Annotated in this window: 391 protein-coding genes, 9 tRNA genes, 21 pseudogenes and 1 other annotated feature (1 of these 422 cut by a window edge); of the genes and pseudogenes, 252 read left to right on the plus strand and 169 right to left on the minus strand. The window is 39.1% G+C overall.

Translation table 11 applies throughout. The features are described 5' to 3' along the window. Together gmtZ and gmtY are read right to left on the minus strand one after the other, a co-directional pair. Positions 1 to 674, minus strand: partial view of a gamma-mobile-trio integrase GmtZ gene (gene gmtZ, locus AAC851_RS13355; protein ID WP_340600954.1) — the start only. Its footprint begins 2,086 nt before the window's first position; 674 of the gene's 2,760 nt are visible here — the first part of the coding sequence; its start codon is at positions 672 to 674; the stop codon falls past the left edge of the window. After that, a complete protein-coding gene (gene gmtY / locus AAC851_RS13360; protein ID WP_340600955.1) occupies positions 671 to 1,981 on the minus strand; it encodes a gamma-mobile-trio recombinase GmtY in 1,311 nt (436 codons plus the stop codon). Before gmtY ends, gmtZ begins: the two co-directional genes overlap by 4 nt. Before the next feature lie 108 nt (positions 1,982 to 2,089). On the opposite strand from gmtY, the pseudogene AAC851_RS13365 reads away from it, so the two are divergent. The 3 genes and pseudogenes from AAC851_RS13365 to AAC851_RS13375 form a co-directional block, all read left to right on the plus strand. Further along, a pseudogene (locus tag AAC851_RS13365) lies at positions 2,090 to 2,425 on the plus strand (GreA/GreB family elongation factor); the annotation flags it as partial. Between the two features lie 107 nt (positions 2,426 to 2,532). After that, positions 2,533 to 2,622 (plus strand) — tRNA-Ser (locus AAC851_RS13370). A gap of 536 nt (positions 2,623 to 3,158) precedes the next feature. Continuing rightward, positions 3,159 to 5,852, plus strand: a complete 2,694-nt coding sequence (locus AAC851_RS13375) for an nSTAND1 domain-containing NTPase (protein ID WP_279676471.1) — start codon at positions 3,159 to 3,161, stop codon at positions 5,850 to 5,852. Positions 5,853 to 6,087: 235 nt separating this feature from the next. Here the strand turns inward: AAC851_RS13375 and AAC851_RS13380 are convergent, their stop codons facing one another. The 3 genes from AAC851_RS13380 to AAC851_RS13390 all read right to left on the minus strand — a co-directional run bounded on the left by AAC851_RS13380 (position 6,088) and on the right by AAC851_RS13390 (position 8,897). Then, positions 6,088 to 7,095: a hypothetical protein gene (locus AAC851_RS13380; RefSeq protein ID WP_334009937.1), complete on the minus strand. Its 1,008-nt coding sequence runs from the start codon at positions 7,093 to 7,095 to the stop codon at positions 6,088 to 6,090. A 31-nt stretch (positions 7,096 to 7,126) separates the two neighbouring features. After that, complete coding sequence (locus AAC851_RS13385; RefSeq protein ID WP_334009934.1) at positions 7,127 to 8,422, minus strand: YagK/YfjJ domain-containing protein; 1,296 nt, start codon at positions 8,420 to 8,422, stop codon at positions 7,127 to 7,129. 265 nt (positions 8,423 to 8,687) lie between these two features. Further along, on the minus strand, positions 8,688 to 8,897 hold the full coding sequence (locus AAC851_RS13390; protein WP_334009931.1) for a helix-turn-helix transcriptional regulator: 210 nt from the start codon (positions 8,895 to 8,897) through the stop codon (positions 8,688 to 8,690). Between the two features lie 220 nt (positions 8,898 to 9,117). Between AAC851_RS13390 and AAC851_RS13395 the strand changes: the two genes are divergently transcribed. Then, positions 9,118 to 10,344, plus strand: coding sequence for a hypothetical protein (locus tag AAC851_RS13395; RefSeq protein WP_334009928.1), 1,227 nt, complete (start codon positions 9,118 to 9,120; stop codon positions 10,342 to 10,344). Positions 10,345 to 10,530: 186 nt separating this feature from the next. On the opposite strand, the gene AAC851_RS13400 is transcribed toward AAC851_RS13395, so the two are convergent. From AAC851_RS13400 to AAC851_RS13410, 3 genes are all read right to left on the minus strand, one after another. Next, positions 10,531 to 11,016, minus strand: coding sequence for a hypothetical protein (locus AAC851_RS13400; RefSeq protein ID WP_004808213.1), 486 nt, complete (start codon positions 11,014 to 11,016; stop codon positions 10,531 to 10,533). Positions 11,017 to 11,119: 103 nt separating this feature from the next. Further along, complete coding sequence (locus tag AAC851_RS13405; RefSeq protein WP_334009924.1) at positions 11,120 to 11,425, minus strand: hypothetical protein; 306 nt, start codon at positions 11,423 to 11,425, stop codon at positions 11,120 to 11,122. A gap of 182 nt (positions 11,426 to 11,607) precedes the next feature. Further along, the gene (locus AAC851_RS13410; RefSeq protein ID WP_334009922.1) at positions 11,608 to 11,883 is read right to left on the minus strand and encodes a hypothetical protein; all 276 of its coding nucleotides are present in this window, start codon (positions 11,881 to 11,883) and stop codon (positions 11,608 to 11,610) included. Between the two features lie 804 nt (positions 11,884 to 12,687). On the opposite strand from AAC851_RS13410, the gene AAC851_RS13415 reads away from it, so the two are divergent. From AAC851_RS13415 to AAC851_RS13475, 13 genes are all read left to right on the plus strand, one after another. After that, on the plus strand, positions 12,688 to 13,005 hold the full coding sequence (locus tag AAC851_RS13415) for a hypothetical protein (protein ID WP_241321001.1): 318 nt from the start codon (positions 12,688 to 12,690) through the stop codon (positions 13,003 to 13,005). Positions 13,006 to 13,067: 62 nt separating this feature from the next. Further along, complete coding sequence (locus AAC851_RS13420) at positions 13,068 to 14,123, plus strand: DUF932 domain-containing protein (RefSeq protein ID WP_334009913.1); 1,056 nt, start codon at positions 13,068 to 13,070, stop codon at positions 14,121 to 14,123. 170 nt (positions 14,124 to 14,293) lie between these two features. Continuing rightward, positions 14,294 to 15,442 carry a YqaJ viral recombinase family nuclease gene (locus AAC851_RS13425; RefSeq protein WP_334009910.1) on the plus strand — a complete coding sequence of 383 codons (1,149 nt, stop codon included), beginning with the start codon at positions 14,294 to 14,296 and terminating at the stop codon, positions 15,440 to 15,442. 134 nt (positions 15,443 to 15,576) lie between these two features. After that, positions 15,577 to 16,470, plus strand: a complete 894-nt coding sequence (locus AAC851_RS13430) for a recombination directionality factor (RefSeq protein ID WP_334009908.1) — start codon at positions 15,577 to 15,579, stop codon at positions 16,468 to 16,470. Positions 16,471 to 16,617: 147 nt separating this feature from the next. Continuing rightward, a complete protein-coding gene (locus AAC851_RS13435; protein ID WP_005058242.1) occupies positions 16,618 to 17,070 on the plus strand; it encodes a hypothetical protein in 453 nt (150 codons plus the stop codon). Between the two features lie 48 nt (positions 17,071 to 17,118). Further along, positions 17,119 to 18,318, plus strand: a complete 1,200-nt coding sequence (locus AAC851_RS13440; RefSeq protein ID WP_334009905.1) for a TolC family protein — start codon at positions 17,119 to 17,121, stop codon at positions 18,316 to 18,318. A gap of 10 nt (positions 18,319 to 18,328) precedes the next feature. After that, entirely contained in the window at positions 18,329 to 19,807 is a 1,479-nt protein-coding gene (locus AAC851_RS13445; RefSeq protein ID WP_340600956.1) for an efflux RND transporter periplasmic adaptor subunit, read from the plus strand. An 11-nt stretch (positions 19,808 to 19,818) separates the two neighbouring features. Then, positions 19,819 to 22,947, plus strand: coding sequence for an efflux RND transporter permease subunit (locus AAC851_RS13450; RefSeq protein WP_334009900.1), 3,129 nt, complete (start codon positions 19,819 to 19,821; stop codon positions 22,945 to 22,947). A gap of 11 nt (positions 22,948 to 22,958) precedes the next feature. Then, a complete protein-coding gene (locus tag AAC851_RS13455; RefSeq protein ID WP_340600957.1) occupies positions 22,959 to 23,294 on the plus strand; it encodes a hypothetical protein in 336 nt (111 codons plus the stop codon). Positions 23,295 to 23,335: 41 nt separating this feature from the next. Further along, positions 23,336 to 24,049: a HupE/UreJ family protein gene (locus tag AAC851_RS13460; RefSeq protein WP_087548238.1), complete on the plus strand. Its 714-nt coding sequence runs from the start codon at positions 23,336 to 23,338 to the stop codon at positions 24,047 to 24,049. Positions 24,050 to 24,060: 11 nt separating this feature from the next. Next, entirely contained in the window at positions 24,061 to 24,699 is a 639-nt protein-coding gene (locus AAC851_RS13465; RefSeq protein ID WP_087548237.1) for a transmembrane anchor protein, read from the plus strand. An 81-nt stretch (positions 24,700 to 24,780) separates the two neighbouring features. Then, positions 24,781 to 26,088: an MFS transporter gene (locus AAC851_RS13470; protein WP_334009892.1), complete on the plus strand. Its 1,308-nt coding sequence runs from the start codon at positions 24,781 to 24,783 to the stop codon at positions 26,086 to 26,088. 89 nt (positions 26,089 to 26,177) lie between these two features. Then, positions 26,178 to 26,303 carry a YHYH domain-containing protein gene (locus AAC851_RS13475; protein WP_000733641.1) on the plus strand — a complete coding sequence of 42 codons (126 nt, stop codon included), beginning with the start codon at positions 26,178 to 26,180 and terminating at the stop codon, positions 26,301 to 26,303. Between the two features lie 52 nt (positions 26,304 to 26,355). On the opposite strand, the gene chrA (AAC851_RS13480) is transcribed toward AAC851_RS13475, so the two are convergent. From chrA (AAC851_RS13480) to AAC851_RS13495, 4 genes are all read right to left on the minus strand, one after another. After that, entirely contained in the window at positions 26,356 to 27,708 is a 1,353-nt protein-coding gene (gene chrA / locus AAC851_RS13480; RefSeq protein ID WP_257736397.1) for a chromate efflux transporter, read from the minus strand. A gap of 2 nt (positions 27,709 to 27,710) precedes the next feature. Next, entirely contained in the window at positions 27,711 to 28,631 is a 921-nt protein-coding gene (locus tag AAC851_RS13485; RefSeq protein ID WP_334009883.1) for a chromate resistance protein ChrB domain-containing protein, read from the minus strand. 337 nt (positions 28,632 to 28,968) lie between these two features. Further along, on the minus strand, positions 28,969 to 29,847 hold the full coding sequence (locus AAC851_RS13490; RefSeq protein ID WP_005058259.1) for a toll/interleukin-1 receptor domain-containing protein: 879 nt from the start codon (positions 29,845 to 29,847) through the stop codon (positions 28,969 to 28,971). A gap of 73 nt (positions 29,848 to 29,920) precedes the next feature. After that, positions 29,921 to 31,198 carry a tyrosine-type recombinase/integrase gene (locus AAC851_RS13495; protein ID WP_340600959.1) on the minus strand — a complete coding sequence of 426 codons (1,278 nt, stop codon included), beginning with the start codon at positions 31,196 to 31,198 and terminating at the stop codon, positions 29,921 to 29,923. Between the two features lie 257 nt (positions 31,199 to 31,455). Here AAC851_RS13495 and AAC851_RS13500 point away from each other — a divergent pair. Together AAC851_RS13500 and AAC851_RS13505 are read left to right on the plus strand one after the other, a co-directional pair. Beyond that, a protein-coding gene (locus AAC851_RS13500) for an IS3 family transposase (RefSeq protein ID WP_340600449.1) occupies positions 31,456 to 32,681 on the plus strand; the annotation gives its coding sequence in 2 pieces (ribosomal slippage) (positions 31,456 to 31,795 and positions 31,795 to 32,681; 1,227 coding nt in all). 451 nt (positions 32,682 to 33,132) lie between these two features. Continuing rightward, on the plus strand, positions 33,133 to 34,437 hold the full coding sequence (locus AAC851_RS13505) for a dicarboxylate/amino acid:cation symporter (protein WP_100833906.1): 1,305 nt from the start codon (positions 33,133 to 33,135) through the stop codon (positions 34,435 to 34,437). Positions 34,438 to 34,582: 145 nt separating this feature from the next. Here AAC851_RS13505 and AAC851_RS13510 read toward each other — a convergent pair. Further along, a pseudogene (locus tag AAC851_RS13510) lies at positions 34,583 to 35,482 on the minus strand (LysR family transcriptional regulator). A gap of 135 nt (positions 35,483 to 35,617) precedes the next feature. Here AAC851_RS13510 and AAC851_RS13515 point away from each other — a divergent pair. Then, positions 35,618 to 37,033 (plus strand): aspartate ammonia-lyase, encoded by a 1,416-nt coding sequence (locus AAC851_RS13515; protein ID WP_161412315.1) that lies wholly within the window; start codon positions 35,618 to 35,620, stop codon positions 37,031 to 37,033. Positions 37,034 to 37,264: 231 nt separating this feature from the next. Here AAC851_RS13515 and AAC851_RS13520 read toward each other — a convergent pair whose 3' ends face one another. From AAC851_RS13520 to tssH, 6 genes are read right to left on the minus strand one after another with little or no spacing between them, the layout of a single operon-like run. Then, positions 37,265 to 38,221, minus strand: coding sequence for a M15 family metallopeptidase (locus AAC851_RS13520; protein ID WP_161412314.1), 957 nt, complete (start codon positions 38,219 to 38,221; stop codon positions 37,265 to 37,267). Between the two features lie 3 nt (positions 38,222 to 38,224). After that, positions 38,225 to 38,824, minus strand: a complete 600-nt coding sequence (locus AAC851_RS13525; RefSeq protein WP_161412313.1) for a hypothetical protein — start codon at positions 38,822 to 38,824, stop codon at positions 38,225 to 38,227. A 10-nt stretch (positions 38,825 to 38,834) separates the two neighbouring features. Next, the gene (gene icmH, locus AAC851_RS13530) at positions 38,835 to 39,644 is read right to left on the minus strand and encodes a type IVB secretion system protein IcmH/DotU (RefSeq protein ID WP_161412316.1); all 810 of its coding nucleotides are present in this window, start codon (positions 39,642 to 39,644) and stop codon (positions 38,835 to 38,837) included. 10 nt (positions 39,645 to 39,654) lie between these two features. Beyond that, positions 39,655 to 41,019 carry a type VI secretion system baseplate subunit TssK gene (gene tssK, locus AAC851_RS13535; protein ID WP_151211701.1) on the minus strand — a complete coding sequence of 455 codons (1,365 nt, stop codon included), beginning with the start codon at positions 41,017 to 41,019 and terminating at the stop codon, positions 39,655 to 39,657. A 16-nt stretch (positions 41,020 to 41,035) separates the two neighbouring features. Continuing rightward, positions 41,036 to 42,133 (minus strand): type VI secretion system protein TssA, encoded by a 1,098-nt coding sequence (tssA, locus tag AAC851_RS13540; protein WP_161412312.1) that lies wholly within the window; start codon positions 42,131 to 42,133, stop codon positions 41,036 to 41,038. 27 nt (positions 42,134 to 42,160) lie between these two features. Continuing rightward, complete coding sequence (tssH, locus tag AAC851_RS13545) at positions 42,161 to 44,827, minus strand: type VI secretion system ATPase TssH (protein WP_161412311.1); 2,667 nt, start codon at positions 44,825 to 44,827, stop codon at positions 42,161 to 42,163. 377 nt (positions 44,828 to 45,204) lie between these two features. Between tssH and AAC851_RS13550 the strand changes: the two genes are divergently transcribed. The 15 genes from AAC851_RS13550 to AAC851_RS13620 all read left to right on the plus strand — a co-directional run bounded on the left by AAC851_RS13550 (position 45,205) and on the right by AAC851_RS13620 (position 61,338). Beyond that, the gene (locus tag AAC851_RS13550) at positions 45,205 to 45,951 is read left to right on the plus strand and encodes a hypothetical protein (protein ID WP_406741352.1); all 747 of its coding nucleotides are present in this window, start codon (positions 45,205 to 45,207) and stop codon (positions 45,949 to 45,951) included. 16 nt (positions 45,952 to 45,967) lie between these two features. After that, a complete protein-coding gene (tssB, locus tag AAC851_RS13555) occupies positions 45,968 to 46,471 on the plus strand; it encodes a type VI secretion system contractile sheath small subunit (protein ID WP_109440899.1) in 504 nt (167 codons plus the stop codon). Continuing rightward, entirely contained in the window at positions 46,464 to 47,945 is a 1,482-nt protein-coding gene (gene tssC, locus AAC851_RS13560; RefSeq protein WP_113996891.1) for a type VI secretion system contractile sheath large subunit, read from the plus strand. Before tssB ends, tssC begins: the two co-directional genes overlap by 8 nt. Before the next feature lie 51 nt (positions 47,946 to 47,996). Further along, positions 47,997 to 48,500, plus strand: a complete 504-nt coding sequence (locus tag AAC851_RS13565; RefSeq protein ID WP_161412309.1) for an Hcp family type VI secretion system effector — start codon at positions 47,997 to 47,999, stop codon at positions 48,498 to 48,500. Between the two features lie 74 nt (positions 48,501 to 48,574). Then, positions 48,575 to 49,051, plus strand: a complete 477-nt coding sequence (gene tssE / locus AAC851_RS13570; RefSeq protein WP_113996893.1) for a type VI secretion system baseplate subunit TssE — start codon at positions 48,575 to 48,577, stop codon at positions 49,049 to 49,051. A 12-nt stretch (positions 49,052 to 49,063) separates the two neighbouring features. Then, positions 49,064 to 50,872, plus strand: a complete 1,809-nt coding sequence (gene tssF, locus AAC851_RS13575; RefSeq protein ID WP_340600960.1) for a type VI secretion system baseplate subunit TssF — start codon at positions 49,064 to 49,066, stop codon at positions 50,870 to 50,872. Continuing rightward, positions 50,836 to 51,831: a type VI secretion system baseplate subunit TssG gene (gene tssG / locus AAC851_RS13580; RefSeq protein ID WP_340600961.1), complete on the plus strand. Its 996-nt coding sequence runs from the start codon at positions 50,836 to 50,838 to the stop codon at positions 51,829 to 51,831. Before tssF ends, tssG begins: the two co-directional genes overlap by 37 nt. Beyond that, positions 51,831 to 53,252, plus strand: coding sequence for a hypothetical protein (locus AAC851_RS13585; protein ID WP_340600962.1), 1,422 nt, complete (start codon positions 51,831 to 51,833; stop codon positions 53,250 to 53,252). Before tssG ends, AAC851_RS13585 begins: the two co-directional genes overlap by 1 nt. A gap of 28 nt (positions 53,253 to 53,280) precedes the next feature. Further along, positions 53,281 to 57,081, plus strand: a complete 3,801-nt coding sequence (gene tssM / locus AAC851_RS13590) for a type VI secretion system membrane subunit TssM (protein WP_340600963.1) — start codon at positions 53,281 to 53,283, stop codon at positions 57,079 to 57,081. Positions 57,082 to 57,118: 37 nt separating this feature from the next. Continuing rightward, positions 57,119 to 58,078, plus strand: a complete 960-nt coding sequence (gene tagF / locus AAC851_RS13595; RefSeq protein WP_004640243.1) for a type VI secretion system-associated protein TagF — start codon at positions 57,119 to 57,121, stop codon at positions 58,076 to 58,078. Positions 58,079 to 58,110: 32 nt separating this feature from the next. Beyond that, a complete protein-coding gene (locus AAC851_RS13600; RefSeq protein ID WP_445290558.1) occupies positions 58,111 to 58,848 on the plus strand; it encodes an OmpA family protein in 738 nt (245 codons plus the stop codon). A gap of 29 nt (positions 58,849 to 58,877) precedes the next feature. After that, positions 58,878 to 59,141 (plus strand): PAAR domain-containing protein, encoded by a 264-nt coding sequence (locus tag AAC851_RS13605; RefSeq protein WP_004640238.1) that lies wholly within the window; start codon positions 58,878 to 58,880, stop codon positions 59,139 to 59,141. A 120-nt stretch (positions 59,142 to 59,261) separates the two neighbouring features. Further along, entirely contained in the window at positions 59,262 to 60,032 is a 771-nt protein-coding gene (gene modA, locus AAC851_RS13610) for a molybdate ABC transporter substrate-binding protein (RefSeq protein WP_340600965.1), read from the plus strand. Continuing rightward, positions 60,029 to 60,724, plus strand: a complete 696-nt coding sequence (modB, locus tag AAC851_RS13615) for a molybdate ABC transporter permease subunit (RefSeq protein WP_160126956.1) — start codon at positions 60,029 to 60,031, stop codon at positions 60,722 to 60,724. Before modA ends, modB begins: the two co-directional genes overlap by 4 nt. Then, the gene (locus AAC851_RS13620) at positions 60,721 to 61,338 is read left to right on the plus strand and encodes an ATP-binding cassette domain-containing protein (RefSeq protein ID WP_208463820.1); all 618 of its coding nucleotides are present in this window, start codon (positions 60,721 to 60,723) and stop codon (positions 61,336 to 61,338) included. The genes modB and AAC851_RS13620 overlap by 4 nt, the downstream gene beginning before the upstream one ends. Positions 61,339 to 61,350: 12 nt before the next feature. On the opposite strand, the gene chrA (AAC851_RS13625) is transcribed toward AAC851_RS13620, so the two are convergent. Beyond that, positions 61,351 to 62,697, minus strand: coding sequence for a chromate efflux transporter (chrA, locus tag AAC851_RS13625; protein WP_340600966.1), 1,347 nt, complete (start codon positions 62,695 to 62,697; stop codon positions 61,351 to 61,353). A 2-nt stretch (positions 62,698 to 62,699) separates the two neighbouring features. Next, positions 62,700 to 63,623, minus strand: coding sequence for a chromate resistance protein ChrB domain-containing protein (locus AAC851_RS13630; protein WP_160126959.1), 924 nt, complete (start codon positions 63,621 to 63,623; stop codon positions 62,700 to 62,702). A 213-nt stretch (positions 63,624 to 63,836) separates the two neighbouring features. Here AAC851_RS13630 and tauA point away from each other — a divergent pair, with 213 nt between their 5' ends. The 4 genes from tauA to tauD are packed head-to-tail and all read left to right on the plus strand — an operon-like array spanning position 63,837 to position 67,432. Next, positions 63,837 to 64,877, plus strand: coding sequence for a taurine ABC transporter substrate-binding protein (tauA, locus tag AAC851_RS13635; RefSeq protein WP_340600967.1), 1,041 nt, complete (start codon positions 63,837 to 63,839; stop codon positions 64,875 to 64,877). Between the two features lie 9 nt (positions 64,878 to 64,886). Beyond that, entirely contained in the window at positions 64,887 to 65,678 is a 792-nt protein-coding gene (locus AAC851_RS13640) for a taurine ABC transporter ATP-binding protein (RefSeq protein WP_075315071.1), read from the plus strand. After that, positions 65,675 to 66,556: a taurine ABC transporter permease TauC gene (gene tauC / locus AAC851_RS13645; RefSeq protein WP_005089552.1), complete on the plus strand. Its 882-nt coding sequence runs from the start codon at positions 65,675 to 65,677 to the stop codon at positions 66,554 to 66,556. Before AAC851_RS13640 ends, tauC begins: the two co-directional genes overlap by 4 nt. Before the next feature lie 30 nt (positions 66,557 to 66,586). Beyond that, positions 66,587 to 67,432 (plus strand): taurine dioxygenase, encoded by an 846-nt coding sequence (tauD, locus tag AAC851_RS13650; RefSeq protein WP_005089554.1) that lies wholly within the window; start codon positions 66,587 to 66,589, stop codon positions 67,430 to 67,432. A gap of 287 nt (positions 67,433 to 67,719) precedes the next feature. Here the strand turns inward: tauD and AAC851_RS13655 are convergent, their stop codons facing one another. Then, positions 67,720 to 68,817 carry an AraC family transcriptional regulator gene (locus AAC851_RS13655; protein WP_075315075.1) on the minus strand — a complete coding sequence of 366 codons (1,098 nt, stop codon included), beginning with the start codon at positions 68,815 to 68,817 and terminating at the stop codon, positions 67,720 to 67,722. Between the two features lie 63 nt (positions 68,818 to 68,880). Here AAC851_RS13655 and AAC851_RS13660 point away from each other — a divergent pair, with 63 nt between their 5' ends. The 3 genes from AAC851_RS13660 to AAC851_RS13670 all read left to right on the plus strand — a co-directional run bounded on the left by AAC851_RS13660 (position 68,881) and on the right by AAC851_RS13670 (position 73,191). Further along, positions 68,881 to 70,629 carry a neutral/alkaline non-lysosomal ceramidase N-terminal domain-containing protein gene (locus tag AAC851_RS13660; RefSeq protein WP_005089556.1) on the plus strand — a complete coding sequence of 583 codons (1,749 nt, stop codon included), beginning with the start codon at positions 68,881 to 68,883 and terminating at the stop codon, positions 70,627 to 70,629. Beyond that, a complete protein-coding gene (locus AAC851_RS13665; protein WP_075315077.1) occupies positions 70,626 to 71,912 on the plus strand; it encodes a D-arabinono-1,4-lactone oxidase in 1,287 nt (428 codons plus the stop codon). Before AAC851_RS13660 ends, AAC851_RS13665 begins: the two co-directional genes overlap by 4 nt. A gap of 115 nt (positions 71,913 to 72,027) precedes the next feature. Beyond that, positions 72,028 to 73,191 (plus strand): alanine racemase, encoded by a 1,164-nt coding sequence (locus AAC851_RS13670; RefSeq protein WP_075315079.1) that lies wholly within the window; start codon positions 72,028 to 72,030, stop codon positions 73,189 to 73,191. A gap of 53 nt (positions 73,192 to 73,244) precedes the next feature. On the opposite strand, the gene AAC851_RS13675 is transcribed toward AAC851_RS13670, so the two are convergent. Beyond that, on the minus strand, positions 73,245 to 73,685 hold the full coding sequence (locus AAC851_RS13675; protein ID WP_005089563.1) for a universal stress protein: 441 nt from the start codon (positions 73,683 to 73,685) through the stop codon (positions 73,245 to 73,247). 89 nt (positions 73,686 to 73,774) lie between these two features. Here AAC851_RS13675 and AAC851_RS13680 point away from each other — a divergent pair, with 89 nt between their 5' ends. The 5 genes from AAC851_RS13680 (at position 73,775) to AAC851_RS13700 (ending at position 77,498) form a co-directional block, all read left to right on the plus strand. Next, positions 73,775 to 74,065: a hypothetical protein gene (locus AAC851_RS13680; RefSeq protein WP_042874409.1), complete on the plus strand. Its 291-nt coding sequence runs from the start codon at positions 73,775 to 73,777 to the stop codon at positions 74,063 to 74,065. A gap of 108 nt (positions 74,066 to 74,173) precedes the next feature. Continuing rightward, a complete protein-coding gene (locus AAC851_RS13685; protein ID WP_004640207.1) occupies positions 74,174 to 74,665 on the plus strand; it encodes a DUF2505 domain-containing protein in 492 nt (163 codons plus the stop codon). A gap of 135 nt (positions 74,666 to 74,800) precedes the next feature. Further along, entirely contained in the window at positions 74,801 to 75,289 is a 489-nt protein-coding gene (gene def / locus AAC851_RS13690; RefSeq protein ID WP_134251690.1) for a peptide deformylase, read from the plus strand. Between the two features lie 145 nt (positions 75,290 to 75,434). Beyond that, the gene (locus AAC851_RS13695; protein ID WP_005089569.1) at positions 75,435 to 75,812 is read left to right on the plus strand and encodes an endonuclease domain-containing protein; all 378 of its coding nucleotides are present in this window, start codon (positions 75,435 to 75,437) and stop codon (positions 75,810 to 75,812) included. A 246-nt stretch (positions 75,813 to 76,058) separates the two neighbouring features. Further along, positions 76,059 to 77,498 (plus strand): hypothetical protein, encoded by a 1,440-nt coding sequence (locus AAC851_RS13700; RefSeq protein ID WP_075315083.1) that lies wholly within the window; start codon positions 76,059 to 76,061, stop codon positions 77,496 to 77,498. A gap of 35 nt (positions 77,499 to 77,533) precedes the next feature. On the opposite strand, the gene metH is transcribed toward AAC851_RS13700, so the two are convergent. Then, positions 77,534 to 81,220 carry a methionine synthase gene (metH, locus tag AAC851_RS13705; RefSeq protein ID WP_340600969.1) on the minus strand — a complete coding sequence of 1,229 codons (3,687 nt, stop codon included), beginning with the start codon at positions 81,218 to 81,220 and terminating at the stop codon, positions 77,534 to 77,536. Between the two features lie 436 nt (positions 81,221 to 81,656). On the opposite strand from metH, the gene AAC851_RS13710 reads away from it, so the two are divergent. The 3 genes from AAC851_RS13710 (at position 81,657) to AAC851_RS13720 (ending at position 84,575) form a co-directional block, all read left to right on the plus strand. Further along, positions 81,657 to 83,288: an inorganic phosphate transporter gene (locus AAC851_RS13710; protein ID WP_340600970.1), complete on the plus strand. Its 1,632-nt coding sequence runs from the start codon at positions 81,657 to 81,659 to the stop codon at positions 83,286 to 83,288. Between the two features lie 301 nt (positions 83,289 to 83,589). Continuing rightward, positions 83,590 to 84,078, plus strand: coding sequence for a hypothetical protein (locus AAC851_RS13715; protein WP_005089582.1), 489 nt, complete (start codon positions 83,590 to 83,592; stop codon positions 84,076 to 84,078). Positions 84,079 to 84,092: 14 nt separating this feature from the next. Continuing rightward, positions 84,093 to 84,575, plus strand: coding sequence for a hypothetical protein (locus tag AAC851_RS13720; protein WP_134251696.1), 483 nt, complete (start codon positions 84,093 to 84,095; stop codon positions 84,573 to 84,575). Between the two features lie 52 nt (positions 84,576 to 84,627). Here the strand turns inward: AAC851_RS13720 and AAC851_RS13725 are convergent, their stop codons facing one another. Both AAC851_RS13725 and radA read right to left on the minus strand, forming a co-directional pair. Beyond that, positions 84,628 to 85,644 (minus strand): Tim44 domain-containing protein, encoded by a 1,017-nt coding sequence (locus AAC851_RS13725; protein ID WP_134251698.1) that lies wholly within the window; start codon positions 85,642 to 85,644, stop codon positions 84,628 to 84,630. Between the two features lie 82 nt (positions 85,645 to 85,726). Beyond that, entirely contained in the window at positions 85,727 to 87,115 is a 1,389-nt protein-coding gene (gene radA, locus AAC851_RS13730) for a DNA repair protein RadA (protein WP_004640192.1), read from the minus strand. Between the two features lie 357 nt (positions 87,116 to 87,472). On the opposite strand from radA, the gene AAC851_RS13735 reads away from it, so the two are divergent. The 5 genes from AAC851_RS13735 to AAC851_RS13755 all read left to right on the plus strand — a co-directional run bounded on the left by AAC851_RS13735 (position 87,473) and on the right by AAC851_RS13755 (position 92,350). Next, positions 87,473 to 88,972, plus strand: a complete 1,500-nt coding sequence (locus AAC851_RS13735) for an alanine/glycine:cation symporter family protein (RefSeq protein ID WP_134251700.1) — start codon at positions 87,473 to 87,475, stop codon at positions 88,970 to 88,972. A gap of 331 nt (positions 88,973 to 89,303) precedes the next feature. Continuing rightward, on the plus strand, positions 89,304 to 89,543 hold the full coding sequence (gene lptM / locus AAC851_RS13740) for an LPS translocon maturation chaperone LptM (RefSeq protein WP_005086194.1): 240 nt from the start codon (positions 89,304 to 89,306) through the stop codon (positions 89,541 to 89,543). A gap of 22 nt (positions 89,544 to 89,565) precedes the next feature. Beyond that, positions 89,566 to 90,816 (plus strand): diaminopimelate decarboxylase, encoded by a 1,251-nt coding sequence (gene lysA, locus AAC851_RS13745; protein ID WP_134251702.1) that lies wholly within the window; start codon positions 89,566 to 89,568, stop codon positions 90,814 to 90,816. 5 nt (positions 90,817 to 90,821) lie between these two features. Further along, entirely contained in the window at positions 90,822 to 91,676 is an 855-nt protein-coding gene (dapF, locus tag AAC851_RS13750; protein ID WP_134251704.1) for a diaminopimelate epimerase, read from the plus strand. A 59-nt stretch (positions 91,677 to 91,735) separates the two neighbouring features. Beyond that, entirely contained in the window at positions 91,736 to 92,350 is a 615-nt protein-coding gene (locus AAC851_RS13755) for an alpha/beta fold hydrolase (protein ID WP_166739948.1), read from the plus strand. Here AAC851_RS13755 and AAC851_RS13760 read toward each other — a convergent pair. Then, positions 92,347 to 92,958, minus strand: coding sequence for a LysE family translocator (locus AAC851_RS13760; RefSeq protein WP_134251708.1), 612 nt, complete (start codon positions 92,956 to 92,958; stop codon positions 92,347 to 92,349). The two genes, AAC851_RS13755 and AAC851_RS13760, sit on opposite strands and share 4 nt — an antisense overlap. A 156-nt stretch (positions 92,959 to 93,114) precedes the next feature. Between AAC851_RS13760 and xerA the strand changes: the two genes are divergently transcribed. The 6 genes and pseudogenes from xerA (at position 93,115) to gyrA (ending at position 101,688) form a co-directional block, all read left to right on the plus strand. Next, positions 93,115 to 94,008, plus strand: a complete 894-nt coding sequence (gene xerA / locus AAC851_RS13765; protein WP_340601047.1) for a site-specific tyrosine recombinase/integron integrase — start codon at positions 93,115 to 93,117, stop codon at positions 94,006 to 94,008. Positions 94,009 to 94,439: 431 nt separating this feature from the next. Next, on the plus strand, positions 94,440 to 95,189 hold the full coding sequence (locus tag AAC851_RS13770; protein WP_004640177.1) for an electron transfer flavoprotein subunit beta/FixA family protein: 750 nt from the start codon (positions 94,440 to 94,442) through the stop codon (positions 95,187 to 95,189). A 12-nt stretch (positions 95,190 to 95,201) separates the two neighbouring features. After that, entirely contained in the window at positions 95,202 to 96,137 is a 936-nt protein-coding gene (locus tag AAC851_RS13775; RefSeq protein ID WP_004640175.1) for an FAD-binding protein, read from the plus strand. Positions 96,138 to 96,224: 87 nt separating this feature from the next. Next, a protein-coding gene (locus tag AAC851_RS13780) for an IS3 family transposase (protein ID WP_340600307.1) occupies positions 96,225 to 97,603 on the plus strand; the annotation gives its coding sequence in 2 pieces (ribosomal slippage) (positions 96,225 to 96,752 and positions 96,755 to 97,603; 1,377 coding nt in all). A 201-nt stretch (positions 97,604 to 97,804) separates the two neighbouring features. Further along, a pseudogene (locus AAC851_RS13785) lies at positions 97,805 to 98,452 on the plus strand (hypothetical protein). Between the two features lie 503 nt (positions 98,453 to 98,955). Continuing rightward, positions 98,956 to 101,688, plus strand: coding sequence for a DNA gyrase subunit A (gene gyrA / locus AAC851_RS13790; protein WP_340600971.1), 2,733 nt, complete (start codon positions 98,956 to 98,958; stop codon positions 101,686 to 101,688). A 24-nt stretch (positions 101,689 to 101,712) separates the two neighbouring features. On the opposite strand, the gene AAC851_RS13795 is transcribed toward gyrA, so the two are convergent. Genes AAC851_RS13795 through AAC851_RS13810 form a run of 4 tightly spaced genes read right to left on the minus strand, consistent with a single transcriptional unit; the run spans position 101,713 to position 106,625 of the window. Next, positions 101,713 to 102,825 (minus strand): ABC transporter permease, encoded by a 1,113-nt coding sequence (locus AAC851_RS13795; protein WP_340600972.1) that lies wholly within the window; start codon positions 102,823 to 102,825, stop codon positions 101,713 to 101,715. Then, on the minus strand, positions 102,822 to 103,952 hold the full coding sequence (locus AAC851_RS13800) for an ABC transporter permease (RefSeq protein ID WP_160126968.1): 1,131 nt from the start codon (positions 103,950 to 103,952) through the stop codon (positions 102,822 to 102,824). Before AAC851_RS13800 ends, AAC851_RS13795 begins: the two co-directional genes overlap by 4 nt. 3 nt (positions 103,953 to 103,955) lie before the next feature. Continuing rightward, entirely contained in the window at positions 103,956 to 105,116 is a 1,161-nt protein-coding gene (locus tag AAC851_RS13805) for an HlyD family secretion protein (protein WP_125501035.1), read from the minus strand. A 12-nt stretch (positions 105,117 to 105,128) separates the two neighbouring features. Further along, a complete protein-coding gene (locus AAC851_RS13810) occupies positions 105,129 to 106,625 on the minus strand; it encodes a TolC family protein (RefSeq protein ID WP_340601048.1) in 1,497 nt (498 codons plus the stop codon). Between the two features lie 314 nt (positions 106,626 to 106,939). On the opposite strand from AAC851_RS13810, the gene serC reads away from it, so the two are divergent. After that, a complete protein-coding gene (gene serC / locus AAC851_RS13815) occupies positions 106,940 to 108,019 on the plus strand; it encodes a 3-phosphoserine/phosphohydroxythreonine transaminase (protein WP_340600973.1) in 1,080 nt (359 codons plus the stop codon). Between the two features lie 74 nt (positions 108,020 to 108,093). Here serC and AAC851_RS13820 read toward each other — a convergent pair whose 3' ends face one another. Together AAC851_RS13820 and AAC851_RS13825 are read right to left on the minus strand one after the other, a co-directional pair. After that, positions 108,094 to 108,237, minus strand: coding sequence for a hypothetical protein (locus tag AAC851_RS13820; RefSeq protein ID WP_004757630.1), 144 nt, complete (start codon positions 108,235 to 108,237; stop codon positions 108,094 to 108,096). Between the two features lie 35 nt (positions 108,238 to 108,272). Then, the gene (locus AAC851_RS13825; protein WP_017395188.1) at positions 108,273 to 109,211 is read right to left on the minus strand and encodes a hypothetical protein; all 939 of its coding nucleotides are present in this window, start codon (positions 109,209 to 109,211) and stop codon (positions 108,273 to 108,275) included. Positions 109,212 to 109,419: 208 nt separating this feature from the next. Here AAC851_RS13825 and AAC851_RS13830 point away from each other — a divergent pair, with 208 nt between their 5' ends. Next, positions 109,420 to 109,890 carry a YaiI/YqxD family protein gene (locus AAC851_RS13830; RefSeq protein WP_004640146.1) on the plus strand — a complete coding sequence of 157 codons (471 nt, stop codon included), beginning with the start codon at positions 109,420 to 109,422 and terminating at the stop codon, positions 109,888 to 109,890. A 7-nt stretch (positions 109,891 to 109,897) separates the two neighbouring features. Beyond that, positions 109,898 to 110,791 carry a DMT family transporter gene (locus tag AAC851_RS13835; protein ID WP_017395187.1) on the plus strand — a complete coding sequence of 298 codons (894 nt, stop codon included), beginning with the start codon at positions 109,898 to 109,900 and terminating at the stop codon, positions 110,789 to 110,791. 14 nt (positions 110,792 to 110,805) lie between these two features. Here the strand turns inward: AAC851_RS13835 and AAC851_RS13840 are convergent, their stop codons facing one another. Beyond that, positions 110,806 to 111,390, minus strand: a complete 585-nt coding sequence (locus tag AAC851_RS13840; RefSeq protein ID WP_340600974.1) for a PilZ domain-containing protein — start codon at positions 111,388 to 111,390, stop codon at positions 110,806 to 110,808. Between the two features lie 25 nt (positions 111,391 to 111,415). Here AAC851_RS13840 and AAC851_RS13845 point away from each other — a divergent pair, with 25 nt between their 5' ends. The 3 genes from AAC851_RS13845 to AAC851_RS13855 all read left to right on the plus strand — a co-directional run bounded on the left by AAC851_RS13845 (position 111,416) and on the right by AAC851_RS13855 (position 115,855). After that, on the plus strand, positions 111,416 to 112,651 hold the full coding sequence (locus AAC851_RS13845) for a lipoprotein-releasing ABC transporter permease subunit (protein ID WP_005084477.1): 1,236 nt from the start codon (positions 111,416 to 111,418) through the stop codon (positions 112,649 to 112,651). After that, positions 112,644 to 113,330 (plus strand): lipoprotein-releasing ABC transporter ATP-binding protein LolD, encoded by a 687-nt coding sequence (gene lolD, locus AAC851_RS13850; RefSeq protein WP_340600975.1) that lies wholly within the window; start codon positions 112,644 to 112,646, stop codon positions 113,328 to 113,330. The genes AAC851_RS13845 and lolD overlap by 8 nt, the downstream gene beginning before the upstream one ends. An 83-nt stretch (positions 113,331 to 113,413) precedes the next feature. Continuing rightward, positions 113,414 to 115,855 (plus strand): DNA internalization-related competence protein ComEC/Rec2, encoded by a 2,442-nt coding sequence (locus tag AAC851_RS13855; protein WP_340600976.1) that lies wholly within the window; start codon positions 113,414 to 113,416, stop codon positions 115,853 to 115,855. Here the strand turns inward: AAC851_RS13855 and AAC851_RS13860 are convergent. Beyond that, positions 115,844 to 116,800 (minus strand): lysophospholipid acyltransferase family protein, encoded by a 957-nt coding sequence (locus AAC851_RS13860; protein ID WP_004640133.1) that lies wholly within the window; start codon positions 116,798 to 116,800, stop codon positions 115,844 to 115,846. The two genes, AAC851_RS13855 and AAC851_RS13860, sit on opposite strands and share 12 nt — an antisense overlap. A gap of 139 nt (positions 116,801 to 116,939) precedes the next feature. On the opposite strand from AAC851_RS13860, the gene sppA reads away from it, so the two are divergent. Together sppA and AAC851_RS13870 are read left to right on the plus strand one after the other, a co-directional pair. Beyond that, positions 116,940 to 117,962 (plus strand): signal peptide peptidase SppA, encoded by a 1,023-nt coding sequence (gene sppA, locus AAC851_RS13865; RefSeq protein WP_340600977.1) that lies wholly within the window; start codon positions 116,940 to 116,942, stop codon positions 117,960 to 117,962. A 146-nt stretch (positions 117,963 to 118,108) separates the two neighbouring features. Further along, on the plus strand, positions 118,109 to 118,906 hold the full coding sequence (locus AAC851_RS13870) for an alpha/beta fold hydrolase (RefSeq protein WP_005084488.1): 798 nt from the start codon (positions 118,109 to 118,111) through the stop codon (positions 118,904 to 118,906). Positions 118,907 to 118,952: 46 nt separating this feature from the next. On the opposite strand, the gene purN is transcribed toward AAC851_RS13870, so the two are convergent. Both purN and purM read right to left on the minus strand, forming a co-directional pair. Then, complete coding sequence (gene purN, locus AAC851_RS13875) at positions 118,953 to 119,582, minus strand: phosphoribosylglycinamide formyltransferase (protein WP_340601049.1); 630 nt, start codon at positions 119,580 to 119,582, stop codon at positions 118,953 to 118,955. After that, positions 119,579 to 120,649 (minus strand): phosphoribosylformylglycinamidine cyclo-ligase, encoded by a 1,071-nt coding sequence (gene purM / locus AAC851_RS13880; RefSeq protein ID WP_005089611.1) that lies wholly within the window; start codon positions 120,647 to 120,649, stop codon positions 119,579 to 119,581. Before purM ends, purN begins: the two co-directional genes overlap by 4 nt. A gap of 133 nt (positions 120,650 to 120,782) precedes the next feature. Here purM and cxpE point away from each other — a divergent pair, with 133 nt between their 5' ends. The 4 genes from cxpE to AAC851_RS13900 all read left to right on the plus strand — a co-directional run bounded on the left by cxpE (position 120,783) and on the right by AAC851_RS13900 (position 127,207). Next, the gene (gene cxpE / locus AAC851_RS13885; RefSeq protein ID WP_005089613.1) at positions 120,783 to 121,979 is read left to right on the plus strand and encodes a chloramphenicol efflux transporter CxpE; all 1,197 of its coding nucleotides are present in this window, start codon (positions 120,783 to 120,785) and stop codon (positions 121,977 to 121,979) included. A gap of 20 nt (positions 121,980 to 121,999) precedes the next feature. Beyond that, on the plus strand, positions 122,000 to 122,698 hold the full coding sequence (locus AAC851_RS13890; RefSeq protein ID WP_004640121.1) for a DnaA ATPase domain-containing protein: 699 nt from the start codon (positions 122,000 to 122,002) through the stop codon (positions 122,696 to 122,698). 112 nt (positions 122,699 to 122,810) lie between these two features. Beyond that, entirely contained in the window at positions 122,811 to 124,688 is a 1,878-nt protein-coding gene (gene rbtA, locus AAC851_RS13895) for a rhombotarget A (RefSeq protein ID WP_340600978.1), read from the plus strand. Positions 124,689 to 124,702: 14 nt separating this feature from the next. Next, the gene (locus tag AAC851_RS13900) at positions 124,703 to 127,207 is read left to right on the plus strand and encodes a CSLREA domain-containing protein (RefSeq protein ID WP_340600979.1); all 2,505 of its coding nucleotides are present in this window, start codon (positions 124,703 to 124,705) and stop codon (positions 127,205 to 127,207) included. 54 nt (positions 127,208 to 127,261) lie between these two features. Here the strand turns inward: AAC851_RS13900 and AAC851_RS13905 are convergent, their stop codons facing one another. The 5 genes from AAC851_RS13905 to AAC851_RS13925 all read right to left on the minus strand — a co-directional run bounded on the left by AAC851_RS13905 (position 127,262) and on the right by AAC851_RS13925 (position 130,529). Further along, positions 127,262 to 127,651, minus strand: a complete 390-nt coding sequence (locus AAC851_RS13905) for a DUF3106 domain-containing protein (RefSeq protein ID WP_004640116.1) — start codon at positions 127,649 to 127,651, stop codon at positions 127,262 to 127,264. Continuing rightward, positions 127,641 to 127,964: a hypothetical protein gene (locus AAC851_RS13910; protein WP_004640114.1), complete on the minus strand. Its 324-nt coding sequence runs from the start codon at positions 127,962 to 127,964 to the stop codon at positions 127,641 to 127,643. Before AAC851_RS13910 ends, AAC851_RS13905 begins: the two co-directional genes overlap by 11 nt. Beyond that, the gene (locus tag AAC851_RS13915) at positions 127,957 to 128,568 is read right to left on the minus strand and encodes an RNA polymerase sigma factor (protein ID WP_005084495.1); all 612 of its coding nucleotides are present in this window, start codon (positions 128,566 to 128,568) and stop codon (positions 127,957 to 127,959) included. Before AAC851_RS13915 ends, AAC851_RS13910 begins: the two co-directional genes overlap by 8 nt. A 158-nt stretch (positions 128,569 to 128,726) precedes the next feature. Further along, complete coding sequence (locus tag AAC851_RS13920) at positions 128,727 to 129,503, minus strand: TrmH family RNA methyltransferase (protein ID WP_004640110.1); 777 nt, start codon at positions 129,501 to 129,503, stop codon at positions 128,727 to 128,729. Between the two features lie 51 nt (positions 129,504 to 129,554). Continuing rightward, entirely contained in the window at positions 129,555 to 130,529 is a 975-nt protein-coding gene (locus AAC851_RS13925; protein WP_005084499.1) for a class 1 fructose-bisphosphatase, read from the minus strand. Positions 130,530 to 130,705: 176 nt separating this feature from the next. Between AAC851_RS13925 and AAC851_RS13930 the strand changes: the two genes are divergently transcribed. Beyond that, on the plus strand, positions 130,706 to 130,894 hold the full coding sequence (locus tag AAC851_RS13930) for an NF038105 family protein (RefSeq protein ID WP_004640107.1): 189 nt from the start codon (positions 130,706 to 130,708) through the stop codon (positions 130,892 to 130,894). A 40-nt stretch (positions 130,895 to 130,934) separates the two neighbouring features. Here the strand turns inward: AAC851_RS13930 and pal are convergent, their stop codons facing one another. The 10 genes from pal to AAC851_RS13980 all read right to left on the minus strand — a co-directional run bounded on the left by pal (position 130,935) and on the right by AAC851_RS13980 (position 139,550). Further along, positions 130,935 to 131,498, minus strand: coding sequence for a peptidoglycan-associated lipoprotein Pal (pal, locus tag AAC851_RS13935; RefSeq protein WP_004641816.1), 564 nt, complete (start codon positions 131,496 to 131,498; stop codon positions 130,935 to 130,937). A 22-nt stretch (positions 131,499 to 131,520) separates the two neighbouring features. Further along, positions 131,521 to 132,804 carry a Tol-Pal system beta propeller repeat protein TolB gene (gene tolB / locus AAC851_RS13940; RefSeq protein ID WP_004641814.1) on the minus strand — a complete coding sequence of 428 codons (1,284 nt, stop codon included), beginning with the start codon at positions 132,802 to 132,804 and terminating at the stop codon, positions 131,521 to 131,523. 99 nt (positions 132,805 to 132,903) lie between these two features. After that, on the minus strand, positions 132,904 to 134,172 hold the full coding sequence (gene tolA / locus AAC851_RS13945) for a cell envelope integrity protein TolA (RefSeq protein ID WP_340600980.1): 1,269 nt from the start codon (positions 134,170 to 134,172) through the stop codon (positions 132,904 to 132,906). Positions 134,173 to 134,175: 3 nt separating this feature from the next. Then, positions 134,176 to 134,628, minus strand: a complete 453-nt coding sequence (tolR, locus tag AAC851_RS13950) for a protein TolR (RefSeq protein WP_004640103.1) — start codon at positions 134,626 to 134,628, stop codon at positions 134,176 to 134,178. Continuing rightward, entirely contained in the window at positions 134,628 to 135,326 is a 699-nt protein-coding gene (gene tolQ / locus AAC851_RS13955) for a protein TolQ (protein ID WP_075315144.1), read from the minus strand. Before tolQ ends, tolR begins: the two co-directional genes overlap by 1 nt. 19 nt (positions 135,327 to 135,345) lie before the next feature. Beyond that, on the minus strand, positions 135,346 to 135,759 hold the full coding sequence (gene ybgC, locus AAC851_RS13960; RefSeq protein ID WP_004640100.1) for a tol-pal system-associated acyl-CoA thioesterase: 414 nt from the start codon (positions 135,757 to 135,759) through the stop codon (positions 135,346 to 135,348). 91 nt (positions 135,760 to 135,850) lie between these two features. Beyond that, complete coding sequence (locus tag AAC851_RS13965; RefSeq protein ID WP_125501042.1) at positions 135,851 to 136,513, minus strand: hypothetical protein; 663 nt, start codon at positions 136,511 to 136,513, stop codon at positions 135,851 to 135,853. An 11-nt stretch (positions 136,514 to 136,524) separates the two neighbouring features. Next, complete coding sequence (gene ruvB / locus AAC851_RS13970) at positions 136,525 to 137,523, minus strand: Holliday junction branch migration DNA helicase RuvB (RefSeq protein ID WP_005084513.1); 999 nt, start codon at positions 137,521 to 137,523, stop codon at positions 136,525 to 136,527. A 7-nt stretch (positions 137,524 to 137,530) separates the two neighbouring features. Next, on the minus strand, positions 137,531 to 138,136 hold the full coding sequence (ruvA, locus tag AAC851_RS13975; protein ID WP_340600981.1) for a Holliday junction branch migration protein RuvA: 606 nt from the start codon (positions 138,134 to 138,136) through the stop codon (positions 137,531 to 137,533). Between the two features lie 73 nt (positions 138,137 to 138,209). After that, positions 138,210 to 139,550, minus strand: coding sequence for a deoxyguanosinetriphosphate triphosphohydrolase (locus tag AAC851_RS13980; RefSeq protein WP_075315150.1), 1,341 nt, complete (start codon positions 139,548 to 139,550; stop codon positions 138,210 to 138,212). A gap of 352 nt (positions 139,551 to 139,902) precedes the next feature. On the opposite strand from AAC851_RS13980, the gene purL reads away from it, so the two are divergent. Further along, positions 139,903 to 143,754, plus strand: a complete 3,852-nt coding sequence (gene purL, locus AAC851_RS13985; protein WP_340600982.1) for a phosphoribosylformylglycinamidine synthase — start codon at positions 139,903 to 139,905, stop codon at positions 143,752 to 143,754. Positions 143,755 to 143,847: 93 nt separating this feature from the next. Here purL and AAC851_RS13990 read toward each other — a convergent pair whose 3' ends face one another. Continuing rightward, complete coding sequence (locus tag AAC851_RS13990; RefSeq protein ID WP_118901691.1) at positions 143,848 to 144,324, minus strand: DUF1643 domain-containing protein; 477 nt, start codon at positions 144,322 to 144,324, stop codon at positions 143,848 to 143,850. Positions 144,325 to 144,599: 275 nt separating this feature from the next. Between AAC851_RS13990 and AAC851_RS13995 the strand changes: the two genes are divergently transcribed. Together AAC851_RS13995 and AAC851_RS14000 are read left to right on the plus strand one after the other, a co-directional pair. Continuing rightward, the gene (locus tag AAC851_RS13995; protein WP_252716470.1) at positions 144,600 to 144,725 is read left to right on the plus strand and encodes a KGW motif small protein; all 126 of its coding nucleotides are present in this window, start codon (positions 144,600 to 144,602) and stop codon (positions 144,723 to 144,725) included. 67 nt (positions 144,726 to 144,792) lie between these two features. Next, the gene (locus AAC851_RS14000; protein ID WP_118901688.1) at positions 144,793 to 145,107 is read left to right on the plus strand and encodes an NGG1p interacting factor NIF3; all 315 of its coding nucleotides are present in this window, start codon (positions 144,793 to 144,795) and stop codon (positions 145,105 to 145,107) included. A 1-nt stretch (position 145,108) separates the two neighbouring features. Here the strand turns inward: AAC851_RS14000 and AAC851_RS14005 are convergent, their stop codons facing one another. From AAC851_RS14005 to AAC851_RS14025, 5 genes are all read right to left on the minus strand, one after another. Continuing rightward, complete coding sequence (locus tag AAC851_RS14005) at positions 145,109 to 145,873, minus strand: nitroreductase family protein (protein ID WP_134251810.1); 765 nt, start codon at positions 145,871 to 145,873, stop codon at positions 145,109 to 145,111. Between the two features lie 192 nt (positions 145,874 to 146,065). Next, a complete protein-coding gene (locus AAC851_RS14010) occupies positions 146,066 to 147,787 on the minus strand; it encodes a fructose-specific PTS transporter subunit EIIC (protein WP_134251812.1) in 1,722 nt (573 codons plus the stop codon). Further along, positions 147,774 to 148,724 carry a 1-phosphofructokinase gene (gene pfkB / locus AAC851_RS14015; protein WP_125501050.1) on the minus strand — a complete coding sequence of 317 codons (951 nt, stop codon included), beginning with the start codon at positions 148,722 to 148,724 and terminating at the stop codon, positions 147,774 to 147,776. The genes AAC851_RS14010 and pfkB overlap by 14 nt, the downstream gene beginning before the upstream one ends. Then, positions 148,717 to 151,569, minus strand: a complete 2,853-nt coding sequence (gene ptsP, locus AAC851_RS14020) for a phosphoenolpyruvate--protein phosphotransferase (protein ID WP_340600983.1) — start codon at positions 151,567 to 151,569, stop codon at positions 148,717 to 148,719. The genes pfkB and ptsP overlap by 8 nt, the downstream gene beginning before the upstream one ends. 288 nt (positions 151,570 to 151,857) lie before the next feature. Then, a complete protein-coding gene (locus AAC851_RS14025; RefSeq protein WP_005084536.1) occupies positions 151,858 to 152,658 on the minus strand; it encodes an enoyl-CoA hydratase-related protein in 801 nt (266 codons plus the stop codon). Positions 152,659 to 152,766: 108 nt separating this feature from the next. Between AAC851_RS14025 and AAC851_RS14030 the strand changes: the two genes are divergently transcribed. Then, positions 152,767 to 153,342 carry a nicotinate-nicotinamide nucleotide adenylyltransferase gene (locus tag AAC851_RS14030; protein ID WP_161404488.1) on the plus strand — a complete coding sequence of 192 codons (576 nt, stop codon included), beginning with the start codon at positions 152,767 to 152,769 and terminating at the stop codon, positions 153,340 to 153,342. 17 nt (positions 153,343 to 153,359) lie between these two features. Here AAC851_RS14030 and AAC851_RS14035 read toward each other — a convergent pair whose 3' ends face one another. Continuing rightward, the gene (locus AAC851_RS14035) at positions 153,360 to 154,280 is read right to left on the minus strand and encodes a LysR family transcriptional regulator (protein ID WP_075315162.1); all 921 of its coding nucleotides are present in this window, start codon (positions 154,278 to 154,280) and stop codon (positions 153,360 to 153,362) included. A gap of 125 nt (positions 154,281 to 154,405) precedes the next feature. On the opposite strand from AAC851_RS14035, the gene AAC851_RS14040 reads away from it, so the two are divergent. Both AAC851_RS14040 and AAC851_RS14045 read left to right on the plus strand, forming a co-directional pair. Further along, complete coding sequence (locus tag AAC851_RS14040) at positions 154,406 to 154,624, plus strand: 2-hydroxymuconate tautomerase family protein (RefSeq protein ID WP_017394932.1); 219 nt, start codon at positions 154,406 to 154,408, stop codon at positions 154,622 to 154,624. Position 154,625: 1 nt separating this feature from the next. Then, positions 154,626 to 155,003 carry a nuclear transport factor 2 family protein gene (locus AAC851_RS14045; protein WP_075315164.1) on the plus strand — a complete coding sequence of 126 codons (378 nt, stop codon included), beginning with the start codon at positions 154,626 to 154,628 and terminating at the stop codon, positions 155,001 to 155,003. Positions 155,004 to 155,012: 9 nt separating this feature from the next. On the opposite strand, the gene AAC851_RS14050 is transcribed toward AAC851_RS14045, so the two are convergent. Then, positions 155,013 to 155,375: a glyoxalase superfamily protein gene (locus AAC851_RS14050; RefSeq protein WP_004640067.1), complete on the minus strand. Its 363-nt coding sequence runs from the start codon at positions 155,373 to 155,375 to the stop codon at positions 155,013 to 155,015. A gap of 11 nt (positions 155,376 to 155,386) precedes the next feature. Then, positions 155,387 to 155,965 carry a CAP domain-containing protein gene (locus AAC851_RS14055; RefSeq protein WP_075315166.1) on the minus strand — a complete coding sequence of 193 codons (579 nt, stop codon included), beginning with the start codon at positions 155,963 to 155,965 and terminating at the stop codon, positions 155,387 to 155,389. Positions 155,966 to 156,158: 193 nt separating this feature from the next. On the opposite strand from AAC851_RS14055, the gene AAC851_RS14060 reads away from it, so the two are divergent. After that, positions 156,159 to 157,316, plus strand: coding sequence for an IS4 family transposase (locus AAC851_RS14060; protein WP_008942576.1), 1,158 nt, complete (start codon positions 156,159 to 156,161; stop codon positions 157,314 to 157,316). A 47-nt stretch (positions 157,317 to 157,363) separates the two neighbouring features. Here AAC851_RS14060 and AAC851_RS14065 read toward each other — a convergent pair whose 3' ends face one another. The 6 genes from AAC851_RS14065 to dapD all read right to left on the minus strand — a co-directional run bounded on the left by AAC851_RS14065 (position 157,364) and on the right by dapD (position 161,471). Next, entirely contained in the window at positions 157,364 to 157,828 is a 465-nt protein-coding gene (locus tag AAC851_RS14065) for a peroxiredoxin (RefSeq protein ID WP_004640063.1), read from the minus strand. Positions 157,829 to 157,831: 3 nt separating this feature from the next. Continuing rightward, positions 157,832 to 158,527, minus strand: a complete 696-nt coding sequence (locus AAC851_RS14070) for a diphthine--ammonia ligase (RefSeq protein WP_008941782.1) — start codon at positions 158,525 to 158,527, stop codon at positions 157,832 to 157,834. A gap of 70 nt (positions 158,528 to 158,597) precedes the next feature. Beyond that, positions 158,598 to 159,008 carry a hypothetical protein gene (locus AAC851_RS14075; RefSeq protein ID WP_008941783.1) on the minus strand — a complete coding sequence of 137 codons (411 nt, stop codon included), beginning with the start codon at positions 159,006 to 159,008 and terminating at the stop codon, positions 158,598 to 158,600. A 30-nt stretch (positions 159,009 to 159,038) separates the two neighbouring features. After that, a complete protein-coding gene (gene queC, locus AAC851_RS14080) occupies positions 159,039 to 159,707 on the minus strand; it encodes a 7-cyano-7-deazaguanine synthase QueC (protein ID WP_017394498.1) in 669 nt (222 codons plus the stop codon). 75 nt (positions 159,708 to 159,782) lie between these two features. Further along, the gene (gene queE / locus AAC851_RS14085) at positions 159,783 to 160,493 is read right to left on the minus strand and encodes a 7-carboxy-7-deazaguanine synthase QueE (RefSeq protein WP_017394497.1); all 711 of its coding nucleotides are present in this window, start codon (positions 160,491 to 160,493) and stop codon (positions 159,783 to 159,785) included. A 156-nt stretch (positions 160,494 to 160,649) separates the two neighbouring features. After that, the gene (gene dapD / locus AAC851_RS14090; RefSeq protein WP_004640056.1) at positions 160,650 to 161,471 is read right to left on the minus strand and encodes a 2,3,4,5-tetrahydropyridine-2,6-dicarboxylate N-succinyltransferase; all 822 of its coding nucleotides are present in this window, start codon (positions 161,469 to 161,471) and stop codon (positions 160,650 to 160,652) included. A 295-nt stretch (positions 161,472 to 161,766) separates the two neighbouring features. Between dapD and carO the strand changes: the two genes are divergently transcribed. Beyond that, complete coding sequence (gene carO / locus AAC851_RS14095) at positions 161,767 to 162,519, plus strand: ornithine uptake porin CarO type 5 (RefSeq protein WP_004640054.1); 753 nt, start codon at positions 161,767 to 161,769, stop codon at positions 162,517 to 162,519. Between the two features lie 51 nt (positions 162,520 to 162,570). On the opposite strand, the gene AAC851_RS14100 is transcribed toward carO, so the two are convergent. The 7 genes from AAC851_RS14100 to AAC851_RS14130 form a co-directional block, all read right to left on the minus strand. Continuing rightward, entirely contained in the window at positions 162,571 to 163,728 is a 1,158-nt protein-coding gene (locus AAC851_RS14100; protein ID WP_008942576.1) for an IS4 family transposase, read from the minus strand. Between the two features lie 154 nt (positions 163,729 to 163,882). Beyond that, positions 163,883 to 164,806 carry a CysB family HTH-type transcriptional regulator gene (locus tag AAC851_RS14105; protein ID WP_005084556.1) on the minus strand — a complete coding sequence of 308 codons (924 nt, stop codon included), beginning with the start codon at positions 164,804 to 164,806 and terminating at the stop codon, positions 163,883 to 163,885. Positions 164,807 to 164,962: 156 nt separating this feature from the next. After that, positions 164,963 to 166,036, minus strand: coding sequence for a sulfate/molybdate ABC transporter ATP-binding protein (locus AAC851_RS14110; protein ID WP_004640050.1), 1,074 nt, complete (start codon positions 166,034 to 166,036; stop codon positions 164,963 to 164,965). A 4-nt stretch (positions 166,037 to 166,040) separates the two neighbouring features. Further along, on the minus strand, positions 166,041 to 166,925 hold the full coding sequence (gene cysW / locus AAC851_RS14115) for a sulfate ABC transporter permease subunit CysW (protein ID WP_008941788.1): 885 nt from the start codon (positions 166,923 to 166,925) through the stop codon (positions 166,041 to 166,043). Further along, positions 166,922 to 167,755 carry a sulfate ABC transporter permease subunit CysT gene (cysT, locus tag AAC851_RS14120; protein WP_004640046.1) on the minus strand — a complete coding sequence of 278 codons (834 nt, stop codon included), beginning with the start codon at positions 167,753 to 167,755 and terminating at the stop codon, positions 166,922 to 166,924. The genes cysW and cysT overlap by 4 nt, the downstream gene beginning before the upstream one ends. Before the next feature lie 71 nt (positions 167,756 to 167,826). Beyond that, positions 167,827 to 168,429, minus strand: a complete 603-nt coding sequence (locus tag AAC851_RS14125) for an RBBP9/YdeN family alpha/beta hydrolase (protein WP_008941789.1) — start codon at positions 168,427 to 168,429, stop codon at positions 167,827 to 167,829. A gap of 36 nt (positions 168,430 to 168,465) precedes the next feature. Next, positions 168,466 to 169,467, minus strand: coding sequence for a sulfate ABC transporter substrate-binding protein (locus AAC851_RS14130; protein WP_125501054.1), 1,002 nt, complete (start codon positions 169,465 to 169,467; stop codon positions 168,466 to 168,468). Between the two features lie 251 nt (positions 169,468 to 169,718). Between AAC851_RS14130 and pabC the strand changes: the two genes are divergently transcribed. From pabC to AAC851_RS14155, 5 genes are all read left to right on the plus strand, one after another. Next, positions 169,719 to 170,531 (plus strand): aminodeoxychorismate lyase, encoded by an 813-nt coding sequence (gene pabC / locus AAC851_RS14135; RefSeq protein WP_008941792.1) that lies wholly within the window; start codon positions 169,719 to 169,721, stop codon positions 170,529 to 170,531. Between the two features lies 1 nt (position 170,532). Next, the gene (gene mltG, locus AAC851_RS14140) at positions 170,533 to 171,609 is read left to right on the plus strand and encodes an endolytic transglycosylase MltG (RefSeq protein ID WP_160126552.1); all 1,077 of its coding nucleotides are present in this window, start codon (positions 170,533 to 170,535) and stop codon (positions 171,607 to 171,609) included. Then, positions 171,610 to 172,215, plus strand: a complete 606-nt coding sequence (gene tmk / locus AAC851_RS14145) for a dTMP kinase (RefSeq protein ID WP_340600984.1) — start codon at positions 171,610 to 171,612, stop codon at positions 172,213 to 172,215. A gap of 205 nt (positions 172,216 to 172,420) precedes the next feature. After that, the gene (locus AAC851_RS14150; RefSeq protein ID WP_075315182.1) at positions 172,421 to 173,311 is read left to right on the plus strand and encodes a PAAR domain-containing protein; all 891 of its coding nucleotides are present in this window, start codon (positions 172,421 to 172,423) and stop codon (positions 173,309 to 173,311) included. Further along, the gene (locus AAC851_RS14155) at positions 173,308 to 173,943 is read left to right on the plus strand and encodes a hypothetical protein (RefSeq protein ID WP_340600985.1); all 636 of its coding nucleotides are present in this window, start codon (positions 173,308 to 173,310) and stop codon (positions 173,941 to 173,943) included. Before AAC851_RS14150 ends, AAC851_RS14155 begins: the two co-directional genes overlap by 4 nt. A gap of 119 nt (positions 173,944 to 174,062) precedes the next feature. Here the strand turns inward: AAC851_RS14155 and nadB are convergent, their stop codons facing one another. Next, positions 174,063 to 175,700, minus strand: coding sequence for an L-aspartate oxidase (gene nadB, locus AAC851_RS14160; RefSeq protein WP_171057895.1), 1,638 nt, complete (start codon positions 175,698 to 175,700; stop codon positions 174,063 to 174,065). Between the two features lie 374 nt (positions 175,701 to 176,074). Here nadB and AAC851_RS14165 point away from each other — a divergent pair, with 374 nt between their 5' ends. The 12 genes from AAC851_RS14165 to AAC851_RS14220 all read left to right on the plus strand — a co-directional run bounded on the left by AAC851_RS14165 (position 176,075) and on the right by AAC851_RS14220 (position 186,131). Beyond that, the gene (locus AAC851_RS14165; protein ID WP_008941800.1) at positions 176,075 to 177,451 is read left to right on the plus strand and encodes a Do family serine endopeptidase; all 1,377 of its coding nucleotides are present in this window, start codon (positions 176,075 to 176,077) and stop codon (positions 177,449 to 177,451) included. 110 nt (positions 177,452 to 177,561) lie between these two features. Beyond that, positions 177,562 to 178,017 carry an acyl-CoA thioesterase gene (locus tag AAC851_RS14170; protein WP_034437472.1) on the plus strand — a complete coding sequence of 152 codons (456 nt, stop codon included), beginning with the start codon at positions 177,562 to 177,564 and terminating at the stop codon, positions 178,015 to 178,017. A 153-nt stretch (positions 178,018 to 178,170) separates the two neighbouring features. Then, positions 178,171 to 179,988 carry a translation elongation factor 4 gene (lepA, locus tag AAC851_RS14175; RefSeq protein ID WP_004640031.1) on the plus strand — a complete coding sequence of 606 codons (1,818 nt, stop codon included), beginning with the start codon at positions 178,171 to 178,173 and terminating at the stop codon, positions 179,986 to 179,988. 72 nt (positions 179,989 to 180,060) lie between these two features. Then, positions 180,061 to 180,924 (plus strand): signal peptidase I, encoded by an 864-nt coding sequence (gene lepB / locus AAC851_RS14180; protein WP_008942060.1) that lies wholly within the window; start codon positions 180,061 to 180,063, stop codon positions 180,922 to 180,924. Between the two features lie 27 nt (positions 180,925 to 180,951). Next, positions 180,952 to 181,329 carry a DUF4845 domain-containing protein gene (locus AAC851_RS14185; protein WP_004640026.1) on the plus strand — a complete coding sequence of 126 codons (378 nt, stop codon included), beginning with the start codon at positions 180,952 to 180,954 and terminating at the stop codon, positions 181,327 to 181,329. Beyond that, positions 181,298 to 181,993: a ribonuclease III gene (gene rnc / locus AAC851_RS14190; RefSeq protein WP_004640024.1), complete on the plus strand. Its 696-nt coding sequence runs from the start codon at positions 181,298 to 181,300 to the stop codon at positions 181,991 to 181,993. The genes AAC851_RS14185 and rnc overlap by 32 nt, the downstream gene beginning before the upstream one ends. Positions 181,994 to 181,997: 4 nt before the next feature. Further along, positions 181,998 to 183,023, plus strand: coding sequence for a GTPase Era (era, locus tag AAC851_RS14195; RefSeq protein ID WP_005089671.1), 1,026 nt, complete (start codon positions 181,998 to 182,000; stop codon positions 183,021 to 183,023). Between the two features lie 15 nt (positions 183,024 to 183,038). After that, complete coding sequence (locus AAC851_RS14200) at positions 183,039 to 183,239, plus strand: NF038104 family lipoprotein (protein WP_034437465.1); 201 nt, start codon at positions 183,039 to 183,041, stop codon at positions 183,237 to 183,239. 9 nt (positions 183,240 to 183,248) lie between these two features. After that, positions 183,249 to 183,956 carry a DNA repair protein RecO gene (gene recO, locus AAC851_RS14205; protein WP_005084584.1) on the plus strand — a complete coding sequence of 236 codons (708 nt, stop codon included), beginning with the start codon at positions 183,249 to 183,251 and terminating at the stop codon, positions 183,954 to 183,956. A 50-nt stretch (positions 183,957 to 184,006) separates the two neighbouring features. Further along, positions 184,007 to 184,735 carry a pyridoxine 5'-phosphate synthase gene (pdxJ, locus tag AAC851_RS14210; protein ID WP_004640017.1) on the plus strand — a complete coding sequence of 243 codons (729 nt, stop codon included), beginning with the start codon at positions 184,007 to 184,009 and terminating at the stop codon, positions 184,733 to 184,735. A gap of 4 nt (positions 184,736 to 184,739) precedes the next feature. Beyond that, positions 184,740 to 185,402: a tRNA-(ms[2]io[6]A)-hydroxylase gene (locus AAC851_RS14215; RefSeq protein ID WP_008942058.1), complete on the plus strand. Its 663-nt coding sequence runs from the start codon at positions 184,740 to 184,742 to the stop codon at positions 185,400 to 185,402. 48 nt (positions 185,403 to 185,450) lie between these two features. Beyond that, complete coding sequence (locus AAC851_RS14220; protein WP_008942057.1) at positions 185,451 to 186,131, plus strand: TonB C-terminal domain-containing protein; 681 nt, start codon at positions 185,451 to 185,453, stop codon at positions 186,129 to 186,131. Between the two features lie 55 nt (positions 186,132 to 186,186). Here AAC851_RS14220 and AAC851_RS14225 read toward each other — a convergent pair. Together AAC851_RS14225 and AAC851_RS14230 are read right to left on the minus strand one after the other, a co-directional pair. Continuing rightward, positions 186,187 to 187,412 (minus strand): IS3 family transposase gene (locus tag AAC851_RS14225; protein ID WP_340600449.1). Its coding sequence is split into 2 segments (ribosomal slippage): positions 186,187 to 187,073 and positions 187,073 to 187,412, totalling 1,227 coding nucleotides; the frame shifts between segments, so codons are not numbered across the junction. Positions 187,413 to 187,505: 93 nt separating this feature from the next. Continuing rightward, positions 187,506 to 187,581 (minus strand) — tRNA-Asn (locus tag AAC851_RS14230). A gap of 235 nt (positions 187,582 to 187,816) precedes the next feature. Here AAC851_RS14230 and AAC851_RS14235 point away from each other — a divergent pair. Both AAC851_RS14235 and AAC851_RS14240 read left to right on the plus strand, forming a co-directional pair. Continuing rightward, positions 187,817 to 188,248, plus strand: coding sequence for a hypothetical protein (locus AAC851_RS14235; protein ID WP_034437463.1), 432 nt, complete (start codon positions 187,817 to 187,819; stop codon positions 188,246 to 188,248). Positions 188,249 to 188,453: 205 nt separating this feature from the next. Then, positions 188,454 to 188,887, plus strand: a pseudogene (locus AAC851_RS14240) (GFA family protein). 79 nt (positions 188,888 to 188,966) lie between these two features. Here AAC851_RS14240 and AAC851_RS14245 read toward each other — a convergent pair. Further along, complete coding sequence (locus AAC851_RS14245) at positions 188,967 to 190,193, minus strand: pyridoxal phosphate-dependent aminotransferase (protein ID WP_004640008.1); 1,227 nt, start codon at positions 190,191 to 190,193, stop codon at positions 188,967 to 188,969. A 212-nt stretch (positions 190,194 to 190,405) separates the two neighbouring features. Here AAC851_RS14245 and AAC851_RS14250 point away from each other — a divergent pair, with 212 nt between their 5' ends. Continuing rightward, positions 190,406 to 190,585 (plus strand): hypothetical protein, encoded by a 180-nt coding sequence (locus AAC851_RS14250; RefSeq protein WP_004640006.1) that lies wholly within the window; start codon positions 190,406 to 190,408, stop codon positions 190,583 to 190,585. A 55-nt stretch (positions 190,586 to 190,640) separates the two neighbouring features. On the opposite strand, the gene AAC851_RS14255 is transcribed toward AAC851_RS14250, so the two are convergent. The 3 genes from AAC851_RS14255 to AAC851_RS14265 form a co-directional block, all read right to left on the minus strand. Further along, entirely contained in the window at positions 190,641 to 191,807 is a 1,167-nt protein-coding gene (locus AAC851_RS14255) for a S8 family peptidase (RefSeq protein WP_008942054.1), read from the minus strand. Positions 191,808 to 191,912: 105 nt separating this feature from the next. Further along, positions 191,913 to 192,707 carry an A1S_2505 family phage non-structural protein gene (locus tag AAC851_RS14260; protein WP_017396370.1) on the minus strand — a complete coding sequence of 265 codons (795 nt, stop codon included), beginning with the start codon at positions 192,705 to 192,707 and terminating at the stop codon, positions 191,913 to 191,915. A 67-nt stretch (positions 192,708 to 192,774) separates the two neighbouring features. Further along, on the minus strand, positions 192,775 to 194,376 hold the full coding sequence (locus tag AAC851_RS14265; protein ID WP_008942052.1) for a S8 family peptidase: 1,602 nt from the start codon (positions 194,374 to 194,376) through the stop codon (positions 192,775 to 192,777). 425 nt (positions 194,377 to 194,801) lie between these two features. Between AAC851_RS14265 and uvrB the strand changes: the two genes are divergently transcribed. From uvrB to proB, 8 genes are all read left to right on the plus strand, one after another. Beyond that, positions 194,802 to 196,835, plus strand: a complete 2,034-nt coding sequence (gene uvrB / locus AAC851_RS14270) for an excinuclease ABC subunit UvrB (protein ID WP_171402623.1) — start codon at positions 194,802 to 194,804, stop codon at positions 196,833 to 196,835. Between the two features lie 120 nt (positions 196,836 to 196,955). Beyond that, positions 196,956 to 197,540: a lipocalin family protein gene (locus AAC851_RS14275; RefSeq protein WP_004639997.1), complete on the plus strand. Its 585-nt coding sequence runs from the start codon at positions 196,956 to 196,958 to the stop codon at positions 197,538 to 197,540. A gap of 101 nt (positions 197,541 to 197,641) precedes the next feature. Further along, complete coding sequence (gene rarD, locus AAC851_RS14280; RefSeq protein ID WP_005089680.1) at positions 197,642 to 198,583, plus strand: EamA family transporter RarD; 942 nt, start codon at positions 197,642 to 197,644, stop codon at positions 198,581 to 198,583. Between the two features lie 251 nt (positions 198,584 to 198,834). Next, positions 198,835 to 200,292 (plus strand): glyceraldehyde-3-phosphate dehydrogenase, encoded by a 1,458-nt coding sequence (locus tag AAC851_RS14285; RefSeq protein ID WP_100833853.1) that lies wholly within the window; start codon positions 198,835 to 198,837, stop codon positions 200,290 to 200,292. Between the two features lie 138 nt (positions 200,293 to 200,430). Then, the gene (locus tag AAC851_RS14290) at positions 200,431 to 201,174 is read left to right on the plus strand and encodes a hypothetical protein (protein ID WP_005084603.1); all 744 of its coding nucleotides are present in this window, start codon (positions 200,431 to 200,433) and stop codon (positions 201,172 to 201,174) included. Between the two features lie 5 nt (positions 201,175 to 201,179). Next, complete coding sequence (locus AAC851_RS14295) at positions 201,180 to 201,854, plus strand: hypothetical protein (RefSeq protein ID WP_171456277.1); 675 nt, start codon at positions 201,180 to 201,182, stop codon at positions 201,852 to 201,854. A 116-nt stretch (positions 201,855 to 201,970) separates the two neighbouring features. After that, the gene (cgtA, locus tag AAC851_RS14300; RefSeq protein ID WP_100833851.1) at positions 201,971 to 203,191 is read left to right on the plus strand and encodes an Obg family GTPase CgtA; all 1,221 of its coding nucleotides are present in this window, start codon (positions 201,971 to 201,973) and stop codon (positions 203,189 to 203,191) included. 79 nt (positions 203,192 to 203,270) lie between these two features. Then, a complete protein-coding gene (gene proB, locus AAC851_RS14305) occupies positions 203,271 to 204,404 on the plus strand; it encodes a glutamate 5-kinase (protein ID WP_004639988.1) in 1,134 nt (377 codons plus the stop codon). Positions 204,405 to 204,476: 72 nt separating this feature from the next. Here proB and AAC851_RS14310 read toward each other — a convergent pair whose 3' ends face one another. The 5 genes from AAC851_RS14310 to AAC851_RS14330 all read right to left on the minus strand — a co-directional run bounded on the left by AAC851_RS14310 (position 204,477) and on the right by AAC851_RS14330 (position 210,288). Next, entirely contained in the window at positions 204,477 to 206,114 is a 1,638-nt protein-coding gene (locus AAC851_RS14310) for an ABC transporter permease (RefSeq protein WP_100833850.1), read from the minus strand. Between the two features lie 92 nt (positions 206,115 to 206,206). Beyond that, positions 206,207 to 207,223 (minus strand): extracellular solute-binding protein, encoded by a 1,017-nt coding sequence (locus tag AAC851_RS14315; RefSeq protein ID WP_100833849.1) that lies wholly within the window; start codon positions 207,221 to 207,223, stop codon positions 206,207 to 206,209. Positions 207,224 to 207,247: 24 nt separating this feature from the next. Further along, positions 207,248 to 208,369: an ABC transporter ATP-binding protein gene (locus AAC851_RS14320; protein WP_100833848.1), complete on the minus strand. Its 1,122-nt coding sequence runs from the start codon at positions 208,367 to 208,369 to the stop codon at positions 207,248 to 207,250. 51 nt (positions 208,370 to 208,420) lie between these two features. Next, positions 208,421 to 209,113: an HAD-IB family hydrolase gene (locus tag AAC851_RS14325; protein WP_340600986.1), complete on the minus strand. Its 693-nt coding sequence runs from the start codon at positions 209,111 to 209,113 to the stop codon at positions 208,421 to 208,423. Then, the gene (locus tag AAC851_RS14330; protein ID WP_100833846.1) at positions 209,080 to 210,288 is read right to left on the minus strand and encodes a DUF1615 domain-containing protein; all 1,209 of its coding nucleotides are present in this window, start codon (positions 210,286 to 210,288) and stop codon (positions 209,080 to 209,082) included. Before AAC851_RS14330 ends, AAC851_RS14325 begins: the two co-directional genes overlap by 34 nt. Before the next feature lie 82 nt (positions 210,289 to 210,370). Between AAC851_RS14330 and dusB the strand changes: the two genes are divergently transcribed. Beyond that, positions 210,371 to 211,396: a tRNA dihydrouridine synthase DusB gene (gene dusB, locus AAC851_RS14335; RefSeq protein ID WP_008942046.1), complete on the plus strand. Its 1,026-nt coding sequence runs from the start codon at positions 210,371 to 210,373 to the stop codon at positions 211,394 to 211,396. Positions 211,397 to 211,452: 56 nt separating this feature from the next. On the opposite strand, the gene oxyR is transcribed toward dusB, so the two are convergent. The 4 genes from oxyR to rubA all read right to left on the minus strand — a co-directional run bounded on the left by oxyR (position 211,453) and on the right by rubA (position 214,819). Beyond that, positions 211,453 to 212,358, minus strand: coding sequence for a LysR family transcriptional regulator OxyR (gene oxyR / locus AAC851_RS14340; protein ID WP_004639978.1), 906 nt, complete (start codon positions 212,356 to 212,358; stop codon positions 211,453 to 211,455). A gap of 6 nt (positions 212,359 to 212,364) precedes the next feature. After that, positions 212,365 to 213,309: an alpha/beta fold hydrolase gene (locus AAC851_RS14345; protein ID WP_004639976.1), complete on the minus strand. Its 945-nt coding sequence runs from the start codon at positions 213,307 to 213,309 to the stop codon at positions 212,365 to 212,367. Positions 213,310 to 213,396: 87 nt separating this feature from the next. Continuing rightward, positions 213,397 to 214,578: a rubredoxin reductase RubB gene (rubB, locus tag AAC851_RS14350; protein ID WP_100833845.1), complete on the minus strand. Its 1,182-nt coding sequence runs from the start codon at positions 214,576 to 214,578 to the stop codon at positions 213,397 to 213,399. 76 nt (positions 214,579 to 214,654) lie between these two features. Next, positions 214,655 to 214,819, minus strand: a complete 165-nt coding sequence (gene rubA / locus AAC851_RS14355; protein ID WP_000760495.1) for a rubredoxin RubA — start codon at positions 214,817 to 214,819, stop codon at positions 214,655 to 214,657. Positions 214,820 to 215,171: 352 nt separating this feature from the next. Here rubA and AAC851_RS14360 point away from each other — a divergent pair, with 352 nt between their 5' ends. The 7 genes from AAC851_RS14360 to AAC851_RS14390 all read left to right on the plus strand — a co-directional run bounded on the left by AAC851_RS14360 (position 215,172) and on the right by AAC851_RS14390 (position 222,819). Next, positions 215,172 to 215,609, plus strand: coding sequence for an SRPBCC family protein (locus AAC851_RS14360; RefSeq protein WP_005084625.1), 438 nt, complete (start codon positions 215,172 to 215,174; stop codon positions 215,607 to 215,609). 160 nt (positions 215,610 to 215,769) lie between these two features. Then, positions 215,770 to 217,296 (plus strand): lysine--tRNA ligase, encoded by a 1,527-nt coding sequence (gene lysS, locus AAC851_RS14365; RefSeq protein WP_008942041.1) that lies wholly within the window; start codon positions 215,770 to 215,772, stop codon positions 217,294 to 217,296. A 152-nt stretch (positions 217,297 to 217,448) separates the two neighbouring features. Next, positions 217,449 to 218,900 carry a capsule assembly Wzi family protein gene (locus tag AAC851_RS14370; RefSeq protein ID WP_100833844.1) on the plus strand — a complete coding sequence of 484 codons (1,452 nt, stop codon included), beginning with the start codon at positions 217,449 to 217,451 and terminating at the stop codon, positions 218,898 to 218,900. Positions 218,901 to 219,224: 324 nt separating this feature from the next. After that, the gene (gene cysD, locus AAC851_RS14375; RefSeq protein ID WP_005089695.1) at positions 219,225 to 220,133 is read left to right on the plus strand and encodes a sulfate adenylyltransferase subunit CysD; all 909 of its coding nucleotides are present in this window, start codon (positions 219,225 to 219,227) and stop codon (positions 220,131 to 220,133) included. Positions 220,134 to 220,178: 45 nt separating this feature from the next. Next, on the plus strand, positions 220,179 to 221,792 hold the full coding sequence (gene cysN, locus AAC851_RS14380; protein WP_340600987.1) for a sulfate adenylyltransferase subunit CysN: 1,614 nt from the start codon (positions 220,179 to 220,181) through the stop codon (positions 221,790 to 221,792). Between the two features lie 199 nt (positions 221,793 to 221,991). After that, on the plus strand, positions 221,992 to 222,507 hold the full coding sequence (locus tag AAC851_RS14385; protein WP_004639959.1) for a hypothetical protein: 516 nt from the start codon (positions 221,992 to 221,994) through the stop codon (positions 222,505 to 222,507). Between the two features lie 48 nt (positions 222,508 to 222,555). Then, positions 222,556 to 222,819 carry a ribosomal protein L7/L12 gene (locus tag AAC851_RS14390; protein WP_004639957.1) on the plus strand — a complete coding sequence of 88 codons (264 nt, stop codon included), beginning with the start codon at positions 222,556 to 222,558 and terminating at the stop codon, positions 222,817 to 222,819. Between the two features lie 39 nt (positions 222,820 to 222,858). Here AAC851_RS14390 and AAC851_RS14395 read toward each other — a convergent pair whose 3' ends face one another. After that, positions 222,859 to 224,187, minus strand: coding sequence for a hemolysin family protein (locus tag AAC851_RS14395; protein WP_004639956.1), 1,329 nt, complete (start codon positions 224,185 to 224,187; stop codon positions 222,859 to 222,861). 105 nt (positions 224,188 to 224,292) lie between these two features. Beyond that, the gene (locus AAC851_RS14400) at positions 224,293 to 225,282 is read right to left on the minus strand and encodes a LysR family transcriptional regulator (RefSeq protein WP_005084639.1); all 990 of its coding nucleotides are present in this window, start codon (positions 225,280 to 225,282) and stop codon (positions 224,293 to 224,295) included. Between the two features lie 538 nt (positions 225,283 to 225,820). Between AAC851_RS14400 and AAC851_RS14405 the strand changes: the two genes are divergently transcribed. After that, the gene (locus tag AAC851_RS14405; protein ID WP_026057263.1) at positions 225,821 to 227,422 is read left to right on the plus strand and encodes an isocitrate lyase; all 1,602 of its coding nucleotides are present in this window, start codon (positions 225,821 to 225,823) and stop codon (positions 227,420 to 227,422) included. Positions 227,423 to 227,508: 86 nt separating this feature from the next. Here the strand turns inward: AAC851_RS14405 and AAC851_RS14410 are convergent, their stop codons facing one another. The 3 genes from AAC851_RS14410 to cysS form a co-directional block, all read right to left on the minus strand. Next, on the minus strand, positions 227,509 to 227,976 hold the full coding sequence (locus AAC851_RS14410) for a copper resistance protein NlpE (protein WP_340600989.1): 468 nt from the start codon (positions 227,974 to 227,976) through the stop codon (positions 227,509 to 227,511). A gap of 228 nt (positions 227,977 to 228,204) precedes the next feature. Beyond that, a tRNA-Gly gene (locus tag AAC851_RS14415) sits at positions 228,205 to 228,280 on the minus strand. A gap of 62 nt (positions 228,281 to 228,342) precedes the next feature. Then, complete coding sequence (gene cysS / locus AAC851_RS14420; protein ID WP_340600990.1) at positions 228,343 to 229,764, minus strand: cysteine--tRNA ligase; 1,422 nt, start codon at positions 229,762 to 229,764, stop codon at positions 228,343 to 228,345. A gap of 275 nt (positions 229,765 to 230,039) precedes the next feature. Between cysS and AAC851_RS14425 the strand changes: the two genes are divergently transcribed. The 11 genes from AAC851_RS14425 (at position 230,040) to AAC851_RS14475 (ending at position 240,738) form a co-directional block, all read left to right on the plus strand. Next, a complete protein-coding gene (locus AAC851_RS14425; RefSeq protein ID WP_161412229.1) occupies positions 230,040 to 231,017 on the plus strand; it encodes a KpsF/GutQ family sugar-phosphate isomerase in 978 nt (325 codons plus the stop codon). Positions 231,018 to 231,020: 3 nt separating this feature from the next. Further along, entirely contained in the window at positions 231,021 to 231,560 is a 540-nt protein-coding gene (locus AAC851_RS14430) for a KdsC family phosphatase (RefSeq protein ID WP_004639946.1), read from the plus strand. Between the two features lie 44 nt (positions 231,561 to 231,604). Further along, complete coding sequence (lptC, locus tag AAC851_RS14435) at positions 231,605 to 232,153, plus strand: LPS export ABC transporter periplasmic protein LptC (protein ID WP_005084648.1); 549 nt, start codon at positions 231,605 to 231,607, stop codon at positions 232,151 to 232,153. Beyond that, complete coding sequence (gene lptA, locus AAC851_RS14440; protein WP_005084650.1) at positions 232,137 to 232,685, plus strand: lipopolysaccharide transport periplasmic protein LptA; 549 nt, start codon at positions 232,137 to 232,139, stop codon at positions 232,683 to 232,685. Before lptC ends, lptA begins: the two co-directional genes overlap by 17 nt. Further along, positions 232,685 to 233,431: an LPS export ABC transporter ATP-binding protein gene (gene lptB, locus AAC851_RS14445; RefSeq protein WP_005084652.1), complete on the plus strand. Its 747-nt coding sequence runs from the start codon at positions 232,685 to 232,687 to the stop codon at positions 233,429 to 233,431. The genes lptA and lptB overlap by 1 nt, the downstream gene beginning before the upstream one ends. Before the next feature lie 189 nt (positions 233,432 to 233,620). Then, a complete protein-coding gene (locus AAC851_RS14450; RefSeq protein ID WP_340600991.1) occupies positions 233,621 to 235,156 on the plus strand; it encodes a TolC family protein in 1,536 nt (511 codons plus the stop codon). After that, the gene (locus tag AAC851_RS14455) at positions 235,153 to 237,276 is read left to right on the plus strand and encodes a type I secretion system permease/ATPase (RefSeq protein ID WP_005084655.1); all 2,124 of its coding nucleotides are present in this window, start codon (positions 235,153 to 235,155) and stop codon (positions 237,274 to 237,276) included. The genes AAC851_RS14450 and AAC851_RS14455 overlap by 4 nt, the downstream gene beginning before the upstream one ends. 12 nt (positions 237,277 to 237,288) lie before the next feature. Beyond that, positions 237,289 to 238,479 carry an HlyD family type I secretion periplasmic adaptor subunit gene (locus tag AAC851_RS14460; protein ID WP_340600992.1) on the plus strand — a complete coding sequence of 397 codons (1,191 nt, stop codon included), beginning with the start codon at positions 237,289 to 237,291 and terminating at the stop codon, positions 238,477 to 238,479. 93 nt (positions 238,480 to 238,572) lie between these two features. Further along, positions 238,573 to 239,172, plus strand: coding sequence for an IMPACT family protein (locus AAC851_RS14465; protein WP_125501064.1), 600 nt, complete (start codon positions 238,573 to 238,575; stop codon positions 239,170 to 239,172). Further along, on the plus strand, positions 239,162 to 239,779 hold the full coding sequence (locus AAC851_RS14470; protein WP_125501065.1) for an acyltransferase: 618 nt from the start codon (positions 239,162 to 239,164) through the stop codon (positions 239,777 to 239,779). The genes AAC851_RS14465 and AAC851_RS14470 overlap by 11 nt, the downstream gene beginning before the upstream one ends. A gap of 116 nt (positions 239,780 to 239,895) precedes the next feature. After that, positions 239,896 to 240,738 (plus strand): universal stress protein, encoded by an 843-nt coding sequence (locus AAC851_RS14475; protein ID WP_100833839.1) that lies wholly within the window; start codon positions 239,896 to 239,898, stop codon positions 240,736 to 240,738. Between the two features lie 119 nt (positions 240,739 to 240,857). Here the strand turns inward: AAC851_RS14475 and AAC851_RS14480 are convergent, their stop codons facing one another. The 5 genes and pseudogenes from AAC851_RS14480 to mutS all read right to left on the minus strand — a co-directional run bounded on the left by AAC851_RS14480 (position 240,858) and on the right by mutS (position 246,359). Next, complete coding sequence (locus AAC851_RS14480; RefSeq protein WP_100834268.1) at positions 240,858 to 241,526, minus strand: O-methyltransferase; 669 nt, start codon at positions 241,524 to 241,526, stop codon at positions 240,858 to 240,860. A gap of 134 nt (positions 241,527 to 241,660) precedes the next feature. Next, positions 241,661 to 242,368 (minus strand): D-Ala-D-Ala carboxypeptidase family metallohydrolase, encoded by a 708-nt coding sequence (locus AAC851_RS14485; protein WP_100833838.1) that lies wholly within the window; start codon positions 242,366 to 242,368, stop codon positions 241,661 to 241,663. Between the two features lie 124 nt (positions 242,369 to 242,492). Beyond that, on the minus strand, positions 242,493 to 242,822 hold the full coding sequence (fdxA, locus tag AAC851_RS14490) for a ferredoxin FdxA (protein ID WP_004639922.1): 330 nt from the start codon (positions 242,820 to 242,822) through the stop codon (positions 242,493 to 242,495). A 248-nt stretch (positions 242,823 to 243,070) separates the two neighbouring features. Beyond that, a pseudogene (locus AAC851_RS14495) lies at positions 243,071 to 243,609 on the minus strand (GNAT family N-acetyltransferase). 110 nt (positions 243,610 to 243,719) lie between these two features. Further along, entirely contained in the window at positions 243,720 to 246,359 is a 2,640-nt protein-coding gene (gene mutS, locus AAC851_RS14500; protein WP_125501066.1) for a DNA mismatch repair protein MutS, read from the minus strand. A gap of 617 nt (positions 246,360 to 246,976) precedes the next feature. On the opposite strand from mutS, the gene AAC851_RS14505 reads away from it, so the two are divergent. Together AAC851_RS14505 and AAC851_RS14510 are read left to right on the plus strand one after the other, a co-directional pair. Further along, complete coding sequence (locus AAC851_RS14505) at positions 246,977 to 247,195, plus strand: hypothetical protein (RefSeq protein ID WP_004639915.1); 219 nt, start codon at positions 246,977 to 246,979, stop codon at positions 247,193 to 247,195. A gap of 344 nt (positions 247,196 to 247,539) precedes the next feature. Next, positions 247,540 to 247,767, plus strand: a complete 228-nt coding sequence (locus AAC851_RS14510; protein ID WP_026056278.1) for a hypothetical protein — start codon at positions 247,540 to 247,542, stop codon at positions 247,765 to 247,767. 144 nt (positions 247,768 to 247,911) lie between these two features. Here the strand turns inward: AAC851_RS14510 and AAC851_RS14515 are convergent, their stop codons facing one another. Beyond that, the gene (locus AAC851_RS14515; RefSeq protein WP_004639899.1) at positions 247,912 to 248,142 is read right to left on the minus strand and encodes a hypothetical protein; all 231 of its coding nucleotides are present in this window, start codon (positions 248,140 to 248,142) and stop codon (positions 247,912 to 247,914) included. 290 nt (positions 248,143 to 248,432) lie between these two features. Between AAC851_RS14515 and AAC851_RS14520 the strand changes: the two genes are divergently transcribed. Beyond that, on the plus strand, positions 248,433 to 249,044 hold the full coding sequence (locus AAC851_RS14520; protein ID WP_004639896.1) for a LexA family protein: 612 nt from the start codon (positions 248,433 to 248,435) through the stop codon (positions 249,042 to 249,044). Between the two features lie 4 nt (positions 249,045 to 249,048). After that, positions 249,049 to 250,347 (plus strand): Y-family DNA polymerase, encoded by a 1,299-nt coding sequence (locus tag AAC851_RS14525; RefSeq protein WP_125501067.1) that lies wholly within the window; start codon positions 249,049 to 249,051, stop codon positions 250,345 to 250,347. 61 nt (positions 250,348 to 250,408) lie between these two features. On the opposite strand, the gene AAC851_RS14530 is transcribed toward AAC851_RS14525, so the two are convergent. The 3 genes from AAC851_RS14530 to AAC851_RS14540 all read right to left on the minus strand — a co-directional run bounded on the left by AAC851_RS14530 (position 250,409) and on the right by AAC851_RS14540 (position 252,453). After that, complete coding sequence (locus AAC851_RS14530; RefSeq protein WP_100833835.1) at positions 250,409 to 250,873, minus strand: SRPBCC family protein; 465 nt, start codon at positions 250,871 to 250,873, stop codon at positions 250,409 to 250,411. Continuing rightward, complete coding sequence (locus AAC851_RS14535; protein WP_100833834.1) at positions 250,863 to 251,210, minus strand: ArsR/SmtB family transcription factor; 348 nt, start codon at positions 251,208 to 251,210, stop codon at positions 250,863 to 250,865. Before AAC851_RS14535 ends, AAC851_RS14530 begins: the two co-directional genes overlap by 11 nt. A 142-nt stretch (positions 251,211 to 251,352) precedes the next feature. Next, positions 251,353 to 252,453, minus strand: a complete 1,101-nt coding sequence (locus tag AAC851_RS14540) for an MBL fold metallo-hydrolase (protein ID WP_008942021.1) — start codon at positions 252,451 to 252,453, stop codon at positions 251,353 to 251,355. Positions 252,454 to 252,720: 267 nt separating this feature from the next. Here AAC851_RS14540 and AAC851_RS14545 point away from each other — a divergent pair, with 267 nt between their 5' ends. The 6 genes from AAC851_RS14545 to AAC851_RS14570 all read left to right on the plus strand — a co-directional run bounded on the left by AAC851_RS14545 (position 252,721) and on the right by AAC851_RS14570 (position 257,405). Beyond that, positions 252,721 to 253,371 (plus strand): hypothetical protein, encoded by a 651-nt coding sequence (locus AAC851_RS14545; protein ID WP_075315268.1) that lies wholly within the window; start codon positions 252,721 to 252,723, stop codon positions 253,369 to 253,371. Positions 253,372 to 253,388: 17 nt separating this feature from the next. Beyond that, positions 253,389 to 254,354 (plus strand): 2-hydroxyacid dehydrogenase, encoded by a 966-nt coding sequence (locus AAC851_RS14550; RefSeq protein WP_109440887.1) that lies wholly within the window; start codon positions 253,389 to 253,391, stop codon positions 254,352 to 254,354. A 101-nt stretch (positions 254,355 to 254,455) separates the two neighbouring features. Beyond that, positions 254,456 to 255,043, plus strand: a complete 588-nt coding sequence (locus AAC851_RS14555; protein ID WP_008942019.1) for a 1-acyl-sn-glycerol-3-phosphate acyltransferase — start codon at positions 254,456 to 254,458, stop codon at positions 255,041 to 255,043. 124 nt (positions 255,044 to 255,167) lie between these two features. Continuing rightward, on the plus strand, positions 255,168 to 256,610 hold the full coding sequence (locus tag AAC851_RS14560; RefSeq protein ID WP_161421472.1) for a M48 family metalloprotease: 1,443 nt from the start codon (positions 255,168 to 255,170) through the stop codon (positions 256,608 to 256,610). A gap of 33 nt (positions 256,611 to 256,643) precedes the next feature. After that, positions 256,644 to 257,009: a GFA family protein gene (locus tag AAC851_RS14565; protein ID WP_340600993.1), complete on the plus strand. Its 366-nt coding sequence runs from the start codon at positions 256,644 to 256,646 to the stop codon at positions 257,007 to 257,009. Between the two features lie 36 nt (positions 257,010 to 257,045). Continuing rightward, on the plus strand, positions 257,046 to 257,405 hold the full coding sequence (locus AAC851_RS14570; RefSeq protein ID WP_005084704.1) for a hypothetical protein: 360 nt from the start codon (positions 257,046 to 257,048) through the stop codon (positions 257,403 to 257,405). A gap of 77 nt (positions 257,406 to 257,482) precedes the next feature. Here AAC851_RS14570 and AAC851_RS14575 read toward each other — a convergent pair whose 3' ends face one another. After that, on the minus strand, positions 257,483 to 257,929 hold the full coding sequence (locus AAC851_RS14575; protein WP_004639869.1) for a GatB/YqeY domain-containing protein: 447 nt from the start codon (positions 257,927 to 257,929) through the stop codon (positions 257,483 to 257,485). Positions 257,930 to 257,958: 29 nt separating this feature from the next. After that, positions 257,959 to 258,174: a 30S ribosomal protein S21 gene (gene rpsU, locus AAC851_RS14580; RefSeq protein WP_005084707.1), complete on the minus strand. Its 216-nt coding sequence runs from the start codon at positions 258,172 to 258,174 to the stop codon at positions 257,959 to 257,961. A gap of 144 nt (positions 258,175 to 258,318) precedes the next feature. Here rpsU and tsaD point away from each other — a divergent pair, with 144 nt between their 5' ends. Both tsaD and AAC851_RS14590 read left to right on the plus strand, forming a co-directional pair. Beyond that, a complete protein-coding gene (tsaD, locus tag AAC851_RS14585) occupies positions 258,319 to 259,326 on the plus strand; it encodes a tRNA (adenosine(37)-N6)-threonylcarbamoyltransferase complex transferase subunit TsaD (RefSeq protein WP_005084709.1) in 1,008 nt (335 codons plus the stop codon). Between the two features lie 197 nt (positions 259,327 to 259,523). Then, positions 259,524 to 260,027, plus strand: a complete 504-nt coding sequence (locus AAC851_RS14590) for a hypothetical protein (RefSeq protein ID WP_075315280.1) — start codon at positions 259,524 to 259,526, stop codon at positions 260,025 to 260,027. 57 nt (positions 260,028 to 260,084) lie between these two features. On the opposite strand, the gene AAC851_RS14595 is transcribed toward AAC851_RS14590, so the two are convergent. From AAC851_RS14595 to AAC851_RS14615, 5 genes are all read right to left on the minus strand, one after another. Next, positions 260,085 to 261,260: a DUF4062 domain-containing protein gene (locus AAC851_RS14595; RefSeq protein WP_075315282.1), complete on the minus strand. Its 1,176-nt coding sequence runs from the start codon at positions 261,258 to 261,260 to the stop codon at positions 260,085 to 260,087. Positions 261,261 to 261,362: 102 nt separating this feature from the next. Beyond that, on the minus strand, positions 261,363 to 262,274 hold the full coding sequence (locus tag AAC851_RS14600; protein WP_340600994.1) for a DMT family transporter: 912 nt from the start codon (positions 262,272 to 262,274) through the stop codon (positions 261,363 to 261,365). Beyond that, on the minus strand, positions 262,271 to 262,849 hold the full coding sequence (locus AAC851_RS14605; RefSeq protein ID WP_100833824.1) for a TetR/AcrR family transcriptional regulator: 579 nt from the start codon (positions 262,847 to 262,849) through the stop codon (positions 262,271 to 262,273). The genes AAC851_RS14600 and AAC851_RS14605 overlap by 4 nt, the downstream gene beginning before the upstream one ends. A 179-nt stretch (positions 262,850 to 263,028) precedes the next feature. Then, entirely contained in the window at positions 263,029 to 264,129 is a 1,101-nt protein-coding gene (locus tag AAC851_RS14610) for a DUF6670 family protein (protein ID WP_100833823.1), read from the minus strand. A gap of 99 nt (positions 264,130 to 264,228) precedes the next feature. Beyond that, a complete protein-coding gene (locus AAC851_RS14615; protein WP_340600995.1) occupies positions 264,229 to 265,119 on the minus strand; it encodes an ATP-binding protein in 891 nt (296 codons plus the stop codon). Between the two features lie 181 nt (positions 265,120 to 265,300). Between AAC851_RS14615 and AAC851_RS14620 the strand changes: the two genes are divergently transcribed. The 6 genes from AAC851_RS14620 to AAC851_RS14645 all read left to right on the plus strand — a co-directional run bounded on the left by AAC851_RS14620 (position 265,301) and on the right by AAC851_RS14645 (position 268,314). Continuing rightward, positions 265,301 to 266,809 (plus strand): DUF3336 domain-containing protein, encoded by a 1,509-nt coding sequence (locus AAC851_RS14620; RefSeq protein WP_005084723.1) that lies wholly within the window; start codon positions 265,301 to 265,303, stop codon positions 266,807 to 266,809. Beyond that, entirely contained in the window at positions 266,784 to 267,614 is an 831-nt protein-coding gene (locus tag AAC851_RS14625) for a protein kinase domain-containing protein (RefSeq protein WP_340600996.1), read from the plus strand. Before AAC851_RS14620 ends, AAC851_RS14625 begins: the two co-directional genes overlap by 26 nt. 100 nt (positions 267,615 to 267,714) lie before the next feature. Continuing rightward, positions 267,715 to 267,799, plus strand: a tRNA-Leu gene (locus tag AAC851_RS14630). Positions 267,800 to 267,867: 68 nt separating this feature from the next. Then, positions 267,868 to 267,941 (plus strand) — tRNA-Trp (locus tag AAC851_RS14635). 148 nt (positions 267,942 to 268,089) lie between these two features. After that, positions 268,090 to 268,174, plus strand: a tRNA-Leu gene (locus AAC851_RS14640). A gap of 66 nt (positions 268,175 to 268,240) precedes the next feature. Then, positions 268,241 to 268,314: transfer RNA gene (locus tag AAC851_RS14645), tRNA-Trp, on the plus strand. A gap of 315 nt (positions 268,315 to 268,629) precedes the next feature. Here the strand turns inward: AAC851_RS14645 and AAC851_RS14650 are convergent. From AAC851_RS14650 to AAC851_RS14695, 10 genes and pseudogenes are all read right to left on the minus strand, one after another. After that, positions 268,630 to 269,795 (minus strand): IS3 family transposase gene (locus AAC851_RS14650; RefSeq protein WP_340600997.1). Its coding sequence is split into 2 segments (ribosomal slippage): positions 268,630 to 269,549 and positions 269,549 to 269,795, totalling 1,167 coding nucleotides; the frame shifts between segments, so codons are not numbered across the junction. Between the two features lie 74 nt (positions 269,796 to 269,869). Beyond that, positions 269,870 to 270,253, minus strand: a pseudogene (locus AAC851_RS14655) (transposase); the annotation flags it as partial. 209 nt (positions 270,254 to 270,462) lie between these two features. Further along, positions 270,463 to 271,851 carry an adenylosuccinate lyase gene (gene purB / locus AAC851_RS14660; RefSeq protein WP_340600998.1) on the minus strand — a complete coding sequence of 463 codons (1,389 nt, stop codon included), beginning with the start codon at positions 271,849 to 271,851 and terminating at the stop codon, positions 270,463 to 270,465. A gap of 54 nt (positions 271,852 to 271,905) precedes the next feature. After that, complete coding sequence (gene hflD, locus AAC851_RS14665; protein WP_004639780.1) at positions 271,906 to 272,637, minus strand: high frequency lysogenization protein HflD; 732 nt, start codon at positions 272,635 to 272,637, stop codon at positions 271,906 to 271,908. A gap of 18 nt (positions 272,638 to 272,655) precedes the next feature. Further along, positions 272,656 to 273,789 (minus strand): tRNA 2-thiouridine(34) synthase MnmA, encoded by a 1,134-nt coding sequence (gene mnmA / locus AAC851_RS14670; RefSeq protein WP_340600999.1) that lies wholly within the window; start codon positions 273,787 to 273,789, stop codon positions 272,656 to 272,658. 4 nt (positions 273,790 to 273,793) lie between these two features. Continuing rightward, positions 273,794 to 274,282, minus strand: a complete 489-nt coding sequence (locus AAC851_RS14675) for an NUDIX hydrolase (protein ID WP_125501090.1) — start codon at positions 274,280 to 274,282, stop codon at positions 273,794 to 273,796. A 53-nt stretch (positions 274,283 to 274,335) separates the two neighbouring features. Continuing rightward, positions 274,336 to 274,848, minus strand: a complete 513-nt coding sequence (locus AAC851_RS14680; protein WP_017395540.1) for a hypothetical protein — start codon at positions 274,846 to 274,848, stop codon at positions 274,336 to 274,338. Between the two features lie 13 nt (positions 274,849 to 274,861). Next, entirely contained in the window at positions 274,862 to 275,407 is a 546-nt protein-coding gene (locus AAC851_RS14685) for a gamma carbonic anhydrase family protein (protein ID WP_017395541.1), read from the minus strand. Positions 275,408 to 275,504: 97 nt separating this feature from the next. After that, positions 275,505 to 276,653: a D-alanyl-D-alanine carboxypeptidase PBP5/6 gene (gene dacC, locus AAC851_RS14690; RefSeq protein WP_005084817.1), complete on the minus strand. Its 1,149-nt coding sequence runs from the start codon at positions 276,651 to 276,653 to the stop codon at positions 275,505 to 275,507. A 152-nt stretch (positions 276,654 to 276,805) separates the two neighbouring features. After that, the gene (locus AAC851_RS14695; protein WP_005084819.1) at positions 276,806 to 277,201 is read right to left on the minus strand and encodes an MCR_0457 family protein; all 396 of its coding nucleotides are present in this window, start codon (positions 277,199 to 277,201) and stop codon (positions 276,806 to 276,808) included. A 178-nt stretch (positions 277,202 to 277,379) separates the two neighbouring features. On the opposite strand from AAC851_RS14695, the gene AAC851_RS14700 reads away from it, so the two are divergent. Next, positions 277,380 to 277,742 carry a VOC family protein gene (locus AAC851_RS14700; protein WP_340601000.1) on the plus strand — a complete coding sequence of 121 codons (363 nt, stop codon included), beginning with the start codon at positions 277,380 to 277,382 and terminating at the stop codon, positions 277,740 to 277,742. A 139-nt stretch (positions 277,743 to 277,881) separates the two neighbouring features. On the opposite strand, the gene AAC851_RS14705 is transcribed toward AAC851_RS14700, so the two are convergent. Then, complete coding sequence (locus AAC851_RS14705; protein ID WP_005084823.1) at positions 277,882 to 278,253, minus strand: MCR_0457 family protein; 372 nt, start codon at positions 278,251 to 278,253, stop codon at positions 277,882 to 277,884. Positions 278,254 to 278,405: 152 nt separating this feature from the next. Here AAC851_RS14705 and surE point away from each other — a divergent pair, with 152 nt between their 5' ends. The 3 genes from surE to AAC851_RS14720 all read left to right on the plus strand — a co-directional run bounded on the left by surE (position 278,406) and on the right by AAC851_RS14720 (position 281,197). Then, positions 278,406 to 279,179 carry a 5'/3'-nucleotidase SurE gene (gene surE, locus AAC851_RS14710; RefSeq protein WP_005089841.1) on the plus strand — a complete coding sequence of 258 codons (774 nt, stop codon included), beginning with the start codon at positions 278,406 to 278,408 and terminating at the stop codon, positions 279,177 to 279,179. Positions 279,180 to 279,289: 110 nt separating this feature from the next. After that, positions 279,290 to 280,120 carry a peptidoglycan DD-metalloendopeptidase family protein gene (locus AAC851_RS14715; RefSeq protein WP_005089843.1) on the plus strand — a complete coding sequence of 277 codons (831 nt, stop codon included), beginning with the start codon at positions 279,290 to 279,292 and terminating at the stop codon, positions 280,118 to 280,120. Positions 280,121 to 280,267: 147 nt separating this feature from the next. Then, complete coding sequence (locus tag AAC851_RS14720; protein WP_005084828.1) at positions 280,268 to 281,197, plus strand: LysR family transcriptional regulator; 930 nt, start codon at positions 280,268 to 280,270, stop codon at positions 281,195 to 281,197. A gap of 64 nt (positions 281,198 to 281,261) precedes the next feature. Here AAC851_RS14720 and AAC851_RS14725 read toward each other — a convergent pair whose 3' ends face one another. Continuing rightward, on the minus strand, positions 281,262 to 283,895 hold the full coding sequence (locus tag AAC851_RS14725; RefSeq protein ID WP_340601001.1) for a Lon protease family protein: 2,634 nt from the start codon (positions 283,893 to 283,895) through the stop codon (positions 281,262 to 281,264). A 170-nt stretch (positions 283,896 to 284,065) separates the two neighbouring features. Here AAC851_RS14725 and AAC851_RS14730 point away from each other — a divergent pair. From AAC851_RS14730 to rpmE, 4 genes and pseudogenes are all read left to right on the plus strand, one after another. Next, positions 284,066 to 286,260, plus strand: a pseudogene (locus tag AAC851_RS14730) (AmpG family muropeptide MFS transporter). A gap of 2 nt (positions 286,261 to 286,262) precedes the next feature. Beyond that, entirely contained in the window at positions 286,263 to 286,664 is a 402-nt protein-coding gene (gene gloA / locus AAC851_RS14735; protein WP_004639634.1) for a lactoylglutathione lyase, read from the plus strand. A gap of 139 nt (positions 286,665 to 286,803) precedes the next feature. Further along, positions 286,804 to 287,772, plus strand: a complete 969-nt coding sequence (locus AAC851_RS14740; RefSeq protein ID WP_075315310.1) for a bile acid:sodium symporter family protein — start codon at positions 286,804 to 286,806, stop codon at positions 287,770 to 287,772. Positions 287,773 to 287,971: 199 nt separating this feature from the next. Beyond that, positions 287,972 to 288,196 carry a 50S ribosomal protein L31 gene (gene rpmE, locus AAC851_RS14745; RefSeq protein ID WP_004639630.1) on the plus strand — a complete coding sequence of 75 codons (225 nt, stop codon included), beginning with the start codon at positions 287,972 to 287,974 and terminating at the stop codon, positions 288,194 to 288,196. A gap of 111 nt (positions 288,197 to 288,307) precedes the next feature. Here rpmE and AAC851_RS14750 read toward each other — a convergent pair whose 3' ends face one another. From AAC851_RS14750 to epmB, 3 genes are read right to left on the minus strand one after another with little or no spacing between them, the layout of a single operon-like run. Then, positions 288,308 to 290,401 (minus strand): EAL domain-containing protein, encoded by a 2,094-nt coding sequence (locus tag AAC851_RS14750; protein WP_005084836.1) that lies wholly within the window; start codon positions 290,399 to 290,401, stop codon positions 288,308 to 288,310. Continuing rightward, positions 290,383 to 292,137: a hypothetical protein gene (locus tag AAC851_RS14755; RefSeq protein WP_008941999.1), complete on the minus strand. Its 1,755-nt coding sequence runs from the start codon at positions 292,135 to 292,137 to the stop codon at positions 290,383 to 290,385. Before AAC851_RS14755 ends, AAC851_RS14750 begins: the two co-directional genes overlap by 19 nt. A gap of 13 nt (positions 292,138 to 292,150) precedes the next feature. After that, positions 292,151 to 293,167: an EF-P beta-lysylation protein EpmB gene (epmB, locus tag AAC851_RS14760; protein WP_004639623.1), complete on the minus strand. Its 1,017-nt coding sequence runs from the start codon at positions 293,165 to 293,167 to the stop codon at positions 292,151 to 292,153. Positions 293,168 to 293,520: 353 nt separating this feature from the next. Between epmB and efp the strand changes: the two genes are divergently transcribed. The 8 genes from efp (at position 293,521) to AAC851_RS14800 (ending at position 301,985) form a co-directional block, all read left to right on the plus strand. After that, the gene (gene efp, locus AAC851_RS14765; RefSeq protein ID WP_004639622.1) at positions 293,521 to 294,090 is read left to right on the plus strand and encodes an elongation factor P; all 570 of its coding nucleotides are present in this window, start codon (positions 293,521 to 293,523) and stop codon (positions 294,088 to 294,090) included. A 181-nt stretch (positions 294,091 to 294,271) separates the two neighbouring features. Continuing rightward, positions 294,272 to 296,386, plus strand: coding sequence for a carbon starvation CstA family protein (locus tag AAC851_RS14770; protein ID WP_004639620.1), 2,115 nt, complete (start codon positions 294,272 to 294,274; stop codon positions 296,384 to 296,386). Continuing rightward, positions 296,373 to 296,675: a YbdD/YjiX family protein gene (locus tag AAC851_RS14775; RefSeq protein WP_004639619.1), complete on the plus strand. Its 303-nt coding sequence runs from the start codon at positions 296,373 to 296,375 to the stop codon at positions 296,673 to 296,675. The genes AAC851_RS14770 and AAC851_RS14775 overlap by 14 nt, the downstream gene beginning before the upstream one ends. An 81-nt stretch (positions 296,676 to 296,756) precedes the next feature. Continuing rightward, entirely contained in the window at positions 296,757 to 297,716 is a 960-nt protein-coding gene (locus AAC851_RS14780) for an AAA family ATPase (RefSeq protein ID WP_005089856.1), read from the plus strand. 14 nt (positions 297,717 to 297,730) lie between these two features. Further along, a complete protein-coding gene (locus AAC851_RS14785; protein WP_340601002.1) occupies positions 297,731 to 298,648 on the plus strand; it encodes a DUF58 domain-containing protein in 918 nt (305 codons plus the stop codon). Between the two features lie 4 nt (positions 298,649 to 298,652). After that, positions 298,653 to 300,644 carry a transglutaminase family protein gene (locus AAC851_RS14790; protein ID WP_340601003.1) on the plus strand — a complete coding sequence of 664 codons (1,992 nt, stop codon included), beginning with the start codon at positions 298,653 to 298,655 and terminating at the stop codon, positions 300,642 to 300,644. 35 nt (positions 300,645 to 300,679) lie between these two features. Beyond that, a tRNA-Val gene (locus AAC851_RS14795) sits at positions 300,680 to 300,756 on the plus strand. A 206-nt stretch (positions 300,757 to 300,962) separates the two neighbouring features. Then, entirely contained in the window at positions 300,963 to 301,985 is a 1,023-nt protein-coding gene (locus AAC851_RS14800) for a tyrosine-type recombinase/integrase (protein ID WP_016543150.1), read from the plus strand. 24 nt (positions 301,986 to 302,009) lie between these two features. Here the strand turns inward: AAC851_RS14800 and AAC851_RS14805 are convergent, their stop codons facing one another. Together AAC851_RS14805 and AAC851_RS14810 are read right to left on the minus strand one after the other, a co-directional pair. Beyond that, positions 302,010 to 302,312, minus strand: a complete 303-nt coding sequence (locus AAC851_RS14805) for a hypothetical protein (protein WP_008941996.1) — start codon at positions 302,310 to 302,312, stop codon at positions 302,010 to 302,012. Between the two features lie 253 nt (positions 302,313 to 302,565). Further along, positions 302,566 to 303,261 carry a hypothetical protein gene (locus tag AAC851_RS14810; RefSeq protein WP_016543151.1) on the minus strand — a complete coding sequence of 232 codons (696 nt, stop codon included), beginning with the start codon at positions 303,259 to 303,261 and terminating at the stop codon, positions 302,566 to 302,568. A 502-nt stretch (positions 303,262 to 303,763) separates the two neighbouring features. Between AAC851_RS14810 and AAC851_RS14815 the strand changes: the two genes are divergently transcribed. Beyond that, complete coding sequence (locus AAC851_RS14815; protein WP_016543152.1) at positions 303,764 to 304,711, plus strand: MobA/MobL family protein; 948 nt, start codon at positions 303,764 to 303,766, stop codon at positions 304,709 to 304,711. Positions 304,712 to 304,803: 92 nt separating this feature from the next. Here the strand turns inward: AAC851_RS14815 and AAC851_RS14820 are convergent. Together AAC851_RS14820 and AAC851_RS14825 are read right to left on the minus strand one after the other, a co-directional pair. After that, a pseudogene (locus tag AAC851_RS14820) lies at positions 304,804 to 305,379 on the minus strand (hypothetical protein); the annotation flags it as partial. 152 nt (positions 305,380 to 305,531) lie between these two features. Continuing rightward, positions 305,532 to 306,140, minus strand: coding sequence for a recombinase family protein (locus AAC851_RS14825; protein WP_004726718.1), 609 nt, complete (start codon positions 306,138 to 306,140; stop codon positions 305,532 to 305,534). A 94-nt stretch (positions 306,141 to 306,234) separates the two neighbouring features. Here AAC851_RS14825 and AAC851_RS14830 point away from each other — a divergent pair, with 94 nt between their 5' ends. From AAC851_RS14830 to AAC851_RS14840, 3 genes and pseudogenes are all read left to right on the plus strand, one after another. Then, positions 306,235 to 309,201, plus strand: a complete 2,967-nt coding sequence (locus tag AAC851_RS14830) for a Tn3-like element ISAcsp1 family transposase (protein WP_004726714.1) — start codon at positions 306,235 to 306,237, stop codon at positions 309,199 to 309,201. A gap of 16 nt (positions 309,202 to 309,217) precedes the next feature. Further along, positions 309,218 to 309,436 (plus strand): annotated as a pseudogene (locus AAC851_RS14835) (ATP-binding protein); the annotation flags it as partial. A 117-nt stretch (positions 309,437 to 309,553) separates the two neighbouring features. Further along, positions 309,554 to 309,907 carry a recombinase family protein gene (locus tag AAC851_RS14840; RefSeq protein WP_009516421.1) on the plus strand — a complete coding sequence of 118 codons (354 nt, stop codon included), beginning with the start codon at positions 309,554 to 309,556 and terminating at the stop codon, positions 309,905 to 309,907. Positions 309,908 to 310,147: 240 nt separating this feature from the next. Here the strand turns inward: AAC851_RS14840 and AAC851_RS14845 are convergent, their stop codons facing one another. Then, positions 310,148 to 311,209 (minus strand): AraC family transcriptional regulator, encoded by a 1,062-nt coding sequence (locus AAC851_RS14845; RefSeq protein WP_004760125.1) that lies wholly within the window; start codon positions 311,207 to 311,209, stop codon positions 310,148 to 310,150. 139 nt (positions 311,210 to 311,348) lie between these two features. Between AAC851_RS14845 and AAC851_RS14850 the strand changes: the two genes are divergently transcribed. From AAC851_RS14850 to AAC851_RS14860, 3 genes are all read left to right on the plus strand, one after another. Further along, positions 311,349 to 311,669 (plus strand): 2Fe-2S iron-sulfur cluster-binding protein, encoded by a 321-nt coding sequence (locus AAC851_RS14850; RefSeq protein WP_000078398.1) that lies wholly within the window; start codon positions 311,349 to 311,351, stop codon positions 311,667 to 311,669. Between the two features lie 76 nt (positions 311,670 to 311,745). Next, positions 311,746 to 313,239: a cytochrome P450 gene (locus tag AAC851_RS14855; RefSeq protein WP_001089493.1), complete on the plus strand. Its 1,494-nt coding sequence runs from the start codon at positions 311,746 to 311,748 to the stop codon at positions 313,237 to 313,239. 85 nt (positions 313,240 to 313,324) lie between these two features. Next, positions 313,325 to 314,539, plus strand: a complete 1,215-nt coding sequence (locus AAC851_RS14860) for an NAD(P)/FAD-dependent oxidoreductase (protein ID WP_340601004.1) — start codon at positions 313,325 to 313,327, stop codon at positions 314,537 to 314,539. Positions 314,540 to 314,577: 38 nt separating this feature from the next. Here the strand turns inward: AAC851_RS14860 and AAC851_RS14865 are convergent, their stop codons facing one another. Then, positions 314,578 to 314,808 (minus strand): IS5 family transposase, encoded by a 231-nt coding sequence (locus AAC851_RS14865; RefSeq protein WP_004656998.1) that lies wholly within the window; start codon positions 314,806 to 314,808, stop codon positions 314,578 to 314,580. A gap of 656 nt (positions 314,809 to 315,464) precedes the next feature. On the opposite strand from AAC851_RS14865, the gene AAC851_RS14870 reads away from it, so the two are divergent. From AAC851_RS14870 to AAC851_RS14890, 5 genes are all read left to right on the plus strand, one after another. Further along, a complete protein-coding gene (locus tag AAC851_RS14870) occupies positions 315,465 to 316,334 on the plus strand; it encodes a metal-dependent hydrolase (protein ID WP_000149466.1) in 870 nt (289 codons plus the stop codon). An 83-nt stretch (positions 316,335 to 316,417) separates the two neighbouring features. Continuing rightward, positions 316,418 to 317,044: a TetR/AcrR family transcriptional regulator gene (locus tag AAC851_RS14875; protein ID WP_000952904.1), complete on the plus strand. Its 627-nt coding sequence runs from the start codon at positions 316,418 to 316,420 to the stop codon at positions 317,042 to 317,044. Continuing rightward, complete coding sequence (locus AAC851_RS14880) at positions 317,041 to 318,012, plus strand: BtrH N-terminal domain-containing protein (protein WP_000186299.1); 972 nt, start codon at positions 317,041 to 317,043, stop codon at positions 318,010 to 318,012. Before AAC851_RS14875 ends, AAC851_RS14880 begins: the two co-directional genes overlap by 4 nt. Positions 318,013 to 318,068: 56 nt before the next feature. Beyond that, entirely contained in the window at positions 318,069 to 318,533 is a 465-nt protein-coding gene (locus AAC851_RS14885) for a PaaI family thioesterase (protein WP_000378064.1), read from the plus strand. A gap of 1 nt (position 318,534) precedes the next feature. Beyond that, positions 318,535 to 318,954 carry a PaaI family thioesterase gene (locus AAC851_RS14890; RefSeq protein WP_000029507.1) on the plus strand — a complete coding sequence of 140 codons (420 nt, stop codon included), beginning with the start codon at positions 318,535 to 318,537 and terminating at the stop codon, positions 318,952 to 318,954. Between the two features lie 91 nt (positions 318,955 to 319,045). Here the strand turns inward: AAC851_RS14890 and AAC851_RS14895 are convergent. Both AAC851_RS14895 and AAC851_RS14900 read right to left on the minus strand, forming a co-directional pair. After that, a pseudogene (locus AAC851_RS14895) lies at positions 319,046 to 319,168 on the minus strand (helix-turn-helix domain-containing protein); the annotation flags it as partial. A 51-nt stretch (positions 319,169 to 319,219) separates the two neighbouring features. Next, positions 319,220 to 322,186 (minus strand): Tn3-like element ISAcsp1 family transposase, encoded by a 2,967-nt coding sequence (locus tag AAC851_RS14900; RefSeq protein WP_004726714.1) that lies wholly within the window; start codon positions 322,184 to 322,186, stop codon positions 319,220 to 319,222. A gap of 94 nt (positions 322,187 to 322,280) precedes the next feature. Between AAC851_RS14900 and AAC851_RS14905 the strand changes: the two genes are divergently transcribed. Both AAC851_RS14905 and AAC851_RS14910 read left to right on the plus strand, forming a co-directional pair. Beyond that, positions 322,281 to 322,889 carry a recombinase family protein gene (locus AAC851_RS14905; RefSeq protein ID WP_004726718.1) on the plus strand — a complete coding sequence of 203 codons (609 nt, stop codon included), beginning with the start codon at positions 322,281 to 322,283 and terminating at the stop codon, positions 322,887 to 322,889. After that, the gene (locus AAC851_RS14910) at positions 322,876 to 323,205 is read left to right on the plus strand and encodes a hypothetical protein (protein ID WP_016660660.1); all 330 of its coding nucleotides are present in this window, start codon (positions 322,876 to 322,878) and stop codon (positions 323,203 to 323,205) included. The genes AAC851_RS14905 and AAC851_RS14910 overlap by 14 nt, the downstream gene beginning before the upstream one ends. 147 nt (positions 323,206 to 323,352) lie before the next feature. Here the strand turns inward: AAC851_RS14910 and AAC851_RS14915 are convergent. The 4 genes and pseudogenes from AAC851_RS14915 to AAC851_RS14930 all read right to left on the minus strand — a co-directional run. Then, positions 323,353 to 323,652, minus strand: a pseudogene (locus AAC851_RS14915) (replication protein); the annotation flags it as partial. Beyond that, positions 323,636 to 323,983 carry a hypothetical protein gene (locus tag AAC851_RS14920; protein ID WP_016541972.1) on the minus strand — a complete coding sequence of 116 codons (348 nt, stop codon included), beginning with the start codon at positions 323,981 to 323,983 and terminating at the stop codon, positions 323,636 to 323,638. The pseudogene AAC851_RS14915 and the gene AAC851_RS14920, both read right to left, overlap by 17 nt. Before the next feature lie 332 nt (positions 323,984 to 324,315). After that, positions 324,316 to 325,138, minus strand: a protein-coding gene (locus tag AAC851_RS14925) for an IS5 family transposase (RefSeq protein ID WP_109439987.1) whose coding sequence is annotated in 2 segments (ribosomal slippage) — positions 324,316 to 324,756 and positions 324,758 to 325,138 — 822 coding nt in all. Because the reading frame shifts where the segments join, the coding sequence is not laid out codon by codon here. 234 nt (positions 325,139 to 325,372) lie between these two features. Continuing rightward, positions 325,373 to 325,726 (minus strand): antitoxin Xre/MbcA/ParS toxin-binding domain-containing protein, encoded by a 354-nt coding sequence (locus tag AAC851_RS14930; protein WP_016660659.1) that lies wholly within the window; start codon positions 325,724 to 325,726, stop codon positions 325,373 to 325,375. Between the two features lie 840 nt (positions 325,727 to 326,566). Between AAC851_RS14930 and AAC851_RS14935 the strand changes: the two genes are divergently transcribed. From AAC851_RS14935 to AAC851_RS14945, 3 genes and pseudogenes are all read left to right on the plus strand, one after another. After that, on the plus strand, positions 326,567 to 327,175 hold the full coding sequence (locus AAC851_RS14935) for a hypothetical protein (protein WP_004679652.1): 609 nt from the start codon (positions 326,567 to 326,569) through the stop codon (positions 327,173 to 327,175). Positions 327,176 to 327,205: 30 nt separating this feature from the next. Further along, the gene (locus AAC851_RS14940; RefSeq protein ID WP_016541975.1) at positions 327,206 to 328,786 is read left to right on the plus strand and encodes a CAP domain-containing protein; all 1,581 of its coding nucleotides are present in this window, start codon (positions 327,206 to 327,208) and stop codon (positions 328,784 to 328,786) included. Between the two features lie 16 nt (positions 328,787 to 328,802). Next, positions 328,803 to 329,537, plus strand: a pseudogene (locus AAC851_RS14945) (tetratricopeptide repeat protein); the annotation flags it as partial. On the opposite strand, the gene AAC851_RS14950 reads toward AAC851_RS14945, so the two are convergent. Then, positions 329,535 to 330,694 (minus strand): IS3 family transposase gene (locus AAC851_RS14950; protein WP_118901380.1). Its coding sequence is split into 2 segments (ribosomal slippage): positions 329,535 to 330,448 and positions 330,448 to 330,694, totalling 1,161 coding nucleotides; the frame shifts between segments, so codons are not numbered across the junction. The pseudogene AAC851_RS14945 and the gene AAC851_RS14950 overlap by 3 nt on opposite strands. A gap of 66 nt (positions 330,695 to 330,760) precedes the next feature. Between AAC851_RS14950 and AAC851_RS14955 the strand changes: the two are divergent. The 4 genes and pseudogenes from AAC851_RS14955 to AAC851_RS15940 form a co-directional block, all read left to right on the plus strand. Continuing rightward, positions 330,761 to 331,282: pseudogene (locus tag AAC851_RS14955) on the plus strand (sel1 repeat family protein); the annotation flags it as partial. 168 nt (positions 331,283 to 331,450) lie between these two features. Next, complete coding sequence (locus AAC851_RS14960) at positions 331,451 to 331,702, plus strand: polymorphic toxin type 46 domain-containing protein (RefSeq protein ID WP_010589574.1); 252 nt, start codon at positions 331,451 to 331,453, stop codon at positions 331,700 to 331,702. Between the two features lie 3 nt (positions 331,703 to 331,705). After that, positions 331,706 to 331,978, plus strand: coding sequence for a hypothetical protein (locus AAC851_RS14965; protein WP_008941961.1), 273 nt, complete (start codon positions 331,706 to 331,708; stop codon positions 331,976 to 331,978). Then, complete coding sequence (locus AAC851_RS15940; RefSeq protein WP_081377758.1) at positions 331,979 to 332,191, plus strand: TNT domain-containing protein; 213 nt, start codon at positions 331,979 to 331,981, stop codon at positions 332,189 to 332,191. It abuts the gene before it with no gap. 280 nt (positions 332,192 to 332,471) lie between these two features. Here AAC851_RS15940 and AAC851_RS14970 read toward each other — a convergent pair whose 3' ends face one another. Both AAC851_RS14970 and AAC851_RS14975 read right to left on the minus strand, forming a co-directional pair. Next, positions 332,472 to 333,413: a LysR family transcriptional regulator gene (locus AAC851_RS14970; protein WP_075315321.1), complete on the minus strand. Its 942-nt coding sequence runs from the start codon at positions 333,411 to 333,413 to the stop codon at positions 332,472 to 332,474. 51 nt (positions 333,414 to 333,464) lie between these two features. Further along, on the minus strand, positions 333,465 to 335,390 hold the full coding sequence (locus AAC851_RS14975; RefSeq protein ID WP_016660412.1) for a sigma 54-interacting transcriptional regulator: 1,926 nt from the start codon (positions 335,388 to 335,390) through the stop codon (positions 333,465 to 333,467). A 217-nt stretch (positions 335,391 to 335,607) separates the two neighbouring features. On the opposite strand from AAC851_RS14975, the gene AAC851_RS14980 reads away from it, so the two are divergent. The 7 genes from AAC851_RS14980 to AAC851_RS15010 are packed head-to-tail and all read left to right on the plus strand — an operon-like array spanning position 335,608 to position 341,437. Further along, positions 335,608 to 336,090 carry an MSMEG_0572/Sll0783 family nitrogen starvation response protein gene (locus AAC851_RS14980; protein ID WP_340601005.1) on the plus strand — a complete coding sequence of 161 codons (483 nt, stop codon included), beginning with the start codon at positions 335,608 to 335,610 and terminating at the stop codon, positions 336,088 to 336,090. Between the two features lie 24 nt (positions 336,091 to 336,114). Then, complete coding sequence (locus AAC851_RS14985) at positions 336,115 to 337,107, plus strand: Nit6803 family nitrilase (RefSeq protein ID WP_016541978.1); 993 nt, start codon at positions 336,115 to 336,117, stop codon at positions 337,105 to 337,107. A gap of 35 nt (positions 337,108 to 337,142) precedes the next feature. After that, entirely contained in the window at positions 337,143 to 338,222 is a 1,080-nt protein-coding gene (locus AAC851_RS14990; protein ID WP_002058083.1) for an MSMEG_0568 family radical SAM protein, read from the plus strand. Positions 338,223 to 338,232: 10 nt separating this feature from the next. Beyond that, on the plus strand, positions 338,233 to 338,796 hold the full coding sequence (locus tag AAC851_RS14995; RefSeq protein WP_125503170.1) for an MSMEG_0567/Sll0786 family nitrogen starvation N-acetyltransferase: 564 nt from the start codon (positions 338,233 to 338,235) through the stop codon (positions 338,794 to 338,796). After that, positions 338,796 to 339,842: a sll0787 family AIR synthase-like protein gene (locus tag AAC851_RS15000; protein WP_016541980.1), complete on the plus strand. Its 1,047-nt coding sequence runs from the start codon at positions 338,796 to 338,798 to the stop codon at positions 339,840 to 339,842. The genes AAC851_RS14995 and AAC851_RS15000 overlap by 1 nt, the downstream gene beginning before the upstream one ends. Further along, entirely contained in the window at positions 339,835 to 340,125 is a 291-nt protein-coding gene (locus AAC851_RS15005; protein ID WP_008941947.1) for an MSMEG_0570 family nitrogen starvation response protein, read from the plus strand. Before AAC851_RS15000 ends, AAC851_RS15005 begins: the two co-directional genes overlap by 8 nt. Before the next feature lie 10 nt (positions 340,126 to 340,135). Next, positions 340,136 to 341,437 carry an MSMEG_0569 family flavin-dependent oxidoreductase gene (locus AAC851_RS15010; protein WP_016541981.1) on the plus strand — a complete coding sequence of 434 codons (1,302 nt, stop codon included), beginning with the start codon at positions 340,136 to 340,138 and terminating at the stop codon, positions 341,435 to 341,437. Between the two features lie 82 nt (positions 341,438 to 341,519). On the opposite strand, the gene AAC851_RS15015 is transcribed toward AAC851_RS15010, so the two are convergent. Beyond that, positions 341,520 to 341,762, minus strand: coding sequence for a hypothetical protein (locus AAC851_RS15015; protein ID WP_017396274.1), 243 nt, complete (start codon positions 341,760 to 341,762; stop codon positions 341,520 to 341,522). Then, positions 341,749 to 342,551: pseudogene (locus AAC851_RS15020) on the minus strand (tyrosine-type recombinase/integrase); the annotation flags it as partial. The pseudogene AAC851_RS15020 and the gene AAC851_RS15015, both read right to left, overlap by 14 nt. 71 nt (positions 342,552 to 342,622) lie before the next feature. Here AAC851_RS15020 and AAC851_RS15025 point away from each other — a divergent pair. The 3 pseudogenes from AAC851_RS15025 to AAC851_RS15035 form a co-directional block, all read left to right on the plus strand. Next, positions 342,623 to 342,760, plus strand: a pseudogene (locus AAC851_RS15025) (transposase); the annotation flags it as partial. A 50-nt stretch (positions 342,761 to 342,810) separates the two neighbouring features. Further along, a pseudogene (locus AAC851_RS15030) lies at positions 342,811 to 344,044 on the plus strand (IS3 family transposase). Then, positions 343,086 to 343,202, plus strand: a sequence feature (AL1L pseudoknot). It overlaps the preceding pseudogene by 117 nt. Positions 344,045 to 344,093: 49 nt before the next feature. Beyond that, positions 344,094 to 344,201, plus strand: a pseudogene (locus AAC851_RS15035) (metallophosphoesterase); the annotation flags it as partial. A gap of 79 nt (positions 344,202 to 344,280) precedes the next feature. On the opposite strand, the gene cynS reads toward AAC851_RS15035, so the two are convergent. After that, positions 344,281 to 344,730, minus strand: a complete 450-nt coding sequence (gene cynS, locus AAC851_RS15040; protein ID WP_008941922.1) for a cyanase — start codon at positions 344,728 to 344,730, stop codon at positions 344,281 to 344,283. 280 nt (positions 344,731 to 345,010) lie between these two features. Between cynS and AAC851_RS15045 the strand changes: the two genes are divergently transcribed. Together AAC851_RS15045 and AAC851_RS15050 are read left to right on the plus strand one after the other, a co-directional pair. Then, positions 345,011 to 345,820, plus strand: coding sequence for a formate/nitrite transporter family protein (locus AAC851_RS15045; protein WP_008303564.1), 810 nt, complete (start codon positions 345,011 to 345,013; stop codon positions 345,818 to 345,820). 51 nt (positions 345,821 to 345,871) lie between these two features. Next, complete coding sequence (locus tag AAC851_RS15050; RefSeq protein ID WP_340601006.1) at positions 345,872 to 347,596, plus strand: bifunctional protein-serine/threonine kinase/phosphatase; 1,725 nt, start codon at positions 345,872 to 345,874, stop codon at positions 347,594 to 347,596. A 111-nt stretch (positions 347,597 to 347,707) separates the two neighbouring features. On the opposite strand, the pseudogene AAC851_RS15055 reads toward AAC851_RS15050, so the two are convergent. The 4 genes and pseudogenes from AAC851_RS15055 to AAC851_RS15070 form a co-directional block, all read right to left on the minus strand. Further along, positions 347,708 to 348,651, minus strand: a pseudogene (locus AAC851_RS15055) (IS5 family transposase). Positions 348,652 to 349,007: 356 nt separating this feature from the next. Next, a complete protein-coding gene (locus AAC851_RS15060) occupies positions 349,008 to 349,421 on the minus strand; it encodes an NF045616 family extracytoplasmic (lipo)protein (protein ID WP_100833809.1) in 414 nt (137 codons plus the stop codon). A 2-nt stretch (positions 349,422 to 349,423) separates the two neighbouring features. Next, entirely contained in the window at positions 349,424 to 350,113 is a 690-nt protein-coding gene (locus AAC851_RS15065) for a hypothetical protein (protein ID WP_023013334.1), read from the minus strand. After that, complete coding sequence (locus AAC851_RS15070) at positions 350,106 to 350,636, minus strand: PAAR domain-containing protein (RefSeq protein WP_100833808.1); 531 nt, start codon at positions 350,634 to 350,636, stop codon at positions 350,106 to 350,108. The genes AAC851_RS15065 and AAC851_RS15070 overlap by 8 nt, the downstream gene beginning before the upstream one ends. A gap of 409 nt (positions 350,637 to 351,045) precedes the next feature. On the opposite strand from AAC851_RS15070, the gene AAC851_RS15075 reads away from it, so the two are divergent. Genes AAC851_RS15075 through AAC851_RS15085 form a run of 3 tightly spaced genes read left to right on the plus strand, consistent with a single transcriptional unit; the run spans position 351,046 to position 354,784 of the window. Beyond that, positions 351,046 to 352,236: a DNA adenine methylase gene (locus tag AAC851_RS15075; RefSeq protein WP_125503169.1), complete on the plus strand. Its 1,191-nt coding sequence runs from the start codon at positions 351,046 to 351,048 to the stop codon at positions 352,234 to 352,236. Positions 352,237 to 352,239: 3 nt separating this feature from the next. Further along, positions 352,240 to 353,973: an AAA family ATPase gene (locus AAC851_RS15080; protein ID WP_100833806.1), complete on the plus strand. Its 1,734-nt coding sequence runs from the start codon at positions 352,240 to 352,242 to the stop codon at positions 353,971 to 353,973. Beyond that, the gene (locus AAC851_RS15085) at positions 353,966 to 354,784 is read left to right on the plus strand and encodes an HNH endonuclease (RefSeq protein ID WP_125503167.1); all 819 of its coding nucleotides are present in this window, start codon (positions 353,966 to 353,968) and stop codon (positions 354,782 to 354,784) included. Before AAC851_RS15080 ends, AAC851_RS15085 begins: the two co-directional genes overlap by 8 nt. A 64-nt stretch (positions 354,785 to 354,848) precedes the next feature. Here AAC851_RS15085 and AAC851_RS15090 read toward each other — a convergent pair whose 3' ends face one another. Continuing rightward, positions 354,849 to 355,292: an Arc family DNA-binding protein gene (locus tag AAC851_RS15090; protein ID WP_228153374.1), complete on the minus strand. Its 444-nt coding sequence runs from the start codon at positions 355,290 to 355,292 to the stop codon at positions 354,849 to 354,851. A 205-nt stretch (positions 355,293 to 355,497) separates the two neighbouring features. Here AAC851_RS15090 and AAC851_RS15095 point away from each other — a divergent pair, with 205 nt between their 5' ends. Next, complete coding sequence (locus AAC851_RS15095; RefSeq protein ID WP_100833803.1) at positions 355,498 to 356,277, plus strand: BRO-N domain-containing protein; 780 nt, start codon at positions 355,498 to 355,500, stop codon at positions 356,275 to 356,277. 1,205 nt (positions 356,278 to 357,482) lie between these two features. On the opposite strand, the gene AAC851_RS15100 is transcribed toward AAC851_RS15095, so the two are convergent. From AAC851_RS15100 to AAC851_RS15110, 3 genes are all read right to left on the minus strand, one after another. Then, complete coding sequence (locus tag AAC851_RS15100; RefSeq protein WP_100833801.1) at positions 357,483 to 358,166, minus strand: pirin family protein; 684 nt, start codon at positions 358,164 to 358,166, stop codon at positions 357,483 to 357,485. Positions 358,167 to 358,359: 193 nt separating this feature from the next. Continuing rightward, positions 358,360 to 359,703, minus strand: a complete 1,344-nt coding sequence (gene argG / locus AAC851_RS15105) for an argininosuccinate synthase (RefSeq protein ID WP_100833800.1) — start codon at positions 359,701 to 359,703, stop codon at positions 358,360 to 358,362. A 230-nt stretch (positions 359,704 to 359,933) separates the two neighbouring features. Continuing rightward, positions 359,934 to 360,323, minus strand: coding sequence for a hypothetical protein (locus AAC851_RS15110; protein WP_100833799.1), 390 nt, complete (start codon positions 360,321 to 360,323; stop codon positions 359,934 to 359,936). 169 nt (positions 360,324 to 360,492) lie between these two features. Here AAC851_RS15110 and AAC851_RS15115 point away from each other — a divergent pair, with 169 nt between their 5' ends. The 7 genes and pseudogenes from AAC851_RS15115 to AAC851_RS15145 form a co-directional block, all read left to right on the plus strand. After that, positions 360,493 to 362,523 (plus strand): NADPH-dependent 2,4-dienoyl-CoA reductase, encoded by a 2,031-nt coding sequence (locus AAC851_RS15115; protein ID WP_100833798.1) that lies wholly within the window; start codon positions 360,493 to 360,495, stop codon positions 362,521 to 362,523. A gap of 86 nt (positions 362,524 to 362,609) precedes the next feature. Then, positions 362,610 to 362,699: transfer RNA gene (locus AAC851_RS15120), tRNA-Ser, on the plus strand. A 514-nt stretch (positions 362,700 to 363,213) separates the two neighbouring features. Further along, the gene (locus tag AAC851_RS15125) at positions 363,214 to 365,556 is read left to right on the plus strand and encodes a TonB-dependent hemoglobin/transferrin/lactoferrin family receptor (RefSeq protein WP_125503165.1); all 2,343 of its coding nucleotides are present in this window, start codon (positions 363,214 to 363,216) and stop codon (positions 365,554 to 365,556) included. Positions 365,557 to 365,769: 213 nt separating this feature from the next. Then, positions 365,770 to 368,547 (plus strand): type VI secretion system Vgr family protein, encoded by a 2,778-nt coding sequence (locus AAC851_RS15130; RefSeq protein WP_340601007.1) that lies wholly within the window; start codon positions 365,770 to 365,772, stop codon positions 368,545 to 368,547. Between the two features lies 1 nt (position 368,548). Further along, a complete protein-coding gene (locus AAC851_RS15135) occupies positions 368,549 to 370,069 on the plus strand; it encodes a hypothetical protein (protein ID WP_125502261.1) in 1,521 nt (506 codons plus the stop codon). Between the two features lie 21 nt (positions 370,070 to 370,090). After that, the gene (locus AAC851_RS15140; protein ID WP_125502263.1) at positions 370,091 to 370,555 is read left to right on the plus strand and encodes a hypothetical protein; all 465 of its coding nucleotides are present in this window, start codon (positions 370,091 to 370,093) and stop codon (positions 370,553 to 370,555) included. A gap of 18 nt (positions 370,556 to 370,573) precedes the next feature. Further along, a pseudogene (locus AAC851_RS15145) lies at positions 370,574 to 373,792 on the plus strand (RHS repeat-associated core domain-containing protein); the annotation flags it as partial. 21 nt (positions 373,793 to 373,813) lie between these two features. On the opposite strand, the gene AAC851_RS15150 reads toward AAC851_RS15145, so the two are convergent. Further along, positions 373,814 to 374,668, minus strand: coding sequence for a tetratricopeptide repeat protein (locus tag AAC851_RS15150; RefSeq protein WP_125502265.1), 855 nt, complete (start codon positions 374,666 to 374,668; stop codon positions 373,814 to 373,816). Positions 374,669 to 374,754: 86 nt separating this feature from the next. On the opposite strand from AAC851_RS15150, the pseudogene AAC851_RS15155 reads away from it, so the two are divergent. From AAC851_RS15155 to AAC851_RS15180, 6 genes and pseudogenes are all read left to right on the plus strand, one after another. After that, a pseudogene (locus tag AAC851_RS15155) lies at positions 374,755 to 376,257 on the plus strand (RHS repeat-associated core domain-containing protein); the annotation flags it as partial. A gap of 277 nt (positions 376,258 to 376,534) precedes the next feature. Beyond that, positions 376,535 to 377,275, plus strand: a complete 741-nt coding sequence (locus AAC851_RS15160) for a tetratricopeptide repeat protein (RefSeq protein ID WP_340601008.1) — start codon at positions 376,535 to 376,537, stop codon at positions 377,273 to 377,275. Positions 377,276 to 377,724: 449 nt separating this feature from the next. After that, on the plus strand, positions 377,725 to 378,243 hold the full coding sequence (locus AAC851_RS15165; RefSeq protein ID WP_125502266.1) for a tetratricopeptide repeat protein: 519 nt from the start codon (positions 377,725 to 377,727) through the stop codon (positions 378,241 to 378,243). 207 nt (positions 378,244 to 378,450) lie between these two features. Then, positions 378,451 to 379,197 carry a tetratricopeptide repeat protein gene (locus AAC851_RS15170; RefSeq protein WP_125502268.1) on the plus strand — a complete coding sequence of 249 codons (747 nt, stop codon included), beginning with the start codon at positions 378,451 to 378,453 and terminating at the stop codon, positions 379,195 to 379,197. A 188-nt stretch (positions 379,198 to 379,385) separates the two neighbouring features. Further along, positions 379,386 to 379,838: a hypothetical protein gene (locus AAC851_RS15175; RefSeq protein WP_125502270.1), complete on the plus strand. Its 453-nt coding sequence runs from the start codon at positions 379,386 to 379,388 to the stop codon at positions 379,836 to 379,838. Between the two features lie 51 nt (positions 379,839 to 379,889). Continuing rightward, positions 379,890 to 380,843, plus strand: coding sequence for an RDD family protein (locus AAC851_RS15180; protein WP_125502271.1), 954 nt, complete (start codon positions 379,890 to 379,892; stop codon positions 380,841 to 380,843). Here the strand turns inward: AAC851_RS15180 and AAC851_RS15185 are convergent. The 4 genes from AAC851_RS15185 to folE2 are packed head-to-tail and all read right to left on the minus strand — an operon-like array spanning position 380,826 to position 384,068. Then, a complete protein-coding gene (locus AAC851_RS15185; protein WP_125502273.1) occupies positions 380,826 to 382,181 on the minus strand; it encodes a dihydroorotase in 1,356 nt (451 codons plus the stop codon). The two genes, AAC851_RS15180 and AAC851_RS15185, sit on opposite strands and share 18 nt — an antisense overlap. Beyond that, positions 382,171 to 382,731 (minus strand): gamma carbonic anhydrase family protein, encoded by a 561-nt coding sequence (locus AAC851_RS15190; RefSeq protein ID WP_125502275.1) that lies wholly within the window; start codon positions 382,729 to 382,731, stop codon positions 382,171 to 382,173. Before AAC851_RS15190 ends, AAC851_RS15185 begins: the two co-directional genes overlap by 11 nt. Before the next feature lie 21 nt (positions 382,732 to 382,752). Then, positions 382,753 to 383,172, minus strand: a complete 420-nt coding sequence (gene hisI, locus AAC851_RS15195) for a phosphoribosyl-AMP cyclohydrolase (protein WP_100833796.1) — start codon at positions 383,170 to 383,172, stop codon at positions 382,753 to 382,755. Then, positions 383,166 to 384,068 (minus strand): GTP cyclohydrolase FolE2, encoded by a 903-nt coding sequence (gene folE2, locus AAC851_RS15200; protein WP_100833795.1) that lies wholly within the window; start codon positions 384,066 to 384,068, stop codon positions 383,166 to 383,168. Before folE2 ends, hisI begins: the two co-directional genes overlap by 7 nt. A gap of 110 nt (positions 384,069 to 384,178) precedes the next feature. Between folE2 and AAC851_RS15205 the strand changes: the two genes are divergently transcribed. The 3 genes from AAC851_RS15205 to zigA are packed head-to-tail and all read left to right on the plus strand — an operon-like array spanning position 384,179 to position 386,536. Beyond that, positions 384,179 to 384,892 (plus strand): D-Ala-D-Ala carboxypeptidase family metallohydrolase, encoded by a 714-nt coding sequence (locus AAC851_RS15205; protein WP_100833794.1) that lies wholly within the window; start codon positions 384,179 to 384,181, stop codon positions 384,890 to 384,892. A gap of 6 nt (positions 384,893 to 384,898) precedes the next feature. Further along, complete coding sequence (locus AAC851_RS15210) at positions 384,899 to 385,297, plus strand: transcriptional repressor (RefSeq protein ID WP_100833793.1); 399 nt, start codon at positions 384,899 to 384,901, stop codon at positions 385,295 to 385,297. 15 nt (positions 385,298 to 385,312) lie between these two features. After that, positions 385,313 to 386,536: a zinc metallochaperone GTPase ZigA gene (gene zigA, locus AAC851_RS15215; protein WP_125502277.1), complete on the plus strand. Its 1,224-nt coding sequence runs from the start codon at positions 385,313 to 385,315 to the stop codon at positions 386,534 to 386,536. Positions 386,537 to 386,599: 63 nt separating this feature from the next. Here the strand turns inward: zigA and pcaU are convergent, their stop codons facing one another. Continuing rightward, on the minus strand, positions 386,600 to 387,424 hold the full coding sequence (pcaU, locus tag AAC851_RS15220; protein ID WP_100833791.1) for an IclR family transcriptional regulator PcaU: 825 nt from the start codon (positions 387,422 to 387,424) through the stop codon (positions 386,600 to 386,602). A 250-nt stretch (positions 387,425 to 387,674) separates the two neighbouring features. Here pcaU and AAC851_RS15225 point away from each other — a divergent pair, with 250 nt between their 5' ends. The 17 genes from AAC851_RS15225 (at position 387,675) to AAC851_RS15305 (ending at position 405,828) form a co-directional block, all read left to right on the plus strand. Then, on the plus strand, positions 387,675 to 388,361 hold the full coding sequence (locus AAC851_RS15225; RefSeq protein ID WP_340601009.1) for a 3-oxoacid CoA-transferase subunit A: 687 nt from the start codon (positions 387,675 to 387,677) through the stop codon (positions 388,359 to 388,361). Positions 388,362 to 388,371: 10 nt separating this feature from the next. After that, complete coding sequence (locus tag AAC851_RS15230) at positions 388,372 to 389,025, plus strand: 3-oxoacid CoA-transferase subunit B (protein WP_075315381.1); 654 nt, start codon at positions 388,372 to 388,374, stop codon at positions 389,023 to 389,025. Positions 389,026 to 389,140: 115 nt separating this feature from the next. Then, the gene (gene pcaF / locus AAC851_RS15235) at positions 389,141 to 390,349 is read left to right on the plus strand and encodes a 3-oxoadipyl-CoA thiolase (RefSeq protein WP_325772299.1); all 1,209 of its coding nucleotides are present in this window, start codon (positions 389,141 to 389,143) and stop codon (positions 390,347 to 390,349) included. Positions 390,350 to 390,357: 8 nt separating this feature from the next. After that, a complete protein-coding gene (gene pcaB, locus AAC851_RS15240; RefSeq protein ID WP_075315385.1) occupies positions 390,358 to 391,713 on the plus strand; it encodes a 3-carboxy-cis,cis-muconate cycloisomerase in 1,356 nt (451 codons plus the stop codon). Beyond that, on the plus strand, positions 391,710 to 392,495 hold the full coding sequence (pcaD, locus tag AAC851_RS15245) for a 3-oxoadipate enol-lactonase (protein WP_075315387.1): 786 nt from the start codon (positions 391,710 to 391,712) through the stop codon (positions 392,493 to 392,495). Before pcaB ends, pcaD begins: the two co-directional genes overlap by 4 nt. 42 nt (positions 392,496 to 392,537) lie before the next feature. Continuing rightward, positions 392,538 to 393,890: an MFS transporter gene (locus tag AAC851_RS15250; RefSeq protein WP_005082520.1), complete on the plus strand. Its 1,353-nt coding sequence runs from the start codon at positions 392,538 to 392,540 to the stop codon at positions 393,888 to 393,890. A gap of 26 nt (positions 393,891 to 393,916) precedes the next feature. Then, positions 393,917 to 394,330 (plus strand): 4-carboxymuconolactone decarboxylase, encoded by a 414-nt coding sequence (pcaC, locus tag AAC851_RS15255; protein ID WP_005089936.1) that lies wholly within the window; start codon positions 393,917 to 393,919, stop codon positions 394,328 to 394,330. Between the two features lie 10 nt (positions 394,331 to 394,340). After that, positions 394,341 to 395,066, plus strand: coding sequence for a protocatechuate 3,4-dioxygenase subunit beta (gene pcaH, locus AAC851_RS15260; protein WP_005082522.1), 726 nt, complete (start codon positions 394,341 to 394,343; stop codon positions 395,064 to 395,066). Between the two features lie 12 nt (positions 395,067 to 395,078). After that, the gene (pcaG, locus tag AAC851_RS15265) at positions 395,079 to 395,708 is read left to right on the plus strand and encodes a protocatechuate 3,4-dioxygenase subunit alpha (protein ID WP_161421701.1); all 630 of its coding nucleotides are present in this window, start codon (positions 395,079 to 395,081) and stop codon (positions 395,706 to 395,708) included. A gap of 83 nt (positions 395,709 to 395,791) precedes the next feature. Then, positions 395,792 to 396,625 carry a type I 3-dehydroquinate dehydratase gene (aroD, locus tag AAC851_RS15270; protein ID WP_171265833.1) on the plus strand — a complete coding sequence of 278 codons (834 nt, stop codon included), beginning with the start codon at positions 395,792 to 395,794 and terminating at the stop codon, positions 396,623 to 396,625. Positions 396,626 to 396,643: 18 nt separating this feature from the next. After that, on the plus strand, positions 396,644 to 398,104 hold the full coding sequence (locus tag AAC851_RS15275; protein WP_005082528.1) for a right-handed parallel beta-helix repeat-containing protein: 1,461 nt from the start codon (positions 396,644 to 396,646) through the stop codon (positions 398,102 to 398,104). A 60-nt stretch (positions 398,105 to 398,164) separates the two neighbouring features. Next, on the plus strand, positions 398,165 to 399,493 hold the full coding sequence (locus AAC851_RS15280) for a carbohydrate porin (RefSeq protein WP_125502286.1): 1,329 nt from the start codon (positions 398,165 to 398,167) through the stop codon (positions 399,491 to 399,493). Positions 399,494 to 399,509: 16 nt separating this feature from the next. After that, positions 399,510 to 401,933 (plus strand): glucose/quinate/shikimate family membrane-bound PQQ-dependent dehydrogenase, encoded by a 2,424-nt coding sequence (locus AAC851_RS15285; RefSeq protein WP_340601010.1) that lies wholly within the window; start codon positions 399,510 to 399,512, stop codon positions 401,931 to 401,933. 155 nt (positions 401,934 to 402,088) lie between these two features. Continuing rightward, the gene (gene uraD / locus AAC851_RS15290) at positions 402,089 to 402,589 is read left to right on the plus strand and encodes a 2-oxo-4-hydroxy-4-carboxy-5-ureidoimidazoline decarboxylase (RefSeq protein WP_340601011.1); all 501 of its coding nucleotides are present in this window, start codon (positions 402,089 to 402,091) and stop codon (positions 402,587 to 402,589) included. Then, complete coding sequence (gene uraH, locus AAC851_RS15295) at positions 402,589 to 402,924, plus strand: hydroxyisourate hydrolase (RefSeq protein ID WP_340601012.1); 336 nt, start codon at positions 402,589 to 402,591, stop codon at positions 402,922 to 402,924. Before uraD ends, uraH begins: the two co-directional genes overlap by 1 nt. A 47-nt stretch (positions 402,925 to 402,971) precedes the next feature. Beyond that, a complete protein-coding gene (locus AAC851_RS15300) occupies positions 402,972 to 404,348 on the plus strand; it encodes a nucleobase:cation symporter-2 family protein (RefSeq protein ID WP_125502294.1) in 1,377 nt (458 codons plus the stop codon). Between the two features lie 184 nt (positions 404,349 to 404,532). Continuing rightward, on the plus strand, positions 404,533 to 405,828 hold the full coding sequence (locus AAC851_RS15305; RefSeq protein ID WP_125502296.1) for an OprD family outer membrane porin: 1,296 nt from the start codon (positions 404,533 to 404,535) through the stop codon (positions 405,826 to 405,828). 254 nt (positions 405,829 to 406,082) lie between these two features. Here AAC851_RS15305 and nadS read toward each other — a convergent pair whose 3' ends face one another. From nadS to AAC851_RS15325, 4 genes and pseudogenes are all read right to left on the minus strand, one after another. Continuing rightward, entirely contained in the window at positions 406,083 to 406,355 is a 273-nt protein-coding gene (nadS, locus tag AAC851_RS15310; protein ID WP_005082538.1) for a NadS family protein, read from the minus strand. Next, a pseudogene (locus AAC851_RS15315) lies at positions 406,348 to 406,668 on the minus strand (type II toxin-antitoxin system RelE/ParE family toxin). The gene nadS and the pseudogene AAC851_RS15315 overlap by 8 nt, the downstream one beginning before the upstream one ends. 183 nt (positions 406,669 to 406,851) lie before the next feature. Further along, positions 406,852 to 408,009, minus strand: coding sequence for an FAD-dependent urate hydroxylase HpxO (gene hpxO / locus AAC851_RS15320; protein ID WP_075315407.1), 1,158 nt, complete (start codon positions 408,007 to 408,009; stop codon positions 406,852 to 406,854). A gap of 321 nt (positions 408,010 to 408,330) precedes the next feature. Next, positions 408,331 to 409,044: a FadR/GntR family transcriptional regulator gene (locus tag AAC851_RS15325; protein WP_125502300.1), complete on the minus strand. Its 714-nt coding sequence runs from the start codon at positions 409,042 to 409,044 to the stop codon at positions 408,331 to 408,333. A 166-nt stretch (positions 409,045 to 409,210) separates the two neighbouring features. Between AAC851_RS15325 and alc the strand changes: the two genes are divergently transcribed. The 3 genes from alc to AAC851_RS15340 all read left to right on the plus strand — a co-directional run bounded on the left by alc (position 409,211) and on the right by AAC851_RS15340 (position 411,986). Further along, positions 409,211 to 410,212, plus strand: a complete 1,002-nt coding sequence (gene alc, locus AAC851_RS15330) for an allantoicase (RefSeq protein WP_340601013.1) — start codon at positions 409,211 to 409,213, stop codon at positions 410,210 to 410,212. Positions 410,213 to 410,501: 289 nt separating this feature from the next. Then, positions 410,502 to 411,005, plus strand: a complete 504-nt coding sequence (locus tag AAC851_RS15335; protein WP_340601014.1) for an ureidoglycolate lyase — start codon at positions 410,502 to 410,504, stop codon at positions 411,003 to 411,005. A gap of 75 nt (positions 411,006 to 411,080) precedes the next feature. Then, positions 411,081 to 411,986: a hypothetical protein gene (locus AAC851_RS15340; protein ID WP_340601015.1), complete on the plus strand. Its 906-nt coding sequence runs from the start codon at positions 411,081 to 411,083 to the stop codon at positions 411,984 to 411,986. 21 nt (positions 411,987 to 412,007) lie between these two features. On the opposite strand, the gene puuE is transcribed toward AAC851_RS15340, so the two are convergent. Continuing rightward, positions 412,008 to 412,958 carry an allantoinase PuuE gene (puuE, locus tag AAC851_RS15345; RefSeq protein ID WP_340601016.1) on the minus strand — a complete coding sequence of 317 codons (951 nt, stop codon included), beginning with the start codon at positions 412,956 to 412,958 and terminating at the stop codon, positions 412,008 to 412,010. Positions 412,959 to 413,089: 131 nt separating this feature from the next. Next, positions 413,090 to 414,019, minus strand: coding sequence for a LysR family transcriptional regulator (locus AAC851_RS15350; protein ID WP_340601017.1), 930 nt, complete (start codon positions 414,017 to 414,019; stop codon positions 413,090 to 413,092). Positions 414,020 to 414,193: 174 nt separating this feature from the next. On the opposite strand from AAC851_RS15350, the gene AAC851_RS15355 reads away from it, so the two are divergent. The 8 genes from AAC851_RS15355 (at position 414,194) to AAC851_RS15390 (ending at position 424,156) form a co-directional block, all read left to right on the plus strand. Then, positions 414,194 to 415,249 (plus strand): aromatic ring-hydroxylating dioxygenase subunit alpha, encoded by a 1,056-nt coding sequence (locus AAC851_RS15355; RefSeq protein WP_340601018.1) that lies wholly within the window; start codon positions 414,194 to 414,196, stop codon positions 415,247 to 415,249. A gap of 144 nt (positions 415,250 to 415,393) precedes the next feature. Next, positions 415,394 to 416,146, plus strand: coding sequence for a histidine utilization repressor (hutC, locus tag AAC851_RS15360; RefSeq protein WP_340601019.1), 753 nt, complete (start codon positions 415,394 to 415,396; stop codon positions 416,144 to 416,146). Positions 416,147 to 416,405: 259 nt separating this feature from the next. Further along, positions 416,406 to 416,912, plus strand: coding sequence for an Imm26 family immunity protein (locus AAC851_RS15365; protein ID WP_004639567.1), 507 nt, complete (start codon positions 416,406 to 416,408; stop codon positions 416,910 to 416,912). Positions 416,913 to 417,317: 405 nt separating this feature from the next. Beyond that, on the plus strand, positions 417,318 to 418,994 hold the full coding sequence (hutU, locus tag AAC851_RS15370; RefSeq protein WP_340601050.1) for a urocanate hydratase: 1,677 nt from the start codon (positions 417,318 to 417,320) through the stop codon (positions 418,992 to 418,994). An 84-nt stretch (positions 418,995 to 419,078) separates the two neighbouring features. Beyond that, a complete protein-coding gene (gene hutH, locus AAC851_RS15375) occupies positions 419,079 to 420,617 on the plus strand; it encodes a histidine ammonia-lyase (RefSeq protein WP_340601020.1) in 1,539 nt (512 codons plus the stop codon). Positions 420,618 to 420,688: 71 nt separating this feature from the next. Continuing rightward, positions 420,689 to 421,897 (plus strand): imidazolonepropionase, encoded by a 1,209-nt coding sequence (gene hutI / locus AAC851_RS15380; protein ID WP_340601021.1) that lies wholly within the window; start codon positions 420,689 to 420,691, stop codon positions 421,895 to 421,897. Between the two features lie 30 nt (positions 421,898 to 421,927). After that, complete coding sequence (gene hutG / locus AAC851_RS15385) at positions 421,928 to 422,848, plus strand: formimidoylglutamase (RefSeq protein ID WP_340601022.1); 921 nt, start codon at positions 421,928 to 421,930, stop codon at positions 422,846 to 422,848. A 36-nt stretch (positions 422,849 to 422,884) separates the two neighbouring features. Then, positions 422,885 to 424,156, plus strand: coding sequence for a Glu/Leu/Phe/Val family dehydrogenase (locus AAC851_RS15390; RefSeq protein WP_004639559.1), 1,272 nt, complete (start codon positions 422,885 to 422,887; stop codon positions 424,154 to 424,156). Positions 424,157 to 424,224: 68 nt separating this feature from the next. Here AAC851_RS15390 and AAC851_RS15395 read toward each other — a convergent pair whose 3' ends face one another. Next, positions 424,225 to 425,631, minus strand: a complete 1,407-nt coding sequence (locus AAC851_RS15395) for an aminotransferase-like domain-containing protein (protein WP_340601023.1) — start codon at positions 425,629 to 425,631, stop codon at positions 424,225 to 424,227. Positions 425,632 to 425,860: 229 nt separating this feature from the next. Between AAC851_RS15395 and AAC851_RS15400 the strand changes: the two genes are divergently transcribed. From AAC851_RS15400 to AAC851_RS15420, 5 genes are all read left to right on the plus strand, one after another. Beyond that, positions 425,861 to 426,697 carry a hypothetical protein gene (locus AAC851_RS15400; protein WP_075315440.1) on the plus strand — a complete coding sequence of 279 codons (837 nt, stop codon included), beginning with the start codon at positions 425,861 to 425,863 and terminating at the stop codon, positions 426,695 to 426,697. A 27-nt stretch (positions 426,698 to 426,724) separates the two neighbouring features. Continuing rightward, positions 426,725 to 426,883 (plus strand): hypothetical protein, encoded by a 159-nt coding sequence (locus AAC851_RS15405; protein ID WP_167365848.1) that lies wholly within the window; start codon positions 426,725 to 426,727, stop codon positions 426,881 to 426,883. Positions 426,884 to 426,971: 88 nt separating this feature from the next. Next, positions 426,972 to 429,380 (plus strand): FdhF/YdeP family oxidoreductase, encoded by a 2,409-nt coding sequence (locus AAC851_RS15410; RefSeq protein WP_340601024.1) that lies wholly within the window; start codon positions 426,972 to 426,974, stop codon positions 429,378 to 429,380. 49 nt (positions 429,381 to 429,429) lie between these two features. Then, positions 429,430 to 430,221 carry a formate dehydrogenase accessory sulfurtransferase FdhD gene (gene fdhD / locus AAC851_RS15415; RefSeq protein WP_005082587.1) on the plus strand — a complete coding sequence of 264 codons (792 nt, stop codon included), beginning with the start codon at positions 429,430 to 429,432 and terminating at the stop codon, positions 430,219 to 430,221. A gap of 80 nt (positions 430,222 to 430,301) precedes the next feature. Further along, a complete protein-coding gene (locus tag AAC851_RS15420) occupies positions 430,302 to 431,243 on the plus strand; it encodes a Dyp-type peroxidase (RefSeq protein ID WP_005089984.1) in 942 nt (313 codons plus the stop codon). Positions 431,244 to 431,286: 43 nt separating this feature from the next. Here the strand turns inward: AAC851_RS15420 and AAC851_RS15425 are convergent, their stop codons facing one another. The 4 genes from AAC851_RS15425 to AAC851_RS15440 form a co-directional block, all read right to left on the minus strand. Beyond that, positions 431,287 to 431,682, minus strand: coding sequence for an acyl-CoA thioesterase (locus AAC851_RS15425; protein WP_005089986.1), 396 nt, complete (start codon positions 431,680 to 431,682; stop codon positions 431,287 to 431,289). An 85-nt stretch (positions 431,683 to 431,767) separates the two neighbouring features. Continuing rightward, positions 431,768 to 433,171, minus strand: a complete 1,404-nt coding sequence (gene adeC, locus AAC851_RS15430; protein ID WP_005089988.1) for an AdeC/AdeK/OprM family multidrug efflux complex outer membrane factor — start codon at positions 433,169 to 433,171, stop codon at positions 431,768 to 431,770. Positions 433,172 to 433,249: 78 nt separating this feature from the next. Continuing rightward, the gene (locus tag AAC851_RS15435; protein WP_008941347.1) at positions 433,250 to 436,375 is read right to left on the minus strand and encodes an efflux RND transporter permease subunit; all 3,126 of its coding nucleotides are present in this window, start codon (positions 436,373 to 436,375) and stop codon (positions 433,250 to 433,252) included. Then, positions 436,372 to 437,514, minus strand: coding sequence for an efflux RND transporter periplasmic adaptor subunit (locus AAC851_RS15440; RefSeq protein ID WP_005089991.1), 1,143 nt, complete (start codon positions 437,512 to 437,514; stop codon positions 436,372 to 436,374). The genes AAC851_RS15435 and AAC851_RS15440 overlap by 4 nt, the downstream gene beginning before the upstream one ends. A gap of 145 nt (positions 437,515 to 437,659) precedes the next feature. Between AAC851_RS15440 and adeR the strand changes: the two genes are divergently transcribed. Together adeR and adeS are read left to right on the plus strand one after the other, a co-directional pair. After that, on the plus strand, positions 437,660 to 438,391 hold the full coding sequence (gene adeR / locus AAC851_RS15445; protein WP_005089992.1) for an efflux system response regulator transcription factor AdeR: 732 nt from the start codon (positions 437,660 to 437,662) through the stop codon (positions 438,389 to 438,391). Next, a complete protein-coding gene (gene adeS, locus AAC851_RS15450; protein ID WP_005089995.1) occupies positions 438,381 to 439,466 on the plus strand; it encodes a two-component sensor histidine kinase AdeS in 1,086 nt (361 codons plus the stop codon). Before adeR ends, adeS begins: the two co-directional genes overlap by 11 nt. Positions 439,467 to 439,558: the final 92 nt, after the last annotated feature.

Genomic DNA, 439,558 nt, shown 5'->3' on the forward strand with positions numbered 1-439,558 from the left:
TCATTATTAATGATGTAATCTAAGAATTCATTAACAGAAACTACTAGTTTACGCTTCGTAGGTTCAGATTCTATATTTGCAAGCACATCACGAAAGGACTTTACATCAAATTTTTCTTGTATGAGAAAAGCGTGGGGTGTTTTATTTTGGTCAAATGGTTCAATATAAAGACGAACAAAGCGGCAAAGATGAGTTTCTTTACTACCTCCACCGCGTGCTTTAGTCATAAATTCTTTTATTTTAATCGCCCAAGTAATATATTCTGGAGAAATGAAATCCGGCTTAAATGGTTCTTCTTTACCAAAAAATTTGTAAGTATTTTTCCATTCATTTTTGTAAACACTTTCTGGGTCAAGAGGTAATGATGGATCATTCTGCTTTTTTATAAATTTTTTGTACTGATTTAAAGTTTTTAAGTTGTTTTCAATAACTAATTTTTGTAACTCAGCATATGAAATAAATTCAATGATATCAAAAAAATCTTTATAACTAACCCATTCTTCATAAATTCTTTCAGGATGTGCTGGAAGTCCATATTCTTTATATTTTTCTTTATAAATTACAGAGTTCGTAATACCTAAATTCTTACAAGTTTGTTTTAACGATTCTAAAGTAGGAAATTCGCTATTAAATTTTTTATTTTCAATTTGTCTTATAGCTTGTGGTTTAATCATTTAATATCTCTTAGTTTATCTTGAACTTCTTCTAATGTTGGTTTGATATAAACAAGGCAAGAAGTTGGACTTTTATGATGCATAGCTTTTTGAATCTCAACTTGATTTAAACCTGCCTGACGTGCTCGAAAGCCGTAAGCATGTCGGTGACCATGTTCAGTTGTACCAAGAGCTTTTTTACAGACTAACCCGATACGTTCTACCGCATTTTTATGTAGTCGCTGAAAGTTTTTTATCGTTTCAGGCTCGCCTAAGGTATTGGTAAATGCAAAAGGATGGGGATTGCTTTTTGATGGTTCTATACGCTGATATTTAAGATAGTTTGCCCAAATGAATAAGAATTCTTTGGCTTTTTCTGGCGGATTAAATACGACTTCGAAATAACCTAATTTTGAAGTTAATAATGGTGTTTTCCATCCAGCATACAGTCTTTCCGAGAACAGATAATTATTCCGTGGTTTGTAAGCAGTTTTGGCTAACAAGTATTCTCGTCTGTTTTTAAAGTAAGTATCTGGTGAAGCGCCTAATTCAGGGTGATAAACACGAACTAAGGCTTCTTTAGGCTTGTTGGGATTTAAAGTTATATCTGAAGTGTAAATATGGAAAATTTCACTTTTTCTTAAACCACCGTAATTCATTAACATGGTGATAGCTTGGGATTTGTAATCTATTTCCCCATTCTTTTCAAAACCTAGATATAAGAGCCTTTCAATTTGATCTTCGGGAAAACGTACAGCATATTCAAAATCAATTAGATCCTCTCTAAAACTTCCAACTATACGCACTTGTTGTGGGGATAAATCTTTCTTGGTTAAGTGATTTAGAAAAACATTTGCTTTTTTGTGGTAATAGGCACACCAATTCAGGCGTTCTTCATAGCCTGTTGCTTTACAAAAAGGATTTACTTTATTCGTTTCATGTTCATCTTGAAGAGCTAAGAAGTCTGTGTAATGCGTGATATGGAACAGTAAGTTATTCGTATCTCGAACTGTACGTGGTCTCCAGTAAAGTTCAAGTGGATCAGTATTGCTGGGAGAGTTTATGGTTCCTGTGATTAACGCCTCAGTGAAGGCTTTTAGAACTTTGGTAGCACTATCAAGGTTTGGAGTAACATTAATATACTTCAATAAAAGTTTAAGCGCATAACAAGATCTCTCTTTCCATGCTTCACTTTTTGAGTTGAACCATGCCAAATAACGTAAATGAGAAATAATGAAACCTTTCTCAGTCAAGATACACGGCAAGACCAAAGTAGTTTGTGTGGAGCAATCTTTGTAATTTACATAAATTTTCTTAACATAAGCCATATACTATTTAGTATGAAGTTTAGGATGTTTAACAATTACACTATCAGTAATTGATCAATTGTCAAACAGATTTATGAAGTAATAGTATGTTATGTACTGGGGTTATAATATCAATACAACAAACAATTGCTCAGGAAAATTGATCGAAGAGTACGTTATCTTGGTAAACGTTTAGAAGAGTTAAAAATTGTAGACTATGTTCCTGAACAAGAGGGAAAGGTTTACTTCGGGGCTTGGGTCGAGATCGAAAATGAAGCGGGTGAACAAAAAATTTTGAGAATTGTTGGTGTTGATGAGATTTATGATCATCATCCTCAACATATTTCGATTGAATCACCCATGGCACGTGCATTATTAACTAAACAAGTTGATGACGAGGTTGAAGTACATACCCCATTGGGCAAAAAGGTTTGGTATATCAACTCAATTCGTTATGAAAAATAGAAAATCTATAAAAATTCAGCTTGTTGAGTTTATTTTGAGCACTCAGTGCATATAATTGCATAAATGATTTGCCAACTAGCATTTTTATTTATATGATAGCCGCCATTGGAAGCGTGGCAGAGCGGTTTAATGCACCGGTCTTGAAAACCGACGAGGGTGTGAGTCCTCCGTGAGTTCGAATCTCACCGCTTCCGCCAAATATTAAAATAAGCCCTTGTTTTTACAAGGGCTTATTTTTTATCTATGACTTTACCCCTCAACCTACCCCTCATCAAATATTGAATGTAAAAAGCAGAGATGGGATGATCTTGGACTGAATAAGAAATCAGTACAAAAATATTAAATAATTCTAAACTCAATTTTGGCTTTGAAAAGATATTTTTAAAATATAAAAGGCTCACGAATGAACCCTTAGATGACAATAAAAAGGCTATAGGTTGTGAACATTACTTGAGTATTTTTTTCACATACAGTGAGCTTATAACGATAAAAAACCAAGTGGCTGATTGACTCGTTTAATAAGTTGTAATCATGTTTTTGGACGATACCTAATCAAAGCAATTGATGTGCCGATGTTCAGGAAAAAACACCTTGAAGTTGATAATCTAAGCATCTGTTTACCGATTGTTCTTTACGTAATAGTTAAAAGAAAAATTGATCGTAATTTAGACATTAGAGGATTTCTTTTTTATACTTAATTCAATTGTTTAAAAATACTATTAGAGATTTCTTGATGAAAATTGAAATATGTGTGCCAAGTTCTGCCACAACTAAAGAGAGGGGGGATTTACTAGAAACTTTAAGTAGAGAAATGCTTGAGATTCAAAACTTCAAAGTAGAAGAAGAAGTTAAAAAGACTGGAATGGAGTTAGATTTGCTATGTAAACATAATGTTGCGGACAGAACAATCTATGTTGAATGTAAAGCTTATCGAGACGGGAAAATTGATGCTCCTATTATTAGGCAACTAATGGGTACCATCGTCTTACAAGGATATTCAGAAGGTTGGTTAATTAGTACTAGTGAATTGGGTAAAGAAGCTAAAGGGATTGAGGATGAATTAGCATCAAAAGGCTTAGCTGGAAAGTTAGTTATTTATACACCTAGAAAAATTATTGATTCTCTATTGGCTTCCAAAATTATAAATCCTCCTCCTCAAGTACAATTAATACAATATTTGCCTGAAGAGAATATAGGAGAATGGAGTTTACTAATCACACCTTATGGTAAGTTCTGGGCTGTTGCAATTCTGGAGGGAGGAATGCCTTCTAAAGTGGTTTGCTATCATGCTAAGTCCTTAAGTTTAGTTGATGACCAAGCTCTTTTAGATAATATTGCTTCGACGGACTCAAACTTATCAAAATTAGATTTCTCGAAAATAATATTATTTACAAAGAAGGAGAAAAAGTTAAGTTTAGAAGAGAGCCTAATTGAAGTTGTTGAAGTCCAAAAAGGTGATGATTGGAACGACTATCGTCCTGCTAGACCTGAAGACTTTGTAGGGAGAACTAAAGATATTAATGATATCTTTGATTTTTTTAAAAAAATTAAAGAAAAGGAAACAACTAGACGTTGTTTTGCTATTACAGGAAATTCAGGGCTAGGCAAAAGCTCATTAATCATAAAATTGCTTGAGAAAGCAGAAAATAGACATCAAAAACACAAAGTTTATATATGTGCTGTAGATGTTCGAGCTGCTAAATCATCAGAATATATCTATGCTGCATTGCTTAAAACGTTGAAGAATGCTCAAAAAAAGGGATTTGGTGATCCTGAAATTAATATTTTGATTACAAATGCTAGTCATCCGTTAGATTCGGAGTCGATTACTGAATATTTAGAAAGTGTGGATAAGGCTAATCAAATAATAGTCTTAGTATTTGATCAGTTTGAAGAATTGTTTAGTAAACCAGATCTATCTGATCTATTTACTAATACTTCCAATATGTTAATGGATGCTACTAGTTTACAATTTAATTTTTGTATTGGCTTTGCATGGAAGACAGATAGTACTACGCATACGGAAAATCCTGCATATTTTTTCTGGCATAAACTTTCCGAATATCGTATGGTAAGAAAATTAAGCCCATTCTCAGATAGAGAATCTCATACTGTGATTAGTAAGTTTGAGGATGTGATTGGTCAAAAATTAGATGGTGATTTGAAACATAATTTAACAGTATCAAGTCAAGGTTATCCGTGGCTCTTAAAAAAATTATGCATCCATTTATATGACAAATTAGAACAAGGTGCTAAACAGGAAGATTTGTTAGAAAATAAATTAGATATCGCTAGTTTATTTTCGGATGATTTAAGTGAACTAAGTATATCTGAACAAAAAGCACTAAGATTTGTTGCAACAAAGGCACCTGTAGACTTGATAGAAACTATTGAAATTTGTACTGATGAGATAGTTCAAAGTTTATTACATAAAAGATTAATTGTTAAAAGTGGCAATAGGCTAAATCTCTATTGGGATATTTTCCGAGAATTTGTTCTGACAGGAAATGTTCCAATTATCGCTCTTAGATATTTACCATCACATGATTTTTCAACAATTTGGAATGTTGTGAAATATTTATCTAAGTCACCTGTAACTATTCATTCTTTACAAGAAAAGACAAACTTTTCTGAAGGTACAATTCAAAATGTTGGAACTGATATTTTACTTTTTGGATTAGCTACAAGAGAAAACTCTCAATATGTTCTATCTGAAGATTTATTAGAGGATGGAAATACTCAAGAAAATCTACTGAATATAATTAGAGAAAAATTTAAAAAACATATTATTACCTTACATTTGAAAGATTTACCTAGCGGAACTTTTTTAACAATTACTAGTATTATTGATTTAATGAAAGAAACATATTCAGAGAATAAGTATGCTGATAAAACTTGGCGATTATATGCTATTAGGCTTATCCGTTGGTTAGAATTAACGGGTTTTTTACAACCAACAACAGAGCCAAATACATGGATTTACCGAGATCTAGGCAGTTCAAAAACTTCCGTTATGAATAGAAGACGTACTTCTAATTTCTTTGTTCCTAGAATTTCACCTCAATTGTTTATTTCAATTTATAGTGAAATAGTAGGTAAAAGTCTTCAACAGTTACCGAATGATAGTAAGACAAATAAAACAGTAGAGATTTTGAGAAAGTTTGAGTTAGTAGACAATGATCGGGTGATGGAGATCGATGATTTTGATTCAATTCTTTATGCTAAGGCTAGTTCAGAATTTAGTATACAAGCTATATTGGAAATAAAAGATTTGTATTCAACTGATAAATTATCAGGGCAGAATTTAGGCATTCTTTTGAAAGAAAAATATGATCTGAAATGGACAGATGTTACAACGCAGCATTCAGGTAATAAGCTAAATAGCTGGGCTAAATGGATTAAAGCCTATGAGGTGAAAAATGAATAGAAATTTTTGAATAACAAGGAAATTGAGAACATCAGTTTCGTTCAACTTTTTAATTTTTATTCATAAATTTCTTTTTATTTCTAAGACTTCCTTCTTTTGAGGAACTTTTAGTGAAGTTCATCTTAAGTCCATAATGAAAAAATTTAATAAGTTATAGCTTCAAAGTTACAATCTGTGAAAATAAAAATAGCCTTAACTTAAGGCTATTTTTTATATCTATTTTTGGCCTTATTTACTATACATTGCCTGTGTATTCCTTCCACGCATAAGTAATTCCATTGCCCTTATAACGATAAAATCCAAGTGGCTCATGGACTCGTTCGATAAGTTGTAACCATGCTTTTTGGACGATACCTTGTCCATCGTAGCAATGGGTATGCTTAGGCTCTGGAAAAATACCATGAAGTTGATAATCATGACAGACTAATTCCCATTGTTCTTTCAGCAAGGGCATATAGTTTTCTTCATTCCCAATAATGTAAACAAATGCCTGTGCAGTTAGCCCCTGATCAAGACCTTTGACGATGCGCCATTGAATATCATAAAGCTTATCTGTGAGCTGCTTTGCTCTATGTAGCCACTGAAAATATTGCTTTAACACTTTTACAGATATTTTCTCCGCATCTTCCTGAGTCTCATAATGAGGTGGATCAGTTTGTGCAATCAAAGGTAGCTCTAAGAAAATACAATTGGCTTGGTCTTGTGTTTGCATTACACGTCGGAAAACAGTTTTTTGTTCATTACGAAGTTTTTGCACTTGCGCTTCATATTTATTGGCGTGAAGCTTAGCTTTGGCAACGTATAGTTCACCACGAAAATGATTGAAGTTATTTTGAAATATAGTGATTGGAATGGCTTGGGGTGAAGTCACTAAACCAATATTTTGAAGTGCAAATTTATGAAAGACTTTTAAGTGAGGATGAACTTCAAAGCCTTCAAAGAGGTCGATAAAATGAGCAAAAATTTTTACTTGATCTAGAATCCAAGTACATAATTGATTCATCTGAGGATAAGGTACAGTTGGCGTAGCTTTATGGAACAACTTAATTTTATCCTGTTCTATCAGTTTCGTACCATTGATCAAACCAAATGCGATTTGATTAAACATTGGATCTCCATACATAGGTCTGACCATTGTGCCATTTGTAGGAAAGCCAACACTTCCATTCGGATAAACATGTGGTGGTGTTTGTACCATGTTAAAAAAATTAGGTTGTGTATTTTGTACAAAAACTTGGTTCATTTGGGAATCCTCTGTAATTCGGTTAAATGGATTAATAATGTTTAGTTAGATTTGGTCGCCCCATTTCTTTACGGAGATGAGGTAAAATGCCTGTATTGAGTGTTTTGATGCGTTCTAAGTTGCTATGTAAGACGTACTGTTCAAACTTGGCAAAGTAGTGAATAACTTTCGCGATATTGTCGTACTTGCTTTGATCATCACGATTGATCACACCCAAGGCATCGTATTTGTACTTTTTACGATTCTTGCTGGTATTACAATTAAAATAGCTATGTCGACCATCAATTTGCTGATCCCACATTTCACCAATCATTCGGCCTAAGCTAATATCTTCACGGTGATGACTACCATTGAAAAAGAAAAAGCAATGAAGGTGTAAGGCCTGATCTACGCCATATTCCAGCTTCGTAACGTAGCCTGCTAAATGTACAGACTCTCTACGACGCAGCTTCTGCATTAAAGTATGGAAATTACTTACGATTTCTTTAGGCGTAAAATTTTTCTTGTCGTCGGGTAGATACAAGTCAACACGTACACCAATTAAACGTGAGTAATGTTTACGAAGTTTATTGATATATTGGAGTACTTTTTTTTCACGCCGCCTCGCTACCTTTCGACGATCATTCACACGCTGTACATATTTTGGAGAATGTAAATATTCAAATAACGTTTTAATGAATTGATTAATGAGCATAGCGACAGAGATTTTCTGACCTGTAGGTACACCACTGGTATCAACTTCATTCAATTGGTCATATGGGTATGCAATTAAGTCATAAATACAATCTTGATACGGTCTTAATATCTTATTAAAAGCAGCCATGACCGCATCATATTGCTCGCATCTATAGCTTATTGAGGACTTCAGCTTCTTTGAATTAACTAGAAAGTTTCGGATCAGCTCTAGTATTGGAGGATATATAAGCATCCATTTATCATTGAATAAGCTTCCTGATTTAGGCTTATCTTTTTGATATAGGTAGGTTGCTTTCTGTAGATTTACTTCGTTACATAAGCTAATCGCATTACTGCAAACGCTAATTGCTGGATTCCATTGTTTCTTCTTAAATAAGCTGATTGAATGATGTTTTGAGAATTCATTATGATCATCTGTTTCAGGATAACAGGCATAGTAATGCTCGATAGCCTCACCAACTTCATCGTTATATGGTGATGGTAAATCTTCAGTTGGTTCATCAGATGATGATTCTTCTAACTCATCTAAATCTGATCCTACAATCAAAGCATGAGGTTCAAGTCGAAGTGCCATTTCTAGTGTCGTAGGTGTTAAGTCAATTGTTTTTACATCTGGGTATTCTTGTCCCATAGATATAGCTCCAATTAGTAAAAAAATACAATTGTCTAAATCTGACCTATAGTATGTGTAGAATAGAGATATGATGAATTGATCTAATATATTTAATGAATTTAAATAACTTATTGAATATATTAGGTATATATATTAATCATATAAACTACATCAGCAAAGATCAGAGACAATAACGGTGTATCAGGGGACTTGAGATCAAGCCCCATCCTTAATATCGGTAAATTACTGTTTCTGCGTGATTGAAAAGATAAGCACTTGGTGCTTATGCTTTTTTCGATAAAAGCCAAGCATTAAGCTCGTGTTGAAACCAGCCTACGGCAGATACTGAAATTTTGATCGATTTGGGGAAGGTAGGATCATAACGAGGCGACTTCGGGTTAAGAAGCTCATAGATACTTGATCTGGAAATACCCGTGATATCTACAACTTCTTTGATACGTAGAACTTTTAGTGATAGCTGATTGTTTTGCATGGGAAAACCCTCCGATTACGAGAGTATTCTGTGCTAATGTAATTCGAATTAAGTCCATTTCGTAATTCTATTTTTTAACATGAGCTCAAAAAACATACAATTCCCAAAGGAAATTATTCATCACGTATTCAGAAACCTGATTGTTCAATCAATTACAATTCAAAAACTTGATAAAAGTCACCCTAAACTTATAAGCAATATGAAAAGGTTAAGGGATGAAATGCATGATGATTTTGTTAATGATTTTTTTGAATTTTATACATGTCACAACTTAGATTCAGAGCGGAAGAGAACACTGATATCTTCATTGTTTAAAAATAATCGTTTTATAGATCATGCTTTTAATTATTTTGAAACGGGAGTCCTAGGTATATCTGAGGATATTTTAAAATCTCATGCACTTACGCTCGAGCAAGTCGTGAATATTATTAAATATAGAGAGCCTGAGTTTTTAGAAAATGTAAGTAGGATTAGTAAGCATCTTGAAATCGAAAATTTCCTTGCTGACACAACACGTGAATACTACATTTCGGATTTGTTGATTGATTTACCTATTGATCAACTGGTTTATGACTATATTTATTTTCAGTTAATTATTGAAAAGTATCAACATAGTGCTGACGGCGAATATCAAGCAGAACTGAGCAATCCAATTGATATCGCAAAAATGTTTAGGCCACTCAATCATTATTTACGCTTTTTTTCACCAAAATTTACAACCTCATTTGTGGAATACAAAGAAGTAAAAAAAGGGTCATTAAGGTATGATTACTTAAGCTATAACTTAAGAATTGATGAACCCACTGAGAATATTGCGGATAGTATGACGACATTTTTTCTGCAATACATTGCACATCGGGTCTGGTTTTATCATGACGTTGCCGATGTTGATAATGGTCAAAAGGGGATCAAGATTGAAGAATTACATGAAATCAATAAGATTTTACAAACACTGGATCTGAGGTCGAATGTAGATCATCACTATGAAAAAAATATTTCAGTGCAGACTGATTTAGTCGCATTGTGGTTGTATGAAATTAACAAAGAGAAAAAAGACAATAAACGCAATGAGATTTGTAAGAGAGAATTAGCCAAACTTGAGAACGTAAATCCAGAGAATAGGCCTGATAAGGCTAAGTTTTTTAATACAGTTGATTTGTTACTTCAACAAGAAAAAACGGATATGAAGCCGTTGGCATTCTTGCAAGAAATATCTGAACGATTAAAAAAAATTAATGCTCTTAGTAGATATGATTTAGATATTAAATTCAGCGTGACAGATAGACTGCTCAAACCAGAGAACAAAACAGAAACCAAGGTGTTGTTGTGTTCTGCCTATACACCAGTGAGTGGAAATTCAGAACGTACAAAATGTGTAGAATATATGATCTTAAACACAACAATTAGCTCGCAATATAAAGATTTACTGCAAAATATGGAAAAATAATCTAACCGTAAAAAAGCATTATTTTTCTAAAACAAAGACTAATCTTTTCAAAGCCTGAGCTTATCAAAATTGCCGTTTTTAGTATCAAATTGGCTATACTGCTGACTGGAATCAGTCAGCAGTTTTGTCGGGCATAACATCAAATTTTACGTTAGCAAACGCATCAGAATTTGATGTTTTGAATACCTAAAAATTATAGGTATAGGTCAAACCGCTGCTGGTCGTGATGGTCACTTCACGTACATATTCGGCAGAACAGCCTAAGTAGACCTTTGCCACAGAACCATAACGCATATTTTGGTAATCGTAAGTGCCTTTGCTTCTACAATTGCCACGGTTGATTAAAACCCCTGTGATGGTGGTTGGCGCATCATTCAATGACATGATGTTCAACAAATCGGTATAGCCTGTCATCGAGTATTGAGATTCTTCACGGCGAACACGGACTTCAAACTGTTCCTGCGGTGCTGTTTGTACGGGTTCAACAGGTGGACCATTTAAGTCATATTCAGAGCTATCCACCATCGTCGTTTTAAACTTATCATCTGCTGGATCTTCAGTGGTTTGTGACGCGGTATTTTCACTTTTTGCTTTAGTTTCAGTGGGTGGACTGCATGCACTGAGGCTAGCGATCAGCAAGCTTGAGTACAGCAATGACTTGATCAGATTCATTGTTCAATTCCTATTCTTAAATTCTTTATTGATTGCATTGGTTGAGCCACATGGCTCAACCAATCATTTGGTTTTTGCATTATTGTTTTGATGATTGAGATCGTTATTTACATTTACCTGAACGGACTGATTCCACCATGCGTGGTTGGGTCTGCTCTGTACTCAGGCGTAGGCAAACCGCCTTTTTTGATTTGGCAGAACTGGAAATCAATTCTTCACCCTGAATTGGATTTGCGCCACCAGCGTTGTACACCATATAGCGTTTGCCTGAAGTCGTTTTAAACGTAAATGCATCACCTGATTCGCCAAAGCCTTCAATTTTCTTTACGGCGACAGTGACGGTATTGGCTTTGGCAAAAGCAGAACCACACAACACACTCAGCCCCAAAGCTAAAAATAGTTTCTTCATCTTGAATCTCCTTATGCTTATTTATTTCCTAAAAATGGTGACAGGCCAGACCGCTGCTTTACCGAGGTTGTAGGAATAAGGCAGGTGAGCGGTGCTGCTACAATTTTTGAAATAGACTGAGCAAATCACTGCGATAACGATGTAACCGATAATTAAATAATTTTTCATTTTTGATCCCTGCCTTATTCTTTACATTGCTGTACAGCATTCGCCATCACTTGGTTAAATTCAGGTGGTGGTTGCATGGTTTCCCGAGTGGTGACATCTGCCATGCTTTCCATAAACTCAGGCGAGTAGTGCGCCTCAACCTTGTCGTAAATACAGGAGCAGGTTGAACGATCTAGACCACCAGCCTGACAGCCTGCTTTAAAGTCACGTTTGACCTTGCTGTCACATGCAATCAGTAAGCTGCTACTAAGAATAAGAGTAATGACCCCGAACCACGTTTGATATTTCATAGATATTCCAATTCATGGTGATGTGTTGTTTTTAAAATCGTGATGGATTACCTATTTATGCCAACCTGCCAGATAGACCAGCAGCCATAAAAAAACCAGCAATAAAATAAAGCTTGGCCCAAGAGCCACCACGACGATGACAACCAAAATAAGCTGTGCGATGAATTTCATGATTTTTATCCAGCACAAAACACCACTGACCAAAATGGATGCAGTAGTTGATGAATGCCTTGAATCAATCAGGACACAGCGAAAGCGTGCGATAAATGAATTGGGATGAAATGCCTGAGAGGCGGAGCAAGTGCAGGGGAATAAAGCACAGTAAATTGCGTCATGGTTGACTCCTATATGCATTAGAAGTTCTACCGCATCACTGCTAAATAATGGTGGCAGAACGAAAAGGGGTTAGCAGACTGGGCATATAGAACCAGCACGCGCGAACGCGTCCCCCTCCCGTTCTACCGCAAAGGGGGACGAGAAGGTTTCACATAGAGCTTACCCTCAGAAGAGAATAAGTCTGATGCGCTATATACAACGGTCTGCTAAAACCGACTGACAATGTAGGTCAGCCCTTGCATGATAATCGTTGCTAAAAAACAGGTCAATTGATCTATTAACCTTCATTCAAAAATTGCCTAAAACTGATGATAAAAAACGCATTCTAAAAAAATACAAATACATAGTATCTAAATGAGAACGGTGCTTCTCCATTCGAGACCGCACCAATACATGCTTCAACTACATCGCAATCATTTTGCCTGCTTCCCCAGCAGGCTTTTTTATTCATTTACAGGAACTACCACAATGAGTTTGCCATGTCCTTATTGCCAGTCCCGAGAGACGGTACAACTACAATCACCGCAACATTTACCCAGTACTTCAACCAATAACCCCATTTCTAACAGTGTGATGTCACCGATGGCACTTGCCACATTAGGCGTGAGTGTTTCCAAAAGTCTAAATATCCCACCAATTGCAGGCGCAATCGTTGGGGTGCTGATCGGTGGTATCTGGATGTTGATTACTGAAGATGAACAGCAACAACCACTACACCCAACTTATCGCAGACAGTACTACTGCAATCACTGTGACCGCAGCTTTAGCCCAAATTTACGCAATTAAGTATTCAGCAAAATTCAAATCTAACGCTTTACCCATTCAAAATTGATACAGGAATTATTCATATGGCACATTTAGTTGAAACAATGGCATTTGTAGGACAAACCCCTTGGCACGGCTTAGGTAATCAACTCACTCAAAACCAACCCATCGAGGTTTGGGCACAACAGGCAGGCATGGATTGGCGCATCGAATCCTCCGATGTCAGTTACATGGCTCAAAATGAAAAAGGGCAAAGCATCATCATGCCTTTTGAGGAACAACGAGTACTTTACCGTTCTGATACCCATGCACCTCTATCCGTGGTGAGTCAACGCTTTCAGGAAGTGCAACCTAAAGAGATTTTAGAATTCTATCGTGACCTGACCGAACAATCAGGCTTTGAACTGGAAACCGCAGGCGTACTCAAAGGTGGTAAAAAGTTCTGGGCATTGGCGAAAACAGGACAGACTTCCGCTTTAAAAGGTAAAGACGTCAGCAATGGTTATATTCTTTTAGCGACAGCTTGTGATGGTACATTGGCAACGACAGCACAGTTCACCAGTATTCGAGTGGTGTGTAACAACACCTTAGCAATCGCTCTACGTGGACAGCAAGGTAATTCAGGTGTGGTCAAAGTTCCACACAGTACCCGATTTGATGCTGAGAAAGTCAAACAGCAATTGGGGATTTCGGTGCGTGCATGGGATGAACACATGTATGAGATGAAACAGCTTAGTCAGCGTAAAGTGACTCAACAAGAAGCAGCAGCCTATTTTGATGCGGTGTTTAATAACACCAGTCTCAGTACAGCAGAACAGGATGAAAGCATTGTGCAGTTTTACCGAAATGCAGCCATGCCGAATCAAGGCATCAACACAACAACCAAAGCTGATAATAAAACTGAACCGAATGGACGAGCCATGTCGAAAGTCATGACCATGTTTAACGGGCATGGGCGTGGTGCAGAACTCAGCTCAGCCAAAGATACGGCGTATGGTTTACTGTGTGCCATTACGGAATTCACAGATCATGAGCGTCGGGCCATGAGTACTGACCATCGACTCGATTCAGCATGGTTTGGAGCAGGTGCAGTGATCAAGCAACGAGGCTTGGAACAGGCATTGAGAATGGTTGGTTAGTTAAGAAAAGCACACCATTTATTCAGTTTTATTTAAGCTAAGCCGCTTAATTTAAACATAAGATAATACCGTAAAGCACAACAAACACCTTTAGCCACATTCTCCAGATGTGGCTTTTTTTATGCCCGAAATTTAGCTTTTACGATTTTACTCATACAGGAATATTCAATATGAATAGCCATACCCAAATTCAAAACACCTTAAACCATCCACCTTTACAACCCTATGTACCTAACTTAAATCAACCCACTCAACAGGTTGAGATGGGAACTCGAAGTAAACGTCATCCACAGAGTCACACAACCGACGCTCAAAATAAACAGCCACGTAAAACCAAAGCTCCTGTAGCCAAACGTCTTGCCAACACCAAGCAGATAAATTACCAACAATGGCTGGAAGTTCGAAAGCAGGGCATTGGTAGCAGTGATGCAGCCACCGCATGTGGACTCAATCCGTATATGTCGATGCTAGAACTATGGATGATCAAAACAGGTCGGATGCAACAAAACATTGAGGACGAAAGTGCAGGCTATGCACCCTTATATTGGGGCAAGCAGCTAGAACCTTTAGTCGCTGAGTACTACAGCATGCACACCAATAATAAGGTACGTCGTGTCAATGCAGTGCTACAGCATCCCGATGAAGACAAACACTTTATGTTGGCGAATTTGGATTATGCCGTAGTTGGTAGTGAAGAAGTTCAAATCTTGGAATGTAAAACCGTGGGGGAATATGGCTCTAAGCTTTGGCGAGATGGTGTACCACTGTATGTACTGTGTCAGGTACAGCATCAACTTGCGGTGACAGGTAAACAAGCCGCGCATATCTGTGCCTTGATCTGTGGACATGAAAGCAAAATCTATAAGGTGACACGTAACGAAACCGTAATTCAGCACATCATTAATGCCGAACGCCACTTTTGGCAATGTGTCGAAACAGGCATTCCGCCAAGTGTAGATGCCTCTGATTCAGCAGCTAAAGCCTTGCAGCAACTTTATCCAGCACAAACGCCGTTACTGGTGGAAGATCTCACTCAAAATGAACAAGCGAATTACCTATTTAACCAGTTATTAGAGGAACGACATAAAGTTGAACAACACCAACAGTATTTCGATGAACTCAAACATCAATTACAAATGCTGATGAAAGAGGCAGAACGAGCAGTGTTTACGGGTGGTTCTGTCACTTGGAAAAAGTCACAAGATTCGATCAGCCTAGACAGTAAATCCTTACTGAAAGAGCATCCTGAATATCTACAGCAGTTCCCTCAAACTAAAGCAGGAACGCGAAGATTTCAGATTTATCCGAATGGTGGATAGAGCAGATACGATCCAGCATTTATTTCCCGACTACGTATCAAATCAACAAACACCAACCGATCCCATACTTCAACAGGTATGGGATTTTTTTATGCCCAAAATTTTATTTATACATCTATATAGAGGACATCATCATGATTAAAGGTTTAGCTATTACCCCACCTGTATTAGGTCGTATCAGCATTGGCAAGATCGTGGAAAAGAACGGCAAACGACTGCCTGAAAAGGACGATCAATTTACCATTACTAGTCAAATCCAAAATAAGGATGGTTGGGTGAAACATCCACTGGATGAACAGTTACGTGCCAAAGCACAAAACCAGAAACTCAGAACCATTCCAGTACGCATGATCTTTAACGATCCTGAACTGAATCTACGGGCAGAGTACAGCCTATTTGACCGCCAAACTGGACGCTTAATCTGCTCAGGTAATGGAGAAACCTGTCAGCGACTGGGACAAAATGGTATTGAACAGCATCCATGTCCATCACCTGATCTTTGTCCATTGGCACAGGGTGGGTTGTGTAAACCTTATGGGCGGCTGTATGTGAATTTAGATGAATCGGATGAGTTTGGCACTTTCATCTTTAGAACCACTGGCTTTAATAGTATCCGCACTTTGGCAGCACGGCTGCGTTATTACCATGCCGCATCAGGCGATTTACTTTCATGCTTGCCATTGCAACTGACTTTAAGAGGCAAGAGCACTACGCAAAGTTACCGCACTCCAATTTACTACGTAGATTTAACTCTACGTGATGGCACAAACTTGAAAGATGCGATTAGTTCAGCCAAGCAGATGGATGAACAGAGCAAAGCAGCAGGGTTTTATCAGGAGGCGTTGGATCATGTGGCAAGGCAGGGTTATGGCAATGCCAGTTTTGAAGTTGCTGGGGATGAGGGACTGGATATTGTTGAGGAATTTTACACGGATGAATCTAAATCAGAACATCAGCAAACGCATGATCTGAACCATGTGCAGGATATTCAGAAAGGCTTGCAGCAATCGGTTCAGGCTTTGAATTGAATTTAAAAAGAGTATTCGTACTCTTTTTTTGCAAATTGGAGGTAGGCGATTTGAAATTGATTTATGTGTAAATGTGAAGTTAAATTAGATTTACTTTAATAACACTTTTTAGTATTTTGTTAGCAAATCAGAAGTATGTCCATCGTCATGCGTTCAAGTAGGTTGTCTAAGCTTATACTCGCATTTATCCTGTTTTTGTTTACGATAACAATTACGGGAGTTCATGCGTGGGCACCTGTTTTACTTGAAAATATTGAACACCAACATGAATTAAGTATTGTTGTGGAAGATGATGCATCAAGTCATTGGTCTTTGCAGCACTCAGGTGATTCTTTTACAAGTATGACTGATCATGATGTAGAAACACACACTTGGAAGAATTTTGATGAGCCAATCTACCATCACTCGGTGAAGCCTATTTCTTCTGATAGTGATCTAAGCATAGACCCTGTGTTTATTCTAAGTTTTATCACTGCTCTTATTTTTCTGTTCCTAAAGTTATCTGAACATCAGATTCGGGTATTTGACTTTAGAAAAAGAATATTTATTTTACGTAATTCTTATACCTATACAAAAGCTCTTATTGTTCTAAGAAATTGATTTTTATATACAAAAAATAATTATTCATTTTTTTGTATAGGTAAAGTCATGTCTAAAATTTATCAGCTATTCCTTAGCTGTGGTTTTGTAGTAACGGCAGCAAACGCATTTGCGGAAACGAATTATGCTGAACTACAAAAGCAGGTTATCGCAAGTGATGGTGTACTCAATAGCCTACAGCAGTCCGAGCAAGCTTATGAAATCAACCAAAAGTTTGCTGGCAGATTAAATAATCCGACTTTCAATGTGGAGTTGGATAATCTTGGTAATTCCAAATTGAAGGGTTTGGATGGCTCAACAACCTTGTTAGGGTTGTCACAAGAGATTCCTCTTAGTAATAAACTCTCCTTGAGAAAGCAAATTGCGAGTTTTCAAGGTGATCGTAATCAGTTCGAAATAGCAAAGCGTCAGGCTGAACTCAAAGCAGATTTAAGAATCTGTATGGCGAACTGGTATGTGGCAACTCAACGTGCTGAAGTTTATTCAACAGAAAGCAAGTTGAATGCAAGACAAGCCAATGTTCTTTCGGAAAGGCTCAAGTTTGGGCGAGTCATTCCTTCGGATGCTCAGCTCAGTGCAGCACTTTCATCTGAATCAAAACTACGTTATCAAAATGAAGTGAAAAAGGGGCAGTTTCAGAAGAATCTGTGCTCTAAGTTCACATCGAATCTACCAAGTAACGCTTTAGAAGTTCCTCTAAGTTTTAATTTCACAGACAAAATTAGTTTGGCTGAGCAAGAAGCGTTTCTGAGTTCAAAATTGAAAAAGACACAATTTGAACTCGCTCGTAAAGAAGCAATACCTGATATCACTTTGGGTGTTGGGGTCAAAAACTATCAAGAAACCAATGACAAGGTATTCCAAGTTTCAACCTCAATACCACTCAATATCTTCAACCGAAATAAAGGCAATATTGCGATTGCCCAAGCGGAACAGATGAAAGCTGAAACGCAGTCTGTATGGGTTAGCCGTAATTCTAAAATTGAACTGGAAAACAAGTCCATTGAGGTTTCTAACTTAATCGATGTGATCCACCAATATGATCAAACCGTTTTGCCCGCAACCAATGAAAGTCTTCGCATTGCAGAGATGGGATACCAAGCAGGGAAAAACTCGTTACTTGAGTTCAATAGCATTAAGCAAATTTGGTTAGACAAACATCTTGCTCGATTCGATTTGTGGTTGGCTTTGCAGACAGAAATTGCAGAAGTCGAGCGCAACTACATTACTCATTTAGATCAAGAATAAGGGCAAGAATATGAATAAACCAACCAATACTTTAATGGCTACGGGCATTATTGCCTTGCTTGTCGTGTTATGTGCTGTGGCATGGTACAAGACAGGTCAAAAGACTCAGTCTTCTTCAGCACATGGGGAAGCAACAGAAGTAAAAGTTGCAGTAGCAGGTGACGAGAAAGGACCTCATGGTGGACGTTTATATCGTGATGGCGATTTCTCAGCGGAAGTGAAAATCTTTGAGCAGGGCGTAGAACCACATCTCCGTGTTTATGGGTATTTCAAAGATAAACCGCTTAAACCTGAAGCGTTAACGGCAAATGTCTACATCAAACGTTTGGATGCAGAGCAAAATATTCAATTTAAACCAGAGAGTGATTACTTGATCGGTAATGAAATTGTCTATGAACCACATTCATTTTTGATGATTGTCAATGTTGATTATCAAGGTAAAAAATATACGTGGAAATGGGACACAAAAGAAGGTCGTGTCACCATGTTAGACAGTAGTATCAAGAGCAGCGGCTTAGAGCTTTTAAAAGTTGAATCCATGATGTTTGAAAATGCTTTAGAGTTAAAGGGAGAATTGAAGTTCCCCGATAATTTTGAAAGTTTTATCACACCGAAAGGTAGCGGAACGCTCATCAAAACATATCGCACGATTGGAGATAAAGTAAGTCAAGGTGATTTGTTAGCTACAGTACAAAGCCAAGATTTGATTCGCTTAAATGCTGAGCGTTCTATTGCAATGGATAATTTGCAATTTGCACGTAAGAAGATGGAGCAAGAACGAACGTTATTTCAAAAACGAGTATCGCCTGAAATTGACTACATTAATGCAAAGCGTGAATTTTCTGCCGCTCAAACTAGTGCAAATGAACTGAATAACTTAATCAGCTCTTATGGAGGTTCAGGCAACGGTACAACTGAGGTTCGGGCTGCGATGTCTGGCACAGTCTTACAAGTGCTGGGGGCTGTTGGATCAAACGTTACACCAGCTACACCATTATTTAAAATTGCCAATACATCTCAATTACTTGCAGTAGTCAACGTTCCTACGGATAAGCTGAATACAATTAACCCGAATGCTAAGGTGACGGTAAAACCCCAAATTCAATCGGGCACAGAAGAAGCACTGGGGACGATCAAATACATCAGTGATGTCATTGATCCAAAAACACGTACTGCTCAAGTCTTTGTTGAAATTGCCAACCAATTTAAATGGCGTTCAGGTCAATTGATCACCGCACATATTTTTGAAAATCAAAGCTTGAAGCCGATGGTGGTTCGTGAAGATGCTTTACAGAACTTCCGTGATTGGGATGTGGTATTCATTCGTGTAGGCAATGACTTTGAAGCACGTCCTTTAGAGTTGGGTGAAAAATATAATGGGTTTGTTGAAGTTAAGTCAGGCTTAAAAGCAGGTCAGGTTTATGCGGCAGGTAATTCTTATTTATTAAAAGCAGAGCTAGGTAAATCTGGCGCTACTCATGATCATTAAGGGGTAGCACCATGTTTGACCAAATTGTTAAGCTTTCGATTAAGAATCGTTGGCTTGTACTGATCATCTTCCTATTCGTAGCTGCATTGGGTGTTTATAACTATTTCAAACTACCTATTGATGCTGTTCCTGATATCACAAATGTACAAGTCCAAATCAACAGTGAAGCACAAGGCTTGTCTCCTATGGAGATGGAGTCACAAGTCACTTACCCGATTGAAACAGCTTTGGCAGGTATTCCTAATCTTGAATATACACGTTCTGTGTCGAGATACGGTTTATCTCAGGTCACGGCGATATTCAAGGAAGGGACGGACATCTATTTTGCCCGTCAAATTGTCAATGAAAAATTGCAAGGCGTGACATCAACACTGCCAAGCGGCATATCGACTTCAATGGGTCCTGTTTCCACAGGACTTGGCGAAATCTTCATGTATACCGTTGAAAATGCCAAGAATAGTCTAAACCCACTTTCACCCACTGAATTAAGAACTTTACAGGATTGGGTCATTAAACCTCAGCTTCGAAATGTAGAGGGTGTGAATGAAATCAATACCATTGGTGGGTATCTAAAGCAATTTGTGGTACAGCCTGATTATGCATATTTACGTAGCATAGGGCTAGATCAAAAGGCGATTTTAGAGGCGATCTCTAAGAACAGCATGAACAGAGGCTCAGGGTACATTGAGAAAAATGGTGAGCAGTATTTAATCCGTTCTGATTCTCAAATTAACTCGATTGAGCAAATCCAGAATATTCCGATTACGACGAGCAATGGCTATATCCTCAGATTGAAAGATGTTGCCAAAATATCGATTGGTCATGAATTACGGACAGGTGCTGCGACCAAAGATGGGCAAGAAATTGTACTGGGTACAGCATTCATGCTTATTGGCGAAAACTCTCGAAATGTTGCTCATGCTGTAGATCAAAAGCTACAACAGGTTCAAAAGTCGCTACCTGAAGGTGTTGAAGCAAAAGCAGTCTATAACCGAACAACTTTGGTTGATGCAACGATTCAAACAGTGAAGAAGAATTTACTTGAAGGCGCAATTCTAGTCATTGTGGTGCTTTTCATATTCTTAGGTCATTTCCGTGCAGCTCTGATTACGGCGATGGTGATTCCGTTATCCATGTTGATGACAATCACAGGCATGGTCAACCAAAAGATCAGTGCTAATTTAATGAGTTTGGGTGCACTCGATTTCGGAATTATTGTTGATGGTGCTGTGGTTATTGTCGAGGCATCTCTCGCTAAATTAGCCATGAAGCAAAAAGAGTTAGGACGTATTCTGACTCAAAAAGAACGCTTTACGACTGTGTTTGAAGCAACAAAGGAATCTCGAAAAGCGATTCTTTATGGTCAATTGATCATTATTTTGGTTTATCTGCCTGTGATGACTTTGACTGGTGTTGAAGGCAAGATGTTTACACCAATGGCTGCAACGGTTGTTATGGCTTTAGTTGGAGCAATGATTCTTTCAATTACCTTTGTCCCTGCAATGGTGGCATTAGTTACCACAGGTGAAATTAAAGAAGAAGAGTCAAAAATTGTTCATTTTATTAAGAAGTTTTATAGCCCGATTTTAGATTGGTCTTTAAATCACAGATATCTACTGATCGCCATTGTCTCAATATTCTTTATATTCAGTGCAAGTCTTGCAACTCGTTTAGGTTCAGAATTTATACCTTCTTTAGATGAGGGGGATGTGGCATTACATGCTTTGCGTATCCCAGGTACTTCATTAACTCAAGCCGTTGAAATGCAATACACGCTTGAAAAAGAAATTGTGAAAATTCCTGAAGTTCAGACCATGTTTGCCAAAGTTGGAACAGCAGAAATCGCCACTGACCCAGTTCCACCCAATGTAGCTGATAACTTTGTCATGTTGAAGCCACGTAGTGAATGGCCAAATCCAAAGAAACCAAAAGCTGAAGTCGTTGCCGATATTGAACGAGTAGCTAAAGGTGTTTATGGAAATAATTACGAGTTCACTCAGCCGATCCAAATGCGCTTTAACGAACTTATTTCAGGTGTCCGTACCGATGTCGCTGTGAAAATATATGGTGATGATCTCGATCAGCTACTCGAATCAGCAAATGCTGCCGCTAAAATTTTAGAGGGAGTGAATGGTACTGCTGACTTGAAAGTTGAACAGATGACGGGTTTACCAATGGTATCTGTCGAGCTGAAAAAAGATATGATTGCTAACTATGGGCTTGATGCTGAAGATGTACAGCAACAGGTTTCTAGCCTCATCACTGGTGAGACAGCAGGTAAGGTATTTGAAGGTGATCGAAAGTTCGATATTGTCGTTCGAATGGATCAGAACTCTGTCACAGATTTAGAAAAACTCTATCAAGTCCCTGTAAATCTGCCTGATGGTTCAAGTGTACTTTTATCAGAATTGATCGAGTTAAAAAATGTTCAAGGACCAAACCAAATTTCTCGTGAGAATGGTAAGCGTCGTATTGTTATCACAGCAAATGTCCGTGGGACAGATATTGGTAGTTACATTGCAGAAGCACAATCTAAGCTGAATGCAGATTTTAAATTACCAGAGGGTTACTGGTTGACTTGGGGCGGTACGTTTGAACAAATGGAGTCTGCATCGAATCGACTCATGGTTGTTGTTCCAATCGCTTTAATTCTGATCTTTGCCATGATCTACATGGCTTTAGGTAATGTTAGAAACAGTGTCTTGGTATTCACAGGCGTACCATTTGCACTAACAGGCGGTGTGATTGCTTTAGCTTTACGGGATATTCCATTCTCAATTTCTGCTGCCGTCGGCTTTATCGCATTGTCAGGTGTGGCTGTGCTGAATGGCTTAGTTCTTGTTTCTGCCATTCAAAGGCTTCGAATGCAAGGGGAAAGTGTCGTTGATGCGGTGAGACATGGTGCAATGGAACGACTGCGCCCTGTTTTGATTACAGCTTTAGTGGCTTCTTTAGGCTTTATTCCAATGGCTTTAAACGTAGGTATTGGTTCTGAAGTTCAACGTCCAATTGCAACTGTCGTTATTGGTGGGATTATTTCATCAACCTTACTGACTTTGATTATTTTGCCGACCTTATATGTGTGGTTTAACCAAGGTTGGTCAAGAAAATCAAACGATGCTACTGAACAGGTTGTTTAGGGGCATCTTTAATGACAAATATATTTCGAGATAAACAAAGCAAATTTGTGATGATGTGGCTAGTCTGCATGATCAGTCTCGCTTTATGTTTGCACTTTAATGAGCATGTAACTGAAAATGAATTTCAGAGACACGTTTCAATTGACGCAATTCATTCGCACCATCATGAGGTCAGCCAACAACATTCACATGGTCATCAGGATAACTACTATGAACATTTTGTTGGTTATGACGTACTTAAATCGATTGCTTTAGCTCATCTATTAAAGGGGATATCGATTCTAGATTGGTGTAAAGAATATGTTTTTTTGATGATAAGCCGTATTTTTAAACCGCCCAAAAAGTGAATGGATTTTCAATTCATTTTAAATTTTGGAGTTTGATATACATGCAAATTATTGATTCACACATTGTGAAATTAAGTGCTTACATAAAGCGATTACTTACTTTATTCATTACATTGGCAAGTCCTACACTTTTTGCTCATGGCGTAGCAGAAGGTGATAAGGGCTACATTCAAGAAATTTATGGCGTTCATGTGATTCCATTCATCTATTTGGGTGCGAAGCATATGGTCACTGGATATGACCATTTATTATTTCTTGTTGGCATTATCTTCTTTTTATATCGAATGAAAGATATCGGCTTGTACGTCAGCCTATTTGCACTTGGGCATTCGATTACCATGCTAGTGGGTGTTTATTACAATATCTCGATAAATGCTTACATCATTGATGCAATCATTGGTTTTTCAATTGTTTATAAGGCTCTTGATAATTTGGGGGCTTATCAGCGTTGGTTTGGTTTTCAACCAAACATGAAAGTAGCGACTTTAATTTTTGGTCTGATTCATGGTTTTGGACTCGCAGTAAAAATTCAGGAATATGAGGTTCCAAGTGATGGACTGTTGGCAAATTTAATCTCATTCAATATTGGGGTTGAATTAGGTCAGTTTATGGCTCTGTGCATCATCTTGTTATTGATGACGTTTTGGAGAAAGACACCATATTTCTTTAAAACAGCCTATCAAAGCAATGTTTTCCTCATGTTCCTCGGTTTTTTACTTGTTGGCTATCAACTTACTGGCTTCATTACTCAATAAGGATCTAAATTATGTATAACGCTGAAATTCCAAAAGATATCGAATTACCTTCATCAAGAAAGTTAATTAAATCAACAGCGATAGCTGCCGTTAGTGCTGTGGTCGTGTTGGTTACCTGTGTCATGCCTGCGGAGTATGCGATTGATCCGACGGGTATAGGTAAAGTGCTTGGCTTAACCAAAATGGGTGAAATCAAACAATCACTCGCTCAAGAATCAGTGAATGGTCTCAATGCTCAACAGGTAGTGAATAGTGTTGAAGAAATGTCAGTAGAAACTCCGACTCAAATGGCAATTGATACTGTTCAGATGACCATGCCTGCGATTAATAAAGAGAGCATTAGTATTGAGTTAAAACCTGGGCAGGCAACAGAGGTAAAACTAACGATGCCACAAAGTGCAAGTGTCAACTTTGATTGGAAAGCTGTAGGAGGTGGTCTTAACTATGATACTCATGGTGATCCCGTAAATGCCTCTAAAGGGTTCTATCATGGCTATGGAAAAGGCAAGAATGAGACAACTCAACAAGGTGTCTTAAAAGCAGCTTTTGATGGTAAACATGGTTGGTTCTGGCGTAACCGTACAGAAAATCCAGTGACTGTAACTCTACTTGTAGAAGGACAGTTTAGTGAAATGAAGAAAGTCTTTTAAGCTTTAATCAATCTCCTTGGAATAGTCTTCCAAGGAGATTTAATCGTTATAGATGTCAGATTCTAAAAAGGAATCCATAAAATGCTAGAAGTACTAAAAAATACCACATATCGGCATTTGTTCTTGGCCCAAGTGATTGCACTCATTGGAACAGGGTTAATCACGATCGCCCTAGCTTTACAGGCATACGATATTGCCAAGGGAGAAGCTGCTCAAGTTCTTGGTATTGCTTTGGCAATTAAGATGATTGCTTATATCGGTGTAGCACCTATAGCATCAGCATTTGCAGAGCGCTTACCAAGAAAACAGGTATTGGTTGGATTAGATATTATCCGAGCATTAACAGCATTGTGCCTACCATTTGTGACACAAATCTGGCAAATCTATATTCTCATTTTTATTTTGCAATCTGCATCTGCTGCATTTACGCCAACATTTCAGGCAATGATTCCAGATGTTCTGCCTGAAGAAAAGGACTATACCAATGCTTTGTCATTGTCTCGCTTAGCCTATGATTTGGAAAATATTATCAGTCCAATACTGGCAGGCTTCTTACTCACTGTCATGAGCTACCATAATCTGTTTTTAGGAACAGTATTAGGTTTTATCGGTTCTGCTTTGTTTGTGGTAAGTGCAAAATTACCAGTCGCCAAAGTGCCTGAGTTTAGAGGTGTTTATAGCCGTATAAAGCAGGGAGCTAAAATTTATTTTAATACGCCAAGACTTAAGGCGTTGCTTGCTTTAAATTTAGCCATTGCTTCGGCGAGTGCTGTTGTAATTGTAAATACTGTTGTATTGGTTCAATCGACATTTAAGCTTACCGAAAATGCAACGACATGGGCATTTGGTTTATTTGGTCTTGGATCAATGTTATCTGCTTTTGTTTTGCCAAAGATATTGGATAAGTTTCCTGATCGTTCTGTTATGTTGACGGGAACTACAATTCTTGTGATTGGATTATTCAGTGGTTCTTTGATTGCATCTTATAATGGTTTGTTAGCACTTTGGTTTGTCCTTGGTATTGGATATTCAGTTTCACAGACACCTACAGGTCGTTTGATTCGCAAGTCTGCATCAAGTGAGAATAGAACGTCATTATTCGCAGCCCAATTTGCATTTTCCCATGCTTGTTGGCTGATCACTTATCCATTGGTTGGATGGTTGAGTACGAATATAGGCACATTACAGACTTTTATTCCGATGGCTGTTATTGCAATTATTGCTCTCATTCTTGCATTACGCTTATGGACAACTAAAGATGAAGATTTTCTAGCACATAGCCATGATGATTTACCCGCAGACCACGAACATGTGATTCAGCATCAAATCAATGGTGTGCATGTGCATGAATATGTGATTGATGACTACCATCAAAAATGGCCTAAATAATTCTTTTCGACTAATGGATTAGAAGTGCATCGTTTATTTGTTGTACAATTTCAAACTTGTTTTATCGTTCAATAAAAAAGGGAAACAATATGAAAAAACTAATCTTGGTATGTTTAATGGGGCTTGCGGTAACAAATGCTTTTGCTCATTCAGGTGGTACTGATTCTTCGGGATGTCACACGAATAGTAAAACAGGGGATCGTCACTGCCACTAATAAAAAAGAGTAAGCCTAAGCTTACTCTTTATTTTTTCAAAAAATAAAATCGTTATATGACTGTGTGCAAGATTAGACCGCATAGTGCAGAAGCAAAAATGACATACATGACTTTGACTTCAAAATGGAATAAGGCAATAAATGCAGCAATTGCGATTAAAGCAGCTTCATAGTTGAAGGGATGACTAAACCCATTTGGCCATAATACGTGATAGCTAAAGAAGAGTGCGAGATTAAGAATTACACCAACAACGGCAGCAGTGATTGCAGTTAATGGGGCAGTAAATTTTAATTCATTATGAGTTGATTCAATGATAGGCGCGCCAGCCAGAATAAATATGAAAGAAAATAAAAATGTAAACCATGTAACTATCGTTGCCCCAATAGCCCCTGCTAAGAATAGATGCTCTGAGCCTAATAATGCCTGATTAAATGCACCTAGAAAGCCAACGAATGCTACAACCATGATTAGAGGACCTGGGGTGCTTTCCCCAAGAGCTAAACCATCAATCATTTGAGTTGGGCTCAACCAACCATAAAAATTTACAGCACCCTGATAAACATAAGGTAATACTGCATAAGCACCACCAAATGTTAGAAGTGCCGCTTTAGTAAAGAACCAAGCCATTTGTGTATACGAGTGATCCCATCCAAGAGTTAAACTTAAACTAATGATAGGAATAAACCATAGTAGACCACCGATGAGCACAATACTGCCTAATCGTTTCCAACTAAATATTGCATGTTCTGGTGTAGGTGTATCATCGTCAATTAAAGCCCGACCATAATCCTTTTTACTTTGTTGATGTGAATTTCCACCAGAAAACAGGGTCGGATATTTTTTACTGGTTAGATATCCAATAATAGCCGCAGTGAAAACGATCAAAGGGAAGGGTAGGTTAAAAAAGAAAATCGCAACGAATGCTAATGCAGCAATCATCCACAAGAATTTGTTCTTTAATGATTTACTACCAATTCGGTGCGTTGCATGAAAAACGATAGCAACAACGGCAGGTTTAATCCCATAAAAAAGACCAGCAATAATAGGGACATCACCAAATTTCACATAGACCCATGACAGACCAATCAGGATAAATAGAGAGGGTAATACAAAAAGGATTCCTGCAACTAATCCACCAACGGTTCTATGCATCAACCAACCGATATAGGTTGCTAATTGTTGTGCTTCAGGCCCAGGCAGTAACATGCAGTAGTTGAGAGCATGTAAAAAACGCTTTTCAGAAATCCAACGTTTTTGTTCAACAAGTTCTTGGTGCATGACGGCGATTTGGCCTGCGGGTCCACCAAAACTAATAAACCCTAATTTAAGCCAAAACAGAAAAGCCTGCCAAAATGAAACAGGCAGTATCTCAGGTTCTGGTGGTGTAATCAGTTCTTGTTCCATGATTATTCTCTTGAAAGGTTGGCATATAAGCCATCAAAAATATGGTTGGACAATTCAAATAATTGATCATCATTGCTAATTTGACTTCGAATGCCTTGAATAATTTTTTCAATACCAAGCGCTTCAGGAGGTTCAATACCACCTATATCAAGGTAATGAACAATTTCAGCGATTTTCTTTAATGCGGGTGTTTCTAGATCAAAACTATGTAAAAGAACTTCGAAGGTCACCCAATGATCGATGTGGCTGAAAGTTGCACCATCAAAATCGAATCCTAATGCTTCTTGTGGGCAGTCACTCGGCGTTTCTAACCAAATGAATGTTGGTGAAGTATCAATAAATGTCTTGATTAGCCACGCAGAGGCCAGACGATCAATCCAAGGTCGTTTACGTGTTGCCCAAGTTCTATTTTGATAACTAGTTTTGTTTAATAGTTGGATATGAGCTTGTATTGCTTGAGGTTCATTCGCTTCACCAATACGTGCAATTGAAAGCTCTAATGAAGATAGTTCATTTAAAACCTGAGCTTGAGTCTCATCAGGGTAATAATCAATTTCTACAAGTGCATCGATACTTTTTCTCAGTTTACGAACTTGCTTGAGTAGCTCTTTCTTTTCATCTTTAGTCTGTCGATCTCTCAACTCAGAGAGTTGTTTATAGAGGACATCGTATTCTTCTTTTCGATTGAAGAAAGGAGCTAATTCAAGATTTATAGGTTGGTCTGCGTGAAATACATAAGCAGTCCCTTGTTCTGAGATAACATCATTAGTAATAGGATCAAACTTTTCACTATGGGAAATAGGGAGTAAGTAGACCCCATCTCTTAGAATTGCTGCGCCACTTGCTTTGAGAGATCGCCAGACTCTCATCCGAGTGGTTGTGTTCTGCGTAGGCAGTGAGGATATGAGTAAGGATATTTTCATGTAATATACTCAACTTATTTGTTTAATATATTACAAATAAAAAAATAAAGGACAAATACAAAGAAGTGATTTCTTATATCAGAAGAAATATTAAAGCGCGGAAATGACTAAAGAGCAGGTGTTTTTTAAGTTTATGATTTTATATAAATTATTTGGTTATATATTGTTTCAGCACACTTCAATATTTGTGAGTTTAGTACTACTTATCAAAGAAAAATTGTTTTAGTTATAGTTAAATTATTGATTGCAAATTGTTTAAATTGCAGGGTGTGCAAAAGTTGACTGAGAATTAGGTTATTTGTAAATCTCAGTCAAAATTTTAACTCTTAGAAGGTGCTTATCGATTTAAGATGACATCAGCTAATTGATGGGCAATTTCCTCAATACTATTTACAGAAGTATTTAAGGCGACTTTATCAGCTAAATTCGGACTATAATCTAAAACATCATTTTTAGTAATTCTGTGCCAAATCGGTAGAATCATTTTGTGACCATTCATTTCACGGGCTACTAAGCCATCAAGTTCATAGTTGGTCCAGTCTTTTTTTATAAAATCAGTTGAAAGAACAACGGTACCGTATTTAGAGTTTCGGAGACCACTATCAATTTTACGACGCAAACTATCCCCAACTTTTAACGTGAATTCGTCGTACCAAACTTTTACTCCAAGTTGCTGTAATGTCTCTGCAAGTGGTCTGACAAAATCTTCTTTATCTTCTGAAGCGTGTGAAATAAACAAATCATATTCTGGTTCAATCTCAGGTATTGTATTGTTGTAAGATGGTATTGAAACATCAGTAATGTATTGGGTAGAAGCCTTAATAGCATCAATTTCACGTTTCAGTTTCTTTTGATGTTCAATTTCGTCTTTCTGATGTTTTTTAGTCAGAGCCTCTAATTTTTTTCTTTCCAGTATTTCTTCTTTTATAAGGTTCTGTTTTTCTTTCAGTAGCTTATTGTCAATATCAGTTTTCTTCTTTTGCAAGTCTGAAAGTTTTGATTGTATTCGAGCGTTTTCTTGTTCTTTCCGACTAATTTCTGTTAACTTTGTTTTTAATGTAGAAGGGCTAGTTGTCTTCCCGATAGAATTTTGAATTTGTAAAATTTTAGAAATTATATCAGCTCCCTTTTTCTGTTCTAAGCTCATTCGATGGGTAATATCTGCTAACTCCTTATTTAATCTTGTTATGGTACTGCTTATAGTTTGTATTGACATGTTGGCTCAATGATAAATATTAAAGAATAAGATTATTATTTGGTTGGGTTAAATACAAGGTTTATGTATTACGTCATTGTGTAAGCGTAGAGCAATACTCTGCCCAATCAGCCATTAAGCCTTTACGTTTTTCTAAATAGCCTCCACGTAAATAAGAAGCTTCAACCTTATCTGGAAGTTTGTGTGCGAGAACATGTTCACACACTTCTCTACGGTAATCTGTTTTGTCTGCCGACCAATCACGGAAAGTAGACCGAAAGCCATGCGTTGTAATGACTCGGTTTTGTTTGGGATCAATATAGCCTAAGCCATTTTCTTTAAGCTTTTGCTCATGCAGTCGTTTGATTAGGGTCGTCAAAGACATATCAGAAAGCATCTCACCACTCCGTGGCGCAGGGAAGATGAAATCTTGAATTAGAGTATGATTTTGAATTGATTCAAGCAAACTTATCGCTTCTTTCGACAAAGGCACATGATGTTCCTTTTCTGCTTTCATACGTTCTTTAGGAATAATCCAGACTTTATTCTTAAAATCAATTTCCTGCCATTTCGCCCCAAAAATTTCACCAGAACGACAGGCCGTTAAAATTGCAAATTCTAGAGCTTTAGGCGAAATTCCTTTTTTCTGTCTCAGGTGTTGAATAAACTCAGCGACTTGTTCATAAGGCAGGGATGGATGAGGGCGCGATTCCTGTTTTAAGTTGCCTAAGATTGGCTCAAGATTACCTTTCCATTCAGCAGGGTTAGTACCCTCAAAATATCCCATAGCCTTAGCATAATCAAAAATAGTTTCTATGCGACCACGAATACGTTTGGCTGTTTCATTTTTTTCGATCCAAATTGGTTTAAGAGCTTCTGCAATATCAACTTTGGTAATTGTGCCAATGGTGAGATTACCTAAAGTTGGATAGATATAGGTTTCTAATGTGGATGACCATTGCCCAATATGCTTTTGATTTTTGAGTTCACGGGTTTTATTGGCAATAACAACTTCCGCACACTCCATGAATGTTTTGTCACGAAGTTTTTGGCTATGCAATTTTTCAAGCTGTTTCTGCTTATGTGCAATTGGATCAATGCCATTTCGTATTTGTAATCTTAATTCAGTTGCTTTAGCTCGGGCTTCAGCTAATGAAACTTCAGGGTAGGGACCAAGACCAATATCACGGCGATGAGGTTTTAACTTTCCATCTCTATCGAGACGTTTGCCAACAACAGCACGTAAAATCCAAACACGAGAATTGCCTTCGACATTCAAGCATAAGCCATCGACACCACCTACAGAGTGTCGACCAGTTGTTTTAATTTTTGCTACACTGAGTGCTGATAGCTCTTTAGATTTCTTTGGCATGATCTTTGGTTACCCCTCAACCTACCCCACATAAAATACTGGAAATGATTGGAATAGACAAGACAAAGTTGGATGGATTAAACTTTAAATTATTGAAAAATATATTTTTATAATATTGGGTTGGATTGCTATGGACTATTGTTAGACGGACACCGCTTCCGCCAAATATCTAAATAAGCCCTTGTTTTTACAAGGGCTTATTTTTTATCTGTGCTGTCCCGTCCTGAAATAAGTTTACCCCTTAAGAGGCTTATTTTATGGAATATGAAAAAGAACAACGAGTTAAACGAACACAACGAGATTACAGTTTTGCCTTTAAAATGCTGATTGTCCATGAGGTAGAAAAAGGGCAAATCACTTATAAACAAGCTCAAGCAAAATATGGTATTCAAGGAAGATCAACTGTGCTTACATGGTTACGTAAGTACGGACAACAAGATTGGACTTCTAAAGCTATGCCTTCCACTTCAAAACGCCAACTCACCCCTCAACAACGCATTCGCCAGTTGGAAAAACAATTAGCCGCAGAAAAGCTAAAAACTGAATTTATCCAAGATGTGATTTATCACATAGACAAAGAATGTGGGAGAGATCTTGGAAAAAAGTATACCGAGCACGTTTCAAAGATTGGCAAGCCCAAAGAAGACTAAATGTCTCACGTTATTGTGAGTGGATAGGAATCACCCGACAGGCTTACTATCAATCAGAAAAACGTGCTCAAATCAAAGCTCGGGAAACTCAGCAAGTACTTGAATTGGTTATGGAGTATCGTTATTTGATGCCAAGTATCGGTACGCGTAAACTCTATTGGCTGATCAAACCAAAATTGCTAGAACAAGGACTGAAGTTTGGTCGAGATCAGTTATTTAAAGTATTAAAAGAGAATGATTTATTGATACGCCCTAAACGTCGCTATACCAAAACTACAGATAGCAAACACTGGATGAAGAAACATCCTAATTTATTAAAGGATTATTCTCCAATACGGGCAAATGAAGTCTTTGTTAGTGATATTACCTATGTTGAAAGTGCAGAGGGTGTGCATTATCTATCACTTGTGACAGATGCCTATACCCGACAAATTAAAGGTTATAAGTTATCAAGTGATATGCGGGCAGAGAATGTTGTACAAGCCTTACATATGGCAATGAAGTCTATAAAAGATAGAGCAACAACCCTGATTCATCATTCAGATAGAGGTTCTCAATATTGCTCTGAATTATATCAATCGGCACTACAGCATTACGGTATAAGTCCCTCGATGACAGATGGAGGAGACTGTTACCAAAATGCTTTAGCAGAGCGAATCAATGGCATACTCAAACAGGAGTTCTTAACTACACGATGTAAAACGATGAAGGAGTTAGACCATTTAATTTCGGAATCTATAGTGATTTATAACTGCTACAGACCGCATTTAAGTTTAAATATGATTACTCCTAATCAGATGTATGAGAAAGCGAAAACCGAGCTAATTGCTTAACTCGGTTTGAAATGAAATACTGTCAATCTATTTCAGGACGGGACATGCTTTTACTCCTCAACTTACTTAACAAAAAATCATAATTTGTCTGGTTATCAGGATTAATTACACATCGATCAAAGCAATCTATACAAAATATGTAAATATTTACTTTATTAATCAGGTGAATAAAACAAGAATTGTTTGTTTTTTATACCAGTTATTATCAATAAAACTATCCTCAAAGCCCAATCTACATATCAGTAATCAACATTAAAAAATATGCATTATTTGCATGAAATATTTAATTTTTGCATTGTCGTTTTTTTTCAAAAAAAGTAAAACTTGCCACTGCTGATAGTGGCGTCAGCGGTTTTGTTTCTTATAGTGCTAAATCGATGAAGCCCGTATGGCATGGAATTTATAGGTGGATAACCTAAATGCAAAGTGCAATAGGGAAGGAATAATTATTATGAATCAAAAGAAGCTGCTCAAATATATTCTGGTGGCAATGATCACAGGGATATTAGTCGGGTGGGCATGTCATAGCACTTTAAGTACGGTACAGACTACAGATATTGCAAGCTATTTTAAGATCGTCACAGATGTTTTCCTTAGATTAATCAAAATGATTATTGCACCGCTGGTGTTTGCAACAATTGTTTCAGGCTTAATCTCGATGGGTAAATCATCCTCACTTGGATCGATTACTTTAAAAGCCATGGGCTGGTTTGTAGGTGCATCTTTTATCTCGTTATTGCTCGGTATGGGGCTTGCGAATTACTTCCAACCTGGTGCAGGAATGAATCTAAGTGTTCCTAAAGAAGTTGTCGATGTTGGAGTTAGTGCATCAAGTTTAAGTTTACAGACATTTATTACCCATATTTTTCCAAGAAGCTTTGCCGAAGCGATGGCAAATAATGAAATTTTGCAAATCCTTGTGTTTTCAATTTTCTTTGGTTCTGCATTGGCTTATGTTCAACATCAAACTGGTGCGACTGTAATTGGAAAAATTATTGATGAGTTATGCCGCGTCATGTTTCGTATCACTGACTATGTCATGGCGGCTGCACCCATTGCTGTATTTGCAGCGATTGCATCGGCAATTGCAGTGCAAGGCCCTAAGTTAATCTTGGATTACAGTATTTTCATTGGTCAGTTCTATATTGGTTTATTGATCCTGTGGATGATTTTAATTTCTTTTGGTTATATCTTCTTAAGAAAAGACGTTTTTCGATTGGTGCGAGCAGTACGTGAACCAACCATGTTGGCATTTGCAACAGCGAGTAGTGAATCAGCATACCCAAAAACGATGGAAGCATTAAACAAATTTGGTGTTCCAAAACGTGTGACGAGCTTTGTTTTACCTTTAGGTTATTCATTTAACCTCGATGGTTCAATGATGTATATGGCATTTGCGGTATTGTTTATTGCTCAAGCTTATAATATTGACCTGAGCTTTACGCAACAAGTATTGATTCTTTTGACTTTGATGATTACCAGTAAAGGCATTGCTGGCGTTTCTCGCGCATCTATTGTCGTCATAGCATCTACACTTGCTATGTTTCAACTACCAGAAGCGGGTATTCTTCTGATCTTGGCAATTGACCAGTTTCTAGATATGGGACGCACTGCGACCAATGTGATTGGAAATAGTATTGCGACGGCGGTGATTGCACGTACAGAAGGTGATAAGCATAATGCTGAAGAGACAGAAACTGATGAAGTAACTGTTGACACAATTGTTCCTGTCAGTCGATTAGCAGACAATACTTAAATGAGATAGTTCTTTAAGTTACTTATTTAAAAGTATTGTATTGCAGATAACGGTTTTTAATTGTTTCTATTTTTAGATCCAATATGAAATAAAAACCGTTATCTTGATTTTTGTATAATGATATTTTTTATATAATTTAAATAAATCATATGGTGTATTTTATATTACTATTTGTTAGAAGGTTCCAAATATATTTTATTCGTTCGGAAATGATCATTTTTCTTCTGATGATATATATATCTTGTGATGTGTGAAAATTGGGTTGGTTAATCACCCTAAGTTTATTTTCAGATAACTCTTTTTCAACAAGTAATTTGGGTAACTATGCAATACCTAAACCTTGTAAAACTAATTCTTTTAAATCACTCGCATTATCTGTTTCATACAGTGTTCTATAATTTAAATTACTCTCAATAACCTCATCTACACATTTTCTTAAATAGGCTTGTTTGCTATAGGCTAATAAAGGAAAGAGCTGATTAAATGAATATTTAGGTTCATCATTATATACTGCCGTCACAGGTAAGATGTCCATTTTCACAATTTTATGGAAAATAAAAAGCGATGTGTCTAATTGCTGAAGTGTTTTTTGATCGCAGTAACAAATCAAAAAATCACATGATCCATCGGTAAGTAAACGCATGCCTTGTTTAAGATTTGCAGCGATAATTTCTAGTTTCAAGTCTTCAAGACTTAGGGATAAATCGTGAATAAAGCGAGGGAAAAACTGTGTAATGAGGGAGTGAGATACTGCAAAAGTTACATTTAGTTCATTGTTTTTAATATTTTTTTCTAGGTAGCTTATCGTTGAGTTAAGTTGATGTTGTATGCTTTTGGCAGATGCCAATAATACTTGTCCAGCTTCAGTGAAATCGATGGTTTTACTATCTCTCTTTAAAATTTGAAATCCTAAGGCTGTTTCGATATTTTGGATTCGACGCGAAAATGCGGATTGGGTGACATGTCGTAGTTCTGCCGCTTGGGAAATTGAGTTTTCCTGTTCTAGTGCAATTAAATCTTCAATCCATCGAATTTCCAAGGTCATAACCAATCCTTCATATGTGCGTATAAGCTATTATAATCTATTATGCAAAAAATGCATGTAGTAATATTTTTTTACATTAGAAAAAAATGATGCTGTCTTCTAATATAAATTTATCGAGATCTAGAGTCTATTTAAATGAATATTAAGATTAACACACGTACTGAAAAAGATTTATTAGGTTTGAAAGAAATTCCAGATCATTGCTATTATGGTGTACAAACGTTAAGAGCAATTGAAAATTTTAATTTAAGCTCAAGTAAATTAAGTCAGTTTCCTCATTTTATTAAAGCACTTGCAATTGTAAAATCAGCTTGTGCACATTCAAATTTTAAATTAAATAAAATTGATGATAATAAAAACAATGCAATCCAATATGCATGCCAACAAATTATAAATAATCAGTATCATGATCAATTTATGGTGGATATGATTCAAGGTGGTGCTGGTACGTCTACAAATATGAATATAAATGAGGTCGTTGCTAATGTTGGTTTAGAGTATTTAGGACGATCAAAGGGCGAGTATCAATATTTACACCCGAATAATGATGTCAATATGTCTCAATCAACCAATGATGTCTATCCAACAGCGATCAAGTTAGGCTTAATCTCAGCAATTGAACAATTGAATACGCCGTTTAATAATCTGATTGCAAGCTTTAATGCGAAATCGAACGAGTTTGCAGATATTTTAAAAATGGGGCGTACACAGTTGCAAGATGCCGTCCCAATGACTTTAGGGCAGGAGTTTGGTGCATTTGCTGCGACTTTACAAAGTGATCTGGATAAACTTAACCGTATCATGCCTGATGCCTTGAGTGTGGTGAATTTAGGTGGAACTGCGATTGGTACAGGAATTAATACTGAAGTTCAATATCGTGAATATGCTATTCAAGCATTGTCAGAAATTACGCAGCGCAAGATTAGCAGCGCACCTGATTTGATCGAAGCAACATCTGATATGGGGGACTTTGTTTTACTCTCAAGTTTCTTAAAGCGTACTGCTACGAAACTATCGAAAATTGCCAACGATTTACGTTTATTATCAAGTGGTCCACGTGCTGGATTAAGTGAGATTTACTTAGAACCACGCCAACCAGGTAGCTCAATTATGCCTGGTAAGGTGAACCCTGTTATTCCTGAGGCGATGAATTTAGTTTGTTATCAAGTGATTGCTAACGATTTGGCGATTACTTTGGCTGCTGAAGCAGGTCAATTGCAATTAAATGCGATGGAGCCATTGATTGCATTTAAGTTATTTGAATCAATTGAGTTGCTGGGCAAAGCCATGCAAATGTTCCAGCAAAAGTGTATTGATACGATTCGTGCCAATGCTGAGCTGTGCCAATCTCAGGTTGAAAACTCAATTGGGATTGTGACAGCACTTAATCCGTACCTAGGTTATGAAACAACGACACGTATTGCCAAACAGGCCAATGAAACAGGGCAAAGTGTATTGGCTTTAATCAAAGCAGAAAACTTAATTTCTGATCAAGTTTTGGCAGATATCTTGGCTGTAAAAAACATGGTACATCCGAAGCAATCTGCATAATCGAGCTTGGTTTGTGTCATCAAACTGAGATAAATGAGTCGATTGGATTCAGTGGCGTTAAAGATTAAATTCTTTAACGCCATTTTTAATTTCTATGCTTGACGAAATCAAGCTATTCCTTCCCCAAGCTGTGTTATCAGTCTTGATAAAAGGTCACGTTATCCGTGTTTAATACTTTGTTTGCGTCGTTTGTGCCCATGATTCAAGTCATAGCTGCAATTTAAGTAAACACTAAGAAATCGTGTTATTGAGTTGACCTTCTGAAGTAAGCAATTCAGCCATTTCTTTGGTTTTCTTTAAACCAGGCATACGATATTCAGTATGTCCATAGTCTTTGATTGATTTCCAACGTCCGCCCCATGTTAAGCCGACAGATTCAGCTACTTGACCGTAAAGTTCATAGCCTCGCATTGCCCATGGGTCACGTTCACTGATTACCACTTTACCGTTACGTTTGAACGCAACATCTGCAGCTAAACCAAATTGATGATAACTTTGGTAACTTCTCGCACGTGTGGTATTGGGATTTCCTGCTAGCATATTCTGTCGAGCGGGGCTGCGATAGCCTTCGAGTAAGACAAGCTCATAGCCATGTTGTTCTTTCATAATCTTAAAGACCATGAGTAAACGTTGTTTATAGCGTGGATTCATCTTGTCCCACTTACGATCAACTAGGCTACTGTCAAGCGCACCGTGTGCATGTGCTATAGGACTCTCGATTTGTGAGGCATCAATTGAGCCACTATGTTGAGCATGATATTCCTGCTCGATACGGGTTGCTTCAATTAATGCATCTTGAATAAGTGTTTCATCAACTTCTGGTGGTGGACTGAGGATTTCACCATTCAATAACGCATAAATTTGTGGATCAGTTTGCTTCAAATATTCTGCTTCGATGCGAGTCGAATTTATTGGACGTGTAAAAGCAAAAATTAAAATACTGGAAAATAAAAAAAATCCTGCAATTAAAATCCACCATTGCTGTATATGCCAATGCGATTGCAACTTTTCAGGAGCGGCAGCTTGATGCATGTTTTCAGCAAATTGCATCGCATTCGCAATTTTCTTTTTGCTTTGTGGAAGTAGTGAGCGCAATAAATGAATACACTTGGAGCGTAATTCATATGACATCAATAACGTCAGTACAATAATGACAAGCAAAAAGCTAATCGAAATAAACCAAATCATTCGTTATTTGAGTTCATTAACAGTAAATGGTCGCTGAGTCACATTAATTTGTACAGATGCCTGCGGCGCTTCAGCTTCTGGTTCTGCTGTTTTTGGCGCAGTAGTTTTTGTGGGTTCAGTTTCTACTTTTTTGGTTTTTTCCGCTCCAGTTGTTGCTGTATTTTTTTGCTGAATCGGTTTTGAAATTGTTGCTGGTACCGGTTTATTTCCATTTGGCTCATTTGCAAAAGGAGAGCTGCGATGTGATGGATCTGTAGGTGTGGCAGTTGCTGAGTGTTGGAAAAATTTATTTAAATCTGTATCTTGAGGTTGGGTAAAACTACTATCTTCTTCAGATTCAGTATTTTCGTGTTGGACTTGTTCCGCTACATTGCTCACATTTTCTATGGAGCTTTGTGTGCTTGTTGTTGGTGTTGAATAGGGCTCAGTCTGCTCGTGTGTTTCTACAGGAGCACTGGATTGCGTTTGGAACAATACAAAAAAAATAATTAAGCTGAAAATAACGCCTAAAATAAATCCGACAAATACATAAATTACAGGAGATAAACTCTTTTTTTTATTCGTCTGTAATATGCGTAAAGAAGTGGGTCTTTCCTGAGTCATGTGTCGTCAACTACGGTAAATGGATTGTAATATGCGCTTCTTCAGCGGGTGCCGAAATCACATTTTGATATGGGGATAGTGCACTTTGATTTTGTTGTGACAGCATAAATTTCAGTCCAGCAAAACTGAGTGCAGCAAACATCAATAAGAAAATTAAAATCCAAAAAAATGGCAATTCGTGATGAATAATATGCTTGATTTGATCAGGAATCGCTGCAAATGGTGAAAATGCAGCCTTTTTACCTTTTAGATAATCAATTTCATCGCCAACACGTGCAACTAAATGGTTGAGACTTTCGATAGACTCAAGTCGATATTTACCTTGAAAACCAAGCAATAAACAGTAATGAAAAACTTCTAATGCAGCTAAGCGATCTTTACCACGGCTACGCAGCTGCTCTAAGATCTCAAAAAAACGATAACCTGCTAATTGAGAGCCAAATAAACTCAGCTGTAACGGACTAATCAACCAAGTATTTTGTAAGTTGAAATAGGCAGGATCTTGTTGTGTCGCGATTGTTTCATCGATCAAAGCACAAAAAGCATATTTTGCATCATGGATGTCATCTGCTGAGAATTGCAGACGTTTTGCTTGTTGCTCAAAACGATTTAATAGTTCCAAAATTTTGCTACGGAAATCACTCGGATTTGAAGGAATATAGCGATTACGAATCAAAAAGACCAAATAGAATCCATCGTGTAATAGATCAATGAGATTAGTGGTCTGGGATTTATTCTGCGGTAGATTGGTTGCGGGTAAGCCAGAACCAATTTTACCATCATCAAATAAAGAGGGGATGCCTGTTGGATGTTGAGTCATCATTCTTCTCTTAGCTATTCATTACAGCAATAAGTTCGATACTGATATCTTGGAAACCAGCGGGAATGTACACGCAGATAGACTCTGATTCCAGCATTTGTTGATAGAGCTCATGATGTGGCTCAATTTCAAAATAACTTACCCCGGAGCGCACAGGAATTGCGGTTGGAACTTGCATCAAATGATGGATAGGCACAGCGGGTAATGCCGCAACGACACGTTGTTCAACATCAATGGTACTTCCCACTTTAAAGCGTAGTGGCACGATTTGAATAAGTTCGTGGGTTTGCATCATACTGCTTGAAACTGCGATATATAAACGAGTATCACGCGTGATCTTGTCTGATTCAAGGCTGCCAACCCAATAAGATGGGCGAGTTTCTTTTAGGGCAATACTGAAGTAGCGACTTGAGATAATGGTATCTAGTAGATCCCGTAAAATCACATCGAGTTGCTGAAAACTGTCTTGCAATTGATGATGTTTATAATGAGGTAAATGATCAACGTCATAATTGCTAGAAAAGGTAAGCAGTGATCCAGCTAAACGTAATAATTCTGAAAATAGACGCTCAGGATGAATTTGAGGATATTGGAATAGGTGATTTAATCCAGCATAAGCTGTATTTAATGCATTAATTAGCCAGAAAGAAACGATATCACCAGAGCGAAACTCAATGAGCTTCTGTTCATTTTCTCGGTTGTTACTCTGAATAGTTTTGATTTTTGCCTTAATCACATTCAGTGTGCGCTTGAGATTACTGGTCAAAGCATCCGAAGCCGCAACATGCAAAATAGGTGGAATAAATTTTGGATCAAGTTCAAACGTACCAGAACTTTGACGTTTTATTTTGGCAATTGGCAAATACAAGAAGCCATCTAAAGTTTGACTCGGTTGTATGTGCTGTTCAAGCAGTTTGAACTCAGCACGACGACGCAATAGGCTGAGATCTGCAGGACTGGCATCGGTAAATAAATCGTGTGTTTCTGAGAGATAATTATGATAACGACTAGAAAGCGAGCCTTTCTCATCCGCAATATTTTTCTTATTTGCTTGGAGAATTGGGAGTGCCAAATAAACAACCATCTCACCTTTTAGGTTGAGATCATCCAATAATAAGGGTTCAGGGAGTAAATCTTGTGCAGGAGCATGGTAAATTTCACCATCTTGCCAAATGATTTCAACCTCTTCTAAAGCTAAGATATGGGTTGAAAGTTGTACCTGATCAAATTTAAGTTTTTGAACACCATAGGCATAGGGAACGAGCGCACGGATCGTATGATTTAAGCGTTGTTCATGATAGGTATCTTGGATTTGGAAGTGCTGTGGACGTAAAAATAAACCTTCACCCCAAAGAACTTTTTCTGCTTTAAACATATCAATTTACCAGTAATTATTCATATTCATTCTTGGGTTGAACACCGAGCATATCTTGTACCATTTGTAATGGATGTTCATCTTTGATGACTTGACCAAGCCATTCATGTAGCGGCATTTGGCTCCATTTTATGGTTTTTTGCAACATATAGCTCACAGGGCTATGCGGCTCGTTTTTTTGGAAATAAGTGGCTATTTCTTGCAAAACGCGCATCGCTTGTTCGCGATTTTCAATATGAGATTGAACTTGGGGTTGGAAAGACATGGTATTTTGTACTGTAGTCGTTTGAGACATCACAGGTTTTTCAATTGGAATATTTTGAGTTTCAACTTCAGGGTTATGTGGTTGAGTTGATTGTCCAAAATATTCAGTTTTATATATCTTTTTAAGCGTTTGGTGGATACTTTCCAAGCTGGAATCAATTGCTGCAAAACTTGGTGAATCCAAACCTAGCAAACCATCTAACACATTCTTGAGTACTGACCATTGCTGCAAAATATCATTAAAATGTTGATAGTTTTGAAACTGGAAAGAGACATCGGTATTCGATAAAGCTTGCTCAAACTGTTCAAGCTCGTTATTACTATTTGAATTATCATAATCATCACTTTGTTTACGACGCACATTTTCATGATAAAGAAAATTGTCATAATCCAATAAATGATAAAAAGGTGTGGTATTGATTAATGGTACTTTCTTAATCAACAGAGGGAGTTGATTGATCAAGCCTTGTAATAAACCAATACGTTGATCTAAGTCGTCATCTTCTACTTCTGGGTGGATGGTTAACCAATATTGTTCAAGTAAACGATGACTTAAATCAAGACTTTTTGCGATGCCTTCAAACCCATAAAGATTTGCCCAAGCCTCAGAAAGCCATGTTAGCAAGCGTATATCTTTACTTTTATACTGAAGTAGTTCAATAGAAGTAGATGAAACATAATCCCAATCTGCTTGTTTCGGCTCAGTGACCCAATCGCCTTGGTCGAGTAAAACATCGTCTTGAGTTCTCGCTTTTTTTATCGTGTGGAACTCATTGGAAAATGAAAAATCTTCACCACAAGGTGACTGATCATCAATTGGGGTCAGTAATGGGAGTATGTCCATTTTCATAACAATTTGGGCTCAATCTTGAATATTTTAAACATCAGCTTTGTTTTTTTTACTTGAACGCTTACGAGTTCCTTTAGCAACTGGGTCTAATTGATAGCTAATATCATCATCTTTGGTATCAATAATGATTAATTTCGGTAATTTATGCTCAGCTAGAGCAACTAAAATTTCGGTCGCAAGAGACGGTAAAACAGTTGAGTTCAAAATATTGTCTACGTTTCGGGCACCACTATCAACTTCAGTACAGCGGTTTAATAACAATTCTACAAGATCATCAGAATACTCAACTTTGGTGGCATATTGTTTTTCGATTCGAGCAACAATTTTCCCAAGTTTATGTTTAATGATTCTGACTAAGAGTTCGTCATGCAATGGAAAATATGGAACAACACGCATACGACCGATGAAAGCAGGCTTGAACTGTTTGTAGAGACTTGGTTTTAAGTGATCAAGCAATGCTTCAGCAGTTGGCCATTCTTCTACGGGTTGATTTAAACAAGCTTGCATGATCGCACTGGAACCAGTATTTGAGGTCAGTAAAATGGTTGTGTTTTTAAAATCAATCACACGACCTTCACCATCTTCAAGCGTACCTTTGTCAAACACTTGATAAAATAATTCTTGTACATCACTATGCGCTTTCTCAATTTCATCGAGCAAAACAACACTATATGGATTACGACGTACGGCTTCGGTTAAAACCCCACCTTGACCATAACCAACATAACCTGGAGGCGCGCCTTTCAAAGATGAAACAGTATGTGCTTCTTGGTATTCAGACATATTAATCGTAATTAAATGTTGCTCACCACCATATAGTTCATTGGCTAATGCCAGAGCAGTTTCTGTTTTTCCAACACCACTTGGCCCAACCAGCATAAATACGCCTTGTGGCTTATTCGGGTCTTCCAATTTTGCTTTGGAGGTTTTAATGCCTTGAACTAATTGATGCAGGGCATAATCTTGTCCCATTACACGTTCTGCAAGTTTATCCTCAAGCGTTAAAATCTGTTTGATTTCATCATTGACCATATTCCCCACAGGAATACCAGTCCAGTCAGAAATGATTTCATTCACAATTTGAGATGTAACACGCTCAAAAACTAAAGGATTTTGCCCTTGTAATTGAGTGAGCTCTGTTCTTAGATCAGAGATTTTTTGTTTCAGTTCAGGTTGTTCTTCTTGCTGATTGAGCTGTTGGATTTGTTTAACGAATTCGAGTTCCTGTTTCCAACGTTTTTCTACATCTAGAATCTCAGATTCTAATGTTGAAATTTGCTGATTGAGTGCTTCTAAGCGTTCATGATGTATAGGGAATTGTTGATGCTCTTGGGTTATGATTTGCTGTTCAAGTTTTAAGTTATGGTGTTGAGCTTTAAGCTGATCCAGAATAACTGGTTGTGCATTTTGAGTGAGTGCTACTCGTGCAGAAGCTGTGTCTAAAACACTGACTGCTTTATCTGGTAGTTGGCGACCACTAATGTAACGATGAGAAGCTTGTACTGCAGTAATAATCGCTTGATCATCAATACTTAAATTAAAATGATTCTGCATGACTGGAATCATGGCGCGTAACATGTCGATCGCTACTTCTTCAGTTGGCTCTTCTACTTTAACGACTTGGAAGCGACGACTTAGCGCTGCATCTTTTTCGAAATATTGTTTGTATTCAGCCCATGTGGTCGCTGCGATAGTCCTTAATTCACCACGTGCCAAAGCTGGTTTTAGTAGATTGGCTGCATCATTTTGCCCAGCTTGACCACCAGCACCAATCAAAGTGTGTGCTTCATCAATAAATAAAATAATCGGGTGCGTTGAGGCTTGTACTTCTTGGATAACCTGTTTTAAGCGATTTTCAAACTCACCTTTGACGCTGGCACCAGCCTGCAATAAACCCATGTCTAGCACATGAATTTGTACATTCTGCAATGCTTCTGGGACTAGACCTTGTGAAATTTTTAAGGCCAAACCCTCTACAACTGCGGTCTTACCTACACCTGGTTCACCCGTCAAAATAGGGTTGTTTTGGCGGCGACGCATCAAAATATCAAGCATTAAACGTATTTCGAACTCACGACCAATGACAGGGTCAATTTGTCCATTTTGTGCTTTCGTGGTCAGGTTGATGGTGTATTGATCTAGCGCGGGTGTTTTAGCTGGTATTGTTGACGAGGCTTCTACAGACTGAGTTTCGTCAGTTTTATTATTTTCAATTTGGGTATGTTCACTGCTATTACCACACATGTCTAAAAACTTGTGCTTCATGGTATCGATTGGAAATAGCTCAAATAAACTCGATGCTCGGAAAGCAATTTGTTGGAGATCGGGCTCAGTGAGCAAAGCAATAATTAAATGGCTACTACGAATAACAGGTGTTTGTTCGGCGGATGCTAATAACCATGCTTGTTCAAATAATTTTACAATTGATTTTGCAAAAATTGGAGTGCGGGTATTTCCCTTGGGTAATGAAGCAATAGTTTCTTTTAAATCATTAGTTAAAGCTTCAGAAGAGATATTATTTTTTTTTAATAAAATTTGTAAATCATTTGCAGGTATTTGATTTAATAACTCTACAAATAAATGCTCAATTTCAATCTCATAATTCAATTGGTTAATGCAATAATTTGCAGATTTTTCTAATGCGGAACGAGTAGGAGATGATAGTTTTGTGATTAAAACTTTTAAATTACTCATTTATTACTCACAATAATTTTGAATACCAAGCCCTGCTAAGTAAGTTTTGACTTGATATTGTTGTTATATCTAAAATATATTTTCTGAATAAAATCAAAAACTTATGTAAACACTTGTTGAGTGTACAGATTATTCTACAACAAAAGTTGTTACTTTTAAACAAAAAAATTCTGTCTATTCATAAAAAAATAATTGCATAATATAATCAAAATAATCCATTAATGTTATAAAACGTAATTAGTATTGACTTTCTATGTCGTTTTTTTGTTAAATTCGCGACAATATTCTACGTAAGTAAAATTGATGAGTAAGAGGGTTTTTTAACAATAATTGTCGACTCTATCAATTAAATAAGTTAAATAATGATGAGGCACATTTTGAAAAAAGGTATTGTAGTATCAATTCTTTGTATGGCAATAAGTGGTTTTGCTTATGCGGAAGAGCAAGAGACGAAATTGGCTGATCAAGAATCTAAACAAGTTGATCAAGAGACAAACCTAACTGATAAAAAAGCAAAGCCAGTTAAACCAGTTAAATTAAAAAGAAAATGTATTAAACAAAACCCATTGCTAGAAGGGCAAACCGATCAAGAATTACTTCAAATTTATCAACAGGTTTGTGATAAATCCAATGCAAATAAAGTGAATGATTTATTGGCTCAAGCTGCTATGCGTATGTATGAGTTAAAGCAGCCGATGAATGCTTTGACACTTGCCAATCAATTGCATGAAAAAAATGTTCAAGGCACATTATTAACAGATGTTACTTTCTTGGCTAGCGTAGAAATGGCGAACACGGCATTACAGCAAATGCGTGCTGAAGAAGTGCGTTATCTAAGTCAAGAGTTGACCTATCCACCAGCCAAAGAATTGAGTGAGAATATTCGCACTGCCATGCCAGCAAGTGTGTTGGCTGTAAAGAAAGTGGAAGAAGCGCCTAAAAAAGAAGTTCGAAACACCAGTACAGCGAACCGTCGTGCCGTGAGTCAACCTAAACCACGTGCGACTTCAACACCGCGTAATACAGCAACACAGACTACAGCACCAGCGAGTCGTCCAACAACCACAACACCAAGTGCTGTTCGACCAACAGGTACGAATCCATTTGCTTCGTTGAAACAATAATCAAGGGTAAAGAGTTATGGCTAAAAGAGAAAGCGTACAGAAAAAGTTGCAACGCATTCGTCCACCTCGTGTACAGCTGACTTACGATGTTGAAGTTGGAGATGGTAAAGAATCAAAAGAATTACCGTTTGTTGTCGGGGTCATGGGTGACTTTTCTGCGGCATCAGAGCTTGAGAAAACCAAGCTGAAAGATAAAAAATTCATTAATGTTGATCTAGATAACATCGATGAGGTAATGGAGTCTTTAGCACCAAGAGCTGCATTTCAGGTAGAAAATACGCTAACTGAAGAAGGTGGGCGTATGTCGGTGGATTTAACTTTTAATTCGATGGAAGACTTTAGACCAGAACAAGTTGTACAACAAGTTGATCCATTGCGTAAATTGGTTGAAGCACGCGAGCGTTTAACGGATCTTCGCAACAAAATTTCAAATAGTGAACGTTTAGAAGATTTGTTAGATGAAGTACTTAAAAATACAGATCAAGTTCGTCAATTAAGTGCGGAGGCTGAAAATGAGTAATTTACAAGCTGCAACTGCATCAAATTTAGAAGCTGAATCGACACATTTACTTGACTCAATTGTCGAACAAAGTCGTATTGCCCGTAATGATGATGAGCATGTACGAGCTAAAAGCCTCATTGGTGAGTTAGCGAAAGAGGTAATGGCAGGAACGATTACTGTTTCTGAAAATATGACTTTATCGATTGATAAGCGTATTGCTGAGATTGATGCCTTAATTTCCAAGCAACTTAGTGAAATTATGCACCATGAGCAGTTCCAGAAGATCGAGTCAACATGGCGTGGTCTCTACTACTTCTGCCAAGAAACACCGTCTAACTCAATGATTAAGATTCGTATGTTGAATACGACTAAAAAAGAGTTGGTTAAAGATTTTCAGGGTGCAACGGACTTCGATCAAAGCACACTCTTCAAGAAGATTTATGAAGAAGAATATGGCTCATTTGGTGGCGCGCCTTATGCTGCATTGATTGGTGATTTTGAGTTCGATCGCACACCATCGGATATGTATTTGCTAGAGCAAATTTCACACGTAGCTGCTGCGGCTCACGCCCCATTTATTTCTGCTGCTAGTCCAAATATCTTAGGACTAGAGTCATTTACAGATATTGATCGTCCTCGTGATGTCTCAAAAATCTTTGAAACTGCTGAATATGTTCAATGGCGTTCTTTCCGTGATAGTGAAGACTCACGTTATGTTGCACTTACCATGCCGCACGTACTTGGTCGTTTGCCGTATCACCCGAAAGAGGGGACTGCAACAGAAGGTTTTAACTTCATCGAAGCGGTAACTGGTGAAGATCACCATGATTATTTGTGGATGAATGCGGCTTACGCTTTTGGTACTCGTCTAACTAATGCCTTTGATGCGCATGGTTGGTGTGCTGCTATTCGCGGTGTTGAAGGTGGTGGTTTGGTTGAAGGTTTACCAGTTCACACTTTTAAAACATCAGATGGTGAAGTGGTATTTAAGTGTCCAACTGAAATTGCAATTACTGATCGTCGTGAAAAGGAGTTAAGTGATCTTGGCTTTATTCCTTTAGTTCACTGTAAAAATACCGACTATGCGGCATTTTTTGGTGCGCAATCAACACAAAAACCAAAAAAATATGATAGTGATACGGCAAATGCCAACTCAGCACTATCAAGTCAGATCCAGTACATCATGGCTGTCTCTCGTATCGCTCATTACTTAAAAGCAATGATGCGAGACAAAGTGGGAAGCTTTGCATCAGCAGGTAATGTTGAAGCCTTCTTAAATGAATGGCTTTCACAATATGTCTTGCTTGATGATGGTGCTTCACAAGAAGCGAAAGCGCAATATCCGCTTCGTGAAGCATCTGTAAAAGTTGTAGAAGATCCTGCTCAGCCGGGTCACTACAAATCAGTGGTCTTTTTGAGACCACATTTCCAGCTGGATGAGTTGTCTGTTTCCTTACGACTCGTGACTGAACTACCGCAGTCCTCAAATTAAACAATGAGATCAGCTAGATAATAACTTTAAATAAACAGAGGTAATTTTTAAATGAAAGATATATACGTTGAGTTTCGTGGTAAGTACAAGGTAGACGGAGAATCTCGTGATACTGAGCACAAAGGTTGGCTAGAAGTTAACTCTTGGTCTCATAAAATCCGTCAACCTAAGTCTGCGACTTCAAGTAGCGTAGGGGGCCATACGGCTGAACGTGTTGAACATGATGATATGATTTTTGTTAAAGATTTGGATGCAACTAGTCCAAAACTTTGGGAAGCTTGTTCAGCAGGTTATACGTTTGATGAAGTACAGATCGATTTTTACCGTGCAAACGGTGACAAGCGTATTAAGTATTTACAAATCAAATTGAAGCACGTTCTTGTATCAAGTGTGACTCCAGTTGTTAATGAAGAAGGTGTTCCAACTGAGCAGTTCGGCTTGAAATATGCTGCTGTTGAGTGGACTTATAACCAACAAGACATTAACGGTACTGCGAAAGGTGCTGTTACTAAGAAATGGTCACTTTCTAATAACACAGCATCATACGCTGCGTAATTGGAATTTTGATTTTTCTATAGAGGTTAATAATTTATTAACCTCTATTTCTCTTATTTTTCTGTTTTATCATCATGAATTTAGATCATTTATATCCATATGGGTTTAGATCAACATTATTTGATCGCTTATTGCCTGAGCATGAGGATTATTTAAGAGGGTTGTCAATTCAACAATTGCGAGAATCTGTTGCTCGTGATTTAGAAGATCTTCTCAATAGTCGAATTGCACAATTTGAAGTGGATATGGATGAGTATCCTTTGGCGAAGAAATCAATTTTACAATTTGGAATTATTGATTTTGTTGGGCTTTCAACTGCAAATCCTTTGGATCGAGACAAAATTTGTCAATCAATTGAGCAGTCGATTGCAGCACATGAGCCGCGATTGAGACAGATTAAAGTTGAGATGTTGCTGGATGGACATAATATGGGGGCATTGTGTTTAAGTATTCAGGCCTATTTGAATATTCATCCACTATATGAACCTGTTTTCTTTGATGCTTTACTCAAACCAACTACACAACAATATGTTATTTCTGCAAGAGCTTAGTGTGAGAGAACTGTGATAGAACAACTTCTACCGTATTATGAAAAAGAATTACAAGAATTCGGTCAGCAATCCAGAGAGTTCGCACAGAAGTATCCCAAGATTGCGCAACGCCTATCACTAAATCAAGAACAAATCGATGATCCTCATATTGAGCGATTAATCCAAGCCTTTTCATTGATCGCTGCACGTATCGATAAAAAACTTGCGGATAGTTACGATGTCTTTACCCATTCATTATTTGAGGTAATGTTTCCTCAGTATTTGAGACATTTCCCTGCATGTACCGTGGTTAGCTTTGAAGATATTAATAAAGTTAAGCAGCTAACTGAGGTGCATCGAATTCCGCAAAAAACAGCATTGCGTTCACGTAGTTTTAAAGGCGTGCAATGTGAATTTAATACCACCAATGAGGTTCGATTATTACCTCTTGCTTTAACTGGTTTGGATTTTCAAACCTCGCCTAGTACGCATATGCATTTGAACCAAAATGCGACTTTAAGCATGAAGTTTGAAATCTTTAATGATGCGCATTGGGTGCTAGAAGAAAAGTTACCAATTTATTTGGACGCGATTTCGAATTTTCCATTACAAGTTCTGGATAGTATTTTAAAAAAAGAAACGGGTTTTGCTGTTCGTATTGGGCAGCGTAGCATGGAAATTGCCAATCCATTTGCTGTAATGGGGTTCAGTGAGCAAGAAAGTTTATTGCCTGTAGATCAGCATACGCATCATGCTTATCGTTTATTGATGGAATATTTTTGTTTTCCAGAGAAGTTTAATTATCTTAATTTGGACTTGAGTGTACTTAAGGGAATGCTACGTGAACATGAGCAGAGCTTTGAAATCCTCATCCACCTAAAATTAAATTTGAATGATCAAGCCGTTGTCCGTAATTATTCTGAATTGAATATTGCCAATTTTAAATTATTTACTACACCTGCAATTAATTTATTTGAAAAACAAGCAGAACCACAAAAAATAACTCATACACAATTACAATATCCGTTGATCACAGATGCGCATCATCCTGAGTTATATCAAGTGTATTCTGTGATTGAAATGAATATGGTGCGTGAAAAGACTAATAAGGAGCAAAGCTATCTTCCTGTATTGCCTTTTTTTGCTATGAGCCATTATCAGAATGATAAAGTTCAGTTCTTCTATTCTTTAAATTATCAATCATCTGCAACCCAAGCGATGCAGATGGGCTATTCGATTGTTTCTAAACATCTTAAACCCTATGAAATCAAATCTGATTTTATTAGTACTAAATTATTGTGTTCAAATGGTGACTTACCACACGAAGCTTTAGGACAAAGCAACAATATTTTAAATTTGAATGATAGCAGCTTAGCGAGACGTGCTTTAATTCTTAAACGTCCGACATCACCTTTTGAATTTGATAAGAATAAAAATGAACAGTGGCGGATCATTTCACATTTATCTTTAAATACCTTGGCTTTAATGAAAGGGGATGCCTTAAGCCATGTGAAAGAATTATTGGCTTTGTATAACTTACCGCATTCGAAAGAAAATATTTTATTGATCGATGCATTGAAGACTTTAAGTTTTTCAACAGCTAACAAGTTAGTCAATGCCAAGCCATTTCCCATGTTTGTTCGAGGCGTGAAAGTAGAGTTAAGTATAAACAGCAGCGTGTTCCGTGGGCACAGTCTATATATTTTTAGTCAATTATTAAGCCATATTTTTAATCTTAAAGTACAGATCAATAGCTTTGTCGATGTCATTGTCAAAGATAGTAGCAATCAGCAGGAGATATACCAATGCGTTCAGAACGTTGGTGGCAAGATGCTTCTGTAGTTGATCAGCTTTTTCAGCAAGCAGGCTCTTTTGAGTTTATTCAATCAGCGCGATTATTGCGTCATGTGCCTCATACCTCTTTGCCAAAAGATTGGTCAGAGGATTTTAAGTTTGAGACGTCATTCAGCTTAAGCTTTCCAGTAACTGAGATTGAAGCACTGAGCTATCAAGATGAACGTATTTATCTCACCAATTTGGTGGTGGGATTGACAGGTACACAAGGTGCATTGCCTTATACTTATACCAATAAGTTGAAACAAAGTCCGAGACAACAGCGCCAAGAAGTTAAACAGTTTCTTGGTCTATTCAATCATACGTTGACGGCAAAATATGTAGATGCAAGTTTGGTCTACAATTTGCCAATCCGTTATGAAATTGAATCAGAAAATCATTATCTGAATATTCTGCATGCTTTAAATGGCTATATCCGCTCACAACATGAACAACAGGATTTAGAAGAATATTTTGCAGAATTTTCAGGGTTGATGCAGGGGCAAAACAATACAGCTCATGCATTAAAAACGGTATTAGCCTGTGTGTTTAATGAGCAGGTGCATATTCAGGAATTCGTGAAAGAAACATTTAAGCTGGGGGATGAGCAAAAAACCAGTTTGGGTGGAAGTACATCAAGTTTATTAGGGGTAAATACGTTTTGTGGTGATACGGTACAACAGATTGATGGAAAAATTGAAATCCAAATTGGTCCATTAAAGCGAGCACAGTATTTAGCCTTTTTACCAGAGCAACCTTTAAATAAAAAACTCAAACATTTAATTCAGACATGGTGTAGCCCAACTTTATTTATTGATGTGCGTTTAATACTTGATAAAAGCGAGATTGGGCCAACGAGTTTAAATTCGACACACGAAAATGGTCTTGGACAAGGGGCATTTCTTATGCCATCTGAGCAATTACAACATAACACTGAAACTCGTTATGCACTATTAGGGGCAGCATAATGATTAAGAAATTTTTACTGCTTTTGTTAAGTTGTTTTTTTATCGTCAGCTTTGTCGTAATTTATTTCTGGCGCGACACCCAATTTCAACCTGATGCTAATGATCTGCTTCACTATTTTGTCTTTTTACCATTGTTGATTAGCACGGTACTTATTTCGCCGTGGTTGATTTATCATTTCTATCAGAGACATAAAGAAAAAAAACAGCAAGCTTTGGCTGCTGAGCAAAGTGAAGAGCACGAGTTGACTGAAGTAACGAGTCAGTCAGAAAGTACGTGGTTGCCCCTTAATCTTTATGCAGCTGGGGCTTATTGCGCGCTTGGTGAAAATGATGCAATTCTTGATGGGATAAAATCCCTTGCGAGTCCTCTGTTAGATTCTAAATTATCAAGTGTAATTGGATTGCCCGTTTTATCCTATCGAATTGAAGATTTAGATCAAGTATTGAGTCAAGATGTCTCAGAAGAGATGCAATTTATCACGACTCAACAGCAGCGAATCATGGCATTGATCCAGCATCAGCTGCAATCCCATCAATCACTTTTATCGTCTGTCGCTGATCATTTAAAGCAGTCTAGTCTGTTCTATGAAAGTCAGAATTTGCATGAATATCGTATGCATCCTGCATGGATTGACCCTACGCATTCAGAGGGTGACGAAACAGAAACCAAACCCGTTGAACAAGTTTATCGTTTAGATAAGTTAAATTTGCATATTTTACTGTCTGAGGACGTGATTCATACATGGAATGATTTGAGTAGTAATGAAATCATTCAGGCATTTTTTTATGATTTGGGCATCATTCCCCAGAAATTCCATATTGAGTATCACTTTGTCAGTGGGGCATCCGTTGTTCAGCAAACGGTTGAGTTATTTGAACGTATTCAGAAACAACCAAACGAACTGAGCTTAATCATTACAGCGGATTCCGAAATCGACCAAGATATTTTGGATGAGCGCCTGTTAGGGAAAAAAACTTATATACCAGCTGAGTTTGTCAGTAGTTGTTGCGTTGCACATCCCGCCGTACAAATAGAACAGTTGCAACCTTTGAAAACATTAAAGCTTGTATTAAATCAAAATAATTTAAATCAAATTTTTGAAGAGCTAAATATCCATGATTTACCACAATACGACAATGAAGAGCCTTTTGTTCTGCTGCTCGAAGATGGAGAAAACCCTAAAGTGGTCAAAAAGCTTGAACAATTCTTTGCTCAAACTCCAATAGAGCCGCATCACTATCTTTATTGCAAACCGATGTTTGGACAAACTCAAAACCTTTCAAAAATCTTTGGATTAATGTTGGGTGCTCAGTTTCCAGATCCTCAGGTTGCCTTTATTTATGGCCAAGATTTAAAAGCATTTATTCAAACTTTTCCTGAACTTCCGATGGAACAGGAAAGTGTAGCAATTGCTGATTGATTAACTTTTTTAAGAATTCGAGAACTCAATGTACATCATTTTAGGTTATCTGTGGCAGTACATCACCAATCCTAAAGCAATCATTGCCTTGTCCTTGCTTGTTGCTCTGATTTCGTCATATTCAGTTATTCCGCGCCACATTTTTTTCGCCTTGGTCGCAGCTTATGTGCTTGGTTTAATTATCTATGGCATTTATTGGTTAATCCAGAGAAGACGCCATGCTGCACAGGGTGAAGAATTAGCCAATGCCATTGAACAAAATACGAGTGCTGAGCAAGCTCAACAGAAAGATAAAGCTGAACTACAATTAATTCAGCAGCAAATGAAAGAGTCAATTCAATTGATTCGTAAGTCAAAGCTTGGTGACAAAAAGGGCAATGCTGCGTTGTATGAGTTGCCGTGGTATATGGTCATTGGTAATCCTGCGGCAGGAAAAAGTTCTGCGATTTATAATTCTGGTTTGAAGTTCCCGTTTGAAGAAACGCATCAAAAAATGGTGTCTGCAGGCTTAAGCGGCACACGTAACTGTGATTGGTTCTTTTCAACAGAGGGGATTTTATTAGACACGGCTGGACGTTATTCGGTTTATTCAGAAGATCATTCTGAATGGTTAGGTTTTCTTAATATTTTAAAGAAAAATCGTTCCAAAGCACCGATTAATGGTTTGATTGTCATTGTTAGTATTGCTGAGTTAGTCAGCCAAAGCCCCGAAAATTCATTAAAATTAGCCAAAAATCTACGTGCACGTATTCAAGATTTAACGGAAAAACTTGAAGTTGTGGTGCCCGTTTACTTGGTCTTCTCTAAAATGGATTTGATCGCAGGTTTTACTGAGTTTTTCGATTGCTATGAATCACAGGAATATAATCAAGCTTGGGGTGCAACGTTACCCTACGATCAAAGTTCATCGCACAATGCCGTAGAATTATTTGAAAAACATTACAGCATTTTGTATGACGGTCTAAAAAGTGTTAGTACAACTCATTTAAGTCGTCGTCATTCTCAAAATATTTCACCAAGTGTCATGACTTTCCCATTGGAGTTTAAGACATTAAAGCCAGCATTAAAGAGCTTCATTAGTACTTTATTCGAAGAAAATCCTTACCAGTTCCAACCTGTATTCCGTGGTTTCTATTTTACCAGTGCGTTACAAGAAGGTGTAATTGAAAGCCCAATGACGGAAAATATTGCTCAAGAATTTCAATTGGAGCAAATTCCAAATAGCAACCAAGAAGGCATATCACATTCCGTTGCACCAAATCATGGTTATTTCCTACAAGGTCTTTTTTCCAACGTCATTTTGCGCGACAAAGATCTAGTCAAACAACATATCAATCCTGCGAAAAAACGTCAGCGTTATATTGCATTTATCGGGGCTTTGGTGGGAGTTTCTTTAGTACTAGGCGTTTGGGTTTGGTCATATCGAAATAACCAGCAGTTAATTGCAGATGTTCAAGCAGATTTAGATAAAGTTGTACATTTAGAAAAAGCATCGGGACAACAATTGTCGACGCAGCTTGAATCCTTGTTAATTTTACAAGAACGTTTGCAGCAGTTGGATGAGTTCGCTGATAACCGACCACTCAAATTTAGTTTTGGTTTGTATCAGGGCAATCAACTTCGTGAAAGCTTAAAAACTGAATATCTAAAAGGTATTCAGCAGATTGTATTGACACCAACCCAGCAGAATATTGCTCAATATTTGCAACGTGTGAAAGGGAATGAAGCAACTTTAAAAGAAAATCACGTCAATGTTGAAATTAAACAAGTCGCAAGAACTCAACAATACTTAGAGCCATCGGATAGTAATCCACAAGATGCTTATAACGCACTGAAAGCCTATTTGATGATGAGTAATCCTGAGTATATGGATAGTAGTCATCTAAGTGATCAGGTTTCACGTTTCTGGAGATCTTGGTTAGATGCCAATCGTGGACAGATGCCTCGTGGTGAGATGATTCAAGATGCGGAAAAAATCCTTTCCTATGCAATGACTTTAGCGAATCAAAGTGGTTTCCCAGTATTGGAAACTGATGCTCAAGTTGTTGATCAAACGCGTCAAGTTCTATTATCTGTGATTCGCGGTATGCCAGCACGTGATCGTGTTTATAACGAAATCAAAATGCGTGCAGCAGTTCGTTATCCAGCGGTTACTGTTGGGCAAATCGTCGGTGAGCAAAATCGAAATATCGTTTTAGGCAGTTATGCATTACCGGGTGTATTTACGCAAAAAGCTTGGGATGAGTATGTCGAACATGCGATTGATGATGCAGCGAATAAACCAACAGATAGTAAAGACTGGGTGCTAAATAGTCGCCAATCGGATGACCTAACTTTCTCTGGTAGTCCAGAGCAGATACGTAAGCAATTGGTTGCCTTGTATAAGCAAGAATATGTCGCGGAATGGAAGAAATTCCTGAACGGGATTTACTATGCCAAAGCTGATAAGTTTGATCAGCAAGTGAAGCATATTGATGTATTAGGTGAGCCACAAAACTCGCCGATCCGTGTTTTATTGCAACGTATTGCAGTTGAAACCAACTGGGATAATCCAATTGTGCAAGCGGAACTCGCCATTCCAGAAAAAGGTTTCATTGCTTGGTTTAAGCGCAAAGTTTTGAAGAGTTCTGATGATCAACGTACCATTCAAGCCATGAATAATGCTCAAGGTGCGATCTCACAAGAGTACCAAATGTTCTATCAGTTGGTACGCAAACGTGATGATTTACAAAACAAATCCTTGTTTGATGAATATATGAATAATCTTGCGCAAGTGCGTAGTAAGTTCAATGATCTGAAAACAGCTGGAGAAATTGGACCAAGTGCTATGGCATTGGTAAAACAAACCATTACTGATCAAACATCTGTATTTAATATTACACAGAAATATGTTGATGAGAAAATGATGGTGGGTATGAAAGAAGCTGACCAACAAGTGGCTCAGAAATTATTGATGAGTCCGTTGACGCAGGCCTTCTCAAGTTTGATTTTACCAACACAAGATGAGTTAAATAAGTTGTGGGGTATCCAAGCCTATCAACCATTCCAAGCAAATCTTAGTCAGAAATATCCATTTAATAGCAGTGTAACTTTACAAGCTACCAGTAACGAAATTGGTCAGATTTTTGGGGAAACAGGTAGTATTTCTCGCTTTGTCAAAGAGGCTTTAGATCCATTTGTGATTCGTCGTGGCTATGTTTTGACGTCTAAAACTTGGAAAGATTTGGGTATTAGTTTAAACCCACAGTTTGTGATGGCATTCCAACAGTATGTTGCACCGATTAATGGTATGGCGACAGGCAGTTTAGATCAGCCTGCGGCTGCGCCAGCATCGAATCAATCTAACTTCCAATTTTATCCATTACAAAACCCTCAATTCTTGTCATATACCATCGATATTGATGGGCAACGTATGGTCTATGAAAACGGAATCCAGCAATGGGTGAACTTTGTATGGCCGAATAAAGGTGCGATACCAGGAGCACGAATTACGGCGGTTGATTTAGAAGGGCAAACACATACTATTTTCGATGAGCCAGGTGAATATGGTATTAATCGTTTAATCGATGCTGCACAACGTAAAGAACAAAATGGTAGCTTTGAAATGGTTTGGAAGAGCAAAGCTGATCCATCATTATCATTAAAAGTGAACTTTAGATTAATTAGTGGCAATAGCTCAGGCAATATTGGTTCGAGTCGCGGCTACGCAGGTCTACAACTGGTCGATAAGGTTGTGACTGAAAAAGCGGTTCGGGTCGTTTCTGCTCAAGCTACACCAACAAATGCACAACCAGCAGCAACCCCGCCATCTCAAGGAGGCGCACGTTGATGATTAGGAAGATCTCGCAAGACTTGAGGGAGGGCGTATGCAACACTTAAGAACAACACCGTTGTATTATGGAAAGACGCCAGCCCGAGGGGATTTTATTAAATCTAAAGGGCAATATGCTTTAATCCAAGTGCTGGATCAGTGGATTACAGAGGCTTTAGAACATGCCATGTTGTCACCTGATTTTAAGCAACGTTATGAAGCTCTGCCTGCACTGGATTTTTTTATTGGCAATCCCTCAGAATCGATGTTTTTGGCTGCAAACTTGATTGCGAGTCAAGATAGCTCTGGTCGACCATTTCCAATGGTGTTGAGCCAACTTTTAGAGGTCGACCAGCCTTATCAAAATTTATTGCTTGCACCGTATTATTATAAGTCAGTATTGGTCGATTTATTTCAACGTAATCGTGTGTTGCGTAGTATCCGTGATACCACGATTATGTTGGATAAACTGAATAATTTACCTAATACCGTACAGTTATTTACGGCATCTGAATGTAATGCCTTTTATGAAAATCATACGCTGCACTCTTTTGCACAGTTGATGAAAATTAGCGTTTATACGCTCGCGCAAAGTATGATTGGTTTAGGACTTTTATTACAACCGATCTTAAAAAATGGTACCAGTCGATTAAATAAAGTACTCATTTTGCCGATTAATAATCATATGTATTGTTATGAAATTGCTGCATTCTGGGTCGGGATGATCGGTCGATTCTTACAGAAAAGCAATACAGAGCTTTTGATTGGTATTTTGCATCGTGAAGAGCCGATTTTATTTATAGGCTTTCAAGGGGCAGATATCATGGCATTAAGTGATTTGTTTACCCAAAACATGCAAAGTGAACATTGGGTTTCGCTTATTCAAGCAGAATGGATCGATGCCTATCTTGAGCAAAATGCGGGTCTTGCAACTTTGGAACAATCTTTGTGTCAGCGTCAGCTAAGTCTGAACCAAGGCTTAAAACTTTTCCGACAAACTTTTTTAGATGAATAAATATGAGAAATAACCGTAAAGTTCTACTAAGTATGTTCATCATGGCTTGTTGTGGTTTGGTGCAGAGCCATACGGTATTGGCTGCGCCGATAGTTGTTGAGGGTGTGGTTCCAAACGAATCCAGTAAACAAGCAATCTTAGTTAAGATGCAATCTGTATATGGGGCAGATCAAGTTGTAGACAAGATTCAGGTCCGTCCTGTTTCTGCTCCAAATGGGTGGAGTGATTCTGTAACTCGTGTTATTACACCTGACCTTAAGAAAGTGAAGCAGGGGCAATTACGTGTTCGCGGTACGCAGATTGAGCTTACAGGAAAAATGAGCAATCCAAATGAAATTCAGCCGACGGCTTCGAATTTTCAGACTTTGGTTCAGCAACCGTATCGTTTCAATGCTCAACTTTCGGTCAATCTAGCTGAGCAAAAAGTGATTGATGATGCATTAAAAGATCGTATCATTGAATTTGAGTCTGGTAGTGCGATTCTGACTGAGACGGGTAAACGTATTTTGGATGAAATGGCAGTTGCCTTAAATAAAGTGGGTGGGAAACAAGTCAAAATCATTGGACATACAGATAGTTCAGGCGATGCCAGTCGAAATGTGATCTTGAGTAAAGAACGTGCTGTCGCAGTGCAGGATTATTTAGTCTCGAAGAATATTGCAACCGATCGTTTGAGTACTGAAGGTAAGGGTTCGAGTGAGCCGATTGCAGACAATGCAACGGCTGATGGTCGTCGTAAAAATCGTCGTATCGAGTTTGAAGTGCTTTAATTTTTTAACAATATAAGAGGGATGTGATTATGGCAACACCCTATATCGTATTAGGTTGCCCAACCACAGGTGGTGGAAAGGTGATCTCGGGTAACAGTAGTTTTTTGATCGAAGGTATTGCGATTGCATGTGTTGGAGATAAGGCCACTTGTCCAAAGCATCAGACTGTTGCAACGATTATAAGTGGCGACCCTTGTATGTTGGTAATGGGTAAAGCCGCGGCAAGAGTGAATGATAGTTTATCCTGTGGATGTAAACTGTTGCCAAAACAAAATTTAGCTGTAAAGGGTTAGTGTTATTTTGAGAGCTCCTTCATGGAGATTCAAATACAGAAAACTGGCTAATTTTTGCTTTTGGTGTATCTTTACTGGGCGGTATGTTTTAAAAATATATCGAAGCAGAGGAAGATAAGAATGCGGGTAAAGATCAAAGCAATATGTATAGCTGTAGTGGTGGCAAGTGGTGGAGTGTTTACTCCACAAGTTTTTGCCAAGAGTACCGTGACTGTATATGCTGCTGCCAGTTTGACTGATGTGATCAATGAATTAACCCAAGACTATCAACAAAATAATAAAGTTAAAATCAAGAATTCATATGCAGGTTCTTCAACTTTAGCTAAACAGATTGAAGCTGGGGCGCCAGCTGATATTTTTATATCAGCAGATCAAGAGTGGATGAATTATCTACAAAATAAAAAGTGGGTCAAAATACAAGATCGTGTGAATCTGCTTGAAAACCGTTTAGTGGTGATTCGCCCTAAAAATCAGCCCCTCACTTTAAAAATGGAAAAAAACTTCGATCCAACGCTAAATCACAAAGGTCGATGGTGTACTGGAAATACTCAAAGTGTGCCCGTTGGTCGATATGCAAAACAGGCTTTGGTATCACTGAATTGGTGGAACAAAGTTGAACCGCATATTGTGGAAACCGAAGATGTTCGTGCAGCGCTTAATTTTGTTGCACGTGGAGAGTGTCGAGCAGGTATTGTTTATGCAACAGATGCGGCGATCGGTCGAAATGTCGAGATTGCAGGCGTATTTCCAAAAAATAGTCATACTCCCATTATTTATCCAATAGGTTTACTAAAAAATAATCCTGAGGCCGTGAAATTCTATCAGTTTCTACGTAGTGATCGTGCAGCTTTGGTCTTCAGAAAATATGGTTTTAGTGTTCTTGTACCATGATGATGCTTAGTCCTGAAGAAATCGAGATTTTAAAATTATCCTGTAAGGTGGCGGCAACTTGTCTCATCTTTAGTTTAGTCCCTGCAACTATTATGGCATGGATACTTGCTCGCAAAGAGTTTTGGGGAAAGTCCTTATTAGAGACTTTGGTCTTTTTACCTTTGGTATTACCGCCTGTTGTACCAGGCTATTTACTTTTACAGTTGTTTGGCAATCGTGGTTTTTTTGGACAATATCTGGCACCTTTTGGAATTGAATTTGCATTTAATTGGAAAGGGGCTGTACTCGCATCTGCGGTGATGGGTTTTCCACTATTGGTTCAGTCAATTCGACTAGCAATCGAATTGGTTGATCAGCGTTTAGAAATGGCTGCCAAAACCTTAGGTGCTTCTTCTTTTGGTGCTTTTATGCAGGTGACTTTGCCATTGGCAAGTAGTGGGATTCTGGTAGGGAGCATTTTGTGTTTTTGTCGAAGTCTAGGTGAGTTTGGCGCAACCATTACCTTTGTGGGGAATATTGCAGGCGAAACCCGTACTTTACCACTGGCAATGTATAGTTTAATGCAGCAACCTGACACTGAAGCTGCGCTGTGGCGACTCATTATTTTGTCATTATCCGTGGCATTTTTTGCTTTATGGTTTGCGCAATGGTTCAATCGGTATCAGAAAAATAAGCGTGGTTATTCGATATGATCGACTGTCAGTTACATGTTCAACAGGGGCAGTTTATTTTAAACCAAACTTTCCAGTCTGATCAGCCTGTAATTGGTTTATTTGGTGCTTCAGGATCGGGAAAAACGACTATTTTGCACAGTATTGCGGGATTGATTACTCCGCAAACAGGTTGGATTAAAATCCAAGATCAACTGTGGTTTGATCAATCTCAGCGAATTAACTGGAGTACCCAACAACGCCGTGTCGGTTTGGTTTTTCAGGATGCCCAGCTTTTCCCGCATAAAACGGTGATGCAGAATTTAGTGTTTGGATTTAAGCATATTCAGCCACAACAACGCCGATTCGAAGTGGACTACATCGTAGAATTACTCAAACTAGATCATTTACTACATCGAATGCCGATTAAACTTTCAGGTGGGGAAAAGCAACGTGTGGCATTAGGTCGTGCATTGCTTTACTCACCAAAATTGTTGTTATTGGATGAGCCTTTATCTGCTTTGGATGCAGCTCACAAAGCTGAAATTATTCCTTTTTTTCAGCAGGTGATACAGGAAATTAAGATACCGATGCTCTATGTCAGTCATGATAAATCTGAAATAGAGCAACTCACTGATGTAATTTGGTATTTATAACAAAATATAAACTTATAGATATAAAACTAGCCCACATAACGCTGAAGCAAAAATCAGATAAATCACATTGATTTGGAATTTAAACAACGCAATTAATGCTGCTATCGTCATAAGTGCTGCTTCAAAATTAAAAGCTTGATCAAATCCATTTGGCCATAGAACATGATAACCAAAGAATAACGCGAGATTTAAGATCACCCCAACGACGGCAGCCGTAATGGCTGTTAATGGGGCGGTAAACTTGAGCTGGTTATGCGTTGATTCGATCACAGGTGCACCTGCAAGAATAAAAACAAAAGAAAAAAGGAAGGTAAACCAAGTCACGATGATGGCTCCGAATGCACCAGCGAGAAATAAGTGTTCACTTCCGAGCAAAGAGGCATTAAATGCACCGAGGAAACCAACAAAAGCGACTACCATAATCAGTGGACCAGGGGTACTTTCGCCTAAAGCAAGTCCATCGATCATCTGTGTTGGGCTGAGCCACCCATAATTCTCGATCGCACCTTGATAAACATAAGGCAAAACAGCGTATGCACCACCGAAAGTAAGCAGCGCTGCTTTGGTGAAGAACCACGCCATTTGGGTATAGTCGTGCTGCCAGCCGAAATACATAACCAAAGCGATTAAGGGCACACACCAAAGTAATCCAGCAATGAGCAAAATTTTAATCAGGTGCGCCCAACGGAAAATCGCATGTGCTGGAGGCGGGGTATGATCATCAATCACTGCTGCTACGTGATTTGTTTGACTGCTTTGATGTGTATTATTTGATGCAAAAAAACTAGGATACTTTTTACTGAGCAGATAGCCGAGTGCTGCTGCGGTTAAGATAATTAAAGGGAATGGCAACTTTAAGAAAAAGATCGCCACAAAAGCAGCTGCAGCAATTCCCCATAACATTTTATTTTTGAGTGAACGGCTACCAATTCGATAAGTGGCATGGAAAACAATCGCTGTGACCGCAGGTTTTATGCCGTAGAATAAGCCGGCAATGATAGGAACATCACCAAACTGTATATAAACCCAAGAAAGTAAAATGAGTATAAATAAAGAGGGAAGGACGAATAAGATGCCAGCAATTAAACCGCCCCATGTCCGATGCATCAGCCAACCGATATAGGTTGCAAGTTGTTGAGCCTCTGGGCCAGGAAGTAGCATGCAGTAATTTAAGGCATGCAAAAATCTTTTTTCAGAGATCCAGCGTTTTTGTTCGACCAGTTCTTGATGCATTAATGCGATTTGACCTGCAGGACCACCAAAACTGATAAATCCTAGTTTTAACCAGAATAAAAAAGCTTGCCAGAATGGGATAGATTCGATTGATTGATCAGTTCTACTGATCGGTTGCTGTTCCATAATTATTCTCTTAAGAAATTGGCGTATAACCCATCAAAAATATAGTTGGATAGTTCAAGTAGTTGGTCATCATCAGTAATTTTGTTTCTTAAACCTTGAATGACTTTTTCAATGCCAGAGGCTTCTGGTGGTTCTACCCCACCAACATCTAGAAAATGGACAATTGCTGCAATTTTATTTAATGCTTTCTGTTCATGTAATGAAAAGCTATGCAATAGCACTTCAAAAGTCACTAAATGTTCAATATGGCTAAATTTAGCTCCATCGAAGTCAAAACCTAAAGCTGATTTAGGGCAATCGCTGGGTGTTTCTAACCATAAAAAATTAGCATTTGGATCAATAAAATTTTGAATCAGCCATGCGGAAGCTAAACGGTCAATCCATGGGCGTTTTCTTGTTGCCCAAATTTGGTTTTGAAAATTGTCTATATGGAAGGTTTGAAGATGGCCTTGTAGATTGTTGGGTTCGTCTATTTCCCCAAAACGTAGAATTGCTTGTTCAACTGTATTGAGTTCTCGAAGTGTTTGTTGTTTAGCTTCAGTCGGAAAATAATCAATATCAATTAATGCATCGAGCTGCTTACGTAATTTACGAATCTGTTTGAGAAGTTCTTTTTTATTGCTCTGATTCAACTCTTGTCGCAGTTGGCTGATTTGTTGATAGAGTATATCGTATTCTTCTTTTCGGTTGAAAATTTTAGCGATATCAAGATTTTCTACAGCAACGGTTTGGAATATATAGGCGTTGCCATTTTCTGAGATTAAATCATCAGCAATTGCATCAAATTTTTTTGAATGTTCAGCAGGCAATATATAAACGCCATCCCGAAGTGTTACAGCACCACTTGCTTTGAGTGCTCTCCACACACGCATTCGTGTTGTTGTGTTTTGAGTGGGGAGTGATGAAATGAGTAAGGATATATTCATGTAATATACTCAACATAGCTGTTATATATGCTACATAAATAAGTTGTGGTTTGAAAAGTAAAAATTGTTTATATGCTTATAGGTTTTATACATAATGGTTTTTAAGGAAATATGAAAAAGATTGGGTAGTTTTCATATCTTATAAAAGAATAAACAACGCACTTTTTCTTATTTTTAATCATAAAGACTCAGGCATACCATAAGTGGATATTATTGAAAGATCATCTAATTATGGGCCTCAAAAATACTAAGCCAATCCTTGTTACAGCAATCGTCCTTGTGGCGATTGTTGCTTTTATTGTCTATCAAAATCAAAAAGATGTGACATCTACTTTGTCGAAAAACAATAAAGCAGTAGTGATTGCTTATCAAACAGGTGTTGATCCAACCAAGGTTGCGCAGGCCAATGGTGCTTATGAACGTGACAGTGGACAGGCAATTCAGTGGCGTAAATTTGATGCTGGTTCAGATGTAGTTAATGCATTGGCTTCGGGTGATGTTGTGATCGGCAATATCGGTTCTAGCCCTCTAGCTGCTGCTGCAAGTCGTGATTTACCAATAGAAGTCTTTCTGGTGACGGCTAAATTAGGCGGTTCTGAGGCACTAGTGGTCAGCAACAAATCAGGCATTAACAATCCGCAAGATTTGATTGGTAAAACCATTGCTGTGCCATTCGTTTCAACCACGCATTACAGTTTATTGTCAGCACTCAAGCATTGGAATATTGCGGATAACCAAGTCAAGATTATTAACTTACGTCCACCAGAAATCACAGCAGCTTGGGAGCGTGGTGATATTGATGCGACCTATGTTTGGGAACCTGCCTTAAGCAAAGTTAAAGCGACTGGTCATGTCTTAACAGACTCGAAACAAGTCGGCGAGTGGGGTGCACCAACATATGATCTTTGGGTGGTGCGTAAGGACTTTGCTGAAAAAAATCCTGAGTTCTTAAAAGCCTTTGTCCAAACCAGCTTAAAGCAGATTGAAAGCTATAACCAAGATCCGAGAGCATTTGAGAAAAATGCAGACAATATCCAGAAAATTGCACAATTGACTGGCTCAGATGCGAAAGATATTCCGTTGCTTCTTTCAGGAAATATTTACCTAGATCGCCAACAGCAACAAGCCACCTTATCAGGTGAGTTTGCCAAAAATATTTTCGATACCGCCACTTTCTTGAAAAGTCAGGGCAAAGTGGATCAAGTCAAACCTAATTATCAAGCCAATGTCACCACTCAGTTTTTACAGCCTTAGGAGATCTAAATGAGCGTATTAGCTGCTGAGCATCTTCATTTAACTTTTCCAAAACAGACTGTGCCTGTATTGCAAGATATTAATCTCCGAATTGAAGAGGGCACTTTGACGGTAATTTTGGGTGAGTCGGGTTGTGGAAAAACCACATTGCTCAATATTTTGGCTGGTTTTCAAAAACCAAGTTCAGGACAGATCAAACTCGATGACGAAGTGCTAACGGCACCTGATGCTCGCCGTGCAGTGGTGTTCCAAGATCATGCGCTATTACCTTGGTTAAATGTCTCTGAAAACATTGGTTTTGCTTTACAGCTCAAAGGCTTGAAAGCACAAGACATTCAAAGGCAAGTCGATGCCATCCTGAAAATTGTGGGTTTGAGCCATGTTGCACAAGCCAATATTTGGGAACTGTCAGGTGGTATGAAACAACGTGTCGGTATTGCACGTGCTTTGATTAGCCATGCAGCCTTTATTTTATTAGATGAACCTTTCGCTGCGCTTGACGCATTTACCCGTGAAACCATGCAGCAGTTGGTATTGGATTTATGGATTGAACAAAATAAATCTTTTTTCCTCATTACCCATGACATTGAAGAAGCGCTATTGCTCAGCAATCAATTGGTATTGATGACAGCTCGTCCAGGAAAGATCGTTGAAACTTTAAAACTAGATTTTGCAGAGCGCTATAAGCAAGGCGAATCGATTCGTACAATTAAATCCGATCCAAAATTTATTCAATTACGTGAGCAATTGTTTGAACGTTTGCGTGTACAGAAACAAGCTGGACATGAGGTGGCTGTATGACAGGTCAAGCAAAAAATACAGCCTATAAGCTAAGTAACACGACCGAGTTTGCACAAATTGAGCCGAAACAATTAGCTTCAAAACGAAATGTTGTAGGTGATTTTTTCGTTCGTCATCGCAGTTTGGTACTCAGTCTTTCAAGTGTACTTAGTGTATTGGTGATCTGGTATTTAATCACGGCATTAAAAATTGTCCCGAGCCTGTTTTTACCAAGTCCACAAGCAGTATGGCAAAAGTTTCTCGAGGTCAGTCAACAAGGCTTTATGAAAGCGACTTTATGGCAACATTTAGCCGCAAGTATTTCTCGTGTCTTATTGGCCTTGGTTGCCGCGATTGCGATTGGTGTGCCTTTAGGTTTGTGGATGGGCTTGAATAAATGGGTGCGCGCCGTGCTTGATCCTTTGGTTGAATTATTGCGTCCGATCCCACCTTTGGCTTATTTGCCATTATTGGTGATCTGGTTCGGGATTGGTGAAACCACCAAAGTGCTTTTGATTTTCTTTTCGATCCTTGCACCAGTCATTATCAGTAGCACTCATGGCGTAATCAGTCATCAGCTCAATCGTGAGCGTGCTGCCTTATCTTTAGGTGCAAGCCAATCGCAAGTGTTTTGGCATGTGATTCTGCCGACAGCCTTACCACATATTTTAACGGGTATCCGTATTGGTTTAGGTGTGGGGTGGTCGACTCTAGTGGCTTCGGAATTAGTTGCTGCAGATCGTGGTATTGGTTTTATGGTGCAGTCAGCAGCTCAATTCTTGATTACCGATACTGTGGTTCTCGGCATTATTGTGATTGCGATTGTCGCAGTGAGTTTTGAATTGTTTTTGCGTTGGTTACAGAAGCAACTCTCTCCTTGGTATGGTCAACAGTTATAAGTGCAAATTGTAGAGAATAGAGCGTTAGAAATGACTTTAAATATTGAAATCATTAAATCAAGCATTGGTGCAATTATTCACGATGTTGATTTAAATACGGTTGATGAAAATACCACACAACAAATTCAACAGGCTTTGCTGGATCATCATGTAATTTTCTTCCGTAATCAGCAGCTTGCACCTCAGGCTCAAGCTGAACTTGCTCGTGGATTTGGTTCTTTACATATTCACCCTATTTTCCCGACAGTAGAAAATGTGCCTGAAATTATTGTACTGGACAGTTGGAAGCAAGATTTACGTGACAATGAACTTTGGCATACTGATGTGACTTTCAGTAAAAATCCGCCATTAGGGTGTGTCTTACAAGCCATCAAGATTCCACCTGTAGGTGGCGATACGCTGTGGTCGAGTGGAGTAGCTGCATTTGCTGGGTTGGATCAAGCGTTACAAGAGAAATTAAAAGGCTTAACTGCAACGCATGATATTCGTCAGTCTTTCCCAATTGAACGTTTTGCGCACAATGATGTGGAGCGTAAAAAACTGGAAGAAACCTTTAAACGTAATCCGCCTGTCGTGCATCCTGTAGTCAGAACGCATCCTGTCACGGGTCAGCCAATTTTGTTCGTGAGTGAAGGTTTTACCACGCGTATTAATGAGCTAGAAGAATCAGAAAGTGCTGAGTTATTGCAATATCTATTCGCCCACGCGACTCATGAGCAGTTTCATTTACGTTGGCAGTGGCAAGAGGGTGATGTGGCGATTTGGGATAACCGTTGCACCCAGCATAAGGCTTTATTTGATTATGGTGATGCGCATCGGATTATGCACCGTGCCACGATTAACGGTGATGCGCCGTTTTATCAGGCGGCAAGCTGAGTTTAGATTTAATCCCTATGAAATGGGGGAATACTTGATGGAATATGATACTCGGAAAGTCATCCGCAACTGTCTGAGGCAGGACTACATTAATAAAGTGATGTTTCTGCGATTCATTAAATTAGTTGCGGGTAGTCAACGAGTTTTGCGGATGAAAGTGGTTTTGCCTACTTTTCCCGAAAGAAAAGTAGGGCGAGCCGCAGGCTAATCCTGAAATGGGATGAGAACACGGCAAGACTCTGTAAAAGCCTATCCTTTAATAAATTAATTCAATATTTAAACGGCCTTTAGTGGCTGATTTCATAGGTCTGTTTATAAACCGAAGGCGCTTGTCCCGTCCAGCGTTTAAAGGCCCGTCGGAATTCTCGTAATTCACTAAAACCAAGTTGTAGGCTGATCTCACTCATGGATAGGTTCTGTTCAAGTAGTTGTTTTGCTTTACGCTCTAATACAGTTTGCCGAATTTTCTGAAAACTCCAGCCTTCTAATAATAATTGCCGTCTTAAGTGGCGTTCGCTGATGTGTAATTGCTGTGCGGCTTGTTGCATCTCAAAACGCTCAGGTAAATGTTGTTCAATCAAATGATCCAGTAAATCCACAAAGTTACTTTGATTAAATAGATCAATTTGTATTGATGCCTGTTCACAGATTTGTATTGCAGTTGCATAGTTGGCTGGACTATAGTTTTTTAAGCGTCGCTGCAACATACTTGTTTTAAAACGCATGATGTTTTTATCGCTATTAAATTGAACCGAGCAGCCAAAGATATTGCGATATTCTTGTTGGTTGTCAGTTGGTAAATAGCTAAGTTCGAGGCTCATCACATCATCATGATCGCCTAACATTGCATTTAAGCAGGCGATGGTACTACTAAACAATTCATCAAAGAAAAATGCTTTGAGATCGGACTCTGGGTTGGGTGTTGTCACTTCGAGTTCACAGATTTCACCTTGAATCCTAAATGCTAAATTCAATACGCTTCCTGAAATACGATGATAGCGAAGCGCAATCTCCAAAGCCTCTGCGACAGTCTTACAGGATTGCATCGCAAAACCCAAAATTCCCATTGAAATCAGACCTTCACTGCTTCCTAGCTTTAAACCAAGACAGGGTTGTTGATAGGTTGAGATCGCTTGACGCACGACATTGCACAGTTGGTCAAAGTGAATCAAATGATTTGTTTGCTGAATTTGTATGAAATCCAATCCTGAAGCTTCAAACCATTGTTTATAGTTCCATTTTTTCTGTTCAGCATAATGGATTAAGCTGGCTAGAATAGTCGGAGGTACAAATCTTTGTAAGCAGATCGAATGCGTTATTGCTGTAGGCATCTGTCCGTTTTGCCCCCCAAAGTATCGTTTATTTGACCCTTTTGGGTATCGCATAATTTTGATTAACTTTCAACATGCTTCATCGAAATTAGAAAAAGAACTGAAAGGAAAGTACCAATGTATCAGGTTGGTTGGAACAAGCAGGAAATCAAAATTGTGCCTAAAGGCTATGCTATGTTCGGTTATGGGCAATGGTCACATCGAGCCTATAAAAAAAGAACAGCGTTATATGCACGTAGCTTTAGCATTGTCGATCAACACCACAATCGATTGATTATTTGTTGCCTAGATTTAGGCTGTATTACACATGCGATGCGTAGCAAAGCTGTTGCTCGTTTAAGAGGGATGTTAGGTTCAGAATTTAACGAGAATCAGTTGGTGTTAATGGCAACGCACACGCACTCAGGACCTGGGGGCTGCGCGCATGAAGCTTTATACAATATGCCAACACCTGGTTTTGTACATGAGCATCTCATCGCGATTTTAAACGCAATTGTTTTAAGCATTCAGACAGCAATTGAAAATGAACAACAAACGGATATTTTTCTTACAACGCAAGCTTTTACGGATGACACGCCAGTAGCATGGAATCGTTCGATTCAAGCCTATAATCGAAATCCTGAGGTGAGATCACACACCGAAGCTGAAACCCATTTAGCATTAAACCGTGAAATGCAACTCATCGGATTTTATCGAGAACACAAATTACAGTCTTTTATTTCATTGTTTGGTGTACATGCCACTTGCCTTGGTAATAAATTAAATGCGTATGATGGTGATAACAAAGGTTATGCTGCTGCATTTTCAGAACAAGCTTTAGTTCAACAAGGCATTCAAAATCCAGTGGCGATTTTTGCACAAGCAACGGCAGGCGATGTATCACCACATTTTCACGGTAAAGATCAACTTAAGATCCGAAATCAGCTTAAAGGAGAAGCTGAATATCAATATGCACAACAAAACGGACGTTATCAAAGTGAGTTAGCTTTGATGGCATTGCAACAAACAGCCCCAAAAAATATGCAAAAAGTCGCAGGGGAGATTGATGCAGTACTGTCTTATGTAGATCTCAGCAATATTGAGATTCCACCTGAGTTTTCAAATGGACAGCTTGATGCAAAAACCAGTCAGCCTTGTCATGGGACTTCATTTTTTGCAGGTACACCTGTCGATGGATTAGGTGCGTCCAAACCGATAATCAAAGGCATGCAGTTTTTAGCAGACCAATTTAGAAAACAAAAAATGAAACATTCAAGGGCTGATGATTTTACTGAATATCACCAGCTTTATGCTTCACAAGGACCCAAACAAATTTTACTAGAAGCTGGAACTAAAAAGATTTTGGGTCAACCAATTGGCTTCCCACCGAGTATTCTTGATCCATTGATTGCGGAGATGAATCGACAAGTGAGGGCGGGTGCGATCAAGCAAAGTCCACTGGTGCCAAGTATCGTACCTTTACAAATTATTCGTTTAGGAACTTTAGCACTTGTTTGTTGTCCTGGAGAATTTACGACGATTGCAGGGCAGCGTGTTATTGAAACAGTGAGACAAAACCTGCTCGGAACATCATCATTTGATCGAGTATGGTTGGCCTCTTATTGTAATGATTACATGGGCTATGTAACCACTTATGAAGAATACCAACAGCAAGCTTATGAAGGTGGTCATACATTATTTGGACAATGGACCTTGGCTGCATGTCAAAGTAAATTCAAAGACTTATCTCAACAATTAATATTGGATAAAAATAAACGTAATTACGATCAAATTACAAGACTGGCGCCAATTCCAGAACATGAATTGGCGAAACGCAGTAATCATGGCAATTTGAAAACGGCAGTAAGTCAGGGAGAGCTTGTGTGAATCATCCTGTTCAATACGCTTGGTCAAATTGGTCTGGTTTGCAAAAATCAATGCCACAGCAGATTCTCCAACCCGCGAATATTCAAGAATTACAGACGATTGTCTCTGAACATCAAAAAATACGGGTGGTCGGTGCGGGGCATTCATTTACGCCTTTGGTCTGTACGGATGCAACGTTATTGTCGTTGGATCACATTGCAGGAATTGCATCCACTGATATCAATCGATGTCAGAGCAGCATTTATGCAGGCACACGTTTATATGATTTAGATCAACACTTACAGCAGCAATCGATCAATCAGGCCTTGATGAATCAGGGCGATATCGATCAGCAAAGCCTGGCGGGTGCTGTCTCTACAGGAACACATGGCACAGGCGCAGATTTGCATTGTATTTCTGCTTATGTTGAAGCTTTTGAGTTGTTGACGGCTTCAGGTGAAATCCTGAAATGCAGTCGCACAGAGCATCCTGAAATCTTTGCCGCAGGACGGGTTTCTTTAGGCAGTTTGGGAATCTTGACTCAGATCACCATGCAGAATCGTCCACGTTATAAGCTCAAAGAACATATCGAGCTATGCCGTGTCGAAGATATGATGCAAAACATTCAGCAATGGAAGCTTCAACATCGACATATTGAGTGTTTTGTCTTTTCTTATGGCAAACAGTTAATGCTAAAAACCTTGAATGAAACGAGCGACGAGATTTTAGCTCGTAAAGCGAACTTTCCCTCAGATGATACTTTACTGACCTTATGTTCAGAACTGACCAAAACCTTTCCTTCACTGAACCCTTATTTACAGAAGCTATTAGGCGTCTTTGTTAAACCGACGACTTATGTGGATTGGTCGAGCAAAATATTTCCAACGCCACGCAATACCAAGTTCAATGAAATGGAATATCAGATTCCTGTTGATCGAGGAATTGAGTGTTTAAATGAAGTATTACATGCTTTACGTATGCATAAAGTAGCAACCTTTTTTCCGCTCGAATTTCGCTTTGTAAAGGGTGATGATATTTGGCTCAGTCCTTTTTATCAGCAAGACTCTATTTCGATCTCGGTGCATCAATATCATAAACAAGATCCACAACTGATTTTTGATGTGGTTGAGCCAATCTTACAGAAATATCAGGGACGTCCGCACTGGGGGAAAATGCACAGTATGAGCTGCATGCAGCTTCGTGATTTATATCCAAAGTGGGATGATTTTATGGCTGTGCGTCAGCAGCTTGATCCAGAAGCCAAATTTTTAAATCCCTATCTGGAAAAGTTATTTTTAGGTTAGTTTTGATATTAAACCCTTCTCATTATTTTGATACTCGAAAACGACATCTGCAATTGTTTGATAAAGGACTCCGTAGGGTCAGCAAATCCCTAATGAGATAAAAGGATGGAAAGACATGTTGGATCATTATTTTAAACAACTTAATTTAGACCTCAAGAAACAGGGGATTGCGACCCCGCAACTGATCGTTGATGAAGCTGCCTTAAAACAAAATATCCAGCATGTTCAGATTCGCCTTGCGCATGCCCAGCATTTAAAAGCACGCTTAGTGGTGAAATCTTTAGCAAGTTTAGATTTGCTCAAGTTGTTATCTGAACAGATCGATACCCAGCGTTTTATGGTGTTCCATCAACCGCATATTGTTTCGATATTAGAAAATTTTGCTGACGCGGATATTTTGTTAGGTAAACCAATGCCAGCCCAAGTCGTCCATCAATTTTTTGAACAATATATGGAGTGGTCAACAGCGAAAATTCAGTGGCTGATTGATACCAAAGTACGTCTACAGCAATATCTTGAAATCGCCAAAAAATATTTTATTTGTTTAGATATAAATATTGAAATTGATGTTGGTTTACACCGAGGAGGAGTACAGACCACACAGCAATTCACAGAAATTTTGGCGTTGATTCAGCAATATCCGCAATATTTAAAACTGTCTGGCTTGATGGGCTATGATGCACATGTCACCAAAATCCCTGCAATTATTAAGAAACCTGAGTTGGCTTATCAAAGTTCGCAACAGACTTATGCAAATTATCAACAGCTTATTCAAAAACAGTTTCCAACACTGTGGCATGATGAGCTTTGCTTTAATGGTGGTGGCAGCCCAACTTTTAGCTTTCATACCACAGCAAGTGTCTGTAATGACTTGTCCTTTGGTTCAATGCTTTTAAAACCAAGTGACTTTGATCATGACTTTCTACAAGCGTTACAACCTGCTGTATGGATTGCGGCACCTGTATTAAAAGTTTTGCCTTTTACCCAGCTTCCATCTATGGCTGTGTTGGATAAATTACCGCATAAATGCAAGGCTCTATTTATTTATGGGGGGTATTGGATGGCAAATTATGTTTACCCTGATCAAGCACATACTCATGTTTTGTATGGACGAAGCAGTAATCAGGAGTTGATCAATGTACCCAAGAATTGTGATACGCAAGTGGATGATTTTGTGTTTTTGAGACCGACCCAAAGTGAGGCAATCATTCCTCAATTTTCAAACTTAATGCTATATCAGCAAAATAGGTTTGAGTCATGGCAAACTTTTCGAGAATAAAGTGCAATAAAAAACCTTGTACGGTATGCACAAGGCTTTATTCAATTGGTTGATTATTGCTTGACGATAAGAACAGGAATATGTGATTCGGTCAGAACTGTACGCGCAACACTACCAAGCAATAAACGTTTTACCCCTGTGCGTCCTCTTGAACCCATAACGATCAAATCTGCACCGATTTCATCAGCAACGAAAAGGATACCGTCTGTTGCAATACCATGATGAATTTTGGTTGTGACATCGACACCATTTTCAGCAAAAGACTGAGCAATTTCTTGTAACTGATTTTTGGCATGTGCTTCTGCTTGCATAAAATGATCTGTAATCGCAGGTGCAACTTGATAAAAATCAACACCGACAAAAGGATCGACAGCAACCACACTCAGCACAGTCACTTTTGCTCCAGATAATTTGGCTAAGGAACGTGCGTGCTCAACAGCAGCATAAGAAATTGGAGAATCATCGACAGGAACTAGAATATTTTGGTAAGACATGTATTTACTCCTTATAATTTATCGTTGTCGTCATTACTATGTTGATAACATATTTCAGATATCTCAAGCAAATAAAAATAGGAAGGTTTGTGTTAATCAGCTTAGAAAATTATAAACAGCAAAAATTTGATCAGATAGCTGCCAAAATAGTGGCGGATCCAGAAACATATTTGGCTTTTGATACTGTTTCAGACTTTTATAAAGCAATTTGGTTAGATGAATTTCCGCAGGGAACGACATGGTCAGCAACTGGTCTTGATGATGGCGCAGAACAGTTTTATGCGGTGATTGAGTATGGTCAGCAGTGCCTGTCGATCAGTCGCACTACATCAATTGCTGTAAAATTAAGCACACGAGAAAATCACAATAAAAATAACTAATCCGAACAGTCACCCTTTTTTGTTGTGCTGGACTTTGCGATTTGAGTGAGAATGATATACTTTGGGCAGTGATGAGTTCCTATATAAAACGAAACGGAAATTTAAATTATGGCACATCAATTTACGGTTAATGAAACAATTCATGGTGTTTCAATCGAAGACTTTTCAAGATTAGTCGCGGATACAGCATTGCATGAAGCAGTGTGTAAACGTATTCCAGGTGAGAACTTAGAAATTATTGAATCTGCAATTAATGGGGATATTTACACGTTACGCCGTGAATATAACCTTGATGTAAATATTCCTGATGTTGCTAAAAAATTATTAAAAAATGCATTTCGTTTAAAGCGTTCTGACGTTACTCATTTGAAAAACTTAACTTCAACAGTTGAGTTAGGTGCAAACTTACCTTTAGAAGCAAAAGGTGAGCGAAGCGTCACAGGTGACAGTGAAAAAGTAAATATTTCTTTAACTTGGACAGTAAAAGTTAAAGTGCCTTTGATTGGTGGGATGCTTGAGAAACATGCTGAAGGCGAAATTCGTAAATTTAGCAGTTTAGAAATTGAAATCGTAGAGGATGAATTAAAGAAACAACTTTAATTTAACTTAGATTAGAAAAAACGCTTCGTATCATCAATACGGAGCGTTTTTTTATTTTAGCGTGAAAATGATAGAAGCAATAGAAAATATCCAATACTATGTTAATCAGGATTTGATCAAAATAAGGTCATGGGTATGAGTGTGGTTTTGCCTGTAGCGCAACGTGGTGAAGAAATATTAGAACTTAAAGCGGCATTTGTTGCAGATGGGGAGTTTAATAGTGAGTGGCTATTGCAATTGGCTTCCGCGATGCATGCGACGATGTTGGAGCGTAATGGTGTTGGAATTGCTGCACCACAGGTTTATATCTCCAAGCGTGTGATTATCGTGGCATCTCGTCCAAATCCTCGTTATCCCGATGCACCTGAAATGGATGCAGTGGTAATGGTTAATCCTGAGATTTTGGAGTTTTCTCAAGCGACTTGTTTGGGGGAAGAGGGATGTTTAAGTGTTCCTGATGAGCGTGGACAAGTGCAAAGAGCACAGAGTGTCAAAGTGCGTTATCACACTTTACAAGGTGAGGTGATTGAAACAACATTTGATGGTTTTCCTGCACGAATTGTTCAACATGAAGTTGATCATTTAGATGGTGTGTTGTTTGTGGAAAGAATGAATCTTGCATAAATAAAATACCTCCCAATTCTCATTTAAAAAGAGAGGGATTATCATTTAAGTAAATGTTTGCATGAAATTTTTTTTAGTAAAGTAGGGTTGGGAAAGGGTAGAGTTCTGGCTTAATAATTAAAGAAATAATAAGAGTTTATAAATTATGCAACCTTATAATAAGAACTTAAAACAGCCATCTCGTGATTTACGCAACAATATGACCGATGCTGAACAACTGTTATGGCAGAGATTAAGACGTAAACAGATTTTAGGGCTACAGTTTTATAGACAGAAGCCTATTCTCAATTTTATCGTCGATTTTTATTGTCCCGTAGCAAATTTAGTTATTGAATGTGATGGTGGGCAGCATTACACAGCAGAAGGGTTGGAGGCTGATCGAGTAAGAGATGAAGCTTTGGCGCAGTTGGGGTTGAATGTGCTGAGGTTTGATAATAGGCAGATTTTGACTGAGATTGATGCTGTTATTGAACTTATATTTCAAACCGCCCAATCCAGAATCCCCCTAAATCCCCCTTTATAAAGGGGGACTTGCCGTGAATTTAATGTAGGTATTTGATTCTTGAGGCTCCTCCCTTTTTAAAGGGAGGTTGGGAGGGATTTGATTTAATGGTATCAATATAAATGATTTTGTGTCTGCGGAGTGGAATAGAGATATTAATGATTTTATAAGTAATCCAAAAATGAGAGTGGAATTTTAATTTCTCAAACTAAAGTATTGAAAAATAATATAATATCAGCTATCTAGATTGGCTTTTTGGTGGGGAATATGTCTGAAAATTATAAATATGCATTTTGCTATAAAGATCATGCAAAAATTGATCTAAATACTTTAATGATTTCAATAAATTCTTTTAGTAAAGAACCTCATACAGATTTTTTCGAAGCAATTGAAAGTGGATATACTAGTCAGTTTTTTATAGATATAAGTAGTGATTTTGATGCATTTCAAAAATATGCAATTTTTGAATCCGTAATCTTGCATGAAAAAACACATTATTTAGATATGACGTCTACATATTATGGCCTAGAGTATTATGTGAGAAAGCATAATTACCATTTAGTTTCTAAAAATAAAGAAGATTCTAGTTATGAAAATATTAGAGAAACATTTGCTGTTAGCTTGTATGAGTTACAACCATTAGAAAGCTTGAAAAGTATTTCATTTGATAATTGGGATGATGTCCAAAATTTTCAACATGCATTAGATTACAATGAAAAATATGGAGTTTATGTAAAGTTCATAGTTCATTCAAAATCAGGTCAAATGAATATTTTTCCTTTGTCCATGATGATGCTATTAGAAACAAGAGCTTTTTGTATTGAATATCTTTCACGTTTTGAAAAAATAAAGTACCTACAAGGCATAAACCAAAAAGCATATCAGACAAGTCTAGAAATACATTTCAATAAAGAGCTAAATGATTGCTCAATGAGCGAATATAATTTTCTATTAAAGTTGGCAATTTTAGAATTTGAAAGAATCGATATTGATAGTCTTAGAACTATGAAATTTTTGAGTTTTTTAATAGGTTGGACATTGAATTTATCGTTTAGTGCAGTGGCATTTATGTCTAGTCATATTGTAAGATTTTTACAGCCTTCTCCACGTCGAGATGCTTTACAAATGGATATGAGTAGAGGTATGAGTCGTTATATTTTTCCATTTGGAATTATACAAATGATTCCAGTTTATATTATTAATCAATTAGAAAATTACGAGTTATTAAAGGATTATATCCAAAATTCTCCTGAAAAAGCTATAGATTTTATACTTTTAAATTTTTTCCACACTTCATATGTTTTAGAGCAATTCGATGAAAAGATTAAATTAGTTGATTATCTTAAAGAGAAAAATCCTGATGATTTTATTAATGAAATAATTAGTCGAGGCTATGATAACAGTCAAATATACCTAAATAATGGTTATTCTGTGAATTTTGTAGACTATTATTTTCAAGCAGATCTAAAAAATGTAGATGATCCTAAGTGGGGGGAGTGGATAAAATATCCTAAGCTCTGTAATATAAATTATGATGAGGTATTTTTTGAATCCGAAAAAAATTATGAATTAATAAGTAAGGAACAGGATTTATATAAAAATTATGAAAGAATCCATATGCCAATTGAATTAGCAGTTAAGACTTTGGATAAGTTAGTCTTTAATCCTTTGGCTCGACATGATTATATTTTTAAAACCAGAGAATAAAAAAATCCCCTCAACTGAGGGGTTTTTTTTATAACTTACGCGATTGAATCATCCAAATTTGGCGCTAACCAACGTTTTGCTTCATCTAAAGTCCAACTTTTCCGTTTTGCATAATCCTCAAGCTGATCTTGAGAAATTTTACCCACATTAAAGTATTCACTTTGAGGATGCGAATAATAGAAACCACTGACAGAAGAAGGCGGCATCATGGCAAAGTGTTCAGTCAGTTTGGTACCAATCTTTTCTTCAGAACCTAACCAATCAAACAACACCGCTTTTTCAGAATGCTCTGGGCAAGCAGGGTAACCTGGAGCAGGACGAATACCGACATACTTTTCTTTGATCAGTTCTTCATTACTCAGCGTTTCATCGACTTTATAACCCCAGAACTCTTTACGGATACGCTCATGTAAATGTTCAGCAAATGCTTCTGCAAAACGATCCGCTAAAGACTGAACCAGAATCGCTGAATAGTCATCACCTTTGGCTTTATATTCATTTGCCAATTCTTCAGCACCAAAGATCGACACCGTAAAACCACCGAGATAATCTTCAGGTTGTTCAGAAGGCTTAATATAATCTGCCAAAGACAAGTTTGGTTTACCTGTCACTTTGTCTGATTGCTGACGTACGTGCTCAAAGGTGTGAGTGCGATTTTGACCTGATTCGTCAAATACGCTGACGGTATCTGCACCAGTACGCTGAGCAGGGTATAAGCCAAATACAGCACGAGCATCGAAACGTTTATTTTCAATGATGTCTTTCAGCATCGCTTGCGCTTGATTATAAAGATCAGTCGCTGCCTCACCAACTACTTCATCTGTCAGGATTTTCGGGAATTTACCTGCCAAACTCCAAGAGATAAAGAATGGTGTCCAGTCAAAATATTCAACTAAGGTTTCAAGCGGATAATTCTTAATAACTTGTGTACCCAAAGCATTTGGTTTTGGTGGTACATAGTTATTATCAATTTTAAAACCGTTTTCGACTGATTCTGCATAACTCAATTTTGCAGCTTTCGGTTGCTTATTTGCTAAACGTTCACGAATCTTGGCATATTCAGCACGATGCTCTGCAATAAAGTTACCGCGCATTTCAGGAGAAAGTAGGGTGGTTGCGACACCCACTGCACGTGAAGCATCCGCGACGTAAATTACCGCATCATTTGAATATTGAGGATCAATTTTAACTGCGGTATGTGCTTTCGACGTCGTTGCACCGCCGATCAATAAAGGAATGTTAAAGCCTTTACGTTGCATTTCTTTGGCTACAAAGACCATTTCATCCAAAGATGGAGTGATCAAACCAGACAAACCAATGATGTCACATTTCTCATCAATTGCTGTTTGCAGAATTTTTTCTGCAGGTACCATCACGCCAAGGTCAACGATGTCATAACCATTACAACCCAAGACAACACCCACAATATTTTTACCAATATCGTGTACGTCACCTTTTACTGTTGCCATCAGGACTTTACCTTTAGACTGTCCTTCTGACTTTTCTGCTTCAATGTATGGGTTGAGCCATGCCACCGCTTGTTTCATGACACGTGCAGATTTAACGACTTGAGGAAGGAACATTTTTCCTGAACCAAACAAGTCACCGACCACGTTCATGCCGTCCATTAATGGGCCTTCGATCACATCAAGCGGACGTTTTGATTTTAAACGTGCTTCTTCTGTATCTTGATCGATATAAGTGGTAATACCCTTAACCAAAGCGTATTCAAGACGTTTTTCAACAGGCTCATTACGCCATTCAAGATTTTCAGCTTCTTTGGTAGCACCCGCTTGACCACGATATTTTTCAGCAACTTCTAGGAGTTTTTCAGTTGCTGCTTGACCTGTCTCACCTTGATTTTGGTTAAGTACAACATCTTCAACAGCATCTTTTAGTTCTTTATTGATATCGTCATAAATCGCCATCTGACCAGCGTTTACAATACCCATGGTCATGCCTTGTTTGATGGCATGGTAGAGGAACACGGAGTGAATCGCTTCACGTACAGGCTCATTACCACGGAATGAGAACGAAACGTTAGAAACACCACCTGAAATCATGGCATGTGGTAAGTTTTGTTTGATCCAACCAGTCGCCTCAATAAAGTCTACGGCATAGTTATTGTGTTCTTCGATCCCTGTTGCCACTGCAAACACGTTTGGATCGAAAATAATATCTTCAGCTGGATAGCCAACTTCATTGACTAAAATGTCATAAGAGCGTTTACAAATTTCACGCTTACGCTCTGCGGTATCTGCCTGACCAACTTCGTCAAAAGCCATGACAATAACTGCTGCACCGTACTGACGGCAAAGGCGAGCTTTTTCGACAAACTCGTCATAACCTTCTTTTAAGGAAATCGAGTTTACAACTGGTTTACCTTGAACACATTTTAGACCTGCTTCAATGATTTCCCATTTCGATGAGTCAATCATTATTGGCACACGTGAAATATCAGGTTCTGAAGCGACAAGGTTTAGGAAATTCACCATCGCACCTTGCGAATCGAGCATCCCTTCATCCATGTTGATATCAATGATCTGTGCACCAGCTTCAACCTGTTGCTGAGCGACTTCTAAAGCTTCTGCAAAATTTTCTTCACGTATGAGGCGAAGGAACTTTTTTGATCCTGTAACGTTAGTACGTTCACCAACGTTTACGAATAAAGAATCATCATAGATATTAAATGGTTCTAAACCACTCAAACGGCAAGCATGAACAGTCTCAGGAATTTTACGTGGTGGAATATCCTTAACAGCTTGATAGATCGCACGGATATGATCTGGTGTGGTACCACAGCAACCACCAGTAATATTGATCAAACCACTCTCAGCAAATTCTTTAATAAAAGCTGCAGTTTGTTCTGGCGTTTCGTCATACTCACCAAATGCATTCGGTAAACCAGCATTTGGATGCGCTGAAACAAAGGTATCTGCAACGTCAGCAATGGTTTTAACGTGAGGGCGCATTGCATCTGCACCCAATGCACAGTTAAAACCAATTGACAGCAAATCACCATGACGCACTGAGTTCCAGAATGCTTCAGCAGTTTGACCTGTCAATGTACGACCTGAGGCATCTGTGATCGTACCTGAAATCATCAAGGGAAGTTCATAACCGATTTTCTTAAACACTTCTTTGACCGCAAAGATTGCCGCTTTACAGTTCAAGGTATCGAATACAGTTTCGATCAAAATGATGTCAGCACCACCTTCGATCAAGGCGTGCGTTGCTTCGATATAATTTTCTTTTAGTTCATCGAAAGTAATATTACGGAATGCTGGATCATTGACGTTTGGTGAGATTGAACAAGTACGCGATGTAGGGCCAAGTACACCTGCCACAAAACGAGGCTTTTCTGGAGTTGAATATTTATCACATGCAGCTCTGGCGAGACGTGCCGCTTCACGGTTGATCTCTGGAACAAGATCTTCCATGTGATAATCTGACATCGAAACACGGGTACCATTAAAGCTGTTGGTTTCAATAATGTCTGCACCAGCATCCAAATAAGCTTCATGGATGCCTTGAATAATCTGCGGTTGAGTCAGTACTAAAAGATCGTTGTTACCTTTAAGATCAGAAGCCCAATCTGCAAAACGTTCACCACGATAATCTTCTTCTTCTAACTTATGGCGTTGAATCATGGTTCCCATTGCACCGTCAATAATCAGGATACGTTGGGCGAGAAGTGATTTTAGGGTGGCAAGCGTGGACATAAGGAACCCCAGTCATGGCAAAGATAAGAAGCAGACGCATTGTAGCAGAAGCAATGCTGAAGCGCTTATTTTCCATCTAAAAGGCGGTGAACCGCGCATTCAAATTGAAAAATGTCATAAAACTTTCATCAAAGTGCAATAATTCGAGGTAATAATGCTTAAAAATAAAGCAAAATGTTCGCAGTATGACCAATAAAAGTCATATTTTTTTGCGTTTGTTGCAAAATCAGACAACGATTTATTCCAACCCTTATATTGCTTTATTTTATTGAAAAATATGAATTAATTTTGATTTAACGCACTGTTTCGATACAAAAAATTGGTGTAAAAGTGATGAAATGATGAAAATTTGAGTTCATGTGACAAAGCTTTGTCATATAATTGTCATAATTTAATTAAACAATATGGGGGATTTTTTTATCCTCCAGCCGTCTACATGAATTCAAATCTACCCCCTGCTTCGGATTCACCAGTTGCGACAGAATCGCAAGCCCAATCGACGAATGTACATGTACCAACACCTAAATTTTTTATGCCGGTGTTCTTAACAGTCATTGTTGCTACACTGATTTATATTGGTTTTCAGGTGAGTGCTGATTTATCACATGTGCCACCATTAAGTTTATATTCAGTTATTTTATTATCTACGGCACTATTTATTGCCTTGGCATTCGAATTTGTAAACGGTTTTCATGATACTGCAAATGCTGTTGCGACGGTGATTTATACCAATGCGCTTCCTGCACCAGTAGCGGTCATGTGGGCAGGCTTCTGTAACTTCTTAGGGGTTATGGTGGCAAGTGGTGCAGTTGCTTACGGTATTATTGCATTATTACCTGTTGAAATGATTATGAATGTCGGCAGCGGGGCTGGTTTTGCCATGGTTTTCGCGCTGTTGATTGCAGCGATTTTGTGGAACCTCGGTACTTGGTTTTTGGGTATCCCAGCATCGAGTTCACACACCTTGATTGGTTCAATTTTAGGTGTGGGTATTATGAATCATTTGTTAAATGCATCAACTGGCGCAACCAGTGGCATTGACATGGATCAAGTGCTAAAGGTCGGTAAGGCGTTATTATTTTCTCCAATGATTGGTTTTGCTTTTGCAGCCATTTTATTCTTATTGGTGAAAAAAATCTTTAAACGCCAAATGGAGTTGTTCCAACCACCTGTTGGAAATAAGCCACCACCACCACTCATTCGCGGTATCCTGATTTTCACTTGTACAGGTGTGAGTTTTGCTCACGGTTCAAATGATGGTCAAAAGGGTATGGGTCTAATCATGTTGATCTTGATTGGCTTGGTTCCATTGGCTTATTCGCTGAACAAAAGTTTAGACCAAAAGCATTTACAATCTTTTGAGCAATTATCAGCTCAAACTGCTTTGGTATTGAATGTTGATCAACAAGAATTTTCGGATGAAAAAGCGCGAGATATCCTGACAAAATACATTCAAACCAAAGAACAAACACCTGAAGTTTTACCTGCATTGGCGAGTATGACTGGGCATTTAGGTGAAAAAGTTGCAGCTTATGGTGATCTTAAAGATATTCCAGAAGCTGGGGTTGCTGAATTACGTAATGATATGTACTTAAGTACTACAACGTTTAAGCGCTTAGATAAAGAAGATGCGCTACCTGTGATGACCACAGAACAGCAAAAAGTAGTAAAAGACTATCGTAACAATATGGATTCATTCCTACAGTACATTCCGAACTGGGTAAAAGTTGCTGTTGCATTAGCACTTGGCTTAGGAACAATGGTGGGTTGGAAACGTATCGTTATTACAGTGGGTGAGCGTATTGGTAAGAATCACATGACTTATGGTCAAGGGATGTCTGCTGAATTGGTTGCGATGAGTACGATTGCTGCTGCTGATGGTTTTGGTATGCCTGTTTCAACAACACATGTTTTAAACAGTGCGGTTGCAGGTACGATGGTCGCAAATAAATCAGGCCTAAACTTTGCAACGATTAGAACTATTCTTTCAGCATGGGTATTTACTTTGCCTGCAACGATTGCATTATCAGGTGGTCTGTACTGGGTATTCTTACAGTTTGTATCTTGATACTCGACTAAATCTTGAAGGTTATAAAAGCTTTGCTACGGCAAGGCTTTTTTATTTTTAAATGGCCTTGTTGCACAAACTTGTTATTGAGCGCATATTCGATCCTATGGTTCATAAATGGATAAGCTAGTACCTAAAATTTATTCTACTCTGAACTGGTTTTTCTATCATTAGGCTTGGATTCATTGAAGAAATATAAGCATTTGGCTTGATCTTCTATATTCAATGCTACAATACAAAAGATGGTCATCAAACAGTTGTAGTTCGACAGGCATATGCCATATAAGGAGATAATTAAAAAATGCATTATTTATCTAGCATACGGACTAAATTAAGTATTACTTTTTATATCACTATATTGGCTTTGGGCTCATCTTCACTCTATGCCAAAACGCCAACATTTGGGGACTATCCTGCAAAAAACTATACAGGGAAAAACCAGCCCTTAAAACTCAATCCGCAGAGTCAAAAATACCGCACTTTATTCAAAGACATTTCCCAACAACAACCCAACTTTGCAGGGCATTATGTTATGGAAACTGTAGGCTGTGGAGGAGGGTGTAGTTTGGCTTTAGCCTATAATGCTAAAACAGGGCAGAGCTTTATGCTGCCTGATAGCTTTGCTGATTGTTATAGTGAACAGAAAGGCTTTACCGCAAACGATATTTTTTACCAAACAGACAGTCGTTTGGTCGTGGCAGTGGGGAGTCGTTATGGCAATCAGGAAATGTGTGAAACGGTGTATTACCATGTAGAAAATGATGGTTTTAAGCAAATTAAAAACGATTAAGATAAGAACATAAGATGTTTATACAAAAAGGAAAGCTCCGTTTTTCTCAAAAAGAAGTTTGGGAGTTAGATACACATTTAGCAAAAATTATTCATGCAGGCTTAGTGCAGTTTAAACAATCGAAACGACAGGGTATTCCATCCGCATTTTTAGTAGAAAGTACAGCAGAGCATCCATTGGGTACAGCGACAGAGCAAACAGCACAAGCATGGGAAGAAGCCTTAAACCAAATGATCCATGCATTTTCACCACAACAGGATTATGAGGCAATTGAATCTAGTATTTATGATTTAAAAATGATCGAGGATGTAGATCGGCAAAGAAGCTCTGATGATTGTATTCCAATGAGGATGCTAACATTCGCCAAAGCTGGTTTTAATGAACAAGATATAGAAGCTTACAGAGAGCGTAAGCAACAATGGGAACAGATTGATCATTGGAAACGACAACAAGGTCGGGAGCTATTTGCGCAGTATTTTCATCATCTTTGGGATTGAAATGGTCAAAAAAATGGCTACCCCAAGGTAGCCATTTTGGTGTATCAGCGTTTTAAGCTTGTTGAATACCTGCGACAACCCAATCTTGTTGTGAACCAGCAGGTTTTACAAAATGCCAGATTTCAGTAAATGGCTGCGGTAAGCTATTTAAATCTTCACTGACTGTGCCGGTAAAACGAACGCTGACAATGTATTGACCATTCTCAGTCGTGCTTTCAGTCACCATTGCATTTAGATTGCTAAATTCCGCAACGTCTTGGTCTTGATTCGCCATAATGTCCTGATACATAGAGTTGTAAAGCTCAGGTGTTAAATAACGACGAATTTCTTCGATGTTATTGGCATTGTTGACGGATTGAATATGATTAAAACGTTGACGTGCAGTACGTAAAAAAGCAGCAGGTTCAGTGCCATCTGGTAATTGATTACCACTGCTCATGGTTGCACTACCAAATGGAGCTTGAGTCGGTGCATTACCAAATGGAGATTGTGTTGCAGCACCACCGCCAACTGCTTGGCCAAAGATATTGGTATTGTCGCCAGTTTGGCGAGCAGTTGGTTGTGAACTTTGACGGCTAAACTGGTTCGAGTTTGGGCCGCCATTGTTTGGAGCGTATGGGTTATTTGCTGCTAATTTTTTTTTTGCGCCTAATCTGCGGAACACAAAGAAGGCGGCGGCTGCTGCAAGTAAGACCCATATCCAGCTTGGAAGGCCTTGTTTCTCTTCCTCCGCTGCTACAGCTTGCTGCTCGGTTTGTGCTGGGTCTTTATCATCAGCCATTGCATTTGCTGCTACTGCACCAAGTGCTGCACCAGCGACACCCGCAGCGACCATACCACCTACGCCAGGACCTGATTTTTGTGGTGCTGTAGCAGGTTGTTGTTGTGCTGGTGTTGCTTGACGTGGTTGCTGATAAGACTGATTATTTGCTGGCTGTGATTGACTTGAACTTGAACGGCTCATGCCATGGCTTTTACCGCCACCTGCACGCTTCGCTTCCGCAAGGGGTGCAGCAACCAAAGTTGCCATTAATAAAGCTGCCATCAAGCCACGCTGGTGTACTTGCATCGAAAATTCCTATTCAATTCCAATTTGTGAGTGTATTTATGCAGGTATTTGTGCAGAATTTCAATGAAAAAAGTATATTTTTTTATGTCAATTCATCACTCAATTGCATTGCCTCTGTCAAAGCTTCATGTAAACGCGCAACAGCAATCACCTGAATCCCGTCAATTGCTTTTTGCGGTGCATTGCCACGCGGTAAAATTGCATATTTAAAGCCATGTTTTGCTGCTTCTCGGAGACGTTCCTGACCATTTGGAACAGGACGAATCTCACCTGATAAACCGACCTCACCAAATACAGCGAGTTGTTGTGGAAGTGCCTTGCCCCGTAGGCTCGAAGCACAGGCAAGTAGAACAGCTAAGTCAGAACCTGTTTCCGTAATTTTTAATCCGCCAACAACATTGACATATACATCTTGTCCTGCAGTTTGTACTCCACCATGCCTGTGCATCACTGCGAGTAACATATTTAGGCGGTTTTGCTCTAAGCCAAGTGCAACACGACGTGGTTGTGTGTGTGCATCGTCTACCAGTGCTTGAACTTCAACGAGTAGGGGGCGAGTACCTTCACGGCTAATCATCACGATAGAACCGGGGATTGCTTCGTCATAACGACTTAAAAAGATTGCAGAAGGATTTGCAACTTCTCTTAACCCTTTGTCGGTCATTGCAAAGACGCCTAGCTCGTTTACTGCACCAAAACGGTTCTTTACCGCACGAATCATGCGATAACGTGAGTCAGTTTGCCCTTCAAAATACAAAACACAGTCCACCATATGTTCAAGCACACGTGGTCCAGCTAAAGCACCTTCTTTGGTTACATGCCCCACGATAAATAACGCCGTTCCACTATTTTTTGCAAAACGTGTGAGTAGGGCCGCAGATTCACGAATTTGTGAAACACCACCTGGTGCAGATTGTAGCGTCTCGGTATACAAGGTTTGAATGGAGTCTAAGATGGCAACCGCAGGGCGTTCTTGTGCCAGAACTTCACAAATACGTTCCACACAAGTCTCTGCCATAACCTTGAGTTGGTCGGTAGGTAAGTCTAGACGCTGTGCTCGTAAAGCAACTTGAGAAAGAGATTCTTCGCCAGTGACATAGAGCGCGGAACTGTTCTTACTGGCCATATGAGTGGCTGTTTGCAGCAAAATTGTGGATTTTCCAATACCCGGATCACCACCGATAAGCACAACGGAACCCGTGACCAGACCTCCGCCCAACACTCGATCAAACTCACTTACACCTGTCGCTAAACGTGTTTCATGGGATACAGAAACTTGATTAAGTGTCGTAATATTGGCAACTTGCCCTGCATAGCCACCGATTTTAGGTTGAGCGCGATGTGTAACAGTCGGTTCGATACGTACTTCGACCAAACAGTTCCATTCACCGCATTCAGTACATTGCCCAGCCCATTTCGGATGATCAGCACCACATTGTTCACAACGGTAAACAGTTTTAATTTTTGCCATATTTAAAATTGAAAAATTTGTGTAAATTAGTTAAAAAGTAAAGTAAATACGAAGACGATGCGTCGAGTCCATTTTTTCTTGATAAGGATAAAGAAAAAGGGCGTTTTTTCGTACAATTACTGATTAAAGGGAAGTGCTCAGAAAAATAACATGATATAAGACTTTTACAAGTAAGATACAGTGTGTTTTTGAGTTTAGATATTTCTTCAGTTCACTTTTTCCATGGAAGGTCTTTGAGCGTTTGTTCAATTCTTGTCGTGAAACTTAAGTTGAATGGCATAGATATTGCTCTTGCTCAGACAAATGGGAATTTAACAGTTGTTATATTTCCAACGTATATAAAAAAGGTTGATTTATATGAGTGCAGCAGAAATTGTTGATTGGTTAAATGGTATTATCTGGAGCCCAGCGCTAATCTATTTATGCTTAGGTGCAGGTTTATTTTTCTCTATTCTTACGCGGTTCGTTCAAATTCGACAACTCAAAGAGATGGGAAAGTTATTAATAAAGGGAACATCTTCATCACAGGGGATTTCATCTTTTCAAGCTTTATCTGTTTCGCTTTCTGGTCGTGTCGGTGTAGGTAACATTGCTGGTGTTGCAGCAGCAATTGGTTTTGGTGGTCCTGGTGCCGTATTTTGGATGTGGGTTGTTGCATTCTTAGGCGCAAGTACTGCTTATGTTGAATCGACTTTAGGTCAAATTTATAAAGTAGAATATCAAGGTCAATACCGTGGTGGACCTGCTTTTTACTTTGATAAGGGTTTAGGCCAACGTTGGTTAGGTATTTTATTTGCGATCGCTGCAATTATTTCTTGTGGCTTGTTCTTACCAGGTATTCAAGCAAATGCTGTTGGAAATGCATTTACCCAGATCACAGGTCAGGGTGCGATCGTCTTTGGTAATGTTGGTGTATATAAGCTTGTCGCGCTTGTAGTAATCGTAACCTTATTATCGATCATTATTTTTGGTGGTATTAAACGTATCGCACGATTCGCGCAGTTCGTTGTACCATTTATGGCGCTAGGCTATATCATCATGGCGTTGGTGATTGTGTTTATTAATATTCAAGAGCTTCCGAATGTTATCCGCATGATCTTCGCTGATGCCTTTACACCTATGGCGGGTGTGGGTGCTGCAATTGGCTGGGGGGTAAAACGTGGTGTTTACTCAAATGAAGCTGGACAAGGTACAGGACCTCATGCTGCAGCTGCAGCTGAAGTACAGCATCCAGCTCAACAAGGTTTAGTGCAGTCTTTTTCTGTTTACGTTGATACTTTATTTGTCTGCTCAGCAACTGCTTTTATGATCTTGATCACAGGAATGTATAATGTTCAAGGGACTTTAGAGGCTGGTCAATTCATTGTACAAAATGTAAGTCCAACGGTTGAGATTGGCTCGCCAGCCTTTACTCAAATGGCTGTAAGTACTGTTTTTGGTGGTTTTGGCCAAATATTTGTAGCGTTGGCGGTATTCTTCTTTGCCTTCACGACCATTATTGCTTACTACTATATTGCTGAAACCAACATTACTTACCTCAGCTATATCACAAAAACGCCTTCATTAATGTTCCTCACCAAATGCTTCATTATTGCAGCAGTGGTTTATGGTGTAATTAGTGCAACTGGTTATATTTGGGGTATTGGTGATATTGGTGTTGGTTTAATGGCATGGATTAACATCATTGGTATTATCTTGACTTACTTCATCTGGAAGCCGACGATTAAAGCATTGCGTGATTATGAGAAACAGCAAAAAGCTGGTGTAACTGAATTTACATTTGATCCAGTTAAACTTGGTATCCGTAATGCAACATTCTGGGAAGATCGCCTCAAGAATAAATCGAAAAAAGATTAAGTCTTGACGACATCATCTTCATGTTCTACTTAAAAGCAGCCTATATGGCTGCTTTTTCGATTTTTACTTGAAATATTAATGAATATAGGCGATGAATTGGTAAGTGGAATGAAATAGCATATTCGCTCAGGACAAAATAAAAATAGCGTGTTGGATTGATCCAAAGTGATCTTGCGTGTCAGGTAACAATGAGTTGAATGCTATTAACAAAGAAAGCTATTTTTAAAGTATTGGATCATTTCCACAGAAATTGGCGTTTTTTTATGTTTAGACTTTAGCCTGTCGAATGATCACGCTATACTGCTGCGAATCGTAAAAGTTAGGTGCTCAGATGCGTCCAGTCATTTGTTCTATCAGTGTGTTACTGAGTTGTGTTGTATTAACAGCATGTGGTCAGTCAGGTGCATTGCAATTACCATCTGATCCAAATCATGATAAACGTGCAAAATACTTGCTTTACAAGAATGAAACATCTCCAGCCAAAGTTTCTTCTGATGTAAATACAGAGGATAGCAAGGTAGATAACCAAACCGCACAACCTTCCACTCAATCTCAGACCACTTCACCTTAAGTTTGTATATAAGGACATCTTCATGAGTTTCACTCGTATTAATGGAGTATTGCATGCAGAGCAATGTTCATTAGACCAGCTCGCACAGCAATATGGCACACCTCTATATGTTTATTCCAAAGCAACTTTGGAAAAACATTATTTGGATATGGATCGTGCTTTTGATTTTATTGATCATCAAATCTGTTTTGCAGTGAAGTCAAACTCAAATATCGCTGTTCTCAATGTCTTGGCAAAATTGGGTGCAGGTTTTGATATTGTGACGGGTGGTGAACTTGCGCGTGTTTTAGCTGCTGGCGGCGATCCTGCGAAAATCGTATTCTCAGGTCTGGGTAAATCTGAAGCAGATATTGAGAAAGCATTAACCGTGGGTATTGCTTGCTTCAATGTAGAGTCACATGCTGAGTTGGATCGAATTCAAAAAGTTGCAGCAAAGCTCGGCAAAAAAGCACCGATATCGTTGCGTGTTAATCCTGATGTGGATGCAAAAACGCACCCGTATATTTCGACCGGCTTAAAAGAAAACAAGTTCGGTATTCCGAGCGATGCAGTCGATGCAACATATCAATATGCAGCGTCTTTATCAAATTTAGAGATCGTGGGTATTGATTGTCATATTGGTTCGCAGTTGACAGAAACCAAACCATTCGTTGATGCACTTGATCGCGTCATTTTAATGATTGAGCAGTTGAAAAAACTTGGGATCAACCTCAAACATATTGATATCGGCGGTGGTTTAGGTGTTTGTTATAAAGATGAAACACCGCCAACGGTGGCTGAATATGCAAATTCAATGCGCCCAGCTTTAGAAAAATTGGGTTTAAAAGTTTATATGGAGCCAGGACGGAGTATTTCAGCCAACGCAGGTACTTTACTGACCAAGGTTGATTTGCTAAAGCCAACCAACCATCGCAACTTTGCAATTATTGATGCAGCAATGAATGACTTAATTCGTCCTGCATTATATGAAGCTTGGATGGATATTCAGTCAGTTAATCCAAATCCAGATGTTGAAGTAAAAACGTGGGATCTCGTCGGCGCTATCTGTGAAACTGGTGATTTTTTAGGTAAAGAGCGTAATTTGGCTCTACAAGAAAATGATGTGTTGGCTGTTTTGGGTGCTGGTGCATATGGTTTTGTGATGAGTTCAAATTATAATAGTCGTGGTCGAGCTGCCGAAGTAATGGTCAATGGCGATCAGGCCTATTTAATTCGCGAGCGCGAAACAATAGAATCACTCTGGGAAAAAGAGCGTTTGTTGCCTGAGGAGTAAATTGGATGTTTTTAGAATTTACCAAAATGCATGGTTTGGGCAATGATTTTATGGTCGTTGATCTCATTACCCAGCGAGCTTATTTAGATACCGTGACGATTCAGCGTTTAGCTGATCGCCACTTTGGTGTGGGCTTTGATCAGCTTTTACTTGTTGAGCCACCTGATTTTCCAGATGTAGATTTTAAATATCGTATTTTTAATGCGGATGGTTCCGAAGTTGAACAATGTGGAAATGGGGTTCGTTGTTTTGCGCGTTTCGTGCATGAACGTCGTTTAACCACTAAAACTAAGATTCGTGTACAGACCAAAGCGGGTATCGTAGAACCTGAGTTGGGGGCTAATGGTTGGGTTCGCGTGAATATGGGGCCACCCAAATTTCTTCCAGACGAGATTCCGTTTGTGACCCAAGTCGACGAAGACATTGAGGGTTTATATTCCTTAGAGCTTGCTGATGACAAGAGCATCAATATTGATGTGGTCAATATGGGCAATCCACATGCAGTGACCATTGTTCCAGATGTACTAACCGCTGATGTAGCTGGAATTGGTCCACAAGTTGAATCGCATGTACGTTTTCCAGAACGAGTCAATGCAGGCTTTATGCAAATTTTGGATGAAAAGCATGTGCGTTTACGCGTATTTGAGCGTGGTGTTGGTGAAACTTTAGCTTGTGGTACAGGTGCATGTGCTGCTGCAGTAAGTGGTATGCGTCGTGGTTTACTTGCGAATGAAGTTGAAGTTCAGCTTGCAGGCGGTAAGTTGCATATTGCATGGCGTGAAGGTGATGTCGTCTGGATGACGGGTCCAACTGCATATGTATATGAAGGGCGTTTGGATTTGAGATATTTTCAATCTTAATGCACTTAAGAGCACCAGATCATGGTGCTCTTTTTTATTTTAATAGTTTGAAGTTGCTGATGAAGAATAAAATTATTTTTTTACCGGGTGCATCTGGCGATCTAAATTTTTGGCAACCTGTAAGTGATTTGTTGCCTGATAAATATGACAAAGAAATTATAGGTTATCCTTCATTTGGTTGTGTTGAAGCAAATAAAAATATAGAAAGCTTCGAGGCATTGATTGATTATGTGATCGGAAAAGTTCAACAAGAATGTGTGATCGTCGCTCAATCGATGGGTGGGATTTTTGCAGTTGCCTCGGCTTTAACTAAACCTGAATGGGTAAAAGGATTAGTATTGGTTGCCACGTCTGGTGGTATTCCGCTGGAGTCTTTTGATGTTCAAGATTGGCGTGAAGGGTATAGCCAGCATTTTTTACAATATCCTGATTGGTTTGTGACAGCCAATATTGATTTTGACGCCGAGCTAGATTCAATTGATATTCCAGTATTGTTATTGTGGGGAGATCAAGATCCATTGAGTCCACCCACTGTCGGGGAATATTTAAATCAACGCTTTCCAAATGCTGAACTGCACATTATAGAGGGTGGTGATCATCAGTTTGCTCATACACATGCACAGCAGGTCGCAGCATATATCAATACTTATTTGAATCGTCACGATTCAAATTAACGTTTACTAAACGCAAGTTTGAGTGCAAACAGAATAAAAATACTACCTGTAATTCGATCCATATAGCGAATAAATTTGGGTTGTTTCAAGTAATGCGAAACCGTTTGCATGGCATAGATGAGGAACATTGACCAGATAAAACCAATGACCACATGAATCATGACTAACCCCATCGTCCAAGCAATCGGTGAAGCAGATTGCGGAATAAACTGAGGTAGAAACGAAATATAAAAAATACCAACTTTAGGATTAAGCAAATTACCTAAAAAACCTTTAACAAACCAGTTCTGAATTGAGTGAGTTGTCTCTGTATTTGTAAGTTGTGCGCGAGGTTTTAGGAGCATATTCAATCCAAGCCATGCAAGATAGAATGCACCCATCCATTTTAAAATGTTAAAAGCCAGATCAGAAGTCATTAATAATGCCCCTAGACCACAAGCCACGATCAGTCCCCAAACAATACACCCTAAGTTAATTCCCAATGCGGCTTGAAAGGCTTTTAATTTTCCTTCGAGTGTTGCAGTACGAATAATCAAAGTTGTGTCTAGGCCAGGAGTGATCGTAAGGAGTGTAATTGCGATTAGATAAGGGATTAGAATTGTTGTCATGGCAGTGGGCTAAAGTCTAATGCTTGAAATTTATTGTATTACAATGATCGATGATCTTCGAGATTTGTTTAATACTGAGAACAAACATGGTTAAAATATCACGATAAAGGAAATAGGATGGAGAATGACTTGGAAACTCCTGAAAAGCTGCTGTCAATGTGGTTAAAAGAACGGGTGATTCAAAATCAGTCAGCGCATACTATTTCCGCTTATCAACGTGATCTGACTGATTTCTTTAAATTTTGTGAATATAAACAGTTACAGTTAGAAGATGTTGAAGCATCAGATTTAAGAGAATACTTGGCATCTCGGGTAGAGCAGGATCAATTGAGCTCCAGTAGTTTGCAACGACATTTGACTTCTATTCGTCAATTTATGAAATGGGCAGCGCAAGGACGATACCTACAGCATAATCCATCCGCTGATTTTAAGTTAAAGCGTCAACCTAGACCTTTACCGGGTATGGTTGATATTGAAACGATCAATCAAATCTTAGATCAGACTGCGCCAGAGAAACTGATTGATCAACAGCTATGGTTGAGAGATAAAGCCATGCTGGAACTTTTATATTCAAGTGGCTTACGTTTGGCAGAATTGCAGGGCTTGACCATCAAAGATATTGATTTTAATCGCCAACTATTGCGTATCACAGGTAAGGGCAATAAAACCCGAATCGTCCCTTTCGGACTCAAAGCAAAACAAAGTTTAATTGAATGGCTGAAAATTTATCGCATTTGGCAAGGTGGTTTTACGGCGGACTCGGCGGTGTTTATCTCACAACAGGGACGTGCCTTGATGCCGAGGCAAATTGAAAATCGAGTGAAATTACAAGCCCAGCGCGCAGGGGTGAATGTTGACTTACATCCACACTTGTTGAGACATTGTTTTGCGAGCCATATGCTTTCAGCGAGTGGAGATTTGCGTTCTGTACAGGAAATGTTAGGGCATAGCAATTTATCTACTACACAAATATATACCCATGTAGACTTTGATCAGTTAGCAAAAGTTTATGATCAAGCCCATCCTCGAGCGCAAAAAACTAATGCTTGATATATTATGTTGCAATATTGCTTGTTTAATAGTCGATGAATTTTCCACTTTCTCTAGAAAGCTCACTAAATTATGACGCTTACTTTATTGCCAGTTTTTATATAAAGTTGAAGACTGTTTAAGGTGATGGGAAATGATCTATCGTAGATCATTCTAAATTGAAGAATAAAGTTTGTTTTAGGTCTTTGAATTACTTAAAAGATTAAAAAAATCAAAATGTAATATTCATTCTGCTGATAAATTAAAACTCCTAAATGAATAATTGTTTTGAATTAGTGAACTGGGCATTTCATCTTTTTTATTGCGCTAGTGGAAATTGTGACTTGACCGAAATGCCAAATACATTGCAAGATAGGGCACCTAAAAAGTTTCATTCGAAGAGTTAGAATACTCTTTACTACATTTACTTGCTTAGAACAGCCGAGGATTACATGAAGGCTCTTGTTGCTGTAAAACGTGTGGTTGATGCCAACGTTAAAGTTCGTGTTAAGCCGGACAATAGTGGGGTTGACCTTACTAACGTTAAAATGTCTATCAACCCATTCTGTGAAATCGCAGTTGAAGAAGCGGTTCGCTTAAAAGAAAAAGGAACGGTTACAGAAATCGTTGTTGTTTCAGTGGGTACTAAAGATGCGCAAGAACAACTTCGTTCTGCAATGGCTTTAGGTGCTGACCGTGGTATTTTGGTTGAAACTGCTGATGAAGTTGGCGCTTTAGAAGTTGCTAAAATCTTGAAGGGCGTAGTAGATGCTGAGAAACCAGAACTTATCCTTCTTGGTAAACAAGCGATTGATGACGACTCTAACCAAGTAGGTCAAATGCTTGGTGCTTTACTTGGCGCAGGTCAAGGTACTTTTGCATCAGAAGTTAAAGTTGATGGTGGTAAAGTTCAAGTAACTCGTGAAATCGACGGTGGTTTACAAACTGTTGAGCTTGGTCTTCCAGCAATCATCACAACTGACTTACGTTTGAATGAGCCACGTTATGCTGCGCTTCCAAACATCATGAAAGCGCGTAAAAAGCCGCTTGATACTAAGTCACCTGCTGATTTTGGCGTTGCAACAGGCACTAAACTTAAAACAATTAAAGTTGAAGCACCTGCTGAACGTAAAGCTGGCGTACAAGTGAAGTCAGTAGACGAGCTTGTTGAAAAATTGAAAAATGAAGCGAAAGTGATCTAAGGGAGTAAAATCATGAGTATTTTAGTTATCGCAGATCACAACAACCAAACTTTGAATGGTGCGACATTAAACGTTGTTGCAGCAGCTCAAAAAATCGGTGGTGACATTACTGTATTAGTTGCTGGTTCTGGTGCTCAAGCAGTTGCTGACGCTGCTGCTAAAGTTGCTGGTGTAAGCAAAGTATTACTTGCTGACAATGCTGCTTATGCAAACCAACTTGCTGAAAACGTTGCTGGCTTAGTTGCTGACATCGCGAAAGGCGGTTACAAATACGTATTAGCTGCATCTACAACAACTGGTAAGAACCTTCTTCCACGTGTTGCTGCACTTCTAGATGTAAGCATGATCACAGACATCATTGCTGTTGAATCTGCAAACACTTTCAAGCGTCCTATCTATGCAGGTAACGCAATCGCAACTGTTCAATCTGATGAAGCTATCATCGTTGGTACAGTTCGTGGTACTGCATTCGATGCGGTTGCTGCTGAAGGTGGTTCTGCTGCAGTTGAAGCTGTTGCTGAAGCAAACGATGCTGGTATTTCTAAGTTTGTTAGCGAAGAAATCGTGAAACTTGATCGTCCAGAATTAACTGCTGCACGTATCGTTGTTTCTGGTGGTCGTGGTGTAGGTTCTGGTGAGAACTATCACAAAGTACTTGATCCATTAGCTGACAAGCTTGGTGCTGCACAAGGTGCTTCACGTGCTGCGGTTGATGCTGGTTTCGTACCAAACGATTTCCAAGTAGGTCAAACTGGTAAAATCGTTGCGCCTGATCTTTACATGGCGATCGGTATCTCTGGTGCAATCCAACACTTGGCTGGTATGAAAGATTCTAAAGTTATTGTTGCAATCAACAAAGACGAAGAAGCGCCAATCAACAGCGTTGCTGACTACTGGTTAGTTGGTGATTTGAACACTGTTGTACCAGAATTGGTATCTAAACTTTAATTCTTTGAATTAAGTTGAAAAACGCTCCGAAATGAACTGCACCCCGAAAGTTGGACACTTTTAGTCTAATTTGAAGGGTGCTTTTCTATGGCTAAATATTCTCAAGAATTTAAACTTGAGGTTGTCCAGTACTACTTATCCGGTTTTGGAAAGGCTGCTACAGGTCAAAAATTTAGTGTTGACCATATGGATGTTCAGAAATGGGTTACAGCTTTTGAACAATATGGTATTTCAGGTTTAAGTGTAAAAACCACTAAATCCCACTATTCTCAAGAATTTAAATTTCAAGTTGTACAAAGCCTTTTAAATGAAGGACTTTCAGCTAAAGAGGCTTCACAACGGTTTCATATCAGGGAAAAAGCAACCATTCTGCAATGGTTAAATCTATATCATGAATATGGTATAGATGGCTTAAAAGCCAAACCTAAAGGACGAGCCAAACAGATGCCAAAGCCGCAAAGAACCAGAACTCAATATTCTCAAGCAGATCGCGATAAAACACAGGAACAGTTGCTTGAAGAACTTGCATATCTACGAGCTGAGGTTGCACTTTTAAAAAAGCGGAGAGCCTTAAGACTGGAACAAGAAGCAAAAGAAGCAGCCGAACAGCAGCGTTTGCAGAACTTATATCAGGATTAAGGCAAGATCATGAGCTAAAGCATTTATTGCATGCAGCTCAAATGGCCCGAAGCACCTATTTTTATCATGAACAGCAACGCAAACTTGAAGATAAATATAGTGATCTTAAACAACAAATAAAGGCGATTTATCATCAACATAAGGGACGATATGGTTATCGTAGGATTACGCTTGCCTTAAGGAATATGGGACGAATCATCAACCATAAATGTGTTCAACGGCTGATGCAGTCTATGCAGCTTAAATCACGTATCAGGGTGATGAAATATCGCTCTTACAAAGGGCAAGTGAGTAAGATTGTAGACAATGTATTACAACGTCAATTTAAAGCGGATCAACCAAATCTGAAGTGGGCTACGGATGTGACAGAATTTAATGTACGTGGTGAAAAATTGTATTTATCTCCAGTCATAGACTTATTCAATGGAGAAATCATTGCATTTCAAACCCAGCGCAGACCACATTATGCTCTAGTCAAAAACATGCTAGACACTGCGTTAGGTAAGCTCAAGCCCGATGACAAGCCTCTTTTACATTCAGACCAAGGTTGGCAATACCAAATGCGTCATTATCAGCAACAATTGAAACAGCATGGTTTAACACAAAGTATGTCACGTAAAGGAAACTGCTTGGATAATGCAGTGATGGAAAGCTTCTTTGGCATACTTAAATCTGAATGTTTCTATGGAGAGAAATTTAATTCAGTTGATGAACTAGAACAGACAGTGAAAGAATATATACACTATTATAACCATGAAAGAATCAAGGTTAAATTAAAAGGACTGAGTCCTGTACAGTACAGAACCCAGTCCTTAAAAGCGACTTAATCAAACCGTCCAACTTATTGGGGTCAGATCAAAAGGGGCGTTTTTTATTTAATAATCTGAATAAGTAACTGGTTAAACAGAAAAGGATATAGCCGATTTAAGTTTCTTACGGATAGATGAAAAGTAACTTAAAGTGTACTTTTAAGTACACTTTTGTTAAAATAGTGGGTTAGGTCCATTTTGGATAGGTTTTCCCCCCGAATGAAATTTGATTTTCGCTTTAATTCTGTGGCACTGCTATTGTGCGCATTTTTGTTGATAACCTTATATTTTTCCTTGACTCATGTTTCGTTGTTAGCAGCTCTAAATGTGCACTTCATTGAGAATTTTCAAGCAATTCTATTACTGATCTGTGTGCCATTTACTTGGTTTTATATGAAACCAAAAACACTTTCAGAACAGAAGAAATGGTTTTGGTTGTGGGCGATGGCATGGTGGTTGATGTTTTTCGGGCGAAGTATAAGTTGGGGGCGTGATTATTTCCCAGAGGTTCCGCATCTATATTTTCGTATGATTTCGATTGTATTAATTGCACCAGTCGTATTTATGTTGTTTTCTCCGAAATTACGTGCCGAAATTAAATATAAACTGCAATCGGTTACATTTCCATTTTGATATATGATTATCGCGGTCGTCTCTTTGCTTTTTGCAGATGGTGTGGAACATCACCGTTTATTTGATGCGTGGTTGTTTAACAGTGCGATTAATCCCGATATTGTAGAAGAGCTATACGAGCTACCATTTCTTTTTGCACTATTCTTTTCTGCTTTTTATTTTATGCAGAAAGATAGAAAATCGATCCTTAAAGTTTCTATTCCTGCCATAGAATCTCACCAGCTTTCACGATAAATAGGCAGTCTTACATCTTTATGGGTGAGTTATTAAAGGACGTAGTCTGTATAAAACGATGAGGGTCTTAATATCGGACCGATGCAGGCTTCATGAGCCGTATGGGGGTGGTTTTTCTAAACATTAAAGAAACCTCTGTTATCGGGTTTAGTGACACCAAATGATGAGAATTAGCGTTTGCTAAACATATCGCAATGTATAGCAGAAATGACAATCATCCCCACTGATTTGACAAGGATTGTCGATCTTTTATCCAAAAAGGTATTTTTTCTTTTTTTATCGTGATTTTTAGAATCTAGTAATTTTAAGTCTTTAATATCTATATGGTTTTTATTGTAAAAAAATGCTAATTTCACTGAGCTAAATTCCCTGTTAATCAGTTGTCTATGCTATAATTCTCCGCTGTATTTTTTATTTTTGGTTCAAGTTTTTTGAGCTGAATTTTTGCAAGATTGAAGACATAAAAACAGGTAGAGCCTTCTACTTGTAAACAAGGAGTATGCATGAGCGTATCGGAAATCAGACCGATTGCCATTGAGGACGAACTCAAGCATTCATATCTAGATTACGCAATGAGCGTAATCGTATCTCGTGCATTGCCAGATGTTAGAGACGGTCTAAAACCTGTTCATCGTCGTGTATTATTTGCAATGCATGAATTGGGCAATGATTATAACAAAGCGTACAAAAAGTCTGCCCGTGTTGTCGGGGATGTGATCGGTAAATATCACCCTCACGGTGATAGTGCTGTATATGAAACGATCGTCCGTATGGCACAGGACTTTAGCTTGCGCTACATGTTGGTTGATGGTCAAGGTAACTTTGGTTCTGTCGATGGGGATAGCGCAGCAGCCATGCGTTATACCGAAGTCCGTATGCAAAAGTTAACCCACGAGATCTTAGCAGACTTAGAAAAAGATACGGTCGATTGGGAAGACAACTACGACGGCTCTGAGCGTATTCCTCAAGTCATGCCTACACGTATTCCAAATCTGTTGATTAATGGAACCACAGGTATTGCAGTTGGTATGGCGACCAACATGGCGCCACACAATATGACTGAGGTGGTCAACGCTTGTTTGGCTTATGCAAATAATCCGAATATTTCTGTAGAAGGTTTGATGGAGCATATTACGGGCCCAGACTTTCCTACAGGTGGCATCATTTATGGTAAATCGGGTATTGTAGACGCTTACCGCACTGGTAAAGGTCGTTTGCATATCCGTGGTAAGTATCATTTCGAAGAAGACCAGAAAACAGGTCGCACAACCATCGTCTTTACGGAAATTCCGTATCAAGTCAATAAAGCAAAGACCATTGAGCGTATTGCTGAACTTGTCAAAGAAAAGAAACTGGAAGGTATTTCTGAACTTCGTGATGAATCAGATAAAGAAGGGATGCGTATTGCAATCGATTTGAAGCGTGGGGAAAACGCTGAAGTCGTTGTGAATAATTTATTCTTGCATACTCAGCTTCAAAATTCATTCAGCATCAATATGGTTTGCCTAGATAACGGTCAGCCTAAACTGATGAACCTAAAAGATATTATTGCGGCATTTATTCGTCATCGCCAAGAAGTCGTGACGCGCCGTACCATGTACGAATTGCGTAAAGCACGTGAGCGTGGTCATATCTTAGAAGGTTTGACGGTTGCTTTAGCCAATATTGATGAGATTATCGAAACCATCAAAACCTCAGCTAACCCTGCTGAAGCGCGTGAGCGTTTACAGGCTGGTGAGTGGGCTGGTGGTGGTGTGGTTGCCTTGCTGGAAAAAGCGGGTGCAATTTCAGTTCGTCCAGATGAAATCGAAGGTGAAGATCCTGCTCGTCCATTTGGTTTGACTGATGATGTTTATCGTTTATCACCAACACAAGTTGCAGCAATTCTTGAGTTGCGTCTACACCGTTTAACTGGTTTAGAACAAGATAAGTTACATGCTGAATATACTGAGATTTTAGGACAAATTGCAGAATTAACCGCAATTCTTAATGATTTCAATTTGTTGATGAATGTGATTCGTGAAGAGCTTGCTCTAATTTTACAGCAGTATGGTGATGGTCGCCGCACTGAAATTGTAGAGTCAGGTGTTGACTTCTGTCGTGAAGATTTGATTCCTGAAGAGCAAGTTGTATTGACTGTGTCTCAAACGGGTTATGCTAAAACACAACCGTTGTCAGATTATCAAGCACAACGTCGTGGTGGTCGTGGTAAGTCCGCTACTGCAATGAAAGATGATGACATCATCCAGCATTTGATTGTGGCATCAAACCATGCAACTGTCTTGTGCTTTACTGATGTGGGCAAAGTTTATCGTTTACGTGTCTTCGAAGTACCTCAAGCATCTCGTGGTGCCAAAGGTCGTCCGATCATTAATTTATTACCTTTAGATGCGAATGAAACTGTAACTGCAATCTTGCCGTTGACAGAGTTCCCAGAAAATCACTATGTATTTATGGCAACGGCCTCAGGTACGGTGAAACGTGTGGAATTGGCACAATTTAGTAATATCCGTGCCAATGGTTTACGTGCAATTGAACTGAATGAAGAGGATACCTTGATTGGTGTTGCGATTACTGATGGTAATCAGCAAATCATGCTGTTCTCGAATGAAGGTAAAGCAATTCGTTTTGCTGAAACTGATGTACGTGCAATGGGACGTACTGCGAAAGGTGTTCGCGGCATGCGAGTAACTTTAGCGGCTGCTGTGGATAGTGAAGACGCAGATTTGGACAATGATGATTCGGATGATAATGATGATTCGTCTGATTCAAATGTATTGAGCCGTATCGTATCTCTCGTTGTGGTACCTGAAACAGGTGAGGTGCTGTGTGCGAGTGCCAACGGTTATGGTAAACGTACTCCAGTGAATGACTTCCCGACCAAGAAGCGTGGTGGTAAGGGGGTAATTGCGATTAAGACCTCTGAACGTAATGGTGAGCTTGTCGGTGCGGTGTCAATCGATGAAACCAAAGAGCTGATGTTGATTTCTGATGGTGGTACTTTAGTCCGTACTCGTGCTGCCGAGGTCGCAATGACTGGTCGTAATGCTCAAGGTGTTCGTTTAATTCGTCTCAGTGATACAGAAACATTGGTTGGTGTTGTTTCAATTGATGCTGTTGAAGTGGAAGATGAGGACGAATTAGAGCTGATCGAAGGCGTAGAAAGTCCAGAGGCGCAAACAGTAACTTCAGAAGAAGTTGCAGTAGAACCGAAAGATGATACGCCTGAAGCGTAAATCTATTCATCCTAAAAAAGGAAGCTAAATAGCTTCCTTTTTTATTGGTTTCATTATGATCAAACGGTAATAAGATAGTGCTAATAAGACTGCGCCAACTGTGCTGAGGTAAATAAGTTTGGGTACAACGATAGAGGTGGGTACACCCATTTGATTGAGTTGAACGAACATTTGGACACCGTGTGTAGATGGTAAAGTCCATGCAAACCACTGCATCCATTCGGGCATAGCTGCGTGTGGCCATGCAGCACCAGTCAATAAGAATAAAGGAACTGAAGTAACGACAACCAAATGTCCAACGCGTTCAGGCATATCCACCAGCGAACCAAGTAACATACCAAGACCGATAACACAACTTACATAAATAGGAACTGCGAGGAGCATGCCCCAAAAATTTCCTCCATGTGGATATTCATATAGCCAAAATGTGAAACCATATAAATAAAGGCTACCTAAACCACTAATTGTAAGGATCGTTGCAAATATTGCCCAGAACTCCACGGGTTCAGCAGACCAGCCTTTTTCACGATAACTCGCAATGAGCATCGCTAAACCAAGCAAAATAGTTTGATGAATGATTAGGCTGGCAACAGCAGGGAAAATATAACTGCCATAACCTGATAAAGTATTAAATAACGGAATATCGTGGATTGGCAGCTCAATTTCAAATTGGGAGGCTTCGCCAAATTTTTCCAAATGCTCTTTTAGTGTATATTCGATCGAGGTCGCAAGACCTGTAGCAGCTTCTTTAGTTTGTAAAAAATATGCTGTACTGAGATAAAGCCCAATTCCTCCCATTTCCCCGCGTCTGAGGCTTTGACTCAGGTTTTCTGGAAGTAATAAGATCGCTTCAGCTTTTTGGTTTTTCACCATTTGTTCTGCTTCAAGGAAGTTCCCTGTGACAGCCTGTATCTGGATATGGGGGCTACTAGCAGTTTGACTAATAATTTTAGAGCTTAAAACACTTTGTTCTTCATCAACAATCACGATCGGAATATTTTCTGCAACTTGCGCTTTATAGGCAGTTGGATAGAAAAAGCTATACATGAGAATAGAGGCAATCAGTGTGGTAAACACTGAGTTATTCTTCACAATATTTTTGAAAGTTTGTTTGTAATAAAAGAAAAATGATTTCATGAGTGAATCTCCTGAACATTTTTCTTCAATAAACGAAGACTTAATAAGCTAAATATCACTGCAAAAACGAGCAGAATAATGAAAGGTATAACTGAAATAATGACATCGCTTCCAATCACCCATTGCTCAGTTTGTAATTTTGCGTAAGGGGTAAATGGAATAATCATTGACCATAATTGTGTAAATGCAGGAGCATTATTTAAGGGGAGTGTGACACCTGCGAAACTCATGGACGAGCCACCATATAGGGCGATAAAACCAAAACTTTTAGGCAGGTCTTTGGTGGCTAAGATAACGCTACTGCTCATCATGGCATAGGCAAAATAAAACACAAACTGAGCGATCAAAAGAAAGCTAAGTGAGCCTGCGATAAAATAGCCTTTGACTTGGGCGAGCCAGAACATCCAGCACCATGTCCAGAAACAGAAAATCAGCACATAAAGCAAAATTTTTCCAAAAAATCGAGAAACAATCTGTGTTGAACCTAGCCATTCTGCAAAGGTATGACGCTTAAATTCTTGCCCGATCGCGAACGCAATACAACAACACAGCAATAAATGGAGTACTGCAGGAACAATGAACGGTTCTAAAAATAGCTCATAACTCATGCTGGGGTTATATAGCATCGAGACTTTGACATGTGGCGTAGGGAATTCAGCATAAGGGATTTTATTTGCTAAATAACTATTACCTAAATAGTCGCCAATGGCATTGAGGGTACTACTTTGCATTGCTGAAGCAATGGTATTACCAATACTAAAAAAAGATTGGTTATACGCCATACTAATTTGAGCATTTTTCGCCTGAACAAGCCGTTGCTCCGCACCTTCAGGAATGAAAACAAAACCCCAAACCTGAGTACTATTAATCATATGTTCAACTTCGTCTTGACTTGAACTGATAGTCTTTACACTTAGACTTGGGTTAATACTGAGGTTATGAATGATTTGTCGGCTTAATTGGCTTTGATCTTGGTCAACAATGGCAATCGGTAAGTGCTCAGCTTTTCCAGCCGAAAGCATGCTGGTAAAAAAGATGATGATCAATAAAGGCATAATGATTGCCATAAATGCATCTACTTTATGGCATTTTAAATAACGCAACTCTCGAAGCATTGCAGCAAACATTGGTTATTTTGCCTCTTTAATTTTAAAAAGTACGCTCATTCCAACTTTAAGATCTGGAATAGATTGCTCAGGTACTAAGTGGAATTTAAAGCTGCGAATATCATAACCACCCGTTTGACGTGTGGTTTTAATGGTTGCAAAGTCTCCTTCAACATCAATGTTCTTCACTTTAAATGTGACTTTTTGATTCAGCGCAGGTACGAAACCATCTAAAGTTTTGTTTTGATATACACTTTCATACATATCTTCACGGACATTTAAACTGACCCACATCTCATGGTCTTCAATAATACTGACGACAGGCACACCAGTTGCGACTAACTCTGTTGGTTTGCCATAGGTTTTCGATACAGTACCGTCGACCGGTGAATAGAGCTTGGTTTCTTCTGTCAATGCATTTGCTTCTTTGACAGCAGCTTGTGCCATGGCGACTTGTGCATCGGCAGTTGATTTCTGTTGTTCGGTGCTACCACGTTTAGCGCGTGCATATTGTTGATATGACGCCTCAGCAGTTTCACGGGCAGAGGTTTGTGCCGCAAGCATCTCATCACGACGTTGACGAGAAATCACACCTTGTTGATAGAGGTTTTCACCTCGTTTATAGGTTGTTGCTGCAAGTTCTGCTTGTGTTTTTAAAGCTTGCCAGTTGGCATACAGAGTTTCAATATTTTCTTGTTGAGAACCACGATAAACGGTTGACTGGAATGCCATTGCACTTTGCAAGGCGGCTTGGGCTTGTTCTTTTTTGGCTTCAAGTTCGGGACTCACAAAGCGAATAAGCGCTTGCCCTTTTTTTACGGCTTGTCCTTCAGTTACATAAAATTCTTCGATACGACTAGGTACTTTGGTGCTGATGTGTATTGTTTCAGCTTCAACTCGTCCTTGTAATTCAACTGCTTGGGGTTGATATGCTTTCCATAAACCATATGCAATTAAGCCAAGCAAAATAAATACAATAATTAGACCAATAATTTTAGCTTTACCTTTCTGGGGTGGTTGCGCTGGTGGTTCCTGAGTATTTGATGGTGTAGCAGTCTCGTTAGTGTCAATTTGTTCTGTTGAAGATGCTTGCTCATTTACGACGTTAGTCGTTTGCGTTTCATCCGCTTTTGCCACGTTATCTGTATCGCGTTCTGAATTGGATGATGATTGATTTTGGCTCATAAATGTCTCCAATTAACGGATAAAATCAGTACGTGGTTGATTAACATAGAGCTTGAACTCGTCAATCGAGCCATAGCTTTGTAATAGGGTTGCTAAAGATAAAATATATTTATATGCATTGATTGCCATTTCACTTCTCAATGCATTCAATGCATTTTGTGCATCGATGACTTGAGTTGCAGTTCCCATACCTTCCTTAAAGGAAAGTTGTTGAATACGTAGATTCTCTTGTGCTGCTTTGGTGTTTTGTGTCAATAGTTGGTGGCTGGTTTGCGAAGCATTCAATTCGCTATAGGATTTGTACAGCACATTTTCAATTTCTTGCTTGGTACGTTCTGTCATGAGTTCTGCCGCATAACGTTTTAGTTCTGCTGCATGTACGTTTTTATTTTTATCGACACCAGAGAATAAATTGTATTTTGCCATAACGCCAATGATCCAATTTTCTTTCTCATCTAAACCATATTCACCAAAAGCAAAGACACTTGGCTTTTTAGCTGCTTGCTGAATTCGGACATTTTCATTGGCTAGCTGTGTGTCCATTTGCAGTTTTTTGATGAGGCTTGAATTTTGGTCGTAGTTTGCAAGTAGCTTATCTAATGAATGATTTTGATCTGTATTTACGAATAGGGGAGTGCTGAGATTTAATGGCGCTTTAGTTTGCAATAAATTTTGTAAACTAAACTGACTCGCTTGTAGATTCGATTGTGCATTTTGATAGGTACGTTGCGCATTATTACGAGCAACTTCAAATTGCATGCGTTGTCCTTTATTTATAAAACCCTGCTTTTCTAACTTTAATGCATTGTCATAATGTTGTTGCATTGCATTTAGATTAAATAAACTGGTGCTTAATAATTGTTGCTGCAATTGCACATTAAAATAGGCCTGAATCATTTCAAAACGTTGAGAATCTTGTTGCTGTTTCTCACTGATGTCAGAACGCTTGGATTGAATACTGGCAATTTGTTTGGCGCTACTAATTTTTCCGCCTGTATAAAGTGGCATAACCATAGAAACAGATGTTCTCACATCATGATCTTTAATGGTGACATCTAAATTATTGGGTACTTTATTCAATCCATCACTGATGGTTTGATCAAAACCTTGGCTGACTTGATCGATGACTTCTGGTGGGAACACATTTTCCCATTGAGATAATTTGTCATCAAAACCGCGTGTGAGAGAATTTTCTAATCGACGCTTACTCGACTCTAAAGGAACACTCGTTTCACTATGAAAAGAATAAGCTCGCGCATTTAAATCAATGCGTGGAAGCCCTAAATGTTTGACTGCCTCCATCTCTAAGCGTGATGCTTGTTGAAGTGCTTGTTGAGCTTGAGTTGAATAAGCATTTTCAACGACAAATTGCTCTGCTTCACTATAGCTGAGTGTCTGAGCAAGTGTAGATGTAGAAAATAAGGCATAACTGATTAAACTAATACAGAGACTTAGCTGTTTTGGAAACCGTTTGACCTTAAAACTCGGTCGATTATGTCGTTTCAACATTATGGTATGTCGCACTTTAATAATATCCTGAGTGAGTCTAAATTCTTTTTATAAAATTAAAATAATATGTTTTTAATTAAATAGTTATATTGCCGATGTTGGTGTATCAAATTTGTAAAAAGTAGAGTTTTTAATCTAAATATATTTCCCGAAAATTAGATAATTTGCTCATAAATAAATAGAAACGGTTGTTGTTAAAATCAGTCAAATACCCAAAGATGATTGAAATATTTATTGGATAAGCTGCTGCAAGCTACGTCAATCTGTGCTTAAATTCCTATCTCAATTTGTTTCACTTTGACAAGGGAAAATTCATGCGTGCTTATAATTTCTGCGCTGGTCCTGCTGCATTACCTACTGTCGTTTTAGAAAAAGCTCAACAAGAAATGTTGGATTGGCAGGGTAAGGGGCTGTCGATCATGGAAATGAGTCATCGTAGCAATGATTATGTTGCTGTTGCGGAAAAGGCGGAAGCTGATTTACGCAAACTCATGAATATTCCTGAGAATTATAAAGTGCTGTTCTTACAAGGTGGCGCATCTCTCCAATTCTCGGCGATCCCGCTCAACTTGTTGGGTAAGAATAACAAAGCTGATTATATCCATACTGGAATTTGGTCTGAGAAGGCATTAAAAGAAGCAAAGCGCTACGGCGATGTAAATGTTGTCGATGCGGCCACTTTGATTGATGGCAAACATGCAATCACAGAACAAAGTACTTGGAATCTTTCAAATGATGCAGCATATGTGCATTATGCTGATAATGAAACCATTGGTGGTTTACAGTTCGCAGATGTTCCAAATGTAACCGCGCCGTTGGTTTGTGATTATTCTTCTAGTATTTTGTCTGCACCCGTAGATGTAAATAAATTTGGACTCATTTATGCGGGCGCACAAAAGAATATTGGTCCTGCTGGATTAACTATTGTGATTATCCGTGATGATTTGTTGGATCAAGCAAAACCAGAAATTCCAAGCATTCTAAAATATGCAGACCAAGCCAAGAATGGCTCTATGGTGAATACACCAGCAACTTATGCTTGGTATTTGGCTGGTTTGGTTTTTGAATGGTTGCTAGACCAGGGTGGGGTAGATGCGATTCATAAAGTGAATCAAGAAAAAGCAAAACTACTTTACGGTTATATTGATGCTAGCGATTTCTATAATAACCCGATTGCAGTAGCAAATCGTTCAATGATGAATGTTCCTTTCACTTTGGCAGATGAGGCACTGGAAAAAACCTTCTTGAAAGAAGCTGAAGAAAATCATCTGCTTAATTTGGCAGGACATCGTTCAGTGGGTGGTATGCGTGCAAGTATCTATAATGCTGTGCCATTGGAAGGTGTACAAGCACTCGTGAGCTTTATGGATGAGTTTGCTAAACGTCATGGTTAAGTAATAAAACTTATTTAAAATAAAAGCCCTCAGAATTGAGGGCTTTTATTTTATGTTACGAATATGGTCAAAAATTAGAACAAGCCAACTTGATGAAAAATAAGTGCTGCTAAAAACATACCCAGTAGAAAAAAGCAATAAGCACCAACATCAAGTTTAAGACCTTGATCACTTGAATGAATAAGACTGGTGGTCGTTTGTTCTGGTATAATTTTCATTAGAACGCCTAAAATGCCATTTATGTGATTTTTTGTCACTTTAAAGCATTTTTAGCATAAATATTGGCCTGAATCCATAGGTTGCCACGAATATATTCGCCAATGTTAAAGTTTTTATACAAATCATTTTTAGTTGCGATGCGAATAAGGATTGCAGGTAAATCATCTTCTAAAACTAAAGTGACATCATAAAGGGTATATTCATCTTGCATAAACTGCGTAGTGGTTTTACCAACAATATTACCTTGGAACCAAGCTTCATCTTCTTGACCTAATGTTTCTCCAAATAAATAGGCAACCATTTTAGAAAAGTCGACAGTCACAGGTTCTTGATCTTCTGGTGTTTTTGGTTCCCACTCATTAATAAGCTCCTGTAAGTTTTCAGGTGCAATCCCATTATGTTCTGCAAGAATTGCATTTAATGCTCGGTGGTGTTTAATTGATGCTGGATCATCAACAATGATTTTCTCGTCTTTGGAAACGGTTTCTAGTTCATATGCCCAAGCATTAAATTGAACTTGATAACTGTGGTTTTTGTCATATTGGCAGCGATTTACACTAAACAAATTATCAAATGCATAAATCACCGTATTTTTATTTAAGTTCAAACGTAACACGGCTTGAGTTGCAGAATCACAGGTAATAATTCGTTCGATCTGTGCATCATATTTATACGGGCTCTCAAAACTCGGAAATGCTGTTTTTAATGCACGAGGTTTTTGATCTTCAACGGCAATGATTTGGTTGATTGAAATACCCTGATGACTTGGCCCACGAATTAACCAAAATGATTGATCCATTTCCTGTTCATTTTCACAGAGTCCCATCGGCATGATCGGTGCATCAAGTGCCAATCCTAACCATTTGGGAACATCCGTTTCGGGCGTATCTGTTAACAGATTCCAATGCTCAGCATGATTACCGAAATTTTGATCTTGAATAGTAATGGTTTCTGGACTGTTTTGATTTTTCATAAAGCACGATGCAAAAAGATTGAACTTAATCTATTTAATCGAGGGTAACTGCTATATTTCAAGTCTGGATATGTAATTCTACAAAAATTAATTTATTTTGATCTTAATCCGACAAAATAGTGAAATGCTAAGATTAGCCACTGATCTTAACTCTACTTTTCTTGTAATCTGCTAAACTATATTTTTATTCTTGAGAGCGCTTGTCAACGTGCTGCCATTTAAATTATGGGTAGATGCGGATGCTTTACCAAAGATTTTACGTGAAGTGATTTTACGCGCATCGGATCGTTATCAACTCGAAGTTACTTTCGTCGCCAATCAAAATGTAGGGATTACACCCTCAATCAGAATTAAATCTATTCAAGTGATGAGTGGGGCAGATCGCGCCGATCAAGAAATTGTAGATCGTATGCAAGCGCACGATATTGTCATTACACAAGATATTCCGCTTGCAGCACAAGTGATTGAGAAGGGTGGAATTGCAATTCATCCTCGAGGTGAAATTTATACCACTGCAAATGTCAAAGCTCGATTACATTTACGTGATTTTATGGATACCTTGCGTGGTGCTGGAGTACAAACAGGTGGTCCACCTCCAATTTCTGAGCGAGATAAACGCGAATTTTCGAGTGCTTTAGACCAAACAATACTAAAACAAAAACGCAAAACCGCGTGTTGAGCAATCTATGCCATCTCGTCTTAACTTAATGCTGACTTATGGGTTGTTGGTCTTTATTTGGGCTTCAACACCTTTAGCGATTGTTTGGAGTGTCTCTGATCTTCATCCAATGTGGGCATTACTGTTACGTTTTTTGATTGCGTTGCCATTGGCAATTACAGTTCTACTTTGTTTAAACGTAAAATTTCCCATGCATAAGTTGGCGTGGTTAAGCTATGTTGCAGGGTCACTCAGTTTGATTGGTTCGCAAATTTTTACTTATGCAGCTACGGCTTATCTAAGCTCAGGTTTGATTGCATTAATGTTTGGCCTAGCGCCGATTATGGCGGGTTTAATTGGACGATTTGGTTTTCAACAAAAATTAGCAACGCTACAATGGTTGGGGATGGGGACGTCAATTATTGGGTTAACGATGATCTGTCTGAGTGGGAATCAAAAACATGTACAACCGCTTGGAATCTTATTGATGTTACTCAGTGTTTTTTCTTACTCACTCTCTATCTTTTGGGTGAAAAAGATCAATGCGATTGTACAGCCCATGGCACAGGCAACAGGTTCGATATTCGTTTCGACATTTTTTGCCTTGTTATTACTGCCTTGGATCTGGCAATTTGCACCTACAGAGATTCCATCTGCAAAATCGTTATTGGCGTTGACTTATACGGTAATCATGGCTTCGTTAATTGCAATGTTTTGTTATTTCAAACTGGTTCAAAACCTACAAGCAACGACATTATCTTTAACCACAGTAATGACACCGATGCTTGCGATTTTGATAGGTGCCTATCTCAATCATGAACAATTATCAGCACAGGTTTTTGTGGGTGCTAGTATTATTTTGTTTGGCTTATTGCTTTATTTTTATAAAGATTTAAGAACACACAAGCGACTAAGCACTTGAGTTTAATCTTTTAATTAGCTATTGATTTCATCCCGTTGCGCTTGTTGAATACTAGCTGCAAGTTTTGCACGGTCTTGTGGATTTAAAGTAATAAAATACGCACCGATGCGGAATTTACCTTGTTCATCTGCGGTACTATGTGCAACCTGTGCAGTTGCAGCAATATGAAAATAGTTCTCAGGATGGCTCAAGGTAATATGAATATAAGTCCCGTCGTTAATATCCTGGGCGCTAAAGAAACTTAAACCATTTTCCGAAAAATTGACTTGTTCAGGTACAGGCAATTGAGATTGTACGATATTGTCGTAAAAAGAACCTGTAATCAGATTTAATTTTTGATTAAAAAGGGATAAGATGCGAGCAATTTGTTGATCTTTTTCATTTAATTGTTCTAATTCGTAGCGAAATGCATGATCAAATTGATCTAATTCAGCAAGTAGTAGAAAATAGCGCGGTAATACAAAATGAGAGTCATACGGATCATTCAGTGCAACATCATCTGGAATGATTTGATAGTTGATTCTCAACACAGCATCAATACGAGACATCACGCGACGTTCAGTGTTGTCGTCAACAAGATGATGTTGTGCATTTTCCATAATAAATCACCTCGGACTAGATGGTATGTTTAAGCCAATCTCGCTGTATATAGGGTTGAGATACACTCGTGCTCGGCGGAGTAATCATTTTATTTCTTTTATCGCCTTGGTTTCCATGATTGGTTTGACTCTCGGCGTTGCTGTTCTCATTACAGTTTTATCTGTTATGAATGGTTTTGATCGAGAATTAAAAACTCGTGTCCTCGGAATGGTACCACAAGCTACTGTTTCTTCTACTCAAATTTTAACAGATTGGCCAGAACTTGCAAAAAAAGTTGAGAGTCATCCACATGTCACGGGTGTAGCACCTTTCACTCAATTGCAGGGGATGTTGACTGCTCATGGGCAGGTCGCGGGGATTATGGTCACGGGTATAGAACCAGAATATGAAAAACAGGTTTCAATTATCCAAAATCATATGGTGACAGGTGACTTAAATGCCTTACAAAAGGGTGAGTTTGGTATTGTTCTTGGAAAGGACATGACTGATGCACTTGGTTTGGGGCTAAATGACAATGTTACTTTGGTTCTTCCTGAAGCAACACCATCACCTGCTGGTGTGGTACCGCGTTTTAAACGTTTCAAGATTGTCGGTATCTTTAGTGTGGGTGCAGAAGTAGACTCAATGGTAGGTTATATTGCGTTGAACGATGCTTCAACTTTATTACGTTTACCAGATGGTGCACAGGGTATTCGTTTAAAGTTAGATAATATTTTTGCAGCGCCTAAAGTAGCAAATGAAATAGTTAGTGAATTACCGAGCAATTTTTACGCATCTAATTGGACATATACCCACGGCAATCTGTTCAATGCGATTCAAATGGAAAAAACCTTAGTCGGTTTGCTTCTATTCCTCATTATTGTTGTCGCGGCATTTAATATTGTTTCATCTTTGGTGATGGTGGTTACTGATAAGAAATCAGATATCGCTATTCTAAGGACTCTCGGTGCTTCACCGTCTATGATTACTAAAATTTTCATGGTGCAGGGTACTGTCATTGGTGTCATTGGGACAATTGCAGGGACAATTTTAGGGGTGACTTTAGCATTGACTATTAGTGACATCATTTCTTGGTTTAATACTGTTTTAGGGTTAAATCTATTTGATGCATATTTTGTTCATTACTTACCGTCATATCTCAGATGGCAAGATGTGGTTGTGATCGTGATCGTGTCACTATTATTAAGTTTCTTGGCAACGATTTACCCTGCATTACGTGCAGCTAAAGTTCAACCTGCTGAGGCGCTGCGTTATGAGTAAGATTGTTTTAGAAGCTAAAGAAATTTATAAGCATTTTGATGATGGCAAAAGTAAAGTTGAAGTCATCAAAGGTTTATCACTTCAAGTAAATGCGGGTGAGTTTGTCTCAATTGTTGGAGCGAGTGGCTCGGGTAAGAGTACTTTATTGCATGTTTTGGGTGGCTTAGAGCAACCTTCACAAGGTCAAGTATTCTTGCAAGGACAGCGTTTCGATAATTTGGGTGAAGCCGATCGTGGTTTCAAACGGAATCAATATTTAGGTTTTGTGTATCAATTCCATCATTTGTTACCTGAATTTTCAGCCTTAGAAAATGTAGCGATGCCACTGATGTTCCGTGGTGATGTGCAATATAAGTCTGCTAAAGCTCAAGCAGAGTATTTATTGGACCGCGTGGGTTTGTCACATCGTATGGAACATAAGCCTGGTGAGTTATCTGGTGGTGAACGTCAACGTGTGGCACTTGCTCGTGCTTTGGTGACTAAGCCCGCTGTTATACTCGCAGATGAACCAACAGGTAACTTGGATCGGAAAACAGCATTGAGTGTTTTTGAATTATTGACGGACTTGAAAAATGAACTCAATATGGCGATGTTAATTGTGACCCATGATGAGCAATTGGCACAATCGGCAGATTCAATTTTACATATGCAAGATGGTTTATGGATTGAACAACCATAAATTATTGATTCTAGCTCTTGTTAAAGCCCTGAAAAAGGGCTTTAATTTTGCCCACAGAAAAATCAAAATTAAATTCATCATTGATGCTAAAAATTATTTTATTGGGGTGGGTTGCGGGTATCGCACTTATGGGAATGCATTTCCCGATCATTACATCTACATGGTGGCTTTGGCTGATTATTGCATTCGCGATCTTTGGTTTCGGATTTTATTGGAAAAAGCAGTATTTTCATTACCCTATTTATAAAGCCTTATTTTTAGTCAGTGCGACTTGGGCATTATTTTGCACAGGTTATCATTATGCTGATATTCAATTACAACAACGTCTTATTTTTAAAGAACAAAATGTTGAAACATTTGAAGCCATTGTTTATATCAAAAAGATCAGTGAACTGAATGAAAATGGCGAGAAACAAGTTGCTGAGGTTTTGAATCGACATGCACAAAGTGTGAATTGGTTTCTTCATTTAAGAAAAGAAAAAGACACATCTAAAGTAGAACCAGAATTTCAATTGGGTCATTACTATCGTGTATCTGGGCAAATTCGACCCGCCCATAGTTATGCCGTCCCTGGTGCATTCGATCTGGAAAAATGGTTTTTACAACAAAATGTGCAGTCGGGATTTTCTGTACGAAATATTCAACCTATTCATGAAGATGAACTCTATCAGCTGGGTTATCATCATCATGTTCAGCAACAACAATCTCATTGGGCCATATTCTTATTAGCTGTTGAAAAAAAGCGTCTGGCTTTTCGACAAATGCTACAGGCATCAGCATTCCAACATAAAGGGTTGCTATTGGCTTTGCTCACAGGGGATGAGAGTCTGTTATCTGATGCCGTAAAACAACAATTTCAACACCTTGGGATTTCACATTTATTGGCTATTTCTGGACCACATGTGTTGGTATTTGCATTGATACTGACTTGGTCATTACAAAAGTTGATTCAGCGCTACTGCCCAAGCATCTATTTGAAGCAACCTCGACAATTACTACTATTGTTGCCCTTTATCTTTAGTGTCTTGCTATATGTGGCATTTGTTGGGTTTGAAATTCCAGCAATGAGAACATTATTAACCGTTAGCATTGTCAGTACTTTTATGTGCTTAAGACAGTCGATTCAGGCATTTAGTGTGTTGGTTTATAGTGCGAGCTTATTGTTAGTTTTAGATCCATTTAGCATTTTATCTGCTGCATTTTGGTTATCTTATGGCGCCTGTTTTATTTTGATAAGAATCTATCAGACGATTATACAGTTACCACAAAATGTAAATTTAACATTTAAACGAAAAATGATCTGGGGCAGTCATATTCTGATTGAATCGCAATGGAAAATTTTTGTCGCGTTATTGCCTTTGGTTTTGATTTTCTTTCAGCAAGTTTCATGGTTTGCCCCCTTAACTAATCTTATTGCTATCCCATCGTTAGGTGCTTGTATTGTTCCTTTAGATATTCTAGCTGCATGTGTGTGGTTAATTATTCCTACATTAGGGCAGTGGTTATTTCAAATGAATGATGTGTTTTTGTCATTCTTGATGCTGATTTTAGATGTACTTCAATCGATTTCGCCGCAGTTGTATGGGATAAGTTTCACCCCTTGGATGATGGTGAGTTTAATTATCGGTATTTTTCTATTGTTTTTGCCTAGAGGTATTGTTCCAAAGTTTTGGGCTGCTGTCTGTTTCTTACCGATATTATGGGGTGTAAAAGCTCAACCCGAAGCATTGCACGTATTAGATGTTGGTCAAGGACAAGCCGTCTTAGTACAACATACCAAAGGTAATCTCCTGATTGATACTGGTGGATCATTTGACGAAGCCAAATTCAGTATGGGGGAGCGAGTGGTTATTCCTTTTCTACGTCAGCAAGGTATTCGGCGATTGGAACACGTTGTGTTATCTCATTTGGATCAAGATCATAGTGGAGCATTTACGTCGATTCAGAATAGTTTTGAAATTGATTTGGTTCAATCGAATGAAAAGCATGAAAAAATGCAATTTAAGGAGAATTTTTCATTTTGCCAACAAGGACAACAGTGGTTATTTCCAAACATCAACATCCAAATTTTATTTCCTCGAGCCAATGAATTGAGCTATGCGAAATATCAGAAAAATGAATATTCTTGTGTGCTCTATGTGCAATTTTTAGATGCTCAACCTTATCAGAACTTTTTGATTATGGGGGATGCAGGCTGGGAAACCGAATATAAATTGTTACAGCAGTATCCAGATTTAAAAGTCGATGTGTTAATTCTTGGTCATCATGGCAGTAAGCATAGCTCTGCTTACGAATTTTTGGCAACCCTCCAGCCCAAACTTACAATTGCTTCTGCGGGATTTAATAATCGTTACGGACATCCCAGTCAGGAGGTTTTGAAGCGATTGCAGCACTTAAATATTCCAATATTAAATACAGCAGATGCGGGTACGATTAGCTTTATGATGAATAATCATAATGGGGTGTTGCTACAGCATCGACAAAAAAGAAAATGGCTATCCAAAAAAAATAGCCTAAGTAATTGATGCTTGCTGAGTTAAATGGCGAACTTCTGCAACTTTGGCTAATGCTTGATTTTCATCTATATCGTAAATTCTTTTTAATTCTTGATTGGCACTAAAGCGTTTGTAACTCCAGTGATAATGATCAGGATAGCGTTTAATTAATTGTTCTAAAGTCTGATGAATAATTAATGTTCCATCTTCGGCACTACCTTGGTAAATTTGAGGTTCAATCGGCTCAATATACATATCAAAGCCATCTTGATCATTACGCATTGTATAAATGAGTAGTGCCTTTGCCTTAGTTTTTTGAATTAACTTTGCACTCAAACTACTTGAAGCGAGAGGAATACCAAAATAATTGATCATTTCTCCGCCATGATCAGGCGTGTGATCAGGTAGGATAGCAGTTGTGCCGCCTTGTTTTAATGCTTTAAAGATTTGACGAACGCCACTTTCATCTGTTGGTACTAGATGTGCCTGTTCACGACTGCGTGCTTCTCGCACAAAACGATCTGCATCAGGATTTTTAACAGGTTTGTAGAGAATCGTCATTTCTGTGTATTGAGAAAGCCAGGCATTCATGACTTCCCAAGTTCCGAAATGTGGAACGATCAAAACAATTCCTTTTTTTTCTGCTAAAGCATCATGTAAATATTGCTCACCAGATACATTTTGAATGCGTTGAATATTTCTTTGATTAGAAGAACCCCAAATACTTAAAAATTCAAAGTATGAGGTTAATTCATTTTGAATTGCTTTTTTGGTCAACTGTTGTCGTTGCTGTAGATCCATATTCGGGAAAGCAATCTGTATATTCAAACCAATAATTTTTGATATCTTAGAAAGTTGAAAACTCGTGAGAAATCCAGCAAGCATACGTGCAAAGAAACGTCCTAGTTGAATCGGCTGGCGACTCAGAAATTTGATTAGACGGTAACTAGTGTTGCTAGATTTTGATTGAGCCATGTATTTTAAATGCGAAAAATTACAAAGTGAGAGTATAAGGTAAAAAATAATTATAAGTTAAAATAAGTTATTTAAACAGTTTTGCTCAAATCAGCGTATATAATAAAGCCACTTTTAAAATATATTGGATTGGAGTCTTATGTCCGATTGGCCACCAAAACCACAAAATGAACCCACAAATCCGAATAATGTGACAGGCAAAGAATGGCAGATTTTAGAAAAGGCCGTATTGGCTTCTGTCGAAGAGCAGCGTCGAAGCCGACGTTGGAGTATCTTTTTTAAATTCCTAGGTTTTGCATATTTACTTTTCGTGTTGATTGCAATGGGTAAAGGGTGTTCGACGTCTTCGACGAAAACAACGACCAATATTACCAGTGATCATTTGGCAGTTGTGGATATTATTGGAACGATCGACTCTTCCAGCGGTTCTTCTACTGTAAACAGTGATGATACAAATAAGGCACTCAAACGTGCTTTTGAGGCAAGCGGTAGTAAAGCAGTTGCTTTGAATATCAACTCACCAGGTGGCTCTCCTGTGCAATCTGATGAAATTTGGCAAGAAATCCGTTACCTTAAGAAACAACATCCTGATAAGAAGGTCTATGCTGTGATTGGTGATATGGGTGCTTCGGGTGCTTATTATATTGCTTCAGCAGCAGATGAGATTATTGTCAATCCATCGAGTTTGGTGGGATCAATCGGTGTCATTATGCCTAACTATGGTTTAAGTGGGTTAGCTCAAAAGCTCGGAATAGAGGACCGTACCTTAACTTCGGGTAGTAATAAAGATATTTTGAGTATGACTAAACCGCTTGATCCAGCACAAAAACAGCATGTGCAATCAGTATTGGATAATGTACATGCTCATTTTATTAATGCGGTTAAAGAAGGTCGTGGCAAACGTTTGAAATCGAATGATCCTGCGATTTTCTCAGGTCTATTTTGGACAGGTGAACAGGCAGTTGCCTTAGGTGTCGCGGACCGTAGTGGTAGTATGACGACATTAATGCGTGATCTAAATGTGAGTCAAAAAGTTGATTATACTGTTCAGCGTAATCCTTTCGAGTCTATTTTAGGGCGTATGGGGGCAAAGATCGGCGAGGGAATTAGTAGTTCGCTTGCAGATCAACTTCAGACTCAACAAAACACAAAAATACAATAACGCCGCTAAAATATTTTAATCTTCAGGGCTGTACTTCATTGCAGCCCTAGTTTTTTCAAAAATAACTACTCAGTTCTTCCTTTTTGGTTGCTACACTGTTTAAGTGGAAGATACTTTATCAATCTATACGCTTAAAAAAGACTGTTATGAAACCTATTATTCATTTTGCCCATGCCAATGGGGTTCCATCTAAAGTTTATCAAAAGCTTTTTCAGCAATTGGAAGATCAATACGACATTATTTATGTTGCTGAGATAGGAACAGATAAGCGTTATCCCATCACAGATGGCTGGTCACATTTGGTAGACCAAGTAATTGATAGTGTTGTGCAACAAGCACAAGGGCGACAGGTGATTGGTTTAGGACATTCTTTAGGTTCGGTGCTGACATTGATGGCAGCTTATCGTCGTCCTGAGTTATTTTCTCAAGTGATTATGCTGGATCCACCTTTAATTATTGGTAAGGCTTCTTTTGTTTTTCATCTGGCTAAAATTTTTAAGCCTAAACTAGTCGACAAGATCACTCCAGCGGGTCTATCGGCTCGCCGTCGAGATCATTGGGAGTCACGTGAACAGGCTGCTGAATTGCTTGGTTCAAGAGGTTTCTACCAACATTTTGATCCCGACTGTTTTCAAGCGTATATTGACTATGCATTAACCAATGATCCACAACGAGGTGGGGTGACATTGACGATTCCCAAAGCGGATGAAGTTGGATTATTTAGAACTACACCTTCGATGTGGTGGTTGCCGATGCCCAAACCGCCTGTTCCAGTCCATTTAGTGGTTGGTCGTGACAGTGTTTTCTTAAAAGAAAAATTTCCTCAAGTTGCACAAAAGAAATTGGGAATCCCTTTTTCTGTGGTTGAGGGTGGCCATATGTTCCCCTTAGAACATCCATTGGAAACGGTAGATAAGGTCAAAAGCTTAATTGTTAAGAGATAATGGACAGCATTAACCAGCAAATCGAAATTTGCTGGTTATGGTTAAATCACCATTGGGCAAACTGAATCGGTTGTTCTAATGGTTTTTGATTGAAGTAGGCTTGACCATTTTGCCAAGTTAACTGACCCGTACAAAACCACTGTACAACTTGAGGGTAAATGAAATGCTCAAGTTGGTGTACCCGTTGCGCTAAGCTTTCTACTGTGTCATTTAGACTGACTTGAATTGCAGATTGCGCAATGCTTTGACCAGCATCTAATTCTGCTGTTACAAAATGAACCGTACAACCATGCAAGCGATCTCCAGTATTTAACACACGTTGATGTGTATTAACACCTTTATAAAAAGGCAGCAGAGAAGGGTGGATATTTAACATCTTACCCTGCCATTTACTGACAAAGTTTGGGGTTAAAATCCGCATAAAACCTGCAAGTATGACTAAATCAATTTGCCATGCGATCAATTGTTGATGCATAGCTTCATCAAAGCTTTCTCTAGTTGGAAAGTCTTTATGTGAAATGACTGCGGTTGCAATATTGGCGTCTTTGGCACGTTGTAATGCATAAGCATCAGCTTTGTTGGATAAGACACCAATGATTTGCCCTGACAGATTTGCATCTATCAGGGCTTGTAGGTTGCTACCGTTGCCAGAGACAAGGACCGCAATTCTCATTATGCAAAGATCACACGAATTTTTTCGTCAGCGCCTTCAACAGATTCAGCATTTTCTTGGATATGACCAATCTTCCAAGCTTTTTCACCTTGTGCATTTAAGACTTCAATTGCTTTATCTGCTTCACTAGGATCAACCGCAATGACCATACCAACGCCACAGTTAAATGTGCGATACATTTCGAAGCGTTCTACATTGCCTTCTCGTTGTAGTAATTGGAATAACTCAGACCATTCCCAGCTTGATTCATCAATGACAGCTTGAGCGCCATTCGGAAGGACGCGAGGAAGGTTACCTGGTAAACCACCACCTGTGATATGTGCCATTGCATGCACGTCAACTTGTTTGCACAGTTCTAAAACAGGTTTTACATAAATGCGCGTTGGTTCCATTGCAACATCAGCGAGTGGGCGACCATCAACGATTTGAGTTAAATCTACATTCTTAACATCTAAGATTTTGCGTAGTAATGAATAACCATTTGAATGAGCACCACTTGATGCTACACCGATCAAAACATCACCGGCTTTGACTTTAGTGCCGTCAATGATCTTACTTTGTTCAACGACACCTACTGCGAAACCAGCAAGGTCGTAATCTTCACCTTCATACATACCCGGCATTTCAGCAGTTTCACCACCGACCAGTGCGCAACCAGCAAGCTCACAACCTTTACCGATACCCGTTACAACGTTTGCTGCAACATCTACATTCAAATGTCCAGTTGCATAGTAATCTAAGAAGAATAAAGGTTCTGCACCACAAACCAGTAAATCGTTTACACACATTGCGACAAGATCTTGTCCAATTGTGTCATGACGATTGAGATTGAGGGCTAAGCGTAATTTTGTACCTACGCCGTCAGTTCCTGAAACCAATACAGGCTCTTCATAACCTTTTGGAATTTTGCATAGTGCGCCAAAACCACCAAGACCGCCCATGACTTCAGGACGAGTGGTGCGTTTTGCGACAGATTTGATACGATCGACCAGTGCGTCGCCCGCTTCAATGTCGACGCCCGCATCTTTGTAGCTTAAACCAGTATTTGGGGTAGAAGTTGAGTTGCTCATAGTGAAGTCTCCGCATTGGCGGCAGATTATAACCTGAATATACGAAACTCTTATGTTATTTATGCTCGAAAATGCTATCTTTATTAAAAATTTTTTCCATTTATAACGATTACACGAACAAAGGTTAAATTTTATGCAAGATCTGGTACTCCGCCGTATCTTTATCCTCGCTGGGATCGCATTATTGCTTTGGGTGCTTTATCTACTCAAGCCAATTGTGATCCCGTTTGTTGGTGCGTTTTTGATTGCATATTTTTTTAGTCCACTGGTTGACGTCTTAGTGAAGATCAAGCTACCACGTTGGTTAGCGATTAGTGTGGTATTTATCGGTATTGGTGTGACACTAACCGTTGTTTTATGGTTCCTAGCTCCTCTTGTATGGAAACAATTGATTTATGCTCGGGATAGCATTCCAGCAGGTATTCATTGGGTAAATGCAACGTTTCTACCTTGGATGTCTGAAACTTTTGATTTGGTTCCAATGGAAATTGACACTGATCAAATCTCAAAAGTCGTGATGGAATATGTACAAACAAATTATAGCTCAGATAGCATTCAAACCTTTGCTCTACGTCTCGCACAATCAGGTTTAAACTTTATCCAAATTGGTGGGATTATTATTTTGATCCCGATTATTTCTTTCTATTTCCTTTTGGATTGGGAAAGAATGCTTCAAAGTTTACGTCGCTTGATTCCACGTCCATATGAAGCATCTACTTTAAAAATTATCCGCGAATGCCATAGTGTATTAGGTGCGTTTGTAAAAGGTCAGTTTTTAGTGATGCTATTATTAGGGGTGATCTATGCTGTAGGACTGCAACTTATTGGCTTAGAAGTGGGGCTTATTATAGGGATGGTTGCAGGTCTGGCAAGTATCATTCCATATCTTGGTTTTGCCGTTGGGATTATTGCTGCAGTTATAGCAACTTTATTTCAGTTTGGACTAGATTGGACACAACTGCTTTTGGTTGGAGCTGTTTTTCTTGTTGGGCAAATGGTGGAAGGCTATATTCTTCAACCTTTCCTACTCGGAGATAAAATTGGTTTGTCTCCAGTTGCGGTAGTATTTGCTGTTTTAGCTGGTGCGCAACTCGCAGGTTTTCTTGGAATGTTGATTGCATTGCCTGTCGCGGCTGTGATTGTTGTATTACTCAGACATGCTCGAGACAATTATGAAAAAAGCAGATTCTATGGACTTCCCCAAGAAATGGTTGTCGTTGAAAGTACGCCACAACATATCAGTGTTGAAACCGATCAAGTAGAGCTTGATCTTGAAATAAAAAACTCTCAAGATACAGAGACTTCTAATCTAAAAGATGACTCCAAGTAAGCGGGGAACAAATTAACTCTATGCGTCAATTACAACTGGATATTGAACCACAACTGGATGCCCGAATTAGTGATTTTTCGGGGCCGGGTTGGGGACCTGTAGTTGATGCAGTGAGACAACTACATACAGGGTTGGTTAGCCGTCTGTATATTTATGGTGGTGCTGGAACAGGAAAAAGCCATTTATTATCAGCGATTTGTGATTCATATCTAGAGCTGGGACGTCCAGCCATAAAGGTTTCTTTACTAGCTTTATTAGATGCACCAATTGAAGCGATTACTGCTTTAGAGTTTTATGATTTAGTGGCATTAGATGATATTGATGCAATTAGTGGAGTGCCTCATTGGCAAAAAGCAGTTTTCCATTTGATGAATAACCATGAGGGGCAATTAGTATTCTCATCTCGAGTAGCGCCGATTGAGTTGAAATTAGAGCTTCCTGATTTGCAATCAAGATTGACACAGGCTGTGAGCGTAAAAGCGCCAAATGGAAGCTCTTTTGTTGATCGGCAGGCATTACTACAATCTGTGATGACACGTCGAGGCATTCATTTTGATCAGCAAATTGTGGACTACTTATTGCACAATGGTCCTCATCAAGCTTCAATTCTTTTACAGACATTGGCTCAATTAGAAAAAATGCTAAAAGGTGAAAAAACCAAGCTATCTAACACCACATTGAAACAAATTTATGCATTGATTGATGAATATCGCCAATAGCATAAAATTTCTTGAGTAATTTCGAGAGCTGTGACAAAGTACGCACAAAGGATGTGGTTGCAAAATCGGATTTTTGCAATACCTAGAAAAATGAAAATAGAAGGAGAACGGTATGCTCAAGCGGACGCTTGCCTGTGCTTTATTTGCGATTACTGGACATGCATATTCAGCAGATATTCTTGTTACGACATTAGTGGATGAAGACAAAAATGATTCCGTTTGTTCATTACGTGAAGCTATATTCTTTTTAAATAATCGAACTGAAGATCAATATAAAAATGGCTACAACGGATGTGGTGATGAAAGTTCTAGCTCTACAATTATATTGAAGCGAGATCAAGAATATAAATTAAATAGTCAGTTAGAAATTAAAGCGCCAATGACCATAGCAACAGCTGCAAGTACGGACTTTAATAATCAGAAGATAGGTTTGAATAATGCGACTATTAGTATAACTGGGAAAAATCGGTTATTTGTGATCGATGATGGTAATGTTGAGAACGATTTAATTATTGTTAATTTGAAAGAGCTTAATTTAAAAGGTTCTGCTGAGCGTATTCCTAATAATGGTGGACTTATTCTAAATCGTGAAGATTTGAGGGTTGAATACTCTCGTTTCATCAATGGTGATGCGAATAAAGGCGGAGCAATATACAATGCAGGTCTTCTATCATCTCAGAAAACGGCTGGTAGAGTCAGAATTTTTAGTAGCATATTTCAACATAATAAAGCAGATCAGGGCGCTGTGATTTACAGTGAAATGCCTCGCTATTTGATTTCACACTCTGTGATTCGGGATAATGAAGGTTTATCTAATCCAGAGGGGGCGTTACTCTTCGTCCAAACGGGTTTAAGTGATCAAACGATTGGTACTGCTTTGCAAAATCGAGATGCGGGAATTACAAATAGTACGATTTTTCACAATAAAGGTGGTCATGTCGCTAATATTCGCGAAGGTATGATTTTAAATAATTTGACAGTAATCAAAAACGCAGCTGGACTGTATCTGCAGTCATTAAATCGAAAAGTAACAACAACGATTACTGAGGATGGAGAAACAAAAGAGGAAGTTAAAGAGTATCCGAGTTCTTATATCTCCAACAGTATTATTGTTGAAAATGGTAATAAAAACTGTACAACAACAACGAATGATACAACTGTGGTGCAGAGTAATTTAACAACAGTTGAATGCGATCATAATCCTACCGACCGTTTGCCTAATTTTATGATAGGAAATAACAAACTGATTGCTGGAAAGGATGATTTGGGAATCTGTGATGCACCACCTGCAGATGGTTTGTTATGCCCATACAATACACCTAAAGATCAGATGTTAGGTTTTTTCAAGCCACGTTTATTGGCTTCATATAATCGTTTGTCTGATTCACTTATTGTTAATAAAGGGCGTATTTATAGTGATGGAACGAACTTTAGTTTAGCAAATTGTGAAAGAACAGATCAGCGAGGCATAAGCCGTACTGGATATACTGAACTGTGTGATATGGGAGCGATAGAGCTGGTCGTTGATCGTAGTAATATTCCAATTGCTGGACAGGATATTTTTTTCAATGACATTGCAAAATTTAATATCTCTGAAAGTTTAGTCGATGGAGAGTTACTTGACCCCGCAACTTGTGAGAAAGTGTTAGGTAAGCGCTCAGATGGGCAAGCTTGGCAGTTTGGTTGTTTGGAAGTTATTCAGAATCAAACACCATCGAAGGGAACTCTAACTTTAGATCAAGACGGAAATGTTACTTATGTTCCGTATAGTAATTGGCATGGTGCAGATATATTTAAAATGCGGATTGTAACGACAACAACGCGCTTTAATGATATTTCGAATAATTACATTGAGATTCCAACAACGATTGTACAGGATCCTAAAAATAATTTTAAAAGTAAGACTGTAAATGTTGGTGGAGGAAGTATTGGGTTTGGCGCAATTATTATGTTATTCGGCTTAATAGGGTTACGTCGGTTTAAGTCATAATCAAGGATGATGAGATGAAAAATTATAAGAAAGCGTTATTAGCATCAATGGTATTGGCATCAATGTCTTTGATTGCTGATATGAGTGATGAGCCTATTAAGGTCACTACATTTGCGGATGAAGATGGTGAAAACTTAAAAGCTTGTTCACTTCGTGAAGCACTTGAAACCGCAAAACGGCGTACTTCTTATGGTGGGTGTGTGGTAACAGATACTCGTTCTAGTACGCAAAAAAATATTCAACTTGAAGCGGGTGTTTATACGTTAAAAAGTGAACTTCAACCACAAGTTGGTGTTTCAATTTTTGGTGCAGGTCCTGTAGATTGGGAAAATAAAAATGTTTTATTGAATGATGTGGTTAATCAATACCCAGCGCAAATTCCATTGCAAACAACAATACAAGCAGAAAACTCTCGTATTTTTAATACCACTGTCGGTAAACAGAAATTGGTTTTGAGTAACCTGATTCTAAGCGGTGGGTATACCTCTGGGTTGGGGGGGGCAATTTATGCAGGTGCTGACGTTTCTTTGCTAAGTAGCCAAATTTTGGACTCACGAGCAGAGCAGGCTGGTGGTGCAATTTATTTGGCTGGGAATAATAGTGGTTTGTCTATCTCTAAAAGTTTAATCCAAGGTAATCAAGCACCTGTTGGAAGTGTGCTTGCAATGCATGATAAAAATGATTTGGGCTACACGAAACGTAACATTACAATTAATTCAAGTAGCCTAATTGGAAATGGTTTAGCTAGTTCTAAGAGTATGTTTGAGTTTGTTGGGGAACCAACAGTTGTGCTGGAATCTAATACGATTGCTAAGAATATAGCGAACTCGTCAAATGGAAATCTTATCAAGTTTACAGGGGATGCAGAAGCAGGTACAACAACAGGTAATAGCTCTAGCGTATTAAGTACTTTGAGTCGTTTAACATTAGAGAATAATACCATTGTTCAGAATAATGCATTCACTACACTTTTATATGACAAAATCGGATTGAAGCGCATACGATTTAATGTGTTGGCATATAATGGTGGTGCAGGGACTTACGCGTGTCGTTATCTTTTGGGTGGGGCCAAAGAGCAGAAAGATTTTGCAATGCTTTTTGCTTATAATGCTATCGTGAGAGAAGAAACAACGGAAAATTTCTGTGATTTGCCCGATGAAGTTTTTGTCAATAACGAAAGCAATATTGATGTAAGCGGTAATCCAATCAGTACATACTTAAGTGAGTACATCCCTGCTTCTGTCCACACAGGATTTTTGCCCTTATATTATCCTATCGATAATAATAGATTTCAGCAGGATGAAGATAAAAAAATTAAGGATCTAATTAATACAGGGGTGACTGATTGCAGTACAATTGATCAGCGAGGGTTGTCTAGAATTACTGATGGTGCTTTGAACTTTGATCCAAATGCACGAAATACTTGTGATATTGGTTCTGTTGAGTTAATGCGTTTAACTGCTGGTGATATTTTTGATCTATCAAATAGTTCAATTAGCAAAATGATCGATAACTATCAAGGTAGTTACGACTTATTTGAAAATTTAGTTAAAAATCCAAATAATGCAGAATTCCTAACGTATTATAAATTCCGTTTAGAGCAATACAAAAAAGTTTTAGATGTGTTTGCTGATCCAGAAAAAAGCAAGAATGCATTAAAATATCGCGCGATTTATGTAGATTTACGCAATCAAAAACTACCTTTGCCTGAAGAGGTTCTTACATCTGATGGCAAAACACGTGCTTTACAATTTTTTAGTCCCGAGCACTATGATATTGAGGTTGAAGCATTAGGAAAAGGGCAGATTGATGGTGCGATTGCTGGTATTGAACCAGAAGAGAAACTTATCTGTAAGTGGAATGCTGATCTAGAACAGATTATGATTTATCGTACTGATGATGAAATAACTCAAGCTGGTGACAAGTACTATTGTAAATATACGATTACATCGAGAACTGATGAAAGAATTACCTCAACAGGATTATTGCAGGCTGCTTTTGTAAATATTGCACCTGTAGTTAAAGACACCTCAGTAACATTGAAGTATCAACAAAATGAAACTGCTACTTTAAACTTATTAAATTTTGCCAATGATGATGGTGATACTGGTCCTAATGGCTCAGGTCCTGAGTTAAAGCCAAATAAACCTGCTTTTTGGCATAATGAAGAAGGTATAGAGTTGCCAATCCGCTTATCCAATGTTTCTAGTAATTTGATTATTACTGCTGATCGAGTAGGGAATTGTCCAGCACCAGATGAACAAGAAAAATGTTATGGTGGTAATCTTTATATTAAAGAAGCAAATGCTTTTAACCAATTTAACTTTTCATTTAACTACCAAGTTTATGATAATGAACTTCCAACGCCTGCGATCTCAAATGTGGGTACAGTTAGAGTGATAAGCACGGCTAATACAACAGATAATAAACGTAATGCGAATAGCGGTGGAGGAAGTACAACACTTCTATCATTATTTGGTCTACTTGGCTTGTTAGCTTATCGCCGTTTTAGAAAGTAAGATCAATGTAAAAATAGCGCCATATGGCGCTATTTTTTAGTAAACAAAAGTTATTTAGTGTTCAGAATATTTAGTTAAATATTCTTCTCTAATATTTACTCGCTCTTCTAAACTTGCATTTTGCATGCGTTTACGTAAGGTGCTGCGTTCTTGCGTGCTCATTCTCTGCCATACATCACGCATTTTTTGTTTTTCATCATCGGGGAGTTGAGTAAACCACTCCATGCGTTGTTGCAGTTGAGAGCTTTGATCGTTAGGAATCTCTTTAAGCGTTTGATATCGCTTTATAAGCGCACGTTGCTCTTCTGGGGATAAATCATCCCATGCTTCTTCTGTCGTTGTTTTAACTGGCTTGGAAAATGGCCAAAAGCGATCTGAGCCAGCAAAACTCGTCTGTAATAAGCCGACTGTACATACAACAAGTGCTAATCTTTTAGCTGCCATGTCGAACCTTATCCTCGCCCAAGACCATTAACATTTCCATATCTTCAACCATTTGAGGGGATAGTTTTGGATTAATCACAACTTGGTTTTGTGGTTTATCTGTCAATTGTAAAGAGTTTGGTAAAATCACAATACCTGTAATTGCAGCAGCTAAGGCAAAACCAGACATTTTCCAAATGCTGTAATAAGACGTTGGTTTCTTTTGGACACTATCCAAAACATGATTCATCACCATGAGCTTATTGTGCTGCTGTTCTTTTGCAAGTTGATCAAGTTTGGAAGTCACTTGTTTAGTGAACTCATCTTTATTCATTTGATGATCCTCCCGTATGTGGATTTAAATGCGCGAGAGCAACTCGGAGCCCCTGAATTGCACGGTGATAGTGTGTTTTTACACTACCTTCACTACAGTCCATAATTTGAGCAGTGGTCATCGTGTCGAAACCCTCCCAAGCTCTCAGCATAAATGCTTGTTGTTGGCGAACTGGTAACTGATGAATGGCTTCTTGAATTTCATCCATTGTGACTTCTTGATCAAGAAACTCAAATGGATTCGGTGTAGATTCATCAATGATATCAGTAATTTCTTCATCATCATCTAAATTAATTTTTTTAAATAAAGAAAATGGATTTGCGCGGCGTGCTTCCTTACGTCTCCAATCTTGTAGTTTATTATTAAGGATTGTATAGAACAGAGGGTACCATTCTTCAGTACTTTTATCTGCATATGATTTATGCAAAGAAATAAATGCTTCTTGCACTAAATCCATTGCGATCCCTTGTTGCCCTTGTGTAGCACTTTCCATCATTACAAGCGCACGACCAGTCACATCTTGCATAAAAAAACGAAGACGTTGTTCAACAGTACTGGTATCAGTACTGTTGCCAGTTTGAGCCTGTTTCGGTGCTAAATCCATAGAGATGGAAAATCCTGTCATGGAAACCCACCATTATTATCAATTCATTAATCATATAACGTTGAAAATGGTGGATGCGTTGACAACTTAAGCAATTATTTTTTGTAGTGTAATAGATTTTTCCAACAAAAAAATCGGCTTTAATGTAATTTAACGTTTTATAGACGTTGACGGACCATCTCAAAAAAGCAGATTGAACCTGCGATTGCAACGTTTAAAGATTCTTGTCCCCCCGGTTGAGGAATTGTTACAGCTTGAGCATGTTCAAGTGCATACTCACTTGCACCTTGACCTTCATTCCCTAAAATCCATACGCATGGTTGGGTCAAATCTTTGGAATATAGGCTTGTAGATCTATGTGAGCTGGTGACAAAAACAGGGATCTGAAATTTTGGAAGAATTTCATTGAGCTGAAAGTTTTCAAAACAATTCAAACTAAAATGAGCACCCATGCCAGCTCTTAGCACTCTTGGAGACCAAAGTGTTGCAGAGCCTTGCGTACAAATGATTTGTTTGATATTGGCAGCGGCTGCTGAACGTAATAATGTCCCCACATTTCCAGGGTCTTGGATATTTTCCAAAATTAAGGTATCAACACCAAAGTCAATTGTTGATGCTGTTTTAGGTAGATCAATAATGGCTAAGCAGGGAAGCGTCGTGCCTAGAGTGCTTAGATCTTTATAGAGTACTTCGCTAATCACGAAAACATGACCTTGATGTAGCTCCATCACTTTTTGTAGATCTGTATGTGCAAGCGCTTGTTCAGTTGTAAATAAAGAAAATATTTTTTTCTGTTGTTGCAACCATGCAATGCAAAGGTGACTACCTTCTAAAACGGTTTGTTGGTGTTTTTTTCGAGCACTATTGAGTTCAATTAAGCCACGCAAATGTTTAATTTTTGCATTGTCTTTTGATTCTAAAAAGATAACCGCCATAAGAAGAACATCCGAAAGGGCATCAATATAATGATGCCCAAAGTAATTAAGTTATGAATGATAGCTCGTTACACGTTGAACTTCATTTTTAGAACCAATAATAACAGGTACACGCTGATGAAGCTCAGTTGGCTGGATTTCCATAATACGAACTCGACCTGTTGTAGAAGCACCGCCTGCTTGCTCAATTAACATGCTCATAGGGTTGGCTTCATACATAAGACGTAAACGTCCTGCTTTTTTCGGATCTTTCAAATCATATGGATAAAGGAAAATCCCACCACGACATAAGATACGATGAATATCACCTACCATACATGCAACCCAGCGCATATTGAAATCTTTTTCACGTACTGATGTTTTTCCTGCTAATAGCTCATCGATATAACGCTTTACAGGATTTTCCCAATGACGTTGATTTGATGCATTGATTGCAAATTCTTGAGTATCCGCTGACACTTGTACATTTTCAGTGGTCAATAAAAATGTCTGTGAGTTTGGATCTAAAGTAAAGAACACCACGCCTGCACCGACTGTAAGCGCCAACATGGTTGATGGACCATAAAGCACATAGCCTGCAGCGACTTGCTCGATACCAGCTTGCATAAAGTCGGCAGACTGAGTTACTGCATTTTTTGCGGGCAAGATCGAGAAGATCGTACCAACACACATATTAATATCGATGTTACTAGAGCCATCTAGTGGATCAAATAACACTAAATATTTTCCATTTTCTTGAGCAGGGGTAAAATCGTCCAACTCTTCAGATGCTAATCCACCGACTTGAGGGTGTACTTTTAACGCATCGATTAAATAATCGTTAGAAATTACATCTAATTTCTTTTGAGTCTCACCTTGAACATTTTCATTGCCTGCACTTCCTAGAATTCCAGCTAAAGCGCCTTTTTGTAATGCTTGATCAATAGTCTTGCAGGTTTCAGCAATTGTTGCGATGACTTGAGCCAATTCTGGAGTCAAATTCCCATTTTGTTGTTCTAAATATTGAGACAAAGTTAGGTTTGACATTTTTAATAGCTCCAATTTAGCTGTGTCAGAAATGGATAAAAAAGAATGCGCCTATTCTAGATGAGATCGCTATAAAATAAAAATTATCTTACTTTATTTATGTTGCTTTTATGATTACAAGTATGGCATTACATGCTATGTTGATTGGATATTAAACAGGACGTTGGAGATCGAAAATGTCAACTAAGACTTTTGAGGCAACACCTACTGCAGGTGAGCCAATTAATTTAGATGAAATTTCTAAAGAATGTGTCAAGGATGCTTGGAAAGAGTATGAGGCAAAGCCTGAATATAAAAAGTTTAATAAGCATGACTTGATAGAATCAATGCAACCTAACGATGATGATACCTCATCTCAAACATAAAAAATGCTCACATGATGTGAGCATTTTTTATTAAGCTTATTTATCTTAATAAAGGTGGCACAGCTTCGTAGTTGATCTCAACACGACGGTTTTCTTTCCAAGCTGCTTCGTTGTGACCTGGGTTTACAGGAGCTTCTTTACCATAGCTAACTGCTTCAAGCTGCTGAGGATTTACACCGTTTGTTACTAAGAAGCTTTCAACTGCTTTTGCACGACGCTCACCTAATGCCATGTTGTATTCACGGGTACCGCGTTCATCGGTATGTCCAGTCAAAGCTACACGTGAATTTGCATTTGCAACTAAGAACTGCGCATGTGCTTGTAATGTTTGGTAGTCTTCGTTAGATAACTCACTGCTGTCATAGTCAAAATGAACAACGCGTTTCGCCAAGAATGCTTTATTTGCAGCAGTCACCCCTTTTGCAGATGCACCAGCTAAGTTTTGTGCATTTAAGGCTGCATCTTCGCTCAAACCTTCAGTACTTACTGTCGTACCTGTTGGTGTATTTCCTGCAGTAATGTCTGTTGCTGGTTTACGGCTTGCACAACCAGTAAATACTAGCGTTGCAGCAATGAGTGGAAGGCTAAGATATTTCATATTCATGTGATTCTCCAATCAAGTAAATTTATTTTGGTGCCCAAGCAGGTTCACGAACTTCACCTTGCTCGCTTGGTAAATTCATACGGAAACGACCATCAGTAGACATGATTGAAAGCAAGCCACGATTACCTTCGCGTGTTGCATAAACAACCATTTGACCATTTGGTGAGAAGCTTGGTGATTCATCTAAGCTGGTTGGGGTTAAGATATTTGTAATCCCTGTATTAATATCTTGGAGTGCAACTTTATAACTGCTTCCACTTGGGCGATGTACTAGAGCGAGTCTTTTTCCGTCCGCACTCAAGGTCCCACGTGCATTGAAAGCACCGCGGAAGGTGAGTCGTCGTACTGATTTATCTGCAAAGGTATAGCGATAAATTTGTGGAGAACCACCGCGATCTGACGTGAAAATAAATGATTTACCATCTGGTGAATAACGTGCTTCAGTATCAATCGCAGTATCATTGGTCATGCGCTGTACTTGACGTGTATTCAAATTCATTTGGTAAATTTCAGGATTACCATGCATCGATGCTGTAAATAACATCGATTGACCATCAGGTGAGAAGCTCGGCGCACCATTTAAGCCTCTAAAGCTTGCAAGTACTTCACGTTGACCAGTCGCTAGATCTTGTAAATAAATGGCTGGACGCTTGGTTTCAAACGAAACGTAAGCAATTTTCTTCGCATCAGGCGTCCAAGTTGGGGAGAGGATAGGATCACGTGATGAAAGTACGGTTTTCGGTTGTTCACCATCGGTGTCCGCAATTTGTAAGGTATAACGCTGTGCGGGATTTGCTTGATTACGGAGTACATAAGCAATACGACCACTAAAGTCACCGGGGATGCCTGTCAGAGCTTGATAGATAGCATCACTGATCATATGCCCAGCTTGACGTACACGACCAGCAGGGACAGTCAAAACCTCATTGAGTAAGTATTGTTGTTTTTGTACATCGTAAAGCTGATAGTGAATTTCAAAAGTATTGGCATTTATAGCCTTACTTTGACCAACCACAACATATGGAACACCCGCATTTTGCCAATCACTTGCCTGAATCTGATTCATACTGGCAGTTGCAGGTAAATTCTGTGACGCACTGGTAAAACGACCAGAGCGATTCAGATCGCTCTCGACAATTGGATAGATCGCATTGTCATTTGTAAATGGAACAATAGCGATTTTTGGCGCTTTTTCGGGTGCTTTTGCAATCTCCAATTGAAGCTGCGCAAAAGTTGTCATCGGAATAGTGGTACTAATTGCAGTAAAAACGGCAATTGCGATGAGATGCTTACGAGTCTTTTCCATAGTTACAATTACTTGCTCTCGTTTTTTTGTGGCTGTTGATTATTTAACATAGTTACATGCTTTGTGCTATTACAAGCATGTAACGTTAACCATTTATTACTATTTTGCTGTGAAATTTGAAGTAAAGCTTCGAGCTTCACGTCTTGCATCTGGATCTTCTGGCATCGGATAAGGAGCTGCTGCTCGTATCGCTGCTTCAACACTAGCTTTAACATCAGGATCACTTGCTGTTACAACAACAGATAAGACCGCACCACTATCACTTAATGTTACACGGGCACTAGCTCTTTGACCTGATGAGCCTAATGGCATATTCCAAGCACGGTAAATTTTCTGTTCGAAATCACGTTTAGCTGTTGAAGCAATACGTCTAGATTCAGCTTTTTTCTGGGCTGCCTCTTGTTCCGCCTGTTTTGCGGCAGCAGCTTTAGCATCCGCCTCGGCTTTTGCTTTGGCATCTGCTTCGGCTTTGCGTTTAGCATCCGCCTCGGCTTTTGCTTTGGCATCTGCCTCGGCTTTGCGTTTAGCATCTGCTTCGGCTTTTGCTTTAGCATCCGCTTCGGCTTTGCGCTTAGCATCTGCCTCGGCTTTTGCTTTAGCATCCGCTTCGGCTTTGCGCTTAGCATCTGCCTCGGCTTTTGCTTTGGCATCTGCTTCGGCTTTGCGCTTAGCATCTGCTTCGGCTTTGCGCTTAGCATCTGCTTCGGCTTTTGCTTTGGCATCTGCTTCAGCTCTACGTTTAGCATCTGCGGCAGCTTTTGCTTTGGCATCTGCTTCGGCTTTGCGCTTAGCATCTGCCTCGGCTTTGCGTTTAGCATCTGCTTCGGCTTTTGCTTTGGCATCTGCTTCGGCTTTTGCTTTGGCATCTGCTCTACGTTTAGCATCTGCGGCAGCTTTTGCTTTGGCATCTGCTTCGGCTTTTGCTTTAGCATCCGCTTCGGCTTTTGCATCCGCTTCGGCTTTGCGCTTAGCATCTGCCTCAGCTTTGCGTTTAGCATCTGCTTCCGCTTGACGTTGTTGAGCAGCTAGTTTGTCTTGTTGGATTTGTTCTGCCTTCTGTTTTTCAGCTGCAAGCTGTTGTTCAGTCGGCTGTGATGGCGTTGCTGGTAAATTTTGTGGCAACGTCTTATCTAAAATAGGGCTTTGAATCTCTTCGGCTTGATTTTCAGCTGTGGTTTCATAATCGATTGTTTGAGGTAAGTCATCTGGATTGACCAAAATCGTTTTTACTTTTTTTGGTTGCTCAAGAGGTTTGCTCATACCTAAGTACAACAAGCCAACAATAGCCACAGCATGAATACCTAGCGTAAAAGCTAGTGCGATCGCATTTTGTTTTTCTTTAAAAGGCGGCTTTTGGAATTTTTTCATAGTTTATTCTAACGGCTTAGTCAGCAGACCGACTTCAGTTAGACCCGCATTTTGTAAACTTGCCATTAGAGCAATCACATCACCATAAGGACGTGATTGATCACCATTTACCAAAACGGTCAGCGTTTTATTTTCTTGCTCGGCTTGGGTTTGAGCATCATTTAGAATACTTTCTAACTCTTGAAATGACAGAACCTGATTTTTATCATGCTCTTTATATTCTAAATAAATATTGCCATTGCTACCGAGAGTAACGATTGGTGGTCGCTCTTTTGACTCAATTGGATTGTTATTGGCTTGTGGCAAATCAACCTTGATTCCACTGGTAATCATCGGTGCAGTCACCATAAAAATGACTAACAGCACAAGCATGACGTCAATATAAGGAACGACATTCATATCGCTTTTGAGCGGCTTTTTGATGCGTTCAAAACGCCCTGATCGTTGAATCGCCATTATGCATCTTCCTGAGCCGTTCCAATCGATTGACGTTGTAACAGCGCCACCATTTCTTCCGCAAAAAGAGCACGATCTGAATAGATAGCTTCACCTTTCGCTGTAAAATGGTTAAATGCAAGTACTGCTGGAATCGCAGCAAATAGACCAATTGCAGTTGCAATTAATGCTTCTGCGATTCCTGGGGCAACAGTGGCCAAAGTCACTTGATCAACTGCAGCAAGACCAATAAAGGCATTCATGATGCCCCAAACGGTACCGAATAAACCAATGTATGGAGCGACAGAACCAATGCTTGCTAATATGCCTAGGTTTTGCTCTAAGCCGCCTTGTTCACGGCTTAAACCAACGCGCAACATACGTTCAGTACCTTCAATGGTTTGAGCTGTGTCAGCTTTGCGTTTTTTAAGTTTAAAGAACTCAGATAAACCTTGATAAAAAACATCTTCTAAACCGTTACGTTTAGAGTTCAATTGGGCATTGTTATATAGGGTATTTAGCTCAGCACCAGACCAGAACATTTTTTGAAAATGCTCATCATCTTGCCCCGTTTTTTTAAAGCTCATATGCAATTTAGCAATCACATACCAACTATAGATTGAGGCAAGTAATAAGATCAGCATGACCAGTTGTACAACAGGGCTTGCTTGTAAAATAAGGTCAGAAATGTGCATTGAAGATTCTAAATTAGTTGCCATAAGTCACTGTGCCAAAAGTTTATTTTTCGTCCTGTGCTAATTCTTTTTGAATCAGATCACGAATTTCTTGAGGAAGGCGTCGAGGCATCAATTCTTTGTTTAGACATGCCAACACAACCTCACCAGAAGCCAGCAAGATTTCACCACGATATATATTCTGTTGCAATACAAAAGATGCAGCTTTACACGAAATAACACGCGCTGTAACGGTAATCAAATCATCCATTAATATAGGGCGTACATATTTGACTTGAATTTGGTGTACGACGAAGTTGTAGTCCTGTTGATGCCAGTAGTGATCTACGCCGGCTGCACGCAACCATTCGGTACGCGCTCGTTCCATGAAGCGAATATGATTGGCATGGTAGACGATACCGCCTGCATCTGTATCTTCAATATATACACGGATATTAAATTCAAAATGATTTGCCATGATAAAAATCCATTCTTGATACAAGGTGTTGAATAGTGTCGCAGTTTAGCATATTGATTTTTGGGGCAAATGGCACAACAGATCAAGCAAGCTATTCGTTTGAGTTTTTATCTAAGATTAAAGTCTGCGTTGCATAATCTTCTAAATGTTCAGCAAAATAGCCTGCAACAATCAAGGTTTTTAGAGGATCATCTTTTACTTTATTGTATTGAACGTAATCTTTTACACTGTCGTATAGCATACATAAACCTAAAAAACCAACTGCAAAAATGATAAATACCAACCATTCAGGGGCTTGGTTAAATAAGTAAAGTGAAATGCCGAGCATACAGCAACTGATCAATAAAATTGCCAAGTTTTTAAAACTCAGTATCGGTTTGCGCGGTGGGCGATGCTCCTCGACCATCTGCTTTAGATCGTCTTGAAAGCATAATGAAATAAAGATTGCAGCATGCGTAAGGTCAAAGGAAAGCGATCTGAGTGACCAATCCAAATGTGTGGTGCTGTTGAATTGTTCAAGCTGCTCACTAGAAAGGGAAACAGCTTGTTGTTTTGAATCGATTAGTTGGCAAGAAAGTGACAATGCAGAATGAGCTTTGAGAAGTGCATCTAAAAAATGTCTTTGCTCTTGGCAGTATTCCGAGAATTTGACATGTCGAGGTAACACTTCGGTAGGTGGTAAATCAGAAATAACATCTTGATAAGATGCTTTAATTTTTTCTATAAGTTGTAACTCATCAGCAGTTGAATTCATTATTTATCCAATTATGATTCAGGCGGTGTCATACCAAATTGTAAATAAGCCATATTGGTTGCAATACGACCACGTGCAGTTCGCATCACATAGCCTTGCTGAATCAAATAAGGTTCAATCACATCCTCCAGTGTTCCACTGTCTTCAGCCATTGCCGCTGCCAAAGCTTCAACACCAGTTGGTCGTCCTTCAAAACGTTCTAAAAGCATAGACAAATAACGGCGGTCTAGTGTATCTAAACCATCCTTATCGACATTTAACATATCTAAGGCACGTTGAGCCATGTCTTGAGTAATTTCACCAGTCCCTTTGACTTGAGCATAGTCACGAACTCGACGTAACAGGCGGTTGGCAATACGAGGTGTACCACGTGAGCGACGTGCAATTTCCATTGAGCCATCATGCGTGATTGGCACATCCATGAGGTTTGCAGAACGAGTAACAATATGAGTTAAGTCTTCGACAGAGTAAAACTCAAGACGCTGTACAATACCGAAACGATCGCGTAGAGGAGAGGTCAGTAAGCCAGCGCGTGTGGTTGCAGCTACGAGTGTAAATGGTGGTAAATCAAGCTTAATTGAACGGGCAGCAGGGCCTTCACCAATCATAATATCGAGTTGGTAATCTTCCATTGCTGGATAGAGAATTTCTTCAATCACGGGTGAAAGACGATGAATTTCGTCAATAAACAGAACATCACCTTCTTCAAGATTGGTCAGCATTGCTGCTAAGTCACCAGCGCGTTCCAGTACTGGGCCAGAGGTTGACTTTAAATTGCCACCCATTTCTCGCGCGATAATGTTTGCCAGTGTGGTTTTACCCAAACCTGGTGGACCAAAAATCAGGGTATGGTCTAAGGCCTCACCACGACCGCGAGCTGCGCCGATGAAGATTTCCATTTGCTCACGGACTACAGGTTGACCAATATAGTCAGCCAATGACGTAGGGCGAATGGCGCGATCAAAATGATCTTCTGGTTTTTCTGTTCCGCTAATAAGACGATCTTGCATATATCAATTACTTCATCATGGATTTAAGCGCAGCACGAATAATATCGGCAGACTCAGTATAGTCTGCTTTCACAGCAGCAACAGCTTTTTGTGCTTCAGCAGGTTTATAACCCAACGATTGTAATGCGGCTTCGGCTTCGGCAACAGGTGAGTTTGCCATAAATTGAATTTGAGCAGCTGCAGTATTTGTTGTGCCGCCAGTTGAATTTGCCAAAGCTTTAAAACGATCACGTAATTCAATCATTAAACGCTCGGCAGTTTTTTTACCGACACCAGGAACTTTAATCAGTGTATTAATATCATCGTGTTCAATCGTATGGATGAGTAGTTCTACACTTAATGTTGAGAGAATTCCTAATGCCATTTTTGGTCCAACACCATTGACTTTAAGCAATGTGCGGAAAATAGTTTTCTCTTGCGAATCAATAAAACCATAAAGTTGCTGAGCATCTTCCCGAACAACTAAATGCGTCCATAGTGTGACTTTCTGTCCTTTTTGTAATTGGCAAAATGTTGAAAGTGGGGTGTCGATTTCATAGCCAACGCCATTCACGTTGAGTAATACGGTTGGGGCTTCCAGGGCAAACACTTCGCCAATTAAACATCCGATCATGAGTAAAATTTCACTATTTTTTAAAACAATTTAGTTGGTGATTTAAGAGACTAACAGAGCTTAATTTAAGCCTTTAAAAGAATCCTATTTTATTTCCTTGCAACTCTTGCGCCAGACTATAAGCCTGATGGTCAGAGAACTTACTAATAATATCCAAGACTTGCATAATATTATTATAATGGTTGTTTTGCAGATTTACGCCTGAATGTTGCAAAATTGACATTAATCGCTGTTCTTTAAAGCTTAATGTCTTATGCGGCATGGTCAAAGGAATAAATGCATCCAGAATGGTTTGTAGACTTTGATGGGCAATAATTTCTAAACCTGATTTTTGAGGATGTTCAAAAATTCGGTCACGTGCCAGATTCTTCGCCGTTTGAATGCCTGCCTCAATATCTGGTGAGCAATATTGTAATAGGCTACCTTTGAGTTGACCTGTCAAAATTTCAAAATGATGTTTTGCAAACGCAGTGGTGACTTCATCGACCAAACGCTTCATGACGCGTCCGCGTAATGCTGCAATTTTTTGCTGCCAAGTGGTATGCGGTAAATGCAATTCCTCTGGATAGCCATAATCAGCAATCAAATTCAGGAAAATCGGTTCAACTTCAGCATAGTTCAACATATTGAGAATAATGCCATCTTCCAGATCAATTAGCGCATAGCAAATGTCATCAGCTGCTTCTAATAAATAGGTCAGTGGATGACGGCAATAATGATATTCACCCAGTTGAATTAAACCGAGCTGTTCAGCCAATTGTTTTAAAATTTCTTTTTCAGACTGATAACAGCCAAATTTTGCCCGTTGATGAGAAGGGGTATCACCTTGTTCTTCAATCGTTTTAGACAGCCACGGATATTTTAAATAAGCACCCAGCGTGGCACAGGTTAGGCGCATTCCGCCATCATCTGGATGATAATCAATCCGGCTAAGCAGGCGAAGTCCTTGAGCATTGCCTTCGAACTGACGTACATCAGCTTCTTCTTCTGGGGTCAGTTTGGTTAGAAAGTCGCGATGTGAGGCATCATCAAACCATTCACGAATGGCATATTCACCTGCATGACCAAAGGGTGGATTGCCAATATCATGGGCTAGACAGGCGGCCTGGATAATCGCACCAACATCGGCAGGGGAAATCCACATCGGTAATTCATCTTTGATTTTTTCTGCAGCTAGCATACCGAGTGAACGACCAATACAAGAGACTTCAAGTGAATGAGTCAGACGTGTATGAATCCCATCATGTTGAGTCAGAGGGTGAACCTGTGTTTTTCTATTCAGTTGACGAAAGCTTTGGGAAAATATAATTCTGTCGTAGTCTTTGTGGAATGGGCTTCGAGCCAACTCATTGCTGCTTTTTTTACTACCTAAACGAATTGCAGATAGCAATTCCAACCAACGCATTTGTTCCATTTATCATTATTCAAACTAAGTTCGCTTCATCATGCCAAAAAAAAGATTAAAGCACTAGCGTAGCGCGACATAGATTGTCTTGTTGATAGAAAACTAAATCAGAATAATCACTAAAATAATCGGTCAAATATTTAAAAAACTGAAATGTGATTTGTTCTGCAAAATAAAAGAATTGTTACGAATAAAGTAAAATAGATCAGGCGAGACAGAAATAGGGCATTCATCGTCGAAAACTCTGATTTTTAAGTTGGATATGGCTAGCTGAAAAGAGGCTTTCACAGTAGAATATGCGCTCTTTCATAAGTCACATTGCGGTGGGTCTGTTCGATCTGCCCGTGGAGCCAAAGTCAACATGTTTATCGTGGCCGGTGCATCAGCACATTCTTCTTTTAAGAAAGCTCAACTCTTAAACCGTTTAGCGTCAATGAGTTCTGTTCAATCTTTTGACAGCCAATGGGTCTATTTGTTTGATCAAGCGCTCAACGAGCAGCAACATCAATCGGCATTACAACTGTTAAACGATGGTCAATCTTTTGAACTTCGCCAGGCTGCAAGTGATGAGATCCAGATTTTAGTGACACCACGTGTCGGTACAATCTCGCCGTGGTCATCTAAAGCAACCGATATTTTCCAGAACTGCAATACGCCAATTCACCGTTTGGAACGTGGAATATTGTTTACACTGAAAGGTGTGAAAGACGTTTCAAATGAAGTGAAATTGGCTTTGCATGACCGTATGACAGAAACTGTTTTTGCTCAAATTGAAGATGCAAAAGCATTATTTACTGAAACAGCGCCAAAACCGCTGAACTCAATTGATATTCTGGGGCAAGGAAAACAAGCGTTAGTGAAAGCCAACAATGAGTTTGGCTTTGCTTTATCTGAGCAGGAAATTGATTACTTAACCGAAGCATTTACTAAGCTTGGTCGTAATCCAAATGACATCGAATTGATGATGTTTGCTCAAGCAAACTCTGAGCATTGTCGTCATAAAATCTTTGGTTCTGAATGGACAATTGATGGTGAAAAACAGCCATTATCCTTGTTCCAAATGATTAAGAATACCTATAAAGAATCACCAACGGATGTGTTATCCGCCTATAAAGATAACGCATCTGTGATCGTGGGTTATGACACCATGCGTTTTTATCCAAAAGCGGATGAAAATGGTCACTTTGTCTATAAGTATAAGAGTCAAGCTGCCCACATTTTAATGAAAGTGGAAACCCATAACCACCCAACCGCAATTTCTCCATTTGCGGGAGCTGCAACAGGTTCGGGAGGTGAAATCCGTGATGAAGGTGCAACAGGTCGTGGTGGTAAACCGAAAGCGGGTCTAACTGGCTTTACCGTTTCAAACTTAAATATTCCAGGTTTTGAACAGCCTTGGGAAGAAAACTACGGTAAACCTTCACGTATGGCATCGCCATTACAAATCATGATTGAAGGTCCACTCGGTGGTGCTGCGTTTAACAACGAATTTGGTCGCCCAGCTTTAAATGGTTATTTCCGTACTTTCGAACAGAATGTCAATGGTGAAGTGAAAGGTTTCCATAAGCCAATCATGATCGCAGGTGGTTACGGTAACATCCGTCCTGACCATGTTGAAAAAGATGCAATCCAACCAGGTGACTTACTCATTGTATTGGGTGGTCCAGCCATGTTAATTGGTCTTGGCGGTGGTGCAGCGTCTTCTGTCGATAGCGGAACCATGGGCGAGAGCTTGGACTTTGCTTCGGTACAACGTGAAAACCCAGAAATGGAACGCCGTTGCCAAGAAGTCATTGATACATGCTGGCGCTTAGAAGACTTTAACCCAATCGTGTCTGTACATGACGTGGGTGCGGGTGGTCTATCAAATGCGATGCCTGAACTTGTGAATGATCATGAGTTGGGTGCGGTGCTGAACCTGCGTAAAATTCCATCATTAGAGCCAGGCATGAGCCCGATGGAAATCTGGTCAAATGAAGCGCAAGAACGTTATGTGCTTGCTATTCGTCCAGAGTCTTTAGAACAGTTTGAAGAAATTTGTGCACGTGAGCGTTGTCCGTTTGCGGTACTCGGTGAAGCGACTGAAGCGCGTCACTTAACCGTTGAAGATCCGTTGTTTGAAAACAAGCCTGTTGATATTCCAATGCAGGTGATCTTAGGCGGTACACCGCGTATGCAACGTTCTTATGAGACGATTGAACGTACAGGTAATGATTTTGATGCTGCGAAAGTTGACTTGAAAGATGCAATTTTCCGTGTATTGAAGAATCCAACAGTTGCGTCTAAATCATTCTTGATCACGATTGGTGACCGCTCGATTACGGGTATGGTTGCACGTGACCAGATGGTGGGTCGCTGGCAGGTTCCTGTTGCAGATGCAGCAGTAACCACCACTAGCTTGCAAGGCTTTACTGGTGAAGCAATGGCAATGGGCGAACGTCCACCTGTGGCATTGTTAAATCCAGCAGCATCGGCTCGTTTAGCGGTTGCGGAAGCAATTACCAATATTGCCTGTGCTAACATCGAACAAATTAGTGATATCAAGCTTTCTGCAAACTGGATGGCTGCGGCTGGTCAAAAAGGTGAAGATCAAGCCTTGTTTGAAGGTGTGAAAGCGATTGGTATGGAAATGTGTCCTGCATTGGGTATCGCTATTCCTGTCGGTAAAGACTCACTTTCAATGCGTACCACTTGGAATGATGGCGAGGATAAAGCCGTTACTTCTCCAATGACAGGCGTAATCACTGCATTTGCACCTGTTTTAGATGTACGTAAAACATTAACACCTGAATTGAAGGACTTAGCAGATTCTTTAGGAAACGCTGAAGGCTCTGTACTGGTACGTATTGATTTGTCTAAAGGTCAATTCCGTTTAGGTGGTTCGATCCTTGCGCAAGTCTATAAAGCAATCGGTTCGGTTACTCCAGATGTTGATAGTTTTGATGACTTCAAAGCATTCTTTGCCTTGATTCAAGACTGGAACAATCGTGGTTTGATCAAGGCTTACCATGACATCGGTGATGGCGGTTTATTGGCGACTGTTGCTGAAATGATGTTTGCTTCGCGTTTAGGTGTTGCTCTAGAAAATCAATCAACTGAAAGTTTATTTGCTGAAGAAATTGGTGCAGTACTTCAAATTACGGCTGCTGATTGGGCACAGTTAGAAGTTGAAGTTGCGGCATCTAGCTTGAAAGATGCCATTGCAGTTGTTGGTCGTGTGAATACAACTGATCAATTGGTTGTAAATGGTTTAACACTTGAGCGAAGCGACTTGCAACAAGCTTGGGCTGAAGTATCTCACCAGATCCAACGTTTACGTGACAACGTTGAAACAGCTGATCAAGAATTTGCCTTAATTGCAGATAAAAACCACAAAGGTTTAATTGCTCAACCAACTTATGACCTAAATGAACCAGTTGAAGCGCCGTTTATCAATACACGTCGTCCAAATATGGCAATTTTGCGTGAGCAAGGTGTAAATGGTCATGTGGAAATGGCTGCTGCCTTTGACAAAGTTGGCTTCAACACCATCGACGTACACATGAGTGATTTACTTGCAGGTCGCGTGAGCTTAAGCGACTTTGAAGGTTTAGTTGCATGTGGCGGCTTCTCATACGGTGACGTGATGGGTGCTGGTGGCGGCTGGGCGAAATCAGTATTGTTCAACCCGAAATTACGTGATCAGTTCGAACAATTCTTCCATCGTGAAAATACATTCAGCTTAGGCGTATGTAACGGTTGTCAAATGATGTCACAACTTGCTCCGCTGATTCCTGGTGCAGAGCATTGGGGGCGTTTCCACCGTAACATGTCAGAAGTATTTGAAGCGCGTACAGTGAATGTTCGTGTAGAGAAATCTGTTTCTGTGTTGCTTGAAGATATGCACGGCTCAATTTTACCAATCGCAGTTGCGCATGGTGAAGGCCGTTTAGTTGCGACAGAACAACAACTTGCTGCTTTAAATGCAGAGAACCAAGTCGTCTTGCGTTATGTAGATAGCTTGGGTAATCCAACTCAACATTATCCATTAAACCCAAATGGATCGCCTGAAGCGATTACAGGTCAAACCTCTAAAGATGGTCGTGCGACAGTCATGATGCCGCACCCTGAGCGTAACTTCCGTGCTTTACAGCATTCTTGGAAGCCTGAAGATTGGGCTGAAGATGGTGCTTGGTTGCGTATGTTCCGCAATGCCCGTAAATTTATTGGTTGATAAATCAATTCAATAAATGAAAACACCACTTGAAATTTTCAGGTGGTGTTTTTTATTTAGATGTTTATAAGTATAAAAATGTTAAAAAAACAGTTAGATTTCATCTATGTATGGTTTTATCTGAGTAGAAGAATGGATATATAACGGATGTTTAGGTTCACCAGTTTTATTTAACTCCAAATAATGTAACTGACCTTTGAGCAAGTCTTTGACAAATGAGGATCTTTGTTTATAGATACCTACATTTCCCCAACACGCAATAATATATTTTGATTGTGATGATAATTGTTTTAAGTATTCATCATTTTTAGCGCCGATAGGATCATCTTGAGCCATCATATCTTGTGGGTTGGTTGCTCGATATGCAAATAAATTCGCCATATAGATACCACCACCACCCCAACTTTGAGCAAAGTTGATACAACGAGTAATTGTTGGATCATCTTGAAGATGATCTGCCGTTGATGGATTTAGTCCTATAAATGTGAATATGGGTTTATTTTTATCCCAAACTCTCCAAAGTGAATAACGATATTTATTGCATTCTGAAATATCTGCACCTTTTTCCATTATGTGTTTTCCTAAAATTAATAAGTCAATAAAATCATAAGTAAAGCTCAGAGACAACTGACCTTTCGCTAAAGTATTCTTAATGATGGAAACAATCTATTTATGCCCTGAATTACACCTAAAATCTATGAAGCTTGCTAATTTTTGATGTAACAGAGATAAGTGATTCTTACATGACAGGATAAAAATTGAATAGCATGATGCTTTCAGTTATTTTAAAAAAACTGGTTCAATTTTTGCTTTCTCAATAATGATCATAAAAATCGGAGAACAACATGATGAAAAACGAAAATTACATGAGGACGATCCATAGCAAAGGAAAAGGCTGGTTTTGGTTTGGTTTAACTGTTGTTCTCCAAATCTTATTCATAAGTTTGAGTTATGTCCTAATAAATATTTAACTTTGATTCTTAACCTTTTTTAAAGCTATGATTTGAGTACAGCTTAACTTACTCAGCCATTCAACTTATGCTAAAACTTATTTATTACGTACCTGAATCACATCTTGAATCAACTAAACTTGCTATTTTTGAAGCGGGTGCTGGTGGTATTGGCAATTATGAACACTGTGCTTGGCAAGTGAAAGGAATAGGGCAATTTAAGCCTATTAAAGGTGCAAATCCTTTTCTTGGGCAATTAGATGAACTCGAACAACTAAAAGAATGGCGGGTTGAAACCATTGTGCCTGAAGAAAAAGCCAGTGATGTGGCAAAGGCATTAAAGGCAAGCCATCCTTATGAAGAGCCTGCCTTTGAGTTTATCCAAATATTAGCTTTTGATTAATTTATACTTTTTGAATAAATAAATCACGATCAAAACGATATTGTGGGAAGAATACGCCGTCTTTGGCACGTTCGCCCGCACCAATTACCATAACAGGATGTTGCTGATCATTGAGTTTTAAGATTTTTCGCACTAAAGGCTCATCAAAACCTTCCATCATACAACTATCAAAACCATAGGCACGTAACGCCAATACTAGGTTTTCACAAGCAAGCGCTGTGGTTTTAGTTGCCCATAATTTGGCATCGGCAGGGTTAAATGCAGTCACAGGAAGTTGTTTATCAAGTGTACGGGCTACTTTAAATGCAACTTTTTTGAAGTTACCTAATGCATTGAAATAACCTGTTTTATAGTTGTAGGGAATAAAGCGGTAATACTTTTGAACTGCTGGTGGTGCTTCGGGAAATGGAAATTCGGTGATATTTAGTTTTGCCATCTCATCAACACGATCTGTACGAGCGACACAGACGATCAATTCAGATGCTGTTTTCGCAGCAAGTTGCCCTAAACACGCTTTAACCAGTTGTTTTTTCTTGGCTGGGTTTTGTACGACATAAAACGTCCAAGGTTGTAAGTTTGATGAGTTGGGTGCAAGAAGTGCCAAATCTAAACATTCATCTAAAATTTCACTTGGAATCGGTTTATCCGTGAACTTACGTACTGAACGACGGCTTTCAACGACTTTGCGGAAATTGGCAACATCAATATCTTGTGGAGCAGGTTCGTAGTAGCGTTTCTTTTCGGCGGTTGCATTTGAAGTGGTCATGAGTTCGATATTTTCCAAAATGTTTATTCTTCTATTGGGATGCATTTGAAAAAAACCAACTGATGAATCGAAAAAGTTACTTTTTTATAAAGTTTATAGTTATTCGATTTTTAGAATCAAAGCTCATCTAAATAGAAAAGCAAGTTACTCGATGGGAATAACTTGCTTGTAAAATCAGAATGTAAGGACGATTTAGGCAGGGGCGGTTTCTAGTTTCTGCTCAGGACGTTTGAGTAATGCATAACTAATGCCTGTAATACAGCTACCTGCTGTAATTGCAGCGAGATATAGCCACGCATGATTAATCGCATTTGGAATCAGTAAAACAAATACGCCACCATGTGGTGTAACCAGTTCGCAGTGGAATAAGGCAACCAATGCACCTGTAACAGCACCACCTAAAATACAAGCAGGAATCACACGCATCGGATCTTTAGCTGCAAAGGGAATTGCACCTTCCGAAATAAAACATAGACCTAATACAAAAGCAGCTTTGCCAGCATCTCGTTCACTTTGATTGAATTTATTTTTTGCTAACAAGGTTGCAATCGCCATACCAATGGCTGGAACCATACCGCCAGCCATGGTCGCCGCCATTGGCATATAGGTATTTGTCGTGAGTAGTCCTACGGTAAAGGCATAAGCTGCTTTATTAATTGGACCGCCCAAATCAATACACATCATTGATGCGAGTACAATTCCCATTAAAACAGCATTGGTTGTGCCCATATTGTTGAGGAAATCTTTCATCATCTCAAAGATATGTGCGACTGGCTGTCCAACCACATAGTACATAATTAGACCTACTGATAATGTGCCTAAAAGCGGAACAATCAGAATAGGTTTCAATGACTCCAAACTGGTCGGCAATTTAATTTTCTTGGCGAGAAAAAGGGCAATGTAACCTGCGAGGAAACCTGAAACGATACCACCAAGAAAACCAGCGTCAAGTTGTGTGGCAATTAATCCACCAATCAAGCCAGGCGCTAAACCGGGACGGTCAGCAATTGAATAGGCAATATAACCCGAAAGCATTGGCACCATTAAGGTAAATGCTGCTGCACCGATTTGCTTTAATATATAAGCTAAGCTTCCTGTTTCTTCTGCTGCATTCAGCCCGAAACAAAGTGATAGCGCAATTAAAAGCCCACCTGCCACGACCATAGGCAGCATGAAAGACACACCTGTTAGTAGGTGCTTATAAACGCCAGTTTTTTCTTGGCTTTTATTTTCTGCCGTTTGTTTACTTTGTTTGGATGATTCAAGAACGGTTGCTTCACTGATTGCTTCGGCAAATGCTTTATCTGTTTGCTTGAGGGCAAAGCCTGTACTGCAGCGATAAACACGTTTACCTACAAAACGATCGGTATTTACTTCAATATCAGTGGCTAGAATAACAATGTCAGCTGCAGCAATGGCTTCATCTGTGAGGATGTTTTTTGCACCTACAGAGCCTTGTGTTTCAATATCAATCTGATAGCCAAGTTTATTTGCACCTTGTTGCAATGCTTCGGCAGCCATAAACGTATGAGCAACACCCGTTGGGCAAGCGGTAATCGCAACAAAACGTTGCGCTTGCTGTGTGTTGTTCAATTGAGTTTTAGCTTTGAGTTGATCAATCGGTTGTGCATGCGTTAAAGCGTATTCAAAGGCCTGCTGAATATCTTGGTTCGCTTGTTCCAGTGAAATGGTTACAACAGAATAGGCTTTAAATGGGTCAAGTTGAGTCGGTGTTTGACCAATAAAAACAACTTTACTAAATGCAATGTCAGGAATTTGATCTTTTATTGAAATAGTATGACTTTCAAAACCTTGTTGTTTCGCAAGTTGCGCTAATTTTTTTGTCAGAATCAATGCATCAACAGGATTTTGAGGATGATTGATGACCAATAAGATAGAGTTAAGGGTTTGCATCAGATTCACTCAAGGTTTTGATCGTGGTGTGTTGTTTTAAATCAGCTAAAAGTTCAGGGGGTGGAACACGAAAGCCCACCTGAGTTACGGCATGACTGGCAATTGCCGTTGCTGTTGCTAGGATATCGTCTGTCGGTAACTGACATGCTAATCCATGAATCATGCCTGCCAAAAGAGAATCTCCAGCACCTACTGTACTTTTCACATGTACTTGAGGGGGGTGTGCAGCATAAGCTCTGTTTTGATGAAGCCAATGTACGCCATGTTCACCCATTGAAATGACAATATGTTCAATTTGAGAATTGAGTGATTTAAATAATTGTTGTTGATCTTCAAGGTTTTCAGCTAGCACGCCAAAACTTTCTTGTAATTCATCGGTATTGGGTTTGATCATCCACGGATTCATAGCGATCGCTGCAGTTAAAGCCTTGCCACTCGTGTCTACAGCAACAGGTTTGTTTTGTAGGTGTAGAATTTGAATGAGCTGTTTTAAATCATCCACGCCAAAGCCCAACGGTAGGCTACCCGCAATCACCACATAATCTACAGAGTCACTACATTGTTGAATACGTTTGAACAATGCTTGTTTATCTTCAGTAGACACCTGAAAGCCTTGACCATTAATATCGGTCATTCGTCCAGACTGTTCAGCAATTTTGATGTTTTGGCGGGTTTCACCTTCGATATAAATAAATTGGTCATCAAACTGCATAGTTTGAAAATGCTGTTTAAAGAGCGTTTGATTTTTTGTACCTAAAAAACCAGATACAATTAACTCATGCCCTAAATCATGTAGCACTTGAGCAACATTGAGCCCTTTACCTGCGGCGTGGTATTGAATGTTCTGCTGACGATTGACTTCTCCAATACGTAACTGTTCAAGTTCGATGGTGGCATCAATGGCAGGGTTGAGAGTAATGGTTAAAATTTTAGCCATGTGTTTGCTCCACGAATAATCGAACGGCAAATGCACTTTCACATTTGAGTGCTTGTTGGGCAAGCTGTTGGCAATCAGCAAAATTAAGCTGACGAATTTGTGCTTTCACTAGCGGAATACTGGACGCTGACATACTGAGTTCGTCCACACCCAAACCCAGTAAAACAGGCACAGCTTTGGGATCTGCAGCAAGCTCACCACAGACGCCGACCCATTTTTGTTGTGCGTGAGCTGCACGTACAGTTTGATCAATTAACATTAAAATACTTGGGTGGAGCCCATCAGCTTCGCCAGACAAAACTGGATGTCCGCGATCGATCGCTAAGGTGTATTGGGTCAAGTCATTGGTACCAATACTGAAAAAGTCGACTTCTTTTGCAAGCAAGGGCGCGATTAATGCAGCTGATGGAACCTCAATCATAATACCGACTTCGAGATTTGGGCAGGGATGCTTGAGCAAAACCTCATCCAAAATTGCTTTAGCCGCGCGCCATTCTTCAATACGTCCGACCATCGGGAACATGATTCTTAAAGGACGATCATCTGCAGCACGAACCAAAGCAGTGAGTTGCTGACGTAATAGTTGTGGTTTACGTAAGGTTAAACGGATACCACGCACGCCCAAAAACGGGTTTTCCTCAGCATCGATTGGTAAGTACGGTAATGGTTTATCACCACCAACATCTAAGGTACGTACCACCAATGGTCGACCAGCCAACGTATCTAATACATGACGGTATTCTTTTTCTTGTACATCTTCATCTGGTGCTTGGCGATGCGCCATAAAGACTAATTCAGTGCGCAATAAACCAATTGCTTCTGCCCCATAGTTTACTGCTTTTTCAGTATCTAAAATTTTGCCGAGATTGGCCGCGACTTCGACTTGGTGCTGATCTAAGGTAATCGCTGGCTCGTGACAATGTTGCTCAGCTTCATGACGACGTTGATGTTGTAACTCACGTTCTTGGATGGCATCGTCAATCTGTGCTTGAGATGGATTGATTTCGAATGCACCCGTATCACCATTAATTAATACCGTTGTATGAGGTGTGATGTTAAGCACCGCGTCACTTGCCCCCACAATAGCCGGAATTCCCAAAGCACGGGCAACAATCGCACTATGTGCACTTGCACCACCCACAGCAGTCAGAATACCTGCGACACGGTCTTTATTCAGGCGTGCAACATCGCTTGGGCCTACATCATGCATGATTAGAATATAGGGTTGCTCAGGTTCTTGAGCTGCAACCTCATTACATAAAACAGCTAAGACCTTGTCACCAATATCACGCAGATCAGCGGCACGTTCTGCGAGCAGACGATCGGGTAGAGCAGCTTGGGCTTGAGCTGCTTTTTCAATATATTGATGCCATGCTGCAGGTGCACTTAGATTTTGATTCAGAGACTGGTGAACTTGCTGAATGAGATCAGGGTCATCCAGCATTTCCAAATGTGCCATAAAGATTTGTTTGATTTCATTGGCTTCAGTTTTGGCTATGAGCTGATGAAGTGTGTTTTTTACACTATGTAGTGCAATTTCTAGTTTTTCCTTTTCTGCTTTTACATTATTTCCAAAACGTTCATATTGGAAATGTTTCGGTTTGATCACATGAGCTGGGCCAAAAGCGAGTCCTGTGGATGCAGGAATACCTGTTGTTGGTGTTGTAATCTCTTCTTCAAACTCAAGCGTATTGGTCTGTTGAGTGCCAATTTTATTTTCAATTGCTTCGACCTCTTCACCTAAACCTTGTTGAACAGCTTGGATAATTTTCGAAAGACCTTCTACAGCATCTGTATCCGGTTCAGCAATGAAAGTAAGTGTTTGCCCATATTTGCAACCCATTGCGAGTAGTTTGGTTAAGCTTTTTGCAGAGATGAATTGTCCATTATCCACAGCAACTCGAATTTCGCCTTGATAAGTTTTGGTAATATTAACCAGTTGAGTTGCAGGGCGGGCATGTAGTCCATGCGCATTTGCCAACACAATACGTTGTGATGGCCAATCTGGGATCGTTTCCGCGCCAACCAGTTTGGCAATATCTTGACGATTATGCTGATCACTGAGTTGTTGCTGGATTTGTGGTTGGAATAATAAATCGAGTAAACGTTGTAATTGTTGGTAATCTAATTGTTCGTGCTGGGCAATACAAATCAAGGTTTGAATTTGTCCGTTTTTAAAATCGATGGTTTGATCAGCTTTGACGATACTCACTGCAGATTGTGAAACATAGTTTTTTGCAGAAATAGACCAAAGCGTATCTTGAATTTGGATGAGATTTTTAGGATCAAGTTGACTGATGAAACCAGCCTCAACTAATTTTTGTTGTTTGAGGAGTTTATTTGCTGACCATAAAAAATCGTCAATATCAGTAACTTGAATTTGAGTTTCGATTAGGTTTTCATGTAGAACTAATGTTTCGGGTTGAGCTTGTAAAATCTCAATAATTTGCGCTGCATTTTTAGCGTGTTGGACTTGATCAGAAACATCTTGAGAAAGTGCACGAGTCAGAATTTGCAAAACTTGTAAATGTTCATCAGACTTTGCCGCAATCACAACAGCTAAATAAACAGTATTTTCGCCGTCCCAAACCACACCTTTTGGGAAATGTGCTAAACGAATGCCCGTTTCTAAAATAAATTCACGGGATTGCGGAGTGCCGTGAGGGATTGCAATCCCTTGACCCAAATAGGTTGCACTTTGAGCTTCACGTGCATGTAATCCAGATAAGTAATCTGCTTTGACTAATTGATCTTGAACCAAAATATTGGCTAAACATTCGAGAGCTTCTGCCTTATCCTTAGCAGATTGATTCATATGTACATGTTGTGGCTCAAGTACAAACATAAAACATCCTTTAATGATGAAAATAATAATCTCTGTTAAGTCTATACTTCGATATAACAGCAGAGATATTTTTTTAAATTAACCGTATATGTCGCAGGCAATTGCAAACGATCAACAGCACACGTCAAAGATAAAAAAAAGAAGCTAATTTCCATTTCATGTCTCTGACAATCATGGTTTAGCTTCTTAATTTAAACTTTAACAGATGCTCAAAAAGATATCGAGGTGAAAATCTTACAAATTCCTCTGAGGATACATTTTATAAACATCTATGCCGTTTATATTTGCTTAATTAAACTGTGAGAAGTCCGGCTTACGCTTTTGCATAAAGGCTTGAACTGCTTCCATCATCTCAGGAGAGCGTACGCGTTGCATAAAGATTTCAGCCTCTTCATCAACACATGCAATGATTTCAGCTAAGTCTTTTTTCATCAAAGCCTTACTTTGCTTAATTGATGCCAATGGTAATGCAGCTAACTGTTGAGCCGTTTGTTGAGCCGTTGCATATACATCTTCAACAACGTCATTCACTAGATTTGCTTTCACTGCTGTTGCAGCATCAAATTTCTTGGCCGTAAACAGCAACTCAGCAGCTTTTTGATAGCCAGCCTGTTTTACGAGTAAACGACTTGCTGCACCTTCTGGAGAGAGACCAAGGCTGACAAATGGAATTTGGAATAGGGCAGTGTTGTCAGCATATACAAGATCAGCATGGAGTAAGATCGTTACACCAATACCAATCGCAACACCTTTCACCGCAATAATCAGTGGTTTAGAAAAACGAGCCGCAGCTTTTAATAGAACAAATGGTGGTTGATCACCGGCTTTGCCCTCATGTGGCTTTTGAATAAAGCCCATGAAGTCTTTCATGTCATTACCCGCAGTAAAGTCTTGCTCTGCTCCGCGGAAAATAACCACACGAACTTCTTTACTTGCATCTGCCTCATCTAAAGCTTTTGCGATCCAAAGATAAAGTTCGCCGTAAAGTGCATTCTTGGCTTCTGAACGGTTAATGGCTAAGGTGAGTACGCCATCTTCTAAATTTGCTTGCAAATGTTGATGAGGTTGTTGAATACAGCTAAGTGTCATCGTACTATCCTTGCTTTAATCCAGATTGATTTTTAAAGTGGTCTCATTATGTCGCATATTTATTTTTATAGTGCAACTGATGAGTTCACAAAAAGTGAAATTAAGCCTATGTACACATTTGACTATCTCGTTTTTATTGGACGTTTCCAGCCTTTTCATTTGGCACATATGCTGACCATTGAAATTGCACTGAGACAGAGTCAGCATGTGATCCTTGCTTTAGGCTCAGCACAACCAGAACGAAATACCAAGAATCCATTTTTGGCTACGGAACGCGAGCAGATGATTCTTTCTAATTTTTCTGAGGAAGATCAAAAACGTATTCATTTTGTGCATGTTATTGATGTTTATAATGATGAAAAATGGGTAAAACAAGTCAAACAACTGGTAAATCAGGTTGTTCCTGCGCATTCCAATGTTGGCTTAATTGGTCACTTTAAAGATGAATCATCTTATTATTTAAAATTATTTCCAGAGTGGACAATGGTTGAACTTGAGAGTTTGAAAGCCTCAATGTCAGCAACACCGATGCGTGAAGCTTATTATCGCGGCGAAATCAAAACTCAAGCTTTTCCAAAAGGCAGTATTCAATTTTTAGAGAACTTTCAAAAAACGCCTATTTATGCAGCGTTACAACAAAAGTTTTTGGCAGGTGACACGAGTAATTTAGACCTCACTGAATAAAGTGAGTTGATGAACCTTTAAAGAACGTCTGTTTTTAAATGTGTTATTAAAAAATCAATGAAGGTACGAATATGTGCTGATGCATATTTTTGTGAGGGGTAAACTAAAGAAAATGGACGGCTTGCTCCAGCAAATGGATGCAACAGTTCTACGAATTGTCCATTTTGAATGTCTTGCGCAACGGTAAACCGATAGGTTTGTAATAATCCTGCACCATGTTTCGCAAGCGTAACTGTCCCTAAGATGTCATCTAGACAATGTAATGATCCCTTGGTCGTATATTCATGGATCTGATTGTTGACTTTAAACAGCCAAGGAACACTTTTCCCCGTGCTGGGTAAGATGAATTGCAAGCATTCGTGTTGATCTAATGCTGCGATATCTGTTGGTATCGTATGCGAATGAAGATAGCTTGCTGCAGCAACCACAACTAATTCAGCATGTTCTAAGGTACGAACGATTAGATTGGAGTCTTTGAAGTATCTGCCACGAATTGCTAAGTCAAAACCCTCCGCAATAAAGTCGACATTTTTATTGGTTAATTGAAGATCAATCTGAATGTTTGGGTATGTTTGTTTAAAAATTGGAATTAGCGGTAATACTCGATAATGTCCATAAGGAGTAGGGAGGCTGATGCGAATTCGACCATTGAGTTGCTGACTTTGATTTCTTAATAATTGTTCTGCTTCAATAATTTGTGTTAAGCCTTGTTGACATTGTTGAAAGTAAATTTCACCTGCATGGGTCAAGCGAACTTGACGTGTACTTCGAACAAATAATTGCGTATTGAGACGTTGCTCTAGACGCGCAATAGAGCGGCTGACAGCAGCTGGTGTCAAGCCAGCAATTTTGGCTGCTTGAGTAAAACTTTTATGCTCAGCGACAGCACAGAATAATTCAACACTACTCAACATCACATTTTTTAGTTGTTGTGTCATTTATTACACCATGTAAAAAATGATTTGATCTAAAGGCTATTTAATCACATTGATGTAAATAATACGATGAACAATAACCCTAACCAGTTTATTTCAACCAATAATTTCTAAATGAGGAAATAGCGATGCCTTATATTTTGATTCAGGTCACTAAAGAAGGTGTGACAACAGCACAGAAACAACAATTGATTCGTGGTGCAACCGATTTGCTGGTTAATGTACTGGATAAAGATCCAGCCACGACCTTTGTCGTGATTGATGAGGTTGAAACTGATAATTGGGGAGTAGCAGGTGAATCTGTATCTGTGATACGCCAAAAGTACTTACAAAGTTTGGATCAATAAAATGAAGAAACATGCAATATTTGATATTCAGCAGCAAATAGAAAAATATTTTGATGCTTTATATTTCTGTGATCTGGCGCTTTTAAAACAAGTTTTTCATGCCGATGCGATTTATATGAATGTAACTGAACAGCCCATATTACGATTGGATATGGCTGAGTATTTTTCGATTGTTGAAAGCAGAACTTCTCCTGCTTCAAAAAAACAGATTAGACAAGATAAGGTGATTTCTATTGATTTAATCCATGATCAGTTAGCAACTGTACATGTTGAATGCGTGATTGAGCCTAAGTATTTTTATGATGCACTCACATTTACCTTAGATCATGATCAGTGGAAAATTATCAGCAAAGTTTTTAGTTATCAATTGCTTGATTAGATCAGCAGTCTAGGCATCTTCCCAAAAAATCAGCCGATTAGAGAATGGATCTGTAATGCTTAACTCAAGTGTTTCCCAATCTGTTTTTTCAACTTGTGGTTTTGCATACTTATAATTTTTTTGAATTAGCTCTGTGTGCAGGGCATCTAGATTTTCCCAGTAAATGCGGATTGCACTATGCGGACTGGCATCACCAAAATGTTCAGATAGGTGAATAATGCAGTCACCTTTTGAGATCTGTAGATATAAAGGAAAATTATCTGCAAATTTGTGCTGCCAATCGATATGGAAACCGAGATATTCCATATAAAAAGTGTGAGCTACATCAATATCAAAAATACGTAAAATAGGAGTAATCGATCCAGAGTACATAGTTTAACCTTCTAGCGGATGCCAAATTGCTGAGTCCAGTAGTGACGTTGTTGAGGTGATTGATCAGGAGTACAAGCGATCGCGTAATCTGTAAATTTTGGGTGCATCATATTGCTGCAATGTGCTGGGCTTTTAAGCCATGATGCTAGAACCTCTTCAAGATTTTTCTGTCCACGGGCGACATTTTCGGCACCACCGCGACTGTTAAATTGGGATTGCTTTAAGCGAGTTCTTAAATCTTGCCCCGTCGAACTGACATGACCTAGAAAGTTGTGTGTTGACATGTCTTTGGAGTGCGTTAAGGCTGTTTTATATAAATGTTGATTCCAAGCTAATGGCTTTGCAGCAGCATAATGTTGTTGTCCGCATTGGCGAGATTGACTGCGTAGCTGGTTGATCGCATTCATGATTGCCTGTTGATAGGCTGGATTTGATAGATCCTGACAAGTGATATTTATACTTGCTTTGGGTGTTTGTGTTACAGGTGTTTGGCTAATTTGATTGTTTGGCAGATGAGGAGTGCCAGAGTTGCTACAAGCTGAGATTACAATCCCAAATGGTATCAATATAGATGGCTTAGAAATATTCATGTGATTGCTTAGACTTTAATTATTATGATTTTTTAATAATACTTTATGGCATTGAGATTGAATATGCTTCTTTATGTAAAAAGCGGGATTTAACCCCACTGCTGTCCCATAGTTTTGTTTAAATAAAAAACCTGAGTCCAAAATAGTTAAAATATAAGTGCGAACAAACACTTTAACTACAAGGACTCAGGTTTTGTCACATCAGAATACCGTATTTCATCAATTACTTAAACCTATTTCACGATGTGATTTTGAACGTCTTGCCAAGCAGCATCATTGTGGACAAAAATTAAGATCAGCCACACGCTGGGATCAGTTTATTGCCATATTGATGTCCCAGCTGTCCTGTCGGCAAAGCTTAAGAGATATTCAATCCAATCTCGAATCACAGCAGGAAAAGCTCTATCACCTCGGTGCTAAGACTATTGCACGAAGCACCTTGGCAAGAATCAATCAAGAACAACCTGCCAGCCTATATCAGCAATTATTTACTCAGTTACTTCGGCATTGTGAAAACACAAAGATTGCACATAAATTTCGATTTAAGAATCCGCTGTATTCACTTGATGCAAGCCACATTGATCTTTCACTGTCCTTATGCGAATGGGCAAAAGTACATGAATCCAAAGCGAGCATTAAACTGACAGTTGGATTAAATCACAGCAATACGATTCCTGAATTTGTTGCACTCGGAGATGGTATTGAAAATGATATGGTGCAAGGCAGATTACTCAAATTTCCACCTGGAAGTATCGTAGTTTTTGACAAGGGGTATGTTGATTATCAGTGGTTTGCAGAGATGACTGACCGAAAAGTCAGCTTTGTGACACGGCTAAGACCGAAGACGGTTTATGAAGTAAAGTCAAAACGTGAAGTATACGCTTGCAAAGGAATTCTTGCGGATGAATATATTGAGTTGAGCAGTGATTATGCTAAAAAGCGTGGTGCACCGAAGCGATTAAGACGAATAGAATTTTATGATGTTGAAAAGAAAAGGACATTTGAATTTCTAAGTAACAACTTTCATCTAGCTGCATCGACTATTGCAGCAATTTACAAAGATCGTTGGAAAGTAGAATTATTTTTCAAAGCGATTAAACAGAATTTAAAATTGAAATCATTTCTAGGTCGAAGCCGAAATGCCATACAAACTCAAATATGGATTGCATTAATTGCCTATTTATTAGTGAGTTTTGCAAAACATATGGCTCATGAGGGATGGACTGTCCAGAGATTATTAAGAATTATTCAGGTCAATTTATTTGAAAGAAAACTTCTAAAGGCATTATTTTTACCCGATAAGAAGTGGCGAAAACAAGAAGAACCTCAATTGAGGTTCTTCTTGGAATAATTGTGGGACAGCAGTGGATTTAACCCCCGCTTTATGAAGGCTTGAGATTACATTTCAGCCTGAAGTGCTTTTAGATCTGCTAACACTTGTTCTGCATGGCCAGCCGCTTTGACTTTTCGATAGCTTTTAACCAATTTTTGATTATGGAAAATGAATGTTGAGCGTTCGATCCCCATCACTTGCTTACCGTACATATTTTTTTCTTTGATCACATCAAAATGCTTACACAGTATCTCTTCTTTATCGCTAATTAAATCAATCGTTAATGCTTGTTTCTCAGTAAAATTTTGATGCGCTTTTACCGAGTCACGTGATACACCAATAATTTGACAATTCAAGGCGTCAAATTGATCTTTTAGGCACGAAAAACCGACTGCCTGAGTCGTGCAACCTGGCGTTGAATCTTTAGGGTAGAAATACAAAATTAGCCATTCATTGGTGAGTTCAGTGAGGTTTAACTCACCATGGGTGGTCGGGAATGTTTGATTCGGTAGTTGGATAGTCTCAGACATGTTTCATCCTTCAATTTGGTCTAATTCAAGTGGTAAAAAAGCATATTCTTCATGATAAACAATATCGCCGCGGCGTACAGGAATAGCTTTGTTAAAAATTGGTCCATCAATCACAGTTGTATGGAACTCACCACCTTCACCACAAGGATCGATACCTCTATTTTCTAATTCTTGGATATATTCTAGTGTTAAGACGTTCCCTAAATCTTCGATTTTCATGCCAAGTTTGAGGTTTATAGTCACAATAATACTTTGAAATCCCAAATTAATAAATTCTTCAACCACTTCACGATGTGGGCGCAACCACAAAGGCATACCTAGTTTTAGCCCAACTTGTTGAGTCACTCGATCATGCCAGCACCCATGCTCAGGCATATCCAAATCACCTGTAACCAATACTTCCGCATTTTGCTGTTTAGCTTGTTCAAGTAGTTCAATAAATTTAGTTTCATAATCAGCCCAACTCGAAGATGCCATAAACACGGGTAGACCAATTGCATTAGCTTGAGCGTGGATGATATCGAGTGGCATCGCATGTGAACGTGAGCGTTGCCCCTGTTCTTCAAGCATAATAATCAGGCTTAGTACCTGACCTGTTTGCATGGCATGGTACAAGGCGAGGGAACTGTCTTTACCACCACTAAATGACATGACACAACGGCGCTGTTGTGCATTATTTTTCCACTGTTCAGAGGACATAGAGATTCACAAATCACAAAGTTTAAAAAAAGCCTGCAAAAGCAGGCTTTCTATATAAGAAGAATCAATCTTATTTCTTCGCAGCTTGTTGCGCTTTGATTGCTTCTTCAGTCAATTTTTCCAATTTAGAGACTAACGGCGCACCTAAACATGCTTGTAAGTCTTTATTTTGCTGTTGTACAAATGCTAAAGAACTTGGGTTTTTCTTGGCATTAATTGCACTTTGAATTTCCCATTTTTGCGCTTCAGTCACTTTACCTTGAGCATCAATTTGACAACCACAGAATTTATTTACTTCTGCTGCTGATAATTTACCACCTTTAGTGGTTTGCTCTTTACATACATTGACCAGTCCAGCTTTCACATTGGTACTTTTATATGCAGCTTCGAGTGGGTTGGTGTTTGCCTGAGTTGCAGTTGCAACTAAAGCAGTCGCCGCCATCATTGTAGAAAGAATAAGATTTGATTTTAAAAACTTCATATATGTACCTAATTATTACCCTAATATCGTCTAGTTGGTATAACGCGTAGGATCCGCAATACCTGCTTCGATAAAACCTTGTTGACGTAAACGGCAACTGTCGCATTTGCCACATGCACGTCCTTGAGCATCTGCTTGGTAGCAGGATACCGTTTGACTATAGTCTACGCCATGTTCGATACCTAAGCGTATAATATTCGCTTTGGATAAATGTAACAAAGGTGTTTCAATTTTAAGAGGTTTTCCTTCAACGCCAGCTTTTGTTGCAAGACGAGCCAAATTGGCAAAAGCGTCAATAAATTCTGGACGACAGTCAGGATATCCTGAATAATCAACAGCATTGACCCCAATCACGATGGCTTCAGCATCAAAAACTTCCGCTGCAGCGAGGGCGTAAGACAAGAATATTGTGTTACGTGCTGGAACATAAGTTACAGGAATACCTTCTTGTAATTGTTCTGGGACATCAATGTTATGATCTGTAAGTGCAGAACCGCCAAGATTACCTAAATCAATATTAATGACACGATGCTCTACACCTGCACGTTGTGCTAGTGCTTTGGCGGCATCTAACTCTGTGGTAGAACGTTGACCGTACATAAAACTGATAGCAACACAATCATAACGCGCTTGTGCCCAAGCGAGACATGTTGTTGAGTCTAAGCCACCAGACAATAATACGATGGCACGAGAACGCATATTATTTTCCATGATTCAACCTAAAAATATTGATTAAGAATGGATGTGACATTCACACAAACCAATTCTGAAATTTTAACGACCTGATTCATCATTCCAGAGTAGCTTGTGTAACTGGAGTTGAAATCGAACAGGGAGATGGTCGTCTAAAATCCACTGAGCCAAATCACGTGCTAAAGCAGGGAGGGCAACAGCGCCTTTTTCAACAGCAAAAGCAGGAGAGAACCAGACAGTGCTCACTTTATCTTGCAATTGGAATTGTTCAAGTTGTTGTCTAGACCATTCGTAGTCAGCACGATTACAAATCACAAATTTGATTTGATCATGTTGGGTCAGATAGTCGAGATTGGTTAGCAAATTACGATGATCTTCTTTAGATGTAGGTGTTTTTAAGTCAAGAACTTTAGAGACACGCGAATCAACTTTTGATACATCCAACGCACCACTGGTTTCAAGTGATACTTGAAACCCTAAATCACATAACCGCTGTAACAATATTAAGCAATTGGGTTGAGCAAGAGGTTCACCGCCAGTGACACAGATATATGGTGTTTTGTATTGGCTTGCTGTTTCGATGATATGTTCTAGTGATAAACGTTCACCTCCTTCAAAGGAGTAAGTGGTATCACAATAACTACAACGTAATGGACAGCCTGTTAAACGAATAAAAACTGTTGGCAAACCAAAAGTATTCGCTTCGCCTTGCAAAGAATAAAAAATCTCTGTGATACGTAAACCAGCCGCAGGATCAGAGACAGGAATTGCAGAAGAACGTAAGGAAGCCATAAACATTTACCACAAACAAATGCTACATAAGCAGCATGCTATATAAAAAACAAAATCTCTACGACCATGACTGATCGTAGAGATGAGGAATGATCAAGTTCCTAGGAACAATTGAAGCTCCGTGGAACGATCAAGTTCCGCAATAAATATTACAAATTAGTCTGCACGTAACAAATCGTTCAAGCTTGTTTTAGCGCGAGTTTTCGCATCCACTTTTTTTACGATGATCGCAGCATATAAGCTGTAGGTACCACATTTTGATGGAAGGCTACCTGCAACGACCACAGAGCCCGCTGGTACACGACCATAATGAACTTCACCAGTTTCACGATCAAAAATTTTGGTTGATTGACCAATGAAAACACCCATTGAAATCACAGAGCCTTCTTCAACGATCACGCCTTCAACGATTTCAGAGCGTGCACCGATAAAACAGTTATCTTCAATAATTGTCGGATTCGCTTGTAATGGCTCTAAAACACCACCAATCCCAACACCACCAGATAAGTGAACATTTTTACCGATTTGAGCGCATGAGCCAACAGTTGCCCATGTATCTACCATGGTACCTTCGTCAACATACGCACCGATATTGACATAAGACGGCATTAATACGACATTTTTCGCTTGGAAGCTACCACGACGCGCAACCGCAGGAGGAACAACACGTACACCAGCAGCTTTAAACTGTTCTTCAGTCCAACCAGAGTATTTGGTTGCTACTTTGTCATAGAACTGTAGATCACATGCTTCGATTGGTTGATTATCGTTAAGTTTAAACGAAAGTAAAACGGCTTTTTTTAACCATTGATGAACAACCCATTCACCATCGATTTTTTCAGCAACGCGAAGTGAGCCATTGTCTAAACCTGTTAATGCCTCTTCTACAGCTTGACGAATTTCTGTAGGGCAGTCCGCTGCGCTAAAGTTGGCACGGTCTTCAAATGCTTGCTCGATGATTGTAGAAAGCTGAGACATGATCTTCCTTCTTCCAAAAAAAATTTTAAAGATTTTACACTAATTTGATCGAAGAATCTTTGAAAAAAGTCGTTACAATAAATTGTTGGAATTTTATGCAATAAATTTGTCATAAAATGAAATATGTTGTTTTTTATAAATTATTTCCGAATACACAATTACTTCTAATTTGTATCAGAAAATAACAAAAAGTAATCAGTTTATGTATAAAAAGTTGTCAGGCATTCTTTTAATATGAATTCACAGAAACAATTATATCGAAATTGAAATAGAAGTATTTTTTAAGGAGACCTCAATGAAAACTTTGCGTGTTATTCTTGCTGCAGGTGTACTTACAGCGATTGCAGGTACTACATTTGCTGACGAGCAAGTCGTAAGAGAATCGGCATATGCATTTCCTTCATTTTTAAACCCAGTATCTGTACGTGCTGAAGTTGGTACCACTGGTTATGGTGGTGCGGTGTCTTACCGTGTCAATCCTTATGTTGGTGTAACCTTAGGTTATAACGGCGGTGATATCTCTTGGTCTGATGAGTTAAAAATCGACGGTACTAAGTATGATATGGACATGGATAATAACAACACTTATTTAAATGCCGAGATTTATCCATGGGGTACAAGCCAAAATACATTTGTTCGTTCGCTCTATGTGGCAGCAGGTGTTGCATACTTAGATAACGAGTATGACTTGAAAAAGCGTATTGGTACCAATAGTTTAGTACGTGTTGATGGCGAGCGCTTTACCACAGACAACACTCAAACTGCTAACATTGATGGTAAAATGAAATACGATAACAATATTTCACCATACTTGGGTGTAGGTATAAACGCACCTGTATATAAAAATATTGGTTTGTTCGGTGAAATGGGTGCCTACTATACTGGTAATCCAACTGTAAGCTTAAAAACTTCTGGCGATGATCAAATCATTGGTAGTAACGGCAACACTTTAGAAAGTGCTGTAGCGAAAGAGCAGCATAACATTGAAAACAAAGGTAAATATGAATGGATGCCTGTGGCTAAAGTTGGTGTGAGCTTCAAGTTCTAACCTATACATTCATCATAAAAAAACGAGCGCTATGCCACTGCTGTCCCACAATTATTCCAAGAAGAACCTCAATTGAGGTTCTTCTTGTTTTCGCCACTTCTTATCGGGTAAAAATAATGCCTTTAGAAGTTTTCTTTCAAATAAATTGACCTGAATAATTCTTAATAATCTCTGGACAGTCCATCCCTCATGAGCCATATGTTTTGCAAAACTCACTAATAAATAGGCAATTAATGCAATCCATATTTGAGTTTGTATGGCATTTCGGCTTCGACCTAGAAATGATTTCAATTTTAAATTCTGTTTAATCGCTTTGAAAAATAATTCTACTTTCCAACGATCTTTGTAAATTGCTGCAATAGTCGATGCAGCTAGATGAAAGTTGTTACTTAGAAATTCAAATGTCCTTTTCTTTTCAACATCATAAAATTCTATTCGTCTTAATCGCTTCGGTGCACCACGCTTTTTAGCATAATCACTGCTCAACTCAATATATTCATCCGCAAGAATTCCTTTGCAAGCGTATACTTCACGTTTTGACTTTACTTCATAAACCGTCTTCGGTCTTAGCCGTGTCACAAAGCTGACTTTTCGGTCAGTCATCTCTGCAAACCACTGATAATCAACATACCCCTTGTCAAAAACTACGATACTTCCAGGTGGAAATTTGAGTAATCTGCCTTGCACCATATCATTTTCAATACCATCTCCGAGTGCAACAAATTCAGGAATCGTATTGCTGTGATTTAATCCAACTGTCAGTTTAATGCTCGCTTTGGATTCATGTACTTTTGCCCATTCGCATAAGGACAGTGAAAGATCAATGTGGCTTGCATCAAGTGAATACAGCGGATTCTTAAATCGAAATTTATGTGCAATCTTTGTGTTTTCACAATGCCGAAGTAACTGAGTAAATAATTGCTGATATAGGCTGGCAGGTTGTTCTTGATTGATTCTTGCCAAGGTGCTTCGTGCAATAGTCTTAGCACCGAGGTGATAGAGCTTTTCCTGCTGTGATTCGAGATTGGATTGAATATCTCTTAAGCTTTGCCGACAGGACAGCTGGGACATCAATATGGCAATAAACTGATCCCAGCGTGTGGCTGATCTTAATTTTTGTCCACAATGATGCTGCTTGGCAAGACGTTCAAAATCACATCGTGAAATAGGTTTAAGTAATTGATGAAATACGGTATTCTGATGTGACAAAACCTGAGTCCTTGTAGTTAAAGTGTTTGTTCGCACTTATATTTTAACTATTTTGGACTCAGGTTTTTTATTTAAACAAAACTATGGGACAGCAGTGGCGCTATGCTCGTTTTTTTATGTCTTATTTTTCCAATTACAAGATACTTATACAAATTTACTCTTCAGGATAAGCAACTTTTTTTAGTGCTTTAATATCTGTAGTTGGGGAGCAAAGAGAGATAAACTCATAACCATAGCCACGTAGTAGATGGCCTTTGCGAACGGCGATCCATGTTGTATTGACGCCAAACATATCAGTTTTAATTTGTTGAAGACGATAATCTCGCTCTGCATCATAAGCGACATCGTTGACTATACCGACGCCCATATTGAGTTCAACATAAGTTTTGATTACATCCGCATCCAAGGCAGACATCACAATATCGGCATGTAAATGTGCATCTTCAAATGCTTTATCAATTTTAGAGCGACCCGTAAAGCCCCCATGATAAGTAATCAATGGATACTCAGCCAACAGTTCTAGGCTGATGTGATCTAATTTACTTAAAGGATGATCTTTAGGTGTAATGATACTATGGTGCCATTCATAATAAGGAACACTTGCTAAGTTTTCTTCTGTGGTTAAAGATTCAGTGGCAATACCAATATCGGCTTCACCTTGAAGAAGCATTTCAGCGATTTCTACAGGACTTGCTTGTTGTAAAACCAAATGAACTTTAGGAAATAGTTTTTTAAATTGATTGACGATCGGCGGGAGTACGTAACGTGCCTGCGTATGTGTAGTGGCTATGGTAAGTGTTCCTTCATCCACTTTGTTAAAGTCATCTGCAAGACGCTTGATATTGTCTGCGTCAACTAACATACGTTCAACAATATTCAGTAAAGATTGTCCGGGCTCAGTTAAGCCTAATAAACGTTTTCCTTTACGGACAAAGAGCTGTACGCCTAATTCATCTTCCAGATCTTTAATATGCTTACTCACGCCAGATTGTGAGGTGTAAAGTGCTGCTGATGCTTCAGTGAGATTAAAGTTTTGACGAACAGTTTCTCGAATAATTCTGAGTTGTTGAAAGTTCATAAATATTTGTTCCTTGCAAAAGCATGGTAATTCGAAAGCATTTTATCTCTAAATTTCCCTAAATCCTCATTTAATAAAGGGAAAATTCCACAAAAGCATCGGATTTATTGCTTTTGTGAGCACCTTCCTTTCAATGGAAGGTGGGGAGAGCGATTCTTAAGCAACTTGTATGCTTGTTTGATCTGCAAATAAATGAAGCTGAGCAGCACTAATCCAAACCGTTTGATTCGGTTTGAATTGATGTAAGTTTGCTTCCTCTACACTTAATAAAATTTCGATAGTACGTCCACTGCGATCTTGTAATTCAGCGATGACTTTACCTGCAATCCATACTTCGCGTAAAAATGTTGCTTCAATGGCATTTGCTTGAGGTTGAGCGTGAATATGCAATTCATTTGGTCTTGCAAATGCAATCACTTTACCTTGAGGTGCTTGTACCGTTGTTGGTAGTTGAATGCGATCATCACCGATACGGATAATACCGCCAGTATGTTCGCCTTCGAAGCGATTTGCTTGACCCAAGAAATCAAATACAAATGGCGTCGCTGGTTTTTCATAGACTTCACGGGGAGAACCAATTTGCTCAACATCTCCTTTGTTCATGACGATGATTTGATCAGCAACTTCTAATGCTTCTTCTTGGTCATGGGTTACAAAGATAGACGTGATATGTAGTTCATCATGTAGGGTACGTAACCAACGACGTAGTTCTTTACGAACTTTAGCATCTAAAGCACCAAAAGGTTCATCCAGTAATAACACACGAGGTTCAACTGCAAGCGCACGTGCAAGAGCAATACGTTGGCGTTGTCCACCCGAAAGCTGAGCAGGGTAACGATCAGCCAAAAAGCCTAGTTGAACGAGGTCAAGTAAACGCGTTACACGTTTTTTAATTTCGGCTTCTGATGGTCGAGTTGCTCTCGGACGGACACGTAAACCAAATGCGATATTGTCAAAAACAGTCATGTGACGGAATAGTGCATAATGCTGAAACACAAAACCTACTTGGCGTTCGCGTACGTGGATGTCGGTTGCATCTTCACCTTCAAGTAACACTTGACCGCCATCTGCTGACTCTAAGCCTGCAATAATGCGTAATAATGTGGTTTTTCCACAGCCTGAAGGACCCAGTAAGGCAACTAATTCACCTTCAGGAAAATCTAAAGAGATATTTTTTAGCGCATGGAATGCACCAAAGTGTTTTTCAATATTTTTAACTTGAATACTCATGTGTTCATTCCTTAATGGGTTGGCTGTTTGCTTGTTCTTGGCGGATTTCCAACCAAGTTTTCAAGATCAAGGTGATGATTGCTAAAAATGCCAGTAATGAAGACACCGCAAATGCAGCACTAAAGGTATATTCGTTATAGAGAATCTCAACGTGTAGAGGCAAAGTATTGGTTTCACCGCGAATATGTCCCGAAACAACAGAGACTGCACCAAACTCACCCATTGCACGGGCATTACACAGAATCACACCGTAGATAAGACCCCATTTGATGTTCGGCAGTGTTACTCTCCAAAAGGTTTGCCAACCCGAGGCACCCAATACGATGGCAGCTTCTTCTTCTTCAGTACCTTGGGCTTCCATTAATGGAATGAGTTCCCTAGCCACAAAAGGAACGGTAATAAAGATTGTGGCGAGGACAATTGCAGGTACGGCATATAGAATCTTAATGTCATGATCCATGAGCCAACCACCGATCCAGCCTTGTGAGCCAAAAATTAAAACAATCATTAAACCAGCAATGACCGGTGATACTGAAAAGGGCATATCGATAATGGTGGTTAATATGGCTTTACCACGAAACTGAAATTTAGCGACAGACCACGCTGCAGCAACACCAAATATCACATTAATTGGTACGGCAATCGCTGCTGTCAGTAACGTTAATTTCACTGCTGATAAGGTATCTGCATCGGTTAAAGCATTGATATAAACGGCTAGACCTTGCTTAAATGCTTCTGCAAAAACCAAAATGAGTGGCAAGATTAAGCAACTTAGAAAAAAGATAAGTGCAATGCCAATCAAGCTATAGCGGACCCAAGTCGGCTCACGAGTTGCATCTCGAGCCTGTAATTTGAGTGCTAAAGAATTGCTATTGTTATTTAAACTCATTGTGCAACTCTCCCTGTGCGACGACTCGCCCATGCCTGTATTAAATTAATTAAGAATAAAATGGCAAAAGAGAGAATCAGCATGACCACAGCAATGGTGGTTGCACCAGCATAATCATATTCTTCTAAACGAGAGATAATCATTAAAGGCGCAATTTCAGTTTTATAAGGCATATTGCCCGCAATAAAAATCACAGAGCCATATTCTCCTACGCCACGAGCAAAGGCTAGAGCAAAACCAGTCAGTAAGGCAGGAAATAAGATAGGCAAAATGATTTTGGTAATGGTTTGCCAACGATTTGCACCCAATGCGGAAGCAGCTTCTTCCAATTCGGTTTCAATATCACTCAAAACGGGTTGTACAGTACGAACAACAAACGGTAAACCAATAAAAATCAATGCCAACGTGATACCAATCGGAGTATAGGCAACCTGAATTCCTAATGGTTCAAGATATTGTCCAATCCATCCATTTTTAGAATAGAGTGAGGTGAGCGCGATACCTGCAACTGCTGTAGGTAAGGCAAAGGGTAAATCGACTAAAGCATCTACTATTCTTTTACCAGGGAAGCTATAGCGAACTAAGCACCACGCTAGGAGTAAACCAAAGATCACATTGACAAAAGCAGCGATCAGCGCAGCGCTAAAGCTGAGTTGTAATGATTTTAAGATTCGCTCAGACGTTAGAATTTCCCATAATCCATCCCAACCAATTCCAAAAGATTTGATAAAGACGGCTGATAAAGGAATCAGTACGATTAAAGACACGTAAGCGAGGGTAAAGCCTAAGGATAGGCCAAACCCAGGCAGCACTCGGGAACGCTGCGACATGATATTTCCTCAAAGAGAAATGTTTGCTAAACAAGCAAATAAGCTAAATATAAAAATATAAGGAGCGAGAGTTAGGCAAATTTCACATTAAAATTTGCCTGAGGCATTCGAGTTCGCGGTTGCATGTTTTTTTCAGGCAATAAGTAATTCAGGATTTCTGGAAACGGACCAAATCCTGATGCCACATTGACATGACCAACAGCACCTAAATTGATCGGGGTGAGCTCCCATGCTTGTGCGAGTTGTAAAGCATCGACATAACCTAACCATGGGTCATTTTCACTGATCAATAAAGTCGTCGGTAAATCAATTTGAAGTTGATGAAAATATTGTTTGTAGTCAGTCAAACTGTGGCGTGCAAAACCACTTTCACCAAAACGTGCAGGATTTGCTGGAGCGACTAGCACTAGATTTTTTACTTTAGCTTGCAATTCAGGATGTTCTGCAAGTGCTGCGACACTGGTTAAGCAACCAAAACTATGTGCAACAACTTGGACTGGAGAGTTGATTGCTTCTAATGCGCTGAGAAACTCGGTAACCCATTCACTTAATACTGGTCGATCCCAATATTTTTGTTGTACACGAGAGCTAGACACCAGTTGTTGCTGTAACCAAGACTGCCAATGCTGTGCTTCGCTACCACCTACACCCGGAACAATTAAAGTGTGAACCATGTCTGCTCTCCTGAGAATTTCTTCTAAAAGTAATTCTTATCGGCTGTTTGCTTTAACAATCTGATCAAAGATTCCGCCATTATCAAAATGCTGTTTCTGCACTTTGGTCCAGCCGCCAAATTCTTTGTCGATGGTGATCAGTTTGAGCGGCTTAAATACGCTTTGGTATTTTTTCAGTACATCGGCATTACGTGGTCTGTAAAAATGACGTGCAGCGATTTCCTGACCTGCTGGTGAATAGAGGTAGTTCAAATAACCACGTGCAATTTGTAGGTTGCCATTTTTAGTCGCATTTTTTTCTACCACTGCAACGGGAGGCTCTGCCAAAATCGAGAGCGAAGGAACGACAATTTCAAATTTGTTTGGTTGTTCACGTATTGCAAGGAACGCTTCATTTTCCCAAGCCAATAAAACATCACCAATGCCGCGCTCAGCAAATGTGGTTGTTGCACCACGTGCACCAGAATCAAGTACTTTGGTCTGTTTATATATTTGGCGGACAAATTCTTGTGCTTTGGCATCGTTACCATTGGGCTGATGTTTTGCCCAAGCCCAAGCTGCTAAATAATTCCAGCGAGCGCCACCTGACGTTTTTGGATTCGGCGTAATAATTTCTACGCCCGGCTTAATCAGATCACCCCAATCTTTAATTTGCTTAGGATTATCTTTTCGTACTAAAAATACGATGGTAGACGTATACGGCGTTGAGTTATTTGGCAATTTTTTCTGCCAATCATTAGGTAGCAATTTTGCATTTTTGGCAATTTCATCAATATCCGCAGCCAAAGCTAAAGTTACGACATCGGCATTTAGACCATCAATAACGGCACGTGCTTGTTTACCAGAACCACCATGTGATTGTTTGAAATTAATATCTTGTCCAGTACGTTGTTTCCAAAAGTTACCAAATTGTTTATTAAAATCTGTATATAGCTCACGTGTTGGATCATAAGAGACATTTAAAAAGTCTTGAGCAGCCAAACTGGATGCTGAAAGTAAAGCAGCCAAAAGACCAACTTTGAGTTGAGATAAACGCATAAAAACCCCTTGAAATTGCATAAGCATTTAGAATATGGATGCAGCATAACGCTGGTTTTTTTGCAAAAAAAATAATAAAAAAAGCATTTGTTATGAAAAAAAGAGAAATATATAAATGTGATAAGTTATGCTGAATCGTTGATAAATAATAAATTTTTATTTCAGTGTTTTAGTTGTTATAATTTTTTAGAATCAAAGAGTTATTCACTTTTAAACTTTGTTTCTTATAAACTGAAAAAGGTGCTTAGATCATGCAATGCTATAAAAATGGACAGTTAATTGATTCCATTCCTTTACTTGATCGGGCATTTCATTATGGAGATGGTTGTTTTACAACTGCGCGTATTTTTGATGGGTGTTTTGAGTTAAAAGAACTGCATTTTGCACGTTTACAACTGGCTTGCCAGCATTTGAGTTTAAAAACTGATTTATCCTTGATCGACAAGGTTTTTGAACAATTACAACAGCAATTTCAAAGCCTAAATGGCACACTCAAAGTTGTGATTAGCCGCGGTGAAGGTGATCGTGGTTACAGTTTACCTTTACATGCCGCTGATCTTTATGTGTGGTATTACCCCAAAGTAATGCAAGCTTTTCAGCCTGAATGGATTGAGAGTGGTTTACTCAATCATGCCTTGGGTTTAAACATGCCACACCTTGTAGGTTTAAAAACATTGAATCGTCTTGAACAAGTTTTGCTTAAGCAAGAAGCGGACCAACGGGGGTGGCTAGAAGCCTTAGTCAGTGATGTGCAGGGTTATATCGTAGAAGGGGTGAGCAGTAATTGTTTTATTCGTATAAATGATCAGTGGATTACGCCTGAACTTCGTTATAATGGCGTCCACGGTGTGATGCGAGCCAAAATCTTATCTCGAATGCAACAATACAATGTGTCATGCGAACAACGTTGTATTGGCATGGATGAGATTGATCGTATTCAAAACCTGTTTTTTTGCAATGCATTGCATCCAATGCGAGCGGTTGTACGATTGAATGATCGCGCGTTAGCGCAACAACCTTACCTTGATTTATTTGAAACTTTAAAACTTAGCCAGATTGATTAATATGCCAAAGCCACCAAACTCAAGCAAAAGTAAGAAAAAACCGAAAGCAAAGCCGAAATCAAGATTTACCTTTAAAGCATTTCTTGTATTTATCTGTGTTTTTACGATGGTGGTCTTTGGCGTGATATGGGCAAATTTATTTAAGCCTTATCCAATGGAGAATAAAAAACAATTATTAGTGATTTCATCTGGAGATACATATTCACGTTTCATTGATCGATTGGCTGAAGAACAGAAGGTAAGTTTCCCGATCATTTTAAAGCTCTATCAGAAATTTATGATACATGACAGTATGAAAGCTGGTGTATATGAGCTAACTAAAGGGATGAGTGTTCGTCAAGTGCTGGATATGCTTGCCAATGCAGATAATGCTCAAATGAATCGAATATTGGTCATCGAAGGGACAAACTTCAAGCAACTTGTACAGAAGTTAAAAAATGATCCGAATGTGACCAATACAATTTTAGATTTGCCTCAAGATCAATTACTAAAAGCTTTAGATATTTCCTATGCTCATCCTGAAGGATTATTTGCACCTGATACATATTTTTTTGCTAAAGGTGAAACAGACAAGAAGATTTTGACGGATTTATATCGTCGTCAGATGAAAGCACTGGATGACGCATGGGCTAATAAAGCTGACAATCTTCCATATAAAAATAAATATGAAGCATTAATTATGGCTTCGATTATTGAAAAAGAAACTAGTTTGGATAGCGAGTTACAGCAAGTATCTGGTGTGTTTGTTCGTCGATTAAAAATAGGCATGCGCCTGCAAACTGATCCAACCGTCATATATGGTATGGGAGATAATTACAAAGGTAATATCACACGTAATGACCTACGGACACCAACAGCATATAACACCTATACCATTTTCGGTTTACCTCCAACGCCAATTGCTTTACCAAGTAAAAAAGCAATTGAAGCGGCGATGCATCCTGATGATTCGCAGAATCTTTATTTTGTTGCAACAGGCACAGGTGGGCATAAATTTACAACCAATTTGCAAGATCATAATCGTGCAGTACAAGAGTATTTGGCGGTTTTACGTGCCAAGAAGCAGGAGCAACAGTAAATGTTTATTAGCTTTGAAGGTACTGAAGGTGTAGGTAAAACCACGCTGATTCGTAAAATTCATCAGTATTTTGAACAGCAAGGTAAAGAAGTTGTATTAACTCGTGAGCCGGGTGGTACGCCTTTGGCGGAACAAATTCGCTCTTTATTATTGGCAGTGAATCATGAAGAGCAAATGAGTCATGATACTGAGCTATTATTGATTTACGCGGCACGTGCTCAACATTTACAGCAAGTGATTTTACCTGCATTAGAAGCAGGCAAGATTGTGCTGAGTGATCGTTTTACCGATGCCAGCTTTGCTTATCAATGTTCTGGACGAGGTTTGAGTCAGGAAAAGTTGCAACTGTTAAACCAAACTTTTGTGGCGAAAATGCCGAATATTACCTTTTGGTTGGATGCCCCGATTGAATTGGGCATGACCCGTGCGCGAGAGCGTGGTGCCTTGGATCGTTTTGAGCAAGAGAAATTGAGCTTCTTCGCTAAAGTTCGTGCAGGTTATGAGATATTGTGGCAAGCAGAGCCGGAACGGATGAAGCGTTTAGATGCAACGCAGAATGCTGATGTTGTGTTTGGAGAGGCGCTGAATTATGTAAAACAGCTCTAAGAGCTGTTTTTATGTTTATCTCACGGTTACTTTGGTATTCCGCAGTATGATTGTGGAGTGAAAGTAAACTTTAAAAAAATATGAGAGTTGGTCATAGATACTTATTAAAACATGCTTAATATTTATCAAAATATATACATAAAAGTCAGTATATTTGTTGATGGTTTTGTTACCATGTTGTCAAAATAAAATAGAGGGTTAAATTTTGGCAACACCATATATTGTTATTGGGTGTCCTACGACTGGTGGGGGTAAAGTTATTTCAGGAAATAGTAGTTTTTTGATCGAAGGTAAAGCAATCGCATGTGTTGGTGATAAGGCGACTTGTCCTAAACACCAGACTGTATCAACGATTATAACTGGTGATCCATACATGCAAGTGTTTGGAAAAGCTGCTGCAAGGGTCAATGATTCATTGTCTTGTGGCTGTAAACTACTGCCAATGCAGAATTTAGTTGTTCAAGACAATGGATCATCTGCAAGTTCAAAACCATCAAAATCCAATGCTTTGTCTGCGGTAATTAATGCAGTATCTAATACGCTTAAGCAACAAAATACAGTTAATAATAGTTTTTCTGACAGTCGAGACGTCTATGAAAATTATTATATAGAACGGAATAAAACGGATCATGTGAAATTCCTTAATGCTTTACCTCCCTATGATTCTGATAAATTTGGTAGAAGAGGTGGAGGTGTTCTAATTCAAATGGGATCTGGGGCATGCCAATTTATAGTTACCTATACTGTTAAAGAGACAGAATTATTTGTAACAGTGTCTTATATCCCACCTGTATTAAGTCAGGAGGCTAAAATATTCCCATCGGCATCATTGAAGATATATAAAGAAAAATTTCGAGAATTTGAATTTATTCAAGCTCATCAATTAAAAAGAGACGCTGGATATTGGGATACAGAAAAAGGGAAAGAACCTGTAGGATTCTGTAAAATTCAACTACCTAAACCTGATTTATCTATCATTAAAGTGGTTTTAGAAATGGGGTATGAAGCCAAGTTAGATGGAGGGATAATAGTACCTATCCCAAGATTTGTTACACATACATTTACTATAAATTCTGCTGCTAGACGTGTGAAATGAAAAAATATCTAATCTCAGTTATCATGTGCTGCTCTTTAGTAAGTACAGCTTGTTCCTCTAGTGTTCATGATGTGCATGCTATTGAAGCCAAGGAATCTGAAATTTCTCTTGAAGATCAGGCGATTATTCAAAAATATAAGGATCGTATTAATAATTTAGATCTTAGTGACCGAAATCTTGTTGATGCTACAATGAAAAAAAGTTTATCTGAAATAAGTAAAATTCAGAATAAACATGAGAGAGAAAAAATAGAAATGAATATCTATCTCTCTACAGGGATGTATCAAGAAGCATATAACTTGAATACTAAAATCTTAAAAGAGAATCCCCAAATTTCAAATTTGTTAACTCAGTGCGAATTAATACACGTTCTTAAACTTTCGAAGAAAAAATTTCAAAAATGTCATACTGATCTAGCATTAGCTTTTGAAAAAGAGTTGAAAACGATTCCAAAAAGTGATCCAGAATATTCTTATAGTGAGTGGGGGTATCTTCTATCAATGTATAAAGCAGGGCACGAAAACTATAAACATAAATTGGAAAAGTTTATTAATTCAACAAAAGACGAACAAATGAAATTTCAACTTCAGAGTGCATATGAGTTAGCTATCGAGCAGAAAAAATCTATTTAGATGAATATTGAGAAACCACCTTAAGAGTTTGGTTTCTCAATATATTTTATATGTGGCAGCTCAAATTTGAGCTAAGCTTTATTTGGGGCTAACAAAAATATTTATATCGGATTATTTTATCACTCATTCACCAATGGTTGTTCCACCTTAAAATTGGGGGGAGTCAACACTGTCTTGCGAATCTCATCTGAGAGTTCTGGATAATCCAGCGTGTAGTGCAAACCACGCGATTCCTTACGTTCCATTGCACAACGCACAATCATTTCAGAAACCAAAACCAAATTACGCAATTCGATCAGGTTCTTACTGACGCGGTAATCTTGATAGTATTCATTGATTTCACGCTTCAACATTTCAATACGGTGTAAAGCACGTTGTAAACGTTTCGTCGTACGAACGATGCCGACATAGTTCCACATCGTTGAACGTAGTTCATCCCAGTTTTGCAGGATGACCACATCTTCATCTGCATCGGTGACTTGAGATTCATCCCAAGACGGCACCTCTGGAAACTCAAAGCTTGTGTTGTGTTTACTTTGAATATCTTCTGCTGCGCTCATACCATATACAAAACATTCAAGCAGTGAGTTACTCGCCATACGATTTGCGCCGTGTAAACCTGTATAAGAAGTTTCACCAATCGCATATAAGCCATCTAAATCAGTTTGGCTATGTTCATCGACGACGACACCGCCACAAGTATAGTGAGCCGCAGGAACCACAGGAATCATGTCTTTGGTAATATCAATCCCAAGCTCAAGCAAACGTGCATACAAAGTCGGAAAGTGCTCTGTAATAAATTCAGGTGATTTATGCGTAATGTCCAACCAAACATGACGAATACCCAAGCGTTTAATTTCATGGTCAATGGTACGCGCCACAATATCACGTGGTGCAAGTTCAGCACGTTCATCAAAACGCAACATGAAGCGTTCGCCATCTGGTAAACGCAGATATGCACCTTCACCACGCATCGCTTCGGTAATTAGGAAAGAGCGCGCTTTCGGATGATATAAACAAGTCGGATGGAATTGGTTAAATTCCATATTGGCTACACGACAACCTGCTCGATAAGCCATTGCTATCCCATCGCCCGTCGCAATATCAGGATTTGAAGTGTAGAGATATGCCTTCATTGCACCGCCACAGGCGAGGGCGGTAAATGGCGCTAAAAAGGTATGAACTTGTTCAGTATTTTCATTTAAAGCGTATAAGCCAATCGAGCGATTGTTTTGATCTTGATGGCCAAGTTTGTGCAATGTAATGAGATCAATCGCAATATAGTCTTCAAAAATCGTAATGTTTTCGCGTTCTTGTGCGCGCTCAACTAAAGTTGTTGAAATGGCTTTACCTGTGGCATCGGCAGAGTGAATGATACGACGTTGAGAGTGACCACCTTCACGAGTGAGATGAAGTTGTTCATCATCGTCTAAAGTGAATTGCACACCTTGTCCAAGAAGGAAATCAACAGAAGGTTTGCCACCTTCAACCGTATGTTTGACAGCATCTAATTCACATAGATGCCCGCCTGCAATCATAGTGTCATTAATATGTTGTTGAATGGAGTCTGTTTCGTCTAAGACCGCAGCGACACCACCTTGTGCATAAAAGGTACTGGCTTCTGTCAATGCCGCTTTTGCTAAAATCGCAATGTTGTAATGACTTGGTAAAGAGAGTGCAAGACTTAAACCTGCACCACCACTGCCCACAATAATCACATCAAAATGGTGAATTGTTTTTAAATCAGGCATGTCGATCTGCTTCAGTTTTAAACGTTCGCTAATGACACCGCTTTTTTATCAAAAAGGCAAGGGCCAATCTGCCTGAAATTGGGTGAATTTTTAGCGAATGCGATTTATTTGCTGATTATTTTTTGTTTAATGTGACTTAGTAAGAAAACGATTATGTTTCAGTACATTGTTTTAATCTAGACTTAAGCTGTCCAGTATAAAACCTTAAAATGAAAAGTGAATGCTTAGAAATGTCTTCATAATTCATTCACATTTCATCGTTCTATTTCGTTGTATACATTGAAAATATAAACATTTTTTTACGAAAAGAATGCTGGGGTTATGCTACAAACATAGACCATAACTTTTATTTTAATCATCAGTATGTAGGTTCTTGCTTCATGAAAAGTCGCTATTTACAACAAGGAATGTATGCTGCGGTATTTACGATAGCAGCTGCTCAAGTCAACGCTGCTACGCCAGTAGATTTTTCAAACCTCGTTGAGCAGGTGAGTCCTGCTGTTGTGAGTGTCAATGTTGTGAAAAAAATGACTCAGGAAGAGTTGTTGCAGCAACAAGTACCAGAGATTTTAAGGCGCTTTTTTGGCAATCAAGTCATCATTCCACAGCGACAAGGACCTCAAGAGAAGACTGCATTTGGTAGTGCTTTTTTTATCAGTAAAGATGGCTACCTCGTGACCAACCATCACGTGATTGCCAATGCGTCACGTATCAGTATTACGTTGAATGATCGTCGTGAATTTGATGCAACTTTGGTTGGGAGCGATGAGCGTACAGATGTCGCCGTACTAAAAGTTGAAGGGGCGAATTTCCCTGAGTTAAGAGTAGGGGACGTTAATCAATTGCGAGTAGGCGAGCCTGTTCTCGCGATTGGATCTCCATTTGGATTCGATTATTCGGCATCGGCAGGGATTGTAAGTGCGAAGTCACGGAATATGAGTGGTGAAACATCTGTTCCCTTTATTCAAACAGATGCTGCTTTGAACCCAGGTAATTCTGGCGGTCCATTATTCAATCAAAGAGGTGAGGTTGTTGGTGTAAACTCTCGTATCTTTAGTGGTACGGGGGGGTATATGGGATTGTCGTTCTCTATCCCAATCGATGTTGCGATGGATGTTGTTCAGCAACTGAAAGCCAATGGTAAAGTGACTCGTTCTTATCTTGGTATTATGCTGCAAGATATAGATCGCAACCTAGCCGAGGCTTATAAACTACCAAAACCTGAGGGTTCATTAATTACTCAAGTTGCACCAAAGTCACCTGCTGAAAAAGCGGGATTGAAATCTGGGGATGTGATTTTGAAAATTAATGGTGCACCAATTTCACGTACCAGTGATTTACTTTATACCTTGAATCGTATTTCTCCGAACCAAACCATTCGATTAGAAATTTTGCGTGATGAAAGAGTTCGTACTGTTTCTGCAACATTAGGTACAGCACCTGATGACACCCCTGCAACAGGTGATAAAAATAGTCCGACCAGTGGATTAGGGATGAGCATCCGAAACCTCACGCCAACTGAGCAATCTCGTTTAGATGTTCGTGGAGGTATTCTCGTACAAGAAGTACAGCGTGGTGGCTTAGCATCTCTATCTAATATCGTTGCTGGTGATGTTATTTTACAAGTTAATGGCACTGCAATTAATGATAGTGCAGGTTTTGCTAGAGTAATTGCAGGATTGCCAAAAGGCAGCGTGGCTCGTGTGGCGATTATCCGTCAAGGACAACGTGCGATCTTAGGCCTACGTCTACAGTAACATTGTATAAAGTCATAAGAACCACTCTATTTAGAGTGGTTTTTATTTTGTAATCTAGATTTGTTTCTAATACTGTATGCAGCAGATTGGTAAATCAAGTATGGCAAGAAATGAGTACGATTTTTGATTTAAGAATAAGCGTTCAACCTGAACATATTGATGTTCTAGGTCATGTGAATAATGTGATCTATGTTCAATGGATGCAGGATGTAGCGGCAGCACATGTTGAAACTTTGGGTTTAGGTGTGGCTCAATATTTGGAGCTTAAACATGCTATGGTTGCGGTGGAACATCATGTTCAATATCGTAAAGCTGCGCTTGCAGGTGACGAAATTATTCTACGCACTTGGCTAGATGATATTAATGCGCTGTATTCTTTTAGGCAGTACGCATTTTATCGTGAAAAAGATCAAAGCATTTTATTTTTGGGAAATACCAAGTGGGCATGCATTGAGATTGCCACTGGCCGTCCAAAACGTATGTCTCCAAGTTTTATCCAAGCTTATCAACCGATTCCAACTGATTTAAATCCTTTGGATTTTTCCGTTTTATATGAGCAAATATAAACCATAAAATCATGACAACATGGTTTAGATTGGTAATAATTATTTTGAATACTTTGAATGGTCGTTCTGTTATAATCCCCAACAATTTTGTTAAACCGTTTTGGCTCATAACTTTTTAAAAGTATAGGGCGATTTATTTTCTCAAGGTAACCCATGGCGCAAGCTAAAAAATCCGTAGATATCAAAAATATACGCAATTTCTCGATCATTGCTCATATTGACCATGGAAAGTCGACTTTGGCTGACCGTTTTATTCAAATGTGTGGTGGTCTACAAGACCGTGAGATGCAAGCTCAGGTACTAGACTCTATGGAGCTTGAGCGTGAGCGTGGGATTACCATTAAAGCTGCATCGGTGACGTTGTACTATACGCATCCAAATGGTCAAGAGTATCAGTTGAACTTTATTGATACCCCAGGACACGTTGACTTCTCTTATGAGGTATCACGTTCTTTAGCAGCATGTGAAGGGGCTTTATTGGTCGTCGATGCTGCACAAGGTGTTGAGGCTCAATCCGTAGCAAACTGCTATACCGCTATTGAACAAGGCTTAGAGGTATTACCGATCTTAAATAAGATTGATTTACCACAAGCAGAACCTGAACGTGTAATTCATGAAATTGAAGAAATTATTGGAATTGAAGCAACTGATGCACCAACCTGTTCCGCAAAAACTGGTTTAGGTGTTGAAGGCGTTTTAGAGCGTTTGGTTGATGTGATTCCAGCACCTGAAGGTGATCGTGATGCGCCACTTCAAGCTTTGATTATTGACTCATGGTTCGATAATTATCTTGGTGTTGTTTCGTTGGTTCGAATCAAACAAGGTCGCATCCGTAAGGGCGATAAAATGTTGGTCAAGTCAACTGGTCAAACTCATCCTGTTACTTCTGTGGGTGTATTTAATCCAAAGCATACTGAAACTGACATCCTTGAAGCGGGTGAAGTTGGCTTCGTAATCGCAGGGATTAAAGATATCTTTGGTGCGCCAGTCGGCGATACCATTACGCTTGCATCTACGCCTGAAGTTGCAACTTTACCAGGTTTTAAAAAGGTAAAACCACAGGTCTATGCAGGTCTGTTCCCGATTGATTCAAGTGATTTTGAACCGTTCCGTGAAGCTTTGCAAAAGCTACAGATCAACGATTCGGCATTATTCTTTGAGCCTGAAAGTTCAGATGCTTTAGGCTTTGGCTTCCGTTGTGGCTTCTTAGGTATGCTGCACATGGAGATTGTACAAGAGCGTTTAGAGCGTGAGTATGATCTTGATCTGATTAGTTCTGCACCTACTGTAATTTATGAAGCTTTAACCAAAAAAGGCGACATTATTTACATTGATAGCCCATCAAAAATGCCAGATGGCTCAACGGTTGAAGATCTACGTGAACCGATTGCAGAATGCCATATTCTTGTACCGCAGGAATACTTAGGTAATGTGATGACGCTATGTATTGAGCGTCGTGGTGTGCAGAAAGACATGAAATTCTTGGGGAACCAAGTTTCTGTTACTTTTGAAATCCCAATGGCTGAAGTTGTGATGGATTTCTTTGATAAATTGAAATCTTGCTCACGTGGTTTTGCGTCACTCGATTACAATTTTGTACGTTTTGAAAGTTCAGCCTTAGTTAAGGTAGACGTGCTAATTAATAGCGAAAAGGTAGATGCCTTAGCGATGATTTGTCACCGCCAAGATGCTCGTCATCGTGGTATTGCTTTGGTCGAAAAGATGAAGGATCTGATCCCTCGTCAAATGTATGATGTGGCGATTCAAGCGGCAATTGGTGCGCAAATTATTGCTCGTTCTACTGTTAAAGCGATGCGTAAAAACGTTTTAGCAAAATGTTATGGCGGCGATGTGTCTCGTAAGAAGAAACTTCTTTCGAAACAAAAAGAAGGTAAGAAGCGTATGAAACAAGTGGGAAGTGTAGAAATTCCACAAGAAGCCTTCTTAGCTGTATTGAAAGTAGATAGATAAAGAAAGATCAGGCTGGGTAAGCATTGCTTAACCTAGCCCTAAGACGAGCAGTCAGGCTGCGAGTGAGGGTTTGTGGATTTTGATTTTAATTTGATTCTAGTACCAGCGACACTGATTTTTTTCTTGGTGTGGTTGCTTGATAAGTTTGTACTCAAACAACGTGCAAATCGTGGGCGTAACCAAGAAAATTTTATCATTACATGGGCGTATGATTTTTGGCCTGTGTTGGCGGTTGTGCTCGTTTTACGTTCTTTCTTGTATGAGCCATTTAATATCCCTTCTGACTCGATGGTACCAACCTTAGAGACAGGTGATTTTATTTTGGTGAATAAATTTGATTATGGGGTGCGTTTACCGATTGTTAATACCAAGATTATTGATGTTGGTGAGCCTAAACGTGGTGAAGTGATTGTTTTCCGTTACCCACCACAACCTAGTATCAGTTATATCAAACGTGTGGTTGGTCTACCTGGTGATCATATTCAGTTTAAAGATGGTCAATTGGTCGTAAACGGTGAACGTGTTGCTAATGTTGTAACTGAGGTGAGCCGTGAGAAAGACGCATTAGAGACACCAGCAGTTTCATATTTTAAAGAAACTTTGGGTGATCATCAGTATTCAGTGCGCTACTTAGATGGACGTAATACACTTGTTGAAGCGTATCAGTTTGCTCAAGCCAAAGGTGCGGATTCGTTTATTCCATTTGTTGCAAAAACCAATGATGTGTTTATAAATACACAAGGGCGTGATTGGGATGTAACTGTACCAGAAGGTCAGTATTTTGCGATGGGTGATAACCGTGACCAAAGTGCAGATAGTCGTTTTTGGGGATTTGTGCCTGAGCAGAATTTAACAGGTCGTGCTTTTTATGTATGGATGCATAAAGAACCTGGTCTAAAACTTCCAAGTTTTAGCCGAAATGGTAAAATTGATTAATAAATAAAAACACATAGGAAAGAAAAAATGCGTAAATCTCAGCAGGGGACTTCGTATATTGCAATTTTATTTGGGGTGGTTTTATTTGCAATTGCTGTGAAAGCAGCGATTGCAATATGGCCAGCATATTGGGATGACAAAATTATTGACAGTCAGATTGAAGGCTTATTGAAAGATAGTCCTCAAAATACGACGCCAACCAAGTTTGCATCTCAGATGGATCAACGTTTGGATATGAATGGTGTACGAGATCTTCGTTTTAAGGATATCGCACAAGCTACATATAAAGATGATTTGATCGTCGTGAAAAAGTATGAAGTGCGAAAGCCCTTTATGCTGAATATCAGTTTAGTGATGACTTTTGAGAAGACTTTTGACCAAAAATCTGCCAAACAAGCTCAATGATACAAGACTGCAAGCAAGGATAGGTTATCAATTTCAACAAATTGATTTGTTGAAATTGGCTTTAACTCACCGCTCTGTTAGTCATAAACACAATTATGAACGCCTAGAATTTCTAGGCGATTCGTTATTGGGGATGATCATTGCGAATTATTTATATCATACCTATCCAACTGAAAACGAAGGTCGTTTAACGCGTATGCGTGCAACTTTGGTTCGACAGGAAGCACTAGGTAAAATAGCGAATGACCTGCAATTGAGCCGGTCATTAATTTTAAGCACTGGTGAATTAAAATCGGGTGGCCATCATCGTGAATCTATTCTCGCTGACACGGTTGAAGCCATTATTGGTGCGATCTATATAGACAGTAATGATCTCAACTTGCTGCAAGGCATTGTGTTAAAATGGTATGAGCCTTACTTCGATCATATCGAACCGACGGACCAACTGAAAGACCCAAAATCACGACTACAAGAGTATTTACAAGCACGTAAAAAACCTCTCCCAGTTTACGAGGTTGTAGATATTCAAGGTGATGCACCTAATCAACATTTCAAAGTGGAATGTTTGGTTGATGGATTGCCGAAAATTCAAGGCGAGGGCTCAAGTCGTCGTTTCGCCGAACAAACGGCAGCGGCTGAAATTTTAAAATTATTGGAGCAATAACCTGATGTCTCATTCAAATGACAATAAGCCTGAAGTAACTGAACAGCAAGATGGCAATAACTTAATTGATCAATTTTTTAGTTCTCAAGGAACAACAATTCCTTCTGATTTTAAAAGCGGTTTTGTTGCGATTGTAGGTCGTCCTAATGTAGGTAAATCGACCTTAATGAACCATTTACTGGGTCAAAAGTTATCGATTACATCGCGTAAACCACAAACTACACGTCATAAAATTGTTGGTATTGATTCGCGTGAGAAGTCACAGGCTGTATTTGTCGATACCCCAGGAATGCATAAAAAAGAAGTGCGTGCAATTAACAAGATGATGAATCGCGCTGCGCACTCTGCACTGCGAGATGTAAATCTAGTCTTATTTGTGGTGGATGCTCAGAAGTGGACTCAAAATGATGAACTCGTTTTGGAAAAGCTCAAAAATGCAGATATGCCTGTGATTCTGGTAATTAATAAGCTGGATACATTTGAAAATAAAAATGAAGCTTTGCCTTTGATTCAAGAACGTGCCAAGTTAATGAACTTTGCTGAAATTGTTCCTGTGTCAGCTTTGCGTGGTGCAAATTTAGAACATTTGCGCGACACCATTGAAAAGTATCTGCCGTATCAACCGCCATTGTATTCACTTGATCAGATTACCGATCGTTCGGAACGCTTCCTTGCGAGTGAAATTATTCGCGAGAAAATCATGCGTCAGCTGGGTGAAGAGCTTCCATATGATTTGACGGTGCAGATCGAGTCGTTTAAAACTGAAGAAGCGACTGTCAATGAAAAAACAGGTCGTCTAAAACCACCTTGTACCTATATTGATGCAACGATTTTTGTAGAGCGTCAAGGTCAAAAAGCGATTGTAATTGGTGATAAAGGTGCCAAACTCAAGAGTATTGGGATGGATGCACGCGCAGACATGGAAAAAATGTTTGAGCAAAAAATCATGCTTACGCTTTGGGTGAAAGTTAAAGGCGGTTGGTCTGATGATGAACGTGCTCTTAAAAGCTTAGGTTATAGCGATATTTAATTGGGTAAATCAGGTATGAAAACAACAATCCGTGTATTCGCAATTGTAGTCTGTATGTCTCTACTACAAGGTTGTATCCATAAAGTTGTCACTGTACCTGTTAAAGTCGCTTATAAAACTACCAAAGGTGTTGTGAAGGGCACGGCTGCCGTAGTGGGTGCCGTCATTCCCGATGGTGATGATGAGGATAAAAAGGACCATAAAAAGAAGGATTAGTATCGTCTTATGATGCGTAATGAAGTCCTACATGGTTATTTGATTCATCATCGTAGATATCGGGAAAAGAGCCATATTGTGCATTTATTTACGCAAGAATATGGTCGGGTGGATGGAATTTTAAGACAAATTCCTCCACCACAATATCAGCCGATTCGTTTGCAAGCGACAGGAAAATCAGAGCTCAAAAATCTCACTAAACTGGAAATTTTGAATCAACCCGTATTTTTTCATGGTGATGCTTTTTTTGCAGGTTTTTATTTAAATGAAATTGTGTTGCGTCTTTGTCCTTTAGAGGAGGCGATGCCGCAAACTTTTCAACAATATCAGTTAATTCTTTTGCAACTTCAATTATTGGCAACGCATGAACACGCACCGTTGTTTCTTCGCCAAATTTTACGACAGTTTGAACATGTGTTATTGCAAGAACTAGGTTATGCCATTGATTTTTCAATTGATGCTAATCAACAAGTTATTCAGCATGAACAAAATTATCAGTTTCAATTGAATGATGGTTTTATGCCTGTTGCTCAAGCCTCACGCTCATCTATGTCTGGACGGCTTATTGCGACTATGCAAAATTATGAGCAAGGGCAAGATTTTACTCACGAACAATTGCAATTATTGGCTAAACTATACCGCCAAATGATCAGTTCTTTGTTGGGTGATCGACCACTAAAAAGTCGTCAACTTTGGATTCAAAATACACAAACTTAATCTATTTAAAGTATTGATTGCTTTAATTTGATAAACAATAGGATATTTATATGGCTGCAATCTTGGGTGTAAACATTGATCATGTTGCAACATTAAGACAAGCACGAGGTACTGTCTACCCTGACCCTGTACAAGCGGCTTTGGTTTGTGAGCAAGCGGGTGCAGAAGGGATTACCTTGCATTTACGCGAAGATCGCCGCCATATTCAAGATGACGATGTTCGTCGTATGCGCCCATTATTAAAAACAAGGATGAATCTTGAATTGGCTGTCACCGACGAAATGGTCGCATTTGCTCAAGAGATTCAACCGCAACATGTATGTTTCGTTCCTGAGCGTCGCCAAGAAGTCACCACTGAAGGTGGATTAGATGTGGTGGGACACTTTGAAAAAGTTAAGGCAGCAACAGAAGCATTGAAAGCAATTGGTAGTGATGTGTCACTTTTCATTGATGCTGATCTTGCTCAAATTGATGCAGCGGTGGCATGTGGCGCGCCAACAATAGAAATCCATACAGGCGCATATGCAGATGCTGAAACAGATGAGCAGCAACAAGCTGAATTAGCACGGATTATCAAAGGTGCGGAATATGCTGCTTCTAAAGGTTTAGTAGTCAATGCGGGTCATGGATTAAACTTGAACAATGTGGCACCTATCGCCGCAATTCCACAAATTCATGAACTCAACATTGGGCATTCAATTATTGCTGATAGCGTATTTGTTGGTTTGGCTCAGGCTGTGAAAGATATGAAAGCAGCGATTCAGGCTGCTGCGAGATAAGTAAATGAGTAGTATGAATTATGATGAGTTGATGCAACCTGTGATCAAGTTTTTAGGTTGTACTACACCTCAAGCTTGGTTAGATGAAGCCATCAATAATTTAGATATTCTCATGCAGGATCATGCGAATTGTGAGAAAAAAGCAGCGGGAACAGCAATGAATTTGATGTTTCGTTATAGCTTTTTTACTGACTTACAAGTGAAGTTGGCACAGCTCGTACGTGAAGAAATGCTGCATTATGAGCAAGTTTTAGAATTTATGACCAAACGTGGTCAAGAGTGGAAAGGTTTGAGTGCTGGACGTTATGCAGGTGAACTGCGTAAAGAAATCCGTACTTATGAGCCTGAAGCTTTAATTGATGTCATGATTATTGGTGCATTTGTAGAAGCGCGTTCTTGTGAGCGATTTTACTCACTTGCACCTATGGTTGATGAAGAGCTGGGGCGTTATTATCGCTATTTGCTTAAATCGGAATCCCGACATTTCGAAGATTATTTGGCTTTGGCTTTGGATGTTGCAAAAACAGCAAAACTTAAAGATCCAGAAGAAAATATTCAACAACGGATTGATCACATCCGTGAAGTTGAAAAGAACTTGATTTTAAGCCCAGATGATACTTTCCGTTTTCATAGTGGTGTACCAGCGAAGGCTACTATCTTATCTTAATGAGATAGTAATCTTTACCTATAAAAATAACTTGCTTGAGAATTATAAATGAGGCTTTTTCCGAAAATAGTATGTGTACTATTTTGTATTTGGGGTGGGATTATTCATGCTAAGAATATTGAGTTTATCAATGTTGATCGTCATGTTATAAAATGGAAAAAAATACCACAAATTCTATTTAGTCCTTCGGTGCTGCAAGGTAAAGATAGGGATCTAAATGTTGTGATAGATGTAAACGAGAAGGGGGAGGTCGTTGCATTAAGAATTAAGGAAAGTAGTGGTATTGCAGAACTAGATGCTTTGGTTATGACTGAAATTAAGAAATATAGCCTCTATCCCTATGAAATAAATGGTAAATACTATCCTGTGCGTGTTGAGCAACCATTCAAATTCCTTATTAATTCTGATCAAGTCAGTGATCCAGCTTTAAAAGAAATTGATAGAAGAAAATTAATAGAAGATAGAATGCATAAAGAAATAATGGACTTATGGGACGTTCCTGCTGGTAGTGAAAATTTAAGTAATTTAGTGAGATTCAATATATCAAGAAATAATTCCATTGACTCTATACAGATTCTTCAGAGTAGTGGAAATAGAAGTTTTGATTTGTCTACGAGGCAAGCAGTGCGATATTCAACACTTGTGAAAAAATTGACTAATGATGAGAAAAATGCTTTTTTTGGTGGGTTGGAATCAAGGATGATAACCATATCATTCCGAGCAAAGTGAATTATATTTTTGTCCCGTCCTGAAATAGATTGACAGTATTTCATTTCAAACCGAGTTAAGCAATTAGCTCGGTTTTCGCTTTCTCATACATCTGATTAGGAGTAATCATATTTAAACTTAAATGCGGTCTGTAGCAGTTATAAATCACTATAGATTCCGAAATTAAATGGTCTAACTCCTTCATCGTTTTACATCGTGTAGTTAAGAACTCCTGTTTGAGTATGCCATTGATTCGCTCTGCTAAAGCATTTTGGTAACAGTCTCCTCCATCTGTCATCGAGGGACTTATACCGTAATGCTGTAGTGCCGATTGATATAATTCAGAGCAATATTGAGAACCTCTATCTGAATGATGAATCAGGGTTGTTGCTCTATCTTTTATAGACTTCATTGCCATATGTAAGGCTTGTACAACATTCTCTGCCCGCATATCACTTGATAACTTATAACCTTTAATTTGTCGGGTATAGGCATCTGTCACAAGTGATAGATAATGCACACCCTCTGCACTTTCAACATAGGTAATATCACTAACAAAGACTTCATTTGCCCGTATTGGAGAATAATCCTTTAATAAATTAGGATGTTTCTTCATCCAGTGTTTGCTATCTGTAGTTTTGGTATAGCGACGTTTAGGGCGTATCAATAAATCATTCTCTTTTAATACTTTAAATAACTGATCTCGACCAAACTTCAGTCCTTGTTCTAGCAATTTTGGTTTGATCAGCCAATAGAGTTTACGCGTACCGATACTTGGCATCAAATAACGATACTCCATAACCAATTCAAGTACTTGCTGAGTTTCCCGAGCTTTGATTTGAGCACGTTTTTCTGATTGATAGTAAGCCTGTCGGGTGATTCCTATCCACTCACAATAACGTGAGACATTTAGTCTTCTTTGGGCTTGCCAATCTTTGAAACGTGCTCGGTATACTTTTTTCCAAGATCTCTCCCACATTCTTTGTCTATGTGATAAATCACATCTTGGATAAATTCAGTTTTTAGCTTTTCTGCGGCTAATTGTTTTTCCAACTGGCGAATGCGTTGTTGAGGGGTGAGTTGGCGTTTTGAAGTGGAAGGCATAGCTTTAGAAGTCCAATCTTGTTGTCCGTACTTACGTAACCATGTAAGCACAGTTGATCTTCCTTGAATACCATATTTTGCTTGAGCTTGTTTATAAGTGATTTGCCCTTTTTCTACCTCATGGACAATCAGCATTTTAAAGGCAAAACTGTAATCTCGTTGTGTTCGTTTAACTCGTTGTTCTTTTTCATATTCCATAAAATAAGCCTCTTAAGGGGTAAACTTATTTCAGGACGGGACATTTTGTGTATTAAAAAAGCCCATATCATTGATATGGGCTTTTTTGAATCTTGGCTCTCCCACCTGGGCTCGAACCAGGGACCTGCGGATTAACAGTCCGTCGCTCTACCGACTGAGCTATGGGAGAATCTGAAAGCCATTATAGGCAGCTTTTGAAATCGGTCAAGCTAAAAATGTCATGTTTCTTTCATTTTGATGCCATATGCTTTTTATTTGCACAATTGACGGTAAAAATCAAAAAAAACTTGAACTTTGATTTGGCTATTGTTAGATTCGAGTCAGAAAGAGCGTTTAGGTAAGACCTAAACAGTGTGGATTTAACCCTACTTGCCAGCACTAAAATGGCTAAACCGGAGGTCAAAATGACTATTCTTAATATTCAAACTATTTTCTCAAATTTCTCTTTTTATCAACAAAACTATCTCGATATTTTGCAGGATTCTGAGCGTTATTACACACCTGTAGAAAATGCATTTTTAAATACTTTTCCGTTTAAGCAAAATACCTTGTATTTAGGTGACTTGCTACAGCTATGGTTTGGAAATAAATGGAAAATTGAAAATTCTAGTAATTTGTTAACTCAAAAGAATTCACTTTTAGTGAATGACCAATCCCCATTATATTTATTTCAACTAGGTGGGGAACTTATCCTCGGTGCAAATACTGCCTTAGCATGGTCTGTTGCTGAGCAGAAAGTAGTTACGGTACATGTGAAAAGTATTTGGCAATATGCTGTTTTTAGTCATTTATGTGATCGTCCAAAAAATGTGAAGTGTAATAAGGCAATTGCATAATTGCCTTAGTTTATTTTTATGAGCGGCATCTTTGGATTAAGATGTAGCGTAGCGATGTTAGAAGTGTATTAACAGCACCCTGTGATAGCACTGAGCTGATGACAAGCTAAAAACCTATATTTACAAATTATTCATTGCGAAAGAGATGAAGTGTTTTAAGCTATTTATTCATGAATAATAATTTAAATAAAAGGTAAATTTTAAAATGAATGGACGGTGTATTTGTGGTGAAACCACTTTTGAGGTGAAATTAAAAAATCATGATGTTCATGTCCTTGCGACGTATACGTCTCATGTTCTATCTGTCGCAGACAGACCAGTGGTGTGATTATGACGGTTGATGTAGAACAAGGGAGTCTAGCGTTTTTAAAGCAAGATCATCTTACAGTTTATAATTCATCAGAATGGGGAGAACGTGGATTCTGCAATGCGTGTGGTACCAATATATTTTGGCGTACCAAGGATCAGAACTATTGCAATATCAACGTGTTTTCTCTAAATGAATCACCTCAAGATTTAAAGCTAGATCTTGAAATTTTTATTGATAATAAACCTGAATTTTATGCTTTCCAAAATTCAACTAACAAAATGACCGAGGCTGAAGTGGTAGCGTTATTTAACGGTGAGGCTGGAGAATAGGAAAGCTGAGATATGAATTAAAGTTAGAGTATAAAAAAAGAAGCTTCATTTTGAAGCTTCTTCATCTTAACTAAGCTTATTATTTTTCAGCTTTGATTGATGCAATTGCGGCATCAACACCATCAATAGATTCAGCTGCTTTTTTGATGCGAGCTAAAGCATCGACTAGAACTTCATCAGCAGTTGCGTAAGAGATACGCATAAACCCACCTAAGCCAAATGCATCACCTGGAACAACAGCAACGCCAGTTTCCTCAAGTAACCATTCAGAGAATTCTGTGCAAGATTTTAAGCCTTTGGCACGAATCAATGGGCGAATGTTTGCATACGCGTAGAATGCACCATCGGCAGGTAAGCATGAAATACCTTTGATGTCATTTAAGCCATTTACAACTAAATCATGACGGCGTTTGAATGCTTCAATCATTGGTTGTAAAACGTCTTGAGGACCATTCAATGCGGCTTCTGCTGCAACTTGTGAAATCGACGTTGGGTTAGAGGTTGATTGAGACTGGATCTTTTTCATCGCGCCAATGATTTTTGCAGGACCAGCCGCATAACCAATACGCCAGCCTGTCATTGCATAGGCTTTAGATACACCATTTAAAACGATAGTACGGTCATATAAGTCTGGTGCAACGGTTGCAATGTTGTAGAACTCATCTTCCCAGCGAATTGGTTCATACATGTCATCAGAAGCGACAAAAACTTGTGGGTGACGACGAAGAACTTCAGCCAAAGCTTCGAGCTCAGCTTTGGTGTAGATCATACCTGTAGGGTTCGATGGGCTGTTCAATACCACTAAACGTGTATTTGGCGTGATCGCAGCTTCTAATTGTTCAGGTGTGATTTTGAAGCGTTGTTCTTCACCACATTTCACAATCACTGGTGTACCTTCAGCAATAATCACCATATCAGGATAGCTTACCCAGAATGGCGCAGGGATGATGACTTCATCACCTTTGTTGAGCAAAGCCAGTGCTAAGTTAAAGAAACTTTGTTTACCACCACAAGAAACCAAAATCTGATTTGCTTGATAGTCCAAGTTATTATCACGTTTCAATTTTGCAATAATTGCTTTTTTGAGGCTTGGAGTGCCATCGACAGCCGTGTATTTCGTAAAGCCGTTGTTAATCGCTTCAATTGCAGCATCTTTGATGTGTTGAGGGGTATCAAAGTCTGGTTCGCCTGCGCCTAAACCAATCACATTTTTACCCGCAGCTTTAAGCTCAGCAGCTTTGTTGGTTACTGCAAGTGTAGGGGACGGTTTGATGGCATTGACACGATCAGAGAGACGTACGTCCACGGCATTATTCCTTCTTATGGGATTAAAAAATAAAAGCAGGTTATCTTAGCTTAAATAGAACTTTTTGTGGTCAAAACTTGCCTTAATCGTATAAAAAGTTACCAAATTATAGGGTAGAGGACAGCTTTTGTTTTTACACATTTTATTTTTATAAAAATCATAAAAAATCTATTACAATAGCGTTTAGAAATTTAGATTTCGAGAGAATTTCAATGAGTACTCAATCACCCAAGGCAAAAAAAGCTTTGGTTAAATTGCCATTTCCGATGCCATCTGCTCAGGATGATTCTGAAGATGCAACGCATAATCAGGTGCGTCCAAAACCTGAGCAATATGCAGATCGAACTTGGATGCCACCGCGTGGCACGCGTCGTTCGATGGGAAAACGTTAAATAGAAGAAAAAAGGATATCTTAAAAGATATCCTTTTTTCTAAAGGGTTATTCAATTAAGGTGCTTTATAAAGCAAACGATTTGGACTACCCGCTGGATCTTTAACGATATTCGTTGTTGCTAGTTTCAGCAAATTGGTTGTAATTGTTTGCGGTGATGCAGTGGGGGTGCTTTGTAACATTCCAGCAACAACACCAGCTACATGCGGTGTCGCCATAGAAGTGCCATTTGAGAGTTTGGTTGCAGTATTGCTATCGTACCAAGCCGATGTAATTTGTGTTCCAGGCGCAAAAATGTCCACACAACTGCCATAGTTAGAGAAGTTTGCTCGCGTATCGGTATTGTCGATTGCCGCAACGGTAATCGCTTTGCTTGCTCTAGCAGGTGAGGAATTACACGCATCCGTATTTGAATTACCCGCAGCAACGACAGGGGTATAGCCCTGATCATAAAGTGTGACGATTGCATTATCCAAAGATGAGCTGACGCCACCACTTAGTGACATATTAACCACTGCTGGTTTTTTACCATTCTGGACGACCCAATCTAACCCAGCCAAAACTCCGCTGGACGTACCCGCACCATCACAGCCCAAAACACGAATTGGTACTAAGGTTACATCTTTCGCAATACCATAAGTTGTTCCACCGACTGTGCCAGCTACATGTGTGCCATGTCCATTGCAGTCGGTAGTTCCTTTACCGTCACTGATCGCAGTATATCCTGATTTGACTCGACCTGAGAATTGTTGATGAGAAGTAAGTATGCCTGTATCTACAATATAAGCTGTAACACCTGCACCTGTCTGGGTATAGCTATAATTGGAGTCAAGTGGGAGATTCTTTTGGTCAGTACGATCTAATCCCCACACTGCATTATTCTGAACGTTACTATGAATACTCATTACAGTATCTGGTTCAACAGACAGTACATTGGGATTCTTTTTCATAGCTTCCACAAATGCTTGACCTGCGTTGCTGGGAAGTGAAATTGCAAATCCTTTTAGTACAGATTCATAGGTATGTAAAACTTTTCCGCCATGAGATTTGGCCAGTGTCGCTGCTAAGTCTTTAGATGATGTTTGTGCCTTATTAAAGGTTACAATGTATTGATCTTTGATTGGACCATGTTTGGATGATGGGGGGGCTGCAAAAGTAAAGCTTGCGCAAGTCGTAAAAATTAAGGCAAATAAAGGTTGCTGAATATTCACTTGAATCTCCATTTTTATACGATGTCTGTTTTTCTGTACTGAGTTTTTATTTTTTCTATCCTATCAATTTATAGTTTTTTTAGTTTTATCTCCTTTTGCTCAGTGGTTTATGTGGATTTAGCAGCGATTAACTGGGTGTTGAATGGTTAAATCACCACGCCATAATTTAATAAAGTCTTGCTCGTCGATATCGTACAGTTCCATCAGTGCAATGATCACGCTGACGAAAATCATGGCACCTTCGGAATTGCTTTGAAAATTAAATATTTTCCCATTTAGCTTACCCAAAATATCTTTAATTTCATGTTCTCTACCCCGCCCATAGCGGTCACGTGGATAAAGTTCTTCATTCAGTACAATCAAAGCAATTGCTTTTTCATTGGCTGATAAATTTGTTTCGGATAATGCTTCTTCGAAAGATTCATATCCATGGTCGAAGTAAAAAATAACTTCATCTTTGATAAAAGCATGGACGATTTCGGCCGTTAGATCTGGAAATTTTGATACAGCATCTTCTTCGATAAATGGACGAAATGATTCAGGGAAAATCACATTTGAATGTATGCCTTTGAATAAAGGCGCTATTTCAGAGACTTTATATCCAGCGATACCACAACCTAATGCCGTTAAGAAATATTTCATTTTGGGATGATTCTTTGCATAAATCTTAAAATCATCGACATAATGAGCTATTTGTGACAGGGGCATTTGTTGCATATGTTCGTTCAGCGTTGGAATCGCAAAGCTTTGCCCAGCCCATCCACGACCGACACCTTTTACTGCCGCAAAGTGCTGAGCAGCGACACGAGCAGCGCCACTGTCATGTCTTCCTGCTAAATCACTACCAAAAACAAATACTGTATCTTCTGGGAGTTCAGTGACAATCGTTTCATCATGATATTGGTAAGACATATTTTTTATCATAAGTAATTAAGTATCAGCTCATGTTGAAGGCGTTTGTGATATGGGTCAAGTGATTTTAAGGTGTCAATGTAATATGACTGACCTGATTATGATTTGCTGCATAAGTTAGATTTGTACCCGTTATATTTACCACGTTAAATGTTGTACTGGTTACGTTTCGAGAAAGAGTTCCACTATTTAGCTGACATTCCCCAATACTGTTGGTTATACAATTAATGGCAGAGGCGCCAACACTAAATCCTCCAGTAATTGTGGCATTACTGACAGCTTTCTGATTTTGATCGACAACTTTAATGTTGACCGTTGCTTTCCATGTGCCAAATAACCAATTTCGAGTCGTAGCGCCGATCAGTTGGTTAATGCTCGCTAGAGTATTGGTAGATTGCTGTATTGTTTGGTTAGACGGCGTACTATCAGATGCAGTTGCAGTAAATAATAAACGGTTTGAACTACCTGCTACATTTTTGACAACATTAGGTGTAGACGTCGCAAAGATTTGATCAGTAACCATTTTTGTAGTAGCGGTTGGGGTTCGCTGCAATATCAGAGCAGCAGCACCTGCAACATGAGGTGCAGCCATTGAAGTCCCATTGCCTGTACCAACTGAACTGTTACTTCTGTTCCAAGCGGAAGTAACACCACTACCTGGGGCAAAAATATCAACGCATGCACCATAGTTCGAATAGCTGGCACGAGTATCTGTTTTGTCTGTTGCAGCAACAGTTATGGCATTTGCCGAACGTGCAGGAGACAGATCACATGCATTGGTATTGGAATTTCCAGCGGCAACAATAGGGATAAAGCCTTGAGTAGATAGATTATTGATTGCTGTATCCAACGGTTCGTATGCAGGGCCTCCCATGGAGATATTGACAACGGCTGGTTTTTGACCATTTTTCAATATCCAGTCAATTCCTGCAATCATATTACTCATCAACCCTGAACCAGAGCAACCGACGACTCGTATAGGGATCAGATTAATTTGCTTGGCGACACCATAGGTTGTGCCTCCAGCCAATCCCGCGACAAACGTACCATGCCCATTACAATCATTAGTACCATTAAAGTCTGAGATTGCTGAAAAGCCTTTTTTTACTCGATCTGTAAACTCTTGGTGGGTTGCTAAAATTCCCGTATCGAGAACATATAAATTTACCCCAGCACCTGTATCTTCATATTGATAACTTTGATTTAACGGAAGTGATCGTTGGTCGATTCGATCGAGTCCCCATGAAGGATTACTTTGGATTGCACTGATTTGAATGACTTGATCTTCTTCAACGTAATTGACCAATGGATGGCGTAGCATGGCATTTATAAATGCCTGACTGGCAACCTCTGGTATGCTAATCGCGATACCTTTGAGTGCTTGATCAAAACGATATCTCGTCTGACCGCCGTACTGTGTTTGGATGGTTTGGGACAGTTGAGTGGATTGTCCTGATTGGTCTTTAAATACAACGATATAATGTCGCAATGCTAAAGGAGTTAGCTGAGAGGTTGAGCGGATTTGTTGTAAAGTTTCTGTAAGTTTAGTTTGTTTTAATAATTCATGATGAAATTCAACGGCATTAGTTTGGGCATCAGTGTTTAGTATTTTGACAGGAGCTTTATGGGTTGCTGCAAAAGTAATTACAGCAAGTATAGTGGTAGCCATAGCAATCGTATATTTTGTTTTCAAGATAAGCCTCCATGCTTATGTAATTTCTCATTTCTAAGCGCATTGTGATATTTATTATTCTTGTGATCATAAGCTGATCTAAAATTGCATAAATCGGCAATTTGTAACATTAATTTAATTAAAATGTGTCTTGCATCTCATTTTTATGAAATTGTTTTGTTAGATCAACTTATTAGATGTGGTTGATATTTTAGTGATCAACGTTAATTCGAGTTGAAAATCTGACGTGTGGCACGTTGGCTTGATCAAAGTTAAAAAAACGTTAGCAAAATTTTATAACGAGGAGAGTGTGAGGTTGCTTGAAAATTGTAGCAATTTTTCGCCACATTAAGATTTAGGGTTGTATCTGTAAGATTAATCTCAATATCATACAACGATAAGAGTGTAGCAAGATGAACGATATGCAAGAACAAGAGACTGGTCAGCCATTTGAATTAGTCACCAATTATCAGCCTGCAGGTGATCAACCCCAAGCAATTGAAAAATTGGTGAATGGTATTGAGCACGGTTTTCGTAATCAATTGCTACTGGGGGTTACAGGGTCTGGTAAAACTTACACCATGGCGAACGTGATTGCCAAAACGCAACGTCCGACGATTGTGATGGCACACAATAAAACACTTGCTGCACAGCTCTATGGTGAATTCAAAGCATTTTTTCCGAACAATGCTGTTGAATATTTTGTTAGTTATTACGACTACTATCAACCTGAAGCTTATGTCCCTTCGTCAGATACTTTCATTGAAAAAGATTCGGCAATTAATGATCATATTGATCAAATGCGACTCTCAGCCACACGTGCATTATTAGAACGTCGTGATGCGATCATCGTTGCATCCGTTTCAGCGATTTATGGTTTGGGTGATCCAAATGCATATATGCAGATGCTTCTGCATATTGTACAAGGTGATCGCGTGAGCCGTGATGACATTATTCGTCGCTTAGTTGAAATGCAATATACCCGTAATGAATTAGAGTTTTTACGTGGTACATATCGTATTCGTGGTGAGATTATTGATATTTTCCCTGCTGAATCAGATCAGGATGCGATTCGTGTTGAGCTATTTGATGATGAGGTTGACTCGATTCGTTGGTTTGATCCTTTGACCGGAAAGCTTGTTCGTAAAGTTCCGCGTGTGACCATATATCCTAAGAGTCATTATGTTACACCCAAAGATCACTTAACTCGTGCCATTGATACCATTAAAGATGAATTGAAAGATCAACTTAAATTTTTTAAAGACAATGATAAATTGCTTGAAGCTCAGCGTATTGAACAACGGACACGCTATGATTTAGAAATGATGCAACAGTTGGGGTATACCAATGGTATTGAAAACTATTCACGACACCTCTCTGGTCGTACAGCAGGTGAAGCGCCACCTACTTTATTTGACTATGTACCAGAAGATGCCTTATTGATTATTGATGAATCGCATGTGACGGTTCCACAAATCGGTGCAATGTATAAAGGTGACCGTTCACGTAAAGAAAATTTGGTGAATTACGGATTCCGTTTGCCGAGTGCTTTAGATAATCGTCCGATGAAGTTTGAAGAGTGGGAGCGTATTGTTCCGACAACCGTATTCGTGAGTGCAACACCAGCATTATATGAACTGGAAAAATCTGAGCAGGTGGTGGAACAGGTGGTGCGTCCAACAGGATTGATTGATCCTGAGATTGAAGTACGTCCAGTATTGACCCAAGTAGATGATGTATTGTCTGAGATTAATATCCGCAGACAGTTGCATGAGCGGGTTTTGGTTACAACCTTAACCAAGCGCATGGCTGAAGATTTAACTTCATATCTGAAAGAGTATGGTGTAAAGGTTGCCTATCTCCATTCTGATATTGATACGGTTGAACGCGTTAAAATCATTCACGAACTTCGGACAGGTGTGCATGATGTCCTTGTAGGAATTAATTTATTGCGTGAAGGTTTGGACATGCCTGAGGTTTCTTTGGTTGCTATTCTCGATGCAGATAAAGAAGGGTTTCTACGTTCAGAACGCTCACTGATTCAAACGATAGGGCGTGCTGCGCGTAATGTAAAAGGTAAAGCCATTTTATATGCAGATCGTATTACCGACTCTATGCGTAAAGCGATTGATGAAACAGATCGACGCCGTAACAAACAAATTGAGTTTAATGAGTTACATGGCATTACACCGCGAAGTGCTGTCCGTCAAACCATCAAAGAAATCGATACGGGTGAAGTGTTGAGCGATGATGAGATTGATGAAAATGCACTACAACAAGCTCAATCAATCAGTGCAGATGAACAACATCTACTTTCTGATCCAAAGTTGTTTGCAAAACATATCGGCAAATTGGAAAAGGAAATGCTGAAAGCCTCGAAAGAGCTACAGTTCGAGCAAGCCGCTAGGTTACGTGATGAAATTGTGCGTTTAAAAGCACACATGTTGAAATCTTAAACAGTGAAGCGAATTCCTCAAAAGTGATACATATCTCAACAGTTTTTGTTTATAAAATAGACTAGTTTTATTAGTTAACTATATGACTACTTATAACAAATTCTGTTTTGAGGATTTCTCATGCCATTAATTAAAAATTTCCCAAAAGCCAGTTGGCGTCTAGCAAAAATCGCAATCGGTGGCGTTGTTTTAACAGGGTTGGCCGCAGGCACAATTGCCTACGCACAAGCTAAACCCTTAGCAACCGTTGAAAAAGTTGAATTAGATAAGTATCTCGGGGTTTGGTATGAGGTTGCTCGGAAACCTATCTATTTTGAGCGAAAGTGCGCCTATAACATTACCGCCACTTATACAGTCAATGAAAACGGTAATATTATTGTTGATAATAAATGTTATGACGGTGATGGAAATTTACAACAAAGTTTAGGGGAAGCCTTTGTTGCGAATGCACCTTTCAATAGTAAGTTAAAAGTCAGTTTTTTACCCGAAGGGGTACGGTGGATTCCAATAGGTCGTGGCGATTATTGGGTTCTAAAGCTAGATGAAGAGTATCAAACGGTACTGGTAGGTGAGCCACGTCGAAAATATTTATGGGTGCTATCAAGAACCCCAAATCCAAATAAAGAAGTTATCCTTGAATATTTAAATTATGCAAAGTCGGTTGGTTATGATATTGGCGATATCATTTATCCAGAGCATCGTTAAGGACGTTAAATTTATTCAAACCATGCTTGCATGGTTTTTTTATTTTCATATAGTGGATAAATCAAGTTCTTTATAAAATTTCCCCAGTTTAGAGGTTTATGATGTTTAAAGGAATTGCTTATTCAGTTTTGGCATCAGTAACTTTTGGGGTTCTGTATTACTATACTCAATTGCTTGGTGCCTTTGATAGCGAACAAACTTTTGGTTGGCGTATTATTGCGACCTTGCCATTTTTAACTTTGTTTATGTGGTTTAGTGGCGATTTGTTTCATATCAAAGCCATTTTAAAAAGAGTGATTGCTGCCCCTAGTTTATTATTACTTTTGATGATTACCTCTGTGCTCACCTCAGTGCAATTATGGATATTTTTATGGGGGCCGATGCATGGTCGTGGATTGCAAGTATCTTTAGGTTACTTCCTTTTGCCTTTAGTGTTAGTGTTGGCAGGGAGTGTTCTATATGGGGAAAAGCTTTCAAAGTTTCAGGCGCTTGCTGTATTTCTTGCTATGTTGGGCGTTGGGCATGAAATATGGAGACTGGGCAGTATTGCTTGGGAAACAGCGTTAGTTGCGATTGGTTATACCGCATATTTTGTGATTCGAAAGCAAATTAAAACAGATAACTTGGGTGGATTTTGGTGGGATATGATCATTATTCTACCTGTTGCGATTTTCTTCACTCAAACAGGCGATACACCATATTTCAAGTTTCTAGAGCAACCAAGTTTAGCTTTGGTCGTGATGGGACTTGGCCTGTTTAGTGCGATTGGTCTAGGTTGTTATCTTTTGGCGAGTCGTTATTTGCCGTTAATTCTTTTTGGCTTGTTGGGATATTTGGAACCCGTTTTGTTGGCATTGGTCTCATTTGCACTTGGTGAAAAAATTGGTGAAGAAGAGTGGTTGACGTATATTCTTATCTGGTTGGCTGTCTTGGTACTCGTGATCGAAGGTGCTAATCATCTTGTCCAGCAAAAACGACGAAAACAGCAGCTTGAGTTAAATCTAAAACATTATCCCAAGCGGCTTAATAATGCGGAAGATTAACTCAAAAATCGCAATCATATTTGTAAAGTGATCATCAAGCATTTTTATAGGGGGGCTATTACGATGATAGAGAAAGATTTTTAACCAAAATCACAAAAATAATTATAGGTATTTTATGAATTTATAGTCAATTGGGACAAAATCTTAGCTCGTTTAGCAGCTTTTGATTCAATCTTGATGATAATTCCATTACAATTATGGCGTTTTAAAATTTCACGCCCAGTATAGATATTAAATTAGAGGACGTAACTGTGAGCAAAGACACTATCGTTGCCCTACATGCAGAACACCAAGGTCGTTGGAAAAATCGTGAGGAAATCGCGGAACGTATGATTGCCTTGATTGGTCAATTGTACCGTGAGAAAAATATTGTTGTTTCTGTTTACGGACGTTCTTTAATTAACCGTTCAGTAATCCAAATCTTAAAATCACATCGCCGCACACGTATGCTTGATGTTGAGCTTTCAGTTGTAAATACCTTCCCAATCTTGGAAGCGTTAATGAAAGTAGAAAACATTGGTTCTGCGGAAGTTGATATCGGTAAACTCGCGGTTGAATATAAAAATGAAGGCGGTGATGTAGACGCTTTTGTTGCTAAAGCTGTTGCTTCGATTCAAGGTAAGGCAACTGAGGTTGAGTCTAAAGATGTAGTTCTTTACGGGTTTGGTCGTATTGGTCGTATCTTGGCTCGTTTAATCATTAGCCAATCAGGTTTAGGTCGTGGTTTAAGCCTTAAAGCAATTGTTGTACGGAAGTCTTCTGACGGTGATTTGGCGAAACGTGCTTCTTTATTACGTCGTGACTCTATTCACGGTACTTTTGCTGGTACAATTTCTGTTGATGAAGAAAACGAAGCAATCATTGCTAACGGTAACTTCATTAAAGTGATTTATGCATCTAGCCCAAGTGAAGTTGACTATACAGAATACGGTATTGAAAACGCACTTTTAATCGACAACACTGGTAAATGGCGTGATGCTGAAGGTCTAAGCCAACACTTGAAATGCCCAGGTGTTGCACGCGTAGTGTTAACAGCACCAAGTAAAGGTGAAATGAAAAACGTTGTTTACGGTGTAAACAATACTGACATCTTGGATGAAGACAAAATCATCTCTGCTGCTAGCTGTACAACAAATGCAATTACACCTGTATTAAAAGTTTTAGACGATAAATACAAAGTATTAAATGGTCACGTGGAAACTGTTCACTCGTTCACAAATGATCAAAACTTGATTGATAACTACCATAAAGCAGATCGCCGTGGTCGTGCTGCAACACTGAACATGGTAATTACTGAAACTGGTGCAGCGAAAGCAGTTGCTAAAGCATTGCCTGCACTTAAAGGTAAGTTAACAGGTAATTCTGTACGTGTTCCAACACCTAACGTTTCTCTTGCAATCTTGAACTTGAACTTAGAGAAAGAAGTTGATCGTGAAGAAGTGAACGAATACATTCGTCAAATCTCAATCAACTCTAACTTACAAGGTCAAATTGGCTATACCAACTCATCTGAAGTGGTATCGAGTGACTTCATTGGTTCGCGTACTGCGGGCGTATTTGATGCGCAAGCAACCATTACTTCTGGTACACGTTTAACTGCTTATGTTTGGTACGACAATGAAGTAGGTTATAGCTGCCAAGTATTGCGTATCGCTGAACAAATGTGTGGTGTGAGCTATACAAAAGTTCCAGCTGAAACAAATGCATAATATTTGTTAGTAAAGCTATACAAAAAAAGCCCAGTTCCCACTGGGCTTTTTTATTGACTGTACAGAATCTATGCAGATTAAAACAAAAAAATCGAAGAGAATAACGACAAAGGGAAAGATTTGGTTAGGAATACTTCATTGTTGCAGTTTAGACGTTTGTTTGCAGTTTTTGCTTTGATAGTTGTTGCCAACTTGTGTGGCGTTTATATCGCAATGTGGGTGTTTAAGCATTTCAATATTTACATTCCATTAAAAGATCAAAAAGTTGCGATTGATTTACAAGAACCGTTACAGGTTCGAGTCAAAGTGAAGGAAGCACTGGATGTTGAAGTAAATGGTCGTGTTGATGCAAAAATTCCAATTAACGAACAACTTAGTGTGCCTTTAACTCAAACATTAACTCCCCGTGTTTACTTTGATAGTCAGGTCCCAATCAGCACGATTATTCCTGTTCAGGAAATTATAAAGGTTCATCAAGAACTCCCAATCGATACCAAAGTTCAAGTAAAGATTCTTGGTAGAGACGTCACGTTACCTTTAAAAGGTTCTATTCCACTACAGCTTGATGTGCCGATTGATATCAAAGTGCCGCTACAACAAAAAGTGCACTTAAAGTTTGATGCGCCTGTAAAAACAGTATTGAAAGAAAATCTAAATATTCCATTGAAGACACAGCTCAATGCCAATATTCCTGTACAAGGCAAGCTGAATGTTCCAATCACTTCTGACTTGAATGCAGCTGTAGATGTCAAAAATACCTTACCTGTCAAAATCGCAGAAGGTGAACTCAAGATTCCGCTATCAAGTATGTATCTGGATCGCGTTGTTTCTACAACGAGTGAAAAGACACCTCATAAAACAGAAATAAAAGTAGGTGAATGAGTCAGATGCTTAAAACATACAAAAGCGCCTTTATTAGTTTTGTGATTTTGACCACATTGGTCGCAATCTTGTTTTGGTTTTATTTGAATATTCAAGCATCGGTCATGGTTTCAGCACAGCAGGCGGATATACGTTTGCCCGAATCTTTAGCCACTCAGATCCAGGTTGGGCAGCATTTACAAGTAAGATCCAAAGGTGAGTTAAACACGGATCTACTCATTGATCGTACTTTAGAGCTGCCATTGCAAGGCAAATATTTAGCAGATTTAAGTTTTGAAGTTGAAACGCCAATTACAGTGGATATTGATTATCAAACAATGCTTAAAGTAGATGAGGTCATGCCGATAGAGACCACCACTGATCTCATTTATCAGAATAAGTTACTGCCTAAATTCCCTTTAAGTCTAAATATACCCGTAAAGCTGGACATACCGTTTGAACTCAAACGAAGTTATACCGTTCCCGTCACAATCGTGTTTGAAGGACCTGTACATTTTGCATTTAATGAGTCTATTCATTTGCCGGTGAAGCATCAGTTCTATCCACGTTTAAATATCAATGATGAGATCAATATGAGTTCGATTTCATCGTTCAATGCAATCATGTTTAACTCAGTGCAAGACACAAAAGCAAATTTAGAAATGCAAATGGACCTGCCATTAAGAAATGTAAGACCTTAAAGCCAATAAAATCTGTTTTTTTTAAAGCCAAAATCCTATTTGCTGATTTTTCTATTCGAGAATTTTATTAAAATGTGGCAAAATAGCCCGTTTTAAAGAATTTAGAGGATTGGCACATGCGCTTTGTTGATGAAGCAGTCATAACCGTAGAGGCTGGCGACGGTGGCAATGGCGTAGCCAGTTTTCGCCGTGAAAAATTTGTCCCTTTTGGTGGTCCAGATGGTGGAGATGGGGGACGTGGCGGAAGTATTTACATCCAAGCTGATGATGATACCAGCACACTCGTAGATTACCGTTATACCCGCCGATATCGTGCAGAACGCGGTAAAAATGGTTCAGGTGCGAACTGTTCCGGTCGTGGTGGTGAAGATGTTATTTTAAAAGTGCCAGTGGGTACAACCATTGTTGATACTGAATCTGGCGACATTATTGGTGACTTGGTTGCTGATGGCCAACGTGTCAAAGTGGCCAATGGTGGTGATGGTGGTTTAGGCAATACACACTTTAAATCGTCAACCAACCGTGCACCACGTAAGTGTACTCATGGTATTAAAGGCGAATATCGCGAAGTCCGTCTAGAGTTAAAAGTACTTGCAGACGTTGGCTTATTGGGTATGCCGAATGCAGGTAAATCAACTTTTATCCGTGCAGTCAGTGCGGCAAAACCAAAAGTTGCTGATTATCCGTTTACAACCATGGTACCAAACTTAGGTGTTGTGGATGCAGATCGTCATCGCTCTTTTGTGATGGCCGATATTCCTGGATTGATTGAGGGTGCAGCGGAAGGTGCTGGTCTAGGGATTCGCTTCCTGAAGCATTTGGCGCGTACACGTATTCTTTTGCACATTGTTGATGTTCAGCCGATCGACGGATCTGATCCAGTACACAATGCCAGAGCGATTTTAGCTGAGTTAGAGAAATTCTCTCCAACATTGGCGAAGCTTCCTGTGGTGTTGGTGTTGAATAAATTAGATCAATTGCCAGAAGAGTCACGAGAAGAATGGTGTCAGCACATTCTTGATGAATTGCAATGGAAAGGTCCAGTATTTAAAACTTCTGGTCTTATGTCTGAAGGAACCAAGGAGGTTGTGTATTACCTCATGGATCAAATCGAGCAACAACGCGAGCGTGAAGTTGAAGATCCTGAGTACGCAGCAGAAGTTAAAGCATTCCGTGATCAGCTTGAAGCTGAAACACGTGAACAAACCATCGCAGCAAAAGAAGCTTATCGTGCATTGCGTAAGGCCCAGCGTGAAGCAGGCCTAGAAGATGACGAAGATGATTTTGACGATGAAGATGATGATGGCGGCGTAGAAAGCGTCTACGTTCGTGATTAATTAGACTGTTAAACTCCCTTTTAATTCCTGTTGTACAGCAATCGTCGCTGTGCAACAGGAAAAATAATTTGAGGAAAAAATGATAGAAGTGGTCGATGGGCAACGTCAGCTCAATGCGTGTAAACGAATCGTTGTTAAAATCGGATCATCTTTACTGACTGCAAATGGGCAAGGTTTAGATTTACAGGCAATTTCGCATTGGGCGAAACAAATTGCAGATCTACACAATGCTGGACATGAAATTATTTTGGTGTCCTCTGGTGCAGTAGCAGAAGGGATGGTACGCATGAAACTTGCGAGTCGACCCACTGATTTACCCAGTTTGCAGGCTTGTGCTGCGATCGGTCAAATGGGCTTGATTCATACATGGTCAAGTGTATTAGATCAACATGGCATCCGCACTGCTCAGGTTCTTTTGACTCATGATGATCTTGCTGATCGCCGTCGTTATCTCAACTCATGCGATGCATTGCAAAACTTGATTGATTGGCGAGTGATTCCTGTCATCAATGAAAATGATACGGTTTCTACAGATGAAATCCGTTTCGGCGACAATGATACTTTAGCTGCAATGGTTGCGGGTCAGGTGCAAGCTGATTTGTTGATTATTTTAACGGATCAACAAGGCATGTTTGACTCAGATCCACGCAACAATCCAAATGCCAAACTGTTTTCTTCTGTTCGCGCACTTGATGATCGCTTGTTTGAAATGGCAGGTGGTGGTGGCGTGTTAGGACGTGGCGGTATGGTGACAAAAGTTCGTGCTGCTCGTTTAGCTGCTCGTTCTGGTTGTCCAACATTGATTGCAAGTGGTGAAAGTGAAAATGTACTCGCTCGTTTAATGTCGGGTGAGATGATGGGAACGTTATTTACCACTGACAATGATCGTGTTACCGCACACCAAAAATGGTTAGCGGCTCATCTACAAACTGCTGGACGTTTGGTCATCGATGATGGTGCTGTAGAAGCGATTAAACTGAAACATCGTAGTTTATTACCCGTGGGCGTGAAAGCGATAGAAGGGCATTTTGATCGCGGTGATGTGGTTGAGTGTGTGGATAAAAAAGGACAACGTATCGCAGTTGGACGTGTCAATTTTAGTTCACGCTCTGCTGATCTTGTTAAAGGATTGTCGTCAGATAAAGTCCATCAGGTCTTAGGTGAAGCACGTTCCTTGGAAATGATTCATCGTAATCACATGGCAATTTATTAAGATTTGAACGTTTCAATTGCAATAAAAAAGACTTCTGATTAGAAGTCTTTTTTATGTCTGGAGTCGTGAAGATTATTTTTGTTGTTGCATATTTTTACCCATGCGTGCCAGTAAAATAACAGGAATTAGTCCAACCAAGACAATTAGTAACGCTGCAATTGCTCCATCTTCATAAGTTCCTCTGGAGGCTTCAGCATAAAGTTGTGTTGCCAGTGTTTCCATGTTGAGTGGCCGAAGTAACAGGGTAGCAGGTAGCTCTTTCATACAATCCACAAAAATGAGCAAAGCTGCTGAAATAATGGCAGGACGTAATAGCGGTAAATGCACACGCCATAAAATAGAAAAACGATTTTGCCCTAAATTACGTGCAGCATCATCAAACACACCATGAATACGATTATAACCTGATTCTATCCCACCGATTGCAATAGCAAGAAAGCGGACACAATATGCATAGACTAAAGTAAATGTGGTACCTAGGAATAATAATCCCGTATGAATCCCAAGTTTAAACTCCAAAAAGTCTGCAACCGCATGGTCAATTTTTCCTAATGACAGCATAAGCCCAATGGCGAGTACTGTCCCTGGAATAGCATAACCTAAGCTAGAAATACGGCTGAACCATGTATTTTGACTAAATCTTGCCGCGCTCACGATTAAGAATCCAATAAAAATCGTGATTACTGTAGCGATGCTGGCCAAACTTAGTGTATTGATTGAGGCTTGTAGTAAATAATCAGAAAAGCCTGCATATTGAAGACGCTTATATGATTCGACCAATAAATGGCTAATCGGAATAAGAAAGCCAATACAGATTGGAATTAGACCTAAGCCTAAAAATAACCATGCTTTGCCTCCTGTGACTTTTTGTGCAGGCATGAGTCGGCTACGTTGAGCGGAATTCATATAGCGTTGTTTTCGTCGGCCAAGTCGTTCTACGATCACCAGTAAGGTGATGATCATAAGCATGAAAATAGCGATTTGTGCAGCGCTGGCTAAGTCTGATTGATTTGTCCATGTGGAGTAGATGGAGAGAGTCAGTGTTTTAACCCCTAAAAACTCAGTCGCACCAATATCATTAATGGTTTCCATAAGCGCCAAACTTGCACCAACAGCAATTGCTGGGCGAGCAAGGGGAATTGCGACACGTAGAAAAACTTGGTTTGGTTTTAAGCCTAAACTACGTGCAACTTCAATTAGACTGGCTGATTGCATCAGAAACATGGCACGAGTGCTTAAATAAACATATGGATACAGCACAAAGCTTAAGAGGAAAATACATCCCCAAACAGAACGAATATTTGGAAACCACCAAGGCTGTGCTTCCCAACCAAACCAAGTGCCTAGTACGCTTTGAATCGGGCCAATGGGATGCAAAATATCAATATAACTATAAGCAATAATATAGGTTGGTACAGCAAGAGGGAGTAATAGTGCCCAGTCTAAAAAAGCACGCCCACGAAATTGGTAAGCGGTTACAAGCCAAGCGCTACCAGTACCGATCAGGATCGTCAGTATCCCAACCCCAAATAAAAGTATTGTTGTATCAATCAGCGTGGCAGGGAGCACATAGCGCAGTAAATGCCCCCAAATATCACTATTACCTTGTAAGGCTGTCCAGATTAAGGCCAATACGGGTAGGCAAGCCAGTAGTGTTAAGATACCACTAAGCGAAAACAGTAAACGAGGTGTGTCTTTCTTTTTGATCATCGAGTGTATAGAGGGACTGAGTGAGAGAAAGGCAAAACAATTGAGCGAGCAGGTGATAAAACGAGATTATCACCTGTCAAACACAATAAGGCTTAGTGATTAAACTGAACTTTATCCACTAAAAGATTAGCTGCTTTACGATGACGTGCGATATCGCTTAAACGAATTTTATCCACCTCAAGCTTACCAAAGCTGGCAATAATTGGATCAATCTTAACGCCTGGTTTTACTGGGTATTCAAAACCACTTTGCGCATAAATAGCTTGAGCATGATCAGAAGCTAAGAACTCAAGTAATTGAACAGCCTCTTTAGGGTTAGGCGCGTATTTAGCGACAGCAGCTCCTGAGACATTGACATGTGTACCGCCATTTTTAAAGCGCGGTAATACGACATTGATGGCATTGCCCCAGCGTTGTTGTTCAGCATCACCTGTACGCATCGTGCCTACATAATAGGTATTGGCTACACCAATGTCACAAATTTTACCAAGAATATCGCGTGCAACATCACGGTCACCACCACTGGCTGGTCGTGCCAAATTCGCTTTTACGCCACGTAACCATTGCTCAGTCGCTTTTTCACCGTGATGGGTAATATAAGCTGCAATTAAACTGGTGTTATATGCATGACTACCTGAACGAATACAGATTTTTCCTTTCCATTTTGGATCAGCTAAATCTTCATAATTGATTGCAGTTAAAGGCGTGCGTTCTTTAGATGCATAAACAGCACGTGCGCGCATTGATAATGCATACCAGTGACCATTTGCCGCACGTAAGTTTCCAGGAATAGCAGTATTCAGGACCTTTGAGTTAATACGTTGAGTTAACCCACCTTCAACTAAATCAACTAAATTACCAAAATCAACAGTCAGCATCACATCAGCAGGCGAACGTCGTCCTTCCGCTTTTACTCGCTCAAGTAATCCATCTTTGATAAAAACAGTATTTACTTTAACGCCTGTTTTTTCACTAAATTCTTGTAAAAGTGGTTGAATTAAAACAGGTTCTCTAGTGGTATATAGGTTTACTTGAGCGGCATTAGCCCAGCTACTTCCTAATGCCACTAGTCCAGCTAAAGCAATATGAAGCTTTGACAGTTGTTTCATTTATTTCATCCCTAATCACAAAGTTTAAACATTGAACGTTTGTTTGGTGCGAATATTTTCGATCGGTGTTTGATCATCTAAAGCGTAGAAGAAGCATGTTGCCAAATCTACGCTGACATACACTTGTTGGCCTTCACTAAAATTCTGTTGATAATCAACCTGAGCCAATAAGGTCGTGGTTCCTGTATCTAGTTGTAAGCGTAATTGTTGAGTATGTCCCATAAAGCTTGAAGAAATAACCTTTGCAGCCAATCTATGTTCAGCAGTTTCTTTAAAAATATGGATTTGATGTGGACGGAAACAACATTGGATCGGCTGCTGAGTTTGCTCTAAGTGCTGAGGCGTAGGGCATGATCCAAAAATTGTTGTCAGTTGATTATCTTGATGTTGTACTGGTATTTCATTTAATGCAGAAAAATAACGTGCCGCAAATAGGGTTTTAGGCTGTAAATAAAGTTGTTTAGGCGTCCCAATCTGAATAATTTTACCTTGATGCATCAAAATGATTTGATCAGCAATTTGTAAGGCTTCTTCAGGATCATGGGTCACAATAACTGTTGTAGTTGCTGTTTTTTTTAAGATTTCGATAGTGCTTTGGCGGATGTGGTCACGTAAACGGTGGTCTAAATTTGAAAAGGGTTCATCCATCAGTAAGACTTGTGGTTTAGGCGCTAATGCACGTGCCAGAGCTACGCGTTGTTGCTCTCCACCTGATAAGGTGTAGGGATAGCTATGTTGGTGATGATGCATTGATACATGTTGTAGTGCTTGTTCTGCAATCGTTTGTCGCTGTTGTTTTGGTAATTTTCTTAAACCAAACATGACGTTTTCCAACACACTTAGGTGAGGGAACAGCGCATAATCCTGAAACACTAAGCCAATATTTCGCTCTTCTGCCGGCACTTGTTGTTGTGCATTCCATAAAATGTCTTGTTCAAGTTGAATTGAACCACTGCTAGGCGTTTCTAAACCCGCAATCAACCGTAGCATCGTCGTTTTGCCACAACCTGAATGTCCGAGTAAACAGATAATCTGTCCGCGAGTAGCAGACCATGTTGCCTGATTGACCGCAAATCGAGCTCCATATTGCTTGCTCAATTGTTGGATGGTTAAGACATTGGCCTGAGGTGCAGTATGAGCATTCATGGTCAATTCACAGTACAATTTATTTGAGCAAATAATAACTAATAATTCTTCTCATGTAGAGTCTTTTTCTAATTTCTTTTGCGGTTGCTTTTCATCAACATGTTGTGGATGTATAACGTGTGGAAGTGTTAAATCTTGTCCAACCATGTAAGCGTGATCTGTCAAGCTGAACATTTCAAGATCTTCATGGCTATTACCATAGGCATAAACTTGATGGTACTCATTCAGATTGTATTGTTGCAGTACTCTAATTTTTTTCTGTTCACAGCTACAATCCAAAGACTGGTAATGGCCAGAGAGTGTGCCATTAACAATTTCTGTTTCTGTACAAATCAATTCGATATTTAATAATTCACAGATCGGCGCTAAATATAAGTCAATTGAAGCGGAAACAAGCACAACATGATCGCCACGTTGTTGGTGTAAATAAAGTTGTTGAAGTAGATCTGGATCTAATTCTTTAATAATTTGTTGTGCATAATTGATTGCGATACTTTGTATTTGCTTCGCTGTCATGCCTTTAAACATCGTTTGAAATAATCGAGGTCTCATCGCATGTGCAGGATATAGACCTAGATAGTAGGCCTGAATCCAAGGAAGGATTTTCAAGCCTTTTAAAATAACATGATGTTTCGGGAGGGCGAAAAAAATAAATCGGGTAAAACTGTCTTTGGGATAAAGCGTGACATCAAAATCAAATAAAGCAAGATTTACAGTTTTAGTTGTTTTGCTCTTTGCATACATGTTTCATATCGTCCATTTACACGGCTTGCAAACCAATTGGTATTATAATCACGGCTCAACTTTGGACCAGAAATTACGACTTGAGGCATAATCGCATATTTTGCATCCTTACCTGTTTTGCTTTGATATAAATTTTGTAGCGCTGTATAAGTCTGTGTATTTTCGAATTTCTTTGATTTCTCTTTTTTTAAGTCACTACGAATTTGACGTGGAGTAACTAAAACCCCATTTTCAGCAAATACTGAAATCAAAGCTTTTTCGGTTTGGCTTTGAGTCGCACGAACATTACCTTCTTTATTATAGATAAGTAGGTCGCCGTCTAAATCAATTTCAATATCAGTTAATGCGTCTAACATGCTTTGAAATGCTGCATTACGGCTGGAATACATGCCAGAATTATAGTCAGCAAAGCGATAAATTGCGCGATCATAATCTGCAGGATAAACCATTAAACGATGGATGCCATAATATAGGCCACCGTATTGGGTATAGAGATCATTGCGTAATTCTGCAGTGCTCATACCGATACGTTTATGTTCTTTGGCATAATTAATATGAACTTGCATCGATCCTAGGGTGGTAATCGGATTCATTTTCTCACTAATATCTTGGCCTACAAGTTTTGCAGCGCCAGTTAAAGCACTAATATGGTAATGCTTCGCCATGTAATCAAAAATTTCACGATAAAGTAGATCAAGCTCACGTTCTGTTTTAACTCTACGCATTTGGCGCATATAGTTGTCTTCAGGAGAGGGTTGATTTTTTAGGACTTCCTCGAAGTAACCTGCGACGGTACCACCGATTGTCTCCCCAAGTTTTGCTTCGAATTTTTCATTTAACCGCGTATTAATTTCCTGAACTGCTTTTTCACCTAAACCAGCGACTTGTGGGTCTGCAACAAAGTTTGACTCTTGATCCACCACGGCAACAATCGTGCATACATTCTGTTTAGATTGAGGGATATTAAGTTCTTGCATAATGTCATGAATATCTTGTGCCCAAGCGTCACGATCACGTACACGTGCTGGAATCACACTTTTAATCTGATCTGCTTTCAGTACAGGTTCCTTATCATTTGCCCACCATGCAAAATCACCACAAGCGGTGAGACTGGCACAGCTGATGATTAGGCTAAGTGTTTTTAATAGCGGACGAGATGAGTATGATTTGTTCATGATCAGGACAACACCACATAAAAAGATGAGTCGAATGGGCGAATGAAGTATACTATGGCGATCAGAAATTGTAAGAAAATATATGTATATTGGTTCATATCAACTGTCAAATAATTTGATCGTTGCTCCGATGGCAGGGGTTACAGACCGACCATTTCGAACATTGTGTAAATACTTTGGTGCTGGGCACGCGGTTAGTGAAATGATGACCGCTGATAAAACCTTGCGTATGAGCAAAAAGAGTCTGTATCGTGCAAATTTTGATGGTGAATTAGCACCAATTTCAGCACAAATAGCGGGTTCTGATCCTGAGCAATTGGCTGAGGCTGCACGCTATCAAGTTGCCAATGGGGCGCAAATTGTTGATATCAATATGGGCTGCCCTGCAAAGAAGGTTTGTAACAAACTGGCGGGTTCTGCTTTGTTGCAAGATGAAGATCTGGTTGCACGTATTTTGGATACAGTCGTTGCTGCTGTTGATGTTCCAGTAACATTAAAAACTCGTCTTGGTTTTTTAAATGGTCAAGAAAATATTTTGCGTGTGGCGAAACGAGCTGAAGAGGCGGGGATTGCTGCTTTGGCTCTGCATGGACGTACGCGTGAAGATATGTATTTAAATCATGCTCGCTATGAACTCATAAAACAGGTGAAACAACTCATCGGCATCCCAGTGATTGCGAATGGTGATATTGATAGTCCAGAAAAAGCAAAATATGTATTAGATTATACTGGCGCAGATGCCATTATGATTGGACGAGCAGCACAGGGGCGACCTTGGATTTTCAGAGAAATCGCGCATTACTTAAAAACAGGTGAGCATCTCGCTACGCCTGATATTTCTGAAGTTAAAGCTGTTTTATTGGGGCATTTGTCTGAACTTTATCAATTTTATGGTGAATATTCAGGTTGTCGTATTGCCCGTAAACATATTGCTTGGTACACCAAGGGTTTACGTTCAAGCAATGAGTTTCGACAAAATATGTATAAGGTTGAAAGTACCGCTGATCAGGCAAAAGTCGTTGAAGCCTATTTTGATCAATTACTTGATCTCGGTCAGCGAATGAGCGATGTACAAGTTGAACAAGTAAATTTGTTAGAGATTAAATAACCAGAATTTGCGTATTTGAAAAAGCCTGTAATTCGATTTGAATTACAGGCTTTTTATTATGCTAAATGAGCTGTAATTTTCTGCAAGATTTGCAAGATCACATCAAACTCACTTTGAAGTGGAGTGCTTTTGCGTGTCACTAAAGCTAAAGTACGACTTGGAGCATCTTCGATGGATTTAATAGAAATCGTTTCATTACCATTCAACATGCTATTTTTAATCGCAATTTCAGGTAAAAGTGTGAAACCTAAATCAGAAGATACCATTTCGACCAATGTTGGTAGTGAACTTGCTTTTAAGCGATGATCATTTTTGCGTTCACCAACAGGGCAGGCACTCAATGCATGATCACGTAAACAATGGCCTTCTTCAAGTAACATCAATCGTGACAGATCAAGATCATCTAAAGAGTTTGCATTGGCAGCATTGCTGTCATTTTTATTGTAAACCAGTGATAAATGCTCTTTTGCGATTTCAGCAACTTTTAAACCGCGTGTATCAAATGGCAGTGCAAGAACAATCATATCTAAATTGCCATGTTCCAGTTTTTCTACAATCTTTTCGCTTTGTGCTTCATGTAGATGGAGTTGAATTTTTGGCAATTGTTGATGCACTTCATCCAAGAGTTGCGTCAAGATAAAAGGTGCAATTGTTGGGATAATACCAAGATGCAGGTCACCTGTTAACGGCTCACTCATTTCTCGGCTTAAACGCATAAGATCTTGTGCATCAGCTAATAACACACGTGCACGAGCAACAACTTGTTCACCTAGAGGGGTTAAACGGACGTTTTGACGATCACGTTCAACTAAGACGCCACCTAGCAGACGCTCTAGTTCCATGATTCCCCCAGATAAAGTGGACTGGGTAACAAACGAACGGCGTGCTGCTTCAGTAAAATGTAATGTTTCTGACAACGTAACTAAATATGATAGCTGTCTTAATGAGGGTAATGCAGCCATAGTGTCCTAGTGTGATGATCTAAAATGATGAACAAACAAATCGCTAAGTTGCGGGATGAAATGTGCAGGAATATCATGCCCCATTCCATGAATTAATTCAAACTTAGCACCCGTAATTGCTTTTGCAACCGCTTTACCATGACTTGGTGGTAGTAAACGATCTTTTGAACCGTGCACAACCAAAGTGGGCTGAGTGGTATTCTTGTTCAATGGTAACAAAGAACCTGTACATAATATTGCTAAAAATTGTTGAAGTACACCCGCTGGATAAAAACTACGGCGATATAATTTTCGAATGGTTTGAATTGCTTCAACTTGATTCACATAACCAGGTGAACCAATAATTTGAAATACTCTTAGACTATGATTAACAATTGACTCTTCATCACGTGCTGGAGGCCTTCCCAATAAACTGAAAAGTTGTTTTGGATAAGGGAAAGGAAGGAAAGGTTGATTGTTACTCGTAAACAATAGTCCAACTTTTTCTACCTTTTCAGGGTATTTCGCCGCAACGATTTGAGAAATCATGCCGCCCATCGATGCACCTAGTAGATAGGTTTTTTCAATACCTAATTGGTCAATGAGCATGGCGACATCATCTGCCATATCATACAGTGTATAGGGCGCACCTTCATTGCCAAGCCCAAACATGAAACGTCCCATGAGTTTCATTGTATTGAGTCTTTTACCTTTATTTCTAATTTTTGAAGATAAACCAATATCACGATTATCAAAACGAATCACACGAAACCCTTGGTCAATCAGCGCTTTACAAAAGAAATCAGGCCAAAATAACATTTGTGCACCTAATCCCATGATGAGCAGAACTGTTGGATGTTCAGGGTTTCCGCCGATTTCAACATGGAGTTCGATACCATTGCCCAAACTTACTTTGGTCTCTTGCATAAACGCAGTATAAGGCGACACATTAAATTGAAGGGCACTGTTCATGCTGCTCGTTCCAAGTTGAATTATTTTTGTCGGTATTGAGTTTGTTGAAACCTCATTTTTCAACAAACTCGCTATATTTAATAAACCTTAATTTTGTGCAGGAATCAAGTCAGGCACAAGTTTGGTCAGTGTCAAACGCTGTTTTGCAGCTGTTGCACCTAAAAGTACAAAGCCTCTTAATGTGCCTTCTGCATCAACTGCTTTTGCTAACATTCCATCTTCAAAGTCTTCCATCTCCCAAGTCACATCAATATCTAATGGGGCAGGTAAAACAGTGAGTGGTGCTGCAGGAGTTTTTACTGCAACAGGCATCGCTGGATAGTGTACGGCAGTGTTTTGACCACTTAAAGTTTTAGCCAATGCTCGAGCTTGTTGCATGATTGGCATCACATAAGGAAGTAAAGTTCCGTTGACTTCAGCACAGTCACCAACCGCGTAGATATCTGCTTGATTGGTTTCTAATAAAGTATTGGTGATGACGCCACGACTTGTTTGAATCCCTGCTGATTTTGCTAGGGCTGTATTTGGTTGTAAACCAATTGCTGATAAAACGATATCCGCAACCAAGGTTTGTCCATTTGCAAGTGTTACAGCGTAATCTTCACCATCATTAATTTTGGTAATTTTTTCAACTGTTGTTGAAAGGACAAATTTAATTCCAGCTTGTTCTAAGTTGTTTTTGAATAAGTCTGCAACATGACTAGGCAATAAACGTCCCAATGGTTGTGGGGCAAGATCGATTACCGTAATATCATATTCGCTATGTAATAAATCATTGGCAAATTCACATCCAATCAAGCCTGCACCTAAAATAACAACGCGTTTATCTTTACGTTGAGCAAGGTTTTCACGGAAGTTGCGATAGTCGATTAATGAGTTAACGACATGAATATCATCACTGCCATCACCTGAAATAGCTAGACGGATTGGATTCGCACCGACTGCAAGGACAAGTTTAGAGTAGGGTTGCGTAATCGTTTCACCATTTTTTTCTAATACGATTTCATGTGCTTCGGAGTGAATTTCTTTGACCCACGTTTCTGCCTCGATACGCATATTGAGTTGAGTTGCCATTTTATTAGCATCGCCTAAAGCAATTTGCTCAGGTGCTTTATTGCCTGCGAAAGCATTGGATAATGTTGGTTTTGCATAATTTACCGCATCATCTCCACAGATCATAACAAGTTCTTGTTCTGGGCTCAGTTTGCGAAATTCACGAGCAACGGTATAACCTGCCATACCAGATCCGATGATGACGATAGGATGCATGAGATTCTCCAACATTTTTTATATAAAATTAAACTATAGAAAAAAAGACCATGTAAGCATGATCTTTTTGACAATCTTAGATTTCAATCATTTCAAAATCGGCTTTTGAAACACCGCAATCTGGGCAAGTCCAATCATCAGGAATATCTTCCCATTTAGTACCTGCTGCAATGCCGTCTTGTGGCCAACCTTCTGCTTCGTCGTAAATCCAACCACAAACGATACATTGATATTTTTTCATGTGACTCTCCAAACTGATAGGTATGCTCAAATTGCCTTTCAGTAAAACTGTTCCATAATGTCGCTACGATCGCTGCAATATAGTACTAACTTGTGTTGATCGGGAGTTAGATTTTTACGCAGAACGACATTTAAGTAAAGTAAATGCAAAAGTTTAATCATTTATTAAAAAAGAGATATGGCAATTCAAGCCGAAAGTCTTGTTATTTGAGCAATTACTCTAAATTTATTCGTGTCATTCTTCGTGAATGTAATTGAAAATATCGAAACGTATAAAATTGGTGTGAATAAAAAATAAACATTTGAACAAGCGGTATCATATTTTGAGTGTTAATTATTAGAGAATTAAACATATGGAAACCTTGGTATACAGCATAAAAATTCATGCCCCTCAACAAAAAGTATGGGATGTACTTTGGACTCTTGACAGTTATCAGGCTTGGACAAAATTCTTTTCACCCAGTTCAACGATGCAAAGTGATTGGAAGGTTGATGGTAAGACCTATTTCTTAGATGGAGAAGGCAATGGAATGATTTCGACTATTGCAAGCATTGAAGAACCGAAACAATTGATCTTTAAGCATCTCGGTATCATTCAAAATGGTCAAGAAGACTTAGAGAGTGATGAGGTAAAGTCATGGGCTGGAACTTTGGAAAAATATTTTCTGCTTGAATCTGGCGCAGATACTGAACTACATGTTGAAGTAGATGTGCAGCCTGAATACATTGAAATGATGGATAAAGGGTTTAAGCAAGGTTTGGAAGCGATTAAACAAATGTCAGAAAGTTAAGTAAAATGAGTGCATAGATCGGGGTGAAAATCTGAGTGAGAAAAGCAAGGAAAACTGATAATTATCTGCTTTTTTCATGAATGTCAGGTCGAAAAGATACGAAAATGTTTTACGATCTGCTATTCTATGTGCCTTTATTTTTACTTAAACCGAGGCAGAGATGACGCAACAAAACGCTCAATCGACTTCTGAACAGACACTTTCCGAAAACGATTTAATCGCACAGCGTCATGCCAAATTAAAGCAAATCCAAGAAACCGCTAAACAAACTGGCAAGAGCCCTTGGCCAAATACCTTTAAACGTGAACACTATACCGCAGATTTACAAGAACAATTTAAAGATCAAGACAAAGCACAAATCGAAGGTGCTGAAAAAGTTTATGTAAAAGTTGCGGGTCGTGTCATGCTCAATCGTGGATCATTTATTGTGATTCAGGATATGACAGGTCGTATCCAACTTTATGTTGATCGTAAAGGTTTACCAGCAGATGTTCTAGAGACAATTAAAAGTTTAGACCTTGGTGATATTATTGCAGCTGAAGGTTATATCGGGCGTTCTGGGAAAGGTGATTTATATGTGCACCTTGAAGCTTTTGAGTTGCTTACTAAATCGCTTCGTCCACTTCCAGATAAGTTTCATGGTTTAACCGATACTGAAGCGAAATATCGTAAACGTTACTTAGATTTGATCGTAAACGAAGAAACACGTAAGACTTTTGAGATTCGCGCAAAAGTAGTCGCAGGTATTCGTGCATTCTTAACCAATGAGCGTTTCATGGAAGTAGAAACACCGATGATGCATGTCATTCCAGGTGGTGCTTCTGCAAAACCATTTGTAACCCATCATAATGCGTTAGATATGGAACTCTATTTGCGTATTGCGCCTGAGTTGTACTTAAAACGTTTGGTTGTTGGTGGTTTTGAGCGTGTGTTTGAAATTAACCGTAACTTCCGCAACGAAGGGGTTTCAACGCGTCATAACCCTGAATTTACCATGATTGAGTTTTATCAAGCTTATGCAGATTATAAGGACTTGATGGAACTTACTGAAAACATGCTTGAGAAATTGGCCATTGATATTTTAGGTACAACTGATGTGCCTTATGGCGAAGAAGTTTATAGCTTCAAAGGTCCATTTAAGAAGATTTCAATGTTCGATGCTATTCTTGAGCATAACCCTGATTTCACACCTGAAAATGTCAATGATCGTGAATTCTTGGCGAAATTTACTCAAGATGTATTAAAAGAAAAAGTTAAGCCAGGTTTTGGTTTGGGTAAGTTGCAGACAATCGTATTTGAAGAAACAGTTGAGACGAAACTTCGCCAACCGACGTTCATCACAGAATATCCTGCGGAAACTTCACCACTTGCACGTCGTAATGATGATAATCCGCATATTACTGATCGTTTCGAGTTTTTTATTGGCGGTCGTGAGTTGGCGAATGGTTTCTCAGAGTTAAACGATCCAATTGATCAAGCTGAACGTTTCCAAGCACAAGTTGCAGAAAAGGATGCAGGTGATGATGAAGCAATGCATTACGATGCGGACTTTATTGAAGCGCTTGAATACGGTTTACCTCCAACAGCGGGTGAAGGGATTGGTATTGATCGTTTGGTGATGTTATTCGCTAATGCACCAAGTATCCGTGATGTGTTGTTATTCCCACATATGCGCCGTAAAGACTAATTTTCGAGTTATGCGGAACACCAAAGGCCACTTTTATAAGTGGTCTTTTTTGCATTCTACGTTAAGAAATGTAATTGTTCAGTTTGGTGATTGAAAACAACCTATAAAAAAACGATGATGTGTTCATAAATAAATTTGAGAACAGTCTGGATATGTTTTTAAAAAAATCGCTTTATGTCGCATTATTGGCGTCTCTCTCTTCCGCTGTATTTGCGCAAGGTATTGTGTTAAATGATGAAAACTTACGCACTGACTTGAATTGGTTAAACCAACAAGGCGTAATTCAAATCAGTACTTCAACTTGGCCAATGAGTGGAGATGAGATTAAACGCGCTTTATCACAAGCTCAAGTAACCAATAAAGCACAACAGAATGTTATCGACTCTGTTATACATGCGATTGCTGCGGACAATGCAACAGCAAAAGTAGGATTACATGCAGGTACAGATCTTAAAACAGTACCTCAAGCTTTTGGTGACAGTCAAAAGTCCCAGTATCAAGCCGCGTTAGAGTTTAATGCAGGTGGTGAAAATTGGGATGCAAAAATCCGGGTGAATGCTGAAAAAGATCCTTTGATTGACAATGGTAATGATGTCAACGTTGAAGGTTCATATATTGCAGGAAAGCTTTGGAATCAATGGGTCATTGCTGGGCAAATCCCAACATATTGGGGACCAGGACACGATGGTAGCTTGATTCGTGGTGATGCCAGCCGTCCAGTTTACGGTGTCACGGTTCAACGTGCAGTACAAAATGCATTTGAAACAAAATGGCTATCTTGGATTGGGCCATGGCAATATCAAGCCTTTGCAGGACAATTAGATGACTATGAAGCAATTCCAGATACAAAGTTAATTGGTCTTCGATTCACAGCACGTCCGTTCCAAGCTCTGGAAATTGGTGCTTCACGTGCTATCCAGTGGGGTGGAGATGGACGCCCTGAGAGTTTCAGTTCATTGTGGGACGCAATGTTAGGAACGAGAGATAATGGTGGTCGAGGTAAACCAGATCCTGCCAACCAGATCGCAGGCTTTGATGCTCGCTTGTTCTTGCAACCATTATGGAATGTGCCAATTAGCGTATACACCCAATTCGTGGGTGAAGATGAAGCGGGTGGTTTACCTGCAAAATATATGTATCTAGGTGGTGCTGATTTCTCATCAAGTTATAAAAATATGCCTTACCAGTTATATGCAGAATGGGCAGATACACGAACCAATGGCGAAGCAAAGGGTATTTCATATAGCCATACAACTTATAAAGATGGCTATTATCAACATGGTTTCCCATTAGGGCATGCTATGGGCGGAGACGGACAAATGTATTCCGTTGGGGGAGATATTCGCTTTGATACCATGAATCGCTTAAGTGGACGAGTTATGTATGCAAACGTTAGCCAAACACAACGCGTAGAGTTAAATAATGCCGCATTCCCTAAATCAGATAAGATTAAAGGTTTAGATATCACTTGGACACATTATGTCAAACCAACCATCCCCTTAAAAGTGAATGGCTGGGTGAGTGATTCTGATGTACATGGTAATGATGGTGGTGTTTCTGTTGGTGTAGAGATTCCATTAGAAAAAAATATGTTCCGTTTCTAAACCTATTTAATTGCTAAAAGAAGTCTTTATAGGCTTCTTTTTTTATGGGTAAATCATGTGAATTAAATAATATTTTGGAGATTTTATTATTCTTTACATATCACAATTTTGCATATTTATATGAAAAAACAAGCTAAAGAACTCATTCTAAATTATTATAATGAATAAACTTTGCTAGCTGATGAAAAAGTCTGTTAGTAAGCATATTGATATCATGAAAAATTGGAGTTGTTATGGCACTCGTTCCTCCACACGGTCTTCCAAGTGGTGGTGTAAAACCACTTATAGATTTTATGGGTAACATGGATAAGGAGGTAAGTGTACATGACTGAGAATAGATTAACGCACCTCAAGCAACTTGAGGCTGAAAGTATTCATATCATTCGTGAAGTCGCGGCTGAATTCGAAAATCCTGTGATGCTTTACTCGATTGGTAAAGACTCTGCAGTGATGTTGCATCTTGCACTTAAGGCATTTTATCCTGCGAAACTTCCATTCCCATTACTACATGTAGATACAGGTTGGAAATTTAAGGACATGATTGCTTTTCGCGATAACATGGCGAAAACGCATGGCTTTGATCTGATCGTTCATCAAAATGTTGAAGGGCGTGAGGCAGGCATCAATCCATTTGATCATGGTAGCTCTAAATATACAGACATCATGAAAACTCAGGGCTTAAAACAAGCCTTGGATAAATACCAGTTTGATGCTGCTTTTGGTGGCGCACGTCGCGATGAAGAAAAATCACGAGCGAAAGAACGTGTTTACTCATTCCGTGATACTAAACACCGCTGGGATCCTAAAAACCAACGTCCAGAACTTTGGAATCTTTACAATGGTAAAGTAAACAAAGGTGAAAGTATTCGTGTATTCCCGTTATCTAACTGGACTGAGTTAGATATTTGGCAATATATCTATCTAGAAAATATTCAAATCGTTCCTCTTTATTTCTCTGCCGTACGTCCAGTGGTAGAGCGCAGTGGTACGCTTATCATGGTGGATGATGAGCGTATGCGTTTGAAAGAAGGTGAAGTCCCACAAATGAAATCGGTACGTTTCCGTACATTAGGCTGTTATCCATTAACAGGTGCAGTTGAGTCTGAGGCGGATACATTACCTGAAATTATCCAAGAAATGCTTTTGGCCACCAGTTCAGAACGTCAAGGTCGTATGATTGACCATGATGAAGCTGGCTCGATGGAAAAGAAAAAGCAGGAAGGTTACTTCTAATTTCGTTTAGGAAATTCGATTTCAAATTTTGTGGAGTTTTGAGCAATGTCTCATCAATCAGATCTTATTAGCCAAGATATTTTGGCCTACCTAAAACAGCACGAAAATAAAGACCTTCTGCGCTTTTTGACCTGCGGAAACGTCGATGATGGTAAATCAACGCTTATTGGTCGTTTACTTTATGACTCAAAATTGATCTACGAAGATCAATTGCAAGCGGTAACACGTGATAGTAAAAAAGTGGGTACGACAGGAGAGGCACCTGATTTAGCATTGCTTGTAGATGGTTTACAAGCAGAGCGTGAGCAAGGCATTACCATTGATGTCGCGTATCGTTATTTTTCGACTGAAAAACGTAAATTTATCATTGCCGATACACCGGGTCATGAGCAATATACCCGCAATATGGCAACAGGTGCTTCAACTGCTGACCTTGCGATTATCTTGATCGATGCGCGTTATGGTGTGCAAACACAGACGCGTCGTCATACCTTTATTGCAAGTTTACTTGGTATTAAAAATATCGTAGTTGCGATTAATAAAATGGATTTAGTCGAGTTCTCGGAAGCTCGATTCAATGAAATTCAAGTTGAATACGATGCGTTTGTAAATCAATTAGGTAACCGTCGTCCTGAAAATATTGTCTTTGTTCCAATTTCAGCACTTAATGGCGATAACGTTGTAAATTCATCTGTAAGTACACCTTGGTACAAAGGTCAAACGCTGATGGATATTCTTGAGTCAGTGGAAATCAAACGTGAATCCAATAAACATGAATTCCGTTTCCCTGTTCAATATGTGAATCGTCCAAATCTTGATTTCCGTGGTTTTGCCGGCACGATCGCATTGGGTGAAATTAATGTTGGTGATGAAATTGTTGCACTTCCATCAGGGAAGAAATCAACAGTTAAAGAGATTGTGACTTTTGATGGCAATCTTGAAAAAGCAGGCGCTGGTCAAGCTGTTACCTTAACATTAAATGATGAAATTGATATTTCACGCGGTAATGTATTGGTTCGTACGGGTGAGCAACCTTTAATTTCTCGTAGTGTTCGTGCATCAGTGGTTTGGATGACCGAGCACCCTTTGGTTAAAGGTAAGCTCTACAACGTCAAAATCGGCACTCAAACTGTTCCTGCAAAAGTCACTGCAATTAATTTCCGTGTCAATGTAAATACACTTGAGCACACTCAGGTTGAAGAGCTTGAGTTGAATGCAATTGCGGATGTTGTGATTGAGTTTGATGCGCCAGTTGTATTTGATCAATACCAAGACAGTCGTTATACAGGTTCATTTATCTTTATTGACCGTTTAAGCAACGTGACCGTTGGTGCAGGTATGGTTGAAGCTGCTGTTGAGTGGACTGCGCATAGCAATCCAGTTACTGCAGAAGATCGTGCTGCTCGTTTAGGTCAGAAACCTGCTGTGATTGGTGTTTCTGCACAGTTAATTGAAAATGCACAAGCATTAGAAAGCTTATTGATCCAACAAGGTGTGGTTGCGATTGCTAGAGCAAATTTAGCTATTGATCAAATCAATCTGTTACGTGAAACAGGTGTGGTGGTGATTACTACGACTGTTGAAGGAACTGATACCGATATTGCTGCTGAAACTGCTGAAGAGGCTGCTGATAAAATAGTCGAATTAGTTCGTCTTTAATTGATTAAGTTAGTTTAATAAAGCTCACCATTTAGGTGGGCTTTTTTTGTTTTTGATCCTGAGTTGACGGTGAGGAAATATATAAAATAGATCAAATAAGTAGAGGGCCTATTTTAGCGAGAAGTTTGACCTTTTAATTTTCTTTTACGGTTGCTTTTATGAGACAATATCAGTTCATATTTTTTGTATTTGGACTCCCATGACTGAGCAATCTCCTGAATCTTTAAGCGATATCGAAATTTTAGACATTTTACAGTCTATGAAAAAAGATGAGCTAGATGTTGAAGCCAAAGAGATCATTCGTAATGGGGGGAAAGCAGGTCGCCAAGAAGCGCACAAACTGGCTTTGGTTGCATTAAATACAAGCTTTGAAGAAAAATTTGTTGAAGCTGTTACTTTAGCTTTAGGTTTAAATGCAGGTCAGGCTAAAAAAATTCGTTATAAGAAAGATCGTATCCGCATTTTAAAAGTACGTGGTATTGATTATCTCGCAATTGACGGAGCAGAAACGGCACAAGTATTGGCTCAAATTGCACAAGCAATCACACGAGAAGACGCAATCGTTACCGAAGGTTTGCATAACATTTTCCCATTTTGGAAAGAAGGCTGGCCAATGGTTCAATTTGATAATGCTTATAAGATTTTGGCTGAAGATATATTGATTCATTACCAAGCCACTTTAGATGAGTTAATCTCGCTATATGGCGGGAATTAACATACGACAATCAGTGATTCATTTAAAATAACAAGGATTGTTAACTTTATGAACTTACCCCATAAAATTCCTCCAGAAGCGCTGCAAATGCTGCGCGATGGGCAATTAATACACGCGATTAAGATCACTCGTGAGCAAACTGGACTGGGGTTAAAAGAATCCAAAGATCTTATTGATCAATATCTAAATGATCATCCTCAAGAACAAACGAGAATTCAGGAACAATTAACTCAGCGTAGTCGAAGTGGGTTAAAAGTTTTTGTTGTGATTTTTTTGATACTGGTCATTTTGATTTGGTTTGTGATGCAATAAAAACAGCAAGTTTAAAGAATAGACTTGCTGTTAAAATGTCTATTCTTCTTTTATGGCAGGGCTGTCACTCTCTTGGCTAGGGAGAATTTGCGTGACAAGCAATTGGTCAATTTTATAATGATCAATGTCAACAACTTCAAATTTGAAGCCAGCATATTCGACGGCATCCGCAGGACGGGGAATTTTACGAAGACGATACATAATGAAGCCTGCGATCGTTTCATAGTTCTCGTTTTCGGGAAATTCTTCAATCTCTAAGACATGCTTCACATCTTCGATCGGTGTGCTTCCATCGATTAACCAAGAATGGTTATCGCGCTTAATAATTTGCTGATCTTCTTCCATAGGTGTCACCCAATCACCCATCACGGTAATCATGATGTCACTGAGTGTAATCACGCCCACAACCAGTGCATATTCATTGATGACGACTGCAAACTTTTCTTTAGTCGAGCGGAAACGGTCGAGCAACTCAGAAAGAGTGAGAGTATCTGGAATAATCAGAACGTTACGAATCGTTGATTCATTTAACTGAAGTAAGGATTGATTATTTAAAATACGCACAAGAATGTCTTTGGTATCAACATAACCAATGACTTGATCAATGTGTTCATTACACACTAAAAATTTTGAATAAGGGTATTCAGCCAATTTTTGGCGAATACTGCTCTCATTTTCTTTGAGTGTAAAGTACACAACATTTTCACGTGTGGTCATGCTAGAAGGTACGGTACGTTCCTCTAGTTCAAATACATTTTCAATGAAATGATGTTCTTGCTTTTGTAAAACGCCTGCTTGAGCACCTGCATCCATGACAGCAGAGATATCATCAAAAGTGATATTGTCATCGCGTGTGGTATTTACCTTAAATAGCCTAAACAATAGGTTTGCGATGGCATTAATTCCCCAAGCCAAGGGTTTGCAAACTTTAATAAAAATTTGAATAGGTTCAATCACACTAATTGCAATTTTTTCAGGTGCAATCATTGCCAGACGTTTCGGCATTAAATCAGCAAATAAAATAAATAGTGAAGTAACGAATGTAAAAGAGAGTGCAAAACCTATGGTTTCTAACCATGCGCCTGTATAAAAACGACCAATCAAATCTACGAAAAAAGGGCGAAAGGCAGCTTCACCTAAAATACCGCCCAAGATTGCAACTGCATTTAATCCAATTTGAGATGCAGCAAAAAAGTCTGCGGATTGCTCTTGCAGATCCAGAACCTTTTGCGCACGATGTTCACCTGATTCGGCTAGAATTTTAAGCTTAACTTTTCGCGCACCTGCTAGTGCAATTTCGGTGAGAGATAAGAAACCAGCTGCAATAATCAGCATTGCGATGATAATGATATTTTGAACGAGACTCACACGTCACCTGAATTTGAATCATTATTATATTAATGTTTTAACATAAAAAAGTTGTCAAGTTAATCTTTAGATTAACTCGACGTTGTTCATCTTTTATCGTTAATTTTAGTACTGTGAAAATTGAGAGTTATTTAATAAAAATTCTCGATTTTCTTCCTCAATCATTTGGCGAGCTACGAATAAAATCAGTTGTCTTAACCAGCGATGGGCTGGGTGATGATGAAGTAAAGGACACCAAGCCATTTTTAATTCGAATTCAGGGATGTAAAATGGAGGATCTTTGATGACCAATCTTGGGTTTTGTGTTTGAAGCTGTGCCATACGAGTTGGTAAGGTTGCAATCAGATCTACATTTTGCGCTAAGAGTGCTGGCATTTGATAATGTCGTGTAAACACGGAAATCTTACGGCGTTGCCCAATTCGCTCAAGGGCTTGATCAATCCAACCTAAACCAGCTTGTTTATCAGGATTGACACCGAAACCGACGCCCATACCTGTTTTCGATACCCAAATATGTTGTGCATCTAAATAACTTTTAAGATTTAAATGCTGAACGGCAGGGTGCTTATCATTTAAAATACAACTAAAGCTGTCACGCCATACCAAAACTTGATGGAAACTTTGCGGAATTTCATTGAAGCGGTTAATCGCTAAATCAACTTTACCTTGTTCCATATCACGGTAGGACACATCACTTGGCGTTAAAAAGTCAAGTACCACATTCGGGGCTTCTGAGCGTAATGCTTTAACTAAACGTGGAACTAAAGTCGCCTCGGCATAATCAGATGTCATGATACGGAACACACGATTACTGGTATATGGGCGGAATTCAGTTCGAGGTTCAAGAATCATGGAAAGATCAGACAGCGCATCACGAATACGAGGTTGTAATTCCAAAGCGCGTTCTGTCGGGGTCATCCCTTCAGATGATCGAATCAAGAGTGGATCATTAAATAAATTACGTAATCGACGTAAAATATTACTCATAGCTGGCTGAGTGACACCGAGTTGTTCAGCAGCTCGGGTGACATTTTTTTCACGAAGAAGTACGTCAAGATAAATTAATAAATTAAGATCGACTCGCTCCAGATTCATAAAAAAAATACCGAAAATAAAATCCTTGAATTGTGATGAATTATGACATATCTCAAGTCATTTGTGTAACTTAATACTACAAAAAACAACAGCCGAATGATGATGTACAAATAAGCTAGAAATTTCTACTTACGTTGACGGCGATAAGTCTATTGGATGACGCATCTGAGTCTGGCCTAATGCGGAAATAGGGGGGAAGCTTAGCTTTAACAACGCAGTTTTAGTGTCATTGTAAGCATAGAGACTAAGCTGAAAATGTTTGGAAATAAAAAAATGAACGCTAATTTAGCCTAAAAAGTGATTTTTCGTATTTCTGAAATTAATTTAAAAACAGATGTTTATTTTGTATTTTTAGGTGGTGTTGAAAAATGCCCTCACATATATTTTTTAAGAAAATACCGAAAATTAAGCTAGAATATTGGATTAATCCCTTGGCAAAGACTAAGCTGTGTTCATATTGATGCATTGCTCGAAATCTCGCCGACATTAGAAGCATGATTTTCAGCGTCCAATCGATGCCAATCCCTTAAAGGAAAATATCATGACATATCAATCAGCTTTAGAGCACGTTCGTGCCGTTAAAGAAAAATTAGGTGGCACATGGGGTGCGATTCGCCCAGAAGATGCTGCTCGTATGATGGTTCAAAACCGTTTCCACACTGGTTTAGACATCGCTAAATATACAGCTGCTATCATGCGTAAAGATATGGCTGAATATGACGCTGATAATAGCAAATATACTCAATCATTAGGTTGCTGGCACGGTTTTATCGCGCAACAAAAAATGATCGCAAACAAAAAATACTTCGGTACTACAAGCAAGCGTTATATCTACCTTTCTGGTTGGATGGTTGCTGCTCTTCGTTCAGAATTTGGTCCACTTCCTGACCAATCTATGCACGAAAAAACTTCTGTACCTAAATTGATCGCAGAAATCTATACATTCTTACGTCAAGCTGATGCGAAAGAATTAAACGATTTATTCCGTGCTTTACAAAAAGCTGAAGCTGCTGGTGATTCTGCTAAAGCTGCTGAAATCATTTCTCAAATCGACAACTTCGAATCTCACGTTGTGCCAATCATCGCTGATATCGATGCTGGTTTCGGTAACGAAGAAGCAACTTATTTGTTAACTAAACAAATGATCGAAGCGGGTGCATGTGCAATCCAAATCGAAAACCAAGTTTCTGACGCTAAACAATGTGGTCACCAAGCTGGTAAAGTAACTGTACCACACGAAGACTTCTTAGCTAAAATCAATGCTGTACGTTATGCATTCCTTGAGCTTGGCGTTGATGAAGGTGTTATCGTTGCACGTACTGACTCTGAAGGCGCTGACTTAACTCAAAAGATCCCTGTATCTAAAGAGAAAGGTGACTTGGCTTCTCAATACATCAGCTACTTAGATACTAAAGAAATTGATATTTCTGAAGCTGCTGATGATGAAATCCTGATCAAGCGTGATGGCAAATTACACCGTCCAACTCGTTTAGCTTCTGGCTTATACCAGTTCCGCGAAGGCACTCAGCACGACCGCGTTGTACTTGACTGTGTAACTAGCTTACAAAACGGCGCTGACATGATCTGGATCGAAACTCCAACTCCAGACGTTGCTGGTATTGCTGGTTTCGTAAACGACATCAAAAAACAAGTTCCAAATGCGAAACTTGTATATAACAACTCTCCATCGTTCAACTGGACGTTAAACTTCCGTCAACAAGCTTACGATCGTTGGGTTGCTGAAGGTAAAGATGTTTCTGGTTACGACCGTGCTAAATTAATGAGCGCTGAGTATGATGCTTCTGAATTGGCTGCTGATGCTGATGAGAAGATCCGTACTTTCCAAGCTGATGCTGCACGTGAAGCAGGTGTATTCCACCACTTGATCACTCTTCCTACTTACCACACAGCTGCTCTTTCTACTCATGAGCTTGCTAAAGGTTACTTCGGTGAAGAAGGTATGTTGGCTTATGTTGCTGGCGTACAACGTAAAGAAATCCGCGGTGGTATCGCATGTGTTAAACACCAAGCAATGGCTGGTTCTGACATCGGTGATGATCACAAAGAAATCTTTGCTGGTGAAAATGCACTTAAAGCTGGTGACGCTAGCAAAAACACAATGAACCAATTTGGTGGCTAATCGCTTCTGATTGATTCGAAAAAAACCCTGCATAAGCAGGGTTTTTTTATTGAGTATTCAGAAAACTTAATTTATTAAAAAATTTACTACTCAGCTTCTTTCTTTAATTGATATTTATCTGCTAACTCACCAGTAATTTCATTACCTTCTAAATCTAGGGCTTTTAAATAACCTTCAGCAACGAAATATTTACGTCCATCACCTGATTGATCAAGCTCAATAATTGATGTGTTAGCGCTATTGAAGGTGAAGCTACCTTTGCTTTCAAATGGTTTACCATCACCTTTACCTAGATAAGTTTCTTTTAATTCGTAAGTTTTATCTGAATTTAGCTCAAGTTCTGTTTCTATTCCTTCACAGTCAGCGCAAGGTAATACACCCTTGTAGGTGCCATTCCAATCTAAAGAGTTTTCTGCTGTATGTGCGTTATCTGCTGCAATTGCTTCGCTGGCAGCAGTGGTTGGCATCTGCTCCTCGTTCTTTGTGTTGTCGTTTTTACTACATGCAACTAAAAAAACAGAAGCGAGAGATAGAGCTAAAATTGATTTTTTCATTTTAAATTGAACCTTATAACGAGAAATGCTCGTGTCTTAACTTATGGGATTTTAAAATGAAAGGGTAGTTGGAGAATGTAAGTTTATTTAACCTTTGGTAAACATGGAGTATTTTAATTTTTGATCGCTACTATTAAATTCTCTAAACAGATCTAAGATCAATATTATGATTTTATATTTATCTACAATAAAAAAACCCTAATCAAAAGATTAGGGTTTTTTGAATTTTGGAGCGGGAAACGAGACTCGAACTCGCGACCCCAACCTTGGCAAGGTTATGCTCTACCAACTGAGCTATTCCCGCAATAGGACGCATTATAGAGAGTTTCGTTCAACTGTCAACTCTCTATAATGCTAAGTGTTGAATTAATCAGCACGTCGCCAGATTGTTCCCTGACGTGTATCTTCTAGAACCACACCTTGATCCAATAAAGATTGACGAATGCCATCGGCTTTTGCAAAATCTTTGGCTTTTTTTGCATCTACACGTTGTTGGATCAAGTCCTCAATATCCGTATCAGAAAGCGCAAGAGCATCTTGACCAATATCAGATTTAAGGAATTCATCTACATTGTGTTGAACTAAACCTAGAATATTTGTGAGCTGGCGTAAAGTTGAGTAGAGAACCGTTGCTTGTTCTGCTTGTTCTTCTTTCACTGCACGATTTAATTCTTTATTCAGCTCAAAAAGAACAGCCATCGCTTCAGCAGTATTGAAATCATCACACATTGCATCATTAAAGCGTTCAACAAAACTTTGTTCTAAAGCATCAACAGTTTTTTGACCATACACTTGTTGATAGGCTTTAAATGAATGATAGAAACGGCTCAACGCAGTCTTAGCTTCTTTTAAAGCAACATCAGAAAAATTGACTGGACTACGATAATGTGATGAGACAATAAAGTAACGAATCACTTCAGGATGGAATTTTTCCATCACATCTCGAATCGTAAAGAAATTGCCTAAAGACTTAGACATTTTCTCACCATCGACATTGATGAATCCAACATGCATCCAATAATTTACATATTGTTCGCCAGTAGTTGCTTCGCTTTGCGCAATTTCATTTTCATGATGAGGGAACATGAGATCTGAGCCGCCACCATGAATATCAAAATGATTGCCTAAGCAGCAGGTTGACATTGCAGAGCATTCAATATGCCAACCTGGACGACCTTTACCCCAAGGTGATGCCCAAGCAGGTTCATTTTCCTTCGCATGTTTCCAAAGCACAAAGTCAAAGGGATGTTTCTTTTCAACTTCAACATCGATACGTTCTGAAGCACCTGCTTGCATATCATCGAGTTTACGACCTGAAAGTCGACCATATTTTTCAAATTTACTTACTTCAAAATAGACATCGCCATTGCTTGCAGGGTAGGCAGCACCTTTATTTACTAAAGTGCTAATCATATTTTGCATTTGATCGATGTACTCGGTTGCTTTTGGTGCCTCATCAGGTGCAACGCAGCCTAAGTTCGCTGCATCTTCATTCATTGCATCAATGAAACGTGCGGTGAGTTGTTGAATACTTTCACCATTTTCGTTTGCACGAGCAATGATTTTGTCGTCAATATCGGTGATATTGCGAATATAGCGTACTTTCCAGCCTTGGCTACGTAAGAAACGGATAATGTAGTCAAATGCAACCATAACGCGAGCATGTCCAATGTGACAGTAATCGTATACGGTCATACCACAGACATAGATATCGATTTGACCTTCATTACGTGGGACAAATTCAACTTTTTTACGTTGCTCAGAGTTATATAAAACAAAAGGTTGCATAAGGGTTTTCAAACACTCTACAAAATTAGCGTTACATCATAACGTATGCATCATTTTTCATAAAGTTGTCTAGAGAAAAAAGATTAATTCGATGGATAGGGGAGATTGATCATTTATGATTATTCATTTTTGGAAAAGATGTCTCTCCATCTTCCTTGAAAACTTATACATTTGGAAACGTGTATAACTTACAGTTGTGCTAGAATCTCCACAATTCTTTCGATTAAAATCATCCATCATCAAGTGGATAGAGTATTACTTTGAGTCAGACTCGCATGTCACAAGCTATAAATTTTCAGAAAAGTGCATTGGAAACTTTGCGTATTGAACAACAAGCAATCGAAGTGCTTGCAACTCAGGTCGATGAACGTTTTGATCGTGCATGTGAAATTCTATTGCAATGTTCAGGACGTGTCGTTGTTACCGGTATGGGAAAATCAGGTCATATCGGACGTAAAATGGCAGCGACATTCGCATCTACGGGGACCCCCTCATTTTTCATGCATCCTGGCGAGGCTGGTCATGGTGATCTTGGTATGTTGGTTCGTGGTGATGTGCTGATTGCGATTTCAAACTCTGGTAAGAGTGATGAAATTATGATGCTCATGCCATTGATCAAACATTTGGGAGTACCTTTAATTACGATTAGTCGTGATGATAAAGGTCCGATGCCACAGAATGCAGATGTCGCTTTAACCTTGGGTTTGGCAGATGAAGCCTGTCCTTTAGGTTTGGCACCGACGTCTAGTACTACTGCTACACTGGTTTTGGGTGATGCTTTAGCGGTTGCATTATTAGAAGCACGTGGCTTTACCGCTGATGATTTTGCACGTTCACATCCTGCTGGTGCTTTGGGTAAAAGATTGTTGTTACATGTGAAGCATTTGATGCATACGGGCTCTGAATTACCGAAAGTAAAGCCAGATACACCGATGAATAAAGTGTTATACGAAATTTCTGATAAACGTTTGGGTTTGACGACGATCGTAGATGAACAAGATACTTTGTTAGGCATTTTTACCGATGGTGACTTGCGTCGTATGATTGATCGACAACAAGGCTTTGATGTAACTGCTGTGGTCGCTGATGTGATGACAGAGAATCCACTCACGATTTCTCAAGAGGCTCGTGCGGTTGAAGCTTTAGAAAAAATGCATGAGAAGAAAATTAACCAATTCGTTGTTGTTGATGATGCTAAAAAAGTGATTGGTGTTATTAGTATGCACGACCTTATTGAAGCTGGAGTAAATTAAGCCATGGCATCGTATGCTTTACAAGAACAAGCACGTCATTTACAAGCCTTAGTGCTGGATGTGGATGGGATTTTAAGCGATGGCTTTGTGACATTGACCAATTCAGGCGATGAAATTAAATCATTCGATATTCGTGATGGTTTAGGTATGAAATTGGTTCAAAAAGCGGGTATGAAAGTTATCATCATTACTGGCCGTAAGAGTAATATCGTTGAAAAACGTATGTCAGACTTAGGTGTTGACTTAGTCTTTCAAGGTCGTGAGGACAAAGGTGTTGCATTGCGAGAAGCATGTGCACAATTCAATATTCTTCCTGAAGATTGTTTATATATGGGAGATGATTGGCCTGATTTATCTGCATTTTCAATCTCTGGTATGTGTGTGACAGTGCCGAATGGTCACGAAGAAGTTCGTCGCCGTGCACATCTTGTCACACAGGCGATGGGTGGTCGTGGAGCAGTTCGAGAAGTATGTGATATGTTATTGACGGCAAAAGGTGTTTACCAAGAACTGCTTGAAAAATATCTTGCTGTGCCACATTAATACAAGTATAGAGTCGATATGCTCAAGGTTAGGTAACCCTGTTTATGGATACCAAAGTTTTATACGTTATCGCTATAGCCGTTGCGAGTGTCAGCGGCGGTTTTTATTACTTTAGCGGTAAAGCAAAAAAGTTAGATGTTGATACTGCGAAGAATATGACCTATTCGGCGCACGGTGTTCATTTAACTCAAACGGATGAACAAGGAAACTTGTATGTTCGTGCTGAAATTAAACAATTACAGCAAGATATGCAGCAAAAAACCTCTCAGATTGATCAACTGAGTGCTGTGATGTACAAGCAGGGTAAAGCCGACGCAACTTTTTCGGCTCGACAGGCGAATGGCTATGATGATAACCATAAAATTATATTGACAGGAGATGTGGTTGTTACCAATTTGTCTGATCAAGGTAACATGGAATTTCGTACCGATGAAATTACCGGTTATCCAAAAACTAGAGAGTTAGAAACACAACATCAAGTGATTATCCAATCGCCATCGTCAGAGTTTATCAGCCAAGGTTTAAAGGCCAATTTGAATGATGGGCAATATGAGTTTTTTAAAGTTCGAGGAAAGTATGCGCCAAACTCTTAATTTTAATAATCGCTTTACTTCCTTAAAGCAATTCACATGTATGGCTGTCATCGCTTTATCTTCTGCTACAAGCTTTGCTTTGCCTTCAGACCGTAATCAACAATTGACGTTGGTTGCAGATCGCGCAACTTATAATGATAAAACAGGTGTTACGACATATACTGGTAATGTTGTGATTGAACAAGGTACGATGAAACTACAAGCTGATTCAATCGTAGCCACTTTAAATAGTAAAAGAGAAATCCAGACCATCACTGCCAAAGGTCAACTGGCTAAATTTCAACAACAAATTGATGCAAATCGTGGTTTGGCACGTGGTGAGGCTCAACAGATTGTTTACAATGCTGACACGGGTATTCTGACTTTAACAGGGCGTGCATATCTGTATCAGGATGGCTCAAGCATTCGTGGTGAAAGTCTAAAATATAGTATGAATAAAGGTGATGTGGAAGCTCAAGGGTCTTCATCAAATCGAGTGCAAATTATCATTCCACCATCTAGTTCAAAAAGTTTTCCAGGGGCGCGTGATTAATGGAACAATCGCTGCAACAACCACAAACCTTATGTATTAAGCATTTAGCCAAAAACTATAGTAAACGTTGGGTGGTAAAAGATGTGTCTTTTACCATGCAAAGTGGACAAATTGTGGGGTTATTAGGTCCGAATGGGGCAGGTAAAACGACGAGCTTCTATATGGTTGTCGGTTTAGTTCGAATGGATAAAGGCGAAATTCATTTAGATGATTTGGATTTATCTGATCTCGCAATGCATGAGCGTGCACGTAAAGGTATAGGGTATTTACCACAGGAAGCTTCAATTTTTAGAAAGCTAACCATTGCCGAAAATATTATGGCAATTTTGGAAACACGGAAAGATTTAAACAAGCAGCAACGCCAGCAACGTTTGAATGAGTTGTTAGGTGATTTTAAAATCAGTCATATCAAAGACTCATTAGGTATGAGTGTATCTGGTGGTGAACGACGTCGTGCTGAAATTGCGCGAGCATTGGCTGCTGATCCGAAATTTATGTTATTGGATGAACCCTTTGCAGGAGTAGATCCAATTTCTGTGGGTGATATTAAAGAAATTATTCAAACACTGAAAGATCGTGGGATCGGTGTGTTAATTACGGATCACAATGTTCGTGAGACTCTGGCAATCTGTGAGAAAGCTTATATTGTAAGTGAAGGCTCAGTGATCGCAGAAGGAACACCACAAGAAATTTTAGACAATGAGCAGGTTCGTAAGGTTTACCTTGGCGATGATTTCGTAGTTTAAAATGATTCATATCAGCGTTAGAAGAACCCAGAATGGGTTCTTTTTTTGCATCTGACCTCAATAAAGTGTGACCTAATTTACAAAAAATAAACATTTATAACTGGCTGAATTTGCATCTAAAACGTGGTGTTTTGCACAAGAATAAGAGTAGAATGGTTTTGCTTTAGGCGATAATTACATGATAAGAATATGAGCATTAATAAAGATATAGATGAGGGAGCACGTAAAGCATGTATGGATTTTAAGTGGCTATTTTGTGTAGCGACTTTATCATCTGTGCCCGTTACGCAGGCCTCAACCCCAAGTGAGCAATACCATTCTTTAAAGAACAACGTATCTCAATTGTTCTCACCCAAGAGTAGTGATGAGTTTAAAACAGCTAATATGCAAAAGTTGAGTAACTTTTCGGTTAACTCAACTGTAACTGAATTACCCGTTGTTGGATCGGGACGTCCAATGGGTACATCGGCGCCTGCAGTTGTATGGCAAAATCAGAATAAAACTTTAAAGGATGCAATACAGCTTGCGGTTCAACGCAATCCCGAAATTTCTCAAACCTTAGCAACACTGGCTGCTCAAAATGCCAACATTGACGTCGCAAAAGCAGGTTATTACCCTCAGATATCAGGTGGGGTAAATACTGGAGATCTGACACGAAAAGGTGAGCGGGGGCGGCAAATATTAGCTTTGAATGCAACTCAAATGCTTTATGACTTTGGAAAGGTGAAATCTGGTGTATCTACTGAGGAAGCCAAACTTCTGCTGGAACAAGCCAATGTGTTGGTTAAAGTGGATGATATTTCATTAGATGTAGCACAAACTATTATTAATATTCAACGTCAACAAAGGCTGATTAGGATTGCAAATCAGCAAATCGCTGGAATCAAACGTATTCAGGAAATGGCAAACTTACGAGCCAATGCAGGCATTAGTAGTCAAGCCGATCCTGTGCAAGCACAATCCTATGTGCAATCGGCCCAGTCTGCTTTAATTGCTCAGCAGTCAATATTAAGTCAATTGCAACAGCGGCTCTATACTTTATTAGGTTTTGATGCGCGAAGTGTGCAATGGGCCATTCCGCAGGATTTTGTTCAACAATCAGATTTATATGTAGAGCCTGAGTTTAATACCATTCCGCAAATGATTGCAGCGTATGCGGGGATTGAAGTTGCGAAAAATCAAAAAAGACAGACGCAGGTGAGCAATTATCCTACTTTGTCAGTAAAGGGTGAGGTCAGCCAAGCATTGCATGGTCGAAATCCGAATAATGACAAACGAGGTGGTTTTGATAGTGCAATTATGTTGGAGGCAAGTAGTCAGTTTTATCAAGGCGGTGCTACGACTTCACGCTTGCGAGCTGCGAGTTTTGCAGAAGAAGCAGCCAAAGCACAGGTAAATGCGGTATATTTAAGAGTATTGGATCAGATCAGAACCAGTCGAGAACAAATCGAGAGTAAGCAGCGTCAATTGCAGGTATTAGCGGGTCAACAAGCTACAACTGTACGGACCAAAGAGCTTTATCAAGAACAATATAAACTGGGAACTCGTACACTTGTCGATTTATTAAATGCTGAGCAAGCTATTCATAGTGCAAATTCAGAAGTAGAAATAGCGCGTTATGATATTTATAGCAGCATTGCCCAATATATTGCCGCCACAGGGCGTTCTCGCCAAGCCTATGACCTGAATAATATAAAAATTCAAGGTTTTGAGGTGCAGCCATGATAACAAAAGTAGATTACCAACCTTGGTTACAGGCGATATTAACCATTGCGAAGCATTACCGTATCGAACCATCTGAAGAACGTGTTCGATTACAATTAGATTGGAATCAAAATCAAAATCTTGATGAGGTTCTGACTTTGATTGGTCGCCAAGTCGGTTTAAGTATACGACGAGTGAAATTTAGCAATGATGTTATTAACCCTTGGCGTTTGCCTGTGCTTGTTGAACTGGCTGATGGGCAAGTTGGCGTCATTGATAAAGCAGATGGTACTGGGCATGTCAGCATTCAACTGAGTGGTGATCAGGGATTAGCTCAAAAGTTTGCTGTAGGTGCTTTAAAACATATTGTTAAAAATGTATTTATTCTACGACCAGAAAAGTCAGTCCCAGATGCCCGTATTGATGAATATATTAAGCCTTACCAACCGAGCTGGTTTTGGTCGATTGTTTTAAGTGATTGGAAGCGCTATATCGATATTATGTTTGCATCTATGATTGCAAACGTATTGGCTCTGGCAACGATTGTATTTTCGATGCAGGTTTATGATCGTGTCGTTCCTTCGCAGTCGATACCTACCCTGTGGGTACTGGCTGGTGGTGTATTGATTGCAGCGATTTTTGAGTTCGTACTTCGTATTTCAAGAGTATATATCTCTGACATTATTGGAAAACGTGCAGATCTAAGGATATCAGACCGTGTCTTTGGTCATGCACTTCGAATTAAAAATAGTGAACGTTCGAAGTCAACGGGTACTTTTATCTCTCAAATTCGAGAGCTCGAAGGTGTCAGAGAGTTGGTGACCTCTACCACTTTAGGGGCGATAGCAGATCTTCCATTCTTCTTTTTATTCTTATTTATCTTTGCAATCATTGGTGGAAACTTATTCTGGGTAATGCTAGCGATTGTACCTTTAATGATTTTACCTGGAATTTTAGTACAGAAAAAACTGGCGAAACTTGCACAAGAAGGTATGCGTGAATCTTCAATTCGCAACGCAATTTTGGTTGAGGCTGTACAGGGAATTGAAGATATTAAACTGTTACGTGCTGAATCTCGTTTCCAAAACCAATGGAATCATATGAATGAAGTTTCTGCAGATATTAGTATGCAGCAACGTAAAATTGTAGGGGTTCTTACCGCATGGACACAAAAGCTACAAGGGCTTACTTATGCGATCGTAGTTCTCGTCGGATGTTTTGCGGTAATGGAAGGTGAAATGACCACGGGTGCATTGGTCGCATGTTCTATTTTGTCATCACGTATGTTAGCACCTATTTCTCAAATCACAGGTATATTAGGGCGTTTGCAGCAAGCCAAAGTTGCCAAACAAAGTTTGGATGAGTTGATGCAGCGTCCTGTAGATCAAGCTGACCATGCACATCTTGTGCATAAAGAAGTATTACACGGTGATTATGAGCTTAAAAATGTAGTCTTCCAATATGGCGAGGATGATCCTCGACCAAGTTTGATGATTCCACATTTAAAAATTCGTGCAGGGGAGCGTATTGCAATTTTAGGGCGTAATGGCGCTGGTAAATCGACTTTACTGCAAATCCTTTCTGCAATGCAGACGCCAAACTCTGGTTCAGTACATCTAGATGAGTTAGATATTAGCTTGATTGATCCTGCGGATGTGCGTCGTGATATGGGCTTATTAAATCAAAATGCGCATTTGTTCTATGGAACGATCCGTGAAAACTTAACGCTAGGTGCTCCATTAGCACGTGATGAAGACATTTTAAAAGCCTTGAAAGTTACAGGTGCATTAAGCTTTGTGCATGAAAAGAAAGAAGGTTTGGACCACTTGGTGTTAGAAGGTGGGGTTGGTTTCTCAGGGGGACAACGACAAGCATTATTATTAGCGCGTTTACTCATTCGTCAGCCAAATATTTTATTGTTAGATGAGCCAACGGCCGCAATTGATGATGTTGCAGAAAAACAATTGATTGATCATTTAAGGGGTTGGCTGGGTTATCGTACTTTAATTGTTGCAACGCATCGACGTGCGGTACTGGAGTTAGTTGACCGTATTATCGTCATGAATGATGGAAAAATCGTCATGGATGGGCCAGCAGATAAAGTATTACAACAATCAGCTGCAAAACAAAAAACAGTTTAAAGAGGAAAATTCATGAGTGATCAAGAACAAACAAGCAGCCGTCCCATGAATGTGACTTATAAGGAGCCAAAATTGCCGAGTTCATCCATCATTGTATGGTTGATTGGAATTGGTTTAGTGGTACTGCTCGTTTGGGCATGGGTATTTAGTTTAGAAGAAGTTTCAACAGGTACAGGTAAAGTTATTCCATCTTCAAAAGAGCAGATTATTCAGTCACTTGAAGGCGGGATTTTAACTAAGCTAGATGTCAAGGAAGGGGATATTGTTGAAAGCGGGCAAATCTTAGCGCAGTTAGATCCAACTCGTTTTGCTTCAAATGTTGGTGAATCACAGTCTTTGCTTATGTCAGCTATGGCCACGGCAGCACGTTTACGTGCAGAAGTGAATGGTAGTGCACTGACTTTCCCAGAAGAGGTACTAAAAGAGCCGAAATTGGTGAAAGAGGAGACAGCACTTTATTATTCACGTCGTGCTAACTTAGAAGAATCTATTGCTGGCAATCAGCAAGCACTGAGATTAGTTCAACAAGAATTGGCGATGACAGAACCACTGGTGGCGAAAGGTGCGGCAAGTGAAGTTGAAGTACTTCGTTTAAGACGTGAAGCCAATGACTTACAAAATCGAATTAATGACATCCGCAACCAATATTATGTAAAGGCTCGTGAAGAACTTTCTAAAGCCAATACGGATATTCAAACACAGCAACAAGTTGTCAAAGGTCGAACCGATAGCTTGCAGCGTGCAGTTTTCAGAGCGCCAGTTCGTGGTATTGTGAAAGAAATTGATGTCACTACTTTAGGTGGCGTTGTACCACAAAACGGTAAGCTAATGACTATCGTTCCTTTAGAGGATAAGTTATTGATTGAAGCTCGTATTTCTCCTAGAGATATTGCTTTTATTCGTCCTAATCAAGAAGCTTTGGTTAAAATCACAGCGTATGATTATGCGATTTATGGTGGCCTAGAAGGTAAAGTAACGGTGATCTCTCCAGATACGATACGTGATGAAGTAAAGCAAGACCAATTCTACTATCGTGTTTATATTCGCACCGACTCTGATCGTTTGTATAATAAATCTGGTAAAGAATTTAGTATCACACCAGGTATGGTTGCAACTGTTGATATTCGTACTGGACAAAAAACGGTATTAGATTATCTATTGAAACCGTTTAATAAAGCCAAAGAAGCTTTACGCGAACGTTAATCTCTGTTCTTCTCTCTAAACCTCGCTTAGGCGAGGTTTCTTATTTATGCTAGAAGTCGTTATAATCACTTTTTAAGTTTGTATTTCAGTTTTATGCCTTTCACCATTGCCACTTCGGTAACTTTTGAAGAAGAAATTAAAAAAAGTCGTTTTCAAGCGATTGCTGCAATTGTTGAAAATGAACAACAAGTTAAAAACTTTTTGGAAGAAAATAAAGATCTATCTACGACGCATCAATGCTGGGCGTGGAAGATTGGGCACAATGTCCGATTCAATGATGATGGTGAACCTTCTGGTACCGCAGGACGACCGATTCTTGCCACCATTGAAGGAAATGATTTAACCAATGTAATTGTATTGGTCAACCGCTGGTATGGGGGTGTTAAACTCGGTACAGGAGGTTTGGTCCGTGCTTATGGCGGTTGTGCTGGTCAATGCTTGATGTTGGCTGAGAAAATTGAGCTAATTCAGAAAAAGCAGATTCAATTTGCTTGCTGGTTTAATGAGTGGGCAATCCTTCAATATGAGTTAGTACAACACCAGATCGAATATGTTGAAAGGTATAATGAAACAGGTGTTTTGGTTGAAGCACGTTTGCAGGTTCATCAGATAGATGCTTTAAAAAATAAACTTCAGGATATTACCCGTGGGCGTGAACAGTTAAAAATAATAGAGGAACAAAATGAAGCATGATCCTTTATTAAAATACCGAGAGCAGCATAAGCAACGCTTAAACTATATGCCTTGGTTATATTGGACATTGAAGCCCAAACATCGCGAATGGGCGGAGGTATGGCAAGCCGAATATCAGGCTTATTTGATGGAGATGGAAACAGTTGAAATTGGGAAGAACTGTTTTATTTCTCCTTTAGCACATATTTTTGCTGAACCTGGTAGAAAAATCAGTATCGGCGATAATACTTTTATTGCAGCAGATTGTACTTTACATGGTCCTTTAGAGATTGGTAATGAAGTGGCGATCAATCACCACTGTATCTTGGATGGTGGACGTGCTGGAATTAAATTACATGATCAGGTTAGGATCGCGGCTTATAGTCATTTATACGCATTTGATCATGGTATGGAAATGGATCGAGCCATTTATCAGCAACCAGTTACGTCGAAGGGAATTGAAGTCGGGCGAGATGTATGGTTAGGCGCTCATGTTGGAATTAAAGATGGCGTGAAAATAGGTCATCATGCAGTCGTTGGAATGAATAGCATGGTCACTAAAGACGTTGGCGATTTCGCGATTGTCGCAGGGAATCCGGCTAAATTAATTCGCTATCGGACTGAATAAAAAGCATTAAAAATCTTGTGAGATTCGATACATAAATTTAACCCATCATGCTTTTTTCTGTGTTAAGTTAAAAATAAGTAAAAGACCTAAGGTGCTAAACCTAAAGAGAGGCGAACATGAAGCGCGTTATTGCATGTATTGATTCTTCACCCTGCATCGATGCTGTTGCTGAAGCTGCGGTATGGGTTGCGAAGCAAACGCAAAGAGAATTAGTACTGTTGCAAATCTTGGATTATTATCCTGCAAGCTATCATTTAGGTGAAATCAGTGGTGTTATTGGTTTTGAGAGCAACGCAATGCTGCTCAAAGAACTGGCTGAATTAGAGCAGAAACAAAGCGAATTAGCGCTGGATTATAGTAATAATTTACTGAATCATATTTCTGATTTGATTGAGAAACAGTATGGTCTAACCAGTAGTAAGATTCAGGAAAAAGGGGATTTTCTTGAGCAAAGTTTTAACTTATTGAACGAAAATGACGTTGTGATTATTGGACGTGTTGGGGAACGTGCGGCCGAGAAGAATAAGCCGATCGGAAGTAATGTTGAAAATTTCATTCGAGGCGCAAATTGTACTGTGATCACGGTGGGTGAGCATTTTGAGCCACCAAGACGTTTTATATTTGCTTATGAATATTCCCCAACTTGCCAAAAAATGTTGCAACGAATTGCGCAGAGTGATTTATTAAAAAAACTGCAATGTCATTTGCTCTATGTGGGTGATCATCCAGAAATGTTGGCTGAACCTGAGAAGTATTTAACTGATGCGGGTTTAGAAGTTATGTCAATCTATCGTTATGGTGATGTGGCACAAAATATTCTGGAATATCAACGAGAACATAACATACAGTTAATCGTATTAGGGGCGTTTAGTCATAGTAAAATCCACCAGTTCTTCTTGGGTAGTATTACCACAACGATTTTCCGTAATGCTAATGTGTCCTTACTTGTCGCTAAGTGATTCATTTTACTCCATATAGTTATCCGCAAATACTGTGGATAACTATATGGAAAAGCACTGGGGATAAAGATAATTTATTGATATTTAAAAATTAAATTGAATAGGTTGTTTTTTAATCTCTATTTTACGATGGCAATAGCAAAGCCATCATGTCCCTTAGAACCAACAGTTTGTAATGCTGTACATGATAAAAGCTTTGGGTGATTTTTAAGTGCGGTAAAAGTTTCGCGAATGCCTTCAATACTTGGCTTTTTATTATTATCATCCAAGATATCACCTGCACGAATCACATTATCGAGAACAAGTATCGTACCTGAATGAGCTAACTGTAAGCTAAGTTCTAAATATTCAGGATAGCTTTGTTTATCTGCATCGATAAAAATGAGGTCAAAAGGTTCACTATTCTCAGTAATGAGTTGATTCATCACATCAGCGCCGCGCCCTTTTTTAAGCTCGATGTTGGTAGGCATATTGGCAAAATCGATATTTTCTTGCGCAATTACCACGTGTGTGTCTCGCCCTTCAACTGTCAACAAATAACCATCTTCAGGCAAAGCTTTCGCTAACCAAATCGTACTATATGCCGCAAAAGTTCCAAGTTCCAATACCCGTTTACATTGATTCATTTGAATCAACATTTGTAAAAACATACCTTGATTAGGTGCAACAGCCAAATGATTAGAAAATCCTTGTGTATCTGTATTATCTAATGCGTGTTGAAGTTTTGGATCTGTGGGAATTAAATGCGAATTGATATAGTCATCAATGTCAGTCCACAACTGTTGCATAATCAATTTTACCTTTGAATCTGTTAGCTGCATTTTAAACATTTATATTCAGAGTGCAATTTGATTGCTGAATTATTCATTGTAAACAGCAAGAAAAAGAGATCAGACGATCTCTTTAAGTTTAGTGCTTCAAATTAGAGATTACACATCGAGCTATTACGGCTCAGATCTGGTCCCCAAGTTCGATATCCTTGTGTATCAATATGGATCTGGCCTGAACGATACAGCCCAATACCGAGATTTAGACTTTGACCATGTTGTATCCAAAACTGACAGAGCTTAAATTTTGTTTGTTCAATATAAGCATAATCCTGTGGTTGAGGATATTGAGGACCAATACGAAAATCGATTGCGGAATTAAACAAATGTCGCGATGAACTTGCTCCACCAGCACATTCGTTTAAGGGGAGGTCACGATAGACAGAAGTCACTTCGAAATCGGTGAGGACTTTTGCTGAAATGAGATATTTGAAAACACGTAATGTAGAGAGTGAGTTGCCCCATAATTCACGATTTGGAACAGCGTATTCAGAACGACCACACTTTTGCCAATCACGTGCGGTACGTAAGAGTTCAAAGCTAGGAATAATATGTGCGACTTGATTACGAGCTAAATATTGTTCGTATTCGCGAACACGTGCGTAGTTATCACCTTGTCCTAACCATTGACGATAAGATGCAGGTTCGACTTTATCTGGAGCTGGGCGTGTTAGAGTAACCTGCTCCTGAGGAATATAAATTCTTTTAGCTTGATTTACTTGTGTTTTAGAACTAACACAACCGACCATCATCACAGGGACGATAAAGAATGATAAAAAACCCTGTAATTTTTTTCGCAACATAAACGGCAATTCACAATCTATAGGCTTGTTATTTTAATGCAAAACAGCCCACATATAATGGATCAATTGCAAAGAAATGTGTGTTTCGAGTATTAAAAAAGACCAGATTAACTGGTCTTTTTCATTATTTTTCTAGATATTGCAATTTGTTTGGTTTGCCATTCCATTCTTCACGATCAGCAGGTTGTTCGCCGATTTGAGTAATGTTGTTGCCAGCCCATTTTTCAGATAACTCAGCATTGAGCTCGATAAAGACTTCTTGACCTTCAGGCAATTCATCTTCAGAGAAAATCGCATTTGCTGGACATTCTGGTTCACATAACGCACAGTCAATACATTCATCTGGATTGATAACAAGGAAGTTTGGACCTTCATAGAAACAGTCTACAGGACATACTTCAACACAATCTTGATATTTACATTTAATACAATTTTCAGTGACAACAAAGGTCATGGCGACAGCTACCTAAAAATACGGTTTTTGTTTGGAATAGGCTATTGTAGGCAAAAATAGGGGAAACAAACAATTGCTTTTATTGATATTGTTTATTTATACATGTGAAAAATATAGTAACTAATTGATAAGTTTAAATATGTTGTGCTGGTGCATTGATTTTAAAGACATAATATACAGAAGTATTGATGATGAATTGGTTTATCTTTTGCTTTAGGGGGTAATAGAGAATTATTTTTGATCAATGTTTATATTGAATAAATAAGGTGAATATCTTCTGGTTCTAATTCCCACAGATGATGATCAGGTTGTGTTAATAATTTGGCACCATGTCTGAGGTAAAAGTCCACAGTACGTTTACTTGGTGTTGCTGAAATATAGAGTTGTTTTGCACCCAACCGTTTCGCTGAAGCTATAGCAGAATACATCAATTGTGCTCCAATTCCTCGACCTTGGTGATCTGCATCAACATAAAAATATTGCAATAATTTTGCGTCTGAATAATCTAGGATCTTTTGGTTGGAAACAACTTGTACGCCAACTAACTGGTGATCTGAGTTAAATGCTCCGATACATAATCCCCCTTGTTGGTCGATTTGTTTTAATAATGGTGGATCATTGTCTAGATGATAAGCATCCCAATTTTCAACATCATAAAAACAATCAATTAAATCTAAATCTTGCCCCTGTTGAACGTACATTTGAGTGATCAATTCACGGCGGCTAATCTGCTGCCAAATTAATCAATTTCTGAAGTCTGAAGTTCTCTAAGCACAATATTAAGCATTTGTTCCTTCAATTGATGTCTTCGTCTATTTTATAGATCATATAAGGGGATTATCTTATTCGAAAAAGCTCTCAGACAAGCATTGCTGTCTTGCACTGAGAGCTTGCTGTTTAGGATTTGAGAGCAGCTTTTAACGAATAAAGTTGTTCAAGTGCCTGACGAGGTGTCAGATCGTCAACATCGATTTGATGTAATAGAGCTAATGCAGGCGAGGCTACTTCAACCTCAACAATTTTTTCAACCACTTGAGTTTCTATCTCATGTTCGATTGAGCTAAACAAATCATTTTGAACTGTATTTTGCAAATGTTGGTGTTGCTGTTTTTCCAAGATTTTTAATCGCTTTTGTGCTTCTTTAATGACATTTGCTGGAATGCCCGCCAGTTTTGCAACCTGTAAGCCATGACTTTGACTCGCTGGTCCTTGTTGGACTTTGTGAAGTAGGATGAGATTGCCATTTAACTCTTGTGCAGTGACGTGGTAGTTATCAATACCTGTTTCACTACTTAGTTCAGTCAGTTCAAAATAGTGGGTGGCAAATAGACATAAACATTTCACGCGTTTAGTTAGATCGAGTACACAGGCCCAAGCTAAAGATAGTCCATCATAGGTACTGGTTCCTCGTCCAACTTCATCCATGAGTACCAAAGATTGGCTGGTCGCATGATGTAAAATTTGTGATGTTTCAGTCATTTCAACCATGAAGGTCGATTTACCTGTCGATAGATCATCGGCTGAGCCAATACGGGTAAAAATTCGATCAATTGAACCTAATTTTGCTGATTTAGCAGGAACGTAGCTTCCACAATATGCCAAAAGACTAATTAACGCCGTTTGACGCATGAAGGTTGATTTACCTCCCATATTTGGCCCTGTGATAATTGCCATGCGATGTTGAGGATCAAGAAAGGTATCATTTGGTGTAAATGGAGCTTTGTTAAGAGCCTCGACAACAGGATGGCGTCCTGCGTGAATCTTAATGCAAGTTTCAGGTGTAAATTCTGGTCTTGCCCAATTATTTAATCTTGCTTGGTGGGCAAAATTAGCCAGTACATCAATATAAGCAATCGCCGCACTCATCATTTGTAATTGGGCAATATTTTGGCGCAGTTCATCCAATAACGATTCGAATAAAAGCTTTTCACGGGTGAGGGCACGTGATTCACTTGATAAAACTTTATCTTCAAAGCTTTTTAGTTCTGGTGTGATATAGCGTTCAGCATTTTTTAATGTTTGACGGCGAATATAGTCAGCAGGTGCTTGTTCTGCCTGAGCTCGGCTGAGTTCGATATAGTAGCCACTCACACGATTGTAGCCGATTTTTAGCGTATTAATACCTGTACGTTCACGCTCTTTAATTTCTAAATCAATGAGGAATTGTCCTGCGTGATCACGGATTTTACGTAATTCATCGAGCTCATCATCATAACCTTCTGCAATTACATTGCCATCACGTAGTAATACAGGTGGGCTTTCTACAATCGCAGCCATCAAGTGTTCATGTAGGCTCTTGAAGTCTCCAAGTTCTTGATCAAGCTGAAGAAGTAACTTAGATTGCTGCGTTTTCAAAACAGGTGCTAAAGCATGGCGTAAAAATGGAATCTGTGCGCAAGCTTGACGAAGCTGTACTAAATCTCTAGGGCGTGCACTACCTAACGCAACACGACTGAGCACACGTTCAATATCTCCAATCTCTTTCAATACTAAACGGACTGGGGATTCATGATAGCCTTTGAGCAATTGTTCGGTTGCATCCAGTCGTGCGTCGAGAATCGCAGTATCACGAATAGGTTGCATGAGTGTACGACTGAGTAAACGTCCACCCATAGCTGTTTGGCAGTCATTAATCAATTGGAATAATGAGGTTCCATGTTCAAATAACGGTTCGATAATTTCTAAATTGCGACGTGTAATTGGGTCGAGTGCAATAAAATCGGTACTTTGCTCAATTTGAATCGAACGAATATGAGGTAATGCTGTTTTTTGAGTTTCTTTTGCATAATGAATCAATGCAGCAGCGGCAGCTTTAGCAAGAGGCAATGAGTCTAAACCAAACCCGGACAAGGTTGAAACTGCGAACTGATCGCACAAAGTTTTTTGGGCATTATTGAGATTAAAATCAACATTGGGACGTTTGGTGACAGAGCAATCGAGGTTCTTCTTAATATGTTCAATAATGTTTTGATCAATTAAATCCTCATCAATTAAGATTTCGCTTGGCATCAAACGAGCCAGTTCAATTGCGAGCTGTTCGGGTTTATAGTCTTGTTGTTGTACTTTAAAGATACTGGCACTGAGATCAAGTAAAGCGATCCCGATTTGATTTTGTTGGATGCAAAGTGCGACAAGATTTGAAGATTGATAGCTTCCAAGCAAGGCGTCGTCAGTGAGTGTACCGGGTGTTAGAACACGGACAACTTTGCGTTCAACAGGACCTTTACCTGTAACCTCACCAACCTGTTCACAAATCGCAACAGTACGACCAGCTTTAACTAAACGTGCTAGATAACCTTCTGCTGAGTGATAAGGTACACCAGCCATTGGAATGGGTTGACCATTGGCTTTACCACGATGGGTTAGCGTGATTCCTAAAAGTTTGGCGGCTAGGTGAGCATCTTCGAAAAATAATTCGTAAAAGTCACCCATACGATAAAACAATAGCGCATGTGAATATTCCATCTTGACCTTGAGGTATTGCTGCATCATCGGCGTGTGGGATGAAAGATCAGCCATAACTGTGTCACTATTCATGCGTATTAAATCCTTAAAAATAAAGCGTCAATATGAGAGTATGAGATTTTGGTTTCTAATAAACGTGAATAACTTTGATGTACATATGAATAAACAAAACAAAAAAGTTTACGTTTTAGTGTACCTCTTTTATGTCAAAAAACTCTTCAACCGAGTATGAGAAATGAGGTGATTTTCTCATGTTTGACATCTTAGCAAATCGGATTGGATTCACAAAAAAAGATTCCTTGTTTAGCTGAAGAAATAAACAACAAAAAGAGAGATAAGGTAAAAATAGGTTTGACAATATGCGTGTTATTTACTCATCTAAATTTAACTTTAAGCAAATTCTTCATAAAGTGTACGCTATAGTTTTTTGTAATAAATATTTGATTTATAATATTTTAATTGTTTTTTACATTTTTGGTTACAAGGCTTTTGTCGACAAACTTATTGTATATTTGTCATATTTTGCTAGCAAAAACTTAGTACATCTTATTTTGTTGATAGCGGTGTACTTTTATAACGCATAACTGCTTTTACGGTAACCCTCTTACTTTGCAATACATTTTGTGGCAATTACACCATTTAGACTCAGTGCAGTTATGTTTTTCTAATTTAAAAAAGGAAGTGTTTCAATGAATAATATACAAATTAAAGTGAAGGACCAATTTGAAACCGAAAATATTGCAGTTGCGTTTATTAAAAAAGTGAATGAACAAGACATTCCTTTATTCAAGCGCATAGAGCATATTGAAATTGAAGGGGAAATCTTAAGACCGAATATGGAATTACTTTTCGAAAATCCTAAAGATGGACGTATTTATCAATTTGTTGATATTGTAGATATAAATTAAGAAATAATCTGCAAAAACCATCTTGGCAAAGATGGTTTTTTTAGTTACAAGATCTCATATCATCAGTGAGACAGAGGGAGGATAAGCTAAATATTGACTCTTTAGATAACATATCATTTGGACTGAATTATCTTGCAATCTTTGTCTATTCTTTGTAACCCGATGGTTAAATAAAGATACAACTTATTTTATTTTTAAATAATAAAATTCAATGTCTTATGTAGGTTGGCAATAAAAATATAATACTTATAACTCTTGTTACAACGCCATAGTCGACAAGCATTCGAAATTTTTACATAGTTCTATACAGATAAAATTGGGAATCGGGAGAATTACTCATGAATATGAATAAGGTCACGGTAAGGGTAAAGGATCAAGAAGAAAATGAATCAATTGTTATTGCACAATTGAATGAACTTGAGGACCACGAGGTTTCATTTTTCAAACGAGTAGAGCATATTGAAATAGAGGGTCGTGCGATCTTTCCAAATATGGATTTGCTATTTGAAGATGAGTTCGATGGGAAAATTTATAAATTAGTTGCTTTAGTGAATGATAAAAGACTAGTGTAATAATGAAATGATCTATTCTAGTCCGAATAAAAATGCCCATTGATTTGTATAAAATCAGTGGGCTTTAATTTAATTTGACTTAATTGATTCATTATCATTGTTGATTATTCTGAAGTTCATATTTGGGAGTATTACACGGATATACTAAGTAATGGGGTTAAGTCCTTTCACAATATCTTTAAACTCAGAACCATTTAACCAAAAAGATTTCTTTAAAAATAGCGTCGTCATAATACTTTCAGCAGCTTCACTATTTTCGTTCTCACAGAATATTCCATAGCTATTACCAAGAACAGTATTGTTCTCAATGAGACGAATAAAGAAAGCATGTTGTTCGTCAGCATAACCAAGAATAGCATCGCGTTGATTGTTCATTTTTCATGTCTCCACATCAAAAATATTTGCATAAAAGCTTACTATTTAGAGATCAAATATATTCGTGAATTAGATCAATAACTTAATGTCCTTGATACAAGAATTGTGTGTTAAGCTATTCATTTAAAACAGTAATTTAATTTGTTCAACATCCTTGTTTTGACTGAACAAGCTAAAATCTGATCTATGAAATTCATTGTTATGCAAAATTAATTTTTCGTCAACTTGAATTTGTAACTTTTTCAAGTTAAATTAATTGAAAGCATTTTTAACTTGGGTAAGGGGGAGTTATGTCCAAAAAGACTGAATCTGAGCATGGTGGAGCCAGAGCCAATGCAGGACGAAAAGCCCAATTCAGTGAACCGACCAAAGTGATTCGTGTTCCTGAGTCTCAGGTCGATTTCATCAAAAAATGGTTACTGAATAATGTCAAAACTGGCGCACGAAATGATTTGACTTCGACAATGAAAATCCAAAACGTTCAGGCAAAGAATGATCGAATTTATCATATTCCACTGGCAACTGAACGTGTTGCAGCTGGTTTTCCTTCACCTGCTCAAGATCATGTCGAGCAAGCTTTGGACTTAAATGAGTTTTTAATTCGAAATGAAAACTCAACTTTTATCGTGAAAGCCAATTCACTGTCAATGTTGGATGCAGGGATTGACATTGATGATCCCTTAGTGGTGGATCGAAGTATTCCTGCCAAGTCAGGTGATATTGTAATTGCCTTGATTGATAATGACTTTACTGTAAAACGTTTAATGATTGATCATCATTTTAATCCTCCAAAAGTTTGGCTAAAAGCAGAAAATCCTGATTATCAAAATATTTATATCACTGAAGGACAGGAGTTGGTGATTTGGGGCGTCGTGACCTATAACTTGAAACCAATGAGATAAACTTATGCCATTACCACAACGTATTTTTGCTTTGGTCGATGTAAATAATGCTTATGTTAGTTGTGAGCGTGTGTTTAATCCAAAGCTAGAGAATCGTCCTGTGGTGGTTTTGTCGAATAACGATGGCTGTGTTGTTTCCCGCTCGTATGAGGCAAAACAATTGGGTATTCGAATGGCTGTACCATTTTTCCAAATTGAAGAGATCATTCGCCAGCATCATGTTGCTGTATTTTCAAGTAACTATGCTTTGTATGCAGAAATGTCTCGGCGATTTATGAATATCTTGGCAAGCTTTGTTGATCCTTGTGAGCAGGAAGTCTATTCAATAGATGAGTGCTTTTTAGAACTTACAGCTTATCAACATCATTATGATCTAAGCGAGTATGCATTTCAGATTCTGTCTACTGTAAAGAAATGGTTGGGTTTACCTTGTTGTATTGGGATTGGTTATTCAAAAACGCAAGCAAAGCTCGCAAATCATTTGGCAAAAACGCATGCCAGTTTTAACGGAGTTTGTAATCTCGTTGATGAGGATCCTTGCATCATCGAGGATTTATTAATGCACACCCCTGTAGGAGAGGTATGGGGTGTGGGACGAAAAATTCGTCAGCGTTTGGAAAAAATGAATATCTACTCTGTGATGGATTTGCTACAAGCTGATTCAAAAAGGATGGGAAAACACTTTTCGGTGGTATTAGAAAATACGGTCAAAGAACTTCAGGGAATTGCATGTTTAGAAATTGAAGATGTTATTTCTGATCGTCAGCAAATTTTAAGTAGTCGTTCATTTGGACAGCCGATTGAAGATAAAGATAGTCTCAGTGGCGCCCTTACCGAATTTGCTTTACGTGCAGTTGAACGACTTCGGAAACAAAAATTATTGTGTAAAGCCGTGGGTGTAAGTATCCGCACCAATCGATTCAATAAAGATGCGTACTATCGGCCTTTTACGGTGGTGTATTTGGTCGATTATAGTGATGACCGTTTAGTGATTATGAAAGCTGTACAACAGGGCTTAGATCGGATTTATCAGGCGGGGCATCGCTATAAAAAAGCAGAGGTGATTTTGTTAGATATTATTCCTCAACATCGTCATGCTGTTGATTTGTTCTATAACACAGAAGAAATGCTGACCCGACAAAATCTTTCGGTTGCGTTTGATGAAATTAATGAGCGATTTGGGCGAGATGTAATGACTTTTGGACGCTTGGTTGGACCACAAGGGCGAGCGTGGGGAATGACCCAAAACCATAAATCACCAAGCTACCTAACAAAGTGGGAGGATGTGTTAAGGATTGGCTAAATAGCCTAAAAGTAAAAAAGACAGGTCGAAGCCTGTCTAGGGTGATGATATAAAGCATAGACTATAAACTTTTTGCATAGGCTTCGAGTTGATCGACCACAGTTCCCCAGCCACTAAAAAAGCCCATGTCTTCATGTTGTTGTCGAGCTGCGGGTGTGCGGTGACGTGCAATCGCTGTATATTTGGTTGAGCCATTACCAAGGTCTTCAAACAAAATAATCGCAGTCATAAAAGGATTTTCACTTGGTTTCCAGTCTTCAGTATAAGCATCAGTAAACACTAATTTTTCATGCTCAATAATTTCTAAAAATACGCCGTGATTCGGGATCTGATTACCATCGACATCAAATAGCGTATTAAATTTTCCTCCAACTCTTAAATCAATTTCACAAGACACAATTGCGTGAGGTTTGGGAATAAAGAAATGTTTAATATGCTCTGGCGTAGTCCAACATTCCCAGAGTAATTCACGTGGTACATTGATGGTTCGTTCTAATTTTAGATCTGTTCGAGGGTCAAGGTTCATTTTTTCTTTTCCTTTGTAAACTGAGTGCGTAGTCTTCTAATTGATTTAAGCGTGTTTCCCACATGGTTTGTTGTTGATGTAACCAGTGTTGTACAGGATTTAAGGCATTTGGGCTTAGTGCATATGTTCTGACTCTGCCATTTTTTAGGGTTGTGATGAGTCCAGCTTCTTCTAGTTTTCTTAGGTGTTTCAGAAAAGAAGGTAGTGCCATCGCATGTTCTTCTGCTAATGATGTCGTAGTCGCGTCACCATGAGACAGACGAGTCAAGATAGCTCTGCGTGTTGGATCACTTAAAGCATTAAATAAAAGATCGAGTTGCGAATCATACTTAGCCATATAGCTAAGTATTAGCTCAAAAAAGGTACAAGTTAAGAAAAACTTATCCAAAAGGCTAAGTTTCCCAGTAACACAGTTGTAGTACATGCTCATAAATAAAAAATGATGGTTTGATATTCAATACCTAAACTCGTTAGTGAGCTCACCGAATATTTTCCCACCACTGTTTAAAACGCTGATGATCGTTATCAAGTTCAACTAACTCACCAATCATCGGTGTCGCAAGTCGATACTTTCTCGATTTTGAATATTCTGTAATTCTAGTAATTGGTTCATACCACGGATGTTTGGCTAAACTAAACTTGGAATGATGTACAGGAATCATATTACGTGCATTCAATTCCTCAGTGGCTTGAGCAACCTCATTCGGGTGACAATGTACCGCATGCCAAGCGGCATCATATTGTCCATTTTCCATCAATGCCCAATCGAAAGGCCCATATTTTTCACCGATTTCGACAAAGTGTTTGTTATAGCCACCATCGCCTGTGTAAAAAATCTTTTTGTTTGGTGATTGAATAATAAATGAAATCCATAAGTTTTTGCCGCCATCAAAAGCACGTCTTGAGTCGTGATGAGTGGTCTCGGTGATGATAGTAATGCCATCATCAAACTCAATGCGATCTCCCCAATCTTTTTCAATCAATATGTCTTTGGGATAACCCCAATATTCAAAATGTTCACCCACACCGAGCCCCGTGATCACATATTTGACTTTGTTCTTTAATTGCAAAATGGTTTTATAATCCAAATGATCATAGTGATCATGTGAAATCAGTAAATAATCAATATCAGGTAATTCATCGACGGTATAGATATCAGTTCCTCGATAAGCACGAGTTCCCCAAGGCAGAGGCGAGACTTTGCCACTCATGACTGGGTCAATTAAAAACGTTTTACCGTGGAGCTGCATAAAAACAGAAGAATGCCCAAACCAGATGATGACATCCTGTTGAGGATTGAGTGTCCGTAAGTTGGTTTTAACCGAAGGGATAATATCTTTGGGGTGACGATGCGGAATGGTTTTAATAAAGGTTCTATATAGTTCAATGAAGGTGTGGGAGCAATCTGTCATGCCTCGTTTTTCGGTGAGATTGCGAAATTGACCTTGTCTATAGTTGGGAGAGTTTTGGATACGTTGTAGTCGCTCTCCAGAGGGGAGTTTTCCAAAAAGAGGGTGTCGTGTATAGAGAAAACAGATAAAAATAAGTAGGCTTAGAGCGAGAGCAAAAACAATAAGCATAAATCGCATTACCTTTTATTTGAGCATTCGATAGTCAATATTAATAGAAAGTAAAAGCGACAAAATGATGAAACCTTGATAAAAAGTCGATGAATGAAAATGTCTTGATCGTGATATAGCTTAATTTTTATTGTGATCATGCAAAGCTGAAAAAGTAAGTCAGCGGTGACATGATTGAGCAAAACGAAGCCATTAGCGGGAAGTGGTTTATGCTAGACTATATGTGGATAACAGTATTCATCACTGTGAATAAAATGAGTAAATAAGATGATTGGGCAGCAGAGAAACATATTAGCGGCGATGGGAATAGATGTTTGGATTCCTAGAGACGTTGTATGTCAAAAAAATACTGCGCCAAGTCTGTGGCGAGATCAGATCATTGATCAACCGACTCAATACAGTGAACCTATACCGAACAGTGCTCGTATTATTCAAGATGCTCCAATGGCATCTGTGGAGACTCAGCCAGCGACAGTCCGAGAGAGTTCACAACAGGTTGAGCTTGTTGAAAAGTCCGTTGTACAAGCTCCTGTTGTAGAAAAAGAGAAAATCGTCATCACTGCACCAGTCCAAGCGTTTGAGTTGCAGATGTATGTTCTAGAAAATTGTGCTCTTTTAGTGGAAAGTAGTCAGCTAAATGATGCGCAACGACAACTATGGCAAAATATTCAAAAAGCTCGACTTGGTCAGTATGCTGAATTGAAATGGCCATTTCCACTGGCCGCTTTTCAGGAAAGTCGTGGACTTTCGTCTTATATTCAAGGCTTTTTAGATGCAACAGCAAACAATAAAAAAATTCTTTGCCTTGGCCAGCTCGATTTTATTCAACATACCAATATATTGCATCTTGCAAGTTTAGAGGAAATGATTGCTCAACCTTTATTAAAAAGACGGTTATGGCAGCTTATGCAGTCGTAGGAAATGGAAAGCTCAGAATGAAGAAAGTCGTTGTATTTAGTCAAATTGATCAAGACGTTTTAGCGCGCTTACAACAAAGTTATCAGGTTGTGGTTCTCAACCCTAAACTAGGGGATATTAACGAGCAAATCCGTACTGAAGTCGTTGACGCAGATGCCATGATTGGTGCAGGACGTTTACTCAATGAAAGTAATTTAGCGCCTGCACAAAAACTAAAAATCATTTCGACTGTTTCAGTTGGCTATGACAACTATGATGTTGAGTACCTAAATCAAAGAAAAATTTGGCTTGCGAATACGCCACATGTATTGACTGAAACAACAGCGGATTTAGCTTTTAGTCTGCTACTGAGTGCAGCGCGTAAGATTCCACACTTAGATAGTTGGACCAAGCAAGGACAATGGAAACGAACAGTACCAACGGATCAATTTGGTGTGGATGTTTTCGGTAAAACCCTCGGTATTATTGGGTTAGGTCATATTGGTGCAGCCATTGCACGTCGCGGTTTTTATGGTTTCAATATGAATATTTTGTATCATAACCGTCGTGAAAAAATCGAAGTTGCTCAAGCCGTTAATGCACAATATCGAGAATTAGATCAATTATTACAACAATCTGATTTTGTCGTGGTTGCGGTGGATCTAAATAATGAGTCAAAAGCACTGATGGGCGAAGCACAATTTGATCTCATGCAAAAACATGCGGTGTTCGTGAATATTGCACGTGGTTCAGTGGTTGATGAAGATGCTCTCATCCAAGCATTGCAACAAAATAAAATCTTTGCAGCAGGTTTGGATGTCTATGCAAAAGAACCTTTGCAAGACTCCCCATTGTTTGAGCTTGCAAATGTAGTCACTGCACCACATATCGGTTCAGCTACTTTGGAAACACGCCAAAAGATGGTGAATCTCGCTTATCAAAACCTGATTGATGCTTTAGAAGATCGCGTACCCCGCTATTTAGTCAATCCAAAATTTGAATAATTGCTTACAACTTGATTGCTGATTAATTGTACTCAACTATCTTTTAAGCCTGCTTAATATTGATACACTTGCGCCCTTTGTGATTTGGTCTTGGGGTACGTGTGTTCGAGAAATTAGCTGAGCAGAGTTTAGGCTTAATGGGGTGGGAAATTGACAATCATTGGGATTTGGATATTGATCAATGTGTCATGATTGCCGCACCACACACCAGTAATTGGGATGCATTATATGCGCGTTTAGCGCTTAAAGCGTTAGGAGTGAATGTTCGTCTAACGATTAAAGATAGTTATATGAAATTTCCTTTTGGCCCATTTGTACGCGCAATGGGAGGGATTGGAATTGATCGCAGTGTGAAACAACAAGATCAACAGCGACCAAGTATGGTGCAGCTCATGAGTGATTTGTTCAAAACCCATCCTAAACTTGTGATGCTTGTTACTCCAGAAGGAACTCGTGCTAAACAAGAACAATGGAAAACAGGGTTTTACCATGTGGCTGTGGCAGCAGGTGTGCCAATTGCACTGGCTTATATGGACTACGCCAAGAAAAAAACAGGGGTTGGAAAAATTGTCTATCCTTCGGGTGACTACGAAAAAGATATGACAGAGATCATGGCATTTTATGAAAATATTCACGCAAAATTTCCAGAGAAATTTAGTGTTGACCAACGTTATACATCGAGCAAATAATCTACATTTGATTGTTCGGATATAAAAGAAGACAGGAAAGCTGTCTTCTATAACACTTTGTTGCAAATTCTTCTCATTTTCGATGTTATATTAATTTTCTCCATTAGAATCATAGAGAAACCACTTGAGATCGCTGCTACTCGCATGTGGCTTGATTGCCACCACTCAAATTAGCCACACTCAGATTTTCTTGCCATCTCAAACAGCGGGACAAACAGAGGTGCCTGATATTGGCAGTGGCGTTGGTTTGCTTGATCAACAAAAAGAAAAATTTATCGGTGAAAAAGTATATCGACAAGTGCATCGTCAAATGCCAACCATTCAAGATGCATGGTTAGAAGATCAATTTCTACAGGTTTTCTCAGGGATTCTCAGTCAAACTCAACTTGGGCAACCAATTGGTCTTATTGTTATTAAAGATCCTCAAATTAATGCTTTCGCTGTACCAGGTGGATTATTTGCCCTGAACACGGGTTTGATTACATCAGCAAAAAATTTGGATGAAATTGCGGGTGTTATGGCGCATGAAATTGCCCATGTTACTCAACGTCATTATAGTCGCTCACAAGAAGCATTTAAGGGGCAGGGACTACTTGCTCTCGCTGGGATTCTTGTTGGTGCAGCCATTGCATCACAGGCAGATGGTGATGTTGGATCTGCTGTCATGATGGGAACGCAAGCTGCATTGATCGATAAGCAGCTTAGTTATAGCCGTAATCAGGAGCGTGAGGCGGATCGTATTGGTATGCAATTTATGTATGCCGCAGGTTATAACCCTCAGAGCATGGCAGATTATTTCGAAACCATGCATCGCGCGACTAGTCGAGTGAGTTTTTTACCAGACTTCTGGTTGACCCACCCATTAACCACTGAACGTATGAGTGAAGCTCGTTTACGTGCCAATCAATTACCCCGGGTTAAACCCAAAATTTATGATCTCGATTTTGAAATACTGAAATGGTATACCACTGTTACTTCTAACCAAGCCAATGAAATTCAGTTGTTAGCATTAGCAAATCAAAAAAATACCGCAGCTCAACTGGCACTGAGTAAATTTTATCTTGAACACGGGGATTACGCTCAAGCTCAGGAAAATCTTGATTTAGTCAAAAATAGATTAAAGTCACATGTATTGGTTCCTTTGATCCAAACTGATATTTATTTGGGCCAAAATAAATTAGCACAAGCTCATGATGCGATTAGTTCAATTCAGAAAACCATGCCTGAAAATAGAGCTTTATCCTATAAATTTGCCGAAGTATTGATTCGACAGGGGCAGGTTGCGCAGGCGCAAAGTTTGGTGCAGCGCTTCATCCATAAAAATCAGAGAGATATTCAAGGTTGGGCACTATTGCAACGCGCTGCTAATTTAAATAAAGCGTTACCATTACAAGCTGTCAATGTCTTGTGCTATCGTGCTGAGGTTGAGTATTGGTCTGGTTATGAAGAGAATGCGATTAAGTCATTGCTTCATGCGCAACGATTGGCAAAAGGTAATATGGCAATGTCTGCAAAAATTGATGCGCGTTTAAAACAAATGCAAGATGACCGCCGTAGAAAAATTTAATTCTTATTAGAAAAAGTGTAATTGGGGGAGCGAATGGTTAAAGGACAATGCCTATGTGGGGCTGTGCAATATCAATATCATGCAGAGATCGAAAATAGTATCTTGTGTTATTGTCAACACTGTCAGCAAGCACAAGGTGCATTTGCAGGTTGGAATAGCCCACTTGATCAAAGTAAGTTTGAGTTTGAGAAGGGGCGAGATCAACTCAAAGAATATTTCCATACACCGCATAAAGCACGCGTTTTTTGTCAGCAATGTGGTAGTCCAATTTATTCGTATCGTACTGACTTGCCCAATGTGATCCGATTGCGTCTAGGCACTGTGACTGAGGGGCATATTCCTGCGCCGACAGAAGAATTTTTTACCGAGCATAAGCCAAAATTTATTGAAGTAAGATAATATGGCAGGCTTGAGCGTTAAAGAAGTTAGAAATTGATGAAGAAAATTATTGTTTTTATTTGTGCAATTGGTTTTATGGGGATTTGTTCAGCGGCTTCAGTTGAACAATATGTGCGTACAGTAGAAAAAATAACGACAACTTATGCGCAAGATATGCGGAACTTTCTGCGTAGTTTAGATCCACAACTTTCACAATTTACGCCTGCACAACAAGCCAAATACTGTGCCATTGTGAATCAATATGTTCAAGACTCTTATGCAGCAATTGAAAAAAATAGATCACAATTACCAAGAGAGTATGCCAGTATGACCAAACAAAATGTGATTGAGCAAGTCACTGAGTCAAAGGAAATGCAAATGCTGAAAAAATATAATATTCAGTGTGAATTTAAATAATCGAAAGCCTTTGGGTTCATTGTTGCAATGAATCCAACTTTACAAAAAAGGGAATATAAATGAGGGGTTAAGCAGGATTAGCTTAATTTTGCTTTAATTTTAGCTGATACTTGTGAAGGATCGGCACGCCCGGCTATGATCGGACGTAGAGAATTCATCACCTTACCCATATCTTTCATGCTAGTAGCTTCTTGAGCAGCAATCGTTTGCTCAATGATAGAATCAAGTTCTTCCTCAGTCATAGCTGCTGGTAGAAATTGAGAAATAACCTCAACTTCGGCTTGTTCTTTACTAGCTAAATCATCTCGACCAGCGCCAGAAAAGGCTTTGATCGATTCTTTACGTTGTTTAATTTGCTTTTCAATGACCGCAAGAACCTGAGCATCGTCAAGCTCAATGCGCTCATCGACTTCGATTTGCTTAATTGCTGCTTGTAGACCGCGAATTACCGTTACTGTTGCCATATCTTTGGCACGCATTGAATTTTTTAATACGTCAGTAATTTGGTTTTTTAAAGTCGTCATAGTCTTTTCAGCAGTCAATCACAAATTAATTAGTAAAGGCGAGTAGTACGTACAGATTCGCGAGACAATTTCTTTTGGTAACGCTTAACTGCAGCAGCTTTTTTACGCTTACGTTCTTGAGTTGGTTTCTCATAGAATTCGCGCTTACGAACGTCAGCTAAAACACCCGCTTTTTCGCATGAACGCTTGAAACGACGGATAGCTACGTCTACTGGTTCGCCTTCTTTCAACTTAACTTGTGGCATGTAAAATCCTCTAAGATTATGGATAAGATCTAACGCACAATGCACTAGATCGCAAGTGAAGGTCAGTATTTTACTCATTTACAACTCAGATCACAAGTCTATAATAGCTTCGATATTATTTTTGATCGTTGTAAAGGCAGTTTAATGATAGTTTTGGGCTTAGAAACTTCGTGTGATGAAACTGGGTTAGCACTTTATGATAGCGAACTCGGCTTGCGAGGACAGGTTCTCTATAGTCAGATTAAACTTCATGCAGAATATGGTGGTGTCGTTCCGGAATTGGCTTCACGTGATCATGTTCGCAAAATGATTCCTCTAATGAATCAATTGCTTGAACAAAGCGGTGTTCAAAAACATGAAATTGATGCAGTTGCATACACACGTGGTCCTGGCTTAATGGGTGCCTTGATGACAGGTGCATTGTTTGGTCGAACATTGGCTTTTGCTTTAAATAAACCTGCAATTGGGGTGCATCATATGGAAGGTCATATGCTTGCGCCTTTACTTTCAGAAACACCACCAGAATTTCCTTTTGTGGCTTTATTGGTTTCAGGTGGTCATACACAATTGATGGCGGCTTATGGCATCGGTCAGTATGAGTTACTGGGTGAATCGATTGATGATGCCGCAGGTGAAGCTTTTGATAAAGTTGCGAAAATGATGAAGCTCCCTTATCCAGGTGGACCTAATATTGCCAAGTTGGCTTTAAATGGTGATGCTCAAGCTTTTGATTTTCCTCGCCCAATTTTACATCAAGGTTTAGATTTTTCATTTAGTGGTTTAAAAACAGCAGTTTCTGTCCAACTTAAAAAACTTGGTGAAGAAAATCGTGATGCCGATATTGCAGCTTCATTTCAAGAAGCGGTGGTTGATACGCTAACTAAAAAATCAGTAAAAGCGTTAAAGCAAACAGGTTTAAAGCGATTGGTGATTGCTGGAGGTGTGAGTGCGAATGTTCGTCTACGTGAACAATTAGAAACTTCACTGGCAAAGATCAAAGCACAAGTCTATTATGCCGAGCCTGCACTGTGTACTGATAATGGTGCCATGATTGCTTTTGCAGGTTATCAGCGTTTAAAAGCTGGACAGCAAGATGGTTTAGCTGTAACGACGACGCCACGTTGGCCGATGACCGAGTTAAAACCAACCTAAATTAAACGCATCCTTTTGATAGGTTGTGAGACGATGAGTAAATCAGAGAGGTCTCTGGATTTGCTGAACTATTCTTATATTTAAAAGTCAGATTCTTGATTGATATCCATAGCGAGTTTGTTGTTAACGCTATCGTATTAAAGTATTGGATATATTATTTATTTTGATGAGTGAAAACTCATCGCGGAGTATAGACGTTGAAAATTTCTTATATTTTTACTTGTGGCCGATTAGAATCTTTATTTAAGATTCTATGCCTTACTCAAAAAGGTGAGGAGGCGGTTGCATCAAAAGAAAAAGTAATTGAACAATATAGAAAAGATATCGCTTTAGGGCGTCCATTTGAAGAAACTGAACTTTATCAATTGATTGAACAAAGTGAAGAGAAAATTGTCATTAATCGTTTAAGTAATATTCTTCGAGAAAAACCAGCTCAGCAGAAAAAAGACTTTGATGCGGATGAATATAGAACGGGCGCATGGTCTGAGTTTAATGATTATAAGTTAGCTGTTCGATTTTCTAATGCAAAAACTGAGTTAAGTGAAAAACACTTTGAAAAGACGGGTGAATACATGACCAGTCGTGGCATTGCGAAATTAACAGGTTTCAATCCAGCGAATATCAAAAATATGTTGCAGCATAAAAGAAGTGTAGTAAGAAAAATGCTGACAACCTTAGAGAAGTTAGCAAAAGAGTATTGATATTTAAGCTCTATTGTTGTTGCAGAGAAAATTTATTTCTCTGCATCTATAACAAGATTATTCTTTAAAATCAAAATCACTAATTTCCTTATATTGGACATAGGTATGCTTAAAGTAATCAATCAATTGTTCTAATGATTTAATTAGAGTCTTTTTTGAGCGGTTTAATTCAGTAGTCATGCGAGGTAAGTTCTTTATACTCTCTAAAAAGCTTATGGTAGGAGTAAGAGCTGTATTCACTGAGTCGCTTAAAATTATTGCTGCATCGATAATATCTCTAATAGATCCTTGTGAATCCTCACTATCAGTATAAATTACTAATAACTTTGTTAACGAGTCTAAGGATAAATCTGTATGTATCTTGTATTCATTTGCTAATAAGTCTAGATCCCTAGAGAAGTTATATATAACTTTGCTAAATTGATTAATTAAGAATTTTAGAGATGATATTGATGCTTTTGCTTGAGTTAATTTATTAACTTGTTCAGTATAGGAGTCAGTTGTTTTGCTAAAGTCATTTAAATTTTCAGCAATTTGAGTGATAATAGAATTACACTTTTCTAGAGCTTCTTTTGCCTTTTCATTTAGATCTATAATTCCCTCTTCATCGTCTATACTTTCAGACTTAGCTATAGTTTCATTTATATAATTACTCTGAGGAAATTGGGGAAGTGGTAAAGTTGTTTTCTCAGAGACTTGATTTAAAGAGTCTTTCCATTTTTGGATAATAACTGATAAGTGAGCTCTGAGTTTTCCTTCAAAATTATCATTATTAGTTATGCCATAGACGCCTCCTAAGTCTTGTATTGTATTTTTGAAATCCTTTATTTTTCTTATCTGATCTGGGTCAATATCTTCAATAGCTATTGGATCATTCTTAAAATATATTAATAAATCAATATCCTTTCCACTTTTATATAAGCTGTATGCTCGATAAAATTCTTCTTCTGTACCTGACTCATATTCTTTAGTTGGCATACCAAACCTACTCCATAGGAGTCCAATGAAAATATCATAGTTATTTCCAATCTGTTGATTAATTACATCTTGAGAATATTCACCGAAGTTTGGAATTACATCTGTCTCCCAGCGTAAAAGTTCCAGTCTTAAATTTAGATTTTTACTCCATGTCTTATTTAATTCATTTATAATATTCTGAATAACATCTCTTTCATAAGCAACATCCGAAGGAGATGCTAAAAAAACATTTAAAACGATGTGTTGTTGAGGCATTATTTTTTCCTATATTATTAGTTTTTATTAATATAAATTCTTTTATAAGAAAAATAAAGTTATCTATTTATGATGATAAATAACTTTACTTAATCAGTAAAATTATTTTTGTGCTTTGGAAAGTACGGCTAAACACAAAAAAATTAAAATCATACCTATCCAACCAATTAGTGCTAATCGCTCACCGACCAGCAATACTGCAAACAGTGCTGCAACAAGTGGCTCAAATAAAGTAAGCGTGGTTGCGGTGCTGGCAGAAATTGTTTTTAAAGCATAACCAAATAACAGATAACCGAGAAACATTGGAATAAGCATCATATAACCGACAACATAGAGGTTAATCGGTTCATCAAATAGATTAGACCCAGTAAAAAATAATGTAGGCAACAAAATTAAAGCGCCAAACCCAAATATTAAGCCCATGGAGGCTTTAGAGTCGACACCACGATCAATCATTTTCTTGGCAGCCCATGAATATAAAGAATAGGTAAGTGCTGCAATCAGTCCAAGAATAATCCCAATCGTTTTCTGATCTGTGGAGATATTTTGTGTTGATCCATGAGAATGTGATTCACCAATCGACAAAAGAAATACACCGATAACACCAAAAATGAAGCTGATAAACCACTGCTTTGATAGTGATTTTTTGTCAAAGAACTTTTCCAGGAGTACTGTAAATAAAGGTGCTGAACCAATTGAAATGACTGTGCCAATAGTAATCCCTGCCATACGCATCGACGAATAGAAAGCCAATGGATAAATAGCGACAGAAATTACGCCAACTAACAGTAGGGGTAAATAGCTACGGATCTGGGGTAAATGACCGAGAATATTTCTATGTGCCAGTAAGGCTTGTAACAGGCCACCACCACCCATTGCAATCGCCCCAATTGCCAAAGGACTTAGATTAGGTGCATAAGATGCAGCCGTGCCTGTTGTTCCCCATAGAATTGAAGCAACTAGAACTGCGATAAATCCATAATGTGAACTTAAGTTGAATGCGGAGCTTTTCAATTTGAAATCTCTTGTTCTAATAAGGTCTGAGCCATTTGTCTAGCAGCAAAGACTTTTGTACTTGAACTTTCCAAACCTGCGAGGACGATAGAGCCTTCTAAAAGAAAAGAAAGTAAAAGAGAAAGCTGTTTGACTTTTTCATCATCGGCTATAAATTGGCTTAGATGCTGTGCCACGATACTTTCAACTTCATCTTTATGTCTTTTCACAGCTAAACGTTCTGGACTGTGAGCAGGAAATTCTGCTGCGGCATTGAGTAGTCCACAACCACGAAAACCATTTTCGTAAGCAAATTCAGCATGATCTTGATAGGCATCAAAAACAGCGAGAACGCCTTCGATAGGTGATTGGATCGTTGCTTTTCTTTTTTCGTATAAATCTAACCATTCCTGATGACGAGCTTCGATATAGTAAGTCACCAGTTCGGATTTTGTTTTGAAATTGTTATACAGCGACATCTTTGCGACATTGGCATTCTCAATGATGCTATTGATCCCTGTATTGTTAATCCCATCGTTATAAAACAATACAGAGGCTGTTTCTAAGATTTTTTGTTTTGCAGATTTTGTGCTCATAAAAATACATATTGGGTATACCGATCTACCTAATTTTAAGTTGAACTCACTGATTTATCAAGCATGAATTTTTAAACAGGTCGTAATCTTTTCTAGATATGAAATGGGCGTTGGATAGGGTTTGATAAGTCTTTGAATAATTTCAAAGACTTATTGTTTTGTGAAAGCTTGTAATGGACTTAATCTTGAAATGCACTCTGATTCTCTACATCGACGTATTCGATATAGCCACGTCCTTGAACGGGTTGACTCAAATATTCACCCGTAAAAGAGTAGGCACTGGCATAGCCAATGCCATGCCCATAACGAAATGGACTATCAATTTCAGCATAGATTTCTAAGATTTTTTGATCTGCTGTGTCTTTTACCATCCATGAGAATAACTGGGGTAAACGCATTTTCTTACCACTAGGTGAAACATAGTCATCGACTTGATGAGAGATGACCCTAAATTCAACATCGGTATAGATTTCTGCTGGTCGATCAGTGTGTCTAACATGTAGAGAATAAGCAGCAGGCTTTCCTAAAATATCCGCTTTGGTTAACAACAATTGTGTTGTCTCATTTAGGTTGATAATTTGATAGCTAAAGAAATCAAGCGGTAGCTTATACGCCTCAGGCAATAGTTTTTTAATAACACCATGTGCGCCAGCTGCACATGCATATTCATAGGTACATAAACCTTCTGCTACAGTCGTTTCACCTCGATATTCAAGTTGACCCTTGAATTTAGCCAACAGGCTAAAATGATCATAAATAGGAGTCTTGATAAACCATGAGACTTGATCAGTGACATCTAAATCAAATTCAAAATGTAGACCATAATAATCACCTTGAAGATGAATATGAGGTAAAGTCCCTGTAATCGAAACTTCTTCACCCAATTCAATCTGAGTACCATTTTCTAGAATCTTGGTTTCATCTGAAATGATATAGGCTTTTAAGAGGTGCTTATCTAATGCCGCTGTACTTGAAAAAAACGTTGCCGTGTTTCTTGGGTCACCTAAAGTGATGTCATCATGGTCAAAAGCCAGTGCACCGGGTGTTCCCAACAAAATCATAATATTCAAATAACGGTGTGGTTCAGGCAGTAGTGGAAAGAAGATGCCATAATGTGTCCACGTATAAAATTTCTCATTGGTTCTTGGAATAATAATTTCAGGTTTAGAAAATGGAATCGTTGAGTATTTTTTAGCTTGATCCAAGGTGCCTTGCGCGAGCAACAAGCTTTTGCCCAAGATTTTACTGGTCAGGGAAGTGGGTGGCAGTTGTTTTTTCATCTTTATTCCTATACTCATCTTATGCTGAGACTTAGGTTAAGAAAAACAACTGCCATTGCTAAGCGGAAATAAGGACAGCGCTACAGCTTTTCAGGACATTTATTGATTGGTTTTGTTGGACAATTTTTCTAAGTTTTGCGAGCCGATCCAATGCTTTGAGAACTGATAGGCTGCACGCCCAGAGCGTTGGCCACGTGCTTGGCACCATTTTAAACTTTCACCACGAACCAGATCGTTATATTCCAAACCTGCTTTAGTAATGTAATGCTCAACAATTTCTAAGTACAGTTGCTGATCCATTGGATAGAATGACAGCCACAAGCCGAAACGGTCAGAAAGTGAGATTTTTTCCTCAATGGCTTCTTGTGGATGCAACTCTGTATATTGGGGTACATCAACTTTACGCGCCGGGGTATTTTCATGCATAAATTCGGGCAATAAGTGACGACGGTTACTGGTGGCATAAATAATAAAATTGCTTGACCCTGACTGTAGTGAGCCATCTAAAACACTTTTTAAGCTACGATAATTTTCATCTTCTGCGTTAAATGCCAAATCATCACAATAGATGATAAATTTCTCAGGACGATGTTCAATCAGTTTTTGAATCTTAGGCAGATCAGATAAATCATCACGTTCGATTTCAATTAAGCGCAAACCTTGTGCTGAGTATTCTGTCAGTAAGGCACGAACAATTGAGGACTTACCTGTACCACGCGAACCAGTCAGCAAAATATCATTTGCAGGAAAACCATTTAAAAACTGTAGCGTATTTTGAATGATTTTATCTTTTTGGCGCTCAATTCCTTTGAGGTCTTCTAAATACATTTTTTTAGGTTGTTGTACGGCAACCAATTGTTGATTTTCCCATCGAAAGGCAATTGCAGAAAAATCGGTGGGTTGTTTTGGTGCAGGGAGAACTTGTTGAAGTTGTGTTAAAACACTCGATAATGATTGGAGAATAGAATCAGGTAAATTGAGGATCGCCATAATGAATACAAACCAAACTCAGTAATCAATGATTAAGGATACTAGCATTGCTTTCGCGGAAAAAAAGAAAATATCATCATAAATATTGCAATACGTCGATTTAACCCTTGATTGTTGCGACAGCTTTTTGCATTGTATAGGTGCACGATTCGAAAAATACGATTAAAAATTGGGATCATCCATGTCAAATCTGCTTTTAGGAAAAAGAAATACATACCAAACTTATCGAGTAGGTGTGTTGCAAGAGCGTTTAAGACATACAAGTAGTTATGAAGAGTGGAAAGAGCTTGCTTTAAAATTAGATCAGGAAATGGGGACTGAGGCATGGAAATATGACAATGAGTCACCTTATTTCGATGCTGAAATTCTGTCTAGGCGACACAATCTGTTAAAGAAATATCGCACTCAGCATCGCACATTAGATTTGATGTACGTGTTGCGAGAAGGTTTATCTTATGATTTTGCCAATATCGGGCATCCGATGTTGTTTGCTGAAACCTATATTGGCACGAAAAAAATTATCGAAAACTATGTAGAAGAAGTAAGTGAATGCTTCCGCTATTTATCATCAAGTGAATGTATAACATTCCAGCTTAAAGAAAAAATCCAGTTTTTTGAAGAATGCCAAAAAGCCTATGGCCAACCTGCATTGATGCTGTCTGGTGGTGCGACATTGGGGCTATTCCATACGGGTGTTTGTAAAGCACTATTAGAGCGTGATTTGCTCCCCAAGGTTATTTCTGGATCGAGTGCAGGGGCAATCATGACGGGAATGCTCGGCGTCTCTTTACCAGACCAGATTCCAGAGTTACTCACTGGGGAACATTTTTTTCATAAAGCATTTCGTTTTAGAAAAATTATAGAGTTGATCAAGGGTAATGGTGGCATTGCTGATGTGATGTACTTAAAAAAATTCTTGGTACAAAACTTAGGGGATGTGACGTTTGCCGAGGCTTATCAGCGCTCAGGATTACATATCAATATTGCTGTCGCCCCGTATAATACCGCACAAAATCCGCGCATTTTAAATGCTTTAACAGCACCTCATGTTTTAGTCTGGAGCGCTGTGCTTGCATCATGTGCGGTTCCTGTCCTATTTCCACCAGTGCATTTGACCAGTAAACGCTATGATGGACAACATACGCCGTATATGTCGAATACCAAGTGGGTAGATGGCAGTATGCGTAGCGACTTCCCTCAAGAAAAAATGGCAAGGCTGTATAACATTAATTACACCATTGCGAGTCAGGTAAATCCACATATTGTTCCATTTATGCAAAGTGATTCTGCGCGATTCCGTCGTGATGTGTTGAGTTGGCCTGAACGAATTATCAGGCATCAGGGTAAAGCGGTGGCGATGGATGTGATGGATTTAACACGTAACTCTTTGGGAAGCTTTTTCCCTATACGTCGCGCGCTTGATCATGGTTATGGTATTTTAGGACAGCGCTATTATGGTGATGTCAATATTATTGCCAAATATGGTTTAAGACATTATAGCTATATGCTACAAAATCCACGTCCAAAACTCTTTCAGGTTTTACAGCAAGAAGGTGAGCGTGCGACATGGCCTAAAATTGCCTCAATAGAAACCCATGCACGCATTGGTAAAACTATTGAACATTGCTTAGCATCATTGCGAAAGCAGGAAGAAAAGCAGCAAAATGAGTTCTACTACGTGGATCTTTGATTCAAATATCCAACCTGATGAATTAAAGCTTCGTACTAAAAGTCAAAGCTATGCGTATGGTCGACGACTATATACTTTTCAAATGGGTCAGGAGATGTATTGGCTTAAATTCCATTTAACCAATACCAACCCGATTTTACAGGCTGCTTTTCAACATGAGTTAAGTTTCTATCAGTCGTGTTCATCCGATAACGCTTCGTTTCTTATTGATCATCGGATTATTTCTTTGGCACAGCAAAGCTCAGTTCTTCGTGATTTAGGCGAGGGGATTGGTTTAGTCGTATTGGATTCAGTTCCTTTTTTTACTGATTTGAATCCATACCAACCACTTGAAACAATTAAACAAATGATCCAGCAAGCTTTATATGCGCTTGGTGAATTACATCAAATGGGATGGATTCATGGTGATTTAAAGGTTGAACATTTCCGATTATATAAAAATACATGTCGATTGATTGATTTCGAGCAAAGTCTGCAATTGCATCATCAAACTCATAATTTGAACGCAACACCACACTATATGGCACCTGAGCTATTTCATGGCAAAAATAAATCAGTGCAGAGTGATTTATATGCTTTGGGAATTATTCTATATGAATGGTTGACTCAGACCAAACTGAGAGCAAATAGCTATCACGATTGGGCCGTATTACACTGTCAGCAGCTGCAACTTCAAGTTCCGAAACAATTGGAGCCATTTTTGCCATTATTAAAAGGTTTGACTCAAAAACATTCTGAGCAACGTTTATGTTCTGTTCTAGATGCACAAGTCTTGTTAAATGATATTAATCTGCTGCAAAAATAAACATAAATAATTGATTTGAATATTATATGTTCATTTAAATGGGTTTTTTCTCAGAAAGACTTGTCATAAAGCTGCTTTCTCACTAATATGCATAGCCATCGGGGGCGTGGCGAAATTGGTAGACGCACTGGATTTAGGTTCCAGCGCCGCAAGGTGTAAGAGTTCGAGTCTCTTCGCCCCCACCAAATTTAAAAAGCAAGAGTATCTTGCTTTTTTTATGGTTAAATCAGAGATGAGTTAATCATGAAGTTATAGAGGATTGGTGTAATGGTAGCATGACGGTCTCCAAAACCGTTCGTCAAGGTTCGAGTCCTTGATCCTCTGCCAAATATGAAAGGAACTTTTTTAAAGTTCCTTTTTTTATTTCTGTATTTTTTCATTTGTATATGAAAAAAGCATTAGCCTTGAGATGCATAGTTTTTTATAAAAAAGGACTTGTCAGCAGAAAGGTTTATCACTAATATACACATCCATCGGGGGCGTGGCGAAATTGGTAGACGCACTGGATTTAGGTTCCAGCGCCGCAAGGTGTAAGAGTTCGAGTCTCTTCGCCCCCACCAAATTATTAAAAAGTAAGAACTTACTTTTTAAAGATTAAGTCAGAAATGAGTTAATCACAGCGTTATAGAGGATTGGTGTAATGGTAGCATGACGGTCTCCAAAACCGTTCGTCAAGGTTCGAGTCCTTGATCCTCTGCCAAATATAAAAAAACCCTTGTGTATCAACAAGGGTTTTTATTGTCCATATTTTGTACAAAACCATCTGATCCATAAATCCAAGAGCTATGTATAAAAGTAAGAATAGGTCTTTTATTACTTTTAAATTATTTTTATTGAACATAAAACTCTTATTTATCAAACAACTATTCTTTGTTAGTCCTTAAAATCACCTGAAAGACAAAATAAATCCTCAATTTCAGTTTCATTTAAGCTCAGCAAATTAAGCTACGCATAGACGAGATAAATGATGTCACGGAACATCCTTCGCCACATTCCTCAGATGTGGCTTTTGATCCTAGACAGAATTGTGAACAGTCGATCCCTCTAAAGCTCTAAAATATTTCTGCTCAAAAGCTTCTGGGCTTAACCAACCATTGGCAGAATGTCGCCTCATTCGATTGTAGTAAATCTCAATATATTCAAACAAGACAGCATTGGCTTCTTTTCTGGTAGTAAACACACTACCGTGTACCACATGACCTTTCAATGTATGAAAGAAGCTTTCGGTTACAGCATTATCCCAACAGTTCCCCTTGCGTGACATGCTTTGAATACATCCATTCATCAATAGTATCGCTCTAAAATCACGACTACAATACTGACTGCCTTGATCCGAGTGAACCATCACACCCTTTGGATAACCCTGACGTGCCATTGCATAATTAAATGCGTCACACACCAATTGACGGTCTATTCGATAGCTGGTTTGCCAACCCACAATACGACGGCTAAATAGATCTAACATCACGCATAAATATAACCAGCCTTCTTTGGTTCGAATGTATGTAATGTCTGTCGTCCATACCCGATTCGGCTTTGTGACGGTAAATTGGCGATCCAATAGATTGGGAGCTGTAGGCAAACGATGATTTGAATCTGTCGTATGTTTATATTTACGGGAAATCTTACTGCGTAACCCGAGATGCTTGAGCATTCTTCCTACCGTACGTTCGCTCAGGTTATAACCCAAATCATGCATATCATGAACTAGTGATGGGGCACCTAAGCGAGCATGATGGTGCCAATACACTGCTTTTAAATCCTTATATTTCTGAGCAGTATCAACTCGTCGCTTACGCCAAGCATAATAACCAGAAGGGCTGACGGCTAAGTATTTACAGGCGGAAAATATAGTGACTGCCTTTTTCATCGTTAAATCCGCTATTACCGTGTACTTTTCTTGGTTTGATCGGCGGTCAGAAAGTACACATGCGCCTTTTTTAGAATATCATTGGCTTCCTTGAGTTGTCTGTTTTCCTTCTCAAGTTCAACAATACGTTGTTGTTCTGGTGTAAGTTGACGTTTGCTGGTTCCTGCCAGATTCGTTTCTCGTACCCATTTATCTAGCGTTGAATAGCCCACACCTAACTTTTTGGCTATAGCAGCTAGTGATTCATGTGTGTTTGCTAGTGCGTACTCTATCGATTGTTGTTTAAATTCGGTGCTAAAGCGTTTCGCCATTTCTTGTATCTCCAAAGTTAACTTTACGTTAGCTTTAGAGGGATGCATTGTCCATTATTTTGGCTAGGATCATCTTTGGGCTTGCCAATCTTTGAAACGTGCTCGGTATACTTTTTTCCAAGATCACTCCCACATTCTTTGTCTATGTGATAAATCACATCTTGGATAAATTCAGTTTTTAGCTTTTCTGCGGCTAATTGTTTTTCCAACTGGCGAATGCGTTGTTGAGGGGTGAGTTGGCGTTTTGAAGTGGAAGGCATAGCTTTAGAAGTCCAATCTTGTTGTCCGTACTTACGTAACCATGTAAGCACAGTTGATCTTCCTTGAATACCATATTTTGCTTGAGCTTGTTTATAAGTGATTTGCCCTTTTTCTACCTCATGGACAATCAGCATTTTAAAGGCAAAACTATAATCTCGTTGTGTTCGTTTAACTCGTTGTTCTTTTTCATATTCCATAAAATAAGCCTCTTAAGGGGTAAACTTATTTCAGGACGGGACATTTTAAAGGCAAAACTATAATCTCGTTGTGTTCGTTTAACTCGTTGTTCTTTTTCATATTCCATAAAATAAGCCTCTTAAGGGGTAAACTTATTTCAGGACGGGACAGTATAGAAAAATAAAAAAGCAAAGCCGAGGCTTTGCTTTTTTATAAATGAGTTGTCAGCTTAGATTTTGCTGATCAAATCATTGATTTGTTTTGCTTGTTCAGCAGCATTACCTGTATATGTTGCAGGTGTAAGCTCTGCTAAACGAGCACGTTCATCGGCTGGAACTTGAAGAAGCTCATCACCATTTACGAAGTTCACCATCATGTCACGTGTCATGGCTTGACCACGAGTAAGCGCTTTTAGTTTTTCGTAAGGTTTTTCAACGTTATAACGACGCATAACCGTTTGGATTGGCTCAGCAAGAACTTCTTGTGCTTGGTCTAAATCTTCATTTAAACGGTTCGCATTGAGTTCAAGTTTACCAATACCCTTTGAGCAAGCATCAAAAGCAATCAAGCTTTGCGCAAAACCAACACCCATGTTACGAAGCACAGTTGAGTCTGTTAGGTCGCGCTGCCAACGAGAAATCGGAAGTTTTTCACCTAAGTGACCCAATACTGCATTTGCGATACCTAAGTTACCTTCTGAGTTTTCGAAGTCAATTGGGTTTACTTTATGAGGCATCGTTGATGAACCCACTTCACCATCTTTTAATTTTTGCTTGAAGTAACCAAGCGAAATATAACCCCAAACATCACGGTTAAAGTCGATCAAGATCGTGTTATAACGACGCAATGCATCAAACAATTCAGCCATGTAATCATGTGGCTCAATTTGTGTGGTGTATGGGTTGAAGCTTAAACCTAAAGACTCAACAAATGCTTGCGCATGTGCAGCCCAATCAATTTCTGGATAAGCAGAAAGGTGAGCGTTGTAGTTACCTACAGCACCATTGATTTTGCCCAATAATTCAACACTTTCAAATTGCTTAATTTGGCGCGCTAAACGATATGCAACGTTTGCCATTTCTTTACCCAAAGTTGTTGGGCTAGCAGTTTGACCATGTGTACGAGACAACATTGGTTGTTCAGCATGTGTGGTTGCCAAAGTAGAGATTGCATTCAGAATTTGCTTCATGCTTGCAACTAAAACTTCACGACCATTTTTAAGCATCAATGCATGAGACAAGTTGTTGATGTCTTCAGAAGTACATGCGAAATGAATAAATTCACCTGCATTTTTTAATTCGTCGATGTTGGCAATTTTTTCCTTAAGGAAATATTCAACTGCTTTCACATCGTGATTAGTTGTACGTTCGATCTCTTTAATACGATTAGCATCTTCTTCAGAGAAATCAGCAACAATCGCATCTAAAGCGGCATTGGTTTCAGCAGAGAAAGCTGGTACTTCGATAATTTCTGCACGATTTGCAAGTGCTTGTAACCAACGCACTTCAACAGTGACACGAGCGTGGATTAAACCAAACTCAGACAAAAAAGGGCGTAATGCATCGCATTTGCTTGCATAACGTCCATCAAGTGGTGAGAGTGCGGTTAAAGCATTCATACAGATTCCTTAATCTTGGAATAAACATAAAAATAAATTCGTTGAAGCATCGGTTTAAACCACCTGATACTGCAAACGAGCGAGAGCTTGAATATCGTTCAACAACTTACGTTTTCTGAAAACCATTGTCCATGAACTACCACCGAGTTGTCGCCATAAATGCGCCAATTGTATGCCCGTAAACAAACATGCTCGGATTCGATTGGTATGATTAATATCTTTAAATGCTTCAGCATTACCACGAACGAGAATACGTGGATTGATTTGCCCAGCAGTTTCAACATATGTTTGTGCCAAACTGGCAATGACACTTGGATGCAAATAGTTGTTATCGAAAAAAGACAACTGTTTGAGGATTTTTTGTTGAGATTTTTCAATAATTTTAACGTATTCGGGGTTGCTATAAACCTTTTTTTCCAACTGCAACAATGCCATCGCATAAGACATTGGCAGTTTGGTGTTACTGAGTTTAGGGATTCTGGATTTTGGTGCAGTATTAAAAGGCTGGGTAATACAGCCTTCTAATGTTTTTAATCCTAATGAAATATCTGCAAGCTGGTTAAAAAAATCTAAGGTCTGTTTTGCATTATTATTTGTTGGACGGATATTTAGGCTGGCTTTGACGAGGAGTTCAAAATAGAAGTTACCACTTTCCCCAATACTTTGTTGACCAGACATGGCTGTCATATGTGTCAACTGGGTTGCCTGAAAAACTGCAGCCAATGCCAAAGCACGGTTTTGTTGAACATTCAACGCTTGGTTGGGCTGAAATGGGAACTCCGCCATGCTACGCTTCCAATATCCTTAGATAAAATCGGGTTGAGGTGCATTGGTGTGGTGAATCACGCCACCACCTAAGCAGACCTCTCCTGAGTAAAACACCACACTTTGCCCAGGAGTAACGGCTCTTTGTGGTTCGTCAAATTCAACACGAATACCATTTTCATTATGATCATCACGATAAATTGTACACGCTTGATCAGGTTGTCGATAACGCGTTTTTGCAGTGCATCGGAAACCTGTAGTTGGAATTTCCTGTTCACCTGCAACCCAGTCAATCGACTCACTCCAAAGCTGCGTACTTTGCATCAATGGATGTTCGTGGCCTTGACCAATCACTAGTCGGTTATTGGCAACATCTTTGTGTAATACGAACCATGCACCTTCTTGTGCACCTTTCATACCACCAATCCCGATACCGCCTCGCTGACCCAGCGTATAGTACATTAAGCCGTGATGTTCACCAACTTCTTTACCATTGTCTAAAACAATTTTTCCAGCTTGAGCAGGGAGGTATTGTTTTAAGAAATCACTAAAACGACGCTCACCAATAAAACAGATCCCTGTTGAATCTTTTTTCTTGGCTGTAGCGAGATCTAGTTCTTCAGCGATTTTTCGAACTTGAGGTTTTTCAATTTCACCAACAGGGAATAGCGTCTTGTTGATTTCACGGCCATGCACTGCATGTAAGAAATAGGTTTGATCTTTATTATTATCAACGCCGCGTAGTAATGGCGCGTAGATTTCACCACGTGAATTTTGCGTACTCGTACCACGACGTGCGTAATGACCGGTTGCAATGAAGTCAGCACCCAATGTCATCGCATGATCAAGGAATGCGCGGAATTTGATTTCTTTATTACAGAGAATATCAGGGTTAGGCGTGCGACCAGCGGCATATTCTGCTAAGAAATGCTCGAATACACGATCCCAGTATTCCATTGCAAAATTTGCTGTATGCAGTTTGATCCCGATTTTATCTGCTACGGCTTGCGCATCCGCCAAGTCTTCAAGTGCTGTGCAGTATTCCGTACCATCATCTTCTTCCCAGTTTTTCATGAAAAGACCTTCAACTTGATATCCTTGTTGAAGTAAAAGCGCGGCAGAAACAGAGGAGTCTACACCACCAGACATACCGACGATGACACGTTGTTGCATCTAATTAAGCATCCAAATGAGAAGTGAATGAGGGAGAAAAAGGGTGCTCATAAATAAGCGATAGAGGATATTTCTTGCCAGCGAGGGCATCTTGAACAGCTTTTAAAACCAATGGGCTACGTGCACGAGCTGTTTCTTGTAGCTCATCCAAGTTCATCCATACTGCACTGACAATACCTGTATCCAGTTGCGCATTTTCTTCAACTGAAGTGACATGCGCTAAAAAGCAAAAACGGTAATAGGTACGATCAGGAAACATTGGTGGCGTATAGGTATAAATACCGAGTAAGTGATCAACTTCAACATGATGACCTGTTTCTTCTAAGGTCTCACGAATTGCTGCCTGGATAATGGTTTCATCACATTCAACATGACCAGCAGGTTGGTTAAACACAGTATGTACATAGCCCTCACTGTGTTCTTCGACAAACAAAAAACGTCCGTCTTTTTCGACTACAGTGGCGACTGTGACATGAGGTGTCCAAGCGGTCATAGAAAGCACCATGATTTTAAAAAACGTATTCTACAAAATTTGGGGCAAGATGGCTAGGTTAAAGCTTTTTCTTGTGACTTGTATGCTTTTAATAATAAATAACCTGAAAACAGACCAATTACGAACCCAAAGCCAAATAAAGGACTAAGCATTAAAATTTCAGTATAAAGATTTGGATAATCGCCCATTCCGAATAAAGCTGAATAAAAATAAAGGGATAATACTGGTAGAGTTGTTGATAGCCCACCGAGTACACCACTGATTAACACTATTCTAAAATGACTTTTTACTTTGGGGAAAATGATATAGTTCATCAAAAAAGAATAGATGATGGATTGAATACCACAAAACAGAAGTATGAATAAGTACATACCTATTGCACTGGTGATGATAAACCATATTGCTTCTAATACAGTGATACTGAAAATATACCGAGTAATAACATGTTCGCCAGAGTATATTTCACTAATAGTAGAAAATAATATGATGACTAAAAATATGAGTGAAACAACAAGCGAAGGTAAAATAAAACCCAAATATAAGAGTTTTTTAGATACTTTGACCATTATTATCTCTTAATTATGCGGTTACTTGATTTTTATAATCATTCTTCACTTTTACATAATTCAGCGCTGAATAGGGTAAAAATGCTTTTTCTTTATCTGTGAGAGGGCGGACTTGCTGTACTGGACTACCCACATACAGATAACCACTTTTTAAGACTTTACGGGGAGGAACAAGACTACCTGCACCGATCATCACATCATCTTCAATAATCACGTCATCTAAAATGACAGTATTAATGCCGATTAGTACGCGATTACCAATGGTACAACCATGTAAAGTCACATGATGTCCAACAGTCACATCTTCACCAATCACCAGCGGTGAACCGTTTGGTTTAGATTGGTTTTTATGGCTAACATGCAACATACAATGATCTTGTACATTACTGTTTTTGCCAATCTGAATCGAGTTTACGTCGCCACGAATGACCGCAAAGGGCCAAACCGAAACATTCTCAGCTAATTTGACATCACCAATCACGACTGACATATCGTCAATATAACAGCTTGCATCAATATCAGGTGTTTGGTCTAAATAAGAGCGAATGTTTTTAGTCATGGGATCAACCAAGATAAACGATAGTGGAATTATAAAGTAAAAAAGCATTCAGACTAAACAGCCTGAATGCTTAAATTAACTATTCAGAAGTCAGGGCTTAGAAAAAGCTGCTAAAGAATAGCTTGATACGATCAATCATGCGTGCAAAGAAGCCAGCTTCTTCAACAGGTTTGAGTGCAACCAAAGGTTTCTCAGCGATGACTTTGCCATCAAGACTTGCAACCAATTTCCCGATCACTTGACCCTGAGCCAAAGGTGCATTGAGCTGAGGTTGAACCACAAGTTGTGTTTTGATTTTATCGGCTTGACCTTTCGGCATCGTCACATTGAAGTTTTCAGCTAGCCCAATCTGTACTTCATCTTCCTTACCAAACCAGACTTTTGCTTTAGCGATTGCTTGGTTGGCAGGTTGGACATTTGCAGTTTCAAAGTTCGCAAAGCCCCAAGCTAACAACGCACGTGTTTGATTTGCACGTTCGTTCATGCTTGGTGTACCAAAGATCACCGAGATCAAACGCATCGGACCACGTTTGCTTGAGGTTGTTAAGCAGAAGCCTGCTTCACTGGTGTGACCTGTTTTTAAACCATCAACACTTGGGTCTGTATAGAGCAAAGCGTTACGGTTACCTTGTTTGATCCCATTAAAGGTAAATTCTTTTTCAGAATAAATTGGGTAATATTTCGAACTATCTTTAATAATATGCTGTGCCAAGATTGCCATATCTTTCGCAGTCGAATAATGACCTTCAGCAGGCATACCCGTTGAGTTCACGAAGTTGGTATTGGTCATACCAAGACGTTTGGCTTCTTGGTTCATCATGTGAGCAAATGTACCTTCATTGCCCGCAATGTGTTCAGCCATTGCTTTTGATGCATCATTACCAGATTGAACGATAATGCCGCGTAGCATTTCCAATACAGTCGCAGTGCCATTCAACGGAACATACATACAAGATTCAGCGCTGCTGCCACGGCACCATGCTGATTCATTCATGCGTACATGTTCGTCTTCTGTTAATTTGCCTTGTAATAATTTTTGTTCAATGATGAAGCTCGTCATCATCTTTGTCATAGATGCGGGTGCAAGTTTTTCATCTTCATTTTTTGCAGCGAGAATCTGTCCAGTTTCATAATCCATTAATACATAGGATTTATTATTTAATTCTGGTGGAGCAGATAGGACAGTCGCTGCATATGAAAAGCTTGGCAAAAGTAATAATGCAGCAAGAGCGCTTTTTCGAGTCATTCTAGGTAGTTCCAATATCTTATATGGTGCAGATGAGCCTAGCATTTTAGGGCAAAGCAAAGCCGACTTCTATGGGGGAAGTCGGCTTTTTCATACAGTATTGTAACTAAGACTTATGGAGCGTTGATTCCAGATAAGGTGTTATCAATATTTCATTTATAGTTTTGAACATCTTCGCAAATTTGACGATTTTGCGCTTGAGTTGCTGCACTTGCATCTTTGCGTGCTTCAACGAGGAATTTTTGGAAATCTTTGGCTTTGGCTCGTGTATTTAATACATCCACAGCTTTAGATTCTTTAGGTAAATATTCTTTAACTAAGCGTTCATAACCTTGGCTAAATTTTTTATCTTCATCAATCAATTTTGGACAAATTTCAGAAAGTACATAGATTGCTGCAAGTTCTTCTTGCGTTGTACTTTGTACCGTTGAAGTGACATCAATATTTTCTGACTCTTGTTTTGCATTGGCTGCAAAAGTAGTTGATGCGAATGCACTTGAAGCAATCAGCAAAGACAAACTTAGCGTTTTAAAAACATTTTTCTTCATAACAAGCTAAACTCAAATCAGGGTTTACATAGTTTGCATAACTTAGCATAGCCGAAAAATAAAATTGTATACTTGCTGTAGGAACAATGGAGGAAATGTGATTTTAAATCCAATCTTGGCGTTTGATATTGACAAATCCTAGTAAAAACAAGAAAAAACCTTAATGAGGAGCAGTATAATGACAACTAAATTTCGTGGTGGTGTTGATATTGCACTGAAGCTTCCACCACATCAATTTGAAGCAACAGTTGCTTTTTATCGTGATGTGCTTGGTCTTAAACCAATTGCGGATAAAGGATCAGAGATTGGTTTTGAGTTTGGTCCAGTAAAATTATGGATCGATACGGCACCTAAAATAAGTCAGGCAGAGCTTTGGCTAGAACTATTTACTGATAATTTTTCAGAGGCTGCAAAATATCTTAATGATGCTGGCGTTGTGCGCTGTGATGAAATTGAACCTTTGCCAGAAGGATTTAAAGGAGGATGGATTAGCAGTCCAGCCAATATTATTCACATGGTTCGAGAACCTAATGCTTGGTAATTGAAGAGATGAATAAATAAGGCTTGGATTCAATATTCTGAATCAAAAATAATCAAGTATTTTAAATATGATTTTCTATTTATATAAATTGGTAGCTTAGTTTTGGATTGCTAAACTAAGCTACCACACTCAAGGTTAATTAACCTTCAAAATTAAGTACATCTTCACAAACAGACTTCTGTTCAGCTTGATCAACTTCTTTCGCTGCCGCCCGTGCTTCTTTTAATGATATTTTAAAATCATTATCCGTTTGAAGGCTTTGCAATGATGCTGATTTATTTGAATATCCTTCTAAATACGATGCAATGATCTGATTGATATTTTGATCAAATTTAGCATTTTTCCCAATCAGTTTTGGGCACATCTCGATCAAAACTTGAGCGTTCGCGATATCATCTTTAATCAGCGCATCCGCTTCTTGAACCGAAATTGCTTCTGCAAAAATTGCTTGAGCTGTAAAAAGTGAGAAGCTAACCCCAATAATACGAATAAATTTAGATAAATGTCTCATGGCTGCATAAATTTCTAATACTATGAAGTGGTAAATATATATAATTGAAGGAATAATTCAATTATGAAAACTGAGTAGTAAAAGGGCTATTGACATATTCTACCGATAGGTTTGAAGTAGCAATCGCCCAAAATTGAAGAGATGAGAACGTAGTGAATATTTTGATTGCAAATGATGATGGTGTTTTTGCCCCAGGGCTTCAAGCGTTAGCTCGTGCATTAAAACCATTAGGCCGTGTTGTTGTAGTTGCACCTGAAAGTGAGCGAAGTGGTTATTCAAGTGCCTTAACACTCGACCGTCCTTTGCGACCTGTTCAGATTTCCAAAGACGTATGGGCAGTAAATGGGACACCAGCAGATTGTGTTTATTTATCCATGAATGGTTTATTTGATTTCGAATTTGATCTCGTCGTGAGTGGTATCAATAGTGGTGCAAATTTGGGTGATGATGTATTGTATTCTGGAACAGTAGGGGCTGCATTTGAAGGCCGTTTAATGAAGCATCCTGCAATTGCTGTCTCACTTGCTGGTTCAAATGTGCGCTCTTATGAGCAGCCGCAAGATTACGCCAGAGCTGCACAATGGGTACATGATTTTATTGCTCAAGGCTTACCGATTTTACCGCCTCGTCATATTTTTAATATCAACATTCCTGATGTTGAACAAATTAAGGGCACCAAAGTAACTTATCAAGGACGCCGAGGACAATCCAAGCCGATTAGTAGTCATGTGGATCCTCGTGGACGTCAAGTATTTTGGATCGGTTTGGCAGGGGAAGCTGTACTGGAGCGACATCCTGCATCGAGCAGCCATATTCAATCTGACTTTTTTGCTGTTTCAAATGGCTATGTCAGTATTACTCCGATTCAAATGGATGCAACCAACTATGAGGTGTTAGATAATTTGCATAATCACGTGAATGGTTAGTCATGTGAATGTTATAACTTTGTGAATATCGTGCGTGAATACTCGTTTTTTCTCACTTTTTTGGTACTCTAAGGCGAAAATAAATTAAGGATTTTTCGATGAGGGCGAAGATGCACTTAAACCACGTCTCGATTTTTCAGTCAAAAAAAATGGTCAAAACAATCGTATTGTCTATGGCTGTTGTTACGGCGGCTATTGTCAGCGGTTGTGCATCTAAACCTCAAGTAAGTGGTGGTGGGGCGAGCCATGTGAGTGCTCCAAACTATTACACAGTTCGTTCTGGTGATACTTTGAGTGGGATTGCAAATCGTTATGGTATGAACTATCTCGATATCGCAGCACTAAATGATATCGCACCGCCATATCGAATTTATGTTAATCAATCCTTACGTTTAAAAGGTTCAGCCGCTCAACGCACCACATCAACACAAGCAATGAATCAGGCAGCACCTATTCAGCGTCAAAGTATTAATATTCCGACACAACAGCAAGTTGCGCCACCACCAGTTAGACCTGTTACCCCAACACAACAACGCCCTGTTGTTCCAGTAACACCACCATCAACATTGGCAAGTGGGTTGCGTTGGGTAAAACCATCAAATGGTCCAGTGATTCAAGGATTTAATCTGGCGAGTAACGTGAAAGGTACGCGCTATGGAGGCAACGTTGGTGATCCTGTGTTTGCTGCTGCAAATGGACAAGTGGTTTATGCTGCTGACGGCTTAAAAGAATACGGTAATTTGGTCTTGGTGAAGCATGTTGATGGTTACATCACTGCCTACGCACACAACAGCAAAATGTTGGTGAAGAGTGGTGATAATGTGACTGCGGGGCAAAAAATTGCCGAAATGGGTTCATCTGGGGCTTCACGTGTCATGCTAGAGTTTCAAGTCCGTTTAGATGGTAAACCAATCAATCCAACAACGGTTGTACCAAACTAATTTTATTGTTGGGGCCTTTTAAAAGGCCCTAACAAACTTTCAACAAATTGTTAATAATCACTAGTCTATCAATAGACTTCTCTGTATACTCAATGTGTTTGCTTTTATTAGAACAATAAGCATATTAATAAATTGAGAGGGATGTGTATGTTAGATCAATTGCGTGCAATGGGGGTTTTTGCTTGCGTTGTAGAAAAAAGTTCATTTAGCGGGGCAGCTAGAGACTTAGGAATAACAACAAGCGCAGTGAGCCAGCAAATTCGCTCATTAGAGCAAGAAATGGACGTTACCTTACTTCATCGTTCCACTAGAAAGTTGAGCTTAACAGAGGCAGGACAAGCATTTTTTTTAAGTTGTCAGGAAATGCTGGCAGCAGCAGAGCGTGGAAAAATTAGAATTAATGAGCTGCGTGATGATCTTGTTGGGGATTTACGTATTGCGACAACACCAGAATTGGGTGCATTGCATGTGGTTCCCGCGCTGTCTCATTGGATGTCCGCTCATAAAGGTTTAGCGGTTCATTTTGAAGCGGATCATCGCTATATTGATTTAATATCAGAAAGAATTGATATTGCGATTCGGATGAGTCTTAAAGTAGATGATCCACAATTGACGGTCGTTCCATTGGCACGTGTAGATCAGATTTTGGTTGCCTCCCCAAGCTATTTAAATCAATCGCCTCCGATTACGCGACCAGAAGATTTGATTCACCATGAATTACTGCCTGTCACTTTAATGCAGAACTTTCAGCATTTCACTTTTCGCCATGGTTTGAGTGGGGAAAATGTGAATGTGGAAATGCAAACCCGTTTAGGAACAAATAATGTTTTTGTCGCTAAATCATTATGCCAGCAAGGCTTAGGGATCGCACGTATTCTGTATATGGATGTGCAAAAAGAATTAGTGAGCGGTTCTTTGGTTGAAGTTCTACCTGATTGGCAATTACCGACGTATACATTACAAGCATTAACTTCAAAGCGTGAACAATACCCAGTCAAAGTCCATCGTTGCATTGATGCACTGAAGCAATATTTTGCGCAACTTCCAGGAGGACGTTCCTTACAAGGAGTTGCTTAGTCATCAGCGAGATGTCGCTCTAAATTTTAAAAGCCATGTTTCCTTGGAAACATGGCTTTCTTACTTATTTGCGTCTAGCTTTTACTTTAGCATGAGACTTAAGTGATTTTACTTCAACTGTTTCATCCACAGATTTAGACTCGGTTTGGTCTTTCTTGGTTTTTTTACGCTTTTTCTTTTTCTTAGGCTCATCATCTTCGACAGCTTCGCCATCTTCAATTGCTTGCCAATATTCCAGTTGCTCCATAACTGCGGCATAGATGGAATTTTTACTATATCGACCTTTTTTATCGAGTGTTCCCACTGGTCGAGCCATCAGAATTTCTAATGCTTGATCAATTGTATCAATCGCATGCACATGGAACTGTCCAGCTTCTACAGCTTCAATCACATCTTGGCGTAACATGAGGTGTTGCATATTCTGACGTGGAATAATCACACCTTGCTTGCCTGTTAATCCTTGAAGTTTACAAGCATCATAGAAGCCTTCAATTTTAGCATTGACGCCTCCAATTGGTTGGACTTGACCCAATTGATTCATTGAACCTGTAATTGCCCATGATTGGTCGATTGGGATTTGGCAGATTGCAGAAATTAATGCAGATAACTCAGCAACGGTGGCACTGTCACCATCCACCTGTCCGTAGCTTTGCTCAAAGGCTAAAGCAGCAGAGAAGTGCAGGATTTGCTCTCGGCCAAAGTGTGCTTTAAGGAAGCTCGACATCAATAACACACCCTTGGCATGTAAAGAACCACCAAGTTCTACACTTCGCTCGATATCGAGAATATCGCCGCCACCTTGGTAGACAGACGCTGTTAGACGAGAAGGTAAACCAAACTCTACATCAGCATAATGAATCACTGAAAGCGCATTGATTTGTCCTAGACGATGTCCAGATGTTTCGATCAGTTGTGTACCGCGAGATAAATCTTGCCAATACAATTCGCGTAAATAGCCTAAACGATATTGGCGATGGTGTAATGCTTGATTAACATGATCATGCGTAACAATTTTGTCGTCTGCTTTAAATGCATGATGATGTGCTTCGCGAATTAAATCACCCAGCGTAGAGGCATGTAAGGATAAGGAGCTTTGATCCTCGGCTTGACGACTTGAGTCTGTTAGCAAAGCAGCAAGTGCTGAACGATCAAATGGTAACAGTTTATCTGCTTGTACGTAGTCAGCAATCAGTTGCATATATGCTTGTTCATTACTGTCATTACGTTGTAATGTATCAGTGAAATCAGCACGTATTTTAAAGACGCTGCCTAGCTCTGGTTCTACCTCTAAAATTTCATAATAAATCTCAGGTTCAGCTAATAAGACTACTTTGATTTCTAATGGTACTGATGCAGGTTCAATCGAAATACTACCCGTCAACGTTAGCATATGTTCTAAAGATGATAGTTTTAGATGGCCTGACTTTAATGCGCGCTTTAAGCCTTGCCATGCATATGGTTGTTCAAGTAGTTGCTCTGCTTCGAGCATCAAAAAACCACCATTCGCACGATGTAAGGAACCTGGACGAATTAGTGTGAAATCAGTTGTAATCGTTCCGTTGTGCGTGAGTTGCTCGACATGTCCAAGTAGATTGTAGTGGGTTGGAAAGTCTTCAAAAATGACAGGTGCGCCGCTATTTGGTTTGTTTGCAATGATGACATTGGCTTGATAGCGAGCTGGTACGCGATTAAACAAAGCAGGGGTAAAGTCATCCTCTTCTTGTTCTAAAATTAATTCAACATTTTCGATGATGTCTTCAGCATAATGCTTTAAATATAATTCGAGACCTTTGACCTCTTTATTTTTATTTAGAATAGATTCAATACGAGGCATTACGACCTGAGAAGCAATATCGCGATTTAAACTGGAGACTTGGTCGCGTGCATCATCTTCTAAATCACCAAGATGAAGACCTAAGCGTTCAAGTTTTTTCTCCATATAACGAATATTGGAAGAAATGTCAGATCTTTCTTTACTACTCAGCGTACTGAGGTCTTGTTGGGTTAATTCATGATACTCATCATCTTTAAGTAACATCGGAATAAAGACATGCTTATCATTTCTAGAAACTAATTTTAAGTCGAGCCCTTCACCTTCTTTTGTTAGTTCTGCTAAAGCTTGTTGTTGTACTTCACCTGTGGCTTGGCGTATGCGTTCGATGCGATTGTGATAGCTTTCTGCACTAAATCGACGTTCTAGCTGTTTTAAGATGATTTGCCATGTCTGTTGTAATGCATTTTGAAATTTTGCACCTTGTCCTGCTGGAAAACGCAAGGCGATCGGTTGTCTTGGATTTTTGAAATTATTGACATATACCCAATCATCAGGTGTTTGCATGGTTTTGGCATGCTGTTGCAATAGACGTTTAATCATCGTGCGTTTGCCTAGACCAGCCGTTCCTACTGCGAAGATGTTATAGCCCGAATAAGGTAAAGAGATACCTGCCTCTACTGACGCCCGAGCGCGATCTTGCCCTAAAAAATTATTGAGCGGCTTGATCCGTTTAGTCGAGCTTGGAATTTTAGCCAAGTCGGGAATATGTGTAAGCTGATTTGCTTTTAGTGCTGTTTTTGTGAGTGTTGCTTGTATATCTGCTTGTTCAAAGGCACTTGGAATTGCAGTGATATTTGCTGTAATCGTGTTTGTTGGTGTTAAAGATAAAGTTGTTGCAGTCATTTGATCAAGTTTTTGGGTCACTGTTGCTATCCAACAAATAAAACGAAATGTAAGTCATTAACGTTATACGGGTTTAACCTCAAAGATCAAGCGAACTTGTGTTTTTTATCGACAAAACAAAACAATGGTTGCATAAAGCAACTTGCAAGCAAGGACAAGAAACGATTGAATAGGCAGATTCTCGCATGTTCATGGAAAATAATAAGCAATGACGACACAAGCCTCTGGGTGGGCATCTGCATTTAAAGCATTTTTAGACCGCCGCGCTCTGATTATGTTATTTCTTGGTTTCTCCGCAGGGATACCAATTTTATTGATTTTTTCAAGCTTATCTTTATGGCTAGGTGAGGCTGGAATCGATAAAACAGCAGTCACTTTTTTTAGTTGGGCGGCATTAGGTTATTCTTTTAAATTTGTATGGGCGCCGTTGATCGATGAGCTACCTGTACCATTTCTAACCAGAACGCTTGGGCGTCGTCGAGCATGGTTATTAATTGCTCAGTGTTTGATTATCTGTGCGATTTGTATAATGGCATTTTCAGATCCTTCATTGGGTCGAAGTTATTTAGTACAAATGGCTGCTGGTGCAGTTTTATTGGGCTTTTCTGCTGCGACCCAAGATATCGTTATTGATGCTTATCGTATTGAACTAGCAGAAACTGAGATGCAAACCATTTTAGCATCAACTTATAATGCAGGTTATCGCATTGGGATGATTGTCGCGGGTGCTGGAGCTTTATTCTTAGCTGCCTATTTGGGTACAGCAAAAGGTAATTATATATACGAAGCATGGAAATATACTTATTTGACCATGGCGGCTGTTATGGTCGTCGGGATTATTACCACATTGGTTGTTCGTGAACCGAAAGTTGATCGTGTCTATAAAGATTATAAGAAGACTGATTACTACCGCTTGGTATTGGTATTTTTTCTAGCAGTCACAACTTTTGTAGTGACGTATATTTACTCTGGTCATTTAACACAAGCATTGATTCAAGCAACCGCGATTAAAGATACTGCCGCACTTTTTGGTTTAGAAGCACTGCGGTTTTTGACAGCGACAGCAACCGCTATTTTTATTGGCTTTAGTCTTGTTAAAATGGGTGTTGTAAATCAAGAAATGGCAAAAGAAACATGGGTCGCGCCTATTCTAGATTTCTTTAAGCGTTATGGTGTAAAACTCGCATTAGTTTTATTGCTGTTGATCGGCTTCTTCCGCGTATCCGATATTATTGCTGGTGTGATTTCCAATGTGTTCTATCAGGATCTGAATTTCAGTAAAGAGCAAATAGCGGAAGCCGTGAAAGTATATGGCGTACTATTTAGTTTACTCGGTGGCTTTTTAGGCGGCTTGCTTGCACAACGGATGAACATTATGAAATTAATGTTTATCGGTGCGGTACTTGCAAGTTCGACAAATCTAATTTTTATTGGTTTAGTAAAATCTGGAAAGCCATTGGATCAGGTTCAGATTCAGGTTGGGCAACATTCTTATCAAGCGGAAACAGATGAAGTCGGTTATTGGAAAGTCCACGTGCCTACACAGGCACTCGTACAGGCGGATTCGGTGCAGGTAGCTGCACAATTCAAAAACCAAGCTGAATCTAAAATTCAACTAGAATTGCCATACTTAATCGCAACACAACAGCCTCAAATTCAATTGCTACCGATTAGTCATGACGATCATCTCAATATCAATGAGTTAAAGCAGAGTTTGGTAATTAAAGGACAGTTGGCAGGTATTGATGCCGATCAGTTAGATGTTGAACGACCTGTTGTATTGAAGTTAGATGGTCAAGAGTTCATCGCTAAAGTTGATCAGCATGGCCTATTTAGTGGTGTGATTAGTGGACAAATACTACAATCGTCAACCAGCAAAACGATCACTGCAATCGCAAATTTGAAAAATTCTGGCGAACAAAGTTTCGTCGCAACGCGACAGTATTATGTTGAGTCAGCAACTCCTGTTGCGACAACTTTAGATGTTGATATTCAGCCAATTGCACCAATTAGTCCAGATTCGCAAGGTAATACAGAGCTATCAGGTAAAGTGATCAAGCAATACAGCTCGCTATGGCTATATTTCGCGATCATCGTGGATAATCTTGCGGCAGGTTTGGCTGGTGCTGCATTCATTGCATTTTTATCGAGTTTAACCAGTGTCTCTTTTACAGCGGTTCAATATGCTATTTTTAGCTCATTAATGACTTTAACCCCCAAATTATTAGGTGGTTATTCGGGTACGATGGTGAGCAATATGGGCTATCCGAATTTCTTTTTAATGACGACTTTAATTGGTATTCCGATTTTAATTTTAGTGGTTTGGGTCGCGAAATTATTACGTGATCATGAAAATCAAACAACACAACAGCAGACAGGTGAATAACGATGCGCATGTTACATACGATGTTACGAGTAGGTAATTTAGAACAATCTTTAAAGTTCTACACTGAGGTACTTGGTATGAAATTGCTACGTCAACGTGATTATGAAGAGGGGCGTTTTACCCTTGCTTTTGTTGGCTATGGTGATGAAGAAAATAATACCGTACTTGAGTTAACCCATAACTGGGATACCAGCAGTTATGATTTAGGCAATGGCTACGGTCATATTGCGATTGGTGTAGAAGATGCTTACAAAGCATGTGAAGAGATCAAGGCGCGTGGTGGTAAAGTTGTGCGTGAAGCTGGACCAATGAAGGGCGGTGTAACGGTTATCGCTTTTGTTGAAGACCCTGATGGTTATAAAATTGAACTCATTCAACAGGATCAAAATGCTCGTAATAACTAATTTGAATTCATCTTAAGCTGAAGATTTCTCATTTAAAAGCGCTAGTATTATTTATATAGCCCAGTATGATGTGTCGATCAAATGGTCAACAATATCATATTGGGCTTTATCATAATTAATGGGTGAATAGGAATAAGTTATGTTCAAAATTTTGGCATTGGATCGCTTTACACTTCTCTTGGTGGCGATGGTTGTACTTGCAACATTTTTACCCGTTTCAGGTCAAATAGCATCTTATTTCAATATCCTAACCACAGTCGCTATCGCAATACTTTTCTTTTTACATGGTGCAAAATTATCACGCGAAGCTGTGATGGAGGGAATGCTACATTGGAAAATGCATGCCTTGGTCTTTGCCTTTACCTTCTTAATTTTCCCTGTACTTGGTTTGATGGCTAAACCTGTTTTAGAACCATTATTGGGGCAACAATTGTATTGGGGCTTTTTGTTTATGTGCTTCTTGCCATCAACAGTACAGTCTTCGATCGCCTTTACTTCAATGGCTAAAGGTAATGTTGCTGGTGCGGTGTGTAGTGCATCTTTTTCTAATATTATCGGGATGTTTATTACCCCGATTTTGGTTAGTTTTTTTATTCTAGGGCAGAGTCAACATGGTTTTGACCCTACCAAATCAATTATACAAATTACCTTGCTATTATTAGTCCCATTTATTCTCGGGCAGATTTTACGTCCGTATATTTATCCATATATGGTAAAAGTGCCGAGTATAGTTAAAGCATTTGATCAAGGGTCGATCTTAATGGTGGTCTATGGCGCATTTAGTAGTGCTGTCGTTGCAGGTTTGTGGCAGCAGGTCAGTGGTATAACTTTACTTTACCTTATCATTGCTTGCTCAGTGTTATTGACCATTGTGATGCTATTGGCTTTTTATGTCCCGAAATGGTTTGGATTTAATCGAGCTGATCAGGTTACGATTTTCTTTTGCAGTTCAAAGAAAACCTTGGCCAGTGGTGTGCCGATGGCGCAGATTTTATTTATTGGGCAACCATTGGGGATGATTGTTTTACCGATCATGATTTTTCATCAGATCCAGTTAATGGTATGTGGTGTAATTGCAAATCGTTGGTCAAAATCAACACAAGAATAATTCGCTAAATTTGATTTATTGGCGTATAATACTCGCCACTTGTTGGCTTTGCTCTGACTTTTAGGGTCTCGGTGGGTCAAAAGAAATGGTCTGTTGTCGTGTTGGTCTGCAAGTTTAGAACACTTTGCCTTCCTCATATTTTGAGAGTGATCAATTGCGATAACAGCTTAAGCCTTTCTTACTATTAGGAGCATCGAGCATGCGCGCCGATATTCATCCAAAATACGAAACTTTAGTTGCTACTTGTTCATGTGGTAACGTTATCGAAACTAAATCTGCTTTAGGTAAAGAAACACTTTATCTAGATGTATGTTCTGCTTGCCACCCATTCTATACTGGTAAACAAAAGAATGTGGATACTGGCGGTCGTATCGACAAATTCAAACAACGTTTCTCTGGTATGTCACGTTCTATCAAACGTTAATATCAAGAAAACAAAAAAACGGGCTTTATGCCCGTTTTTTTATGCCTACTAAGTTCCTCACCCATTTAATAAAGGATGAGGAACATTTCAAGTTGTGTAGAGAAGGATTTTCTATTGATCTTGCACATCTGTTAGACGATCGAGTTTTTTCTGGAAGTAATTTCCTTGCAGAAAGCGTGTTTCAACATTCCAAGCATTGGCAAATAAATTCATATCGTTCAATTCGGTCAAGAATATTTCAATTGGTTTCTGTGCAATGAAATGTAGAACTTTCTCTTGTAAGTTGGCCATATCTTTCTCAGAAGAAAGCATCTTTGAAAGGTTGGGATGAAAACTAATATATTGCGTATCGATTTGCTGTAGGATCGTGTCGCTATAAAGAGAATTACCAAAACCACGAATAGCAACTTCAGCACCATGTTGACGTAACAATGCGATTTGAGGTTGAGCTTGAGATAGATTTTGTTGGAGTGCTTGTTCGGAGAATTGTAAGATAATTGGATGAGCCTGTTTGCTACCAATGATCGTGAGTAGCTTTGCAACCAGTTCAGGTAACTTCTTATCATTCAGCAAAATGTGATGATTTAGATTAATAATCAATTTTGCTTTTGGATATTGCGTAATGAAGTTATGCAGCTGTTTACACGCTTCGACTAAGATCCAACGATCCAATTGAACTGATAACTCAGGATCATCTTTTAAATCTGAAAGATCACTGATTTCTTGCCATTGGTTATTATGTATAAAGCCGCTAGAAACTTCATAAGTGTGCGTATATTGATCCTGTTTATCATAGGTTTGCTGATATTTTAAATGGATATCACCTGCTTCCAGTTTTTGTTTCAGATCTTGTAATAAACTCAACTGAACTTGCTTTGGAATGTGTTCCGTGGTTATACCAATATTGGCATCAATTTTTGGCGTATTGATGACTGGCAGTGATTTTAGGAATGCCTTAGAAATAATTTGCTCAAAATGAGCTTCATCAGGAATTTGCTTGTTAAGTTCGCAATAGCCTAATTTTAGATGTAATGGAAATGTAGATTGTTCAGTTGCGAGGAGTTGGGGTTTTTGTAGGTTGTTCAGACTGATCAATAATGAGTTTAAAACTGCTTTTGATTCAGCTTGAAATAAGCCCGCATAGACACCTGTATCTATTTGATAGACAGGGGCGTTGACCTGCTCTTTAATAAAGTTAGGAATGCTAGAAAAATATGCTTTTGCGCCCCGCCAGTCTTTTTGAAACACCTCATTTGGAAAGTTATTCAAGCTAAATAAAACCAAGGCATTGTCATTGGCTGGATGATTCAGCATCTGGCGATTAATTTGTTGTAATGCATTAAATAAGTTTGAACTTTTCTCTGTGCTATTCGATGCGGTATTGGCAACGATTGCAGGTTGATTAGCAGTTCCACATTCAATATTGAGTTGTATTTCATCTTCGTTGCCTGAAGGTAAGAATTCAACTTGTAATGGATTGTTTTGAATCGTTGGATTTTGAGTACGAAGTTCAAAACGTGCTTGATCAAATTGACCTTGTGAAATCTTTTTAAATCGTAATTTAAACTGGGCTAGGTCTTCTGGTTGTAATACATCAAGAATGGGTAGACCAACCAGATCATCTGCCCTTTCAAAACCAAAAAGATTCGCATATTCAGCATTTACACTGATATGTATGCCTTCTTGAAGCATGGCTACAGCTTTATGGCTTTCAGCGACAAGTGATTGCGCTTGTGTTTGAGCTGCTTCTAGTTCGCTGAGTAAGCGATGTTCACCTTGAACCAAGCGACTGTAAGAAAGTGCTCGAACAATATGGATATAAAACTTTTCAGATGATTCTAGATTTAATACGTCATAAATTCCTTTATGAATATAGGACTGATATTGATCTGCTTTGAAATCTTCGGGTTCAAGTAATAAAACTGGGAGGCTCGGTTGAGTCGAAGCTTGAATAAGAGAGAGGGTTTGTTCAATTTTTAAATCGTAAGCACGTCCAAAAATCACAATATCCCAAGGTAAATTCAACTGCTTTTCAAATGTTTTTAGATCATCTAATAAAGTCGCTTGAACTTGATGATCTTGAGCCGAAAATAAAGCTAAAATTTGATTATAACGTAATTGGTTATCATCAATAATTAATAAGCGTGTTTCAGTCCGTTTTAGTTTTTTAGAGAGTAAAGAATTTCTCACTTTAATGCTTCCCATAAATCTTGATCAATTTTGTCCATATTTCTTTGTGCCATAAATTTGCGAAGAACCGGTTGTTCTTCGTCATTCAGTAGTTCAAAGTCAAATTGAACAAAACTTTGGGTGATTAATTGTGCGTTTAATAGATACACTTTTACTTCCTCTTTCCCCAATCTTAAATGAACAGCTTGGTGTTCTCGAAAAATTTGTGAACCTGGTAATATTAAAGTCGTTTTGGTTTCATCCAAATTTTGATTTTTTAATAAAAGCGCTGGGTGATAATTACTAATATGTCGATCTGCTTGAATACGAACAGCACAAGGGAAAATCTCTTGTGCTAAAACCTCTAAACCGAGTTCCAAGCTTTTCTCGGTCGATTGTTTCAGCCAACGAATCACACCACCGCGCCAATGCCCATGTGATGTTTCTTTAACTAAGATGTATTCTCCTGTTCTTAAATTTTTAGGGGCTTCACCTGACCATTTAATACGATAACCGTTGACACTAATATCGAGTATATCGGCTTGATGAACGGTTTTACTTTCGCGGTTTAAGCGTTGAATCGCAGACTCTTGATTTTCAGTTGTATTTTTCTTATCCCAAGAAGACATAAAGCGTGATTCATTTTGTAAATTATAGCTATGCTCTAAGAATAAAGTTTCAGCAAAGTTTTTTGCTTTTGATAAATAAAAATGTGCGGTGAGCAAACCAAAACAAATGTGTAGCTGAGCATTGTATTCATAACGTTCATGGCGACGTTCGGCAATGGTTCCTAAAATAGTTTGCACATGAAATTTTAAAGCAGGTGTTAAATAAATTTTCTCGTTTTTAGAGACATATTCAGGGTTTTTATGCAGTGTAGCGGTAACATGATCTAATAAAGAATGTGTGCTGATAAAAACATTAGGCAAAAAGCCAGAACTTTGTTTCTTATTATAAATGGGTGGGTGATCTTTACTGGTATCAATCACATATTTGGTTAACTCAGTTTCTTTAGATAGAACTTGAACCATTTTTGCCCAATCAAAGCTACATTGGAATAAAGCTTGTATTTCAGATTGGCGAATTTGATTGGTGTTGAAAATATCCATCAGAATCAATTGAGCATAAGCCTGAGATATTGTACTCAAGGGATTAGGTGTGCCTAAAACTTGCTCCAAATTACTATGATGGTATTTGTGTGTAACGGCGGCATCGTAAAGTTGATGAGCGATTAACCATTGTCCTGCAACAGGTTCACTATAGAGCATATGCTGTTGATACAATAATTGAGTCAACTGTTGTAATGCTTGGAAGGTCGCAAGTGTACGCGCAGTTTGTAAGTTTTTCTTTTGACTCAATGCAAAAATCGAAAATTTTTGCTGATCAAGTTGGTCATTACTGCGACGGACAATATTGATATAAACTGCTGCGAAGTAGCATCTTAACAACATCGCAAGCTCAATTATGTGTTCATTTCGATCAGAACTAATCACACCTTGATTGAAAAAGTTTTTCTCTAAACTGCCTAGAACATTTTCAATTGTTGGATGTAATACTTGAACCAAGTCAAAACGTAAAGTTTCAGAGCACTCTAACTCACTGAGTTCTAATAATGCGGCAAATAGGGCTTTTGATGTATCACCCAATTGCATAATCGATAGATTAGAAATCCACTCATTTAAACTTTTGGTATTGGTATCACAAAAGCTGAGTTTGTCCCGTCTTAAGACAGTTGGAATTTGAAAAATATCCGAAAAAGCATTATTCATCATTGTGTTATCAATCTCAGAACGTTTGAACCCCAAAAAGCGGTGTTTTATTTTTTTCGCCCGCAATTTCCCTCACAAGTTTAGGCACTAAATAGCCTGGCAAACTTGCTAATACATCACTGTATATATGGTCTATCTCTGAAGACCTTAGATCAAAATGTTGAGCACCTTTTACTTTATCCAAAACATGTAAGTAATAAGGCATTACTCGTGCATCAAATAAACGGTTACTCAACTCAGTCAAAGTTTTTGCAGAATCATTCACACCTTTAAGCAAAACCGCCTGATTTAGCACGGTAATGTGATGTAATGATAACTGTAATAACTTAGAGCAGGTGAAATCATCAAGCTCAGCTGCGTGATTTGAGTGTACCACTACTATAATGCGTAGCCTACTGTTTTTTAATATAGAAATCAGCTCTTCATCGACGCGGTTTGGAATAACAATGGGAACACGTGAATGAATTCTCAATATCTTAATTTGAGGGAGAGATGCTAGGCGTTCTAACCATAATGAAATTTTTCGATTGTTCAGCGTCAGTGGATCGCCACCACTTAAAATTACCTCATTGATGAGAGGATTTTGTTCAATATAGTGCTTTATATTTTCCCAATCATCGTTTTTCGGTAAGTTTTCTTGGTAGGGGAAATGACGACGAAAACAATAGCGACAATGAATCGCACATGCACCTGTTAATGTTAGTAAAAACCGAGATTGGTATTTATGCAAAACACCAGCCATTTGATTGGCTGCTTCTTCGCCTAAAGGGTCGGTTACAAACTCGGGATGTTCTTCCAGTTCAAGATGATGCGGTAGAACTTGTAGTAATAGGGGATCAAGTGGATCACCAATGCTCATTTTTCCGACGAATGCACGTGGGACACGCAATTTAAACTGTTCAGAGGCGAGGATTGCCCCTGATAATAGTTGATCGGTAGATAACTTAAGCAGATTTAACAGCTCTAAAGGATCAGTAATTAGGTCACTGAGTTGTGATTGCCAGTTTTGCTCTTGATGTAAATAGTTTATCATGCCATACGTTAAAATAGTGTTAGCCGCAGCTGTTTGCTTAGTCTAGCATTGGGGCTTGTTTAACGTTCATATATGAATTGCGTTATTGGTTAAAATTTAATCATGCGAGGCGTGAAACGCAGGGAATGGTTATTCCCTTGCCAAGTTTCATAACGAAGTATGAGGAAGTTTTAGCCATAACCCTACGGGACAGGGAGATTTTTTGTCGCTACTGCGTTATGTATGGTTCATTTAGAATAACTAAATTTCACCATCCATGCCTTGTATCGTCGAAAAATCTCCTCTGTCGCAACCAAATATGAACGTTAAACAAGCCCATAAGATTTGATTTTTAAGTTTGGAGTGCGCCTTTCATGGCCTATTATTCTACAAATGATTTTAAAGCTGGCCTAAAGGTTATGCTTGATGGAAACCCATGTTCAATCATGGAAAATGAATATGTAAAACCAGGTAAGGGTCAGGCATTTAACCGCGTAAAATTGCGTAACCTTCGCTCTGGTAAAGTATTAGAAAAAACTTTTAAATCAGGTGATTCTTTAGAAGCTGCTGATATTGTAGAAGTTGAAATGGATTACCTTTACAACGATGGTGAAATGTGGAACTTCATGGATCCAGTTACTTTCGAGCAAATCGCTGCTGATAAAACAGCGATGGGTGATGCTGCGAAATGGTTAAAAGATGATTCAAATGAAAAATGTACAATTATGTTGTTCAACGGTGTACCTTTAACGGTTAGCCCACCAAACTTCGTAGTACTTAAAATCGTTGAAACTGATCCGGGTGTACGTGGTGATACTTCAGGTGGTGGCGGTAAGCCTGCGAAACTTGAAACAGGTGCAGTTGTACGTGTTCCATTATTCGTACAACAAGAAGAAAGCGTTCGCGTAGACACTCGTACTGGTGATTATTTAGAACGTGCATAATTGATTCTAAATATGCGATGATCGAAAGGGATGATAAAAATCATCCCTTTTTTTATGCCAAAGTATTAGATAAATCAACTTTTAAAAACGATAAACTTACGAAGATATTTCCGAAGAGAAAATATAGGTATGGAAAGCCATGTAACAGCTAACGAAAAGTTATGTATTTGAGAGGTTCTGAATGGAAACAACACAAACAAAATCATCACTTCCCTCTAAGCTCTTATGGAGTTTGGTTGCCATTGTAGGTGCGATCTCATTTGGGATACTTGCAGTGAGTCGAGGTGAACATGTCAATGCAGTTTGGCTAGTGCTCGCTGCAGTCTGTGTGTATAGCATTGCTTATCGGTTCTACAGTTTATTTATTGCCAACAAGGTTTTTGAATTAAATCCCAAGCGATTGACCCCAGCGCATCGCTTAAATGATGGTTTGGATTATGTCCCAACCAATAAATATGTGTTGTTTGGACACCATTTTGCTGCAATTGCTGGAGCCGGTCCTTTAGTCGGTCCAATTTTAGCTGCTCAAATGGGTTACTTACCAGGAACGATATGGCTTTTGGTTGGTGTCGTGATTGCTGGTGCGGTACAAGATTTCCTTGTTTTGTTTATCTCAACACGTCGAGATGGTCGCTCATTGGGTGAAATGGCAAAACAGGAACTGGGTACCTTTGCAGGTGTGATCGTCATGCTGGGTACGCTAGGTGTGATGGTGATTATTCTTGCAGTGCTGGCTTTAGTTGTGGTCAAAGCCCTCGCTGAAAGTCCATGGGGCGTATTTAGTATTGCAGCAACTATTCCAATTGCTCTGTTCATGGGCATTTATATGCGTTATCTGCGCCCAGGGAAAATTGCAGAGGTTTCAATTATCGGCTTCGTCCTGATGATGGCCGCCATTGTATTTGGTGGTGATGTTGCAAAACATCCTTATTGGGGTGAGTTTTTCACTTTAACTGGAACGCAACTCACATGGGGACTGATTATTTATGGTTTTATTGCCTCTGTGTTGCCCGTTTGGTTGTTACTGGCACCACGTGATTATCTCTCGACCTTTCTTAAAATTGGTGTGATTGCGGGTCTGGCAGTTGGTATCTTATTTGCAATGCCTGAACTTAAGATGCCTGCGGTAACACATTTCATTGATGGTACGGGACCTGTCTTTTCAGGAAGTTTATTTCCTTTCTTATTTATTACCATTGCTTGTGGTGCGATCTCTGGTTTCCATGCTTTGGTTTCTTCAGGAACAACCCCAAAACTGGTTGATAACGAAGTCAATATTCGCATGATTGGTTATGGTGGTATGTTGATGGAGTCTTTTGTCGGCATCATGGCAATGATTTGCGCCACAGTTTTAGATCCAGGTATCTATTTTGCGATCAATGCACCAGCTGCGGTATTGGGTACAAGTGTCGAATCTGCTGCGGAGGCCGTACGCAATCTAGGCTTTGTGGTGACGCCTGAAATGTTGACTGTTTTGGCCCAAGAAGTGGGTGAAAATTCTGTTTTATCTCGTACGGGTGGTGCACCGACATTTGCAATTGGTATGGCGCACATTATTTCAGAAATTTTCAATAATCGCTCGATGATGGCATTTTGGTATCACTTCGCGATTTTATTTGAAGCTCTATTTATCTTAACAGCAGTAGATGCTGGAACTCGTGCTTGTCGTTTTATGGTTCAAGATACAGTGGGCATCGTTGTCCCAGCAGTGAAAAACTCAAGTTCATTTGTTGGAAATCTGATCGGTACTTTTGTTGCTGTTGCAGGATGGGGGTATTTCGTTTACCAAGGCGTGGTTGATCCTCTCGGTGGGATTAACTCCTTATGGCCATTGTTTGGTATCGGTAACCAAATCCTCGCCTCAATGGCATTGATTTTGGGTACGGTGATTTTGTTTAAGATGAAAAAGGAAAAATATGTTTGGGTGACGATCATTCCAACGATTTTCCTTGTCATCACCTCAATGACTGCAGGTTGGCAAAAGATTTTCCATGATAATCCCAAAATTGGTTTCCTTGCTCAAGCCAATCGTTTTTCAGATGCGATCGCCCGTGGTGAAGTTCTCGCACCAGCAAAATCGATCGCTGAAATGCAAACCATTGTATTGTCGAATCAAATCAATGCTGCACTATGCGCCTTCTTTATGATTGTTGCTGTGGTTATGATTATTGCATCAATTGGTGCAGTTCGTAGAGCCTTGGCAAGCCCAACGCCAACAGCAAAAGAAGCACCTGCGGTATTTACTGAAACCCCAATGACTGCAAATAGTCTGAAAGGAGGTCATGATGGAGTTTAAGATTGCGCGTAAAAGCGGTTCGATCATCGTAAAGATCATTAAATTTACGATCATGTCGCAAAAACAATTACTGTTATCCCCACGAAATTGGTCTCGGATCGCAGTGTTGTGGCAACGTTTGCAGCAAAGTTTTCGTTTAATGGTAGGTGTGCCTGACTATGAAACGTATTTGCAGCATATGAAAATACATCATCCAGATCTGACCCCTATGGATGCAAAAACGTTTTATCGTCATTGTGTCGATGCACGTTACCCAAGTTCGGGAAATATGAAAAAATGTCCTTGCTAGAAATTATTTGATTTCTTTGAAAAAACTATAAAACAGTGTATGTTGAATCATGCACTGTTTTATTTTTGGGGAGATAGAATAATGTGGGGTCTGGAAAAAGTTTCAGCTCAAGATCATATGCAGCAACATCAAAAAATAAAACAAGATATTCAGGGCTATGGCACTAAAATCGAACGTTTTTTAGTTGAAGTGAATCAACTGATTCTTGATAAGCCACAACAAACCAAATTGGCACTGACTTGCTTATTGGCAGGTGGTCATGTGCTATTTGAAGATTTACCGGGATTGGGGAAGACCACATTGGCGAGTGCTTTAGCACGGCTAGCGGGTCTGCATTTTCAACGTATTCAATTTACCAATGACATGTTAGCCAGTGATGTGATTGGTATTAATATTTTTAATCAAAAAGAACACGTTTTTGAGTTTAAAAAAGGACCTGTTTTTACCCAGATATTGTTGGGTGATGAAATCAATCGTTGTAGTCCCAAAACGCAAAGTGCGCTGTTGGAAGCAATGGAAGAGGGCGCAGTCACGGTTGATGGTATCAATTACGAATTGCCACAACCTTTTTGGGTCTTGGCCACTCAAAATCCACTGTTTCAAAGTGGGACTTATGCTTTGCCTGAATCGCAATTGGATCGTTTCCTGATGCGTTTATCTTTGGGCTATCCATCTCGTCAGGCTGAAAAATTGTTATTACAGCAAAGTTCAAGACAATTGCTGATTCATCAATTAGATGCGGTTTTTGATCAAACCGATATTTTGCAGTTACGTGAACTTGCGCAGCAGGTTTATCTTAGTGAAGCTGTTTTAACTTATATTTTAGATCTTGCTGCTGAAACAAGAAAACAACCGCATGGACTGTCTACGCGTGGCGTACTGGCTTTGAAAGCTGCATCACAAGCATATGCATTAGTAGAGGGGCGTAGTTTTGTGAGTACAGACGATGTGCAGGCTGTATTTGTTGCTGTGGTAACGCATCGTTTAGGGGTGTCAGAAGCAGAAGTGGAAAGGATTTTGCAATCGGTTAATGTGTTGTAGTCGAGAATGAACACATGCAGAACAGATTAAAGCGCAGACTACAACAGTGGGTATCAAAGCGATTTCAGTTGGAACAAAGTAAAACCTTCTTGCAAAAGGATGTTTTGGTATTTATTCATACTCATGGTCTGCTATATATCGTTCTTATTCTGATTACCTTTATTGCAGGCATTAACTATGCAAATAACCTGATTTTGGGTCTTTGTTTTTTAATGAGTGCAATTTTATGCATTAGTTTTTATCTCACTTTTAAACAATTATATGGTCTACATGTTGAGCTAATAACGGCAGAGGTGGGGCAAGTCGGTCAGGTTTTAACATTGAAATTAAACTTTAAACAGCCAACAAAGACGAATCGATATTTACAAATCCAATGGCAACAACAGCAACAGCTCTTTTATTTAAATCAGACTCAGCAGAGTATTGAGCTGGCATTTTTTCCACAACAGCGCGGAATTTATCAGTTTGATGCAATTAAAATTTATTCTACCTACCCCTTAGGGTTGGTGCGTGCATGGACTTATTTGAATTTGCAGGAAAAGGTTTGGATTGCGCCCAAAGCTTATGAATGGCAAAAAGAACATAAAAATCAGCCGAGTGCTGCGCATGATCGTTTAGATGAGTTTCGTGAGCTAAGAGCATTTCAGCATGGGGATTCTTACCAAAATGTTGCATGGAAACAGGTGGCTAGAGGACAAGGTTTTTTTATTAAAATGTTTGAGGCACAGGCAACACAACAGTATTTAGAAATTGATTATCAGCATATTCCTGCGCAGAGCCACGAAGAGAAGCTGAGCTTTATGATGGGCTTGATCGAACAATGTGAGCAATATGGTGATGATTATGCCGTGATTTTGCCGCATGTACGTTTGGATAGAGGTCAGGGGAATACGCAATTGATCCAAGCAAAACGCTTGTTGGCACAGGCGTAATGACATGATGACAAAGCAAAATTATTTTTCTGTTTTGACCGCATTGATTTGTATCTTGATTGGACAACTGGCTTTTATTCCTGTCACATTGAGTGGTTTTTGGGGAATTGTATGGCTATTAATGTTGTGGCGTTATCACAAGCAGGATTTAACACCGATATCTAAACTTATCCTCCTTGGGTTTATTGCCATCTCATTTGGTCTAATTTATTTCCATTATAAAAGCTTGCTGGGGGTGGAACCTGGCGTTGCTCTATTAAGTACGTGTTTATTTGCCAAAAGTTTGGAAGCGAAAACAACACGTGATTTATTGATTGTATTTAATTTTGCTTTATTTGTAGCTGCAAGCTTGCTGTTACATAGCCAAGCATTTTGGATGGCTTTGATTGTCCTCGTAACATTTGTCATATGTTTGATGGGGTTATATCGTATTCAAACGGGTTTGTTTAACCAAAATAGATTATCTTCGAATCAGTTAAAGCAAGATGCTAAACAAATTTTTAAATTCATTGGCATTGCCACACCATTTTTTATTTTGTTATTCATTTTCTTTCCTCGACTTCCGCCACTTTGGGCGATTCCGATTCAAAATGACCAAGCGATAACAGGTATCAGTGATCGTATGTCACCTGGGGATATTGCACGTTTATCGCAGTCTACGGCGTTGGCTTTTCGAATTGTTGCAGATATGCAGCAGTTTCCAACACGACAAGAATTGTATTGGCGTGCTTTGGTTCTGGATGAATATGATGGTGTAACTTGGACCAGTAGTTATGTGAATCAACAGATAAGAGGGATACCTAACAGTTCACGCCGTGTGGAATATCAATATTTACCCGCAGACGAGCAAAGTAACTGGATTATGGGTTTGGAATATTCTATTCCGCAAGAAAGATATTTACAGCTCTATCACGATGATAGTATTCGCCCAATTAAATTGATCAAACGTAACCAACCTATACAAATGCAATGGTTAGGTCGCACAAATGCAGAGCGTCGCGTTTTATCAGCCCAACAATTTGAGTTAAATACTCGATTTAATGAGGATTTGGATAAAAAGGCACAAGAGTTAGCAAATGAATTGTTTGAGCAGAGTCAGCGTCATCCTGAACGATACGTTCGAGCAGTATTGACGTGGTATAGGCAAAATGGCTTTGTTTATACTTTAACCCCCGGTACATTGAGCGGAAATCGCATCGACCAATTCTTATTTTCTAGTCGAACAGGTTTCTGTGAGCATTATGCATCGAGTTTCGTCATGTTGATGCGTTATGTGGGTATTCCTGCGCGAGTCGTCACTGGCTACCAAGGTGGACAACGTGCTCTTGATGGAAAAAGTTGGGAAGTTCGTCAGCTAGATGCACATGCATGGAGTGAGGTGTATCTGGATGGACGGTGGCAACGGGTAGACCCAACGGCAATCATCGCACCAGAACGCTTCGACACCAGTATGCAAGATTATTTAACTCAGGATCAGCGGATCTGGGGAGATCAGCAGACCAAAGCTTGGCAGATGCAACAATTTAAATTTTTGAAGAATGTCCGTATTTGGAGCGATTATCTGGGTTATCAATGGCAGAGTAAAGTTGTCGGCTATGATGTTGATAAACAGAAAAACTGGTTATCTAAAATAGGATTAGATACGACTTATGGCTACGTTGTCATGTTGATTTTTGGCGTAGCAGGAATATTATTACTCTATATATTTTTCTCATTATGGCAACGAAATCAACAGCAAGCACCATACCACCGAATGATTTTAAAATTTCAAAAAACTGTTCCCAAGCATATGCAGAAAATGCCCGCTGAGACATTTCAAGTTTGGATGCAGCGTTTATCGGATGATTTTGAAAATCATGAGGCTTTTGAACAAGTGGTTGTGTTGTATCAGAAAATCGTATTTTTGGAGCAGGGCAATGCTAAAGAACTTGCTCAATTTAAGAAGTTGCTTAAAGACTGTGCGATTGCAATCAAACAGACTCAAAAAAACTTGTGATCAGTCTGAAAAATGCATATCATGCTTTTCATTCTAGGTGTATAGCTCAGTTGGTTAGAGCGCTACGTTGACATCGTAGAGGTCAGCAGTTCGAGTCTGCTTATACCTACCAAAATTTTATACTTAATTATCAAGTAGTTAAGTCGCTAAAATTAAGGTAATTTAAGAGTTTTTAATGCTAAATTGGTCAGCTTGATGGTTTAAAATCGTCAAAATCTGCGTCAAAAACACCTTATTATTTCCGTTTTAGCACCAAAACGCCCCCAAGTTTACACTTGGGTTTTGTGTTTGGTGCTGCTACGACACCAAGGTGGATTTATGCAAAAACCAGTGAAGCGCGGCAATGCTTGGCGTATTCAAGTACGCTATAAAAATCTTAGAGACAGTGTCACACGTGATACTGCACGAGAGTGTGAACAATGGGCTGCTATTCGTTTACTTGAAATGAAAGCTGAGTATGATCCTAAAAAAACTCAGATGCAAAAACCATATTTTTCATTCTTTGTCCTTTGTCAGAAATATTATGATGAAGTTGGATATAAGAAAAGAGGTAAATCCTTTATAAAGCAACAAATAAAAAGAGAAACATTTAAAAATTATTTTGGTGAACTTGCTGAAAAGTCAATTTATGAAATTAAACCTATTGACGTAAAAAAATGGCGAGATAAACGTTTAGAGAAAGTCGCACCTGGGACAGTACATCGACAAATGTGTTTATACACATCAGTTTTTAATTACGCCAAAAATGAACTTTTCTTGATTGAAGACAATCCATTCGCACAGGTCACTAAGCCAACTAAGCCTCCCGCCCGTAATCGACTAATAAGTCATAGTGAAATTGAAATCATACTTAAGGCGCTTAATTATAAAATTGGAACAAGGCCACAAACACCAAGACAGTATGTTGCATGGACTTTTCTTTTTGCGATTGAAACTGCTATGAGAAAAGGGGAGATTCTAGGGATTACGTGTAACAATATCTATCCTGACTACATACATTTGCCAATCACAAAAAATGGTGATGCTCGTGATGTTCCCTTATCTAAAGAAGCCCGTGATCTTCTAAACCTTATCCCTTACATGGATAGAGTAAAATTAATTCCACATAATTCAAATTCATTTAGATTAATTTGGCAAAGAGCAATTGGGAAAACAGAATTGCATAATGTAGTTCATTTTCATGATACACGGCATGAAGCTATTACTCGATTTGTGAATAAACGCAAATTACCTGTGGAAATCTTGGCTAAAGTTACAGGACATAGGGATATTAAAACTCTGATTAATACATATTATAATCCGACCGCTTCAGACATTGCTAAAATGATGAACGCATCTTAAATAAAATAGGGAGCAATTGCTCCCTTATTTCTTTCGATGTGCGCCACGTCTACTGGTGACATTAAAATTCTCTAAAATTGGTATGACTTCTTTCGGATCGTAAAGATGTTTAGTATCAGTACCTCTGTTAAAAATTCTCAATTTTTCAATAAGTGCTTTGCGCGAGATACTAAATCTTTCTTGTAACCACGCTGCATCTACACGGTTGGGTAGTTGCTCTGTTTTAAGTTCAATGACTTTCCCGACTTTTGGAATAGTATCATTTAGGAAAACTTGTGGAGGTTCATCAGATTCAATCACCATGACATATTTGTTTATAATTCCCATATTATTTCCAATTAAAAAAATAGATTTAAAAATAATTGCAGAGGGTCAGCAATACAATTACTTATAAAATATAATTTAACAAATTAATTAAAAAAAAGATGAGATATGTTTAAAAAATCAAAAAAAAGACTTATTTTTTTTATTATATCAGTAAATAATCTTTTGTTCGTTGTTGGTAATAACAACGTCGACTGCTTAGCTCATCTAAAATAAATGAGTTAACGTATACTGCTTTATCTTTTAATTTTATTGTTTATTTTTTAAAAGGATTTTTAGGATCAGATAAAATCGCGTTTTTCTTGTCGTTAAAGCTTCTACCTTGCTCTGAAAATTTAAATTCTTTGATTTCTGATTCTAAAAACAGCTCTTTTCTAAAATAATTTTTTATTTGATAAAGCTCTATCATTTTAAGTGTATTCTCAAGATAATTCATTTCAATATTTTGTGATTTAAAAAATGATATAAGCACACTTCCAAGAAAAAATTTCTCATGATTCTCTTGCTTTCGATCTTTTATCTTTTGTTTTACTTGTCTATAAGAACTATGAAATGAATTTTTGATTTCATCATGTGCTTTTTGTTTTATTAAATCAGGAACTCTTCGATTGTAGTTTTTTAGCATCCTTAAGGCTATTTTTAATCTTTCATCAGTCTGAGAGAAAGGGTCTTCATATCCACTAAAATCAACAATGTCTTTTTCAATATCAGAGCGATCACTTTTTTTGATTGAGCAGATAGTGTCCATTACTTCTTCTAATCTATTTAATTCTAAAACTTTATGATATTTATTCCTCAAATTTTTAATGTCTTCTTCTGTAAATTGATTTGCAGTTTTTGATCGAATCAATTGTAGTATTAACTCATCTGAATGAGTGCGTCTTGCTATCTGTTTTAAGTGCTTTTCAACACTTAAAATCATTTCATCTACTGTTAATCTAGTTCTAGCCATTTTTAAACCATCTGCATTTAAGAAAATGTTGGTATATCACAGAGTCTAAAAAAAAATCGTCATAAGTTGAGGTTTTCAAAAAAAACTACTCTTCTGTTAGTTTTAACTGTTAATTTATGGCTGTTAATGGTGGGGCAGATAAAAAATCTTTTTTGCGAATGCAAAAAAGATTTTTTATATCTCGTTTCCGTGTCTTTTAAATTTCGCTTCGCTCGCTTTAAAAGACACTTCTCCTCGTGCTGCGCAGCACTTTTAGTTTTAAGCAATTGATTATTATATAATTTATGCGTTACTCATGTTTTAGATTTACTGTTTCTACATACAAACAAAACACACAACTAAGTTATTGTTTTTATTATACAAATTGAAATTATGGGAGTGGTATTGCTCATGCGTTTTAATTGAAAAATATTTTTTTTCATTTTTCTTCACGAAACGAATCATGAATTTTTAAAATTTTGTAGGATCCGATATCCCAGTTAAATTAATATCGGAAGTAAAAATGTATTATTTTCATTTAAGTCACAACGTTAAAGGTGATAGTCAAATAAAATTGAGTGATGGTGATTCAAAGTGTCGACTCTCAAAAAGTGCATATCACTATATTACGCGTACTTTATATTTTTCAAAGCATAAAAGTGACATTGAAGAGCTTGAATATTGTGCATCCTATAATATGCCGATTTGGTCTGAAAATAATCCTGAAAAGTTTTGGTATGCAGCTGATCAATATACAAGTGAGACTAGACGAACCTCATCACATATTACAATCGCTTTGCCAAAAGAACTGGATAAAAATCGCCGTATAGAGTTGTCTGAAAGATTAATGTATGAATTTTGTGGTCAATATAAAATGCCATCAACAATCGCAATTCATAATCATGTGGCTGCGCTCGATGGGCAGTCAGAACAGCCACATTTACATTTATTATTTTCAGAAAAAAGTATGTTGGATAATATTCAACGTTCCCCCGAGCAGTTCTTTAAGCAATATCGTCAAAAAAATCCTGAAAAAGGAGGTGCATTAAAAATCACGGCTGATGTGCTTGGATTCGGTCGTAATATATTATTTCATTACCGAACACAAACTGAAAAAATAATAAATGAATTTTTAGAAAAATATGCGCCCACAAAAATTATAGAAATTCATGGTATGGAAATCGAAGTGAGCAGTGCAGTATCGTGCTTATCTAATGAAGATTATAATAAAAAACATGGAACCAATTTAAAAGATGTCCCACAAATTCCGAGGTCGTTACTCTATAGCACTGATCCTGAAGATCAAGATAAGGTAGCAGAATATAGAAAGAACATTTGGCAAATACGTCAAAACAACTTATGCGAACGCTATAAAAATGAGTATGAATTAGCCTTAGTTAGAAAACGTGAACAGGAAAACCAGAATAGACCACAACTTGTTCAATCTAAAAAATTTGATTTTGACTTCTAATATGTATTAGTTCAGCCTTTAATTAAATCAGTTGATCTGTCTATATACTTTCTATGGACGGATCAACTGAATTGGTCTTAGTGCAATTTGACCTATTTCTTAAAATAGTTTTCCATCTGTAATTGTTCAAGCGTATGCCATTGATAACGCTCATGTCCTGCAAAATTTTGTTTGATATATACAATATGTTGAAGAATTCGCTTCTGATACTTTAACAGTTGTTGAATACGCTGATCATCATAATCAATATCTACCCGTTGTTGCCGCAGTGCTTGATAAAAGCAGCGGTAGTCCATATCCATATTTTTTAATATTTCCTTGGATGCCGCAGGGTGGAGTGGTTGGCTTAATCCAACTATTGAATAAGATTCACGCGTGACAAAGTCGGGGCTTATAAGGGATTCCTTTGCCACTTTTAATGTTGGTTCAAATCTATTTGATCTAACCTTGATATTTTGAAATGCCTGTTGAATCGAATTAATTAGTGCACTCGGTTGAATAGTATGTGCTGGTGCTGGCTTCTGCAAGCTGGGTGCAGCGACTGGAGCAAAAATGGGTGATTTCACTTTAGCCTGATGATCTTGTTGACTGTCGACTTTGATGAATTGTTTGAGTTTCTTATAGTTAATCGTATAGAAATTGGTTTGCAGCCTGTGATTGGACAATAAAAACTTAAACTGGACATTAAAGTCCTAAACTTTAACAATATAGTTGTAAACTAGGAGAGTTTTAAAAATGTCAAATTTTACATTTGAACCTGAAATTTTTGTGGTCAAAGGACATGGTTGGGGTCGTCTCAGGAAACGGAAAATATAGCACGCTAAGGATTTTCACTCCGACTTCTTTTAACGATATCCAACACGGTATTTTTGCTTAGATTGACCAGCCGACCGACTTGTCGATAAGAGTGTCCAGCAGACACCAACTCCAACACTTTAGGTGCCAGACGATCTGACTTGGTACGTTGACCAGGACGACGACCAAACACAACGCCCCGCGCTTGTGCCGCTGCTACACCAGAGCGCACACGTTCACGTAGTAAATCTCCCTCAAACTCTGCTAATGCAGACATCACAGAAGCCATGAGCTTTCCCTGAGATGTGGAAAGGTCAAACTGCAAACCTGTTTGTGCCACCAGAGATACCCCGAAATGCCCAAGATCTTGTAATGACTGTACGAGATCCACGGTGCTTCTGCCCCAGCGTGTCAATTCCGTCACCAAGATGGCATCGATTTCACGAGATTGCGCCATGGTCATCAAGTATTTTCTTTGCAATCTCTCATCCTTACTGCCTGATGCAGTTTCTTTCCAAACACCGACAACATCGTAGCCGCAACGATTGGCGTAGGCACGTAGGTCATATTCCTGTCGTTCGCAGGACTGATCGTTCGTTGATACTCGGCAATAAATGGCCGCATTCTGTCCCAATTGAACCTCCTTGCGAAATTGCAGCGCAAAGCTAAGCGTGGCGGTACAAAATAATGTACCTTTAATAGTTTAGTTTATTTGGGACTAATGAGCCATGCCGCGCCATTCTATTTTGTCGTCCACGGAATTGGGAAGCCTGTTCGAAATTCCAGATGATAGAGCTTTTATGCTTCAGCATTACACTCTGAGTGATTCTGATAAATCCATAGTCCATCAACATCGAGGGGCATCCAACAAGCTAGGCTTTGCAATTCAACTTTGCTACATGCGTTACCCTGGAGTGATATTGGGTATTAACGACGAACCATTCAAACCCTTACTTTTCATGATGGCTGCTCAACTTAGTATATCAGTGGACTGCTGGAATGATTATGGTCAGCGCGAGCAAACAAGACGAGAACATATTGCCGAATTGAAAAAAGTTTTTGGGTTCAAACTATTCACCTTGAGTGACTATCGGCAATCGGTCAATATGATGGTGGATTTGTCCCTTCAGACAGATAAAGGTCTTATTTTAGCCACAACTCTCGTTGAAAATTTACGACAAAAATCAGTCCTTTTGCCAGCTATAAATGCAATTGATAGTATTTGCGCAGAAGCAATCACATCTGCCAACCGCATAATTTATACTGCTTTGACGAGCTCACTTTCAGAAACTCATCGTCAAAATATAGATGCTTTGCTGAACCGTAAAGAGGGCAGCAAACTGACAATATTGGGGTGGCTTAGACAGTCACCAGCTAAACCAAACTCAAAGTACATGCTTGAGCACATTGAGCGGCTGAAGTGCTTACAAGCCATCGATCTACCTGAAGACATTGGAAAACACGTTCATCAAAATCGCTTACTGAAAATTGCTCGCGAAGGTGGGCAAATGACTCCTGCTGATTTGGCCAGATTTGAATCTCAACGTCGATATGCCACTTTGGTAGCAATCGTTGTGGAGAGTATGGCCACGATCACCGACGAAATTATTGACCTGCATGATCGCATTATTGGAAAGCTATTTGCTATCGCAAAAAATAAACACCAGCAACAATTTCAATCATCAGGTAAAGCGATCAACGACAAAGTGCGTTTGTATGGGCTTATCGGGAAAGCCTTGCTAGATGCCAAGCAAAATGGCAGTGATCCGTTTGCCGCCATCGAAACTGTTATTTCATGGGATGCTTTTGCAGCAAGTATTACTGAGGCAGAAAAACTGGCGCAACCCGAAGACTTTGATTTTTTACCACGAATTGGCGAGAGCTATGCAACTTTACGCCGTTACGCGCCAGAACTTCTTGCCATACTTAAATTGCGTGCTGCCCCAGCAGCAAAAGATATGCTTGCCGCTGTAGAGTTGCTCCGCAGCATGAATGTTGATAATACACGAAAAATCCCCTCTAATGCTCCAATAGCGTTTATCAAAAAACGGTGGGCAAGACTAGTCTTTACCGATGATGGTATTGATCGCCGCTATTACGAAATATGTGTGTTATCTGAACTTAAAAACTCGCTACGGGCTGGGGATCTCTGGGTACAAGGCTCTCGCCAATTCAAAGACTTCGATGAGTATTTAGTGACTGCTGATAAATTTAATCAGCTAAAACAGTCCAATGAGTTACCTCTAACCATTACTACTGATTGTGATCTATATTTGCAAAGTCGCCTTTCACTATTGGAGCAGAAATTAGCAATCATTAATCGCATGGCAGCGACCAACGATTTGCCTGATGCGATGATCAATCAATCTGGTCTAAAAATAACACCTCTCGATGCCGTGGCTCCTGATACAGCCCAAACTTTAATTGACCAAACAGCAATGCTGTTACCACATATCAAGATCACCGAATTATTAATGGAGGTCGATGAATGGACAGGCTTTACTCGACACTTCACTCATTTGAAAACGGATGACACTGCGAAGGATAAAGCGTTATTGCTCACGACCATACTGGCTGATGCAATTAATTTAGGGCTGACGAAAATGGCCGAATCATGTCCTGGTACAACTTATGCCAAACTCTCATGGCTACAGGCTTGGCATATCCGTGATGAAACTTATTCAACGGCATTGGCCGAATTGGTGAATGCTCAATTGAAACAACCTTTCGCTGAAAACTGGGGAGATGGCACTACCTCCTCATCAGATGGCCAACGCTTCCGCGCAGGTGGCAGAGCTGAAAGTACAGGACATATCAATCCAAAATATGGCGCAGAGCCTGGAAGGTTATTTTATACACACATTTCTGATCAATACGCACCATTTAGCAGTAAGCTGATCAATGTGGGCGTTCGTGATTCAACCTATGTTCTTGATGGGCTGCTGTATCACGAGTCTGATTTACGCATCGAGGAACACTACACCGATACGGCTGGATTCACCGACCATGTTTTTGCACTCATGCACATGCTAGGGTTTCGATTTGCACCACGAATTCGTGATCTGGGCGATACGAAACTCTATATTCCAAAGTCAGACATAGACTATGCCGCACTTAAACCCATGATTGGCGGCACACTGAATATCAAACAGATTCGTACTCATTGGGACGATATTTTGCGTCTGGCCGCATCAATCAAGCAAGGGACTGTCACAGCGTCGCTAATGCTACGTAAACTCGGTAGTTATCCACGACAGAATGGTTTGGCATTGGCATTACGAGAGCTGGGGCGTATTGAGCGCACACTGTTTATCTTGGATTGGTTGCAAAGCGTAGAACTACGCCGTCGGGTTCAAGCTGGATTAAATAAAGGTGAAGCCCGTAATGCATTAGCGCGCGCCGTTTTCTTTTATCGATTGGGTGAGATTCGAGATCGAAGCTTTGAGCAACAGCGTTATCGAGCCAGTGGCTTGAATCTAGTGACCGCCGCCATTGTATTGTGGAACACGGTTTATTTAGAGAGAGCGACTAACGCCCTACGAGGGCATGGTCGCACAGTCGATGATACCTTGCTGCAATATCTGTCACCGCTGGGGTGGGAGCACATCAATTTAACTGGGGATTATCTATGGCGAAGCAAAGCCAAGATAGGTGGTGGAAAATTTAGGCCATTGCGCGCAATTGAAAAACCTTAGCGTGCTATATTTTCCGTTTCCTGAGACGACCCCTATCATTACGACGAACTTGAGCTTCTCGGAATGGAGCAATGTATTTGGTGATGCTAAGTTGACGACTGCACTGCTGGATCGACTGACTCATCATTGCCATATCATCGAAACGGGTAATGAATCCTATCGTTTTAAGCAAAGCACGGAGGAAGCCAAGCAGCGTATAAAGAAACGAGAAGCAGAGAAAGGAGAGTTATTTTAACCGTCGATCAGTGAAGAAAAAGCAACAGCAATTGATCGATTTATCCACAGCAGTGTAGTACGCTACATTGCTTAAATGCCTGGTCAATATTCAACGAGCATCGCTGGTCAATATTAAGTGAGCGTCAACAATCTTGGGCATTTCGGGGTATCTCTGGTGGCACAAACAGGTTTGCAGTTTGACCTTTCCACATCTCAGGGAAAGCTCATGGCTTCTGTGATGTCTGCATTAGCAGAGTTTGAGGGAGATTTACTACGTGAACGTGTGCGCTCTGGTGTAGCAGCGGCACAAGCGCGTGGCGTTGTGTTTGGTCGTCGTCCTGGTCAACGTACCAAGTCAGATCGTCTGGCACCTAAAGTGTTGGAGTTGGTGTCTGCTGGACACTCTTATCGACAAGTCGGTCGGCTGGTCAATCTAAGCAAAAATACCGTGTTGGATATCGTTAAAAGAAGTCGGAGTGAAAATCCTTAGCGTGCTATATTTTCCGTTTCCTGAGACGACCCCTAACTGAAGACATTGACGGTGGATGGGCTGCAATGGGAATTAAAACCTCTACAGAGTTCACAGCGGGTTGCAAGCGTTGGGTTGAGTTGAGGTTATCGGATTGGAAGTGGAGGGCTGCCATATGATTGCCATCTCTGACATAGCGTTTTAAGGTATTTTTCTAGGGCGTATTGATGTTTCAACGTATTAACAATCATACGAACAACCTCATTCTCTCAGGTCATTTTCTTCTTGCCGATGGGTGATTTTTCGCCGATAAGCACTTGGTGATACACCAAACCAGCGTTTAAACGCGCGCCGAAAATTAGCAGAGTCGTGGTAATTCAGTAAGCTGGCAATTGCCTCGACCGATATTTGAGGGTCATGTAAATAACTACTGGCTTTCTCAGATAAAATCCGATCTCGAATCAGCCGGTAACTCGTGTTCTCTTTGACCAGACGTCTGGCCAGCGTACGCTTATTCATAAACAAGGCTGCAGCCAGATCCTCTTCACTCAGTTGCCCGAGCGGATAGGACAGCATGGCTTTTTGCACTTGGTAAGTGGTGCTGTGTTGCTGGGTCTTGAGCCGATTCAGAATCATTTCGCATTGTTGCATCGCCAGTAGATAGCTGTCGTGCTGCGCAGAGGCATTGGCAATCAAGCACAGTTCGGTCGGCACTTGGATCGAAAATTGTGCCTGATCGAACTGATACTCACCAGTCAAATAATCCGCATAACAGGCATGATGATCGGGTGCAGCATGGCTAAACTGTATCACTGCCTCGGTCAATGGTCTTCCAACAATAAACTCAGCAAATTCTGAAAAAATCACTGCAACGGTTTCGGACAGTAGCCGATGTACTGCGCTATTCAGGGTTTGCTCAAAAAAAATCATGCAGCTCGTCCACGCAGCATCGGTATGTGCTTCAAGTCGCATCAAACTTATACGCGTCGGCAAAAATGTCTGAAACGCATGTAACACGGCTAGCAAGTTCGGGCTACTATTAATTAAAAAGCCCATCGCACCATGCGTTGAGGGAGTTAGGCGCTGACCCAAGCGCAAACCGAACTGTTCAGATGTTGATAGATCTATGCTGTTTTGCAGGATCTGAGCTTGTTGGCTGGCCGTGATCATGGTGTCATCACGCATCAGTTGCTCAGTGGTCAGCGCAGTGAATTTTAATAATTTCGGCAGATCGCGCGCTTGTAAGTCCAGTTCTCGACCGATCAAACGGGTATAGCTACACGGAATGATCGCGGGTTCTTTGCCTGAGTGAGTCTGATACATGGAATATGCTTTATTGGCTGACGAGGTAATATTGTCTTTTTATGACCTCTATTTGTCAAATAATAACCTCTACAGAACCGCAGAGAGTGCGTAATCTTGAGCTTGAACAGTGAAATTAAGCCAAATCGGAGTCGTAGCCATGAGCCAAATTACATTTATTGCCCACGATGGTGCACAAACCAGCGTTGCAATCGAAGCGGGTAAGTCACTAATGCAGTTGGCGGTTGAAAACGGTGTTGCCGGAATTGATGGGGATTGCGGTGGCGAATGCGCCTGTGGTACCTGCCACGTGATTGTCAGTGCTGAGTGGTCGGATGTTGCGGGTACGGCACAAGCGAATGAGCAGCAGATGTTGGAAATGACCCCAGAGCGTGCTGCCACCTCACGTTTGGCGTGTTGTATCCAAGTGACCGATGCAATGGATGGCATGACGGTACATCTGCCTGAGTTTCAGATGTAACACGTCAGCTGTAACCCAGCGGATCAACCGCCTTAACAAACACACCTCGTCAACGATGCTCAGTCAGGAGACCATCATGAACTCAGTCGCAGAAATTTTTGAGAAAATAACCCAAACTGTCACCAGCACCGCTGCAGACGTAGCAACCACGGTTACGGATAAAGTCAAGTCTAATGAGCAGTTTCAAACGGGCAAGCAGTTTTTGCATGGTCAAGTGACCCGTTTTGTCCCATTGCACACGCAGGTTCGCGGCATTCAGTGGATGCAAAAAGCCAAATTCCGTGTGTTTAACGTGCAAGAATTTCCTGCATTTATCGAGCAACCGATTCCAGAAGTTGCAACACTGGCACTTGCTGAGATTGATGTTAGCAACCCATTTTTATACAAGCAAAAAAAATGGCAGTCTTACTTTAAGCGGCTGCGTGATGAAGCACCGGTACATTATCAAGCCAACAGTCCGTTTGGGGCATTTTGGTCGGTCACGCGTTACGATGATATTGTCTATGTCGATAAAAATCATGAGATTTTTTCAGCTGAACCTGTGATCGCGATTGGCAACACCCCTCCTGGGTTAGATGCTGAAATGTTTATTGCAATGGACCCACCCAAGCACGATGTGCAGCGGCAGGCCGTACAGGATGTAGTCGCACCAAAAAATCTCAAAGAGCTAGAGGGTTTGATTCGGCTACGCGTGCAAGAGGTTTTGGATCAGTTGCCAACGGATCAGCCGTTTGATTGGGTGCAGAATGTTTCGATTGAGCTGACAGCCCGTATGTTGGCAACATTATTTGATTTCCCATACGAAAAGCGGCACAAATTGGTTGAATGGTCAGACTTGATGGCTGGCACTGCGGAGGCCACAGGTGGGACAGTGACAAATTTGGATGAGATTTTTGATGCAGCAGTCGATGCAGCAAAGCATTTTGCGGAGTTATGGCATAGAAAAGCCGCACAAAAATCTGCAGGCGCTGAAATGGGCTATGATTTGATCAGCTTGATGCAGTCAAACGAAGCGACTAAAGACCTGATTTATCGGCCGATGGAGTTTATGGGCAATTTGGTCTTGCTAATTGTCGGCGGCAACGATACCACACGCAACTCGATGACGGGTGGGGTATACGCACTTAACCTGTTTCCAAATGAGTTCGTCAAACTCAAAAACAATCCGAGCTTGATCCCGAACATGGTATCCGAAATTATTCGCTGGCAAACCCCGCTGGCCTATATGCGTCGGATTGCCAAGCAAGATGTAGAGCTTAACGGTCAGACCATCAAAAAAGGCGACAAGGTGGTGATGTGGTACGTTTCTGGCAACCGCGATGAGCGAGTGATTGAGCGACCTGATGAATTGATCATTGATCGTAAAGGTGCGCGTAATCATCTGTCATTTGGTTTTGGTGTGCATCGCTGTATGGGTAATCGCTTGGCCGAGATGCAGTTGCGAATCTTATGGGAAGAGCTGCTTCAGCGTTTTGAAAATATTGAGGTTTTGGGTGAGCCAGAAATTGTGCAATCTAATTTTGTGCGTGGTTATGCCAAGATGATGGTCAAACTGACTGCCAAAGCATAGGTATCGACATCGGCGACAGATGCAGTTTCAACTGTCGTCAGCAAAAATGTATGCTGTCCATCGAACATGAACTGAGTGAATTTATATGCAAACAATCATCATCATTGGCGCAAGCCACGCCGCAGCTCAGTTGGCGGCCAGTCTCCGGCCAGATGGTTGGCAGGGCGAGATTGTGGTGATCGGCGACGAGCCGTATTTGCCGTATCATCGACCACCGTTGTCCAAGACTTTTTTGTCTGGTGCGCAACAGGTCGATGAGTTGTTGATTCGTCCAGCGGCGTTTTATCAAAAAAATCAGATCACCTTTCAGCAAGGTCGAGTGGTTGCGATTGATCGGGTAGCGGGCAACGTGACGCTACAAGACGGCAGTACGCTTGCGTATGACCAGTTGGCACTGTGTACTGGTGCGCGAGTCCGTACGGTATCGCTGGCTGGGTCTGATTTGGCTGGTGTGCATTACCTCAGAAATATCAGCGATGTGCAGGCCATCCAGCCATTTGTACAAACCAACGGCAAAGCGGTGGTGATTGGTGGTGGTTATATCGGTCTGGAAACCGCCGCCGCATTGACCGAGCAGGGCATGCAGGTGGTGGTCTTGGAAGCCGCCGAGCGGATTTTGCAGCGGGTAACTGCACCGGAAGTGTCGGACTTTTATACGCGGATTCATCGCGAACAGGGTGTGACGATTCATACCGGTGTGTCGGTCACGGCGATCACGGGTGAGGGGCGGGCGCAAGCGGTGCTGTGTGCCGATGGTTCGATGTTCGATGCAGATCTGGTGATCATCGGGGTCGGGGTTGTACCGAATATCGAGTTGGCGCTGGACGCGGGCTTGCAGGTGGACAATGGTATTGTGATTGATGAGTATTGCCGTACCAGTGCGCCAGAGATTGTGGCCATCGGGGATTGTGCCAATGCGTTTAATCCGATTTATCAGCGGCGGATGCGCTTGGAGTCGGTACCAAACGCCAATGAACAGGCCAAAATTGCCTCGGCGACCTTGTGTGGCTTACAGCGGACCTCGAAGAGTTTGCCTTGGTTTTGGTCAGATCAGTATGATCTAAAGTTGCAGATTGCGGGACTCAGTCAGGGGTATGATCAGATCGTGATTCGGGGTGATGTGCAGCAAAGGCGTAGCTTTGCAGCGTTTTATTTGCAGGCGGGTCGCCTGATTGCGGCGGATTGTGTGAATCGTCCGCAGGAGTTTATGCTAAGCAAAAAGCTGATCACGGCTGGTACGGCGGTCGATCCACTGCGGTTGGCGGATGAGTCGATTGCGGTACAGGCGTTGATGGGGTAGCTTAAAACTACATCAGGCTAGATTTGCATTACGCTGATTCAGATGTTAATCAGAATGGCATCGATAGATACCTGTGAGAGCAAGTCAGGTGCAGCTTTGGCTTTGTGTAATTCACCACCCGTGATCGCAAACACGATGGGTAATCCATACCCATCTACGGCAAGATGGATCTTACTTGTCTTGCTACCTCGACTTAAGCCAATCGCCTCCTGATCGTGAGTTGCAGCACGTGCATTATGTTGATGTGCCTTGACGTAATTGCTATCCATAACCCCTACTCTATATCAGAGTCAGTAGATAAAACCCTGAGTATGCTTTGGAAAAAACCTTTTGCTGACCAGTCGTTGTATCTTTTGTAGAGATTAGGCTGCTGACCAAACTCAGTCAGGAGGTAGGTCTAGCCATGGACATTTCACCCACATTCTGTAGAGCATGGCTTCTACGGTGAGCCGTAAATTTGGTTTGTGATCAATGTCCTGTTGCTTGAGCATAGGAGAAATCTTTGCTCAATGTTGGTCGTTCAGCATAAAGCGTGGCATGGTGGACTCGGATGGGGAGAGCTTTAATTCTCTGAGTCTGCCTCCAATTTGCAATCAATATTTTCAAACGTCAACACACTCTAATGTAAAAAAACTAACATTAAAAAAACACCTCTGCCAAAAGGTCTGGTAGCTATATTCGATGTCAAAGATGATCTGGCTCACCTGCTGCGTTGTTAACTCATTCTATCAAATTTTGAGGACAGGCTTGACATTTGGTCAATCGACCAATATATTTTCAAAATATGCATTTGGTCATTTGACCAATACCCGTTGAATTCTTGTGTGATATTTGCTGTGCCTGACCAAGGTGAAAAATATTGCTCAAGGTCAAATGTGATAGCAGGTTTACAGACATTCGATGCCTTTACAAGGAAACTCTCGCCATGACTCATATGATCAATATCCAGCCACGTAAGCCGCGGTTTGATTTAAGTGATGTTCCAGTTTTTTGGAACGACGGTGACCCGGTGTTAACACGCTTCTTTGATGCACTTTCTATTCACTTCCCCGATGGAGAGCGTTTTTTTATTCAGTCGGTGCGTAACTATCAGGATCTGGTCACAGATCCTAAACTGAGAGAAGATATCAAAAACTTTTTTCGCCAAGAAGCGCAACATGGCATTGTGCATGACCAGTATAATGCGGTGATGCAGTCGCAAGGCATTCATGTCGAAAAGGTCATCGCAAGATTCAAATTATTTATTCGGCTCTCCCAAAAACACCTGCCCGCCAAGTATCTGTTGGCCATGACAGCTGCCTTTGAACATATTACTGCTGTACTAGGCGAGGGTGCTATGGAGGGTGAGGGTGAGATGTTCAAGAATGCTCATCCCGCAATGCGTGCCATGTTCATGTGGCATGGGGTAGAAGAAGTCGAACACAAAACAGTAGCCTTTGATGTTTACGAAACAGCGGCAGGTGGGGGGTATTTCACCCGCGCATCTGCTTTGATTATCGGAACGCTACTGGTACATGCGGTGGTTGGCTCAGTTCTTTGGCATATGTTGAAAATTGACAAACTACAAGGTCAGCCATTGGTGCTTGCTAAGGGATTTTATCGCCTCTATGGACCACGTGGCCTGATTACCAGACTTATTCCACGCTATCTGGACTGGTTTAAGCCAGGTTTCCATCCTAGCGACACCGAAATCCCAGAAAAGGTTAATTCTTGGCTGGCTGAATATGATAAGCATCAAGACCCTATGGAAGCGTCACGAATTGTTTTTAATGTCCCCATTGCAAAAGCTGTATAGATCAGGAGAGACCGTGAAAGACTCGACTCGACTTGACCAAGTCGAGTAACCTGTCTTATTGATATAATGTTATGAGTCAAACTATGTTGAGTAGTGAATCTACGCGAGTCGAAGTTGCTGACCGCGAGAGAGTATTAGCCGCTTCTGCCAAGCTGTTTCGAGAAAAGGGTTTTGAGCGTACCAGTGTGCGAGAAATTGCCAGTGCTTGTGGTATTCTTCCAGGCAGTCTGCATTACCGCTATCGTAGTAAAGACGATATTTTGGTTGATATGATGCGGCTTGCTATTGAGAGAACTATTTACAGGATTGTTGAGGCGACTTCCGCGATTCAAGATCCACTCAAAAAAATGCAATCGGCACTGCAGACACATGTCGATATCCTTATGTCGGGTGACGATATGGTTTATGTGTTGTTGTTTGAGTGGCGCTCGGTACATGGAGTCGCACGTGAGCAGATTATTGCTGAGAGAGACAGATACGAGCGATATTGGCAGACAATTCTTGATGATCTGCAGTCTTATGGTTGTATCCGAAACGATGTGGATGCAGATCTGTTAAGACTGATTGGGCTAGGAGCAATAAACTGGGCTGCCACTTGGTATAAAGAAAATGGTAAGTACAATCTTGAACAGATCGCGGATGCGATATGGCAGATGATGACAAGAGGCATCCTTAATCCAGATTTTCACGAAGAGGCAAAAAACCTGTGACCAACTATAAGACTCCATCCCGTATCACGCACGCCATCGGGAGGCATTGTGGCAGCTCCGCAATTCGTGATTTGCTCGAGTTTAATGGGCTGAATATTTCCGAGGCCATGTGCTTTGGATTAGGCTCAGGGCTTGGCGTGACCTATTTGGAAATGGCTGACGCCCCTGTGCCATTTTTAGTGCATGTGCGGTCTTTGGGGTTTGAAGCGCGCGTATTTGAAAGTATCGGTATACCCTTTGAGTGGCAAACCTTCGAGTCACCCGAATCGGCAGCCACCGCGCTGGAGAAATGTTTGGATGCGGGTCACCCCACCCTGTTGCTGACGGATATTTTTTATTTACCTTACTTCAACAGCAGCACGCACTTTCCCGGTCACGCCATAGCCGCTTGGTCGAGAAATCCAGAGACAGGTGCGGTATTTGTCACCGATACCGAGCGTCCGAGTGTTTTGTCGGTGACGCGAGAGGCACTGACCCGCGCACGTTTTTCTACACAGCCCCCATTTATTCACTATGGCAATATGTTCACGCCCACCGCGTTTCAAGGCGAAATTACCCCCGAGATGATTACCGGTGTCATCCATGACAACGCCAAGTCATTAGCTGTGAGTGGCATATCGGCACTGGAAACATGGCTGGCCGAACTGAGTCGTTGGGGAGCCACAGGCGATTGGCACTGGACGACCCGATTTGCCTACCAAATTATTGAAAAGCGTGGCACAGGTGGCGGCGGCTTCCGCAAAATGTACGCTGAATTCCTTGATGAAGCGGTTCACTATGACGCAAGTGTACAGCAATATCGACTGCCCCTGTTAATGAGGGCTTGCGAAAAAGCATGGACGGCATTAGCCATGTGTTTGAAGTCTGCCTCGGAAAGCACAAACTTTCCATATGCCGCCATTGAAGAGGCCATTGTGGCGGTGATGCAGGCCGAACGTAATTATACAGATGCCGCCCTTGCACTTTGAGACGTGCCGCTAATTTTTTCGCAATAAAATCAGCCAGCAATGGCGGGAGTTCAAAAATGGACAGTAATAACACGGCACACCTGACCATGGCTAAGGCGTTTTTTGGTACTAATCACCCTTTATTCAATATGTTCAATATTAGTGTTGGTGCAGTGAGCGATGGTCATGCCGAGATGACGATGCCCTTCTCTGAGCAACTCTCTGACCGTAAAGGCTCACTGCATCGAGGGGCTTTGGTGACGCTGCTGGATACGACTTGCGGCTTATCTATTTTTTCGTCATTGCGGTCGTTAGAGCCGATTGCCACTATTGATTTGCGTGTCGATTTTTTGCGACGTATTCCCTCTGCGGTAGGTTTAAAGGCGATAGTGGATTGCATTGGTAGAACCGATACGGTGGCCTTTATCACGGGCCGAGCGGTTGCAGAAGACAGTGGTGAGCTACTGGCTACTGTCACTGGTTCTTTCGCAATCGGCACGATGGGACCCTCTTTTGACAGCAATGAAGCGCGAGGCGAGTGATATGAGTATAGTAAATCAGATGAGCGCGGAAACACCCCCACTAAAATTGTGTGACGAGCCTTTTGTCGATTTTCTAGGTTTTCGTGAGGAAATGCAACATGGAGAAATACAGTACTTTATGGACTTTCGTGATTCGCATATCGGCAACCCGATGATTGGCACGTTTCATGGCGGCATTCTCGCGAGTTTTGGTGAAGTGGCCGCCGCCGCCTATCTTGCCCGTCAGCGTGGTGATAATGAGCTGCCCTTATGCTCCACGATGACCTTTGATTACCTGCGGCCAGCATTTATAGGTACGTTACAGGCAGTCCCCAGTATTGTTCGTGCGGGTCGGCGCATTACGACAGTATCGGTTCAGTTACTACTTGATGGCAAGTTGGTTTGTATCGGTCGATTCCTGTTTACGGTTAGCAGCAAATAAAATTGGAGCAAGCTCAGTTCAGGATGCCGACCCTGTTTTACTCAGAAAAATTTTCAATAGATAGACAAATAATATCAAATAGCTGGAACTACTACTGATACCGATACAGCGTTGGCGCAGAAATCCCAAACTCCTTCGCCAATGCTCGCTTGGTTTTGTAGTCGCCAGATTCAAGACGTTGATGCAGCAGAGCCACTTGTTCAGGAGTCAGTGACGGCTTACGGCCCTTGTAGGGGTCGTCTCAGGAAACGGAAAATATAGCACGCTAAGGTTTTTCAATTGCGCGCAATGGCCTAAATTTTCCACCACCTATCTTGGCTTTGCTTCGCCATAGATAATCCCCAGTTAAATTGATGTGCTCCCACCCCAGCGGTGACAGATATTGCAGCAAGGTATCATCGACTGTGCGACCATGCCCTCGTAGGGCGTTAGTCGCTCTCTCTAAATAAACCGTGTTCCACAATACAATGGCGGCGGTCACTAGATTCAAGCCACTGGCTCGATAACGCTGTTGCTCAAAGCTTCGATCTCGAATCTCACCCAATCGATAAAAGAAAACGGCGCGCGCTAATGCATTACGGGCTTCACCTTTATTTAATCCAGCTTGAACCCGACGGCGTAGTTCTACGCTTTGCAACCAATCCAAGATAAACAGTGTGCGCTCAATACGCCCCAGCTCTCGTAATGCCAATGCCAAACCATTCTGTCGTGGATAACTACCGAGTTTACGTAGCATTAGCGACGCTGTGACAGTCCCTTGCTTGATTGATGCGGCCAGACGCAAAATATCGTCCCAATGAGTACGAATCTGTTTGATATTCAGTGTGCCGCCAATCATGGGTTTAAGTGCGGCATAGTCTATGTCTGACTTTGGAATATAGAGTTTCGTATCGCCCAGATCACGAATTCGTGGTGCAAATCGAAACCCTAGCATGTGCATGAGTGCAAAAACATGGTCGGTGAATCCAGCCGTATCGGTGTAGTGTTCCTCGATGCGTAAATCAGACTCGTGATACAGCAGCCCATCAAGAACATAGGTTGAATCACGAACGCCCACATTGATCAGCTTACTGCTAAATGGTGCGTATTGATCAGAAATGTGTGTATAAAATAACCTTCCAGGCTCTGCGCCATATTTTGGATTGATATGTCCTGTACTTTCAGCTCTGCCACCTGCGCGGAAGCGTTGGCCATCTGATGAGGAGGTAGTGCCATCTCCCCAGTTTTCAGCGAAAGGTTGTTTCAATTGAGCATTCACCAATTCGGCCAATGCCGTTGAATAAGTTTCATCACGGATATGCCAAGCCTGTAGCCATGAGAGTTTGGCATAAGTTGTACCAGGACATGATTCGGCCATTTTCGTCAGCCCTAAATTAATTGCATCAGCCAGTATGGTCGTGAGCAATAACGCTTTATCCTTCGCAGTGTCATCCGTTTTCAAATGAGTGAAGTGTCGAGTAAAGCCTGTCCATTCATCGACCTCCATTAATAATTCGGTGATCTTGATATGTGGTAACAGCATTGCTGTTTGGTCAATTAAAGTTTGGGCTGTATCAGGAGCCACGGCATCGAGAGGTGTTATTTTTAGACCAGATTGATTGATCATCGCATCAGGCAAATCGTTGGTCGCTGCCATGCGATTAATGATTGCTAATTTCTGCTCCAATAGTGAAAGGCGACTTTGCAAATATAGATCACAATCAGTAGTAATGGTTAGAGGTAACTCATTGGACTGTTTTAGCTGATTAAATTTATCAGCAGTCACTAAATACTCATCGAAGTCTTTGAATTGGCGAGAGCCTTGTACCCAGAGATCCCCAGCCCGTAGCGAGTTTTTAAGTTCAGATAACACACATATTTCGTAATAGCGGCGATCAATACCATCATCGGTAAAGACTAGTCTTGCCCACCGTTTTTTGATAAACGCTATTGGAGCATTAGAGGGGATTTTTCGTGTATTATCAACATTCATGCTGCGGAGCAACTCTACAGCGGCAAGCATATCTTTTGCTGCTGGGGCAGCACGCAATTTAAGTATGGCAAGAAGTTCTGGCGCGTAACGGCGTAAAGTTGCATAGCTCTCGCCAATTCGTGGTAAAAAATCAAAGTCTTCGGGTTGCGCCAGTTTTTCTGCCTCAGTAATACTTGCTGCAAAAGCATCCCATGAAATAACAGTTTCGATGGCGGCAAACGGATCACTGCCATTTTGCTTGGCATCTAGCAAGGCTTTCCCGATAAGCCCATACAAACGCACTTTGTCGTTGATCGCTTTACCTGATGATTGAAATTGTTGCTGGTGTTTATTTTTTGCGATAGCAAATAGCTTTCCAATAATGCGATCATGCAGGTCAATAATTTCGTCGGTGATCGTGGCCATACTCTCCACAACGATTGCTACCAAAGTGGCATATCGACGTTGAGATTCAAATCTGGCCAAATCAGCAGGAGTCATTTGCCCACCTTCGCGAGCAATTTTCAGTAAGCGATTTTGATGAACGTGTTTTCCAATGTCTTCAGGTAGATCGATGGCTTGTAAGCACTTCAGCCGCTCAATGTGCTCAAGCATGTACTTTGAGTTTGGTTTAGCTGGTGACTGTCTAAGCCACCCCAATATTGTCAGTTTGCTGCCCTCTTTACGGTTCAGCAAAGCATCTATATTTTGACGATGAGTTTCTGAAAGTGAGCTCGTCAAAGCAGTATAAATTATGCGGTTGGCAGATGTGATTGCTTCTGCGCAAATACTATCAATTGCATTTATAGCTGGCAAAAGGACTGATTTTTGTCGTAAATTTTCAACGAGAGTTGTGGCTAAAATAAGACCTTTATCTGTCTGAAGGGACAAATCCACCATCATATTGACCGATTGCCGATAGTCACTCAAGGTGAATAGTTTGAACCCAAAAACTTTTTTCAATTCGGCAATATGTTCTCGTCTTGTTTGCTCGCGCTGACCATAATCATTCCAGCAGTCCACTGATATACTAAGTTGAGCAGCCATCATGAAAAGTAAGGGTTTGAATGGTTCGTCGTTAATACCCAATATCACTCCAGGGTAACGCATGTAGCAAAGTTGAATTGCAAAGCCTAGCTTGTTGGATGCCCCTCGATGTTGATGGACTATGGATTTATCAGAATCACTCAGAGTGTAATGCTGAAGCATAAAAGCTCTATCATCTGGAATTTCGAACAGGCTTCCCAATTCCGTGGACGACAAAATAGAATGGCGCGGCATGGCTCATTAGTCCCAAATAAACTAAACTATTAAAGGTACATTATTTTGTACCGCCACGCTTAGCTTTGCGCTGCAATTTCGCAAGGAGGTTCAATTGGGACAGAATGCGGCCATTTATTGCCGAGTATCAACGAACGATCAGTCCTGCGAACGACAGGAATATGACCTACGTGCCTACGCCAATCGTTGCGGCTACGATGTTGTCGGTGTTTGGAAAGAAACTGCATCAGGCAGTAAGGATGAGAGATTGCAAAGAAAATACTTGATGACCATGGCGCAATCTCGTGAAATCGATGCCATCTTGGTGACGGAATTGACACGCTGGGGCAGAAGCACCGTGGATCTCGTACAGTCATTACAAGATCTTGGGCATTTCGGGGTATCTCTGGTGGCACAAACAGGTTTGCAGTTTGACCTTTCCACATCTCAGGGAAAGCTCATGGCTTCTGTGATGTCTGCATTAGCAGAGTTTGAGGGAGATTTACTACGTGAACGTGTGCGCTCTGGTGTAGCAGCGGCACAAGCGCGGGGCGTTGTGTTTGGTCGTCGTCCTGGTCAACGTACCAAGTCAGATCGTCTGGCACCTAAAGTGTTGGAGTTGGTGTCTGCTGGACACTCTTATCGACAAGTCGGTCGGCTGGTCAATCTAAGCAAAAATACCGTGTTGGATATCGTTAAAAGAAGTCGGAGTGAAAATCCTTAGCGTGCTATATTTTCCGTTTCCTGAGACGACCCCTGGTTCAGATCATGGCGAATGGAGTGAACAAGACAGAAAAGATATTGCTCAACTACGTGAATCACACCCTGAACTAGCACACTGGGGCGATTTAGCAATAGGTGTTGCATTTGGTAGCTTCTCCGATGATGTCTTAGAGGTTGGTTGGGGTAATTGGATAATTGGTCAACGTAGTGAAGATTTCTTAACTTATTGTTGTTGGCGACAAATTAAAGGAACTTGGAATTTTGGTATGTTTTTCAAGACACCTAATCAAGAAGTTTTACCAATTTGGAAAAGCTAGGTTTACAACTATATTGTAAAAACTGCTATTTTTCTAAACTGAAAAATTCATTGAGTTTAGAACTGTAATGTAGATTTATTTAATTAGATTTGATGTAAGTTGTTGATTTTACACTTTGCTAGTTTAAGACATTAATGTACAAAGACACAGCCATTTATTTTGTGCTAACTTTTCAATCACAAGAATCCCAGCTCGCTTTAACTTTGCAACAATTCGTTTGATTGTTGAGATGCTGTACACGCCAAGCGTGCTTTGCCACTGTTCATAACTATGGAACCAATATTTTTTTCCATTAAAGGTTTTTCCTTCGTTATTTTCTAAAAAGTAATGCAACTTCTGTAAAAAATTGGCGGCAGCCACGCCAAACGCTTTTGCAAGCGTTGGCGAAGCAATGAGAGGATAGTCTCCAGATACGAGAAGATGATTATTCTTATTGGTCTTGGACATGATTCGCCCCACGTAGCACACGTTGTGCACGTTCAATCATCTTGTGACGTTGATGTGTACGAAATGCCCAGAGCGACGATAAATTGTTATTTTGATTGAGCTTTGCGACTTTAAGAATTTGCTCATCAGTCATTTCATGCATGCATTGACGAATGATTTCATGGGCTTGTTCAAGTTCGTTGAGCAGGGAGTTTGCAGTGTCAACAGCAATATAAAGATTGGCAAGTGTTTGACGTTGAGGATTTGAAATTGATTTGCCCAGTTCAACAATCAGTTGCGAGGCTTGTTGTTTAGATGTGCACGTATTTGCACCATGAAGAATTGCGTTCATAGTCGTTTCCTTGTAGATAAGTTTAATACTTACCCCCATTACTTCTCACGGTAATGGTGGCAGCAAAACAGGGGTGAGAATACCGTTCTACAAGGTACGGCCAGCATAAAGCTGCCCTGTCAAGCTGCCATAACGACTGCTAAACAGTAGACAAAAAAATAGCCGCATAAGCGACATTGTTTTGCGCTTGTAGAATATAACAGGTTCTCACGCCTGTACACAGATTTTGCTGTGTTCAATTAGCTTAACTGGGTATCGCTTGAGCTGTCAACGATGTAATTGGATCTTTTTACATATTTTAACATTAAATAATAGATCTCTTGCGAAAGTCATTATTGAAAATTTATCCGGTTTACCAGTGCAGCGATTAAGTTAATGCGTAAACCGAATCTTTTCCGTCTATTTCGATAGCGTTCACTTAATATTCTAAATGTCTTCAATTGACTATTGATGTGTTCGATCACAACTCGTATTTTTCCAATCATTTTATTGTACTTTTTCTCAACATCAAATAAGGGTATATTCTTCTTTTTCTTTATTGGCATCAATAATTTAAAGCCATCTTGCTCTAATCCGTAGTACCCTAAATCGGTCATAACATATTCACAATGTTTGAATTTCTTAACCGTTTTTCTTGCCAGTTTAATGTCATGCTGACTGCCATTCGATATATCTAGCCCTATGATTTGTTTGCTCTTCGGATGATAGATCACTTGTGCTTTTAGCGTATGTTTCTTCTTTTTACCACTGTAGAACTTACTCTGATTTTTTTTTCGGGCGTTCTATTGAACATTCTGTCGCATCGATAATGACCCAGTTAAAGTGTTCGTCTGCTGTGGTAATGCTTCGTTTTGGCAGAGTAAAACATCTTGATTTCATCAATGCATCTTCAACCTTTTTAATGGTTCGATTCACATTACTTTCAGCGATATGGTAGTGTGCCGCCAATTCCAGTTGAGTACTGTAGTTACGTAAGTAATTGAGCGTTAATAACAACTGATCCTCTATAGCTAAAGTATGAGGACGACCTGATTTCTTTTTGAGTGATTCTGCTTTTTCTAAAACATCTACCATTTCGGTAAAAACTGGTCGAGGTACGCCAACCAAGCGTTTAAATTCAGAATCTGAAAAACGATTTAAGTTCTGATATCTCATGAAACTTAGATTGAGGTGGTTTTTACTTTCGCAAGAGATCTAATGTATTGATTAACCTGAAGATATTTTAAATTTCTGACGGCTAGGAATTTGATTGTGAATCATGTTTGTGGTGGTTTGTTGAGCACAAATTTTAATCTTTGCTGTGTTTTTAACGGAAGTGATGCTAATGATGATCAGAATTTCTAATCAAGCAAATTGAAGCTGATTCGCTAAAAGAATGATTTAAATAAATCATCGATTGTTTAGGGCTTCAACAACTGTTAAGACTTTCTCTAAGCCTTTTCTAGTTTGAATTTGCTGAATCGGGACACCATCGGTTGCGGTATTGAATGCATTCATAAAATAATCAATCCATTCAGAATCATCGCCCGTGAGTGCTGATAAGCTTTGATAAAGGCGAATCAGTAATAATCCAGTTTCACCTTGTGCAGATGCGGGTTCTAATACAGCTGAGAATTCGATTTGCTTCATCGAAGCGAGATCGCGACCTATCACAGCAGCCAGTTGAGTATTACTAAGACCGAGTAAATCCGCAGTTTTCAATATGGCTTCTGCTAAAACCATTGTTGTACTGGCTGAGTTCATTTAATCGACCCGCTGAGCTTTGCTGATTATTTATTCTATCCCATTTAATAGGCTATTTCTGAAGGTGCGTGAGCTTCAGTTTGATCGCTTTAAATCAGCCTGAGCCAATACATTCTTCTTATTAACAGCTCATTAGGCATTGATTCATCTCAATGCGTTGAATGTAAAAGCTGAACTGAGCCTGATTTAATTCTTTATTTTATTGTTTTATTTTAATAGAGAACAACAGTCCATTTTAGCCTCATCCATCAAAGCAAAATGAGCCTATCGATTGGACGAATTTGACCTTATGGGAAAAATCAAAGATTTAATGCGATTACATTTGGCGAATCTAATTGTCTAGATTTTAGTGCTTTGTAAAATTGACTAAAGCGCTGGATAAAATTAATATGAGCTCGCTGGCCTACATTGCCAGTCGGTTTTAGCAGACCGTCCAACACAAGAGCATTAAAGGACTTGTCTTTTAGTGTTTATCCCCTCGTGCCCCTCTGCGGTGGAACGGGAGGGGGACGTCTTCGGACGTGCTGGATTCTTGTGTTCCAGTCTGCTAACCCGCTCTCGTTCTGCCACCATTATTTAGCAGTAATTGGTAGAACTTCTTAACACAAGGAGCTTCTCATGCTGTACCAATCTTTTCTAATTTGTGTTTCACCCCATGTTCAACCTTGTTGTGCTTTGCAACGGGGGCGATACGGCTAATTTTTTATTATTCGTCTGTTATTCAAACAACATTTTTACAAGAACAATCCAACGGTGGACGGCTAAATCACGCCTATAAAAAATAAACCTTTTTATATCTGCTGGTGATTGTGCATTGCATTGAACATGCGGGAAACAACCATGACTGAATTAAGCAAACCCAAAATCATACCCATTGAACACCGTCCACAAAAATCTAAGCTCTTTATAAAATGTGTGGTCTTACCCATCGTGATCTTTCTCATCGTTGCCAAAATCTTCTCCTTTGGTGCTTTCGGTTACATCTTCTTTGGCTTTGACCTGTTCTGGTTTGTGATCCTTTACTACCTTTATGAATATGGAAATACCTACTTTGACGGGATGACTGAACAACTGAAACGTCAAGGAGAAAGCTTTAACTACCAAAACCGTGGTGTTTGGATCAACAGCCAAGATAAAACCATTATTCTGTTTGATCAGTCTGATCAACGCCTCGTCAAATATCCCTTTGATTACATCACTTCCGTTGGACACTACAACTTAGTCGAAGATAACTTTAGAACCACGACCACTGTGATCAGCAATCCAATGATGGGAACACATGTCAATCAACAGGTCCATCGCACACCGATGAAACGAGAGTTTCAAGTCAATATTGGTACACGAGATCCATTCAAACCGAATTACAGCCTAAAAGTCCTATTTCCTTGGCGTAGTCCACAAATGGCCAGTGAAATCCGTCAATTATTATCGGCTGATCATTATCAATAACAACAATATAAAAATTTAAGGCAGTCAATCATGATGATTTCAAAATCGTTCATGCCATCAGTTCTAATGATGGCAATCAGTACAGCAATGGTCGGGTGTGGTAGTGGTTCGGGTGGAGATTCAAGTTCATCCAATGGCGGTGGAACGGATAATCCAGATAATGGCAATCCAATCCCTAAGCCCGTGACCTGTGTTGAAAGCCAATATCTGGAAGAGGGTGTATGTAAAAACAAGGTAGTGCAGAATATTCAGTCACTACCATTCAGTACGCTGATTCAAGGTCAACGCTATCCATTATCGCTGCAAACAGATCAAGGTCTAGTAGTAACGTTTAGCAGTAACACACCCAACATCTGTAGTGTAAGTGGCGGTGAACTTAAAGCGCATAAAGTCGGTCAGTGTAATCTGGTATTGACACAGGCAGGGACGGCAAAAGTTCTAGCACTGAATAGCAGCATGACCGTCAATGTGAGTTGTGCGGCTGAGCAATATCTAGAAAATAATGTGTGCGTGAATAAGCTCAAGCAAACCATTACCCCACTAAAAATCAAATATATCCTGACGGAGAGTGTGTATTCACTGGATACGGAATCCAGTGCCAAACTACCTGTCACGATTAGCAGCCTTTCTTCATCAACCTGTACCTATAGTCAGGGGGAACTCAAAGGGATTGGTGCAGGGTTATGTACCCTTAAACTTACTCAAGAGGGGGATGCTAAAACACTGGCAGCAGAGAGTAAAACCATCAGCTTTGATGTGTTTAAAGCTTCATCTATGGGTGATGCACCCGATATCAATAACTGTTATGCAGGTAAGCTCAGAGCAAAGTTTAGAAATGAGTTTTTACATGAGCTCAATACGGTTCGTGCCTTGCATGGGTTGCCAAGTATTACATACGATTATGCCCATGAAGATGAGATGATGCAGACTGCCCTGATTCTTGCGGCAAACAACATCTTGACTCATTACCCTGAAGCGACCACAAACTGCTATTCAGATATTGGTGCAGTGGGTGCAAAAACCAGTAGTTTGGAAATGGGGGTAAGACAGAATAAATATGACTATTCACCTGCCGAAAGCATTACAAATATGGTGCATGACAAATTAAATCTGTTTGCAGGAGATGTGGGGCATCGCCTCTGGATGCTTAATCCTTTCTTACAAAAATCGGCGTATGGTTCAGTTAATGCGCCATCATTTAAAGATACCCGATTCCCTTATGTGGTCGGTACGTCCTACAAAGTGGTTTATCCCTTCGACAATCCAACCACTGCACCACTCGGTGTGATTGCCTATCCCTACCACAACTATCCAGCCAAATATTATATGGCGGGTTCAATTCTCTCGATTTCAGTTTTAACCGATCAAAAGAATTTCTTTGCCAATCGAAATGTGGATTACGCCAAAGCCACTGTTGTTGTCACTGAACGAAGTAGTGGAGCTAAACAGAAGATCAGCAATATACGCTATGAAAATATCGGAGTTCCTAACCATATCCAATTTAACTTCGACGATTTGAAACTGAATGTGATCTACGACGTCAAACTCAGCAATGTCTTGGTGAATGGTCAGCCTAAAGAATATTCCTACTGGTTTAATGTGAATGATTAATAAGGATAAGAATCAGATGAAAAAATTAATACTCCATCTTGCTGTCGCTAACAGTATGGTAATGACCAGTTCAACAGTATCTGCTGAAACCAAGAAAGTGAACCTGTCGGCAGGACTGAACTATGTACTGTCACAAGTCGTGACCAAAGGAGATAATAATCAAAGTCACCATAATATGGGAATGCTTTACTACTTAGGAAAGAAAGGTGTACCTGTAGATCATAAAAAAGCGGCTGAATGGTTTTCCAAGGCAGCAGTGAATGGTTTTGCTCCTTCACAGTACGCATTAGCAGTCATGTATCTTAATGGGGATGGTGTACCACAGGATGCAAAAAAGGGCGTTACCTTGTTGCAAAGTGCTGCACGGCAGGGACAACCTGAAGCGGTCAAGTTATACAATGTATTGCAGGCTAATAAAGCACAGCAGCTCAATGCTGTTCAAACGACATCAGTACAAACAGCTACAACAGCCATTAAATACTATGATACATCCAAGCTTGAACCTAAGAACTTTAAGCAAGTTGTACTCCCTAACCTAAGTACAGATACCGTTGCTCGAAGTTTTTATAAAGTGACATCATCCAGAGAAAGAGGAAAAGATGATTACTGGGGAAGTGGCAAATACTACTATGTTAATAAGCCTAGCGACTTGGATGATCTCACTGATGCTGTAATCAGTATCGCGCCTATTATTACTTACCAGAATATGCAGGGGGAAGCCCGTTATTTAGTCCCTGTGGAAGTGATCCTAGGCAGTATCGTGGACAACCGATCCCTCTAAATTCTTAAAATATTTCTGCTCAAAGGCTTCTGGGCTTAACCAACCATTTGCAGAGTGCCTTCTCACTCGATTGTAGTAAATCTCAATATAGTCAAACAAGACAGCATTCGCTTCTTTTCGGGTCAAAAACACACTGCCATGTACCACATGACCTTTTAATGTGTGAAAGAAGCTTTCTGTTACTGCATTATCCCAACAGTTACCTCTGCGTGACATGCTTTGGATGCAGTTATTCATCAATAATAGCGCTCTAAAATCACGACTACAGTACTGTGAGCCTTGGTCAGAATGGACCATGATATTCGTTGGATACCCCTGACGAGCCATTGCATAATTAAATGCATCACAGACCAATTGACGGTCTATTCGATGGCTGGTTTGCCAACCCACAATACGACGACTAAATAAATCTAGCATCACGCATAAGTACAACCAACCTTCTTTGGTGCGGATATAAGTAATGTCTGTTGTCCAAACTTTATTTGGCTGCATGACTGTAAACTGGCGATCTAACAAATTCGGTGCTGTAGGCAAACGATGATTTGAATCTGTTGTATGCTTATATTTACGTGCAATCTTGCTGCGTAAACCGAGCTTTCTCAACATTCTTCCAACGGTACGCTCACTCATTTCGTAACCCAAATCACGCATGTCGTGCACCAATGAAGGTGCACCCAATCGTGCATGATGCTGCCAATATACAGCTTTTAAATCAGTATATTTCTGATTGACGTAAATCTGTCTCTTTCGCCAAGCATAGTATCCCGAAGCGCTAACTCCTAGGCATTTACAGGCAGAAGAAACCGTAATTTCAGTCACAGCTAGACCTTGAATTACCGTGTACTTTTCTTGGCATGATCTGTTAGGAAGTACACATGCGCCTTTTTTAAAATATCATTGGCTTCCCTGAGTTGTTTGACCTCCTTCTCTAAATCTAGAATGCGCTGTTGTTCTGGTGAGAGTTGACGTTTACTTGAACCTGTTGGGTTAGCTTCACGAATCCATTTATCCAATGTTGAATAACCCACCCCTAATTTCTGGGCAATTGCAGCGACGGATTCATGTGAGTTCGAAAGGGCATAATCTATTGCTTGCTGTTTAAATTCTGGACTAAAGCGTTTAGCCATTTTACATCTCCAAAGTTAACGTTACGTTATCTTTAGAGGGACTATGTGTCCATTATTTTGTCTAGGATCAAAGTGACTTTAGCAATCGAAGGGAGGATAGAAACTTCACATGCTACACGAGGCACTTTGGAATTATATCTCTTTAAAAAATTGGACAATGGACAATTCCAAATGATTTCAAAAACAGCCCAAGGGGGAATTGAAAGTATAGAGGGATATGGTCGAACCTCATGGAATGCTCAAGAATTTAAAAAGAACTTACAAGCTTTTGGAAACAATACACTAGGAAGCTATACCATTGATGGTTATTACGGCAATGGTTATGGGGAAAGCGTGTGGTCACTTCTTCTGTTAAATGAAGACGACTATATTGTTGAACAAATGTTCGAAGAAGGAAAAGTTTCAGAACAACCAGAGTACGGCTATTCTTCAGCAATCAAAGTTAACAAAAATGGACAACCATTTTATCCATTCCAGATTCAATATCAGGGAACGGATTTGAACGACAATAGTCAGATGGTTAAAGTAAATAAAATTGTACCTTATCAGTATGATAGTAAGAATAAGTTTTATTCAAAGCTGAAATAATACTCGTAAATTAGAATAGCTATATTGATGTCTATCCTCCTGTTTCTAGGTATTGGGAATTGGAGGACACTATAAGAATGAGGAAATATCAGTGAATATTAAACCAATTAAAAATGATGTTGAACTTACTAACGCTTTTATTCGATATTGAAAATAGATGAAAAATATGTGCAACATATTAAAGATGGTAGAATTGGCAATTATTTTGCACCAGTTGGTACTCCAGCAAACCATTTAGGAATTAACCCAGCAGGAAGAGTGCCAATTACTTTTGCTCCAGTAAAGGAAACAGAGGTGCTTAAATCAAAAGCTAAAGAAATTGTTGATACATGGACTGATCCGAATAAACCTTATCCAGCAAAAGGTGGTGGTACACAGTATTTTGTTCCAAACAAAGAAAATTTAAAACAGGTGAAGTGATTAATGAATAAACGGCTAGAACTATTTTATATTGCACTAGAAAAATGCGAGAATCTAATAGGTTTATATCCAGATTTAATTGTGTTGAAATCTATTTATAACCAAATTGAATATTTAATAAGTTTTGAAAAAAATATGGATATTGATAAAAGTCGAATATCTGAAATTATTATTGGGGTACAGACAGTAAGGGAAATTGAACCTTTAGATGATATAGCTTCAGAAATTTTTTATAGGGTAGCTGATGAAGCAAGAAAAATGAATAAATCCATGTGAATTGAAAAACGTGCATTACCTTTTAGCTCATTAAATAAACCTTATAGGCAATATGAAGTTATAAAGCCTATTACTCCTACAGCTGAATCAAAAATCTTACCATGGTTTGGACAACCTGGCCAAGGAACTCAGTATAAGTTGCCAAAATCTGTTCAGGAACTTTTAGATCCTAATAATCCATATTTAAAGGAAATTCGTAATGACAAGAGGTAAGTTAATTCAATATTTGTCTTCGTTGGGAGTGCATGATAGTAGTTATGCTTTCGACAAAATAAAAAATTCTGAGTGCGTAAGCATATTAAAGGAGAGAGAGATGTGGAATGTTTATTATACGGAAAGGAATATTCCTGACTGGCTTTGTTGCATAAATATGTAAGCATCTGATTTAAATAAATTTAATTTTGGATCAAGAAATAATCAAAACTTTTAAAATCATATAGTTATGAAATCTTTGTGCAACAAAGCCCTAATTAATCAAAATTTTTTTGTAGACTCAAGTTTTAGTGCCTGAGTCTATTCTTTCCCAAGGAGGCAATACAGTCCATTGTTCAACGAGGTAATCGATAAACATTCTGATTCTTGGAGACAAATGTTTTTTGCTTGGATAAATAATGCGAATAGGCTCGGGTTCAACTGTATATTTTTCAAGAAGAGGAATAAGTTGGAGCTGATCAATACTTTCTTGTGTGATATAGGTGGGTAGTTGTATGATACCAAACCCTGAAACTGCAGATGCCAAGATAGCATCTGAACTATCGATTTTCATCTTCTCAGGACCTTCAAAAACATAGATCCCCGAGTCTGTCTTGAATTTCCAGCTTCTACGATTGTTGCTACCATTTAGAAAAATTGTATCAAATTTTGCTAAATCTTCTGGAGTTTGGGGGGAACCATGTAATTTAATATATTGTGGTGATGCACATGTCTGCATTTTTTGCCATGCGATGGTCCGTGTTAAAAGTCGAGAATCATCCTTGGGTTCACCAACACGAATACCTATGTCAAAGCCTTCTTCAATGATGTCAACAAAGCGATCTGTAAAAGAAATGTCTGCTTTTAATCCAGGCCATTTTTTTAGAAAGGTGTCTAAAATGGGTAAAATATATCGATTTCCAAGTGAGTGAGGAGCTGTAATTTTTAAAGTACCAATCGGTTCAAGGCGACGTGAAGCCATTACATGATCAACTTCTTCTAAACCTTCTAAACCTTCTAAAATCTGCTGGCAATAATCAAAGAGAATTTGCCCCTCATCAGTCAAGCTTAAGCTTCGTGTCGTTCGATTTAATAGTCGCACTTTCATTTGTTCTTCTAAACGAACAATACTTTTACCAATAGCAGATCGTGATAAACCTAAATGTTTCGCTGCAAGAGTATAACTGCCATATCTGACTGAAGCTACAAAAGCAGAAATATCACCAATTCTATTGATTTCCATTGCTTTATCCCAATGTGATTATTCATTTGTTGGTAAGGTATTGAATATCCATTAATATTTAATACCTAATTTTTTTAATTTTGAAATCAGTGTCGTTGGATTAATCCCTAAAAGCTTAGCTGCACCCTCATCACCAAAAATTTTACCTTCACATTGTTTGATTGCCAGTTGAAGATTTTCAGTTTCTAACTGTTTAAGCTGTTGTATCGATAGGACTTGCTCAATTGCTGTAGCGTGATTGTGCTGCATAGTCTGAGAGGATTCTTGTTCCAGTAAATATTTAAATGAAACAGCGCCATGTTTGGCAGTAATCAATGCTCGCTCCAACACATTTTGTAATTCTCGAATATTACCCGGCCAGTCATAGTGTTGCAGTTCGAGGATGTGTTTTTGTGAAAAAGGTAAATAAGGCACTTTACGATTTTCACTGATCAGCTTGGTAAAGTGTGAAACTAATAGAGGAATATCTTCTTTTCTATCTCGTAAGGCGGGTGAGTGAATCGGGAATACATTCAAGCGGAAGTATAAGTCTTCACGGAAATTTTTGAGCTTAACTTCTTCTCTGAGATTACGATTAGTCGCTGCAATAATCCTGACATCAACGTGGCGAGTTTTTTCTTCACCAATTCGTTCAAATGTTCCTTCTTGTAATACTCTTAATAATTTACTTTGTAATTCTAGTGGGATTTCACCAATTTCATCTAGAAACAATGTTCCTTGATCTGCAAGTTCAAATCGCCCCGCTCGATCACGCACTGCTCCCGTAAATGCGCCTTTAACATGCCCGAAAAATTCACTTTCAAATAGTTCTGAGGGGATGGCTGCACAGTTAACACGTATAAGAGGTTGTTGTTTACGATGACTAGATTGATGGATTGCACGTGCAATCAGTTCCTTTCCTGTACCAGATTCGCCATAAATCATGACATTGGCATCAGTAGAAGCAACTACTTTAATTTTTTCAATGATTTGTAAAATTGAGGCACTATTTCCCACAATTTCATGATATTGATTCTCTTGTAGTATCTCTTCCTGTAAATATTCATTTTGTTGTTCTAGTCGACTTTTTAAGTCTTGTAGTTCGTTAAGAGCATGGGTGAGTTGTTTTTCTGTATTTAAGCGTTCGCTGATATCTCTAAAGACTACAACTGCACCAATGATCTCGCTTTCACGGATGATTGGTGTACTTGTAAATTCCACAGGAAAAAAACTGCCATCACGTCGCCAGAAAATCTCTTGTATTCCTTCATGTACTACACCATCGTGTACAGCTGCGTAGATTGGGCATTCCTCGACAGGATAGTGCGTACCATTCTCATGAGTATGGTGGTGTATTTTATGGATATTTTTACTAAGCACATCTTCTGGTTTTAATCCTAGCATTCTCGCGCCAACGGGATTTATAAAGGTACATAATCCTTGTTTATCGATACTATAAATTCCATCACCTACTGAGCTTAGCAGCAAATGCTTGCCAGTGTCAGAATCAATAAAAAGTTCTTGTAGAGCTTGCCATTCTTTAAGCCCTGCACGAATGACTTTATCTGCATTTTTATTCAGTTGACGTAGCTCTAAGTCTTTGACATCGACTAAGGACCAAATGAGCAGAGTCTTATTCTTATATGGGATTGAAACAGAGCTGACATCGAATTGAATTTTTTCTCCATTTTTATCAAAAGCATATAGCTCATTATTCCATGCATAGCCTTTAGCTAGTGTTTCTTCTGTAAATGCCACTAAGTCTGGGAGTTGACTAAAATGACCAAAAATAGAGGTGATAGTTTTTTGAATCAGCTCATGGCGTTCATAGCGGAGTAATTTCGTAGCACTAATATTTACATCAATAAACTGATTTTGATGTGGGTCTAAAACGAGTAAGGCTTGAGAGGTGTGTTCAAATGCAAGTGGACGAATTGAATTCTCAGTAGTAACCCAATCGGAAATGAAGTCGGTATTATTCATGCTACGAAATTTCATAGAATAGGTTATGAAATTTCATAATACTACGAAAAATCATAACCTTCCAGCACTATATTTATCATCTAAAAGAGCAGTTTTGAAAATATTAATTATTATATTTCAATGACATAAAAATTAATTCCTACCAGAAAATAGATCTTGGCACAGCTCTCGCAATAACACGGATAGACCAAAACAGTTGGTTGAATCGAAACCGTAGATATGAGGAACGGCTATGCCTAAAGTAGATATTGAACAATACAAAGATGGTGATTTTCTTGTCGATTATGAAGAAAAAGTATTTGAGGATGTAAAAGCTCAGCCGGGTGAAAAAGCATTGGTGACTTTCCACACCGTTGCCTTTGAAGGTTCTATTGGCTTGGTTAATGTCTTACAAGCAAAACGATTATTACGCAAAGGTTTTGAAACCAAAATTTTGCTCTACGGTCCAGGTGTTCAGTTGGGGGTACAACGTGGTTTCCCAACTTTAGGTGCTGAAGCTTTTCCTGGACATTTGGCGGTCAATAATCAGCTTAAAGCCTTTATGGAAGAAGGTGGTGAAGTTTATGCCTGCCGATTCGCATTACAAGCGCTATATGGTCAAACCGAAAAAGCATTAATGCCAGGGTTTCGTCCAATCAATCCTTTAGATGTAATGGACTTGAAATTACTGATGCGTCGTGACAATGCACTGATCATTGATACTTGGACTGTTTAAAGATTTAAGAAAGGGGAATAAGACATGAATCAGATTGTAAAAGCAGCAGCAGTACAGTGTAGTCCAGTGCTTTATAGCCAAAAGGAAACCGTACAAAAAATCTGTAATACGATTTTAGAGCTAGGTAAACAAGGCGTACAGTTTGCTGTTTTTCCTGAAACGGTAGTGCCTTATTACCCTTACTTTTCTTTTGTACAACCACCGTTTGCAATGGGTAAGGAACATTTAAAGCTTCTCAATGAATCTGTGGTTGTCCCTTCTGAAGCAACCTTTGCGATTGGTCAAGCCTGTGCTGAAGCAAAAATGGTGGTTTCTATTGGGATTAATGAGCGCGCGGGTGGAACAATCTACAACGCACAGCTGTTATTTGATGCTGATGGCTCGATTATTCAGCATCGTCGAAAAATTACCCCAACTTATCATGAACGTATGGTGTGGGGACAAGGCGATGGCAGTGGGTTGCGTGCGATTGATTCTGCTGTCGGGCGTATTGGGTCACTGGCATGCTGGGAGCATTATAACCCTTTGGCACGTTTTGCCTTAATGGCAGATGGAGAACAGATTCATGCTGCCATGTTCCCTGGTTCATTAGTCGGACAGGTGTTCGCTGATCAGATCAGTGCCACTATTCAGCACCATGCTTTGGAGTCAGGTTGTTTCGTAGTTAATGCGACGGCATGGCTACATCCTGAGCAACAACAACAAATTATGAAAGACACTGGTTGTGAAATTGGTCCAATTTCAGGTGGATGCTTCACTGCTATTGTATCGCCTGAAGGGAAATTTCTAGCCGAACCTGTTACTCAGGGTGAAGGTTATTGTATCGCTGACTTAGACTTTTCATTAATTGATAAACGTAAACGCATGATGGATTCGGTTGGTCATTATAGCCGTCCAGAATTATTAAGTTTATTGATTGATCGTCGTCCGACACAGGTACTACATGAACTTAAAGTCGAATCCTTGGATTTAACAAATCTTGAAAAGATTTCCAGATTTACGGAAGAGCAGGTTTAAGCCTTATTAAACCAATTCTATAGAGAGGGGTGAGTATGTCTGCAATACAACTTTTGACTGATTTGCAATGTAACGGTCTGAAATGGGATGGTGAATTTGGTCTATCTCGTAAAGGCGGTGCAGGGCCAAGTGATCATAAGGCACTCAGCCTAGATGGGCAGACGATGATGATTCCAGTGTTGAATCTAGCTGCACAAGAGTCTCCATACAGTGCCAAAGCTGATCCAGATTCTGACCAAGTGATCGTATTTAAAAACCGGATTCCTGTAGCAACATTAACAGCCCCATCTCGTCCAAAGTTTTATGACTTAACTACAGACGAAGGTATTCCATATGAGCAAATTGCAACTTTGCATAGCCACGATGTCTTGGCAACAACAGTATTACAACATTGCATTCGTATGAATGATAAAGCTACGGCTTGTCAATTTTGTTCGATTGACCAATCTTTAAAAAGTGGTCGTACTTTAATTCGGAAACGTCCTGAACAGCTCGCAGAAGTTGCAAAAGCAGCTGTGGAACTCGATGGTGTACAGCAAATGGTCATTACCACTGGCACACCTAATACTCCAGACCGTGGAGCAGAGATTTTATATGACAGTGTAAAAGCAATATGTGCTGAAGTGAAGTTACCTATACAGGTGCAATGTGAGCCACCCGATGATTTTGCATGGTTTCAAAAGTTAAAAGATGCAGGTGCGGTGTCAATTGGTATGCATCTTGAAGCGGTGAGTGATCGGGTACGTCATAAAATTATGCCGGGTAAAGCAGAAGTTTCAATTAATACATATTTTGCAGCATTTAAGGCGGCAGTTGAGGTATTTGGTCGGGGGCAAGTAAGTACCTATATCTTAGCTGGGCTAGGCGATACAGAAAAAGAAATCATTGAAATGACTGCCAACTTGACCGAGATGGGCGTTTATCCGTTTGTAGTGCCATTTGTACCAATTCAGGGAACAGCACTTGAACATCATTCAAAACCTGAGCAAGCCTTTATGCAGGCACTCTATCCAAAAATTGGTGAGCAACTCCGTCTACATGGGCTTAACTCGGAAGACACTCAAGCGGGTTGTGCCAAATGTGGAGCATGTTCTTCACTGAAAGCTTATGAGTAGGAGAAACAGTATGCAACTTTCTGGTTATCCATGGTTAATAGAATTAAATGAAGACCTTAAACAGTTTGTCACAGATGACATTGTTATCAAGGTGGTCACTGAAGACTGGGAACGTCGTCAATATTATTGCCTGCGAGAGGCAACTTTTCGCGATGAACAAAAGATTCTAAAAGAAGACCGTGATGAATATGACTTTAAAGCTCTAGGTATTGTTGCGATTGGGCAAATGTTTGGTGAGCATGATCATGTCATAGGTGCAGTGCGGATCTTCCCGGATGGAGCAAATACATGGTGGGGTGGGCGTTTATGTGTAGAGCCATTGTACCGTCATCATCATGCTATTGGTAAAGCGCTGATTAATGCAGCAGTGTCGACGGCAAAAAATCTAGGATGTCAAACATTCTTAGCGACTGTACAGCAACAAAATGAGCGTTATTTTCAGAAATTATGTTGGAACAGTGTCTGTGAATTAATGGTTGCTGAAATTCCACATATGATGATGCAAGCTCAAATTGAACATTATCCGCTACAGCATGTGGTCATGCAGGCTTATATGCAAAAAGAGGTGGAATGATGATGTCACTCAATCAACTTCTTGAATATTTGAGACAAACTCCAGCTATGCAATCAAAACAGGTGATTGCTAAAAGTGTAATGATCCCAAATCTGGATAAAGTGAATTCTCTGCAAGCTTTATACGCTTATCCTGGAGATGATACTGCCGCTGTTGCTGTCCAAGGACAATATATTTTACATGCGTGTGAAGGGATGTTGCCTGGTTTTGTTGCTAATCATCCTTATTTTGCGGGTTGGTCTGCAGTCATGGCCAATATCAGTGACATTGCAGCAATGGGTGGTCGTGCATTATCTGTTGTAAATAGCTTTTGGCATACAAATGTTGGGCATGCTCAATTATTAATGCAAGGCATGCAAGATGCTTGTACTGCTTATGATGTTGCATTGATTGGTGGGCATAGCAATATCGCTGAAAGTTATCAGCCTGCTTTATCCGTTGCCATTCAAGGAACAGCACAGAAATTATTGTCGGTTTTGCATGTTAAACCACAGCAAAAGATTTTGATTGCTTTAAATCTACAAGGTCAATTTCATCCTAACACTGTCTATTGGAAATGCTTTGAACGTGTATCGGGACGTATTTTGCAAGCACAGCTCTCAGTAATGCCGCAACTTGCACAACAAGGAATCGTATATGCCGCACGCGACATTAGTAATGCAGGCATTTTAGGCAGCCTGCTCATGCTACTTGAGGCAACGCAAAGTGGCGCAGACATAGACCTTCAAAAAATTCCAAAACCACAAAATGTGGACTGGCAGACGTGGCTGCAAATCTTTCCTAGTTATGGTTTTTTGCTGACAGCTGATGAAGGCGAATGCGAAGAAATCATTGAATTATTTGACAGTCAGGGTATCTGCTGTGCAGTGATTGGTGAAAGTAATGCCAGTGGAAAAGTTTATGTGCATGATCAGAAGCAAAATGCTCAATTTTGGGATTTTCATCAGCAAACATTTACTGGTTTTAACTATGCTGAAATTTTAAAAAAGTTAAAGGCTCAGTCGGATCCGATTGAGCCGATAGAGAAGGAGGCAGCATATGCCTAGCGTGAATTTTACCGTGAAATGGCCGAATGGCGAGCTGATTCAATATTACTCTCCATCCACGGTGATTTATGAATATCTAGCTAAAGGACATTCATATCCAGCAATACAGTTTTTAAAGTTAGCTGAAGATGGGTTATCTGCTGCATCAGAACGAGTACGAGTACGTTATGGCTTTGCATGTAGTTCAGCCATGGACAGCCTATCCACGATTAAACGCCAAGCTAACTTATTCGCCTTAAAAGACGAAGACCAAATTGAAATTACTGAAATGCACAATGAATAAGGGGAACAAGATGCTTAATATGCAAATTCAAGATTTACAACCAAATTATGATGTCGTGATTGTTGGTGGTGGCCAGGCAGGGTTATGTATCAGTCATTATTTACAAAAAGCAGGAATTGATCATGTGATTCTAGAAAAAGAATCAGAGTTGACCCATAGCTGGCGCAGTAAACGGTGGGATAATTTCACTTTGGTTACCCCCAATTGGCAATGTTTGCTTCCAGAGCATCCATATAACGGCAATGACCCTGATGGATTTATGAAAAAAAATGAAATTGTTGAATATCTCGACGACTTCATTGAAAAACTGAATCCACCAGTTTTATTGAATGTTCAGGTTAAGCATGTTGCAAAAATTGCACCTCAACACTTTGAAATTGAAACCAGTTTAGGCACAACGACTGCGAAACAATTAGTTGTAGCGGCTGGTGGTTATCACACCCCAATTTATCCAAAACTAAGTGATCAAGTCCCTGAACAAGTGTTGGTAATGCATTCAGAACAATATTTTAATGTGGAACAGTTACCTGAAGGTAATGTCTTGGTTGTCGGTTCAGGACAATCAGGTGCCCAAATTGCAGAAGATTTACATTTGGCAGGTAAAAAGGTCTATCTTTCTACGGGAGATGCACCACGCTGTGCGCGTTTTTATCGTGGTAAAGACGTAGTGAAGTGGCTTTATGAAATGGGTTATTACGAAACAACCGTCAAAGATCACCGATATAGTGAAGAGGTTCGTAACAGCACTAATCATTATGTGACTGGGCGAGATGGTGGTCGTGATATTGATCTACGTAAATTTGCATTAGAAGGTATGCGATTGTTTGGACGATTTGAGGACTATAAGGAAGGACAGTTTGTCTTCCGTCCAGATTTAATCCAGAACCTAGACATGGCAGATGCAACTTACAATCGTATTAATGCCTCTATTGATGACTATCTAGAGAAAAATAATATTGTGACTGAAGAGCCAGCATCTGTATATCAGCCACTTTGGCAGCCAGAACAGGAAATTACCCATATTGATTTAGTTGAAGAGAACATCACTTCGATCATTTGGTGTATCGGATTTAGACCAGACTATTCTTGGATTGATTTAGATATATTCCAGACAAATGGATATCCAAAACATGATCGCGGTATTACCGTTGACCCTGAAGTAAGCTTTATTGGTTTACCTTGGTTAAACACATGGGGTTCAGGACGTTTTATGGATGTTGCTAAAGATGCTGAGTTTATTGCTGATCATCTCATTCAACAATTAAATGTTACACCACAGCATATATCCTCAACATTATCATCATTGGCCTAATTATCAGGTAGCTGAATAGTCTCAACTTTCGGCTGCATCAAATCTCCAATATTGTTAAAAAACATAGGATAGCCATAATGAATCAACAACCTTTTGTAATTAATACTAATACTGAACCATGGGAATTTCTTCCTGTTCCATTTTTAAATAGTGAACTTCCCGTTAAAACCTGCTTAGCATGTCCTGATACAGGAATGATGATTTGGAAACGGCTTTGTTGCACAAAGATTTGAAATGCAAAGCGCCCTAATTGAGCTAAATTTAAGGCGTAACTTAGGTAAGTGGTCGACCTAATTCCGTGTCGAGGCATTTCAATTAATGCCATTTCGCACTTGTTGCAAAATCCAATCCTCATATTCTTGTAGTGTTTCTTGTAGCATATCCATAGGTCGTACGATGTAGTGCCTTACAACTAATGCACTTGGTTTATGACCTGATATCTGTGCTAAAGATCCTTCATTGATTTTTGCCCAAATAGCTAACGTTTTATATGATCTCCTCAATCCATGGGGAGTAAGTTCAATATTTAGTTTTTTACATATTTTCTCTAAGCTATCGTAAGGATTGACAATATGACCGCATTTAGCACCCTTACTGCTAAATATGAATTTAGAATCAGAATTTTTCCTTAGTTCTAAAAATAGGCTTTCAACATATGCCGTCAGAGGAATTAGGCGACCTTCATCTTCAATTTTATTTCTAACTTTTGCTGTTTTCCAACGAAAATCGACATCTGTCCATTTTAATGAAAGCAGCTCATTCTTTCTGCAACCAGTGATTAAACTACATATCAAAAAATCGCTATTTTTCTACTAGTTAACTTATTTACCTCTTCAAACCATGGTTTTAGATGCTGTTTCATCAAACAATCATTCTTGGCTTTTGGGGAAGGGACCTTATCTTTAACTTTTTTTGAGTTGTATGATTTTGGAGGCACTAAGTTTTCATAATCCTCGTGTTCCTCGCACCAATTCAGGAAAGCTCGTGTAAGTCTGTATGCTTTAGCTGATGTTGTTGGACGGAAGTCATTGTGATCAAGCCAATCGCAAAATACATCTTCAGTTAATTCAGAAAGTTTGTACTCAAACAGTTGAAAAATGGGTTGACTGGTATAGGTAATCCCCCCTAAAAATAAAAGGAAGTAAAAGTAGAATTTTCTCTTAAGATTAGAGCAGGAGATTCTGCATGAAAACATCTAAATTTACTGACAGTCAGATCATGTCTATTTTGAAACAGGCGGAGTCTGGCACGCCTGTTACTACCCTGTGCCGTGAACATGGCATGAGTAATGCGACTTTCTACAAGTGGCGTGCTAAATATGGCTGAACCGTACCGGGTTTGTCGGAGAGTCAATATTCTGAGAGACTATCCCGATGACAAAATTAAAATATACCCCTGAAATCAGAGAAAGAGCGGTTCAATTATTGATTGAATCTGAAAAAGATTATCCTTCTACTTGGGCTGCAATCACAGCAATTGCGCCTAAGATCGGTTGTACTCCTGAAACACTTCGTGCCTGGCATCAAAAGCATTTAGATCAGCAAAATCCTATTAAAGTACAACAGATATCTGATCAAGAAAAAATGAAGCAAATGGAACGTGAAATTAAAGAATTAAAGCGTGCCAATGAAATTCTACGTAAAGCAGCCGCTTTTTTCGCCCAGGCGGAGCTCGACCGCCCACACAAGTAATGGTGGATTTTATCCATAACAATAAAGATCAATATGGTGTTGAAGCGATTTGTAGGATTTTACCAATCGCACCTTCAACCTATTACCGGACTCTAGATCTCACAGTAAATCCAGAACATCGAGCGAAACGAGATCTACATGATGAGCATCATGCTGAACAAATTAAACGAATTTGGAAGGAAAGTTTAGGTCGATATGGCGCACGTAAAGTCTGGCAACAACTGAAACGTGAAGGCTCTGTTATTGCACGTTGTACAATTGCTCGATTGATGCAAAAGCTAGGTATACAAGGTGTTTGGCGTGGTAAGAATAAACAAACCACCCGTAACCGAGATGACCAAAAACGGGCAGATGATTTAGTGAAACGTAATTTTAATGCTGATCATCCAAACCCTTGCGAAGCAATGCTTCTCAGGTGGGTGACTTCACGTATATTCAAACAAATTCAGGCTGGGTTTATACTGCATTTATTATTGATGTCTTCTCACGAGCAATTGTTGGATGGAAAGTATCGACACGGATGAATACAGATATGGTGCTCGATGCACTGGAGCAAGCATTGCATGATCGAGGCATGCCAAAGAACGTGATTCATCATAGTGACAGAGGTGTGCAATATCTTTCCATTCGTTATACCAATCGTTTAGAAGCAGCAAATTTACGAGCATCAGTCGGTACGACCGGTGATTCATACGATAATGCTTTGGCTGAAACGGTGAATGGCTTATACAAAACAGAGGTGATTGAATATTTAAAAGCGGATTGGCAAGGTTTAGCGGATGTACAACTTGCGACACTAAGCTGGGTAGATTGGTTCAATAAAAAGCGTGTACATAGTGCACTAGGTTATGTGTCACCTTTTGATTTTGAAGCAATGTACTATCATAAAATTAACCCATTAGGTCAGGTGGCCTAACTTAAATAAAAAAGTCTCCGACAAACCCGGTACGGTTCAGTTCAAAACCTATTTAGGGCATACCATTGTGAAAAAACATACCCAGATTGATAACTGTCACTATATTGATGTCGGTTCCTCTTATACCCAGAAGCTGTGTATAGTCAAAATTAAATAAGGATAAAGACGGTGATATAAAAGATCTCCTTACGAAGAAATGAAAAGCCATCAATATGATGGCTTTATCAAACGATTAATTAATAGGTTTTATAAGGTAAAAACTTGCCAGACAATACGACATTTACCCGGTCACCGTTCGGGTTTTCCTCACGCTGAATATTCATGCTGAAGTCGATTGCGCTCATAATGCCATCACCGAATTCTTCATGGATCAGCTCTTTAATAGTCGAACCATATACATTTACAACTTCATACCAGCGGTAAATTAAAGGGTCCGTAGGCACACTGGTCGGTAAAGAGCCTTTGTAAGGTACAATTTGCAGCCATGCTACTGCCTCATCACTAAGGTCAAAAATCTGACCAATTTTCTCTGCCTGCTGTTTATTAAATGCCATTTGTCCCAGGCAGGCAGCCGTTACCCATTCTTTAGAAAGACCAATCTCTTTGGCAACATCTGACCACTTAATTGACTTTAAAACTTTCGCTGAAATGATCATGTCAGTTACTTGTTGACGATGGGTAATCATAATCCTCTCCAAATTATTATCAAATGAATGTATGCAGAACGCATAATGCAGATATCATGCCAACAGCATTCTAGAGTTCATGCTAAATAGAAAATGAATATTTAAGTGATTGTTAATTATTTGTGGCATAGCTTTTGCTTATATTTCGATATACATGGCAACGACGCCATTCACCATTACCTGTTCTAATATTCAAGGCAACGGCGCCTAAGGTCTTCAATGATCTTAGGCGTCTTTTTTTCGAAAAACAGGTCCGTATATTGAAAAAGAGGACGACAACATGGCATATCTTGCTCCTGCGGAGTTTGCAAAAAAAGTAGTAGATGCGGGTGAATCCAAATTGCATATGGCAACCCGTGATGTATTGATTCGTGCCTTTATGGCAGGGGCCATTCTGGCCTTGGCAGCGGTATTTGCCATTACCATAGCCGTGCAAACAGGATCACCATTGATTGGTGCGCTCCTGTTTCCAGTTGGTTTTTGTATGTTGTATTTATTGGGCTATGACCTATTAACTGGGGTGTTTGTACTTACGCCGCTGGCATGGCTAGATAAACGCCCAGGGGTGACATGGGGACGTATTCTAAAAAACTGGGGCTTGGTGTTTGTAGGGAACTTTACAGGCTGTTTAGTCGTTGCGGTGCTCATGGCAGCGGTTTATACCATGGGTTTTGCAGCGGATCCAAACCCTGTCGGCGTAAAAATTGCGCATATTGGCGAGGAGCGGACATTAGGTTATGCCGAATACGGATTCGCCGGCTGGATGACTATTTTTATCCGTGGCATGCTGTGTAACTGGATGGTGTCATTAGGTGTCATTGGCGCGATGATGTCTACTACGGTGAGTGGCAAATTTATTGCCATGTGGATGCCAATTATGCTGTTCTTTGCCATGGGCTTTGAGCACTCTGTCGTGAACATGTTCCTGTTCCCATTTGCCATGATGATGGGCGGTGACTTCTCGATTGCTGACTACTTCCTATGGAATGAACTGCCGGTTGCTTTAGGTAATCTGGTGGGCGGTTTGGCATTAACAGGTCTGGCACTTTATACCACCCATGTCCGTACTGGTGTTAAAAAAGAATTTTAACATTCATCATTTTATAAAGGGATCATATAGATCCCTTTTTGAGCTTTCAGCATGAAAAAAACATTAAAAGTCACTATTGGGCAATATTCTACTGCCGGAGTTAAACAACAGAACCAGGATTTCCATGGAGTATATCTGCCCGAAGGACATGTGCTGAAACAGAAAGGTATTGCATGTGTTATAGCGGATGGAATCGGTAGCAGTAATGTCAGTCATCTTGCAGCAGAAACAGCCGTTGGTAGTTTTTTATCTGACTATTATTCTACTTCAGATGCCTGGAGTACACAGACTTCAGCAGAACGAGTGATCCGCGCGACCAATTCATGGCTTTATGCACAGACTCAACAAAGTCAAGGACGTTTTGATAAAGACCGAGGGTATGTCTGTACCTTATCTGCACTGATTTTAAAACAGCAACAAGCCCATGTTTTTCATGTTGGTGATAGTCGTATTTACCGCATTCGCGATCATGAAATTGAATTACTAACCCATGATCATCGTGTCTGGTTGTCTTCCAAAGAGCATTATCTTAGTCGAGCCTTAGGTGCGGATTATCGTATTGAAATTGATTATCGAAATATTGAACTCAAAGAAAAAGATATTTTTTTACTAATGACCGATGGGGTCTATGAATTTGTCACAGATCAACAATTATTAGATTTAACTTTAATAGATGCAGATTTAAATCAACTTGCCAAAGGATTAGTTGAAAAAGCTTTAGAACAGGGCAGTGATGATAACTTAAGTTTCCAGGTGATCCGTGTAGAACAGTTGCCTGAACTGAATCAGTTTCATGTTCAGCAGGATTATGTATTTCCACAACAGCTCAGTAAAGGTGAAGTTTTTGAAGGTTATGTGATTGATAAGATTTTGCACCAAAATCATCGCAGTTGCCTGTATTTGGCACACGATACTCAGCAGCAGCCTTTGGTCATAAAAACTTTGGGGGTAGATTTACAGCAAGATAAAAATGCCGTAGAGCAGTTTCAACTCGAAGATTGGGTATCGAAACGTCTGAAACATGACAACCTGATGCACTGTTATCCACATAACACTGAGAAAAAATATTTATTCCAATGTTATGAATATTTGCAGGGTGAAACCTTGGCTCAATGGCTGCATCGCCAGGAAAAGCCTTTAAAGCTCGATGATATTTTACCAATTTTGCAACAAACGGCCTTGGCTTTAAATGCAATGCACCGGCTGGAGATGCTGCATCAGGATATACGGCCAAAGAATATCATGGTTTTAAATGCAGAAAATGCCATGAAAATTAAACTGATTGATTATGGTTCAACAGCAGTAAGAGGCCTGGTCGAAATTAATCCTAAAAATGCGAATCGACCACTCGGAACCTTAGCATTTATGGCACCGGAGTATTTTATTGATCATTCGCCATCTGTACATTCAGACCAATTTTCTTTGGCGGTCATGGCCTATTATTTACTCACCAAACAATTACCTTATGGCACAGATTTAGCTCGCTGTAACAGTTTAAAGCAGCTTAAAAAAGTTCAATATCATTCCATCAGGAAATATCGGCCTGATTTACCTATATGGTTAGATAAAATTTTAGGCCAAGCGCTGAGTATTGAACCGACACATCGTTTTGAGGCCTTGTCTGAACTCATTCATAATCTAATGCATCCTTCCAAAGAATTATTAAACTCTAAACCACCAGCAATCATTGAACGAGATCCTTTACGTTTTTGGCAAATGAGTTGCGCCGTATTAGGGCTATTATTTTTACTGAGTATTGCATGGCCATTTATTTGAAAAGATAGGATCAAACCATGCTTAAAATTGAAGGTACATAGATAAGTTTTTATTCAAACAGCTTTGTTGCACAAAGATTTGAAATGCAAAGCGCCCCTAATTGAGCTAAATTTAAGGCGTAATTTGGGTAAGTGGTCGACCTAATTCCGTAAATCTGTTGAGGACTGCTACACGTGCATGAATCTCATTGACTTGGCTATCAAAACGCCTTGCTCTGAGTTTATCTCCTAATAATTTAATGCAGTGCATCTTAGTTTCAACCAAACTTCACCGATGATAGCCTGATTTTTTCCATAGTGTCCTGCCTGAGAAGCACTGCTTCCAAGATTAACTGTTCGAAGTAATTCATTTCGATCTAGCGAGCTGCTCTTTGTATCTTTCCAAGGTTTCGCATTTTTTCTAGGTGGAAACACCGCATGCGCTTGCCGATCTGCAATGACCTCACGGCATTGCTTGGTGTCATAAGCTCCATCGGTATAAACAGAGTCAATCTGCTCATCTTGTGGAATCTGATTAAGTAAATCACCAAGCACCTGTGAATCACTGACATTATTGGTTGTAAGCTGAATAGCGCGTATTTGTAGAGTTTTAGCATCTATGCCAATATGAAGTTTACGCCATTGGCGACGATATTCAGGTCCATATTTCTTGCGTTTCCATTCGCCCTCACCTAGAAACTTCATGCCTGTAGAGTCTATGAGTAGATGCAGCCCATCGCTACTTTTTTGGTAATTGATTGCAATATTAATATGCTTTTGTCTTCTACAAAGCGTGGTGTAATCTGGAGCTATCCAATTTAATCCGCAAAGTTTAATCAGACTTTGCACAAAGCCAGTGACCATACGTAAAGACAGACGGAATAAGGATTTAATCATTAAGCAGCATTGGATGGCTGCGTCGGAGTAGGTTTGATTTCGCCCTTGTTTGCCTTTTGATGGCGCATACCATTGCGTAGCAGGATCAAACCAAATGGCAATATTTCCGCGACTCATAAGTGCTCGGTTATATGCGGGCCAATTGGTTGTGCGGTAGATTTTGTGTGTAGGCTTCTTCATTTGAAAATTATATCGCTGAAAAACCCTTTACAGATAGGTTTGTGCAACAAAGCCGATAACAATTAAAAAATAAAGGAAAGTTTTTATTGGTTTTATTATCGATAAGTATTAATGATAATATATTGTTACATAAAAAATTGGCACCAATTTAGCACCAATTATTCTTTAGTTGTTGATTTTAATATGAAAATATTACGTTGACATCGTAGAGGTCTCCAGTTCGAGTCTGGATATACCTACCAAGATTCACTGTGAAAACAGTATATTAAAGCCCACTTAAAAAGTGGGCTTTTTTGTTTTAGGTGAGTTCAATCTATGGAGGCATGATCTGATGAGGGCTTTATATAGAACGAGGATTAATCACAGGTAGATTTACCAGAATCGACGTATTTAATCGATAAGTTATTGTTACGATCAATTAAACAAACATTTGTTTTAAAGCTTTTATTTGTACTTAATACAATCTTATAAGCAATATTTTTTTCGATTTCCTTGATAGGTATTAGAACACAATTTTTTTCATCTATTGGAAGAGGCGCATTTTTATAAAGCTTTTCGTAGGTACTTTTGAACTCTTTAGTATAGTCAATCTTACCCAAGTAAATTAAAAATGTATTATCAACACCATAGTAAGTTTTAGTACTGTTTGTAAATGCACATAGATTATCTTGTTTAATAGTTATCTCTAATGGCCGCGGACCTTGGCTACATGCATTTAATACAATACCTATAGTCAACACAAGGCTAAATTTTAAGCTCTTTTTTATCATCTTTAGCTGCTCGGTAACAATGATTTATCATGTGGGTTTAGAATAAAATCTCTCAAGATTCTTTCAACATACCCTAAAAGCTTTAAACTTTGTATATGATGTGGTCGGGAAGGATTTACGTTCTGGAGGTAGCAAGCATCAAACCAAAACTCAATTAAGCGTCCTTGTTGTTCAAAGTTAAACTCATTAAACTTTTTACCAGAATCTCTGCCAAGTATGTCAGTGTCGTATGCTTTGAGCTCTCCACCAGAATCTGCTGATTGCACATTAGATGTATAACCACCTTTGCATAACTGTTTTAAACCTAGCCAACCTACAGAAGTACCCATTTGATACTGCCAGACATGAGTCATTTCATGTATAAACCAATGTCGATTTTCTCCAATTGTTTGACTGAAATCTGGTGTTTCTAAATATTCTGAGCGGGGTAACATTATTTCTCCCGCAGGTGTCATGGCATTACCTGTAGCGCTATGAATAAAACCACCGATATGAAGCCATACTTTTGAGTAATCAATAGCATCTTTGAATACCAACTGACACATCTTAATTTCACCAGATGTTAGTTTTCTTTTGGTTTCAATTTTTATTTCGGTGGTTGGTGGTGATTGATTATTTTTTAGTTTAGATAATTTTGCTGTTGCATTTGCTACTATTATTTTAGCTGATTGTTTTGTGGGATTTTTATCCATGTTGATGCTCCTCATAAATAATGCTAATAGTTACTTCTTCTGCACTCGTATTCGTGACTAGCTCAGTAAAACCCTGATCATCAGTCGTACCATGAATAATTTCGCCATTTTTCTCAATTTCATAACAGATATTACTTAGAGGACTTCCTGTTAATTGATCCTTTAATTGGAATCTATGCCCGAAGCTTTCTGAGCTTAGGAAGCTACTATTATTGTCTTTAGAAGATGTTGCTGATGACGCACTTGAACTACCACCACCATTATCCTGAACAACAAGATTTTGTTGTGGTAATAGCTTACAGCCACAAGATAAAGAATCATTTACTCGGGCAGCAGCTTTTCCAAACACTTGCATGTATGGATCACCACTAATAATCGTTGAAACAGTCTGGTGTTTAGGGCAGGTTGCTTTATCACCAACGCAAGCAATGGCTTTACCTTCGATTAAGAAACTACTATTTCCTGAAATAACTTTACCGCCGCCCGTCGTGGGGCAACCAATTACGATATATGGCGTTGCCAAGTTTAAAACCCTCGTTATATTTTATTTTGGCAACATAGTAGCAAAGTGCGTCTGTGGTGTACTGACTTTTATGTATTTTTATTGCAAAGGTAAAATCAAAACTAATCACAAATAATACTTCGGAATGAGTTGGAGAGTCGATTTAAAGATTTTTTTATAAAAATAGAATCCTAATTCCATAGTATCGGGGCAGCAAGAGAATTTTTTCTGATCTATCTAGTTGACAGATAGCACTTTTAGTAATAAAAATTAGTTGATAGCAGCCTAAATTAGCAATAAATAACCGAATAGACATGGATGATCGATTTCATAAATGCTACATATGTTATAGTTGAGTGTTTGAACTCGCCGTTTGGTGGCGAGTTCGATTAGACGAATATTTGTTTAAAACTTCTAAATTAGGTCCTGTATGAATTTAACCCATCAAATCAAGAGTGAACGAGTGCCACCTCATTTGATTAAATATATGGGTTCAAAAAGCAATATCATTGAGTTTATTCTTAATAATATTGATAAGGTGAATAAAGATAAAAAATCAAAAGTATATGACTTATTCTCTGGAACTTGTATTGTAGCTGCATACTTGAATCAACACTATGATGTCGTTATTAATGATATTCAAGAGTATTCAAGTTACTTAGGGAAGTCATACTTAAAAAAAATTAATATACTAGATATAGATGTGGAGATTTTTTTAGCTGAAGTTGATGGTTATAAGAAGTATTTTAAGGAAAAATATAAATTAAATTATTTTTATAAAGATAACATTCCATTGGAAGATTATCTGCTTATTGAGGGTAAAGAAAAAAACTTACTATCATTTAATTTTGATAGTGAAGACCATCATTTATTTGTAAAGAACTATTCGGGAACATACTGGTCTTTTCAACAGTGCTTAGAAATAGATGCAATTTATCGAGCAGCGCAGAAATATAGAAATAAAAACATCTATGAAGCTATTATTGGGGCTTTAATGTTTGCTATGTCTTATTGTTCACAAAGTACAGGTCACTTTGCACAATATAGAGATGTAAAAGACCAAAAGAATTTTAAAGATATTATGATTTATCGAGTAAAATCTATAAAAGATTTATTTATTTCTAAATTAAATCTTCTGTTGCATTATGATCGTAGTCTAAATCATAAATTTGAAAGTTATTCGATGAGTTTTGATGAGTTGCTAGAACAGGCTGATCCAGAATCAGTAATTTATGCTGATCCTCCATATGCTAATGTACATTACTCTAGATTTTATCATGTGCTTGAAACTTTAGTGAAATATGATTATCCAGAAGTAAAGTTTAAGGGTCGTTATAGACAAGATAGACATCAGTCACCATTTAGCAAAAAAAGTGAGGCAACAAAAGCTTTTGAAAAGATGTTTACTTTAATAAAGGAAAAAAACTCAAGAATGGTATTAAGTTATAGTGATGGTGGAGTTATAGATTTAGATACTTTACTTGAACTTGCGCGAAAAGTTTTTGGTAACACTTACAATGTAACTATAGAAACTATGGAATATTTACATAGTAGATTAGGTCGTACTGGTGGTAAAAATATTGATGTTAATGAAATCTTGATTATCGCTGATAAGATATAACCTATGAAGTACAATATTAATAAACTAAAAACATCATGGACTCGTTATAGCATAGTTCAGAACTTGGATCTCTTGTATGATAGAGAAACCTTAATTTCTATTTTTAGACCTGAAGTTGAGAAAGACGAGCCTGTTATCAAAGCGTTCCTAGGTATGTATTCTTTAGAAATAAAAGATATACCTGAATATTGGTTTGAAATAATAAAATTTCCAGAAGAAAAAAAATTATTTGGGATGTTTTCTTTAATACTTACACATCATGAGGTTATTGAAATATTTAAATCATCTTCAAACGGGGAGATGGGTGGAATTTTAACAATAAAACCTAAAAATAAAATGTATACAAATATTCGTAGCAGCTTAGTAGAGTCAGGAGCAGCAAAACCCTTATATAGAAGAGCAGAAGATGTACACTACAGTTTTTCTAAAATTTTTGAAAGAAAAGAAATTGGTTTTTTATTTAAGCTTTTATTGATTGATCGTTTAAATAGAATATCACTAGATGGTGATATCAATGAGAATAATTATTATCAATTAGTTGAAGAGTTACAACTTTATAAGTGCTTCGGTTGTGATAGTATCTTTTTTAAAAAATGGTTGGAAAACGATTATATTGATACTAAAAATGAAACGTATCCACGGATTAAAGAAGTTAAAATCAATAAATTTTATTCTATTGAAGAGGAGGTGGAATTAGATTTTGAGCAATCAAATGAAATTTATTTTGTTGGAGAAAATGGTGATGGAAAATCATTAATATTAATGGCAATATATTTGGCTTTTAATAAAGATTTTATTTTCAATAATACTAATCAAGATGATACTGGAAAAATAAGAGATATTGTTGCTGATAATCCAAGTTTAAATTTGTCAGGAATGGATACAAATGGAAATTTAGAATATTTAAATAGTTTTTTTGCATATGGAACTCATCGTGGTAGATTTTCGGCAGAAAAGTATGAAAAATATGGATTTATGACTTTATTCGGTTCTGAGGAAACTTTAATTAGCCCTGAACAATGGATAAAAGATCAAGCATTATTAAATGTTAACAATGCTGGCGTTAGTATTGATCTGATTAAAGAGACATTATTTGAAATTCTTGATAGAACAGTAAATATCGAATTAAAAGGGACAGAGTTACTTTTTGAAGAGAAGAATAAAAAAGAGCTCAAGTTTGATCAGCTTTCTGAAGGATTTAAGAGTATTACAATTTTTGTTGTTGATCTATTGTTCAGATTACAACAAGTATCTAGTAGTAATAGTGATGTTTTTAAAACATCAGCAGTTGTTATAGTTGATGAAATAGATTTGCATTTACATCCAAAGTGGAAAAAAACAATTGTATCGAAACTAAGATCAACCTTTGATAATATTCAGTTTATTTTTACAACTCATAGCCCGACTATTATTCAAGGTGCTTCAGAGGATGCAATTATTTTTAAAGTTTTTAGAAATGAAGATGGTATAACACGTGTTACTGACAAGTATTACCGTAAAGATTTAAATAACATGATGTTAAATACTTTGGTTACATCGTCATTATTCGACTTAGAGTCTGCTAGGTTAGATGAAGATAATGATAATGCTGATACAAGTGACAACTTTTTAATGTCAAAAATTTACGAAAGAGTTTGTGCGGAACTTGAAGAGAGTAAAAAAGATAGAAAATTTATGAGCGATAATGAGATTGATTCTTTAATCGATAATGTTTTGAGTAAATATCAAAATGATTAAAGTTGAAAAAAACTTAGACAGTATTCCTTTTTCGCTAAACTCTCAACCAGAGAGTCTGACTGGTCATAATCGTATAAAAGCGAGAACAACTCATAAAAGAAGATTAGAATTAATAAATTTGAAAGATTATAAGGATGAAAGTATATATAATGATCGATACAAAACTGAAGATATAAAGAATACTTTAAATTTAACTTATCATGGCAAGTGTGCTTATTGCGAGTCTAATGAAGAGTTATTGCATGTCGAACATTATAGACCAAAAAAAATATATTATTGGTTGGCATATAGTTGGGATAATCTTTTACTTGCTTGTTTTTTTTGTAATATTGGGAAGTCTAAAAGTTTTAGTATAGAGAGTTCTGTTAGAGCTTCTTTTAAACCTAGTGCAAAAAAAATATTGTCTATAAATAGTTTATCTTATGTTTATGATAAGTTTGAAAATCCTAAAATTATTAATGTTGAAAAATTTGATCCATATCCATATTTAGAGTTTTTTCATAACGGTAAAATTCGTGCAAATCACCCTAGAGTTAGACATACAATTAATACTTGTGATCTTAACAGAATAAAATTAAGAGATAAACGAAGAACAATTATTGATGACTTTAAAAAAGAAGTGGCTATTGCTTTTAGAGAAAAAAATGAAAATAGACGTGATGCAAAACTGGAGCAGGTTGTGGATGCTTTCGTTATTAAATTGCAAGAACCTGAAAGAAATTTCTTAGCATTACGAAAATATCTTATTGATAAAAAAGTTATATATCAGATTATCAAAACGATAAGAAGCCAATCTACACAAGTTGAGTAGATTTTTATATTTATTGGAATGTTTTGTATTATTTATCTATTACTAAGGTGAAAACCAACAAAACTTAGTCTTCATCACTTTTTTTACGCAAATTTTCCATATATTCATCAGTGATATGATCTTCTACGGTTAACCATCCAAGACTACCCTCACCATTGTCAACAACATCAATATGATTGTCGCCTTTATAGACAAGTACTTCTTTATTAAAAAACTTTAATGAATTCCAAAATGAAGAACCACTCAATACTTCAAGAGAAAGATCAATATCATCTCGAAGTTGCTCAAGTTCTTGTGTGTAATCTAGGCTAAGGTTGTTTAAAAGCTTGCCATAAACAACACGTTTTTTACCATTTTTTAAATGAAATATCTTAACTTCTGAATGTGGAGGAGCTGAACTCTCATTTCTTAAAAAACTTTCTTCCAATCTCGCAACAATATCCGCATTCATAGAGCGATTCAGTTCTTTCGCAGATTCTGCAATTTTATCTTTTAGTTCTTGTGGCATTCGAACTTTATATTCGACCCCTAGATGCTTGCTCATATCGATAATCAGTTTTCGGAAATGTTTTAATAATAATACACCCCACTGGGGTTGACAATAGAGGTCATTAAGAATAAATTTTAAATACACCCCACTGGGGTGTAAAAATGCCCCGAACAATCTTGGCGGATCACGGGGCGAGTTACCAATTTTCAGCGAGAAAACTGATATGAACAGTCTAACATTCAATACAGTCACATTGCATCCTATACAACAAAATGATGAGCAAGTTTGGATTACATCTACAGAATTGGCTCGTACTTTAGGTTATAAACAGGAAAATGCGGTCAGCAAAATTTTCAACCGTAAAGCTGATGAATTTACTAGCAAAATGACGCAAGTGATAGAAAACCCGCAGCTACCCAATTTGGGTATGCGGATTTTTTCACTCCGAGGATGTCATTTGATTGCTATGTTTGCCCGTACACCAGTAGCCAAAGAATTCCGAAAATGGGTTTTAGATATTTTGGATAGGGAAGTGCAACCTAAAACCAAGAACCATAAAACTGAACGTGTGGTTTTAAACGATGCAGTAAATATGCTTGTGGCGAAATCAAAACACCTTAACTTTTCTGATGCCTACAAACTCGTTCATCAACGTTTTAGTGTGAAAGGGATAGATGAGATCTCACTTGATCAGATCCCTGTAGCGGTTGAATACGTTCATCATCTGATTGCTTTATTTAGCCATAGAGAACATAGAACGGCAGACATGAATACGATTGCTTTAGCGCACTGCATGATTTGGTGTCGCCAGTGGTGGAAGGAGTACGGTGATGCTATCCGTAAAATTAATCCGAATATTGCCTCATCCGTCCATGACTATTTTATAGATGGTTCATTCGTTGCTTGGGGTTATGTAGATGAATCTGATAAAGCTGCATTACGCAGAAAGTTGGATGCTCATCAATGGAATTTAACCATAAATGAAAGGTTAAAATTACTGTAATTTCACCCCCGAATTTTATAGAGCTAACTTTCATTTTTGATCAAAAACGCTCGAAAAACTTTCGGGGGATGAATTTCTAAATGACTGATTTTATTGAAGTTAGGTAAGCCGTTTTTGACCTGATTTTTAGGTGAAAAAGCACATAATATGCTTATTATTCAATGGATTGTATTCGTTTTAGCGTAATCTTGACATGTACAAAGGGTATGACATATTTCTGCTATAGAGAGCGAAGTAATGATAGTTCACTAAGTTTATCAAAAGCTCATCGAATGTGATTTTTTTATTGTAATAATAGTTCATCGAATTGTAGGAAAATTTAATACTTAGATATTACTATTTATAATTAGACAAAATTTTTTCAAGTGCTAAGTAAATATACATGGTAACAACAGTAAGACTTAATCACACCTCATCTTTTGGTGGAAGTGGCGATGAACGTAACCCAAAAGAAAAATTTATAGACTATTGTGAGTCGAAATATTTCGCGTCTAGTCATTACTCTTATTACTCGAGGAAATTGTCTAAAGGGGAATTAACTGAAACTGAATTAGTAGAAAAGCAGAAATGTGAGGACGCAATAAATAAAGAATTTACGACGGAGGACTATTTTTCCATTGGTTTAATTCTTATTCCATTCTTATTTTTTTCGATTTGCAATATGAAGGGATATCTTTCAGTAAAAAAATTTGAACGCGAAACAGGTAAAAAAGCTGACATGTCTATTGAGATGGTATCTATATCTTCGCTCTCATTTGTTTTAACTGCCTTTGTATGGTTGGTACTCTATATCATGTACTACGCATATCTTTATCATAAGTATCCATATTGAGACTAAAAGATCGTCTATCAATTTATCAGATGATATTATGAACGTAAAAGCATTTTAATACAAATTCGACACCATAGGGTTTTATTTAAAATCAACTACTTAAATAAAATAAGTGAATGTGATTATTTTTTCAAAACTAAGGAAAATTTAACTCACTTGACCTAATTATAAATTGGTGATAATTTAAACAATACGGAAGTCATATACGATTTGGGATTTAAGAGAAATCTTGCCTAGATAATAAACGTTATGACAAACCCGTATAGATCAGCTAACAACGAACGAAACGATTGAGATCGTTTTTAAAAATGTTCAAGGTTGTAGAAAAGCCCGTAAATCGGGCTTTTTTAATGTCTACAACTTAGAAAGAGCATTAAGGCAAATCAAACCAAATCATTTGACTGTCTTGTGATGCGGTAATGGTTGCAGTCTCATCAAACAGTAAAGCATCACCAGCTTTGACTACATGATCAGCAATCATAACTTCACCAGAAATCACATGAACATAGTTCACTTTTTTCTTTGCACTGATCTCCAATTTTTGATCCTTTTCAAGAACAGCAGTTTTCACTTCTGCATTTTGACGAATCAACATTGGTGCAGACTCATCACCTGCAATCAAATGCCATTGGTTAGGATGGTCTTTTGGGTTTAAGTGAATTTGCTGATAAGTTGGTTCAGCATCTTGTACATTCGGTTGAATCCAAATCTGTAATAGATGTACCGCTTTATCATGCTTATTCATTTCACTATGGGTAACGCCTGTACCCGCACTCATCAACTGCCATTCACCCGCATTGATTTGACCCTCATTGCCCATACTATCTTTATGGGAAATGGTACCATCAAGAACACAAGTCAAGATTTCCATGTTGTCATGAGGGTGAGTACCAAAACCATTATGTGCTGCAACCGTATCATCATTAATCACGCGGAGAGCACTGACCCCCATGTATTTCGGGTTGTACCAGCTCCCAAATGAAAAGCTATGGTAGGTGTCTAACCATCCTGCTTTTACATGACCACGGTTTTCACTACGATGTAGATAAGCATTCATCCTTCATCTCCCAATTATTATGTTTTGCTTAATGCATATATTATTGGTTCATAATGATGATATATAGTCTTTAATTGCGACATATTGTTCTATAAATGCAATGATTAAATAGGATGTATTTTCCTGAATAGAACAAAAAAGGCCGAATAAAATATTCAGCCTTTTCAAATTAGTAAGCTAATTTACCAATTTATTATTTTGATTTATTTCCAAGCTGCGGAATCGCAGAACCTTGACCTACAGAAAGTAAACCAGTTTCTGTATAAAGACCAAGTTTTGCACGGGTATCAGTAATATCTAGATTACGCATTGTTAACTGGCCAATACGATCCATTGGTGTAAATACTGAATCACCTTTCTCCATTGTTAAACGCTCAGCTTCATAAGTGAGGTTAGGAGATTCAGTGTTCATAATAGTGTAGTCATTACCACGACGTAACTCTAAAGTAACTGTACCCGTAATAGCTTTAGCCACCCAACGTTGTGCTGTTTCACGTAGCATAAGTGCTTGTGAGTCGAACCAACGACCTTGGTAAAGCAAACGACCTAAACGTAAACCGTTAATACGATATTGTTCGATCGTATCTTCGTTATGAATACCTGTCACTAAACGCTCGTAAGCAATGTGCAATAAAGCCATACCAGGTGCTTCATATATACCACGAGATTTGGCTTCGATAATACGGTTTTCAATTTGGTCAGACATACCTAAACCATGACGACCACCGATACGATTTGCTTCTAAGATAACTTCAACAGGATCTTCGATACGTTGACCATTTAATGCAACAGGGAAGCCTTCCTCGAAAGTGATTGATACTTCTTCCACATCAATTTTTACATCATCTTTCCAGAATGCAACGCCCATGATTGGGTCTACGATTTTGATGCCAGCATCAAGGTATTCCAAATCTTTTGCTTCGTGAGTAGCACCCAACATGTTTGAGTCAGTTGAATATGCTTTTTCTTTTGACATTTTATAGTCAAAACCATTGTCGATGAGGAATTGTGACATTTCCGCACGACCACCTAACTCATCAATGAAGGTTTGGTCTAACCACGGCTTATAAATTTTAAGCGCTGGGTTGGTCAATAAACCATAACGATAAAAACGTTCAATATCGTTACCTTTATAAGTCGAACCATCACCCCAAATGTTCACATCATCTTCTTTCATTGCAGTGACAAGCATTGTACCCGTTACTGCACGACCTAAAGGTGTAGTATTGAAATAAGGAACACCACCAGTGCTGATGTGGAATGCACCACATTGAATCGCAGCAATACCTTCAAGTGCAAGTTGTAAACGACAATCGATTAATCGAGCTTTGACTGCACCGTATTGTTCAGCTTTCTTTGGAATCGCATCATAGTCATCTTCATCAGGCTGACCCAAGTTTGCAGTATATGCATAAGGTTCTGAGCCTTTTTGTTTCATCCACAATAAAGCTGCTGAAGTATCGAGACCACCAGAAAAGGCAATCCCAACTTTTTTGCCTACAGGTACGTGCTGCAAGATAGTTGCATTATCAGTCATTGCTTGTCCTAACGTTTATTAGTAAAGACACCGAATAGGTCGTCTTGAGAATAAAAAATCGGAACTATTGTAACACTTTTCGTGCAGCAAAGTTTTGTAAAATCGAGTTGATCATGGTGAAAATTAAAATTTTTATAGCGCTTGGTATCTTTTTGCGATTTGAGTGATCTATTAAAGTGGAGGCTCAAAATAGATGAATAGATTTTTCATATTACAAATACAGCTAATTTTTACTGTTGATGGATAAAAGCTTTGAAATCGTGTGGGTTAACAAGTTCAACTTTTGTGGGAATAACACTTTTTGATGATAGCCATTGCATGTGATCAACTTTAATAAAGTTTTCTGAGGGGAGTGTATATAAATAACCAATACGATCCCAATTGACGCTACATTGGAAAAGTTCAACATAAACGAAGTCATCCTCAAATTTAATGCTGAATCGAGCTTCTTTGGATAAGCTAAGATATTCAATTGCAAATAATTGAGCAATTCTTTTATCTTCAACGGCATATATGCCAAAGGCATTATCCATTTCCCCATCGCCTATAGCTTGTTTTGGTTCAAGATATTCTCGATAGCTTGAAGAACCGTGGAATAAGAGTAGAGGTTTAGATGACATATTGTTTTGTTATTCTTTGAAATTTGAATGTTATATCGACTATATAGTTTGCCTGTATACATGTATTGACGTATTTGACCACGTTTTAGTAAAAAAGTGTCATCCACTCCAATAACAAATCAAAGTACTATGCAACAAGTTGCAAAGCCAAAAATATAGAAGGAATACCATGACTAGCTATGCAAATATATTAAAACCACTACATTTGGGATTCACCACCATTAAAAATCGTGTGGTAATGGGCTCGATGCACTCAGGCTTAGAAGATCGTTTCTATAACTACCCTAAGCTTGCGGCTTACTTTGAAGAAAGAGCCAAGGGTGGTGTTGGACTAATCATTACAGGTGGTATTTCTCCTAATCGTCAAGGCTGGTTATTGCCTGCTGGCGGTACTATGAATAGTTTGGCTGATATCCCTCATCATCGTCTAGTAACGCATGCTGTACATAAGCATGGTTCAAAAATCTTAATGCAAATTTTGCATTCTGGGCGTTATGGTTATCACCCATTTTCCGTTTCTTCCTCTGCGATAAAAGCACCGATTAATCCGTTTAAACCACGCCAAATGTCTGACTCTCAGATTTTGGCAACCATCGATGATTATGCACGTTGTGCAAGCTTGGCAAAAAAAGCAGGTTACGATGGTGTGGAAATCATGGGTTCAGAAGGTTATCTAATTAACCAGTTTCTAAGCAATCATGTAAATAAACGTACAGATCGCTGGGGTGGCGACATTGAAAATCGGATGCGTTTCCCAGTTGAGATTGTAAAAGCAATTCGCGCTAAAGTTGGTGAAAAATTTATTATCGCTTTTCGTTTATCGTTGTTAGATTTAGTACACGACGGTAATACCATGCAAGAAGTGATTACTGTAGCCAAGGCATTAGAGAAAGCTGGTGTAACGTTATTAAACACAGGAATTGGTTGGCATGAAGCACGTATTCCAACGATTGTAACGTCGGTACCTCGTGCAGCATTTGTAGATTATACCGCAGAGGTTAAACAGCATCTTTCAATTCCTGTTATTGCTTCTAACCGTATCAATATGCCAGATGTAGCTGAAGAGATCGTTGCATCGGGTAAGGCCGACATGGTGCAAATGGCACGTCCATTCTTGGCAGATCCATATTGGGTGAATAAAACAGCGACCAATCGTGTTGATGAAATTAATACTTGTATTGCTTGTAACCAAGCGTGTTTAGATCATGCATTCAAAAATCAGCGTGTGAGTTGTTTGGTCAATCCACAAGCATGCTTTGAAACAGAACTGGTTTATATCAAGACCAAAAAGCCAAAGCGCATTGCCGTTGTGGGTGGTGGTGTCGCAGGGATGTCTGCTGCCACTGTTGCTGCAAGCCGTGGACATGCTGTGACTTTGTTTGAAGCCAATAGTGATGTTGGTGGCCAGTTTAATCTAGCTAAAGTTGTGCCTGGAAAAGAAGAGTTTCATGAAACTATTCGTTATTTCAAAGTGCAACTTCAACAAACAGGTGTGGACGTTCGTTTAAATACACGCGTAAGTCGTGAAAAATTAGAAAGCGAAGGATTTGATGAAGTTGTGGTTGCAACAGGGGTTGTACCGCGCGAGTTGAAAATTCAAGGCAGCACAGCACCACAAGTACTATCTTATGCAGAAGTGTTAAGAGGTGCTGAGGTTGGACGTAAAGTTGCAGTGATCGGTGCAGGTGGGATTGGTTTTGATGTGTCTGAGTTTTTATTAAAGCCACCACATCAGCCTCAGCCGCAACCTTTAGCAGAATGGCAGCGTGAGTGGGGTGTGGATCCTGAAGCAAATTATATTTCAGAAGGTGGCTTGCAACGCCCTGAAGTTGAAGCACCTGTTCGTGAGGTCTATTTATTACAACGTAAGACTACACCACTCGGAATTGGTTTAGGTAAAACCTCTGGTTGGGTGCATCGTGCGCAATTGAAAAAACACGCAGTGCGTATGCTTCGTGGTGTGCAATATAAAGCAGTGACTGATGAAGGATTGTGGGTCGAACACAATGGGCATGATCAATTATTGCGTGTTGATACCATTGTTGTCTGTGCAGGGCAAGAATCTGTGAAGGATTTGATGCCTAAAGAGGGTGAGAATACTTTTGCAAACTACCATATTATTGGTGGTGCGAAGCTTGCGGCTGAGCTAGATGCTAAACGAGCGATTCGAGATGGCGCAGAGTTAGCTGCAAGACTTTAATAATTGATGAAACATTATGCATTTGAATACATTGCAGTTAAATTTTTCTTGAATAAAGGAAACAAGCTTTGTATTCTTACGCACATGGAAGCGTGGCAGAGCGGTTTAATGCACCGGTCTTGAAAACCGACGAGGGTGTGAGTCCTCCGTGAGTTCGAATCTCACCGCTTCCGCCAAATACCTAAATAAGCCCTTGTTTTTACAAGGGCTTATTTTTTTATCTATGGTTTTATTCCACAACTTACCCCCCATAAAATTCTGGATTGACATGGACTGATTTAGACAAATTAGGATGGCAATCGCTTAGCTGTGCGAGTAAGCCTATGAACCCTTAGTCAGCAAAGTAACTCTTAAGTAAATACATCTACCTCCAAAACTTAACTTACATTCAATTGGTAAATTACTGACAAATAAAATTTAAACGTTTAGTCAAAAAACGATGATAAAACCTTTAAAAATCAGAATAATTTATTTACAAATGCATTAATGTAAATGATAATTAATATCATTAGTGCGGTGTTGCATTGTCCCATCAATGTTATGTATTTTGAACAACTCTCAAGTGATCTGTGTTTTAAGAAATCGTGATTCGATAAAACATTTCAAACAAATTATTGATTTCAATTTTCTAGCTTAAAGCTCAGTTGTGTTTAGAACAACTTATGATCATGATTAAATTTAGTGAATTTTATGTCCAAATCTTCCAACACTTATACGCTTTTTCAACCACATGTATTGGCTATCTCAATTGCTGTATCAATGGGGCTTATGTCTCAGACTTACGCAGAAAGCTCAAAGCTTCAGATAGATACCGCAGATAAGCGTATATCGAATACTGCGTTAGCGAATGTGAATGCTCAGAATCAAATTTATCAGATGACTCCGATTGTTATACAAGCTGAAAAAGAAGATACCATTCAGTTCGGGCAAAGTATTTTGAACCAAAAAGCGATTGATCGTTATCAAGCCAATAATGTTGCGCAATTATTGGATAATATGCCAAGTGTTGGTTCTGCAGGCTCACCAAGACCAGGTGGTCAAACGATCAATATCCTTGGGATGGGTGGCGTTGAGGATGTGCCGATTAGCTTGGATGATTCGATTAAAAGTTTTGATAAATATCGTCAAGGTTCAGTTTTTATCGAACCAGAAATTTTAAAGAAAATTACTGTAGATAAAGGTCCACATAACGTTGAGGTAGGAAATGGTGGCTTCGGTGGAAAGGTGACTTTAGAAACCAAGGATGCAACTGACCTACTTGTTGATGATAATCATATCGGAGCTTTTTTAAAGTATTCACGCTTCTCAAATAATGCACAAAATACCTATACTGGGGCAGTTTACGCTCAGACTGAAAATGGTTTGGCTGATGGGATGTTGTATTATACCAATCGAGATAGTGGGGATGTGAAACGGCCAGATGGCAGCAAATTTCTATATTCTGCACAAGAGCAAAATACCTATTTGGTTAAGCTTGATTTTCATCCTACAGACAGCCAAAAAATTACGCTAAATGCGATGCAAAGTGGTCATAAAGGGTGGGAGCCATTTGCGGCTATGCGTGATCAAGACGCTGTACCAACTGAGGCGGATATTAAAAAATATGGCTATGAGGAAGCTTGGAAACGTCGTCTGGTTTATCGTGATCAGAGCGATACAAGCTATTCGATCGGTTATGAACTCAATCCAGAATCAAACCCTTATCTGAATTTGAAAGCAGTTGCATCCTATTCCAAGACGAATCAACATGATCAAAGATTACCTAGTGTTAACGCTTCGGCTGCATTATTGGGCAATGAAAGCTGGGTGAAGTATACCAATACTGCATTTAAACTCAGTAATATTAGTCTTGTTGAAACCCAATACGGTACACATAAATTAAAAGTGGGTACGCAATATCAAAAAATGGAACAGAACTCGCTTCTGTATGATAAGAATAATTCAAAGAAAGCAGCTTATAACTTTGGCTATTATGAGCCTAACTATATGCCATCAGGGCATCAGCAGATGTTGAGTGCATTTGTAGAAGACCAGTATCAAATTAACGATTTCACCATTACGCCTTCGATTCGCTACGATCATATTACCAATACAGGTACTCCAAATCGCGCACCACGTTTTAATGATCCAAGTGCAGGGCATGATTATTCTAGTAAAACTTATACAGGTTGGTCGCCAAGATTAGCATTGGCATGGAAGCAGGCGGATTATCTGACGTGGTTTGCCAATATCAGTAAAACATGGCGTGCGCCACGTGTAGATGAGCAATATTATGTGCAATCTGCAATGACTTCGGTGCCATCAACCAGTCGTTATTTATTGCCAGAAAAAATGCTAGCGATTCGTTTGGGTAACGAAATGAATTTTGATGATGTCTTTACGACAGATGATCATCTACAAGTCCGTCTAACTTATCACCGTAATCGTGGTAGTGATGAAATCTTCCGTAATCGATCAACCTTCTGTAAAGCACAGGCTGAAAATAATGCCAATGGTGGCAATGGCAGCATCAATGACTGTAATGGAAAGTATCATCATGGCTTCTATCGCAATGTCACAGACTATACGATCAAAGCATATGAGGCGGAGATTTTCTATAATCAGCCGACTTGGTTTACAGGTTTGACTTATTCATATATTCGGGGGCAACGTGATAATTCACCTGTTAATCCATGGTTTGATCAGAAAACATGGATGACGGATATTCCACCGAAGAAAGCAACAGCAACCCTAGGTGTCAATGTTCCTGAGCATCATCTAACAATGGGATGGCGAGGAGTATTTGTTGCTGCACAAGATCGCAGTCTTTCTGATAGTGATAAGTCGATTGCAGCATCCTCTTTTTCTTTACCCAAAACCAAAGGGTATTCACTGCATGGTGTTTACATCGACTGGCAGCCGGTGGGAGAAAAAGGACCAGCTTTAAATCTTTCGATAGATAATTTATTTAATCGAGATTACAAGATGTATTTAGGGGAATACATGACGGGTACGGGGCGTGATTATAAGTTGAGTATTTCCCAAAAATTCTAAGTTTAATCAGTTAGTAAATTGGGACTGCCTATTTTCTAATAAATTCTTCCTCTTCTTTATGATATTTGGAGAGGAAGCTCACTTTTTGAATCAGATAACATTGATATATGTGGTTAAAAATACAAATTGTCACAAATAGACGGGACGGTCTGAACATCTGATCGAATTTTCCTGTAAAATGCCCTCACGTTTAAAAAAACTCAATAAGAAGCGATGTTCAAGACTATTTATGCTGCATTAGAACAACTTGGCTTAACCGCACAAAAACGTGCGATACACATACAATTTGCCAATCCGAGCTTAAATCAACAAGTCTTCCTCCAAAAAATTCAAGGTCAGCATGCCATTAATCAGGGAATGACTGCAGAGCTGATCTGCCTATCAACTAACGCCCACATCCCATTAAAACAATTCATCGGTTGTCAGGCAGCGATCGACCAAGTCACCGATACAGGTACACTATTCAGAACCACAGGGATTATCACAGAAGCCGTACAAGGACAATCTGACGGTAGTCTCACGCTGTATAAACTCAAACTACAAGATGCAACCGCACTGTGGCATAAACGCCGAAACAGCCGTGTGTTTATGAATAAGACTGTCGTGGATATTGTGCAAATATTGTTTAATGAATGGCAAGCCAAAAGTCAGCTGTTTGCATCGAGTCTCACCCTTGATCTGAGTGGACTTACCCAAGACTACGACATCCGTCCCTTTGTAATGCAAGCCAATGAAAGCGACTACGACTTCATTACCCGACTGCTCCGAAGTGAAGGCATCAACTGGCTGATCGACGAAGCACAGCTCAGTGTTGCCAACAGCAACAGTCCAATCCAAGCCCAAAAACTCCGCTTGATCGATGACAACAGCCAATACCAAGCCCTAGAACGCAGAACGATTCGCTACCACCGCAGCAGTGCCACCGAACAATACGACAGTATGACCAGCCTCATTGCAGAACGTTCGCTACAACCGACCGCAGTCCATATCCAACGCTGGCAAGCCGATGCCTTAGAACAAGAAGATGGGGCAGGTAGCGTTCAAAGCAAACACCAACATAGTCAACAACACGACAACGCCAGCTTAGGACTCGAAGACGCATGGCACTTCACCCCTGCATGGATGCAAGACCTCAACGGTGAAGATGGCGCAACCGCATCAGGCAACACCCAAATCGAAAAACTGAACCAACACCTCAGTCACTACCACGATGCCCAAGCCAAACAATTTATCGCTAATACCACGGTACGAGACACCCAAGTAGGATACTGGTTTAAACTCAACGAACACCCAGAGATCGATCAACACAGTGGTGCAGACCAAGAATTTCTAATCACCGCCAAAAGCTACTACAACCAAAACAACCTCCCAAAAGACTTACAACAACAAGTCCATCAGCTGATCACCCAAAGCCAATGGCAAGATCACCAAAACACAAACCCAGAAGAACGCCAAGCCAACCAACTGACGCTACAACGCCGTAACATCAAAACCGTACCCGAATACCATCCACTGCAACACCGTCCAGCCGCTCACCCACAACGCGCAAGAGTAGTGGGACCCGAAGGCGAAGAAATCCATGTGGATGAATGGGGACGAATCAAAGTTCGCTTCCTATTTACCCGCAATGACGACCATAGCCACGATGGTGGTGCAGGCAGCAACAACAACGATACCGATTCAGCTTGGGTGGATGTACTGACCCCATGGGCAGGCGAAGGCTATGGCGCACGCTTTCTACCCCGCATTGGAGAAATCGTCGTCATCGACTTCTTTGATGGCAACATCGACCGTCCCTTTGTCACAGGACGACTCCACGAAGCACAACGCAGCCCAAGCAAATTCGACAATGCAGGACAATTACCTGATACCAAAAAACTGGCAGGGATCAAATCCAAAGAATATCAAGGCACAGGCTACAACCAACTACGCTTTGACGACACCACAGGACAGATCAGCGCACAACTACAAAGCAGCCATGCAGCCAGCCAACTCAATCTCGGCAAACTGAGCCATCCCAAAGCCCAAGCAGAAAGTGAAGACCGAGGCGAAGGCTTTGAACTACGGACGGATCAATGGGGTGCGATTCGAGCAGGTGAAGGCTTACTGATCAGCACCCATGCACAAGAACAGGCACAAGGTGATCATCTCGAAGCACAAACAGCCAAACAACAACTGGAAGGCAACCAAAACAATGCCAAAGCTCTGAGTGAAGTGGCAAAGAACCAACAAACGGATGAATTAGAGTCGGTAGAGCAACTCAAAAGCTTTGCAGAAGAAATTCAGCAAGATATAGCCAAATTCAACAAAGCCTTACTATTACTCAGTTCACCGAATGGGATTGGACTCAGCACCTCAGAAGACATCCATCTATCCGCAGATGGACAACTGAACCAATTTGCAGGGGACAGTATTAACCTGACCACGCAGAAGAACCTGATTGCCCAAGCCAGTCAAAAGATCAGCTTATTTGCAGCGCAAAGTGGAATCAAACAAGTCGCAGGCAAAGGTAAGGTTGAGATACAGGCACAAGGGGATGGGGCTGATTTTATTGCTCGGAAAGACATCCAGATTATTTCCACCGAAGATACGATTTATATCACGAGCCCAAAAGAAATCGTATTTACCGCTGATAGTTCACAGCTCAAATTGAATGGTTCGGGGATTTTCCCGACTACAGGTGGAAAGTTTGAGGTGAAAGCAGGGCAGCATTTGTTTAAGAGTGGGGCAAGTGTCCCTTCATTTATACCAATGTTACCTAAGTTAGGGGGCTATAACATTACCTTCGATGCGAGGGATAGAGAGACAAATGAAATTCTAGCATTTACGGATTATGTTTTAATCAGTGAATCGGGACAAATGCATTACGGTAAAACAGATGCAGCTGGTAAAACAAAAACAATTTATTCGAGTCAACCTGAAAATTATACATTGCAGGTTTTGCAACAAACACCAGTGATGGATTTTAGCTCTGATGAGGATAATAAATAACATGGCAAAATATGATCAGCCTCGCGTTGCGCAATTATATCTCAGTGAATTTCCTAAACATGTAGATATTAGAAAGTATCGTTATCGAGTGACTGTAACTTCTCAGGATAAAAAAAGAAGCCTTGTTTCTGACGAAAATACATTTATACCACATTCTCAAAAAACAAGACCAATTGAGGTATATAATGACACAGACAAAGTTCAAATTGATATTTATCTGAATAAGATTTGGGTGGGAGGTTATATTTTAAGACATTATCAAAAGAATGCAAAAATTGCTTATGATCAAGCAAAGATTAAATCAACAACAGCATCAAACTCTGAGCAAAAGAATCATATAAAAGAGGTCAAGATATCGCAAAATGCAGAAGTAGGATGGAAACTTATAAAGAAAGAGCAGACTTTTGATGAGCTATTAAGAGAAGTTTATAAAAAAGTACCAAATCATTCTGAACTGGATATTTTTAGACATGCAAATGCACATATCAGTGATTTGCAGGATTTAAATCTTAATAAAAAAGTAAAACCTGGTCAGATTATCCTGATTACAAATAAAAAGAGTTCTCCCGAGCTATCTGAACATAAAAAGTTAGCATTAGAGGCAGAACATATTTTTCAAAGGTATAGTCGGGATAAAAACTTTGATCCAATATTTTTTGCTAATAATTTTGAGCTATTATTGGACTATTTATCATTTGCCCAACAAGTTCAAGTTGCACGTCTTGAGTATTTAAAAACGGTTGATGGGCATAAAGAATCGTATTGTGATCCTATAACACTCAACCCAAAAGTAGAGTCTGTTAATTCAGCAAGTTTATACTCAGCTGAGACGAAACCAAAATTAGATGATTTAAAGTTCCAGACAGCAAATATACAAGCAGTAAATAAGTTAAGTGCAGATTTGAAGAATGTACAAGCAGAATATGAAAACTTTCTAAAAGATAAAAAATTAAGAAATAACTCTGCTAGCCATAAAAGATTTATTCATCAAAAGCATGATTTATATCAGAAACTAAATACAGCATTAATGCAAAATTTTTCTATTAGTCATGAAAATAAAGACTATGCTAGAGTTTTACGTAATGTTGTTAAAGATACATCTGGTGTTCGTGGATCAAGTTTTATGGGTGGCTTGAAGTTAAACGTTAAAGCTATGGAAGATATTGCAAAGGCTTCAATTTCACTTAAAGTAGGGGGGTATCTAGTACTAGGTTATGTTATAGCCGATGCTGGACATAATATTTATGGAGCCTACCAAACAGATGATATGAACTATACGGTTAAAGTCACAGTGAATGAAAGCTCAAAAATTGTTGGTGGGATTGCTGGGGGATGGGCTGGTGCATATTTAGGAGGAAAAATTGCAACAGGTATTGCAATTGTACTTGGGGTTGCAACTGGTGGAACAGCTATTGTAGTTATTGGTGGAATTGGGGCTGTAGTAGGCGGGGTGAGTGGTGGGTATTATGGAACAATAAAACTAAATGAAAAAGTGAATGAACATGTGACTAAAATTTGTTAACTATTACAAGAGAGTTTTGATATGTCTGTTTATCAGGAAATGGTGTCTAATTTATTAGAGGACCCTATGGTTGCAACTATGATTATAGCAATCTTTTTTAGTGCATTTTTAGTTGTTTTTATTATTATTTATAATAAAATTTATATAAAAAGACATAGGGATGATTTTTTAAATTTATATTATGGAACAACGAATGTTTCTAAAGGGATATTAAATAGTTTAGATGTAATCACCTTCTTTTTTTTGACAACTTATGATGTTCAGTTAATATTAAATAATATTTTTAAATATAATAAAAACAACCCATTTCCAAGTATTAGAGATAAAAAAACTCCAATGAAATTGACTCCTAATGCTTATATCGAAAATATTGATAACTTTAGAAAAAACCACAATCGATGGATGTTTATCAATTGGATTATAAATTTTTTAATAATTCTTACTTTTGCAGTATTTATCTTGATTGACCTTTTTTATAAAAGATAACTTGTAAAAATATTCGTTGATGAACAAGTTGAGCCTTTAGCGCGTTATCAATATGATACCCAAGGCAATTTAATTGAAGCCATTGATCAAAATGGTCATGTCCGAAACTATGAATACAACCATTTCTATCAACTCACACGTTATACCGATCGTACAGGGCGTGGGCAAAATATTCGCTATGAATCAACTGAAGCCAAAGCTAAAGTAATTGAAGAGTGGGCAGATGATGGTAGTTACCATACCAAACTCAAGTGGCATCCTCGCTTACGTCAAGTTGCTGTTTATGATGCCTACGATGTTCCGACCAATTACTATTTTGATCTGAATGGATTTACCTACCGTACTCGTTTAGCAGATGGACGTGAATCATGGTACAGCCGTGATAGACAAAAACGTATTACCCGTCAAATTGATTTTGAAGGGCGAGAAACCCAACAAGAATACAATGATCAAGATCAACTCAGCAAAATCGTACAGCCAAATGGCGGAGTAATCCGTTTTGCCTACGATGAGCAAGGCAATTTGGTCGAAACAAAAGACCCTGAAGGCAATATTTGGAAACGAGAATATGATGCTAAGGGTAATATCAGTAAAGAAATAAATCCTTTGGGGCATATCACACAATATAAATACAATAATGACAATCAATTGATCGAAGTGATTGATGCGAAAGGCGGCAGCAAAAAAATTCAATACAATGAATTAGGACAAATGACCTCCTATACTGATTGCTCAGGCAAAAGCAGTACTTGGGAATACGATGAAGAGGGTTCGTTAACTACCGAACAAACTGCAAATAATAAGGTCGTTCAGTACCTTTACAGCACTCAAGGTCGAGACAAAGGACAACTCCAAAGTATTGTTTACCCTGATGGATTAAAAGAACATTTTGAACATGATGAAGAAGGGCGTTTACTCAAACATATTGATACTAAAGGTTTAGTGACTGAGTACCAATACAATGCCACAGGATTACTCGAACAACGCATCGATGCTAATCGACATCGCATTGGCTATCAATGGGATAAACAGGGACGTATCAAAAAACTAATCAACCAGAACAAAGCAGAATATTTATTTGATTACAATCAATATGGTTATTTGGTACGTGAACAAGCTTTTGATGGAGAAGAAAAACACTACAGCTATCATGATGAGAGTGGCAGGTTATCTGAAATCCGACAGCCTAATATCCTGACCCACTTTGATTATTACGCTGATGGACAAATCGCATCGAAAAGCTTTACCCATTTACATACAGGAAAGAAGCAAACAGAACAATTTGATTACAATCTGAACAGTCAACTGAGCCGAGTCAGTAATGAGGTTAGCCAAATTGATTTTTATCGCAATGCCCTTGGGCAATTGGTGCGAGAGCATCAGCACTACAAAATCGCAGGGCTTCGTCCACTTACTGCGGTGTTACGTTATGAATTTGACGAACTTGGTAATCTAATTAAAACAATCCGCCCAGATGGACAGGAACAAGCCAATTTGAGTTATGGCTCAGGACATTTGTATGCCATTGCCCTGAATAAACAGGACGTGGTTTCATTCCAACGAGATGACTTACATCGAGAAACAACACGCCTATTGGCAAATGGACTCATCCAAACTAAACACTATAATGACGTTGGTTTACTCAGTTCACAACTGATTCAGCCTGAACAAGAAACGCAAGACTATTTACAGTACCAAGCGCATCGACATTATCATTACGACCAAAACTACCTACTAAACCAAGTTGAAGATAGCCGTTTGGGTAAGCTCAACTATCAATACGATCCAATTGGGCGCTTAATCACAACACAAAGCGCACATAAAACCGAGAGTTTTAGCTTTGATCCTGCGGGTAATTTGATCGACCCTGTATCCGCATCTAGTACGGCACAAATTAAAAACAATCTGGTCAGAAGCTATCAAGGAAAACATTACCACTACGATGCACAAGGCAATGTCATAGAGACTAAACAAGCAGGTAAAACCCTCAAATTGACATGGGACAACCAAAATCGATTGATTCGCAGTGATCGCAATGGTCAAGTCACTGACTACGGTTATGATGTATTTGGGCGCAGACTTTACAAGAAAACGGTAGATGCGCTGACCTTGTTTGGTTGGGATGGCGATTTGATGATTTGGGAATCCCGCAAATCAGAACAAGACAGTTTTACCAAGCACTATCTGTATGAACCGAATAGCTTTGTTCCACTGTTGCAAGCTGGATATAAAGATTTTATTCAACTGATCGAAACACCAGACTATGCTGAATATCAAAGTAAACCTTATTCGGTTTATAAAGATCCTGTATGGCGCAATGATACCCGTAAAAATCGAGTGGATTTAGAGCAGATCACTTTTTACCATTGTGATCAAGTCGGTACGCCGCAGACTATGACCAATGCAAGAGGTGAGTGTGTTTGGGAAATTACCCAAGATACTTGGGGTAGCACACTCGACATCAAAACAGTAAATTCAGATAATCCATTTGAGCAGAGTAATCTCAGATTCCAAGGTCAATATTACGATCAAGAAACAGGATTGCACTATAACCGTTATCGTTATTATGAACCTCATAGTGCAAGATATGTGAGTAAAGACCCGATTGGGTTAAATGGAGGAATGAATACTTCTGCTTATGTGAGTGATCCAACTCAATGGGTTGATCCGATGGGGTTGCAGCAGAAAAAACAGTATTCAGGAGTGATGGGAACCAATATAGCAATGGAATCTTATAATAGAAATAATAAAGAAGAAAATGCCAGCAATGGAGTTTCTACTGAACTATTAAAACAAGGTGTGGAGAAATACGCAAAAGGTAAGTCAGTAGGAGGTTCCGCTACAGTAGGTGTTGGTATTGGTATTTATGCAAATTATAAAGGTAATGGTGAGAGTACTTTAACAATGGAGCGAAAAGTCGGGATGGGATATGAATACGGCATGTTTGAAGAGGATAAAAAATGGAAATTAAAAACTGGAGAAAAACAAGTTAATAGAGAATATGTTGAATCATGTGCCGCAACTGGTAAAGCAAAATATTGTGCAGGGTCACATACGGATAAATTCAGTCCTTATACTTATAAATCTAAAGCTGTTGGTCGTAGTCGTATGCAGGGGATAACAATTAGTCAAGGTAAAGAAATGATTGGTAATCCTAATGGTCCATCTATTATTCATCAACCAGTAGGCCATACTTGGGATTTAGGCGCTCATGGTTTCCCTTCCACCTACTATTAAAGGGAAACCTAATTCAAGGTGTTATTTCATTTGAGATAATTCTTCGGATGCATAAGAGTTTCCAGCTGCAGCTGATTTTTCAAACCAAGTACGGGCTATGGATAGATTTTTATCTACACCTAGTCCGTCTTTGTGGATTTTTCCAAGATGGTATTGTGCATTATCTTCTCCTTGATCTGCGGCAGCTAAAAACCATTTACGTGCTTGTGAATAATCCTGTTTTACTCCATCTCCCAATAAATACATAAGTCCTAGGTTATATTGTGCATCAATTTCACCTTGTTGTGCCGCTTTTGTATACCATTTGGACGCCTTTATTTTATCTTGTACGACACCACGTCCGTGCAGGTACATATTTCCTATATTATTCTCTGCAGCAGAATATCCTGCATTAGCCGCATTTAAATAATATTCAGCAGCCTTGGTTGGATTTTCATTTATACCTATTCCATCATTATAGAAATTACCAAGTTCGTTTAAGGATGGGATATCACCTAAAGCAGCAGCTTCTTCAAATAGTTTTTTTGCTTTAGGTAAATCATTTTGAACTCCTGACTCACTACTGAAAAGTACTCCTAAATTATATTTAGCTTTTGCATATCCTTGCTTTGCTGCTAGGGTATACCAATTTAGTGCTTCAAAAGTATCTGGGCGAATATCCCCATAACCATTTGTGTAAAAAACACCCATATTGTATTGTGATTCTGGGTCACCGTTTTCAGCTTTTAAGCGGATATCATGTACATCAATATTTGTATTATTCTGACTGGAATTTTGTTGCTCATTACTCCCATCTGTATGTGTAACTGATTTTGTACATCCTAAATTCAGGATACTTAGTAGACATATACTAAGAAAAATTCTTTTTGATAACATCTTCTTATCTCAAATAAAATAACTAAAACTAATTTACTATATGAGAGCACTATTTTCTCTATTTAAAACATAAAAATAACATAAACAAAGACCTGTTACAGTACCAAGCGCATCGACATTATCATTACGATCAAAACTACCTACTAAACCAAGTTGAAGATAGCCGTTTGGGTAAGCTCAACTATCAATACGATCCAATTGGGCGCTTAATCACAACACAAAGCGCACATAAAACCGAGAGTTTTAGCTTTGATCCTGCGGGTAATTTGATCGACCCTGTATCCGCATCTAGTACGGCACAAATTAAAAACAATCTGGTCAGAAGCTATCAAGGAAAACATTACCACTACGATGCACAAGGCAATGTCATAGAGACTAAACAAGCAGGTAAAACCCTCAAATTGACATGGGACAACCAAAATCGATTGATTCGCAGTGATCGCAATGGTCAAGTCACTGACTACGGTTATGATGTATTTGGGCGCAGACTTTACAAGAAAACGGTAGATGCGCTGACCTTGTTTGGTTGGGATGGCGATTTGATGATTTGGGAATCCCGCAAATCAGAACAAGACAGTTTTACCAAGCACTATCTGTATGAACCGAATAGCTTTGTTCCACTGTTGCAAGCTGGATATAAAGATTTTATTCAACTGATCGAAACACCAGACTATGCTGAATATCAAAGTAAACCTTATTCGGTTTATAAAGATCCTGTATGGCGCAATGATACCCGTAAAAATCGAGTGGATTTAGAGCAGATCACTTTTCACCATTGTGATCAAGTCGGTACGCCACAGACTATGACCAATGCAAGAGGTGAGTGTGTTTGGGAAATTACCCAAAATACTTGGGGCAGCACACTCGACATCAAAACAGTAAATCCAGACAATCCGTTTGAGCAGAGTAATCTCAGATTCCAGGGTCAATATTACGATCAAGAAACAGGACTGCACTATAACCGTTATCGCTATTATGAACCCCATAGTGCAAGATATGTGAGTAAAGACCCGATTGGGTTAGACGGGGGAATGAATACTTCTGCTTATGTAAGTGATCCGAATTATTCAACCGATCCATATGGGCTTTCTCCTGATATTACAATTCCTGGATTAAAAGGAGATCCAAGGATGAAAGATCGGACTCCATTGGTTCAAGCAACTGATAGAGCATTGAATGGAACAAGTGCTAACGCTAGTGCTGCACTAGGGCTAGGCATTACACATAGTACAACTTATGCAGGTGGGGGGCGTGCTGTGCATTCTACAGGACGAACTTTAGGTTTAGGTGTTTCTGCAAGTACAACACGAGATATACTTAGTGTTGGGAATAAACCTGATGGTAGATATATAGAGGCTTGCGGAGGAATTGGTGCAAATTGGTTTGGTCAAATTTGCGGTGGTTATTCATGGTCTGGTAAGACATTTTATGGTGTTATAAAAGGTGGAAGTGGTGCAGGAGCTGGTATAGGAGTCACTGATGGATGGCAGAACACCTCAGATTATATGCCAGAACAACCAATATATACTATTCCGCCAGAAAAAATGCCAATTATTCCAGCCCAGCCTTTTAATTTCCCAAGGTTTTAAATATATGGAAATATTGTTTTATTTAAGATGGATTGTGGTTTTTTTATTTATATGCACATTTATATTGATGATATATTTGCTGTATAGGTATTATATTTGCAATAACTTAGCAAGTGATGTATGGAATTTTTTTCAAAGAGTAATAGCTTTAACGGAGTAATGAGAGATATTGTTTTTAGAAAGAAAAATAATAACCAAAAAATTTCTAAGCTAATTATATTGGTGTATTGGCTTGTTGGTTTGTTTTTTTGCTTGAGTATTTGGAGTGTCGGTTATTATGAAGTCAATTTTATATAGTCTTATAAGTTGTTTTTTTATGGTGGGAACTACTTATGCATGTGAAAAAATTGAATATTCTGATCAAATTAAAAAGGATAATTTTGATATAAATATTTCAAATATTCAAGGGGATTTTAAAAGAGTTGATGATTTAATCTATAAGTTACCGGATGGATTTTATAAGGAATATGTTTTAGGTGTAAGCTTTTTAGATGGTAAAAGAAAGTTAATAGATTTAAAAAAAGCTGAAAATCATTTGAAAAAATCTGCTAGGTATTGCTTCTCACCTGCACATTATTCTTTGGGGTATTTGTATTATATAGCAGGTGCATTAGAAGATTCTAAGAAATGGTTGCTTTCGGCACAGAATCTTGGTGATAGTTTAGCTGCATATCAGTTGGGTTTAATATATAAAAAAGAAAATAATCCTGAAAAGATGCTGGAAAGCTTAGAGTTTTCTGCAAGAAATGATTTTACACCCTCAATTACAGAGTTGGGCGTACAGTTTTATGATGGTGATCTTGTAAGAAGAGATTTTATAAAAGCATTTAAATATTTCGAGAAGGCGGCCTCTAAAAATGATTCATTAGCTCAGAATAATTTAGGATGGATGTATGAAAAAGGAGAAGGCGGAATTAATAAAAATAAGGAAAGAGCTTTATATTGGTATAAGACAGCTTATGATAATGGTTTTTTAGGAGCAGCTGAAAACTATAATAGGCTATTAATTGAAAAGTAATAAATCGATAGTAAGAAAAATTAAAATAGATTCGGAAGTGAAGATTCGGGAGATAGTTAAATACAGAAAACCAATTACTATCTCTATGAACCGGATAGCTTTGTTGCATTAACATGCAAGATAAAAGGTTTTACCGACTGATTGAAACATCACCTGATTATGGTGAATATCAAAGCAAACCTTATTCGGTTCATAAAGATTCTGTGTGGCGTAATGATCGCTATAAAAATCGAGTTAATTTAGTACAGATTAATTTTTAACGTTGGGCTACTTTAAAGACTGTAGAGTTGAGGCGAAATGCGAAAGTCAGTGTAAGAAAAGAAGGGATGAAGAAATGAAAAGATTACAGGAGCTTGGTGAGAGATATCAAAAAGAAAACCCTGTTTATTTAAATGTACCTCCGAGTTCTCAATGGTTTCCGTCAAGTTTTTAATTTTTGGAGTCTGTAAATGAAATTTTCTTATTCTATTTTTTTAACCTTATTGCTGGTAAGTGGTTGTAGTAATGGTATATCGACAAACAAGATTCCTGATTCAGAGAAAATTGAATCAAGTGAAAAAAACTCTTATCAAAAATCAAAAAAATATTCTGAAGCTGGTGATAATGAAAATTATTTAAAATCTTTAGAAGCATCTGCTGAAAGTGGGGATGTAATCGCCCAAAATGAATTGGCTGGATTGTATGCATTTGGTGAGGGTGTACCAAAAAGTGGAGAAAAATTCATTTATTGGTCAGAGTTAGCTGCATCTAAGGGATATTCACTTGCTCAACTTAATTTAGGCACAGCCTATTTTTTTGGAACTAATGGAGTAACTCAAGACTTGGTAAAAGCGGAAAAGTGGCTAACACTTGCTGCAAGTAATAATGAAGAAATTGCTAAAAATTATTTACAGCAAATAAAGAATAATCAAATACCAGATGCATCAATACCAGATGATATAAAACTACTTATGGAGAATGATAAGTAGTTTGGCTTATTTACTCAAGCTGATCTTGCCCTATGACGCGTATTCTATATAGCTTGGGGCTTCCTAATCTATTGATGAGTGTTAATGGTCTAACCTAATGAAAGGTCCCATAAGATTAGTTAAATTTAAATTACGTGTTTAGTTATCAAAAAAGTTTTTTGTGAGATAATAGTCATTCAAAATGAAATTCTAAGCGTTTGTATAAAAATGTTAAAAAACAAATTGTTGCTGGGTTCAACTAGCATTGTTATATGTAGCTTAATTGCTTGTACAAATTTGAATAAACAGGACAAGTTCCCTACGCTCGAGGAAGAGTGTAAATTAGCAGGAAGTAGTAGTAAGCAGTGTGAAATTTTTAATTTAAAAGATCTATCCTTAGATGAAAAAGAGAATCTAATGGGATGGGTCTATCTAAATGGGTTAGATAATATCAAACCTAATTATGATAAAGCTTACTATTGGTTTGAAAAGGCTGCAAAAGCTAATAACCATGAAGCTATAAACTCATTAGGTATGATTTACTTTGCTGGGTTAGGAAAAGATAAGAATTTTCAAAAGGCTGAAGAATATTTTTTAGAAGCAAATAAGTATGGTAGCAAAGATGCTAAATTGAACTTGGCAGAACTATATAGAGTTAAAGATTTTGGTCGATCACCAGATTTTGAAAAAGCAGAGAGTTGGTATTTATTAGGGGTCCAAGATAATCCTTCACGGGCATATGAGGGTTTATCAAAAATGTACTTAGATCAGGAAAACTATGAAAAAGCATTTATTTTTTCTGAAAAAGCTGCTGAACTAGGTAATCCTGAAGCACAATATAATTTAGGTGTTTTCTTTGAGCAAGGCGTGTTTGTAAAAAAAGATAAAAAGCAAGCTGAATATTGGTATGAAAAAGCAGCGAAACATGGACATTTGAACGCAATTAATAATTTAAATATTCTTGGAAATAAATAAATGGCGAGGCTTTATTATGTGACTTTTTATCATAATGAACTTTAGTTTATAGGTTTCTATAGAAAGATAATGTTTAATAGGCTTTTAAATATTTTTTTCTTATCAAGAAATAATATATTTAAATAAGTTTTTTGAAGGTGTGTGAACGTTTTTTACTAAAATAAAAGAAAGGTTGAAAGAGAAGATGAATGTTAAATAAAATTAAAAAAATCTTGTTTGTAGTTGGAGCATTGTTCTTTATAGGATGCTCTTCAATTGAGAGAGAATCCTGCGTTGATATTTTTAATAATAGGGTTGTTGTTCTAACGCGGGATATTCAAGTTGTTAATTCAATTACCCTTATTGATAAGAATATTTTCTGTGGTAATCAGCCTTCTAGTAATTTTTATGATAATTTAGATACGTTTCTGTCAGGACTAAATAATAATCAGAAAAAGGACTTTTATGCCACTTTATTATTTTCTGAGTTTCACAGGAACTATAATGGTGGGGAGTTTGTTGATTTCTTGTTAAGAAATAAGATTGATATTTTTGACCAATACATTGAAATTATAAATGATCAAGAGCTGTTATCGAAAATGAAATATACAGATGAAGAATTAAAGAATCTTAAAGTAATAGGGAATGCATTAAAAGAATAGATGAACTCAGTAAATTACAATATATCTAACGACTTCATAAGGGAAAAAACATTGTCTTTGAATACACCTTACATCGCTGGTTTTTGGCGTAGATTGTTTGCTTTCATCCTCGATGCGTTACTTATCAGCATGTTTTGTGGGCTGATTGTTAGTATTTTCTCGAATTTCCTACATCAGCACCCAATTATTTCTATTCTGGCAGGGTATGTATATGTCATTTTATATTTCGGTTTATTAAATAGTCATTTAAACGCTGGAAAAACAGTTGCGAAACAGCTTTTAAAAATTGAAGTCATCAGTTTGGATGGTAAACACCTTTCAGTTCCCTCATCTATGGTGCGTGCAGCAGTTTTATTTGCACCTATGTGTTTAATGTCTTTAAGCGCATATTTCTCGAATACAATCTTTTCTTGGGGTATCGGTCTCTTATTAATCTGTTTACAAGCTCTAATTGTATATTTCTATATTTTTAACCGAAAAAATCGCCGTTCAGTCCATGATTTTATATCAAAATCGATAGTCATTAATGCTCAGCAAAATCATAATAATCTACAAATACCAAGCATGTGGGCAAAACATAAAATCTTTGCAGCTTTAACGGTACTTGTTTGTTTAGTGAGTGGGATATCTTCGGCTGTCTCGCAAGAGCAGAATAATGAGATGACAAATATGCAACTTAAAGAGATGCAACCAGAAATTCTTCATATTAAACAAATTTCTGATACGAATTTCAATTTTTTCGACATTCAAATAAATCGCCCTGAAAAGCTCAACAATCCTTTTTTTGCACAACAATTTGTAGAAAACTTACAAAGGATCAATCCCTTATTCAAAGATGAGCGTAGTGAGATTTTCTTAATTTTAAGAACTCAACTTCAATTTGGTCTAGTTTCAACGGGGCAATATAGTACTTACACCGTTGAGCAGACCAAAACTGGACTAAAAATTGTAGAACAAGCGAGTTCGGAGTTTAATCAAATATCCTTCCTATCGATCAATTTCTAGTGCTTTTCCACGGCAACTCAAAAACAATTGATTCTGATGCCACGCCAGTTGCCCAGAAACAATGGTGGTATCAACTTCATAAGGAAAGGTTTTATCTTGGAATGGTGTCCAACCACATTGCATATAATTTTTTTGATCTTTGACCGCGATCCTATGCGTATTTTCTTTGAGTAGAACGAGATCGGCCCAATAGCCCTCACGAATATAACCACGATCTTTGATCTTAAATAAGTCTGCAACTTGATGAGATGTCTTACGCACCATCGTTTCGATACTGAGTTTTCCATCTGCAACCAGTTCCATCAATGCGGGCACAGCATGTTGTACCAGTGGCAGACCTGAAGGTGCATTCATATAGCATTGTTGTTTTTCATCCCAAGTATGTGGTGCATGGTCTGTCCCGATAATATCCAAACGATTACTGTTGGAAATTGCATGGATCAAGGCCTCTTTATCCTGTGACGTTTTGATTGCAGGATTACATTTTATTAAATGCCCAAGAGCAGCATAGTCAGAATCATCAAAACTGAGATGATGAATACAGACTTCGGCTGAAATATGTTTTTGATCTAAAGGTAGTTCCTTAAATAAACATAATTCTTTGGCTGTGGTCAGATGTAAAACATGCAGTTGAGTTCCATATTTCTCAGCTAAGGAAACAGCAAGTCGAGAACTTTCAAAGCAAGCTTGTTTATCTCGAATTTTAGGGTGCATTGCTGCTGGAATATTTTCGCCATATTTTTCCAAATACAGTTTTTCCTGATCTTTAATCCGAGGCGTATATTCACAATGGGTCAATAAGATAGTCGGTACATTGGCAAATAAACGCTCTAAAATTTTAGGATCATCGACCAACATATTGCCGGTTGATGCTCCCATAAAGACTTTGACACCACTGACTAATTTAGGATCAAGTTGTTCAATAATGTCTAAATTGTCAGAACTCACGCCAAAATGAAATGCGTAATTTGCCATGCTATGTTGCGCTGCGATCTGCTTTTTTTGTGCCAGTGTCTCTAAGTTCAATGTCGCAGGATTGGTATTGGGCATATCCATATAACTAGTAATACCACCAATGGTTGCAGCCATAGATTCAGAGGCAATATTGCCTTTTTGGGGTGAGCCAGGATCTCTAAAATGAACTTGATCATCAATCATGCCTGGGATTAACCAAGCACCATTGGCATCTATGGTTTTCGCATTGAAAACGCCCGTGATATTGCTAGCAATTTTCTCGATTCGTCCATCTTGAATCAGTACATCGGCAATGTACTGTTTATCTTCATTGACTAGATTGGCATTGCGAATAATGATCTTGGGGAATTGTCTAAAATTCATTGTGCAATGCCTTATATCCTTTGACTAATTCGATATTGGTGCTCACCACACTTTCAGAAAACTCACTGATTGAAACATCAACAGACGGATATAGGCTCAAATCTGTTTTGGGATTGATATAGCTCATGGCAGGAACATAAAAGTGACTCGGTAAATCACGCCCGTCGACCACTGCATTGTGTCGGATCGCGCTATGATCACCGACTTTGCAGTTGAATAAAACGCTATTAAAACCAACAAAAACATGGCGACCAATCTCACAAGGACCATGAATAATCGAACGATGTGCAATCGATGAATTTTCTCCAATTGTCACTGCTGCACCTGCTTTGGAGTGAATCACCACACCATCTTGGATATTGGAGTTAGCACCGATAATAATCGGTTCCATTTCGCCATGTTCATCGGTTTCATCAGCACGAATTACGGCATAAGGACCAATGAACACATTGGCATGTACGATGACTTTGCCGCAGATAATCGCGGTTTGATCGACATAAGCAGATTGATCGATAACAGGCAAATGACCAGATGGATTTTTACGTAGCATAGAATTACCGCTTAAAATAAGTTAAATCACAGGTTGAGTTAAAATCGTCACTTGATCTGTATTTAGACCAAGATAAAAACAAGTCGGGCGTAGGGTGTGGCAGGCTGGACCAGTTTGATTAACGAAAAACAATAGGCAGTCTCCATCACAATCGAGTCTGGCATCCGTCAAATATTGACGATGACCTGAACTCTCACCTTTACGCCATAAACACTTTCGTGAGCGCGACCAATAACACACTTGTTTGGTTTGCAAGGTTTCGATTAGAGCTTCTCGATTAACCCAAGCCATCATCAATACATCTTTGCTTGTTTGATCTTGAGTGATCGCGGGGACAAGACCTTCTTGGTTCCATTTGATCTGTTCAAACACAGCTTCAAAATCAAATTGTTGTCCTAAATTTCCCTGTTCCATCTGCTCGAAAATAGAATGCTTTACCATTGCCATGAACCTTGAGCCACAGCATCATGCGCATGCAGGCTTTCTGCATGAATGACTTTGAAATTAAAGCCTCTAATACTTTTATGATTTAAAAATGTGCCATATAGCCGTCGTAAGGCATCTTCACAAAACATCAGGTTTTGACCATTGGCAATTGCGAAGGCCTGTTCATCGATACGTTTAACGGCAGTCTGAACAGGTGTCATGAGAGCTTGTTCAGCTTGATTAATAAATAAAATCAGTGGGATATGTTGGATATTTTGATCAAGTCTGAAATTAAGAATCGCAAAGCTTCTTTGACTATGTGGTGTTGCAGCAATCGCATCTGTACTGCTTAGCCAATCTAAAATTTCCTGCTGATCTAAACGAATGTCTTGATTGTTTAACGCCGATTCAAAACGTTGTTGAATAATGTTTCTTGCAAGAGCAGCCGAGCATGGGCAGGTTGATGAATAGGGAATCTCAACTTTTAGTTCTGCTAAAAACTGCCCATCTAAAAGTTGGCATGACAAAACAAAAGGATAACTTTTCCAACCTGAAAGCTTGCTGATCAATGCAGGTCGTTCGATATACAGTTCGCTATGAATTTCAATTTTTGCATGTTTGGATAGATCACGATGACTTTCTAAAAAGTCTTGTAATAATGACTGCAGATCGATCAAGCTCAAATTTTCAATCGAACTCAGTTCTAATAGTCGCGTATACAAGCGTGACATATGAATCCCTTTGGCTAAGGGATCGTCCAAACTGACATAAGCATTGATTTGACTTTGACATAGCGTATTTTCGATACGAACGGGTAATGCAATTTTTTCCATGCCAACCCAATCTAGGCAATGGCTATAAGCTTTGGGTAAAGTCGATTCAGCTGAAATATCTGGAAGAGCGAGATTCATTTGTCTAATGGCTTACGTTGTAATGTTTGTTGTAATGTTATAACATAACAGTAAGCATCGACAAGCGCGTTGCGAAGTAAATTCGATTTAAGTGATGCTGGCGAATCAAAATGAAAAAAATCTACATGCTCGGATTCATTTGTGGTCTGTCTGCTTGTCAGTCTTCGTATCAAGAGATCCGACCGCAACCTCTACCAAAACTTGAATCGAAACATATGATTCCCAAAGTGATTCTGCAAGAAAAGCGTATCCCATCTTCGTATCTCCAGTGGGCAATGCAGGCTCAGCATCAACAGCAAATCCAAGCTTATAAAAATTTCTTGAAAACCCAAGGGATTGATTCTTTTATTCCAGATTTTGAGTTTTTTCAAACAGCGAGAGATTGGCAAAAGTGTAATTACGCTGAATATGAAGTTCCACCAAGAGAACTCTGGAATAACAGCATTCCGACTTTAAAGATTCTGAAGCAATTGGTCGAACAAAAACGCATTGATCAGTTTACGGTGACATCTGTGTATCGAAACTATGCATTGAATCGGTGTGCAGGTGGGGCAGGTGGATCTAAACATGTGTTTAATGCCGCATTGGATTTTCGTATAGGTAGTGAGAATCCAGATTCAATTGAACAAATCCGTATCGAAAATACAAAAAAGAAGCTTTGTGAATTCTGGATAGAGCAAGGTGAAGCATTAAATATGGGTTTAGGTGTGTATGCATCAGGACAAATCCATATCGATACAGCAGGCTATCGTACATGGGGAGTCGACCATCGGTACACTTCTTCACCTTGTATGAATAATTCTTTTAATAATAACAATGAGTAAATTGCAATGAAGCTGACGATCGCCCAACAAAATATTTTAGATATTTTAAAAACAGAAAATAAAGCCATGAGTGCTTATGAGTTATTGGAGAAGGCCAAACCTTATGGCTTTCAAGCGCCAATTCAGATTTATCGAATTCTGAAAAAACTGTCAGAACAGTGCCTGATCGTAAAACTAAATACCTTAAATATGTATGTGCTAGACCAAGCCGAAATTTCAGCGAGTTATCGGCTTTTTACCGTGTGTACCGAATGCCAAAGCGTGCAAAGTATAGCCATTCCACAACTTAAAACCTGTGTGGAAAGCACCATCCAAGCCAAACAATTCAATCCAAGATACCCATATTTAGAAGTATTGGGTCAATGTTTCTCATGTCTTTCCAAACATGAAACTCAACATATTTAATCAGTGAGAACGCCAATGAATCATTCTTTAGCCACTCCAAGCAAACTTCCTGTGACCGTCCTATCTGGTTTTTTAGGTGCAGGAAAAACCACGTTGCTCAATCATATTTTGAACAATCGTGAAGGGCGAAGAATCGCCGTAATCGTCAATGATATGTCTGAGGTGAACATTGATGCGGCATTAGTTCGTGAGGGCGGTGCTGAATTATCACGTACAGATGAAAAACTGGTGGAAATGAGCAATGGTTGTATTTGTTGCACCTTACGAGAGGATTTGTTGATTGAGGTACGCCGTTTGGCTGAAGACAATCGCTTTGATCAATTGGTGATTGAATCAACAGGAATTTCTGAACCTTTACCTGTTGCAGAAACATTTACATTTGAAGATGAAAATGGTGTTTCACTGAATGAATTTGCGCGTTTGGATACCATGGTGACTGTGGTTGATGCTTATAATTTTTTAAAGGATTATAGTTCGCTGGATAGCTTAACTTCACGAGGTGAATCATTGGGGGAAGATGATGAACGCAATGTGGTTGATCTTTTAATCGACCAGATTGAGTTCTGCGATGTGATTGTGTTGAATAAAGTTGATTTGATTAATCGTGAAGAAAAAGAAAAATTATTTGGCATTCTACATTCACTCAATCCAAGAGCGAAAATTGAAATTGCTGAATTTGGGCAAGTGAAGCTAGATAAAATTCTAAATACTAACTTATTCGATTTTAATGAAGCAGCTCAAGCGCCTGGTTGGCTGAAAGAACTCAGAGGTGAGCATACACCTGAAACCGAAGAATATGGGATCAGTAGTTTTGTTTACAAAGCAAGAAAGCCTTTCCATCCACAACGGTTTTTTGATTTTGTAAACTCTGAGTGGAAAGGTGTGATTCGATCAAAAGGATTTTTCTGGCTTGCTTCCAATCCTGAGTTTGCAGGTTCGTGGTCACAAGCGGGTGCGATGGCTCGACACGGTGTAGCAGGGTACTGGTGGGCAGCCGTACCAGATGAACATTGGCCAGAAGATCAACATAGTCGTGATGCAATTGAAAGAAATTGGGATGATTTAACAGGTGACGCTCGACAGGAAATAGTTCTGATCGGTATGGATATGGATCAAGATGCACTAACGGCGCAGTTTGATGCATGTTTATTAACAGATGACGAAATGGCACTTGGTGCAAAAGAATGGGAGCAATTTGACAATCCATTTACGGGTTGGACAGATATGATTTTAAAATAATTCGAGAAAATAAAGTTAAGCTCTAATTTACATTTCTATTTAAATTAGAGCTTCTTTTACGCTTTAGATGACATGTCTTAAATCTCGAGAAGTTTCCAGCAATAATGGCAAAATGTGAGTAATTAAATAATCTTTAGTCGTTCGCATGGTTGGCGATACGATATTCAACGCTGCAACAACATCAGCATTTGAATCATAAATAGGCACCGCAACAGCGTGTACACCCAGTTCATGCTCTTCACATGAATAGCACCAATCTTGCTCTTTGATTTCATGCAGTAGCGCCAAAAACTCCTCACTTTCGGTATGCGTATATTTAGTAAGTCGTTTTAGGGGATATTTTTCTAACCATTGTTTCTGTTCATCTAAATCAAGATGCGCAAGTAAAATTTTACCTGCTGATGTGGCATGAGCGGGCAACCGATTACCAAGATGTAGACCATATGGGTTAACGCGATCTGTTTGTTGATGCGCTGCACTTCGTGCGATGGTAATTGCTTCATATCCATCTAACACCATCACTGAATAAATAAGCGAGGTCTGATTGGTCAATAAATTTAATAACGGTTGACAAATTTTGGGGAGTGGGGATCCATCTAAGTAAGCACCTGAAAATTTTAGAATTTTAGGGGCAAGATAATAATAATGTCCATCAAACTCCAAATAGCCTAAGTATTCCAAAGTAAGTAGATGACGTCGAGCAGCGGCACGTGTCATGCCTGTCTTTTCAGCAGCTGTACTGATATTTAGACGATGACGTTCTGGACCGAAACACTCGAGGATGGTTAAACCTTTAGCTATACCTGCAATGAAGTCTTCATGTCGAATTGACTTCTTATTCTCACTGTGATGAATCAATCGAACAGTTTTTTCTTGATCATGATCCATATGATGATAACTCCAATCTGCAATTTCAGTTGCTCATTTCCATTCTAATCAAAAGCTGACTGTTTTACTTGGATAATGTTCGATCATCGAACATAATATATATATATCGAACAAAATACACTTTAAAGCATAGAAGTGCGTCCAAAATTTATCAAGAATAAATACAAGCAATCCGAACAGAACACTCAACTTCATTGGCCCGTTTTTCGGCCTGAAAGATTGAGTGACTTATCGTACAGGAAGTAGTCAGATGATTGATAAGAGTACAGCCTCATTGGTTGAGGTTTTATCCCAAATAAAAGATGGATCGACCATCATGATCGGTGGCTTTGGAACCGCAGGACAACCTGCTGAACTCATCGATGCTCTGATTGAACTCGGGGTTAAAGACCTTGTCATCGTCAATAACAATGCAGGCAATGGCGATTATGGTCTTGCCAAACTCCTAAAAACAGGTGCAGTCCGTAAAATCATCTGCTCTTTCCCACGTCAGTCTGATTCATGGGTGTTCGATGAACTCTACCATGCAGGCAAAATCGAATTAGAACTCGTCCCACAAGGCAATCTCGCTTGCCGTATCCAAGCTGCTGGGATGGGCTTAGGGGCGGTATTTACACCGACTGGCTTCGGAACATTATTGGCAGAAGGCAAAGAAACCCGTCATATCGACGGCAAAGACTATGTACTGGAATATCCAATCAAAGCTGACTTTGCCTTAATCAAAGCTCACAAAGGCGATCGTTGGGGCAATTTAGTTTTTAATAAATCGGCACGTAACTTTGGACCGATCATGGCCATGGCTGCAGATGTCACCATCGCTCAAGTTTCTGAAGTAGTAGAACTCGGTCAGCTTGATCCTGAACACATTATTACCCCAGGGATTTTTGTCCAGCATGTGGTTGCTGTTAAAGCAACATCACCTGTCGCTGCGCAATAAGGAGAATAACATGAGCTATCAAAAACTCAGCCGTGACCAAATTGCAGAACGTGTTGCACAAGATATTCCTGATGGTGCCTATGTCAATCTAGGTATTGGCTTACCGACCAAAATTTCAAAATACTTACCTGCGGATAAAGATGTTTTTCTGCATTCTGAAAATGGCTTATTGGCATTCGGTCCACCACCAGCCAAAGGTGAAGAAGACCCTGAACTGATTAATGCAGGCAAAGAGTATGTGACCATGCTCACAGGGGGATGCTTTTTTCATCATGGTGATTCCTTTGCCATGATGCGTGGTGGTCATTTAGATATTGCGGTACTGGGTGCATTCCAAATCGCAGCCAACGGTGATCTTGCCAATTGGCATACAGGAGCAGCCGATGCGATTCCTGCTGTGGGTGGTGCAATGGACTTAGCTGTAGGTGCAAAGAAAGTTTTTATCACTACGGATCATGTCACCAAACAAGGTGAACCTAAGATCGTTGAAGCGCTGTCTTATCCAGCAACAGGTTTGAAATGTGTCGATCGTATTTATACCGATCTGTGTGTGATTGATGTGACCACAGAAGGTTTAAAAGTGATTGAGAAAGTGGATGGTCTGAGTTTTGAAGAACTACAGGCGTTGACGGGTGCTCGATTGATTGATGCGACTCAAGCTTAAGGATTGAAATCCCCCTAAATCCCCCTTTGTTAAGGGGGAACTTCATCTAAATAATAGAGTGAGGTTTCCCTCCTTTTAAAAGGAGGGATTAAGGGAGGATTATAGGGAAAAACATATGAAAAACGCTTATATCATTGATGCGATTCGCACCCCATTCGGTCGTTATGCAGGTGGTTTAGCACCTGTACGTGCTGATGATCTTGGTGCAGTTCCGATTCAAGCCTTAATGCAACGTAATCCAATGGTCGACTGGCAACACGTGGATGATGTGATTTACGGCTGTGCCAATCAAGCGGGTGAAGACAATCGTAATGTGGGGCGTATGTCCGCATTATTGGCTGGCTTGCCTTATCAAGTCCCTGCAACCACAGTAAATCGTCTTTGTGGTTCATCCTTAGATGCGATTGCCATGGCTGCACGTGCAATTAAAGCAGGTGAAGCAAATCTCATTATTGCGGGTGGTGTCGAGAGTATGAGTCGTGCGCCTTATGTGATGGGTAAAGCTGACAGTGCTTTTGGTCGTAGCCAAAAGATTGAAGACACCACAATGGGTTGGCGTTTTATCAATCCAAAGCTCAAAGAAACGTATGGTGTAGATACCATGCCACAAACTGCAGAAAACGTGGCAGAGCAATTTAAGATTAATCGTTTTGATCAAGACCAGTTTGCCTTGGTGAGCCAACAACGTACTGCAGCAGCGCAAGCCAAAGGCTTTTTTAAACATGAAATCGTTCCTGTCACGATTCCTCAACGTAAAGGTGATGCGGTTGTTGTCGATACGGATGAACATCCACGTGCATCGACCACGATTGAAGCATTGACCAAACTCAAAGGTGTTGTGAAAGCAGATGGAACAGTGACTGCGGGTAATGCGTCAGGTATTAACGATGGTGCAGCAGCGATTTTGATCGCTTCAGATGAGGCAGTTGCTAAATATCAACTTAAACCACGTGCCAAAATCATTGCAGCCACGACAGTGGGTGTCGAACCCCGCATTATGGGTTTTGCCCCTGCGCCTGCAATCAAAAAGTTACTCAAACAAGCCAATCTGACCTTAGAACAAATGGATGTGATTGAGTTAAACGAAGCCTTTGCAGCTCAGGCATTAGCGGTGACTCGTGATTTAGGTTTGTCAGATGATGATGCCCGTATCAATCCGAATGGTGGTGCGATTGCTTTAGGTCATCCACTCGGTGCCTCAGGTGCGAGATTAGTGACCACAGCGCTGAACCAACTTGAGCAGATCCAAGGACAATATGCTTTGTGTTCGATGTGTATTGGCGTGGGTCAAGGCATTGCCTTGATTATTCAGCGTGTTGAGTGAGGTGTGAAATGAGCCAGTTATATGCCAGCTTGTTTTATCAATCAGATGTGACCACTATTTTTAGTGATCGTTCTTTATTGAGTTATATGATCCAAGCTGAAGTGGCTTTGGCAAAAGCACAGGCTCAGGTCAATGTCATTCCTCGTGAAATGGCGACGATCATCGAACAAGTTGGGCAATCTGCTTTAACACAGATCGATTTTGATGCTTTGGTGGTTGCAACAGGTTTGGCTGGAAATATTGCTATTCCTTTTGTTAAGCAATTTACAGCCATTGTAAAGCAGCAAGATGAACAAGCTTCACGTTATGTGCACTGGGGCGCAACCAGTCAAGACATTATTGATACGGCAACGATTTTGCAGTGTCGTGATGCTTTAGCCATGATTGAAAAGCAACTTCAATCTGCATATCAAATTTGTTTGCAACTGGCTGAACGTTACCGTGACCAAGTGATGATTGGGCGTACATGGTTGCAGCAAGCTTTGCCGATTACATTAGGACATAAGTTTGCACGTTATGCAGCTGCATTAAAACGTGATCTTGATCGTTTACAGGCAATGAAAACTAGAGTGTTCACCGCCCAGCTTGGTGGTGCAGTAGGTTCATTAGCATCTTTGCAAAATCAAGGTTCTGCTGTAGTTGAAGCTTTTGCAGCCGAACTAGGACTTACGACGCCTGAATGCACTTGGCATGGCGAGCGTGATCGTATTGTAGAGATTGCTAGTCTGCTTGCCATGATCGTGGGCAATGTTGGCAAGATGGCAAAAGATTGGTCATTACTCATGCAGACTGAAATTGCTGAAGTTTATGAACCAACTGCAAAAGGGCGTGGTGGTTCATCGACAATGCCTCACAAGCGCAATCCAGTTGCAGCCGCTTCAATTCTTGCCGCTGCAAATCGCGTTCCAGCGCTGATGGCTAGTGTTTATCAAAGCATGGTTCAAGACCACGAACGTGCTTTAGGTGCATGGCATGCGGAATGGTTAGCGATACCTGAAATTTTTCAACTATGTGCTGGCGCATTAGAGCGTAGCAATGAAGTATTACAGGCTATTGATGTGAATGCCGAAGCGATGCAACACAATCTTGACACGACTCAAGGTTTGATCATGGCTGAAGCAGTGATGATGGCACTTGCTAGCAAGATTGGACGCTTAAATGCACATCATGTGGTTGAGCAAGCATGTCAGCAAGCAGTTGAACAAGATACGCATTTGAAAAATATTTTATCCAACTTAGATGAAGTGAATGCTCATTTCTCAGCTGAAGCATTGGATCAGCTTTTCCAGCCTAAGTCATATTTGGGCAATATCCAAATGCAAATTGATTCTGTTCTCAAAGCAGCTCAAGGAGATTCAAAATGATGATCAATATTCATAATCGTCAAGGATATCAACTTGCAGTGCAAGTGCAGGGTCAGAAAGATGCCCCAGTGATTGTGTTTTCTAATTCGCTTGGAACCGATCATGGGATGTGGCAAGCACAGGTTGAAGCATTGTCAGAACATTATCAAGTCGTGACTTACGATACGCGTGGTCATGGTATGAGCCGTGTGATTGAGCAAAGCACTTTGCAAAACCTTGCTGAAGATGTGGTGGATATTTTAGATGCGCTCAGGATTGATAAAGCACATTTCTGTGGCATTTCAATGGGAGGCATAACTGGATTGTATCTCGCGATTCATCATTCAGATCGCTTTTTGAGTGTCACAATCGCAAATTCTGCTGCAAAAATAGGAACTGCTGAAGCATGGAATAATCGTGCGGACAGTGTAGAGCAACACGGTTTGGCAGAGCTTGTTAAAACCACACATACTCGTTGGTTTAGTGAGCATTTTGATTATGCTCATGATGTTTTAGCACAGAAAACCATTCAAAGTTTAGCTGTTACACCTGCGCAAGGGTATGCCAATGCATGTCGTGCTTTGGCAGGGGCAGATCTAAGAGATCAACTTCAACAGATTCATATCCCAACTTTAATTATTGCTGGTCAATTTGATCCAGTAACGACGGTTCAAGATGCTGCTTTTATGCATCAGTCTATTTCACAAAGCCAGATTGAGATTTTGGCAGCTTCTCATTTATCGAATATTGAGCAACCTCAAGTCTTTAATCAAGCATTGTCTAAGTTTATTCAGAAAATATAACCAGTTTAGGTTAGAAAGGAACTCGCCTACAAGGAGGCAACTATGGCACAGGAATTTGCTGCTCCCCAAAATAGTATGGATGCACAGAAACTGATTGATCATGCACCAATCAGTAAATATCAGTGGTTAATCGCAATTGTTTGTTTTCTCATCGTTTTTGTAGACGGAATTGATACTGCTGCGATGGGTTTTATTGCTCCGGCATTAACACAGGATTGGGGAATTGATCGCTCACAGCTTGGACCCGTAATGAGTGCAGCTTTAGGCGGGATGATTATTGGTGCACTAGTATCAGGTCCCACAGCCGATCGTTTTGGCCGCAAGATTGTATTGATCGTTTCCATGCTGATTTTTGGGGGCTTTACGCTTGCTTCTGCCTACGCAACGAATTTGGATCAGTTGGTGGTATTGCGTTTTTTAACGGGTATTGGTCTGGGTGCGGCGATGCCAAATGCAACCACATTATTCTCTGAATATTGCCCAACGCGCGTACGGTCATTAATGGTGACCTGTATGTTCTGTGGCTACAACTTGGGGATGGCAACGGGTGGTTTCATTAGTAGCTGGCTTATTCCCAATTATGGTTGGCATAGTTTGTTTTTGTTAGGCGGATGGACACCATTGTTTTTAATGCTTCTGGTGATTTTTTTCTTACCTGAGTCTTATCGCTTCTTAATTGTAAAAAATAAGAATCCTGAGAAAGTACGTCGAATTTTAACGCACATTGCACCATCACAAGTTCAAGGTGTAACGGAATTCCACATCCCAGAAGAGCAATCAAACGTAGCTCAGAAAAAGAGTGTATTTGGCATGTTGTTTTCAAAACAATTTTCCAAAGGCACCGTTTTATTGTGGTCAACCTATTTTATGGGGTTGGTGGTGATTTATCTACTGACCAGTTGGTTACCGACCTTAATGCGTGAAACTGGGGCGACCTTGGAACGTGCTGCATTTATCGGTGGTTTGTTCCAATTTGGTGGTGTACTCAGTGCTTTATTTATCGGTTGGGCAATGGATCGTTTTAATCCGAACCGAATTATTGCAGGCTTTTATTTTGCCGCTGGTTTATTTGCGATTGCAGTCGGTCAAAGCTTAGCAAATCCAACTTTACTTGCTGTTTTAGTTCTATGCGCTGGTATTGCGATCAATGGTGCGCAATCAGCAATGCCAGCTTTAAGTGCTCGTTTTTATCCTACCCAATGTCGTGCAACAGGCATTGCATGGATGACAGGTATCGGTCGTTTCGGTGCTGTGTTTGGTGCTTGGATTGGCGCAGTGTTACTTGGGAATAATTGGTCGTTCACTATGATTTTAAGCATGTTGTTTATTCCAGCAACGGCTGCTGCTGTGGCGATCTTTGTGAAATCTCTAGTTGCGCATACGGATGCAACCTAACTTTCTTTCAATTCGGGACAACGTCAATGAATGATGAACAACGTTATCAACAAGGTCTGAAAGTCCGTACAGAAGTACTGGGTGAAAAACATGTCGGGCGTTCTTTAGAGAACCTGAATGACTTTAACCAAGATTTTCAGAATTTTATTAGTCGATTTGCTTGGGGGGAAGTGTGGTCACGTGACGGTTTACCACGCCATACCCGCAGTTTAGTCACCATTGCCATTTTATTGGCATTGGGGCGAGAAGATGAACTTAGGATGCATTTACGTGCTTGTTTTAACAACGGCGTGACTAAAGATGAACTTAAAGAACTGATTTTACATAGTTCATTGTATGCAGGCTTACCTGCTGCAAATGCTGCAATGCATATGGCAGAAGAAGTCTTTAAGGAAATTGGAATCGAAGTGCAACCCGTTTCGGCACAACCACAGGATTAAGGAGATAGGCATGTTAAATCATACATTAGGTGCGTATCCGCAACGTAATACAGATGATCACCCACCAGCATATACACCGGGTTATAAAACCAGTGTATTACGCTCACCAAAAAATGCGTTGATCTCGATCAATGAAACTTTGACAGAAGTCACTTCACCGCATTTTTCGCCGAATCTTTTTGGTCCTAAAGACAATGATTTGATTTTGAATTATGCCAAAGAGGGTTTACCTGTTGGCGAGCGAATTATTGTGCATGGTTATGTGCGTGATCAGTTTGGTCGCCCTGTTAAAAATGCCTTATTAGAAGTATGGCAGGCCAATGCTTCAGGTCGTTATCGTCATCCGAATGATAAGTTCATCGGAGCGATGGATCCGAATTTTGGTGGTTGTGGTCGTACTTTGACGGATGAAAATGGGTTCTATATTTTCCGTACCATTAAACCAGGTCCATATCCGTGGCGTAACCGTATCAATGAATGGCGTCCAGCGCATATTCATTTCTCATTAATTGCGGATGGCTGGGCGCAACGTTTAATTTCCCAGTTCTATTTTGAAGGCGATACACTGATTGACTCTTGTCCAATTTTGAAAACGATCCCATCTGAAGATCAACGTCGTGCCTTAATTGCGTTGGAAGACAAAAACAATTTCATTGAATCAGATAGCCGTTGTTACCGCTTTGATATTCATCTTCGTGGTCGTCGTGCGACTTATTTTGAAAATGATTTGACTTAATGGAGTAACACAATGAACGCGTGGAATTTTCAGGAATTGAAAGAAACCCCATCACAAACAGGTGGTCCTTATGTACATATTGGTTTGTTACCACAACAAGCCAATATCGAAGTGTTTGAACACAATTTTAACAATCAGTTGGTGAGTGAAAAAACGCAAGGTCAGCGTATTCGTCTTGAAGGACAAGTATTTGACGGACTAGGTTTGCCATTAAGAGACGTGTTGTTGGAAATTTGGCAAGCCGATGCCAATGGTGTTTACCCAAGTCAAGCCGATACACAAGGTAAGGCTGTTGATCCAAACTTTTTAGGTTGGGGACGCACGGGTGCAAACTTTGAAACAGGTTTCTGGAGTTTCAACACCATCAAACCGGGTGCAGTAGCAGGTCGTAAAGGCACAACCCAAGCACCGCATATTGCGGTGGTTGTATTTGCGCGTGGTATCAACCTCGGTTTGCATACTCGTATTTACTTTGATGATGAAGTTGAAGCGAATGCGAATGATCCGATTCTAAACAGTATTGAGTGGGCGACTCGTCGTCAAACCCTAATTGCCAAACGCACAGAAGTGGATGGTGAAGTGGTGTATCGCTTTGACATTCGTATTCAAGGCGAAGATGAAACTGTGTTTTTTGATATTTAAAGTTTTTAAATTTTAAGTGAATAACCAATGATTGCTTGCTCTTGGGAAAGACAGGCAATCCATTAAGGACGATGATGATGAAAATGAAAACACTGGCAGCATTAACACTGCTTATAAGCCCTTTATTTACGGTTCAAATGGTACAGGCACAAGAAAATGTTCATAGCCCAGTTCAATTGGCTGAGCTTGCTAAGTCACCAGTTAAAACGATTGTACCGATTACTGCAAAAACTAAAGAACAAGCAATTGCTCAAGCTAAAGTGATTGCAGCCAATCAAGATGCAGATCTAGCAGAATTTCGTATTGATCTGCTCGATTTTGCTGCTGATACCAAACAGGTAATTGCTTTAGGACACGAATTAAAAAAGGTATTAGGTAATAAACCAGTAATCGCGACCATTCGTACCCATAACGAAGGTGGTCAACTCACTATTAGCGATGCTGATTATGGCAAGACCTATCAAGCCTATTTAAAACAGCCTTTTATGGACATGCTGGATATTGAAATGTTCCGTGATCAGCAGGTGGTCAAAAATACAGTTCAATTGGCACATGATAAAAAAGTGCTGGTCGTGATGTCGAATCATGATTTTAAGAAAACGCCAAGCAAAGATGAGATCGTTAAACGTTTATTGAAACAAGATGAACTTGGTGCGGATATTTTAAAAATTGCAGTGATGCCGCAAAACAAACAAGATGTTTTTACCTTGATGAATGCCACTTTAAAAGTTAGTCAACTTTCAAATAAACCATTGCTGACGATGTCGATGGGCAAACTCGGCACCATTTCAAGAATTGCGACAGCCAATATGGGGGGGAGTTTTAGCTTCGGCATGATTGGTGAAGCATCAGCACCCGGTCAAATTGATGTGACCCAACTGAAACAGTTGTTAAAAACAGTTCAGCCAACAGAATAATTGAAAAGGATTTTTACAATGAACGTTATTTCTTTACGTTTAAGCACGCTTGCAATCGGTTTAGCAGTATCTGGTATGGCAGCAGCTGAAACCTACATCGTAGACCGTTATCAGGACGATACTGAAAAAGGTTCACTGCGTTGGGCGATTGAACAAGCCAATAGCAAGCCGACAGAAACCAGTGAAATTTTGATTCAAGCAGTTGGTCAAGCACCGTATGCAATCAAGGTAAATAGCCCACTTCCTGAAATTAAAGCACCTGTCAAAATCATTGGTACACAATGGGCAAAAACAGGCGAGCATATTGTCATTGATGGTTCAAACTATATTAAAGGTCGTGGCGTTGAAGCGTGTCCCGGCGCTGTAGAAGGGCAGTTTGGAACCAATGTACGTACAACCACTTTACCGGGAATTGTGCTGCGTGACATCAATGGTGTGACCATCCAAGGTTTAGAAATCCGTCACTTCTGTATTGGTATTTTGATGAATCGTGCCAGCAACAACCTGATTCAACACAACCGTATTATGCACAACTATGGTGGTGCAGGGGTGATGTTGACAGGTGATGATGGTAAAGGCAATCCGACTGCAACCACTACCAATAACAACAAAGTTCTCAATAACTATTTCCAAGATAATGGTGATGGCTTAGAGCTAACACGTGGTGCTGCATTTAATTTAGTTGCGAATAACCATTTTATTTCAACTTCAGCAAATCCAGAGCCATCTCAAGGAATTGAAATTCTTTGGGGCAATGACAATGCGGTTGTGGGGAATAAATTTGAAAATTATTCGGATGGTTTACAGATTAATTGGGGCAAACGTAACTATATCGCCTATAACGAACTGACCAATAACTCATTAGGATTTAACCTAACGGGTGATGGTAATATTTTAGATAGCAACAAAATTCATGGTAATCGTATTGGAATTGCGATTCGCTCTGAAAAAGATGCCAATGCACGTATTACATTAACAAAAAATCAAATTTGGAATAATTCAAAGGATATTAAACGCTGTGAAGCAGGCGGAAGCTGTGAATCAAACCAACGTTTAGGTGCAATCACTTTTGATATTCCGGGCTTAGAGCATGCACATTTTGTTGGTTCTCGTGGGCATGGTGTCAAGATTGATCCTGAAAACTTACAAAAAACTTGTCAGCAACCAAATCAACAAGGCTGTAATCCACAACCGAACCAAGCCATTCAAGCACCAAAACTTACACTCTCAAAAGGGCAGCTTGTTGTTGAGGTAAAAGGACAACCAAATCAGCGTTATCAAGTCGAATTTTTTGGAAACTCGATAGCAAGTGCAAATGAAGCCGAGTTCTATTTAGGTTCAGTGATTGCTGTTACCAATACTCAAGGTGTAGCAACAGTTTCATGGAAACCAACTGCTCAAGTTGCCTCCATAACTGCCAATGTGACGGATCATTTAGGCGCCACCTCTGAACTGAGTTCAGCCGTGCGAGTCAAATAACAATAAAAGTAGCACCTTTCCTGAGGTGCTACTTAGATTAGAAAGACAAGGAATTTATCGATGAAACAGCATTTGTTTTTATTTAAAACGACGTTATTGACATTTTCAATTTTATCTGTACAGCATGCTTTAGCAGATCAACCATGGTCACAAGATCGTCAATGGTTATTAGGTGATTGGAATGGACAACGCCAACAACTAGAAAAAGAGGGTTATAAATTTACCGCATCGATTATGAGTCAATCAGCAACCAATTTGGATGGTGGCTACAATGATGACAATGCCTTTAAAAATGCAGCGCAATTATCTTTAGGTGCAAATTTTGACTTAGAAAAAATTGCAGGGTGGAAAGACACGACCGCCAATATCTTGATCACTAAACGAGATGGTAATGCCTTAACTTTAGATCGTATTAAAGATCCACGTTCAAGTGCTTTGGGAAATAGCCAAGAAATATATGGACGTGGCAAAATCTGGCGTTTATCACAAGCATGGATTAAAACTGGTTTTGCGGATAATTCAGTCCAATTCAAAATCGGTCGTATGGGCATGTCTGAAGACTTTAATGGCTCTCAATGTGAATTCCAAAATCTATTACTATGCGGTAGTCAACTTGGTAAATCGATTGGCTCAATTTGGTACAACTTACCTGTAGGTCTATGGGGTGCCAATGTCAAATACCAGTTTGCACCTGAATGGACGCTTGGTGTAGGTGTTTATGAAGTAAATCCTGATAACGTTAAAACCGATAAAAACAGTGATGGGTTTAACTTGGATATGAATAACGTCAAAGGGGCAACTATTCCTGTTGAACTGGCTTGGAAACCTAAACTGACAGCTTTTAATGGTTTGGCAGGTGAATACAAAATTGGGGCACTTTATTCAACTGCTGAAGCGAATGACATCGCGATTGCAGATAAAGTGCATGATGGTAAACATAGCTTTTGGCTGAATGCGCAACAACAATTGACACAGAACGGCGATGATCCAAAGCGTGGTTTGTATGCCAGTGTTAATGTCGTGGTAAACGATAAAGAAACAACTGCAGTTCGAAGTACTCAACAACTTGCACTTTGGTACAAAGGACCATTCGATAGTCGTCCAAATGATTCAATTGGTTTGGGTATTGCAAACTATCTAGTCAATGATCGTTATAAAGATCGTCAAATCGATATCAATCATAGTCGTGGTTACGACCAATATGATGCATTCGCAGCAGATTATGTTCCTGTTCAACGAGATGAGCTCAATGTTGAATTGAACTATACCTATCAGTGGTCACCAGCTGTCATGTTACGACCAAATCTACAATATATCCATCAGCCTGCTGGTGTAAAAGAGGTAGATGATGCTTGGGTTGCTGGCTTGAGCATGCGAGTGAATTTCTAATTTAGGAGTATGACCCATGTCAGAGTCTACCAATAGCCATACCATATTAAAGATATGGTGTTTTATTTTAGGTCTCGCCTTATTGCTTACCGGGCTATTTTTCACCATTGGTGGTGGAAAGCTGATTGCTCTCGGCGGTTCATGGTATTTCATGATTGCAGGTTTATTCACCCTAGCATCTGCGATTTTTATTTTTAAGAAGAAAGCTCTTGGTGTTTGGTTATTTAGTCTTGTTTTTATCGGCACGATTATTTGGTCATTCATTGATGCAGGTTGGGAGTTTTGGCCGTTATTTTCACGTCTAATGTTCCCAGCAGGTATTTTTGCTGCATTGATGTTTACCTTGCCATCGATTCGCCGTTACCAATTCCAATCTAGTATAGATTTACCTGCTTATAGCTTGGGCATATTAACTGTATTTGGAATGATAGTTGGTTTTTATCAAATGTTTCAGCCGCATCCAACAGTTACTGCATCTGGACAGCAATTACCATTGGTACCTGTTGAAACGGATATGAAGCAAACCAATTGGCAACATTATGGTCAAGATGCAGGTGGTAGCCGTTTCGCAGCTTTAGATCAAATTACCCGTGACAATGTTCATCAGTTAAAAGAAGCGTGGCGCTTTCGTACAGGTGACTTCACCACGGGTTCAGGCAATGGCGCAGAGGATCAAATGACGCCTTTGCAAGTTGGAAATAAAGTTTTTTTATGTACACCACATAACAATATTTTTGCTTTAGAAGCAGATTCTGGTAAACAAATCTGGAAGGCAGAGGTTAACTCTAAAGCGGATGCTTGGGAGCGTTGTCGTGGAGTTGCTTATTTTGATACAACCCAGCCATTACAACAGCCAACCCTAGCTGGGGCTACACCAGTAAAAGCGGTTGCAAATAATACTGCATGTTTACGTCGAGTTTATACCAACACACCTGATGGACGTTTAATCGCCGTCAATGCGGATACGGGTGAGCGTTGTAAAGATTTTGGTGTGAATGGAACGGTTGATTTACATAAAGGATTAGGTGAGGGCACAAAAGCACCTCGTTTCCAAGTTACCTCAGCACCAACGGTGGCAGGATCAGTCTTGGTCGTTGGGAGTCGCATTGCTGATAATTTTGCGGCAGATATGCCGGGTGGTGTAATCCGTGCATACGATGTCATTACGGGTGAATTGCGTTGGGTATTTGATCCACGTAATCCTGATCCAAATTATATGCTCAAAGAAGGCGAAATATATAAGCGTAGTTCTGCTAACGCATGGGCTGCATTATCTTATGACCCTGAGATGAATACCGTATTTTTGCCAATGGGTAGCTCATCTGTCGATGTGTGGGGCGGGAATCGTCAACCACTCGACCATAAATACAATTCTTCAGTATTGGCTTTAGATGCAACCACGGGTAAAGAAAAATGGGTTTATCAAACTGTACATAATGATTTATGGGATTTTGATTTACCGATGCAACCGAGTCTTGTTGACTTCCCTATGAAGGACGGAACCAATCAGCCTGCGGTCGTGATTGGAACAAAATCAGGTCAGTTCTTTGTTCTTGATCGATTAACAGGAAAACCTTTAACAAAAGTGATTGAGCAACCTGTTAAACCCGCCAATATTCCTGATGAACAATATAGTGCAACGCAACCGCGCTCAGTGGAGATGCCACAAATCGGCAATCAAACTTTGACTGAGTCAGATATGTGGGGTGCAACGCCATTTGATCAATTGATGTGTCGTATTAGCTTTAAATCTATGCGTTACGAAGGTTTATTTACCGCACCAGGAACAGATATTTCACTCAGCTTCCCAGGTTCTTTAGGTGGGATGAATTGGGGAAGTATCGCGTTTGATCCAAGTCATCAATATATGTTTGTGAATGATATGCGTCTGGGTTTATGGATTCAGTTGATTAAACAAACACCTGAAGATCTGGCACTTGAAGCAAGCGGTGGAGAGAAAGTCAACACTGGAATGGGCGCCGTTCCAATGAAAGGGACACCTTATAAAGTAAATAAAGATCGTTTCTGGTCTAAATTCAATATCCCATGCCAAAAACCACCGTACGGTACAATGACCGCGATTGATATGAAAACACGTCAAATTGCTTGGCAAGTACCAATGGGAACAGTCAAAGATACAGGACCTATGGGCATCAAAATGGGGCTTAAAGCACCAATTGGAATGCCAACCATTGGGGGGCCAATGGCAACCCAAGGTGGTTTAGTATTCTTTGCTGCGACTCAAGACTATTATTTACGTGCGCTTGATTCATCAACAGGGAAAGAGTTATGGAAATCTCGTTTACCAGTCGGTAGCCAAGGTACGCCGATTAGTTATGTTTCTCCTAAAAACGGTAAACAGTATGTGATGATTACAGCAGGCGGTGCACGACAATCTCCTGATCATGGCGATTATGTGATTGCATATAGCTTAGATTAAGTTCAATTCAATCTTTAAAAAGCTGCAATAGGTTAACTGTTGCAGCTTTTTTTTATTTAATGATTCAAAAGTATATTCGTAAATTGGCATATTCATTGCTTAATATAAATAAATCTGGTCTGACCAGTCAGACAGTGATGCAAATTGGAGCAAACATGGATTTGGAACAATTCAATTCATTAAATAATGAGCAGGCATTTGAAGCATTAAAATCATGCGTTCATATTCAATCATGGATTCAGAGCATTATTCAGCAACGGCCTTTTGGTTCAGTTGATGAGTTATATCAAACGGCTGCTTTACAGGCTCAAACATGGCAATGGTCAGAAATATCAGAAGCGCTTGCGCAACATCCACGAATTGGTGAAAAAAAAGCTGCCACGACTTTATCGGAAAGAGAGCAGCAGTTTTCACAAAAAGAACAGGCTCAGCTTGGTGCAGATCAAGATATTCAACAAGCACTGTATCAGGGCAATTTAGCTTATGAACACAAATTTGGTCATATTTTTTTAATTCGTGCTGCAGGGCGTTCAGGTACAGAAATGTTAGCAGAACTTAATCGACGTTTAGAAAACTCAGCTGAACAAGAGCAGCAAGAAGTCAAACAACAACTGAGTGAAATTGCATTAATTCGCTTAAAGCAGGAGATTCAATAATGGCAGGTATAAGTACACACATCCTAAATGCTTCATTGGGTAAACCTGCTGTAGGGGTTTCTGTTGAATTATTTAAGCAAACTTCCCAAGGTGATGTATCGGTAGATAAACAACTAACCGATGCGGATGGTCGTATTAAAGCATTCGCTATTGATTCATTTACACTAGGCAATTATCAGCTCATTTTCCACATTGCCGATTACTTTCAATCTATGGAGGTTGAAAGCTTTTATCCGAGAGTATGTATCGATTTTAAGGTAAGCGAAATTCAACAACATTATCACGTGCCTTTATTGATCAGCCCATTTTCTTATTCCACCTATCGCGGTAGTTAATGACTCGCGATGTAGAAAGTATAAATTTTTATTGAGGAAAGGCCACCATGCACAACGATAAAATGCACAGTGAACCTCGTGCAACCGTTTCAGCGGAACATCAATATTTAGGAATGAATAAAAACATCATTTATGGACTGCAACATGTGCTGACGATGTATGGTGGAATTATTGCACCACCCATCATTATTGGCGCTGCCGCAGGTTTAGAAGCCTCGGAAATTGGTTTGTTGGTTGCCGCTGCGCTCTTTGTCGGAGGCATTGCAACAATGTTACAAACCTTGGGCTTTAAGCATTTCGGTGCAAAACTGCCGATTGTTCAAGGAGTCTCTTTTGCAGGTGTTGCAACAATTTTGGCAATTGTCACCACAGGCGGAGGATTAGCTTCAGCATTTGGCGCAGTCATTGTTGCATCATTGATTGGTTTATTACTGGCACCATTCTTTTCAAAAATTATTCGTTTTTTCCCTCCTGTGGTGACTGGTTGTGTAATTACGATGATTGGTATTTCTTTACTGCCCGTTGCGATTCGTTGGATGATGGGTGGCAATCCAAAAGCCGAAAATTGGGGCGATCCAGCAAATATTGGTTTAGCTGCGATGACTTTAGCGATTGTCATTATTTTCAGTATGTTAAAAAGTCAGTTAATGCGTCGTCTGGCGATTTTAATGGCGATTGTATTAGGTACGATTATCGCTTCATTGGCTGGTTTTGCAGATTTTTCCAAAGTTGCTAGCGGTTCAGTGTTCGCTTTTCCCCACATCTTCCATTTCGGCATGCCAGTATTTGAATTTACTGCCATTCTTTCTATGGTGATCGTAACTTTAGTCATTATGACTGAAACTACAGCAGACATTATTGCAATTGGTGAAATTGTTGGAACCAAAGTTGATTCTAAACGAATTGGAGACGGTCTACGCGCTGATATGTTATCTAGTGCAGTTGCTCCAATTTTTGGTTCGTTTATGCAAACCGCATTTGCACAAAATGTGGGGTTAGTTGCAATTACAGGAATCAAAAGTCGTTTTGTTGTAGCTACTGCTGGAGGGATTCTTGTCGTATTAGGGTTATTACCAATCGTCGGGCGTTTAGTGGCTGCTATTCCAATGCCAGTATTAGGTGGGGCAGGTATTGTATTATTTGGCACCGTGGCTGCAAGTGGCATCCGTACATTGGCAAAAGTTGATTATAACGATCATAAAAATCTGATTATTGTGGCAACCTCATTGGCAATCGGTATGATTCCAATTGCAAACCATGAATTTTATGCTCAATTTCCCAAATGGGTAGGTACGTTATTACATTCTGGAATTAGTTCAGCGTGTATCACTGCTATTTTGCTCAATATTTTATTTAATCATTTACCTTTCACCAAGAAGTCTGTGGAAACAACCACATTACCTGTTAATTCTGGCCACTCATAATCGTATTGAGGTGGCTTGATTTTCTAAATCCATCACACGTTTTAATCATCAACCATTAAAAAATTACTTATTCATTTTTGAATAGGTCTAGGGGAGCTTTTGATTTTAAAAATCAAAGGTTGGGGTTTTGACGACTTAAAAATGAATTGAGTTGATTTTTTAAATGAATCATTAGGGGAATATTATGAAAAATTTTACTTTGAAATCGGTGACTCTGCTTATCGCAATGGGGAGCATGGGCCAAGTTTGGGCTGCGGATACGAGCTTGAATGTTCTGTTTAATTTAGGGCAAGACTGTAAAGTGCAAGATAATTCAGTTAAATCCGTACAGGAAATGCTGGGTTGTGGAGCGATACATGGTGCAGTTAAAACGGCTTATTATTCTTTGAATAATGGTTATTTTGTCAATAATCTTAATCAAGATACGGTTTCCATTGGAGGTTATATTAGATATGAAACAGCACCATTTTACGGCGTACAAGCAGCCATTGGTTATGATCTGCAACGTCGTTTAGATGAGAAAAATAAAAATGATGAAGTATCCGAGTTAAAAGAAGATCGCGATGGCTTGGCGGAAGCCTATGTGACTTGGAAAAATGATTTCGCACGGGTGACGGTCGGTAATCAGCGTCTTAATTTACCATTTATGGGGGATTATGCAGATCGGCGCATTTTAATGGCTTTGTACCAAGCTGCGGATCTCCAAGTGGGAAATAACACAGACTTTATACGCTTAACCAAGGTCAATAAATTTAAAAGTTATGCTGATGATGAATTTACCAAAACCACACGTCAAAATCCTAATACTCAATCAGATGGTGTGTGGTCAGTTGGTGCTGGTAAGAGTTTTGATATCGCCGAAGATAAGAAGCTTAAAGCCCAATTTTGGTATCAAGACTATGATGATTACACGCGTTTGATTTATACCCAAGCAGATTTGTCTTTGCCAAAATTGAATTATTCGCCAGAGTTTTCTATGCAATATATTGCGGGTAGAGATCAAGGGAAAGCTTTGGCTGGAGAGGTTGATAGCCAAATCTTTGGTGTTCAGGCAGCGTTTAAAGTTTTGCCAAAAGCAAGTTTGAAAGTGGCCTATAACTATATCAAACCAGATAGCGAAAGTTATCTAAATGGTGCTTTATTAACGCCATACGCTACTAAAACTTCTTCAGGTGAAATTTTCGCACAACCATTTTTTACCAGTACTCAGGATCTAGGTGCAGGGAATGCTTTTATGACGTCCTTGGAAGGAAAGCTCACAGATCAAGTGATTGCGGGTGCTCGATATTCTTTTATGGATTTGAAAGAGGCCGATCATGTTGCGAGTCGTAATCAGTCTGAGTATATGGTTTTTGGAATTTATAATTTTACAGGCGCTTTAAAAGGATTTAGTGTGAGTAATTTCTTTGGTATCCAAACTTCACCACGTTATGAAAAAGACTTTTTACAAAATCGATTTACATTGAGCTATAAGTTTTAAAGTCTGCTTTATTCCAATTGCCTATTTCAGCTTTGTGAAACCTGTTTTTTTAATATGCTTTCCGTACTTAAAACAGCCAAGCGGGATCACCATATGTTTGATGAAACCTTCAATCCTGCTGAATTAGAAAGCTGAATTAGAAAGTTTTGGTTTTCGATAGCTTAACTTCGTATAAGGTGTACTAGCCCTAATTTGACCTGATAGGCACATGAAAAAATGGATAACTGTCAGATCGGGTTTGGGCTAGTAATAATTTAAATCAGGCTCGGATGTGCATCTAGAATGCGAATCAGGGTTGCTGCTGGCCCTGTTGGATAGCGTCTGCCTTGTTCCCAGTTCTGAAGTGTACGAGGGCTAATATGCAAACGTGCAGCAAATTCTGTTTGGCTCAATCCTGTTTTCTCACGAACTTCTTTAATATCAGGAAGGGTCAGCTCAGTCACTCGACTTGCTTTAACTTCATTACGTTTAATAGCTCCTGCTTCTTTGATCGAAGCAACGAGGTCATCAAATAAGTTATTATCCATGAAATTGCTCCTTCACAAGTTGACATAGGATAGCGGTCTCTTTATCAGTTAGGTTTTCTTTAACAGATTTAGGGTAAGCCAATAGCATAAATATCTGATCATCTTCAGTGATCCAGTAATAAATTACTCGAATGCCACCACTTTTTCCTTTACTGCCTTGGGCACAACGTACTTTACGAATTCCACCACCATTTTTAATGAGATCTCACTTATCTGGCTGAACTAAAAGTTCTTGTTGGAGTTCTCTATATTCATCATCAGAGATAAGCTCTTTGATTTGTTTGGTAAAAATACTGGTTTCAATAAATAGCATGGCGTAGGTACGTCAATGGCGTATTTTTTTATTGTAGTGAATATCGTGAAAAAAAGCTAGTTACTAAGTTGATAATGATCAATAGCTAAAGATTCTCATAAGCTATTTTATAAGGATTTGCCTGATTAAATTATTTAGATAAAAAAAGCCCCCATTGAAGGGGGGAGTTAAAACTTTATGTTATTAATCTAAAGGATTTCCCACAATATTGCTAATAATTCCTTGCATGATGTGTGAACCTTGTTCTGTATAGAGTGATTGATACCATTCTTCAGTCACTTTTTGATCTTTCATATGCGTTACATCACAACGCTTACGAGCACGTAATACCATTTCTTTGGTTCTGTCATTACGTTTGTTTTGGTATCGTTCTAGTGCATCACTTAGCCCAAAAGTATTTATTTGCAAAGCACGTGCCAAGTAGATAGCATCCTCCATCGCTTGGCAACCGCCTTGTCCAATGTCTGGGGTGGTACTGTGTGCTGCATCGCCAAGTAAAACGACACGACCTTTATAAAAATTCATAAAAGGTTCAATATCATGGATTTCAACGCGATTGGTTTTTTGCTCATCTAAACGATCAATCAGTTGATGCACAGGTGGACACCAATCTTTGAAATATTTTTTCAGCTCAGTTTTATATTGATCACGTTGATTGGGTAGGCCTGCTTCTATAGGCACATCAAAAAAGAAATAGAAACGATTTTGTGCTACAGGCATAAGTGAGACACGTTTTCCTTCACCGACATAGGTTGTCCATTGTTGCGCTGGTGCAATTTTTTCATCAATTTCAACTAGCCCATTCCAATTGACATAACCAGCATAACGTCGTTCAACTTGATGGCCGAGTACAAACTTGCGTGTGATGGAGTGGGTTCCATCCGCACCAATTAATAGATCAGCTTGAATCTCGGAACCATCGGCAAAACGAATGCTGACATATTCAGACTGATTTTCAATCTCAGTCATTTTCATGCCTAGCTTAATATTTTCTAAGCCAAATGTTTCCATGAGCAGGCGTTGTAAATCTGCACGTGCAACAGGGTAGGCACGTTGTCCAACTTCTTTGTATAAAGGAGTTAAACTAAATTGAGTCATGGTTTGACAAGTGAGACCATCGATATAGGAAAGAGACTCCATTTCTCCGCCTAAAGCTTGAATTTGATCAGTCAAACCAAGGTAATTTAGACATTTTACGCCGTTCGACCATAGTGATATTGCTGCGCCTACCGGTAAAATTTCTGCTGCTTGTTCATAAATCGTGACCTGATGTCCAAATTTTTTTAAAGCGATACCAGCAGTTAAACCGCCCATACCTGCACCTACAATCGCAATATTCATTGTTCAGACCCTAGTATTCAAAATGATAAAATTTCTAATGAGTCTTAAGCGAGAATTGTGCCAATTTTATTTAGTGGTTTAACAGGTCATACCAGTTATTTTGCGCTACGAAGAAGCGGAAATAGATTGGGTGTTTCGATGTGGTTCAAGGTTTGGATTAAAATAGTGCGTAGGTATTATTGTGGGTAATATTTTTATCTCGGATATGGTTCTCTAAGTAAGTTCTTTTCACATCATCAATCATCAAAATAACAAGGGATGTATGAGTATGAATATCTGATCCAAAACAAATGAATCAAAAATTAGTATCAAATTTGAGCTTTATGATTGCTCATGACGAGAAAAATAAACACCAGCACGTTGAGCAGCGCCAATAATATGTGCCTGCATTGCCTTTTCAGCCGCTAAAGCATCTTGTTTAAAGAGTGCCTGTAAAATCGCATCATGTTCTTTTATGGTTTTAAATGCTAAATTTGGTTGAACAAAAGGAAGAATCTGACTTTTCTTAATCCATTCATTATGCATTTTAAGTGTTTGAATGATTGACTGATTATGACTTAAATCAATGATATGTTGATGAAATACATAATCAAATTCAGAAGCAGCTTGCCAATTTTGTTCTGAGATTGCATCTGCAAGCGCTTCATAGTGTTGTTTTAAAATCAATTTATCTTGTTCAGTTAGATATTCACATGCCAGCAGGGCACAAAACCCTTCAAGTACGTAGCGTAATTGATAAAAATCTTTTAAAGAAATGCGATGTTCACCTTCCCATTGTTCTGCTGCTTTACTGTGTTGTGAGATGACATACACCCCTTTACCAGCCTTGATTTCTAATAGACCTAAAGCGGCAAGGCGGGTCAAAGCTTCACGTAGAGAAGCGCGGCTAATTCCTAATTGCGTGGCAAGATCACGTTGAGAGGGTAATGTAGAGCCAATTGCATAAGTACCTTCCTGAATGCGTTGATGAATGACTTCCACTGCTTGCTCAGTCACTTGAGATGATTTTCCATTGAGCATTGCTTGTGGACTCATAAACATCGTTTCCTAAAAATAAAATGAACAATTTGATTCTACACAAAATTCATAAATTTAAATTGCTTCAAAGCTAAAATTAGATAATTATTTATAACAGGTCAGACCAGTTGGACTGGATTTTGCATAGAATGAACCATATGAAAATGTTTTGTAGGATTAATTAATGACGGTGCATATTGCCAAGGTAATCACTTTGCCAGATAACTTACAGGGTTTAACCAATTTAGCTGATGCGCGCATTGGCGCGAGCATTGTGTCTTGTTCTGATGAGTTTTTTGCAAGTGCGGAAAGAATGTTACAGCCAGAACCTGCAAAATTCATCGAAGGCAAGTTCGATGATCATGGGAAATGGATGGATGGATGGGAAACACGTCGTAAGCGTGCAGCAGGATACGATTGGTGTATTGTACGTTTGGGTGTAACTGGAAAGGTTTCAGGTTTTGATCTCGATACTTCTTTTTTCACAGGGAATTATCCTGCTTCTGCATCGATTGAAGGGTGTTATGCACCTGATGATCAACTGGAAAATATCACTTGGATTCCATTGTTAGAAAACTCGGTTTTGTCTCCAGATCATCATCATTTTTTTAGTTGTGAAGTACATAAAATCACCCATATTCGACTTAATATTTTCCCTGATGGCGGTGTTGCTCGTTTACGTGTTTATGGCAATGTTGTACTGGAAAATATAGATTCAACCAAACAGATTGATCTGATTGGTTTAAAAAATGGAGGACGTATTGTTGCATTTAGTGATGCGCACTATGGACATCCGAATAATTTACTCAGTCCAGATCGCGGCATCAATATGGGAGATGGTTGGGAAACCAAGCGCCGTCGTGAACCTGGTTTTGACTGGTGCGTTATTGCCTTAGGTCAAGCGGGGCACGTAGAAAAAATAGAAATTGATACAGCACATTTTAAGGGTAATTTTCCTGCTTTTTGTTCGATACAAGCTGCTTATGTTGAGGATGCAACAGATGCACAGTTGATTCCTCAGAGTATGTTTTGGCCTTTTGTGTTAGAGCAGCAACCGTTATCAATGGATGCGATTCATGCATATATTGCCGAAATTTTGCAGCATCAAAAAGTGAACTATATTCGTGTCAATATGATCCCAGATGGTGGAATTAGTCGGATTCGCTTGTGGGGGAAAGTAATCTAATAAGCTTAGATTAAGTATGTTCTTTAGTGAAATATGAGACGCGGAAATGTCATCTGCAACTGTTTGAGACAGGACTAAATACGTCATTTTTTGTTTCTGCGATTGGCGAGATACTCGGTGGTATCTAACGAGTTTTGCAGATGACAATGCCTTTGGTTACTTTGGGCAAAACCAAAGTAACTCCAGCTGAAAGCTTATCCTTAAATTAGATAGGAACTCACAATGACTCCGCTAGAGAATTTATTTTTCTACGAAAATTGGCTGGTTACAATATGGGAGAGTATAAATTATGCATAAAAAAAACATCCAAATTCAGCCTTTAACTCAAGAGAGTTTCTCCGCTTTTGGTGATGTGATTGAAAAAGAAAATCATGATTTTTTTTCGATTAACCAAGGTTTAACGCAGCGCTATCATGCATTATCAGTTGCTCAAATTACTGGTGATCACGTTACTGTGGGGATGAGTATTTTTCATAATTTATGTGCAACACAGATTCCGTTTAAAATAGATATGCTTGAACGTCATCCTTATGGTTCACAATCGTTCATTCCATTACAACAACAAAAATTTATCATTATTGTGGCTTTACCTTTGGATCACTCACAACCAGATGAACAACAAATCTATGCCTTTTTAAGTAATGGTAAGCAGGGAGTTACTTATCACCAAGGAGTTTGGCATCATCCGTTAATTACCTTAGAAGCTGAAAGTGATTTTTTAGTGGTGGATCGTATTGGCGGTGGACAAAATTGTGATGTACATCATCTGGTTGAAACGAAGTGGGTTATTTAAAGTATAGATAATAATGTTGTTATTTTAATTTAGTTAATTTTTCTATTGATCAACTATAGGGAGTTAATCAGACAGATGTTCAACTATTTTGGTTATTTAGCCTTAAAGCTATCAGCTATTGTTAAAGTTGCTACAGATATTTTCAAAATATCTTTATTTTTTGGCATCGTTTTAGCAATTTATTATTTTTATAAAATTAACTACGTCCCCAAAGATTTAACAATCGGAGATGGATTTTTATTTATACTGATCTCATGCAAATATGCCTTTATTAGCTCTGTATATGTGGGGGCGTTGCTTGTCCTTGGATTTATTGTTTTTAACTTTTTCAAAGCCATAGTACAACTTTATAAATATGGTTTTCAAGCATTTGATAGGCTATTGAATAAATTACTAACGTTCCATGTAAGCAACAGTTGGTTTGAGAAAATTGCTATGTTTACTGGTTCTCTAATTATTATTCCTCTTTGCTATTATATCGGCATAGCCATTTGGGGAGAAACTTGGTCTGGGATTGGATTATTATTATTAAGTGTTATTATTACTTACATATTTTTCAGTTTGTTCATTGATTCAATAAATGATAAAAAATTGGATAATGATATGAAGAATTTCAGAATGACATTCACTATCATTCTTACGTTCTTCATACCAATCTATACTTATAGTTCATTATCAAAAAATGAAAAATTAACAGACTTTGCTTTAAACTCACTTCAAGAGAGTGATAAAAATGCGATTTACTACGTAAAAAAAGAACACAAAGACCTATTCCCTAAGAACAATGTAGCTGAACATGGTGAGTACGTCATATTAAAAGAAGCCAAAGTTATACTTCGTGGATTTGGGCGAAATGCTCTTATCGAGTATAGGCCTATTGATAAGTATGAAAAAGTAGCTTCCTATACGGATAAAGTAGAAGTACCAAACAATGATCTACAAATCAAATGGGAAAGTGACAAGGGAAATGCCAAATCTTAATTCATGTTCCATAGACAATTTTCATGATTGATAAGGATGATATTTATACCAATGTTCCGCAATTTGCTGACGAGTACAAATCCATACCCGATCATGATTTTGCACATAATCCAAAAAGCGCTGTAATGCTTTAAAACGGGCAGGGCGACCTAGAATTCGACAATGCATCCCGATAGATAACATTTTCGGTGAAGTCGCTCCTTCAGCATACAGCACATCAAAAGCATCTTTTAAATACTCAAAAAAATCTTCACTACGATTAAAACCTATTGGTGAAGCGAACTTCATATCGTTGGTATCAAGCGTATATGGAATAATGAGATGTGGACGAGTTTCACCATTCTCTTTTGATAGTGTTGTCCAAAAAGGTAGATCATCCCCATAATAATCACTGTCATACTGAATCTGATCATAATCAGCCAAGAGTTGACGGGTATTGGGACTATCACGCCCTGTATACCAACCTGTTGGATATTCCCCAAATAAATCTTTTAAAATCTGCATGGCTTCAGCCATATGTGCTTTCTCGGTTTCAATATCTACATTTTGATAATGAATCCAACGTAAACCATGAGAAACAACATCATAATGATGCTGTTTAATTGCTTCTACAACTAAAGGATTTCGTTGTAGTGCCATGGCGACTGCAAAGATACTCATAGGTAAATTACGTTTGGCAAACTCTTGATGAATGCGCCAGAAACCAACGCGTGAACCATATTCGTAAATAGAATCCATCGACAAATGTCGTGCTGGATAGCTTTCAGCACCGCTGATTTCAGAAAGAAACTGCTCTGAACCATCATCACCATGCAAAATGTGTTTTTCTCCACCTTCTTCATAATTCAATACAAACTGAACGGCAATTTTGGCTTGATTTGGCCACTGAGCATGTGGAGGATGATTGGCATAACCTAGCATATCTCGAGGATAATCATGGGTGACATGGTTAGTTTGATCTATGAGTGTCATGGGTTTGCCTAAGAAGATGGAAATGTGAAACTTCTCATTAAATTACTCGATGGATTGTTTGGGTGTCAAACAATAAAATAATATAAATCATATGTTTGTGTGTTTTATTTTGGTGCGTTAATCGAGTTTATTTACTTGGTAATCTCAATCATGCGCAATTTTAGTGCTTCCATGTGTTCAATGATTTGATTCATCATAATTTGTGATATTCGTGATAGTTGCCGTTTTGGTGCAACACACAAGGCTAGGGTAATCGGATGTAGTCCATTTTCGTGAATCGTTCTGAATTCAAATTCACCATTTTCAATAAAAGCATAGGCATCTAGATAACTCATGATACCAATGCCTAGACTGTTTCTGAGCAATGAAAGCATCATACGAATATCGTTGCATTCAATTTGATGAGGGGGATTAAAATCATGTTTCTTATATAAAGCCATTACATGATCATGAATAATCAGCGGTGCAGCGGCGATGATATGGTTGAACTCCAATGTATCGGAGAAATAGATTTTTTCTTTATTTGCTAAGGGATGTTGTTTGGGAATGACGAAACCAAGTGGCATTTCAATAAAAGAGCTGACTTGCAATTGATGCTGATGTTTCGGATTGAGGATTAAACCAAAATCGAGTTCTGCGTTAATTACGAGTTCAGCAACATAGTCGCTATCTAATACGCGAATATTGAAATTAATCCAAGGATAATCTTGATGAATGGATTGAATCACATCCGTGATAAAACTTTCACTGAGCGCGGAAATTACACCAAAATCAATTGAACCACGCTGTAAGCCTTGGATTTCATTCAAGCGTTTTTGTGTCATTTGAAAGTCTTTTTGCCAACTTCGTAAATCTGCATATAGCAACTCACCAGCCAAGGTCAGTTTTAAGCCATTCGGCAGACGTTCAAATAGAGCTACACCAAGTTCTTCTTCAGCCAAAACGATTTGACGATGTACCGCTGAAACAGAAATAAAAAGCTGATCCGCTGCTTTTCTTAAACTACCTGTTTTGGCGACTGCAATAAAATATTCAGCGAAGCGAGAAAAGGGTAATGCCATTACATGTACGTTTTATAAAAATAAGTATTTATACAAAAGCAATTTTAGTGCCGTTACTGTTCTAATTTTTAGAATGAATGATCAAATTCATTCTAATAGACGAAAAAAACATTCTGTTCCACACTGCATTTAAGCCATATAGATCCGTGATCTTTAGTAGAAAGAGAGCAAAACATGAATGCAATTCCTTCAATCAATCTTCCAAATAAACCTTGTCACAGTCAGTTTGACGATCAGGATTGGCACATATTGGCTCAACATTGGTATCCCGTAGCACGAGTTGAAGATGTAACGACTAAGCCACAGCAAGTCACGTTGCTTGATCTGAATATGGCAATTTATAAAACTGAAAAGGGAAATATTCATTTGGTACGTGATATTTGCCCACATCGAGGTGTACCGTTAAGCAAGGGTTGGGTTGATGGTGAAACGATTATTTGTCCTTATCACGGTTTGCATTTCAATGAACAAGGTAAATGCATAAAAATTCCTGCACAGCCTGATCTAACCAAAATTTCTGATCGTTTTTCCTTAACCAAATTTCCAGTAGTCATAAAATATGGTTTGGTATGGACGAGTATTTTAGGCAGAGATGAAAGCTTGGCAAATTTCCCAGTACTGGATACATGGGATACAGAAGAACACCAAGGAATTTTACCTCCATATGTTGATATTGCTGGTTCAAGTGGTCGTCAATTAGAGGGTTTTATTGATGTGGCGCATTTTGCTTGGGTGCATCACAATGCATTTGCGGACAGAGAGAATCCTGTCGTTCCAAAGTATTCGACTGAACGCACCAATTATGGGTTACATACTGAATATGTCAGTAACGTCAGTAATTATCCACATGGGATGCAACATTTAGCGCCTGATGATTTCCTTTGGGAGCGGATTTTTGATGTTTATCCACCATTTTCAGCAGTATTGACGATTCATTTTCCAAATGATGGTGTATTAAAGATTTTAAATGCCTGTTGCCCAATCTCACATAATAAAACTCGATTGTTTGTACCACTAACACGTAACTTTGATACCACTGGGGATTTGCAAGCTGTTTATGACTTTAATGCACAAATTTTTGCAGAAGATCAGGAGATGGTAGAGTCTCAAAAACCTGAAGAATTACCTGTAGATATTACCATGGAAGCACATTTTGAAGCTGATCGCTCTTCAAACATGTATCGTCGTATATTGGCAGATTGGGGGTTGAGTAAGCGCTATACCGTTTAGCTTACGAGTTTATCAACTCAAGAATTCAAGTGAACAAAATTCCATATTATTTAAAAGTGGGATTCTAATTGTATAAGCTTGTATATACAAATTGACACTAATCCATATACAATAGCTGAAAGTATTTTGTATGAGTTTTAGTCAATGTCAAGAACATCCAAGCAAAACGATTTGGATTTATCACTCGGGGAAGATAGTCCCGTTCCTTTATATTTACGTGTAAAGCAAATGATTTCACAAAAAATCTATGAAGGCACATGGACAGTCAATAAAAAGATTCCATCCGAGAGTGAATTAGTCAATTTGCTTGGTTGCAGTCGTATGACAGTCAACCGCGCTTTGCGTGAGTTGACTAGTGAAGGCTTGTTGGTACGTATACAAGGTGTGGGTTCTTTTGTTGCGGAAGGACAAGGGCGAACAGCTTTATTTCACGTGAATAATATTGCTGAAGAGATTATCGCTCGAAATCATAAGCATCGTGCAGAAGTGTTAGTGTTAGAGCAAATTCAAGCTGATGCTGAGCAGAGTGTGTTAATGCAGATGCGTGAAGGGCAAAAGCTATTTCATTCGACTATTGTGCATTATGAAAATGATGTGCCTGTACAAATCGAAGACCGTTTGGTTGATCCAGTGTTAATCTCAGATTACTTAGCACAAGATTTTACAGCGATTACACCGAATGCATATTTGATGTCGAAGGCTCCAGTGACTGAAGGTGAGCATGTCGTGACAGCGATTCTAGGGTCTGCTCAAGAATGTAAATGGTTGAAAATTAATAAAACAGAACCATGTCTATTGATCCGCCGCCGTACATGGTCAAATAAACAATTGATTTCTAGCGCGCGTTTGATTTATCCGGGTAGTCGTTATTATCTGGAAGGTAAGTTTACGCAATGATTGAGCAGTTAATGACAGCACAATATAAAAAATGTGATGAAAAATGGTGCAGGCTATACAATTAAATATTTCATATTATGGAAAATTTAATGTGTAAATCAACTATGTTAAATTATTTCATAATTATATCGTTGAGACAGCGATATAGATTCATCATTTTTAGAAAATCATAAGTTTTGATTAACGATCTACTATTAAAACAGATCGGATTGTATTCTGTTTGTCACCCAGAAATATTGGGAAAAAATGGTATTAAATAATGGTAAGAGCAAACACTAAGATAGGCGATGTATTTTCTGCCAAATTAGATGATGGCAGCAAAAAGTACTTTCAACTTATAGCCTTTGACTCAACTCAATTAAATAGTGATGTTATTAGGGCATTCAAAAAAGTGTATTCCTCAAATGATAATCCTGATTTACCAGAAGTGGTTAATAGTGGAGTAGAATTCTACGCTCATTGTGTAACAAAATCCGGTTTAAAAATGAATTTATGGGAGAAAGTTGGCAATATAGCGAACGTTGGTGATATTTCTAAAATTCTCTTCAGGGATACTAATGATTATGGTTCTAAAATTGGCGAAGAGAAAATCAAGTTATCAGATAATTGGTATGTGTGGCGCATCAATGATGAAAATTTCAATCTTGTAGGCAGATTAGAAGGAGAAAATAGACACGCTTATATTGGTTTAGTAATCAATCCATTAGGCGTTATTGAGCTTTTGAAAGGCTATAAATACCCTCCAAACTACCCTGATTTCGAGTAGCAATTCAAAGTTGGGTCTTCAGAGCTTTTTTATTTCGTTGTTACGATATTTTAAATTATGGGCTTAGGAGTCTAGTCAATGATTCATTCGTGGATCATTGTTTTATAATTTTTTCTATGTAGAAGAATCCGTATCCAGATGTGTATACCGCAAGGTGTTCAATTTGATAAAAAATAACTCTTTTTTAAAACCCATACAAATTGTAGTTGTATGGGTTTTTTGTTGTCGAATAAATAATAAATTATTTTATTTCATATGCTTGAGATTTATTTTTAGAAATGGAATGAAATGCATCTTTTCAAGTTAAAAGTTTTGTGTAGTATATAGATGTATATACAAGTTAATACATGCTATATCGTAAAGAGCAGTTTAATTTGCTAACCAAATTCCATCGAAAGGAGTCTCATCGTGACAACGACAACAAAATTTCGTGACGTAGAAATTCGCGCACCACGTGGTACACAGCTCAGTGCTAAAAGTTGGTTAACTGAAGCGCCGTTACGCATGCTGATGAATAATCTTGACCCTGATGTTGCAGAAAATCCGAAAGAGCTTGTTGTTTACGGTGGGATTGGACGAGCAGCACGTAATTGGGAATGCTTTGATAAGATCGTTGAAACATTAAAAACACTAGAAGCGGATGAAACCCTATTGGTTCAATCAGGGAAGCCTGTTGGCGTGTTTAAAACTCATAAAGACGCGCCACGTGTTTTGATTGCAAACTCGAACTTAGTTCCTCATTGGGCGAATTGGGAACACTTCAATGAGCTAGATGCAAAAGGTTTGGCGATGTACGGTCAAATGACAGCAGGTTCTTGGATCTATATTGGTAGCCAAGGCATCGTACAAGGTACATACGAAACTTTTGTAGAAGCAGGTCGTCAACATTACAACGGTGATTTAACAGGTCGTTGGGTACTCACTGCTGGTTTAGGTGGTATGGGTGGTGCTCAACCATTAGCAGCAACATTGGCTGGTGCTTGTTCACTGAATATTGAATGCCAACAAACCAGTATCGATTTCCGTTTACGCACACGTTATGTTGATGAACAAGCGACTGATTTGGATGATGCATTAGCTCGTATTGAAAAATACACCAAAGAAGGTAAAGCGGTTTCGATTGCATTGCATGGTAATGCAGCAGAAATTTTACCTGAGCTTGTGCGTCGCGGTGTACGTCCAGATATGGTCACTGATCAAACCAGTGCACATGATCCACTTAATGGTTATTTGCCAGTAGGTTGGACATGGGAGGAGTATCGTCAACGTGCTCAAACTGAACCTGAAGTTGTGGTAAAAGCGGCTAAACAATCGATGGCAAAACACGTACAAGCGATGCTTGATTTCCAAAAAATGGGTGTGCCAACATTTGACTATGGCAACAACATTCGTCAAATGGCACAAGAAGAAGGTATTGCGAACGCTTTTGATTTTCCAGGTTTCGTGCCTGCTTATATTCGCCCATTGTTCTGTCGTGGCGTAGGTCCATTCCGTTGGGTTGCATTGTCTGGTGATCCAGAAGATATCTATAAAACAGATGCAAAAGTAAAAGAGTTAATCCCTGATGATGAGCATTTGCATCGTTGGTTGGATATGGCGCGTGAACGTATTAGCTTCCAAGGTCTACCAGCACGTATTTGTTGGGTCGGTTTAGGTTTACGTGCAAAACTCGGTTTAGCTTTTAATGAAATGGTTCGTAGTGGTGAGCTTTCAGCACCGATCGTCATTGGTCGTGATCATTTAGATTCAGGTTCAGTATCTAGTCCGAATCGTGAAACAGAAGCGATGCAAGATGGTTCAGATGCAGTATCAGATTGGCCATTATTAAATGCGCTCTTGAACACCGCAGGTGGCGCAACTTGGGTATCGCTGCATCATGGTGGTGGTGTAGGTATGGGCTTCTCTCAACATTCAGGTGTTGTGATTGTATGTGATGGTACAGATGAAGCGGCAGCACGTATTGCTCGTGTATTAACCAATGATCCTGCAACAGGAGTAATGCGTCATGCTGACGCAGGCTATGACATTGCGATCGAGTGCGCTAAAGAGCAAGGTTTGAACTTGCCTATGATTACGCAGTAAACAGACAACAACATTACGATGCTTTTTGCAATTGTGTAAGCAGCATCGTAAGCGAACAATAGAATGCAAAACAGGACGCCAACGATGGAACTTTTAATTCAACCCGGCAAACTTACCTTAGCAGATCTTCGTCATGCCTACCTCAATCCAATTAAAGTCAAACTTGATGACAGTGCATCCGCAGGCATTAATGCCAGTGTTGCATGTGTCGAAAAAATAGTAAATGAAGGCCGTACCGCTTACGGGATTAATACAGGCTTTGGCTTGCTCGCTTCAACTAAAATTGCGCCTGAAGATTTAGAAAAATTACAACGTTCACTGGTACTTTCTCATGCAGCAGGTGTTGGTGAACCATTAGATGATGCGATGGTTCGTTTAATCATGTTGCTCAAAGCAAACAGCTTGGCACGTGGTTTCTCAGGTATTCGCCGTAAAGTGATTGATGCCATTCTTGCGTTGATCAATGCGGAAGTGTATCCACATATTCCACTTAAAGGATCGGTTGGTGCTTCAGGTGATTTAGCACCATTAGCACATATGTCTTTAGTGTTATTAGGTGAGGGTAAAGCTCGCCATAAAGGTGAGTGGCTATCTGCTGTTGATGCACTAAAAGCGGCTGGTTTAGAACCAATTTCTCTTGCGGCTAAAGAAGGTTTGGCCTTATTAAATGGTACACAAGTATCAACAGCTTATGCGTTACGTGGTTTATTTGAAGCAGAAGATTTATTTGCAGCAGCTACGGTTTGTGGTGGTTTAAGCGTTGAAGCAATGTTGGGTTCACGTGCACCATTTGATGCTCGTATCCATGAAGCACGTGGTCAACGTGGGCAAATCGATGTTGCTGCGGCTTATCGTGACTTATTGACTGACTCAAGTGAAATTGCCCACTCACATGAAGATTGCAGCAAAGTTCAAGACCCATATTCATTACGTTGCCAACCGCAAGTGATGGGTGCCTGTTTGACTCAAATTCGTCAAGCAGCAGAAGTATTAGAAATTGAATCAAATGCTGTGTCAGATAATCCACTGGTTTTCGCTGCTGAAGGTGATGTGATTTCAGGTGGTAATTTCCATGCTGAGCCTGTGGCAATGGCGGCAGATAATTTGGCACTAGCAATTGCTGAAATTGGTTCACTGTCTGAACGTCGTATTTCGATGATGATGGATCGTCACATGTCACAACTTCCACCATTCTTGGTGGCCAATGGGGGCGTGAACTCAGGCTTTATGATTGCTCAAGTGACTGCCGCAGCATTGGCAAGTGACAACAAAGCTTTAGCACATCCTGCAAGTGTGGATAGTTTGCCAACTTCAGCAAACCAAGAAGACCATGTTTCTATGGCACCAAATGCAGGTAAACGCTTGTGGTATATGGCAGATAACGTTCGTGGCATCTTGGCGGTGGAGTGGTTAGGTGCCTGTCAAGGTCTTGATTTCCGTGAAGGTTTAAAAAGCTCTCCGAAACTTGAACGTGCGCGTAAAGTGTTGCGTGATCAAGTGCCGTATTACAGTGAAGACCGTTTCTTTGCTCCTGATATTGAACAAGCAAGTGAGTTACTCGCAAGTGGTTGTTTGAATGAGCTCATTCTCCCAAATTTGTTACCGAGTTTAGTTAAAGCTTAATCAATAGAACTAGAATATGAAAGACAAAATAGCCTAAGTAGTTAATGCTTGGGCTATTTGAGGATAAATGCATGAAAAAGCTTTGGAAAAACTGTCATATTGCCACGATGCAAAATGGACAATATTCCAGTATAGAAAATGCAGCCATGGTGACAGATGGAAAGCATATTGATTGGATCGGTTTAGAAAAAGATGTACCTCCACTAGAGTTTGAAGAATCTATTGATCTCAATGGTGCATGGGTCACACCTGGCATGATTGATTGTCATACCCATAGTGTTTTTGGGGGGAATCGTAGTGTTGAGTTCGAACAACGTTTACAAGGTGTGAGCTATGCGGAGATTGCTGCAAATGGTGGTGGGATCGCCAGTACTGTGCGGGCAACCCGTGAAGCAACTGAAGCGCAGTTACTTGAATCAGCGCTAAAACGTATTCGTTGCATGTTAAAAGAAGGTGTGACGACCATTGAAATCAAGTCAGGTTATGGCTTGGATTATGAAAATGAACGGAAAATGTTGCGTGTCATTCGTCAGATTGCACAAACATTACCTATGACTGTGAAAAGCACGTGCTTAGCTGCACATGCATTGCCGCCTGAATTTAAAGATCAAGGTGATGCCTATATTGAGCATATTTGTACAGAAATGTTGCCTAAACTGCATCAAGAAGGGCTTGTCGATGCTGTTGACGCGTTCTGTGAGTATTTAGCATTTTCACCTGAACAAGTTGAGCGTGTATTTAAAACAGCGAAAACATTAAATCTTCCAATTAAATTGCATGCAGAACAGCTTTCTTCATTGGGTGGCTCAAGTTTAGCTGCACGTTACCATGCATTATCTGCTGATCACTTAGAGTTCATGACGGAAGATGATGTTAAGGCAATGGCTGAGGCTGGAACGGTTGCTGTGCTATTGCCCGGTGCATTTTATTTTTTGAGAGAAACCCAACTTCCGCCACTAGAAAGCTTGCATAAGCATGGTGTTCGGATTGCATTATCTAGCGATTTGAATCCAGGAACTTCACCAGCTTTGTCTTTACGTTTGATGTTGAATATGGGGAGTACTTTGTTTCGTTTAACGCCTGAACAAGCTTTGGCAGGTGTCACGATTCATGCCGCTCATGCATTAGGTTTACAGGCAACACACGGCAGTTTAGAACAAGGGAAATATGCGGATTTTATTGCATGGGACATTGAGCACCCTTCTGAAATTGTGTATTGGCTCGGCGGTGATTTAGGCAAAAGAATCATACGCCATGGTACTGAAATTTCGATCAGCTAAGTGCATAACATTTAAGTAGCGATATTAATTATGGATCATTCATTTAAGTGGCAAGGAAGATATGATGGAGAAGGTGAGGCGCACTTACGTATCCATCAGGTGGTCAATACCAGTCAACACGCCACATATGCATTCATTGGTTTTAGTTCAGATGAAGGCGTAAAGCGAAATAAAGGTCGTGTCGGTGCTGCGGATGCGCCAGATCTGATTCGTGCGCAATTGGCGAATTTACCTGTGCACCAACCTGTCACAATTGCCGATCTTGGAACTGTCGTTTGTGATAGTGGTAAGTTGGAAGCTGCACAGGCTGAATTGGCTGATCAGGTTGAACGTTGTTTGAAACAGGGCATGAAGCCGATTGTATTGGGCGGTGGGCATGAGGTTGCTTTTGGTAGTTTTTCAGGTTTGTTTCAATATATTCAAAATCACGAGCCAAATAAAAAGATTGGAATTATCAATTTCGATGCCCATTTTGATCTTCGTGAAGCAGAGCAAGTCACTTCAGGCACGCCTTTTCTCAATGCAGCAACATTATCAGCACAACACCAACAAGAGTTTCATTATCTATGCATTGGTGTGGCGAAGCACTCCAATACCAAAATTTTGTTTGAAACAGCAGACCGTTTGAACAGTACTTATATTTACGATGATGAATTACAACAGAAAAATGTCGAAAATATAATCTTAAAAATACAAAAATTTATCGGAAAAGTTGACTATTTGTATATTACGGTTGACCTTGATGTATTTAGTGCTAGCATTGCGCCGGGTGTAAGCGCACCAGCGGTAAAAGGAGTTGATTTATCGGTATTTGATCCATTATTAGAAGCCATAAAGGAAACTGGCAAAATTAAAGTTTTTGATGTGGCTGAATGTAATCCACGGTTCGATTTGGATAGCAGAACTGCCAAATTAGCCGCTTATATAATTTTTAACTATATATTTGATTGATGGTTCACGTGAACCTTTCAAAAGGATAAGGCAAAAATGTCTAATTTATCTTATGTCTCTCAAAATGACGGTCCATGGGCAACTTATCTCGAACAGATCGAGCGTGTTGCTCCATATCTAGAAGGTCTAGAAGGTTATGTGGATACATTGAAGCGCCCAAAACGTGCTTTGATCGTTGACGTGCCAATTGTTATGGACGATGGCACAATTCGTCATTTCGAGGGTTATCGTGTACAACACAACTTGTCACGTGGTCCGGGTAAAGGCGGTATTCGCTATCACCCAGATGTAGATTTAAATGAAGTAATGGCACTTTCAGCATGGATGACAATTAAGACTGCGGTGGTAAATCTACCATTTGGCGGTGCAAAAGGCGGTATCCGTGTTGACCCACGTCAACTTTCTCCACGTGAATTAGAACGCTTAACACGCCGTTATACCAGTGAAATCAGCCATATTATTGGTCCACAAAAAGATATTCCTGCACCAGACGTGGGTACTAATCCAAACGTTATGGGCTGGATCATGGATACTTATTCATCGGGTCAAGGTCATACCGTAACGGGTGTGGTAACAGGTAAACCTGTACATTTGGGCGGTTCTTTGGGGCGTATCAAAGCAACAGGTCGAGGTGTATTTATTACTGGTCAGCAAGTTGCTGAAAAAATCAAATTACCTTTAGATGGCGCGAAAGTTGCGGTGCAGGGTTTTGGTAACGTAGGTAGTGAAGCTGCGTATTTATTCGTTGAATCAAAATCTAAAATCGTAACAATCCAGGATCATACAGGTACGATTTACAATCCTGACGGGATTGATCTTGCGGCATTAAAAACACACATGGAAACTCATCAAGGTGTGGGTGGTTTTGCTGGTGCGCAAGCGATCAGCGATGAAGCGTTCTGGACTGTAGACATGGATATCTTGATCCCTGCTGCGTTAGAAAGTCAGATCACAGTTGAACGTGCGAAAAACTTATCAGCAAAACTGGTACTTGAAGGCGCGAACGGCCCAACATATCCAGAAGCGGATGACATCCTCGTTGAACGTGGTATCACTGTTGTTCCAGACGTAATCTGTAATGCGGGTGGTGTAACCGTATCTTATTTCGAATGGGTTCAGGATATGTCGAGCTATTTCTGGTCAGAAGAAGAAATCAATGAACGTCTTGATAAACTCATGATTCAAGCGATTAATGATGTATGGCACAAATCAAGTGAGAAAGAATGTACTTTACGTACAGCTGCCTTCATTTTGGGTTGTGAGCGTATTTTAAAAGCACGTAAAGAGCGTGGTATTTTCCCTGGTTAGTTTATAACTCGGTGAATCAAAACGCTCTTAAGCTAAATGGCTTAAGGGCGTTTTTTTATGAGATTGAGCTAGATTGCATCCTCAACAGCTTGAATAAATTGATCGACTGCATATTGAATATGCATTGTCCATTCAAAAGAGCAATTCATTCGAATAAAGTGTTGATGTGAAGGTAGTACATTAAAGAGCGGACTTGGCGCGATTCCAATCTGTTGTTGGATCAGCTGTTCATAGATTTGCATACTGTTGACTTTGTCAGGCAGTTGAATCCATAGAAAATAGCCACTTGGGTAGTTAAAGACTTTGCAGCCTTTGGGTAAATGTTGTTTGAGATATTGAAAAAATTGTTTTTTATTCTTTTCTAGAGCACGTCTAAGCGTTCTCAAATGCTTTTCATAATGATGATGTGATAAGAACTCAACCAATGCATTTTGAATCAGTGCATTCGCAGAAATGGTGCTCATCAATTGTAAATGTTGGATGTGTTCTGAGAACTTACCTGCATAAACCCAGCCTATACGGAAGCCAGAGCCTAGGGTCTTGGAGAAAGATGAACAGTGTAAGACAAAGTTTTGTTGATCAAAATACTTCATTGGTAATGGTTTTTGAGCACCATAGAACAATTCTTCATAGACATCATCTTCGATTAAATGAATTTGGTGCTCGTGTAAAAGCTTGGCAATTTTATACTTAGTCTCGTTACTGACTGTAAAGCCAATCGGGTTATGAGCATTGAGCATGAACCAACAGACTTTAATTGGATAATCTCGAATCACTTGCTCAAAAGCCTCAAGATCAAAGCCATGTAGGGGATGTTCAGGCAGGGTGATGACCTTCAAACCTAAACGTTCAGCCGCTTGCCATGCACCATAGAAAATTGTTTGCTGCAACAGAATATAATCACCAGGTTGCGTGATGGTCTGTAGTGATAAATTTAAAGCTTCCAAGCCCCCAGATGTGATAACGATATCATCAGCATCGGTTGGTATGCCTTGCATACAATAGCGCTGAGCAATCAGTTTTCTTAAGGCAAAATTTCCCGGTGGCAGATTGGAAGTTTGATCATAACTTTGCCGATTGCGAGAGAGCTGTCCCATGATCTGAATTAACTTGGGTGGATAGAGCAATTGGCTATCTGGAAACGCTGATCCTAAGGGGCAGATTTGATCCGACTGAATCGACTTTAGATATTTAAATACTAGCGAGTTGATTTCAATTTTGGGATTTAATGACACCACAGTGGAGGCTTGTGGAATATGTTGATGACTTTGTTCAGAAACGAAATAACCCGATTTTTCTTTTGAATAAATTAAGCCCTGTGCTTCTAGTTCTTGATAAGCATTCATTACTGTAATGAGACTAAAACCAGATCGTTGGACTTGTTCTCGTAAGGACGGCAATTTGCTATGGGGTTCCCATGATCCATTTTCGATGAGAAGTTTCAGCTGATGTGCTAACTGTTCTGATTTATACATAAAATACCCAGATCAAACTTTTTTGTTTATGAGTAATGCCTTTTATATAAATAATTTTATAACAGATAAATGAAAAAGAAATGATCTGTTATATTTTTTTAGTAAAACTCTGTAGCTACTTATCAATTTGTATTCATTGCACAATAAAGCCATCAACCAAGCAGCTTGTTAGATTACTCAAAAAATAAGTTGCTGGATCTCAAGCTACAGATTCGGCTGGATGGCATCAATGACGTTTGTAACCCCAGAACTCAATGCAATAACTCGGCTTTTTCCAGAGCAGCAACCTTCTGAATGGATACAGCACAAGTTATGTCTAGAATATGTCAATTTAGAAGCGACGCTACTCAGAGCGAAAGTACTAAGAAACTTTTCTAAAGCGCGTGTCGTGTATATTGCGCAAGCCCAAATTGTTAAGAATGACAATAATCTTGCGTACTTATTTGCGCCATTGATCATCGCCAACTTAAATCAATCTGTGATTTATACCACTTCGTACTCACTGTCTGTATTTAAGATTCTGAATCAATATTATCAATCAGATCGAAGTATTCATTTAAAAATTGAAGAGGTTATACAAAGCCTCAACTTATATATCGATCTGGTTGATCAGCCGAGAAATGAAGAAGATTTCTTGTATCGGAGTTTGATTAAGGCCTTGTGTAGAACCGACGTTTCTGAAGTGTTTTTAATTACATATTTGCGTATCGATGAAGTACAGCTTTGCATCTTACAAGATTATTTTGAAATTAAAATTCATGTGATCTATGCGGATAAACAGCGATCAGTTGTAAATGATGATTTGATTAATACTCGGAAATTATTGTTTAAAACCAAAGATGAGTTTCATCGAAATCTTTGTGTATTGTTTTCTCAATTAAATACGCCGCTGATTGCTCAGACTGGTCAATTTAACCAGCAGCAAGCAATGCATCTCATTGAGGATATGTTTTATTCGGAACATATCTTTGAAAAATTATCAGTTTATGGCGAATACATGCAAACACGTATTCAAAATGGTGCCAACTTTAAAGTTTTATCTACAAATGAGTTGTCACATCATTGAGTTTAGGATTTAAAGAGGAGAGATTATATGTCTCAAGCACAATCAAAATTTCCGTATCTTACTGTTGGAATTAGTATTTTTCTAGGTTGCTTATTCCTACTGTTCTTCTTTTTAGCAGTGAGCCATCAACCTGATTATATGCCTTCACAGCAGCAAAAAAATGTTGAAGCTCAACAGTTAAAATAATCAGACAAAACTTGAATAGTCAAGCAAGCTGCTTTCATGTTAATTCTACTTGTGTAGAAATGACAAAAGCTCAGATGAGGGCAGCTAGATGGATAATTCAGAACAAACCATTCATAAGCAAGAAAATAATGGCTTTGCCAGAATTGAGCCGTATAACCAACCAGCAGGTGGTTGGGGAGCATTGCTCAGTGTTGCCCGTAACCTCAAAAGGCAAGATATTCTAAAGAAAGGTTCAATCACACTACTTAATATTAATCAGCCAACAGGTTTTGATTGTCCGGGTTGTGCATGGCCTGAAAAAAAAGATGCGCATGCCTTTAACTTCTGTGAAAACGGTGCCAAAGCCGTTGCATTTGAGGCAACCAGTAAAACAGTAACACCTGAGTTTTTTGCAGAGCATACGGTCAGTTGGTTGGCTGAGCAGAGTGATTTCTATCTAGAAGATCTTGGACGTTTAACTGATCCGATGCGCTACGATCCTAGCTCAGATAAATATGTCCCAATTTCTTGGGATGAAGCTTTCCAGCTCATCGCCAAACATTTACAAGCTTTAGATCACCCAGACCAAGCCGCATTTTATACCTCTGGTCGTGCCAGTAACGAAGCCGCTTTTTTGTACCAACTTTTTGTAAGAAGTTTTGGAACCAATAATTTTCCTGATTGTTCCAATATGTGCCATGAGACGACGAGCGTTGGTTTAAAAGATTCAATTGGTTTGGGAAAAGGTACGGTTATCTTAGATGACTTTGATCAAGCAGATGCGATCTTTAGTTTTGGTCATAATCCGGGTACCAATCATCCACGAATGTTGGCAACGCTGAGAGAGGTTTCAAAGCGTGGCGGCAATATTATTGCCATTAATCCTATCAAAGAGCGTGGCTTGGAACGTTTTCAAGATCCTCAAGCACCGTTGGAAATGATGACCAATGGTAGTACGCCGATCAGTCGTTATTATTTCCAGCCCAAAATTGGGGGAGATTATGCACTACTATTTGGTGTGCTCAAGCATCTATCTGAATGGGACAAAAAGGCGATAGCGCAAGGAAAACCGAGTGTATTTGATCGTAGTTTTATTGCGATGAATACGATTGGTTTTGATGAAATGTTAGCTGAAGTTGATCGCACGGACTGGGAACAAATCCATAAATATACAGGGCTTTCACCTGAGCATTTAGAATCGATTGCGAAAATGTATTTAGATGTTAAAACCGCAATTTTCTGTTGGGGCATGGGCATCACTCAACATCGTCATGGGACTGCCAATATTCATATGCTTGCAAACTTAATGTTGGCTAGAGGGCATATTGGTCGCCCGGGCTCAGGTTTATGTCCTGTACGTGGTCACAGCAATGTACAAGGTGATCGCACGATGGGGATTAATGAAAATCCAAGCGATAAGTTGTTAGATAGCATTGACCGTGTGTTTGGGATCACATCTCCTCGCAAACATGGCTTTGGTGTGGTTGATACCATTAAAGCGATGTATGAAGGAGAGGTAAAAGTCTTTATTGGTTTAGGTGGTAATTTCGCAGTTGCCACACCAGACACACCTTATACACAAGAAGCACTTCGACGCTGTAATTTGACCGTAAACATCACCACTAAACTTAACCGAAGCCATTTGGTGTGTGGCAAAGATGCATTGATGCTCCCTTGTCTCGGACGTACCGAAGTTGATATGCAAGTGCATGGTCCACAAGCAATTTCCGTCGAAGATTCTATGAGTAATGTCCATTTATCCGCAGGACGCAATCCACCAATCTCAGACAATATTTTGTCTGAACCTGACATTGTGGCACGTATGGCAGCAGCCACTTTGCCTGATAGTCAAGTCAAATGGCGTTGGTATATCGAGAGTTATGATCGTATTCGTGATTCTATTGCTGATGTTTTTGATGAGTTCCATGACTTTAATCAGCGGGTTTACCAACCGGGTGGTTTTCACTTAGAGCATCCTGCCAATCAACATGTTTGGAATACACCAAGTGGTAAAGCCCAATTCTTGATTACGCCTTTGGCAGAAGTTTATGAGGATGCTGAAAATCAATATGCGGCCGCTTATAGCGAACAACAGGTTTATACCTTAATGACCACACGCTCGCATGACCAATACAATACGACTTTATATGGATTAGATGATCGTTATCGGGGTGTCTATGGACAACGTCGTGTGTTGTTTATGAATCAAGCAGATATAGATACGGCAGGTTTTGAAGCTGATCAATGGGTTGATATTGAAAGTGTATTCTCTGATGGTGTTAAGCGGATTGTGCATAGTTTCCGTATCGTACCCTATAACATTCCCCAAGGTAGCTTAGCGGCATACTATCCAGAAACCAATCCGTTAGTTGCATTAGGTAGCCACGATAAATACGCCAAGATTCCTGCATCAAAGAGTATTCCTGTCATTCTTCATGCTGGACAAGCACCTGAACATTTTAATTTGGCAGTTGAAGTTGATCCAGAACACGCAAATCAACGGGTCAGTGGCGTATAACGTATTCGATTTTTAATATTCGAGTGAGAAATATCAAAGAGGTTTATCGGTGGATACCAAAATACGCGGCTATGAAACGGTGCAAGTACACCGTTTCCATCAGGATTTGTCTGAAAATGAAATGGATTATATCGTTCAGGAATATCCGATTGCATTGATATATAACGGAATTTCTCATGCAGTTATGATGGCAACGCCGTCCGATATTGAGGTATTCGCCAAAGGCTTTAGCTTATCTGAAGGAATTGTGCAGAGCCTCAACGAATTATATTCGATTGAAATTAGTCAAAATGAACTGGGTGTGCAAGTCGAGATGACAATTGCATCGCGTGCATTTATGGCCCTCAAACAACATCGACGGATGATGGTTGGGCGAACAGGTTGTGGTTTATGCGGGATTGAGAGTTTAAAGCAACTTTATTCCGAGCTGCCATTGGTGAGCAGTCATGTTCCGTCCTCTTGGCTTAATCAAATTCCAAGTGCAATTGCTCAACTCAAAGCTAAACAAAAAATAAGTGAATTAACAGGTGGTGCACATGCCGCTGCTTGGGTGGTCAAAGGTCAGATCATTGCTTTGTTTGAAGATGTTGGGCGACACAATGCCTTAGATAAATTATTGGGTTATTTGGCTGAACAAAAGTTAAATGTTGCGGATGGTTTTGTGGTTATGACTAGTCGTGCCAGTTATGAGCTGATTCGCAAATGTGCGCAATTCAACATTGCTTTATTGGCAACGATTTCGGCACCGACTAGCATGGCAATCGAAATGGCAAAAAAATTGAACCTAACCTTAGCAAGTTTTTGTCGTGGAGATAGCTTTGTCGTTTATACGCAGGAATAGTAAAAATTTGTGTTTCTGTTGCTAAGTGATTCATCGATTTGTGTAGGATATACGTATTAACTTTTTTATTCCTAAAAATTATGAATATACCGCTTAGACCACAGCCTGTAATTAATAATCTTTCAGGTGAAAATGCCTTATTTATCGTTCTAGGTATCAATGCTCAACCTGATTATTCTGGGGTGATTGATTTTCTTGCAAACTTTTCTGCTTTGGTTCGGAGTCTCAATCATCGATTTCCACAGAGTAACTTTAGTGCTTCTGTTGGGATTGGTTCAAATGCCTGGGACTTATTATTTCCACAGTTAAATAAACCGAAAGAGCTAACTCCATTTCAGGAAATAAAGGGAATAAAGCATACTGCGGTAGCGACAGCAGGAGATTTATTTTTCCATATCCGAGCGGATCAGGTGGCGATCTGCTATGAACTTGCTGCGATTCTCCATGAACAACTTAAACAAGATACCTATCCCATCAGTGAAACCAAAGGTTTCAGATATTTTGATGGCCGTGCCATTTTAGGCTTTGTGGATGGTACTGAAAATCCTGAACATGAAATTGCCAAAGAAATCGCTTATGTAGGTGCAGAAGATGCTGAGTTCCTTGGTGGTAGTTATGTATTCATTCAAAAATATTTACATAACATGGAAATGTGGAAAGGGCTAAGCACCGAAGAACAAGAAAAAGTGATTGGCAGAAAGAAATATGATGATGTTGAATTAGGTGATGATGTTAAGCCACAAAATGCACATAATGTGGTGAGTAAAGCACACGATGCTGATGGCAATGAATTGAAAATTCTCAGAGCCAATATGCCATTTTCAAACCCAACTGAAGGAGAGTACGGCACTTTCTTTATTGGGTATTCACGCTCATTCAATATCACCAAAACGATGTTAGAAAATATGTTTCTTGGCAAAGAAAATGGTCATGTGGATCGGTTATTAGATTTCAGTACACCTGTTTCTGGGAGCTTATTCTTTGTACCGACCTTTGACTTCCTCGAAGATTTAGGCGAGTAAGTTTAATTCGCTGAAATGAATCAGTTTATTTCAGCGAAAATGTTTATTGGCTAATCAGATATTTTTGTAACTGAGTACGGAATTGATCTGGAATACGATCTGATTTCTGCGCGCTGAAATCGAAATACACTTGAACAGCTTTACCTCGCGCAACACAGTGATCATTTTGCCAAGCTTCATGTGCGACAATGAATGAAGAATTCCCGATCTGTTCAATCCATGTTTTGATTTCGATATCAGCACCATAATAAATTTGGGCAACAAAATCGACTTCAACTCGTGCGAGAATCAAAGGTAGGTTTTTGATTTCCATACTTGGGTTGAATAAACGAAAAACAGGTTCACGTGCGGTTTCAAACCAACCTGTGATTACAGTATTGTTGATATGTCCGAAAGCATCTGTTTCATAAAATCTTGGTGTGAGCGAAAGTGTAAACATAGATTAACGGTTATTTTCTGATTTAAACTTAAACACTATAAGGGCTGAGTCTTTAAAAATCAGCCCGAATAACAGACTTAAGCGTTTACGAATGTCGAGATAATCCACCTCCTAAAGCCTTATAGAGTTCGATCTGATTATTCAATTTAGTTTGTTCAAGTATCAATAAGCCTTGTTGAGCTGCATAAGCTGAACGTTGTGCATCCAATACGGTCAGATAACTATCAATACCAGCTCTAAAACGAGCACTAGATAGCTTATAAGTCGTATCTGTTGCCGAGACTAAGCGGCGTTGAGCATCAAGACGTTCATCAATATGTGCATGGGCAGCAAGAGCATCATTCACCTCACGAAAAGCAGCTTGAATTGATTTTTCATATTCAGAGAGTGCTATCTTTTGGTCTGTTTCTGAGATTTTAACATTCGCCTTTCGAGTGCCCCAGTCAAAAATGGGGAGGTCTATACTTGGGCCGATTGACCAAGAGAAACCACCAGACTTAAATAAATCATTCAGTTCAGTTGAAGCATATCCAGCAGAACCAGTTAGGCTAATAGTCGGAAACATTCGTGCTTTTGCTGCACCAATATTTGCACCTGCAGCACGCAGTTGATATTCGGCAGCTTTTAAATCTGGACGATTATTCAATAAGTCACTACTTAAACCCGTTGCAAAGGTCTTTTCTTGAGTGATATTGGAGATCGCTTGGTGAGGCAGTAAGTCCTGTGGAATGGTTTGCCCAGCCAATAGATTCAATAAATTCTGTGCTTGCAAGACTTGGGTTCTATAATTTGCCACATCATTACGAGCAGTCTCTACAGAGATTTGTGCTTGTCGTAATGGTACTTCACTATCAATCCCAACGTTGAAGCGCTTTTTATTCAGCTCGTATGAATCAAGTTGAGCTTTTAAGGTTTGTTCAGCTAGGCTGAGATTCTCTTTCGCAAATGCATAATTTAACCATGCTTGTGTGATTTGACTCACGAGGCTAATTTGTGTGGCGTCGCGTGCGCTTTGCGTAGCTAAGTATTGATTTAAAGCGGTATCTTTGAGACTTTTCACTCGTCCCCAAAAATCCAATTCATAGGCTGTTACGCCTAAACCAACTTGAAAGGTAGAGTAGGGATTATTGGGATTTATCGAGGGATTTACTTGTCGTACTGCGCTGCCTGTGGCTCCTATCATTGGTCGTTGGTCATTTCGAGTGATTTGGTACTGTTGCTGAGCGCGTTGAATATTGAGCGTTGCAGTGCGCAAATCACGATTGTTCTCTAAACTGATCTCAATGACTTGCAATAAACGAGGATCAGAAAAAAAATCTTTATAACCTTGTTCTGCAATTGAGGTTCCACCATTAGCATGACTAAAGCTTTGCGGAATATCAGAGCGAATGACTGGTGAAGGGGCTTGCATACTGACACAAGCAGTCAGGGCGATAGTAAGGGTAGAGATGACGATTCCACGTGATAAAAGTACAGTCGATCTAGACATGGTACGCTCCAAATAGAAATGAATATGGTTTAGGCCTGCTGTATCAGAGGAAAGGTGACTTTCCTCTGATTTTTCAGTTTAGGAGGTAGTTTCTTGCTTCGTGGATGTTCGCTTTGATTTAAACAGTTTCTCTACGCCGCCAAGGATAAAGACGAAGAAAACAGGAACGAAGAAAATTGCAAGAATAGTGGCTGATATCATGCCGCCAAATACACCTGTACCTAATGCGTGTTGGGTTTCTGAACTTGCACCAGAGGCAATCACTAAGGGAATCACACCACAGGTAAAGGCAAGTGAGGTCATCAAAATCGGACGTAAACGCAGTTTCGCTGCTTGTACTGTTGCCTCGATCAAACTCATCCCTTCTTCTTTGAGCATTTTTGCGAATTCAACGATCAAAATGGCGTTCTTGGCAGAGAGTCCAATGATGGTAATCAAACCAATTTTAAAGAATACGTCATTCATCATTCCTCTTGTCATAATCGCAACTATGGCACCGAAGATGCCCAATGGAACAACTAACATGACAGAAAGTGGAATTGCCCAACTTTCATATAATGCAGCCAGCACAAGGAAGACCACTAACATTGATAGAACCAATAAGAATGCCATTTGCGATTCAGACTGTTTCTCTTGCAGTGAAATTCCTGTCCATTCATAGCCAATTCCTTTCGGCAATTGAGCGATCAGATTTTCCATTTCACGCATTGCATCACCAGAAGAGGTATCAAAATTAGGGATACCCGCAATGCTTAATGAAGGACGACCATTGTATCGGTTATATTGTTGGGGAGCTTTGTTCCATTCAGGTGTAACTACCTCAGACAAAGAGACTAATTGACCGCTTGCACCTGCGACTTTGAGATTCAAAATATCTTTTAAGTGCATACGTGACTTTGCTTCCACTTGGACAATCACTTGTTGCATACGACCCTGATTTGGAAAATCATTGATATACATTGAACCCATAGAAGTCGAAATAATATCGGAGACATCAGCAAATCTCACACCTAGAGCATTCAGTTTTTCACGGTCAATTTTTAAAGAAATATTGTCACCTTGTGGTAAACCTTCATTCCAAACCATGTAAAACTTTTTGTTTTTAGCTGCCATTGCCATCAATTGGTCTTGTGCGGCTAACAATGCAGGCATACCTAAGTTGGCACGGTCTTGTAAGCGGAGACTGAAACCTGAGAAAGTACCTAACTCATCAATTGCGGGTGGAAGCACAGCCATCGTTGCGCCTTCCTTGCTATTTGCCATTTCGGCATTGACAGCGTTGGTCATTTCGGATGCGCTAGAAGTACGATCTTTAAAATCCTTCAATGTAGTAAATGAAACAGCCACGTTCTGTCCAGAACCGCTAAAGCCCCAACCGAGAATCGTGGTGTTATTCTTAACATTTGGATTGTCTTTAAGGCTATCCTCAAACTGATTTACGATGTTTTTTGTACGCTCAGTGGTTGCATCGGATGGCAGTTGGAAGGAGGTTAGGAACCAACCTTGGTCTTCTTCGGGCATAAATGCAGTTGGCCAGTACTTCATTCCCGCAAAGGTTAAACCTGTAATCACAACAAAGATCACCATCATTGGAATACTATGTTTAATCACTTTAAGTAGGATGCGTTCATATTTTTTCGTAACTTTATCAAAGCTACGATCAAACCATGCAAAAAAACCTTTTTTCTGATGATGCCCGTCAATTGGTTTGAGAATCGTGGCACAGAGTGCAGGTGTTAAGACCAAAGCCAATAGTGCAGAGAATAAAATAGACACCGACATAGTCAGGGTAAATTGCTGATAAATGATACCCACTGAACCACTGGCAAATGCCATGGGTAAAAATACCGCTGCCAGTACGAGTGTAATCCCGATAATTGGACTGGTGATTTCCTTCATGGCTTTAGAGGTTGCCTCTTTAGGCGGTAAACCTTCGGTTGCCATAATCCGCTCAACGTTTTCCACCACGACGATCGCATCATCCACGATGATCCCGATGGCGAGCACCATACCAAACATCGTCAATACATTAATGGAAAAGCCTGCAACTAACATCACGGCAAAAGTGCCGAGTAGTGCAATCGGTGCGACAATCGCAGGTATCAGCGTATATCGAACGTTATGTAAGAATAAGTACATCACGATGAAAACCAGAACCATCGCTTCTAATAAAGTATGGATGACTTTCTCAATGGAAATTTTAACGAACGGCGCCGTGTCATAAGGAATACTAAATTGCATACCCTCAGGTAAATTGATGTTTAACTCTTCGATTTTTTCACGGACTGCGTCTGCTGTTTTTACTGCATTGGCACCTGGGCTGAGTTGAATTGCAGCAGCAGTAGACGGTTTACCATCCTCCAAGATCGCAAAGTTGTAGGCTTGAGAGCCAATTTCAACATTGGCGACGTCAGAAAGTCGAATTACACTACCACTGGTTTTGCTTTTCAAACTGATATTTTTGAATTGCTCTATACTATCAAGTTGCCCTTGTGCAGATAAAGGAATGGTGATGAGCTGACCCTGTTCGGCAGGCATATCGCCAAGACGACCGGGTGCGATTTCAACATTATTTTCACGAATAGCTGCATTTACATCACTAATTGATAGACCATAAGACACGAGTTTGTTTGGATCGACCCATATTCGCATGGCTTTTTCTGCACCAAAGGATTGAACTTTTCCGACTCCTTCGACACGCTTTAATTCTTCCACCACATTGCGGACAAGATAATCACTCAAATCAATTTCAGAATATTGACCATTGGGTGATTTGATACCGACTAACATCAAGAAGCCTGATGACGAAGACTCAACTTGTAAGCCTTGTTGGCGGACAATTTGAGGCAAACGTGCTTCGATGGCTTTGATTTTGTTTTGTACATCCACTTGTGCCATATCCACATCTGTACCTGGTTTAAAGGTCGCAGAAATCTCGGCTGTACCAGACGTATCTGTGGTTGAGCTGTAATACAACAGGTTTTTTACACCAGATAATTCCCGTTCAATCAGTGTAACTACACTATCATTAATGGTTTTAGGTGTTGCACCAGGATAGACCGCACTAATATTGACTTGTGGAGGGGCTACGCTTGGAAAGCGGGCAATCGGTAATTTAGGAATACTCAGTAACCCAAATAAGATAATAAAAATCGCGATCACCCACGCAAAAATGGGGCGACGAATGAAGAATTGGGACATCATTGGGCTCCTTGGGTGGCAGGGATTTTCCACGCTGTCATTTCAAGTTTTTGATCAGGTTGAATGCGGTCAATCCCTTCAACAACCACCTTTTCACCAGTTTTAAGCCCTTTATTGACTAGGTAATATTGTTCATATTGCTGCCCTAATTCGATTGGACGAATTTCAGCAGTGCCTTTGGTATTGATGACATAAACCTGAGGCTCCCCAGAGATATTGCGTTGAATCGCTTGTGCTGGGATCAACAAGGCTTGTGGGACAGAAGCGCGATCAATATTCACACGGACATACATGCCCGGTAGTAACTTTCTCTCTGGATTGTTGACTTCAATACGAATGGTGACATCACCTGTTTCTGGATCAACATTGATGTCTTCAAACAACATTCGTGCAGTCACGTTATAAGGCTGACCATGACTGTTAAAGATCCGAACAGTTTTTTGGTCATTTGCAGATAATTCACCGCTTTGTAATGCCGCTTGTAAACGTTCAAAGTCTCCAATGGATTGCTTCACATCGACATAAACTTTATCGATTTGCTGGATGGTCGCCATGGTATTTGCATCACCTTGGCTAACTAAAGCACCTTCAGTTACGAACGACTGTCCAATACGCCCTGAAATCGGTGCTCGAACTGTTGCATATTGAAGATTTAAATTTTGTCGTGTAAGCAAGGCTTTCATTTGAGCAACATCCGCCAAAGCTTGGCGATATTCAGCTTGAACATTACTGACTTCTTGTTTACTAATTGCATTACTCGGAAGTAATTGCTCGTAACGTTCCAGTTGAACTTTTAGACGTGTAACTTCCGCTTCTGCTTTATTAAGTGAAGCTCTATTACTATTTACATCAGCTTGGAAGGTTTCAGAATTAATTTTATATAAAGCTTGTCCTGCCTTTACCTCACTCCCTTGAGTAAATAGCACTTTTTCAATAATGCCACCGACTTGAGGACGAATTTCAGCCGTACGAAATGCTTGTACGCGTGCGGGTAGGTTTTCGCTAAAATTTACAGATTGAGGTTGAACATTGATCACACTCACTTTTGCAGGAGGTGCTTCAGGTTGTTCTACTTCGGAATTACAACCGTGTAGAACCAGTCCAATGGATAGAACTAATGGGAGTAAAAGATGCTTTTGCATACTGCCAAATCTCAGGAGTTTTTGATGTTGACAGTATTTTCTGATTTTGTGTAACCACCATCCGTAAAGTGTGGAAAAAGTGTGGAGATCAATTGATAAATCGTCGTATTATGAAGATTGACTGATTTTTCTATGATTGATCTCTATGTTGGAAGCTTCATTTTCATTCGATTGTCGTGACAAATTTATTCTTGTCGTTGAGGATGAGTATGATATTGGCGATATTATCGAGCACTATTTAAAACGCGAAGGAATGCGTGTAATTCGTGCCATGAATGGGAAGCAGGCGATTGAAATGCATGCATCGCAACCGATTGATTTAATTCTTTTAGATATTAAACTTCCTGAGTTAAATGGTTGGGAGGTACTTAACAAAATCCGTCAAAAAGCTCAGACGCCTGTAATCATGTTAACTGCACTGGATCAAGATATTGATAAAGTCATGGCGTTACGTATAGGCGCTGATGACTTTGTCGTGAAGCCATTCAATCCAAATGAAGTGGTGGCTCGTGTGCAAGCTGTTCTCAGACGGACTCAGCAAAACACTCAAGCTTTAAATAAAAATATAATTTATAAAAATATCGAGATTAATACAGATATTCATAGTGTGTATGTACATCGAGATACTCAGAAAGTTTTGCTCAATTTGACTTTAACTGAGTACAAAATTTTACTCCTTATTATTGATCATCCACACAAAGTTTTTACCCGTAGCGAACTTATGAATCACTGTTTACCAGATAGTGATGCTTTAGAGCGTACCGTTGATAGTCATGTCAGTAAATTGAGGAAGAAACTAGAAGAACAGGGGCTGCAACATATGTTGATCAATGTACGTGGTGTTGGCTATCGCTTGGATCATCCACATGAAAAATAAATCAGGTATTAGCAAACAACTCTTTATCGCGCTGAGTATTGTGAACTTAAGTGTGACGCTATTTTCTGTTTTTATAGGCTATGTAATCTACAATTATGCAATTGAAACGGGGTGGATTACGCTGGGTTCATTGGAAGAGGATTGGACCGAATTTCATGTCGTTGATTGGGTTTGGCTATTCACGGTGATATTTTGTGGTACGGTGATCTCCTTAATTATTGGTTTACTGCTGGCGAAACGTTTTATTGTTCCAATTAACTCTCTAGCCAATGCCGCAAAAGAAATTAGCTTAGGTGATCTTTCTGCAAGAGCTGAAGATACGAAAATACATTCAACAGAAATATCAGAGTTGATGCATAACTTTAATAATATGGCTCAAAAACTTGAAGATTCTGTGAAAACGGCACAAGTCTGGAATGCTGCAATTGCACATGAGTTACGTACGCCAATCACGATTTTACAGGGGCGTTTACAGGGGATTGTTGATGGTGTATTTGAGCCTAAACCTAAACTCATGAAAAGTTTATTGAACCAAGTTGAGGGACTCTCGTACTTAGTTGAAGACCTAAGAACATTGAGTTTGGTCGAAAACCAACAGCTCCGATTAAATATTGAAGCTGTGAATTTTCAAGCGTGTGTAGATAAAGTCATTTCGATGTTTGGCGAAAGGCTCAAACAAGCTCACCTCACGATTGAAACAGAAGTTTCAAAAGATATTGTGCATTGTGATCGACAACGTATGGAGCAAGTTCTCATTGCTCTGGTCGATAATGCTGTTCGATATGCGAATGCGGGATTGCTAACAATAAGATCAAGAATAGATGCCAATGATTGGATTTTACAAATAGAAGATGAAGGGCCTGGGATTGCTTTAGAGTACCAACATGATTTATTTGATCCTTTTTTTCGTTTAGAGGAGTCTCGTAATAAAGAATTTGGTGGAACGGGGCTAGGTTTAGCCGTTGTCCATGCGATAGTCGTTGCGCATCAGGGTTCGATTCAATATGAAAATAAAAAACCAAATAGTGTGTTTACTATTCGTATTCCGATGACAACTGACTCAGACCGTGTTTAGACGAACCATGATCTTTCGGAAATTTCACATCACAGAATGTTCACATAGGATTGATTAGGCTTATTGCTGTTCAAAGCAAATGGATAGGTCTT

This window comes from Acinetobacter sp. HZNU-JH01, from assembly GCF_037996845.1.
Lineage (GTDB): Bacteria > Pseudomonadota > Gammaproteobacteria > Pseudomonadales > Moraxellaceae > Acinetobacter > Acinetobacter haemolyticus.

Excerpts from the sequence above, each read along its gene's own strand:
- gmtY (WP_340600955.1), bottom strand. The coding sequence starts at position 1,981 with ATGGCTTATGTTAAGAAAATTTATGTAAATTACAAAGATTGCTCCACA.
- AAC851_RS13375 (WP_279676471.1), top strand. The coding sequence starts at position 3,159 with ATGAAAATTGAAATATGTGTGCCAAGTTCTGCCACAACTAAAGAGAGG.
- AAC851_RS13380 (WP_334009937.1), bottom strand. The coding sequence starts at position 7,095 with ATGAACCAAGTTTTTGTACAAAATACACAACCTAATTTTTTTAACATG.
- AAC851_RS13385 (WP_334009934.1), bottom strand. The coding sequence starts at position 8,422 with ATGGGACAAGAATACCCAGATGTAAAAACAATTGACTTAACACCTACG.
- AAC851_RS13390 (WP_334009931.1), bottom strand. The coding sequence starts at position 8,897 with ATGCAAAACAATCAGCTATCACTAAAAGTTCTACGTATCAAAGAAGTT.
- AAC851_RS13395 (WP_334009928.1), top strand. The coding sequence starts at position 9,118 with ATGCATGATGATTTTGTTAATGATTTTTTTGAATTTTATACATGTCAC.
- AAC851_RS13400 (WP_004808213.1), bottom strand. The coding sequence starts at position 11,016 with ATGAATCTGATCAAGTCATTGCTGTACTCAAGCTTGCTGATCGCTAGC.
- AAC851_RS13405 (WP_334009924.1), bottom strand. The coding sequence starts at position 11,425 with ATGAAGAAACTATTTTTAGCTTTGGGGCTGAGTGTGTTGTGTGGTTCT.
- AAC851_RS13410 (WP_334009922.1), bottom strand. The coding sequence starts at position 11,883 with ATGAAATATCAAACGTGGTTCGGGGTCATTACTCTTATTCTTAGTAGC.
- AAC851_RS13415 (WP_241321001.1), top strand. The coding sequence starts at position 12,688 with ATGAGTTTGCCATGTCCTTATTGCCAGTCCCGAGAGACGGTACAACTA.
- AAC851_RS13420 (WP_334009913.1), top strand. The coding sequence starts at position 13,068 with ATGGCACATTTAGTTGAAACAATGGCATTTGTAGGACAAACCCCTTGG.
- AAC851_RS13425 (WP_334009910.1), top strand. The coding sequence starts at position 14,294 with ATGAATAGCCATACCCAAATTCAAAACACCTTAAACCATCCACCTTTA.
- AAC851_RS13430 (WP_334009908.1), top strand. The coding sequence starts at position 15,577 with ATGATTAAAGGTTTAGCTATTACCCCACCTGTATTAGGTCGTATCAGC.
- AAC851_RS13435 (WP_005058242.1), top strand. The coding sequence starts at position 16,618 with ATGCGTTCAAGTAGGTTGTCTAAGCTTATACTCGCATTTATCCTGTTT.
- AAC851_RS13440 (WP_334009905.1), top strand. The coding sequence starts at position 17,119 with ATGTCTAAAATTTATCAGCTATTCCTTAGCTGTGGTTTTGTAGTAACG.
- AAC851_RS13445 (WP_340600956.1), top strand. The coding sequence starts at position 18,329 with ATGAATAAACCAACCAATACTTTAATGGCTACGGGCATTATTGCCTTG.
- AAC851_RS13450 (WP_334009900.1), top strand. The coding sequence starts at position 19,819 with ATGTTTGACCAAATTGTTAAGCTTTCGATTAAGAATCGTTGGCTTGTA.
- AAC851_RS13455 (WP_340600957.1), top strand. The coding sequence starts at position 22,959 with ATGACAAATATATTTCGAGATAAACAAAGCAAATTTGTGATGATGTGG.
- AAC851_RS13460 (WP_087548238.1), top strand. The coding sequence starts at position 23,336 with ATGCAAATTATTGATTCACACATTGTGAAATTAAGTGCTTACATAAAG.
- AAC851_RS13465 (WP_087548237.1), top strand. The coding sequence starts at position 24,061 with ATGTATAACGCTGAAATTCCAAAAGATATCGAATTACCTTCATCAAGA.
- AAC851_RS13470 (WP_334009892.1), top strand. The coding sequence starts at position 24,781 with ATGCTAGAAGTACTAAAAAATACCACATATCGGCATTTGTTCTTGGCC.
- AAC851_RS13475 (WP_000733641.1), top strand. The coding sequence starts at position 26,178 with ATGAAAAAACTAATCTTGGTATGTTTAATGGGGCTTGCGGTAACAAAT.
- chrA (WP_257736397.1), bottom strand. The coding sequence starts at position 27,708 with ATGGAACAAGAACTGATTACACCACCAGAACCTGAGATACTGCCTGTT.
- AAC851_RS13485 (WP_334009883.1), bottom strand. The coding sequence starts at position 28,631 with ATGAAAATATCCTTACTCATATCCTCACTGCCTACGCAGAACACAACC.
- AAC851_RS13490 (WP_005058259.1), bottom strand. The coding sequence starts at position 29,847 with ATGTCAATACAAACTATAAGCAGTACCATAACAAGATTAAATAAGGAG.
- AAC851_RS13495 (WP_340600959.1), bottom strand. The coding sequence starts at position 31,198 with ATGCCAAAGAAATCTAAAGAGCTATCAGCACTCAGTGTAGCAAAAATT.
- AAC851_RS13505 (WP_100833906.1), top strand. The coding sequence starts at position 33,133 with ATGAATCAAAAGAAGCTGCTCAAATATATTCTGGTGGCAATGATCACA.
- AAC851_RS13515 (WP_161412315.1), top strand. The coding sequence starts at position 35,618 with ATGAATATTAAGATTAACACACGTACTGAAAAAGATTTATTAGGTTTG.
- AAC851_RS13520 (WP_161412314.1), bottom strand. The coding sequence starts at position 38,221 with ATGATTTGGTTTATTTCGATTAGCTTTTTGCTTGTCATTATTGTACTG.
- AAC851_RS13525 (WP_161412313.1), bottom strand. The coding sequence starts at position 38,824 with ATGACTCAGGAAAGACCCACTTCTTTACGCATATTACAGACGAATAAA.
- icmH (WP_161412316.1), bottom strand. The coding sequence starts at position 39,644 with ATGACTCAACATCCAACAGGCATCCCCTCTTTATTTGATGATGGTAAA.
- tssK (WP_151211701.1), bottom strand. The coding sequence starts at position 41,019 with ATGTTTAAAGCAGAAAAAGTTCTTTGGGGTGAAGGTTTATTTTTACGT.
- tssA (WP_161412312.1), bottom strand. The coding sequence starts at position 42,133 with ATGAAAATGGACATACTCCCATTACTGACCCCAATTGATGATCAGTCA.
- tssH (WP_161412311.1), bottom strand. The coding sequence starts at position 44,827 with ATGAGTAATTTAAAAGTTTTAATCACAAAACTATCATCTCCTACTCGT.
- tssB (WP_109440899.1), top strand. The coding sequence starts at position 45,968 with ATGGCTAAAAGAGAAAGCGTACAGAAAAAGTTGCAACGCATTCGTCCA.
- tssC (WP_113996891.1), top strand. The coding sequence starts at position 46,464 with ATGAGTAATTTACAAGCTGCAACTGCATCAAATTTAGAAGCTGAATCG.
- AAC851_RS13565 (WP_161412309.1), top strand. The coding sequence starts at position 47,997 with ATGAAAGATATATACGTTGAGTTTCGTGGTAAGTACAAGGTAGACGGA.
- tssE (WP_113996893.1), top strand. The coding sequence starts at position 48,575 with ATGAATTTAGATCATTTATATCCATATGGGTTTAGATCAACATTATTT.
- tssG (WP_340600961.1), top strand. The coding sequence starts at position 50,836 with ATGCGTTCAGAACGTTGGTGGCAAGATGCTTCTGTAGTTGATCAGCTT.
- AAC851_RS13585 (WP_340600962.1), top strand. The coding sequence starts at position 51,831 with ATGATTAAGAAATTTTTACTGCTTTTGTTAAGTTGTTTTTTTATCGTC.
- tssM (WP_340600963.1), top strand. The coding sequence starts at position 53,281 with ATGTACATCATTTTAGGTTATCTGTGGCAGTACATCACCAATCCTAAA.
- tagF (WP_004640243.1), top strand. The coding sequence starts at position 57,119 with ATGCAACACTTAAGAACAACACCGTTGTATTATGGAAAGACGCCAGCC.
- AAC851_RS13600 (WP_445290558.1), top strand. The coding sequence starts at position 58,111 with ATGTTCATCATGGCTTGTTGTGGTTTGGTGCAGAGCCATACGGTATTG.
- AAC851_RS13605 (WP_004640238.1), top strand. The coding sequence starts at position 58,878 with ATGGCAACACCCTATATCGTATTAGGTTGCCCAACCACAGGTGGTGGA.
- modA (WP_340600965.1), top strand. The coding sequence starts at position 59,262 with ATGCGGGTAAAGATCAAAGCAATATGTATAGCTGTAGTGGTGGCAAGT.
- modB (WP_160126956.1), top strand. The coding sequence starts at position 60,029 with ATGATGATGCTTAGTCCTGAAGAAATCGAGATTTTAAAATTATCCTGT.
- AAC851_RS13620 (WP_208463820.1), top strand. The coding sequence starts at position 60,721 with ATGATCGACTGTCAGTTACATGTTCAACAGGGGCAGTTTATTTTAAAC.
- chrA (WP_340600966.1), bottom strand. The coding sequence starts at position 62,697 with ATGGAACAGCAACCGATCAGTAGAACTGATCAATCAATCGAATCTATC.
- AAC851_RS13630 (WP_160126959.1), bottom strand. The coding sequence starts at position 63,623 with ATGAATATATCCTTACTCATTTCATCACTCCCCACTCAAAACACAACA.
- AAC851_RS13640 (WP_075315071.1), top strand. The coding sequence starts at position 64,887 with ATGAGCGTATTAGCTGCTGAGCATCTTCATTTAACTTTTCCAAAACAG.
- tauC (WP_005089552.1), top strand. The coding sequence starts at position 65,675 with ATGACAGGTCAAGCAAAAAATACAGCCTATAAGCTAAGTAACACGACC.
- tauD (WP_005089554.1), top strand. The coding sequence starts at position 66,587 with ATGACTTTAAATATTGAAATCATTAAATCAAGCATTGGTGCAATTATT.
- AAC851_RS13655 (WP_075315075.1), bottom strand. The coding sequence starts at position 68,817 with ATGCGATACCCAAAAGGGTCAAATAAACGATACTTTGGGGGGCAAAAC.
- AAC851_RS13660 (WP_005089556.1), top strand. The coding sequence starts at position 68,881 with ATGTATCAGGTTGGTTGGAACAAGCAGGAAATCAAAATTGTGCCTAAA.
- AAC851_RS13670 (WP_075315079.1), top strand. The coding sequence starts at position 72,028 with ATGTTGGATCATTATTTTAAACAACTTAATTTAGACCTCAAGAAACAG.
- AAC851_RS13675 (WP_005089563.1), bottom strand. The coding sequence starts at position 73,685 with ATGTCTTACCAAAATATTCTAGTTCCTGTCGATGATTCTCCAATTTCT.
- AAC851_RS13685 (WP_004640207.1), top strand. The coding sequence starts at position 74,174 with ATGGCACATCAATTTACGGTTAATGAAACAATTCATGGTGTTTCAATC.
- def (WP_134251690.1), top strand. The coding sequence starts at position 74,801 with ATGAGTGTGGTTTTGCCTGTAGCGCAACGTGGTGAAGAAATATTAGAA.
- AAC851_RS13695 (WP_005089569.1), top strand. The coding sequence starts at position 75,435 with ATGCAACCTTATAATAAGAACTTAAAACAGCCATCTCGTGATTTACGC.
- AAC851_RS13700 (WP_075315083.1), top strand. The coding sequence starts at position 76,059 with ATGTCTGAAAATTATAAATATGCATTTTGCTATAAAGATCATGCAAAA.
- metH (WP_340600969.1), bottom strand. The coding sequence starts at position 81,220 with ATGTCCACGCTTGCCACCCTAAAATCACTTCTCGCCCAACGTATCCTG.
- AAC851_RS13710 (WP_340600970.1), top strand. The coding sequence starts at position 81,657 with ATGAATTCAAATCTACCCCCTGCTTCGGATTCACCAGTTGCGACAGAA.
- AAC851_RS13715 (WP_005089582.1), top strand. The coding sequence starts at position 83,590 with ATGCATTATTTATCTAGCATACGGACTAAATTAAGTATTACTTTTTAT.
- AAC851_RS13720 (WP_134251696.1), top strand. The coding sequence starts at position 84,093 with ATGTTTATACAAAAAGGAAAGCTCCGTTTTTCTCAAAAAGAAGTTTGG.
- AAC851_RS13725 (WP_134251698.1), bottom strand. The coding sequence starts at position 85,644 with ATGCAAGTACACCAGCGTGGCTTGATGGCAGCTTTATTAATGGCAACT.
- radA (WP_004640192.1), bottom strand. The coding sequence starts at position 87,115 with ATGGCAAAAATTAAAACTGTTTACCGTTGTGAACAATGTGGTGCTGAT.
- AAC851_RS13735 (WP_134251700.1), top strand. The coding sequence starts at position 87,473 with ATGAGTGCAGCAGAAATTGTTGATTGGTTAAATGGTATTATCTGGAGC.
- lptM (WP_005086194.1), top strand. The coding sequence starts at position 89,304 with ATGCGTCCAGTCATTTGTTCTATCAGTGTGTTACTGAGTTGTGTTGTA.
- lysA (WP_134251702.1), top strand. The coding sequence starts at position 89,566 with ATGAGTTTCACTCGTATTAATGGAGTATTGCATGCAGAGCAATGTTCA.
- dapF (WP_134251704.1), top strand. The coding sequence starts at position 90,822 with ATGTTTTTAGAATTTACCAAAATGCATGGTTTGGGCAATGATTTTATG.
- AAC851_RS13755 (WP_166739948.1), top strand. The coding sequence starts at position 91,736 with ATGAAGAATAAAATTATTTTTTTACCGGGTGCATCTGGCGATCTAAAT.
- AAC851_RS13760 (WP_134251708.1), bottom strand. The coding sequence starts at position 92,958 with ATGACAACAATTCTAATCCCTTATCTAATCGCAATTACACTCCTTACG.
- xerA (WP_340601047.1), top strand. The coding sequence starts at position 93,115 with ATGTGGTTAAAAGAACGGGTGATTCAAAATCAGTCAGCGCATACTATT.
- AAC851_RS13770 (WP_004640177.1), top strand. The coding sequence starts at position 94,440 with ATGAAGGCTCTTGTTGCTGTAAAACGTGTGGTTGATGCCAACGTTAAA.
- AAC851_RS13775 (WP_004640175.1), top strand. The coding sequence starts at position 95,202 with ATGAGTATTTTAGTTATCGCAGATCACAACAACCAAACTTTGAATGGT.
- gyrA (WP_340600971.1), top strand. The coding sequence starts at position 98,956 with ATGAGCGTATCGGAAATCAGACCGATTGCCATTGAGGACGAACTCAAG.
- AAC851_RS13795 (WP_340600972.1), bottom strand. The coding sequence starts at position 102,825 with ATGAAATCATTTTTCTTTTATTACAAACAAACTTTCAAAAATATTGTG.
- AAC851_RS13800 (WP_160126968.1), bottom strand. The coding sequence starts at position 103,952 with ATGTTTGCTGCAATGCTTCGAGAGTTGCGTTATTTAAAATGCCATAAA.
- AAC851_RS13805 (WP_125501035.1), bottom strand. The coding sequence starts at position 105,116 with ATGAGCCAAAATCAATCATCATCCAATTCAGAACGCGATACAGATAAC.
- AAC851_RS13810 (WP_340601048.1), bottom strand. The coding sequence starts at position 106,625 with ATGTTGAAACGACATAATCGACCGAGTTTTAAGGTCAAACGGTTTCCA.
- serC (WP_340600973.1), top strand. The coding sequence starts at position 106,940 with ATGCGTGCTTATAATTTCTGCGCTGGTCCTGCTGCATTACCTACTGTC.
- AAC851_RS13820 (WP_004757630.1), bottom strand. The coding sequence starts at position 108,237 with ATGAAAATTATACCAGAACAAACGACCACCAGTCTTATTCATTCAAGT.
- AAC851_RS13825 (WP_017395188.1), bottom strand. The coding sequence starts at position 109,211 with ATGAAAAATCAAAACAGTCCAGAAACCATTACTATTCAAGATCAAAAT.
- AAC851_RS13835 (WP_017395187.1), top strand. The coding sequence starts at position 109,898 with ATGCCATCTCGTCTTAACTTAATGCTGACTTATGGGTTGTTGGTCTTT.
- AAC851_RS13840 (WP_340600974.1), bottom strand. The coding sequence starts at position 111,390 with ATGGAAAATGCACAACATCATCTTGTTGACGACAACACTGAACGTCGC.
- AAC851_RS13845 (WP_005084477.1), top strand. The coding sequence starts at position 111,416 with ATGTTTAAGCCAATCTCGCTGTATATAGGGTTGAGATACACTCGTGCT.
- lolD (WP_340600975.1), top strand. The coding sequence starts at position 112,644 with ATGAGTAAGATTGTTTTAGAAGCTAAAGAAATTTATAAGCATTTTGAT.
- AAC851_RS13855 (WP_340600976.1), top strand. The coding sequence starts at position 113,414 with ATGCTAAAAATTATTTTATTGGGGTGGGTTGCGGGTATCGCACTTATG.
- AAC851_RS13860 (WP_004640133.1), bottom strand. The coding sequence starts at position 116,800 with ATGGCTCAATCAAAATCTAGCAACACTAGTTACCGTCTAATCAAATTT.
- sppA (WP_340600977.1), top strand. The coding sequence starts at position 116,940 with ATGTCCGATTGGCCACCAAAACCACAAAATGAACCCACAAATCCGAAT.
- AAC851_RS13870 (WP_005084488.1), top strand. The coding sequence starts at position 118,109 with ATGAAACCTATTATTCATTTTGCCCATGCCAATGGGGTTCCATCTAAA.
- purM (WP_005089611.1), bottom strand. The coding sequence starts at position 120,649 with ATGAGCAACTCAACTTCTACCCCAAATACTGGTTTAAGCTACAAAGAT.
- cxpE (WP_005089613.1), top strand. The coding sequence starts at position 120,783 with ATGCAAGATCTGGTACTCCGCCGTATCTTTATCCTCGCTGGGATCGCA.
- AAC851_RS13890 (WP_004640121.1), top strand. The coding sequence starts at position 122,000 with ATGCGTCAATTACAACTGGATATTGAACCACAACTGGATGCCCGAATT.
- rbtA (WP_340600978.1), top strand. The coding sequence starts at position 122,811 with ATGCTCAAGCGGACGCTTGCCTGTGCTTTATTTGCGATTACTGGACAT.
- AAC851_RS13900 (WP_340600979.1), top strand. The coding sequence starts at position 124,703 with ATGAAAAATTATAAGAAAGCGTTATTAGCATCAATGGTATTGGCATCA.
- AAC851_RS13905 (WP_004640116.1), bottom strand. The coding sequence starts at position 127,651 with ATGGCAGCTAAAAGATTAGCACTTGTTGTATGTACAGTCGGCTTATTA.
- AAC851_RS13910 (WP_004640114.1), bottom strand. The coding sequence starts at position 127,964 with ATGAATAAAGATGAGTTCACTAAACAAGTGACTTCCAAACTTGATCAA.
- AAC851_RS13915 (WP_005084495.1), bottom strand. The coding sequence starts at position 128,568 with ATGGATTTAGCACCGAAACAGGCTCAAACTGGCAACAGTACTGATACC.
- AAC851_RS13920 (WP_004640110.1), bottom strand. The coding sequence starts at position 129,503 with ATGGCGGTTATCTTTTTAGAATCAAAAGACAATGCAAAAATTAAACAT.
- AAC851_RS13925 (WP_005084499.1), bottom strand. The coding sequence starts at position 130,529 with ATGTCAAACCTAACTTTGTCTCAATATTTAGAACAACAAAATGGGAAT.
- AAC851_RS13930 (WP_004640107.1), top strand. The coding sequence starts at position 130,706 with ATGTCAACTAAGACTTTTGAGGCAACACCTACTGCAGGTGAGCCAATT.
- pal (WP_004641816.1), bottom strand. The coding sequence starts at position 131,498 with ATGAATATGAAATATCTTAGCCTTCCACTCATTGCTGCAACGCTAGTA.
- tolB (WP_004641814.1), bottom strand. The coding sequence starts at position 132,804 with ATGGAAAAGACTCGTAAGCATCTCATCGCAATTGCCGTTTTTACTGCA.
- tolA (WP_340600980.1), bottom strand. The coding sequence starts at position 134,172 with ATGAAAAAATTCCAAAAGCCGCCTTTTAAAGAAAAACAAAATGCGATC.
- tolR (WP_004640103.1), bottom strand. The coding sequence starts at position 134,628 with ATGGCGATTCAACGATCAGGGCGTTTTGAACGCATCAAAAAGCCGCTC.
- tolQ (WP_075315144.1), bottom strand. The coding sequence starts at position 135,326 with ATGGCAACTAATTTAGAATCTTCAATGCACATTTCTGACCTTATTTTA.
- ybgC (WP_004640100.1), bottom strand. The coding sequence starts at position 135,759 with ATGGCAAATCATTTTGAATTTAATATCCGTGTATATATTGAAGATACA.
- AAC851_RS13965 (WP_125501042.1), bottom strand. The coding sequence starts at position 136,513 with ATGAATTCAACTGCTGATGAGTTACAACTTATAGAAAAAATTAAAGCA.
- ruvB (WP_005084513.1), bottom strand. The coding sequence starts at position 137,523 with ATGCAAGATCGTCTTATTAGCGGAACAGAAAAACCAGAAGATCATTTT.
- ruvA (WP_340600981.1), bottom strand. The coding sequence starts at position 138,136 with ATGATCGGATGTTTAATTGGCGAAGTGTTTGCCCTGGAAGCCCCAACC.
- AAC851_RS13980 (WP_075315150.1), bottom strand. The coding sequence starts at position 139,550 with ATGGAACAAATGCGTTGGTTGGAATTGCTATCTGCAATTCGTTTAGGT.
- purL (WP_340600982.1), top strand. The coding sequence starts at position 139,903 with ATGTTTATCGTGGCCGGTGCATCAGCACATTCTTCTTTTAAGAAAGCT.
- AAC851_RS13990 (WP_118901691.1), bottom strand. The coding sequence starts at position 144,324 with ATGGAAAAAGGTGCAGATATTTCAGAATGCAATAAATATCGTTATTCA.
- AAC851_RS13995 (WP_252716470.1), top strand. The coding sequence starts at position 144,600 with ATGATGAAAAACGAAAATTACATGAGGACGATCCATAGCAAAGGAAAA.
- AAC851_RS14000 (WP_118901688.1), top strand. The coding sequence starts at position 144,793 with ATGCTAAAACTTATTTATTACGTACCTGAATCACATCTTGAATCAACT.
- AAC851_RS14005 (WP_134251810.1), bottom strand. The coding sequence starts at position 145,873 with ATGACCACTTCAAATGCAACCGCCGAAAAGAAACGCTACTACGAACCT.
- AAC851_RS14010 (WP_134251812.1), bottom strand. The coding sequence starts at position 147,787 with ATGCAAACCCTTAACTCTATCTTATTGGTCATCAATCATCCTCAAAAT.
- pfkB (WP_125501050.1), bottom strand. The coding sequence starts at position 148,724 with ATGGCTAAAATTTTAACCATTACTCTCAACCCTGCCATTGATGCCACC.
- ptsP (WP_340600983.1), bottom strand. The coding sequence starts at position 151,569 with ATGTTTGTACTTGAGCCACAACATGTACATATGAATCAATCTGCTAAG.
- AAC851_RS14025 (WP_005084536.1), bottom strand. The coding sequence starts at position 152,658 with ATGACACTTAGCTGTATTCAACAACCTCATCAACATTTGCAAGCAAAT.
- AAC851_RS14030 (WP_161404488.1), top strand. The coding sequence starts at position 152,767 with ATGTACACATTTGACTATCTCGTTTTTATTGGACGTTTCCAGCCTTTT.
- AAC851_RS14035 (WP_075315162.1), bottom strand. The coding sequence starts at position 154,280 with ATGACACAACAACTAAAAAATGTGATGTTGAGTAGTGTTGAATTATTC.
- AAC851_RS14040 (WP_017394932.1), top strand. The coding sequence starts at position 154,406 with ATGCCTTATATTTTGATTCAGGTCACTAAAGAAGGTGTGACAACAGCA.
- AAC851_RS14045 (WP_075315164.1), top strand. The coding sequence starts at position 154,626 with ATGAAGAAACATGCAATATTTGATATTCAGCAGCAAATAGAAAAATAT.
- AAC851_RS14050 (WP_004640067.1), bottom strand. The coding sequence starts at position 155,375 with ATGTACTCTGGATCGATTACTCCTATTTTACGTATTTTTGATATTGAT.
- AAC851_RS14055 (WP_075315166.1), bottom strand. The coding sequence starts at position 155,965 with ATGAATATTTCTAAGCCATCTATATTGATACCATTTGGGATTGTAATC.
- AAC851_RS14065 (WP_004640063.1), bottom strand. The coding sequence starts at position 157,828 with ATGTCTGAGACTATCCAACTACCGAATCAAACATTCCCGACCACCCAT.
- AAC851_RS14070 (WP_008941782.1), bottom strand. The coding sequence starts at position 158,527 with ATGTCCTCTGAACAGTGGAAAAATAATGCACAACAGCGCCGTTGTGTC.
- AAC851_RS14075 (WP_008941783.1), bottom strand. The coding sequence starts at position 159,008 with ATGAAGTTTTTAAAATCAAATCTTATTCTTTCTACAATGATGGCGGCG.
- queC (WP_017394498.1), bottom strand. The coding sequence starts at position 159,707 with ATGCGTTCTCGTGCCATCGTATTATTGTCTGGTGGCTTAGACTCAACA.
- queE (WP_017394497.1), bottom strand. The coding sequence starts at position 160,493 with ATGGCTTCCTTACGTTCTTCTGCAATTCCTGTCTCTGATCCTGCGGCT.
- dapD (WP_004640056.1), bottom strand. The coding sequence starts at position 161,471 with ATGTCTCAGCTTTCTACAATCATCGAGCAAGCATTTGAAGACCGTGCC.
- carO (WP_004640054.1), top strand. The coding sequence starts at position 161,767 with ATGAAAACTTTGCGTGTTATTCTTGCTGCAGGTGTACTTACAGCGATT.
- AAC851_RS14105 (WP_005084556.1), bottom strand. The coding sequence starts at position 164,806 with ATGAACTTTCAACAACTCAGAATTATTCGAGAAACTGTTCGTCAAAAC.
- AAC851_RS14110 (WP_004640050.1), bottom strand. The coding sequence starts at position 166,036 with ATGAGTATTCAAGTTAAAAATATTGAAAAACACTTTGGTGCATTCCAT.
- cysW (WP_008941788.1), bottom strand. The coding sequence starts at position 166,925 with ATGAGTTTAAATAACAATAGCAATTCTTTAGCACTCAAATTACAGGCT.
- cysT (WP_004640046.1), bottom strand. The coding sequence starts at position 167,755 with ATGTCGCAGCGTTCCCGAGTGCTGCCTGGGTTTGGCCTATCCTTAGGC.
- AAC851_RS14125 (WP_008941789.1), bottom strand. The coding sequence starts at position 168,429 with ATGGTTCACACTTTAATTGTTCCGGGTGTAGGTGGTAGCGAAGCACAG.
- AAC851_RS14130 (WP_125501054.1), bottom strand. The coding sequence starts at position 169,467 with ATGCGTTTATCTCAACTCAAAGTTGGTCTTTTGGCTGCTTTACTTTCA.
- pabC (WP_008941792.1), top strand. The coding sequence starts at position 169,719 with ATGCAATGCTATAAAAATGGACAGTTAATTGATTCCATTCCTTTACTT.
- mltG (WP_160126552.1), top strand. The coding sequence starts at position 170,533 with ATGCCAAAGCCACCAAACTCAAGCAAAAGTAAGAAAAAACCGAAAGCA.
- tmk (WP_340600984.1), top strand. The coding sequence starts at position 171,610 with ATGTTTATTAGCTTTGAAGGTACTGAAGGTGTAGGTAAAACCACGCTG.
- AAC851_RS14155 (WP_340600985.1), top strand. The coding sequence starts at position 173,308 with ATGAAAAAATATCTAATCTCAGTTATCATGTGCTGCTCTTTAGTAAGT.
- AAC851_RS14165 (WP_008941800.1), top strand. The coding sequence starts at position 176,075 with ATGAAAAGTCGCTATTTACAACAAGGAATGTATGCTGCGGTATTTACG.
- AAC851_RS14170 (WP_034437472.1), top strand. The coding sequence starts at position 177,562 with ATGAGTACGATTTTTGATTTAAGAATAAGCGTTCAACCTGAACATATT.
- lepA (WP_004640031.1), top strand. The coding sequence starts at position 178,171 with ATGGCGCAAGCTAAAAAATCCGTAGATATCAAAAATATACGCAATTTC.
- AAC851_RS14185 (WP_004640026.1), top strand. The coding sequence starts at position 180,952 with ATGCGTAAATCTCAGCAGGGGACTTCGTATATTGCAATTTTATTTGGG.
- era (WP_005089671.1), top strand. The coding sequence starts at position 181,998 with ATGTCTCATTCAAATGACAATAAGCCTGAAGTAACTGAACAGCAAGAT.
- AAC851_RS14200 (WP_034437465.1), top strand. The coding sequence starts at position 183,039 with ATGAAAACAACAATCCGTGTATTCGCAATTGTAGTCTGTATGTCTCTA.
- recO (WP_005084584.1), top strand. The coding sequence starts at position 183,249 with ATGATGCGTAATGAAGTCCTACATGGTTATTTGATTCATCATCGTAGA.
- pdxJ (WP_004640017.1), top strand. The coding sequence starts at position 184,007 with ATGGCTGCAATCTTGGGTGTAAACATTGATCATGTTGCAACATTAAGA.
- AAC851_RS14215 (WP_008942058.1), top strand. The coding sequence starts at position 184,740 with ATGAGTAGTATGAATTATGATGAGTTGATGCAACCTGTGATCAAGTTT.
- AAC851_RS14220 (WP_008942057.1), top strand. The coding sequence starts at position 185,451 with ATGAGGCTTTTTCCGAAAATAGTATGTGTACTATTTTGTATTTGGGGT.
- AAC851_RS14235 (WP_034437463.1), top strand. The coding sequence starts at position 187,817 with ATGACTATTCTTAATATTCAAACTATTTTCTCAAATTTCTCTTTTTAT.
- AAC851_RS14250 (WP_004640006.1), top strand. The coding sequence starts at position 190,406 with ATGAGTACTCAATCACCCAAGGCAAAAAAAGCTTTGGTTAAATTGCCA.
- AAC851_RS14255 (WP_008942054.1), bottom strand. The coding sequence starts at position 191,807 with ATGGAGATTCAAGTGAATATTCAGCAACCTTTATTTGCCTTAATTTTT.
- AAC851_RS14260 (WP_017396370.1), bottom strand. The coding sequence starts at position 192,707 with ATGTCTTACCAATATCATGATGAAACGATTGTCACTGAACTCCCAGAA.
- AAC851_RS14265 (WP_008942052.1), bottom strand. The coding sequence starts at position 194,376 with ATGGCTACCACTATACTTGCTGTAATTACTTTTGCAGCAACCCATAAA.
- uvrB (WP_171402623.1), top strand. The coding sequence starts at position 194,802 with ATGCAAGAACAAGAGACTGGTCAGCCATTTGAATTAGTCACCAATTAT.
- AAC851_RS14275 (WP_004639997.1), top strand. The coding sequence starts at position 196,956 with ATGCCATTAATTAAAAATTTCCCAAAAGCCAGTTGGCGTCTAGCAAAA.
- rarD (WP_005089680.1), top strand. The coding sequence starts at position 197,642 with ATGTTTAAAGGAATTGCTTATTCAGTTTTGGCATCAGTAACTTTTGGG.
- AAC851_RS14295 (WP_171456277.1), top strand. The coding sequence starts at position 201,180 with ATGCTTAAAACATACAAAAGCGCCTTTATTAGTTTTGTGATTTTGACC.
- cgtA (WP_100833851.1), top strand. The coding sequence starts at position 201,971 with ATGCGCTTTGTTGATGAAGCAGTCATAACCGTAGAGGCTGGCGACGGT.
- proB (WP_004639988.1), top strand. The coding sequence starts at position 203,271 with ATGATAGAAGTGGTCGATGGGCAACGTCAGCTCAATGCGTGTAAACGA.
- AAC851_RS14310 (WP_100833850.1), bottom strand. The coding sequence starts at position 206,114 with ATGATCAAAAAGAAAGACACACCTCGTTTACTGTTTTCGCTTAGTGGT.
- AAC851_RS14315 (WP_100833849.1), bottom strand. The coding sequence starts at position 207,223 with ATGAAACAACTGTCAAAGCTTCATATTGCTTTAGCTGGACTAGTGGCA.
- AAC851_RS14320 (WP_100833848.1), bottom strand. The coding sequence starts at position 208,369 with ATGAATGCTCATACTGCACCTCAGGCCAATGTCTTAACCATCCAACAA.
- AAC851_RS14325 (WP_340600986.1), bottom strand. The coding sequence starts at position 209,113 with ATGTATGCAAAGAGCAAAACAACTAAAACTGTAAATCTTGCTTTATTT.
- AAC851_RS14330 (WP_100833846.1), bottom strand. The coding sequence starts at position 210,288 with ATGAACAAATCATACTCATCTCGTCCGCTATTAAAAACACTTAGCCTA.
- dusB (WP_008942046.1), top strand. The coding sequence starts at position 210,371 with ATGTATATTGGTTCATATCAACTGTCAAATAATTTGATCGTTGCTCCG.
- oxyR (WP_004639978.1), bottom strand. The coding sequence starts at position 212,358 with ATGGCTGCATTACCCTCATTAAGACAGCTATCATATTTAGTTACGTTG.
- AAC851_RS14345 (WP_004639976.1), bottom strand. The coding sequence starts at position 213,309 with ATGAACAGTGCCCTTCAATTTAATGTGTCGCCTTATACTGCGTTTATG.
- rubB (WP_100833845.1), bottom strand. The coding sequence starts at position 214,578 with ATGCATCCTATCGTCATCATCGGATCTGGTATGGCAGGTTATACCGTT.
- rubA (WP_000760495.1), bottom strand. The coding sequence starts at position 214,819 with ATGAAAAAATATCAATGTATCGTTTGTGGTTGGATTTACGACGAAGCA.
- AAC851_RS14360 (WP_005084625.1), top strand. The coding sequence starts at position 215,172 with ATGGAAACCTTGGTATACAGCATAAAAATTCATGCCCCTCAACAAAAA.
- lysS (WP_008942041.1), top strand. The coding sequence starts at position 215,770 with ATGACGCAACAAAACGCTCAATCGACTTCTGAACAGACACTTTCCGAA.
- AAC851_RS14370 (WP_100833844.1), top strand. The coding sequence starts at position 217,449 with ATGTTTTTAAAAAAATCGCTTTATGTCGCATTATTGGCGTCTCTCTCT.
- cysD (WP_005089695.1), top strand. The coding sequence starts at position 219,225 with ATGACTGAGAATAGATTAACGCACCTCAAGCAACTTGAGGCTGAAAGT.
- cysN (WP_340600987.1), top strand. The coding sequence starts at position 220,179 with ATGTCTCATCAATCAGATCTTATTAGCCAAGATATTTTGGCCTACCTA.
- AAC851_RS14385 (WP_004639959.1), top strand. The coding sequence starts at position 221,992 with ATGACTGAGCAATCTCCTGAATCTTTAAGCGATATCGAAATTTTAGAC.
- AAC851_RS14390 (WP_004639957.1), top strand. The coding sequence starts at position 222,556 with ATGAACTTACCCCATAAAATTCCTCCAGAAGCGCTGCAAATGCTGCGC.
- AAC851_RS14400 (WP_005084639.1), bottom strand. The coding sequence starts at position 225,282 with ATGAATCTGGAGCGAGTCGATCTTAATTTATTAATTTATCTTGACGTA.
- AAC851_RS14410 (WP_340600989.1), bottom strand. The coding sequence starts at position 227,976 with ATGAAAAAATCAATTTTAGCTCTATCTCTCGCTTCTGTTTTTTTAGTT.
- cysS (WP_340600990.1), bottom strand. The coding sequence starts at position 229,764 with ATGCAACCTTTTGTTTTATATAACTCTGAGCAACGTAAAAAAGTTGAA.
- AAC851_RS14425 (WP_161412229.1), top strand. The coding sequence starts at position 230,040 with ATGTCACAAGCTATAAATTTTCAGAAAAGTGCATTGGAAACTTTGCGT.
- AAC851_RS14430 (WP_004639946.1), top strand. The coding sequence starts at position 231,021 with ATGGCATCGTATGCTTTACAAGAACAAGCACGTCATTTACAAGCCTTA.
- lptC (WP_005084648.1), top strand. The coding sequence starts at position 231,605 with ATGGATACCAAAGTTTTATACGTTATCGCTATAGCCGTTGCGAGTGTC.
- lptA (WP_005084650.1), top strand. The coding sequence starts at position 232,137 with ATGCGCCAAACTCTTAATTTTAATAATCGCTTTACTTCCTTAAAGCAA.
- lptB (WP_005084652.1), top strand. The coding sequence starts at position 232,685 with ATGGAACAATCGCTGCAACAACCACAAACCTTATGTATTAAGCATTTA.
- AAC851_RS14450 (WP_340600991.1), top strand. The coding sequence starts at position 233,621 with ATGAGCATTAATAAAGATATAGATGAGGGAGCACGTAAAGCATGTATG.
- AAC851_RS14455 (WP_005084655.1), top strand. The coding sequence starts at position 235,153 with ATGATAACAAAAGTAGATTACCAACCTTGGTTACAGGCGATATTAACC.
- AAC851_RS14460 (WP_340600992.1), top strand. The coding sequence starts at position 237,289 with ATGAGTGATCAAGAACAAACAAGCAGCCGTCCCATGAATGTGACTTAT.
- AAC851_RS14465 (WP_125501064.1), top strand. The coding sequence starts at position 238,573 with ATGCCTTTCACCATTGCCACTTCGGTAACTTTTGAAGAAGAAATTAAA.
- AAC851_RS14470 (WP_125501065.1), top strand. The coding sequence starts at position 239,162 with ATGAAGCATGATCCTTTATTAAAATACCGAGAGCAGCATAAGCAACGC.
- AAC851_RS14475 (WP_100833839.1), top strand. The coding sequence starts at position 239,896 with ATGAAGCGCGTTATTGCATGTATTGATTCTTCACCCTGCATCGATGCT.
- AAC851_RS14480 (WP_100834268.1), bottom strand. The coding sequence starts at position 241,526 with ATGCAACAGTTGTGGACTGACATTGATGACTATATCAATTCGCATTTA.
- AAC851_RS14485 (WP_100833838.1), bottom strand. The coding sequence starts at position 242,368 with ATGTTGCGAAAAAAATTACAGGGTTTTTTATCATTCTTTATCGTCCCT.
- fdxA (WP_004639922.1), bottom strand. The coding sequence starts at position 242,822 with ATGACCTTTGTTGTCACTGAAAATTGTATTAAATGTAAATATCAAGAT.
- mutS (WP_125501066.1), bottom strand. The coding sequence starts at position 246,359 with ATGAATAGTGACACAGTTATGGCTGATCTTTCATCCCACACGCCGATG.
- AAC851_RS14505 (WP_004639915.1), top strand. The coding sequence starts at position 246,977 with ATGAATAATATACAAATTAAAGTGAAGGACCAATTTGAAACCGAAAAT.
- AAC851_RS14510 (WP_026056278.1), top strand. The coding sequence starts at position 247,540 with ATGAATAAGGTCACGGTAAGGGTAAAGGATCAAGAAGAAAATGAATCA.
- AAC851_RS14515 (WP_004639899.1), bottom strand. The coding sequence starts at position 248,142 with ATGAACAATCAACGCGATGCTATTCTTGGTTATGCTGACGAACAACAT.
- AAC851_RS14520 (WP_004639896.1), top strand. The coding sequence starts at position 248,433 with ATGTCCAAAAAGACTGAATCTGAGCATGGTGGAGCCAGAGCCAATGCA.
- AAC851_RS14525 (WP_125501067.1), top strand. The coding sequence starts at position 249,049 with ATGCCATTACCACAACGTATTTTTGCTTTGGTCGATGTAAATAATGCT.
- AAC851_RS14530 (WP_100833835.1), bottom strand. The coding sequence starts at position 250,873 with ATGAACCTTGACCCTCGAACAGATCTAAAATTAGAACGAACCATCAAT.
- AAC851_RS14535 (WP_100833834.1), bottom strand. The coding sequence starts at position 251,210 with ATGGCTAAGTATGATTCGCAACTCGATCTTTTATTTAATGCTTTAAGT.
- AAC851_RS14540 (WP_008942021.1), bottom strand. The coding sequence starts at position 252,453 with ATGCTTATTGTTTTTGCTCTCGCTCTAAGCCTACTTATTTTTATCTGT.
- AAC851_RS14545 (WP_075315268.1), top strand. The coding sequence starts at position 252,721 with ATGATTGGGCAGCAGAGAAACATATTAGCGGCGATGGGAATAGATGTT.
- AAC851_RS14550 (WP_109440887.1), top strand. The coding sequence starts at position 253,389 with ATGAAGAAAGTCGTTGTATTTAGTCAAATTGATCAAGACGTTTTAGCG.
- AAC851_RS14565 (WP_340600993.1), top strand. The coding sequence starts at position 256,644 with ATGGTTAAAGGACAATGCCTATGTGGGGCTGTGCAATATCAATATCAT.
- AAC851_RS14570 (WP_005084704.1), top strand. The coding sequence starts at position 257,046 with ATGAAGAAAATTATTGTTTTTATTTGTGCAATTGGTTTTATGGGGATT.
- AAC851_RS14575 (WP_004639869.1), bottom strand. The coding sequence starts at position 257,929 with ATGACGACTTTAAAAAACCAAATTACTGACGTATTAAAAAATTCAATG.
- rpsU (WP_005084707.1), bottom strand. The coding sequence starts at position 258,174 with ATGCCACAAGTTAAGTTGAAAGAAGGCGAACCAGTAGACGTAGCTATC.
- tsaD (WP_005084709.1), top strand. The coding sequence starts at position 258,319 with ATGATAGTTTTGGGCTTAGAAACTTCGTGTGATGAAACTGGGTTAGCA.
- AAC851_RS14595 (WP_075315282.1), bottom strand. The coding sequence starts at position 261,260 with ATGCCTCAACAACACATCGTTTTAAATGTTTTTTTAGCATCTCCTTCG.
- AAC851_RS14605 (WP_100833824.1), bottom strand. The coding sequence starts at position 262,849 with ATGAGCACAAAATCTGCAAAACAAAAAATCTTAGAAACAGCCTCTGTA.
- AAC851_RS14610 (WP_100833823.1), bottom strand. The coding sequence starts at position 264,129 with ATGAAAAAACAACTGCCACCCACTTCCCTGACCAGTAAAATCTTGGGC.
- AAC851_RS14615 (WP_340600995.1), bottom strand. The coding sequence starts at position 265,119 with ATGGCGATCCTCAATTTACCTGATTCTATTCTCCAATCATTATCGAGT.
- AAC851_RS14620 (WP_005084723.1), top strand. The coding sequence starts at position 265,301 with ATGTCAAATCTGCTTTTAGGAAAAAGAAATACATACCAAACTTATCGA.
- AAC851_RS14625 (WP_340600996.1), top strand. The coding sequence starts at position 266,784 with ATGAGTTCTACTACGTGGATCTTTGATTCAAATATCCAACCTGATGAA.
- purB (WP_340600998.1), bottom strand. The coding sequence starts at position 271,851 with ATGAATGCTTTAACCGCACTCTCACCACTTGATGGACGTTATGCAAGC.
- hflD (WP_004639780.1), bottom strand. The coding sequence starts at position 272,637 with ATGGCGGAGTTCCCATTTCAGCCCAACCAAGCGTTGAATGTTCAACAA.
- mnmA (WP_340600999.1), bottom strand. The coding sequence starts at position 273,789 with ATGCAACAACGTGTCATCGTCGGTATGTCTGGTGGTGTAGACTCCTCT.
- AAC851_RS14675 (WP_125501090.1), bottom strand. The coding sequence starts at position 274,282 with ATGACCGCTTGGACACCTCATGTCACAGTCGCCACTGTAGTCGAAAAA.
- AAC851_RS14680 (WP_017395540.1), bottom strand. The coding sequence starts at position 274,848 with ATGGTCAAAGTATCTAAAAAACTCTTATATTTGGGTTTTATTTTACCT.
- AAC851_RS14685 (WP_017395541.1), bottom strand. The coding sequence starts at position 275,407 with ATGACTAAAAACATTCGCTCTTATTTAGACCAAACACCTGATATTGAT.
- dacC (WP_005084817.1), bottom strand. The coding sequence starts at position 276,653 with ATGACTCGAAAAAGCGCTCTTGCTGCATTATTACTTTTGCCAAGCTTT.
- AAC851_RS14695 (WP_005084819.1), bottom strand. The coding sequence starts at position 277,201 with ATGAAGAAAAATGTTTTTAAAACGCTAAGTTTGTCTTTGCTGATTGCT.
- AAC851_RS14700 (WP_340601000.1), top strand. The coding sequence starts at position 277,380 with ATGACAACTAAATTTCGTGGTGGTGTTGATATTGCACTGAAGCTTCCA.
- AAC851_RS14705 (WP_005084823.1), bottom strand. The coding sequence starts at position 278,253 with ATGAGACATTTATCTAAATTTATTCGTATTATTGGGGTTAGCTTCTCA.
- AAC851_RS14715 (WP_005089843.1), top strand. The coding sequence starts at position 279,290 with ATGCACTTAAACCACGTCTCGATTTTTCAGTCAAAAAAAATGGTCAAA.
- AAC851_RS14720 (WP_005084828.1), top strand. The coding sequence starts at position 280,268 with ATGTTAGATCAATTGCGTGCAATGGGGGTTTTTGCTTGCGTTGTAGAA.
- gloA (WP_004639634.1), top strand. The coding sequence starts at position 286,263 with ATGCGCATGTTACATACGATGTTACGAGTAGGTAATTTAGAACAATCT.
- AAC851_RS14740 (WP_075315310.1), top strand. The coding sequence starts at position 286,804 with ATGTTCAAAATTTTGGCATTGGATCGCTTTACACTTCTCTTGGTGGCG.
- rpmE (WP_004639630.1), top strand. The coding sequence starts at position 287,972 with ATGCGCGCCGATATTCATCCAAAATACGAAACTTTAGTTGCTACTTGT.
- AAC851_RS14750 (WP_005084836.1), bottom strand. The coding sequence starts at position 290,401 with ATGGGAAGCATTAAAGTGAGAAATTCTTTACTCTCTAAAAAACTAAAA.
- AAC851_RS14755 (WP_008941999.1), bottom strand. The coding sequence starts at position 292,137 with ATGATGAATAATGCTTTTTCGGATATTTTTCAAATTCCAACTGTCTTA.
- epmB (WP_004639623.1), bottom strand. The coding sequence starts at position 293,167 with ATGATAAACTATTTACATCAAGAGCAAAACTGGCAATCACAACTCAGT.
- efp (WP_004639622.1), top strand. The coding sequence starts at position 293,521 with ATGGCCTATTATTCTACAAATGATTTTAAAGCTGGCCTAAAGGTTATG.
- AAC851_RS14770 (WP_004639620.1), top strand. The coding sequence starts at position 294,272 with ATGGAAACAACACAAACAAAATCATCACTTCCCTCTAAGCTCTTATGG.
- AAC851_RS14775 (WP_004639619.1), top strand. The coding sequence starts at position 296,373 with ATGATGGAGTTTAAGATTGCGCGTAAAAGCGGTTCGATCATCGTAAAG.
- AAC851_RS14780 (WP_005089856.1), top strand. The coding sequence starts at position 296,757 with ATGTGGGGTCTGGAAAAAGTTTCAGCTCAAGATCATATGCAGCAACAT.
- AAC851_RS14785 (WP_340601002.1), top strand. The coding sequence starts at position 297,731 with ATGCAGAACAGATTAAAGCGCAGACTACAACAGTGGGTATCAAAGCGA.
- AAC851_RS14790 (WP_340601003.1), top strand. The coding sequence starts at position 298,653 with ATGATGACAAAGCAAAATTATTTTTCTGTTTTGACCGCATTGATTTGT.
- AAC851_RS14800 (WP_016543150.1), top strand. The coding sequence starts at position 300,963 with ATGCAAAAACCAGTGAAGCGCGGCAATGCTTGGCGTATTCAAGTACGC.
- AAC851_RS14805 (WP_008941996.1), bottom strand. The coding sequence starts at position 302,312 with ATGGGAATTATAAACAAATATGTCATGGTGATTGAATCTGATGAACCT.
- AAC851_RS14810 (WP_016543151.1), bottom strand. The coding sequence starts at position 303,261 with ATGGCTAGAACTAGATTAACAGTAGATGAAATGATTTTAAGTGTTGAA.
- AAC851_RS14815 (WP_016543152.1), top strand. The coding sequence starts at position 303,764 with ATGTATTATTTTCATTTAAGTCACAACGTTAAAGGTGATAGTCAAATA.
- AAC851_RS14830 (WP_004726714.1), top strand. The coding sequence starts at position 306,235 with ATGCCGCGCCATTCTATTTTGTCGTCCACGGAATTGGGAAGCCTGTTC.
- AAC851_RS14845 (WP_004760125.1), bottom strand. The coding sequence starts at position 311,209 with ATGTATCAGACTCACTCAGGCAAAGAACCCGCGATCATTCCGTGTAGC.
- AAC851_RS14850 (WP_000078398.1), top strand. The coding sequence starts at position 311,349 with ATGAGCCAAATTACATTTATTGCCCACGATGGTGCACAAACCAGCGTT.
- AAC851_RS14855 (WP_001089493.1), top strand. The coding sequence starts at position 311,746 with ATGAACTCAGTCGCAGAAATTTTTGAGAAAATAACCCAAACTGTCACC.
- AAC851_RS14860 (WP_340601004.1), top strand. The coding sequence starts at position 313,325 with ATGCAAACAATCATCATCATTGGCGCAAGCCACGCCGCAGCTCAGTTG.
- AAC851_RS14865 (WP_004656998.1), bottom strand. The coding sequence starts at position 314,808 with ATGGATAGCAATTACGTCAAGGCACATCAACATAATGCACGTGCTGCA.
- AAC851_RS14870 (WP_000149466.1), top strand. The coding sequence starts at position 315,465 with ATGACTCATATGATCAATATCCAGCCACGTAAGCCGCGGTTTGATTTA.
- AAC851_RS14875 (WP_000952904.1), top strand. The coding sequence starts at position 316,418 with ATGTTGAGTAGTGAATCTACGCGAGTCGAAGTTGCTGACCGCGAGAGA.
- AAC851_RS14885 (WP_000378064.1), top strand. The coding sequence starts at position 318,069 with ATGGACAGTAATAACACGGCACACCTGACCATGGCTAAGGCGTTTTTT.
- AAC851_RS14890 (WP_000029507.1), top strand. The coding sequence starts at position 318,535 with ATGAGTATAGTAAATCAGATGAGCGCGGAAACACCCCCACTAAAATTG.
- AAC851_RS14900 (WP_004726714.1), bottom strand. The coding sequence starts at position 322,186 with ATGCCGCGCCATTCTATTTTGTCGTCCACGGAATTGGGAAGCCTGTTC.
- AAC851_RS14920 (WP_016541972.1), bottom strand. The coding sequence starts at position 323,983 with ATGAACGCAATTCTTCATGGTGCAAATACGTGCACATCTAAACAACAA.
- AAC851_RS14930 (WP_016660659.1), bottom strand. The coding sequence starts at position 325,726 with ATGAACTCAGCCAGTACAACAATGGTTTTAGCAGAAGCCATATTGAAA.
- AAC851_RS14935 (WP_004679652.1), top strand. The coding sequence starts at position 326,567 with ATGACTGAATTAAGCAAACCCAAAATCATACCCATTGAACACCGTCCA.
- AAC851_RS14940 (WP_016541975.1), top strand. The coding sequence starts at position 327,206 with ATGATGATTTCAAAATCGTTCATGCCATCAGTTCTAATGATGGCAATC.
- AAC851_RS14965 (WP_008941961.1), top strand. The coding sequence starts at position 331,706 with ATGAATAAACGGCTAGAACTATTTTATATTGCACTAGAAAAATGCGAG.
- AAC851_RS14970 (WP_075315321.1), bottom strand. The coding sequence starts at position 333,413 with ATGGAAATCAATAGAATTGGTGATATTTCTGCTTTTGTAGCTTCAGTC.
- AAC851_RS14975 (WP_016660412.1), bottom strand. The coding sequence starts at position 335,390 with ATGAAATTTCGTAGCATGAATAATACCGACTTCATTTCCGATTGGGTT.
- AAC851_RS14980 (WP_340601005.1), top strand. The coding sequence starts at position 335,608 with ATGCCTAAAGTAGATATTGAACAATACAAAGATGGTGATTTTCTTGTC.
- AAC851_RS14985 (WP_016541978.1), top strand. The coding sequence starts at position 336,115 with ATGAATCAGATTGTAAAAGCAGCAGCAGTACAGTGTAGTCCAGTGCTT.
- AAC851_RS14990 (WP_002058083.1), top strand. The coding sequence starts at position 337,143 with ATGTCTGCAATACAACTTTTGACTGATTTGCAATGTAACGGTCTGAAA.
- AAC851_RS14995 (WP_125503170.1), top strand. The coding sequence starts at position 338,233 with ATGCAACTTTCTGGTTATCCATGGTTAATAGAATTAAATGAAGACCTT.
- AAC851_RS15000 (WP_016541980.1), top strand. The coding sequence starts at position 338,796 with ATGATGTCACTCAATCAACTTCTTGAATATTTGAGACAAACTCCAGCT.
- AAC851_RS15005 (WP_008941947.1), top strand. The coding sequence starts at position 339,835 with ATGCCTAGCGTGAATTTTACCGTGAAATGGCCGAATGGCGAGCTGATT.
- AAC851_RS15010 (WP_016541981.1), top strand. The coding sequence starts at position 340,136 with ATGCTTAATATGCAAATTCAAGATTTACAACCAAATTATGATGTCGTG.
- AAC851_RS15015 (WP_017396274.1), bottom strand. The coding sequence starts at position 341,762 with ATGGCATTAATTGAAATGCCTCGACACGGAATTAGGTCGACCACTTAC.
- cynS (WP_008941922.1), bottom strand. The coding sequence starts at position 344,730 with ATGATTACCCATCGTCAACAAGTAACTGACATGATCATTTCAGCGAAA.
- AAC851_RS15045 (WP_008303564.1), top strand. The coding sequence starts at position 345,011 with ATGGCATATCTTGCTCCTGCGGAGTTTGCAAAAAAAGTAGTAGATGCG.
- AAC851_RS15050 (WP_340601006.1), top strand. The coding sequence starts at position 345,872 with ATGAAAAAAACATTAAAAGTCACTATTGGGCAATATTCTACTGCCGGA.
- AAC851_RS15060 (WP_100833809.1), bottom strand. The coding sequence starts at position 349,421 with ATGATAAAAAAGAGCTTAAAATTTAGCCTTGTGTTGACTATAGGTATT.
- AAC851_RS15065 (WP_023013334.1), bottom strand. The coding sequence starts at position 350,113 with ATGGATAAAAATCCCACAAAACAATCAGCTAAAATAATAGTAGCAAAT.
- AAC851_RS15075 (WP_125503169.1), top strand. The coding sequence starts at position 351,046 with ATGAATTTAACCCATCAAATCAAGAGTGAACGAGTGCCACCTCATTTG.
- AAC851_RS15080 (WP_100833806.1), top strand. The coding sequence starts at position 352,240 with ATGAAGTACAATATTAATAAACTAAAAACATCATGGACTCGTTATAGC.
- AAC851_RS15085 (WP_125503167.1), top strand. The coding sequence starts at position 353,966 with ATGATTAAAGTTGAAAAAAACTTAGACAGTATTCCTTTTTCGCTAAAC.
- AAC851_RS15090 (WP_228153374.1), bottom strand. The coding sequence starts at position 355,292 with ATGCCACAAGAACTAAAAGATAAAATTGCAGAATCTGCGAAAGAACTG.
- AAC851_RS15095 (WP_100833803.1), top strand. The coding sequence starts at position 355,498 with ATGAACAGTCTAACATTCAATACAGTCACATTGCATCCTATACAACAA.
- AAC851_RS15100 (WP_100833801.1), bottom strand. The coding sequence starts at position 358,166 with ATGAATGCTTATCTACATCGTAGTGAAAACCGTGGTCATGTAAAAGCA.
- argG (WP_100833800.1), bottom strand. The coding sequence starts at position 359,703 with ATGACTGATAATGCAACTATCTTGCAGCACGTACCTGTAGGCAAAAAA.
- AAC851_RS15110 (WP_100833799.1), bottom strand. The coding sequence starts at position 360,323 with ATGTCATCTAAACCTCTACTCTTATTCCACGGTTCTTCAAGCTATCGA.
- AAC851_RS15115 (WP_100833798.1), top strand. The coding sequence starts at position 360,493 with ATGACTAGCTATGCAAATATATTAAAACCACTACATTTGGGATTCACC.
- AAC851_RS15125 (WP_125503165.1), top strand. The coding sequence starts at position 363,214 with ATGTCCAAATCTTCCAACACTTATACGCTTTTTCAACCACATGTATTG.
- AAC851_RS15130 (WP_340601007.1), top strand. The coding sequence starts at position 365,770 with ATGTTCAAGACTATTTATGCTGCATTAGAACAACTTGGCTTAACCGCA.
- AAC851_RS15135 (WP_125502261.1), top strand. The coding sequence starts at position 368,549 with ATGGCAAAATATGATCAGCCTCGCGTTGCGCAATTATATCTCAGTGAA.
- AAC851_RS15140 (WP_125502263.1), top strand. The coding sequence starts at position 370,091 with ATGTCTGTTTATCAGGAAATGGTGTCTAATTTATTAGAGGACCCTATG.
- AAC851_RS15150 (WP_125502265.1), bottom strand. The coding sequence starts at position 374,668 with ATGTTATCAAAAAGAATTTTTCTTAGTATATGTCTACTAAGTATCCTG.
- AAC851_RS15160 (WP_340601008.1), top strand. The coding sequence starts at position 376,535 with ATGAAGTCAATTTTATATAGTCTTATAAGTTGTTTTTTTATGGTGGGA.
- AAC851_RS15165 (WP_125502266.1), top strand. The coding sequence starts at position 377,725 with ATGAAATTTTCTTATTCTATTTTTTTAACCTTATTGCTGGTAAGTGGT.
- AAC851_RS15170 (WP_125502268.1), top strand. The coding sequence starts at position 378,451 with ATGTTAAAAAACAAATTGTTGCTGGGTTCAACTAGCATTGTTATATGT.
- AAC851_RS15175 (WP_125502270.1), top strand. The coding sequence starts at position 379,386 with ATGTTAAATAAAATTAAAAAAATCTTGTTTGTAGTTGGAGCATTGTTC.
- AAC851_RS15185 (WP_125502273.1), bottom strand. The coding sequence starts at position 382,181 with ATGAATTTTAGACAATTCCCCAAGATCATTATTCGCAATGCCAATCTA.
- AAC851_RS15190 (WP_125502275.1), bottom strand. The coding sequence starts at position 382,731 with ATGCTACGTAAAAATCCATCTGGTCATTTGCCTGTTATCGATCAATCT.
- hisI (WP_100833796.1), bottom strand. The coding sequence starts at position 383,172 with ATGGTAAAGCATTCTATTTTCGAGCAGATGGAACAGGGAAATTTAGGA.
- folE2 (WP_100833795.1), bottom strand. The coding sequence starts at position 384,068 with ATGAATCTCGCTCTTCCAGATATTTCAGCTGAATCGACTTTACCCAAA.
- AAC851_RS15205 (WP_100833794.1), top strand. The coding sequence starts at position 384,179 with ATGAAAAAAATCTACATGCTCGGATTCATTTGTGGTCTGTCTGCTTGT.
- AAC851_RS15210 (WP_100833793.1), top strand. The coding sequence starts at position 384,899 with ATGAAGCTGACGATCGCCCAACAAAATATTTTAGATATTTTAAAAACA.
- zigA (WP_125502277.1), top strand. The coding sequence starts at position 385,313 with ATGAATCATTCTTTAGCCACTCCAAGCAAACTTCCTGTGACCGTCCTA.
- pcaU (WP_100833791.1), bottom strand. The coding sequence starts at position 387,424 with ATGGATCATGATCAAGAAAAAACTGTTCGATTGATTCATCACAGTGAG.
- AAC851_RS15225 (WP_340601009.1), top strand. The coding sequence starts at position 387,675 with ATGATTGATAAGAGTACAGCCTCATTGGTTGAGGTTTTATCCCAAATA.
- AAC851_RS15230 (WP_075315381.1), top strand. The coding sequence starts at position 388,372 with ATGAGCTATCAAAAACTCAGCCGTGACCAAATTGCAGAACGTGTTGCA.
- pcaF (WP_325772299.1), top strand. The coding sequence starts at position 389,141 with ATGAAAAACGCTTATATCATTGATGCGATTCGCACCCCATTCGGTCGT.
- pcaB (WP_075315385.1), top strand. The coding sequence starts at position 390,358 with ATGAGCCAGTTATATGCCAGCTTGTTTTATCAATCAGATGTGACCACT.
- pcaD (WP_075315387.1), top strand. The coding sequence starts at position 391,710 with ATGATGATCAATATTCATAATCGTCAAGGATATCAACTTGCAGTGCAA.
- AAC851_RS15250 (WP_005082520.1), top strand. The coding sequence starts at position 392,538 with ATGGCACAGGAATTTGCTGCTCCCCAAAATAGTATGGATGCACAGAAA.
- pcaC (WP_005089936.1), top strand. The coding sequence starts at position 393,917 with ATGAATGATGAACAACGTTATCAACAAGGTCTGAAAGTCCGTACAGAA.
- pcaH (WP_005082522.1), top strand. The coding sequence starts at position 394,341 with ATGTTAAATCATACATTAGGTGCGTATCCGCAACGTAATACAGATGAT.
- pcaG (WP_161421701.1), top strand. The coding sequence starts at position 395,079 with ATGAACGCGTGGAATTTTCAGGAATTGAAAGAAACCCCATCACAAACA.
- aroD (WP_171265833.1), top strand. The coding sequence starts at position 395,792 with ATGAAAACACTGGCAGCATTAACACTGCTTATAAGCCCTTTATTTACG.
- AAC851_RS15275 (WP_005082528.1), top strand. The coding sequence starts at position 396,644 with ATGAACGTTATTTCTTTACGTTTAAGCACGCTTGCAATCGGTTTAGCA.
- AAC851_RS15280 (WP_125502286.1), top strand. The coding sequence starts at position 398,165 with ATGAAACAGCATTTGTTTTTATTTAAAACGACGTTATTGACATTTTCA.
- AAC851_RS15285 (WP_340601010.1), top strand. The coding sequence starts at position 399,510 with ATGTCAGAGTCTACCAATAGCCATACCATATTAAAGATATGGTGTTTT.
- uraD (WP_340601011.1), top strand. The coding sequence starts at position 402,089 with ATGGATTTGGAACAATTCAATTCATTAAATAATGAGCAGGCATTTGAA.
- uraH (WP_340601012.1), top strand. The coding sequence starts at position 402,589 with ATGGCAGGTATAAGTACACACATCCTAAATGCTTCATTGGGTAAACCT.
- AAC851_RS15300 (WP_125502294.1), top strand. The coding sequence starts at position 402,972 with ATGCACAACGATAAAATGCACAGTGAACCTCGTGCAACCGTTTCAGCG.
- AAC851_RS15305 (WP_125502296.1), top strand. The coding sequence starts at position 404,533 with ATGAAAAATTTTACTTTGAAATCGGTGACTCTGCTTATCGCAATGGGG.
- nadS (WP_005082538.1), bottom strand. The coding sequence starts at position 406,355 with ATGGATAATAACTTATTTGATGACCTCGTTGCTTCGATCAAAGAAGCA.
- hpxO (WP_075315407.1), bottom strand. The coding sequence starts at position 408,009 with ATGAATATTGCGATTGTAGGTGCAGGTATGGGCGGTTTAACTGCTGGT.
- AAC851_RS15325 (WP_125502300.1), bottom strand. The coding sequence starts at position 409,044 with ATGAGTCCACAAGCAATGCTCAATGGAAAATCATCTCAAGTGACTGAG.
- alc (WP_340601013.1), top strand. The coding sequence starts at position 409,211 with ATGACGGTGCATATTGCCAAGGTAATCACTTTGCCAGATAACTTACAG.
- AAC851_RS15335 (WP_340601014.1), top strand. The coding sequence starts at position 410,502 with ATGCATAAAAAAAACATCCAAATTCAGCCTTTAACTCAAGAGAGTTTC.
- AAC851_RS15340 (WP_340601015.1), top strand. The coding sequence starts at position 411,081 with ATGTTCAACTATTTTGGTTATTTAGCCTTAAAGCTATCAGCTATTGTT.
- puuE (WP_340601016.1), bottom strand. The coding sequence starts at position 412,958 with ATGACACTCATAGATCAAACTAACCATGTCACCCATGATTATCCTCGA.
- AAC851_RS15350 (WP_340601017.1), bottom strand. The coding sequence starts at position 414,019 with ATGGCATTACCCTTTTCTCGCTTCGCTGAATATTTTATTGCAGTCGCC.
- AAC851_RS15355 (WP_340601018.1), top strand. The coding sequence starts at position 414,194 with ATGAATGCAATTCCTTCAATCAATCTTCCAAATAAACCTTGTCACAGT.
- hutC (WP_340601019.1), top strand. The coding sequence starts at position 415,394 with ATGTCAAGAACATCCAAGCAAAACGATTTGGATTTATCACTCGGGGAA.
- AAC851_RS15365 (WP_004639567.1), top strand. The coding sequence starts at position 416,406 with ATGGTAAGAGCAAACACTAAGATAGGCGATGTATTTTCTGCCAAATTA.
- hutH (WP_340601020.1), top strand. The coding sequence starts at position 419,079 with ATGGAACTTTTAATTCAACCCGGCAAACTTACCTTAGCAGATCTTCGT.
- hutI (WP_340601021.1), top strand. The coding sequence starts at position 420,689 with ATGAAAAAGCTTTGGAAAAACTGTCATATTGCCACGATGCAAAATGGA.
- hutG (WP_340601022.1), top strand. The coding sequence starts at position 421,928 with ATGGATCATTCATTTAAGTGGCAAGGAAGATATGATGGAGAAGGTGAG.
- AAC851_RS15390 (WP_004639559.1), top strand. The coding sequence starts at position 422,885 with ATGTCTAATTTATCTTATGTCTCTCAAAATGACGGTCCATGGGCAACT.
- AAC851_RS15395 (WP_340601023.1), bottom strand. The coding sequence starts at position 425,631 with ATGTATAAATCAGAACAGTTAGCACATCAGCTGAAACTTCTCATCGAA.
- AAC851_RS15400 (WP_075315440.1), top strand. The coding sequence starts at position 425,861 with ATGACGTTTGTAACCCCAGAACTCAATGCAATAACTCGGCTTTTTCCA.
- AAC851_RS15405 (WP_167365848.1), top strand. The coding sequence starts at position 426,725 with ATGTCTCAAGCACAATCAAAATTTCCGTATCTTACTGTTGGAATTAGT.
- AAC851_RS15410 (WP_340601024.1), top strand. The coding sequence starts at position 426,972 with ATGGATAATTCAGAACAAACCATTCATAAGCAAGAAAATAATGGCTTT.
- AAC851_RS15420 (WP_005089984.1), top strand. The coding sequence starts at position 430,302 with ATGAATATACCGCTTAGACCACAGCCTGTAATTAATAATCTTTCAGGT.
- AAC851_RS15425 (WP_005089986.1), bottom strand. The coding sequence starts at position 431,682 with ATGTTTACACTTTCGCTCACACCAAGATTTTATGAAACAGATGCTTTC.
- adeC (WP_005089988.1), bottom strand. The coding sequence starts at position 433,171 with ATGTCTAGATCGACTGTACTTTTATCACGTGGAATCGTCATCTCTACC.
- AAC851_RS15435 (WP_008941347.1), bottom strand. The coding sequence starts at position 436,375 with ATGATGTCCCAATTCTTCATTCGTCGCCCCATTTTTGCGTGGGTGATC.
- AAC851_RS15440 (WP_005089991.1), bottom strand. The coding sequence starts at position 437,514 with ATGCAAAAGCATCTTTTACTCCCATTAGTTCTATCCATTGGACTGGTT.
- adeR (WP_005089992.1), top strand. The coding sequence starts at position 437,660 with ATGTTGGAAGCTTCATTTTCATTCGATTGTCGTGACAAATTTATTCTT.
- adeS (WP_005089995.1), top strand. The coding sequence starts at position 438,381 with ATGAAAAATAAATCAGGTATTAGCAAACAACTCTTTATCGCGCTGAGT.